We start from the raw sequence: 452,634 nt of genomic DNA on the forward strand, positions 1-452,634 counted from the left end.
GGCACCACCGCGGGCGTCGGCCGTGGTTGCCGGCCCATCCGCATCCGTGTCGCGGGCGTGGGGGGAGGCTGCGGCACCACCGCGGGCGTCGGCCGTGGTTGCCGGCCCATCCGCATCCGTGTCGCGGGCGTGGGGGGAGGCTGCGGCACCACCGCGGGCGTCGGCCGAGGTTGCCGGCCCATCCGCTTCCGCGCCGGCCCGCGTGGCCCTGGTCCCGGCACCGAGCCGTCCCTCGGCATCGCGAGTCCGAGGCGGCCCGCACATCGAGCGCCTCGCGAACGCCGCCGCCGAAGCCCTGGCCGCCCGCGGCGTCGAAGTCGCCGTCGCCCCGGCACTCGAACTGGCCGGCAGCGCCCGCGACGCAGTGGGCCTCGGCCGCGCGGAACGGGTCGCCAACCTGGCCGGCCGCCTGCGCTTCCGCGAGGCCGGCCGCCCACCGCCGGGCTACCCGGTCGTGGTGCTGGACGACGTGGTCACGACCGGCGCCACCGCGGCCGCCTGCGCGAGGGCGCTGGCCGCGGCCGGGGTCACGGTCTCCGCCGTCCTGACCCTGCTCTCGGCCGGGTGAATCCCCGGCCGGGCAGCACCCGGCGCGCGGGTGTCGAAGCCTCGGCGTCCAGCGGGTCCATGCCCCCACCATGGCACTGCGGCCGCGGAAACGCACACCCGAAGTCCCGCAACGGACCTGGGTACCCGCGCCACCGAGAAAAACCGGTACCGGTTCCACGCGGAACGCCCCGCACCCGGGTGAACCCACCCGTCACCTACACGAGTGACACCGGCCGGGAACGCGAGCGCCTCGGCGGCCGTTGTCCGGGCATGAGGGTGTCGATCACGACCACTCGGCTGCCACACCACTCCACCGGGGTGGCGGCTGTGCCGGACGAGGCCGTCACCCTCGGCGTCGACCTGCAGACAGTGGTGCGCCGTCCGTGTGAACGGACGATCAAGGCACCGCGTCCGACCAGCGGGTGTTTTCTGGTGTTCATCCCGCGATCACTGCGCGGGGTGACGGAGTCTCATTCCTCGACATCCCCCGGCTCGGGGGCTGTTGCAACGGGCGTGAGGAAGCTAACGTGCTCCGCTATCAGCAATCCCCGCAGGCAGGGAGGTGACGAGCCCATGTCCCTGGCGCCGGAGGTGCGCTGAGTCCGCGCTCGGGCTTTCGGCACGAGACGTCGTGAACCGTTCCCGAGTTCCTTCTCGGCCCGCGATCCGGGCTTCCGTCCCCGCAATACCGGCGCCGTGTGAAAACACAACAGCTCGCAGTCATCGAAGCGAGGGAGGTCGTGTATGGACATCGTCGTTAAGGGCCGCAACGTGGAGGTGCCCGACCACTATCGGGCGCTTGTCAGTGAAAAGCTGGCCCGGCTCGAGCGCTACGACAGGAAAGTCATCCGGTACGACGTGGAACTGTTCCACGAACCCAACCGACGCCAGGCCAAGAGCTGCCAGCGCGTCGAAATCACCGGAAAGGGGCGGGGCCCGGCCGTACGCGCTGAAGCGTGTGCCGCCGACTTCTACGCAGCGCTTGATTCCGCAGTCACGAAGCTGGAAAACCGGCTGCGGAGGACACACGACCGGAGGCGTGTGCACTACGGGCGCAGCCGCCCGGAATCGGTCGCCGAAGCGACCTCGATGCTGCCCGGTGGCGGATCCCCGGCCGCAGCCAGTCCCGCCGCGAGTACCGCGGTGTTGGAAGCACCCGAAGCCCTGCCGCAGACGAACGGCTTCGCGAGTGCCGACGAGGTACACCTGCCCCAGCAGCAGAGCTGGGCCGACGACGACCTCGGTCACCAGCCCGGTCGCGTCGTTCGCGAGAAGCAGCACACCGCGGAGCCCATGACGGTGGACCAGGCTCTCTACGAGATGGAACTGGTCGGCCACGACTTCTACCTCTTCAACGACTCCGAAGCGGGCCGGCCCAGCGTGGTCTACCGGCGGAAAGGCTTCGACTACGGCGTGATCCGGCTCGGCTGAGCCGGCTCTAAGGAGGCCTCTGCGGACGGCCCGCACGCGCTCGCGTGCGGGCCCTCCGCATGTCAGGACGTACGGCGTGTGCACACGACGGCCACCGTTCCCTACGATGGGGGTGGGAAGGTGGCGCCGAACACGGCGGCCACCGCGGGAGAACCTGCCCGGGACCGGCCTGGGCGTGCTCATATTCAGCTAGTGAGGTCGACCGGATGGTGCTGAACCGCCTGCTCCGCGCGGGCGAGGGCAAGATGGTGAAGCGGCTGCGCAACATCGCCGATCACATCAACACCCTCGAAGACGACGTCAAGGACCTGACCGACGCCGAGCTGCGGGCCAAGACCGAGGAGTTCCGCAAGCGGAACAGCGACGGCGAGTCCCTCGACGACCTGTTGCCGGAGGCCTTCGCGGTCGTCCGGGAGGCCGCCAAGCGGGTGCTCGGCCAGCGGCACTTCGACGTCCAGCTGATGGGCGGTGCGGCCCTGCACCTCGGTCAGGTCGCCGAGATGAAGACCGGTGAAGGCAAGACGCTCACCTGCGTCCTCCCCGCCTACCTCAACGCGATCCCCGGCAAGGGCGTCCACGTCGTCACGACGAACGACTACCTCGCCAAACGCGACTCGGAGTGGATGGGCCGCATCCACCGCTTCCTCGGCCTCGAGGTCGGCGTCATCCTCTCGGAGCAGCAGCCGGACGTGCGGCGCTCCCAGTACAACGCCGACATCACCTACGGCACGAACAACGAGTTCGGCTTCGACTACCTGCGCGACAACATGGCGTGGAGCCTCGACGACTGCGTGCAGCGCGGGCACAACTTCGCCGTGGTCGACGAGGTGGACTCGATCCTCATCGACGAGGCCCGGACGCCGCTGATCATCTCGGGCCCGGCGGACCAGTCGTCGCGCTGGTACGTCGAGTTCGCCCGGCTCGCGCCGCTGATGCAGGGCATCGACACCACCACGATGGGCTCGCGCGAGCGCGTCGAGAAGACGAACCTGATCAACTCGAAGTACCACTACGAGGTCGACCAGCGGAAGCGCACCGTCGCCGTCACGGAGAAGGGCGTCCGCTTCGTCGAGGACCAGCTCGGCATCGAGAACCTGTACGAGGCCGCGAACACGCCGCTGGTCGGGTACCTGAACAACGCGCTGAAGGTCCAGGAGCTCTTCCACAAGGACAAGGACTACATCGTCCGCAACGGCGAAGTCATGATCGTCGACGAGTTCACCGGGCGCATCCTGGCCGGCCGCCGCTACAACGAGGGCATGCACCAGGCGATCGAGGCCAAGGAAAAGGTCGAGATCAAGGCCGAGAACCAGACCCTCGCGACGATCACGCTGCAGAACTACTTCCGCCTCTACAAGAAGCTGGCCGGCATGACCGGTACGGCCGAGACCGAGGCCGCCGAGTTCCACCAGACCTACAAGCTGGGTGTGGTGCCGATCCCGACGAACCGGCCGATGGTCCGCGCCGACCAGCCCGACCTGATCTACAAGACCGAAGACGCGAAGTACGAGGCGGTCGCCGAGGACATCGCCGAGCGGCACGAGAAGGGCCAGCCGGTCCTGGTCGGCACGACGAGCGTCGAGAAGTCCGAGCGGCTGTCGAAGCTGCTGGTGAAGCTGAGCGTGCCGCACGAGGTGCTGAACGCGAAGCACCACGACCGGGAGGCGCTGATCGTCGCCCGCGCCGGCCAGAAGGGCGCCGTCACGGTCGCCACGAACATGGCGGGCCGCGGTACCGACATCGTGCTCGGCGGCAACCCCGACCTCATCGCCGACCACGTGCTGCGCGAGCGGGGCCTGGACCCGGTCGAGCACTCCGAGGAGTACGAGGCCGCGTGGCCCGAGGTCCTGGAGCAGGTCAAGGCGGAGTCGAAGGCCGAGGCCGAAGAGGTCCGCGAGGCCGGCGGCCTGTACGTGCTGGGTACCGAGCGGCACGAGTCGCGCCGCATCGACAACCAGCTCCGCGGCCGGTCCGGCCGCCAGGGCGACCCGGGCGAGTCCCGCTTCTACCTCTCGCTCGGTGACGAGCTCATGCGCCGCTTCAACGCGACCATGGTCGAGCGCGTCATGACGACCATGCGGCTGCCCGACGACGTGCCGATCGAGCACAAGATGGTCTCCAAGGCCATCAAGAGCGCGCAGACCCAGGTCGAGCAGATCAACATGGAGCAGCGCAAGGACGTCCTCAAGTACGACGAGGTCATGAACGAGCAGCGCAAGGTGATCTACGCCGAGCGCCACCGCGTGCTCGCCGGCGAGAACATGCGCGAGCAGATCGAGGGCATGCTCGTCGACGTCGTCAACGCCTATGTGGACGGTGCGACGGCCAACGGCTACGCCGAGGACTGGGACCACGAGAAGCTGTGGACGGCGTTGAAGACGCTGTACCCGGTGAGCGTCGACTGGGACGACCTCATGGAGGACGGCGACCTCGACGAGACCACCCTGCGCGAGGCGCTGGTCCAGGACGCCCGCAACGCCTACGACAAGCGCGAAGCGGAGATCAACGCGCTCGTCGGGCCGGACGGCATGCGGACCTTGGAGCACCAGGTGATGCTGACGGTCCTCGACCGCAAGTGGCGCGAGCACCTGTACGAGATGGACTACCTCAAGCAGGGCATCGGCATGCGGGCGCTCGCGCAGCGCGACCCGCTGATCGAGTACCAGCGCGAAGGCTTCGACATGTTCCGCGCGATGCTCGACTCGCTGAAGGAGGAGGCCGTCGGCTTCCTGTTCAACCTGCAGGTCGAGCGGGCCGAGGCGCCGCCGGCGGAGGAAGCCGCGGCGCTGCCGACGGGCGTCGCCGCCGGCAACGGCCAGGCGGCCGAAGGCCGGCACGCGCGGCCGGCGCCGCCGCAGCCGCCGACGACCGACACCGAGTCCGTCCCGGCGGCCCTGCGCGGCAAGGGCCTCGGCGGCGGTGGCCAGCAGCCGGGGGTGACGCTGTCCGGTCCGGGTGAGGACGGCGAGGTCGAGTCCCACGCCGAGGGCGGCGCGCAGGCCGCGGGCGGTGGTGGCGGCGGGGGCACCCGCCGGGATCGCCGCGCCGCGCAGCGCGACGCGCAGAAGAAGGGCAAGAAGGGCCCGCGTCGCTGACGTCGGGTGTGCACACCGGGGCGCGTGGCCGAGCCACGCGCCCCGGTGTCGTGAACGGGGGTTGTCATGACGCAGGTCGCGGCGGAGCCGCAGGAGTTCTTCGCGCTGTTCGGCGCCGATCGCCGGCCTGACCCGTACCCGGGCTACGGGCGGTGGCGCTCGCGGTGGCCGGTCGCGGCGCTGGCGCCGCAGATGTTCGCCGTCAGCGGCATCGCGGAAGCCACGCAGGTGCTGCGCGACCCGGCGTTCGGCCACCCGGAACCCGAGTACCTGGACCCGGCGGACCGCCTCCCGGACCAGCCGGTCGACGAGTCAGGACGCGTGGTCCGGGCGTTTCTTTCGCTGAACCCGCCCGACCACACGCGGCTGCGGCGCCTGGTGGCGAAAGCGTTCACGCCGCGGATGGTGGAGCAGCTGGCGCCGCGGATCGAGGCGCTCACAGCGTCGCTCCTCGACGGCGTCGGCAGCTCGTTCGACCTGATGACGTCGCTCGCGAAGCCGTTGCCGGTGGAGGTGATCGCGGAGCTGCTGGGCGTCCCGCTGGACGACCGCGAGCAGTTCGCGGCGTGGTCGCACGCGATGGCCAGGGCCTTGGACCCGCCGTTCCTGCAGCACCCGGACACGATCGAGCCGGCGGTGAAGGCGCGGCAGTCGTTCGTCGGCTACTTCCGCGAGCTGGCGGCCCGGCGCCGGAGCGAGCCGGGGGAGGACCTGCTGTCGGCACTGGTGGCGGTTTCCGACGCGGGCGACGTCCTCACCGAAGGCGAGTTGCTGGTGACGCTCACGCTGCTGCTGATCGCGGGCCACGAGACGACGACGAACCTCATCGGCAACGGCGTCCTGGCGCTCCTGAACCACCAGGACGGTGTGCGAGCCGCGGCGGCCGCGCCGGACCGGGTGGTGGAGGAGGTGCTGCGCTACGACTCACCGGTCCAGCTGACGGCCCGCACGGCCCTGCGCGACACGACGCTCGGCGAGGTGCGGATCCCCGCGGGCAGCCAGGTGATCATCGTGCTGGGCGCGGCCAACCGCGACCCGGCGGCGAGCCCCGATCCGGACGACTTCGACCCAGCCCGGCCGACGGCCCGTCACTTGGCGTTCGGCCAGGGAATCCACTTCTGCTTGGGCGCCCCGCTGGCGAGGCTGGAGGGCCGCATCGTGTTCCGCGAACTGGCCCGGCGGCTCCCGGACTTGAGGCTGGCGGGCACGCCGGAGTGGAACCCGACGACGACCCTGCGCGGCTTGGCGACGCTGCCGGTCGCGCTCTGAAGGCCACCGCGCGGTTCCACCCGCAGGGCGAGCTGGCCGGGCCTGCTTGTCCCGCAGGCCCGGCCCGGTAGACGGCTCGTGGGTGTGAGCCGAGTCCGAACCCGACCCGCCACCCAGCCCCGCCGCACCCATCACCCCGGCGGTGACCGTGCCGCGCTCACCTCGCTCACGCGCCCGGCTAAGCGGCCTGCGCCGCGGCCGAGCGGCCGTCCGCGGGGCGAGTTGGCCGGTGCCTGCTTGTCCCGCCGGCCCGGCAGACGGCTCGTGAGTGGTGAGCCGAGTTCGAACTCGACCCGCCACCCAGCCCCGCCCACCCCGCCGCACTCATCGCCCCGGTGGTGACCGTGCCGCCCCCACCTCGCTCACGCGCCCGGCTAAGCGGCCTGCGCCGCGGCCGAGTTGGCCGGTGCCTGCTTGTCCCGCCGGCCCGGCAGACGGCTCGTGAGTGGTGAGCCGAGTTCGAACTCGACCCACCACCACCGTCCCGCCGCACCCATCACCTCGACGGTGACTGTGCCGCGCCCACTCGCTCACGGCGCCCGGCGAAGCGGCCTACGCCGCCGCGGCCGAGTGACCGTCCGCGGGGCGAGTTGGCCGGCGCCTGCTTGACCCGCCGGCCCGGTCCGGCAGACGGCTCGTGGGTGGTGAGCCGGGTCCGAACCCGACCCGCCACCCAGCCCCGCCGCACCCATCACCCCGGCGGTGACCGTGCCGCGCTCACCTCGCTCACGCCGCCCGGCGAAGCGGCGTGCCCGGGTGCTGCGGCTTCAACAACGCGAAGCGCACGCACCGCCACCCCGTCGGTGTCCGCGTGAACCGGGCCGCCAGAGCGAACGACCGGCCGTCCGCCTCGACCCGGGCGCACGCCTCGATCACGTCCGGGGCCGGGGTGCACGTGTGGATCGTCTGCGTCCGGTGGCGCGGCCGTGTCCTACTGGGACCGCTGAACCCCGCGTACACCTCCGGCGCCACCAGCGCGCGCACCTGCGTCGCCGGGCGGCGGCCGTCGTATGCCTCCAGCAGCATGGTCAGCACGCGGCCCACCTCGCTCGCTTCGAGCTGCCGGGGCGCCGGGCACCGGGCGCCGCCGCGGCGGTGTTCCAGTGGTGTCACCGACGGCGGCGGGTCCGCCTTCCTGGCGGCTTCGCAGTGGATGAGCGTTCGCAGGCGGTGTTCCTCGATCATTTCGTCCCCTCCTGGACTCGGCATTTCCCCACCTCCGCCGCTTAGAGGCGGGAACGGGCCGGAAAGGCGACGGGAATCGCACAATCCGGGCGAGATCCGCCGAAGCGGAGGAATCCTCGGCAGTGTTGCGCTATGCGAGACAGCGGGTTGCCGCCCGGCTATGGTGTGCCGGGTGCTGAAAGGGCTATTGGTCGATTTCGCCGGAGTTCTCACCGACCCCGATGCCGGCCGGTTCTACGACTACCTGGCGGCCGCGCGCGAGCGAGGCGTCCGCACCGCGCTCCTGTCGAACGCCCCCGGGGCGTCGGCCGAGGTCAAGAACACGATGTTCGACTACTTCGACGCCCTGGTGTTTTCCGGCGAGGTCGGGGTGGCCAAGCCGGACCCGGCGGTCTACCTGATCGCGGCGGACCGCCTCGGCCTGCCCGCCGTGCGCTGCGCGTTCGTCGACGACTCCGCGACGAACATCCGCGGCGCCGTGCAGGCGGGCATGGTCGGCGTGCACCACCGGTCGGTCGAAGAGACGCTCTCCGAACTGAACGTGTTGTTCCCGGACGGCTGAGTAGTCAGCGGGTGCGGCGCACCAATTCGAATGACAAGACCGCCGCGGCGGCCGAGACGTTCAGCGACTCGACGTCACCGGGCATGGGAATCGACACCCATTCCGTGACGAGCTCGCCGACTTCTCCGCCGACGCCGGCCGTCTCGCCGCCGAGGACGAACGCCGCGCGCTGCGGCAGGTCGACGTCGAACACCGTGGTGCGCGCCGAAGCGCCGAGTGCGTAGAGCGCGTAGCCGGCTTCGGTGAGCAGCTCCGCCGCTTCGCGCGCGGAGCCGCAGCGCAGCACCGGGGCGCGGAACGCGACCCCGGCCGAAGCCTTGACCACCAGCGGGTCCAGCGCCGCGACGCCGCGGCGCGGCACGATCACGCCCTCGAGTCCGGCGGCGGTCGCCGTCCGCAGGATCATGCCGACGTTCGCCGGGGTGGTGATGCCGTCCAGCAGCAGCACCCGCGACGGCGGCCGCCGGTCGGCCAGCGCCGCGGAAAGCGCGCGCATCCGCGGCGCGACGACGTCGGCGAGCACGCCCTGGTCCTGCTTGCCGTTGCCGGCGAGCACCTTGACCCGGTGCGCGCTGGCGCGCTGCACCGGCACGCCGGCGTCCTTCGCGGCGCGCTGGATCTCGGCCGCGCCCGGACCGCGGGCGGTGTCGGCGAGGATCACCTTGTCCACCCGCAGGCCGTCGTCCGCCAGCGCTTCGAGCACCGGCTTGCGGCCGTACACGGTCAGGAAGCGGTCCTTCGGCGAGATCGTCGACTCATCACCCACACCCGGCAGTCTCGCATTGTGTAAGGATCGGCCCATGCCCGACCGCCTTTCCGCGCTGGACGCCTCGTTCCTCTACGTCGAGGACCACGCGACGCCGATGCACGTCGGCGGGGTGGCGATCTTCGAGCGGCCCCGGTCCGGGTTCGGCTACGCGCAGCTGCTCGACCTCATCGGCGCGCGGCTGGCGTACCTGCCGCGCTACCGGCAGCGCGTGGCCGAGGTGCCGGGCCACCTCGCGCGGCCGGTGTGGGTGGACGACGTCGACTTCGACCTCAACTACCACGTCCGGCGCTCGGCGCTCCCGCAGCCGGGCAGCGACGAGCAGCTGTTCGACCTGGTCGCGCGGCTGATGTCGCGGCGGCTGGCGCCGGAGCGGCCGCTCTGGGAGGCGTACTTCATCGAGGGGCTGGCCGGCGACCGCGTCGCGCTGGTGACGAAGACCCACCAGTCCGTTGTGGACGGTGTCGGCACGATCGAGCTCGGCCAGCTCATCCTCGACCCGACGCCGGCCGAGCCGGAGCCGTTCGAGGACATCTGGACGCCGCGGCGCGAGCCGAGCCGCACGCAACTGGTGCTGGACGCGGTCAGCGAGGGCGTCCAGCGGCCGGGCGAGGTCGTCGAGAACGTCCGCTCGGCGGCGAACGACGCCTTCGCGGCGGCGGGCAAGTTCGCCGAGACGGTCGGTGGCGTGGCGTCGACGCTGCGCACGCTGGTGCGGCCGGCGCCGACCGGCCCGCTGAACGTCCGGGTGTCCGGCGGCCGCGTGTTCTCCGTGGTCCGGACGCGGCTGGAGGACTACCGCAAGATCCGCGCGGCGCACGGCGGCACGGTCAACGACGTCGTCCTCGCGGCGATCACGGGCGCGCTGCGCGAATGGCTGCTTTCGCGCGAGGAGCCGCTGACCCCGCACACGACGATCCGCGCGCTGGTGCCGCTGGCGGTCCGCGACGCGGAGACGGCCGAGTTCTCGACGCCGGCGCTGATCGGCAACCAGGTGGCCGCGTACCTGGTCGACCTGCCGGTCGGCGAGCCGAACCCGGTGCTGCGCCTGCAGCACATCGGCCACGCGATGGCCGAGCACCTGGACTCGGGCCGTTCGGTGGCGGCGCGCGGCCTGCTCAAGGTCGGCGGCTTCGCCCCGGCTACGCTCCATTCGCTCGGCGCGCGAGCGGCGGGGTCGCTGTCGGGGCGCATCTTCAACGTCATGGTGACCAATTCGCCGGGCCCGCAGGTGCCGATGTACGCGGGAGAGGCCAGACTGGTCGAGATGTTCCCGGTGATGCCGCTGATGCGCACCCAGGCGCTGGCGATCGGGGTGACGTCCTACCACGGCGGCGTCTACTTCGGACTGAACGGCGACCGCAAGGCCGCCTTCGACGTCGACCTGCTGGCCGGGATGATCGAAGAATCCTTGGAAGAGCTGAAGGGTGCGCACTGGTGAGGGTCTATCTGCCTGCGACGATCGCGATGCTTCGCGACCTCGAGTCGTCGGGCGAGTTCCGCGCCCGCAGCGGAACGGCGTTCGCGCTGACGCCGGCGTTGCGCGAGGCGTACGTGAGCGGGTCCGACGAGGAGCTGGAGTACGCGGCCCTGCTGGACGCGGCCCGCGCCTCCCTGCGCCTGATCGCGGCGGAGGAGAAGGGCGAACCCCGCCGGGTGGTGATTTCGGCGGACGTCGAGGGGCTGACTTTGCGTCCGGACCTGGACGCCCCGGTGGTCCGCATCGGCGGCCCGATCCCGCTGTCGGCGGTGGCGGCGATCCACGTGGACGCACCGGAGGCCGCCGAAGCGGTATCGGCGGCGGCCGCGGTGATCGACGCGGCGGACCTGGGGGACCCGGACGCGGAGTTCACTTTGGGCGATGCCGAGGATCACGAGCTGGCTTGGTACGCGCCGCAGGAACTGCCGTTCTTGCTGGAGCTGCTCTGAGTTGTCCACAGGTGGGTTCACCTGTGGACAACTCGGGGATCAGTCCTCGGTGAACCAGTCCGGGCCCGGCACCGGGCGTTCGCACTTCCAGCCGGTCGCGTCCACCAGCTTCGTGGAATCCACCCGCTGCGAGCGCCCCATCGGTTCCGCCAGCGGGATCCGCGACACCAGCCACTTGGGCAACGCCCGCGCCCGGCGCACCCCGGCCGCCGCGGCCATCGCCGCGCCCAGATCGGCCTTCAGCAACGGTGGCGCGCCCACGTTGTAAACCCCCGAGGGCGCCTCCAACGCCGCCACCGCGGCCGCGGCCGCGTCCGATGGGTGGATCGCCGTCGTCCAGTCCGTGCGTGCGCCCATGATCAGTGGCCCACCTCGGCGGGCGGCCGCGAGCAGGGCCGACGTCATCGGGTCCGGACCCAGCAGCGTGCCGATCCGAAGCCGCACCACCGTGCGGTCCGTCAACGCCGCCACGTTCGAGTGCGCCTCGACCGAAGACGCCGTAACCACGCCCGGACGCAGCGGAGCCTCCTCCGTCAGCAGCGCCGAACCCCCGTCGGCGTACACGAACGAGATCCCCTCCTGGACCACGATCCGCACCTCTTCGACCTGCCGGACCGCCGCCGCCAGAGCCGCGCTCCCCGCACGGCGGACCTGGTCGTTCAGCGCCCACGCCGCCTTGCTCGTCACCTTCGCCGGAATCCGCGTGGCCAGGTTCACGACCGCGTCGTGGCCGCGCAACGCCGCGACCAGCGAATCGGCCGAGAACAAGTCGCCTTCCACCGGCCGGGCACCCGTCGCCGACACCGCCGGCACGCGCGAAGCCGCACTGGCCAGACCGCTCACCTCATGGCCGCCGGCCAGCAGCCGCGTCACCGCCGGCCTGCCCAGCACACCCGTCGCCCCGATCACCAGCACCCGCATGTCCTTCTCCCTTCGTCGGAGAACGGACGAGGCAGCGAGCCGAAACGTGACTACCCCACTTCGCCCGGGGGCGGCGGCTGGACGTCGACGGGCGTGCCCCAGTCCGAATAGCGCGTGGTGATGCGGGCCTCGGAGCCCGGCAGGATCGGGGTCAGGTCCAGCACGATCCGGAGCGGCCGGTGGGTGTCGTCGAGCCACAGCTCCACCGGGAACTTGCCGAGCCGGCCCGCCGACTCCGGGGGCAGGCCCGCGGGCAGGTCGGTGCCCAGGCGGGCCAGGTCCAGCTCGACGCGGTAGTGCTCCGCCGCCACGCCGTCGAGCTGCGTGCGTTCCGACGAGACGATCGTGCCCGCCGTCCGGATCTCGCCCAGGGTGTGCGCCGGGTCGTTCTGCGCCGCCAGCTGCGTCAGGCTGCTGCCGAGCACCTGGGAGAACGGGTCGCTGCCGTCCGCCGCGACCAGCACCCACGGCTTGTCCGCGCCGACCTCGTCGCGCGAACCCTCCGGCACCTTCGCGTACAGCTTGCCGGCCACCAGGCGCAGCTCCAGCGGCTCGCCGAGGAAGTCGGTCGTCATCACCTGGGACATCCCGCCCGCACCGAAGCGCGCCTGGCCCTGGCCCTTCGACCGGACCGAGCCGACGGCGACGTCCGCGGCGAACTTCGCCGAGCCGCCGCTCGTGGTGGCCGCCGTCGCGGCGTCGGCCAGTGCCCGCGCGTCGGTGAACGCGGCCGGGGGTGGCGAACCGGAGCAGCCGGCGAGCAGGACGACCAGCAGCACCACGGCGGCTTTGCGCATGGCGCCAACAAAAACACAGCGGCTCCCCCGAACCCGTTCGGGGGAGCCGCTGCTACTCAGAGTTTTCCGGTCAGCGACCGGCCTTCTTCATCAGCTCGCCGAGGTCGACGACCTGCTCGGCCGGCGGGGCCGTCACGTCGACCTGGGTGCCCCAGTCGCTGTACTTCATCGTGAACTTCGCGTCGCCGGCCGGCGCGCCCAGCGCCTGCATCATCGCGCCCTGGTCCATGGTGACCTGCACCGGCAGGTTGTCCTTGTTCAGCCACAGCTCGGCCGGGATCTTGAGGTCCTTGCCCTTGAGCTTCTCGTTGATCTGGTCGCGCGCGGCGGCCGGGACCTGGCCGGTGAACTGGTCGATGGCCTTGGCCACGTCGAGCTCGACCTTGTAGTGGTTGACCTGCTCGCCGTTCAGCTCGGTCTGGTCGGACGAGATGATCCGGCCCGCCTTGGAGACCTGCTCCAGGATCTTGCTCGGGTCGCTCTGCTCCGCCGACTGCGAGAGCGCGCTCCCCATCGCCTGCGAGATCGGGTCGGTGCCGTCGGCCGAGATCTTGGCCCACGCCTTGTCGGTGCCCATCTGCTTCTGCTGGTCGGCGGGCAGCTTGAGGTACATGACCTTGTCGACCATGCGCATCTCGGTGGTCTGGCCGGCCGCGGTGCTCGTCATCGAGAACTTCGTGTTCGCGCCGTCGAAGGCCATCGCGCCGGTGGCGCTCATGGTCTGGCCGGCGGCGGAGCCCTCCATGGTGAACTTCGCCGACTTGGACTTCTCGGTGCCCTGCTTCGACGCCGACGCCAGCTGGAACGCGTCGGTGAACGGCGAAGCGAGGCCGCTGCTGCTGCCACCGGACTGCGACTGCTCGCCGGCCGGGGCGGCGGTGCCCGTGGTGGAGTTGCCGCTGCACGCCGTCAGCGTCAGAACCAGCGCGGCACCGGCCGCGACCAGGGTGGTCTTGCGCATGTACATCCCCTCAGGATCGGATCTTCCGCTGGGCATATCGCCCGAACGGGCGAATCATTACCTCTGTGACGGTGACGATCCGCGTTCGGTTCCCGGTTGCCTCAGGACTCCGTGGGCCGGGTCACGTCGTGGCCGCCGCGCGAGGCCAGTAGGCGCCGCAGCGACGCGAGCCGCTCGGCGCTCGCCGTGCCGTCGGTGACGACGTCGTCGAGCGCGCAGCCGGGGTCCTCGGGCGGGCCGAGGTGCCCGCAGCCCGACGGGCACTCCTCGGCGGCCGCGGCGAACTCCTCGAAGGCGTCGACGATGTCGTCCGCGGTGACGTGGGCCAGCCCGAACGAGCGCACGCCGGGCGTGTCGATCACCCAGCCGCCGTTCTGGAGCGGCAGCGCCACCGCCGCCACGGACGTGTGCCGCCCCTTGCCGACCGAGCTGACCACGCCGACGGCCAGCCCGGCGGCGGGCACCAGCCGGTTGACCAATGTCGACTTGCCGACCCCGGAGTGTCCGACGAGCGCCGTCACGCGGTCTTTCAGCAGCTCGTCGAGGCCCTCGGGCTGCTCGTCGAAGCGGCTGACGATCACCGGGACGTCGAGCCCCGCGTACCCGGCCAGCAGCTCGTCCGGGCTGGCCAGGTCGGCCTTGGTCAGGCACAGCACCGGCTCGACGCCGCCCGCGTAGCAGGCGACCAGGCAGCGGTCGATGAAGCCGGTGCGCGGCGGCGGGTCGGCCAGCGCGGTGACGATCAGCAGGCGTTCGGCGTTGGCGACGACCAGCCGCTCGTACGGGTCGGTGTCGTCGGCCGTGCGCAGCAGCGAGCTCGTGCGCTCGTCGACCCGGACGATCCGCGCGAGGGTGTCGGGCTTGCCGGAGACGTCCCCGACCACGGCGACGAGGTCGCCGACGACCACCGGTGTCCGGCCCATCTCGCGGGCGCGCATCGCGGTGATCACCCGTTCGGGGTCGGCGTCGATCGCGCAGGTCCAGCGCCCGCGGTCCTTGCCGATGACCATCGCGGAGACGGCGTCGGCGTGCTCGGGACGGCGCTTGCTGCGGGGGCGGGTGCCCTTGCTCGGACGCACGCGGACGTCGGACTCGTCCAGCTTGCTCCAGTCGTTGCGCGCCAAACCTTCGTCCTCTCGTGCACCGGTGCCCACCCGAATGATCCCACGTCGCTCGCCACGGCCCTGGCCTGCGTGTAACGATGGCGTCCCGGATGCAGCCGGCACGAGGAGGTAGGCGCATGTGCGGCCGCTACGCCGCCACGAAGGACCCGGCGAAGCTGATCGAGGAGTTCGAGGCGATCGACCTCACCGAAGGCCACGCGCGCGCGGACCACAACGTCGCGCCGACGAAGAACGTCGTCACGGTCGTGCAGCGGCACCCGCGTGACGAAGACGGCCAGGTCCTCGAGGACGAGCCCGCCGAGCGCTCGCTGCGGATCATGAAGTGGGGCCTGGTGCCGTTCTGGGCCAAGGACCCGTCGGTCGGCTCGCGGATGATCAACACGCGCGCCGAGACCGCCGCCGAGAAGCCCGCCTTCCGCCGCGCGCTGGTGTCCCGCCGCTGCCTGGTGCCCGCCGACGGCTGGTTCGAGTGGCGCCGCACGGGCAAGGAGAAGGAGCCGTTCTACATGACGGCCCCGGACGACTCGTCGATCGCGTTCGGCGGGATCTGGGAGAGCTGGCACCCGAAGGACGACAAGGACGCGGCGCCGCTGATCACGTTCTCGATCATCACGACCGACGCGGCCGGGCAGCTCACCGACGTCCACCACCGGATGCCGCTGATCGTGCCGAAGTCGCACTGGGACGGCTGGCTCGACCCCGACCGCGAGGACGTCAAGGACCTGCTGGTGCCGACGCCGGACGACATCGTCGCGTCGCTGGAGCTGCGGCCGATCTCGACCAAGGTCAACAACGTCCGCAACAACGGGCCCGAGCTGCTGGAGCGCGTCGACCCGGCGCACGAGGGCACCCTCTTCTCATGACGGCCCTCGAGATCGGCACCGCCTACGGCCCGGCGCGGGCGTACCTGCACTGCGCCGAGGAGGGCGAGGCGGTGCTGATGCTCGGCCACGGCGCGGGCGGCGGCCTCGGCGCGAAGGACCTCGTGGCGGTGACGCGCGCGGCCCAGGCGGCCGGCGTCCACGTGGCGCTGGTCGAGCAGCCGTACCGGGTGGCGGGCCGCCGCGCCCCGGCCCCGGCGAACCAGCTGGACACGGCGTGGCTGACGATCGCGGACGACCTCTCGGAGCGCTTCGACGCCCTCCCGTTCGTGTTCGGCGGGCGGTCGTCGGGCGCGCGGGTGGCCTGCCGGACGGCTGCGCAGGGCCAGGCGGTGGCGGTGCTGTGCCTGGCGTTCCCGGAGCACCCGCCTGGGAAGCCGGAGAAGACGCGCCAGCCGGAACTGGACGCGGTCGAGGTCCCGGTGCTGGTGGTGCAGGGGGAGAACGACCCGTTCGGGCGCCCCTCGGCGGGGCCGCACCACGAGATCGTGGTGGTCGAGGGCGACCACAGCCTGTCGAAGGACCTGGAGGGCGTCTCGCGGGCGGCGACGGAGTGGCTGTCGCGGGTGCTGCGCCCGCTGGCCTGAACCCGCAGGTCCGGTCCGTCAGCTCCCAGCGTGGGACACGACGCTGTGCACGACGACCTGTGGCGCACGCTGCGTTCTCCTGGCCATCTGGACGGTGGTTCCACGGGCGAAGTGGCTGAAAACCCGTTCCATCGCCCACTACGGGACCATCGCCGCCTTCACGTCGGCCGGGGACTACCGGACGGCCGCGCAGGCGATCCTCGGTGACCCCGATCGCCTGGCCGAGAACCTCGCCCAGCACATCTGGGCCCTTTCGAAGGCGGCCCACCGCAAATACCGCTTCGTGACCTGGGCGATGCTGGCGGGCGCGGTCGGCTTGATCCTGGCCTGAACCCGCTGGTCAGGCCGCGATCGGCGCCACCACCGCACCCGTCAGCCGGATCAGTTCCGACGGCGCCAGCTCCACCTCGAGTCCCCGCCGCCCCGCCGAACAGAACACCGTCTCGAACGTCGGTGCCGAAGCGTCGATCACCACCGGGAGCCGGCTCCGGTGGCCCAGCGGCGAGATCCCGCCCAGCACGTACCCCGTCGCCCGCTGGGCCGCCGCCGGGTCGGCCATCTTCGCCTTCTTGCCGCCCGACGCCGCCGCCAGCGCCTTCAAGTCGAGCTGGCCCGTGACCGGGACCACGCCGACCACCAACCGGCCGTCGACCTCGGCGACCAGGGTCTTGAACACCCTCGCCCGGTCCAGGCCGAGGGCCTCCACCGCCTCCAGGCCGTACGACTCCGCGCGCGGGTCGTGGTCGTACGCGTGCAGCGTGTGCGCCACCTTCTGCTTGCCCAACAACGCCGTCGCCGGGGTGCCCTTGCCAGCCATGGGCCGGAAGTCTAGGGAATGCCCGCCCGCCCCGGACGGTTGTACGGGACGTGACACCAACGCTCGCCACCACACGCTCTCGCAGCCGTCGTCGTCCCCAGGCACCGGCGAACCGCGGCGTGCCCGGTCCCCGCGTAAACTCGGGTCTGCCGTATGCGCGCACGCGCATCGACGCCGAGCGGGAAGGGAACGGTTTGCCGAGCACGCAGAACTCAGCGCCGGAGGAAGCGACCGAGGCCGAGCGCGCCGAGCGCTTCGAACGGGACGCCATGCCGCTGCTCGACCAGCTGTACTCGGCCGCGATGCGGATGACCCGCAACCCCGCTGACGCCGAGGACCTGGTCCAGGAGACCTACCTGAAGGCCTACGCCGCCTTCGCGTCCTTCAAGGCCGGCACGAACCTCAAGGCCTGGATGTACCGCATCCTGACCAACACCTACATCAACGGCTACCGGAAGCGGCAGCGGCAGCCGGTGCAGCAGCCCACCGAGGAGATCACCGACTGGCAGATCGCCAAGGCGGAGAGCCACACCTCCAGCGGGCTGCGGTCGGCCGAGGTCGAGGCGATGGACAACCTCCCCGACACCGACGTCAAGGCCGCGCTGCAGAAGCTGCCCGAGGAGTTCCGGCTGGCCGTCTACCTGGCCGACGTCGAGGGCTTCGCGTACAAGGAGATCGCCGAGATCATGGACACCCCCATCGGCACCGTGATGTCCCGCCTCCACCGCGGCCGCGCCCAGCTGCGCGACCTGCTCGCCGACGTCGCGCGGGAACGCGGTTTCATCCGGGGTGCCAAGGAAGAGGTGGCCGGGCGATGAACGACATGTGCGAGGGCGCGTCCGACAAGGTCCGCTGCGAAGAGGCGCTCGCCGACATCTACCTGCTGCTCGACCGCGAGTGCAGTGCCGAGCGGGACGCCGCGTTGCGCGCCCACATCGAGGACTGCCCGCCGTGCCTCGAGGAGTACGGCATCGACGAGCACATCAAGCAGCTGCTGGCCCGCAAGTGCGGTGGTGACCACGCACCCGCCGACTTGAAGACCAGGCTGCGCGCGTCGATCCGCCAGACCGTCGCCTCCCGCGGCGGTGTGACGGTGGAACGCACCGAGATCACCGTCGAGCAGCGCTCCGAATAGCGCCCGAGCACGACAAAGGCCCCCGCACTTCGGTGTGGGGGCCTTTTGCGTGCCGACGCCGGGTTCAGGAGTTGGGCTTACCGCCGTGGTTCGCGCTGTTCTTCTTCCGGCTGCGACGCTTGCGGGCGCGCTTCGACATGTTCACTCCTCGTCGTCAAAGCTGGTCAACCTCTCAAGTGTGTCATGACGTCCCGTTCTGGTTGGATGGGGTGGTCGGGCGAGCACGAGGAGGGGTGGCGATGGCCGAGATCCGCGCGGAGATGGTCGGCACCGTGCTCGAGGTCGTCGCGGCGCCCGGCACCACGCTGAACGCCGGTGACACCGTCCTGATCCTGGAGTCGATGAAGATGGAGCTGCCCGCCGTGAGCGAAAAGGCCGGCACGCTGACCAGCCTCGTCGTCGCCAAGGGTGACCGGGTCCAGCAGGGCGACGTCCTCGGGACGGTCGAGTAACCGTGTCGACGCTCGCCGAACTGCTCGCCGACAACACCGGCCTCCCCGGGGAGGCGGCGGACCACCTCCAGACCGTCGTCGCCGAGTGGCAGCTGCTGGCCGACCTGTCCTTCGCGGACTTCCTGCTCTGGGTCCCGGTGACCGAGGAGCTGCAGCCGGACGGCGGCGACTTCGTCTGCGTCGCGCACGCGCGGCCGACGACGGCGCCCACCGCGCACCCCGAGGACGTCGTCGGCACCCGGTTCACGGTGGAGGAGCACCCGCAGCTGGCCAAGGCCATGCGCGAGGTGCGGATCTGCCGCGAAGAGGACCCGCACTGGTACCGCGACCTGCCGATGCGCCGCGAGGCCATCCCGGTGCGCTTCCACGACGAGGTCGTCGCCGTGATGAGCCGCGAGACCAACCTGGCCGCGCCGCGCGTGCCCAGCCCGCTGGAAATCGCGTACCTGGGCAGCGCCGGCGACCTGTGCCAGATGATCGTCGACGGCACGTTCCCGCCGAACGGCACGAACGCGACCGACACGCACACCTCGCCCCGGGTCGGGGACGGGCTGATCCGGCTCGACTCGAGCGGCACGGTCGTCTTCGCCAGCCCGAACGGCCTGTCCGCCTACCACCGGATGGGGCACGAATCCGACCTGGTCGGCACCCGGCTGGCGCCGCTGACGCGCTCCCTGATCCGCGACCCGTTCGACGCGACCGAGGTGTCGCACCGGATCATCGAGGCGCTCGACGGGAAGCCGTCGAGCCGCACGGAGGCCGATTCGCGGCGCGGCGCGGTGGTGCTGTTCCGCGCGCTGCCGCTGCGCCCGGCCGGGCAGGCGGCGGGCGCGCTGGTGCTGGTCCGGGACGTCACCGAGGTCAAGCGCCGCGACCGCGCGCTGCTGTCGAAGGACGCGACGATCCGCGAGATCCACCACCGGGTGAAGAACAACCTGCAGACGGTGGCCGCGCTGCTGCGCCTGCAGTCCCGCCGGACGTCGTCGGAGGAGGCGCGGCTCGCGCTGGCCGAGTCGGTGCGCCGGGTGACGTCGATCGCGCTGGTGCACGAGGCGCTGTCGATCTCGGTGGACGAACGCGTCGACCTCGACCAGCTGCTCGACAACGTGCTGCCGATGGTCGGCGAGGTCGCCACGGCGGAGTCGCAGGTCGGGCTGAAGCGCACGGGCTCGTTCGGGGTGGTCGTCGCGGAGATCGCGACGCCGCTCGTGATGGTGCTCGCCGAGCTGGTCCAGAACGCCATCGAGCACGCGTTCCCGGCCGGCCGCTCGGGCAAGGTCGAGCTGATCGTGGAGCGTTCGGCCCGCTGGCTGGACGTCGTGATCCGCGACAACGGCCGCGGCTTGCCGGCGGGGTTCTCGCTGGAGCGCTCGGACGGCCTGGGGCTGCAGATCGTGCGGACGCTCGTGGAGTCCGAGCTGCGCGGCTCGCTTTCGCTGCGGAAGGTGCGCGTGGAGGAGTCGTCGACCCGGGTGACGGGAACCGAAGCGGCGCTGCGCATCCCACTTTCGCGTCGGTTGTAGACAGTCGCGTTTGGACTCGAGTGGCGCCGGGCATTCCCGCGGCAGCGACGTGATCGGGTGCGGATCGCGGGAGGGAAACACGCTGAAGGCCCGGCACCTGGTTCAGCTCGGTGCCGGGCCGTTCAACGTTTTCGCGGGAGGACTTGAAGTCCCGGTGAGGTTTCAGCACACCCGTCTCCGGGTGGTTTCGCCTCGGTTGTTAAGCTTGAGCTGAGTAGGTATCACCCCAGACGGCGTGGGCACGGAAAAGGCCCGCCGGGTGAAATTCCTACCTGGCTCGGGTGGTTCGGTGGATCTATGAGAATGTCAGGCGTTGGTACGCGTGCCGATGTGCGTACGGCGGCGCTTGAGCGCGCGTCGCTCGTCCTCGCTCATGCCGCCCCACACGCCGGCGTCCTGGCCGCTGGCCAAAGCCCAGGCCAAGCAGTCGGAAGCGGAGGGGCAGCGGTGGCACACGGCCTTCGCCTGAGCTACCTGCGACAGAGCCGGACCGCTGGTTCCCACCGGGAAGAACAGCTCGGGGTCCTCGTCTCGGCAGGCCGCGTCGTGGCGCCAGTCCATGTTCGTGAGCTCCTTACACATGGCGCGGGAGGGCCGCGCCACAGTCGTCAATGGCGGTCGTGTTCTTGGGTGCTTGTGAATGCTTTCACGAAGCACCGCTTTCGACAAGGGTTTCCGGAAGATCGGTGAGTCAGCTCACCCGGCCGAGCGACGCTTCTGACCTGCGGTTTCTCTCCGAAACAGCCCGCCCGGGGGAAGGCTGATGCGCTGAGTGGAGCTTCTGCGTCGACGAACGGCAGATTGCACTTTGCCGCAGGCGATCAGCTGTCCCGTCGTCACACGATTACGGTGAGTGCATCCGGCACGCTGAAAAACTCCACTCGGGTCCGCTGGCCGACGAGGTCGCCGTCCACCTGGAAGTTTACCGGTTCAGCTGCGTCGATGCGGATCATCGGCAGGTCATCGTGACGCACGAGACGCCGGCCTTTTTGGTTGCTCTTCGTAGCCAAAGCACGGCGTACATGCTTGAACACCGTGGGCAACCCCAGACCGTTCAACGCGAACAGGCCCAATCCCGTCTCGAACGAGCAACCCGGGTTGAGGTGGATCGGCCGCTCGCCCAGGTAGCTCCACGGATCGGTGTTGGACACGAAAGCGGTCAGCGCTTCGGTGGGTTCCTCACCCGGGACACGGATGGTGAGCGCCGGACGACCCAGCGGCGGCCGGAAGTAGGAGCGGACGGCGGCTCGCAGGTAGAGACCCGCCGTCGTCTGCTTGCCGCGGCGCTTCGCCACGCGGCCGACGACGTCGGCGTCCCAGCCGAGGCCGGCGTTGAAGGTGAACCAGTGCCCGTCGGCCAGGCCGAGGCCGACCCGGCGCGAGCGGTCGTTCTCCAGCGCGTGCAGCAGCTGGTGGGTGGCTTCGACCGGGTCCGAGGAGATGCCGAGAGCGCGCGCGAACACGTTGGCCGAGCCGCCGGGCACGACGCCCAGGGCGGGGATGCGGCCTATTCGGGTCGGGTCGCCCCACCCTCTTGCGGAGGTCCCGGTGGCGGCGCCCCCGGCCTGGGGCGGAGCCCCGGATGTCGCTGCGTCGGCCAGCAGGCCGTTGACGACCTCGTTGACCGTGCCGTCGCCGCCGTGCGCCACGACCAGGTCGATGCCGTCCCGCGCGGCCGAGCGGGCGACGGCCATCGCGTGGCCGCGGTAGTCCGTCTCGACCACGTCGAGCTTGACCTGGCTGGCGAGCGCGTGCGCCAGCACGTCCCGGCCACCTGCGGTGGTCGAGGTGGCCTGCGGGTTCACGACGAGGATTGCGCGCACCACCGCAGGGTAGGTGACTTCCGGCGGCCCGAGAACCTTCCGGACCCGCATGGTGACCGGCGCAACCCCGGCGAACAGCACCTTCGCGACCCTGTGGCGGGCGGCCCTCCTTCACGTGCGGGTGTCCGCGCGTCGTGACAAGTGCACCCGGGCCGACCGCCCGCTCATCGACGACTCTTGAATTCTCAGCGCCCGGACGGTCCCGGGAAAACGGCCGACCGGGTGGCATACGATCGAATCAGCTCACGCACGGTGACCCGCCCTGGTCGAGTCCACTGTGCTCCCCGCGAAAAGACCTTCCGGAAGGCCCCCCAGTGAAGCTCTCGCCCGCTCCCCGTGAGGTCCGGCTGGCCGGTTTGGTCACCGCGGTGCCGTCGCTCGCGCTGCTGGTGTTCGGGGCGATCGTGCTGGTGAACGGCCTGGGGTCGCCGGCCCAGCCGGGGAACAACGTCTTCGTCGAGTCGGGCACGTTCATCGTGGTCGCGCTGGCGTTCCTGGCCGCGTCGGCCGGCCTGGTCCTCGGCCAGACGTGGGCGCGCTCGCCCGGCGTGGTGATCGCCCTGATCGTGATCGGGCTCGGCTGGTACCTGCTCGGCCCGTCCGGCGAGCCGGCGTGGGGCGTGCCGGTGGCGCTGTTCGGCATCGCCGCGCTGGCGCTGCTGTTCCGCCGCCCGGCCCGCGCGTGGGCGCTGGGCCTGCGCGAGGGCGAGACGGAGACGGAAGCCGCCGAACGCGGCGGGATGGCGGGCCGCCGCGCCGAGCGCGAAGGCCGCGAAGAGGACTGAGCCCCGGAAGCCGGCCGGGCCGCGTTTGCCGTGCTCAACCAGCGCTCGACCGACCGGATCGGCGGGCTGCTGGGCCGGTTCGCCGACGAAGACCAGCAGCGCCTCCTGGCCGCGATGCGCACGATCGGCGACCTCGTCGGCGAGCGCCGCCGGGACCCGGTGCTCGTCCTGCGTCCGCCACGACCGGGGGACCTCGGCTGGGTGGTGGAACGGCACGGCTCGCTCTACGGCCGGGAGTACGGCTTCGACGACCGGTTCGAGGGGCTTGTCGCGCGCATCGTCGCCGACTTCGTCGAGACCCGCGACGACCCGCGCACCGGGTCAGGCTTGGGCGGCGAGGGAACGCAGGGGTGCGTCGGTGAGGCGGTTGACCGTCCACTCGTCCATCGGGACCGCGCCGAGGGCCTTGTAGAACTCCGTCGCCGGGTTCCAGTCCAGGACCGACCACTCGAGCCGCGCGTAGCCGTTGGCGACGCACTCGGCCGCCAGCGCCGCCAGCAGGGCCTTGCCGAGGCCGGAGCCGCGGTGCGCGGGCAGCACGAACAGGTCCTCCAGGTAGATCCCGTGCACCCCGCGCCAGGTGGAGAAGTTGAGGAACCACACCGCGAAGCCGACGATCTCGCCGTCCACTTCGGCCACGTGCCCGAACAGCTTCGGCGCTTCGCCGAACAACGCGGAACGCAGCTGCTCGGCCGTCAGGTGGCACTCGCCGGGCGCGCGCTCGTAGTCCGCCAGCGCGTAGGCCAGTGCGACGGCGGCCTCGACGTCGTCGGGTCCGATCCGGCGGATGCGGTCGTCGGGCACGTCAGTCCTCCAGGGCGGGCAGCAGGTTGAGGTGTTCGATCTGCGGCTCGCCGCGCTCGTCGCCGAGCACCGCGATGCCGGCCGCGTCGAGTCCGAAGTGGACGCCGGCGGTCGCGGGCATGGCGAGCCAGCGGGCCACCAGCACGCGGCTGAAGTGCCCGTGCCCGACCAGGATGACGTCACCCGATTCGCTGGCGCGGCGGGCGCGCGTCAGGACGCGGTCCGCACGCGCGGAGACGTCGTCCGCGCTTTCGCCGCCGGGGCTCGGGTGGGTCCAGACCGTCCAGCCCGGCACCGTCTCGCGGATCTTCGGCGTGGTGATGCCCTCGTAGTCGCCGTAGTCCCACTCGGCCAGGTCTTCGGTGACTTCGTCGACGCGCAGCCCGGCCAGCGCGGCGGTCCGCAGCGCGCGGGCGCGCGGGCTCGACAGCACCAGCGACGGCCCGCCGACCAGGCTGCGGAGCGTGCCACCCGCCGCGAGCGCTTGGCCCTCGCCCGCCGGTGTCAGCGGGATGTCCGTGCGGCCGGTGTGCCGCCCGTTCAGCGACCATTCGGTCTGCCCGTGCCGGAGGAGGAAGAGACGGTTCGCCACGCGGCCGAACATACCCGGCCGTTTGCGCGCGAGCAGGTCGTCTGCTTTGCTACTGAGCAGTAGCTTAGCTCGAGGAGAACCTCATGTCCGAGACGCCGACGTTCGTGCTGTGGCACAAGCTGGCCACGAAACCGGGCGGGAAACAGCTGTTCAGCGCCGCGATGTGCGTACGGGTGCCGTACTTCCGCACGGTGCTGCCCTCGGTGCGCGAGCTGCGGCCCGGTCACTGCGAAGTCAGCGCGCCGAAGTGGTGGGGTGTTCACAACCACATCCGCACGTTCCACGCCATCGCCGCCTGCAACCTCGCCGAGATCGCGATGGGGATGCTCGCCGAGGCGACGGTGCCCACGACCCACCGCTGGCTGCCGAAGGGCATGAACGTGCAGTACGTCGCCAAGGCGGAAACCGGCCTGCGCGCGGTGGCGTCGCTGCCCGAGCTGCCGGAGTTCGGCGACGAGGGCTTCGAGCTGGGTGTCCCGGTGACCATTTCGGACTCCGGCGGCAAGCCGGTGGTCACCGGGACGATCACCATCTGGGTGACGCCGAAGAAGCGTTAGAGCGGCTTGTACTGGACGTAGGACGCCTGCTGGAACGCGTTCTCGCCGGACGGCGACGGCAGGCCCAGCCGCCGGTCGACGAGCTTGCCGAGCGGGCCGCAGCCCTGCGTCGCGGGGAGGGCCAGGTCCGCGTCGATGACGCCGGAGAACGCCGTCCGCGGGTTCTCCGAGATGATCCGCGGGGGCACCGAGGGATCGTCGTGGACGACCGTGTGCAACGGCGCCGAAGCCGTGCCGATGCCGCAGTCCTTGCGCAGCAACGGGTGCCGCACCACGGCGTAGACGTCGAGCTCGCCGCGGCGCACGTCGTCGCTGTGGAAGTCGGAGTAGCCGCCGTAGCGCAGCTGGATCGTGGCGCCGGCCAGGCCGGGGATGGGCGCGGGAGCGTGCCGCAGCGCGCCGAACACCTGCGCGTACTCGCCGTTCACGCGGCCTTCGCTGAACGTCAGCCGCACCTCTCCGAGCGGAACCTCGGTGCGGTCGATCGTCAGTTTTCCCTGGGAGACAAAGGCTTCGCAGCGCCACGTGCCCGGGTCGGCGTTCGCGGGCGGTGCCGGGCAGTCCGTGAAGTCGAACGTCGGCAGCTCGTCGGCGGACGCCGTCCCGGGCATGGCCCCCAGTGCGGCGACGGCGGCCGCGGCCGCCCCCAGTGCGAGAAGTTTCATGCCGGTGAGCCTGCTCGCACCGCGCGGCCGCGACATCCGGGATCGCCCCCAGGGGAGACCCGAGGATTTCCCTCGACCGGGTGAAACCTGTTCCAATAGTTAACACCGTTCACTGAACTGGGTCATGATCGGGTGCATGTCTGCCTTCTCCCGCCGCCGCTTCCTCGGCCTCGCCGCGCTGAACTCCGCCGCCGCACTCGGGCTGACCACGGTGTCGACGCGGCCCGCGGCCGCCGCGACGCTGCCCGGGCACGTCCCGGCGGTGGTGATCGGCACCGGCTACGGCGCCGCCGTGACGGCGTTGCGGCTCGGCGAAGCCGGGATCCCGACGCTGATGCTCGAGATGGGCCGGCTGTGGAGCACACCGGGCGCCGACGGCAAGGTCTTCTGCCCGATGCTCACCCCGGACGAGCGGTCGATGTGGTTCAAGGACCGCACCGAAGCGCCGCTCGCGTCCTTCCTCTGGCTCGACCTCGCCAACCGCGACATCGGGCGCTACGCGGGCGTGCTCGATCGGGTGAACTTCGGCGACATGGCGGTGTACCTCGGCCGCGGCGTCGGCGGCGGTTCGCTGGTCAACGGCGCGATGGCGGTGACGCCGAAGCGCTCCTACTTCGAGGAGATCCTCCCCGGCGTCGACGCCGACGAGATGTACGGCAAGTACTTCCCGCGGGCCCGCGCCCAGCTGGGCGTCAACGTCGTCGACCCGGCGTGGTTCGAGGAGTGCCGCTCCTACAAGTACGCCCGCGTCTCGCGGAAGGCCGCCCGCAAGGCCGGCTTCGACACGGTGTTCGTGCCCAGCGTGTACGACATGGACTACCTGCGGCGCGAGGAGGCGGGCACGGTCCCGCGCTCGGCCGACGCGTCCGAGGTCATCTACGGCAACAACCACGGGAAGCGCTCGCTCGACAAGTCCTACCTCGCCGCCGCGCTCGGCACCGGCAACGTGACGATCCAGGCGCTGCACGAGGTCCGCGAGGTCAGCCACCGGCCCGACGGGACGTACGCGCTGGTCGTGCGCGAGATCGACGAGCACGGGACGGTGCTCGGCACCCGGCACGTCACCACGAAGCACCTGTTCCTCGGCGCGGGCAGCCTCGGCTCGACCGAGCTGCTGGTCCGCGCCCGCGAGACCGGCCGGCTGCCGGAGCTGAACGACGCCGTCGGGCGCGGCTGGGGCACCAACGGCAACGTCATGCTCGGGCGCGCCAACCACGTCTGGGACACCACCGGCAGCCTGCAGTCCGGCATGCCCGCGCTCGGCATCGACAACTGGGCCGACCCGGTGCACCCGGCCTTCGCCGAGATCGCGCCGGTGCCCGCCGGGCTCGAGACGTGGGTCAGCCTGTACCTGGCCATCACCAAGAACCCCGAACGCGGCCACTTCACCTACGACGCGGCGAGCGACTCGGCGAAGCTGCGCTGGTCGGCGTCGCAGGGGCAGCCGTCGATCGACGCCGCGAAGGCGCTGTTCGACAAGGTCAACCGGGCGAACAAGACGATCTACCGCTACGACCTCTTCGGCGACACGCGCACGTTCGAGAACCGCTTCACCTACCACCCGCTGGGCGGGCTGGTGCTCGGCGAGGCGACCGACGGCTACGGCCGGGTGAAGGGCTACCGGAACCTGTACGTCACGGACGGCTCGCTGATCCCCGGCAGCACCGGCGTCAACCCGTTCGTGACGATCACGGCGCTGGCCGAGCGCAACATCGAGCGCGTCCTCGCCGAAGACGTCAAGGGCTGAGCCGGGCCAGCGACTCGGTGAAGCCGTCGCCGACGCCCTCGAAGAAGGACGCGTCGGCGGCCTCGACGTCCTTCAGGGCCTTCGCGACCAGTTCCAGGCCGGCCGGGGTGACTTCCAGCCGCTTCGCGCGGGCGTCGGCCGGGTCGTCGGTGCGGGCCAGCAGGCCGCGTTCGGCGAGCTTGCGGACGACCTGGCTGGTCATCATCGTGTCCGTGCCCGCCTGCTCGGCGAGCTGCCGCTGCGACGGTGGCTCGCCCGAGCGGGTGAGCCACCACGTGGTCGTCAGCAGCACGAACTGGACGTGCGTGAGGTCGTGCGGGGCCAGCGCGGCCCGCATCGCCCGCTGCCAGGCCAGCGTCACGCGCCACAGCAGGAAGCCGGGGCTGCGCTCGGGGCCGGGCAAGCGGGACTCGGGGGCGGTCATGCCCGGGATCCCGCCCTTCGGGGGTTCCGGGTGGCGGAGCCCCCGGCTCGGGGCGAAGCCCCGGAGGTCTCAGCCTCAGCCAGGCGCGCAAGCGCTTGCATCGCGTCGGGGGTGTCTTCGGTGACCTGGGGACCGAAGCCTTCGGGACCGTCGATCGTGACGCGGTAGGTGATCTTCGTGCCGCCCTCGACGTCGGTCAGGACGTGCTCGAACCGCAGGAACGCGTCCGGCAGGCGGGTCTCGTCGGTGAAGCTCCGGCCCTCGGTGACCTCGGTCAGCGTGAAGGGGATCGGCGGCATCCCGTCCATCGTCATGGTGCCGCTGGTCCCGACCGTGAACGGGCCGTCGACGACCACCGAGCGGACGCCGGCGTCCCACTCCGGCCAGCGGGCGGTGTCGGCCCAGAGCGGCCAGATCGCGGCGGCGGGCGCGGTGGACGTCTCGCTGTGCTCGTACTCGTAAAGTGCCATGCGGGCAGACTATATGCGCGCTTACTAAAATGGCAAGCGCCCTCGCGGCCGAGCCGGGGACGGCTCAGTTCATCGAGCGCAGCTTGTCGTAGTAGGCGACGCAGTCCTCGTACACCGGGAGCAGGCCGCTCTCGCGGGCTTCGGCCAGCGTGGGCGCGGCGAGGTCCTTGGGGGAGAGGACGGGCTCAAGCTCCGCAGGCCAGGGCAAGTTCAGCGCCGGGTCGAGCGGGCTGATCCCGTGCTCGCCCGTCGGCGTGTACGGCTCGGAGCAGAGGTAGGCCATCACCGTGTCGTCCTCGAGCGCGATGAAGCCGTGGCCGAGGCCCTCGGCGACGTAGACGGCGCGGTACTCGCTCGAGTCGAGCCGGACCGTGTCCCACTCGCCGAAGGTCGGCGATCCGACGCGGAGGTCGACGACGACGTCGAGCAGCGACCCGCGCGGGCAGTAGATGTACTTGCCCTGGCCGGGTGGCGTGTCGGCGAAGTGGATCCCGCGGATGGTGCCGCGCCGGGACACGCTGTGGTTGGACTGGCCGAGGCGCAGCGGGTGGCCGACGGCGGCGCGGAAGGCCTCCTCCTGGAACGGGGCCACGAACACGCCTCGATCGTCGGGGAACGCCCGGGGGAAGAACTCGAAGGCGTCCGGGACGCTCAACCGGCGGAATTGCATGGCTTCATCATATCGGGTGCCAAGAAAACCGGACAGACGTCTTGGGAATTGCCGGAATGGGGCTTCGGTGTGACATCAACCGCACCGAGGGGTCCATGCCGCGACCGGACCTGTCACACTGATCGGACCGCCGCGTCCGCGGCCATCGCCAGACCCACGGCACCGATGGCCGACGTGACGCCTCGCCGACAGGCCGGCGCTACCGCGCTGGGCTGCCGTGCCGGGAATCACCACGGTGTCCCCTGCAGCCGTGGCCCCCCGCTCGCAGGCCCAGGAGAAATTCCAGTGACACACGTTCGATCCGCGAGTTCCGTCATTCCCACTGGACGAATGACGGAAACGACGACAGGAAACCCCATGAGCGACCCCACCGGTGCCGTCGCGCCGGTCACCGACGAAGAGATCTTCACCGGGCACGAGGGCGGCAAGCTCTCGGTGGCGGCCACCCGCCCCATCTCCAGCCCGCGTGACCTTTCGATCGCGTACACCCCGGGTGTGGCGAAGGTGAGCCGCGCGATCGCCGAGGACGCGGCCAAGGCCAAGCGGTACACGTGGGCGGACCGGCTGGTCGTCGTGGTCAGCGACGGGACGGCCGTGCTCGGCCTCGGTGACATCGGCGCGAGCGCGTCGCTGCCGGTCATGGAGGGCAAGTCGGTCCTGTTCAAGACGTTCGGCGGGCTCGACTCGATCCCGCTGGTCCTGGACACCACCGACGTCGACGAGATCGTCGAGACGCTGGTGCGGCTGCGGCCGTCCTACGGGGCCGTCAACCTGGAGGACGTTTCCGCGCCGCGGTGCTTCGAGCTGGAGGACAAGCTCAAGGAAGCGCTGGACTGCCCGGTCATGCACGACGACCAGCACGGCACGGCCATCGTCACGCTGGCCGCGCTGCGCGGCGCCAACCTGGTGCTCGACCGCGTGATCGCCGACCAGCGCGTCGTCGTCTCCGGGGCCGGCGCGGCGGGTGTCGCCTGCGCGAAGATCCTGCGGGAAGCGGGCATCGGCGACGTCACCGTCCTCGACTCGCGCGGCATCATCCACGACGGCCGCGACGGCCTGAACCCGGTCAAGCAGCGCCTGGCGGAAACGACGAACAAGGCCGGCCTGCGCGGCGGTCTCGCGGAGGCGCTCGAAGGCGCGGACGTGTTCCTCGGCCTGTCCGGCGCGACGATCGACGAGTCGCTGCTGGGCCGGATGGCGGGCGGCGGCATCGTGTTCGCGCTGTCGAACCCGGACCCGGAGGTGCACCCGGACGTCGCCGCGCGCTACGCGTCGATCGTGGCCACCGGCCGCAGCGACTTCCCGAACCAGATCAACAACGTGCTGGCGTTCCCCGGCGTCTTCCGCGGCGCGCTGGACTCCGGCGCGCGGGCGATCACGGAGAACATGAAGCTGGCAGCCGCCGAGGCGATCGTTTCGGTCGCGACGGACGACCTCGGCCCGGACCGCATCGTCCCGAGCCCGCTCGACCCGCGGGTGGCCCCGGAGGTCGCGGCGGCGGTGGCGAAGGCCGCGGAAGCCGACGGCGTCACAGCCTGACCCTCGCCGCTCCCGAGGGCGGCACTTTCATAGGGAAAGCTGCGCTTTGAACCGCAAAGCCGCACTTTCCCTATGAAAGTGCCGCTTTGTGCCGCAAACCCGCACTTTCACGTGAAAGTGCGGGTTTCAACCCAAGAGCTGGGCGAGGCGGTGGCGGGGGACGTCGACCAGGCGCAGGTCGACCAGGTCTTCGGGGACGTCGAGCGAGACGTTCGCCAGCCGGGCGTGCGCGCGGGTCAGCACCTCGTCCTGGTGCTCGACGGCGTCCGCGACGACCACCGCGTGCCGGTTGTCCGGGGTGCTGCGCAGGTACCGCAGCGCGTACTTCCCCCGGACGAGTGAAGCGAGCGCCTCCTGCGACGCCTGGTCCGCGAGGTCCGGGTGCGCGTTCGGGACCAGCAGCGCCAGGCGGCGGGCGTTCGTGCCCAGCAGAGTGCGCAGCAGCCAGGGGCCCGGGTCGCCGGTGAGGTCCATCGCGATCGCGTCGCCCTCGGGGCCGGAGCCCGACCAGTCCACCGGCCGCGACTCCAGCGCGAGCCCGCCGGCGGCCGCGATCTCCTTCAGCTTCTCCACCAGCGCCGGCTTCGTGCCCGCCGCCTCGACCGACTGCGGGCCGTGCGTGTAGATCGCCTTGGCACCGCGAACCTTCTTGGCCTTCGCCGTCGGCTGGCAGACGTACAGGTCGGCGGCGCTGCCGATCGCCTGCGCGCCGAAGTAGCGGTTGAAGCCGGGCAGGATCGCCTGGTACGTCAGCCCGAGCGTGGCCAGCGACCGCTGCACCTGCGCGCCTAGCGCCGGGTGGCGCGGGCTGTAGCCGTAGGCCAGCAGCAGCCGTCCCTCGCTCGGCTCCCGCAGTGCCTGCACCCCGCGCGTGGCGAACAGGCCCATGCCTTCGGGCGTGTACGGCGGATCGCTGAACACCAGGTCGAACCGGCCGGTGAAGGCCGGGGGCAGGCCGACGCGCAGGTCCGTGTGCGCGGTCGCGATGCCGCGCTCACCGCGGTCGTCCAGGTAGGCGAGCACGCGCTCGTCGAGGTCGACGACCGTGAGCGACGCCGACGGGCAGACCGCCCGCACCGCCAGCGACGTCAGGTCGTGGTCGCCGAGGAAGAGCACCCGCGCCGAGGCGAGGTCGTAGTGCGCGTCGAGCCACAGTGCCCGGCGCAGCACGGTTTCCGGCGTGGCCTGCACGTGGTCGAGCGCGGCCAGCGGCGCGGGCACCTCGGCCACCCACTCGGCGATCTTCGGCAGCAGTTCGTGCCCCGCGACGGCCTCGTCGAGCGGGTCGCCGTAGCGGGGGGCGCTGTACTGCAGGTACGACGCGGCGACGCCGGGGGCGATCCGCAGCCGGTCGCCGCTGCGGTCGAGGTCGTCGCCGAGCGCGGTCAGGACGTCCTCCACGCTGCGCCGCGGCGCCGTGGACAGCCGCACCAGCTCGCCGAGGTCGTGGTCGCCGGTGCGCAGGAGGTCGATGACGCGGTACAGCGGGCGGACGCCGACGCCGTGCGCGGCGAGGACGTCGTCTAGTGCGCTCACGGGCTCTGAGCGTAGTCACCACCCTGCGGAACAGCGTGCCAACCACCGCCGACTCGGCTACGGTCGGAACCGACCGGGACATGGGGAGTGGCAGTGACCATCGAATTCCGCGACGTGACCAAGCAGTATCCGGATGGGACGGTCGCCGTCGACAAGCTGAACCTGACGGTCGAGGACGGCACGATCACCGTGTTCGTCGGCCCGTCCGGCTGCGGCAAGACGACGTCGCTGCGGATGATCAACCGGATGGTCGAGCCGACCGGCGGGCAGGTGCTGCTCGACGGCAAGGACGTCGCCGAGGGCGACCCGGCGCTGCTGCGCCGCGGCATCGGCTACGTCATCCAGCACGCCGGGCTCTTTCCCCATCGGACGGTGCTGGACAACATCGCCACCGTGCCGCTGCTTTCGGGCTGGGACAAGGCCAAGGCGCGCCAGCGGGCCGCCGAGCTGCTCGAGATCATCGGGCTGCCGGCCGAACTCGGCAAGCGGTACCCGGCGCAGCTTTCGGGCGGCCAGCAGCAGCGCGTCGGCGTCGCCCGCGCGCTCGCCGCGGACTCGCCGGTGCTGCTGATGGACGAGCCGTTCTCCGCCGTCGACCCGATCGTGCGCGAAGACCTGCAGAACGAGCTGCTGCGGCTGCAGTCGCAGCTCGGCAAAACCATCGTGTTCGTCACGCACGACATCGACGAGGCCGTCCGGCTCGGCGACAAGGTCGCGGTGATGCGCGTCGGCGGCAAGCTCGCCCAGTACGGCACGCCCGCCGACGTGCTGCGGCACCCGGTGGACGACTTCGTGGCGTCCTTCGTCGGCCGCGACCGCGGCTACCGCGGCCTGTCCTTCCTCTCCGCCGAAGGCGTCGAGATCAAGGAGATCGAGCTCGTCGAGATCGGTTCGCCGGTGCCCGCGAGCGACGGCTGGCGGCTCGGCGTCAACACCGACAAGCAACCCCGCGGCTGGCTGGCGCCGAACTCCACAGTGGACGGCTCACTGTCCGAAGAGGACCTCGTGGCCGGCGGCTCGCTGTGGATCCACGGCACCCCGATCCGCGGCGCGCTCGACGCGGCCCTGTCGTCCCCGGCCAGCCTCGGCGTGGTCGTCGACGAAGACCACCGCGTGCTCGGCGGCGTCGTCGCCCGGCAGGTCCTGGACGTGATCGAGGCCACGCCGCAGGCGTCATGAGCTTTTTCGACGAGCTCGGGCGGTACCTGAGCAGCGCGAACAACCGCGTCCAGGTCCTCGGCGACCTGGGCGACCACGTGTACCTGGCGCTGCTCCCGCTGGTGCTCGGCATCGTGCTGGCGATCGCGGCGGGCTGGGTCGGCCACCGCTGGCAGCCCGTGCGCCAGGTCCTCATGGTGCTCGCGAACCTGCTCTACACGATCCCGTCGCTCGCGCTGTTCGTCGTGATCCCCGGCCTGATCGGGTCGAAGATCCTCGACAGCGTCAACGTCGTCGTCGCGCTGACGATCTACACCACGGCGCTGCTGGTCCGCCCGGTGCTCGACGCGCTGGACGCGGTGCCGCCGTCGGTGATCGCCGCGGCCACGGCGGTGGGCTACAAGCCGCTGCGCAAGTTCTTCGCCGTCGAGCTGCCGCTGTCGGTGCCGGTGCTCGCTGCCGGCGTGCGGGTGGCGTCGGTGAGCAACATCAGCCTGGTCAGCGTCGGCGCGCTGATCGGCACCGGCGGCCTCGGCGTGCTGTTCACCGACGGCTTCCAGCGCGAGTACTTCTCGCCGATCGTCGTCGGCATCGTGCTGACGCTGCTGCTCGCGCTCGTCGTCGACCTGGTCCTCGTGGGGATCCGGAACCTGCTGACACCGTGGGAACGGGTGACTGCCGCATGATCACCGACCTCTTCCACTGGTTCGGCGACCCGGCGCACTGGTCCGGGCCGGACGGCATCCCGCAGCGGTTGCTGGAGCACTTGGGCTACGTCGTGCTGTCCCTGGTGATCGCGCTGGTCATCGCTGTCCCGTTGGGACTGTTCGTCGGCCACACCGGACGCGGCGGCGTCGCTTTGGTGAGCGCGGGCAACGCGATCCGCGCGCTGCCGACGCTGGGGCTCGTCACGTTCCTGTTCCTGCTGTTCACCGAAAGCGTCACCTCGACGATCATCGGGCTCGTCGTGCTGGCCGTGCCGCCGATCCTGGCCGGGACCTACGCCGGGCTGCAGGCCACCGACCACGGCGTGGTCGACGCGGCCGAGGGCGTCGGGATGACCGGCTGGCAGCGGCTCTGGAAGGTCGAGGTGCCGATCTCGCTGCCGCTCGTGCTGGGCGGCATCCGCAACGCCGTGCTGCAGCTCGTGGCGACGGCCGCGGTGGCCGCGTACGTCGGACTCGGTGGTCTGGGCCGGTTCCTGCTCGACGGACTGGCCATTTTGGACTATTCCGAGGTGATCGCGGGCGCGCTGCTGACGACGTTGCTCGCGATCGTCCTGGACGTGCTCTTCGCGTTGCTGAACCGGGCGTTGGTGCCCCGGGGCGTCCGGCTCGCGGCGGCGGTGAAGAAGGTGACGGCGTGAAACGACTGGGTCTGCTGGCCGCGGCCTTGGTCTTGCTGGCCGGCTGCGGCAACCCCCTGGCGGGCGGCGGCGAGGGCGGGTCGAACGGCGACATCATCATCGGCGCGTCCGACGTCGGCGAAAGCCTTTTGCTGGCCCAGATCTACGCCGGCGCGCTCACGAACGCGGGCGCGTCGAACGTCACCGTGCGGCCGCCGGTCGGCAGCCGCGAGGTCGTCGTCAAGGCGCTGCAGGACAAATCGCTGTCGGTGGTGCCGGACTACAGCGGGAACCTGTTGCGGTACTTCGACAAGGACACGCAGGCGACGACGTCGCAGGACGTCTACGCGCAGCTCCGCCAGAAGATCCCGCCGGGTTTCGAGGTGCTGGCCCAAGCGCCGGCCGAGGACAAGGACTTGCTGGTCGTCGGCCCGCAGCTGGCGGCGAGCGGCGTGAAGACGTTCTCGGACCTGGGAAAGCGCTGCGGCGAGCTGGTGTTCGGCGGTCCGGGCCAGTGGAGCAGCCGCTGGAAGGACAAGATCAAGTCGTTGTACGGCTGCGAGTTCAAGGAGATCCGCACGACCGACACCGGCGGCCCGGTCACGGTGGCGGCGTTGAAGTCCGGCGACGTCCAAGTGGTGGACCTGTTCAGCACGTCGTCGACGATCACCGCGAACGGCTTCGTGCCGTTGGTCGACGACAAGAACATGTTCCCGGCGCAGAACATCGTGCCGTTGGTGGCACGCGGCACGCTGTCCCCCGGCGAGGTCTCGGCGCTGAACCGCGTGTCGGCGGCGCTGACCACCGAACAGCTCACGCGGCTCAACGTCGAGTTCACCGAGGAGAAGCGCAACCCGCTGGACATCGCGGAAGACTTCCTGGCGCGCAACAACTTGCGGTCTTAGGCCGCCTTCGCCGCACGTACCTCGTGCAGGTGCACGACGACGTCGAACGACCGCGCGAGCGCGATCCCTTCCGGTTCCGCGGGGAACTGCGTGCCGATGTTCCACGTCGGCCGCGCGACCCCGAGCCAGGCGCGGGCGGCGGCCGGTGCGGTGCGGGCGTCGAAGTAGTAGTCGCGGTACGGCACCCGGTCCAGGGTGTGTTCGTTCGAGCCGGGTGCGGCCGGGGGCACGCTGAACCGCTTCCAGTCGCCGCCGATCGCGGTGTCCTTCGACAGGAAGGCGCCGCGGTCGAACGTCATCGCGATGGCGACGTAGTCCTTCCCGAGCCGGTCGCGCAGGAACGACCCCTGGGTCTTCGGGTAGAGCGCCGGGTTGCCCGCGGCGTAACCGACGTGGTCGTTGTGCGCCGACACCAGCACCTTCTGGCCGGTGTGCTGCCGCCACCAGAGGACGTTGCGGGCCATCTCCTCGTCGCGGAAGCGTTCCATCGCGGCGAGGGCGGCCGGGTCGGTCAGGTCGACGGTCAGGAACTCCGTCGTCTTGGCGATCGACCGGGCGTTCTGCTCGGCCCATTCGGCGTTCGTCCCGTCGACGCCGTCGACGAGGTCGAACGCCTGGCGCGCGCGGTCGGCGAGGCGCCGGCGTTCGGCGAGGGGCTTGCCGAGGTAGGCGACGATGTCGTCGATCGGGCGCAGGCCGGTGTAGAGCTCGTCGAGTTGTTCGGCCTGGGCCGGAGCGTTCTCCCGCACGTACGCGGTCACCTTGCCGAAGAAGGCGTCGCTCAGGGTGGGGGCGCCGAGGTCGTCGCCGAGGAAGTGGACGGTCCGGCCGGGGTGCCGGCGGTTGTAGTCGCGCATCCACTCGACGAGGTGGACGAACTCCTCGCGATCCCACGGGGAATCGCGCAGTTCCTGCTTGAGGATCGTGCGCGCGTCGCCGGCGCCGGTCTGGAGGTACTCGTCGATCCGGAGCCCGGCGGACCAGCTCAGTTCGAGCGCGAAGGTGGTGAACCCGCGCTGTTCGACGAGCTGGCGGAAGAGCCGCTCCTTCATGGCGAAGAACTCGTGCGAGCCGTGGGTGGCTTCGCCGAGCCCGGCCACGGGGGCGTCGCCGATCATGGCGCCGAGCGCCCGGAGGTCGGCGGTGCTCCCGCCGGGTTCGGTGGTGCGGAGGGGATGGGCCGCCTGGGTCAGCGCGCGGACCGGGTCTCGCGGGGCCGCCTCCGCCGTCGCGGGGACGGCCGTCAGGGTGATCACCGCGGCGGCCAGCAGTGCCGTGCCTTTTCTTTTCATGGCAAGAAGTTTGGCCGGATCATCCGGTCCGCGGCATGGGGTGCGCCGCCGGGTCCGGGGTAGCGCAGGCACTACCGGTCGACGGCCAGCTTCACACCGAGGCCGATGAAGATGCCTCCCGTGGCGACCTCGATCCGGCGCTGGTTCTTCTTCCGCCGCACCCATCCGCCGATCCGGCCGGCGAGTATTCCGACGGCGCCGTCGACAAGGAATTCGAAGACGATCAGGACGGCGCCGAGGATGGCGAACTGCAGCCAGAGGTGCCCGCGGGCCGGGTCGATGAACTGCGGGAGGAAGGCGATGGTGAAGGTGACCATCTTGGGGTTGAGCAGGTTGGTGAGCAGCCCGCTGAGGTAGGCACGGTCGGCCTTGCGCTCGACGAGCGGCTTCCGGTTCCGGATGGCTTGGACGCCGAGGTGGATGAGGTAGGCCGCCCCGCCGATCCGGACGGCGGTGAAGGCCACGGGCACGGCGGCGAAGAGCGCGGCCAGCCCGGCCGCGGCGACGGTGACGTGGATAGCCTCACTGGTGGCGACCCCGGCGGTGGCGAGCAGTCCGGCTTTGGGGCCGCCGCGCATGCCGCAACCGAGGATGAAGAGCATGTCCGGCCCGGGCACGACCATGGCGATGACGGTGGTGACGACGAAGGCCAGGAGGAGGTGCGGATCGACCGGCATGGGCCGATCCTGACACGCTCTCCGCGGGCGGCGAACTCCTTTTCGGCGGTCAGCTCCGCACAGCCGCCGCTACTCGGGCTGCGTCCTCGATGGCCTGCTCCGGGGGCTCCTCCGGCAGCGGCAGCAGCACCACCGACCCGCTCCCCGCCTCGTGGAGCGCCCGCACCGAAGCCACGCACTCCTCCAGCGAACCGCAGATCGCCAGTTTGCTCAGCCACTCCGGGCGCAGGCCCGCCGCCAGCTCGTCCACTGTGGACGCCGAATCGAGCAGCTCCAGCAGCTCCGCCGCGAACGGCAATCCCTCCACCTGGACCCGCGAACCCGGCGTCAACGACTCCGCCACCGTCCGGCGGGCCCGCTCGGCATCACCCAGCGCCAGCCAGTTGTACGTCACCACCGCGTGCGGGCCCGGCGCCGCGATGTCGGACAGCGCCGTTCGGACGAACTCGGGTGGGGACGGCTCCGCCAGGATCGTGCCGTCCGCCGTCGCGCCCGCGATCGCCAGGGACTTCGGGCGGCGGACGCCCGCCAGCAGCGGGGGTGCGGACGACGGCGGGAACACCAGCTCGACCTCGTCCAGCGACACGTGCCGCCCGGTCATCGAGACCCGCTCGCCCGCGAGCAGCCGGCGGACCGCCACCAGGGTTTCCTCCAGCGCCGCCAGCTGCGACGCCGGGTAAGCGCCGATCTGGCGCATCCACGACGCGACGCCGTGGCCGAAGCCGCCGATCAGGCGGCCCGGGTGGAGCTCGGCCAGCGCTGCCAGCTCCATCGCCGCGATCGCCGGGTTGCGGGCCACCGCCGGGAGGACGCCGATGCCGACCTTGATCGTCGACGTCACCGCCAACGCGGTCGCGACCGTCGCGATGCCGGCCGCCCAGAAGCAGTCCTCGACCAGCCAGACTTCGTCCAGGCCGGCGGCCTCCGCCTGGCGGGCCAGCTCGACCAGCTTGGCCGGTGGCTGCTCGCGGTTGATCCGGACTCCCACGGACGTGGTCGGTGCGTACATCGGCGACTCCTGTTCAGATCCGCGAAAAAGCCGGCGCGTACTCGAACGCGCCGGCCTGGGTGGACTTGTACCCCGTCAGCGTCCGGGCCTGGAAGTGCTTGCTCCAGGCCGGATCCGGCGGGGTGATCGAGAGCGTCGACGCCGTCACGAAGCCGAAGCGCGTGTAGTAGGCCGGGTTGCCGAGCAGGACGACCAGGCCGTGGCCCAGCGCGTCCGCCGCGCCGAGGACCGTGTGCACCAGGGCCGAACCGACACCACGAGCCTGGTGCGCGGGCAGCACGCCGAGCGGGCCGAGGCCGACCGCGGCCGTCGGGTCGCCGGCGATGCGGGCGCGGCTGCAGCACACGTGCCCGACGACCTCGCCGTCGTGGAGTGCCACCAGGGACAACGCGTCGACCAGGTCGCCGTCGGCTCTCAACTCGTCCACGAGCGGCGCCTCGCCCGGTGTCACGTCGGCCTCGCGCCGGAACGCTTCGCTGTGGACGCGGTGGATCGCGGCCTGGTCGGCGGGGGTCTCGCGGCGGATCAGCATGGCCGTCACCTTGCCGCGAACCGGCGCCGAGCGGAAATCGTTTTCGCGGGCAGACTTTGGTAGGGGACCGTTCGAGTGGTCTTGAACTGCGCAAACCGGACGATCTACCGATCTGGGCAGGGTGCGACCTAAAGTTCCGTCCACGTTCCACGTGAACGCGCTTCACGTCTCACCCCTGGCGACCCGGCGGCCGTGCACCGCCCGGTCGACCCTGCCCAGAAAGGGACGAACCATGCGTCTGCTGACCAGAATCGGGGCTATCGCCGCCGTTTCGGCGTTGACCGCCTTGAGCGGCAACGCCGTCGCGACGGCGAGCGAAGGAACGATCGTCGGGGCCGGCGGCGCCGACGCCGTCAAGGACAGCTACATCGTCGTCTTCAAGGACGGCACGGCCGCGGAGAGCAAGGCGAAGGAAGTCACGAGCCGCCACGGCGGCACGGTCGCCAGGACGTTCTCCGCGGCCCTGCGCGGCTTCACCGGCACGATGTCCGAGTCGCAGGCGAAGCGCATCGCGGCCGACCCCGCGGTGTCCACTGTGGAACAGAACAAGGTCGTGCGGGCGAGCGCCGACCAGCTGAACCCGCCGTCGTGGGGGCTGGACCGGGTCGACCAGCGGAATCTGCCGCTCGACCAGAAGTACAGCTACAGCACGACGGCGCCGAACGTGCACGCGTACGTGATCGACACCGGCATCAACCTCACCCACAGCACCTTCGGCGGGCGGGCGACGTCGGGCTACGACTTCGTCGACAACGACAGCAACGCCACCGACTGCCAGGGCCACGGCACGCACGTCGCCGGCACCATCGGCGGCTCGCAGTACGGCCTGGCCAAGGAGGTCAAGCTGGTCGCCGTGCGCGTGCTCAACTGCAGCGGCTCCGGCACGACGGCCGGCGTCATCTCCGGCGTCGACTGGGTGACGGCGAACGCGGTCAAACCCGCCGTCGCGAACATGAGCCTCGGCGGCGGCGCCTCGAGCACGCTCGACGCCGCGGTGCAGCGCTCGATTTCCGCGGGCATCACCTACGGCCTCGCGGCGGGCAACGACAACGGTGCCAACGCGTGCAACGGCTCCCCGGGCCGCGTCGCGGCGGGCATCACCGTCGGCGCGACGACGTCCACCGACGCCCGCGCGAGCTACTCCAACATCGGCACCTGCCTCGACATCTTCGCGCCGGGCAGCAGCATCACGTCGTCGTGGATCGGCAGCACCACCGCCACCAACACGATCAGCGGCACGTCGATGGCGACCCCGCACGTCGTCGGCGCGGCGGCGCTGTACCTGGCCGCCAACCCGGGCGCGACGCCGCAGCAGGTCCGCGACGCCCTCGTCGCGAACGGCACCACCGGCAAGGTGACGAACCCGGGCTCGGGCTCGCCGAACGTCCTGCTCTACACCGGTACCGGCACGACCCCGCCGCCGCCGACCTGCGGCACCGTCACCAACGGCACCGACGTGGCCATCCCCGACCGCGGCGCCGCGGTGACCAGCTCGGTCAGCGTCGCGGGCTGCAGTCGCAACGCGTCCGCGACGACGGCCGTGGAGGTCCACATCGTCCACACCTACGTCGGCGACCTGGTGATCGACCTGGTCGCGCCGGACGGGTCGGCGTACCGGCTGAAGAACTCCGGCAGCGACTCCTCGGACAACATCGACACGACCTACAGCGCGAACGTCTCGGGTGAAGCCGCGAACGGCACCTGGACGCTGCGGGTCCAGGACGTCGCCGCGGCCGACACCGGGCGCATCGACACCTGGTCGCTGACCGTCTGAGTGGTTTGCCCTGCTGTGTGGTTTGCCTGAAACGCCCGCCCCGGTCGCACGAATGGCCTAGTGTCCGGTTCGTGCAGCAAGGACCCCAGTACCCGTACCCCCAGCAGCCCCACCTCCAGCAGCAGTACCCCGGCTACCCGCCGCCGAAGTCCGGCGGGAAGACGGCGCTGGTGGTCGTGCTGGTCGTGGTCGGCGTGCTCGTCCTGGCCGGGGCGGGCGTCGGCGCGTTCTTCCTCCTCACAGCGGACGGCAAGGGGTCCACCGCCGCGCCGCCCACGACGTCCGCGAGCGGCGAGCCGGACAAGTACACGTCGCTGCCGCTCTGCAGCGAGGTCGGCAGCCGGATGAACAACCTGCCGCCCCTGTCGAGCGACGCCCCGGCCGAGCCGGCGACCACCTCGGACGACAAGATCCAGCTTTCGCAGCTGAGCTGCTCGTGGACGAAGTCGGGCTCGTCGTCCGGCACACTGTCGATGATGCTGGCGAAGTCGAACGAGCCGGGCTCGGGGAACGGTCCCGGGTACGCGAAGGCCGGCTACGACATCGAGGTGGAACGCGGCGCGAAGCCGATCAGCGAGAAGATCGGGAAGGCGACGAAGGCCGCGGACATCGACTACGGCTCCAGCGGCACCCTGCAGTGCGGGGTGCGGTTCTACCAGGGCAACGTCGATGCGACGGTGATCGTCACCGCGGCCGACCCGGCGGACCGGAACGTCGAACGCTGCCGCCGCAACGCCCACAGCCTGGCCAAGGCCGCTTCCGAATCGCTCAGCTGAACGGCGAAGGCCCCCGCACCGGAAAGTGCGGGGGCCTTCGCCGTGGCTCAAGCGATCAGTCGAACGCCTTCGAGATCAGCGCCTTCTGCTCGACCTCGTGCACCTTCGACGAACCCGCCGACGGGGCCGCCATCGGGCGGCGCGACACGACCTGCAGGCCCGAGAGCAGCTCCGGGAACTTCCGGGGCAGGTTCAGGCCGAAGAACGGCCACGCGCCCTGGTTTTCCGGCTCCTCCTGGACCCACGCGACCTGCTGCGCGTTCGAGTACCGCTCCAGCGCCGCGACCAGCTTCTTCTTCGGCAGCGGGTAGTACTGCTCGATCCGCACGATCGCGACGTCGTGCGCCTCGCGCTTCGTCCGCTCCGCGACCAGCTCCCAGTACAGCTTCCCGGAGGTCAGCAGCACCTTCCGGATCTTCGCCGGGTCCGGCGTGACGTCGTCGATGACCGACATGAACCGGCTCTCACCGGTGAAGTCCTCGGTCGGCGACGTGGCGGCCTTGTTGCGCAGCATCGACTTCGGCGTGAAGACCACCAGCGGGCGCTGGATGCCGTCGAGGGCGTGGCGGCGCAGCAGGTGGAAGTAGTTCGCCGGGGTGGACGGGACCGCCACCGTCATCGAGCCCTCCGCGCACAGCGAGAGGAAGCGCTCGATGCGGCCGGACGTGTGGTCCGGGCCCTGGCCCTCGTGGCCGTGCGGCAGCAGCAGCACGACGTCGGAGCGCTGGCCCCACTTGGCCTCGCCCGAGGAGATGTACTCGTCGATGACGGTCTGCGCGCCGTTGACGAAGTCACCGAACTGCGCTTCCCACATGACCAGCGACTCGGGGTTGGCGACCGAGTAGCCGTACTCGAAGCCGACGGCCGCGTACTCCGACAGCGCCGAGTCGTAGATCATCACGCGGCCCTGGCCCTCGGCCAGGTTCTGCAGCGGCGAGTACTCCTGGCCGGTCTTGCGGTCGATGAACACCGAGTGCCGCTGGGTGAACGTGCCGCGGCGGGAGTCCTGGCCGGACAGCCGGACGAGCCGGCTCTCCATCGCCAGCGACCCGAACGCGAGCAGCTCGCCGAACGCCCAGTCGATGTCGCCCTCGCGGGACATCTTGTGGCGCCGCTCCATGACCGGCTTGACGCGCGGGTGCGGGGTGAAGCCCTCGGGCACGTTCACGAAGGCGTCGCCGATGTGCTCCAGCGTCTCCTTGGTGATCGCGGTCGCGACCTTGGCCGGGACCTGCTGCTCCTCCTCGACCGAGGGGCTCGCCTTCGCCGGGTGCTTCTCCAGCTCCCGGACCTCGTTGAAGACGTGCTCCAGCTGGCTCGAGAAGTCGCGCAGCGCGGCTTCGGCCTCCTCGACGGAGATGTCGCCGCGGCCGATCAGCGACTCGGTGTAGGTCTTCCGGACCGAGCGCTTGGTGTCGATGATGTCGTACATCGCCGGCTGCGTCATCGAGGGGTCGTCGCCCTCGTTGTGGCCGCGGCGGCGGTAGCAGATCAGGTCGATGACGACGTCCTTGTGGAACGCCTGCCGGTACTCGACGGCCAGCTTGGCCACCCAGTGCGCGGCTTCGGGGTCGTCGCCGTTCACGTGGAAGATCGGCGAGCCGATCATCTTCGCGACGTCGGTCGCGTACTGCGACGAGCGCGAGTGCTCCGGCGCGGTCGTGAAGCCGACCTGGTTGTTGACGATCACGTGCACGGTACCGCCGGTGCGGTACCCGCGCAGCAGCGACAGGTTCAGCGTCTCGGCGACGACGCCCTGGCCCGCGAAGGCCGCGTCGCCGTGCATCAGGACCGGCAGCACGGTGTAGCCCTCGCCGCCCTTGTCCAGGAGGTCCTGCTTCGCGCGGACGATGCCCTCGAGAACCGGGTCGACGGTCTCCAGGTGCGACGGGTTCGCGGTCAGGGAGACCTTCGTCTCGCCGTCGCCGAACATGCGGAAGTACTTGCCCTCGGCACCGAGGTGGTACTTCACGTCACCGGAACCGTGCGCCTGGCCCGGGTCGAGGTTGCCCTCGAACTCCTGGAAGATCTGGCTGATCGGCTTGCCGACGATGTTGGCCAGCACGTTCAGGCGGCCGCGGTGCGGCATGCCTATGACGACCTCGTCGAGCTCGTGCTCGGCGGCCTTGTCCAGCAGCGTGTCGAGCAGCGGGATCGCCGTCTCGCCGCCCTCGAGCGAGAAGCGCTTCTGGCCGACGTACTTGGTCTGCAGGAACGTCTCGAACGCCTCGGCGGCGTTCAGCTTCGAGAGCACGTACTTCTGGACCGCGGGGTCCGGCTTCTCGTGCGGGATCTCGACGCGCTCCTGGATCCAGCGGCGCTCCTCGGGGTCGAGGATGTGCGTGTACTCGATGCCGACCGTGCGGCAGTACGAGTTGCGCAGCACGCCCAGGATGTCGCGCAGCTTCATCCGCTCCTGGCCGGCGAAGCCGCCGACCGGGAACTCGCGGTCGAGGTCCCAGAGCGTCAGGCCGTGGGACAGGACGTCCAGGTCGGCGTGGCTGCGCTGGCGGTAGTTCAGCGGGTCGGTGTCGGCCATCAGGTGGCCGCGCATCCGGAACGCGTCGATGAGCTCGATCACGCGGGCGGTCTTGTCGACCGGGCCCTCGGGGATGTCGGCGACCCAGCGGATCGGCTCGTACGGCAGGCGCAGGCTGGTGAAGACGTCGTCGTAGAAGCCGTCTTCACCGAGCAGCAGCTGGTGGATGCGCTTGAGGAACTCGCCGGACTCCGCGCCCTGGATGATGCGGTGGTCGTACGTCGAGGTCAGCGTCATGATCTTGCTGATGCCGAGGTCGACCAGCGTCTTCTCGCTGGTGCCCTCGAACGCCGCCGGGTACTGCATGGCGCCGACGCCGATGATGGCGCCCTGGCCGGCCTGCAGGCGCGGCACCGAGTGGTTGGTGCCGATGCCGCCGGGGTTGGTCAGCGAGATCGTGGTGCCCGCGAAGTCGTCCGCGGTGAGCTTGTTGTTGCGGGCCTTCTTGACGATGTCCTCGTACGCCTGCCAGAACTGCAGGAACGACATGTCCTCGACGCCCTTGACCGAGGCCACGACGAGGTTGCGGGACCCGTCCTTGCCCTTCATGTCGATGGCGAGCCCGAAGTTGACGTGCTCCGGCGTGATCGCGAACGGCTTGCCGTCGATCTGCTGGTAGTGCCGGTTCAGGTTCGGGAAGTCCTTCAGCGCCCGCACCATGGCGTAGCCGATGAGGTGCGTGAAGGAGATCTTGCCGCCACGCGTGCGCTTGAGGTGGTTGTTGATGACGATGCGGTTGTCCGCCATCAGCTTGGCCGGGACCGCGCGCACGCTGGTCGCGGTGGGGACGCTCAGCGAGGCGTCCATGTTCTTGGCGATGGCCGCCGCGGCGCCTCGAAGCTGCTTCGACTCCGGCTCATCCTTCTTCGCGTCGGCCTTCGGCTCGGCCTTCGCGGCGGCGGCGGGCTTGGGAGCCGCCTTCGGCGCCGGCTTCGCGGGGGCCGGCGTCTTCGTGGGGGCCGCCTGCTTGGCCGCCGACTCCGCGTTCTGCACGGCCTTGGCCGAAGGCTGCGCCGCCGCCTGGCCGTTGGTGGCCGGCTTGGCTTCGGCCTGCTGCCGGGCGTTGTCCGCCTTGGCCTGCGCGTTCTGCGTCGGCTTGAAGTCCGCGAAGAAGTCGTGCCATGCGGCATCGACTGAAGAAGGGTCGGCGAGGAACTGGTCGTACATCTCCTCGACCAGCCACTCGTTGGGGCCGAATTGTGACGCAGGGCTGCTGCTGGACACGGCTGGGGCTCGCCTCTATCCGTCTCGATCTCGATCTTGAATCCGCTGATGCGCCTACCAGGCTAACCCCCTCGGTGACCGCGATGTGATGGAACCGGCCTGTGTGAGGCGTGGCGCACTAGGGGATCGGTCACTGACTCGATCAAGATGTGCTAAGGGAACCTTAAGCGCTGGACCCGGTACAGGGTTCGCGGTGTCTTTTTTCCCGGTTCGCCCGGCTGCCGCCGCGCGTTCACCGCGACGGGTTCCCATGGCGGGATGTGGCTGGTCGAATGTCCGTCGTTCTGGGACCAGGGCCTGGTGAGGCCGCTGGTCACCGAGTCCGGCACGGTCGTGCTCCGGTGCGATTCGTGCCACGCGGTCTGGCCCACGCTGGCCGACTTCGAGGAGATGGAGTGGGTCGAGCCCGACGAGCCGGACTGGCTGGTCGGGTCGGGAGTCCACGTGCGGCCGGGAACGGTCCGGTGGGCGTCGCGGCCGGATGTGGAGGCGGCGGGGATGGGCTCGTTGAAGTGGCGGGCGCTGCCTTAGGGGCGGTGCGGGGCGGGCTGGGGGTGGCTCGCTGGGCGGTGGGTTGCGGTGTGGGGCGGGCCGGGATGGCTCGCTGGGGCCGCCGGTGTCGGTGTGGCGGGCGCTGCCTTCGGGGGTGGCGTGAGGTGGGCCGGGGATGGCTTGCCGGGGTGGCGGGTGCCGGTGTGGGGCGGGCCGGGGATGGCTCGCAGGCGTCGGTGTGGCGGGCGCTGCCTTGGGAAGCGGTGTGGGTGGGCTGGGGATGGCTCGCTGGGTGGCCGTGACGAGCGCCGCCTTGGGAGGCGGTGTGAGGTGGGCCGGGGATGGCTTCGCCGGGGGGCGGGTGCCGGTGTGGCGGACGCTGCCTTGGATGGGCGCGGGTCGGCTGTCCCGGGGCGCGGCGGGGTGCTGCGCCGGGTCGGCGTGGCTCGCCGGGGGCCGCTGATGTCGGTGCGGCCGGGGCGGCGGGCGCTGGCTCAGCCGGTGGCTCCCACGGCCTTGGCGAGGTCTCCGCTCAGCGGGTACGGCGGCTCGTGGGGGACGAGCCGGACCGCCTTGTGGAGCTGGTCCGTCGCGAGGAGGCCGGCGATGTCGCGCACCACCGGGGTGATGTCGGTGATCGCCGTGATCCAGTCGCCGGTGTAGTGGTCGAGCGCTTCGGCGGTGAGGCCGATGCGGATCGCGTCGAAGTCGAGCACGGTGTGGTCGAGGTCTCGTTCCGCGTCCCACCGGGTGAGTACCGGGCCCGGGTGGGCGAGGGCCCACTCGAAGCCGCTGCGGGTGAGGTCGACCGCGAGGACGCGCTCGTGGCCGGGCTTGCTGCCGTTGCCGCTGTCGTAGGCCGCCCAGCGGAAGGAAGGGTCGAGCCAGACGGTGCCCTCGAGGCCGGCGAAGGTCTGTTTTTCGAGCGCGGCGTCGGCGACGGCGGGTGAGCACGCCTGGTAGACCCGGACGGTCGTCTCGGTCTGCGCGGCTCGGACCTGCCGGTCGGGGACTCGCTTCTCTTCGAACATGCCCGCCATGCTCCCAGCGCTCCGGGCCCGCGGCCACGAACTTTCGGCGTTCAGCCGACCGCCGGGACCGGCGGGGAGGGCCGCAGCCTGCGTGACGGCGGCCTTGGTGACCTGGTCGGAGCGGGCCGGCAGCCGCGCAGGGCGAAGTCGGCGCGGACGGCAGCCTCGCAGGGCGGAACCGCCGCGGCCGACAGCCGCGCAGGGACAGAATCGCCGCGGACGGCCAGCCGCGCAGGGCGGAGTCGCCGCAGCCGGAGTGACAGCGGCCGGCTGATGCGCCGGCCAGCTTGGCGCCCGGCCGACCTGGTGCCGGTCGCCCGGTGCCCGATGCCGGGTGCCTGGTGGACCGAGGTGGGCTTGGCCAGTCGGGCGTCCGGTCGGCCTGGTGCCGGTGCCCGGTTCCTGGTCGGCCGAGGTGGCGTGGCCAGCCGGGTGTCCGGTCGGCTTGGTGCCCGGTGCCCGGTGCCCGGTGCCCGGTGCCCGGTCGGCCGAGGTGGGCTTGGCCAGTCGGGCGTCCGGTCGGCCTGGTGCCGGTGCCCGGTTCCTGGTCGGCCGAAGCGGGCCTGGCCAGCCAGGTGCCGGTCGGCCTGATGCCCCGCGGGCTGGAGCGGGCGCGGTCGGTCTGCGGTTCCGGCTCCGGTGCCCCGGCCGCGAGGGGCGGAAGGCCACCGTGGCCGGCGCTGGGTCAGCCCAGGGCCCACAGCCTCGCGTAGTGCCCCTTCGCCGCCAAGAGCTCCTCGTGCGTTCCTGTCTCGGCGATGCGGCCGTGGTCCAGGACCACGATGCGGTCCGCGCGGGCCGCCGTTGCCAGGCGGTGGGCCACCACGAATGTCGTGCGGCGGCGGGCCACCGTCTCCGTTGCGCGCAGGACCGCCGCTTCCGTCGACGGGTCCAGGGCCGCCGTTGCCTCGTCCAGCAGCAGGACGTCCGGGTCCACCAGCTCCGCTCGGGCCAGTGCCACCAGCTGGCGCTGGCCCGCCGACAGCGAGCGGCCGCGTTCGCCCACCGGTTGCAGGAAGCCCGCCGGCAGCGCCGCGACGCCGTCGAACGCGCCCACCGCGCGGACCGCCGCCTCCACCTCCGCGTCGGAGGCGGACGGGCGGCCGTAGCGGACGTTGTCGGCCACCGTGCCCGAGAACAGGTGCGCTTCCTGCGGCACCACGCCCATCCGGCCCCGCAGGCCGGCCAGCTCGTACTCGCGGACGTCCGTGCCGTCGATCCGGACCTCGCCGCCGGTGACGTCGTAGTAGCGCGCGACCAGCTTCACGACCGTCGACTTCCCGGCGCCGGTCGCGCCGACCAGCGCGATCGTCTCGCCCGCGCTGACGTCCAGCGAGAACTGCTCCAGCGCCTTCGCCTCGACACCGGTGTAGGAGAAGTCGACGTCCTTGAACGCCACCTCGCCGCGCAGCCGCTCCGGTGCCGCGACCGAGCGCTCGGCCGCCGGGACCGACGTCGGCGTGCGCAGCAGGTCGCCGATCCGGGAGAGGCCGACTCGGGCCTGCTGGTAGCCGTCGAACACTGACGACAGCTGCTGGATCGGCGAGAAGAACTGCTGCAGGTACAGCAGGAACGCGAGCAGCACGCCGGCCGACAGCGTGCCCGCCGCGACGCGGCTCGCCCCGACCACCAGCACCGTCGTGGTCGCCAGGTCGGACAGCAGCGCCACCAGCGGGAAGTACGTGGCGACGTACTGCTGGGCCCGCAGCCGCGAGCGCCGGTAGGAGTCGCTCAGCGAAGCGAACGCCTCCGCGGAACGGTCTTCGCGCGCATACGCCTGCGTGACGCGCAGCCCGCTGACGTTCTCCTGCATGTCCGCGTTGACGACGCTGACCCGCTCGCGGGCCTCGTTGTACGCCTTCGACGCCGCCCGCCGGAAGATCACCGTGGCCACCGCCAGCACCGGCACCATCGCCAGCGCGAACAACGCCAGCCCGGCGTCGGTGACCAGCAGCGCCGCCGCGATCCCGGCCAGCGTCAGCGCGCTGACCACCGCCGTGGCGAGCCCGGTCTGCAGGAACGTCGAGAGCGCGTCGACGTCCGTCGTCATCCGGGTCATGATCTTCCCGGACAGTTCCCGCTCGTAGTAGTCGAGCCCGAGCCGTTGCAGGTGCGCGTAACTGCGGACGCGCAGCGAGTACAGCACCGTCTCGCCGACCCGCGACGTCAGCCGGGTCTGCGCGAACACCACCAGCCAGTCGGCCGCGATCACCAGGGCGCCGATGCCGGCCGCCAGCCAGACCACGTACTCGACGCCCGTGCGGACACCGTGGTCGACGCCGAACTGGTACAGCGCCGGCAGCGCGATCGACGCCAGCGCGTCCGCCGCCACCAGGCCGACGACCACCGCCAGCGGCCAGCGGACCGGCCGCAGCAGCCGGGCCAGCCGGAAGCCGGGATCGGGTGCTGTGACGTCCACATCGGACAGGCGCGGCTCGTCGACGGCCGGCGGGAGCTGCCGCACGCCCTCGATCAGCTCCGGGGTCGGCGGCATGTCGAGGCCGGCGCCGCCGCGGCCGACGAACCCGCTGCTGTTCGGGTCGCCGCTGCGCAGGCGCGCCGCGTCGGCCAGCTCGTCGACCTCGTCACGCTCTTCGTGCGGCCACAGCGACGGCGTGACCCCGGCCGGGCCGAGGTCCAGGCCCTCGCACCGGTGCTTCTCCTCGACGCCGTCGCCCGGGCCCGCGATCAGCTCGCGGAACAGCGGGCAGCGCGCCATCAGCTCGGCTTCGGTGCCGACGTCGACGACGTGACCGTTGTCCAGCACCGCGATCCGGTCGGCCAGCGCCAGCGTCGAGCGCCGGTGCGCGATCAGCAGCGTCGTCCGGCTCGCCGTGACCGAACGCAGGGTGTCGTAGATCGCGGCTTCGGTGACGGTGTCGATGGCCGAGGTCGCGTCGTCGAGGATGAGGACGCGCGGGTCGGTGATCAGCGCCCTGGCCAGCCCGAGCCGCTGCCGCTGCCCGCCCGAGAGCGTCAGCCCGCGTTCGCCGACCAGCGTCTCGTAGCCCTCCGGCAGCGCGCGGATGAACTCGTCCGCCTCCGCGGCGCGCGCGGCCGCGAAGACCTCTTCGTCGCTCGCGTCCGGCCTGCCGTACGCGATGTTGTCCCGGATCGTGGTGGAGAACAGGAACGCCTCTTCGAACACCACGCCGATCGCCTGGCGCAGCTGCCGCAGCGGCACGTCCCGGACGTCGAGGCCGCCGACCCGGACCGCGCCCGCGTGCACGTCGTAGAACCGCGGCAGCAGCAGCGAGATCGTCGACTTCCCGGAGCCCGCGGTGCCGACCAGCGCGAGGGTCTCGCCCGGGTGCGCGGTGACCGAAAGCCCGTTCAGCACCGGATCGCTGCGCGTGTAACCGAAGCGGACGGCGTCGAGCTCCACGCCCAGCGGCCCCTCCGGCATCGATTGCGCGTCGGGCGCGTCGACGACGTCCGGCTGCGCGTCGATCAGCTCGTACACGCGCTCGGCGCCCGCGCGGGTCAGCTGGGCCTGCACGACCAGGCTGGACAGCATCCTCGCGGGCCCGACCAGCGTCGCGAGGTAGGTCGCGAAGGCGAGGAACGTGCCGAGCGTGATGGCGCCGTTCATGGCGAGGACGCCGCCGATGCCGAGCACGGCGACCTGGCCGGCGGCGGGCAGGGAAGCGGTCGTCGCCGTCGGTACCGCGGACAGCTTCGCCGCGCGAAGCCGCTCCGCGAACAACTTGCGCGCGGTCCCCTCCAACCGCCCGACTTCCCGCTTCTCCTGGCCGAAACCCTTGACCACGCGGACACCGGTGACGGTCTCTTCGACCTGCTGCGCCACGTCGCCCGCGCGCTGTTGCGCCGACCACGTCGCCGGGAAGAGCCGCTTGCGCCCGCGCGCCACGATGATGCCGACTGCGGGCGTGACGACCAGCGCGATCAGCGTCAGCACCGGGGACAGCCACAGCATCGCCGCGAACGAAAGCAGCGCGAAGAGAACCGAACCGAAGGACACCGGGATCTGCATCAGGATCCCGGTGACCAGCTGCAGGTCGGAGATCGCGCGCGAGACGATCTGGCCGGTGCGCATCGCGTCCTGCTTGCCGCCGTCCAGCCGCGAAACCGCGTTGAAGACCCGCTGCCGCAGGTCGTGCTGGACGCCGAGGGCGAGCTTCCCGCCGACGTACCGGCGCACGAACGCCGTGCCGAAAGCCACCACTTGCAGCGAGATCAGGAAGACAGCCACCCCGGGCAGCCCGCCGGTCTGCCCCGCCACGGCGTCGTCGACCGCCGTGCGCACCAGCAGCGGGCTCACGGCCTGCACGCCGACGCTGAAGACGGCGGCGGTCAGCGAAAGCACGACGAGGGCGCGGTGCTCCCAGGCCGCGGCGGACAGCCGGCGGACCCAGCCGACGGTCTCGGCTGGTGGGAGCTCTTGACGGGAGCGGGGCGGAGCGGTGGTCACGTCATGACAGTAAGCGCGGCCACCGACAATTTATTTCCGCGAACGCCGTGAAGGCCACCCCGGCGACGTCGGGGTGGCCTTCACGGACGGGTGAAACCTAGGTGATGTCTCGCTTCTGGTTGCCCAGCCAGCCGAGGCCGAAGAAGAGCATGGTCCAGGCGAAGAAGATCAGCGCCGACGCCCACCACGAGATCACGCCCGGCGCACCCGCCGCGAGCTGCAGGCCCAGCTGCGACCAGTGGTCGACGCCGCCCGGCAGGTTCAGCGTGTTGATCCCGAAGGCGTCCGCCGCGATCCCGCCCACGATCCCGTTCGCGGTGCCGTTCGGCAGGATCCCGCCCAGGATGTCGACCGGGCCCCAGAGCGCGATGACCAGCACGTTCTCCACGATCAGGAACCACACCAGGAACAGCACCACGGCCAGCGGCACGCTGCGCAGCACCGCGCCGAACCCGATGCCGAACAGCGTCACCAGCACCGAGGCCAGGATCGTCCCGCCGAGCGCGGCCAGCCACTGGCCCGCGCTGGGCCACCGGCCGGAGTCGACCGACGCCATCACCGCGACCGCCGAGACGCCGAAGCTCACCAGGCCGTAGATCGCGCCCCACGCCACGTAGGTGAGCATCTTCGCGGTCAGCGCCGTGATCCGGTTCGGCGCGGTCAGGAACGTCGTCGTGATCGTCTTGCTGCGGTACTCGCCCGCCAGCGCGAAGACGCCGAACAGGCCGGGGATGAGCTGCGCGATGTTCACGCCGTGCGCGAACGCCAGCAGCCCGACCGGCAGCTTGCTCGCGTCCAGGCCGACCGCGCCCGCGACCTCGCGCGCGTCGCTCGAGCCGATGAAGTCCGCGAAGTCGTTGGTGATCTTGCCCCAGACGAAGGTCAGCCAGAACGCCACCAGCGCCAGCGGGATCAGCAGCACCCACCACGTGTTCAGCGACAGCGTCTTGCGGAACTCCGCTTTGATCAGGTTGCCCATCACTGCTGCGGTCCTCCCCAGTGCTGCTGTTGCTGTTGCTGCTGCGGGCCCGAAGGCGGGTACTGCTGCGGCGGGTACCCGGGCGGCGGGCCCTGGTACTGCGGCTGCGGCGGGTAACCCGGCGCGCCGGCGTACTGGCCTTGGGTCAGCTGGAAGAACATCCGCTCCAGGTCGGCGTGGTCCTCCTGCATCCCGTAGACCGCGATGCCGGCCTTCGCCGCGATGTCACCGATCTGCTGGACGCTCGACCCGGCGACCGCGACCCGGCCGTCCGGAGTCGGCGAAACGCCGGTGATGCCGTTCTCCTGCAACGCCTTCACGAGCGCCGACGGGTCCGCCGGCTGCACCAGCACCCGCGACTGCTGGCTCTTGCGCAGCTGCTCCAGCGGGCCGAAGTAGCGCGTGACGCCCTGGCTGATGATCACGACCTGGTCGATCAGCTGCTCGACCTCGTTGAGCAGGTGGCTCGACACCAGCACGGTCCGCCGCTGCTCGCGCGCGTACGAGCGGAGGAAGTTCCGCAGCCACAGGATGCCTTCGGGGTCGAGGCCGTTCGTCGGCTCGTCCAGCACCAGCACCTGCGGGTCGCCGAGCAGCGCGGTGGCCAGCGCCAGCCGCTGCCGCATGCCGAGCGAGAACCCGCCCGCCTTCCGGTCCGCGGCGCTGCCCAGGCCCACCAGGCCGAGCACCTCGTCCGCGCGCTGGTCCGGCACGCCGATCGCCGCGGCGTACACCCGAAGGTGGTTCCGGGCCGTGCGGCCCGGGTGGAAACCTTCGTTTTCCAAAACCGAGCCGACCACCCGCGCCGGATTCCCCAGCTGCGAGTGCGGACGGCCGTTGATCGTCGCCGTCCCCGACGTGGGCGTCACCAACCCGAGCAGCATGCGCAACGTCGTCGTCTTGCCGGCGCCGTTCGGGCCGAGGAAGCCCGTCACCGACCCCGGTTCGACCGTGAAGCTGAGGTTCTGCACCGCGTTCACCGCGCCGAACTGCTTGCTCAGGTTCTGCACCACAATCCGGCCACTGCCGTCGTGCATACCGTCCCCTAACGTTCCCCGCTGATGCGGCGTCATCCTGCCCTACCGCCGCCGCTCGCGCGCACGGAACTGCCGAACCGGCCGGGAGCGACCTTCGTCACGTTCCGCAACCGGCGATGTGCGTGACCTGAGGGTTTGCCGAGCGCGACAGATCAAGTTGGTAAACATTTCGTTCGACTTGGCGACCCGGTGCAGCGAAGTCGTGCAAAGACCTCTAAGCTGGGTATCGGCGGCCCGCTCCCAGTGACCCCCAGGCTGGTTGAGCGGGTCGCCCCTTCGTCTCTGCTCCGGGCTTCGCTCCGTCGCGCGACTTCGTCCTTTTGCCCGGGGGCCGAGCCCCCGGACCCCCCACGGTGCGGCACGCGCGGCTTCCCGGCGTTGCCGCGTCCGGGTCGAGTCGCGGTGCGGCACGCGCGGCTTCCCGGCGTTGCCGCGTCCGGGTCGAGTCGCGGTGTGGTACGCGCGGCTTCCCGGTGTCGGCCCTCTTCCCTGTGGCATCGTGGCGCGATGCGGATCTTGCTCGTCGAGGATGAGCGGCGGCTCGCCGAGGCGCTGCGGGCCGGGCTGAGCGCCGAGGGGTACGCCGTCGACGTCGCGCACAACGGGCGGGACGCGCTCTGGCTCGCCGGGGAACACCCCTACTCCGCCATCGTCCTGGACATCATGCTGCCGGGGCTGAACGGCTACCGCGTCTGCCGGCGGCTGCGGGAACAGGGGAACAGCACGCCGATCCTCATGCTCACCGCCAAGGACGGGGAGGACGACGAGATCGAGGCGCTCGACACCGGTGCCGACGACTTCCTGCCCAAGCCCTTTTCCTACGGTGTCCTGCTCTCGCGGCTGCGGGCGCTCATCCGGCGGGGCGGCGCCACCCGGCCGGGGGTCCTCAGGCTGGGGGACCTCGAGCTCGACCAGGCCGCCCGGACCTGCCGGCGCGGCGGGGCCGACATCGCGCTCACCACCAAGGAGTTCGCCCTGCTCGCCTACCTGGTGCAGCGGCCGGGACAGGTGGTCACCAAAGCCGAACTGCTCGACAACCTCTGGGACTTCGCCGCGGCCGCGACCGCCAACCTCGTCGAGGTGCACGTCAGCGCGCTGCGGCGCAAGCTCGGCGCCGAAACCATCCGGACCGTCCGCGGCGCCGGCTACCTCGTGGTGACCGCGGGTGCCTAGGTTCCTCCGCTCGACCCGCTTCCGCGTCGCGCTCACGGCGTTCGCCGCGTCGGTCGTGGCGCTCGGGGCGGTTTCCGTGTGGTTCGTGCTGCAGGCGGAGAGCCGGCTCCGGAACGCCGCCGCGCAGCTCGCCGACGCCCACGCCGACGCGATCGTCCAGCTGCTGAACACCGGTGCCGAGCCGGCCGGCCTGACCCTGCTCGTGCGCGATTCGATCTACGAGGTCACCGATCGCGCCGGTAGGCGGCTCGTCTCCTGCCCGGTCCTGGACGGGGCCACGCTCGCCGCGTTCGACACCGATGTCACGCTCCGGCCGTACGAGATCGTCCGGAGCGACCAGGCCTCCGTCGGGTGCGCTCCCGAATTGCGCGACCTCGACGAAACCCTCACCGTGCACGTCGTCCACGCCGTCAGCGGGGACAGCAAGTACGACGTCTTCGCCGGCGTGGAGATCGACGCCGAGGGCCAGGCGGCCGTCGACTCCGTCCGGACCGTGCTCACCGCCGGCGTTCCCGCGGTCGCGCTGCTCATCGGCGTCATCGCGTGGCTCGCCGTCCGCCGGTCGCTGCGGCCGGTCGAGGCCATCCGCGGCGAGGTCGCCGAGATCGGCGCGCACGACCTGGGCCGCCGGGTGCCGGAACCGGGCACCGGCGACGAGATCGCACGTCTCGCCGGGACCATGAACACCATGCTCGCGCGGCTCGACGAGGCCGTCACCCGGCAGAGCCGGTTCACCGCCGACGCGTCGCACGAACTGCGCACCCCGCTCGCTTCGCTGCGGACCCAGCTCGAGGTCCTCCTCGCGCACCCGGACCGGCTCGACTGGCGGGACACCTGCGAGAACGCGCTGCTCGACATCACCCGGCTGCAGGACCTCGTCGCCGACCTCGTGCTGCTGGGCAAGCTCGACCACGCCGGCCCGGCCCGGCTCGAACCGGTGGCACTGTCCGAAGTGGCCGAAACCGTCGCGGCCGGGCGCGCCGACGTCGAAGTCAGCGGGACGCCGGTGGTGCGCGGGCACCGGTCGCGGCTGGAACGGCTCGTCCGCAACCTCGTCGACAACGCCGAGCGGCACGCGGTGTCCCGGGTCGTCGTCGCGGTGTCCGCTGTGGACGGACAGGTCGTGCTGACGGTCACCGACGACGGGCCCGGCATCCCGGAAGCGGACCGCGAGCGCGTCTTCGACCGCTTCGTCCGCCTCGACGACGCCCGTGCCCGCGACGACGGCGGGTCCGGGCTGGGCCTGGCCATCGTGGCCGACATCGCCCGCGCCCACGGTGGCACGGCCGTGGCCGAAGCGGGCAGCCGGTTCGTCGTCACGCTCCCGGAGCTGAAGACGTCTTAAGCTCGCTTCAGGTCCCGTTCAGCGTCCGCGGCCGACGCTGCGCGCATGATCATCTCTTGGCGGCCCCTCGACCACGCCGCGTACCGGTCGTCGTCGTGGTTCCCCGGCCTGACCGGCGTGCGCGCGCTCGCCGCACTGGCCGTCGTGTTCTTCCACTACGGCGGCCCGGCGCTCGACCGGCTGCAGGGCTGGATCGCCGTCCAGCTGTTCTTCGTGCTGTCCGGGTTCCTGATCACGACGCTGGCGTTGCGCGAAGAAGACCGCACGGGCCGGATCTCGGTGCGCGACTTCTACCTCCGCCGCGTCTTCCGGATCATGCCGGTGTACTTCCTGCTGCTCGGCCTGACGGCGCTGGCGGTGACGCTCGCCGGGACGTACGGGAGCAGCCGGCTCGCCGACGCGATGCCGTACTACCTGACGTTCCTCAACGAAGTCGTCGACTTCAACACGCCGTACCCGACGTCGTGGTCGCTGGGCGTGGAGGAGAAGTTCTACCTCGTCTGGCCCGCGCTGCTCGTGCTGACGTCGTTCGCGAAAACCGGCAAAACCGCGCTGCGCCTGCTGATCGGCGCGGGCGCGCTGGGGTTCGTGCTCGGCGTCCTGCCGCTGGCTCCCGCGCACCAGTGGGCGAGCCTGTCCGTGCACTACGGCTCGCTGGTCGTCGGCTGCCTGCTCGCGCTGGCGCTGCACCACCCGCGCGGGTTCGCCGTGCTGCGGCCGCTGACCAGCCCGGCCGCGGCGACGCTGGTGGCGCTCGGGTTCGGCGTGCTCCAGCTGTCGGTCGAGCCGCTGGGGCGGGCGCTCGGCGGGAACTGGCAGTTCGTCGTCCCGGTCTACGCGGTGGGCGCGGCGCTGCTGCTGGTCGCGGTGGTCTCGGCGGGGCCGGTGCGGAGGGTGCTCTCGAGCCGCGTGCTGACGTTCATCGGCGACCGCTCCTACGCGCTCTACCTGGCCCAGACGGGCGCGGCGGGTGTGACCGGCCTGCTGTTCCCGACCGGGCTGGGGAAGGCGGTCGCTACCTCCGCCGTGGCGCTGCTCTTCGCGTGCGGTCTCCGGAAGTGGGTCGAGCAGCCGGCCATCGCGTACGGGCGACGGCTGGTGGCGAAAGGGGAGCGGGCCCCTGCCGCGGAACGACAGGGACCCGCTCGGGTGAGGTAGGTCAGGCGAGGACGGTGTCCAGCGGCGTGTGCACCAGGTCGTGCGCGACCGCGACCGGGCCGTTGGTCAGGGCGCCGTCGTGGGTGTTGAGGCCCTTCGCGAGCGCGGCGTCGGCCTGCAGTGCCGTCTTCCAGCCGTGCTCGGCCAGCTGGACCGCGTAGGGCAGCGTGACGTTGGTGAGGCCGTAGGTCGACGTCCGGGGCACCGCGCCCGGCATGTTCGCGACGCAGTAGAAGACCGACTCGTGCACGGTGTAGGTCGGTTCGTCGTGGGTGGTCGGGCGCGAGTCGGCGAAGCAGCCGCCCTGGTCGATCGCGATGTCGACCAGCACGCTGCCGGCCTTCATGCGCGACACGAGCTCGTTCGAGACGAGCTTCGGCGCCTTCGCGCCCGGCACCAGCACCGCGCCGATGACCATGTCGGCCTGCAGCACGGACTCCTCGACCGACAGGCGGGTCGACGTCACCGTGCGGATGCGGCCGCCGAAGTCGTTGTCGATCTGGCGGAGGCGGTCGACGTTGGTGTCGAGGATCTCGACGTCCGAGCCGAGGCCCAGCGCGACGCGGGCGGCGTTGAGGCCGGCCACGCCGCCGCCGATGACGACGACGCGCGCCGGGTGCACGCCGGGGATGCCGCCGGGCAGGACACCGCGCCCGCCGCTCGGCTTCATCAGCGAGAACGCGCCGACCTGCGGGGCCAGCCGGCCCGCGACCTCGGACATCGGGGCGAGCAGCGGGAGCGCGCCGGTGGCGGTCTGCACCGTCTCGTAGGCGATCGCGGTGGTGCCGGCGGCCAGCAGCGCGTCGGTCAGCGGGCGGTCGGCGGCGATGTGCAGGTAGGTGAACAGGACCTGGTCGCGCCGGAGCCGGCCGTACTCCTCGGCGATGGGCTCCTTGACCTTGAGGACGAGCTCGCCCTCGGCCCAGGTCTCGTCGGCGGTGGCGAGGATCTTCGCGCCGGCGGCGACGTACTCCTCGTCGGAGATGGACGACCCGGTACCGGCACCGGTCTCGACGAAGACGTCGTGCCCGCGCCCGACCAGCTCGTGCACGCCGGCCGGGGTCAGCGCGACCCGGTACTCGTGCCTCTTGATCTCACGGGGAACGGCGATACGCACGGTCGGCCTCCTGGGTCGGTCTGCGTCGAAAATCGGTGCGGTGGTGCCACTCACGGTGAGCCACCCGGACGGCGGTGTCATCGTGCTGCACGGACATTTTTTTGCCGGGTTCGTGGTGCTCGGCGGACAACACCGTTGACTTCGACTTCACTTGAAGTTGCAGCGTGGGCGCATGAGAGCTGTGTGGTTGCGTGAGTTCGGCGGCCCGGAGGTGCTGGTCCCCGGGGACGCTCCGGATCCCGTCGCCGGGCCCGGTCAGGTGCTGGTCGAAGTGGCCTTCGTGAACACGACGTTCGTCGAGACGCAGCTGAGGGCGGGCGCGCCCGGGCCGTTCCGGGTGACGCCGCCGGTGATCCCGGGCAACGGCGTCGGCGGGGTGATCAGCGCGGTCGGCGAGGGCGTCGACCCGGGACTGGCCGGGCAGCGGGTGGTGACGTCGACCGGCGGTTCCGGCGGCTACGCCCAGCGCGTCGCGGTGGCCGCGACGGCGGTGTTCCCGGTGCCGTCTTCCCTGGAACTCGACGCGGCGGTGGCGGTGCTCGCGGACGGCCGCACCGCGACCGGCTTGGTGCATGCGGCCAGCGTGCGCCCCGGCGATCGAGTCCTGGTCGAGGCCGCGGCGGGCGGTGTCGGCGGCCTGCTGGTCCAGCTGGCGAAGGCGGCGGGCGCGGTCGTGATCGGCGCGGCGGGCGGTCCGGCGAAGGTGGCCCGGGTGCTCGGGGCGGACGCCGTGGTCGACTACCTGGCCCCGGATTGGGTGTCCGAGGCGGGGCCGGTCGACGTCGTCTTCGACGGCGTGGGCGGCCCGATCGGCGCGGCCGCTTTCGGTGCGCTGCGGCGAGGCGGGCGGATGGCGGTCTACGGGCTGGCGAGCGGTTCGTGGGCGGAAGTGTCCGAAGAGGACGCTGCCGCGCACGGGGTTTCCCTGGTGCGCTCGATCGGGAGCCCGGCGGAGCTGCGGGCGTTCACGGAGTCGGCACTGGCGGAAGCGGCGGCGGGCCGGCTGGTGCCGGTGATCGGCCAGCGCTTCCCGCTGGAGAAGGCGGCGGACGCCCACGCGGCGATGGAATCCCGCGCCACGGTGGGGAAGACGCTGCTGGTCGCATGAGCACGTTCGACGTGGACGAGTTCCTCGCCCGGCCGCTCACCGCCCGGGTGGCCACGGACGGCCCGACGGTCCGGCCCACTTGGTACCTCTGGGAGGGCGGCGCGTTCTGGATCCTCAGCGGCGAGTGGTCGCGCCTGCCGGCGCGGATTCGCGAGCGGCCGCGGATCGCGCTCGCGGTGGACGTCTGCGAGCTGGACACCGGGGTGGTGCGGCAGGTGCTGGCGAGCGGTGACGCGGACTTGCGGCCGTTCGACGTCCCGCGCGGGCGCCGGAAGCTGGTGCGATACCTCGGCGCGGACGAGGAACGGTGGGATCCGCGGTTCCGGGCGTACCTGCACGAGAACCAGGACACCCTCTGGGTGCACCTGCGGCCTTCGCGGCTGGTCGCGACCGACCTCAGCTACGAGGTTGTGGGATCGTCCTTCGCGGCAAAACAGTGCTCCTGATCCGTGGTGCCGTGAAGGGCACCTCATGGACTTGATAGCCATGAGGTGCCCTGCACGGAAAACCGTTCAGGCGCGGTAAGCGGACCAAGCGCTGTTCATCCGCGTGCCCTGGCCCGCGGTGAACTCGTACATGCAGTTGTCGTAGCTGTAGTCCATGAAGTTGTGCACCGGGTCCTTGCCCGACGCCGTGCAGGTGTCCTTGGTCGTCGGGCAGCCCGACGTCGCCGTCGCTTCGGCCGGGGTGTCGGACACGTAGTCGCCCGAACCGGAGCAGCCGCCCTGGAACGTGTGGTAGAGCCCCATCCAGTGGCCGACCTCGTGCGTGGCCGTGTCGCCCTCGTTGTAGTTCGTCGCCGAGCGGCCCGGGAGGGACTCGTCGAGGATGACGACGCCGTCCAGCTTCGGCTGCGAGTTGTAGTTCCACGGGAACGTCGCCCAGCCGAGCAGGTCGTCGCCGAGGTTGGCGGTGTAGATGTTCAGCGCGTTCTTGCCGCCCTTGCGCAGCGCGTTCTTCATGTTGCGCTCGGCCGAGGTGCCGTCGGTGATGCCGTTGTACCAGGTCGAGTTGTTCGTGTAGTCGGTGCTCACCAGCGAGAAGCTGAAGCCCTTGGAGCCGTAAGCGCTGTTCAGCACCGAGATCTGCTTGGTGATCGTGGCCGCCGGCAGGTTGCCGGTCGAGCCGCTCGTGATCACGTGGAAGTACACCGGGATCGAGACCGCCGCCGCGGCCTTGAACGCCGTCCGCTTGCCGGCGAGCTTGCTCTGCATGTCCGCTTCGACGCGGGCCGCCTCGGCGGGCGACAGGCTGTCGGCGTGGCCGTCCTTGCTCCGGTCCGCCGACTGGGTGGGGGTGAAGCAGTCGCCGGACGGCGCCGCGACGGCGCTCCCGGCGGTGGCGCCCGGGACGACCAGGGCGACGAGGGACAGCGCGGACACCGCGCCCAGCTTGAGAGCCCTGCTGACCGAACTGCTCATGGACAACTCCTCGTGCGATGACCCGGCCGCGCCGGGTGGTGCAGAGAAAATGCGTCAGGCGATCACCGGAATCCACCACCTTTCGGCTGGAAAACACAATCCGGACGATCGGCGCGATCCATGCGGAGCAGCGCATGCGTCGCGTACTGGGCCGAACGGCGCAATCAGCTCCAGCGCAGCGCCACGAGCTGCGTGATCAGCGCCAGCCGGACGTCGGGGTCGTCGAGGTCCAGCGGGACCAGTTCCAGGAGCTTCCGCATCCGGTACCGCAGGGTGTTCGGGTGGATGCGCAGCTCCCGCGCCGCCGCGCGCGGGTCGCCGGGGTGGCGCAGCCACTCGTAGAGCGTCTCGACGTAGCCGGCCTTGCCGGTCTCGTCGTGCGCGCGCAGCGCGCCCAGCGGGCCGAGCTCGGCGACCTTCGCGCCGGCCGCCGCGGTCGCACCGCGGTGCAGGGTCAGCGCCGTCCAGGCTTCGTCGAAGGTGATCACGCGCGCTTCGAGCAGCTCCGCGCGCAGCAACCCGAGGGCTTCGTCGGCCTGCAGACGCGACGCCGAGAGGTGGCCGATCTCGCCGGGCGCACCCGCCGCGGCGCGCGGAGCACCGACGCGACGGGACGGTCCCGTCGCGACGAGAGCCTCGCGCAGTTCCGCCCACCCGCCGGGGCCCGGCCGGTCCGGGACCACGGCGTAGAGCAGCCCGCCCAGCTCGGTCGCCACCGGGCGGCTGCCGATGCCCTGGGAGATGCGTTCGAGCAGCGCGAGGCGCAGGCCCTCGGCGTCGCGCCCGTCGCCGCCGGTGACCTCGATGACGACCACGCGGTGCGGCTCGTCGGACAGGTCGAGCTCGGCCATCGCCTTGCGCGGGTTCGCGCGGCCTTCGAGCACTCCGCGCAGCAGCTCGGCCGACGCGCGGCGCTGCGCGTCGGTGTGCGCACGGCGCCGCAGCAGGTGCAGCGCGACGACCGGGGCGGCGTCGGCGAACGCGGCCGCGCGCTCGTCGGACACCGGCCCGGCGACCACCGCCCACATCGAGCCGAGCAGCTCGCCGCCCATCCGGATCGGCACGATCAGCCGCGGCAGCGTGCCGTCGCGCTGGGCGGGGACGAAGATCGTCTGCCGGCCGCGCGACAGCTCGCGGAACACCCCGCGCGACCGGAACCGCGCGAGGACGTCGTCGGGGATGCGGCGGCCCATGATCGTGGCGACGCGCGCGGGGTCGGTGAGGTCCTGGCGCGCGGAGTAGGCGAGCACGCGCGAGTTGGTGTCCTCGATGGTCACCGGGGCGTCCACGACGGACGCGACGGCGTCGGCGAGCCGGAAGAGGTCGCCGGAGCCGGGGTCGAGGTCTTCGGACTCGTCGGCGAGGGCGTCGAGGACGGTCCGCAGCAGCCACACGAGCTGCGCCCACGACGTCGCCGCGTGCACCTGCACCAGCGCGATCCCGCTCGCCTTCGCGGCCCGCTTAACCGACGGCTTCCCGGCGACCGGCGGCTTGAGCAGCACGGCGGCGGCGCCCTGCCCGGCGCTCTGGCGCACGAGCTCGGCGGCGTCTTCGGGACCGGTCGTGGCGACGCCGAGCACGAGGTCGCCTGCCGACAGGGTGACCGCGCCGCCGGGTTCGGCGATGACGACGTCGGCGACCGCGGGGGAGTCCTCGGGCACCTGGAGCGCGTGGAGCAGCGTCGGCCCCACCCGGTCGACCACGCTGCGCACCGACACCACGGGATCATTCTGGCCGAGAAACCGGTGGACGGCTCGGTAGGGTCGAAGGGGTGAGCGAGCCCCGGCGGATCGTCGAATCCGGCTACGACAGCTCGGCGGAGCGCTACCTCGAGTGGAGCGCCCGGATCGAGGACGAGCCGCGGATGCGTTTGCTGGCGCAGCTGAACGACCGGCTCCCCGACGGCGCCCGCGTCCTCGACCTCGGGTGCGGGGCGGGCGTGCCGTGCACCGCGGTGCTGGCCGAGCGCCACGACGTCCTCGGTGTCGACCTTTCCGCGGCCCAGCTCGAGCTGGCCCGCCGGAACGTCCCCGGCGCGCGGTTCGAGCGGGGCGACATGACCCGGCTGTCCTTTCCGGACGGCAGCTTCGACGCCGTCACGGCGTTCTACTCGGTCCTGCACGTGCCCCGGGAAGAACACGGCGCGCTCTTCGCGCGGATTGCCGGCTGGCTGCGGCCCGGCGGCCGGTTCCTCGCCGCGCTCGGCCGCGGCGAAGCGAACGGTGTCGAGGCCGAATGGCTGGGGACCCCGATGTTCTTCAGCAGCAACGGGTCCGCCGAGAACCGCCGGCTGCTCGAAGCGGCCGGGTTCACGCTCGAAGTGGACGAACCGGCGACGCTCGAGGAGCCGGAGGGCCCGGCGACCTTCCACTGGGTGCTCGGCCGCCGCTGAAGGGGGGCCTACCGGGGCGGCGGCGGGCGGACGCGCCGCCCCGGTAGGCGTTCAGGGGGTCAGAGCTCCACGCTCTTGACCACGCGGCGCGCGACGGCGAGGAGCATGCCGATGTCCGCCGAGCGCGGCATGGTCTGGCCGTTGCCCAGCATGTCCGTTCTCCTTCTTCCGGTTTTCGGGGTTCAGCAGGCGGTGAGGATCGAGCCGAGACGGAGTGACGGCCAGGTAGCCGCCGCTGACCCCGCTCACCCGCCGCCGGAGCGCGTTGAGCTCGGTGACCGGCGCGTCACGGTCCACGTGTGGTTCCTCTCCGGGCCTCGGGTTCGTCGGTGTTCGGGCCCGGCCCGGCGCGGATGCGGCCGAGCAGCGGGGCAGCACCTGCAACCGGACGGCCGCCGGTCCGCCCCGGCGCCGCTGGCCCCGGGATCGCGTCGCGGCCGGGAGCGCGACGGCGGCGGGCGGGCCGTCGCCGACCAGCCGGGACACCTCGACCGTCACCGGGAAGACGTTGCGCCCCAGCAGGAACGCGATGTCCCGAGCGCAGCGCCGGCCGTTCGCGCAGGCGACGATGTCGCGCCGCCTGCGGTTCGTCGCCGGCGCGGCGGGGACCGGCACCAGCCGTTCCCGGTACGGGGAAACCGGTGTGGGCAGCGACGCCGGCGCGTCGATCCGCCGCCGGGTTTCGGGCAGCAGCCGGTCGACGTCGCGACCCGGGCTGACCGGGACGGGGACGTCGAGCAGATCGCGGTCGACGGCGTACTCGTGGATCGTGCCCGCGACGACGGCGAACGCGCTGTCCTGGGCGGCCGCGGTGGCGACCAGCCGCAGTTCGGCGGCGCCGATCCCGCCGCCGAGGAGGTCGCCGAGTGAGGCGGTGCCGTCGGCGCGCAGCACGGCCGACCAGTCGTCCTCCCGGATCCGGCCCGAGCGCAGCAACAGCGCGTCCGGACCCGGCGCGCCCGGGCTGCCCACCGCCCCTTCGCGCAGGTGGAACACGCCGCCCGGACGGCCCGCGAGGTAGAGCGAGCCGGTGGTCCCCTCGGCCCGGCAGGCGCGTAGCGCCCGCGCGAGGAAGTCGAACGAAGGCCGGTCCCGCGTTTCGCTCACCGCACTCCTGGCTGTTTCCGGAAATGGCGTCCCGAAGATCTTCTCCGGGTCGAGGAGTGGCCGACTCTATGGCACCCGTGCTCGCGTTCCCAGCGGGTTCCCCCGATGTTCGCAATAGCAGAAAATTCCTGTCGTCGCCGCCGGGAGACCGAAAAGAACTGTCCACTCGGTAATGAATCTCCTTACAGGGCAAGGGTATACCCCGGTGGGAGCGCCGGTCGATCTTGTGGCATTCTCTCGCGCTTGTTCGCGGTGACCGGTTTCGAAAGCGCGAGGTGATCGGGTTGTACGGACGTGACGTGGCGGAATGGAAAAAGATGATCGCGGCGGGCCGGACGATCCTGATCGCCAGGGCGGTGGCGGACCGGACCACCTCGTACGGTGAATTCGCCGCCGCGCTCGTGCGCACCACCGGCGTGGCCGGGTTCGACTTCACGACCGGTGCCGGCCGCGCGAGCATGGCCTACCTGCTCGACCGGATTTCCGAGGCGGCGTACGCGGAGTCGGGCGAACGGCTGCTCGGCGCGCTCGTCCGCAACCTCGGCGCCGACGACGCCGGACCGGGCTTCTTCCGGCTCGCGAGCCGGAAGGGCCTGGCCGTCCCGCGCACCCGTGGCGGGCGCCAGCTGTTCTGGGCCCAGCACGTGCGGGAACTGCACGAGCACTTCGCCGGCGTCGCCCACCGCCCGGCGGCGGGGTGAGCGACGTCAGACGTCGTGCGGCTCACCGGCTCCTCTCGGCCCGGCAGTCTCGCGTCCGCGGGGTCAGCGGGTTGCCGTGCCGACGGACGCGTTCAGCGCGACCGACGCGAAAGCACCGCGTCGAGCACGCGCCGCAGTTCGGTCTCCGGGTCGTCGACGGGCGCCGGTGCGCGCCACGCCACGATGCCGTCCGGGCGAACGAGCGAAGCGCCGCCCTCCGAAAGGCCGTACCGCGAAGCGAACAATTCGCCGTCGATGGCGTGGCAGTCGATGCCGGCCGAAGCGGCGGCCGGGGTCCACGCCGAGCCGTCGCCCGCGCAGAGCAGCACCCACGACCGGCCGAGCAGGTCCACAGTGGACTCCAGGCCGGGCGCGCGGAACCCGGGCCGCCCGGTCGGCGCGTGCACGTCCTCGACGCGCGCGCCGTCGTCGGGCTCCTCGGACAGCACGGCCGTCGAGCGGTAGCGGAACCCGAGCAGGATGCCCAGCGGGTCCTCCGCCGGCGTGATCCCGGAGACGTCGAGGCCCGGGTGCATGCGCTGCTTCATGTTGTGCAGGGACGTGTCGACGACCATCCGCGCGATCGGACGGCGTTCGGCTTCGTAGGTGTCGAGCAGCCCTGGCCCCGCTTCGCCGCGCAGCACCGCGGCGAGCTTCCACGCGATGTCCGCGGCGTCGCCCACCGCCGTGTTACCGCCCATCCCGCCGGTCGGCGGGGTCACCTTCGCCGCGTCGCCGATCAGGAAGACCCGCCCGTCCCGGAAGCGGTCGGCCAGCCGCGCGGCGATCTCCCAGGACCCCGTCCAGACGATCTTCGGGTCCAGGTCCGGCAGGTCGGTGGCGCTGCGGATCATCGCGACCAGCCGGTCGGGGGTGAAGTCCGCCGGGCTTTCGCCCTTCTCCGGGAAGTAGTCCGGCGCGAAGACGTACCGGTCCGGCACGTCGGTGTTGACCAGCCCGGCCGTGAACTCGGGGTGCTGCAGGTAGAACAGGTCGGTCACGCCGGCCTGGACGCGGTCGCCGAGGTCGGCGTCGAACACCACGCCGAGGCAGTGGCTCAGCGCGTCCATCCCGGTGGTCCCGATGCCGAGCCGGGCCCGGATGCCGCTGCGGCCGCCGTCGGCCGCGACGACGTAGTCCGCGCGCACCACCGTCTCTTCACCCGAATCGCGGTGCCGCAGCGTCGCGGTGACGCCGTCGGCGTCCGGCGTCAGCTCGACGAGTCCGGTGCGGAAGCGGACCCGCGCGCCCGCCTGCTCCGCGTGCGCCAGCAAGATCGGCTCGACGACGTCCTGCCCGGCCATGCCGGCGGGCAGCGTGGTCGAGGCCGAGACGTCGAACTCGCTGCCGTCCTCGGCGAGCCGGTGCAGCACGCGCCCGGCCAGGCTGGTCGCGACGGTGATCCGCAGCCCCTGTGACGCACGGGGGCTCACCGCCAGCACCTCGCGGTCGATGCCCGCCCAGTGGAACAGCTCCATCGTGCGCCAGTTCTGCCCGGCGGCGCGCGAATGGACCGACGTTCCGGCGTGCCGTTCGACGGTCAGCACGTCCACTCCGGCCTGCGCGAGGAACAACGACGCCGACAGTCCACCCAGTCCGGCCCCCACGACCAGCACTTGTACCCGTTCCATCCCGATTACCTCCATGCCCGTGAATCTCCCTGTCAAAGTATCTTAGCCACAGAGAGATTAGTTTGCCAAGTGCGTGGTACTCCCAGGACGTGGGAAAAGTTGGGTGCTCCGTTCAGCCCAAGTAGGTTCGTCCCGGCAGCCCCCTGAAGCCCTTGAGCCGCAAGGAGAACCGATGAGCGCGGACGACACCTCGGCCTGGTCCTTCGAGACCAAGCAGATCCACGCGGGCGCCGCGCCGGACCCGGCGACCGGCGCGCGGGCGACCCCCATCTACCAGACGACGTCGTACGTCTTCCGCGACAGCCAGCACGGCGCCGACCTGTTCAGCCTCGCCGAGCCCGGCAACATCTACACGCGGATCATGAACCCGACCCAGGACGTCCTGGAGCAGCGGCTCGCCGCGCTCGAAGGCGGCGTCGCGGCGCTGGCGTTCGCGTCCGGCTCGGCCGCGACCACGGCGGCGATCCTCAACCTCGCGAGCGCGGGCGACCACTTCGTCTCGAGCCCGTCGCTCTACGGCGGTACCTACAACCTCTTCCACTACACGTTGCCGAAGCTCGGCATCGAGGTCACCTTCATCGACGACCAGGACGACCTGGAGCAGTGGCGCGCCGCCGTCCGGCCGAACACGAAGCTGTTCTTCGCCGAGACCCTGGCCAACCCGGGCAGCAACGTCCTCGACATCCGGGGCGTCGCCGACGTCGCGCACGAGGCCGGTGTCCCGCTCGTCGTCGACAACACGGTGCCGACGCCCTACCTGGTGCGCCCGATCGAGCACGGCGCCGACGTCGTCGTGCACTCCGCGACGAAGTACCTCGGCGGCCACGGCACCACGGTGGCCGGCGTGCTCGTCGACGGCGGCACGTTCGACTTCGGCAAGGATCCGGCGAAGTTCCCGGGCTTCAACGAGCCGGACCCGAGCTACCACGGCCTCAAGTACTGGGAGGCGCTCGGCCCGGGTGCCTACGCGGCCAAGGCGCGCGTCCAGATCCTGCGCGACACCGGCGCGGCGATCGCGCCGCTGAACAGCTTCCTGATCCTGCAGGGCATCGAGACGCTGTCGCTGCGCCTCGAGCGGCACGTCTCGAACGCGCAGGCGCTGGCCGAGTGGCTGGAGCAGCGCGACGAGGTCGAGAAGGTGTACTACGCGGGCCTGCCGTCGAGCCCGTTCTACTCCGCGGCGCAGAAGTACCTGCCGCGCGGCGCGGGCGCGGTCCTGTCGTTCGACCTGCGCGGCGGCGTCGACGCGGGCCGCAAGTTCGTCGACGGCACCGAGCTGCACAGCCAGCTGGTGAACATCGGCGACGTCCGCAGCCTGATCGTGCACCCGGCGTCGACCACGCACAGCCAGCTCAACCCGGAGGAGCAGCTCTCCAGCGGCGTCACGCCCGGCCTGGTCCGGCTCGCCGTCGGCCTGGAGGGGATCGAGGACCTCAAGGCCGACCTGGAGGCCGGATTCCGGGCGGCCAAGGCGGAACTGTGACGGGTGACCCCGTCACCGGGGCCTGGCGGATCGGTGATCCGCCAGGCCGCCGGAAGTTCGTCACCGGCCCCGGCGCGCTCGCGCTGGAGGCCGGTGGCGTGCTGCCGTCCTTCACGCTCGCGTACGAGACGTGGGGGACGCTGAACTCCGACGCGTCCAACGCGATCCTCGTCGAGCACGCGCTGACCGGCGACAGCCACGCGGCCGGTCCCCTCGTGCCCGGGCACCCGAACGCGGGCTGGTGGGACGCGCTGATCGGGCCGGGGAAGGCCGTGGACACCGACGAGTACTTCGTCGTGGTCCCGAACGTGCTGGGCGGCTGCCAGGGCTCGACCGGGCCCTCGTCGGACTTCGACGGCCGGCCGTGGGGCAGCCGGTTCCCGGTCGTGACGGTGCGGGACCAGGTCGCTTCGGAGGCGGTGCTGGCCGACCACCTGGGCATCGACCGCTGGGCGGCCGTCGTCGGCGGCTCCATGGGCGGGATGCGCGCGCTGGAGTGGGCGGTTTCGCTGCCCGGCCGGGTGGCTTCGGTGCTGGTGCTGGCGTCCACCGCGCGGGCGTCGGCCGAGCAGATCTCTTGGGCGGCCCCGCAGCTGCACGCGATCCGCAGCGACCCGTTCTTCCACGGCGGCGACTACTACTCGCAGTCCGCGGGACCCGCGGCCGGCCTCGGCATCGCCCGCCGGATCGCGCACGTCACCTACCGCAGCGAGCCGGAACTGGCCCAGCGGTTCGGCCGGACCTACCAGGGCGGCGAAGACCCGTTGCGCGGCGGGCGGTTCGCCGTCGAGTCCTATTTGGACCACCACGCCGACAAGCTGGTCTGCCGCTTCGACGCGAACAGCTACCTGGTGCTGACGGAGTCGATGAACACCCACGACGTGGGCCGCGACCGCGGCGGCGTGGCGGCGGCGCTGGGCCGGATCACGGCCCGCGCGGTGATCGGCGGCGTCGACAGCGACCGGCTCTACCCGCTGTACCAGTCGGAAGAGCTGGCGGCGGGCATCCCGGGGACGTCGGAGGCGTCGGTGGTGACTTCGCCGTACGGCCACGACTCGTTCCTCATCGAGTCCGGCCAGATCGCGGGCCTGGTGAAGGTGCTGCTGGGCTAGCGGCCGCCGACGCGTTCTCCCAGGCGCACCAAGCGGTTCGCGACCCGCCGCGACGTCTCGGCCGCGTAGTCGCCGAGCCGTTCCGCGGCGCGGTCGGACAGCTTCGCCACCCGCCAGGCGACGTCGTCCGCGCGGTCGCCCGCTTCGTCACCCGCGGTGGCGATGCGATCGGCGAGCCGGCCGGTGCCGGCGGCGAGCAGGTCCTTGAGCGCCATGGCTTCCCCTTCGTCTAGAGCATTCCGGCGCGGCGCCACAGCACTGCGCTCGGACCGCCGATCAGGTCGTTCTCGCGCAGGAACCGGACGAGCTTGCGGGCCCCGAAGGCCAGCGTCTCGCGCCGGTGCGGGCTCGTCCGCGCGGCGGCCACCGCGACGCCGGGGTCGATCCCCGCGCGCAGGTACTGCCGCGGACGCGACAGCAGCCGGGACATCAGCAGCGCACCCACCGCGACCACGACCCTGGCGAACTCCTTGCGCCACCAAGGGGCTTCGGCCAGCGAGCGGACCAGGTCGTCCCGCGCGTACCGGACGTGCCGGGCCTCCTCGGTCACGTGGATCCGCATCACCGCGCGCACCACCGGCTGCACCGTCTCGTCGTCGAGGTGCTCGCGCTGCAGCGCGTCGAAGATCTCTTCGCCGATCAGCGTCGCCACCCACATCGCCGGCCCGTGCAGGATCGACGGGAGCGCCTGCGCGGACAGCTGCAGCCAGCGGTTGTTGCGGTACGGCCGCCCGTCGACGTGCTCGATCAGCCGGGCGAACATCGTGGAGTGCCGGCATTCGTCGGCGACCTCGGTCAGCGCGTAGTGCACGTGCCGGGTCGTCGGGTCCTGGTGGTAGGACGCGCGCAGCAGCATCTGCATGAGGATCAGCTCGAACCAGATCCCGACGCTGACGGTGTTCACCAGCTCCTGGCGCGACAGCTCGATCCGCTGCTCGCGGCTCAGCGCGTCCCACACCGGCGTGCCGTAGAGGGAGACGAGCTTTTCGGGGATGAAGAACTGGTCTTCGTTCAGCGGCGCGGCCCAGTGGACGTCGACGTCCGGGTCGTAGGAGAGCCGGGCGCTCGAGCGGAGCAGCCGTTCGGCGGTGGCTTCGCGTTCACCCATCCGAGCCTCCCTGTGTCGTGTAACACTAGAACGCATGAAACAATCTCCGTCAAGATGTAAAGTCGGCGCATGCGCGATCTCCTGAAGCACGCGCTCGAAGCCGAGCTCCCCGGCGACGAGACCTCGGAACGGATCATGGGCGCGGCGCTCACCCAGGCCGAGGACTTCGGGCTGCGGCGGTTCACCGTCGACGACGTCGCGCGCCGCGTCGGGCTCTCGCGGGTGACGATCTACCGGTACTTCCCGAAGAAGGACCAGCTGCTCAACGCGCTGATCCTGCGGGAGATGAAGCGGTTCTTGACGAAGGTCGACGCCGTCGTCGAGGCGCAGGGCACCCCGGAGGAGAAGCTCATCGAGGGGTTGAGCTTCTCCCTCGGGTACCTGCGCGGGCACCGGCTGCTCAACCGCCTGCTGCGCACCGAGCCGGAGCTGATCCTGCCGCACCTGACCGTCCAGGCCGGCGGCCTGTTCGCGGCCGCGCGCGCCCGGATCGCGGCGCACTTCCACGCGGAGATCGCCGCCGGGCGGCTCAGCCTGCCCGCCGAGGACGTCGACGGGATGGCCGAGCTGCTGATCCGCATCGTCGTGTCGCTGGTGCTGACGCCGGACACGGTTCTGCCGGTCGACGACGACGTCCAGCGCCGCCGGCTGGCGGAGCTGTACCTGGCGCCGATCGTCCGCTCGCTGCGTCCTTGACTCAGCCCTGCCGCGTGGGCCGGATGGTGAGGTCGCCGATCTCGACGTCGTCGGGCTGCTCGATGGCGAACGCGATCGCCCGCGCGACGGCGTCGGGGCTGATGCCGAGCGCCGCCATCGCCTGCTGGGCCTGCTCGCGCTGTGCGGGATCCTCGACGTGGTCGACGAGTTCGGTGCGCACGAACCCCGGCGAGATGGACGTCGTGCGCAGGACGCCGTCGGTGGACTCCTGCCGCAGTGCCTCCAGCAGTGTCCGCACGGCGTTCTTGGTGCCCGCGTAGACGGCTTGGGCCGGGACGATCTTCAGTCCCGACGTCGAGACGGTCGTGACGAAGTGGCCGCGGCCCTGCGCGCGGAACACCGGGAGCGCGGCGGCGATGCCGTGCAGGACACCGCGGAGGTTGACGTCGATCATCGCGTCCCAGGCGTCGACGTCGAGGTCGGCCACCGGCGCGATCCGGGCGACACCGGCGTTGGCGACCAGGACGTCGAGGCGTCCGAAGCGGTCGACGGCTCGCGTGACGAGCCGCTCGAGATCGGCGCGCCGCGTCACGTCGACGTCCAGCACCTCCGCGCGGCCGCCATCGTCGCGGATCTTTCGCGCGAGCGCCTCCAGCCGGTCGGTGCGCCGGGCGCCGAGCACCACCGCCGCCCCGCGGCCGGCGAGTTCCCACGCGGTCGCTTCGCCGATCCCGCTGCTCGCGCCGGTGATCGCGACGACCTTGTCCAGTCCGTTCGTCATGGGGTCCTCCGTTAAACTGACAACTGTCCGGTTAACCCTACCGGACAGTTGTCCACTTATGTGAGGAGAGTGCCGTGGCCGGTCGTGAGCGCCGTTCGGACGCCGTCGCCAACCGCGACCGGATCGTCGAGGCCGCGCGGGCGGAACTGAGCGAGTCCAACGGCGCGGTCGACGACCTGAAGCTGCACCGGGTCGCCAAGGCCGCGGGCGTCGGGCAGGGCACGCTCTACCGGCACTTCCCGACGCGCGAGCACCTGCTGGCGGAGGTCTACCGGGCCGAGCTGACCCAGCTCGTCGACACGGTGGCGCCGTTGCTGGCGGAGCATTCCCCGCTCGGCGCGCTGTCCCGCTGGCTGGAGCGGCTGGTCGAGTACGCGCGCGTCAAACGCGGCGTGATGGCGGCGATCGAGGTGCCGGCGTGGCAGGACCTCTACTCCGGCCAGCACCACCGGCTCGACGAAGCGCTCGAAACGCTGCTGGACCGGGGAAAGGCCGCCGGGGAGATCCGCGCCGGGGTCGACGCCGCCGACGTCATCCTGCTCCTCGGAGCGCTGTCACGGATCCCGGAAGCCGAGTGGGACGAGCGGGCACCCCGGATCGTGGCGGTGATCGTCGACGGCCTCCGCGCCTAGTCCGAGACCGCTTCCGAGATCCAGGGAGCCACCGGCAGGTCGCGGTCCAGGCACTCGACCGACAGCCGGATCGTCCAGCGCAGCGCCTGCAGCACCAGGCTGTCGACCTCGTCCGGGGCCGCGTTGGCCAGTGCGATCTCCACCTGTTCCTGCGCCGCCTCCGTGTTGCCGTGCACCTCCGCGAGCAGCGTCCGCACCGCGGTCCGCACCGGCGGGTCGGCCTGGTCGATCGAGACCTCTTCACCGTCCTCGTCGAAGACCTGGACCTTGACCGGCGCGCTGCCGCCGTCGCCCAGGGTGGCGACCATCGCGCTGCACTCGCCGAACAACAGCAGCATCAGCGCCTTGGTCTCGTCCGCGCGGGCCTGCGGCTCGGCGGCCGTCGGGGCGACCTCGACGAGGGCTTCCGCATCGTCGCCGAGGCTCAACGCGGTCAGTGCGCGCTGTGCCTTCTCGACGAGCTTTTGCTCGTTCCAGTCCGCTTCCACGTGCCCCATCAAACACCAGCCGCGCCCCTTGTGGGGATACCTTGATCCGGGACGGTCATCCCACCGCGCGAAGGGCACCCAGCGCGAGCCGGGAGAGCAGCTCGGCGAGCTCGCCGTCACCGAGATGGCGGTTGTACGGGGTCGAGTTGATCAATCCGAACACGGCGTGTGCCGCCGACCGCGCCTGTCGTTCTCCCAGATCCGGCATCGCTTCGCGGATCGCGCTGACCCACACCTCGACGTACTGGCGCTGCAGCGCGCGCACCTGCTTGCGGTCGGCGTCGGTGAGGTTCGCGAGGTTGCGCTCCTGGACGGTGATCAGCGCCGGGTGGTTGAGCGCGAAGCCGACGTGGAACGCCACGAGGCCGGCCAGCGTGTCGTCCGGCGTGCCCGGCCGGGCGGCCCACTTCGTGCCGCCGTCGAGCAGGTAGCGGCTGATCGAGTTCAGCATCTCGCCGAGGATCGCGTCCTTGCTGCGGAAGTGCCGGTAGAGCGCCGGACCGGAGATGCCGACCGCGGCCCCGATGTCGTCGATGCCGACGCCGTGGAAGCCGTGGTGGGCGAACAGCTCGGCGGCCGCGGACATGATCTGTTCGCGTCTGTTCGCCTTCTCGCCGTTCACGAGCGGAGTGGGGTTCGCCGGCATCCGGCCATATTAAGGCCCCAAGTTAGCGACCGCTAACACCCGTTCCCTCCTTCCGATGTAAGCCGAGTGGGTTACCTACGGGTAACTAGGGGTTCCTTGTGGGGCTTCCACCTGCTGTCCTATTCGGGCTGGCTCTGTCACAAAGGAGTGACCCCATGGCTGTTCCCGCCCGCAAGTCACGTCGATTCTTCCTACGGTTGAGCACGGCCCTGGGGGCCGTCGTCCTCGCTTCTCTCGGTGTGACGGGCCTCGCCCAGGCCGCCGGGACCGTTTACGCCGCGGTCGGCGACTCCTACTCCTCGGGGGTCGGAGCCGGCAGCTACGGCAGTTCCGGCAGCTGCTACCGCAGCTCGAAGGCGTACCCGCAGCTCTGGGCCAACGCTCACAGCGGCACCTCGTTCACGTTCCTGGCCTGCTCCGGCGCCCGCACGGGTGACGTCATCAGCCAGGCGAACTCCATCCCGTCCAACGCGACCCTGGTCACCGTCACCGTGGGCGGCAACGACGCCGGCTTCAGCGACGTGATCCAGACCTGCACGCTCGGCAGCGACTCGGACTGCACCAACCGGGTCAACACGGCGAAGACCTACGTCAACAACACGCTGCCGCCGCTGCTGACGAACACCTACAACGCGATCAAGGCCAAGGCGCCGGGCGCCAAGCTCGTCGTCCTGTCCTACCCGCGCTTCTACACCGTGCCCGGCTCCTGCTGGGTGGGGCTGAGCGACACCAAGCGCTCGGCGATCAACTCCGGCGCCGACACGCTGGCGTCGGTGATCCAGTCGCGCGCGGCTTCGGCGGGCGCGACCTTCGTCGACGTCCGCTCGTCGTTCGTCGGGCACAACATCTGCTCCTCGGCCGACGACTACCTGCACAGCCTGACCTGGCCGGTGATCGAGTCGTACCACCCGACCGTGGCCGGGCAGTCCGGCGGCTACTACACGCCGCTGCGTGCCGCGATCGGCTGATCTTCCCCGCGAGTTCGTGAAGGCCACCTCGAGGAAGCCCCCGCTTCCTCGAGGTGGCCTTCACGGCATTCCGGCGACTGGACAACCCACGTTAGCGGTCGCTAACATCGGAGCGGAGGTTAACGACCGCTAACTTCGAGGGAGCCCATGGACACGCCGGCACTGGGGACGACTGCGGCCCCGGACAGCGAGGCCTACACCCGCAACGCGACGTCGCACGCGGAGCTGGTCGAGGACCTCCGCAAACGTTTGGGGAGCGCCCGGCTGGGCGGGCCCGAGAAGGCGCGCACCCGGCACGTCGAGCGCGGCAAGCTGCTCCCGCGCGACCGCGTCGACACGCTGCTGGACCCGGGTTCGCCGTTCCTGGAACTGTCGCCGCTGGCCGCGAACGGACTGTACGACGACGAAGCGCCGTCCGCCGGGATCATCACCGGGGTCGGGCGCGTCTCGGGGCGCGAGTGCGTGGTCGTCGCGAACGACGCCACCGTCAAGGGCGGCACGTACTACCCGATGACGGTGAAGAAGCACCTGCGCGCGCAGGAGGTCGCCCTCCACAACAACCTGCCGTGCGTCTACCTGGTGGACTCCGGCGGCGCGTTCCTGCCACGGCAGGACGAGGTCTTCCCGGATCGTGAACACTTCGGCCGCATCTTCTACAACCAGGCGACGATGTCCGCGCGCGGCATCCCGCAGATCGCCGCGGTGCTCGGCTCGTGCACGGCGGGCGGCGCGTACGTCCCGGCGATGAGCGACGAGGCCGTGATCGTCCGGAACCAGGGCACGATCTTCCTCGGCGGCCCGCCGCTGGTGAAGGCCGCGACCGGCGAGGTCGTCACGGCGGAGGAACTTGGCGGCGGCGACGTCCACTCGCGCCAGTCCGGCGTCACCGACCACCTGGCCGACGACGACGCGCACGCGCTGCGGATCGTCCGGTCCATCGTGTCCACGCTCGGGCCGCGCGCGCCGCGTCCGTGGGACGTGCTGCCGACCGAAGCGCCGGCCGTCGACCCCGCGGAGCTGTACGGCGTCGTCCCGACCGACCCGCGCACACCTTACGACGTAAGGGAGGTGATCGCGCGGATCGTCGACGGCAGCCGGTTCGGTGAGTTCAAGAAGGAGTACGGCGCCACGCTGGTCACCGGCTTCGCCCGGATCCACGGCCACCCGGTGGGCATCGTCGCGAACAACGGCGTGCTGTTCGCCGAGTCCGCGATGAAGGGCGCGCACTTCATCGAGCTGTGCGACAAGCGCTCGATCCCGCTGCTGTTCCTGCAGAACATCACCGGGTTCATGGTCGGGCGCGCGTACGAAGCCGGCGGCATCGCCAAGCACGGCGCGAAGATGGTCACCGCGGTGGCCTGCGCCCGCGTGCCGAAGTTAACGGTCGTTATCGGCGGCTCGTTCGGTGCCGGCAACTACTCGATGTGCGGCCGGGCGTACTCGCCGCGCTTCCTGTGGATGTGGCCGAACGCGCGGATCTCGGTGATGGGCGGAGAGCAGGCGGCGTCGGTGCTCTCGACGGTCCGCCGCGACTCGATCGAAGCCCGCGGCGGCGAGTGGTCCACCGAGGACGAAGAAGCGTTCAAGGACCCGATCCGCGAGCAGTACGAAGCCCAGGGCAGCCCGTACTACTCCACCGCGCGGCTGTGGGACGACGGCGTGATCGACCCGGCGGACACCCGCACGGTGCTCGGCCTCGCGCTCTCGACCGCGGCGAACGCGCCCCTGTCCGATGTCAACTACGGCGTCTTCCGGATGTGATCATGTTCGACTCAGTACTGGTCGCGAACCGCGGCGAGATCGCCGTCCGGGTCATCCGCACGCTGCGGGCGCTCGGCATCCGCGCGGTCGCGGTGTACAGCGACGCCGACGCCGAGGCCCGGCACGTCCGCGAGGCGCACACCGCCGTCCGCATCGGGCCGGCGGAAGCCGCGAAGAGCTACCTGTCCATCCCGGCCATCGTCGACGCCGCGGTGTCCTCGGGCGCGCAGGCCGTGCACCCGGGGTACGGCTTCCTCGCGGAGAACGCCGAGTTCGCGCGGGCCTGCGAGGCGGCCGGTCTCGTGTTCATCGGCCCGCCGGTCGCGGCGATCGACGCGATGGGCGACAAGATCCGCGCGAAGGCGACCGTGTCGAAGGCCGGCGTGCCGGTCGTGCCCGGCGCGTCCGACGTCGACATCCCGCCCGGCGGCTTCGCGGAAGCCGCGGCGGAGGTGGGCTACCCGCTGCTGCTCAAGCCGTCCGCGGGCGGTGGCGGCAAGGGCATGCGGCTGGTGCACGCCGCCGACGAGCTGGACGCGGCGATCGAGTCCGCGCGGCGCGAGGCCAAGGGTTCGTTCGGCGACGACACGCTGCTGATGGAGCGGTTCGTCACGACGCCGCGGCACATCGAGATCCAGGTGCTGGCCGACGAGCACGGCCACGTCATCCACCTCGGCGAGCGCGAGTGCAGCCTGCAGCGGCGGCACCAGAAGATCATCGAGGAAGCGCCGTCGGTGCTGCTGGATCCCGCGACCCGCGAAAAGATGGGCTCGGCGGCGGCCGAAGCCGCGCGCTCGGTCGGGTACGTCGGGGCCGGCACGGTCGAGTTCATCATGTCGGCGCACAACTCCGACGAGTTCTTCTTCATGGAGATGAACACCCGGCTGCAGGTGGAGCACCCGGTCACCGAGCTGGTCACCGGCCTCGACCTGGTCGAGTGGCAGGTCCGGGTCGCGGCCGGGGAACACCTGACCGTGAAGCAGGAAGACGTCGTCCTCACCGGACACGCCGTCGAAGCGCGCGTGTACGCCGAAGACCCGGCACGGGGGTTCATCCCGACCGGCGGCACGGTGCTGGCGGTGCACGAGCCGGCCGGCGACGGCGTCCGCGTCGACTCGTGGATGACGCGCGGCGCGGTGATCGGCTCGAACTACGACCCGATGCTGGCCAAGGTCATCGCGTGGGGCCCGGACCGCGCGGCGGCGCTGCACCGGCTCGACCTGGCGCTGGCGGACACGGCGCTGCTGGGCGTCGGCACGAACACGGCGTTCCTGCGCGGGCTCTTGGCCGACGCCGATGTCCGCGCGGGCAAGCTCGACACCGAGCTGGTCGACCGGCGGCTGTCCACTTTGGTCTCTTCCGACGTGCCGGCGGAGTTCTTCGTCGCGGCCGCGCTCGACCGGTTCCTGGAGCTGCAGCCGTCCGGATCCGTGGTGGACCCGTGGGACGTGCCGGACGGCTGGCGGATGGGCGGCTCCGGCGGGGTCACGTTCCGGCTGAAGTCCGGCGCGGCCCGCGCGGTGGTCCGGGTGCAGGGGACGCCGTCCGACGCGACCGTCGTCGTGGACGACACCGACCCGGTGCGCGTCTCGGCCCGGCGCGACGGCGATGTCCTGGAGATCCGGCACGCCGGCGGGTTCCACCGCTACCGCCACGCCTGCGGTCCGGACCGGACGGTCTGGCTGGCCCGGGACGGCCGGAGTTTCCCTTTCGGGGAACAGGAATTCGTGCTGTCGTCGCGCGGCGAGGCCGCCGGGGCCGGGCCGGTCACCAGCCCGATGCCGGGCACCGTGCTCGTCGTGAAGGTGGCGGCGGGCGACGTCGTCAAGGCCGGGACGCCGTTGCTGGTGGTCGAAGCCATGAAGATGGAGCACACGGTCACCGCGCCGGTCGACGGCGTGGTCAGCGAACTTCCCGTCCGGGTGGGCCAACAGGTCGCGCTGGACGAAACCCTTGCCGTCGTAACGCCCCAAGAGGAGCAGCAGTGATCGACTTCCGCCTGGACGAGGAGTACGAGGCCCTCCGCAAGACCGTCGAGGACTTCGCGCACGCCGAGGTCGCGCCGGTCATCGGCGAGCTGTACGAGAAGGAAGAGTTCCCGTACGCGATCGTCGCGAAGATGGCCGAGATGGGCCTGTTCGGCCTGCCGTTCCCCGAGGAGTTCGGCGGGATGGGCGGCGACTACTTCGCGCTCTGCCTGGCTTTGGAGGAACTGGCCAGGGTCGATTCGTCGGTCGCGATCACGCTGGAGGCCGGGGTTTCCCTCGGCGCGATGCCGATCTTCCGGTTCGGGACGCAGGAGCAGAAGGAGAAGTGGCTCCCTTCGCTCTGTGAGGGCACCGCCCTGGGCGGCTTCGGCCTGACCGAGCCGGGCGGCGGTTCGGACGCGGGCGCCACCCGCACCCGCGCCACCATGGACGGTGACGAGTGGGTCATCAACGGCAGCAAGGCGTTCATCACGAACTCGGGCACGGACATCACGCGCCTGGTCACCGTCACCGCGGTGACGGACGTGATGGAGAACGGCCGCAAGGAGATCTCGGCGATCATCGTCCCGTCGGGCACGCCGGGCTTCGAGGTCGCGCCGAAGTACTCGAAGGTCGGCTGGAACTGCTCGGACACGCACGAGCTGTCCTTTTCGGACGTCCGCGTCCCGGTCGAGAACCTGGTCGGCACGCGGGGTCGCGGGTACGCGCAGTTCCTGTCCATTTTGGACGAGGGCCGGGTCGCGATCGCCGCGCTGTCGGTGGGGCTGGCGCAGGGCTGCGTGGACGAGAGCCTGAAGTACGTCAAGGACCGCGTGGCGTTCGGCCGGCGGATCGGGGAGTACCAGGCGATCCAGTTCAAGATCGCGGACATGGAGGTCCGCACGCACACGGCCCGGCTGGCGTACTACCAGGCGGCGTCGAAGATGCTGCGCGGCGAGCCGTTCAAGAAGGAAGCCTCGATCGCGAAGCTGGTGGCGTCGAACGCGGCGATGGACAACGCCCGCGACGCGACGCAGATCTTCGGCGGCTACGGCTTCATGAACGAGTTCCCGGTCAGCCGCTTCTACCGCGACGCGAAGATCCTGGAGATCGGCGAGGGCACGAGCGAGGTCCAGAAGATGCTGATCTCGCGCCACCTCGGCGTCGCCTGACGTAACGCGCGAGCCGCCACCGGCGAAAGTCCCCGGGGAACGAGGGGGGCTCGATGAAGCGGATCGCTGTCATCGCGGCGGGGTTTTACCTGGTGGCGGCGTGCACGCCCGCAGCGCCGGCCGACGACGGCTCGGAGTTCGACGAGCCCTCGCCGCCGGCCACGACGGTCACCTTGCCGACACCGAGCCCGACGCCGACGGCGTTCCCGGACGGCTTCCCGAAGGTCGTGCCCGTGCGGTCGCTGCCGGCTCGCTTGCGCGACCAGTACCGCGCCGGCGGCGCGACCGAAGCCCTCCAGGTCGCCCCCGGCGTCTGGTCACCGGTGCAGGGCGCAGCAGCCATCGTGAACCCTCGAGTTCTCGACGGCTACTGCGCCTCGGTCGAAGCGTTCGAGCGGCAGTACCGGGCCGGGGCGAAGTACCCCGGCACTTGCTGGTGAAGCCCGGCGCTACTTCGGCTGTTGCTGCTGTTCCTTCTTGTCTTCCTCGGCCCAGGCGGCTTCCGCCTGCATCTGGATGTCGGTGAGGCCGCGGTCGACCTGCACGATGTCCTTGCCCGCCCAGCCCACGAAGTTCTTCGAGCTCTTCGCGTCGGAGAGGGCTTTCAGCATCGGGTAGTAGTCCGGTGCCTTGGCCTTGAGCCAGTCGTCGACGAACTTCATCTTCTTGTAGCTGTCGCCGAACTTGGTCTTGAGCCAGTCCTCGTGCTTCTTGATCGTCGAGATGTCGTGGTCGCTCAGGTGCGACTTCGGCGGCGTCGGCTTCGGTGGCTCCGGTGGCTTCGGCAGTGGCCGCGAGAAGTTGGGAGTGGTGCCGTCGCCGGGAGGCCGCGTGCTCGGGGAGGCGCCACCACCGGGACCGTCGTGGGTGACCGCCGTGCCCGGCGGGGGCAGCGGCCGCGAGAAGTTCGGGGTCGTGCCGTCGCCCGGCGGCCGGGTGGTGGGCGCTGCGCCGCCACCAGGGCGGTCGTGGGTGATCGCGGTGCCCGGCGGCGGCATCGGCGTCATCTCGTGGCCCGCGCTCGACGACGAGCCCGGCTTCCCCTTGACCAGCTTCGACAGCCCGGTGAGCCGTGCCAGCGTGCGGCCGGCGTAGGCCACGACCTTGGCGAGCTTCGCCATCATCGCCGCGACCTGCACCGAGACCGTCGCGACGCACTTGGTCACCCCGACGGCGATCGACGCGCCGAACGTCGGGATGGCGAGCGCGAGGGCGATCAGCATCGTGGAGATGATGTCGCCGAGGATCGTCGTGATGATGTCGCGCAGCAGCGAGCGGACCGCGCCGATCAGCGCCCCGGTGGTCTCGACCATGTAGCCGGCGACGTCGGCCGCCTTGGCGTTGGCGTCGATCCAGCCCTTCCGGTCGTTGATCGACTTGAGGAAGCTGTCGTAGCCCTTGCCCTGCCACTGGGTGATCGTCGACTTGAGGGTCTCGTCCAGCTCGGTGCCGGTGTTGCGCAGCGACTCGCCGATCTTGTGCAGCTCGTTGGCGACCTTCGTGACCTCCGAAGGGTTGCCCGCGACCTGGTCCAGCGGCCACTTCAGGAACGAGACGTGCTCGATCAGCCAGCCGAGCCCCGCCGCGATCAGCTTCGCCAGCGGGTCCATCGCGAACGCGACGGTGTCGAGCACGGCGCTGATGACGTTGATGCCCAGCTCCACGCTGACGGCCGCGAGGTCGCCGCCGTGCTCGGTCTGGACCTTGCCGATCGAGTCGCCGACCTGCTTCCAGCTGTCGAAGACGCCGGCGCCCGTGGTGGAGTTCGCCGACGTGATGGGGACGGTCACTTGCCCAGCTCCGTTTCGAAGGTGCTCAGACCCTGCGCCGTGTTCGAGTCGTGGGTCGCGTAGGTTTCGCCGGCCTTCTTCACGTCCTCGGCGGACTTGCCGATGTCGCCCACCAGTTTGGTGATCTCACCCGTGATCACGGCCATCGTGACCCGCGACGGCACGGCGAGCACCTGCGCGAGCAGGATGCCGAACGCGGCGTTGTCGAAGCCGTTGGCGGCCTGCATCCGGTTCGCGGCGTCCTGCACCGCCGGCTGCGTGGTGCCCGACAGGAACTGGCTGAACTTCTGCAGCTCGGCCGGGTCGACCGAGAAACCTTCTCCGGAAACCACCGGTTCTCCTCCGTACTACCAGGGGTTGCTTTCGCCGTCGTCCTCGTCCGGCGCGGGCCGCGGGCGACGACGCGGCGGAGCTTGCGGCGGGGGCGGCGGGGTGCGGTGCGGCGGGGCGGGCGGGCGCGGCGTGCGGTCCTCCGCCTCCTGCTCCGGCATGAACACGTCGCTCTTGCCCGGCGGCGGCGTGCTCTCGTCCGGTTCGGGCGGGGGCAGGAACTCGTCGAGCAGTTCGCGGGCGGCCGAGCTCTCGCCGACCATGCCGCTGAAGGCTTCGGCGACTTCGGCCGAGACCTTCTGCTGCGCCTTGCCGACCAGCTGCAGCACCAGACCGGCCAGCGCCTGCGGCGGACGCTCGTACGCACGCGGGCCGAACCGGAGGTCCTGCAGGACCCCGCTCGGGCCGAGCGTCACCGACACCGAGCCGTCCGGCGACTGCACGCTGGCGGTGGCGGACCGCAGCTTTTCCTGCGCCGCCGCGGCTTTTGCCTGGATTTCCTCGAGTTCGACCGTGAACGCGGCCAGCGGATCGCCGCCGCCGGGCACTGACTGTGTCAATTTGTCCTCGTCGCGAGAGAGGTCGTGAACGGAGGAAGTCAATCAGCGCTCGTTGAAGCTCGGATGACACGAAGCGAGCCGCCGGTTGAACGCGGTGTGGATCGCCGAAGTCGGCCCGCGCGTACGCCCGGTGCGGTAAACAAGGGCATGGACAACACCGTCATCCGATCGGGCGATTCCGGGGACGTCGACACCCTGCTGGGTTTCTTCGACGAAGCCGTCGAATGGCTGGTCGCGCGGGGCAGCTCGAAGCAGTGGGGGACCGAGCCGTGGAGCCGGGTCCCGAAGCGCGTCGAACGCGTCAAGGGGATGGCCGCGGACCCGGGCCTGCGCGTCGCGGTGGTCGACGGCGAGCCCGCGGGCGCGCTGATCGTGTCGGAGGAGCACGACCCGCACGTGCCGACGGTTGACGAGCGTGAACTTTACGTCCGCCTGCTGATCACGTCCCGGCGCTTCACCGGCCGTGGCGTCGGGGCGAGGCTGATCGAGTACGCGCTCGACGAGGCGCGGCGGCGCCGGATCGACCTCGTGCGCGTCGACTGCTGGGCCGGCGGCGACGGTGAGCTGCAGCGTTACTACGAGAGCCAGGGCTTCGTGCCCACCGTGCAGTTCCACGTCGAGGAATGGGTCGGGCAGGTCCTCGAGCAGCGCGTGGGGTAGCGCGATCGCGGGTCAGGGGTGACACTGTTGACGAAGTGCCAACAGACGAAGGAGTCGCCATGGCCGAGGAGCTTGCGGGCAAGGTCGTCGTCATCACCGGCGGCGGGCAGGGGATCGGCGCGGCGACCGCGTCGGCGCTGTCCCGGCTGGGCGCGAAGGTGGTGATCGGCGACCTCGACCAGGTGCGGGCCGAGAAGACCGCCGGCGAGCTGGATGCCGAAGCGCTCCCGCTGGACGTCACCGACATCGCCGGCTTCACCGAGTTCCTCGACGAGGTCGAACGCCGCCACGGACGCATCGACGTGCTGATCAACAATGCCGGGATCATGCCGCTGGCGCACCTCGAAGAGGAGAGCGACGCGACGACCCGGCGTCAGCTGGAGATCAACCTGCACGCGGTCATCCACGGCACCCGCGAAGCGGTGAAGCGGATGCGGCCGCGCCGGTCCGGGCACATCGTCAACGTCGCTTCCTTCGCGGGCAAAGCGGGTTTTCCGGGCGCTGCGACGTACTGCGCGACGAAGCACGCCGTCGTCGGGCTGTCCGAAGCGGTGCACCTGGAGCTGCACGGGTCCGGCGTGCGCATCTCGTGCGTGATGCCCGCGATCGTCCGGACCGAACTCGCGAGCGGGCTCGGCGAGGCGAAGCTGTTCAAGTCTTCGCGCCCGGAAGACGTGGCCGACGCCATCGTGGCCACGCTGCGCAAGCCGCGGTTCGAGGTGTTCGTGCCCCGATCCGTGGGAACTATGGGCAAGCTCACCCGGCTGCTCCCGCGGCGGGCGGGCGAAGCGCTGGCCCGCGCGTTGAAAGCCGACCAGCTTTTGGCTTCAGCGGCCCATTCCCCGGCTCGCGCGGAGTACGAGGCGCGCGCCGCCGACAGCGCGCCCGGGGCGGGCACGGAGTAACTCGGACGGCCTAGCGACTGTCCGATTTGGACGTGGGCGGTGTTGAGTCCACCGGCCTGACCGGGCAAGATTGACCGGAAGTGCCCGGGGACGTCGCAGGAGGCTCGAGAAAATGGTTTCACCGCCCGCACGACTGGCCGCCGCGGCGTCGAACGTGGTCGGCAAGGTGCTGCACGGCGGGGTCGCCGACCTGCGCCCGATGCCGCGGGTGCTGATCGACCAGGGTCCCAACCGCTCGCTGTACCGGATGACGCACAGCAGCCGCCCGGTGTCCGGGCCGCCGGTCCTGCTGGTGCCGCCGCTGGCCGCGCCGGCCATCTGCTTCGACCTGCGCCGCGGCTGCAGCCTCATCGAGCACCTGGTCGAGGGCGGCCGCAACGCCTACCTCGTCGACTACGGCGTGGTCGCGTTTTCGGACCGGCGCCTGGGCATCGAGCACTGGATCGACGAGGTCCTGCCGCGCGCGATCCGCAAGGTGAGCGCGGACGCGGGCGGCCAGGACGTGCACCTGGTGTCGTGGTCGCTCGGCGGCATCTTCTCGCTGCTGGTGAACGCGGACCAGCCGGACCTCCCGATCGCGTCGATCACCGCGATCGGTTCGCCGGTCGACTTCACGGCGATCCCGATCGTGGCCCCGTTCCGCCCGCTGGTCGACCTGACGAACGGCCACCTGCTGACCCCGATCTACCGCGCGTTCGGCGGCGCACCGTCCTATTTGGTCAGCCGCGTGTTCCGCGCGACGGGCATCAGCAAGGAGATCACGAAGCCGATCGCGATCTTGAAGAACCTGGACGACCGCGACTACCTCGCCCAGATCGAGGCGGTCGACCACTTCATGAGCAACATGTACGCCTACCCCGGGCGGACGTTCGGCCAGCTGTACCACCGCTTGTTCCGCACGAACGACCTGGCCGAGGGCAAGGTCGACCTGAACGGGCGGATCATCTCGCTGTCGTCGGTGCGGGTCCCGACGCTGGTGGTGGCGGGCGAGAACGACACGATCGCCCCGCGGCCGTCGGTCGAGCGGGTGGTGGAACTGCTGGACAAGGCCCCGGAGGTCCGCTTCAAGACCGCACCGGGCGGCCACCTCGGCGTCCTGACCGGCCGCAAGGCCCGCGGCACGACGTGGCGCTACCTGGACGAGTTCCTCGACGACCAAGCCGCGGCTTCAGCCGACTAGGTCGATCTCGAACGGCTCCGCCGCGCTGTAGCGCACGTCCGCCCACACCGCGCCCGGCACGCCGTAACGCCGGTGCGAAGTCAGCTTCGCGTCGTACCCCGGCACCTCCCCGGGGTTGTGCCCGACCCCCGCGCGATCCGACCCCCACGCGAAGATGGCCGGTACCCACAAGGGTTTCACGGAACCGTCACCGCTCAACCGGGGACGCACCACGATCGCCGCGCCCTCGCTGCCGGACAGGAAGACGCGGACCGTGTGCTCGCCGTCGTCGGGCGGGGTGACGGTGATGCGTTCCAGGAGCTCGACCTCCACCCCCAGCGGCCCGGCGCCGGCCGGGTTGGCGGCTCGCTCGCGCAGCCACCCGGAGTCGATGCCCACGGGATCGATCTTGCGGCCGGCCGGCAGGCAGACGTCCTTGTGCCCGGCGTACCGCTCGACCCCGCGCGACATGTACCGCAGCAGCGCGGCGACGAGCTTCGGGTAGGCGTCCCGCTGCGCGTCCGTCCAGCTCCCGGCGCCCGCGGACTCCGCTTCGATGCCGAGGAATTCGTCGTTGACGTCGAGGAACCCGAGCCACCGCGACGCACCGGCGTGGTACGCGCAGCCGGCGGCGACGACGAAGATGGTCCCGCTGCGCCCGAGCCCGAGGTTGCACAGCGGCCCGGCGAGGTCGGCGCGCCCGTTGGTGACGATGTCGAGCGAGGGGTAGTCCCCGGGCGCGGAATCGGCGGTGGCGGTGTGGTGCCCCACGACGCCTTCGACGACGCGCATGCCGCCGTGCCCGCGGGTCTGCCACCCGGGCACCTCGACCACGGGGTACCCGGTGCTGCGAGCGGCGTCGACGAGCCAGGGAACGTACACGGCTCAGCCCTCCGGCTCGTCGTACGCGCCGGCTTCGGCTTCGGTGTCGGGCGCGTGGGGATCGGCGATCCGTTCGGCGAGCGCGGTCCGGGCTTCGTCGAGGTCCTTCGGACCCTGCCGATCGGCGTCCCAGCCCTCGGCATCCCATTCCTGCGGCGACTTGATGGGGGTGTCATCCCCGGGCCGGTGCACGACGGCAGCGGCGAGGAGCGTGGTCTCGATGTGTTCGGTCACGATCGGCCTCCGGCACCCGAGGGTACCGGAGGCCGGCCGCGGACGACCTACTTCAGCTCGGCGCTGGACTTGCCGAGGACGCGGCGAGCCACGATCAACTGCTGAATCTGCTGTGTCCCCTCGAAGATGTCGAGGATTTCTCAGCCGGTTTTCGCTGGCCTCGCTCATCTCGCCGTAAACGGCCTCTGAGCTGCACTGATGTGTCTCGCTAGTTCTCGTCGTCTGTCGCTGCTCCCTGGCCTCTGACGGCCTGGAGACGGCCTGGCGGCCGGCCACACCTACCCCTGGATCCCGATACGAAGCCAGCACGCGGCCGGTGGTGCCGGGTCAAGACACGCTTCACCGTCTTGACGCGGTGCTACCGGCCGTTGTCACGATCCGGCGTCGGGATGGAGGTCCCTCACGACGGTGCGTAACGGAGATCGAGTCACGAACGACCCGTATGTCACGACCGCTCGCAGAGGAGGCCAACGTTGGCTCTGGGGACCAGTGTGCCGCCGCTGTGCGGCGCTGCGCCAGGTGACCCGCTGGCGGCCGCACCGCCCGGCCGGCGGGCGGAGCGGAGCGGCAGCCCGCCGTGTCGGAAGCGGATGCGGCCGCCCAGGCGAGGGGCTACATACGCGACAGGCGCGCCGCCACCGGCGGCGCGCCCTTGATCTCATAGAGCCAAGTTCGGCAGTAGAGTTGGATCGGTTTAGGTATTCTGGCTCCCGGATGTTGGACCTTGAGATTGGATCGCCTTGGCTAGCGAAGACGTAACAATCGACCGACTTACCCTGCGGGGATGGCGGCAGTTTGAGTCTGTCGACCTAGACCTGTCAAGTAGGCTGACAGTCATCACGGGTGCCAATGGTGCAGGAAAAACTAGCATCCTATCGCTGATTGGGCAGCTCTTTCAGTGGTCTCCGACTTTCTTGTCTGTTCCGTATCGTGCGGCGGACGGAACGATTTCCTACATGTCAAATGTGTGGGCAGAAGAGCCGGAAGATTCTGAAATGGTCGACCAGTCGGTGCCGGAGCCTTACCGGGGTCACACGGTGGGAAGAGTCATCTACAGCGATGGATCAAAGGGAAGTGTAGCGGTACACGGCAGTGGTTCCATGCTATATAGCGTAGGCATCAGTATGCCCCCTAGAATGATGATGAATGGCCTGTTTCTCTCTTCGCATAGATCTCTGAGCGAGTATCAGCGAGTGGAGTACCTTCCCGCTGAATTCAACGAGATTGGTCAGATACTCGAGCAGTATCTCTCCGAAATTCGTGGCCGAATTGGTGGCTACCGTGCGTCGGAGCTGAAGTCGCCGATGTTCAGAATGAAAGAGGCGCTACTGTCGGCTGCCATATTCGGTGAGGGCAATTCTTCCTTGGCTCCAAATGTGCGAGCTTTAGAGGTTTGGACAGGCTTTCAAGACGTATTGAAAATACTGCTGCCGAAATCCCTTGGCTTCAAGCGACTGATCGCTATGCCGCCTGAAATTGTGATCGACTCAAGTACGGGTCAGTTTACTTTAGATGCCGCGTCTGGCGGAATAACGGCGCTTCTTGAGCTTGCTTGGCAGATCTTCCTCAGGTCTCGTCAGCATGACAATTTCACTGTCTGCTTCGATGAGCCAGAGAATCACCTGCACCCGTCGCTTCAACGTTCAGTCATACCTAGCTTGCTTTCGGCTTTTCCGAACGTTAAGTTTATTGTTTCGACTCATAGTCCTTTTGTTGTTACCGCATCTCAATATTCTAAGGTCTATGTGTTGCAGTACAACGAAAAAGATCGGGTAGAGGCTCATTTGCTGAACTTTGCAGATAAAAGTGCGGCAGCTGAGGAGGTGCTTAGTAAGGTTCTTGGCATGGAGAGCACCTTGCCGATCTGGGCTGAGAGTAAGTTTGATGAAATAATTGCTAGATATTTGTCGAGGACGACCCTTGAGGCTGGCGATTTGATAAGTCTTAGGAATGATCTCCAGGCGGCTGGATTGGGAGGGAAACTGCCTAGTGCAATCGACGCCTTCTCTCGGAAGATTGCCTCGGAAGGCGACTCTGAAGAATGAGAAGGATTGCGAAGTCGGAAAAGCCAGGCGTTCTCTCTGAAAAGGCGGAGCAATGGACTGCAGAGTACAAGGCGGCAACTGAAAAGAAGCCTACACCTTGGAAGCATGAGGAAATCAGGGCTGCGCTGCGGTCTGAAACTGATAGTCGTTGCGCTTACTGCGAATCAGAAATAAACTCGGTTACATATGATCAGATTGAGCATATTCTACCGAAGTCCCGTTTTCCAGATCTTGTAGTGGACTGGAATAACCTTACTCTAGTCTGTCCAAGATGTAACAATCTGAAGCGAGATTACTACGACCCCGGTGAGGGATTGGTAAACCCGTATGTAGACCGACCATCTGATCATATCGTCTTCTTGGGTTCGTGGATCTGGCCACGGCCTGGAAATGGTCGCGGGAAAAAGACTGTGGATATTTTAGGTCTGTGTCGCGCCGAGTTGGTTCAGCGTCGTCAACGTAGACTTGAGTGGATGATGAGCCTCGTTGAGCAGTGGAAAGCGGCGGACGGAGAGTATCGTGAAAGAATTCAAGAGATAATTAATGACGATTTCGAGGCCGGAGAATATCAAGCTATGGTCGAGGCGTTTCTTGGGGAGTGGGGATTTCCGCTGCGGCAGAAATCAGGTGAGTATTCTGCCTCCGCTTGATCGTTATTTGGTTGAATCGATATCTTCGAGCTAGCTAAAATACACTGAATCAGTGCGGCTTAGTGCATGATTTACGCGAAGCATGATCGATTGATGGATGTTGAGATGCTCAAGATCGATCTGTGTAATCCAAGTAACCTCCTTGCTTTCGGTGCTAGTTCGGAGAGTTCCGCCTGCATAGATGCCACGAAAGCAGATCGAGAATTCTTGCCTCACCTCGCCGTCGGTGTAAGCTATAACGTGTTTGGGATCGGAGTACAGGCCGATCACGTCGGTGACTTCACACTCAATACCTGTCTCTTCGCGTACCTCTCGAACTGCCGCTTCGGCTAGGGTCTCGCCGAGCTCAAGCTGTCCGCCTGGTATGGAGTAAAGGTCGTTGTCCGTGCGTCTAATCATCAGGATTCGACCTTCATCGTCCTGAATGAAGACCGATACTGCTACTGCGATGCTGTTGGCCTTGGGGGCGTTTGGGTCGTCGTAGTAGTCGACTCTGGTCATGCTGCCTCCTAGAAGGTGGCCGGCTTGGCGAGGTTCCAGACTGACTCGAAGCTCTCCGAGTAGGTCTCGAAGAGGTCCCCGGCGGACAGTCTTCGCAGGTGGAGGGATGGGGCGTGGGCTCCCTGGAACCCGTACACGTGCGTGTTGATGATCATCTCGTCGTCGAACCGGAAGATCGAGTTGTAGAGCGTCGTGTTGTGGAAGCGCATCTCGACCCCGTCGACGCCGATCAGCGGCCGGTAGAACGCCAGCGCGTTGCGGATGCGCGCCGCGAGCGTCCCGTCGCCCAACTGCTCTTCCTCGCCGCGCAGCGCGACGCTGTCTCCCTCGGGATCTCCGAACACGAGCCGGATCTTCGCGCCGGCCGCTGCCTTGGCTGTCAGGTCCTTGATGAACCGTGGGCGTTCGACCAGGAACAACGCCGCGTGTACCAGGATCTCGACAGTCTCCGATGCTTCCTTGATCAGCCGGTCCCATAGCTCGACGGGGACGGCGTTGCGGTGCGGGAAGACCTGCACAAGCTCGGCGGCGGCGGTCTCGACCTTGCGCTCCGGAGCCACCGAGTCCGGCCACAGGTAGGTCTCTGACTCGCGTGCCATGGCGGCGATCTTGTGCCGGTGCTTGGGGTAGGGCGTTCGGTTCTTGGTGATCCAGCGCTCGACGGTCTTCTGATCGACGCCGACGGCCTTGGCGACCTGCTCCAACGTCAGGCCGTTGCGCAGTAGCGCGTCACGCAGGCGTTCGTTCGGCATCGGCACCCCTTGGGACGTGTAGGGACGTCTTCGACGGTACCAGCGACGTCCCGAGATGTCCCGCCACGTGGTGATCACGTCCCGCGTTTTGGCGGAGTCTGGGTGTCAGGTTGCCGGGGCAGGCCCGGTGCCAGGACACCGAGGAGGAACGCGTGACTACTGAAACGACTGTCTGGCTGGCTGGCTCGGACAAGCGGGCGGTACCTCGCCGACGTGCGGCGTAGGCGCGGCGTGGCATGCGCGACACGGTTCAGATCCACGTCACGGCTGATCTGCCGATTCGTGTCCGGGCGCTGACGTACGCAAACCGCGCGGAAGTCCGGTTCGGCAAGGCGTTCCCGGTGGTCCTGCTCGTGGACTCCGACGCCATCGCCGTACTGCGGAGGGAACTGGATGAGGTGAGCGCGGCACTGGACGCCGCAGCGGCACGAGGCGGAGAACCGCCCGAAGTAACCAACCAATAGACGACACAAGGGATTCAGCATGGCTATCGACAAGGGACACCGGTTCGGGATCGACTTCGACGACGCGTTTCCGCAGGGCTTGGTGATGGTGGGCGAGGTGTCGCCGGACAACGAGTATCAGTCGCGTGAGGACCGGGCCGCGAATCGTCCGGTGCGGCAGCGGGTTGACGAGGTGACGGGTAAGCGGCAGTGGAAGGTGATGGTCACTGACCCGGCCGAGACGCGGGCGAAGCGGGCGTCGTTCGAGATCACCCTTCTTGCCGACGTGCAGCCGGTGCCGACGACGTCGGAGGCGTTGCCCGGGATGCGGCCGATCGAGCTGGACGGTCTGACGGCGGAGCCGCGCGTGGCGGGGCAGGGTGAGTTCAAGTATCAGTCCTACGTGTTCCGCGCGACCGGATTCAAGCAGGCCGCGAGCAAGGCGTCTCGGTCCGGTGGGTCCGGTGAGACGGCGAAGGCGGCGTGACAGGGATGGGCTTCCGCGAGCGGGTCGAGGCGTGGGAGCGGGCGTATCGGGACTACATGGCCGCGTGGGAGCACGGGCGTGCAGTCCTGTCGCCGGTGAGTGCGACGAACACGGCGAACGCTGCTCGGCGGGTGTCGCGGGCGTGGCACGAGTTGGCGCAGGCGCGTGGGTTGCCGTGGTGGTGTGTGGCGGCGTTGGAGTCGGCGGCCGAGGGGTTCGCCGACCTGGCCCGGGAGTGGGAAAAGCATGACGGCAACGTGGGACGGGCTGGGGCTGCGCTGGACAGTCGGGGCGGGTACCGAGGTGACGGTGGAGGAGACCGGGACGGGCGCGTCATGTCCGCCGGTCTTGGTGCTGGCCGGTGGGTTGTGCGTGGTGACGCTGGTGCCGCCGGAGGACAGACCGCCTGGACGGGATGCGCGGTGTTCCTTCGTCGGCTCCGCGACCACGCCGAGGACCTGGCGGCGCTGCTGGAAGCCCGCGCGGAGAGGCGTGATCGTGCGGAAGGCTGAGCCGAAGACGCTGCGGGAGGCGCACGAGGTCGTGATGGACCGCCGGCCAGCGAACAACGCGAACCCGTCGGTGTGGCTGGCGTTCCGGCTCGGCAACGCGCGGTTGTACAAGGCGATCGCGGACGTCGACCGGGGTCATCACCACGAGGCGCTGTACTGGGCCGGATACGAAGAACGGCAGGCAGGTGAGATCTCGGCGGAAATTCAGGCGGACGGCAAGCCCGGCCATTAGTCGCATGTAGACGACCAGAAAGTCAACAGTACTAGCGAAAAACGCACGCTATGACGTGCGGCGATGAAGCACGTCCTGATGTGTGGGCGTGTGATCCGTAAGGCGCAGAAGCGGAACCTGGCTACCAACCTTGCCGCTCCTGCGCTGTCCACAACCAGCGGAAGTGAACAATGACAACGCTAAACGATGACAACCGGCGAGCGTCAACGGGGGTCACCCGAACGCGCTGCGCCTCCTGCAAACGATTCGCCAAGCTCCTTCCCGGCGAGAACCAGTGCGCTCCCTGCTTGGGAATGCTGCCGCTGGACCTCGACGTGAAGCGGGGTGGTCGGTGATGTCACCCGGCTTCGGGGTAGTTGCCCTGGCTGGGCTCGGGCTCGGCGTGTGGGTGCTGCACAAAATTGGCCGCGCCGTGGCGTCGGTGGTCGAAGGTCTGGCTGCGGCGGCCGTGGTGTTCGTGGCCCTGTGGTGGCTGTGCAAGGCCGTGGTCTGGATGCTCGCGCAGGTGGTGACGCGGTGGCGGACCAGCCTCGTTGTGGTCGCGGTCTACGCCTGGTGCGAACTGCTGGGCTGGCTGTCGCTCGCTCTGGTCCTGGGCTGCATCGCGGTGGTCCTGACGACGTGGTGGTTGATCGGCCCTGTCCCGTTCGATCAGTGGTGCTGGCGGTTCCTGCGCTCCTGGTGGGCGCGATGGGCTGTCTACGGGCGGAAGCTGCCGGAGTGGCTGCACGCGTGTGGTCTGTCGGTGCGGGACGAGGCGCTGCCGGTGGTGGTGAACGTCAACCTCGTCGGCCGTCGACGCGCGCTCTCCCGCTCGACCTCGAACCGGCCGAACGCACGGATGCCGAAGGTGCTCGGCGTCCGCTCCGGTGCGTCGTGGGATGAGGTGCGGGTGGAGCTGGTGGCCGGGCAGAAGCCGGAGGACTTCGACGAGGCCGCCCGAGCGCTGGCCGTTGCACGGAAGGTCGCTCGCTGCCAGGTCCGTGAACTGGCCCCCAACGTCGTCTCGATCGACTTCCAGCGCCGCGACTTGCTCGGCGGTGGGGTGGCCGGCCCCCAGGTCCCGGACGGCGTCGACTCGACCGGCGTGGACCTGCGCAACGTCTGGGCCGGGCGGACCGAGTACGGCCGTGACTGGCGGGTGCCGCTGCTGGGCTCCGGCGCGCACTGTCTGACTGCTGGCGCATCCGGGGCGGGCAAGAACTCGGTGATGTGGTGCCCGCTGGTCGCGGCCGCGTCGGCAATCCGGGCCGGGGTGGTGCGCATGTCCGGCATCGACCCCAAGGGCATGGAACTCGCGTACGGGCGCGGCATCTTCACCCGGTACGCGGTCGGCGGCAAGGAAGCGGTCGAGCTGCTTGACGGCCTGGTGGAGGAGATGGAATCGCGCAAGCGCGCGTTCGCCGGTCGGCTGCGGACGATCCCGGTGTCGGCGGAGTATCCGTTGGAGCTGCTGGAGTTCGACGAGATCGGTGCGCTGACCAAGTACACCGACCGCAAGACCCGTGAGGCCATTGTGGAACGTGTCGCCCTGCTCACCACTCAAGGCCGGGCATTGGGGATCTCGGTGCGCGGTTACGTCCAGGAGCCGACCAAGGACACCGTTCCCGTGCGGGAGCTGTTCACCCGCCGGGTCTGCCTGCGGGTCACCTCGAAGACGCACGTGGGCATGGTCTTGGGCGACGGCGCGTACGAGCGCGGGGCGTGGGCGAACCGGATCGGTGACTCGGAGGCCGGTGTGGGCTACGTGTGGGGCGAAGGCATCCGCGAACCGCTGCGCATCCGGGCCGGGTGGGTCTCCGACGCCACGATCAAGGCCCTGGAGGCGTACGTGACTAACGGGGGTGTCGCGGACCTGCGGCACGGCGGTGAGGGGGTGGCCGCGTGAACCGGCTGATGATCTTCCTCGACGCCATCCGCGACCACCTCGACTCCCACCAGCTGCCGCCGGCCGCGTCGGTCGACATCAATGCCTGGTCCAGCCCGATCACCGTCCAGCTCGACGTCGACGGCCTACCGGAGGTCGCGCGGGCACTGCTTGTCTGGACGCAGACGCTCGAGGACGTCTCGGCGCGGCTATGGCGGCTGTGCAACGGCAAGTGGTTGCACATCTCGGTCACTGGCCGGACTCCATGCGGCATCCCGGTCCAGGTCTACGGCGTGGTCCGGTTCGAGCCGAGCACCTTCCCCGACCTCCCGGCCGGAGCGAAACAGGACATGCCCGTGTACGTGCTGCGTGGCTGGTCTTCGCCCGAGGGGGTGGCGGCTTGATGAGCGAGACACGCGCCGAACGGATGCGAACCCCGCTCGCGGCCGACGTCATCCGGGCGACGGCGGAGAAGCACGGGGTCTGCGTCCGGCCGTTCACGATGGAAGTAGGGGACACCACCACCGGCGAGCTGCGCTACGTGCCCGTGCCCTGCGGCTCCACGGTGGAGTCGGTGTGCCTGCCGTGTGCGCGGAAGGCGAAGGCACTCCGGCAGGCCCAGTGTCGCGAGGGCTGGCACCTGACCGAAGAACCCAACAGCACCGCCGAGCCGCCATCGGAGGACCACAAGGAGCTGCTGACCTACCGGGCGGACCTGTTGGCCGCGTATCGAGAGGTGGTTGAGCACGATCCGGCCGAAGCGGAGGAACTGCGAGAGGAGATCACGGGGGTCGATGCGGAACTTCGGCAACTCGGGATGCGGGGCCGGCTGCCCGCCCTCGACGTCCCGGCCAAGCGGGCGGTGAAGCGGTCGACCAAGCGGCGGCAGGACGCTCCGAACCTGCCTCGCCGGAGGGTCGCGAAGACGACGGTCGGGCGGGAGTACGCGGGGAAGTTCCGGCCCTCGATGTTCGTCACGCTGACCTGCGACACCTACGGGCCGGTCCGCGGCGACGGCTCGCCGGTTGACCCGTCTCGGTACGACTACCGGCGGGCCGCTCGGGACGCGGTGCACTTCTCGGCGCTGGTGGACCGGTGGTGGCAGAACCTGCGCCGGGTCGTCGGCTGGGACGCGCAGTACTTCGCCACCGTCGAGCCGCAGCGTCGGGCCGCGCCGCACCTGCACGCCGCGATCCGGGGCTCGGTGCCGCACGACGTGATCCGCCAGGTCACCGAAGCCACCTACCACCAAGTCTGGTGGCCGGCGCATGACGAAATCGTCTACGTCGACCGGCGTCCGGTTTGGGACGGTCCCGAACACGGGTTCGTCGACCCGGAGACACGTCAGCCGCTGGCCCGGTGGGACGACGCGGTGGAGGCCGTCGAACGCCCGGCGCACGTCGTCACGTTCGGGCGGCAGGTCCACTCGAAGGGCATCCTCGGCGGCACCGAAGAGGCCGGCCGCCACATCGGCTACCTGACCAAGTACCTCACCAAGTCCACCGGCGAAGTGGTCGAGGCGGACAGCGCGGCCCAGTCCGATCACCACGACCGGCTTCACGCGGAGCTGTCGATCACGCCGTGCTCGCCACGCTGCGCGGTCTGGCTGCTCTACGGCATCCAGCCTAAGGGCGTCACAGGCAAGACCACCCCGGTGCACTGCAAGGGCCGGGCTCACCGCCGGACCACGCTCGGGCTGCCCGGCCGTCGGGTCCTGGTCTCGCGGAAGTGGTCGGGCAAGACCCTCGTCGACCACAAGGCCGACCGGCGGGCCTTCGTGCTCCAGGCGCTCGCGGCGGTCGGGATCGAGAAGCCGGAGACCGACCGGTCACAGCAGGTCTGGCGCAAGGTCGAGCCCGGCGACCCGCAGGTACCGCCCCGGCCGCACCTGGTGATGCGCGCGATCGCGGAACGGATCACGTGGAAGGCCGAGTACGACCGGGCGCTACTGGCAGCGGAGAGACCTCCAGAAACTTCGGCAACTGGACTCGCGGCCTGATCAAAGGGGAAGCAATGGACAACGTGCACCGCATCGAACGGCTCTGGACCGTCGAGGACGTCTCGGACTACCTCGGCGTCCCGGTGAAGACGCTCTATCAGTGGAAATGGCGCGGCGAGGGCCCGCCGGTCAAGAAGATCGGCCGGCACCTGCGCTATGACCCGGCAAAGCTGCGTGCCTGGGTCGACGCGGAGGCGGCCTGATGGGTCACATTCAAGATCGTTGGTATCGCCCCGCGCGGGATGCGGTGACCGGAAAGGAAATCCTCAACGCGCGGGGCAAGCCCGTCATGGAACGGTCCGAGCTGTACGGCATCGGGCTGCGGTACAAGGTCCGCTACCTCGACCCGGACAACAACGAACGCTCGAAGTCGTTCGCGGACAAACAAAAGAAGCGCGCTGAGGACTTCCTAATCGGCGTCGAGTCGGACAAGCGCGAGGACAAGTACATCGATCCGCGAGCCTCGCAGACGACGTTTCGGCAGCAGGCGGAGAGCTGGTTGAAGAGTCAGTCCCCGGACCCTGGCACTCGGTCGACCATCCTCAGTCGGCTCGAAAGCCAGATCTACCCGGTCTTCGAGACCAAGAAGGTCGGGCAGATCAAGCCGTCGACTATTCGTGACTGGGTCGGCTCGATGGAAGCGCGGAAGCTCTCGGACAACTATCAAGCGGTCTTGTTCAACACCGTCTCCGGCGTGATGGACTCGGCCGTGGACGACCGCCGGATTCGTGAGAACCCGTGTCATGCGAAGACAGTGCGGAGACCGGTCGCGAGTAGCCCGCCGATCGTCGTATGGCCGGAGGAACGTGTTCAGACTGTTCGGTCGGGGCTCGCGGATCGGTTCAAGATCGCGGTTCCGCTCGGCGCCGGATTCGGACTGCGGCAGGGCGAGATTCTGGGCTTCTCGCCCGATGACGTCGACCGAACCGCGATGACCGTGCGGATTCGTCGGCAGATCAAGACCGTCAGGGGCGTGATGATGTTCGCGCCCCCCAAGCGGGGCAAGGAGCGAACCATCCCGCTGTCGGCCGCCATGCTGGCGGAGATCGACGACCACGAGGACCGGTTCCCGTCCGTGGCCGTCACGCTGCCGTGGCAGAGCGCGGACGGTGAGCCGGTGACGGCACGGCTGCTGATGACCGGGGAAGGTGGTCGGCTGTACTCCGGGGACCTGTTCACGAAGGTTGTCTGGCACGGAGCGTTCCGGACGGCCGAGATCAAGTATCGAGGTCGCGCGGACGGGATGCATGCGCTCCGTCACTTCTACGCCTCGACGCTCCTGGCCCGTGCGGTGTCGATTACGGAGCTGGCCGACTACCTTGGCCACGCTGATCCGGGCTTCACGCTCCGGACGTACACGCACTTGGTCCCGTCGAGCCACCAGCGGGCGCGTGAGGCCGTCGACGCGGTGTTCGGACGGCCTGCCGTCGATGACGGCCTGGAGGCGGCCTGATCATGAAACCGGTCCCCGCCGACGCGAAAGCCGCCCGGTCGCAAAGCCTCAAGGAGAGACAAGCGACCGGGCGGCTTTCCGTTACGTCACAACTACTTCAGCTCAGCGCTCGTCTTCCCCAGAATCCGGCGAGCCACGATCAACTGCTGGATCTGCTGCGTCCCCTCGAAGATGTCGAGGATTTTGGCGTCCCGGGCCCACTTTTCGAGCAAAGACTCTTCGCTGTACGCCCCGGTCAGCTCGACGCACTTCAGCGCGATCTCCACCACCGAACGCCCGGCCTTCGCTTTGGCCATCGACGCCTGCAGCGAGTTCGGCTTCCGGTTGTCCGCCATCCACGCGGATTCCAGCGTCAGCAGGTACGCCGACTCGTAATCCGCTTCCAGGCGGAGGAATTCGGCCGCCGCCGCGTGCTGGGTGTTCGCCGGGCGGTCGTAGTCGATGGTGACGCCCGCGGCCGTCAGGATCTCGCGGGTCTCCTCCAGCGCGGCCCGCGAGACGCCGATCGCCATGGCCGCCACCAGGGGGCGCGTGTTGTCGAACGTCTGCATGACGCCCGCGAAACCCTTGGCCGTGTCGATTTCCGGCGTGCCCAGCAGGTTTTCCGCCGGGACGCGGCAGTTTTCGAAGCGCAGCACCGCCGTGTCGGAAGCGCGGATGCCGAGCTTGTGCTCGACGCGCACCACCTCGAAGCCCGGCGTGCCCTTCTCCACCACGAACGACTTGATCGCCGCGCGGCCCTTGGACTTGTCCAGGGTCGCCCACACGACCACCGCGTCCGCGCGCTCGCCCGACGTCACGAAGATCTTCTCGCCGTTGAGGACGTAGTGGTCGCCGTCGAGGCGGGCCGTCGTGCTGACCGCCGCCGAGTCCGAACCGAAGGCGGGCTCGGTGATCGCCATCGCCGCCCACATGCCGGAGAAGCGCTCCAGCTGTTCGTCGGTCGCGACCGAGCCGATCGCCGCGTTGCCGAGGCCCTGACGGGGCATCGACAGCAGCAGGCCGACGTCGCCCCAGCACATCTCGATCGTGCCGAGGACCACGTTCAGGTTGGCGCCGTTGCGGTTGCCCTTTTCCTTCTCGGGACCGGAGCGCCGGACGCCCGCCGCGCCCGCGCCGCCCTCGCCGGACGAGTTCAGCCCGTCCAGCAGCGCCGCGAACATGTCGAGCTCGGCCGGGTACGTGTGTTCCGCGCGGTCGTACTTGCGCGAGATCGGCCGGAACACCTCGGCCGCGGCCTGGTACGCCTGGTTGATCAGCGCGCCGGCCTTCTTGGGAGCTTCCAGGTTGATCATCGTTAACGCCTTTCGCGAAAGCCTAGAGAAGGACGGCGCCTTCCATGACGCCGATGGCACGCAGGTCCCGGTACCAGCGCTCGACCGGGTGCTCCTTGACGAAGCCGTGCCCGCCGAGCAGTTGCACGCCCGCGTTGCCGATCTGCATGCCCTTGTCCACGGCCAGCTTCCGCGCCAGCGCGACCTCGCGGGCGTAGGACTTGCCCTGCTCGGCCCGCGACGCGGCGCGCAGCGTCACCAGCCGCAGGCCCTCCAGCTCGATCGCGATGTCGGCGACGGAGAACGCGACCGCCTGCCGGTGGCTGATCGGCTCGCCGAACGCCACGCGCTCGTTGACGTAGGGGACGACGTAGTCGAGGACGGCCTTCGCGGTGCCGGCGGCCAGCGCCGCCCAGCCCAGCCGCGAAAGCCGGACGAGGTCGGTGAAGACGTCGAGCTTGCCGCCGCCGAGCAGCGCGCCCGCGGGCAGCGACACCTTCTCCAGGTGCAGCTTGCCGGTCGCGGCGCCGCGCAGGCCCATCGCCGGCTCGGCCTCGATGGTGACCCCGGCGGTCGACGACTCGACCAGGAACAGCGCCGGGCCGCGGCCTTCGAGGTCGGCCGACACGATGAACAGCTCCGCCTGCGCCGCGCGCGGGACCAGCGTCTTCACGCCGTCGAGCTGGTAACCCTTGGGCGTGCGACGCGCCTTCGTCGCGGGCTTGAAGGGGTCGTACAGGGCCTTCTGCTCCTGCAGCGCCAGCGCCGCGGCGGGGACGTTCTCGCCGACGAACGCGGGCAGGTAGTCGGCCTGCTGCTGCTCGTCACCCCAGCTGACCAGCGCGGTGCTGACCGCGGACGGCGCGAGCACGGCCACGGCCAGGCCGAGGTCGCCGTGCGCGAGCGCTTCCGCGACGAGCGCGTTGGTCACCACCGAGCGCTCGGTGCCGACACCGCCGAGCTCCTCGGGGATGCCGACCAGGCTGATGCCCAGCTCGGCGGCCCGGCTCAGGAGTCCCTCGGGTGCCTCGAGCTTCGCGTCGGCGTCCGCGGCGGCCGGCCGCAGCTGCTCGGCGGCGAACTCCGTCACCGTCTCGACGATGAGCTGCTGGTCCTCGCTCGGCGTGAGGTCGAACAGCCCCGTGTCGGCGGACGGCGCGAGCCGGGCGGGCTTGCCCAGCTTCTGCACCGACTTGAACGACCGGGTCGCCGCGCCGGCGACGCGGAAGCCGTTGCGGGTCCCCGCGGTGACCAGGTCCTCGAGGGGCTTGCGCAGCCCCGCGCGGTCGACGACCTTGCTCCCGGCCAGCCGGGTCAGCGCGGACAGGCCCCAGCCCATCGCGTCCCGTTTCCTTGGCGCAGCCATGTGGCCCTCCATCCGTTACCTACTCGCGAGTAGGTTAACGCGGGAGCCGCTCCGGCGCCAGTGCGGGGGGTGACCTTACGCCGTAAGGCGAGCTGAAATTTCCCACAGCTCCCGCGCGCCGGCGTGGTCCGTGCGCCGTTCGAGCCGGGGCCGCTCGCCGTTCCGGCCGCCTGGGCCGACGTAGGCATTTCCCGGGACGTCCTCGGTCGCGGCGAAGAGGATGGGGAGTGCGCCGTACTCGGGCTTCTTCTGCGCGATCACCGGGTAGAGCGCCTTCAACAGCAAGGCGAGGGGGCGGCCGAAGTGCCGATCGAGGCCGGTGCGCGCGACGCCGGGGTGCGCGGCGACGGCCCGGACCGCGCTCCCGGACGCCGTCAGCCGCCGCTGCAGCTCCTGCGTGAACAGCAGGTTCGCCAGTTTCGACTGGCTGTAGGCGCCCAGCGCGGAGTAGCGGCGGCGCTCCCAGTTCAGGTCGTCGAGACGGAGCCGTCTCGTCCGCGCCAGCCCGGACGAGACGGTGACGACCCGGCCGGTGACGTGCGGCAGGAGCAGGTCCGTCAGCAGGAACGGGCCGAAGTGGTTGACGGCCATGTGCGTCTCGAAACCGTCCGCGGTCTTCGCGTACGGCACCGCCATCACGCCCGCGTTGTTGATCAGGACGTCGAGGCCGCCGGACCAGCCGGCGGCGAACTCCCGCACCGAGGTCAGGTCGGCGAGGTCGAGGCGACGGACTTCGGTGTCACCCGGCGGCGGCGTGGCGCGGGCGGGGTCGCGCACGGCGAGGACGACGCGGTGACCCCGGGCGGCGAGTTCGCGGGCGGTGGCGGCGCCGAGGCCGCCGTTGGCGCCGGTGATCAGGTAAGTGCTCATGGACTCGAGCGTCGCGGCGCGCGCGGGGGCGCGGCAGAGCGCGCCGATCGGGGGACCGGCGATCCCTGGGTACGCGGGTCCGAAGCGTCGATAATCGGGACCGTGAACCGCGCCGACCTCGCCGACTTCCTGCGCCGCCGCCGGGAGGCCCTGCGCCCGGACGACGTCGGCCTGCCGCCCGGGCAGCGCCGCCGCACCAGCGGGCTGCGCCGCGAGGAGGTCGCGGCGCTCACGGGGATGTCCACCGACTACTACACGCGGCTGGAGCAGCAGCGCGGGCCGCGACCGTCGGAGCAGATGCTCGCCGCGATCGCTCGCGGCCTGCGCCTGACCCTCGACGAGCGCGACCACCTGTTCCGGCTGGCCGGGCACACCGCGCCGAGCCGCGTGGCGCGCACCGACCACGTCAGCCCGGCGCTGATGCGCGTGCTGGACCGGCTGCACGACACACCCGCGCAGGTGATGTCGAACCTCGGCGAAACGCTCGTGCAGAACCCGCCGGCCCGGGCCCTGCTCGGCGACGAGACCGGCCACACCGGACCCGCGCGCAGCGCGAGTTATCGATGGTTCACCGACCCGGCCGAGCAGCTGCTCTACCCGCCGGCGGACCGCGCGCGCCACGGCCGGTTCCTGGTCGCGAGCCTGCGCGCGGCCAGCGCGACCGACCCGCGCGCCGCCGGCCTCGCGCGGCTGCTCGCGGCGAAGAGCGCGGACTTCGCGACGCTCTGGGAAGCGCACGAAGTCGCGGTGCCGTTCGAGCACCGCAAGACGCTCGTGCACCCGGGCCTCGGCGAGATCGCGCTCGACTGCCAGCTGCTCTTCACCGACGACCTCGCGCAGCTGCTGCTGGTCTTCACGGCCACGCCCGGCACCGAAGACGCGGAGAAGCTGCGGCTGCTGTCCGTTGTCGGCCCGGAGCTACTGTGAATGCTCGGCGTGCACCTGCTTGCGCCACTCGGCGAACCGCAGGCGCTCGAACCCGATGAGCCCGAGCACGACCGCGGCGACGACCAGCAGCAGCACCGCGGCCGGGACGTGCTCCAGCAGCGGCGTCGCCGCGACCAGCAGCACCCCCAAGACCAGCCGCTGGTGGTTCCAGCTGCCCAGGTTGCGCTTGCGCAGCGCGCTCAGCGCGATCAGGTAGAGCCCGAGCCCGCCGGTCAGCGTCCAGATCGGCACCCCGTGCAGCGCCTCGCCCGGCGAGTGGTGCTCGGTGTCGGCGATGTACAGGAAGGCCTTCTTAAGCCCGAGCGCGACGAGCACGATCCCGGCGATCAGCGGCAGGTGCAGGAACGTGTAGGAGTCGGTGGCGAGCTTCGTGCGCTCGGTGCCCTCGGCCTGGGTGAGCCGGTGCTCGGACACGCGCGCGACGACGTCGAAGTACGTCCACCACATCCCGGCGGCCAGCGCCAGCCCGCACACCGCGCCGCCGGTGACCAGCCACGACATCGGGAGCGACCCGATCCCGATGCCGATCGCGACGATCGACTCCCCGAGCGCGATGATCACGATCAGCCCGAACCGCTCGGCGAAGTGCGCGGGCGCGTTCAGCCGCCACCCTTCGGGCCCGGCGAGGTAGACGTTGAGGTAGTCGGCCAGCAGCGCGGCGACCCACAGCCCCAGCTGCCACGGTCCGCTCAGGAAGGCGGCGACGCCGAGCAGCCCGACGGAGGGCAGCAGGCCGACGAACATCTTGAGCAGGACCTTCCGCAACCCGGGGTCGTGCTTCGCAGCGCCGAGGTAGGCGACGAGGTGCAGCAGCCGCACGAGCGCGTAGCAGGCGACGAACAGCACGGGCGCGTACAAGCCGCCGGGGAAGTCGACAAACGCTTCGGGGATGGTCAGGGAAACGAGGAACATCACGGCCATCGCCCCGAACATCGCGAGCCGCGCGATGCCGTGGTCGACGTGGATGGTGTTCCCGAGCCAGGCGTAGCTGCACCAGCACCACCACAGGACGGCGAGCATGGCCAGCCCCTGCCCGACCCCCACCGGGCTCAGGTGGTCGGCCATCAGCTGGGTGGTCTGGGTGATGGCGTAGACGAAGACCAGGTCGAAGAAGAGCTCGATGGTGGAGACGCGGTGGTCCTCGTCCGCGCTCACCAGGTGCAGGCGTGTCGTTGGCACGCCGAATTATGGACGGCCGGGCCCCGCGAGCGGCGCGTTTCGGGGTAACGCCCTGCGCGAACATGGCCGAGTGTGCATACGTCTGGGACACTGGGTGCGGGACGTGGGGAGGTGGGTCGTGCATTCCTATGCGGCCGCGCTGCACCGGACGATCATGGCCGTGGACGTCGCCGGGTACAACAACCCGAGCCGCACCCTGGCCCACCTGCGAGAAGTCCACGAGGGCCTCTGGCGGGTCCTGCGCACGACGTTCGCCGAAACGGGCATCCCCTGGGACTCCTGCTACGTGGAGAACACGGGCGACGGCGCGATGATCCTGCTGCCCCCGGACATCGCCAAGGCGGACCTCGTGGCCCAGTTCCCGGCCCGGATGCGCGACGAACTGCGCCGCTACAACCACGTGCACGCGGAGGAGGCCCAGGTCCAGTTGCGCCTGGCCCTGCACGCGGGCGAAGTGGCGGAGGGCAGCCACGGCCGCGTCAGCAAGGCGGCGAGCTTCACGTTCCGCATCCTCGAAGCTCCGGAAGCGAAGGCGGCGCAGAAGGAGTCGAAGGCCGACCTGGTGCTGATCACTTCGGACCTGCTGTACGAGGAGGTCGTCGCCCAGGACGCGGCCGCCGACCCGGGAGCGTTCCGCCGCATCCCGGTGCAGGTGAAGTCCGGCGAACGGCCCGCGTGGGCGTGGCTGCGCGTGTTCGGCCGCGTGAACGGCGTGGTGGTGACCGCGCCGAAGGCGGCCGGCCGGGGGACCTTCCCGGCGTTGATCGACGCGCTGCTCGCCGTGCCCTGCGTGCGCAAACCGGAAAGCCGGCGGCTGCTGCTGGAACTGTTCCCCCGCCGGGAGATCGCCGACGTCGTGCCCTACCACGCCGAGGATCGCCTGCACGTCATCGCGCTGGCGCGCACGTGCCAGCGTTTCGACGGCGGCCTGGGGGAACTGCTCGACGCGGTCCGGACCATCGAGCCGGAATCCCCTCAGGTCACCGCGCTGGCCGCGATCATCGGCGATTGGCCGGAACACCGGCCGCACTGACGCTTGTCCAGCTTTTGCCCCTTTTTCCCCGGGTTCCGGTCGGTAAACTCACGGTCCCGAGCGCACGCCGGGGGAGGTGGTTCGTCACGTGTCGGCCGGTGAACGGGTTTACGGGCCCGGACGCGAGTTCCGCTACCGGCCGGGCACCACGGTCTCGGTCCGGGAAGCGATCGTCAACGTCCTCGCCGGAGCGGGTTTGGCCGTCGATCCCGCCGGCCGCGCGTTGCTGCTGCACCTGATCGACGACAACCTCGGTTCGCCGTTGGTGGTCCCGGATCAGGTGACCGGACGCGATCACCTGATCGAAGTCGTCAACGCCTGCGCGAAAGCGGATGGCGGAATGGTCGCGCTCGCCGACGCCGTCCGGATGATGCGGCCGGAGTCGCGCGAATCGGATCAGGTGCGGCGGCTGGTGGACCAGCCGCGCATGCACGACTTGCTGCCGGAACCGGAACTGTGGTGGCTCCGCGCCCGATTGCTCGGCGTCGTCCCGCCCCGGCTGAGCGCGCTGCTCCGGCGAGCGGCCGGATCGGCGGATCCCCCAATCGACGTCCGCGACGCCTGGGACGCCTTCTGCGCCCTTTCCGACTTCAACACCCCGCCGGACGGGTTGCCGCCCGCGCTCGCGTTCGTCGAATTCGTGGCCGGGAAAAGCCCGCCCGGGCTCGCCGGTGAACTGCGGCACTGGAATGCGGTGCAGGCACGGCGGTTGCAGGCCGAAGCGGGATTGGCCGCGTTGCGCGCGGAACGGGAGCCGGATTCGCCCGCCGACTCGCGGCTGCACCTGATGATCGTCGTCCAGCCCGACGGCATCGACCCGGGACGGCACCTGGTTTCCTACTGGCGCCAGGACGATCCGGAAGAATGGCCGCCCGCCCGCGGTGGTCTCGACACGGTGACCGGGGACCAGCTCGAGCGCCACGTCGACACGCTCGTCGTCGAAGCGGAAAACGCGTGGGCGGAGTACCGCGGCGAAGTCCGCCTCGAGTTCGTCCTGCCGAGGTCGTTGCTTAACCTGCCGGTGCACCTCTGGTGCAAAGAACACGAAACCGGCGATCCGCGGCCGTTGTTCCTCGATTACCCGATTGTCGTGCGGTCGCTGGAACGGATGCGTTCGCGGCATTGGCACCGGGCCTGGCGGCTGCGGTGGGAAGCGATGATGACCGATCCTTCGGCTGAACGGGTGTATTTCTGCACTTCCGAAGACACCGGTGAGCGGCACCGGCTCGACGCGATACTCAGTGAGGATCAATGGGTGGTCATGGTTCTCGCGGCCGCGCCGGCATCGCGGCCGAGACCGGGGGAAGACGAACTCGCGGCGGGATTGCGGTCCGGGCTCCCCGCACTACTATGGCATCCCGAGGCGTCGCTGGATCTCTTGCGAGAGGTGGTCACGTGGCTGGTCGAAGGCGGTGCTCTCGGCGACCTTCCCGCTCGCGTGCAGAAATCGCGGTGCGCCGCTTTTCGGAAAACGACCATTCCGCCGGACCTGAGCGTCGTCCGGAATCTGGTCGTCCTCTGGGACGATCCGGCGCGCGTGGTTTTCCTCGACAGCCCGCCGTTCCGGCCGGGCTCGCCACCCGGGAGCGCCGATGAACGAGGACGAGCATCCTGAACGGCCGCCGGGCTGGTGGGTCTACCGCGGCACCGGGATACCCGCACCCGAGCGGGCGGACCTGCTCCCGCCCCCGCCGCCGTGGCGCGAGTTCGACGGCGGGCCGTTGCTCGACGACGTGCCGGCGCCACCCGGCGACCGGGAAACGAAACGGCGGCTCGGCGGCGCCAGCACCGAATCGGTGCCGCGGGCCGACATCCACGAAGTCGACATGGTCAACGCCGCGCTCTACCTGCGCCGTCCCCTCCTCGTCACCGGCCGGCCGGGCAGCGGGAAGTCCAGCCTCGCCTTCCGGATCGCCCGTGAACTCGGGCTGGGCCGGGTCCTGCAGTGGCCGATCACTTCGCACACCACGCTGAAGACCGGGACGTACAGCTACGACGCCATCGGTCGCGCGCACGCCGCCGGCTCGCGGTCGGCGGCGGCCGGCAGCGGGGCAGGAGAAGTGGCGGAGCCGCCGATCGGCGACTTCGTGCGGCTCGGTGCGCTGGGCACCGCGTTCCTGCCCCGCCGGCGGCCGCGGGTGCTGCTCATCGACGAACTGGACAAGTCCGAAGAAGAATTGCCCAACGACCTGCTCAGCCTGTTCGAGGACGGCGAGTTCGAAATCCCCGAGCTGGTCCGGATGGCGCGGCGCACACCGGTGGTCGAGGTCTTCACGGCCGATCCCGATTCGACAGCGGAGATCATCGGCGGACAGGTGCGGTGCCACGCGTTCCCCATCGTCGTGATCACCAGCAACGGCGAACGCGACTTCCCGCCCGCGTTCCTGCGGCGCTGCCTGCGCTACGAGACCAAGGACCCGGACGTCGACCAGCTGGCCGCGATGGTCGCCGCGCACATGCTCGACCCGGCCGACGCCCACCGGTCGCGGATCATCGAAGAGTTCGTCAGGCGGAGCGAAGCGTTCGGCGGGCTGCCGGTCGACAAGCTGCTCGAAGCCGTCTACCTCGCCACTTCCGGGGCCTACCGCGAAAACGGCGCCTCCTGGGAGCAGCTGATGGACGCGCTGTGGCGGCAGCTGAACTCCTTGGTTTCCTGACGTGGCACCGGAGCCACCCGACGTCCCCACCGTCGCCGAGCTGAGCTGGAGCGAGGTGGGCGACGCCGTGTGGCTCGCGATGGCGATCGGGGACTCGGCACCGCGCGCCCACCCGGAGTTCGAGTCGCCGGACCCCGCGGTCGAAGAAGACGAACGAGCGCACGGTTTCCCGGAGCCGCCGGAAGAACCGGCCGGACCGGTGACCCCGCCGCTCGGCCGCCCACCCGACCGGATCGTCACCGCTTTGGCGAAGAGCACGGAAATCCTGGGGGCGTCCGGCGGAGCGGCGTCCGGCCCGGTCGGGTTCCTGCCGGAGGCCGCCGCGATCATCCGCGCGCTCCGCCCGCTCAAGCGGACCCGCCCTTCGCGCCACGAAGAAGACGTCGTCCTGGACGAAGAGCTGACCGCGGAAGACGCGGTGCAGGACGACCTCTGGCTCCCGCGCACGAAACCGGCCATGGTCCGCGGGCTGGACCTGACCGTCGTCGTCGACTCGAGTCCGTCGATGGCGCTGTGGCAGCCGACTGTGACCGCGTTCCTGACACTGCTCCGGCAGCTCGGCGCGTTCCGCTCGATCCAGGTGCGCCTGCTCGAAACCGGCAAGCGCGCGGACGACGGGGTGCCCGGGCCGGTGTTGCGGGGCGGCACTCCCGGCGCGCCCGAACGGCAGCCCGCCGAGCTGCTCGACCCGTCGGGCCGCCGTCTCCTGGTCGTGCTGACGGACGGGATGGGCGAGTCCTGGCACCAGGATTCGGTCGCTCCGCTGCTGGCCCAGTGGGGACGGACCATGCCGGTCGCGGTCGTCCAGGTGCTTCCGCAGCGGCTGTGGGGCCGGGCCGGGCCGCAGCTGCACCAGGCCAGGCTGACGACACCGGGCCCGTTCCGGCCGAACCGCCGTTACGGCCTCGAACTCCCGGACGCCTGGCTGACCGGCGAAGACCCGGAGACGGCGGGCGCCGGCGCGGTGCCGATCCCGGTCGTCGAACTGGATCCGCGCTGGCTCGGCTGGTGGGCGCGGACGATCAGCCGCGCGCAGCCGGACCCGGTGCAGGCGGTCGTGCTGCTGGCCCGGGCCCAGCCGCAGCCGGCCGAGGCGTGGGACGGGCCGGTGTTGTCGGCGCAGGACCAGGTGAAGCACTTCCACGGTGTCGCTTCGCCCCCGGCGTTCCGGCTGGCGACGTTGCTGGCCGCGGTCCCGGTCAGCCTGCCGATCGCCCGGTTCGTCCAGGCCGAAATGGTCCCCGACGCGGACACGGCCGACCTCGCGGAGGTGCTGGGCAGCGGCCTCCTCGACGTTCCGGCGACCCTCGAAGCGGGCCAGGGCTGGGACGAGCTCGTCTACGAATTCCCGCTCGCGGTCCGGGAAGCCCTGCTCGCCGCCGGCCGCCGATCCGACACGGTCCAGGTCGTCCGCGCCACCGGCGGCCGCTTCGGCGACCGGCACCCGGTCCTGCTCCGGGTCGCCGCGGCGCTGGAGGACCCCGAACACGCGCCACTGCCGGAAGCCGACACCGGCCTGGCCGCCGGCGTCGCACTCGAACGCGCGGTGATGCGGGCCCTGTCCGGCCCGTACGCCGGCCGCGCGGATCGCTTGCGCCACTGGGAATCCGAGCTGGGCGCGCAGGTGCCGGGCGAAGTGCCGGACCCCGGATCGACGACCGAGAACCTGGTCGCCGACGTCCACGAGGAAGCGGCGGACTCCCGCCAGCGAGTCCGCCAGCTGACCACGGACGCCCCGGCGGTCTGGGGCGCGGTACCGGCCCGCAACCCGGACTTCACCGGCCGCCAACGGCTTTTGGCCGCCTTGGCGCACGACCTCCACAACGGCGGCCGCGCGGTCCTCCACGGCATGGGCGGGCTCGGCAAGAGCCAGATAGCGACGGAGTACGTCTACCGCAACCTCGACCGCTACGACCTGGTGTGGTGGGTGAGTGCCGCACAGGAGACGCAGATCCGCGCGTCCCTCACGGAACTGGCCCGGCAACTGGACTTGCCCGGCGCGGCGGAGACGGTCACGGCGGTACCCGAGGTCCTCAAAGCTTTGGCCGACGGCGAGCCGTACCGCCGCTGGCTCCTGGTGTTCGATTCGGCGGACGACCCCGAAACGGCGCTGCCGTTCCTCCCGGCCGAGGGACCGGGCGAAATCCTGGTGACGACCCGGCACCCCGGCTGGCCGGACGTCTTCCCCGAGCCCATCGAGGTGGGTTCCTTCACGCGTGCGGAAAGTACGGAACTGCTGAGCTTGCACGACCGGCGGCTCGACGCGGACCAGGCCGACCGGATGGCGCGGCACCTCGCCGATCTGCCGCTCGCGCTCGCCCAGGCGGCCGCGCTGCGCACGGAAATCGCGTTGCCGGTGGACGAATACCTGCGCCGGTTCGACGACAAGACCGCCGAAATCCTCGCAACGTCGGCACCGACCGAGTACGAGGTGCACGTCGCGGCCGCGTGGAACGTCTCGTTCGACGAGCTCGGAACCCGCAACCCGGCCGCCCACCAGTTGCTGCAGGTTTGTGCTTTCTTCGCGCCGGAGCCGATTTCCCGGAGCCTCTTCACCGGAGTCCGGCGGCTGTCGATCGCACCGGAGCTCGACGCGGCCATGCGCGACCCCACCCAGCTCGACCAGGCCCTGCGCGACATCAACCGCTGGGGGCTGGCGAAGGTCGACCACCGGTCCGACACGCTCCGGCTGCACTGGCTGGTCCAGCTGGTGCTGCGCAACCGGATGAGCGACCAGCACCGCCGCGACATCCGCCACGGCGCGCACATGCTGCTCGCGAACCGCGACCCGGGCGACCCGGCGGCGGCCCGCCTCTGGCCGCAATACCACTTGGTGCTCCCGCACATCTACGCCGCGGAGCTGATCGACTGCGGTGACGACGAGGTGCGCACGCTCGTCATCAACCTGTTCAAATTCCTCTATTTCTGGGGCGACCACACCGGCGCGACGATGCTCGCCCAGCGGGTGGTGGACGCGTGGACGGACCGGTTCGGCGAAGCGGACGCGTTGACGCTGGAGGCGTCGGAACGGCTCGGCATCTTCCTGTGGGCACTGGGCCGGTACGAAGAAGCGGAGGTGATCAACAACCGCACCCTCCGGCTCTACCAGCAGAAGGAGACCACCGGACGCCGGTCGGAACAGACCTTGAACGCCCAGTTGGCCGTGGCCGCGGTGCTGAAGGCCCGTGGGGACTTCGCCGGCGCGCGCGAACTCAACCTGGCGACCTACCACGAGGCGGCCGCCGTCCTGGGCGGGAACGAACCGAAGACCTTGACCGCCGCCCACGATCTGGTCGTGTGCCTGCTCCTGACCGGCGAGTACGACGAAGCCCGGCGAATCGGCGAAGACACTTACGCGCGGCGCGCGGAAATCCTGGGGCCGGACAACGCTGCCACCATCAGCACGTTGAACATCCTGGCGATCTGCCGCCGGGAGGTCGGGGACTACACCCTCGCGCGGCTCGAACAGCAGAAGATCGTCGAGCGGGTCCGGCGGCTGGTCCGTGACGAAAACGCCGGCGTGGTCCGGCGGGAGCACCACCTCGCCGTGGCGCTGCGGAAGGACGGGCAGTACGAGGCCGCGTTGACCCTGTCGCGGAGCACGCTGGAACGCTTCCGGTCCCGCTACGGTCTCGGCAACCCGAACACCCTTCCGTGCGTGCTCGCGCATTCGATCGATCTGCGGTGCGTCGGGGATCTCGAAGCGGCGAGGAGCCTCGGGCAGCAGGCGGTCGACCTGTACCGGGCCAGCCTGGGCGACCGGCACCCGCACACCCTCGTCGCGCAGATCGACCTCGGCGTGACACTCCGGCTCCTGGGTGCCTCCTCAGCGGCGCGAGACCGGGATCGCAAGGCTTTCGTCGAATTGCGGAAAGCCCTCGGCGCCGACCACCCGCACACGATCGCCGCGGCCATCGACCTCGCGAACGACCGAGCCGCCGCCGGCACTCCGAAGTCGGCCGCCGGGCTGCTGGCCACGGACGCCGAAAGCCTGGCGCGAGCTCGTCGCGTCCTGGGCGAAGACCACCCGGTCACCCTGGCGGCCCAGCTCAACCGGGCGATCGACCTGCGCGCGGCCGGGCGGAACCGGGAAGCCGCGCTGCAGGAGCAGGACGTCGTGGCCCGCTACCGCCGGGTGCTCCGGGCGGATCACCCGGTGACGATGGCCGCCGAACACGGGGTGCGCGCCGTGTGCGACATCGACCCGACGCCCCTCTGACCGGTCAGCGGCCGGTGGCGAGCCAGCGCGCGACTTCTTCGGGGGCCGGCTCCGGGGCCGGTCGCCGCCGGATTCCGCGGAGCACGGCGCGGACGACTTCGGGGCGGCCGAGCAGGACGTCAGCGGCCGCCGGGTCGCCGGTCGTCCGCAGGGCGAGACCCAGTCCGATCAACGCCGCCGGTGCGTCCGGGGTTTCGCGCAGTCCGGTCCGGTACGCGTCGAGCGCGTCTTTTCCACGGCCGTCCACGAGGGCGAAGTCCGCTTCGGACGCGCCGGGCACGTCCTGCCAGAGGGCCCGGGCCCGGCGGCCACCGTCCTCGCCGAGGCGGACCCGCAGCAGGTCGGCGCGCGCGTTGGTCCAGTCGCCGTCCGGTTCGGTGACCAGTGTCGTGCCCACGCCGTCGATGCCCGGACCGGGCGCTGCGCTCAACCAGCCGTCGACGATCCGCTCGATCGCTTCCGGTTCCGGCCGGAGGTGGCGGAGCCGCCAGCCCGCGTGGTGGTCGGCGGCCATCAGCTCCGACCAGTGCGCTGCGGTCGCGAGCACGTCGTCGTCCTGCCACGTTCGGGCGCGCTCGGCGACGAGCGCGAGAAACCGCTGTCCCGGTTCGGTCAGTGCCTCGTCCGCGCAAACCGTGTCGAGGGTCCGCGTGACCTGGTGCCGCCAGTGGGCGTACTCGAACGCCGCCAGTTCGTCGTCCGGCCGGCGGGTGCTCAACGCGCGGTAGAACTCGGTGACCGCGAAGAAGGCGTAGATCCCGTGGATGACTCCGCCGAGCGGGCGGGGATCGTCACGCCACGGGGCGTAGAGCCGCTCGGACCGGTCTTCGGTGTGCAGCCGGACGAACTGCAGCAAACCGCCGAGCCGGATGTGCTGGAACTCGTGCACCAGCGCCGCGGCCAGCGTCACGGGGTCCTCGGGGCGGCAGATGAGTGCGCTGCCGAACGCCTCGCCGCTCGACGCGCTCGGCAGCCGGAACGGGAACCGCGGTCTCGGCACGATCGTGTCGAGACCGGCGGGAAGGGCGTCGGCGAAGTCCGGGAGCAGCCGGACGATCAAGTCCCAGGCCTGCTCGAGGAGGCCGCGCCAGGTGGTGAGGTCCGCGGGGTCCAGCCGGTCGGGCGCCGAGGGGCCGAAGAGCCCGCGGTAGGGGTCGACGTCGTCGAGCCGCACCGAGAGCCGCCGCCGTCCGGTACCCAGCTCCGCGGTGCGGATCCCGCGCCAGCCCGGTGCGTCGGCGGACGGATCGGCCGGCACCACGACGACCCGGTCGCCGGTCACGATCTCGATCCGGCCGCCCGCCGACTTCAGCTCGGCCGTCTCGGCGTCCGGGCGCCTGCCCAGCTGCGCGAGGCCGAGGGTGGGCAGGGCGACGTCCCCGTGCCACACCGGCACCTTCACCTGGAAGGTGCCGATCCGGGCCCGCACGGCGGCGGCCGCGGCCAGTGCGTGGACGTGTCCGATGTGGACCCACAGCGGGCGGGCGTCGGTGGTCAGCTGCCGGAGCAGGCGCGTCGTGTGCCCGGCCCAGCTGCCGGTGTAGGGGTGGGTGAGCACCTCGTCGAGCGCGGCCGGGTCGGTCTCCTGGGCGAGCACGAGCAGGTCCCACGCCCGTTCAGGGGACGGCAGCGGACCGCGGAGGGCCGGCATCGCCGCCACCTTGTCGATGATGTCCCGCAGGAGGAGGAGCCGGCGGCTGCGGTCCGCGGTCCGCAATCGCCGCACCAGGCCCGGGCCGCCTTCGGAACGCGCCAGAAGGTCGAACTCCGTCCAGGAGAAGGTGTGCATGACGGATTCGGGTGTGTTGCTTGAGGGGAGCACGATCAGTCCTTCGGGCAGCGGCTTACTCGACCCGTTTCGCTTCACTCCCGCTCGCCGTTACCGGGATGTGCGCGGCTCGTTCGGCGGCGTGACGCACCGACTTGCGCAAGGCCGCGGAGTCGAGTTTCCGCAGCTGGGACAGCGGAACCGCACTGAGGTCGAGGAGTTCGGATTCGATCTCCGGTCGCCTGTTGCCGCCCGGCGATCGCATCGCGATTTCCCCTTTCCCGAGAACCCGCTTGGAGGCGCGCGTAAGCTAGCACGCCCCTTCGATCACCCTTGCGAGGTGGCCTGCGAAGCTCACCTTACTCCGGACGGCGCAGGGGGTCCCGGCGTTTTTCACGGGCTGGAACCCCGGATGGCCGAAGCGTCGTGAAACGGCTTCCGGGGATGCCTGTTCCCCGGCCGTGACCGCAGAAGTTCGCACATGCGGTGGCCAGGCACGCTCTGTGTCATGTTTTTGCCCTTTTACGGTTACGCCGAACAGGTAAACTCACGATCTTCGGTGCGCTTCTCGGGGGTGGGAGGTGGTGCGGCAGGTGGCGGCGAGGCAGGGGCAGCCCGGCCCGGGTATCGCGGTCCGCCGGGCAGTGGTGGACGTGCTGGTGGTCGCAGGCTTCGCCGACGACAAATCCATCCGCACCCTCATGGTGGGCGAACTGCGCGAAGCGCTCGACCACCCGTTCACCTTTTCGGACCAGCTGACCGGCCGTGACCAGCTGATCGAAATCGTCTCCGCGTGCTGCCGCCTCCGCGAGGGGCTCACCGTGCTCGCGGGCGTGATCGAGTTCCTCCGCCCCGGCAGCAAGGAATGCGCCGAGGTCCGCGCCCTGGTTTCTTCGGTCAGGATGCACGAGGTCGTGCCGGAAGCCGAACAGGAGAAACTGCGGGAACGGCTGGCGGGTTTCGCGCCGCCGGGACTCGGGACGGCCGTGCGCCGCGCCGCTCGCTACGTCTCTCCGCCGCCGCGCTACGAAGACGCGTCGGCGGCCTTCTCCGGTCTTGCCGACTTCAACGCGGGTCCCGGGGAATTGCCGCCGCTGTTGATGTTCGTCGAACTGATCGCGGACGAGTGCGAACCCGCCCTCGCCGCGGAACTGCGCGCGTGGTCCGACGGGCAGGTCCGGCGGCTCCGGCTCCGGGACGCGCTGGACCAGCTGCGCGCAGAACTGACGGTGCCCCGGCCGGCACCGGGCCGGCTGTACCTCGTCGTGGTCGTGCGGCCGGATCCGATCGACGACGACCTGTACGAGTTGTCCTCGTGGCGGCAAGAAGATCCGGCGGACTGGCCGCCCGCCTGCGGCGAGACGGTGCGGGTCCGCGAGAGCCAGCTGGAGCGCCACGTCGACGTGCTGGTGGCCGAGGCCGAAGAGGCCTGGTCCGAGGTGGTGGCCGACGTGGTGGTCGAATTCGTCCTGCCGCGTGCCTTGTTGAACCTGCCGGTGCACGCGTGGGCCACGGAGCGCGCTTCCGGTTCACCCAAACCGTTGTACCTCAGTTACCCGACCGTGGTGCGTTCGCTGGAACGGATGAGCTCGCCGCGCTGGCACCGCGTGTGGCGGCAGCGTTGGGAGTCCTGGACTCGTGATCCTTCGTTCGAACGGGTGTATTTCTGTAGCGCCGATGACAGTCCCGATCGACTTCGGCTGGAGGCTGTTTTGAGCAATCGGCAATGGGCGATGGCGGTGCTCACCGAATCGCCGCCGGTCAGGGCGACATCGGGCGGGGACGAGCTTTTGCCGGCGTTGCGAGCGGGGGTCCCGGTCATCGTCTGGCACCCGTCGGCCTCTTCGGAAGTCGTACGCGAAGTGGTAGCCTGGCTAGCCGAAAGCCGTGGCGGATTGGGGGATTTGCCCGCGCTGGCGAGGGAGTCTCGACTGGAAGCTCTTCGGAATCCGCCGTCCCCGGGCGATGGTGGTGTACTCACGGACCTGGTGGTGCTATGGGACGACCCGAATCGGTTGCTTCCCCTCGGCGAAACCGGGATCATCGGGCACCTCGAAGGAGGTGCCGATTCGCGTGACCGAGCTTCCTGACACCCGGATCGGTGCGTCACAGCATCCGGACAGTCCGCCCGATTGGTGGATTTACCGTGGTACCGGCCGTCCGTTGCACGACATCAGGCTGGCCGACCGGCTGCCGGCCCCACCGCCGTGGCGGACCTTTCGGGGAGCCGTGCTTCCCGAGCGCGACGTCTTCCCGCCCGACGACGGGGAAGTCGAGCGCAAGCTGGGCACGGAGCTCAGCTACTCCGCGCGGACCGTTGACGAGCACGAAGTCGAGATGGTCAACGCGGCGCTGTACCTCCGCCGTCCGTTGCTGGTCACCGGCAGGCCGGGGAGCGGCAAGTCGAGCCTGGCCTACCGGATTTCCCGGGAACTGGGACTCGGCCGGGTGCTCCGCTGGCCGATCACTTCGCAGACCACGCTCAAGTCCGGCCTCTACGACTACGACGCGATCGGCCGGGTCCAGGCCGCGGCCGCGTGGAAGGAACTCGCCGCCTCCGGCGCGGGAACCCCGGGCGAGGTCCCGATCGGCGAGTTCGTCCGGCTGGGTGAGCTGGGCACGGCGTTCCTCCCGCGCAGGCTGCCGCGGGTGCTCCTGATCGACGAGCTGGACAAGTCCGAATCGGATCTGCCGCACGACCTCCTCGGGTTGTTCGAAGACGGCGAATTCGCGGTCCCCGAGCTGGCCCGGGACGCGCGGCGCTCGGTGCGGGCCGAGGTGTTCACGGCGGATCCGGGGTACAAGGCCGAAATCGAGCACGGCCGGGTCCGGTGCGCGGCGTTCCCCGTCGTCGTCATCACCAGCAACGGTGAGCGGGAATTCCCGCCCGCGTTCCTGCGCCGGTGCCTGCGGCTGGAAACCCGGGAGCCGGACGCCGACCAGCTCGCGGCGATGGTCGCCGCGCACGCCATCGACCCGGACGGCCACCGGGCCGCGCTGATCGAAGACTTCGTCACCCGCAGCGCGACGGTGGGCGGCCTGCCGGCCGACAAACTGCTCGACGCGATCTTCCTGGCGACCTCCGGCGCCTACCGGCCCGAGACCGACGCCTGGCCACGCCTGGTCGATTCGCTGTGGCGCCAGCTCAACCCGCAGGGGCCGTGAGATGCCGGACCCCACCGCGGGCGAGCCCGACCTGACGTGGACCGAACTCGGCGACGGCCTGTGGCTCATGGCGGCGATCAACGGGACCGCGATGCCGGCCCCAGGACCGGCGGAGCGCCCCGCGCGACCGGCCGCACCGCCGCCGGACCCGGTCGAAAACCGGCGGGAAGGCCCCGAACCGGCGGCCCGGGAAAACGACGAACCCGAACTCGTACCGGCCGCCGGCGGAGGTGGTCCGGCCCCGGACCCACCGGCGGACGACCGCGAGTGGCTCACCGAGCAGGCCGCCGGAAACGGCGGTCTGCTCGCACGCGAGCCCGGCGCGGGGCGGGCGGACGTGGAACTCGCCGAAGTGGCGACCGCGCCGGTCCTGCCCGGAGCGGCCCAGCTCGTCCGCGCGTTGCGGCCCTTCAAGCGGAAAGTCGCGTCCAAGAGCGACGCCGACGTCGAACTCGACGAAGAACGCACCGCGGAGGAAGCGGCGCAGAGCGAAATGTGGCTGCCGATCACCCGCCGCCGCCGCGACCGCTGGCTCGACCTCACGCTCGTGATCGATTCGACGCCGTCGATGGCGCTCTGGACCCCCACCGTGAACGCGTTCGTCCGCTTGGTGGAACGCGTCGGCGCCTTCCGGTCCGTCCGGGTCCGGCTGCTCGAGACGGGCAAGACCGGGCCCGCGGAAGGCGGCGCGGTCGTCGGCCCCACCCTGCGTGGCGGGACGGCCGACGCCCCGGCGAGGGGGCCGGGGGAACTGATCGGCTCGGCGGGCCGGAGCTTGCTGCTGCTGGTCACCGACGGCGTCAGCGACGCGTGGCACCGGGACCTGGTCTCCCCGATGCTGGCCCGGTGGGGGCGGGCGATGCCGGTCGCGATCGTGCACCTGCTGCCCCACCGGCTCTGGTCGCGCGGCGGGATGGGCGTCCGCCAGACGGTGCTCACCTCACCGGGCCCCCTGCGCCCCAACGGGACTTACGACGTACGTTCAGCCGACGCGCTGCTGGACCCGGAGGAAGCCGAGGAGCTCACGGCCGGCGCGGTGGCGGTGCCGGTACTGGAGCTGCAGGACCGGTGGATCGGCTGGTGGGCGTCGCTGGTGACGGGAGTGGGCGGCGTGGCGCGGAAAGCCGCGGTCGTGCTCGCCCACGACGAGCCGCGCCCGGTCGATGCCGAGGCGGGGGAGCGGGTGGAGCGGTCCGCACGGGAAAAGGTGCAGCACTTCCACAGCTCGGCGTCGCCACCGGCGTTCCGGCTGGCCACGCTGCTCGCGGCGGTACCCGTGGACGTCGGCGTCGCCCGGACGCTGCAGGCCGAGCTCGTCCCGGGTTCCGGCCCGGACCACCTCGCGGAGGTCTTCACCAGCGGCCTGCTCGAGCGAGCCAGCGACGGAACACCGTGGGACCGCTCGCAATGGGAGTTCGCCGGCCACGTGCGCCAGCTGCTCCTGCGCGGCGCCCGGCGTTCGGACACGGCGCACGCGGTGATCAGCGCTTCCCGCCGCTACGGCGACCAGATGCCGGTGCTGGTGCGGCTCCAGGCCGCACTGGCGGCCCCGGACGCCACCCCGGACCCCGTTCTCCCGGCGGCGACGCCCGCGGAGATAGCACTGGAACGTGACCTCATGCGTGCGTTGTCCGGCCCGTATTTGTCCCGGGCGGATCGGTTGGAGAGTAGAATCGCGGGCATTGGTCAGCTCGGCGATCGAACCACTAACATCCCGGCGGTGAGTGACACGATGTCGCAGGAACTCAAGCCGATGGGTTCCGCGAGTGAACCTGAATCCGTTGTCCGCCCCGATGCCGGGACCGCGGACATATCCCCGTCGCCCAGTGAGACGCCGCCGGCTCTGCGCACGAAGGTCGTCCGCGAAGTTGCCGCCATGACCAGTCGAAGCGTACGCCGATCTGGTGATGAAGCACCACCCGTTTGGGGTGTTGTCCCACCGAAAAACCCCAATTTCACCGGGAGACGTGAACTACTCGATCAATTGGGCGAGCGGCTGGGTGCGGGCACCACCGCTGTCCTGCCTGCGGCGTTGCACGGAATGGGCGGCATTGGCAAGACGCAGATGGCGGTGGAATATATCTACCGGCACCTGCAAGACTACGACATCGTCTGGTGGATCCAAGCCACCCAGCCCACGCAGATCCGCAAGTCGCTCACCGAATTGGCCCAGCACCTGCGGCTGCCGGGCGCCGACGAAGCCATCACCGCGGTCCCGGCGGTCCGCGAGGCACTACGGCTGGGTCGCCCTTACCGTCGTTGGCTGCTGGTCTTCGACTCCGCCGAAGACCCGGAGATGGTCCGGCCCTTCTTCCCGGTCGACGGTCCCGGCCAGATCCTGGTCACGTCCCGCAACCCCACCTGGGCCGGTATCGCGCGACCGCTGGAAGTCGCGGTCTTCCAACGCGATGAAAGCAAGAACCTGCTCAGCCTCCGCCGCTCCGCGCTCGCGGACGAGGACTCCGACCTGATCGCGGAGAAGCTCGGAGACCTGCCGCTCGCCGTCGAGCAGGCCGCCGCGTGGCTCGCCGAGACCGGCATGCCGGCGGACGAGTACCTGCGGCTGTTCGACGAGAAGGTCACCGAAATCCTCGACACCTCCGCGCCGAGCGACTACGAGGTGTCGGTCGCCGCCGCGTGGAACGTGTCCTTCGACGAGCTGAGCTCCCGCAGCCCGGCTGCTCACCAGTTGCTGCAAGTCTGTGCCTTCTTCGCGCCGGAGCCGATTTCCCGGAGCTTGTTCGCCGGAGTACGTGGGATCTCCGTCGCCCCCGAACTCGACGCCGCCCTGAGGGACCCGATGCGGCTCGGTCGCGCGATCCGCGACATCAACCGCTACGGCCTGGCCAAGATCGACCACCGAAGTGACACCCTCCTGCTGCACCGGTTGGTCCAGCTCGTACTGCGCAACCGGATGGGCGACCAAGACCGCATGGAAATGCGCCACGGCGCGCACCTCCTGCTGGCGAACCTCGACCCGAACGACCCCGCGGCAACGCAGACGTGGCCGCGGTACCAAGAGATCCTGCCGCACATCTATGACACCGACTTGACCCAGTGCACCGATCCCTGGGTGCGGCAACTCGTCATCAACCTTTTCAAATTCCTCTACCACTGGGGTGACCACCAGGGAGCGCTCGCGCTTGCCGAGCGGACGGTGAAAGCGTGGGCGACGGATCGGGAGGAACGCCTCGCCCGCGGCGAGGAACCCGTTGAAGACCCGCCCTTGCTGGAGCTCAGCGCGTCCGAACGGCTGGCGTTCTTCTATTGGGTCGTCGGGCGCTACGACGAAGCTGAAAGAGTCGCGAAGGAGACGCGGCGACGTTACATCGAGGCAGTCGGTCCGGAGAGTGAAGAGACGCTGACAGCGCAGCTCACGTATGCGCTGATTTTGAAGGCGCGCGGTGATTTCGCGGAGGCGCGGAATCGCAACAGGGAAATCTACGAGCAAGCCAGAGGCCTGTTCGGAGACGACGATCCGACCACCTTGTTGTCCGCACACGAGTTTATCGTCGCCCTTCTGCTGACCGGCGAGTACGAAGAAGCGCGCAAACTCGCGCAAGAGACATACGCCCGCCGAGCAGAAATATTCGGTTTCGACAACGACAACACTATCGTCACCCAGGTGGTGCATGTGCTCGCCAGGCGTGAACTGGGGGACTACCCATGGGCCAGGATTGAAATGCAACGCATCGCCGAGCGGGCCGAACAGCTTTACGGTGGCGATAGCATCGGCACCCTTCGACGTCGTTACTTCGAGTCGGTGGCTTGTCGCAAGGACGGCGACCACGTGGCAGCATTCGAGCTTTCAAGTGACGCGCTGAAGAAATTCCGCAATCGCTACGGTAACTATCACCCGAATGCGATGGCCTGTGCGTTGGGGCATTCCATCGACCTCCGGCACGCGCGGAGGTTCGCTGACGCCCGTTCGCTCGGCGAAGAGGTTTACGATCTCTATCGTGAGAACCTCGGGGAAAAACATCCGCACACCCTGTCGGCTCAGCTCGACCTCGGGGTGACCCTCCGGCTCGGTGGCGACCCGGCCAGCGCCCGGGTCGTCGATGAGAAGGCGCTGGCGGGAATGCGGGAAACCCTGGGCGAGGACCACCCGCACACGATAGTTTGCGGGATCGACCTGGCGAGTGACCTCTTCGCCCTGGATCGGGTCGCCGAGGCGGCGGCCATGGATTCCGACCTGCTGGACCGTGCCCGCCGCGTCCTGGGCGAAGATCACCCGACCACGTTGGCCGTGCAGCTCAACCGTTCGCTGGACTTGCGAGCTTTGGGTGAAGCGACCGAGGCGGACACGCTCTACGAGGATGCGCTTACGCGATATCGCTTGGTGCTCGGCGAAAACCACCCGGGTACCGAGTCGGCGTTGCGCGGTGTCCGAGCGGACTGCGACATCGACCCGATGCCGTTGTAGCCAGTCCTTTCGCGAATTGTTCCCAGCCGGTCGCTCAGTGGGTGAACCGGCCCAGCCAGCCGGCGATCGCTTCGACCGACAGAGTCGATCCCGGTTCGTCACGGAGAAGGCGGTGCACCGCCCGGACCAGTTCCGGGCGGTGCAGCAGTGCCCGGGAAGCCGGCCCGGTGCTCCTGGCCGCGAGCGCCAGTCCCAGCCCGGTCAGTGCCGCGGGGTCGTCCGGGTTGACGGCGAGGAGTTGTCGGTACCCCGCCGCGGCTTCCTCCGGCTTTCCGGCCACGAAATGCAGATCGGCGCCCGTCGCGCCGGGAACAGCGGACCCGCGCGCGGCGAACCGCGCGCGACCGTCCACGCCGAGGCGGAGCCGGATCAGATCCGTGCGAGCGTCGTGCCAATCCCCGTCCGGTACCGGCGTCGGCGAAGGTTCTGACAACGCCGCGACAGCGGAATGCGGTCGCGCGACCCCGGCCCGCCAAGCCTCTGCCAACTCCGCCACCGTGCCGGGGTCGGGCCGCAAATGCCTGACCCGCCAAGCCGCGTAGTGATCTTCGGCCGCGAAACGTGCCCATGTCCGAGGGGCGGCGGCGACGGATTCCTTCTGCCACGGGGAGAGCTTCGCCGCGACACCGTCCAAGAACCGGCGCCCGGCCGCGGTGAGGTTTTCGTCGGTGCGGACCGATGCCAGCGTGCGCCAGACCTGTCCACGCCACAACGCGAATTCGAACGCGGCAAGTTCGTTGTCCGGCTCCGCCGCGGCGAGGGCACGCCAGAAAGACGTCACACCGAAGAATGCGTAGATGCCGTGCAGCACGCCTCCGATCGGTCGTGGATCGTCCCGCCACGGCGCATACAACCGCTCCCTGCGGTCTTCGTGGTTCAGCCGCACGAGATGAAGCAGTCCGCCCAGCCGGATGTGCTGGAATTCGTGCACGAGTGCGGCTGCGAGCGGCGCGGGGTCCTCGCCGTAGGAGATGATCGCGCTGCCGAAAGCCTCCCCGGTCGACGCGCTCGGCAGCCGGAACGGCACAGCGGGCTCGGGAACCAGCGAGTCCAGGCCGACCGGCAGTGCATCCGCGACATCCGGCAGATATTCCGTGAGCAGCCGCCATGCATCGGCGAGCACCGTTCGCCAGGATTCGACTTCGACGGTACTCAACCGTTCTGGTTGAATCGGCTCGTACAGCCCGCGATACGGATCCAGGTCGTCGACGCGAACGGCGAGCCGCCGGCCGCCGGACCACGCCACGGCTTCGCGTACGCCGAGCCAGCCCGGCGCGTCGGCGGACGTGAGCGTCGGCACGTGAACTCGTGATCGCCGATTGCTGACCTCCACGTTTCCGTAGCTCCCCCGGATGACGGCGACGGAGAACGGGGCCTCGGTACGCAGTTGCGCGAGACCTAGTGTCGGCAGAGCTGCTTTTCCGTGCCACACCGGTAGTTCCGACTCGAACGGGATTCCGCCGCGCACCGCGGCCGCCGCGGCCAGGCAGTGCAAGTGGCCGAGGTGCACCCAGAACGGGCAGACCCCGCTGATGTCCTGACGGCAGAGCCGCGTCGTGTAACCCGCCCACGTCCCGGTGTAGGGATGGGCGAGGATCGTTTCGAGCGCGTGCGGCGCCAGTCGTTCGACTCGAGCCAGCAGTTCCCACGCGGTTTCGGGCGACGGCAGCGGCCGGTACGAGTCTTCGGACTTCGTCGCGACCTCGACGAGGCTGCGCAGAAGCAGGAGGCGACGGCTCCGTTCGGCTGCGCGCAGCTTGCGCACCGGTTCAGGGCCGCCTTCGCCGCGCGCCACCGCGTCGAAATCCGACCAGAGCAATTGATGCCGGGGCAACACACCGGCGGACTCGGTTTCGTCGGCTGTCCCGCCGTGCCACATCAGTCGACCCGCTTGGCCTGACTGCCGCTGGCGGTCACTTGCACGTGCGAGGCCCGTTCCACCGCATGCCGCAACGACTTGCGCAGCTCGCCGCCCTCCAGGGTGCGGAGTCTGGTGAGGGAGACGCCGCCGAGGTCGAGGAGCTCGGATTCGATTCCGTCTTCTGCGCCGGAACGAGCTGCTTGCATCGCGCTTTTCCCCTTCCGCAGGGAGAGCGGACCCCGTCGGCCCGATTTCATTGTCCCGCATTCCGGGCCGTTTCGACAGGGACGGACGCCGTGCGCCGATCAGGCTACGTCGAGCACCGTGTGCAGGAGGGTCGTCAACTCCGCCGCGAAGTGGGGTCGGGCGGCCACGCGACGGGTGCGCGCGAGGTCGTTTGCGATGGTCAGCGCCGCGTGGACGGTGATTTTGGCTTCCCTCGGCGGCAGGGACGGGCGGATCGCGGAAAGCAGCGTGACCCACTGCGCGACGTAATCGCGTTGCACGCGCAGCAGATCCGCTTTGTCGCGGTCGGGCATCGTGACGCGGTCCGCCGAGAACGACACCAGCAGTTCCGGCGTGTGCAGAATCGTGTGCACGTACGACTCCGCCAAGCGGCGCAGGGCCGAGCGCTCGTCCGGGGCCTGGAGCGCGCGCTCGGCCGCCAGCGCCAGCCGGTCCGCCGCGCGGTGGCCGATCGCCACCATCAGGGCGGCCTTGCTCGGGAAGTGGCGGTAGACGCTCGGGCCCGCGATGCCCGCCGCCGCGCCGATCTCCTCCATGCTCACGTCGTGGAAGCCGCGCTGGGCGAACAGGGCCGTCGCCTCCGCGAGGACCTGCTCGCGGCGTGACGGCGTGCCGAGCCCGCTCACCGGTGAAGACGGCGGTGCGGACGGTGTGGGGAGTGTGGCGTTCAGCACACCGAGAGCCAGCTCGACCAACAGCGCGGCGAACCGCCGGCGCGCCACCGACGTGTGGTGCACCGACACGCTGCCGAACACCGACAGTGCCGCCCAGCACAGCAGCTCCGCGTCTTCGCCGGACAGAGCGGGGCGCTGGGCGAGCAACGCCTTCGACCACGCCGACAGCGCCAGCGCCGAGCGGCGGCCGATCTCCCGCTGGTCCTCCTTGGGCAGGTGGCGGCCTTCCCAGCGCCACAACGCCGCGATCTCCCGGCGCTCGACGGCCTGCGTCGCGAGCAGGCGGAGCAGGGATTCCAGCTGGTCGGCGGGCGGAACCGAGTCCGAGAGCGCTTCCGCTGTCGCCGCCTCCATGTCCTCGAAGCCGCTGAGGACGACGTACGCGAGGATCGCCTGCTTGTCCGCGAAGTGGCGGTACAGCGCCGGCCCGGTGACGCCCGCCGCGTCCGCGATGTCCTTGATGCCGACCCCGGGGAAGCCGCGCGCGCGGAACAGCTCCGCCGCCACCGCGGCCAGCTGGGCCTTGCGATCGCGGGGACGCGTGGAGCGCTCGACGTCGGTCATGGTGAGTGAACGATAGCGGCTAACGGCACACCCGCAACCCATTGACACCATGGGGTTGTCCGGCGATATGTTAATGGCCATTAGCACTACTGGCCGGTATCATCGGTCACGGTACGAAGACGTCCCACCCGCTCGCGAGGAGTTGTTCTGTGAGTAGCGAGGCCTACATCTACGAGGCGATCCGCACGCCTCGCGGCAAGAACAAGGGCGGTGCCCTGCACGGCACCAAGCCGGTCGACCTGGTGGTCGGCCTGATCGAAGAGCTCAAGGTCCGCCACCCGAACCTCGACCCCGCGGTGATCGACGACGTCGTACTCGGCGTGGTCTCCCCGGTCGGCGAGCAGGGCGCGGTCATCGCACGCACCGCCGCGCTGAACGCCGGCCTGCCCGAGACCGTCGCCGGCGTGCAGCTCAACCGCTTCTGCGCCTCCGGCCTGGAGGCCACCAACACCGCCGCGCAGAAGGTCCGTTCCGGCTGGGACAACCTGATCATCGCCGGCGGCGTCGAGTCGATGTCGCGCGTGCCGATGGGCTCCGACGGCGGCGCGCTGTTCATGGACCCGGCCACCGCGTACGACAACTACATCGTCCCGCAGGGCACCGGCGCCGACCTCATCGCGACCATCGAGGGCTTCTCGCGCGAGGACGTCGACGCGTGGGCCGTCCGCTCGCAGGAGCGCGCCGAAGCGGCCTGGTCCGGCGGCTACTTCGCCAAGTCCGTCGTCCCGGTCAAGGACATCAACGGCGTCACGGTCCTCGACCACGACGAGCACCGTCGTCCGGGCTCGACCGTCGAGGGCCTCGGCAAGCTCAAGCCGGCCTTCGCGGGCATCGGCGAGCTGGGCGGCTTCGACGCCGTCGCGCTGCAGAAGTACCACTCGGTCGAGCGCATCAACCACGTCCACACCGGCGGCAACTCCTCCGGCATCGTCGACGGCGCCGCGCTGGTGCTCGTCGGCTCCGAGCAGATCGGCAAGACCTTCGGGCTGACGCCGCGCGCCCGGATCGTGGCGACCGCGTCGATCGGCTCCGAGCCGACGATCATGCTCACCGGTCCCACGCCGGCCACCGAAAAGGTGCTGAAGACCGCGGGCCTCAAGCCCGAGGACATCGACCTGTGGGAGCTCAACGAGGCGTTCGCGTCCGTCGTGCTCAAGTGGATCAAGGACCTGCACCTCGACGAGGACAAGGTCAACGTCAACGGTGGCGCGATCGCCATGGGTCACCCGCTCGGCGCCACCGGCGCGATGCTGGTCGGCACCGTGGTCGACGAGCTCGAACGCCGCCAGGCGCGCCGCGCGCTGGTGACCCTGTGCATCGGCGGCGGCATGGGCGTCGCGACCATCATCGAGCGGGTGTGAGGACCACAATGGCCGAGAGCAAGACCATCCGCTGGGAGCAGGACTCCGACGGCATCGTCACCCTGACCCTGGACGACCCGAACCAGTCGGCGAACACGATGAACGCCGACTTCCGCGAGTCGCTGGGTGTCACGGTCGACCGCCTCGAGGCGGAGAAGGACACCATCACCGGTGTTGTCATCACGTCCGCGAAGAAGACCTTCTTCGCCGGCGGCGACCTGAACGACCTCATCCAGGCGAAGCCCGAGAACGCGGTCGAGCTGACCGAGGGCAGCGGCGCGATGAAGGGCCAGATGCGCCGCATCGAGCAGCTCGGCAAGCCGGTCGTCGCGGCGATCAACGGCGCCGCGCTCGGTGGTGGCCTGGAGATCGCGCTGGCGACGCACCACCGCATCGCCGCCGACGTCAAGGGCAGCCAGATCGGCCTGCCCGAGGTGACGCTGGGCCTGCTGCCCGGCGGCGGCGGTGTCGTGCGCACCGTCCGGTTGCTCGGCATCCAGAGCGCGCTGCTGAACGTCCTGCTGCAGGGTCAGCGCCACCGCCCGGCCAAGGCGCTCGAGCTCGGCCTGGTGCACGAGCTCGTCGGCACGGTCGAGGAGCTCGTCCCCGCCGCGAAGGCGTGGATCAAGGCGAACCCCGAAGGCGGCGTCCAGCCGTGGGACGTCAAGGGCTACAAGATCCCGGGCGGCACGCCGTCCAACCCGAGCTTCGCGGCCAACCTCCCGGCGTTCCCGGCGAACCTGCGCAAGCAGATCAAGGGCACGAACATGCCGGCGCCGCGGGCGATCCTGGCCGCCGCGATCGAGGGCGCGCAGGTCGACTTCGACACCGCGATCACGATCGAGACGCGCTACTTCATCCACCTCGCGACCGGCCAGGTCTCGAAGAACATGACGAAGGCGTTCTTCTTCGACCTGCAGACCATCAACTCGGGTGGTTCGCGCCCGGACGGCTTCGAGAAGTACACGGCCAAGAAGGTCGGTGTCCTCGGCGCCGGGATGATGGGCGCGGCGATCGCGTACGTGTCGGCGAAGGCCGGCATCGACGTCGTGCTCAAGGACGTCTCGCTGGAGGCGGCCGAGAAGGGCAAGGGCTACGCGGCCAAGATCGAGCAGAAGGCCCTCTCGCGCGGCAAGACCACGCAGGAGAAGTCGGATGCGCTGCTGGCGAAGATCAAGCCGACCGCCGACCCGGCCGACTTCGCGGGCGTCGACTTCGTCATCGAAGCCGTCTTCGAGAGCGTCGAGCTGAAGCACAAGGTGTTCGGCGAGATCGAGAGCGTCGTCAACGCCGACGCGGTGCTGGGCTCCAACACCTCGACGCTGCCGATCACCACCCTCGCCGAGGGCGTGCAGCGCACCGAGGACTTCATCGGGATCCACTTCTTCTCGCCGGTGGACAAGATGCCGCTGGTCGAGATCATCTGCGGCGAGAAGACGTCCCCGGCGACGCTGGCGAAGGTCTTCGACTACACGCTGCAGATCAAGAAGACCCCGATCGTCGTCAACGACAGCCGCGGCTTCTTCACCTCGCGCGTGATCGGCACGTTCATCAACGAGGCCGTCGCCGCGCTGGGCGAGGGCGTCGAGCCGGCGTCGATCGAGCAGGCGGGTTCGCAGGCCGGCTACCCGGCGCCGCCGCTGCAGCTGATGGACGAGCTGACGCTGACCCTGCCGCGCAAGATCCGCAAGGAGACCCGCGAGGCGATCGAGGCCGCGGGCGGCACGTGGAAGGCGCACGCGTCGGAAGGCGTCATCGACCGGATGGTCGAGGAGTTCGACCGCAAGGGCCGCTCGACGGGCGCGGGCTTCTACGAGTACGGAGAAGACGGCAAGCGGACCGGGCTGTGGCCGGGCCTGCGCGACGCGTTCAAGTCCGGCTCGGCGGAGGTGCCGTTCGAGGACCTCAAGGAGCGCATGCTCTTCGCCGAGGCCCTCGAGACGGTGAAGTGCTTCGACGAAGGCGTGCTGACGTCGGTGGCGGACGCCAACATCGGCTCGATCTTCGGCATCGGCTTCCCGGCGTGGACGGGCGGTGTCATCCAGTACATCAACCAGTACGAGGGTGGCCTGCAGGGCTTCGTCGACCGGTCGCGCGAGCTCGCGGCCCGGTACGGCGACCACTTCGAGCCGCCGGCTTCGCTCGTGGAGAAGGCCGCCAAGGGCGAGATCTACCAATAGCTGATGGTCTGTGAAGGCCTCCTCGCCGGCACTGCGCCGGTGAGGGGGCCTTCACGGCGTTCCGGACCGGAAGCTGTGTCCGAGCTCCGGGCCCGTGCATGGTCGTGACCTGCGCTTCGACGATGTGAAAGTCGCCGGAAATGTCCGATTGCACCGCCGCAGCGGACACTCCGCGACGCGCGGCGGACGCACGAGCCGCGACGGCTGCGGCGTCAGTCCCGCGGCTTCGAACTTCGCCCGTTCGTGCCGGAACATCGGCTTGTCCGCCGGCGCCGGATCCCGGCCGGTCAGCGGCGCCAGCCGCTCCACGTCCGCCCACTGCGCGGGGGACGGCAGGTTGACCACGACGTCCGGGCGCGCGGAGATCGTCTGCGGTGTGTCCGTTTGCGGCGATGCCGAGCACGACCGTCCAGCCGAGCGCCCAGGCCGACGAGATCGGCGCGAGGTCCGGGCCGCCGTCGTTCTCTGTGCTCAGGAGCACCACCGGCGTGCCGAAGTGTCCGGCAGCTTGTCCACCTCGAATTCGCCGGAACGCCACCAGGGCCGGTTAATCTCCGCCCATGCGCCGTCCCGTCACGGTGGCACTGGCCGCCGCCCTGTTCGCCTCCGCGTTGACAACGATGTCAACCGCTGCCGACCTGAGCCCCGCAGACTTCGTCGACCCGCTGATCGGCTCCGCCGGGGACGGCAACACCTTCCCCGGCGCCACCGCGCCGTTCGGGATGCTCTCGTGGAGCCCGACCAGCACGCGCGGAGACCAGACGTCGACCGGCGCCGCCAACGGGTACCAGTACGACACCACCCGCGTCCGAGGCTTCGCGTTAACGCACGTTAATGGCGCCGGGTGCAACCCCGGCGCCGCGGGGGACGTGCCGATCCTGCCCTTCGCCGGCGACGTCACTTCCTCGCCGACCGCGGACACCACCGACGCGGTCTACGCGAGCAATTTCAGTCACGCGGACGAGGGAGCAACGCCGGGACGGTACCGTCTCGGCCTGTCCAGCGGCGTCACGACCGACGTCGCGGCGACCGAACGGACCGCGGTCGGCACGCTGGTCTACCCGGAGGGCAAGCCCGCCAGCCTGCTGTTCCGCACGTCGAACTCGCTCAACGGCAGCGAGGATGCCGAAACGCACCTCGACCCGGCGAACCGCAAGGTCACCGGGTCCGTGCTGACCGGCGCGTTCTGCGGGCGCCGCGCGAACGGCGGGGTCAACAACCGCAAGTCCTACTACCGCTTGTTCTTCACCGCGCAGTTCGACCAGCCGTTCGCCGGCACCGGGACGTGGAAGGACGCGACTCTGCAGCCCGGCGGTCTCGACCAGACCGGCGGCGAAGGCTACGCGACGGGCAAGGACCGCGCGGGACGCGGCTCAGGCGGCTACGTCACCTTCGCGCCCGGCAGCAAGGTCACCATGCGGATCGCGATCTCGTACGTCTCCCTCGACGGTGCCGAACACAACCTGCGCGCCGAGCAGCCGCCGAACTCCACCGTGGACAGCGTCGCCGGCCGGACCAAGCGGGCCTGGAACACCGAACTGAACCGGGTGCAGGTCGGCGGCGGGACCGCCAACCAGCGGATCGTCTTCACCACCGCGCTCTACCACGGCCTCCAGCAGCCCAACCTCGTCAGCGACGTCGACGGCCGGTACCTCGGGATGGACCGGCAGGTCCACCGCGTCGAACCGGGACAGGACGCGCAGTACTCGAACTTTTCCGGCTGGGACCAGTACCGCGCGCAGGTCCAGCTGCTCGCGCTGCTGGAACCGCGCGTCGCTGGGAACTTCGCGCAGTCGCTCTACAACTACGCGAAGCAGAACGACGGTGTCTGGGACCGCTGGGTGCACGTCAACGGCGCGACGCACGTCATGACCGGCGACCCGTCGGCGGCGACGATCGCGACGTTCTACGCGATGGGTGTCCGCAACTTCGACTACCGCGGCGCTTTCGACTCGCTGTACGAGCAGGCGACCGTCCCACGGCCCGAAGGTCTGCAGGACGGCGGCTGCCCCGGCCAGTGCGTCGGCCAGCGGCCGAACCTCGCGCAGTACCTGGCGTCGCACTTCGCGCCGAACGACGTCTGCCACTGCTGGGGCGGCGCGGCGGAGACGCTCGAGGACGCGGTCGCGGACTCTGCAATCGGACATTTCGCGGAACAGCTCGGGCGTACCAGCGAAGCCGCGGAGCTGCGCGCCCACGGCGCGTACTGGCGGAACGTCTTCAACCCGGACACCGGCTACGCGCAGGCGCGCAACCTCGACGGCAGCTGGGTGACGCCGTTCGACCCGGCGAGCGACCGCGGGTTCGCGCAGGGCAGTGCGGCGGCGTACACCTGGATGGTCCCGCAGGACGTCTCCGGACTGGCCGACGCGATGGGCGGCAAGACGGCCGCCGTCGCCCGGCTCGACGGGTTCTTCCACGACGCGAACGGCAACTGGCAGCTCAAGGGTGGCGGGCCGCTCAAGTACGACCCGACGAACGAGCCCGACATCCACGCGCCGTGGCTGTACAACGAGCTCGGGCAACCGGCGAAGACGCAGGAAACCGTCCGGCAGCTGGTGAACTCCGTCTACACGACGGGCCCGGCCGGCCTGCCCGGCAACGACGACCTCGGCACGATGTCCGCCTGGTACGTCTTCGCCGCGCTCGGGATCTACCCGCGCACCCCGGGAACCGGCGAGCTGCTGCTGTCGAGCCCGCTGTTCGCGAACGCCGTCGTGCGCCCGGCGGGCGGGGCGCCGATCCGGATCGCGACGTCCGGGAGCGGGAAGTACATCGCCGACGTCCGTCGCGGCGGACGGCCGCAGCGGGACTGGAAACTCGACGAGTCCTTCCTGCGCACCGGCGGAACGCTGGAATTCCGCTTGTCCGAGACACCGACGGCCTGGGGGCGCTGATCACCCGAAATTACGGCGCCGCGGAAAGAACGACACCCGACGCGGGGGCGGTCTCCTCGTCCCGCCACCGTGCCCGAATCGGCCTTCGTGGAGCGGTTCCCACCGCGTTGGCCGAGGCCGTGCGCGTACAACGTCCGGCACCCGAGGCCGGCGCAGCTCCGGATGCGGGTCGCGCTGAACGCCGGAGAAACCGCCTACGACAAGCGCCGGACCGGTGGTGCGGGCCGGCCCGGCAGCTCGCGGACACTGCCGCGCGACGGCTGCGTCAGGGCTCCAGCGCCAGGTGGGGCAGCCGCTGGTCCAGCCAGCGCGGGAGCCACCACGCGCGTTCCCCGAGCAGCCGCATGATCGCCGGCACGACCAGGCAGCGGATCACCAGCGCGTCCAGCAGCACCGCGACCGCGAGGCCGAGACCGAACTGCGCCAGCATCCGCGACGGGTCGAGCAGGAACGCGCCGAACACCAGCACCATGATCGCACCGGCCGCGGTGATCACGCCGCCGGTCGCGGCCAGGCCTTCGCGTACCGCGAGCCGCGCGTCGCCGGTGCGCCGCCACTCCTCGTGCATCCGCGACACCAGGAACACCTCGTAGTCCATGGACAGGCCGAACACGATGGCAAAGATCATCACGGGCACGAATGCCTCGATCGGGCCGGGCTGCGCGCCGAACCAGCCGTCGCCGAACACCAGCGTCATGACGCCGAGTGAGGCGCCGATGCTCAGCAGGTTCAGCAGCGCCGCCTTGAGCGGGATGAGCACCGACCGGAACACGACCATCAGCAGCAGCGCGGACAACCCGACGACGACCAGCACGAACAGCGGCAGCCGATCGGCGACGGCGCCCGCGAAGTCCGTCGCGGCCGCGACCGAGCCGCCGACCAGGTAGTGGCCAGGGAGCGTCGGCAGGACCTCGGTCCGCAGCCGCGTCACCAGCTCGGCGGTCGCCGCGTCCTGCGGTGACGTCGTCGGGAAGGCGAGGACGGTCCGGCCCATCGGGTTCAGCGCGCGGGCGATTCCCGGCGTCGACGCCAGCCGCTGCTACAGGGCGACGGCGTCACCTTCTTCGGCGACGATCGCGAGCGGGCCGCTGAAGCCCGGCCCGAAGCCTTCCGCGAGCAGGTCGTACGCCTTGCGCGTGGTGGAGCCGGCGGGGTCGGTGCCCGCGTCGGCGAACCCGAGCCGCATACCCAGTGCGGGGAGGGACAGCCCGACGAGCAGGAGCAGGCCGATCGCCAGCGGCGCCGCGGGCCGCCGCTGGACGCCGTCCGCGAGCCGGCGCCACGCCCGGCCGTGCTCGCGCTTCGCCGCGTGCCGGCGGATCCCGCGTTCGAGCCGCTTCCCGAACAGTGAAAGCAGCGCCGGGAGCAGCGTCACCGACGCGAGCATCGTCATCAGGACGGTCAGCGCGACCGACAGCGCGACGCCGCGAAGCCCGCCGAGCCCCAGCGCGAGCAGGCCGAGCAGCGCGATGATCACTGTCGTCCCGGCGAACAGCACGGAGCGGCCGGCTGTGTCGAGCGCGCGCCTGGCGGCTGCCTCGCGGTCGAGGCCGTTCAGGATCTCCGTGCGGTAGCGCGAGAAGACGAGCAGCGCGTAGTCGACGCCGACACCGAACCCGACCAGCATCATCAGCGGCGAGGTGTAGCTCGCGATGTCGACGTAGTGCGAGACGACCGTGATCACGCCGAGCGTGCTGCCGACGGCGAAGACCGCGGTGATGACCGGCAGCCCGGCCGCGAGCAGCGAGCGGAACAGGAACACGAGGATGACCAGCGCGGCGAGCAGCCCGACGCCTTCCGCGGGGCCGCCGCCGCCGGAGATGCGCTCGACCGGGTCGCCGGCGATTGCGGCCTCGACGGGACTGTTCTCGACCGTCGTGGCGAACTTCAGAATGTCGTCGTAGGGCAGGTCGGTCGAGGCCGCGTCGAAGGTGACGGTCGCGTAGCCGATCCGGCCGTCGGCCGACAGTGTCTCGAACGGCGTGGTCACCGACCGCACGTGCGGCTGCAATCGGACATTGTCCAGAACATCACCGATCGCGGTGCGCTGCGCGTCGAGCCCGTCGTCGGACTTGAACACGATCTGCGCGCTCGCGCCCGACTGCGCGGTGTTCCGCAGCAGGTCGACGACCTGCTGGGACTCGGTGCCGGGCAGTGAGTTGTCGTCGTGGAACGCGTCTCCGGTGAGCCGCGAGGTGAGCGTGACGCCGATGAGGACCAGCGCCCAGAGCGCGACGGCGAGCCACCGGTGGCGCTGCGCCCAGCCGGCCAGTTTCGCCAGGCTTCCCCCGGTGGGGCGTGTGATGGTGTCCATGGTGGACAAGGATTCGCGGCCAGGGGCCTGCTCCGCGTCGAGCGAGGGAGGACACTTGCGCTCCTCCCGGCGGTGTCCCCTAAGGCCCGTCCCGTACACCCGGAGGAGTACGGATCAGGGGTTCACCCAGCGCGGCGTCACTGCCCCGGACTCGTAGGCGAGCACGACCAGCTGCGCGCGGTCGCGAGCGCCGGTCTTGGTCATGATGCGGCTGACGTGCGTCTTCGCCGTCGCGGGGCTGAGCGTGAGCTCGCGCGCGATCTCGTCGTTCGACAGGCCCGCCGCGACCAGGGACAGCACCTCGCGTTCGCGGTCGGTGAGCCGGTCCAACGCCGGTGGCGGCGAGGGGCGGGTGCCGCGCGACGCGAACTCCGAGATCAGCCGCCGGGTGATCGACGGCGCCAGCAGCGCGTCACCGCGGGCGACCACGCGCACCGCGTGGATCAGCTCCTCGGGTTCGGTGTCCTTGACCAGGAAGCCGCTCGCGCCTGCGCGCAGGGCGCCGTAGACGTCCTCGTCGAGGTCGAACGTCGTAAGAATGACGACCTTACTGTGTACGGCGGGATCTTCGAGGAGGTGCCGCGTCGCGGCGAGACCGTCGAGCACCGGCATCCGGATGTCCATGAGAACGACGTCGGGGTGGTGGTCGTGGGTGGCTTGCAGCGCCTCGCGGCCGTTCGCGGCCTCGGCCACGACGGTGATGTCGTCCTCGCCGTCCAAAATGGACCGGAAACCGGCTCGCACCAGCCGCTGGTCGTCGACGAGCAGGACCCGGATCATCGGCTCATCATCGCACCGGCAGCCGCGCGCGCACGCGGTAACCGCCACCTTCGCGCGGCGCGGCGGACACTTCGCCGCCCAAGGCCCGCGCGCGCTCGGCCATGCCGCGGATCCCGTTCCCCGGCGGCGCGTCCCCGCCGCGCCCGTCGTCGTCGACCTGCACGGACAGTTCGTCGGCGCGGTAGCCGAGCCGCACGACGACGGTCTTCGCACCGGCGTGCTTCGCGACGTTCGTCAACGCCTCCTGCACCACCCGGAACGCCGCGTGCTCGACGTCCGGCGGCAGGTCCCGGGCGACGCCGTCGATTTCGGTGCGCACGGTCAGCCCGGACGCCCCGACCGACTCGGCCAGCTCCGCGACCCGGTCCAGCGCGGGGCGCTCGGTCCGGAGCATGCCGAGCGTCGCGCGCAACTCCTGGAGTGCGGTCTTGCTGGCGTCCTTGATGGTCCTCAGGGCTTCTTCGGCCTGCGCGGGGTCCCGGCGGTGCAGTGCGGCGCCGGCCTGGACGTTGATCAGCGCGAGGTGGTGGCCCAGCGCGTCGTGCAGTTCGCGCGCGATCCGGAGCCGCTCGTCGGTGGCCCGTGCCCGTGCTTCGGCTTCCTTCGTCCGCTCGGCTTCGGCCCGGTAGTGCGCGACGGCGCCACCCGCGACCAGCGCGACGAACCAGCCGGTCATCAGGAAGAACGCGAAGTTGTCGACGTGCCGCCCGGTCCGCGAACTGATTTCCCCGACGGCGACCCCGGCCATTGCGGCGACGACGAGCAGCGCGGCACCGCGGATCCGCCCGGCTGCGGCGGCGTTGAAGAGCGCGTACGCGAAGGCGAGGAGGACGAGCCCGTCCGGGTCGGTCAGCGGGTAGTAGAGGGCGCAGCTAACGAGCGTTAACCCGGCGACGCTCAGCGGGTACGTCCGGCGGAAGAACAGCGCGACGCAGCACAGGACGGTGAGCACCCAGCCGATCGCGGCGTGGTTCGCGGGCTTGGCGCCGTCGTTGAGGACGGCGAAGAGGGAGCCGACGAGCACGGCGGCGGTCACCGCGAGCTCGGCCGCGTAGCGCCGCAACCAGGACATGCGCCGAGTTTAGAGGGCGTAACAAACGTTAACGGGTGAACGACTACGGCGGCATTGATTCGTGGAGCCAAGGAGTCGTCGTGAGCAAGAAACTGGGGTTGATCCTGGCCGCCGGCCTGCTGGTCGCGGGCTGCGGTGCCGGCGCGGTGCCGCCGAAGAACGCGGGGAACGTCGGGGTCCTCGACGCCCCGACGTCGACGTACCAGGCGCCCACGTCGTCGGTTCCGGCCACGACCGAAGCGCCCGCGACGACGTCCGCAGCGGCCGCCGTGCCGGCCGCCCCGCAAGCGACCACCCCGCAAGCGGTCGCGCCGAAGGCGAGCACGCCGAAGCCCAAGGCCGCGCCGAAGACGACCGCCCAGGCCGCGCCGAAGCCCGCCGAGTGCGGCGCGGACTACTACCGGAACTCCGACGGCAACTGCGTCCACCGGCCCAGCGACAACCCCTCCGGCGCGACGGCCCTCTGCAAGGACGGCAGCTACAGCTACAGCCAGCACCGTTCCGGGACCTGCTCGGGCCACGGAGGCGTCCGCACCTGGCTGTGACGAAACCGCCACCCGTACGGAAACCCGCCACCCCGTAGGTACAGTGCATGAAGTTGCATGATGCGTACTAACTACACACCGTGGGGGTGTTGGTGTCCCGTCCCGAGCGGTCCGGCCGCGCGATCGTCGTCGTGCTCGCGTCGTGCGGGCTCGTCGCGTCGTTCATGCAGACGCTGGTCGTACCGCTGATCCCGGTCTTCCCGCGGCTGCTGAACGCCTCGCCCGCCGACGCGTCCTGGGTGGTTACGGTGACGCTGCTGGCCGCGGCCGTCATCACCCCGGTCAGCGGGCGGCTCGGCGACCTCTACGGCAAGCGGCGGATGATCCTGGTCAGCCTCGCCCTGCTCATCGCCGGTTCGGTCGTGTCCGCGACGACGAGTGCGCTCGCGTTCCACATCGTCGGCCGCGGGCTGCAGGGCTGCGCGATGGGCGTCATCCCGCTCGGCATCAGCATCATGCGCGACGAACTCCCGCCCGAACGCGTCGGCGGCGCGATCTCGCTGATGAGCGCGACACTCGGCGTCGGCGGCGCGATCGGGCTGCCGGTCGCGGCCGTCGTCGCCGAGAACGCCGACTGGCACGTGCTGTTCTGGATGGCCGCCGGCCTCGGGCTGTTCTTCGCGCTGCTGATCGTCAAGTTCGTGCCGGAATCGCCGCTGCGCACGCCGGCGCCGTTCGACTACTTCGGCGCGTTCGGGCTCGCCGCCGGTCTGGTCTGCCTGCTGCTGCCGGTGGTCAAGGGCGCCACGTGGGGCTGGGGCAGCACGCCGACGCTGGGGTTCGCCGCGGCGGCCGTCGTCATCCTGCTCGCGTGGGGCACCTACCAGCTGCGCCGCCGCGACCCGCTGGTCGACCTGCGGGTGTCCGCGCGCCGTCCGGTGCTGTTCACGAACCTGGCGTCGATCATGGTCGGGTTCTCGATGTACGCCATGGCGCTGTCGTTCCCGCAGCTGCTGCAGGCGTCGTCGTCGACCGGGTACGGCCTGGGCCAGACGATGGTGGAGTCCGGGCTGTCCCTCGCGCCGAACGGCCTCGTGATGATGCTGCTGTCGCCGGTTTCGGCGCGGCTCATCACCCGCTTCGGCCCGCGCCCGACCCTGATGACCGGCGCGCTGGTGATCGCGGCCGGGTACATCTTCGCGATCCTGCTGATGGGCAACGCCTTTGAGCTGATCACGGCGTCGGTCATCATCGGCGCCGGTGTCGGCATCGCGTACGCGGCGATGCCCGCGTCGATCATGGGCTCGGTGCCGGTCACCGAAACGGCGTCGGCGAACGGCCTGAACTCCCTGATGCGCTCGGTCGGCACGGCCATCTCCAGCGCGGTGATGGCCGCGATGCTGGCCCAGCTGACGATCACCGTCGGCGGGCTGGCGGTGCCGTCGCTGTTCGGCTTCCGGGCCACCTTCGCGGTGGCCGCGTTCGCCGCGCTAACGGGCGTACTGCTCGCCGGGCTGGTGCCGAAGACGCGCACCGCGCCGGAACTGGTGCCCGCCTAGTTCTTGCGCGCCACCAGCGCCAGCCCGCCGCATTCGGCGGGGTCGGCCGGCACGTCCGCGGGGTCGTCCGGGCGCCACTCGGGGATGAACACGATGCCCGGGTCGAGGATCTCGAAGCCGTCGACCAGCGCGCGGAGCTCGTCGGCCGAGCGCGGGGTCACGGGGTTCGCGCTCTTCTGGTACATCGCCACGGCGCGGGCCGTGCCGTCGCTCTGGTGCTCGTACGTGGCGGACGACAGCGCGAGGTAGCTGCCGGGTGCGAGCGCGTCGCGGTAGGCGGCGATCAGCCGGGCCGGGTCGCGCTCGTCCGGGATGAAGTGCACGAACAGCGCCATCACGACCATCACCGGCTGGTCCAGGTCGAGCATCATCTCGGTGATGTCGTGCTCGAGGACATCGTCGGGCACCTCGGCGTCGGCGTGCACCATGGCCGCGTTCTCGTTGTCCTCCAGGACGATCTCGCTGTGCGCGACGGCGATCGGCTCGTTGTCGACGTAGACGATCCGCGAGGTCGGGTCGATCGCCTGCGCCACCTCGTGCACGTGCCCGACGGTCGGCATGCCGGACCCGATGTCGAGGAACTGCCGGATGCCCTGGTCCATCCCGAAGCGGATGGCCCGGCGCAGCCACCGCCGGTTGAGCCGCGCCCGCTCGCGCGCGTTCGGCTGCGCGGCCAGTACCTGCTCGGCGAACATCCGGTCGACGGCGTAGTTCAGCTGGCCGCCGAGGATGTAGTCGTACACCCGCGCGGGGTTCGGCTTGTCGAGGTCGATACCCCGTCTGGCGTACTCGTCTTCGCTCATCGCGACTCCCGTGATCAGGGTGGTGGGGCGAGAATAGCCATCACCGGCGTGCCGGCAGGTGGCTGGTGTCGTTCAGCGTGTGCAGCGTGCGGTTGTGGAAGCGGTCGTCTTCCTCGAGCACGGTGATGCCGCCCGCGCTCGACCGGAACGCGGCGTGCGCGCAGGCCTGCACCGGCAGGCCGAGCCAAGCGGCGACGACCCAGCTCAGCGAGCCGCCGTGGGTGACGACGACCTGCTGCCCGGCCGTCCCGGCCGAGATCCGGTCGACGGCGCGGTACACGCGCGTCACCCACTGGAGCTTGGTCTCCGCGCCGTCGATGCCTTCGTCGTGGTCGAGCCGCTCGCCCGTCGGCGGGGGCGGGACGAACCGTTCGTCGAGCCATGACTGCGGCCGCCCGCCCGCCACGCCGTACGACTTCTCGCGCAGGTCGCGCAGGAGAACCGTGTCGGCTTCGAAGCTGCGCGCGATCGGCTCCGCCGTCTCGGCCGCCCGCCGGAGGTCGGAGCTGTACAGCTCGATCCGCTCCGCAGCGGGGATCAGCTCCCGCAGCCGGGCCGCGATCGCCGCCGCGTGGGCGCGTCCGCGCTCGGTCAGCGCCGAGTCGAACCACCCGCCGACCCGGTGCTCCACGTGGTGCGTGGCTTCCGGGTGCGCGACGACGTAGAGCCGGCGCACTAGAGCTTCCGCGCCACCAGCGCCAGCCCGCCCGAGCGCTCCGGCGGGTCCTCGAGCGGCTCGTCCGGTCGCCACTCCGGCGTGAACACGATCCCCGGCGGCAGGATCTCGAACCCCTTCACCAGCGCGCTCAGCTCGTCGGGCGAGCGCAGCGTCAACGGCGTCCCGCTCTTCCCGTACAGCGAAACCGACCGCTGGGTCTCTTCGCCCTGCCCCTCCCACGTCCCCGACGACAACGCGAGGTAGCTGCCGGGCACCAGCTGGTCGGCGTAGCGGGCGATCAGGCCGGCCGGATCGCGGGAGTCGGGGATGAAGTGCACGAACGCGGCCATGATGACCATCACCGGCTCGCTGAAGTCGATCATCGCCTCGGTGGTCGGGTGCTCCAGCACGTCGTCCGGGTACTCGGCGTCGGCCTGGACCATCGCCGCGTTGTCGTTGTCCTCGAGGACGATCTCGCTGTGCGCGACGGCGATCGGCTCGTTGTCGACGTAGACGACCTGCGACGTCGGGTCGACCGCCTGGACGACCTCGTGCACGTGCCCGACCGTCGGCATGCCCGACCCGATGTCGAGGAACTGCCGGATGCCCTGCTCGGCGCCGAACCGCGCGGCGCGGCGCAGCCACGCCCGGTTCGTCATTGCCATGTGCTTCGCGTTCGGCAGCACCCCGACGATCTGGTCGGCGAACACCCGGTCGACGGCGTAGTTGAGCTTCCCGCCGATCATGTAGTCGTACACGCGCGCCGCGTTCGGCCGTTCGAGGTCGATGCCCCGCTTGGCGTGTTCGTCTTCGCTCATCCGCCGCTCCCGGGCTCAGGGGTGTGACGGGAGAATAGTCCGGTTCACAGCAGCGGCGGCACCGCGGCGTCGATGAGGTGCGGACCGGGCTCGGCGAACGCGCGCTGCAGCTGCTCGGCGAGTTCCTCGGCGGTGGTCGCCCGCGTCGCGGGAACGCCCATGCCCTCCGCGATCTTCACGAAGTCCATGTCCGGGCGCGAGAGGTCGAGCAGCTCGTTCGCCTTCGGCCCGCCGGACGCCGCGCCGACGCGCTGCAGCTCCAGCCGCAGGATCGCGTACGCGCGGTTGTTGAGCAGCACCGTCGTGACGTTCAGGTTCTCGCGCGCCTGCGTCCAGAGCGCGGAGATGGTGTAGAGCGCGCTGCCGTCCGATTGCAGGTTCAGGACGGGACGGTCCCGTCCCGCCACTGCCGCGCCGGTCGCGACCGGCATGCCGTAGCCGATCGCGCCGCCGGTCAGCGTCAGGACGTCGTGCCGCGGCGCGCCCGCGGTCGCCGTCGGGAGCAGCAGGCCGGACGTGTTCGCCTCGTCGGCGATGATCGCGTTCTCCGGGAGCAGCGCGCCGATGACGTCGACCCAGTTCTGCGGCGTCAGCGGACCGCTCGGCAGCGCCGGCCGGGACGCCTGCTGCAGCACCGGCTCGGTGTCCGCGGCGACGAGGTCGGCGACCTCGTTCAGCGCGCGCGTGACGTCCTGGCCGACGGACGCGAGCGTGTGCACCTGCGCGCCCTCGGGCACCAAGTCGCTGGGCTTGCCCGGGTAGGCGAAGAACGACACCGGCGCCTTCGTGCCCGCGACGACGAGGTGCTTGACCCCGTCGAGCTGGTAGGTTACCTGCTCGGCGAGGTACCCGAGCCGCTCGATCGCCGGCAGGCCCGCGCCGCGCTCCAGACGAGACGGGAACGTCTCGACGAAAACCTTCGCACCCGTCGCGGCGCCGATCCGGCTCGCCGCGCGCAGTCCTTCTTCACGGCACGCACCGCCGCCGATGAGCAGCGCGACCGATTCGCCGCTGCCGAACACCGCGGCGACGTCCTTGACGGTGGTCGCGTCGACGGCCTGCGGCACGCGCGGCGGAACAGGCGCGCAGGTCTCGCCGCCGTCACCCCACGACGCGTCCGCGGGCAGGATCAGCGTCGCGACGCGGCCGGGTGCGTCCTGGGCCGCGGCGACCGCGGCGGCGGCGTCCGCACCGACGTCCTTGGTGTGCTCCGAGCGCCGCACCCAGCCTTCCAGCGAGCCCGCGACGGCTTCGATGTCCGATTCCAGCGGGGCGTCGTACTGCTTGTGGTAGGTGGCGTGGTCGCCGACGACGTTGACGATCGGCGTGTGCGCGCGCCGCGCGTTGTGCAGGTTCGCGAGGCCGTTGCCGAGGCCGGGGCCGAGGTGCAGCAGCGTCGCGGCGGGCTTGTCGGCGATGCGCGCGTAGCCGTCGGCGGCCCCCGTGACGACGCCCTCGAACAGCGCGAGCACACCGCGCATCTCCGGGACCGTGTCGAGCGCGGCGACGAAGTGCATCTCCGACGTGCCGGGGTTCGCGAAGCACACGTCGACGCCGGCGTCGACCAGTGTGCGGATCAGGGACTGGGCGCCGTTCATCTCGCTCATGCGGTTCCTTCGGGGAAGAGAACGCCGGGGTTGAGGATCCCGGCGGGGTCGAAGCTCTGCTTGATCCGGCGCATCAGCTCGATCTTCGCCGGGTCTTCGAGTGCCTGGTGGTACTTCGCCTTGGTGCGGCCGAGACCGTGCTCGCCGGAGATCGCGCCACCCAGCTCCATGGCGTACGCGAAGATGTCGGTTAACAGTCGTTCACGCTTGTCGGCGTCCTTGCAGAAGATCCCGAAGTGGACGTTGCCGTCGCCGGCGTGCCCGCAGCCGAGGGCGCCGCCGCCCGCGGCCATCGCGAGCTCGCGCGACTTGGCGATGAACTCCGGCATCGCGGTCCGCGGCACGACGACGTCGATGATGTCGTCGGCGCCGGCCGCCTTCGCCGTCCAGAACGCCTTCTCGCGCGCTTCGATCAGCTTGCGCGCTGCGGGACCTTCGAGGACGTAGACGTCGGTCGCGCCGAGTTCGCCGAGCAGTTCGCCGACCGTCTCGACGTCCTCGTGCAGCCGTCCGCTCTCGCGGTTCTCCAGCGCGACGACGAGGTAGGCCTCGCTGGCCTCGCGGATCTTGTCCGGGATGCCGAGTTCGAGCTTCTCGTTGTAGACGATGGCGGCCATCGTCAGGTTGTCGATGTATTCGAGGATGTGCGGCGCGAGCCCGCTGGAGAGGATCGCCGGCACGGCGGCCATCACCTGGGCGAGATCGCCGAACGGCGCGAGCACCGTGGCGCCGTGGGACAGCCGCGGGTGCAGCTTGACGGTGATCTCGGTGGCCAGCGCGAGCGTGCCTTCGGAGCCGATGATCAGCTGCGTGAGGTCGTACCCGGTGGAGATCTTCGACGTCTTGCCGCCGGTGCGGAGGATCTCGCCGGTCGGCAGGACGGCCTGCAGGCCGAGCACGTTGTTGCGCGTGACGCCGTACTTCACCGCGCGCATCCCGCCCGCGTTGGTCCCGACGTTCCCGCCGACGCTCGCGCTCAGCTCGCCGGGGTAGACGGTGTAGCTCAGCCCGGCCTCGGCGGTCTTGGCGTCGAGCTCGGCGAGTGTCACTCCGGGCTGCACGACGGCGACGTGGTTGCCGGTGTCGACCTCGAGGACGGCGTTCATGCGCTCGAACGAGATCAGCAGTCCGTCTTCGCGCGGCCGTGCGGCTCCGGACAGTCCGCTCCCGGAGCCCCGCGCGGTCACGGGGACGTTGTGCTCCGAAGCCGCTTTCAGCAGCTCCGCGACTTCCTCGGCGGTAGCCGGCTTCGCGACGTACGCGGGCTTCTGCGGCTTCGCCGTCAGTGCCTCGTCGTGCGCGTAGTCCTCGGAGATCGCCTCGCCCGTGAGCAGGTTCTTGTCCCCGACGATCCCGGCCAGCTGTGCCGCCACGTCGCCCATCGAGAGTTTCTCCTCCGCGCCGTTGCTGTGGTTACCGCAGCGTAGTACGTACCGCCGGTACGCCGCCATGAAGGTTTTTCACATTTCGCGTGCGCTCGGTGATCGACCGGTTACAGAGCTCTAAATTTAGCTCAGGCTAAATCTCTGGTGGGTGACGCAGTCGGCGGCGAAGCTTCCCTCATGACCTCGACGTACACCTTCGAAGACGGCTTTACCGTGCACCGCCTCGGGTTCGGCGCCATGCGGCTCACCGAGTGGGACCACGCGCGCGACGGCGCCGAGGCGGTCGCCCGCCGCGCGGCCGAACTCGGCGTGACGTTCTTCGACACCGCGGATGCCTACGACCTGGGGCTCAACGAAGAGCTGCTCGCCCGCGCCCTGCACCCGTACCCGGGGATGCTCGTCGCGACGAAGTGCGGACACGCGCGTCCGAGCCGCGGCGAGTGGGTGCCGCTCGGCCGGCCCGAGTACCTGCGGCAGCAGGCCGAACTTTCGTTGAGACGCCTCCGTCTCGACCAGCTCGAACTGCTGCAGCTGCACCGGCTCGACCCGCAGGTGCCGCTCGCCGACCAGATCGGCGCGCTCGCCCGGCTGCGGGACGAAGGCAAGGTCGCCCGGATCGGGTTGTCCGAGGTCAGCGTCGCGCAGCTGGACGAGGCTCGAGCCATCGCGCCGATCGCGAGCGTGCAGAACCGCTACAACCTGACCGACCGGGCGTCCGACGATGTTCTCGCCTACTGCGAGCGTGAGGGGATCGCGTTCGTGCCCTGGCTGCCGATCGCACGCGGTGACCACGCGACGGCCGGCGGCGTGCTCGGAAAGGTCGCTGCCGGGCTCGGCGCGACACCCGCCCAGGTGTCCCTCGCCTGGTTGCTGCGCCGTTCCCCCGTGGTGATCCCCATTCCCGGCACGTCGTCGATCGCGCACCTCGAAGAAAACTGTGGTGCCGCGGAAATCGAGCTTTCCGACGACGATTTCGCGCGCCTGGGCGAACTGGGATGAAAACGGCCCGGCCGCGGTCTCCCGCGGCCGGGCCGTCCGGTTCGGGCCTGGATCAGACGAGCCAGCCGATGAGGTGCGCCAGGTGCGCCAGCGCACCCGAGATGATGTCGTGGCAGTAGTGCGCGTGCTGGGCGAACGTCTGCATGGAATGACTCCTTGATGACTCGAAAATGGTTTCCCTGGAGATGCTCCGGTAAGAGCTGCGTCAGGTTTTCACCGTGCTGGCGGGCTGTCAAAGAGCCATTTTCGAATGCGCTCGGCATCGCGGAATCTTCCCATCCTAAACACGTAATCCCTTCGTGTTCGACGCCGGGGTGCCCGGTTCGGCGGTCAACCACTCTGGGTAGCAAGCAAGTCGATCATCACTGTGGGTGATTCTGAACTTGATCCGACATCCCGGGCACGCCGGTAGCTCGATGTGGTGATCACCGGCCACGAAAGGTGAGATCTCGATGATCACCCTTTCGGGTGGCGGAAAGCAAGAAAAAGGGGACGCCGGGCGCGGTATCCGCACCCGGCGTCCCGTTGGGGGAGAAGGGAATCAGGCTCGCGCGAACGAGAGCGTCTCGCCCTCGACCCCGCGCAGCCACAGGTCCTGCGCGGCCGCTGCCATCTCGGCGAGGCCTTCCTCGATCGTGGCGAACACGTTGCCGGGTACCCAGCCCGCGTCGCCGTTGATCAGCAGGTTGTTGCGCCCGTAGAAGATCGCGAGATCGGTCGCGCCTTGGTCGCTGTGGGCCTCGCTGCCGTCGTCGTAGCCGTACGCCGGGTTGCCGATCTCCCAGGCTTCGAAGCCGAAGTACACGACGTCACCCGGGATCGGCGTGATCGTCGGGTTCTCCCGGCCGGGCTTCGGCTCCGCGAACGGCGGCACGAGCGTGTAGACCTCGTTGCGCGCGTACTTCGCGTGGTAGGCGGAACCGCTCTGCGGCAGCGCGTCCCACACCGCGCGGCACGTCCGCGGCGCTTCGTCGTCCAGCAGCCGGGCCCGGCAGGAAACCCCGCGCTTGTCGAGGGTGATCGTGATGTACTGCGCCATGCTCAGCTCCCCGTGACGGACGCGACGACCTCGCCCCAGATGCGCAGCGCGTCGTCGACCTGCTCGGCGTTGACGACCAGCGGCGGCACCATGCGCACGACGTTCATGTACGGCCCGCAGGTGAGCAGCAGCAGGCCGTTCTTCGACGCCGTCTGCTGCGCGGCGGCCGCGGTCGCCGCGTCGGGCTCGCCGTCGGCGGTGGTGAACTCCGAGCCGACCAGCAGCCCGAGTCCGCGCACCTCACCGATCGCCGGCGTCTTGTCCGCGATCACTCGCGCGCCTTCGAGCAGCTGACGTCCGCGCTCGGCGGCGTTCTCCACCAGGTTCTCCTGCTGGATGACCTCGAGCGTCGCGATCGCCGCCGCGCACGAGACGGCGTTGCCGCCGTACGTGCCGCCCTGCGAACCCGGGAACGCCTTCGCCATCAGTTCCTGCGAAGCGGCGATGCCGGACAGCGGGAAGCCGCTCGCCAGGCCCTTCGCGATGAGGACGATGTCGGGGGAGACGTCGAAGTGGTCGTGTCCCCAGAACTTGCCGGTGCGGCCGAAGCCGGTCTGGATCTCGTCGAGGACGAGCAGGATGCCGTGCCGGTCGGCGCGTTCGCGCAGGCCTGCCATGAACTCCGTGTTCGCCGGGACGTACCCACCTTCGCCGAGCACCGGTTCGACGAAGATCGCCGCGGTCTCGTTCGGCGCGCTGACCGTCTGGAACAGGAAGTCGAGCTCGCGCAGCGCGAACTTCGTCGCCGTCTGCTCGTCCCAGCCGTAGTGGTAGGCGTACGGGAACGGCGCGACGTGTACACCGGCCATCAGCGGGCCGATGCCGGCGCTGAACCGCGTCCCGGACGTCGTCATGCTCGCCGCCGCGACGGTCCGGCCGTGGAAGCCGCCCTGCATGACGATGACGTTCGGGCGCTTCGTCGCCTGCCGCGCGAGCCGCAACGCCGCTTCGACGGCTTCGCTGCCCGAGTTCGCGTAGAAGAGCGAGTCGAGCCCGCTGGGCAGGACGGCGCCCAGGCGTTCGGTCAGCTCGAGCAGCGGCTTGTGCATCACCGTCGTGTACTGCCCGTGGACGAGCTTGCCGATCTGCTCCTGCGCGGCCCGCACGACGTGGGGGTGGCAGTGTCCGGTGCTCGTGACGCCGATCCCGGCGGTGAAGTCGAGGTGGCGTTTGCCGTCGACGTCGTAGAGGTAAACCCCTTCACCGTGGTCGACCACGACGGGCGTTGCCTGCTTGAGCAGCGGAGATAGCTGGGCCATGGCAGCGTGCTCCTAGGTCGGTTGAGCGGGTTGTCGATTGTTGACAATATCCATAGCATGGCCCTCGGGACAACACGTGAGGAGCAGTCGGGATGAGCGCGAGCACCGAGTCCGGCGTCGTCGACGCGGTCGGCAAGGAACTGTTCATCGGCGGCAAGTGGGTCGCCGCCGGGTCCGGGAAGACGTTCCCGGTGGTCGACCCGGCCACCGGCAAGGAGCTGTGCCAGGTCGCCGACGCCTCCCCGGCGGACGGCCTCGCCGCGCTGGACGCCGCCGTCGCCGCGCAATCGGACTTCGCGAAGATGGCGCCGCGGGAGCGCGGCGAGATCCTGCGCCGGGCGTACGAGCTGCTGATGAAGCGCCAGGAAGAGCTGGCACTGCTCATGACGCTGGAGATGGGCAAGCCGCTCGCCGAGTCGAAGGGCGAGATCGCCTACGCCGCCGAGTTCTTCCGATGGTTCGCCGAGGAGGCCGTCCGCATCGGCGGCGGATTCGCGACCGCCCCGAACGGCGTCGGCCGGTTCCTCATCACGAAGCAGCCGGTCGGCCCGACGCTGCTGATCACGCCGTGGAACTTCCCGATGGCGATGGGCACCCGCAAGATCGGGCCGGCGATCGCCGCGGGCTGCACGTCGGTGATCAAGCCCGCCGCGCAGACGCCGCTGTCGATGCTCGCGCTGGCCGGCATCCTCGCCGAGGCCGGGCTGCCCGAGGGCGTGCTCAACGTCATCACGACCAGCGACTCCGGCGGCGTGATGGAGCCGCTGATCCGCGACGGCCGGGCCCGCAAGCTCTCCTTCACCGGCTCCACCGGCGTCGGCCGCAAGCTCCTGGAGCAGTGCGCCGACAAGATCCTCCGCACGTCGATGGAGCTGGGCGGCAACGCGCCGTTCCTGGTCTTCGACGACGCCGACATGGACGCGGCGATCGAGGGCGCGATGCAGGCGAAGATGCGCAACATCGGCGAGGCGTGCACCGCGGCGAACCGGTTCTACGTGCAGCGCGGCGTCGTCGAGGAGTTCTCGCGGCGGCTGACCGAGCGCATGCAGGCTTTGCCGATGGGCCGCGGTACCGAGAAGGACGTCGTGGTCGGCCCGCTGATCGACGACAAGGCCGTCGACAAGGTGACGGAGCTGGTCAAGGACGCCACCGACCGCGGTGCGAAGGTGCTCACCGGCGGCTCCGGCGTCGACGGGCCGGGCCACTTCTACCAGGCCACCGTGCTCACCGACGTCCCGCAGGAGGCGCGGCTGACGCACGAGGAGATCTTCGGGCCGGTCGCGCCGATCACGCCGTTCGACACCGAGGAAGAGGCGGTGGCGAAGGCGAACGACACCGAATTCGGCCTCGTTTCCTACGTCTTCACCAGCGACCTCAAGCGCGCGCTGCGCGTGTCCGAGGCCCTCGAAGCCGGCATGATCGGGCTCAACCAGGGCATCGTTTCGAACCCGGCGGCGCCGTTCGGCGGGATCAAGGCGTCCGGCCTCGGCCGTGAGGGCGGCACGGTCGGCATCGAGGAGTTCCTGGAGACCAAGTACATCGCGGTGGCCCTGTGACGGCCTACCGCTTGGCGAGCATCCCCGGCGACGGGATCGGCGTGGACGTCACGGTCGAGGCCCGCAAGGTCCTCGAACGGGCGTCCGCCCGCTTCGGCTTTTCGTTGGAGTGGACGGAATTCGACTGGAGTTGCGAACGGTACGCGCAACTCGGCGCAATGATGCCGGAAGACGGCGTCGCGCAGCTCTCGGCGTACGACGGGATCCTGCTCGGCGCGGTCGGCTTCCCCGGCGTCCCGGACCACGTTTCGCTGTGGGGCTTGCTGATCCCGCTGCGGCGTGCGTTCCAGCAGTACGTCAACCTGCGCCCGGTGCGGCTGCTGCCGGGCACGACTTCCGTGCTGGCCGGGCGGAAGGCCGAAGAGCTGGAGCTGGTCATCGTCCGCGAGAACTCCGAAGGGGAGTATTCCGCGATCGGCGGGCGGCACAACGCCGGGCGGCCGGACGAGTTCGTGCTGCAGGAGTCGGTGTTCACGCGCGTCGGCGTCGAACGGATCATCCGGTACGCCTTCGAGCTGGCGCGTACGCGGTCTTCGCGCGTCTGCTCGGCGACGAAGTCCAACGGCCTGATCCACTCGATGCCGTTCTGGGACGAGATCTTCGCCGAGGTCGCCGCCGAATACCCGGACGTCCACAGTGAACAGATGCACGTGGACGCGCTGGCCGCGCGGATGGTCCAGGCGCCGGACCGGCTCGACGTCGTGGTGGCGTCGAACCTCTTCGGCGACATCCTGAGCGACCTGGCGGCCGCGATCACCGGCGGACTCGGCATGGCGCCGTCCGGCAACATCAACCCATCGGGTGAATCCCCGTCGATGTTCGAGGCGGTCCACGGGAGCGCTCCGGACATCGCCGGACAGGGGATAGCGAACCCCGTGGCGCAGATCCTGGCGGCCGCGATGCTGGTCGAACACCTGGGCGAAACCGTTGCCGCGCAAGCGATCCGCGCCGCCGTGGACCGGGTCCTCGACGAGGGCCGGGTGCGCACCCCCGACCTCGGTGGCACCGATACCACAGAACGGCTCGGCACGGCGGTGGCCGAAGCACTGGGCTGAGTTTTTGTCGGTGCCCTCCGGCACGGTGGCCACAAGCCCACCGAGGGGGAGGAGAAACCGATGTGCTGGCAATGTGAAAACCCGGATCGGCCACAGTCCGACTACGTGGCGATGCTCCAGGAGAAGGTGGCCGACCGGGGCTGGCTCGTGCAAGGCGTGGAGGGCAACGGGCTTTATCCGCCGTGGGCCTACACGATCGGGCTCAGCGGGTACGGCTTGCCCGAGCTGGTCACGACCGGCTTGCCGCTCGAGGAAGCCGCCGAACTGCTCAACGACCTGGCGTCGCACGCACTGCACGCGTCGCCACCGGAGCCGGGGGAACGCATTCCGCTGCGGGACGGCCCGCTGGTCGAGGTCGTCCCGCTGACGGAACCGTCCGCGCACCTGGTGTTCGCGGTCGCCCTGTACGGCCCGGAAATCCGTGCACTGCAACTGGTCCACGCGGACGAACGCGGCCGCTGGCCGTGGTCACCCGACTTCCGCGACGGCCAGGGCGGTCAGCCGGTGCTGGGGGTGCGCCGTGCCGGCTGACTGCCCGTGTGGCGTGCCCAGGAACTGTTTCCCCGTACCGGTACCGGCGGTTCACGCACGCGTGCCGTCCGGCCGGACGGGGAGGGTGACCGTCCGGATCGACGAGCCGACGTGGGCGGAGAAGCCCGCCGCCTGGGCGGACGGACCGTCCCTCCGGGGAACCGGGTCGGCCGTTTGGGTGGACGAGACGCCCGCTTCGCCGGACCAGCCGGCGGCGCGGGCGGAACCGGCCGCACCGGCGGCGGCGTGGGCGCAGGAGCCGTCCGCTTCGCCGGACAAGCCTGCCGCGCCGGCGGACGAATCGGTGGCGTGGGAAGACGAAGCAGCGGCGTGGGCGGACGAACCCGCTGCCGAGGATTACGAGCCGGTCGTCACGATCCGCGTGTCGCCCCTGCGATCGCGCTTGGCGGCCCTCCGGTCACGCGTTTCCCGGTACCGGCGGCGCGTGCCCGTCCCGGAGGCTGGTGCCGGGCGCGAGCCGCTGCACCGCGTCCTCCATGTGCGCCTCGAGGAGCGCCAGCGCCGTCTCCTCGTCGCCGTCCCGCAGCGCCTGGATGAGCTTCGTGTGCTCTTCCACGCGTTCTTCGACCCGCTGGTACGTGCTTTGCAGCGCGGTGAGGCACATCCGCGTCTCGATGAGGAGCGTCCGGGCCATCCGGACGAGCCGCTTGCTGCCGGAAGCGTGGATGAGGGCCTCGTGGAACTTGAGGTCCGCGGTGGAGAGCGCGTTCGGATCGTCTTCACTCGCGGCGGTCGCCATCTCGCCGACGGTGTGTTCGAGCAGGTCCGCGATCCGGTCCCGGTCCCCGCCCCGCAGGGCGCGAAGCATGGCGGCGCGTTCGATCGCCGTTCGAGCTGCATAGATGTCGTAGACGTCCCCGGGCTCGAGGTCGATCACGAACAGCCCGCGGTGCCGCTCGCTGCGCAGGAGTCCTTCGGAGACCAGGTGCTGCATGGCCTCCCGCAGCGGCCCCCGTGACACCTGGAACCGTGCGGCCAGCTCGGTCTCACCGAGCTGGGTCCCGGGCGGGAGGGCGCCGGTCATGATCGCGTCACGCAGCTGACGCGCGATCACGGCGGCCGTCGACTCGCGGCTCACCGGCTCGATCTCGGGCAGCATGCCCGGCGGCAGGGCCATTTCAGGCGCTCCCGTCCGGCCGATGCCGGAAGAGCGCGCCGAGCGAGCGGACGAGGCGGTGCTGCCCGGTCAGGCGCAGCCCCTCCCACACCGTGACCTGGTTGGCGGTCAGCACGGGCTTCTTCAGCGCGGCTTCGATGGCGTTGATCTCGGCGAGGGTCCGCATGGCGGTGTCCGGCACGAGGACGGCGTCGGCGTCCGGGTGGTCGTGGCGCACGGCGAGTTCGAGGACGGCGTCCGGGCTCATGGCGCCGACCTCGGCGGCCGTGATGATGTCCGCACTGGCCATCGAGACGACCTCGACGCCGCCGGCCTTGAGGAAGTCGACGAACAGCCGGGCGATGTCGTCCGGGTAGCTGGCGGCCACGGCGACCCGCTTGACGCCCAGGGCGCGCGCGGCGTGCACGAACGCGAAGGAGGTGCTGGAGGCCGGAACACCGGCGACGGCGGACAGCCGGTCGGTCTGGTCGCGGGCGCCGTCCCAGCCGTAGACGAAGCTCCCGCTGGTGCAGGCCCAGATGATCGCGTCGGGCTCGTGCTTCTCGAGCAGAGCGGCGCCATCGGCGAGGCGGCTTTCACTGCCGAGGTCGAGCAGTTCGGCCACCGCGTGCTTGTCGGTGCCGTAGATGTGTTCGACCGCGAGCCGGATGTCGCCCTCGTCGGCGGCCATCCCGCCGAGCAGCTGCTCGGCCAGCGGGTAGTCGTCTTCGGCCGCGTGGTCGGGGTAGATGAAACCGATGGTGGTCACGGAACCTCCGGAGGGACGCAAATTGTCGACAATGCTAGAGGGGTGGTCAAGGAAAACCTTCACGACCTGCCGGACGTTCCCCGACATGTTCGTCCACGCCGAGGTCGCTCCGGGCGCCGGGCCGGCGCGCTCTCTCAGGACACTTCACGAAGCCACTTCCCGGGTCCGACGATCGGGAGGCCCATCCGCCGCAGGCACGCCCACATCGTCAGCTGGTTGGCGGTGAGCACCGGCTTGCCGAGCGCGGTCTCCAGCGGCTCGATCAGGTCGTAGGTGGGGAGGTTGGTGCAGCTGACGAAGATGGCTTCGGCCTCGCCGTGGTCCGCGGCGAGGATGCGCTCGGCGATGGTCCGGTAGCTGACCTTCCAGATTCCGCCGCCGAGCCCGAGGTGGTCGCTGGCGACGGTCTCGACGTTCAGCTCGCCGAGGAAGTCGTGCAGGGCGGTGGTGAGGTCGGCGTCGTACGGCGTCAGCACCGAGACGCGGTGGAGGTCGAGCTGGTGCAGCACCTCGGCCAGCGCGCCCGAGGTGGTGACGGCGTCCGGCGCGCCGGCGTCGCAGATCGCCTTCGTCAGCGAGCGCTCGTAGTCGACGCCGTTGACGAAGCTGCCCGAAGTGCAGAGGTAGGCGACGACCTCGGGCTCGACGTGCAGGACGTCGCGGGTGGCGCTGGCCAGGTGGTGGCTGTCGCTGACGAGGCGGGCCATCTCCATGCTGACCGGCACCGGCTCGTACGGCGTGCGGGCGAGGTGGAGGGACACCTCCATCGGCACCCACCGCCAGAGCTCGCGCTCCAGCGCGAGGTCGAACGGGGCGATGACGCCGATGCCCCGCTGGGCGAGCGGGCCTTCGAACGCCAGGAAGTCGAAATCCAAGGCTCAGCCTCCGGAATACGTCTGCACTTGATGACACGTCCGGTGCTCCGGGGGTCGTTCCTCGGATTGTTGACAATCATACGAGCCGCTTTTACCGTGTCAACGTGATCGCCTCGGAAAACCAGGAAGCTCCGGTCCTGGCAGTGCTCTGTGGCGAGCACCGCCCACCGGACATGCGTGCTGTCGAATCCGGGGCGGTCGTGCGTTACACGGACGCGGCGGGCCTGCCGGAAGCGCTGTCCGGAGCGGACGCGCTGTTCGTCTACGACTTCCTCTCCACGGCCGTGCCGGGCGCCTGGCACGCGGCCGATCGCCTGCGCTGGCTGCACATCGCGAGCGCGGGCGTCGACCCGGTGCTGTTCCCCGGGCTGGTCGAGAGCGACGTGGTCCTGACCAATTCGCGGGGCGTCTTCGACGACGCCATCGCGGAGTACGTGCTGGGCGTCGTCCTCGCGTTCGCGAAGGACTTCGCGCGCTCGCACGACCTGCAGCGCGAGGGGCGCTGGCAGCACCGCGAAAGCGAGCGGATCGCCGGGCGCGAGGTGGTGGTCGTCGGCACCGGGCCGATCGGCCGGGCCATCGCGCGGCTGCTGCGCGCCGCCGGGATGCGGTTGAGCGGTGCCGGGCGCCGGGAACGCACCGGGGACCCCGACTTCGGCGTCGTTCACGAGTCCGCGAGGCTCACCGAAGTGCTGCCGCACGCGGACTACGTCGTCGCCGTCGCGCCGCTGACCGAACACACCAAGGGCATGTTCGACGCGCGCGCGTTCGCCGCGATGAAGCCGTCGGCGCGGTTCGTCAACGTCGGCCGGGGCGAGCTGGTAGTGACGTCCGACCTGGTCGAAGCGCTCCGGAGCAAGGCCATCGCCGGCGCCGCGCTCGACGTGTTCGACACCGAGCCGCTGCCGTCCGACAGCCCGCTGTGGAGCCTGCCGGACGTGCTGGTCTCGCCGCACATGTCCGGGGACTTCATCGGCTGGCGGAACACGCTCGTCGAGGTGTTCACCGAGAACTTCCGCCGCTGGCAGGCTGGGGAGCCGCTGCGCAATGTCGTCGACAAGACGCTCGGCTACGTGCCGTCGGGGAACCAGGGAGCCGGATGAACGACAGGATGCTGACCGCCAGCGAGCTCGTCGCCGCCTACGCGACCGGTGAGCTTTCGCCGATCGAGGCGACGCAGAACGCGCTGCAGGCCATCGAAGCCCGCGACGGCGAGTGCAACGCCTACTGCCTGGTCGACGCCGACCGCGCGCTGGAGCAGGCCAAGGCGTCCGAGATCCGCTGGCGGGACGGGAACCCGATCGGCTGGCTCGACGGCGTGCCCGCGTCGATCAAGGACATGTTCCTCACGCAGGGCTGGCCGACCGTCCGCGGTTCGAAGAGCATCAGCCCGGACCAGCCGTGGGACGTCGACAGCCCGGTCGCCGCGCGGATGCGTGAAGCGGGCCTGGTCCTGCTCGGCAAGACGACCACGCCGGAGATCGCGTGGAAGGGCGTCACGGACAGCCCGCTCTGCGGCATCACGCGCAACCCCGCCGACCCGTCCAAGACGGCGGGTGGGTCGAGCGGCGGCAGCGCCGCGGCGGTCGCGGCCGGCATGGGCGAGCTGTCGGTCGGCACCGACGGCGGCGGCTCGGTGCGGATCCCGGCGTCGTTCTGCGGCATCGTCGGCCTCAAGCCGACCCACGGCCGCATCCCGCTGTACCCCGCGAGCCCGTTCGGGCCGCTCTCGCACGCCGGTCCGATGGCGCGTTCGGTGGACGACACCGCGCTGCTGCTGGACGTCCTGTCGATGCCCGACCACCGCGACCCGGCCGCGCTGGCACCGCCGGCCGGGTCGTTCCGCGAGGCGGTCCGGCGGGACGTGCGCGGCCTGATCGCGGCGTTCTCGCCGACGCTCGGCTACGTCGACGTCGACCCGGAGGTGGCGGCGATCGTCGCCGCGGCGGTGCGCGCGCTGGGCGACGCGGGACTGCACGTCGAGGAGACCGATCCCGGCTTCGCGGACCCGAAACCGGCGTTCGACATCCTGTGGTCCTCAGGCGCGGCGAAGCTGCTCGGCACGTTCCCGCCGGGGTCGGAGGAGCGGACCGATCCGGGCCTGCGCAAGGTCTGGGAGCTCGGCAAGACGTGGACCGCGAGCGACTACCTCGACGCGACGGCCGAGCGGGCGGCGCTGGGCATCCTGATGGGCGAGTTCCACACGCGCTACGACGTGCTGATCACGCCGACCCTCCCGATCGCGGCGTTCGAGGCCGGCCACAACGTGCCGCCGGGCAGCGGGCTGAGCGAGTGGCCGGAGTGGACGCCGTTCACGTACCCGTTCAACATTACGCAGCAGCCCGCGATCAGCGTCCCGGCGGGGCGAACGTCCGAGGGGCTGCCGGTGGGCCTGCAGATCGTCGGGCCGCGCCACTCGGACGACCTCGTGCTCGCCGTGGCGAAGCTGCTGGAGGAAGTGCGGCCCTGGTGACCCCCTTAGGGTGAACCGGCGGCCGGAGCCGGGGAAGCTGTGCCACTGTCGGCCGGGTGAACGCTGAAGGCTGGCGCTACGAACGAGCCATCCCGACCACCGACGCGACCGGACGGCCGACCCGGGTGGTGGTCGGCCTGGTCAAGCAGGGCGACCGCTTGTCGGCGGCCCTGCGCGTGGACGACGGCAAGGCCGCCCTGGTCCCCCTGGAAACGGGTGGCGAGCTGCTGAAAGCGCTTCGCGAGACGCTGGAGAGCTGGTGGCGTCTCGACGGCCACCGCGACCTGACCCCGGAGCCCCGCGCGAGCCGTTAGGACCCGCGGTGCGAGTCCGCCGAAGTCCGGCGCCGGCGGACCAACCCGCGCACCTGGGGGTTGACGGCCACCAGCGCGGTCGCCACGACGACGAGCGTCGCGCCGCCGAGGAGCGTCGCTTCGCGGCCGGCGTGCTCGGCGAGCGGGCCGGCGGCGATCTGGCCGAGCGGCATCGCGACGAACGAGCCGAGCATGTCGTAGGAGTACACCCGGGCGAGCTTCTCGGGCGGGATGTTCTCCTGCAGCGACACGTCCCACGCGACGGCGAACTGCTCGATCGCGACGCCCGCGAGGAACATCGCGAGCAGCAGCGGCAGCAGGTACGGCGTCTCGCCGAGCGCGAGTATCGGCAGGGCGTCGACCACCACGAGCGCCACGCCGATCAGGAGCATCCGCCGCGGCTGCCAGTGCGCGGCGATGACGCCGCCGAGCAGCGACCCGGCCGTCTGGACGGCCAGCGCGAGCCCCCAGCCGGTGCGGCCGAAGGTGTCGTCGGCGACCAGCGGGCCGATCACCAGCAGCGCGCCCGCGTTCACCGCGTTGACGATCATGAACTGCAGCACCACCAGCCACACCCAGGACCGCGCGCGGAACTCCCGCCACCCTTCGGCGAGCTCGGCGAGGGGACGGCTTCCGGGAACGCGTTCGCCGCGCGGCAGCCGGATCCGGCGGTACGCCACCGCGGCGGCGAGGAACAGCAGGGCGTTGCCGCCGAGCGCCCAGCCGGACCCGGCGAAGGCGACGAAGATCCCGGCGAGCCCGGCTCCGGCGATACGGCCGACGTTCGAGAGCAGCCGGACCAGCGCGTTCGCCTGCGCGAGCTGCGACGCGGGCACGGTCAACGGCGTCAGGGACGCGGCCGCGGGCAGGGAGATCGCCGAGACGGCGCCGTTGACCAGGCTGAGCCCGACCAGCAGCGGAATGGAAGCGAAGCCGCAGAGGACGCTCGCGGCGATCGCGGCCTGCGTGAGGGCGGCGGCGGTTTCGGTGCCCTGCAGGATCACCGACCGCGGCAACCGGTCGGCCAGCATGCCGCCGAACAGCACGAGCAGCACGTTGGCGAGCGACCGCGCCCCGACGACGATCCCGAGGTCCACGGCCGAGCCGGTCAGATCGACGACGGCGAAGGCGAGCGCGAAGGGCGCGACGGCATTGGCGAAGTCGGCGAACGTCCGGCCGGTGACGAGGGCGCGGAAGCGGACTTCCTGCAGCGGGGCGAGCAGTGGGATCACGGGAGTGGCTCCGGGGAGAAGGGAGGGGTGGTGGGGAACAGCGCCGTCATCGGGGTGCCACCGGAACGGCTGCCGGGCGCGGATGGTGCGGCACGGACGACGCGGCTCCGGACTCAGCCGGTGCGACCGACGCGCTCACTGCGGTTCCGCCGGATTCGTCGCCAGCTCGAACAGGGCGATGCTGGCGCTGACCCGGACCGTCCCCGGGGTGCGGGGTGGCTGGGCCGCGCCGTGCAGTTCCTGGCTCAGCTCTGACGCCTGCTTCAGCAACCGCGTCCACACCTCCGGGGGCACCCACAGCTCGGCGTCGGTGAGGGAAGCCGGGCGATTCCCCACGCGCGAGTCCGCGCGGCGCAGCAGTTCCGCCGCGATCGCCTTCGCCAGCAGCCGCTCCTCGCCCGGGTCTCGGCTCGTGAGGCGCTTGCCCGACTCCGGGTTGTGCCGGTAGCGCTTCGCGCGGCCGCCGCGGATCTGGATCTCCTCGGCGACCTCCAGCAGGCCCGCGTCGTGGAGGCGGCGGAAGTGGTAGCTGGTGTTCGCCTGCGTCTCACCGAGTTCGCGCGCGGCTTCGGCCGCGCTCATCGCGGTGCCCGTCAGCAGCGACAGGATGCGCATGCGCAGCGGGTGGGCCAGCACCCGGAGGTGGTCGTGGGGCATGGAGCCAGTCTGCCACGACTGTCAAAGAGTTATTTGGGGGTTGCCTCGACGAAGCGTGCTCAGAGCGAAAACTCCGTGCCGTCCGGAGGTAGCAGAGCGCCCGCCGCGAGCACGGCGGCGTGTTCGGCGGACGCGGGGTCGAGCACCGGGTTCGTGTTGTTGAGGTGGGTGAACGCCCACGGCCGTCCGGCGATGCGGGCCAGGCTCGCGGTGATCGGGAGGTGCCCCATCGCGAGCTGGTCCGGTCCGCCGACGCCGGCCATCTCGTCCGGCGCGTAGAACGTCCCGTCCAGCAGCACGAGGTCCGCGTCCGCCACGAACGCGTCGAACCCGGCGGGCCAGCTCTTCAGGCAAGGCGCGTACACCAGCACGCCGCCGGTCGTGAGGTCTTCGATCCGGTAGGCGACCACCCACGGCCCGGCCTGCGTGGCGGGCACGTACTTCGGTTTCTTGTCGCTCACCGGCAGCACCCGGACGCGCAGCCCGGGCAGGTCCGCCGGCGGCGACCAGGTCCAGTGCCCGTAGCCGTCGACGATCTCGCGGAACGGGGTCAGCGCGCGCAGCACCGTGTCCGGCGCCCACACCGGGAGCCCGCCCGCTTCGCGCAGCATCAGCAGGCCGAGGGAGTGGTCGAGTTCGGCGTCGGTGAGCAGCACTCCGCGCAGCGGGATGTCTCGCGGTCCCGGTCCGGCGCGCAGCGCGGCCGTCGCGAGGATCTGCGCGCGGATGTCGGGGGAGCAGTTGAGCAGGAACCAGCCTTCGCCGTCCGCACTCACCGCGACGCAGTCCTGCGTGCGCGGCGGGAGTCCGGACGTGCACAGCCGGCACGCGCAGTTCCACTGTGGACAGCCGCCGCCCGCCGCGGTGCCGAGCAGGATGACCTTCACCGGCGCATGACCAGGTCGGAGGTGGGTGGCCGGGTCAGCACCAGGTCGACGACGCCGCGGTGCGGCGAGCGCGAGCACACCGGGTCGGTCGCCGCCGCGTCGCCGGTGAGCAGGAACGCCTGGCAGCGGCAGCCGCCGAAGTCGAGCCCGCGGCGGTCGCACGTGCGGCACGGGTCGGCCATCCAGTCCTCGCCGCGGTAGGCGTTGAACGACTCCGAGCGGTACCAGATGTCGGCGAGCGGCGTGTCCCGCACGGACGACAGCCGCAGGGTCGTGATCGCCGACGCGGCCGGGCAGGGCAGCACGGTGCCGTCCGGCGCGACGGTCAGCTGCTGCGCACCCCAGCCGTACATGCACGGTTTCGGGTACGGCTCGTGGTAGTCCGCGACGACGTAGACGATCTCCATCGTGTCCCGCAACCGCGCGACGGCCGCGCGCACGATCGGCTCCGCGGCCGCCAGTTGCGAAGGTGTCGGCATCAGCGCGTCGCGGTTGCGCAGCGCCCAGCCGTAGTACTGCGTGTTCGCCAGCTCCAGCCGGTCCGCGCCCATCCGCTCGGCCAGTTCGACGATGCCGGCGACCTGGTCGTGGTTGCGCCGGTGCAGGACGACGTTGAGCGACAGCGGCAGCCCGGCGGCCTTGACCGCGGCGGCCGCGGCGAGCTTGTGGTCGAACGCCCGCGCGCCCGCAAGTTCGTCGGAACGGTCCCGTATCGACCCTTGCGCCGACAGCTGGACGTGCGCCAGCCCGCGCTCGACGAGATCGGACAGCCGCGCGGACGTCAGCCCGAGCCCGGAGGTGACCAGGTTGACGTAGCAGCCGAGCGAACTCGCGTGCGCCACCAGCTCGGGCAGGTCCGGCCGGAGCAGCGGCTCGCCGCCGGACATGTGCACCTGCAGCACGCCCAGCTCGCGGGCCTGGGACAGCACCGACAGCCAGTCCGCGGTGGACAGCTCGGCGTCCCGTTTGGTCAGCTCCAGCGGGTTGGAGCAATAAGGACAGTGCAGCGGGCAGCGGTGGGTCAGCTCGGCCAGCAGGCCCAGCGGCGGGTTCACGTCCACGCGACCACCCGCCGTTCGCCCAGCCGCGCCAGCACGTCGAGGACGTCCTGCTCGCGGACGCCGGAGTAGCGCGTCTCCAGCACCGCGGTGATGTCGGTGACACTGCGCGCGCCGTCGCAGAGCCCGAGCACCGCGGCCGCGGTCGCGTTCGGGACGAGGACGCCCTCCGGGAACAGCAGCACGTGTGTCTCCCGGACGTGGTCGAACGACAATCGGACACCTCGCCGGAGCTGCGGCACCGAACCCGCGGTGATCACCGCGCCGCCCGTTCGACGGCGTCCAGCACGGACCACAGGACGTCGCACTTGAAGGACAGCGCGGCGATCGCGCGGTCCTGCTGTTCACGCGTCACGCAGTGGCGGACGACGATGTCGAGCGTGTCCTTGCCTTCGCCGGCGACCTTGTCGACGCGGTGGGTGAAGTACGCGAGGTCCGCCGGCGCGATCCAGGAGTAGTGCGCGAGCATGTCCGCGACGCGCTGCCGCATCAGGTGGCCGGCGAACATCTCGGTCAGTCCCGAAGCGACCGCTTCCCACCACGGTTTCGTGCGCGCGAAAGTCACGTACGCGTCGACGGCGAACCGGACGCCGGGGGCGACGTGCCGCTCGTCGAGCACCTCTTCGCGGTCGAGACCGACCGCTTCGCAGAGCCGCAGCCAGCGTTCGGTGCCGCTGGTGCCGGCGCTCGTCCCGTCGTGGTAGACGATCCGGTCGAGCCACTGGCGCCGGATCTCCGGCAGCGGGCAGTTGCTGATGATCGCCGCGTCCTTCTGCGGCAGCACCTGCTGGTAGTACCACCGGTTCGCGGCCCAGAGCCGCAGTTCGTGCGCGTCGAGCTCGCCCGCGTGCAGCCGGTGGTGGAACGGGTGCGTGCCCCAGTACCGGTGCGAAAGACCGCGCAGGGCCTCGATGAATGCGCTTTCCGCGAGCGGCTCGACGAGCACGTCAGTCCGCCATGCGGGCCGCGTAGGCGGTGACCTCCATGGGGGTTTCGTATTCGACGAAGTCGGGAGTCGTCCACACCTCGGTCATTTTCCTGCTCCTCTCCCGGGAACTGATCGCCGTCACGGTAAGAGCGCGGCGAGCCGGCTGGCCAGGGTTTGGCCGGGAGGCTGGGAATGTTTCCTTCCGATGGCGCAGTGCGGTGCCGATCAGCGGGCTACCGGACCGCCGCTTCCAGTTCGACCAGCGCGGTGTCGAGGTGCGTCAGGATCCGCTGCAGGTGCGGGACGCTGCGGCGGCAGCCCGTGACGCCGAAGTCGAGGTTGTCGCCGTTGCTGGTCAGCGTGATGTTCACGGCCTGGCCGTCGAGCAGCACCGACGCCGGGTAGATGCCGTCGAGCTGGGCGCCGTTCCAGTACATCTGCTTGCGCGGGCCGGGCACGTTCGAGATCACCAGGTTGAACGGCGGCCGCGTGTTGTTCACGATGCCCGGGATCGGCGAGACGCCGAGCTGCGCGACGTTGACCGCGGACAACAGCAGTGTCTGCAACGGCGTCAGCTCCGAGAACAGCCGCTTGCCGTTGCGCATCGACTGGTGGATGGTGACGAGCCGCTTGCCCGCGTCCGGCAGGTCGGTGGCGAGGTTGCAGAGCAGCGCGCCGATGTTGTTGCCCGCCGCCTCGCCGGGGTCGTTCTGGCGGCGCAGCGACACCGGCACCATCGCGACGAGCGGCGCGTCCGGCAGCGCGCGCTGCTCGATGAGGTAGTCCCGCAGCGCGCCCGAGCACATCGCGAGCACGACGTCGTTGCGCGAGACGCCGCCCGCGGTGGCGACCTTCCGGACGCGCTCGAGCGACCACGACTGCGCCGCGAACCGGCGCGCGCCGCCGATCGGCACGTTGAGCATCGTCCGCGGCGCTTGTCCGGGCAGCGTTAACGTGTGTTCACCGAACGCTTCGCGTGCGACCTTCATCGCGGCCGGCGCCAGGCTCGCGAGCTGGTTGGCGGTCTTGCCCGCGGTCTGGAGGAACGATCGCGGGCGCTTGACGCGGCCTTCGCCGGGCTTGCGCCGGCTGCCCCACCACGGCGGGCAATCCAGGTCCGCCGGGTCGTCCGAGAGCGTGCTCTGCAGCTGGCGCAACGCGGAGACGCCGTCCATCAGGGCGTGGTGGACCTTGGTGTAGACGGCGAACCGGCCGTCGGCGAGACCCTCGATGAGGTGGGTCTCCCAGAGCGGCCGGTGCCGGTCGAGCAGGGTGCTGTGCCAGCGGCTGGTGAGTTCCAGCAGTTCGCGGACGCGGCCCGGTTGCGGCAGCGCGGAGTGCCGGAAGTGGTAGTCGAGTTCGAGCTCGGCGTCGGTCGACCAGGCCACGTGGCCCATCGTGTTGACCGGACGGGCCGGGCGGCGCCGGAACACCGAGCGCATGTTGTCGGACTCGAGCAGGGTGCGGCGGACGTCGCGGAGGTAGTCCGGGCCGGCGCCGTCCGGTTTCTTGAACAGCTGCAGACCGCCCACGTGCATCGGATGCTCGCGCGTTTCGACGAGGAGGAACATCGAGTCGGTCACGGGCATCATCGCCATGGGACATCACCTTCCGCACTCGGCACGCCGACTGTACGCGCTCGGCCGCCGTGGGTGGATCACGTTCTACATTGGCGAGTATGACCGTCCGCGGCTCGGGGGAAACGTCCCTGCCACCGATGGCCGAGTGCGTCGTGATCGGCGGCGGTGTGATCGGTGTGAGCTGCGCGTTCCGCTTGGCGGAAGCCGGCGTCGACGTCCTGTTGCTGGAGCGCGACGGGCTCGGCGAGGGTTCTACGGCGAAGGCCGCGGGCGGCATCCGGTCGTCGTTCACCAGCCGCGTGAACGTCGAGCTCGGGCTGCGCGGGCTCGCCGCGTACAGCGCTTTCTCGCGCGACTTCGGCGTCGAGATCGACTTCCGCCGCGACGGCTACCTGTACCTGCTCACCGACCCCGCGGACGTCACCGCAATCGGACATTGCGCGGAGCTGCAACGGGAGTACGGCGTCCGCAGCCACCTGCTGGACCCCGCGGAAGCGAAGCGCGTGCTCCCACTGCTCGAGACGGACGGGATCCTCGCCGCGCTCTGGTCTCCCGACGACGCGAAAGCCACGCCGGACGCCGTTGTCCAGGGCTACGCGAGGGCCGCGCGGGCGTGCGGTGCGGAGCTGCGGACCGGCGTCGAGGTGATCGGGATCGAACGGGACGGTACCGTCCTGACCGGCGTCCGCACGAGCGCGGGGTTCGTGCGGACCGGAGCGGTGGTCTGCGCGGCGGGCGCGTGGTCGGGGCGGGTCGGCGAACTCGCCGGTCTGGACCTGCCGGTGCGGCCGTTCCGGCGGCAGGTCGTGTTCACCGGACCGGTGCGCGGACTACCGGAATCGCTTCCGCTGACCATCGAACTTCCGTCGGCGTTCTACTTCCACCGCGAAGGTGCAGGTCTGGCGATGTCCGTTTGCGAGGACGACGGCGTCCCCGGGTTCGACACGCACTACGAGGCAGGCGAGTGGCTGCCGCGGCTGGCCGAGGTCGCGGGGCGGCGGATCCCGGCCGTGCTCGACGCGGACATCCGCACGGCGTGGGCCGGGTTGTACGAAGTGACGCCCGATCGCAACCAGATCGTGGGGGAAAGCGTCCTGCTTTCGCGGTTCCTCTACGCGACCGGTTTCTCCGGGCACGGCTTCCAGATGGGCCCGGCGGCCGGCGAGCTGATCCGGGACCTCTACCTGGGGCGACCGACCGCGGTGGACATCGCAGAGCTGGACGTGCGGCGGTTCGGGAACGCCGATACCGCACCGGCGGAGCACAACATCGTCTAGGGGTCGATTGCCAGATCGTTCAACGATCTGGCAGTATCCGCGCCGTGGCTGTGAGTGGTGCTCGGGAGCTGGTGGACGCGCTTGAAGCGCTCGGAACGGAGATCGTCTTCGGCCTCCCGGGCGTGCACAACCTGCCGTTGTGGGAGGCGCTGTCCGAGACCCGCATCAAGCTCGTCGGGGTGCGCCACGAACAGACCGCGGGCTACGCCGCCGACGGGTACGCGCGGGCGACCGGGAAGCTCGGCGTCGCGCTCGTGACCACCGGTCCGGGTGCTGCGAACACCCTCGGCGCGGTCGGCGAAGCGATGGCTTCCGCGGCTCCGGTGCTCGTCATCGCCACCGACATCCCGTCGACACTGCGGCGTCCCGGCGTCGTCCGCGGCGTGCTGCACGAGACCTCGGACCAGCAGGCGATGTTCGCGCCGGTCACCAAGGGCGGCTTCACCGTGCGGGCCGCCGACCAGATCGGCACCACCGTGCACCGCGCGGCGCGGCTCGCGCTGCAGCCGCAGAGCGGTCCGGTCTACCTCGGCGTGCCGACCGACTACCTGCGCGAGACCGTCCCGCACCGGCGGCCGCCCGCGCCGCACCGCAAGCCCGACGTCGACGTCCCGGACCTCGCGCGGGCCGAGGCGATGTTGTCCGACGCGCGGCAGCCGCTGATCTGGGCCGGCGGCGGCGCGCTGCGGTCGGGCGCCGGCGACGCGATCGGGGCGCTCGCGGAGAAGCTCGCCGCGCCCGTGATCACCACCTTCGCCGCGCGCGGGCTGCTGCCGCTGGACCACCCGTGCCTGGCGCCGAACCCCGTGCACACGCCGGAGGTCGGCGAGCTGTGGGACGAGGCCGACGTCGTGCTCGCCATCGGCACCGACTTCGACGGGCTGATGACGCAGAACTGGCGGATGCCGAAGCCGCCCCGGCTGATCGCGGTCAACGTCGACGCCGACGACGCTGCGAAGAACTACGAACCGGACCTGACGCTGGTCGGCGACGCGCGGTCGATCGTCGAGCGGTTGCTGCCGAAGCAGCGGCCGGGGCTCGACGACATCACGCTGCGGCTGGCCGGCATCGGCCGCCGGGTGCGCCAGCGGATCCGCGACGAGGAGCCGCAGGCCTACGACTTCCTGTCCACTTTGGACGAAGTGCTGCCGTCCGACGCCGTGCTGGTGTCGGACATGTGCGTCGCCGGGTACTGGGTCGGCGGCTTCCACCGCGTGCGGGCGCCGCGCAAGCTCGCCTACCCGATGGGCTGGGGGACGCTCGGCTACGGCTTCCCCTCGTCGCTCGGCGCGGCGGCGGCCGGCGTCGGGCGCGCCATCTGCATCACCGGTGACGGCGGGTTCCTCTACGGCTGCGGCGACCTCGCGACGCTCGCGCAAGAGCAGCTGCCGGTCACCGTCGTGCTCGTCGACGACGGCGGTTACGGGATGCTGCGCTACGACCAGGACCGCGAGGGCGTGCCGCACCGCGGGGTCGACTGGGACAGCCCGGACTTCGTCGGTCTCGCGCGGTCCTTCGGCGTGCACGCGGACCGCGTGTCCGGGTTCGGGCGCGCGTTCCGGCGGCTGCTCGGCGAGTTCGTCGAGTCGGACGAGCCGAACGTCCTGGTGGTGAAGGCCAAGCTGAAGCCGCCGCTGAACACGTCTCCGCGGTGGTACCGGACATGAGGATCGGCGTCGACATCGGCGGCACGTTCACCGATCTCTGCGCGCTCGACGACTCCGGGATCGTCGCCGTCGGCAAGGTCCTGACCACGCACGACGAGCCCGCGCGCGCCGTCGAAGAAGGCCTGGCCGCGCTGCTCGCGGACGCCGGGATCACCGCTCCCGACGTGGAGCAGGTGGTGCACGGGACGACGCTGGTGACCAACGCGCTGATCGAGCGCACGGGCTCGCGCACCGCGCTGCTCGCCACCGCCGGCTTCCGCGACGTCCTGGAGATGCGCCGCGAGCACCGGTACGAGCTGTACGACCTGCACCTCGAGCTGCCGGCGCCGCTGGTTCCGCGGCACCTGCGGTTCGACGTCCCGGAGCGGATCCTCGCGGACGGATCCGTCCGGACCGCACTCGACGAGGCTTACGTTGTAAGGCTGGGGCGGGAGCTGCACGCGCGCGGGGTCGAAGCCGTCGCGGTCTGCTTCCTGCACGCGTTCACGAACCCTGTGCACGAACGGCGGGTCGCGGAGCTGCTCGCCGAGGTCGCGCCGGAGCTCAGGGTCGCGCTCTCCGCCGACGTCGTCCCCGAGATCCGCGAGTTCGAGCGCGCGTCGACGACCGTCGCGAACGTCTACGTCCAGGACCTCACCGAGCGCTACCTCCGCGACCTCGAACGCCGGTTGCGGCGGCTCGGGATCACGCGCGCGCCGCACGTCATGCTGTCCAACGGCGGGCTGGCGACCGTCGGCACCGCGGCTCGGTACCCGATCCGCATCCTGGAGTCCGGGCCGGCGGGCGGGGCGCTCGCGGCGGCCGCGGTCGGGCCGGCCGACCTGCTGGCCTTCGACATGGGCGGCACGACGGCGAAGCTGTGCCTGATCGCAGGCGGCGCGCCGCTGGTCACGCACCAGTTCGAGGTGGACCGCAAGTACCGGCTGCTGCCCGGGTCCGGGCTGCCGGTGCAGGTGCCGGTCACGGACATGATCGAGATCGGCGTCGGCGGCGGGTCGATCGCGCGGATCGACGCGCTGGGACTGCTGACCGTCGGGCCCGGCTCGGCGGGGTCCGAGCCCGGTCCGGTCTGCTACGGCCGCGGCGGCACCGAGCCCACGGTCACCGACGCCGACCTGGTGCTCGGCTACCTCGACCCGGGCTACTTCCTCGGCGGCGGCATGCGCCTGGACGCCGAGACCGCGAGAGCGGTGCTCCGGGAGAAGATCGCCGATCCGCTCGGGGTGAGCGTCGAAGAGGCGGCCTGGGGCATCCACACGAGCGTCAACGAAGACATGGCCAACGCCGCGCGCGTGCACGCCGTCGAGCGCGGGCACGACCCCGCGAAGCTGCCGATGTACACCTTCGGCGGCGCGGGCCCGGTGCACGGCGCCGGGGTCGCGCGGGCGCTCGGGGCGCCGTCGGTCGTCGCGCCGCCCGCCGCGGGCGTGCTCAGCGCGGCCGGGTTCCTCACCGCGCCGCTCGCGTTCGACTTCGTGCGCTCGGCACGCGCCGCCGTGCACGACCTCGCCTGGGAACAGGTCGACGCGCTGTTCGCCGAGATGGAGGCCGAGGGCGAAGCGCTGCTGGCGAAGTCCGGGGTCGCGGACGTGACGCACCGCCGGATCGCCGAGATGCGCTACGCCGGGCAGGGCTACGAGATCCGCGTCCCGGTGCGCGGCGGCAGCTGGCCCGGCACCCTGATCGGCGACTTCACCGGGACCTACCGCGCGCTCTACCGGCGGACCGGGCCCGAGGTCGGCGTCGAGGTGCTGAACTGGCGGGTCGTCTCGAGCGGGCCCGCCCCGGACGTCACGCTGCGGCTGGCCGCGCAAGCCGCCGAGGGGGACGCGCGCAAGGGCACCCGCAAGGCGTACTTCCCCGTCGCCGGTGGATTTGCCGACACGGCGATCTTCGACCGGTACCGGCTCGGACCCGGCACGCGGATCGACGGACCGGCCATCGTCGAGGAACGCGAGTCCACGGTGGTCGTCCCGCCCGGCGCGCACTGCGTCGTCCGGGAAGACGCCGCCTTGGAGGTGACGGTGTGACCGTCGACCCCATCCTGGTCGGGTTGTTCGGCAACCGCCTGCGCTCGATCCTCGCCGAGCAGCAGAACGCGCTCGTCAACACGGCTTTCTCCGCCGTCGTGCGGGAATCGCTCGACCTGGCCTGCGCGGTGTTCGACTCGCGCGGCGAGATGATCGGCCAGTCCGTCGGCGGCACGCCGGGACACATCAACGCGATGGCGACCGGCATGCACCACTTCGTCGCGGCGTACCCGCCGGAGACTCTCGAACCCGGCGACGTCCTGCTCACCAACGACCCGTGGCAGACCGCCGGGCAGATCAACGACATCACGGTGGCCACGCCGGTGTTCCGCGACGGCCGGCTGGTGGCCTGGTTCGCGTCCTGCTGCCACGCGCCCGACATCGGCGGGCGGCTGGTGTCCGCCGAAGCGCACGAAGTCTTCGAAGAGGGCCTCCGGCTGCCGATCCTGAAGTTCCTGCGCGCGGGCGAGGTCAACGCCGACGTGGAACGGCTGATCCGCGCCAACGTGCGGACGCCGGAGGAGACCATCGGCGACCTGTACGCGCAGGTCACCGGCAACGAGGTCGGCGCGGCCAGCCTGCTGGAGCTGCTGGCCGAGTTCGGCCTCGACTCACTCGACGCCATCGCCGCCGAGCTCATGAACCGGTCCGAGAAAGCCCTGCGGGACGCGCTGCGGGAACTGCCGGACGGCGTCTACACCAACGAAATCGCCACCGACGGCTTCGACGACGAAGAGGTCGTCTTGCGCGTCACGGCCACTGTGGACGGTGACGAGATCCACCTCGACTTCGCGGGTTCGTCGCCGCAGAGCCGGCGCGGGATCAACGTCGTGCTGAACTACACGCGCGCCTACGCGTCCTTCGCGGTCAAAGCGGCGATCTCGCCGGAAGTGCCGCACAACGCCGGGTCGTTCCGGCCGGTGCACGTCACCGCGCCCGAGGGTTCCGTGCTGAACTGCCTGCCGCCCGCGCCGGTCGCGTCGCGGCACCTCATCGGGCACTTCCTGCCGTCGCTGCTGATCGGCGCGTTGCCCGGGCCCGCGATCGCGCCGAGCGCGGACGCGCTGTGGATGACCATCTGGCGTGGTCCCGGTTTCATGCTCAACGTCTTCCAGACCGGCGGCATGGGCGCCCGGGTGGACAAGGACGGGCTCAGCACCACGGGCTTTCCCAGCGGCCTGCGGTCGACGCCGACCGAAGTCATCGAGACGATGGCGCCGCTGGTCCAGTTCTCCCGCGAACTGCGCGTGGATTCGGGTGGCGCCGGACGGTGGCGCGGCGGACTCGGACAGGTGACCACGATGGGGGCACGCGGCGGGGATTCCTGGAGCGTGAACGGGAACGTCGACCGCGTGCGGGCCGCCGCGTCCGGAGTGGACGGCGCGGGTGCCGGGGCACCCGGACGGTTCGGTTTGCGCGAAGGCGCCGACCTGCCCGCGAAAAGCCGGGTGACACTGGCGCCCGAGTCTATTGTGGACGTCACACTGCCGGGCGGTGGCGGTTACGGGCCGCCGCGCGAACGGCCGGTGGCGGCGGTCCTCGCCGACGTCGTCGAGGGGTACGTCTCGGTGACGGCGGCGCGAGAGGTGTACGGCGTCGAAGTGCGGTACCTCGGCGAGCCGGACGCGCTCGTCCGGCTGCCGGCGGACTACGCGGTGGACGAAGAGCAGACAGCACGACTGAGAGCGGGGAAGTGACATGGGTCGGTTGGCCGGCAAGGTGGCGGTCGTCTTCGGCGGCGCGCGGGGCATCGGCCTCGCGACGGTCAAGGAGTTCCTCGCCGAGGGCGCGACCGTGTACGCCTCCGACATCCGCGAGCCCGCGGAGGAGATCGACGGGTACCGGCACTCCACAGTGGACGCCACCGACGAGGACGCCGTGGCCGCGTTCGTCGACGGCGTCATCGCCGAGGCGGGCCGCATCGACGTGCTGTTCAACAACGTCGGCATCCACCTCGGCAAGCCGCTCGTCGACACCACCCTGGCGGAGTTCGACGACATCTTCGCGCTCAACGTCCGCGCCGCTTTCCTCGGCACCCGCGCCGTGCTGCCGCACATGATCGCGCAGCGGGCCGGCAGCATCGTCACGACGTCGTCCAACGGCGGCGTGATGGGCCGCCCCGGCGACCCGGTCTACAACGCCACCAAGCACGCGCTGGTCGGGCTCACGAAGTCGATCGCCGTCGCCCACGCGCACCAGGGCATCCGGGCCAACACGGTGAACCCGGGCGCGATCGACACCGACATGCTGCGCAGCACCCTGAACTCGCCGGAGGAGTTCGAAACCAAGCAGCACCAGCTGGTCGCGAGCACGCCCGCGGCGCGCGTCGGCGAGGCGTGGGAGGTCGCGAAGGCCGTCGTCTTCCTGGCGAGCGACGAATCGAGGTTCATCAACGGCGTCGTCCTGCCGATCGACGGCGCGAAGGCGGCGGGTGCCATGCCGGGCAACCGGTACAGCCTCGACTTCGATCTCGGCGTCGGGGTGGTGCCATGACCGTCGATGCCTCGGGGCTGGGGAGCGAGCGGCACCTCCTGGTGCGCAGCGGCACCGCCGAACGGGTCGCCGCGATCCTGCGCCAGTACATCACCGACGGCGTCTTCGCCCCCGGCGAACGCCTGTCCGAGCCCGTGATCAGCTCGGCGCTGGGCGTCTCGCGCAACACGCTGCGCGAGTCGTTCCAGCTGCTGGCCCACGAGCGGCTGGCCGTGCACGAGCTGAACCGCGGGGTGTTCGTGCGCGAACTGACCACCGACGACATCGAGGACCTCTACGTCGTCCGCCGCGCCACCGAGTGCGGTGCCCTGCGCCGCGCCGCTGAGTTGTCCACTGTGGACTTGACCGGCCTGGAACGCGCACTCGATGACGGGCGCCGGGCCGCCGGAGCCGAGGACTGGCCCGCGGTCGGCACCGCCAGCATCCACTTCCACCAGGCGCTGGCGGACCTGGCGGGCAGCGAGCGGCTGTCCGCGACGATGCGCCAGGTGCTCGCCGAGACGCGGTTGTTCTTCGTGCTCAACGAGAACACGCGGGAGTTCTACGAGCCGTTCCTGGACTGCCACGAGCGGATCCTGCGCGACCTGCGCCGCGGCCGGTTCGACGCCGCCGCGGCCGCGCTCGACCGCTACCTGCGCGACGCCGAAGCCAGGCTGCTGGAACTGAGCTCGTAGGGGAAGACGACCGTGAGCGCGTACGGCCGGTACTGAGCCGTGACGCGGTAGATCCCGTCGGCGCCGGCCGTCCAGCCGAGCACGGCGACTGTCCGGACGACGGAACACCTGGCGTGCCCAGCCGGGGCGGGCCGTGCCGAAGCGGGCGGCGCGCCGGCGAGCAGCACGGCGGCCACGGCAGCGGCGAGCACGCGTCCAGGGAGCATCAGCCCACTCAACCCCGGCGGAAGGTCGCCCCGGAAAGGATTCGAGCCGGTTCAAATCCGCCGTGACCCCTGTTACCGTCGATCGGTGTTCACGCTGCGGGTCGACGCCGAGACGGTGGCCAGGACACGGTTTTCGCCCTCCCTCGCCGCGGAGTCGCTGGCGTGGCTGAAGCTCACCGCCGACGCCGGGCGCCACCCCGTGTTCGGCGATCCCGGCCCGGTCGCCCGCGCGTCGCTCGCCCACCCGGACGTCGCGCTGCTGCTGGACCTGCTGCCGCGCCCCGGCGAGGTCTACACGCCGGACCTGCTCACCCCGCAGCCGGGCACGGCGGCCCGGCCCGCCGACCTGCTCGACGAGCAGATCGCGCGGATCGAGGCGACCACGCAGGACGACCTCGAGGAACAGGTCCTCGCGTACACGCAGTTCCACTGGAACCGGCCGCTGCCGATCGCGGCCCGCCGGGTCGTGGAGTCGGGGTCGATGCCCCGGCGGCTGGCCGGCGGCCTCGCGCGGTTCTGGCGTGACGTGCTCTGCGACGACTGGGCCGGTCTGCACGCGGTCGTCGACCGGGACATCGCCCACCGCGCGCAGACCATCGCCACGCACGGCGTCGGCGCGGCGCTCGCGTCGCTGCACCCCGCCATCGGCTGGGCCGGCGACGCGATCACCCTCGCCAAGCCGTTCGACGGCGAGATCGACGTCGCCGGCCGCGAGCTGGTCCTCGCCCCCGGCGTGCTCAGCTGGCCCGGAATGAGCATCCAGGTCGACGTTCCCGGCCAGGTCGTGCTCTGCTACCCCGCGAAGGGGATCGGCACGGGCGCGGACCGGCCGCCCGGACGGCTCGCGCCGGTGGTCGGCGCGGCCCGGGCGGCGCTGCTGGCCGACCTCGAGACCGCGCGGCCGACCGCCGACCTCGCCGCCCGGACCGGGTACAGCCCCGGCACCGTCTCCTACCACCTGAGCGCGCTGCACCGCGCCGGTCTCGTCAGCAAGGTCCGGGACGGCCGGTACGTGCTGTACCGGCGGACCGCGCAGGCCGTCGTCCTCCTGGAGGGCGCGGTCAGCAGGTGACGTACGGCGCGATCCAGTCGGCGTACTCGCCGGCCGAGCCGTCGCCGCCGTCGTCGACCGCGATGGCCAGCTGCTGCACCCCGGTGACCGGGATCGTCAGCTTCGCCGGCTTCGCGCCCGGCCGGACGACCCCCGTCGCGGCCAGCTCGCGGCCGTCGCCGAGGACCCGGAACGCGACGGTGGCCTGCGGGCTCGAGACGTCGTCGACGCCGTACTGGACCGAGAACGACTTGCACGCACCGCCGAGGAACAGCCGGATCACCGACGGCGAGTGCACGCCCACCCCGCTGTTCGGCTGGTAACCGACGCCGCCGACCGACATCGCCCGCCCGTTCGCGACGCTGCCGCGTTCCACCGGACCGGAGCCGTTCTCCGAGTAGAGCCACGGCCGCGTCGACAGGTACGTCGTGCCGGCCGGCGGCGCGGTCACCAGCGGTACCTCGGCCGAACCGGTCGCGGTGCGCGTCCCGAGCGCGCTCGTGTACCCGCCGCTCGCGCCGACCAGGACCTTCGCCGCCGGAGCCGCGGTCGGCCGCAGCGTGATCTCACGCGTGACCGTGCTGCCCGGCGAGACCCGCGGGACGTCGACCTGCGCGGGCCCGTCCAGCTGCCACCCGGCGGGCACGGTGATCGCGTAGCTCGCGTCCGTGATCGGGGTGTCGCCGTCGTTGGTCAGCGTGACCGTGCCGTCGACCTGCTGCCCCGCCAGGAACCCCTCCGGCAGCTGCACGCCCAGCGTCACCAGCGGATCGGCCGTCGACGGCTGCCCCGGCCACGCGCGGAAGAACACGCTGCTCAGCGCGGGCACGGACGCGCGCAGCGTGCCGGTGCTGGTCAGTTCGGTGCCGGCCCAGAGGTCGCGGACGCGGTAGGCGGGCGCCGCCGCGACGCCGGTTTCGGCGAGGTCGAACGGGATCGTCCGCGCGTACGAGCCGCGGTTGAGCAGCAGCACCGCTACCGAGCCGTCGGACATCGGCTTCGCCCAGACTTCGCCGTCGGACAGGTCGCGGACCTTGGCGCCGGGCGTGCCGGACCAGTCCTGGTCGACCGCGATCACGTCCCGGTTGGCGATCGTGTCGAGCGGGAACGACTCGTTGGGGATGAGCGGCGCGTTCATCAGCGCCCACAACGAAAACTGCGTCCGCCGCGGCGCGACGTCGAGGAAGCTGAAGTTGAGGTAGCCGGGATCGCTCCAGCCGCCGGGACCGGTGTGCCCGGCCAGCGGGACCTGCTTGTCGATCGCCTGCATCACGATCGGCAGCGGCTCCGGCATGTCGCTGGTCAGCTGCCAGGTGTGCGCGCCGGCGCCGGGCGCCCACTCCCACTGGCGGTAGTTGTTCGAGAACGTGTCGATCATCGCGAGGAGGATCGGCCGTCCGGTGTTCTTGAGCGCGTCACCCATCTTCTTGGCGGCCGCCGCGACGCCGTTCTCGCCGCCGCACGTGTCGTACGCGAGGTAGTCGACGCCCCAGGCCGCGAACGTCTGCGCGTCCTGTTCTTCGTGGTCGCGCGAGCCGGGCATCGCGCTGCCGCAGGTCAGGGCGCCGGTACCGCTGTAGAGCCCGAACTTGAGTCCGTTGGCGTGCACGTACGCGATGAGACCGGGCAGGTCCGGGTACTTCGCGGGGTCGGGTTGCAGCCTGCCGTCGGCGGCCCGCGTCTTGGCCGCCCAGCAGCCGGCGATGGTGACGTAGGTGTAGCCCGCATCGCGCAGGCCGGTGCTGACCAGCATGTCGACGCCGGCGCGGACCTTCGCGTAGTCGATCCGCGGGCACTGGTTCCAGCCGCGGGACCACGAAATCCCCATCGGCGGGGTCGCGGCGATGACGGGTTCGCCGGCGGACGCGGGCGCGGCGACGGCCGTGGTCAGACCGAGGATTGTGAGCAGCAGGACACCGAGTCTTCGCACGGTTCCCTCCCCCAGGAGTGCGGACAAGAGTTCCAGGGTGCATCCGGGACGAACCGGGCATGAGGGGAGAAGTGCCGTCCCCGGCCGGGTGACCGGGGACGGCGGGTGGTGCGTGAATTTCCTTGCTCAGCAGGTGATCGCGGCGTTCGCCCAGTCGGCGTGGTCGTCGGTGTTGCCGTCGCCGCCGTCGGTCACGGCCAGCTCCAGCACCTGGACACCGGACAGCTGCGCGTCGAGCGGTTGCGCCTTGTCCCCGGGGTGCAGGACGCCGGTCGCGGCAAGCTCCTTGCCGTCACCGAGGATGCGGAACCCCGCGCTGCCACCGGAGTTTTCGTCGTCCAGACCGACGAGCGCGCGGACCGACGTGCAGGCGGCGCCGACGTAGATCCGCACGCTCGACGGGGCGTGCGCGCCGATCCCGTCGTCGTAGCCCACGCCGGCGATGGTGATCCGGTGCCCGTCGCCCGCTCCGGCCTCGCCGTTGCTGGTCCCGCGCTCGACCGGGCCCCAGCCGTTGTCCGACGACATCCACGCGGCCTTCGACAACGCCGTCGTTCCGGTGGCCGGGCGCGTGACCAGTGGCGAGCTGCCTTCCGCTGTAAGGCTGCGTCGGCCGTACAGCGTAAGGTAGCTCGCCTTCGCTGCGAGCGTGACGCGCTCGCCGGCCGGCGCGACCGGCTCGAACGTGACGTCGTGCTGCCAGCTCTTGCCCGGCAGCACGATCGGCACCGTGAACGCGCCGGGACCGCGCAGCCGCCAGCCCGCGGGGGTCGCGATGCTCGCGCGCAGCTGCGCGACCGGCGTGCTGCCGTCGTTGGTGACCTTCAGCGTGGTGGTCAGCGGCCGGTCGGCGGGCACGTACTCCGGGTTCGGCAGGGCGAGCGTCGTCAGCGGCGCGGCGGACGGCTTCTTCTCCGGCCAGACGCGGAACGTGGCCGAGCCGTGGGACGGGACGACGGCGCGGAGGGTGCCCGCGGTCTCGGTTTCGGTGCCGCTCCAGAGGTCGCGGACGCGGAAGCCGCGCCCGGCGAGGCCGAGCTCCTTCGCCGTCGTCGTCATCGCGGTGCTCGCGGAACCGCGGTTGAACAGCACGACCGCGGCCGAGCCGTCGGACATCGGCTTCGCCCAGACCTCGGTGTCGCCGTCGTCGCGGATCTTGTGGCCCTGCACGCCGGCCCAGTCCTGGTCGAGTGCGATGACGTCCTTGTTCTCCAGGATCGCCTTGGTGGCCGGGGTCATCGCGGGCAGGTCGTTGCCGGCCAGCAACGGCGCGTTCAGCAGCGCCCACAGCGAGAAGTGCGCACGGTACTCGGCGTCGGTCATGCCGCCGTTGCCGACTTCGAGCATGTCCGGGTCGTTCCAGCCGCCGGGACCCGCGTACTTCTCGAGGCCGACCTGCTGGTCGAGGATGCCGGTCAGGCTGCCCCAGTTGTCGCTGATGTCGCCGGTGGTCCGCCACAGCTGCGCGCCGGCGTCGCGGCCCCAGGTCCACGGGTCGTTCTCGCCCCATTCGCAGAGCGCGTAGATCATCGGGCGGCCGGTCTTCTTGATCGCGTCGCCCATCTTCGTGTAGCGCTCGATCGCGGGGCGGCCCTGGTTGTTGCAGTTGTCGTACTTGAGGTAGTCGACGCCCCAGTCGGCGAACGACTGCGCGTCGGCCTCTTCGTGGTCGAGGGCACCGGGCATGGTCTTCTGGCAGGTAAGCGTGCCCGCGCTGGTGTAGATGCCGAGCTTGAGGCCCTTTTCGTGGACGTAGTCGGCGAGCGCCTTGATGCCGTGCGGGAAGCGCTCGTGGTTCGGCTCGAGCTTGCCGTCGGCCGTGCGGTTCTGTTCGGCCCAGCAGTCGTCGATGTTGACGTACTGGTAGCCCGCGTCCTTCATGCCGGTCGACACCAGCGCGTCGGCAGCGCCGCGGATGAGGTTTTCGTCGATCTCGCAGCCGAACTTGTTCCAGCTGTTCCAGCCCATCGGCGGGCGTTCGCCGACGCGCTGGGCGGCGAAGTACTGGGGTTCGGCGGCCGCGGGGGTGGCTTGGACGACGGTGACGACCGTGGTGCAGGCGGCTATCGTGGCCGCCATTCCAACAAGACGACGCATAAGTCCCTCCAGGAGTGCGCAACTCTGCACAGACTCACTCAACAATCAACAGGACGGGAGTGACTGTCGTCTACGTCCGTTAGTAGGTAATCCATTTCCCGGGGCGCGCGAGGTAGAAAGGGGGCTGGCCGCCCAGCTCGACGAGGAGCCGCTGATGCCCGAAGGTTTTCGCCCGCTCGACGGGATCAAGGTCGTCGACCTGTCCCGCATCCTCGCCGGCCCCTACTGCACCCAGTACCTCGGCGAGATGGGCGCGGACGTGGTCAAGGTCGAGCCTCCGGGCCACGGCGACGACACCCGCGGCTGGGGCCCGCCGTTCGTCGGCGACGAAGCCGTCTACTACCTGGCGGCGAACCGGAACAAGCGCGGGATCGTCCTGGACCTCAAGAGCGACCGCGGCCGCGACGCGGTCCGGCGGCTGGTCGCGGACGCCGACGTGCTCGTCGAGAACTTCCGCCCGGGCACGCTGGAGAAGTGGGGACTCGGTTACCCGGCGCTGGCCGAGCTGAACCCGCGGCTGATCCACGTGTCGATCACCGGCTTCGGGCAGACCGGGCCGTACCGCGACCGCGCGGGCTACGACCTGGTCGCCCAGGCCCTCGGCGGCGTGATGTCCCTGACCGGCGAGCCGGACGGGCCGCCGGCGAAGGTCGGCCTGCCGGTGGCGGACCTGAACGCGGGGACGTGGGCGATCATCGCCGTGCTGATGGCGTTGCAGGCGCGGCACACGACCGGTCGCGGGCAGTACCTCGACGTGTCCCTTTTGGACAGTCAGCTGGCGTGGCACGTCTACGCGGCGGGAGCGCACTTCTACGACGCACCCCGCCCGCGCCGGATGGGGTCGGCGCACCCGAGCATCGTCCCGTACCAGGCGTACCACGCGGCCGACGGCTGGCTGATCATCGCGGTGGGCAGCGAGAAGCTGTGGCACGCGTTCTGCGGGGTGCTGGCGCTGGACATCGTTTCGGACCCTCGGTTTTCGTCGAACGCGGCACGGGCCGCGCACCGGGATGAGCTGAACGCTTTGCTGGAGCCGGTGCTGCTGACGCGCACGGCCGCGGAGTGGCTGAAGTCCTTCGACGCGGCGGGCATCCCGGCGGCCCCGATCAACGAGATCGACGACGTCTACGCGGACCCGTGGACGGCCGCGCGCGAGCAGGTGGTGCGGCTGCCGCACCCGACGGTGGGGACGTACGTGGGGACGGGGTTCCCGGTGAAGGCGTCCGATACGCCGGCGCGGGCTTCTTCGGCGCCGCCGACGTTGGGGCAGCACACCGCGGAGGTGCTCGCGGAGCTGGGGTACTCGGCGGAGGAGATCGCGGAGTTCCTGGACTGAGCACCGCCGCGAGCCGGAGGATCCGGAAGCTGCGCGGGGTCAGCACCGCTCCGGCCGCCCAGGCGGGATCACGCGACGCAGCCGAGCACCGCCGGTGCGGGTTGCGGTGCCGTCGTGGCCAGTCCGGGGGTGCGAACTGTGCACGATGGAGTGTTCGCGCTCGTCGCTCGGCCCTGGTAGGGATGGGGGCAGGACTGAGGAGGACCGATGTCAGCACAGCACGCCCTGTGGCACCCGTTCGCCGACATGGGCGCCGTCGACGGTGACCGGATGGTCATCACCCGTGGTGAGGGGTCGTACGTCTGGGACGACGGCGGCCGGCGGTACTTCGACGCGACCGCGTCGCTCTGGTACGCGAACTTCGGGCACGGGCGCCCGGAAATCACCGACGCCGTCGCGGCGCAGTTGCGGACGCTCGACTCGTACAACCTGTTCGGCTACAACGCCAACCAGCCGGCGATCGACCTCGCGGACCGCGTTGCCGCGCTGGCGCCGGAGCCCGGTTCGAAGGTGTTCTTCGGCTCGGGTGGCGGGGACGTCATCGACACCGCCGTCAAGCTGGCGCGCGCGTACTTCGCGCACACCGGGCGGCCGGACAAGGTGCACGTGATCGGCCGGGCGCAGGGGTACCACGGCACGCACGGCTTCGGCACCGCGGTCGGCGGCATCCCGGCCAACGCGGCCGGTTTCGGTCCGCAGCCGCCCGACTTCTCGCACGTCCCGTTCGACAGCGCGGCGGCGCTGGAGGCCGAGATCGAGCGCGTGGGCGCGTCGCGCGTGGCGGCGTTCTTCTGCGAACCCGTGATCGGCGCGGGTGGCGTGCTGCTGCCGCCGGACGGGTACATCGAGGAGGTCGCGGCGATCTGCCGCCGCCACGACGTGCTGTTCGTCGCGGACTGCGTGATCGCGGCCTGGGGACGGCTCGGCACGTGGTTCGGCATCGACCGCTGGGCCGTCCGGCCCGACATGATCACGACGGCGAAGGGCATCACCGGCGGCACCATCCCGCTGGGCGCGCTGATCGTGGCTCCGCGGGTGGCGGAACCCTTCTTCACCGGCGCGCCGGGCGCCCCGATCTTCCGCCACGGCGCGACGTACGCGGGCCACCCGGTGGCGTGCGCGGCCGGCCTGGCGACCCTGGACATCTACGAGCGCGACGGCCTGATCCCCCGCGGCCGCGAGCTGGAAAAGCCCTTGGCCGACGCGGTTTCGAGCGTCAGCGGGCACCCGCTGGTGGCCGAAATCCGCGCGGGGCTCGGTTTTCTGGCCGCCGTCGAGCTGACGGCGGAAGTGATGGACGCCGACCCGGGCGCCCCGGTGAAGCTGCAGCGCGCCTGCCGGGACGAGGGTGTGATCGTGCGGAACCTCGGGCGCGGTGTCGCGGTGTCGCCGCCGTTGATCGCGGCCGAGCCCGAGCTGGACCTGCTGGCGTCGGCGTTGCCGAAGGCCCTGGACCGCTTGGCCGCTCAGAGCTGAGTTCGCGTCGGCGGCGGCCCCCCGGCCCGCCGCCGACGCCTTAACTCACGAAACGCAGAACTCGTTCCCCTCGGGATCCGCCACGGTCACCCAGCTGTGCGGCCCCTGTCGCCCGCGGTGCAGGTACGTCGCCCCGCGGGCCGTGAGCTTCTCCAGCGTCGCCTCGACGTTGTCCGCCCCGACCCAGACGTCGAGGTGGACCCGGTTCTTCACCGTCTTCCCCTCCGGGACCTCCTGGAACAGGATCCGCCGCGGTGGACCGTCGGGTGGCGAGTCCGGGTGCCGGATCGCCGCTCCCGCCTTCCAGACCAGCGATCCCTGGTACGTCCGGGTTTCTTCCTCCCTCGCGTACCCCTTCGCGATCATCTCGCGGATGAAGCCTTCGTCCGTCGGTTCGACGGACCAGCCGAGCGTCTCGGCCCACCAGCCGGCCTGCACGTGCGGGTCGGCCGAATCCACCACTACCTGGAAGTCATGCGCCATACGGGCACGTTAACGACCGAGTCCGACATTTTTCGCAACGCCGGGTCCTCGGGGACGACCGTGAAGCGCCACTTGTCCACGCCGCCGCCCATGATTTCGGCGTACCGGCGGGCGCCGTCGGCGTTGGCGAAGCGGACCTGCTGGCCGTTCGTCAGGTGGGTGATCTTGACCGCCACAACAACCTCCCGAAGTCTGTGGGCCGGCCCGCGGAGCTTCCCCCTCCGGGACCGGCCCGCACAGTAGAACACATGTTCGACTGTGTGCGCCAGTGCATCCCCCGGGTAGGGGAGGAACGGACAAAAGACCAGGTCAGAGCGGTCGGATCATCGCGACACGCGGCCAGGCGTCCAGGCCGCGGGCCGCCTCGGCGCCGCGGATCGCGCGCAGTCCGTCGCCGATTTCACCGTCCGGGATGACCCGGAACCGGAGCCGCTCGTAGTAGGGCGCGTTCCACGGCACGGCCGCGAACGTCGTGAGCGTCAGCGCCGGAAGATCGCGCGCGAGGGCCCACTCGGCGAGCGCGTCGATGAGCGCGCGGCCCAGCCCGCGGCGGGCGTGGCCGGGGCGGACCGAGACCTGCTCGATGTGCGCGTGCCCGTCGACGACCTCCGCGACGAGGTAGCCGACCGGCCGGTCGTCCTCGTCGACGCTCACCCACGCACGGCCGTCGGCCTGGTACACCGCCAGCTCCGCCACCGAACCGGGGTCGTCGTCGGCGATCGCGGTCATGCCGATGTCGCGGAAGAGGCTGCCCGCCTCGCGTTCGACGTCGATCAACGCGGGCAGGTCATCGGGGCGCGCGAGCCGGATCACCCGGCCATTCCTACGTGCTCGCGCGCGATTTTCACAGCGAATAAGACGAGATCGTCCGCTGGATCCGGGTCGCGTACTCCTGCAGGGCGGTGATCGCGGTGTGCCGGGCCGCCTCGGTGATCCGCGCGGCCGGCCCGGCCAGGCTGAGCACCGTGGGCCGCCGCCCGGGCGCGTGGACCGGCACGGAACAGGCCCAGACGCCTTCGTCGATTTCTCCCGAGCTGACCGAATACCGGTTCTCCAGCGCGTACTTCAGCTCGTCGCGGATGGCGGTGCCGCGCTGCTCGACGATCGACGGCAGCCGCCGGTCGCGCTCCATTTCGGGCAGCAGGGCGAGCAGCATCTTGCCGGACGCCCCGAGCCCGAGCGGCGTCGAATGCCCCGGCTCGAACGTGAACCGCATGGCGCGGTCGCACTCGACGCGGTCCGCGCACACGGCGGCGTCGCCGAACTGCTGGAACAGCAGCACCGTCTCGCCGAGCTCCCGCGCGGCTTCCTCCATGGCCGGTTTCGCCAGCTGCACCAGCCCGTTCGCCAGCTGCGCGGCCCGCGCCAGCGGCATCACCTGGCTGGTCAGGTGGTAGTGCCCGGCACGGCCTTCTTCGAGCAGCTGCAGCTCCTTGAGCAGCGCCACGTAGCGGTAGGTCGTCGCGACCGGGGTGCCGATCGTCGCGGCGAGCTCGGCGACGCTGGCTTCCCAGCGTCTTTCGGAGAAGGCGAGCAGCAGCTGCAGGACCTTGCGGGAACTGCTGGCACCGGGGGTGCGGCGCGGGGCGGAGGTGGCGGAACCGTCGACGGCACTGACGGCAGGCGTCATCATGACCTCTCGGTGAGACAAAAACAGCCTTCGCTATCACGCGGGGTGAATAAATTAGCACGTTCTGTTAAACGAAGGCCAGCATTCCCACCTGGCGCGAAAAACCATCGGAACGCGCCATTCTTGTAGATGTTCAGCCGCGCTCGAGGAACGGCGTCAGCAGTCCCGGGACGGCCTGGTCCGCCAGCGCCAGACCGTCGGTCTCGCCGACGTCCAGCACGCGGTACCGGCCCTTGCCCGCGGCGACCGGTGCGATCACCGTGACCAGGCCGGCGCGGCGCTGGAAGTACGAGCGCTCGACGACGATCCCGGTCATCCCGTCGCAGCGGACCGCCGCCGTGCCGCGGTCCAGTGAGCCCGACCGCGTCACCAGGTAGCGGCCGGTGAACGCGTGGCCGAGGCCGCGGTAGCGGTCCCAGCCGACGAGCGCGGCGAACGGCAGCAGCACCAGCGCGGCCTGCCACGGCCAGTCCGGCAGCGCGCCGAGCCACGCGAGGCCGTAGAGCGCCGCGGCGAGCAGCAGCACCCCGACGACCGCGCGGGAGACCCGCCGGTACAGCGCCCGCCGCGGGTGGCGCGTCAGCGGCGTCGCCACCGGGTCTTCGCCGAGCACCTCCGCGACGACTTCGTGCGCCTTCGCGAGCGGCGCGGGCGGCAGCAGCAGGCCGCCGCTCTTGTCCGCGCCCTTGCCCTCCCGCAGACCGCCGGCGATGGCGACGCAGCGGGCGCCGCCGGCCAGTCGCAGCGGCAGCGGCTCGCGGATTTCGACGCCCCGCAGGCGGTCCTCCTCGATCGACACCGACCGCGTCGTGATCAGCCCGCGCCGGATGTGCAGCGTGCCGGCGGGCTCGCGGGTGAGCCGGAAGTTCCAGAACGAGAGCACGTACCCGCCGACCGACAGCACCGACACGAGCACCAGCAGGCCGACGGCGGCCAGCACCAGGCTCAGCCACGTCGGGGTGTCGGTGAAGTGCCCGAGGACGGTCTGGACGAGGGAGAACTGGATCGGGTCGAAGTGCAGTTCGTGCGCGAAGTGGTAGACGGTGCCGACCACCGCGCCGACCACGGCGAGGCCCGAGAGCGTGAACGGCGCGTACCGCAGCCACTTCTTGTCGACCGCGGCCACGAGCTGCTCCGGCGGCGCGGTGACCTCTTCGGAGTGAGCCGCGGCCTTACGGTGTAAGAGCAGTGTCCGCAGCCGCTGCGCTTCGGCGATCGTCACGGCGTCGAGGACGAGCTCGTCCTTGCCCGGCCCCTTCCCGTGCGAGTGCCGCCCGGTGCCGATCCGCGCCGCGGCGAGGGAGAACAGCCGGTGCTTCGGCTCGGAGGTGACGTCGACGGTGCGGATCCGGTCGCGCGGGATCGCCCGCTGCTTGCGCAACAACAGCCCGGTGTGCCACTCGACCTGCGTCGCGGTGATCCGGTAGCGCGAAGTCAGCACGTGCGAGACGCCGGTGAACACGGCGATCGCGGTGAACGCCAGGCCGATCCACTGCCACGGCTCGCCGTGCCCGAACAGCAGCGCGCCGAGGAGCACCGGCAGCGACTTCACCAGGTCCAGCACCGGCCGGATGAGCAGCATGCGCCGGTCGAGGCGGTGCCAGGGCGCTTCCTGCGTCCCCTCGGCGGGCGGGGTCACGACCGCTTCGGTGCTCACGTCGCGTCCCCGCGCACGGCCTGGGTCGTCTTCGTCAGCTCGTCCGCCAGCTCCAGCGCGCGGCCGTGCGCCAGGCCCGCGATGCGCAGCGGCCCCGCCGCGGACGCCGTCGTCACCGTGATCTTCGCCAGCCCGAACAGCTGCTCGAACGGGTCGCGCTCGATGTCGACGGTCTGGATCCGCGAGACGGGCGCGATCCGCCACTCCTGCTTCAGCCAGCCGGCCTGCGTGTAGACGGCCTCGGCGGTGACCTCCCAGCGGTGCACGCGGTAGCGCCACTGCGGCATCACGAGCAGGTGCAGCGGGGCGAGCACGCACGAGACGACCAGCGTCACGCTCAGGAACGACGGCGCGTCGTCGCTGGTCACCACGATGACGGTCTGCAGCCCGATCAGCAGGATCCAGAAGATCGCGGCGGTCGCCGTCCAGTAGCCGATGGCCCGGCGGCTGACCCGGTGTGCCGGTGGCCGCAGCCGCAGCGCCGTGTTCGTGGTGTGTTCGCTCACGCCTCAAGCGTGCCCGATCGGAGACTTGCGCGCCCACGACATGTGTCACGATGCCGATCCGGTCCGGCCTCGATCGCGTGCCGTTACGATCTGCGACACCGTCGGAGGAATGGAATCCCCGTACGCGTGTGTTGTGCTTGAAGGACGCTTATCGGCAAGCAGGAGGACCAGGTGGGACTCGATCCCGACGACCTGTACGAGGTGGACTCGGACGTCCCCGACCTGACCGGGGCGGTGCTGATGCACCACTTCGAAGGGTTCATGGACGCCGGCTCGGCGGGCCGTCTGCTGGCGGAGCACCTGCTGACCGGCGATCACCGGGTGGTCGCCCGCTTCGACGTCGACCGGCTCATCGACTACCGCTCGCGGCGGCCGACGATGACCTACGCGGTCGACCACTGGGAGGACTACGACGCGCCCGAGCTGGTCGTGCACCTGCTGCACGACACCGACGGCACGCCGTTCCTGCTGCTGTCGGGTCCGGAGCCGGACCACGACTGGGAGCGGTTCTGCCTCGCGGTCCGCAACCTCGTCGAGCGCTGGGGCGTCCGGCTGACCGCCGGCTTCCACGGCATCCCGATGGGCGCGCCGCACACCCGCCCGCTCGGCGTCACCGCGCACGCCACCCGCCAGGACCTGGTCGGCGAGCACCAGCCACTGCCCAACCGGCTGCAGGTGCCGGGCAGCCTCGCCGCGCTGCTGGAGTACCGGCTCGGCGAGTGGGGCCACGACGCCGTCGGCTTCGCCGCGCACGTGCCGCACTACCTGGCGCAGTCGACGTACCCGTCGGCGTCTCTCATCGTGCTCGACGCGCTGAGCCGCGCGACCGGGCTGAGCCTGGCCGAAGGCGAGCTGCGCGCGGCCGCGGAGCTGGCCGACGCCGAGATCAACCGCCAGGTCGCGGAGTCCGCCGAGGTCGCCGACGTCGTCCGCGCGCTGGAGCGGCAGTACGACACGTTCGTCGAGGCTTCGGATAAGGGATCGCTGCTCGCGGAGTCGGAAGAGCACATGCCGACCGCGGAGGAGCTCGGCTCGCAGTTCGAGCGGTTCCTGGCCGAGCAGAACGGCGGCGACGGCCCGGAGCGCTGATGACGCGCTACGACGAGATCGGCGTCGGGTACGCGCTGGGGCGGCGCACCGACCCGCGGTGGCTGACGCCGGTGCTCGACGCGCTCGGTGCCGCGCGGTCCGTGCTCGACGTCGGCTCCGGGACGGGGTCCTACGAGCCGCCTTCCCGGCACGTCGTCGCGGTGGAGCCGTCGGCGGAGATGATCCGGCAACGCCCGGACGGCGCCGCGCCGGTCGTGCGGGCGGTCGCGGAGGCGCTGCCGTTCGGGTCTTCGTCGTTCGACGCCGCGCTCGCGGTGCTGACCGTGCACCACTGGCCGGACTGGCGCCGCGGGCTCGACGAGCTGCGCCGCGTCGCGCCCCGGCAGGTCGTGCTGGCCTACGACACCGCGCTGCACAACGACTTCTGGCTCGTGCGGGAGTACGTCCCCGAAGTCGCGGCGCTCGAACGGTCCCGCCCGTCGGCGGCGCAGATCGCGGACCACCTCGGCGCGTCGTCGGTGCTCCCGCTGCCGGTGCCGTGGGACTTCACCGACGGCGTGTTCCCCGCGCACTGGCGGCGGCCGGAGGCGTACCTGGACCCGGCGGTGCGGCGAGCCTGCTCGGCGCTCGCGCAGACGTCACCCGAGGCCGTCTCGCGGGGGATCGACCGGCTGCGGGCCGACCTCGAGTCCGGCCGGTGGCACGCGGACCACGCGGAGCTGCTGGCGCTGCCGGAGTGGGACGCGGGCTTCCGGCTCATCGTGGCGGACGGTGCGTCAGGTACCGTCCCGGGATGAACCGCGCTGAAACTCGTTCACCCGTAAGGAAAACGCTGGGCAAGCTCCTCCACGCGCTGGCCTCGAAAGTGGACGACCCGTACACCGATCAGCTGAACCGGATGGCCGCGGAACTCCGCGAGGAGGTCGTCCGCCAGGGTGACCGAGTCCTCGATCGGGTGGTGGAGTTCGAGATCCGCAGCCGCCGCGACATCGTCTACGCCGGCGATCAGGACGCCGCGCTGGAGAGCAACGTCTTCGCCCGCGAGCACCTCGTCGGCTCGCGGCACTTCGGCCGTCCCAAGGAGACACTCGAGTACGCGCTTTCCCTGGCGCCGGAAGGCGGCATGGCGCTGGAGTTCGGGGTCGCGTCCGGCAACACCCTGCGGACCATCGCCCGCGCCCGCGACGGCCGCGACGTCTACGGCTTCGACTCCTTCGACGGGCTGCCCGAGGCGTGGCTCAACGGCATGCCCGCCGGCGCCTTCGCTCGCGACGACCTGCCGGACGTCCCCGGCGCCGAGCTCGTCGTCGGGCTGTTCACCGACAGTCTGCCCGGGTTCCTGGCGGAGCACCCCGGGCACGTCGACTTCCTGCACGTCGACGGCGACCTCTACAGCTCCGCCAAGACCGTGCTCGATCTCTGCGGGCCGCGGCTGCGCGCGGGCAGCATCGTGCACTTCGACGAGTTCTTCAACTTCCCCGGCTGGAAGCGGCACGAATACCGCGCCTGGACGGAGTACGTCGAGCGCACCGGCGTCGAGTTCGAGTACGTCGCCTACACCTACAGCGACAACCAGGTGACGGTGAAGATCACGAAACCCTAGCCGTGGCAGCCCTCTTCGTTCAGCGGGCCGATCGAGGGCAGGATCAGCCCGCACAGGTAACCGTCGATGAAGCGGCCGTTGCCCGCTATGTTGGTGCCGAGCCGGACCAGCGGTGCGAAGCCCTTGATGCCGGCCGCGAGCGCGTCCTGGTTGCGCTGCAGCATCGACGTCAGCTGGTCGAGCTGGGTGAGCAGCGGGCCGACCTGCGACTCGTTGTCGTCGATCAGCCCGGAGAGCTCGGTGGCGAGCTGCCGCGAGCCGTCGAGCAGCGCGGTGATCGCCTGTTCGCGGGCACTCACCTCGGAAAGCAGCTGGTTGCCGTCGGCGAAGAGCCGCTGCACGGCGGCGTCGCGGTCGACGAGCGTCCGCGACACCGTTCTGGTGCCGGCCAGCAGAGTGCCGAGCTGCCGGTCACGGGAGGCGAGCGAATCCGAGAGCCGGGACAGCCCGCCGAGCGCGGCGCGGACGCTCTGCGGCGTGTCCGCGAGCGTCGCCGAAAGCGTGTCGAAGCTCTTCGCCAGCCGGGTGGTGTCGATCCTGTCCACAGTGGACGAAAGCTCGCCGAAGGCCGCGAGGATGTCGTAGGGAACGCTGGTGCGCGCCCGCGGGATCGGCCGCCCGGGGTCGAGCGTGCCGTCGCCCTCCGGGTCGAGCGCGAGGTACTTCTGGCCCAGCACGGTCTTGAGCCGGATCGCCGCGCCCGTCGCGTCGCCGAGCCAGACGTCCTTGGCCTTGAAGGAAACCAGCACGTGGTCGCCGCGCAGCTTCAGGTCCGTGATGCGCCCGACCTTGACTCCCGCGATCCGGACGTCGTTGCCCTCGGCCAACCCGGCCGCTTCGCTGAATTCCGCGGAGTACGTCGTGCCGTCGCCGAGCACCGGCAGGGAACGGACGTTGAGCGCCGTCAGCACGCCCAGCGCCAGCACGGCCAGCCCGGCGAGCGCCGTCCTGACCGGCGCGTCGGCGGCCCGGCGCGGTGACATGGCGTCGAGGGTGACGCACGCCACGCCGGGCCGCCAGCCGAGTCCCCCGATGAGACGAAGATCGGCGGCTCACGCGGCGGTGAGCGCGGGGTACTCCCGGTACTCGACCGCGTTGGCCGCGCGGTCGGTCATCCACGTGAACACCTTGCCGAACAACCGGGTGCTGATCATCCGGTAGGCGCGGTTGCGGCTGCGGATCTTGGCGGCCGTGAGCGGAGCCAGGAAGTTGCCGGAGCCCTTGCCGTTCTTCTGCCCGACCGTCGCCGGCTTGCGCAGCCGCTCCTCGTACTTCGCGAACGCCGTCACGTGGTCGCCGCCCGCCGCCGCGAGCTCGCCGGCCAGCACCTGCGCGCCCATCATCCCGAGCCCGGTGCCGGAGCCGCCCGGCCCGGCGCACCAGGCGGCGTCGCCGAGCAGCACGATCCGGCCCTTCGCCCAGCGTCCGAGGTGGATCTGGCTGATCGAGTCGACGTAGAGGTCGTCGGCCGCGGGCAGCGCTTCGAGCAGCCTCGGCACCTCCCAGCCGGTGTTCGCGAACAGCCGCGCGACGAGGGCGCGCTGCTCGTCTGGGGAGCGGCGGAACTCGACGCCGTCGGCGCCGAAGACGAGGCTGACGTGCAGCTTGCCGGCCAGCCGGTGACTGCCGACGGTCACGCCGCGGCCGGGCTCGTTGTACATGACGCTGGTGTGGTCGAGCCCGAGGTGGTTGGGCGCGGTGAAGCCGGCGATGCCGAAGCCGAGGTCGTGCCGGAAGTCCCGCTCCGGGCCGAACGCGGCGGCGCGGACGCCGGAGTGCACGCCGTCGGCGCCGACGACCAGGTCGAACGTCCGCGGCGCGCCGTGGCGGAAGGTGACGTCGACGCCGCCGGCCGTCTCGGTCAGCGCCGTGACGCGGTCACCGAAGACGTATTCGGCGTCGTCCTTCGTGTGTTCGTAGAGGATCCGCGCGAGGTCGCCGCGCAGGATCTCGACCTCGCCGCTCCAGGCGGCGCCGGGCACGGTCAACGCGGGCCGGGCGTCGAGGCCGAGCATGGTCTGGTCGCCCATCGCCGTCTCGTACCGGCGGATGTCGTCGAGGACGCCCATCGCGGCCAGGAGCTTGACCTGTTCACCGCGGAAGTCGACGGCCTGGCCGCCGGGGCGCAGCGCGGGAGCGGTTTCGACGACGGTGACGCGGTAGCCGGCGCGGTGCAGCCACCAGGCCGCGGACGGGCCGGCGATGCCGGCGCCGGAGACGAGCACGGTCTTCATCGGGGGTTCCTCTCGGTCGTGGTGACCCGAGGGTGCGCGGCGCCGCTGACGGTCCGCGCACGGTTCGCTGACCGTTCGCCCGGTGGGCGGGGGTCCGAGTGGCTAGCATGGCGCGGTGGACCGCTCCGCCGCAGACCGGATCCCGCAGGACGGCGACGAAGCCGTCGAGGCGCGCATCCTCGGCGCCGCCGCGCACCTCATCGCCGAGGAGGGCTTCGGCAGGCTGAAGATCGGCGCTGTCTGCGCGCGCTCGGGCTACGCGCGATCGGTCATCTTCCAGCACTTCGGCGACAAGGAAGGGCTGGGGCAGCGGCTCGTCGAGTTCGCCGTCGAGGAGTTCACCAACTCCTACAGCGAGGCCGTCGCGGCCCGGACCGGGGCGGCCACCGCGACGCCGATGGACCTGCTGCGCGCCCTGCTCGACATCATCTTCGAACTGATCCGCACGATGCCGACGCTCAACCAGGCGTTCCTGGCGCTCTGGGGCGACGGCGCGGCGGAGTACTCGGCGCTGCGCGGCACGCTGACCGAGGCCGACCGCCGGTTCCGGTTCGCCATCGCCCAGACCGTGGCCAGCGGTGTCGCGGACGGCTCGATCACCGGCGTCCGCGACGCCGACGCGTACGCCTCGGCGCTGCTCGCCCAGCTCCGCGGCATCTCGATGCAGGCGCTGATCGACCCCGACGGCATCGACCTGCGCGGCCTGCGCGCCGAGCTGGAGAGCAGCGTCGACCGGCTGTCCGCGGGGTTCCGCGGCCGGCTCTAAAGCGCGTAGATGATCGACCGCAGCACGATGACACCGATGAAGACCAGCGTGAAGGCGAGGTCGAGCGAGATCCCGCCGATCCGCACCGGCCGCACGACGCGCCGGACCGGCCCGATGACCGGCTCGGTGGCGGCGTAGGCGAGCCCGCGCGCCCGCCGCGCCCACGGCGGGGTGTTCGCGACCACCGCGACCCAGTCCAGCACCATCCGCGCGACCAGTACCAGCAGGTACAGGCTCAGCGCGAAGCCGAGCAGCGTCCACAGGGCACCCATGGTTCCTCCCGTTCTCCTACCCCGAGAACGCACGGACGGACCCGGAAAGTGCCGGATCCGTCCGTTTCACAGCTTTTCAACAGGAACTACCCGAAGGTCACGACCAGGCGCCCGTCCGAGGCGAAGGACCACCGCAGGGTGCCGCTGTAGGACGAGCACCGCGACCCGTTCGTCCCGTTCCAGAACTGGTTCGAGCTGTCGGCGTTCCCGGCGGTCTTATCGTTCGACCCGTCGACGGCGAACCGGCACGAGGTGTTCGTGCGGAAGACGGAGGTGCCGGTGTCGAAGGAGAAGTTGCGCTCGGCGTTGTCGATCCCGACGTTGTCCGAGACGGTCATCGTCCCGGGGTTGCTGTTGTAGGTGAACCCGTGGTGCCCGTTCCGGTAGGCGATGTCCCGCCGCACGACGTGGTTGACGGCGATCTTGTCCCCACCGAGCTTGAAGCCGTTGCGGTCGCCGTTCTTGTTGACTGTGCCGTCGCTGAGGGTGCCGTTCGAGTAGGCGAGCGAGTCCTCGATGGTGACCGGCCCGATCGGCCCGGTGTCGGTCTTGGTGTAGAGGTCCCACCCGTCGTCGATGTTGTGGTGCGAGACGTCGTAGCGGAAGACGTTGCCGGTGCCGGAGGTGAGCTTCGAGGCGAACCCGTCGGCGTCCTCCCCGTCGGAGTCGGCGTTGTCGTGCGATTCGGAGCTGACGACGAGGTTGTTCGACGGCCATTGCTCCTTGGGGGTGTCGGAGGCGATCCGGGAGATCTGCAGACCGGAGTCGCGGTTGAAGCGGGTCACCACGCGCTCGACGACGTTGTTGCTGCCCCCGACGAAGATCCCGTTGTCCCCGGCCCGTTCGACGACGATGCCCGCGACGCGCCAGTAGGAGCCGTTCAGCGCGAGCCCGCGGTTGGCGGGGTCTTCGGCCATGGCGGAGAAGTTGAGCACGGGGGTCTCGCCGGCGTAGGCGGAGAGGGTCTTGCGGGAGCTGGATGTTCCGCTGTTGGCCGGCGGGATGGTGACGGTCTGCGAGTAGTTGTAGGTCCCGCCCCTGACCGAAATCGTCCCACCGGCCCCGATCTTGCCGATGGCGGCCGGCAGGGTCAGGGGATCGGCGAGCGTCCCGGCGGCGGAGTCCTTGCCGTTGGGGGCGACGTAGAGGGTGGTGCCCGCTTGGGTGCCGCCGGTGGTGAACTCGGCGTAGTCGATGTTGGGAAGGCCCCCGGCGGTGGTCGGACTGAGGCGGACCGTGCTGCTGCCGGCGGGGAGTGAGAGGGTCTGCGACGCCCAGGTCGACCAGGAGCCGGTGGCGGCGAAGGAGAGCGATTGCGTCTTGACGCCGTCGACGAGGAGGTCCGCGGCCCGGGCGCTCGTGGTGCCGTTGGCGTAGCGGATGATCGCGCTCTCGGCGCCGGCGGTGGAGAACTGGACGTAGGCGCCGATGGCGTTGTCCCCGTTGCAGAAACCGGAGCCGGAGTAGCCGGCCCAGTTGCTGTCGACGGTGCCGCTGCAGGTGGCGGCCTCGGCTTCGACGCGCTGGGTGGCGGCGACTGCGGGTGTGGCAGTCGCGGCGATGAGGGCCGCGGTGGCCGCGAGTGTTGCGTATGAACTCATGCACGCCTCCTGGTAAGTGGACTTCAGAGGGTGAGAGCGCTCCCGGGAAACCTCGGTTTCCGTTGGGGCGTACGGTATCACCGGCGGCGCGGGGTTGGGGTGGGCCAAGTGGGTCACGTGCACTGAAAACGCTTTCATCACGACTCTGGAAGCGCTTTCACACTTACCCGAGAACCCCGGCAACCGGTACTGCGAGTCCTCACTTGCGGGAGAATTGCGCGGGATCGATGCTCGGGAACGAAACCTCGCCCCCGGTGAGCGCGGTCCATATCGCCAGCAGGGCCGCGACCAGTGTGATCACCTCGACGATGTGGCTGCGTACGTCGGACAGACCGAAGGTGGCGAGCACCCGTCCGACACGGCCCCGAGTGGCTGATCGAGGTGGGAGGTCTGCCTGAGCGGCGAAGTCAAGACGCAGTGCCACGAACAGCATGACGAGCGTGAAGAGCGCAGCGTCCGCGAGTGGTACCCAATCTCGTAGGCCGCCGGACGCACGGTCGAGGAGGAGTTGCCCGATCGGGGCGGTGGCGTAGGTCAGCACGATCGGCAGGATTTTGGCCGGACCCCGGTTTCCGGGTAGGTGCTGCCAGGAAAGACCCAGCGCGGCCGCGGCGAGCAACCACTTGACGGCCTCCCACGCGACCGCGTCGACCATGGTCAGCACCAGCGAGTCCTGCTGGTTGATCGACAGGTGCGGGTATATCACCCACTCGGTGGTCAGCAGACCCGCTCCGGCGATGAGCGACGGCAACACGGCGAACCTGGTCGCCGAGCGCATGGTGTCCAGCGGGGATCCACCGGGGCCACTCGCGATGAGGACGTGCACCGGAGTGGGCTCGGGTCCGCGTGGTTTCCCGTCGGTGAGCCACTGCACGCCCCTTTGCCGGAGAGGAACTGGTTCGAGCAGCGCGCGGGTGACGGAATGGTGCTCGAGCACTGGCTTCCACAGCTTCGGCACCAGCAGCCAGAGCAGGGAGAGCGGGATCGCTCCGACGAGCCAAGCCCACCACCAGACGCCCCAGATGTGGACGTCCCACCACATCGGGCCGAGGACGAACAACGCGATCGCGACCGGCATCGGCGACTGCCGGTTTCGCTCGAACCAGTAATCGGCGTAGCGCCGCCACACCGCGACGGCTCCGACCAGGAGCGCCAGCCACGCCATTTCGTCCAGCAGGTCCAACGGGTAGTACCGGAAGAGCCTGGCGACGTCTCTGCTCAGCGGTGGAGCGCCGAGCCACTGCTGGCGACGGTTGTTGACGTACTGCAGAACCAGCTCTTCGAGCACGAGGGCAGCGGAAAGCGTCGAACTCACCCACCACAGCCATCGTGGCGTGGCCATCTGCCCTTTCACCAGGACGAGGAGCGCTTTTCCCATGCCGGCAACGAGAAGCAAGGTGATGAGGAACGCCAGCGCGACGGTGCCGGGCACCTGCCAGAACGTCTTCGAACCCGATGGACCCGGACGAGCGGCGAACGAAGCAGCGGAGCCGACCGCGAGCAGCAGCAAGATGGGGATGCGAGGCATCCACCACCGCATCGCCGACCATCCGGCGAAACCGAGCAGCACCGTTGCCGCGATCCAGGCGATTTTCGGCCAATAAGGCGAATTGCCGGGCAGTACCGCATCCGTGACGGCTTGGGTTCCGGCGAAAACGACGACGTAGGGCAGGATGCGTGCCGCCCGGCGGGCGCGGCGACCGGCTGCGGGCTCGAACCTGACTCGCGCTCGCGGTGCTCGCAGAACCCAGCGGACGAAGAGAGCGAAGATGAGCGCCGAGAGCCAGTAAGCGCCCCACACGAACGGTTTGTGGTCGCGGTCGGTCGCTGCCGCGGAGAACGCGCTCCGGATGTCCGGACGGAGCTCGGCGGACACGACCGTGTAGTCCGGGAACGCGCTCAGGTTCCCGTCGCGTGAGGCCGCGGGGGTGAACGGGGGCCAGTGCAGCTGTTCGCCGCCCAGTTCGGCCGATTGCCCCGGTTGCGGGGTCGAAAGCCACCTGGCGGGTGCGGTCAGGGTGACGTCCCACTTGGCGTACCGCAGACCCTCCGGCGAATACATGGTCAATGCCCACGGGAGGTCGCCGGTGGTGTTGATCTTGATTTGCGTGAAGTCGGCCCATGCTTCACTCGTGCTGACCAGGTCGACGTAGGTGTGTTGGGTGACGACGAGGGCTCCGTTGTTCGTCACGACTGTCGGCGGTGCTTCGCGCACCTCCGACTCATCGCGACTGTAGCCAAGAAGACAGGAGAAGGCGGCCTGACCGGAAGCACCATCCGGGCGGGACAGCAAGAATTCGGCGGCCGGCGCGTTGCGGGGGACGCTGATCTCCAGGTCGCTGGTCATGCGGGGGTAAGCCAGCCCGTCGACCTCGAGCTTGACTCGCGCTGTGACGGTCGCCTGCCGAAAGGTGCCATCATCACATCGCGGCGGTTGTGCCGCTGCCGGACCGTGCGGCAGCGAAAACCAGAGCGCACCGCCCACCGCAGCGGAGCCCATGGCCATTACGAACAGAGTGGTGAGGAGCCAACGACGCCACCACGCGCAGAGGTGCCGCCACGCGACACCCAGCGCTCGTAGCAGGCGAGCGGGTTGCCGTACGCGGATGAGCAGCTCGGTGGCGAGCATGCGCGTCGTGCGGAGAAGACCCCGCTTCGTCTTGCGACGCGGCCGACGAACTCGAAAACGGGGCGTGTGCAACGCCACCAGGGACCTCTCTTCTCAGGCGCAAGTGCCTGAGAAGGTCGCCTGAGTCGGCGCTGGTGTTACGCGGTAGGTCGAGCCGGGATCACGCGGTGCGCCGGCAGACGTTGCCGATTGCGGGGGAAGACTCGATGAGGAGGTGGTGAACACCCGCGTTTGGCCGGAGCCCGGCAAAGATCGCTTCGATCGAAGCGATCTTTTGTTCTTGCGAAAGGGTGCCCTCGGCAGGATTCGAACCTGCGACACCTGCCTCCGGAGGGCAGTGCTCTATCCCCTGAGCTACGAGGGCCCATCGCTGGGCGACTCCGAAAGCTTAGCGCATCCCCCGAGGCAGCCGCACACAGGTTCCCCGACCCGTGTTTCCCCAGGTCAAAGCTATGAAGTTGATCGGCTCCGCACACCGTCGCTAGCGTGGAGAACCCCACCCGAAGGAGCCGTCATGGCTGAGCCGTTCCAGGTAGCCCTCGATGAAGGCGATGTCGCCGACTTGCGGGAGCGGTTGCGGCGGACCCGGTGGCCGGAGGCTGAAACCGTGGGGGACTGGTCGCAGGGGGTTCCGCTCGCCTACGTCAAGGAGCTCTGCCGGGACTGGGGCGAGGAGTACGACTTCGGGTTCGCCCGGCGGCTGAACGCCTTCCCGCAGTTCCGGGCCACCGTGGACGGGGTCGGGGTGCACTTCCTGCACGTCGAGTCCGAGCAACCCGGTGCGCTGCCACTCGTGCTCACCCACGGGTGGCCCGGGTCCGTTCTCGAGTTCCTCGACGTCATCGGGCCGCTCACCGACCCGGCGCAGTACGGGGGCGACCCGGCCGACGCCTTCCACGTCGTCGTGCCCTCGCTGCCCGGCTTCGGGTGGAGTGACAAGCCGGCGCTGAAGATCCCGCGGGTCGCCGAATTGTGGGACAAGCTGATGGTGTCGCTCGGCTACGACCGCTACGGCGCTCAGGGCGGCGACTGGGGCGCGTCCATCACCAACGCCCTCGCCCAGGTCGCGCCGGAGCGGGTCGCCGGGGTGCACGTCAACTTCGCGCCCGTGCCGCTGGACCAGGGGGACCTCACCGCGTCCGAGAAGCGGGCGCTCGCCGACCTCCAGGAGTTCCGGCGGAGCGGGAGCGGCTACTCCGCCGAGCAGGGGACGCGGCCGCAGACGCTCGGGTACGGGCTCACCGACTCGCCCGCCGGGCAGGCCGCCTGGATCGTCGAGAAGTTCTGGGCCTGGACCGACAACGAGGGGCACCCCGAGGACGCCGTCGACCGGCAGAAGATCCTCGACGACATCTCCGCCTACTGGTTCACTGCGACGGCGGCGTCGTCGGCGCGGATGTACTGGGAGAACAAGGACCGCGATCCGTCCACGGTGGACGTGCCGGCCGGGGTTTCGGTGTTCCCCAAGGAGATCGTGCGGCCGTCGCGGCGGCAGGCCGAGCAGCGCTACACCGACCTGCGCTGGTTCGAGGAGCTGCCCGTCGGCGGCCACTTCGCCGCGCTCGAACAGCCGCAGCTGTTCGTCGAGCAGGTCCGCGGGTTCTTCCGGCTGGTGCGCGAAGCGTGACGGATCCACCAGGCGGGAAACCCCGCCTGGTGGATTGGTCGCCACCGCCGTCCGGGGTAGCTTTCCGAGTGGGTGAACTTAGGCTGTCCTCTGTTGCTCATATGCGCATCTCACTATATGTTTGCGGCGACGGTGAACCGGGAACGGAGGCGGTATGGGTCAGGGACACGGCCACGGGCACGCGATCGCGCCGGCGAGCGCGTCGGGCCGCTACGTGCGGAGCCTGACCATCGCCCTGGCCATCGGCGCCGGCTTCATGGTGCTCGAGTTCGTGGTCGGCTTCGCGACCGGCTCGCTGGCCCTGATCTCGGACGCCGCGCACATGTTCACCGACGTCCTGGGCGTCGGCATGGCCCTGGCCGCGATCATCCTGGCTCGCCGCAGCGGCCCCACGGTCAGCCGCACGTTCGGGCTCTACCGCGCGGAGGTGCTGGCGGCGCTCGGCAACGCGATCCTGCTGTTCGGCGTCGCGGGCTACGTCCTGGTCGAGGCGTTCGGCCGGATCAGCGACCCCCCGGCGGTCCCCGGCCTGCCTGTGTTGCTCGCCGCGGCGGCCGGCCTGGTGGCCAACATCGTGTCGTTCACGGTGCTGCGCTCGGGGGCGAAGGAGAGCCTCAACGTCCGTGGCGCGTACCTCGAGGTGGTCGCCGACCTGATCGGCTCGGTCGGCGTCCTGATCAGCGGTGCCCTGACCCTGCTGACGGGCTGGCGGTACGCCGACCCGATCATCGGTGTGGCGATCGGTCTGTTCGTGCTGCCTCGTACGTGGGTGCTGGCCCGCCGGGCGCTGCGCATCCTGTTCCAGCACGCGCCGCAGGGTGTGGATGTCGGGGCGATCAATGCCGAGCTGGCCGCGTTGCCTGGGGTGGCGGATGTGCACGACCTGCACATCTGGACGTTGACCTCGGGGATGGAGGTGGCTTCGGCGCACCTGACGCTGGCGCCGCCTGCGCGGCAATCGGACGTGCTCACTGAGGCGCAGAACCTGCTGGCTTCGCGGTACGCGATCGAGCACGCGACTTTGCAGGTGGAGGCGCCGCAGTGTGCGCGGCGGTGCCAGGAGCTGTCCTGGTAGTTGCGTAACGCCCTCGTCGACCGTGGAGACTGTTCCAGGGTATTGGCTGCGCGAGAGGGGTGCGGGCGTTGGTGGTCGGGGAACCTGCCGAGCAGCACGCGCGACCACCTGCGCGGCGGGTGTTCCTCAGCCATACGAGTGAGCTGAGCGAGTTTCCGAAGCCACGATCGTTCGTCGCAGCCGCGAAGGAGGCAGTCACCGCGGCAGGCGACGCGGTGATCGACATGTCCACCTTCACCGCCCGCGACACCACCCCCGAGCAGCTCGACAAGACGAAGCTCGCCGATGCCGACATCTACGTGCTGATTGCCGGGTTCCGCTACGGCACGCCGGTCCGGGACCGTCCGGAGGTCTCCTACTGCGAGCAGGAATTCCAGGTCGCCACCGACACCGGCTTACCCCGGCTGGTGTTCGTGCTGGCCGACGACACCGAGGGCCCTCAAGAGTTGTTCCGGGATCTGAAGTACGGGGCCCGGCAGGAGGCGTTCCGGCAACGCCTCGAAGACAGCGGCCTCACCGTCACCAAAGTGTCCTCATCCGGCCAGCTGGAAACCAGACTGCTGCAGGCACTCAACGAGCTCGACCGCCCGCAGCAGCCATGGATATCCGCAGGCCGAATCTCGAACATCCCCGCCCGCACGGTCACCTTCACCGGCCGCGACGAACTGCTGACCGGCTTACGCGCGGCGTTGTGTTCGGGACGGCCGGCGGTCGTGCAGGCGCTCAACGGGATGGGCGGGGTCGGCAAGACCACCACGGCGATCGAATACGCCCACCGTCACGCCGAGGACTACGACGTCGCCTGGTGGATCACCGCGGAAGACCCCGACCTTGTCCCCAGCCACCTCGCGGACCTCGCCCAAGCTCTGAACCTGACCACCAGCCAGGACTCACCAGCGGTCGCAGTGGCCCGACTGCGTGGGGCATTGCAGTCACGCCGACGGTGGCTGGTGGTATTCGACAACGCCGAAAACCCTGCCGCCCTGCGACCGCTGCTGCCCTCCGGCGACGGGCACATCATCATCACCTCCCGCAACCCCGACTGGGACGACATCGGCGCCGCACTACCCGTCCGGGAATTCAGCCGTCCCGAGTCAATCGAGCTGCTGCGGATCCGCTGTGACCGGCTCACCGAGTCTGAGGCCGATCGCATCGCCGAGGCCTTGGGCGACCTCCCGTTGGCCGTGAACCAGGCAGCGCGCCTGCTGGCGACAACCAGCCTGACCGCCGAGGACTACCTCGAGTTGCTCGCCGAGCGCGTCCACGAACTGATGGCCCGCCATGAGAAAGGCAGCAGCTACCCCGTCTCGCTGACCGCGGCCTGGACGGTGTCGTTCGACCAACTCGCCCGCGACCACCCGGCTGCGCTGAACACCTTGACCATGGTGGCGTGGCTGGCTCCCGAACTGGTGCCGCTCGCCCTGCTCACCCATCAGCGGGGCGCCACCGGGGCCATTGCGCGAGATCCGCTGGCCTTCGCCGATGTCACAGCCGCGCTGCGCAGCCGCGGGATGGCCGAGGTCACTACCACGACCATCCAGCTCCACCGGGTCCCCGCAGCGCTGCTGCGGGCACGCACCCGCGACGACGTCACCAGTGCAGAAGACCGGGACTCGACCTGGCCGGTTACAGCAGTCCGGCTGCTGCGCGCGGGTATGCCCGACAATCCCTGGGTCAACCCACCGAGCTGGCCGCGCTGGCGAGAACTCCTCCCGCACCTGCTGGTCGTGTGTGACCCCCATCGCGCGTGGCAGCCGGCAGCCGAAGAAGTCGCCTACCTGCTCGACCGCACCGCGTCCTACCTGCAAACCCGTGGCGACCCCCGCGCCGCACTGCCCTTGTTTCAGCGAGCCTACGCACTTCGCAGGGATCTCTGCGGCGATGACCACCCCAGCACCCTCGCCTCCGTCAACAACCTCGCCGTCGTCCTAGACAACCTGGGCGAGTACCAGCGAGCCCGCGAGCTGCAAGAAGACACCCTCTCCCGCACCAAACGCGTCCTCGGTGACGACCACCCGGACACCCTCATCTCCGCCAGCAGACTCGCCGCCGAACTCAGCAGACTGGGCGAACACCAGCGAGCCCGCGAGCTGAACGAAGACACTCTCGCCCGCAGCAAACGCGTCCTCGGTGACGACCACCCCGACACGCTCAGCACCGCCAACAACCTCGCCGTCGTCCTAGGCCACCTGGGCGAACACCAGCGGGCCCGCGAGCTGCACGAAGACACTCTCGCTCGCCGCAAACGCGTCCTCGGCGACGACCACCCCAGCACCCTTAGCGCCGCCAGCAGCCTCGCCGCCGACCTCAGCCACCTGGGCGAGTACCAGCGGGCCCGCGAGCTGCACGAAGACACTCTCGCTCGCCGCAAACGCCTCCTCGGCGACGACCACCCCGACACGCTCCACTCCGCCGGTCACCTCGCCGTCAACCTCAGCAACCTGGGCGAAAATCAGCAGGCCCGCGAGCTGTACGAAGACACCCTCGCCCGCAGCAAACGCGTCCTCGGCGACGACCACCCCAGCACCCTTAGCGCCGCCAACAACCTCGCCGCCGTCCTGGGCCGCCTGGGCGAAAACCAGCGAGCCCGCGAGCTGCACGAAGACACCCTCACACGCCGCAAGCGCGTCCTCGGTGACGACCACCCCAGCACCCTGGCCTCCGTCAACAACCTCGCCGCCGTCTTAGGCCACCTGGGCAAACACCGACGAGCCCGCGAGCTGTACAAAGACACCCTCACCCGCCGCAAACGCGCTGCAGATAGCGTTGATCCCGAGCCGTCCTAAGGGGTGATGTAACTCCGGGCGTTCCCAAACGTCTCCAGCAGGCGGCTACGGAACCGGTATCTGCTCAGGTCAGGGCCCTAATGCTCCATGGAGAGTGCCCAACCCTGCCGGAGGCAGGCGTCGTAGGGCCGAATCCTGCGGCGGGCTGTCCATCGGGGCGGGTGCCGCTGCCAAGGGCTCTCCCGTCAGCGCGGATTCCGCAATAACCACGGCCGCACACGGAGGAAAGATCACCTGCCGCGGGAAAAGCAAGACCCAGGCGTAATTGCGCAACAATGAGGAATAGCTCGGCCTAATGGCGGTACTACCGTCGGTCCATGACGGAAATCGTGACGAAGACCACGACGACACGTACGCGGGCCATGGGGGTTCTGTTCACCGGGGCCGCCGCGTTGAACACCGCCGTCACCGGGGCGACGACGGTCAGTACCCTCATCGCCTCCGATTCGCACGGGGACGGGTGGAGCGGGATTCCCAACGCGGCGGTGGTCGCCGGGACTGCGTTCGGGGCGCTTTACCTCGGGGTGCTCATCGGGAAAAAGGGCGCTCGGACCTCCTTGAAACTCGTTTACGGCGTCGCCGCTTTCGGGGGGCTCGTCGCTTTCCTCGGTGGGGTGTTCGGCAATCTGCTGCTCCTGCTGCCCGGGCTCGCGCTGCTCGGGATCGGGAACGGGGCCGCCGGGCTGGTGCGGTACACCGCCGCCGAGCTCTACCCCGACAACCGGAAGGGCTTTGCTCTTTCGCTCATCGTCTGGGCCGGGACCATCGGGGCCATCGCCGGGCCCGCGCTGCTCGAACCGGCTGCCACCACCGCCGGGTTCTTCGGGTTGCCCAGCACCTCCGGGGCGATCGGGTTCGCCGCGCTGCTGTGCACCATCGCGCTCCTGGCCAGCGCCACCATGCCGAAAGCCGCGTTCCCCGCTCAGGGTCCGCAGCGGCCGCCGTTGACGTTCGCTCGGGTGGCCGCCGCGCTGAAACGGCGGGTCGTGCTGGTTCCGCTCGTCTCGATGACCGCCGCGCACGTGACCATGGTGACCGTCATGACGATGACGCCGTTGCAGCTGCACCGGCAGGGGCACGGGCTCGAGGTCGTCGGTTACGTGCTCAGCGCGCACATGATCGGCATGTTCGCCCTCGCCCCGCTGTCCGGGAAGATCGCCGACCGGATCGGCGGGCGGGCCACGATCACCGCGGGGGTCGGGGTGCTGGTGCTCGCCGCGGTGACCGTGATCGCCGCGCCGACGTCCCACACCGCCGGGTTGCCGCTGGCGTTGTTCCTGCTCGGCTACGGGTGGAACCTGGTGTTCGTCGGGTCGAGCGCCCTGCTGAGCCGGAGCCTCGAGGACGCCGAACGCACCCAGCTGCAGGGCGTCATCGACGCGCTGGTGTGGAGCGCTTCCGGGCTCGGCGGCATCATCGCCGGCGGCCTGTTCGGGCTCGGCGGGTACGCGCTCGTGGCCGGTGTCGCCGCGGTGCTCGCGCTCACTCCGCTCACCCTGGTCGCCCGGCGGGGCTGACTCAGGGGAGCGGCTGGGCGCCCCGGTTCGACAGCATCAGCTTCATCTGGTCCATCTCCGCGCCCTGCGACGTCAGGATGCTCCGGATGAGCGCCTGCAACGCCGTAAGGTTCGAATGGGCCGCCGCGTACTGGGCCATCGACGTGCCGCCCTGGTGGTGGCGGAGCATCAGCTGGAGGAAGTACACGTCCAGCTGCTTGCCCGACAGCGAACGCAGCTTCGCCAGCTCGGCCTCGGTCGCCATGCCTGGCATCAGCGGGCCGGCGCCGGGGTTGAGCGACGACGTACCCATCGTCATCCCGTCGTGGCCCTGCATCGGCTCCGTCATCCACTTCATCGGGGCGCCGATGGGCTGCTCGGGCTGGTCCCACAGCATGAGCCAGCCCTTCATGCGGCCGACCTGCTCCAGCTGCGTGCGCTCGATGTCGAACGCCAGCTGGCGGATCTCCGGGTCGGTCGAGTGGTCACGCGCCCAGCCGGCCATGGTGACGGCCTGCAGGTGGTGCGTCGACATGTCCTGCGCGAAGCCGACCTCGACGGACCCGGCTGCCGGGGTGGCAGCCGGGGCGTCGTCGATGGCGCGGGTCAGGAACATCCCCGCGGTCGCGCCGATCAGCAGGACCGCGAGGAGCGTCCCGCCGATGATCACCCAGCGCGACCACGTGGGCTGTTCGGTGGTCTCGGCTTCTTCGGAACTCACTTGGTCGGCGTGCCCGGCGCGGGTGCGGACGGCTGCTGGCTCATGCCGCCGTTCTGGTCGGCCTGGGCGTTCGGCGTGCCCTTGTAGTCCATCGGCTTCGCGTCCGGTCCCGGCTTCGACGGGTCGAACGGCGGCGGGTTGTCCGGGTCGAACTGACCCGCGCCGAGCGCGTCGCAGGAGGCTCCGACCTCGGGGTAGACGCCGTTCGGGTTGCTCCGCAGCGCCGCGATGAACTCGTCGATGCGCGCGTCGTCGGCCTTGTCCACCTTCAGCTGGTGGCCCCAGGACTGCAGCGAGATCGGCTTGTCCAGGCCCGGGTACGGCGACATCATCGTGTACGGCTTGCCCTCGACGCGGACCTTGAGCAGGTTCAGCGCCTCACCGGTGATCTGCTGCGGGTTGTAGGCGATCCAGACGGCGCCGTGCTCGAGGCCGTGCACCATGTTCTCGGTGCGGACGGCGTTCGGGTACACGGTGCCGGTGCAGGTGGCCCAGTACCCGTCGTGCGGGCCGCCGAACGGCGGGGTCTTGTCGTAGGCGACGCGCTCGGTGGGGAGCACGTGCACGCTGCCGGTGTAGGTCGCGGTCACCACGCCGGGGATGCGCTTGGACGGGTCCGGGTCGGACGCCGTCGGCGCGAACGAAGCGGCCGCGGCCTCGCGGTCGGACTGCTCGCGCTTCGGCGCGGACGCCACCATGTAGTAGGTGATCACGGCGCCGGCCAGTGCGACGATGGCCACGACGGCGATGATCGTGCCCCAGGGCGTGCCCTTCTTGCTCACCACGGAACCGCGGGCCGCCTTCACCGCCGACCCCTTTTTCCGAGTTGTCCCGTTCGCCATGGCTCCCGCGTTCTCCCTCTGGTGGCTGCGGACGGATTCCCGCCCGGGCCAGTGTAGAGACCACGCGTCTGATCACCGTTAACGCCTCACGTACCCCTGTGACAACCGAGGCTTCGCCTCGGGCCGGGGGCTCCGCCACCCGGACCCCCGAAGAACAGGGGGTCGTGACGTGGCCGAGACCGATGAAAGCTCCCCACCTGGGCACACCTAGAATTCGGCAGGTGACTCCCGCCGCTCTCGCCGACCTGGTCCGCAGCTCCGCCGTGCAGGTGCTCGCCGCACGCGGCATCGACGACGCCGTGCTGCCGGAGCAGGTGACCATCGAACGCCCGCGCAACCCCGACCACGGCGACTACGCGACGAACATCGCCCTCCAGGTGGCCAAGAAGGCCGGGCTGAAGCCGCGAGACTTCGCCGAGGCGCTGGCCGAAGCGGTCTCGGCGGACGACGGTGTCGCCTCGGCCGAGGTGGCCGGCCCGGGCTTCCTCAACTTCCGGCTCGCCGCGGCCGCGCAGGGCGACATCGTGCGCCAGGTGCTCGACGCCGGCGCCGCGTTCGGCCGCGGCGACGCGCTGGCCGGCACGAAGATCAACCTCGAGTTCGTCTCGGCGAACCCGACCGGCCCGATCCACCTCGGCGGCACCCGCTGGGCCGCGGTCGGCGACGCGCTGGGCCGCGTGCTCGGCGCGCAGGGCGGCGAGGTCACCCGCGAGTACTACTTCAACGACGCCGGTGCCCAGATCGACCGGTTCGTCCGGTCCCTGATCGCCGCCGCGAAGGGCGAGCCCGCGCCGGAGGACGGCTACGCGGGCGGCTACATCAACGACATCGCCGCCGAGGTCATCAAGGCCGAGCCGAGCGCGCTGTCGCTGCCGGAGGAGCAGCGGCACGAGACGTTCCGCCGGATCGGCATCAACCTGATGTTCACCGAGATCAAGCAGAGCCTGCACGAGTTCGGCACCGACTTCGACGTCTTCTTCCACGAGAACTCGCTGCACGAGTCCGGCGCGGTCGGCGCCGCCGTCCAGCAGCTGAAGGACTCCGGGAACCTGTACTTCGAAGACGGCGCCTGGTGGCTGAAGTCGTCGGAGTACGGCGACGACAAGGACCGCGTCGTCATCAAGCAGGACGGCAACCCGGCCTACATCGCCGGCGACCTGGCCTACTTCAAGGACAAGCGCAACCGCGGCTTCGACCTGTGCATCTACATGCTCGGCGCCGACCACCACGGCTACATCGCCCGGCTCAAGGCCGCGGCGGCCGCGTTCGGCGACGACCCGGCCACGGTCGAGGTGCTGATCGGCCAGATGGTCAACCTGGTCAGCGACGGCAAGCCGGTGCGGATGTCCAAGCGCGCGGGCACCGTGATCACCATGGAGGACCTGGTCGAGGCCGTCGGCGTCGACCCGGCCCGCTACGAGCTGATCCGGTACTCGGTGGACTCCACTTTGGACGTCGACCTGGACCTGCTTCGCAAGCACTCCAACGACAACCCCGTCTACTACGTCCAGTACGCGCACGCGCGGCTGGCGTCCCTGCAGCGCAACGCCGCCGACCTGGGCATCAAGTCCACCTCGGACGTCGATTTCGGACTGTTGACGCTGCCCGCCGAGGGCGACCTGATCCGCACCATCGGCGAATTCCCGGAAACCGTGCGCCGCGCCGCCGACATGCGGGAGCCGCACCGGATCGCGCGCTACCTCGAAGAACTCGCGGGCGCCTACCACAAGTTCTACACCGTGGGCCGCGTGCTGCCCATGGGCGACGAAGAGGCGACCCCTCTCACGTACGCCCGGCTCGCGCTGTGCGAGGCCGCCCGCCAGGTGCTGGCGAACGGCCTCGCCCTCCTCGGTGTCTCCGCTCCGGAACGGATGTAAGAAATGGCGCACCCCGCGGGCCCCAGGCACGCCGACGTCTACCCCCACGCCGACACCTCCGGGCTGCAGCCGTCCGGGGTCGAAGAGCTCGACAAGCTGCCCGCGAAAGTGTGGCCGCGCAACACCTTCCGCGCCCACGACGGCGTCGTCCGGATCGCCGGCGTCGACGTCCGCGAGCTGGCCGAGCAGCACGGCACGCCGCTGTTCGTGGTCGACGAAGCCGACTTCAAGTCCCGGTGCGCGGACTACGCCGAGGCGTTCGACGACCCCTCGCTCGTGCACTACGCGTCCAAGGCGTTCCTCTCCATCGAGATCGCCCGCTGGGTGGCCGAGCAGGGGCTGAGCCTCGACGTCTGCAGCGGCGGCGAGCTCGCCGTGGCGCAGCGCGCGAACTTCCCGGCCGAGCGGATCACCTTCCACGGCAACAACAAGTCGCCCGCGGAGCTGGAAGCCGCGGTCGTCGCGAGCGTCGGCACGGTGGTGCTCGACTCCTACTACGAGATCGCGCGGCTGGCCGACATCGCCGCCCGCCACGACGTCGTGCAGCCGGTGCTGATCCGGGTGACCGTCGGCGTCGAGGCGCACACCCACGAGTTCATCGCGACCGCGCACGAGGACCAGAAGTTCGGCTTCTCGCTGGCGGGCGGCGACGCCGCCGAAGCGGTCCGCCGGGTGCTCAACGCGCCTTCGCTCAAGCTCGTCGGCCTGCACAGCCACATCGGTTCGCAGATCTTCGACGCCGACGGCTTCGAGGTGGCCGCCCGCCGCGTCGTCGGGCTGCTCGCCGACCTGGCCAAGGAGCACGGCCCGGAGCTGCTCGACCAGCTGAGCCTGGTCGACCTCGGCGGTGGCTTCGGCATCGCCTACACCGAGAAGGACAATCCGCCACCGCCCGCGCAGATGATCACGCAGATCCGCGAGATCGTCCGCAAGGAGTGCGCGTACGCGGGCCTGCCGGTGCCGCGGATCGCCGGCGAGCCGGGCCGCGCGATCGCCGGTCCGGGCACGATCACGCTGTACGAGGTCGGCACCATCAAGGACGTCTCGCTGGGTGACGACGCGGTCCGCCGGTACGTCAGCGTCGACGGCGGGATGAGCGACAACATCCGGACCGCGCTCTACGACGCGGTGTACGACGTCCGGCTGGTTTCCCGGTCCGCGGGCGACAACGAGCAGCCGGTACCCGCCGTGCTGTCCCGGGTCGTGGGAAAACACTGTGAATCCGGCGACATCGTCGTACGAGACTGCTGGCTGCCCGACACCCTGGCTCCCGGCGACCTGCTGGCCGTCGCGGCGACCGGCGCCTACTGCTACTCGATGGCGAGCAGCTACAACCGGCAGCCGCGCCCGGCCGTGGTCGCCGTGCGCAACGGCAGCTCCCGGCTGCTGCTGCGGCGGGAGACGACCGACGACATGCTCCGCCTGGAGGTCTGAACACAGTGGCTGCCCCTGAGGAACGCCCGGCCATCCGCGTCGCCCTGCTCGGCTGCGGGACGGTCGGCGGCGAGGTCGCCCGGCTGCTCACCGAGCAGGCCGGCGAGCTGGCCGCGCGGGCGGGCGCGCCGGTCGAACTGGCCGGCATCGCCGTGCGCCGCCCGGACAAGCACCCCGAACTGCCGCCGGAGCTGCTGACCGCGGACGCCGAGAAGCTCGTCACGTCCGACGACGTCGACGTCGTGGTCGAGCTGGTCGGCGGGATCGAGCCGGTGCGCGGCTGGCTGCTGGCCGCGCTCAAGGCCGGGAAGTCCGTGGTCACCGCCAACAAGGCGCTGCTCGCCGAGCACTCGGCCGACCTGTTCGAGGCCGCCGACGCGGCGGGCGCCGACCTCTACTTCGAGGCCGCGGTGGCCGGCGCCATCCCGCTGCTGCGCCCGCTGCGCGAATCGCTGGCCGGCGACCGCATCACGCGCGTGATGGGCATCGTCAACGGCACCACGAACTTCATCCTCTCCGCGATGGACTCCACCGGCGCCGGCTACGCCGAGACGCTCGACGAGGCCAGCCGGCTCGGGTACGCCGAGGCCGACCCGACCGCGGACGTCGACGGCTACGACGCCGCGTCGAAGGCCGCGATCCTGGCGTCGCTGGCGTTCCACACCCGCGTGACGGCTTCGGACGTGCACCGCGAAGGCATCGCCGACGTCACCGCGTCCGACCTGGCGGCGGCCCGGGGGCTCGGCCGCACGGTGAAGCTGCTCGCCATCTGCGAGCGCGTGACCGACGACGACGGCGTCGAGTCCGTCTCGGCCCGCGTGCACCCGGTGATGATCCCGCGCAGCCACCAGCTGGCGGGCGTCGGCGGCGCGTTCAACGCCGTCTACGTCGAGGCGGACGCGGCCGGCGAGCTGATGTTCTACGGCCAGGGCGCGGGCGGCGCGCCGACCGCGAGCGCGGTGCTCGGCGACCTCGTCGCGGTGGCCCGCAACCGGGTGGCCGGCGGCCGCGGCCCGCGCGAATCCGCGCACGCGGCGCTGCCGGTGCGGCCGATGGGGCAGACACCGACCCGGTACCACGTAAGCCTTTCCGTCGCTGACCGCGCCGGGGTGCTCGCGCAGGTGGCGCAGGCGTTCGCCGACCACGGCGTCAGCATCGCCGCGGTGCGGCAGAGCGACGTCGGCGACCGCGCGAGCCTGGTCGTGGTGACGCACCAGGCGCCCGACGCGGCGTTGCAGTCCACTGTGGACGAAATCGCGCGGCTCGACGTCGTGCACGAAGTTGTCAGCGTCATGCGTGTGGAAGGCGAAGACCAGTGATCAGGCAGCCCTGGCCGGGACTCATCGAGGCGTACCGGGACCGCGTCCCGGTCCCGGACGGGGCGCGGGTCGTCACGCTCGGGGAGGGCAACACACCGCTGCTGCCCGCGCACCACCTGTCCGAGCTGACCGGCTGCGAGGTGCACCTCAAGGTCGAGGGCGCGAACCCGACCGGCTCGTTCAAGGACCGCGGGATGACCGTGGCCATCACGCACGCGCTCGCCAGCGGCCTCAAGGCGGTGATCTGCGCGTCGACCGGCAACACGTCCGCCTCGGCCGCCGCCTACGCCGCCCGCGCCGGCCTCACCTGCGCGGTGCTGGTGCCCCAGGGCAAGATCGCGATGGGCAAGCTCGCCCAGGCCGTGCTGCACGGCGCCCGGATCCTGCAGGTCGACGGCAACTTCGACGACTGCCTCGAACTGGCCCGCAAGACCGCGGCCGACTACCCGGTCACGCTGGTCAACTCGGTCAACCCGGTGCGCATCGCCGGCCAGAAGACCGCCGCGTTCGAGATCTGCGACGTGCTCGGCACGGCGCCGGACATCCACTGCCTGCCGGTCGGCAACGCGGGCAACATCACCGCCTACTGGGCGGGGTATTCGGAGTACGCGGCCGACGGTGTGGTGAAGAACACCCCGCGGATGTTCGGCTTCCAGGCGGCCGGTGCGGCGCCGCTGGTGCACGGCGAACCGGTGGCGGACCCGGAGACGGTCGCGACCGCGATCCGGATCGGCAGCCCGGCGTCGTGGACCGCCGCGGTGAAGGCGAAGGAAGCGTCCGACGGGCTCTTCGAAGCCGTCACCGACGAGAAGATCCTCGACGCGTACCGGCTGCTGGCCGGGCGCGAGGGCGTGTTCGTCGAGCCGGCGTCGGCGACCAGCGTGGCGGGCCTGCTCGCCACCGCCGCGGACGGCAGGCTCCCGAAGGGCTCCCGCGTCGTGTGCACCGTCACCGGGCACGGCCTGAAGGACCCGCAGACGGCGCTGGCGGGCAACGTCGAGGTCGAGCCGCTGGCGGTGGACCCCTCGGCCGTCGCGGCGGCGCTGGACCTGCGGTGAGCACCGGGTTCAAGGTCACCGTCCCGGCGTCCACGGCGAATCTCGGGCCGGGCTTCGACGCCTTCGGCATGGCGCTGGGCCTGCACGACGTCGTCGAGGTGCAGGTCTCCGGCTCCGGGCTGAAGGTCGAGGTCGTCGACGCCGGCGCGGGCGGCGTCGCGGACGTCCCGACCGACGAGACCCACCTCGTGTTCCGCGCGATCGAGCGGACCTGCGCGCACCTCGGCGTCGAGGTTCCCGGCCTGCACCTGCGCTGCTTCAACGCGATCCCGCACGCGCGCGGCCTCGGCTCGTCCGCGGCCGCGGTGGTGTCCGGCGTGGCCGCCGGGTACGCGCTGGCGGGCCGCGAGCTGGACGAGTTCGAGGCGCTGCAGCTGGCCGCGGGCTTCGAAGGCCACGCCGACAACGCGGCGGCGAGCCTGTTCGGCGGGCTGGTGCTGGCCTGGTGCGAAGGCGGCGTGTTCCACGCCGAAACGCTCACGCCGCACCCGTCGATCCGGCCGGTCGTGGCGGTGCCGTCGGTGCGTTCGGCCACCGCCACCACCCGCGGCCTGCTGCCCGCCGTCGTGCCGCACGCGGACGCCGCGCACAACGCCGGCCGCGCCGCGCTCGCCGTGCACGCGCTGACGGCCAAACCGGAGCTCCTGCTGGCGGCCACGGACGACCGGCTGCACCAGAGCTACCGGGCGCCCGCGTACCCGGCGAGCACGGAGCTGGTGGCGACGCTGCGTGCACGGGGAGTGGCCGCGGCGGTCTCCGGCGCCGGTCCGACGGTGCTCGCGCTGACCACCGCGGGAATACTCCCGGCGGACGTCGGCGTTGGGGGTTTCGACGTCTTCGAGCTGCCCGTGGATCTCACGGGCGTGCAGGTTGCGGCGCAGTGAAGGCTGGGTCACGTGCCTGCGGTGGGGGCCGCCACGCGGGGGGTGGTTGTTGCACCCGGCACCCGCGCGGTCTACCCTCGGGGGCGTTCGATCACCGTGCGTTTCCGCACCCGATGCCGGTCCTCAGGGATCGCATCCTTCGTTGATCCGCCGAATCCGCACCGCCTGGCAAGCGGGGTAACGCGGAAGAACGCAGGCGGGTTTCCGGTTTCGGCGGTGCCGAATTCCGTGTCCTCCGAATGGAGGACGCAAACCCCTGTGGTGGAGGCGCTCCAGCTGTGTTCCGCACGGCCGAAGAGCTCATCTCCCGTATCGGGGGGCAGTTACGCCGGTTCGCGATCAGAAGCGAGCGGCAGTCCGCTGATCCACCTGGAGGCGTGGATCGGTCAGGAAGGACATGTGTGAGCAACACCGATCTTTTGAGCGACGTGAGCGGCACGGCCGAGACGAACGGCACCGCCCCCGCTCCCAAGCGGACGGTCGGCGGGCTGACCGGTAAGACCGTGGCCGAACTGCGTTCGCTGGCTGGGGAGCTCGGCGTCGGCGAGACGACGGGCATGCGCAAGGGCGACTTGATCGCCGCGATCCGCGAGCGCCAGGGCAAGTCGCGCAAGCCGCGCGGCACGGCCGAGACGCTGCCGCTGGAGGGCGTCGGCGACGCCCCGAAGGCCGCGGCGCCGAAGGCCGAGGCGCCCGCCGCCCCGGTCGAAGCCAAGCCGGAGCCGAAGGCCGAAGCGCCGTCCGCGCCCACCGTGCCGTCCTCGGACGCGCAGCCGCAGGCCGAGCGTCCGCAGCAGGACAAGCAGGACGGTCCGCAGGGCCAGGACGGCCAGCCCGAGGAGGGCGGCCGCAGCCGGCGTCGCCGCGGCTCCAACCGCGCCGCCGGAGCCCCGGACGGTCAGCAGCAGGGCCAGGGCGGCGACCGTCAGCAGGGCGACCGCCAGCAGGGCGGGGACCGTCAGCAGGGCGGGGAGCGCCAGCAGGGCGGTGGCAACCGCGACCAGCAGCGCCAGGGCGGTGGCAACCGCGGCGACAACCGCCAGGACGGCAACCGCCAGCGCAACCAGCAGGACGGCGGCAACCGCGGCGGTGGCCAGGACAGCCGCGACAACCGCGACAACCGCGCCCAGCAGCAGGACGACGACGAGGAAGGCGGCCGTCGCGGCCGTCGCTTCCGCGACCGTCGTCGCCGGGGCAGCGGTGGCGGCCAGCGGGAGGCCGGTTCGCCGGACACCGAGATCCGCGAGGACGACGTCCTGCTGCCCGTCGCGGGCATCCTGGACGTGCTCGACAACTACGCGTTCGTGCGGACCTCCGGCTACCTCGCCGGCCCGAACGACGTGTACGTGTCGCTCTCGCTGGTGCGCAAGTACGGCCTGCGCCGCGGTGACGCCATCACCGGCAGCGTGCGGCAGCCGCGCGAGGGCGAGCAGCAGCGGCAGAAGTTCAACCCGCTGGTGCGCGTCGACTCGATCAACGGCCTGGAGCCGGACGAGGCCAAGCGGCGTCCCGACTTCACCAAGCTGACCCCGCTGTACCCGAACGAGCGGCTGCGCCTCGAGACCGAGTCGCACAAGCTCACGACCCGCGTGATCGACCTGATCATGCCGGTCGGCAAGGGGCAGCGCGCCCTGATCGTGTCGCCGCCGAAGGCCGGTAAGACCACGATCATGCAGGACATCGCCAACGCGATCTCCACGAACAACCCCGAGTGCCACCTGATGGTCGTCCTGGTCGACGAGCGTCCGGAAGAGGTCACCGACATGCAGCGCTCGGTGAAGGGCGAGGTCATCGCCTCGACCTTCGACCGGCCGCCGGCGGACCACACCTCGGTCGCGGAGCTGTCGATCGAGCGGGCCAAGCGCCTGGTCGAGATGGGCCACGACGTCGTCGTGCTGCTCGACTCGATCACGCGTCTCGGCCGCGCGTACAACCTGGCGGCCCCGGCGTCCGGCCGGATCCTCTCCGGTGGTGTCGACTCGACCGCGCTGTACCCGCCGAAGCGGTTCCTGGGTGCGGCGCGCAACATCGAAAACGGCGGCTCGCTGACCATCTTCGCCACGGCGATGGTCGAGACCGGCTCGACGATGGACACGGTCATCTTCGAGGAGTTCAAGGGCACCGGCAACGCGGAGCTCAAGCTCGACCGGAAGATCGCCGAGCGCCGGGTGTTCCCGGCCGTCGACGTCAACCCGTCGGGTACCCGCAAGGACGAGCTGCTGCTTTCGCCGGACGAGCTCGCGGTCACGGTGAAGCTGAGCCGGGTGCTGCACGCGCTCGACTCGCAGCAGGCCATCGACCTGCTGATCTCGCGCCTGCGCAAGACGAAGACGAACGTCGAGTTCCTCATGCAGGTCTCGAAGACCGCCCTCGGCGGCAGCGAGGACGACTGAGCCTCGTGCTCACCGGAGGCCTCCCGTCACCGCGCGGGGAGGCCTCCGGTGCGTTCGGAATACCAGGTCAGCGGGGTGCGTTCCAGTGAACGTCAGCCCGTCTGGCAGAATTACCCGCTGAAGTCCGGCACCGGTTCACCCCGCGAGAACGACTGGGGACCCGGAGCCAACGAGAGAGGACACCATGAAGAGCGGCATTCACCCCGAGTACGTGGTCACGAACGTGAACTGCGACTGCGGAAACAGCTTCACCACGCGCAGCACCAAGACCAGTGGCGACATCCACGTCGAGATCTGCTCGAACTGCCACCCGTTCTACACGGGCAAGCAGAAGATCATGGACACCGGTGGCCGGGTCGCGCGCTTCGAGGCTCGCTACGGCAAGCGGCAGAAGAAGGACGCCGACGCCAAGTAGCTTTTTCCACGGCGCCCACCCGGTTCTCCGGGTGGGCGCCGTGTTTTTGTCCGAACCGGGCCGAGAGGTGGCAGAGGTGGATTCGAGCTCGCTCAAGGGGCTGCTCGCCGAACACGCTGAGCTGGAGACCCAGCTGGCGGACCCGGCGGTGCACGCCGACCAGGCGCGCGCCCGCAAGCTCGGCCGCCGCTACGCCGAGCTGACGCCCGTCGTCCGCGCGGTCCACGAGCTGGACACCACCCGTGACGACCTCGCGGCCGCCCGGGAGATGGCCTCGGAGGACGCGGAGTTCGCCGCGGAGGCCGAGGAGCTGGCCGGAAAGATCCCCGAGCTGGAGTCGAAGCTCACCGAGCTGCTGCTCCCGCGCGACCCGTACGACGGCTCCGACGTCGTGATGGAGATCAAGTCCGGCGAAGGCGGCGAGGAGTCGGCCCTGTTCGCCGGCGACCTCCTGCGCATGTACCTGCGCTACGCCGAGCGCCACGGCTGGAAGGCGGAGGTCCTCGACTCGGTCGACTCCGACCTGGGCGGCTTCAAGGACGTCACGCTGTCGATCAAGACGAAGGCGGCCGCCGTCGACGGCGTCTGGTCCCGCCTCAAGTTCGAGGGCGGCGTCCACCGCGTCCAGCGCGTGCCGGCGACCGAGTCCCAGGGCCGCATCCACACGTCCGCGTCCGGGGTGCTCATCTACCCGGAACCGGAGGAGGTCGAGGTCGAGATCGACCCGAACGACCTGCGCATCGACGTCTTCCGCTCCTCGGGCCCCGGCGGCCAGAGCGTCAACACGACCGACTCGGCGGTGCGGATCACCCACCTGCCGACCGGCATCGTCGTGTCCTGCCAGAACGAGAAGTCCCAGATCCAGAACCGCGCCCGGGCGCTGCAGGTGCTCCAGGCGCGGCTGCAGGCGATCGCGGAGGAAGAGGCCGCCGCGAAGGCGTCCGACGCCCGCAAGTCCCAGGTCCGCACGGTCGACCGCTCGGAGCGGATCCGGACGTACAACTTCCCGGAGAACCGCATTTCGGACCACCGGGTGAACTACAAGGCGTACAACCTGGACCAGGTCCTGGACGGCGACCTGGACGGGGTCCTGGACGCGCTGGCGACCGCGGACCGCGAAGAGCGCCTGGCCGTTTCGGCGGGCTGAGGTCCGGCTGGCGACCTCGGTTCGGGCTCCTGGCGGCTCAGGCGGGCGGGGCTTTCCGCACCAGCCAGCACAGGCAGAACTGGTGCCCGGCCGGGTCGGCGTACACCTGGAAGTCGTCCCCGCTCGTGGCCCCGCTCGCCGGTTTCAGTACCCGGGCGCCGAGGGCCGTGACGTGCTCGTGCGCTTCGGCGAAGTCCTCGGCCGCGAGCTGCACGCCGGTCCGCGGGGCGCCGTCCACCAGCACCATGTGCCAGTCGCCGTCCTCGTCGACCTCGCCGCCGAGCACGCCTGCCCAGCGGCGCGCATCATCGGACGGCGGGCTCCTCCGGCTCGCGGAACGCCTCGAACACCTCGGTGGCCGGCTCCGGCTCCTCCTCCGGCTCAGGCTCCGGGCCCGCCGGGCGGGGGAAGAAGCTCAGCACCCCGAACACGAACGCCAGCACCGTCGGGAACAGCGTCAGCAGCTGGTGCTTCACGCCCTCGACGCCCTCGCCGAGCGCCGACAGGCCGAACTGGCCCACCGCGAACAGCAACAGGAAGAACACCACGATCCCGTACTCGCGGCGGGACCGGCGGAACGCCCGGACGCCGGCCCAGCCGATCAGCAGCCAGAACGGGACCAGCACGAACAGCCCCAGCGGCGCCGCCAGCGCGGACAGGCCGGAGAACACCGGAACGCGGAACTCCTGCGCCATCGGCGGCTGCCCGGACGTGTCGGCGAAGCTGCCCAGCCGCTCCGGGCGCGCGGTGAGCGTGTCGACCGCGCCCTGCTGGAGGATCTGCAGCGTGCGCTGCGGGTGCGAGGCGTAGTAGCTCACCACGTTGCGGCGGCTGATCTTGTCGCGGAAGCCGTTGTAGTCCGCGTCCTTCCACGGGCTCGCTTCCCACCAGCCGGTGCCGATGAACTTCTTCGCGCTCGGCGGCAGGCCCAGCGCGGCCAGGTCGGCGTCCGTGTCGTGCTCGCCGTCCACGATGCTGTCGAACACCACGTGGTACATGTTCGCTTCGCGGTACTCGGCGTTGGCCGGGTCGCCGTGGGACTGCACCGCCGCCGTCCCCGCGCCCACGACCACCAGCACGCCCAGCGGCAGCAGCCAGCGCGCCCACCCCCGCTTGCCCAGCGGCTTGACCAGCACCAGCGCCAGCACGAACAGCGGGATCAGCAGCAGCGTCTGCGACTTCGCGTTGATGCCGATCATTGCGCCGAACACGGTCAGCGCCGCGCCCCAGTACCGCCAGGCGCCGGTGCGGTGCATCAGCAGCAGGCCGCCGGCCACCAGGAGCATCCCCAGGAACCCGGCACCCTCGCTGAGCACCGAGGCGAAGTAGCCGAAGAACGCCGAGTCGGCCATCACGAGCAGCAGCAGGAGCGTCGCGATGACGCGGTTGCGGGTGCTCAGGTCGAGCGCCAGGACGGTCGCCGCGATGCCCACCGCGACCAGCACGGCCGTGATCGCGCCGAGCACCAGCAGGTTGAGCTCCGCGGACGAGCCGAGCACCTTCCCCAGCTTGCTCGCGAACCAGTCGAGCCACGCCTGGCTCGAGATGTAGTCGCTCTTGCAGCCCTGGCCCGGCCCGTAGCTGAAGTGCACGTAGAACTCGGGCTTGATCTCGGTGTGCCGGCCGCCGAGGTCGCACAGCAGGCGCCAGCCGTCGCCGTTGTCGGCCATCCCGACCGGTCGCGGCACGAGGAACCGGATCAGCAGGACGCCCAGGGAAAGGACGAAGACGCCCAGGCCGAAGCGCAGTTCACGGGATCGCACCCGGACCAGCGTACGAGATCACGCAGAGTCGGCGGGCGCTGCACCGGGAACGGGCGAAACCGGCCGGTGCCGGAACACCACGTAGTGGTAGAGGAGGTAGTTCCAGAACAGGCCGACGACGATCGCCGCGCCCTTCGGCACCAGCACGTTGACGCCCGGGAACAGCCTGCCGACCAGCCAGATGACGCCGAACTGGACCACCCAGAGCCCGAACGCGGTGACGCCGAAGAACAGCAGCGCCTGGCGGCGGACGTCACCGTCCTTCGCCCGGAAGGTGAAGTTCCGGTTGAGCGTGAACGACAGCAGCATGCCGGCCGTCGTCGAGAGGAAGTTCGCGACGAACACCGGGACACCGAGGGTGACCAGCAGCGCGTAGCCCAGGACGTCGACCAGCGTGTTGCCGATCCCGACGATGCCGAAGCGCAGCTGCGTGGACGTGACGATCCTCATCGGGCGGCGCTCCGGCTCTTTTCGTCCGCTTCCGCGGGCTCGGGGAGCCCGGTGCGCACCGACGCGACCGTGTACAGCGGCCGGTTCTGGACCTGCGAATACGTGCGGCCGATGTAGCTGCCGAGCACGCCGAGCATGATGATCTGGATGCCGCCGAGGAAGAACATCGCGATGGTGATGAACGCCCAGCCGGGCACCGCGGTCTCCGGTGCGAACAGCTTCACGCCGACGACGTAGAGCACGCCGAGGAAGCTCAGCAGCGAGATCAGGTACCCCATCCGCGTGATCATCCGCAGCGGCGTCGTGGAGAACCCGAGGATGCCGTCGGCGGCGAAGCGCAGCATCTTCGTCAGCGGGTAGCCGGTGACGCCGGCGTGGCGCTTGTCGCGGTCGAACAGCACCGCGGTCTGCCGGAACCCGACGTAGCTGACGAGGCCGCGCAGGAACCGGTCGCGTTCGCGGTACTTGCGCAGCTCGTCGACCACCTTGCGGTCGATCAGCCGGAAGTCCCCGGTGTTCTTCGGGATGTCGACCGCGGCCATCTTCCCGAGGAACCAGTAGAACGCGCTCGCGGTGTACCGCTTGAACGGCGGGTCCCGCCGCGACCGGCGCTGCGCGTAGACGACGTGGTAGCCCTCTTCCCACTTCTCCAGCAGCTCGAGCGCCACCCGCGGCGGGTCCTGCAGGTCGCTGTCCATGATCACCACGGCGTCCGCGTCGACCAGGTCGAGCCCGGCGGTCACGGCCATCTGGTGCCCGAAGTTGCGGGAGAGCTCGACGACGGTGACGCGGGCGTCGCGGGCGGACAGCTCGGCCAGCCGCTCCAGCGAGCCGTCGCGGCTGCCGTCGTCGACGTAGAGGAAGCTGAAGTCGTACCGCCCGGCCAGCGGCGCGGTGACCTCGTCGACCGTGCTGTGCAGCAGGTCGATGTTCGCTTCCTCGTTGTAGATCGGGAAGATGAACGCGACCCGGCGGCGCGTGGTCGGCTCGGTCGGCACTGGCGCTCCCGTGGGTCGGCGTCTCGGGCATCCTAAGGTCCGGCGACGGCCTCGGTGAACGTGGTCATCCGCTGCTCGAAGGTCTCCGCCGGGCCGAAGTGGACGGCCACCGCGTCCGCCCCCGCCAGGATATACGCGCGGAACCGCGCGGTCGCGGAGTCGAGATCGGTCCCGTCCCAATCCATTCTGGCGGTGACCCGTGGTGCGCGGCCGTTTGTCATGGCCGTGAGCTTTGCGGCGCGCTCGCCGACCTCGGCGGGGGAGAGCCCGGCGCTGAACCAGCCCGCCCCGACCCGCACGGCCCGGCGCAGCGCGGCCGCGGAGTTGCCGCCGACGGTGAGGGGCACCGGCCGCGCCGGCCGCGGCTCGAAGTACCCGCCGCCGGGGCCGCGGCCGGTGCGGAACAGCTCGGCGAGCAGGTCCAGCGACGCGTCGGTCTGCTTCCCACGGCTCCCGAAGTCCACGCCGACCTCGGTGAACTCCGGTTCGTTCCAGCCGGCGCCGACCCCGAGGTCGAACCGGTGCCCGGACAGCCTCGCCAGCGTCGCGGCCTGCTTGGCCAGCGCGAACGGCTCCCGCAGCGGCAGGATCAGCACCGCCGTCCCGAGCCGGATCCGGCTGGTCACGGCGGCGAGGTGGGCGAGGGTGACGAGCGGCTCGTGGACCCCGCCGAACACCTCGCCGAAGGGGCCGGGCGGGATCAGGTGGTCGGGCAGCCAGGCGGCGCGGTACCCGAGCTCCTCGGCGCGGCGGGCGAGCTCGGCGATCCGGGCGGGCTCGACGTCCGGCTGCTCGTTCGGCAGGACGACTTCGAGGTCCGGGAAGTGTTCGGTCATGACCGCGACGTTAGGCATTCACGCCGGTGTGGAGGTCGGCCGTTCAGGGGGTGGGAGCCGCGGATCGGCGAGCTCGCGGAACGCACCGGCGTCTCCGACGAAGGCCGAGGGCGCCTCGATACGCTGGACGGCGTAGGACCGGCGCGTGTCCTCACGGGGGAGTTCCGCCTGGTGTGCCAGGCTTGACGAGGTGAAGGACGACGAGTGAATCGGCAGCCGCTGCGCCTGGCCATCATCGAGGCCACCCGGATCCTCGAGCGCGCGGGCGTCGCCTCGCCGCGGTTCGACGCCGAGGTGATCGCCGCGCACGTGCTCGGGGTCGAACGCGGGCGCCTGCCGATGGTGCCGCTGGTCGACCCGCCGGTCATCGAGGCCATCGGCCAGCTCGTCCAGCAGCGCGCGAAGCGGATCCCGCTGCAGTACCTGACCGGCTGGGCCGCGCTCGGCGAGATCACCGTCGCGGTCGGCGCCGGCGTGTTCGTGCCGCGGCCGGAGACCGAGCTGCTGCTCGAATGGGGCGTCAAGTTCCTGCAGGGCCGCGAATTCCCGGTGGTGGTCGACCTGTGCACCGGGTCCGCGGCGCTGGCCTTGGCGGTCGCGCACGCGCGGCCGGACGCGGTGGTCTACGCGGTGGACGTCGACCCGCAGGCGCTGGCCTGGGCCCGGCACAACGCGGACGTCCACGCCGACGCGGGCAACACCCCGATCCGGCTGTACTCCGGCGACATCAGCGACCCGACGATGTTCGCCGAGCTCGACGGCCTGGTCGACCTGGTGCTGTGCAACCCGCCGTACGTCCCGGAGGGCACCCCGGTGCCCCCGGAGGTGGCCGAGCACGACCCGCCGCGCGCGGTGTTCGCCGAGGAGAGCGGCCTGGCGGTGATCCGCCACGCGATCGCGGCGGGCGCCCGCCTGCTCCGGCCGGGCGGCGGCCTGGCCATCGAGCACGACGACACGCACGGCTCGGCGGTGCCGGCGCTGGTGCGCGCGCGGCGGGTGCTGACGGGCGTCGAAGGCCACGCGGACCTGACCGGACGCGCCCGGTTCGTCACCGCGCGCCGCCTGGGCTGAGCTGTGTCGGGGGACTTCGTCGTGAACCCGCCGGGGAAGGTCCCGCTCGACCTCGCGTGGATGCCGAGCGGCGCGCACGTGCAGTGGGTGCTCGAAGTCGTCGCCGACCGGGTCGAGGATCCGGGGCTGGCCGCGCGGCTGCGGGAATTCGTGGCGGGGGACTACGCGTTCATCGCGCTCGACATGTTCTCCGCGGCGCAGGCGGCCGAGATCATGCGGGTGATCCGCGAGTCGCTGATGACCGCCGCCGAAGCGCGCTTCCCGGGCAACGAGCTGGTGCTGGAGCGCACCGCCGAGCTGGTCGCGATGGTGGAACGGGCGGAAGCCGCGCCGGACGTGAGCTGAGCCGCTCGCGGGGGCGCCCCCGTTTTCCACGCTACCGGCAGGCACCGACAGTTCCGGGCCGAAGCCGGTCCGGGGATGCCGCGAATGGCTCATTCGGGACCGCAGTGGTCCCGAATGAGCCATTCGCGGCGGTCGGGCGGGGTCAGAAGCCGAAGGCCGTGCAGCTGGCCGTCGCCGTCTTCGACGGGTCGCTCACCGAGGTCGCCGTCAGCTTCACCCGGGCCGCGAGGTCGCCGCCCTGGCCGCGCTTCGCGTACGCCGGCACCTTCACGTGGCCGCCGAACTTCGCCGTCGTCAGCTCGTTCGGGAGGCGGACCGCCCAGCCGCGGGCGTCCGTCGACACGCTCAGCCGGTAGGTGTCGGTGTCGTACGGTGCCTGCGCGCCGCGGGCCGCACCCGTGTTGAGCAGGCCGAAGTCGCAGGTCGCGAGGCCGCCGCGGGCGAACGCCGGCGGGGCCGGGGTCACCGCCGCACCGCGCGCCTGGCTGCCCGAGCCGTCCAGCGAAGCCACCGTCACCGTGTACGACAGGATGCCGCGGCGGTCACGGGCCAGGTCGGTGATCAGGAACCGCAGCCGGTTCGCCTGGTCGGTGTACTCGTACGGGCTCGACGCCTCGGTGCCCGCCTTGAACAGGGCGTCGTTGAGCTGCCGGTAGTCGCCGATGGTGATCTTCACCGGCGTGCCGTCCGGCTTCGTGTAGTCGGTGATGCCGATGTCCTGCGGGTTAGCGTCGATCACCCAGTCGAAGGGCGCGTTGTCCTTGTTCTTCGTCTTGGTGATCATGACGCCGGAGTCCGGCGCGAAGGAGTCCGCGCCCATCCGGTCCACGACCTCGACGGTGTAGTTGTCGTAGCCGCCGCCGTCGCAGAACGGGTCCTTCGCCCGGTCGCACTTCGGTGCCTTGTCCCCGCCGGTGAGCTTGATGTTCAGCCCGGTGAACGCGCCCGGCTGCGCCTCGGTCTCGCGCGCGGTGAGGCGCGCGGACACCGGACCGGTCTTCGCGAGGTCGTTCCGGTCCAGCTGCAGGACGTCCGCCGGGTCGACGATGCCGAGCTTCAGCTTGTTGCGCAGCTGGTGCTGGGCGCCCATCGAGCTGCCCTGCGTCGCCGGGATCTGCCAGCGCGTGTGCGGGCCGCCGGGCCCGTTGAACGTGCCGCGCGAGAGCATGTCCCACGGTCCGCTGTAGCTGCGGGACGGCGGCACGCCGAACGGGTTGTTGTAGTTGTCGCCGATGCCCAGGATGTGGCTGAACTCGTGCGCGTAGGTCGACTGGCCGGAGCTCTCGGCCTGCACCGAGCTGCCGTCCTGGGCGTTGGGCCAGATGCTGGCGGCCGACGCCCACGACGTCCACGGCACGTACCGCGTCGCCGCGTAGTTGGGCAGGTCGTGGTTCGGCGGGCCGAACGCGTCGGGCACGTTCTCCTTGGTGCCGAACTTCATCTCGCCGAACTCCTGCCAGGTCGAGCTCTCGTCCTGGCCGGCGGAGAGGTAGAAGACGAAGTCGAACTGGTTCGCGGTGTCGCCGACGTCGGCGCGCCAGGCGTCCCCGGCGTCCTTGCGGATGTCCCGCGCGCAGTTCGCGCCGGGCGGGCAGGCGCTCGGCTGGAACTCCATGCCGTACTCGTAGGACTTCCCGGGCATCCGGTACGGCCCGAACGCGGTCAGCTGCACGCCGAACCGGCCGCCGGAGTCCTCCATCCAGTACTCGTTGATCGTGTGGCCGTTGTTGAGGGCTTCGGGCTTGTTGAGGAAGTCCTGGTAGTACTTCGCGACGTTGGCCCGCGGGATGTTCGCGGCGGCCGGCGCGGGGTTGCCGAACACGGTCGAGTTCGCCGGCTTGGTGACGACGAAGTCCTGGTCCGGGTAGTCGGCGAGGACGACGGCGCCCTTGAAGGTGCGCTGGGTCGGCTTCAGGGCCGGGTCGGCCCAGTTCGTGCCGGGGACCTTCTTGTAGTCGGACCAGGTCATGTGGTCCTGGTTCTCCCACTGCGCGGCGTCGATGGGGGCGGGCCAGCCACGGGTGAGCGGCTCGGCCGCGGCGGTGCCCGCGCCGAGACCGGTCAGCACGGCGGCCGCGGCGAGCAGGGCGAGCGCCTTCGGGGTTCTGGAACGCATCTGCGGCTCCTTCACTGGGAACCCACGGGTTTTGCCGGTTCCCGGTGATCGACCGTATTGAGCCCCGCTGCCGGAGTTCTGCCTCGCGGCGAGGTTTACCCGCTTGCCCCACGACGAAAGTCTGGCCGGTTGTCAGGAGTGGGCGGTGATCCCGGGGCCGGCCGTCATGAACGACTCTTTCACCGCGTCCGGTGAGGTGAACGACTCGTTCATGACGTCGCGAGCCGCGCGGTCGGACTTCGCCGGGCCCAGGCCTTCGGCGGCGTGAACGACTCTTTCACCGCGTCCGGTGAGGTGAACGACTCGTTCATGCCGTCGCGGGCCGCTGGGCCGGCCACGCCGATCCGACTTCGCCGGGCCCAAGCCCCCAGCGGCGTGAACGACCCCTTACGCCGCGGCAGGTGATGTGGACAAGTCCGGCCGTGCGCGCCGCGGGCGCCGGGAACTGTCGGTGCCCGCCGGTAGCGTTGAAGACGGGGGCGCCCCCGGCGGCGCGGGGTGTGACGCGGCGAACGTCCCCGGCGGCGGCCGGACTACGCTTGGGTGCCATGAGCGTGGTCTACGACTGCAGCAAGCGCGACACCCGGGCCGACGGGCTGGCCGCCGCGGCGGGTGCGGTGCGGTCGAGCAGGCTGGTGGTCCTGCCGACCGACACGGTCTACGGCATCGGTGCCGACGCGTTCGACGCCGGCGCCGTCCAGGCGCTGCTGCGCGCGAAGAACCGGGGCCCGGACATGCCGGTCGGCGTGCTCGTCGGGTCCTGGTCCACTGTGGACGGCCTGGTGCTCGGCGTCCCGCCGCAGGCGCGCGCGCTCATCGAAGCCTTCTGGCCCGGCGATCTGTCCATCGTGCTCCCGCACGCGCCGAGCCTGCAGTGGAACCTCGGCGACGCCCGCGGCACCGTGATGCTCCGGATGCCGCTGCACCCGGTGGCGCTGGAGCTGCTGCGCGACGTCGGCCCGATGGCCGTGTCGAGCGCGAACGTCTCCGGGCGGCCGCCGGCGAGCACCGCGCAGGAGGCGCAGGAGCAGCTCGGCGACTCGGTCGCGGTGTACCTCGACGGCGGGTCGAGCGGCGAGCCCGTCGCGTCGACCATTGTGGACCTCACGGGCGCCGAACCGGTGGTGCTGCGCGAGGGTTCGGTGAGCAAGACGGCCGTCGCGGAGGTGCTCGGTGTACCCGCGGAATCGTTGGCCTGAAGCCGGATCACGGCGGAAACCGCGACACGATAGCGTGTCGCGGGTGACCCCGACCCCGCGAGCGTGACGCACCCGTGCCGCCCACATCCGGTCTCCTCCCCATCCGGGAATACATCCTCGTCGCGCTGACCGCGACGGCGGTGACCTACCTGCTCACCGGCCTCGTCCGCCGGCTCGCCATCCGCGTCGGCGCGATCGCGAACCCGCGGGCGCGCGACGTCCACGTCGCCCCGATCCCGCGGATGGGCGGGATCGGCATCTTCCTCGGCGTCGCCGGCGCGATGGGCCTGGCCCACCAGCTGCCCGCGCTGTCGCACGGCTTCGACGCGTCGTTCGACTCGGTCGGCGTGCTGCTCGCGGCGGGCGTGATCTCGCTGATCGGCGCGCTCGACGACCGGTTCGAGCTCGACGCCTGGACGAAGCTGGCCGGCCAGGTGATGTGCGCCGGGATCCTGGTCATCTTCGGCGTCCAGTGGGTGTCGTTCTGGGTGCCGTGGGGCGGCACCGGCGGTTCGTTCGGCTCGGTGCTGGTGCTCGACAAGAACCAGGGCGCGCTGCTCACGGTCGTGATGGTCGTGGTGATGGTCAACGCGATGAACTTCGTGGACGGCCTCGACGGCCTGGCCGGCGGCCTCGGCTTCATCGCGGCGGCGGCGACGTGCGCGTTCTCGCTGGGCCTGCTGGACAGCTCGGGCGGCGACGTCGGCACGTACCCGCCCGCGCTGATCGCGGCGACGCTCGCGGGAGCTTGTCTGGGGTTCCTGCCGTACAACTTCCAGCCCGCGAAGATCTTCATGGGCGACTCGGGCTCGATGATGATCGGCCTGATGCTCGCGGGCGCGACGACGTCGGCGTCCGGTCGCGTCCCGTACCCGCAGTTCAGCGGCAAGGACGCGATCGCGCTGCTGTCCCCGCTGGTGGTCGTGGCGGCGGTGCTGTTCGTCCCGCTGCTGGACCTGATCATGGCGGTCATCCGCCGCACCCGCCGCGGCGAAAGCCCGTTCGCGGCGGACAAGATGCACCTGCACCACCGCCTGCTGGAGATCGGCCATTCCCAGCGCCGCGCGGTGCTGCTCATCTACTTGTGGGCGGGGATCCTCGCCTTCGGCGCGGTGTCGGTGACGCTGTTCGACGACGCCGCGGCGCTGTGGATCATCGGGGTCGGGCTGGTGTTCGCGGTGGTGGTCTCGATCGTCCCGAGACTGCGCTCGCGCAACCAGCCGGGCACCTGACCGGCGGGGTTCTCTACACTCGGACACGAACCGAGCAGGGAGTCAGCTGTGAGCGAGACCGAAACGCAGGACCAGGAGAACCCGCACGCCAAGGTGGTGCTGCAGGCGGCCCGGGCGATGACCAAGGCTTCGCTGCTGGTGACCCCGCCCGCCGTGGTGGTCTGCATCGCGCTCTTCAGCGTCCTCTTCGGGCTGCACGGCTTCCTCGGGTCGCTCGTCGGCGGGGTGCTCGCCTTGATCGCGTCGCTGTCGACCCTCGGGCTGATGCGCTTCAGCGCCGGCCAGGACCCGATGTTCGTCATGGTCATCGCGCTCGGTGGGTACGTGGTGAAGATCGTGCTGCTGTTCGGCGCCCTCACCGCGCTGAAGGGCGTCACCGCGCTGCACCCGCTTTCGCTCGGCATCACCATGATCGTCGCCATCCTGCTGGCCGCCGCCGCCGAGTTCGCCGCGTTCCGCAAGACCAAGATCCCGACGATCATCCCCTCCTGACGCCGTCCGTTTTGCCGGACTGTTCCGTTACGCTGGGTGAACCCCGCTGCGGCCGCACGGGTGTGACCGGGGACACGTCACCCGCTCGCCCGAGAGCGACCCGGGACCCCTCAACTGGGCCGTTCCGGAGCGGGTCCCGGTCCGGTCCGGACCTCGGTCCCTAGCGGACCCGGGACCTAAGTCCTGGGCTGATCGGTGGGTATGGAGTACGCGTGTACGGCACTGATTGACCTGCTGGTATGGTCCGCGTCAAGGGTGGCGGCCTCGTCCGCGCACTCCCTAAGACGAACCGCGATCAGCAGTGTGGCGACCGTGTAGTTCCGCCTCGTCCGCCACTGGTCCGAAGTAGACCGCAGGGCAGTGTTCACGCGAGAAACCCCGTGTGCAGAACGTGAAGGCGTGTTCTGCGGACAGTGGGGTAGCCGCCTCCGACGTCCCGATACGTATCGGGTACGTTAAGTCCAGATCGTGACGATTCCCCCGGCGGAGTGAACGCCGGCCGGGAGAACCGGAAGGAGCCCAGTGGGCGCGCTGGTTTTGGCCGAGGGTGCGGTATTCGCGCCGCCCGGCGCCGAAAGCTTCGAGTTGCCGCCGTTGTTCGGCTCGGTCACCAAGCCGATGCTGCTCGTCGTGCTTTCGGTGGTCATCATCGCGACGTACTTCCTGCTGGCGACCCGCAAGCTCAAGGTCGTTCCGAGCAAGGGGCAGTTCGTCGCCGAGTCGATCTACGACTTCAGCCGCAACAACATCGCGCGCGAGCAGATCGGTTCGAAGGACTTCAAGTCGTTCGTCCCCCTCGTTTTCGCACTGTTCACCTTCGTGCTGGTGAACAACCTCTACGGGATCATCCCCGTCCTGCAGTTCCCGACCATGGCGCGATTCGGCTTCCCGGTCGCCCTGTCGGTCCTCGTCGTCTACCCGGTCTACCACTACGCCGGGTTCAAGCGGCACGGTTTCGCGGGCTACTTCAAGAAGGAACTGGCCCCGCCGGGTGTGCCGAAGGCGGTGCTGCCGCTCTTCTCGCTGATCGAGTTCGCGGAGAAGTTCTTCCTCAACCCGCTCACGCTCGCCATCCGTGTTTTCGCCGCCATGTTCGCGGGTCACCTGATCCTGGCGGTGTTCACCCTCGGCGGCACCTTCCTGCTGACCGAGACGTCGAGCTGGGCGCTGAAGCCGGTCTCGCTGGTGGCGTGGATCTTCGCCATCGGGATGACGTTCCTCGAGGCCTTCATCCAGGTGCTGCAGGCCTACATCTTCGCCCTGCTGTCGGCTGGGTACATCGGCGCTGCGCTGGCGTCGGAGCACTGAGAACACAAGCCCCCGATCCACGCGAGCGCGTGGACCGAAGTGAAGGGAAATGCACGTGAGCAACATCGTTCTGGCCCAGGCCGCCGCGGAGCAGGTCAACCTCAACGCCGGCCTCGCGGCCATCGGTTACGGCCTGGGCGCGATCGGCCCGGGCATCGGCGTGGGCCTGATCTTCGCGGCCGTCATCAACGGCACCGCGCGTCAGCCGGAGGCGCAGGGCAAGCTGCAGGGCATCGGCTTCTCGACCTTCGTGCTTACCGAGGTGCTCGCCCTGATCGGCATCGTCATCTACTTCATCGCCTCCGCCGCCTGAGTTTCGGCTCATCGCTTTAAGGAGACGCCGTGCTGAACAGTGCCTTGGTCCTCGCCGCAGAGGGCGAAACGCACAACCCGATCATCCCCGAGATCTCGGAGCTGATCCTCGGCATCGTCGCCTTCCTCATCCTGCTGTTCATCCTCAAGAAGTACGTCGTCCCTCGCTTCGAGGCCGCGTACGAAGAGCGTGCGCAGAAGATCGAGGGTGGCATCGAGAAGGCCGAGAAGGCCCAGGCCGAGGCCGAAGAGGCGCTGGCCAAGTACAAGGCGCAGCTGGCCGAGGCCCGCACCGAGGCCGCGAAGATCCGTGACGACGCCCGGCTCGAAGCCGAGCAGATCAAGGCGGAGCTGCGGGCCGACGCGGAAGCCGAGTCCCAGCGCATCGTCGCCCAGGGCCAGGCGCAGCTGCAGGCCCAGAAGGCGCAGATCATCGCCGAGCTGCGGGCCGACATGGGCCGCAACGCCGTGGAGCTGGCCAGCCGCATCGTCGGCGAGTCGCTCGAAGACGAGGCGCGCCGTCGTGGCACCGTCGACCGGTTCCTCGCGGAACTGGAGACCGCCGGTGCCGCTGGTGGAGCGGGGAAGTAGACCGGAATGACGCTGCATGCTGCGAGCCGTGAAGCGCTCGGCCTCGCCGAGGAACGCCTCGGCGAGGTTCTGGCCGACGCGGGAGCCGACGCGGCCACGGTCGGCGACGAGCTGCTCTCGGTCGTCGACCTGCTGGACCGTGAGATCGGCCTGCGCCGAGCGGTGAGTGACGCCTCGGCGTCGTCGGAGGCGCGCACCGCGCTGGTGCGCGGGCTGTTCGACGGCAAGCTGTCCGAGCCGGCCCTGAAGGTGCTCGACGCCGTGGCGGGCAGCCGCTGGTCCAGCCCTCGTGAGCTGACCGACGGGCTCGAGTCGCTCGGTCGTTCGGCGCTGCTGACCGCGGCCGAGAAGACCGGGAACGTCGACACCGTCGAGTCCCAGCTCTTCCAGGTCGCGCGCGTCGTGGCCAACCACCCGGAGCTCGAGGCCGCGCTGTCGGACCTCACCGGGCCCGCGGACGCGAAGCGCACCCTGGTGCGCGGGCTGTTCGCCGACAAGGTGGACGTGGTCACCGAGACCCTCGTCGAGCAGGTCGTGCGCCGGGCCAAGGGCCGTGGCGTCGGCGTCGGGCTCGACAAGCTGGTCAAGCTGGCCGCGGAACGCCGTCAGCGCTCGGTCGCGTACGTGACCAGCGCGAACGCCCTGACCGACGAGCAGGTCGCCCAGCTCGGCGCGAAGCTCGACGACATCTACGGGCGGCCGATCGCGCTGCACGTCGAGGTCGACCCCCGGCTCGGCGGCGGGCTCGTCGTCCGCGTCGGCGACGAGGTCATCGACGGGAGCGCGGCGGGACAGCTGGCGGCCCTGCGCAGGCGGCTGGCCCGGGCATAGCCCCAGGTCACACAAGACTTTGCATACTGGCAAGAACGAAGCGAGAGCGGGAAAGACATGGCCGAGCTGACGATCTCCTCGGATGAGATCCGTAGCGCGATCGAGAACTACGTCTCGAGTTACGCCCCGGACGTGAGCCGGGAAGAAGTTGGCACCGTGATCGACGCCGGTGACGGCATCGCCCACATCGAGGGCCTGCCCTCGGCCATGGCCAACGAGCTGCTCGAGTTCCCCGGCGGCGTCCTGGGCGTCGCACTGAACCTGGACGCGCGCTCCATCGGTGCCGCGATCCTCGGCGACTTCGAAAGCATCGAAGAGGGCCAGCAGGTCAAGCGCACCGGGCAGGTCCTGTCGGTGCCGGTCGGCGACGGCTACCTCGGCCGCGTCGTCAACCCGCTGGGCGCTCCCATCGACGGCCTCGGCGAGATCGAGACCACCGACCGCCGTCCGCTGGAGGTCAAGGCCGCTTCGGTGGTCGAGCGCCAGCCGGTGTCGGAGCCGCTGCAGACCGGCATCACCGCCATCGACGCGATGACCCCGATCGGCCGCGGCCAGCGCCAGCTGATCATCGGTGACCGCAAGACGGGCAAGACCGCCGTCGCCGTGGACACGATCATCAACCAGAAGGCCAACTGGGACTCCGGCGACGAGAAGAAGCAGGTCCGCTGCATCTACGTCGCCGTCGGCCAGAAGGGCTCGACGATCGCCGCGGTCAAGAAGTCCCTCGAGGACGCGGGCGCGATGGAGTACACCACCATCGTCGCCGCGCCGGCTTCGGACTCCGCCGGCTTCAAGTGGATCGCGCCGTACACCGGTTCGGCCATCGGCCAGCACTGGATGTTCGAGGGCAAGCACGTCCTCATCGTGTTCGACGACCTGACCAAGCAGGCCGACGCTTACCGCGCGATCTCGCTGCTGCTGCGCCGCCCGCCGGGCCGTGAAGCCTTCCCGGGCGACGTCTTCTACTTGCACTCCCGTCTCCTCGAGCGGTGCGCGAAGCTGTCGGACGAGCTGGGCGCCGGCTCGCTGACCGGTCTCCCGATCATCGAGACCAAGGCGAACGACGTGTCGGCCTACATCCCGACCAACGTCATCTCGATCACCGACGGTCAGTGCTTCTTCCAGTCGGACCTCTTCAACGCCGGTCAGCGCCCGGCCATCGACGTGGGCATCTCGGTGTCCCGCGTGGGTGGTGCCGCGCAGGTCAAGGCGATGAAGAACGTCGCGGGCTCGCTCCGGATCGACCTGTCGCAGTACCGCGAGCTGGAGGCGTTCGCCGCCTTCGCTTCGGACCTCGACGACGCGTCGAAGGCGCAGCTCGAGCGCGGTGCCCGCCTGTACGAGGTGCTCAAGCAGCCGCAGTACTCGCCGGTCCCGGTCGAGGAGCAGGTCGCCACGGTGTACCTGGGCACGAACGGCCACTACGACTCGGTCCCGACCGAAGACGTGCGCCGCTTCAACCACGAGTTCCTGGACTCGGCCCGCCGCAAGCACGCCGAGGTCCTGGGCGCGATCCGCGACACCGGCAAGTTCGAGGACGAGACCGCGGACAAGCTGGTCGCCGCCGTGAACGAGTTCAAGAAGGAGTTCACGACCTCCGAGGGCAAGCCGCTCGAGGAGAACGCGGACGCCATGGAAGCCGACAAGGTCGGGCAGGAGACCGTCAAGGTCAACAAGCCCGCCCCGAAGAAGTGAGCTGGTAGCTCATGGCCGCACAACTCCGGGAACTCCGGTCGCGCATCAAGGCGACCAAGTCCATCGGCAAGATCACGAAGGCGATGGAGCTCATCGCCACCGCGCGCATCACGAAGGCGCGGGCGCGGGTCGCCGCCTCCCGGCCGTACGCGGACGAGATCACCAACGTGCTCTCGGCGCTGGCCGGCGCGGCCACCACGCTCGACCACCCCATGCTGGTCGAGCGCCCGAACCCGAAGCGGGCCGCTGTCCTGGTCGTGACCAGCGACAAGGGCCAGTGCGGCGGGTACAACTCCAACGTGCTGCGCGCGACCGAAGAGCTGCTTGCCCTCCTCCGCAAGGAGGGCAAGGAGCCCGAGGTCTACGTCACCGGCAACAAGGGGCTGAACTACTACCGGTTCCGCAACCGCGACGTCGTGAACGGCTGGACGGGCTTCTCCGACCAGCCGGGCTACACCAACGCGGTCGAGGTCGGGGACGCCCTGGTGGAGTCGTTCATGCTGGGCGCGGACGACGCGCACGGCAACGCCGACGGCATCACGGGTGTCGACGAGATCCACATCGTCTACACCGAGTTCGTGTCGATGCTGACCCAGCGGCCGATCGCCAAGCGCGTCGCGCCGCTCGAGGTCGAGTACTCCGAAGGCGAAGAGGAGAAGCCCGCCGGGCTGCTCCCCAGCTACGAGTTCGAGCCCAGTGCCGACAAGTTGCTGGACGCGCTCCTGCCGAAGTACATCAACACGCGTCTCTACGCGGCTTTCCTCGAGTCCGCGGCGTCCGAACTGGCCGCCCGCCGGACCGCGATGAAGGCGGCGTCGGACAACGCGAACGAGCTGGTGGGCAACCTGACGCGGGAGATGAACCAGGCCCGCCAGGCGCAGATCACCCAGGAGATCTCCGAAATCGTCGGTGGCGCGAACGCGCTCACCGCAGCAGGAAGTGATGATTGATGACCAGTACTGAAGCCCCGCGCGCCAAGGGGCGCATCGTCTCGGTGACCGGGCCGGTCGTCGACGTCGAGTTCCCGCGCGGTTCCGTGCCCGACCAGTTCAACGCCCTCAAGGTCGAGATCGAGTTCGAGCAGCTCCGCAAGACCGTGACCCTCGAGGTGGCCAGCCACCTGGGTGACAACCTCGTCCGCACCATCTCCCTGCAGCCGCAGGACGGCCTGGTGCGCGGCGCCGAGGTCACCGACACCGGCGGCCCGATCACGGTCCCGGTCGGCGACAAGGTCAAGGGCCACGTCTACAACGCCCTCGGCGAGTGCCTCGACGAGCCCGGCTACGGCGACGACCTCGAGCGCTGGGGCATCCACCGCAACCCGCCTTCCTTCGACCAGCTCGAGGGCAAGACGACGATGCTGGAGACCGGCCTCAAGGTCGTCGACCTGCTGACCCCGTACGTCGAGGGCGGCAAGATCGGCCTGTTCGGCGGTGCCGGCGTCGGCAAGACGGTGCTCATCAAGGAGATGATCACCCGCGTCGCCCGGAACTTCGGTGGTACCTCGGTGTTCGCCGGTGTCGGCGAGCGCACCCGCGAGGGCAACGACCTCTTCCTGGAGATGTCCGAGGACGGCGTCATCAACGACACCGCCCTCGTGTTCGGCCAGATGGACGAGCCGCCGGGCACGCGCATGCGCGTCGCCCTGTCCGCGCTGACCATGGCGGAGTACTTCCGCGATGTGCAGAACCAGGACGTGCTGCTGTTCATCGACAACATCTTCCGGTTCACCCAGGCCGGTTCCGAGGTGTCGACCCTGCTGGGCCGCATGCCTTCGGCCGTGGGTTACCAGCCGACGCTGGCCGACGAGATGGGTCAGCTGCAGGAGCGGATCACCTCGACCCGAGGCCGGTCGATCACCTCGATGCAGGCGATCTACGTCCCCGCGGACGACTACACCGACCCGGCCCCGGCCGCGACGTTCGCCCACCTGGACGCCACCACCGAGCTCTCGCGTGGTGTCTTCCAGAAGGGCATCTTCCCGGCGGTGGACCCGCTGGCGTCGACGTCGACGATCCTCGACCCGGCCATCGTCGGTGAGGACCACTACCGCGTGGCTTCCGAGGTCATCCGGATCCTGCAGAAGTACAAGGAACTGCAGGACATCATCGCGATCCTCGGTATGGACGAGCTCTCGGAAGAGGACAAGCTGACCGTTCAGCGCGCGCGCCGCATCGAGCGGTTCCTGTCGCAGAACATGCTGGTCGCCGAGGCGTTCACGCAGATCCCGGGCTCGACGGTGCCGCTGTCGGAGACGATCGAGTCGTTCGACCGCATCACCAAGGGTGACTTCGACCACTACCCGGAGCAGGCGTTCCTGGGTATCGGTGGCCTCGAAGACCTCGAGAAGAAGTACAAGGAAATCACCAAGAAGTGATCTCCCGAGCGCGGCGGGGGCTGTGTCCACTGTGGACACGGGCCCCCGCCGTTCTCGTAACTCAGGACCGACCTATTACACTCGGTGGTAACACCCCGAGCGAAGGAGTGCTACGTGGCTGAGATGTCCGTGGAGCTGGTGGCCGTCGAGCGCCGTCTCTGGTCGGGTACCGCCACTTTCGTGGTGGCCCAGACCACCGAGGGCGAGATCGGCATCATGGCCGGCCACGAACCCGTGCTCGGGCAGCTCGTCGAAGGTGGCGTCGTCAAGGTGACGACGACCGACGGCGAGACGGTCTGCGCGGCCGTGCACGGCGGGTTCCTGTCGGTCACCGCCACCGGGGTGAGCATCCTCGCCGAGAGCGCCGAACTGTCCGACGAGATCGACGTCGACGCGGCGAAGGCGGCCTTGAACGCCGACGACGAGACCGAGCGGACGAGGGCCACGGCCCAGCTCCGCGCGGCAGGTCAGTCGGCCTGAGCGCGAGACGGGCAGGAGCCGGGCCGTGAAGATCACCGTGGTGGTAGTCGGGCTCCTGATCGTGCTCGCCGTGCTGGCCGCCTGGTACGGCCAGCGGTGGATCCGGATGCGCCGCGGCGGGGGCGTGAGCGTCGCGCTGCGGTGGCGTCCGGACGCCGCGCGGTCCAGCTGGCACCTGGGGCTCGGCCGCTACGAGGGCGACGAGTTCGTCTGGTACCGCGTGTGGAGCCTGCGGACCGGTCCGGACCGCGTCTTCCAGCGCGAAAGCATGCAGATCGCCGACCGGCGCGACCCGTCCGGGAGCGAGGCCTACGCCGTTCCCGAGGGCTCGACGGTGCTGCGCTGCGAGTCGGAGACCCAGGAAGCGATCGAGATCGCCATGGGCCCGGGCGCGCTCACCGGGTTCCTCTCCTGGCTCGAATCCGCCCCGCCCGGGCGACGTCTTCCCCGGGCTTCCTGACGCTGTCCTTGTCTCAAACTGGGACAGTCACGGCCGCCGTTTTGGCTTACGGTTGAGGCCATGATCTTCATCGTGGTCAAGTTCCCGGTCAAGCCGGAGCACGCCGAAAACTGGCCGGAAATCGTCGCCGACTACACCCGGAACACCCGCGCCGAGGACGGCAACCGGTTCTTCGAATGGTCGCGGAGCCTCGAGGACCCGAACACGTACGTGCTGGTCGAGGGCTTCGAAGGCCAGGACGCCGCCGTCGCGCACGTCGGCTCCGACCACTTCAAGTGGGCGGTCGCGAACCTGGGTGCCTACATCTCGGACAACCCGCGGATCATCAACGTCCAGGACGCCTCCGACTGGGGCCCGATGGCCGAGATCCAGCCCCACTAAACTGGGGCTCGTGACCCTCGTCGAGATCCCCGGCTCCAAATCCGTCACCGCCCGCGGCCTGTTCCTGGCCGCCGCCGCGCACGGCACCACGACCCTCGGCCGTCCGCTGCACTCGGACGACACCGAGGGCTTCGCCGAGGGGCTCGTCAAGCTCGGTTACCGCGTCGACCGGCAGCCCGGCGCGTGGACCATCGAGGGCCGGCCCGCGGGACCGGGCGTCGCTTCCGCCGACGTCTTCTGCCGCGACGGCGCCACGACGGCCCGGTTCCTGCCCGCCCTGGCCGCGGCCGGCGCCGGGACGTTCCACTTCGACGCGTCCGACCAGATGCGCCGCCGCCCGCTCGGGCCGCTGACCGACGCGCTGCAGGAGCTCGGCGTCGACCTCACCTTCGAGGGCGAGCCCGGCCACCACCCGCTGACGGTCCGCGCGAACGGCGTCAAGGGCGGTTCGCTGACCCTCGACGCGGGGCTGTCCTCGCAGTTCCTGACGGCGTTGCTGCTGCTCGGTCCGCTGACCGCGGAGGGCCTGCGGATCACGGTGACCGACCTGGTGTCGGTGCCCTACGTCGAGATCACGCTTTCGATGATGCGGCAGTTCGGTGTGGACGTCCGACGCGAAGGCCAGACGTTCGTCGTCCCGCCGACGCCGTACCAGGCCTGCGACTACCCGGTGGAGCCCGACGCGTCGACGTCGAGCTACTTCCTCGCCGCGGCGGCGGTCACCGGCCGCACGGTGACCATCCCGGGCCTCGGCTCGTCCGCGCTGCAGGGCGACCTGCGTTTCGTGGACGTCCTGGAGCAGATGGGCGCGCACGTCGAGCTGACTCCCGATTCGGTCACGGTGGCCGGCCCGTCGGACGGCCTGCGCGGCGTCACGGTGAACATGCGCGACATCTCGGACACCGTCCCGACCCTGGCGGCGATCGCCCCGTTCGCGTCCGGGCCGGTGCGCATCGAGGACGTCTACAACACGCGCATCAAGGAGTGCGACCGCCTGGACGCGTGCGAGGAGAACCTGCGCGCACTGGGCATCGAGGTGGAGACGGGCCGCGACTGGATCGAGATCCAGCCGGGCACGCCGGTCGGCGCGCAGATCAAGTGCCGCCGCGACCACCGGATCGCGATGGCGTTCAGCATCACGGGCCTGCACACGGACGGCATCACCCTGGACGACCCGGACTGCGTGAAGAAGACCTTCCCGGGCTTCCACCAGGCGCTGGCGACGCTGCGGGAGGGCTGGGGGATCTGATGGGCGAGTTCGACGAGCTGCCGGAGCTCGAGCGCTTTCGGGCGGCGCGCGAGCACGGCTGACGCTCGTAGCTGCCGAAGCGGGCTATCCGTGCCCCTGCCGCGGGCACCTGGTGTTCGGGGAGCCCCCGGGCTCCTACGAGATCTGCGGCGTGTGCTTCTGGGAGGACGATCCGGTTCAGCTGCGGTGCGATCGAGCCCAGGGAGGCGGGGTGGCGTCGCGTCGACCTCGCCGTCGACGATTTCGAGCTTCGAGGCGCCGCGGAACCCCCCTGGCCCAGCGACTCCACGACGCTGTACTGGTGGACCGACCCTGAGCTAAGGCTGCCCGCCCGGCTGCCACAGCACGTCGCCGTCCGGGTTCGCCAGCCGGGAGAGGATGAACAGCAGGTCCGAGAGCCGGTTCAGGTACTTGAGCGCGATCGGGTTCGTCGTCTCCGGCTCGGCCTCGTACAGCGCCCACGCCGAACGCTCCGCGCGCCGGGACACCGTGCGCGCCTGGTGCAGGAACGCCGCTCCCGGCGTCCCGCCCGGCAGGATGAACGACGTCAGCTTCGGCAGGCGCTCGTTGAACTCGTCGCACCAGCCCTCGAGCCGCTCGACGTACTTCTCGGTGATCCGCAGCGGCGGGTACGGCGGGTCGTCGGAGATCGGCAGGCACAGGTCGGCGCCGACGTCGAAGAGATCGTTCTGCACCGTACGCAGCACGTCCGCCACTTCGTCCGGCAAACCGCCCATCGCGATCGCCAGGCCCAGCACCGAGTTCGTCTCGTCGGTGTCCGCGTACGCGCCCAGCCGGGCGGACGTCTTGGGCACGCGGGACCCGTCGCCGAGCGCGGTCGTGCCGTTGTCGCCGACCTTCGTGTAGACGCGGTTGATGCGAACGACCATGAACCCACCATAGCGGCCCCCGCCCGGGCCGAATCCGGGCGAGAGGGCATGATTGGCGGCCATGAGCGAGCACTTCGACGTGCATGGCGGAGCCCGGCTGGTCGGCGAGGTCGACGTGGTCGGCGCCAAGAACAGCGTGCTGAAGCTGATGGCCGCGGCCCTCCTCGCGGAAGGCACCACGACCATCACGAACTGCCCGCAGATCCTGGACGTCCCGTTGATGGGCGACGTGCTGCGGAGCGTCGGCTGCGAGGTCGTCATCGAGGGCGACACCGCCACCATCACGACGCCAGCCGAGCTGTCGCACCGCGCGGACTCGGCGGCGATGGGCAAGCTGCGCGCGTCCGTCTGCGTGCTGGGGCCGCTGGTCGGCCGGCTGAAGCAGGCCGTCGTGGCCCTGCCGGGCGGCGACGCGATCGGCTCGCGCCCGCTGGACATGCACCAGAACGGCCTGCGCAAGCTGGGCGCGACGAGCACGATCGAGCACGGCTGCGTCGTCGCGAAGGCCGAGACGCTGGTCGGCGCGCAGATCTGGCTCGACTTCCCGAGCGTCGGCGCGACCGAGAACATCCTGATGGCGGCCGTGCTGGCCGAGGGCACCACGGTCATCGACAACTGCGCGCGCGAGCCCGAAATCGCCGATATCTGCACGATGCTCGTCGAGATGGGCGCGAAGATCGAAGGCGCGGGCACGTCGACGCTCACGGTCCACGGCGTCGAGAAGCTGCACCCGACCGAGCACCGCGTGATCGGCGACCGGATCGTCGGCGCGACCTGGGCGTTCGCCGCCTCGATGACCCGCGGCGACATCACTGTCCGCGGCGTCAACCCGCACCACCTCGACCTGGTGCTGAACAAGCTGGAACTCGCCGGCGCCGAGGTCGAGACGTTCGACGACAAGGGCTTCCGCGTGATCCAGCCGGAGCGCCCGAAAGCGGTCGACTGGGTGACGCTGCCGTACCCCGGCTTCGCGACCGACCTGCAGCCCTTCGCGGTGGCGCTGTCGGCGGTGTCCGAGGGCACGTCGATGATCACGGAGAACGTCTACGAGGCGCGCTTCCGGTTCATCGAGGAGATGGTCCGCCTGTCCGGCGACGCCCGTACGGACGGCCACCACGCGGTGGTGCGCGGCGTCCCGCAGCTCTCGAGTGCCCCGGTCTGGGCCTCCGACATCCGCGCGGGCGCCGGCCTGGTGCTGGCGGGCCTGTGCGCGGACGGCGTCACGGAGGTCTGGGACGTCTTCCACATCGACCGCGGCTACCCGCACTTCGTGGAGAACCTGAACCGGCTGGGCGCGAACATCGAGCGGGTGAGCGGCGAGCCCGGGCGGGCCTGAGCATGCGACAGGTATCGTAAACTTCTGTAAACCGCGGACAGGGGGTTGCGATGACGGCGCTGCCCGACTGGATGGTGCTCCCCCCCGAAGGCCTTTCGGTCGAAGGGTACGAAGCGCTGCCCGAGGAAGTCTGCCGTGTCATCGAGATCGTCGACGGAGCGATTGTCGTGAACCCGGCCCCGCGCCGCCCGCACCAGAAGATCATCCGGCGGATGTCTTACGCGCTCGAGGAGGCATGCGGAGCCGAACTGGCGGTGGAGTTCGACGTCGATCTCCGCCTGCGGGACGTGCCGCTGCTCAACCGCCGTCCCGACCTGGTGGTCTACGACGCGTCGCTCGACACCGACGAGGTATTGCGGCCGGAGCACTGCTCGCTGGTGATCGAAGTGATGTCACCCGGCTCGATCACCGCGGACCAGACGGACAAGCCCGCGGAGTACGCCGCCGCCGGGATCCCGCACTTCTGGCGCGTGGAGAACGAGACCGACGACGTCCGCGGGCTCACGGTCTTCTGCTACCGGCTCGACCCGACGACCCGGGTGTACACGTCGTCCGGCGCGCACAAGCGCAAGCTGGCGGTCTCGGATCCGTTCGACTTCGCGATGGATCTGGCCGACCTGCTCTGACTCACACCTCCCGGGCCCCCAGCGCGCGCAGGGCGTACGCCACCAGGCGGTCCACGTAGTCCGGCTCCGCCTCGGCCAGCCGGACCACCAGCCGCCAGTAGATCGGTGCCGCGAGGGCGTCCAGCGCCATCTCCATGTCCAGGTTCGCGGGCAGCTCGCCGCGGGTGATCGCGCGGCGCAGCATCGCTTCGCCGACCTCGCGGCGCGGGCCGCCGATGGCCTCGCGCAAGCCGCGGCCGTGCTCCGGGGTGCGGGCGTCCTCCGCGACCAGGTCCGGCAGGATCCGCGAGAACAGCGGGTGCGTGAGCCAGTCGATCAGCGCCTGCATCGTCTCGCGCAGGTCTCCGCGCAGCGAGCCGGTGTCGACCTCCGCCGCGCGGGTCACGCTGAACTCCGTCACCACGGAGGCGATCATGTGCTCCTTCGACGCCCACCGCCGGTACAGCGCGCTCTTGCTGACACCGGCGCGTTTCGCGACGGCCTCCATCGACAGCCGCCCGTAGCCCTGCTCGGCGAGTTCCCACATGACGGCTTCGCTGATGGCCTGCGTGACCTCGGGCTGGAGGACCGCGGCGCCGGTCGGGGTGCGTGCCATGGCGGCAGTGTAGCGGGTGGACGGGACGGTACCGTCCCGTCTAGTCTTACGTCGGGACGGTACCGTATCGTCCGAACGTAAGGAGGCTGCGATGCGCGACTTCGTAGACCACGCGCTCGAGCTGCTGCTGAAGCACGACATGGCCGGGTTCGCCGGGCTCTGGGCCGAGGACGGCGTCCTCGAATTCCCGTTCGCCGCTCCGGGCTACCCGGCGCGCGTCGAGGGCCGCGACGCCATCCGCGAGTACCTGCGCGACTACCCGAACCTCCTGGACATCCGGGAGGTCACGGCGAAGACCGTGCACGAGACAACCGACCCGGCCGTGGTCGTCGCCGAGTTCGCCGTCGCCGGCGTCGTCGTCGCGACGCAGCGGCCGTACGAGCTGTCCTACATCGCCGTGATCACCGTCGAGAACGGCGAGATCCGCCGCTACCGCGACTACTGGAGCCCGCAGGCGGCGGCGGAGCTGCTCGGCGGCACCGACGCGCTGACCGAGGCTTTCGCCGGCGGCGACCGTGGCTGACGTCCTGGTCGTCGGCGGCACCGGCACCACCGGCCGGCGGGTCGTCGCGGGCCTGCGCGCGAACGGCGCCGAGGCGCGCGCGGCGACCCGCAAGCCCGGCGAGCCCGGTCAGGTCCGGTTCGACTGGGCCGACCGCGCCACCCACGCCGAGGCCCTGCGCGGCGCCTCCGCCGTCTACCTCGTCGCGCCGATCGGCGAAGCCGCTCCCGCGGGCCTGGTGGCGCCGTTCGTGGCGGACGCGCTCGACGCCGGGGTCCGCCGGATCGTGCTGCTGAGCTCGTCCGCCGTCACCGACGACACGCCCGGCCTCGGCGAGCTGCCGCGGCTGGTGCGGACGGTGCCGGAGTGGGCCGTGCTGCGCCCGTCGTGGTTCATGCAGAACTTCACCGGCGAGCACCTGGTCGCGCAGGGCGTGCGGGACGGCGAGATCGTGACCGCCACCGGTGACGGCCGGGTCGCGTTCGTCGACGCCGGGGACATCGCGGCGGTCGCCGTCCGCGCGCTGACCGACGCCGAACCGCACAACACCGAACACGTGCTGACCGGTCCTGGTGCTTTGAGCTATTCCGAAGCCGCATCGATCATCGCCGCGCGGACCGGCCGCGCGGTGCGCCACCGCCCGGTCGGCACGGCCGAGTACGCGGCTCGCCTGACCGCGTCCGGCATCCCCGCCGAGTTCGCGCGCGTGCTCGCCGCGCTCGACGAAGACATCCGGCGCGGCGCCGAAGACCGCGTCACGCCCGTCGTCGAGCAGGTCACCGGGCGGGCCGCCCGGTCGTTCGAAACCTTCGTGGAGGAAGAGATCCGATGAAGCAGCTCATGTTCGAAGAAGACGTCCAGTTCTGGTTCGAGACCCTCCGCCTGTTCGGCCACGCGGCCTACGGCGGCTCGGACTTCGGCGAGGTCCTCGCGGCGGCGTCGACGGTGAAGCAGGGCGATTACGACAGCTGGCACGACGCCTACCGCGGCCTGGCCGACCGCTTGTACGCCGAAGCGGCCGACGCGAGCCCGGTGACCGCGCGCGACCTGCTGCTGCGCGCGTCGACGTACTACTTCTCGGCGGAGTTCTTCCTGCACGGCGACCCGGCGGACCCGCGCATCGCGGCGGCCTACGACCGCAGCGTCGAGTGCTTCCGGCGGGCCGCCGTCGCCGAGCCGGTCGAAATCCCGTACGAGGGCACGGTTTTGCGCGGCTACTTCTACCGCGCGCCGGGCGCCGGCCCGAAGCCGGTGCTGCTGATCCACAGCGGGTTCGACGGCAGCGCCGAGGAATGCCACTACCTGGGCGCGGCGGGCGGCGCCGAGCGCGGCTACCACGTGCTGACGTTCGACGGTCCGGGCCAGCCGAGCGCGATCCGGCACGACGACCTGGTGTTCCGGCCGGACTGGGAGCACGTCGTCACGCCGGTGGTGGACTTCGTCCTCGGCATCGAGGGCGTCGACCCGGACCGCGTCGCGCTGCTCGGCATCAGCCTCGGCGGCATGCTGGCCCCGCGCGCGGCGGCGTTCGAAAGCCGGCTGGCGGCGCTCGTCGCGGTGGACGGCGTGTACGACGCGGGCGCGGCGGTGGCCGGGTTCCTGCCGTGGGACCGCGCGGAGATCGTCCGCCGGGCGAACGCGGAGGAGGACCCGGAGTTCGACGCGCTGCTGGCAGCGGGCCGCGAGGCGAGCCCGACCCTGCGCTGGGCGTGCGACCACGGCCGCTACGTCCTGGGCGCGGCGACCGACCGCGAGTTCGTCGCGAAGTACCTGGAGTACACGCTGGAGGATGGCATCGCGGAGCAGATCACGTGCCCGACGCTGGTCTGCGAAGCAGCGGACGACCTGTTCTTCGGCGGCGAGCAGGAGACCGAACCCCGGCGGCTGTACGCGCACCTGAACGCGCCGAAGACGCTGCTGACGTTCACGGCGGAGGAGGGCGCGGACGCGCATTGCCACGTCGGTGCCCAGCGCCTCGCGACCGGCCGCGTCTACGACTGGCTGGACCGGACGCTTTAAACGCCGCTCCGAAACCGACGAGTGCGGTGCCGGTGACGCCGTCGAGAGTGCGGCGTCGCCGGAGCCACGCGCGGACGCGATGGACTCCGGCGAGCGCCAGAGCGTCGCGAGCACGCCCACGGTTCCGGCGAGGAGTAGAGACTCGGTGATCGTCGAGCCCGGGGTCAGGAACTGCGGCAGCATCGACAGCTAGAAGACGAGGACCTTCGAGTTGGGGCGATTGCACAGAAACCCCGCACGCCACCGCCGCCGGTTGTGGGCTACTCGGCGATCCGCAAGTCCACCCACAGGAACCGGGCCGCGCACGAACCGCCGGGAGCGCGAAAGGCAGGTCAGGACTCCAGGGCGAGCGCCGCGCCGAAGCCCAAAAGGGCCGTGCCCGTCACGCCGTCCATCGCGCGGCGGACGCGGCGGCGTTGCACCCAGCCGCGCACCCGGTGCACGAAGAACAGCAGCAGCACCTGCCACACCAGTCCCAGCGCCGCCACCGTGTACGCCAGCAGCAGGGAATCGCCGAACGTCGACGTCGGGGTCAGGAACTGCGGGAGCACCGACAGGTACAGCACGATCACCTTGGGGTTGGTGATGTTGGAAAGGAAACCCTCCCGGAAGCGGCGGCCGCGGGAGGCGCGGGCGCGGCGGACGTCGTCCAGGGCCGCGTAGTCGCCGCGCCAGGCGCCGCGCAGGGCCTGGACTCCCAGGAAGACCAGGTAGGCCGCGCCCAGCCACTTCACCGTTTCGAACACCGGCTGGGAGCGCGTCAGCACCGCGCCCAGGCCGAGGGCCGCCGCCGTGCCCTGGAGGAAGTTCGCGGCCGTGATACCCGCGCACGCCCACGCGCCGCCGCGGGCGCCGCCCGTCAATGCGTTCTTCAGCACGACCATCGTGTCCGGGCCGGGCATCATCGCCAGGAACGCCATCATCGCGGCGAACCCCGCGTACGTGCTCACGGACATCAGGACTCCAGTGCGAGAGCGGCGCCGAAGCCGAGCAGCGCGGTGCCGGTGACGCCGTCCAGCGTACGGCGCACCCGGCGGCGTTCGAGCCACGCGCGCACGCGGTGCACGAACACCAGCAGCACCAGCAGCCACGCCGCACCGAGCACGGCGACGGTGTAGGCCAGCGCCAGCGCGTCCCACGTCGTCGTGCGGCCGGGGTCGAGGAACTGCGGGAGCACCGACAGGTACAGCACCAGCACCTTCGGGTTGGTGATGTTGGAGAGGAACCCTTCGCGGAACCGCCGGAAGCCGCCGCCCTTGCGGCGCTGCGCCTGCGCGACGACTTCGTAGTTGCCGCGCCAGGCCCCGCGCAGCGCCTGGACGCCGAGGAAGACGAGGTAGGCCGCGCCGACCCACTTCAGCGCGAGGAACACCGGTTGCGAACGCGCGATGAGGACGCCGAGCCCGAGCGCCGCGGCACTGCCCTGCACGGCGTTGCCGGCGAAGATGCCGAGCGACGCGAGCAGCCCGCCGCGGAACCCGCCGGACAGCGCGTTCTTCAGCATCACCATCGTGTCGGGCCCCGGCGCGAGCACGATCAGGACCACGATGACCAGGTAAGACCCGTACACGCTCCACGTCACGGCCGCCACGCTAACCGACGGGAACGCCCCTGGTCTCGCGGATTTCGGTCACACCGTTCGCCGCGCAGCGACCGGCCGGACACGGAGCGTGCGAGCTCGGCGGGAGGGGCCCGCGCAGAGTAGTGTTCTGCCATGTCAGCAGGGGAAATCGAGCTTCTGCCCGGTGAGCGCGTGCTCTGGGCGGGAGAGCCGGTCCAGCGCCCGCTCTACGTCGCCGCGGACGGGGTGATCGCCCCTGCCGGGCTCGTCGTCACCGCCGCCGCGCTGTGGTTCCTGCTCGCGCAGCGGCCGGCCGGTGCCACCGCGGTCGCGGCCGTGGTCGTCCTCGCCATCGGTCTGTACGGCGCGATCGGCCGTTCGCTCGTCCGCTACCTCGCGCTCGGGCGCACGACGTACGCGGTGACGGACAGCCGGATCATCGCGCGCTCGGGCCTGTTCCGGCAGAAGGAACGCGCCAGCGAACTGGCCGGCCTGGCGGCGCCGGTTCTCAAGCCCGGACCGTCGCGCACGGGCACGCTCACGTTCGGCACGCCCGGCGCGGTGACGCTGATCGGCGTCGGCGAGCCGAAGCGCGTGCGCGACCTGCTGGCCAAGGCCATCGACGAGGCCAAGGCCCGCCAGGCACCGCCGGAGCCGGACACCTCGGCCGCCTGAGGCAACCGGCCGCGTTCACCGCCATCTTCCCCCACGCCGACGGCGGGCCGACCAAGCTCGCCGTGGTCGTCGACCGGGAAAGGTGGGGTCGGCACGGTGACCTTCGGGGTGCCGGACGCCGAGCGCGTCCGCGACCTGATCGCGCGGGCGCAGGCCGCGCACTGAGTCACCCGGACGTGTCGGATTCCACTGCCACCAAAAGTTACCGGTCGGTACACTCGACGAAACGTCCACCGCCGGAGGTGCCCAGTGCCGTACCCAACGGACCACGAGCGAGACCGACCGTGGGTGATGCGCACGTACGCCGGGCACTCGTCCGCGGCGGCGTCGAACGAGCTCTACCGGCGCAACCTCGCGAAGGGGCAGACCGGGCTCTCGGTGGCGTTCGACCTGCCGACCCAGACCGGCTACGACCCGGACCACCAGCTCTCCCGCGGCGAGGTCGGCAAGGTCGGCGTGCCGGTCTCGCACATCGGTGACATGCGGCGGCTCTTCGACGGCATCCCGCTCGCCGAGGCGAACACGTCGATGACGATCAACGCGCCGGCCATGTGGCTGCTCGCGTTGTACGTCTCCGTGGCGCGCGAGCAGGCCGAAGCCGAGGGGCGCGACGTCGACGAAGTCCTCGCGAAGCTCACCGGCACCACGCAGAACGACATCATCAAGGAATACCTCTCCCGCGGGACCTACATCTTCCCGCCGGGGCCGAGCCTGCGGCTGATCACCGACATGATCGCGTGGACCGTGCACCACGTGCCGAAGTGGAACCCGATCAACATCTGCAGCTACCACCTGCAGGAAGCCGGCGCGACGCCGACGCAGGAGGTCGCGTACGCGCTGTGCACCGCGATCGCCGTGCTCGACGCGGTCCGCGACTCCGGGCAGGTCGAGCAGGCCGACATGGCCAAGGTGGTCGCGCGGATCTCGTTCTTCGTCAACGCCGGCGTCCGGTTCGTCGAGGAGATGTCCAAGATGCGCGCGTTCACCGCGCTCTGGGACGAGATCACGCGGGACCGTTACGGCGTAACGGATCCGAAGGCGCGCCGCCTGCGCTACGGCGTCCAGGTCAACTCGCTCGGGCTCACCGAAGCCCAGCCGGAGAACAACGTCCAGCGGATCGTGCTGGAGATGCTCGCGGTGTCGCTGTCCCGCGGCGCGCGCGCCCGCGCGATCCAGCTGCCCGCCTGGAACGAGGCGCTCGGCCTGCCCCGGCCGTGGGACCAGCAGTGGGCGCTGCGGATGCAGCAGGTGCTCGCGTTCGAGACGGATCTGCTGGAGTACGAGGACATCTTCGACGGCTCGCACGTCATCCAGGCCAAGGTCGACGAGATCATGGCCGGTGCGCGCGAGGAGATCGCCCGCGTGCAGGACCTCGGGGGTGCGGTCGCCGCGGTCGAGAGCGGCTACATGAAGTCGCAGCTGGTCACCTCCCTCGCCGAATACCGGCGCGGGATGGAGAACGGCGAGCGGATCCTGGTCGGGGTCAACAAGTTCGCGACGACCGAGCCGTCGCCGCTGCAGGCCGAGGGCGCGAAGGCGATCGAGACGATCGACCCCGCCGTCGAAAAGGCCGCCGTCACCGCGATCGAAGAGTGGCGCACCGGGCGGGACAACGACGCCGTCGAGCGCTCGCTGGCCGCGCTGAAGGAACGCGCGCAGACGACGGAAAACCTCTTCGAGGCCACTGTGGACTGTGCGCGGGCCGGCGTGACCACCGGCGAGTGGTCCGGCGCGCTGCGCGAGGTGTTCGGCGAATACCGGGCGCCCACCGGCGTTTCCGCGGCGGCCGCGGGCAACGGCGACCCGGGGATCGAGCGGGTGCGCGAACGCGTCCGCGTCACCGAAGCCGAACTGGGCGAGCGGCTGCGGATCCTGGTCGGCAAGCCGGGCCTCGACGGGCACTCCAACGGCGCCGAGCAGGTCGCCGTCCGGGCGCGCGACGTCGGTTTCGAGGTCGTCTACCAGGGCATCCGGCTGACGCCCGAGCAGATCGTCGCGGCGGCGGTGCAGGAGGGCGTGCACGTCGTCGGGTTGTCCGTGCTGTCCGGCTCGCACCTGGAAGTCGTCCCGAACGTCGTCGACGGCCTGCGCGCCGCGGGTGCCGGCGACGTGCCGGTGATCGTCGGCGGGATCATCCCGCCGGACGACGCCGCGCTGCTCACCGAACGCGGCATCGCCCGGGTGTTCACGCCCAAGGACTACGAACTGACCGACATCATGGCGGGCATCGTCGACCTCGTGCGGGAGCGCAACGGGCTCAGCTGAGCGCCGCCAGGATGTCCTTTGTGGACTTGACGGTGGCGAACTGGTTCGCCAGGTTCGCCGCCGTCACGCGGTACAGCTCGTCGGCCGTCACCTCCGGGAGGTCGAAGGTGAACGTCGCGTCGAGCGCGAAAGTCACGTCGTAGCCGAGGTTCCCGCCCATCCGCGCGGTGGTTTCGCAGCAGAAGTTCGTCTGGATCCCGGCCAGGACGAAGCTCGTGATGCCGCGCTTGCGCAGCCACGCGTCGAGGTCGACGTCGCCGATGAAGGCCGAGTTGACCTTCTTGCCGAACACCAGGTCCGGCCGCGCGCCGTCGAGTTCGGGCTTGAAGTCGTTGCCCGGCTGGCCGGGCCGCAGCGGCGAGTCCGGTTTCGCCGAGTCGTGGTGCACGAGCACGACGGGCAGCCGCCGCTCCTGCCACGCGTCGAGCAGCGCCTTCATGTTCGCTTCGGCGCCGGGGTTGTTGCGCGGGCCCCAGAACGCCGCGTCGTCGAACCCGCGCTGGACGTCGATGAGGATGAGTGCCGTTTCGGTCATGGCGTCGAGTTTCGCGGGCTTCGCCGAGCCGGGGGAGTGGCAGAAGACGCGCGATGCGGTACTTTCCTGCCATGCGCACGATCGGCGTTCTGCTGCTGCCCGGCACCCGGGTGTTCGACCTCGCGGTGATCGGCGAGGTCTGGGGCCAGGACCGGACCGACAGCGGGATCGGCCCGTTCACCCTGCGGTTGTGCAGCCCGGGCCGGGTGCGCACGGCCGTTTCGCCGTTCGGTGACGTCGCGGCCACGCACGGGCTCGCCGGGCTCGACGGCTGCGACCTCGTGCTGGCCCCGGGCCGCGACGACCCGCTCGCCGCGGTGCCTCCGGCGGCGGCGAGCGCGTTGCGGCGCGCGCACCGGGACGGGCGGACGGTCGCCGGGTTGTGCTCCGGCGCGTTCACCCTGGCCGCCGCCGGACTGCTCGACGGCCGCCCGGCGACCACGCACTGGCGTGACCTCGACGCGCTGGCCCGCGCCGCGCCGCGGGCGGACCTCCAGCGGGACGTGCTCTACACCGACGACGGCGGTGTCCTGACGTCCGCGGGCGTCGTCGGCGGCCTCGACCTCTGCCTGTACCTGGTCCGGCGCGACCACGGCGCGGAGGTCGCCGCCGCGCTCGCCCGCCGCCTGGTGATGCCGCCGGCGCGGGAAGGCGGGCAGCGGCAGTACGTCGACAACCCGTTGCCGCCGAAGGCCGCCCAGCCCGGTATGGCGTCCACAATGGACTGGGCGCTGGCACGGCTCGGGTCCGGGATCGGCGTCGACGACCTCGTCGGGCACGCGCGGATGAGCGAGCGGACGTTCCACCGCGAGTTCGCGGCGGCCACCGGCGTGACGCCCGGGCGCTGGCTGCGGGTCCAGCGCGTCCGGCTCGCGCAGCGGTTGCTGGAGACGACGCAGCTGCCGGTCGAGCGGGTCGCGGCGCGCTCCGGGCTGGGTTCGGCGGCGAACCTGCGACGGCGGATGCACGCCGAAGTCGGCGTCGGCCCGGACAGCTATCGGCGCACGTTCCGACGAGTTACCGTCGAGGCATGACCGAGTACCACCACATCCTGGTCAAGCGCGACGGCGACACCGTCACGATCACGATGAACCGCGCGGCGCGGCGCAACTCGCTGTCCGCGGACCACCTGGCGGAGCTGCTCGTCGCGTTCCGCGAGGCGGGCACGTCCGACGCGACCGGCATCGTGCTGGCCGGCGCCGGCCCGGTGTTCTCCGCCGGCCACGACTTCGGCGACGTCGCCGCGCGCGACCTGATGGGCGTGCGCGAGCTGCTCACGCTGTGCACGGACCTGATGAAGACGATGGAGTCCGTGCCGCAGGTGGTCATCGCGCGGGTGCACGGCCTGGCCACGGCGGCCGGCTGCCAGCTCGTGGCGTCCTGCGACCTCGCGATCGCCGCCGAATCGGCGGGCTTCGCGCTGCCCGGCGGCAAGGGCGGCTGGTTCTGCCACACGCCGGCGGTGCCGGTGGCGCGCTCGATCGGCCGCAAGCGCCTGATGGAGCTGGCGCTGACCGGTGACGTCATCGACGCGCCCACGGCGTTGGAGTGGGGCCTGGTCAACCGGGTCGTTCCCGACGAGCAGCTCGACGACGCCGTCGCGGAGCTGCTGGCGCGGGCGACGCGCGGTAGCCGGGCCAGCAAGGCGATGGGCAAGGTCACGCTCTACGCCCAGCTCGACCGGCCCGAGGCCGACGCGTACGCGATCGCGCTGGAGGTCATGGCCTCGGCGTCGCAACTGCCCGGCGCGCGTGAAGGCATGGCCGCGTTCCTGGAGAAGCGCAAGCCCTCCTGGCCCGACTGAGCCCGAAACCGCACTTTCCTAGGGAAAGTGCGGTTTCTGGCACTTGCGATCCGTACCATACGGTATGGTATGGCCATGGCGGGCAAACGGGACTGGCTGGACGCGGGGCTGGTGCTGCTGGCGGAGCAGGGCGCGCCATCGGTGACGATCGAGCGGCTGACCGAGCGCCTCGGCCTGTCGAAGGGCTCGTTCTACCACCACTTCAAGGGCATGGGCGGCTTCCGCACGGCCCTGCTGGAGCACTTCGAAGCCGAACGCACGACCCGGTTCGTCGAGCAGGCCGAAGCGGCCGACGGCGATCGGCTGGGCGCGCTGCTGAAGCTCGTCCTCGCGCCGGGACCCGGGCCGGAGCTGGAGATCGCCGTCCGGGCGTGGGCCCTGCAGGACGCCGAAGCGCGGGCGGTCCAAGAGCGCGTCGACCGCACCCGCGTGACCTACCTGACCGAGATCAGCGGCGACGCCGACCTCGCGCAGGCGCTGTACCTGGTCGTCGTCGGCGCGGGGCAGATCGTGCCCCCGCTGTCCGGCCGCCAGCTCAAGAGCGCGCTGGAACTCGTTCTGGGGAGACGGAAATGACCGAGCCTTACGTCGATGGCGCCGACTACGTCGAATTCAAGGAGATCGCGAGCGAGAACAGCCTGCGCGAGTTCGTCGCGGGCGTGTTCGGCTGGTCGCCGTGGTGGGTGAAGGGGCTCTTCGGCGTCCGCTACCTGCTGGCCAAGGCCCTGCGGCTGGACACCGCCTCGGTGCCGCGGACCGGCCGGCTCCGGCCCGAAGACGTCGGGTTCGCACCCGGCGACCGGGTCGCGTTCTTCACCGTCCGGTCCGGCGATCCGGAGCGCTACCTGGTCGCGGGCGTGGACGACAGTCACCTGAGCGGGTACCTCACGGTCGAGGCGGTGCCGCGCGGGTTCCGGCTCGGCACGATCGTGCACTTCCACAACCGCGTCGGGCCCGCCTACTTCGCGGTGATCAAGCCGTTCCACCACCTGGTGATCCGCGGGATGCTCAAGGCCGGAGCCGCTCGTACAGCATGAGCTGGGCCCACGCGGCGATCGTCTGCGCGTCGGTGATCTCGCCGGCGAGGATCATCTTCTCGACGTCCGCCCGCGAGAACCACGCGCTGCGCATGTCCTGTTCTTCGTGCTCGCGCTCGGGTTCGCCCTCGGTGACGTCCGTGGCGAGGAACACCCAGCCGCGCTGGCTGCTCATGCCGGGGGCGACGTCGAGCTTGCCGAGCGAGACCATCGAACCGGCCCGCAGCCCGGTTTCCTCGCGCAGCTCGCGCGCGGCGAGCTCGGCGGCAGGCACCTCGGCCCGGTCGGGCGCGGTGCCCTGGGGGAACTCCCAGCGGCGCTCGCCGACCGGGTAGCGGAACTGCTCGACCAGCTGGAACCGGTCGCCGTCCTGCGGGATGACGAGCGCGTACGCGGGTTTGTCGATCACGCCGTAGATGCCCGGCGAGCCGTCCGGGCGGCGGATTTCGTCCTCCCGCACGGTCATCCAGTTGTTCCGGTACACCTCACGGGACGCGACACGCTGAATGGGGTCCACCCGACCAGTATCACCGACTCTGTCCTACCCTCCTCGGGTGCGTCTCGTGATCGCGCGGTGCCAGGTCGACTACGCCGGCCGGCTCACCGCCCACCTGCCGATGGCCACCCGCCTGCTGCTCGTGAAGTCCGACGGCTCGGTGTCGGTCCACTCCGACGACCGCGCGTACAAGCCGTTGAACTGGATGAGCCCACCCTGCTGGCTGATCGAGGACGGCAAGATCTGGATCGTCGAGAACAAGCAGGGCGAAAAACTGGTGATCTCCATCGAGGAGGTCTTCCACGACTACACCCAGGCCCTGGGCGCGGAACCCGGCCTGCAGAAGGACGGCGTCGAGGCGCACCTGCAGGAGCTGCTGGCCGAGCACATCAAGACCCTCGGCGAGGGCTACACCCTGGTCCGCCGCGAATTCCCGACGGCGATCGGCCCGGTCGACATCATGGCCCGCGACGCCGACGGCGGCTCGGTGGCGGTGGAGATCAAGCGCCGCGGTGAGATCGACGGCGTCGAGCAGCTGACGCGGTACCTGGAGCTGCTCAACCGCGACCCGCTGCTGGCCCCGGTGCAGGGCGTGTTCGCGGCCCAGATCATCAAGCCGCAGGCCCGCACGCTGGCGGAGGACCGCGGCATCCGGTGCCTGACCCTGGACTACGACGAGCTGCGCGGCATCGAGTCCGACGAGTTCAGGCTGTTCTGAGGTGCTGCCCGGCCGGTACGTCCACTACAAGGGCGGCGAGTACGAGGTGCTGGGCGTGGCCCGGCACAGCGAGACCGAGGAAGAGCTCGTGGTGTACCGCGCGCTGTACGGCGAGAGGGGGCTGTGGGTGCGCCCGAAGGCGATGTTCATCGAGAGGGTGGAGACGGCCGACGGCGTCGTGCCGCGGTTCCGGCACGTGGAGAGCTGACCCCGGGGTTCACAGCAGTTCGACGGCGGCCCCGGCTTTCTCGAGCTCTTCGCGGGCCGCTTCGGCTTCGGGCTCCGGCACCTGTTCCAGCAGGATCGACGGGGTCCCGGTCACCAGTTCCTTGGCGTCGATCAGGCCGATTCCCCGCACGAGACGGCGGACCGCCCGGACGACCTCGACCTGGTGCGCGCCGGCGTCGAGCAGCGCGACGTCGAACCGTTCCCGCCCGTGCGGCGAACGGGATCGCGTGCGGTGACCGGAGCCGGGGTGCTCGCCGAGCTCGTTCAACGCCGCGGCGAACTCCTCGGCCGCCGCGACCCCGTCCGGGTGCTGCCGGAGGCTGACCGCCCGTTCGATCGTCCGCCCGGGCCCTTCGACGACGAGGTGGGCTTCGCTCTCGTAACCCCTCTTCTTGACGGCCAGCGCCAGGAGCCCGAGCAACAGTGCTCGCGGCACGGTGACCCGGCTGTGTTCGGCGCTCCGGATCTCCACGCGCGCGGACAAGCCCGCCACCGGGTGGTGCAGCGCCCGGTCGCCGCTGCCCTCGACGACGGCGGTGCGGGTCAGCCGCAGGCCCGCGAAGGCCGCGATGACTCCCTCGTCGAGGTCCGCGCCCGCCGCCGTCGCGGAACGCATCACCTTCACGCCGACCGCTCCGGCGAAGATCGCGAGGAGGAGTACGACGACGGCCCACGGTGACATCCGGGCTCCCTTCGGCTGCGGTATGGCCACCGGGTCGTCGCGGGGCGCTCCGGCGTTACGGCGGGCGCGGTAATCGTTCTCCGCGCCGATACCGGATCGATGCCGGATTCCGGTATCTGATTCCGGCTCGATTGCTCCGCAAGGAAATCATTGACGTGGTCGGCCGCAGCGCTGTGACCAGGTCTTATTTCGGTCGATTCCTGCGCTGTTCGGGTGAGCTGCGGATCCTTTCCCGCGTGCCGGTGGGACACTCGTTTCGAGGGGTTCCGCCGGTGCGTTCCGGCGTGGCCGGAGGGTGGTGTGCTCGGCCGTCTTTCTTTGCCGTGCCTGCGTTTCAGTCCGCCTTCGAGCTCGTGTGCGCATGCCAGCCGGCCGGTGTGCGCGCGTTTTCGCCTGCACGGAGGAGGAAGTCATGCGTTATCGCCCACTCGGTTCCGATCCGGCCGACCCGCGGCTCGGGCGGTTCATTCCGGACGACTGGCGGCACGTGGAAAGGTATCCGTTGTCCGCGCTCGCCGAAGACGACCGGCCCACCCGGGCGCCCGTCGTGATCGGGGTCAACTGGTACTCCGCGTTCGACGAGCCGGAACAGGACGAGACCTCCGGCGAGTTCTTCATCGCGCGGGCCGGTGCCGAGAAGCTCGGCCGGGTCCGCGGCGGGCACTGCGTGTGCCTCGAACCGGGCGGGACGCCGGACACCGACGCCTGGTACGCGTTCTACGACCAGGGCCGCGAGGGTGCCTGCGTCGGCTTCGGCTGGTCGCGGTGCATGTCGATCTTCAACGGCAGCGAGTACACCGCCCGCTGGCTGTGGGACTCGGCCAAGAAGCGCGACGAGTGGCCCGAGACCAACCCCGGCGACGACAACGGTACGTCCGTCCGCGCCGCGGCCGAGGTGCTCGCCGAAGCGGGGCACGTCCTCTGGGACGACTCCTACGCCGGCGACGACTGGCAGAAGCGCGAGCAGTACGTGCCGGAAGCCAAGCAGGGCATCAAAGCGTTCCGCTGGGCCAAGTCGGTCGACGACGTGCACGCCGTGCTCGGCAACCCGCGGGCCGACGAGCTCGGCGCCGTGCCGATCCTCAACTCCTGGGGCCCGGGCTACCCGCACCGGACCTACCTGCCCGACGCCGTCCTGGCCCGGCTGATCGAAGAGGAAGGCGAAATCGCCGTCCCGACCGACCGGTGATCGGCTGCCGCTCCCGCGGCGCGTGAAAACGAGGGCGCGTTTCCCCAGGTGAATGCCAGGGGGGACGCGCCCTCCGGCCACTTCGGACACGTCAGCGTGCCGACCCTGAATCCATGCAGTACTGTCCCGATCCGACAGGGTAGTGGGGATTTCTGTGGGTTGTTGTCCAGTTTGAAAGAGGTGGGTCGGGTGCTCGTCCTAGCCGATGCGAACCTGCGACTCGACGCGAGCGCGATCGACTACATCGAGTTGGCGTTCTATTTCGTGCTCGTACTCGGCATCGGGTACCTGGCACGGCGTCAGGTGTCCAGCAGCCTCGACTTCTTCCTGTCCGGCCGGTCGCTGCCCGCCTGGGTCACCGGCCTGGCGTTCATTTCGGCGAACCTCGGCGCGGTCGAAGTGATGGGCATGTCGGCCAACGGCGCCAAGTACGGCCTGCCGACGGTGCACTACTTCTGGATCGGCGCAATCCCGGCGATGCTGTTCCTCGGCATCGTGATGATGCCGTTCTACTACGGCTCCAAGGTCCGCAGCGTCCCCGAGTTCATGCGCCGCCGCTTCGGCAAGCCGGCTCACCTGCTCAACGGCGTCAGCTTCGCCACCGCGCAGATCCTCATCGCGGGCGCGAACCTGTTCCTGCTGGCCAGTGTCGTGAACCTGCTGCTCGGCTGGCCGCTGTGGGTGTCGATCATCATCGCCGCCGCGATCGTGTTGTCCTACACCGCGCTCGGCGGCCTTTCCGCCGCGATCTACAACGAGGTCCTGCAGTTCTTCGTGATCGTCATCGCGCTGGTGCCGCTGACCATCATCGGCCTGGTCAAGGTCGGCGGCTGGCAGGGCCTGGTCGACAAGGTGACCAACAGCCCGGGCGGTACCGCGCAGCTGCACTCGTGGCCCGGTGACAACCTGACCGGCTTCGGCAACAACATCCTGTCGATCCTCGGCATCGTGTTCGGTCTCGGTTTCGTGCTGTCGTTCGGCTACTGGACGACGAACTTCGTCGAGGTCCAGCGCGCGATGGCGTCGAAGAGCATGTCCGCCGCGCGGCGCACGCCGATCATCGGCGCGTTCCCGAAGATGCTGGTCCCGTTCATCGTGATCATCCCCGGCATGGTCGCCGCGGTCGCGGTCCCCGAGTTCATGCGGGACAAGCAGGTGCTGCTGGACGGCGGCACGGCCGAAAGCGGCGTCACCTTCAACAACGCGCTCCTCCTGCTGATGCGCGACCTGCTGCCGAACGGCATGCTCGGCATCGCGATCGCGGGTCTGCTGGCCTCCTTCATGGCCGGCATGGCGGCGAACCTCAGCTCGTTCAACACCGTCTTCACGTACGACATCTGGCAGACGTACGTGAAGAAGGACAAACCGGACGGCTACTACCTCCGCCTCGGGCGCGTGGTGACCTCGGGCGGCACGATCCTCGCGATCGGCACCGCGTTCATCGCGTCGAACTCCGGCAACATCCTGGACTACCTGCAGGACCTGTTCTCGTTCTTCAACGCGCCGCTGTTCGCGACCTTCATCCTGGGCATGTTCTGGAAGCGGATGACCCCGCACGCCGGCTGGAGCGGCCTGCTTTTCGGCACCGCGTCGGCGGTCACCGTCTGGGGCCTCTCCCAGGCCGGGGTGCTGGGCCTGACCGGCCAGGGGATCAGCTTCGTCGCCGCCGGGACCGCGTTCGTCGTCGACATCGTGGTGAGCGTCGCGGTGTCGCTGGCGACCAAGCCGAAGCCGGACGAGGAGCTGGTGGGGCTGGTCTACTCGCTGACCCCGAAGGAAACGCGCAAGCACGACGACACCGGCGAGAACGCGGGCTGGTACCGCAAGCCGGGCCTGCTCGCGGGCATCGTGCTCATCCTGACCATCGCCCTCAACGCCATCTTCTAGGAGGTCCGTCATGGCTACCGAGTCCGGCGCGCGGCCCCGCAAGGCGGGCGCTTTCGACATCCGGCTGATCATCGCCCTGCTGATCGGCGTCTACGGCGTGATCCTGACGGTGATGGGCATCGGCTTCACCTCCGACGCGGACCTCGAGAAGGCCGCCGGCGTCAACATCAACCTGTGGGCCGGGATCGGCATGCTGGTCGTCTCCGCGCTCTTCATCATCTGGGCGAAGGTGCGGCCGCTCGTCGTCCCGGCCGCGACCGAGACGGAAGACACGGCGCCCGCCGCGGGCGAATAGCCGGGTTGTCCGGACAGCGGCGCGAGGGTGCGGCTACCGTGCACCGCGTGCTCCTTCACGCCCGGCGCCGCCGTCTCCCGAAGCTGTTCCTGCTGGTCACCGCCCTCGCGCTGCCGCTGACCGCGTGCGGGCAGGACCTCGGCCGGTCCAACTTCGCGCGGACGACGGTGCCCGCCGCGGCCGGCACCGGCCAGGTCGCCGACGGCCCGATCACCGACGCCGCCGTGGCGACGAACGTGCTGCGCGCGATCAAGCCGTGCCAGTTCCTGACCAAGGACGCCCTCGGCGCGCTCGGCCTCGGCACGGTCGAGGACGACCCGTCGCAGTCGTCGATCGCCTTCGACACCTGCAGCAACAAGGTGAAGGACCCCGGCGGCAAGGAGATGCGGCTCGAGGTCGAGCTCGGGAACACCCTGCTGCCCCGGGCCGACAAGACGACCGGCCAGGTCGGCGGGCTGCCGCTGCGCGTCAACAAGACCGGCGACACCGACTGCATGCTCGCGGCGATGACGGCGCTGAACCCGGACCTGGGGCTCACCGTGTCGGTCACCTACCCCGGCGACCCGTGCCGTCCCGGGCAGGCGGTGCTGGAAGCGGCCGTCCAGAAGGTGCACAACTCGCCGGAGAAGTACTCGACGCCGCCGGGCACCACGCTGACCGCCGACCCGTGCGCGATGGCCGACACTTCGGCGGTGAGCGCCGCCGTGCCGTCGGCGAAGTCCGTGCCCTCGGGGCTGCACTCGTGCGACTGGAAGAGCAACGGAACGGACCCGACGGTCACCGTCAAGTTCCGGCCGGGCCTGCCCCCGATCGTCGGTGACGGTTACTCCAAGGTGGACATCGGCGACGGGGTGACCGCGTTCCGGAAGCAGACGAGCACGAGTTCGTCGCGGTGCACGGTGGAGTGGCAGCACCGGCCGTGGCAGGGCGACGACGTCGAACTGGCCCAAGTGGACTACGGCAGCTACGCCGCCGAACCGGCCGACGACGACCCGTGCGGCAAAGCGGTGACCGTCGCGAAAAACGTCGTCACGAAGCTCCCCAAACCCTGATCTGGCGGTCGGCCGCGCGGCGAGGTAGGAAGGGGGCACCCCACCCGCCGATGTGCCGGAGGTTGCCGTGAAGAAGATCATCAACGATCCGGCGAACGTGGTCGCGGAGTCGCTGCGGGGCCTCGCCGCCGCGCACTCCGACGTCCTGCGCGTCCAGTACGACCCCGATGTCGTCGTCCGGGCCGACGCGCCGGTCGCGGGCAAGGTCGCCGTGATCTCCGGGGGCGGGTCCGGGCACGAACCGCTGCACGGGGGCTTCGTCGGCCAGGGCATGCTCGCCGCCGCCGTACCCGGCGCCGTGTTCACCTCGCCGACGCCGGACGCCGTGCAGGCCGCCGTCACCGCGACCACCGGCGACGCGGGCGCGCTGCTCATCGTCAAGAACTACACCGGGGACGTGCTGAACTTCGAGACGGCCGCCGAGCTGGCCGCCGCCGAGGGCCTCGAGGTGCGCAGCGTCGTGATCGACGACGACGTCGCGGTCAAGGACTCGACCTACACCGCCGGCCGCCGCGGGGTCGGCGGGACGGTGCTGCTGGAGAAGATCACCGGCGCCGCCGCCGAGCGCGGGGACTCGCTCGACGCCGTGACCGCGCTGGCGGAGAAGGTGATCGGCCGGGTCCGGTCGATCGGTGTCGCGCTGACCGCGCCGACCGTGCCGCACGCCGGCACCCCGAGCTTCGACCTCGACGACGGCGAGGTCGAGTTCGGCATCGGCATCCACGGCGAGCCCGGCCGCGAACGGATCCCGCTCGAACCGGCCGACGCGCTGGTGGCGCGGCTGGTCGAGGCCGTCGTCTCGGACCTGCCCTTCGCGTCCGGCGACCGCGTCCTGCTCTTCACCAACTCCATGGGCGGCACCCCGCTCGTCGAGCTGTACCTGGCCCACGGCATCGCCGAGCGGCTGCTGGCCGAGCGTGGGATCGTGGTCGAACGCCGGCTGGTCGGCCCGTACATCACCAGCCTCGAGATGCAGGGGATGAGTCTGACGTTGCTCAAACTGGACGACGAGCTGACCGAGCTCTGGGACGCGCCGGTCAACACCGCGGCGCTGCGGTGGGGGCTCTGATGACCTGCAAGGCCGAGGGAGTCGCGGCGGCCGTGCGCGCCGCCGCTGCGGTGGTCGCCGAGCACCGCGCGGAACTGGTCGAGCTCGACCGCGCGATCGGCGACGGCGACCACGGCGAGAACCTGAACCGCGGGTTCACGGCCGTCGTCGCGGCGCTCGACGCCGGTGCGCCGGACACACCGGGCGGGGTGCTGAAGCTCGTCGCGACGACGTTGATCTCCAAGGTGGGCGGGGCCGCAGGCCCGTTGTACGGCACGGCTTTCCTGCGTGCCTCGGCCAAGCTGGGTGCGGCCGCCGACCTCGACGTCCCGGCGTTGCTGGACGCGTTGCGCGCCGGCCTCGAAGGCGTCCAGGCCCGCGGGAAGGCCGTCGGTGGCGACGCGACCATGGTCGACGCCCTGATCCCCGCGGTCTCGGCCGCGGAGAAGGCAGCGGGGGACGGCGGTGACGTCGCCGCGGTGCTGACCGCCGCGGCCGACGCGGCCGACCGCGGCGCGGAGTCCACAGTGGACTTGGTGCCGCGCAAGGGCCGGGCGTCCTACCTCGGCGAACGCGCGGTGGGGCACCTGGACCCCGGCGCCCGGTCGTCGGCGCTGCTGCTGCGCGCGTTCGCGGAGGCGGCCCGGTGAGCGTGGGGATCGTGCTCGTTTCGCACAGCGCCAAACTCGCCGAAGGCCTGGCCGAGCTGGCCGCCCAGATGGCGCCCGACGTCACCATCGTGCCGGCCGGCGGCCTCTCCGACGGCTCGATCGGCACGGACTACGACGAGGTCGTCGCCGCCACCCAGCGCGCCGACCGCGGCGACGGCGTCGTGCTGCTCTACGACCTCGGCAGCGCGCAGATGACCGCCGAGCTGGCCGTCGAATCGCTGGCCGACCCGTCGGCGGCCATCGTCGCGGACGGCCCGCTGGTCGAGGGCGCGATCGCCGCGGCCGTCGCGGCGCAGGCGGGGCAGGACCGCAAGGCGGTGGCCGAGGCCGCCGCCGCGGCCGGGATCCCCGAGGACCTCGAGCCGGCCGAGGCCACGGCGGGCGGCGCCGAAGTCGAGCTGGAGCTGCGCAACGACGTCGGGCTGCACGCCCGGCCCGCGGCGGTGCTGGTGCGCACGCTCAGCGAGTTCGACGCCGAGGTCACCGTCCGGCTCGGTGACCAGGAGGCCGACGGCCGCAGCGTGCTGGCCCTGATGTCGCTCGGTGCCCGGCAGGGTGACCGGATTCTTTTGCGGGCCCGCGGCCCGCAGGCCGCTGCGGCGCTGGAGAAGGCAAAGGAGCTGGTGGACGGCAATTTCGGCGAGTGAGGCGGGTTCGCCGACCGGGTGACTTGAGCCGTACTGACTCGATTCCGTCTGGGCTTCGCGCGGTTCCGCGTGGCAGTATCGGGGCAATTACCAGCGAGTAACATCTCTGGAGGCCTCGATGACGCGGGACATTTCGACGGTCGGAGTGATCGGCCTGGGCACGATGGGGGCCGGGATCGCCGAAGTGCTCGCGCGCAGCGGGCTCGACGTCGTCACGGTCGAGCTCGACGAAGCGGGGGTCGCGCGAGGTCGCGGGCACCTGCGGCACTCGACCGAACGGGCGCTCTCCGGCGGCAAGCTGGATTCTGCCGGTCGTGACGCGCTCTTGGGACGGATCCGTTACGGCACTTCGCTTTCCGATCTGTCCGATGTGGACCTCGTGATCGAGGCGATCCCGGAGAGCCTCGAACTGAAGGCCGACGTCTTCACCGAGCTCGACAAGATCACCCGGCCCGAAGTCGTGTTCGCGTCCAACACGTCTTCGCTGTCGATCACCGAGATCGGCGTGCACACCACGCGTCCCGGCAAGGTCGTCGGCATGCACTTCTTCAACCCGGCGCCGGTGCAGAAGCTCGTCGAGATCGTGAAGACGGTGGTGACCGAGCCGGAGGTGGTCACCGAGGTGGTCGAGTTCGCCGAGCGGCTCGGCAAGGTGCCGGTGGTGATCGGCGACCGGGCCGGGTTCATCGCGAACGCGCTGCTGTTCGGCTACCTCAACCACGCGGTGCGGATGTACGAGCAGCGCTACGCCACGCGCGAAGACCTCGACGCCGCGATGCGCTTCGGCTGCGGCTACCCGATGGGCCCGCTCGCGCTGCTCGACCTGATCGGGCTGGACACCGCGAACGAAATCCTCGACACGATGTACCACCAGTCCCGCAACCGCCTGCACGCCCCGGCGCCGCTGCTGAAGCAGATGATCACGGCCGGCCTGCTCGGCCGCAAGACCGGCCGCGGCTTCTACACCTACGACGCCCCGGACTCGCCGAACGTGGTCGCTGCCGATGTCGCGTCCACTGTGGACTCGGTGCCGCCGAGGCCGGTCACGCGGGTCGGCGTGGTCGGCACCGGGACGATGGCCACCGGCATCGCGGAGGTGTTCGCCAAGCGCGGCCTCGACGTCGTGCTGCGAGCCCGGAGCCTGGAGAAGGCCGAAGCGTCGGTGGCGAAGGTGAAGAAGTCGCTCGACAAGGCCGTGGTCCGCGGCAAACTGTCCGAAGAGGACGCGGCGGCGGCACTGGCCCGGATCACCCCGGTGACGGACTTCGAGGCACTGGCCGACGTCGACCTGGTCGTCGAGGCGGTGGCCGAGGAACTGTCGGTGAAGCAGGCGGTGTTCGCGGCTTTGGACGAGGTGGTCCGCCCCGGCGCGGTGCTCGCCACGACGACGTCCTCGCTGCCGGTGATCGAGTGCGCGGCGGCGACTTCGCGGCCGTCCGATGTGGTCGGTCTCCACTTCTTCAACCCGGCCCCGGTGATGAAGCTCGTCGAGGTGGTGTCGACGATCGCGACCGCCCCGGACGTGGTGTCGACGGCGAGCGCGGTCTGCGCGGCGGTCGGCAAGCACGCCGTCCACTGCGGCGACCGCGCGGGCTTCATCGTCAACGCGCTGCTGTTCCCGTACCTCAACGACGCGGTGAAGATGCTGGAAGCCCACTACGCGGAGGCGGACGACATCGACACGGCCATGAAGGTCGGCTGCGGCTTGCCGATGGGCCCGTTCGAGCTGCTGGACGTCGTCGGCTTGGACGTCTCGCTGGCGATCCAGCGGACGTTGTACCTCGAGTTCCGCGAGGAGGGCTTCGCCCCGGCGCCGCTGCTGGAGCACCTCGTGACCGCCGGGCGGCTGGGGCGGAAGACCGGAAAGGGCTTCAAGACCTACTGATCAGCGCCCGGCCCCCTCGCGCAGGACCGGCTTGACGTCCAGGATCGGCGTGCCGTCGATGGCTTCCAGCCCGGTCACCGTGAGCGTGCCGCCTTCCGCCGCGGTCACGGTGACCGGGTGCAGGCCGATCGGGTTCGGGCGGTCCGGGGAGCGTCGAGAACACGCCCGTCGTGGGGCGGGCCGGGTCGCCGCGGGGGCGGACCGCCTGGACTTCGCGGTCGGCTTCGTGCAGCCAGGTGAGGAGGACCAGGCGGTCGCCCGGTTTCAGGTCGGCCGCCGCCGCGTGGAACTCCGGGGTGAAGACCACCCGGGCCGGTGGGGCGCCCTCGTCGCCTTGTTTCGGCGCTGCGCTCCGGTGGGTCAGGGCCGATTCCACGTGGGCCACCGGGCGGACCTCGTAGCCCGTCACGTGTAGTAGCCCTCGACCGGCACGCGGGCCTCGTCGAACAGGGCGGGGCCGTCGAGTTCGTAGCCCCACTCGACCGGCGGGCGGAGGGTGAGGAACTGCTCGGTCGAGAGCGCGTACACGACGCGGCCCAGCCCGGACCGCTCGATCGCGCCGGTGCACATCCCGCACGGCTGGGTGCTGGTGTACATCGTCGTCGCCGCGGCGGTTTCCGGGTCCAGGTTCTGAGCGGCCCAGCGCGCCAGCTTCAGCTCCGGGTGCGACGTGATGTCGTTGTCGGTGATCGACGTGTTGCGGTCTTCGGCGATCACCTTGCCGTCGGCGTCGGCCAGCAGCGAGCCGAACGGCGGGTTGCCGTGCTCCTCGCGCGCTTCGCGGGCCAGCTCGATCGCCCGCCGCAGCAGGGTTTCTTCGGTTTCCTTCACCGGTTCTCCTTCCAGGACGCGGCGATCGCCGCGAGGTCACGCCACGCCACCTCCGGGTGGAGGGTTTCGGCCGGGTCCGTGTCGAACGGGTCGAGCACGACGGTCTCCGCGCCCAGCTCGCGCAGCTGCGTCAGGTCGTCGAGGACCTGTTCGAGGGTGCCTTCGCCGGCGCGCCGGCCCGGCCCGGTCACCGGTGCCCCGGTCAGCCGCAGGAGGATCCGCGGCGCGAAGGCAGGTACCGGCCGGTCACCGGCCAGCTTTTCCAGCCGTGCCAAGCCTTCCCGGAAGCCGGCCATCGTCAGCCGCAGCGGGTGCCACGCGTCGCCGAGCTCGATCGCGCGGCGCAGTCCGGCGTCGCTGTGGCCGCCCAGCCAGAGCGGGATCGGGCCCGCGCGGTAGTCGTCGTGGTCGGCCCAGGCCGCGCGGATCGTCCGGAGGTACTCGGTGGTGAGCTTCCCGCGTTGCCCGAACGGCACGCCCAGCGCGTCGAACTCCTGCTTCGCCCAGCCGATGCCGGCGCCGAGCACCAGCCGGCCGCCGCTCAGCGCGTCGAGGTTCGCCGCCATCCGGGCCACCAGCAGGGGGTGCCGGTACGGCACGACCAGCACGGTGGTCCCGAGCCGCACCCGCTCGGTGACCCCGGCCAGCCACGACAGCGTCGTGAACGGCTCGTAGAACGGCGCCGGGTACTGCCCGGCGACGTCCGGCGTGATGGCGACGTGGTCGGACACCATGAGCAGGTCGTAGCCGAGGCCTTCCACCGTCCGCGCCCACGCGCGCAGCACGCCCGGATCCGTGCCGGGACCGAAGTTGGGGACGTTCACGCCGATCTTCACCGGAAAAGGCTATCGGCGACGCGGCCCTGGCAGGAAGGGAACAATCACGGCGTTGGCCGGCTCGGGCCGTGGATCTCGCGGTACATTCGACGAATGACCGAGAGTCTCGATCAGACGGACTGGGCGATCCTCGTCGAGCTCCAGCGCGACGCCCGGCTGCCGCTCACCGAGCTGGGCCGCCGGGTCAACCTCAGCGCGTCCGCGACGACCGAACGGCTCCGCCGGCTCGAAGCCACCGGCGTGATCACCGGTTACCGCGCGCAGATCGACCTCGGCAAGGTCGGCTACGCGGTGCTCGCCGTCGTCCGGCTGAAGTACCCCGGCAGCCGGCACGAGGCCCTGCACAAGCTGCTCGCCGACCGCCTCGAGATCCTCGAATGCCTGCGCACCACCGGCGACGACTGCTACACGCTCAAGATCGCCGCCGCCTCGATGGCCCACCTCGAGCACACGATGGACGAGCTCGCCCAGTTCGGCAGCACCACCACGAACGTCGTGTACAGCCAGACCCTGCCCTACCGCGGTCCGCAGGAGCCCGCCCGTGACCCCGGTGCCTGAGCGCATCGTCGTCTACGGCGTGACCGGCTCGGGCAAGTCGACGCTCGCCGCCCGCATCGCCGAACGGACCGGCCTGCCCTACGTTTCGGCGGACGACCTGAGCTGGCAGCCGGGCTGGGTACCGGTGCCCGACGAGGAGCAGCGCCGCCGGATCGCCGAGGTCTGCGCGGGGGAGCGGTGGGTCCTCGACGCCGCGTACGGGAAGTGGCGGGACGTCGTGCTGGCGCGCACCCAGCTCGTGGTGGGGCTCGACTACCCGCGCTGGCTGTCGCTGGGCCGGTTGGTGCGCCGGACGGTGCTGCGCTCGGTGACCCGCGAGCGGATCTGCAACGGCAACGTCGAGTCGGTCCGCCAGGTGTTCTCGGCGGACTCGATCATCCGCTGGCACTTCACGTCGTTCGCGACGAAGCGCGCGCGGATCCGGGCGTGGGCCGCCGAGTCGCCGGGCCCGGTCGTCGTCCGGCACACCTCCCCGCGCGAGACCCGCCGCTGGCTCGAGAACCTCTGACGTCAGGCGCCGGGAGGTAGCAGCGGGCCGCCGCTCCAGTGCTGGAACACCAGGTTCGTGTGGACGCGGGCCACCTCGTCCCGCGCGGTCAGCTCGTCGAGCACCAGGCGTTGCAGCTCGCCGGCCGAGCTGGTGGCCACGTGGGCGAGGAAGTCGTCCGGGCCGGTCAGGTGGTAGACCGCGCGGACCTCCGGCAGGGACAGCAGGTGCTCGATGAACGGGTCGACCAGCGGGCGCCGGTGGGGGCGGACCTGGACGAACAGGAAGGCTTCCAGCGGACGGCCCAGCTTGGCCGCGTCGACCGAGGCGTGCTGGCCGGTGATCACGCCCGTGTCGCGCAGCCGGGCCACGCGGTCGAGGCACGTCGACGGGGCGATCCCGACGGCGGCCGCCAGGTCCTTGTTCGTGATCCGGGCATCGTTCTGGACGAGACGCAAAATCTCGAGGTCCACCGGACTCAGTTCGACAGAATCGGACATCGGCGAATCATATCCGAGGCTGTTGCCTTGGATCCGGGGAAAGATCGAGCATGCTGCCATGACTTCCTCGCTGCGAACCCGCGCTGTGCACGCCGGCCGTGACGATCTCACGGACCTCGGTGTGCACGCCGCTCCGCTCGACCTGTCCACGACCTACCCGTCCCGCGACAGCGCCGCCGAAGCCGCCCGGATCGACGACTTCGCCGCCGGCGGCGAGCTCGACGGCCCGCCGATCTACGGCCGGGTGGGCAACCCGACGGTGGAGAGGTTCGAGCGGGCCCTCGCCGAACTCGAGGGCTTCGACCACGGCGTGGCGTTCGCCAGCGGGATGGCCGCGGTCTCGGCCTGCCTGCTTTCCGCGGTGGCGCAGGGGAAGCGGCACGTCGTCGCCGTGCGTCCGCTGTACGGCTGCAGCGACCACCTGCTCGAGTCCGGGCTGCTCGGCACGGAGGTGACGTGGGCCGCGCCCGACGCTGTCGCGGCCGCGCTCCGGCCGGACACCGGGCTGGTGTTCGTCGAGACGCCCGCGAACCCGACGCTGGCCGAGGTCGACCTCGCCTCGCTGGCGGCCGCCTGCGGGGACGTGCCTCTTTTGGTGGACAACACTTTCGCGACCCCGGTGCTCCAGCGCCCGGGCCACCACGGCGCGCGGATCGTGCTGCACAGCGCGACGAAGTTCCTCGGCGGCCACGGCGACGTGATGGGCGGGATCGTCGCGTGTGACGCTTCGGAAGCCGCCCGGCTGCGGCAGATCCGCTTCGCCACCGGCGGTGTGCTGCACCCGCTGGCCGGATACCTGTTGCTACGCGGGCTTTCCACGCTGCCGCTGCGCGTCAACGCGGCGTCGGCCACCGCGGCGACGCTGGCCGCACGGCTCGGCGAGCACCCGGCCGTGACGGCCGTCCACTACCCGCGGATCGGCGGGCCGCTGGTGGCGTTCGAGGTCGACGGGGACCCGCACGCCCTGATCGGAGCGGTCCGGCTGATCACGCCGGCGGTGAGTCTCGGCAGCGTCGACACGCTGATCCAGCACCCCGGCTCGATCAGCCACCGGATCGTCGAGGAGGGCGACCGCCACGGCGCCGGGGTGTCGGACCAGCTGATCCGGATGTCCGTCGGGCTGGAGGACGTCGAGGATCTGTGGGCCGACTTGGAGCAGGCGCTGAAGGCGGTCTAGCCGCAGCAGCCGCCACCGCAGCAGCCCCCACCACCGCCGGCCGGGGCCGCGGGACCACTCGCGGCTCCGGTGAGGGCGACGGTGGTGAGCAGCTTGACGGTGTCGGAGTGCCCCTCCGGGCAGGACGCCGGCGCACCGGATTCGCTCATCGGGCGCAGGAGCTCGAAGGTCTCGGTGCACTCGCGGCAGCGGTAGGCGTAGGTCGGCATGGAGCGATTATCGCCGGAGTGCCCGCGGGAAGGGAAGCTGGGCGCCGGAGGGGTTCGGACCGCGCAGTAGAGAGGGAGCCGTGCGCTTGAGCGGGACCGGGCCGCGCGGGTGGCTGGGGAACTGGCGCTGGGGCTCGGACTGCTTGGCGGTTGGAGTTGGGCCCTGAGTAGGAGCGGACCGCGCGGGGCGGGCGGTTGAGGCGCTGGTGTGGGGCCGGACCGTGCGGCGGTCGAGATGCTGCGCGCGCAGGGGGCTGGGACCGTGCGGCGAAGGGGAAGGTGGGCGTTCCGGCGGGTCTGGGACCGCGTGGCAGAGGGGAAGCTGGGCGTTCCGGCGGCACTCAGACTGCGCGGCGGTTGGAGCTGCGCGTGAGAGTGGGACCGGGCCGCTTGGTGGGTGGGGAGCTGGGCGTCGGCCAGGGATTTGGCGCTCGGGCCGCCGGGAGTGGCCGGCGGTGGGAAGCTGGGCGCGTGCAGCCGCCTTCGCTTGCCGATGTTCCTCATCTCGGCCAGGTCGTTCCGTCCCTGCTTGCCGCGCTCGGGGTGCCTGGGTGCGGGAACACCCTTGCCCTGCCGGAGGCGCGTAGTGCCGGGGTGCTGCTCGTCGATGGGCTCGGCTGGGAGCTGCTCGCCGAGCACGCCGCCGATGCCCCCGTGCTGACCGAGCTCGCTCGCGAGTCGCTGCGGGTGGGGTTTCCGTCGACCACCGCCGCTGGGGTGGCTGCGATCGGTACCGGGCTCGCGTCGGGTGAGCACGGGATGGTCGGCTACACCTTCGAAATGCCCGGCGTGGGCGTGCTCAACGCGTTGCGCTGGTGCAGCCACGAGGACGGCAGTGACCTGCGCGGCGCCCTCCCGCCGCGCGATGTCCAGCCGTTGCCGACGACGTTCGAGCGGGCCGCCGCGGCCGGGATCGATGCCGCGGTGGTGTCCGCCGGGAAGTTCGCCGACACCGCGCTGACCCGGGCCACCCAGAGCGGGGCGCGCTACGCCGGGGTGCACGCGCTGGGCGACCTCGCCGCGCGGACGTTGTCCGTGCTCGACGGGCGCGCGTTCTGCTACTCCTACCACAGCGAACTCGACCTGCTCGGCCACGTCTACGGACCCGGCTCGGCCGCCTGGCGGATGCAGCTGCGGCAGGTCGACCGGCTCGTCGAGTCCATTGTGGACGATCTGCCGGCCGGTGCGCTGCTCGCCGTCGTGGCCGACCACGGGATGGTGACCGTCGACGACAAGCTCGACCTCGAGGACGAGCCGGAGCTGCTGGAAGGCGTCCGGACGTTCGGGGGCGAGGTGCGGGCCCGGCACGTCTACACCGAGCCGGGCGCGGCCGCGGACGTCCTCGCCACCTGGCGGGCCGTGCTCGGCGAGCGGGCCTGGGTGCGCTCGCGGGAGGAGGCCGTCGCCGAGGGGTGGTTCGGGCACACTGTCAGCGACCGGGTGCTGCCGCGCATCGGGGACGTCGTCGCCGCGGCCCGGGACCGGTTCGGGATGGTGCGCGGGCTCGCGGAGGCCGTCGAGTCGTCGCTGGTCGGTCAGCACGGGTCGCTGACCACCGCCGAACAGCTGGTCCCGCTCGCGCTCGCCCAGGGCTGACGGATCCCGGTTTCCGGGAACGTGCCCCGGCGGGAACTTTCCCCCGGCGGGTGCCGACCTGTCCACTGCGTACCGGACTGACGGGAGTGGGCGGAATGAGCGTGCTGAACGGGATCGGGGTCGTCGGGGCCGGCGGCGAGGGACGGGCCGTGGCCGCCCACCTCGCCGCGCGGGGGCTGCCCGTGCACCTCTACACGCGGGACCTCGGTGCCGTGGCGGGGATCGCGCGCCGCCGGGAGATCGTCGCGCGTGGTGCGCTGGAGGGCCGGTTCCCGCTGCGGGAGGTGACTTCGGACCCCGCGGGGCTGGGTGGGCGGGCCGTCGTGCTGATCGCCACCGTGACGACCGCCTACCCGGAGGTCGCCGCCCGGCTCGCGCCGCACCTGAGCGCGGGGCAGGTCGTGGTGCTGTTCTCCAGCAAGCTCTGCGGGAGCGTCGAGTTCGCGCACGCGCTCGCCGCCGCCGGGGCACCGGACGTCGATGTCGTCGAGACCGACGCGCTCTTCGCCGCCCGGCCGGCCGGGACCGACGGCGTGACCGTGCTGGGCGCCAAGCAGTGGAACCTCATCTCCGGCAGCACCCCGGCCGCGGTCGGCAGGCGGGCCGGACTGCTGCGCGAGTGGTTCCCGGTGCTGGAGGTCGCGCGCAACCCGGTGGAACGCGGGCTGCACGACTTCGGCGCGGTCGCGCACGTGCCGATCGCGCTCGCCAACCTCGGGACCATCGACCGCGCGGAGGAGCTGCTCTTCTACGTCGACGGCGTCTCGGCGCGCACGATCGCGTTGCTGGAGCGGACCGAGGCCGAGTTCGCGCTGGTCGCCCGGGCTTACGGGGCTCGGCTGATGCCGATGACCGAGGTGCTCGACCGGTACTACGGCTGCCCGGCCACGACGCTGCTGGACGCGCTGCGGACGGTGGAGCCGTACCGGACGATCGCCGCGCCGACCAGCCTCGACCACCGGTTCTTGACCGAGGACATCCGGTCGACTTTGGTGCCGCTGCAGGCGCTCGCGCGGTGCGCCGGGGTGGCGACGCCGGTGGTGGACGCCGCGATCACGATCATGTCGGTGCTCGGCGGGGAGGACTTCCGGCGGACCGGGCGCACCCTGGGGCGGCTCGGGTGGGAGGGGCTCGGCCACGAGGGGATCGTGCGCCGGCTGGGGGATGGGCGCGGGGTGGCGGACCGGGCGGCTTGAGACCTCGCGGGCCGGGCGGTTGCGGCCACGAGGCAGATGCTGGGCCAGGGGCTGTCGGGCCACGGGCTGCCAGGCCAGGGGTGCCGAGGTCGGGTGGGCCGGGCCGACAGGTGCCGGGCCCGCCACCGACCCGGAGCCGTCCGAACCGGTGGCGGTCGGCCGTGGGCTGCCAGGCCAGGGGCGCGAGGTCGGGTGGGCCGGGCCGACAGATGCCGGACTAGGCAGCCCCCGGAGGCGTCCGGACCGGTGGCGGTCGGCCTGAGCGGTGGCCGTTACCGTGGGTTCGTGCCTCGACGCAACCGTCCCGGCCGCCGCTCGGACGGTGGGCCGTCGCCTGAGCGGGAGCTTGGTGCCGCTACCGGGTGGGCTCGGGCCGAGGCCGGGGCGGATGGTGACTGGCTCGTGCGGACCGTGCCCGGGGCGCAGGCCACCAAGTTCTACCGCTGCCCCGGCTGCGACCACGAGATCCGGCCCGGGACGCCGCACCTCGTCGTCTGGCCCGCCGACGAGACCGGGTCCGTCGCCGACCGGCGGCACTGGCACCGGGCCTGCTGGGACGCGCGGGCCCGGCGGCGGCCGACCCGGCGCCGGTGATCCTTCGCTCTGGAGTTGTCAAACAACGAGCCCGGCTCAGAGCCGGTAGTGCCGCGACATCGCGCCGTCGTACATCTCCTCCGTGTACTCCGTGAAGCCGAGGCGCTCGGCCACCCGCAGCGACGGCTTGTTCGCGATGCTCACGCTCGCCAGCACCGGCACGGACGGGAGGTCGCGGGCGCACCACTCGAGGACCGCCTGCCCGGCCTCGACCGCGTACCCCTTCCCCCACGCCGACGGCCGGAAGCGGTAGCCGAGGTTCAGCACCTTCTCGCCGTGGAACTCCCGCAGCCGGACGCCGCACATGCCGATCACCTCGGTGCCGCCGCGTTCGAGGACCGCGGGGTAGCCGAAGCCGTGGTGGGCCCAGTGCGCCAGCCAGTCCGAGAACATCGCCGACGCGCGCGGGACGTCGGGCGGGTCGGGGTGGAACCGGTTGGTGCGGGGATCGGTGTGGATGTCGACCATCGCCTGCCGGTCCGCCTCGTGGAGCGGACGCAGCAGCAGCCGGTCGGTTTCGATGTCGGTGAACACATCGGCGAAGCTAGCCCGGGGGTCCGACAAAATGGCCCGCATGACCGAACTGCCGCTGGTCCTCCTCCACGCCTTTCCCCTGGACGCCCGCATGTGGGACGCGGTGCGCGAGCCCCTCGCTTCACACCTTCGGGTGATTACACCGGACCAGCGCGGGCTCGGCCGCTCGCCGCTGCCGGAGTCCGACCGGGAACCGAGTCTCGAAGACGCCGCCCGGGACGTCGTCGCCCTGCTCGACCGGCTGGACCTGGACCGCGTCGTGCTCGGCGGCTGCTCGATGGGCGGCTACCTCGCGATGGCCGTGCTGCGGCTGGCGCCGGAGCGGGTCGGCGGCCTCGTGCTGATCGACACCAAGGCCACGCCCGACACGCCCGAGGCCGCGCAGAGCAGGCTGGACGTCGCCGAGCGCGTCGACCGGGAAGGCATCAAGCCCTGGCTGGCCGAGGTCAACCTGCCGAACCTGCTGGCGGAACCGACCCGGACGGGACGGCCCGAGCTCGTCGAGACCGTCCGCGCGATCATCGAATCCCAGCCGCCCGCCGGCATCTCGTGGACGGCGCTCGCGCTGCGCACCCGGCCCGACTCCCTCGGGCTGCTGCGGGAAGCGGGCGTTCCGACGCTGGTCGTCGTGGGCGAGGCGGACCCGATCACCCCGGTCGCGGCGGCGAGCGAGATGGCCGAAGCCGCCGGCGGCGCCACGCTCGTGGTGCTCCCGGACGTCGGGCACCTGACGCCGCTCGAAGACCCCGCGGGCGTCGTCGAGGCGATCCTGTCCTGGTACCCGGCGACCCACGAAAAGACTCACGAGAAGTAGGCGGCCAGCGCGGAGCGGGCTTCGGGCAGCCGGTGCGGGAACCGCTTCGCGATGACGTAGCGCCACGCGACGGCGAACAGCTCCCGCAACCGCGTGCACGCGGCGAGGTCCTCGGCGGGCACCGAGCCGGGGTAGGCGGCCAGGTACTCGGGGCCGCCCTGCCGGGCCAATATGGCCAGGTCCCAGGCGAGCGGCCCGTGCCAGGTGTCCTCGAAGTCGAGCCAGCACGGGCCGCCGGGCGTCGCGATCAGGTTGCCGGGGTGCGCGTCGCCGTGCAGCGGGCGGCCGGCGGCGTCCGGCAGCCCGGCTTCGACGCGCGCGGCCTCGGCCGCCAGCCGGGGTGCCGCGCCGTCCATCGCGTCGCCGTGGAGCGCGAGGATGCGTTCGAGGTCGTCGAGCGGGCCGCGGCGGGGCAGTTCGCCCGGGTACCCGCGCAACGCCGAGTGCACTTCCGCGAGGGACCGCGCGACGGTGTCCGGTGCGTACCGGTGGCCCGGATCGTGCGGGGTGTGGTGCCAGAGCGTGACCGGCAGCCCGGCCGCGAAATGGGGTCCGGCCGGGGGATCCGTGGTGGGTGAGACGACGCGCACACCACGGTCCGTGAGGAACCTCGAGACCGCGACGTCGCGGGCCAGCCAGGCCGACGGCTCCGGCCGGGCGAGCGCCGTCGTCGCCGGCACCCTCGCCACGAGCGGACCCAGTCTCACCAGCACGTTCGAGCGCTCGTGGAGCACTTCGGGATCGTGCTCGGGCAGGCCGAGCCGGGTGGTCACGGCCAGTGCCGCGCGGACCGCTCCCCGCGTGTGTTCGTCGGTCACGGCCCGATCTTGCCAGCCGGTGCGCGCGACTGTCGGTAGCGAGGGCTACGATCCCCCTAAGCCGCCGGACCGGGTGTTCCCGGGCCCCGGAGGCCGGACGATGACCACCACAAGGTTTCAGTGTTGGAGGCAGGAGTGACGGCCGTAGCCCCCAAGCCGATCGCGACGCGCCCGTACCCCGCGCGCGAGTCGGTCAAGGGTTCGTACCTGCTGCGGTTGTTCCGCACGACGGACCACAAGCAGATCGGGATCATGTACCTGGTCACGTCGTTCGCCTTCTTCATGGCGGGCGGCGCGATGGCCATGCTGATCCGCACCGAGCTGGCGCGGCCCGGGCAGCAGTTCCTCTCGCAGGAGCAGTACAACCAGCTGTTCACCATGCACGGCACGGTGATGCTGCTGCTGTACGCGACCCCGATCCTCTTCGGCTTCGCGAACTTCGTGCTCCCGCTGCAGATCGGCTCGCCGGACGTCGCGTTCCCGCGGCTGAACGCGTTCTCGTACTGGCTTTACCTCTTCGGCGGCCTGATCGTGCTGTCGGGCTTCCTGACGCCGGGTGGCGCCGCCGACTTCGGCTGGTTCGCCTACACCCCGCTGTCGGACGCGATCCACTCGCCGGGCGTCGGCGCGGACCTGTGGATCTCCGGCCTGGTGGTCTCCGGTCTCGGCACCATCCTCGGCGCGGTCAACATGGTCACCACCGTGGTCTGCCTGCGCGCGCCCGGCATGACGATGTACCGGATGCCGATCTTCACCTGGAACATCCTGGTGACGTCGATCCTGATCCTGCTCGCCTTCCCGATCCTGACCGCGGCCCTGATGGGCCTGCTGGCGGACCGGCACCTCGGGGCGCACGTGTTCGACCCCGAAAACGGCGGCGTGATCCTCTGGCAGCACCTGTTCTGGTTCTTCGGCCATCCTGAGGTCTACATCGTCGCGCTACCGTTCTTCGGGATCGTGTCGGAGATCTTCCCGGTGTTCAGCCGCAAGCCGCTGTTCGGCTACAAGAGCCTGGTCTGGGCGACGCTGGCCATCGCCGCGCTGTCCGTCGCGGTGTGGGCGCACCACATGTACGCCACCGGCGCCGTGCTCCTGCCGTTCTTCTCCTTCATGACGTTCCTGATCGCCGTCCCGACCGGCATCAAGTTCTTCAACTGGATCGGCACGATGTGGAAGGGCCAGCTGTCCTTCGAGACGCCGATGATCTTCTCGATGGGCTTCATCGTCACGTTCCTCTTCGGCGGCCTGACCGGCATCCTGCTGGCCGCGCCGGCGATCGACTTCCACGTGTCGGACAGCTACTTCGTCGTCGCGCACTTCCACTACGTGCTCTACGGCACGATCGTGTTCGCCACGTTCGCCGGCATCTACTTCTGGTTCCCGAAGATCACCGGCCGGATGATGGACGAGAAGCTCGGCAAGTGGCACTTCTGGACCACGTTCATCGGCTTCCACGGCACGTTCCTCGTCCAGCACTGGCTGGGCGCGGAAGGCATGCCGCGGCGGTACGCGGACTACCTGACCAGTGACGGCTTCACGACGCTGAACACGATCTCCACGATCGGCGCGTACATCCTCGGTGCCTCGACGCTGCCGTTCATCTGGAACGTCTTCAAGAGCTACCGGTACGGCGAGATCGTCACGGTGGACGACCCGTGGGGCTACGGCAACTCGCTCGAGTGGGCGACCTCCTGCCCGCCGCCGCGGCACAACTTCACCGAGCTGCCCCGGATCCGTTCCGAGCGGCCGGCGTTCGAGCTGCACTACCCGCACATGATCGAGCGCCTCCACAGCGAGGGCGAGATCGGCTTCTTCGGCAAGCAGAAGGTCAACAGCCACGCGGCGCCGTCGCAGGTGCTCACCGAAGCGGTGATCCCGGGCGACCACTCGAACGACAACGCCAGCGAGCAGGGCGACAAGTAAGTACCTGATCGAGTGAGCGCGTGCCCGGCTTTTGTGAAGCCGGGCACGCGCTCTACTTATGTCCGACCCCGGACCGGCAGACTGACCGTGCAGCGTTGCCGAACGAGGGATGACCAGTGACCCAGACCCCCGTCCTGATCACGACGACCGGCCCCGACAAGCCGGGCGTCTCGTCCGTGCTGTTCGCCGTGCTGACCCGGCACGACGTCGACGTGCTCGACGTCGAGCAGGTCGTCATCCGCGGGCAGCTGGTGCTCGGTGTGCTCGCCGGGGTCTACCGCGACCCGGAGGGCCTGCAGGAGTACGTCGAGCAGGCGATGGCGTCGGTCGGCATGACGGTCGACGTCAAGATCGGGTCGGCGATCGGGGACGACCCGTTCGCGCTCGGCCGCCGCGACTCCACCCACGTGCTGGTCGTGCTGGGCCGTCCGGTCACCGCGCGGGGCTTCTCCGAGGTCGCCCGCCGGCTGGCGTCGCTCGGCGCCAACATCGACGCGATCCGCAGCGTCGCCGACTACCCCGTGACCGGGCTGGAGCTGTACGTCTCGGTCGACCGCGACACCCCCGAAGCCGACACCGCGCTGCGCTCGGAGCTCGCCGATGCCGCCGTCGAGGCGGGCGTCGACATCGCCGTGGAGCGGGCAGGCATCACGCGCCGGGCGAAGCGGCTGGTCGTCTTCGACGTCGACTCGACGCTCATCCAGGGCGAGGTCATCGAGATGCTGGGCGCGCACGCCGGGGTCGAGCCGGAGATCCGCGAGATCACCGAAGCGGCCATGCGCGGCGAACTCAACTTCAGCGAGTCGCTGGAACGGCGGGTCGCGCTGCTGGCGGGCCTGCCGGCGACGGTCATCGACGAGGTCGCCGCGTCGATCGAGCTGACCCCGGGCGCCCGCACCACGATCCGCACGCTCAAGCGGATGGGGTTCAAGACCGGTGTGGTTTCCGGCGGGTTCACGCAGGTCATCGGCGGTCTGGTGGCGGAGCTCGGCCTCGACTTCGCGGCGGCGAACGACCTCGAGATCGTGGACGGCAAGCTCACCGGGAAGGTCGTCGGCGAGGTCGTCGACCGCGCCGGCAAGGCGAAGGTGCTTCGCCGCGTCGCCGGTGAGTACGACATCCCGCTGGAGCAGTGCGTCGCGGTCGGGGACGGCGCCAACGACATCGACATGCTTTCGGCCGCCGGCATGGGCGTCGCGTTCAACGCCAAGCCCGCGTTGCGCGAGGTGGCCGACACCGCGCTGTCGCACCCGTACCTCGATGCCGTGCTGTTCGTCCTGGGGCTGACCCGCGGCGAGGTCGAAGCGGCCGACGCCGCCGACGGGCTCGAGCTGATGCGTCCGTGAGCAGCGTTCTCGACCCGCTGGGCGCCCGCTACGCCTTCTGGCTGGGGCTGCCGGCCGAAGACACGTCGGACACCTCCGACGAGCTCCCGGAGGAAGTCCGCGCGATGCCGGTCATCCTGCGCATCGAACGGGCCGAGCCGCCGGGCCGCACGCCGCTGCTGGAGGCCGCGGCGGCGGCCGCGCTGGCCGTGTGCCTGGACGAGCGCGCCGAGCCCGGCGGCGAGTGGGCCGAGCCGATGCACGCGTGGCTCGACAACCGGATCCGGAAGGTCGCGCGGCGGGCGCGGGGCGGGCACTGGGCGGCAGTGCAGGAGCTGCCGGGCGTCACCGTCGAGGTCGACGGCGCCGAGGCGCGGGCCCTCGTCCCCGGTCTCGTCACCGAGACGCCCAAGGAAGTCGCGCGGCTGCAGATCTCGGGCAGCGAACTGCCGCCGGACGAGCCGGGCCCGATCCCGGACGGCGTCCCGCTGCTGCTGCTCAACCCGCACGTGCCGATGACCGTCGGCAAGGCCTCGGCGCAGGTCGGCCACGCGACGATGATCCTCGCCGCGCTGCTGGACGACGCCGCGCTGGCCGGCTGGGCCGCGCGGGGCTACCGGACGGCGGTGCGCACCGCGAGCCCCGTGCAGTGGAAGGAACTGCACCCGGGCGACGACCCGGAAGGCGCGTGGCGGCGCGACCGCGTCATCGCCGTGCGGGACGCCGGGTTCACCGAGGTCGACCCGGGCACGATCACGGTTCTCGCTCAGTGGGCGCCGGAACAAGCGCGTCCCTGAGCCGGTTGGAGCGGGCATGGGACTCGAGGTTCAGCGCGACGGCAAGCACGCGTTCGTGGGGCGCAACGACCGGGGCGCGGAGGTCCGGCTGGGCCGGGCGGGCGCCGAAGGGGCGTTCTCGCCCGCGGAGCTGCTGCAGATCGCGGCGGCGGGCTGCAGTGCGGTGACCGCGGAAGAGCTGATCACGCGGCGGATCGGCGAGGACTCGAAGTTCCGCGTCAGCGTGACCGCCGACCGGCGTGAGGGCGCCTCGGAGCTGGACGCCGTGCACGTCGTGTTCGACGTCGACGTGTCGACATTGGCAGCGGACCAGCGGGAGGCGCTGGCGGGCGCCGTGGACCGCGCGATCGAGCGGCTGTGCACGGTGAGCCGGACGCTGAAGAAGGGGATCCCGGTGACGGAGGAGTTCCCGGTCTGACCGTCAGCCGGCGAGGCTCAGGACCTGCGCGCCCTGGTCGTTCCACCCGCCGGGGCCGATGTCGTCCTTCGTGTAGACGTAGTTGCCGGCGTTGCGCAGGACCAAGCGGCCCTGCTTGGTGACCGCGATCTGGACGGCTTGGGCGCCCTGGTCGATCCAGCCGCCCGCGCCGAGGTGGTCCTTGGCGTAGACGTGGCTGTCCGGGGTGAGGATCACCAGCCGCGCGCCGCCGATGCGCAGCTGTGCGGCGGTGGCCGCCTGGTCGTACCAGCCGCCGGGGCCGCTGATGTCGTCCTTCGCGAACACTTCGCCGTCGGTCCGGATGAAGGCGATGCGGCCCGTCGGGCCCACTTCGACGTCCGTGGCCGTGGCGCAGTCGGTCTGCTGGATCCAGCCGCCGGAGCCGAGGTGGTCCTTGGCGTAGACGGCGCCGCACGGGGTGACGATGGCGATGCGGGTCTGCCCGACGGCCACGTCCGTCGCCTGCGCCGCCTGGTTCAGCCGGCCGCCGGCGCCGAGCGTGTCCTTGGCGTACACCCAGTTGTCCGGCGTGAGGATGGCCAGCCGGCCGGTGAGACCGACGACGACCTTGACGGCCGCCGCTCCTTGGTCGAGCCAGCCGCCGGCGCCGAGATCGTCCTTGGCGTACACCTGGTGATCGGAGTTGAGCAGTGCCTGACGTGGGCCGCCGTCGGACACGGCGATCGCCCGGGCGGCCTGGTCGAGCCAGCCGCCGCTGAGCCCGTCCTTCGCGTAGACCTCGCTGTCGGGGGCCAGGACGGAGACGCGGTTCTGCCCCGCGGACGCGAGGTCCTTGAAGTGGCTGGGCCACTGCGCGTCGCCGGCGGTGATGATCCGCCAGCGGAACGGTCCGGTGGCGTAGTTGTCTTCGGAGATGACCAGGTTGGTGCCGTCCCAGGCCTCCACGTAGGCCACGTGCCCGTCCGGCGAGGCGCCACCCGAACTCGCGTCCCATTGGGCGATCGCGCCGACGGCCGGGGAGCCGTTGACCGGCACTCCGTGCGCGGCGGCGTTCGCGGCCCACTGCCAAGCGTTGCCCAGCGGGTAGGTGGGGTGGGCGCGCCGTTGACGGCCGACAGCACGTAGGCCGCGTAGTTCGTACAGTTGTGGCCGCCGGCGATGCAGGTGGCGTACGAACTGCCGGAACACAGCACCGTCACGCTGGCCGAAGCCGATCCCGCACCGGTGATCGCGGCCACCAGAGCCACCGCGAAAGCCGTGCCGAAGAGCTGATCGCCTTCGCAGTCGACGGGGGTGGTGGATCTGTTACGCGGGGGTCGCGTCAGTTCTGGGTGGATTCCCAGACGACGTAGGCCTGGTCGGCGTCCGTCGTCATGGCCTCGATGAACTTCTCGTTGTCGAAGCCCGGCAAGGCCTGGAGGCGCTCGATCAGGGCGTCGGCCGCCGGGTCGCCGCTCGGGACCGCGGTGCCCTTGCCTTCGGTGTCGACCAGCATGAAGAACACGTCTTCGTTCCACGGGCCGTCGGGGATCACGCGGACCATCACCGACGACAGGCCGGCCCACGTGACAGCTTCTTCGCTGCCGTCCGCGAGACGCCGCCGCACGCCGGTGTCGTCGACACTGACGGTCCGGGACTGTGCGCTGGACGAATCCTGGGTCAACCGGTGCTCCCTTGTTGCTGTGCCGCTGGTACCAATCCGACCACAGCCACGGCCGCATGACTTCCGTAGCGGCGGTTACGTCCCGCGTGGGGGGCGGCCTGCTTTTGGCCGGATTGGTACCGGGGTTGCTTCACCGTACCGGTCGGTCCTGTGGACCGCGTCACGCGGGCGCGGCTGCGTCGAGCCGGCGCAGGGCCTCGCGCACCACCTTCGGGTCCATCGTCGGCCAGAACGGCGGCAGCGACGCACGGAGGAATCCGCCGTAGCGGGCGTTCGCCAGCCGCGAATCCAGCACCGCGACCACCCCGCGGTCGGTGACCGAGCGGTGCAGGCGGCCGGTGCCCTGCGCCAGCAGCAGCGCCGCGTGCGTGGCCGCCACGGTGAGGAACCCGTTGCCGCCGCGGGCTTCCACCGCGCGCTGGCGGGCCGAGGACACCGGGTCGTCCGGGCGCGGGAACGGGATCCGGTCGACGACCACGAGCTGCAGCGACGGCCCCGGCACGTCGACGCCCTGCCACAGGGACAGCGTGCCGAACAGGCACGTGCGGACGTCCTCGGAGAACTTCTGGACCAGCAGCGACGTCGAATCCTCGCCCTGGCAGAGGATCGGGAAGTCGAGCCGCCCGCGCATCTCCTCGGTGGCCTGCTTGGCGGCGCGCATCGAGGAGAACAGGCCCAGCGTGCGGCCGCCCGCGGCTTCGATCAGCTCCGCCAGTTCGTCCATTGTGGACGACGCGAGGCCGTCACGGCCCGGCGGCGGGAGGTGCTTGGCCAGGTAGAGGATGCCGTTGCGCTTGTGGTCGAACGGCGAGCCGACGTCCAGCCCGGTCCACTTGGGGCCCTTGTCGGCGTCCGACGGCACTTCCTTCTCCGTCGCGGCCCCCAGCGCCTGCTCGACGCGGGCCGCGGCCGGCGGGAGACCCCACTGGCGCGCCATGGTGTCGAACGTGCCGCCGAGGGTGAGCGTCGCCGACGTCAGGATCGTCGTGTGCTGGTTGAACACGCGCTCGCGCAGCAGGCCGGCGACGCCGAGCGGCGCCACCTTCAGCGCCGGCGGCCGCGGGTTGGAGGAGAACTTGTCGCCGGACAGCCAGACGACGTCGCGCTGGTGCGCCTGGTCGTCGTCGAACGCCTCCAGGAGCCGGACCGCGGTGTCGTGCACTTCGTCGAGCAGCGAGCGCGCCAGCTTGCGCGCCGTCGCCCCCTCGACGTCCTCCTTGCGGTCGGAGCCGAGCGCGGTGATGCACGCGTGCGCGGCGTCGCGGATCGCCGGGATCGCGCCTTGGAGCGGCCGCGGCAGCTCGTCCAGCCGGCCCGCGGGCAGGTCGTCCACGATCAGCGCCAGCCCGTCACCCGCCTCCAGCAGGCCGTCGGCGACGTCGGCGTCGATCAGCTTGCCGCAGCGGCGCGCGGCCGACGCGCACATCGCGCTGGTCAGCTCGCCGGTGGCGACCGAGGTGACCCGGTCGACCAGGTCGTGGGCCTCGTCGATGATCACCACGTCGTGGTCCGGCAGCACCTGGTAGCCCTGCAGGGCGTCGATCGCCAGCAGCGCGTGGTTGGTCACGATGACGTCGGCGCGGCCGGCCTCGGCGCGGGCCTTCTCGGCGAAGCAGTCCGTGCCGATCGGGCAGCGCGAAGCGCCGAGACATTCCTTCGCCGTCACGGAAACCTGGCGCCACGCCTGGTCGGTGACGCCGGGGACGAGCTCGTCGCGGTCGCCGGTTTCGGTGTCCGACGCCCATTCCCGCAGCCGCGTGACCTCCTTGCCGAGGCGCGACACCGCGAACGGGTCGAAGAGCTGGGCGTCCTCCGGCTCGTCCGGCGCGCCGGAATCCAGCCGGTGCAGGCACATGTAGTTGCGGCGGCCCTTGAGGATCGCGAAGGTCGGTTCGCGGCCCAGCGGCTTCTTCAGCGCCTTCGCCAGGCGCGGGAGGTCGCGGTCGACCAGCTGGCGCTGCAGCGCGATCGTCGCCGTCGAGACCACGACCGTGGCCTCCTTCTGGACGGCGTGGCGGATCGCGGGGACGAGGTACGCCAGCGACTTGCCGGTGCCGGTGCCCGCCTGCACGGCCAGGTGCTCGCCGGTGCGGATGGCACGCCCGACGGCGTCGGCCATTTCGACCTGCCCTGGGCGTTCGGCACCACCGACGGACTCCACCGCGTGGGTGAGGAGTTCGAGGACGCCGGGGAAATCAGTTCGGGCGGGCACAGCGACACACATTAGCCGCCGGGACCGACAGGATCGGTGATCCGTCGCGAACGGGCCGCTCGCGCCGGATCACCGAGAGCGTCAGTCCTGCTTGCGGCCCGAGACGAGCTTCCAGGTGAGCGGCAGCAGACCCGCCGCCACGACGATCTTGATCGCGTCCCCGACGAGGAACGGCGTGACGCCCTTGGCGAACGCCGTCGACAGGTCGAACCCGGTCGACGCCATCAGCCACGGCACGCCGAAGGCGTAGATCACGAGGTTGCCGAGCACCATCGTGCCCGCGGTGCGCACCGGCGTCCGGTCGCCGCCGCGGCCGGCGAGGGCGCCGACCAGCGCGCCGGCGAAGACGAACCCGACGATGTAGCCGGCGCTCGCGCCGGACAGGCCCGCGGTGCCGTGCTGGAACCACGGCACGCCGACGGCGCCGACCAGCAGGTAAACCAGCATCGACGCGGCACCGCGCGACATGCCGAGCGACGCGCCGACGAGCAGCGCGGCGAACGTCTGGCCGGTCATCGGCACCGGGCTGCCCGGCACCGGGATGGTCAGCTGCGCGGCGGCGCCGGTGAGCACGGCACCGCCGGCGACCAGCGCGATGTCCCGGACGAGCGAGCCGGGGACGAGGTCGGCCAGCACGGGCCGCTTGCCGGCGAAGGACAGCGAAGACACGAAACCTCCCTGGGTGAGCAAGTCGATCGAGGTTAACGCTCGTTACCGCCGCAAAACCCGCGAAGTTGCGTTCCTCACCGGCCACCCGTCCGGGTGGACCCGATCAGGTGCGCCACCGGGCCTGCCGATGACGAGAGGGGTAACTACGAACTGTCACGTGACCGAGGAGGCCGGTGCATGCGAAACGCCAGGAAGAGGACAGTCCGGTTGCTGGCGGTGACGACGCTGACCGCGCCGCTCCTGGCCGCCGCGGCACCCGGGACGTCCACCGGATGGGCGTCTTCCGGCTCGCTGGACGTGACCATCGACAACGAGCACGTCGTCACCGGTGAGCTGGCGAAGTGCACCGTGGACGGGCCGTACAGCGCGCGGACGCAGGGTGGCGCGACGGGCGACGTCGCCGCGTTCGGGATGGGCGAGTCCGGCTGCGGGCGCTCGGGGGCCGTCTCGGTCGCGCAGGCGTCCGGGCACCGGTTCGAGGCCACCGTGCTCAAGCGCTACGGCGGCCCGGTGATCACCGTGCGCACCTTCTCCGCGAAGTGCGCGACGAGCGAGACCGGCAGCGGCGGCGAGGTGTCCATCGGCGCCGTCCAGGGGATCACGGTGCCCGCGCAGATCCCGCCGAACCACCGGATCGTCATCCCCGGCGGGGCCGCGGGCACCGCGCTGGCGACGGTGGTCCTCAACGAGACCGTGACGCCCCAGCCGCCGGACGGCAGCCTGGTGACGCACGCGGTGCACATCGAGCTGTTCCCGCAGGGCGGCCCGGCCAGCGGCGACATCTACCTGGGCACGGCGGCCTGCGACCCGTACGGGAAGAAGTAGCGCGCCACTTTCATTACGAAAGATGCGAGTTCGGCGCGCCGAGACGCATCTTTCCCTGGGAAAGTGGCGGCTGGACCGTAGTGAAGCGGGAGGCGGCTGCGACGAACTCGCCCGCGCGGGTGGCCAGGTCCGGGAGGCTGCCGCCCGGGCTGAGCGCGTCGCCCAGCAGCGGGGTCGCCGCCGCGACCGCGATCGCGCCCGAGCGCAGGTAGGACTCGACGTCGGCCAGGTGGACGCCGCCGGTCGGGACCAGCGGGACGTCCGGCAGCGGTGCCCGGACCGCGCGCAGGTACGCGACGCCGCCGGCGGCCGCGATCGGGAACACCTTCACCGCGGCCGCGCCGAGGCGCCACGCCTGGTCGATCTCGGTCGGCGTGAGCGCGCCGCAGACCACCGGGGTGGCCAGCTCGGCGGCGCGTTCCAGCACCGCCGGGTTGACCGTCGGGGTGATCAGGTACGCCGCGCCGGCGTCGACCGCGGTGTCCACATCGGACGGTTCGCGGACGCTGCCCGCGCCGATCAGCGCGTCTTCGCCGAGGGCCAGGCGCAGCGCGGTGATCGCCGCGGGTGCGCCCGGCGTCGTCAGCGTCGCTTCGAGCAGGCGGACGCCCGCCGCGTGCAGCACCATCGCCGCGTCGGCGAACCGCGACGCGTCCGAAGCGCGCAGGATCGCGACGAGCCGGTGTTCCGCCAGCGCGGCCCGCAGGTCCTTCACGAGGCCGGCGGCACCGCGGCGGTGCCCGTGTAGGAGACGCCCGCCTCGTCGAAGTCCTTCAGCGTCGCGTCGACGGTCGGCTGCGAGCCGCCGACCGTCAGGTCCAGCAGCACCCGCACGCCGAAGCCCGCCTTCGCCGCGTCGAGCGCCGTCGCGCGGACGCAGAAGTCCGTCGCGATGCCGACGACGTCGACGTCGGTGACGTCGTGCTCGCGCAGCCACGCCTCCAGGGACTTCCCGTCGCGGGCCGCGCCCTCGAAGCCGGAGTAGGCGGCGCTGTACTCGCCCTTCGAGAACACCTCGCCGATCGGGACGACGTCGAGCGCGGCGTGGAACGACGCACCCGGCGTGCCGGCGACGCAGTGCACCGGCCAGCTGTCCTTGAAGTCGGGTGTCTCGCTGAAGTGGTCGCCCGGGTCGATGTGGTTGTCCCGGGTGGCCACCACGTGGCTGTACCCGCCCTCGGCGGCCTGCTTCGAGATGCCGGCGGCCGCGGCGGCCCCGCCCGGCAGACCGAGCGAACCCCCTTCGCAGAAGTCGTTCTGCACGTCCACCACGATCAGCGCGGTCCCCATGTCGGACTCCGTTTCAGAGACAGTGTCTTCACAAAAACTGTGTCGGGATGGCGGGCTCGCCGTGCGAGAGCTTGAGGCCCTCCCACGGCAGGCTGACCAGGCCGCGGCGCAGCCGTTGCCTGGCATCGTCGAGCGTAGGCAGGTCGGCCTCCGTGCGGCCAGCGCGGATCAGCGGGATCTGCAGCGGCCGGTCGTTGGCCTCGGGAGCCGGCGCGGTCGCCGCCGTGGTCCAGACGACCTCCTCGACCGCCGTGCCGGTGCCGCGGTGGCGCCGCAGCGCGGACTTGCGGCCGCCGCGGGACTCCTTGTGCGCGCTGCGCTTGGCGACCGGCTTGCCGTCCACCTCGACCAGCTTGTAGACCATGCCGGCGGTCGGCGCGCCGGACCCGGTGACCACCGAGGTGCCGACGCCGTACGCGTCCACCGGCTCCGCGCGCAACGCCGCGATGGCGTGCTCGTCGAGGTCGCCGGAGACGACGATCCGGGTGTCCTTCGCGCCGAGGGCGTCCAGCTGCTCGCGGGCGCGGCGGGCGAGCGGGCCGACGTCGCCGGAGTCGATCCGGATCGCGCCGAGCTCCGGGCCGGCGACGCGGACCGCCGTCTCGATGCCGGCGGTGATGTCGTAGGTGTCGACCAGCAGCGTCGTGTCCGCGCCCATCTTCCCGACCTGGGCGCGGAAGGCCGCTTCCTCGCTGTCGTGCAGCAGCATGAAGGCGTGCGCGACGGTGCCGCGCGTCGGGATGCCGTAGCGGCGGCCTGCCTCGAGGTTGGACGTCGTCGCGAAGCCCGCCAGGTACGCGGCGCGCGCGGCCGCGACCGCCGCGTACTCGTGCGTCCGGCGCCCGCCCATCTCGATGATCGGGCGGCCGTGCGCGGCGCCGGACATCCGGGCCGCCGCCGACGCGATCGCGCTGTCGTGGTTGAGGATCGACAGGACCAGCGTCTCCAGCAGCACGCACTCGGCGAACGAGCCGGTGACGGTCAGGATCGGCGAGCCCGGGAAGTACAGTTCGCCCTCGGCGTAGCCGTCGAGGTCACCCGAGAACTCGTAGCCGGCGAGCCAGGACAGCGTCGTGTCGTCAACGACCGCGGTCGCTTCCAGCTGCGCCAGTTCGGCGTCGGTGAAGCGGAAGTCCGCGATCGCGTCGAGCACGCGCGCGGTGCCCGCGACGACGCCGTAGCGCCGCCCGGCCGGCAGCCTCCTCGCGAAGACCTCGAACACGCAGGGCCGCTCGGCCGTCCCGTCGGCGAGCGCGCTGCCCAGCATGGTCAGCTCGTAGTGGTCGGTGAGCAGCGCAGTGCTGGCCGTGACCGGCTCCGGTGAACCCATGGGGTCAGCCTATTCACCCACATGGCCGGACCTGGCGCGGCGTACCCCGTGACCCCCGTGACACCATGGGGTGCATGTCCACGCCTGTCGCATCCGAACAGACGCAGGTCGAGCCGGCCGGCGCCGAAGTCGCCGAGCCGGACACCCCCTGGCGGACCGTGGTCTGGAACGACCCGGTGAACCTGATGTCGTACGTGACGTACGTCTTCCAGAAGCTGTTCGGCTACAGCCGCGACCACGCCACCAAGCTGATGCTCGACGTGCACCAGAAGGGCAAGGCGATCGTGTCGTCCGGCAGCAAGGAGAAGGTGGAGACGGACGTGGCGAAACTCCACGCCGCCGGCCTGTGGGCCACCATGGAGCAGACCTCGTGAACGGCTGGCGGCGCAAGGGCGCGGTCATCCACGCCGGGTTCGAGCAGCAGGAGGCGGCCGTCCTGCGCGGGCTCGTCAGCCAGCTCGAAGACATGCTCACCGCGCGCGCCGAGGAGGCGCCGCAGGACGAGCTCGCCGAGCTGACCGGCATCCGGACCGGGCCCAGCGAGTCCCCGGACGACCCGGTGCTCTCGCGGCTGCTCCCGGACTTCCACAAGCTCGACCCGGACAACCCGACCCGCGAAGACCTCGACTCGGCGTCGGCGATGCGCTCGCTGCACGAACCGGAGCTGCTGGACATCAAGGTCGGTGTGGCGAAGATCGTGCTCGACACGCTGCCCCGCGACGGTGGCCACGTCCGGCTCACCGAAGAGCAGGCCGACGCCTGGCTGGGCGCGCTCAACGACGTCCGGCTGGCGCTGGGCACGGCGCTCGACGTCACCGAAGACATGCCCGACGAGCTGCCCGAGGACGACCCGCGGGCGCCGCACCTGGGCGTCTACCACTGGCTGACCTGGGTGCAGGAGACGCTGATCCAGGCGCTGACGGGATGATCACCGACGTCCCCGGCGTGCTGGTCGGGCACCACGAGCGGGTCGGCGACGGCTGGGCCACCGGGACGACGGTGGTGCTGGTGCCCGGCGGCGCGGTCGGGGCCGTCGACCAGCGCGGGGGCGCGCCCGGCACGCGGGAGACGAACCTGCTGGAGCCGGAGAACCTGGTGCAGCGGGTCAACGCGGTGTGCCTGTCGGGCGGGTCGGCGTACGGCCTGGCCGCGGCGGACGGCGTGATGCGGTGGCTCGCGGAGCGGAACCTGGGCTTCCCGGTCGGTGCGCAGCCGCACGAGGTGGTGCCGATCGTGCCCGCGGCGGTGCTGTTCGACCTGCCGCGCAGCGAGTGGGGCAACCGGCCGGACGCGTCCTTCGGGTACGAAGCATGCTCGGCTGCCGCTCCTTCGTTCGCGGAGGGGACGGTCGGTGCGGGTGCGGGGGCCGCCGTGGGGTCGTTGAAGGGCGGGATCGGCTCGGCGAGCGAGGTCGTCGGCGAATTCACCGTCGGGGCGCTGGCGGCGGTCAACGCGGCGGGCGAGGCGGTGGACCTCTCGACGGGCCGGGCCTACGCGGCCGACCACGGGGACTTCGGCGTGACGTGGCCTTCGCGGGCCGCTTCGCTGCCGTCTCGCCGGACCGACCTGAACACGACGATCGGCGTGGTCGCGGTGGACGCGGCGCTGGCGAAGGCCGAGGCCCGGCGGATCGCGGTCGCGGCCCAGGACGGGCTGGCGCGGGCCGTGCGCCCGGCGCACACGATGTTCGACGGCGACACGGTGTTCGCGCTGGCCACGGGCGAGCACGAGCTCCCGGACGCGAGCGGCCCGTTCGGCGCGGCGGCCCGCCCGGCGGCGTTGGACGCGCTGTGCTCGGCGGCGGCGCGGGTGTTCGCGCGGGCGATGGTGCGCGGCCTGCTGGCGGCCACGACCGCGGGCGGGGTGCCGGCCTACCGGGACGTGTGGCCGGAAGCGTTCGGCTGAGTCACAGGTCGGGCAGCGGGTCCGGGGGCAGGTCGCGGGCGCCTTCGAGGTTGGCCGCGCGGACGGCGCTGACGTACTCCTCGTCGATCTCCAGGTGCAGTTCCGCCACGGTGAGGACCGGGCCGAGGGACGGGTGGACCTCCACCGGGCCGATCTCGGTGCGGCGGGGGAGCCGGTCGTAGACCGCCTTGGGCCGGTAGCGCCGGAAGCGGCCGCCGTAGAGGACGGTGATGCCGCGGTCGGTGACCACGACGAAGAAGGCGGCGCGGGTCCGGACGCCGTTGACGTAGAGCGAGATCCCCGGGATGAGGTACTGGATCCGCTCGCCGTCCCGGAGGAACTCGCGGCAGCGTTCGCGGGCGATCGACGGCATCGGCATGCCCCGAGTGTGCTCCTGAGCACAGCATCTCAAGATATGGATCGCTCGTGTCCACGACCTAAGATGTCGATGTGCTCCGGATTCGCCGTGAACTCGTCGACGAGATCGTCGCCCACGCCCGCCGTGACCACCCCGACGAGGCGTGCGGGGTGATCGCCGGGCCGGAGGGGTCCGATTCGCCCGAGCGGCTCATCCCCATGCTGAACGCGGCCCGCTCGCCGACGTTCTACGAATTCGACTCCGCCGACCTGCTGAAGCTCTACCGCGAGCTGGACGCGAACGACGAGGTCCCGGTGGTCATCTACCACTCGCACACCGCGACCGAGGCGTACCCGTCGCGGACCGACGCGAACATCGCGGCCGAGCCCGACGCGCACTACGTGCTCGTCTCCACCCGCGACCCCGAAGTGCACGAGTTCCGGTCGTACCGGATCGTGGACGCCGAGATCACCGAGGAGCCGGTCGAGATCGTCGACTGACGTCCCGGAATAAAGCGCCGCGCCGAGTGCGTCAGCGTCTAGGAAACCACCGGAGGTAAGAACCCATGGCCGTGACCGTCTCCATCCCGACGATCCTGCGCACCCACACCGGCGGCGAGAAGTCCGTCGAGGCGAAGGGCGCGACCGTGCTCGAGATCATCGACGACGTCGAGTCCCGGCACGCCGGCATCAAGGCGCGCCTGGTCAAGGAGGAGAAGCTGCACCGCTTCATCAACGTTTACGTCAACGACGAGGACGTGCGCTTCTCCGGTGGCCTCGAGGCCGAGGTCAAGGACGGCGACACCCTGACCATCCTGCCCGCCGTGGCCGGTGGCTGATCGATGGCTCGCTTCGAGTCCCTGCTCGACGCGCTCGGCGGCACCCCACTGGTCGGGCTGCCCCGGCTCTCGCCCACGCACGACGTGCGCCTGTGGGCGAAGCTGGAGGACCGCAACCCGACCGGCTCGATCAAGGACCGCCCCGCGCTGGCCATGATCCAAGCCGCCGAGCGCGAGGGCAAGCTCCGGCGCGGCTCCACGATCCTGGAGCCGACGTCGGGCAACACCGGCATCGCGCTTGCCATGGCCGCCAAGCTCAAGGGCTACGGGCTGGTCTGCGTCATGCCGGAGAACACCTCGACCGAGCGCAAGCAGCTGCTGCAGGCCTACGGCGCGCGGATCGTCTTCTCGCCCGCCGCGGGCGGCTCGAACGAGGCCGTCCGGCGGGCGAAGGAACTGGCCGAGGCCAACCCGGACTGGGTGATGCTCTACCAGTACGGCAACCCGGCCAACGCCGAAGCGCACTACCGCGGCACCGGTCCGGAGCTGCTCAAGGACCTGCCGACGCTGACGCACTTCGTCGGCGGCCTCGGCACGACCGGCACGCTGGTCGGCTGCGGGCGGTACCTGCACGAGGCCAAGCCGGACGTCCAGATCATCGCGGCCGAACCGCGCTACGGCGAGCTGGTGTACGGCCTGCGCAACCTCGACGAGGGGTTCGTGCCGGAGCTCTACGACCCCAGCGTGCTGAACGGGCGGTACTCGGTGGGCGCGTACGACGCGCTTCGCCGGACGCGTGAGCTGCTGGAGCACGAGGGCATCTTCGCGGGCATCTCGACGGGCGCGGTGCTGCACGCGGCGCTCGCCGTCGCCGAGAAGGCCGCGGCTCGCGGCGAAGCGGCCGACGTCGCCTTCGTCGTGGCCGACGCCGGGTGGAAGTACCTCTCGACCGGTGCTTACGCCGGTTCGCTGGACGAAGCGGCGGAGCGGCTCGACGGGCAGCTCTGGGCCTGAGCTACTCCGCTTTCCAGAGTTCGGGCAGGGCGAGGCCGACCCCGTCGGCCTCGGCCAGCCGCTCGAACGTCGCCATCGTGGTGCCCAGGTCGTCGAAGACCTTCGGCAGGAGCTTCAACGGCTTGCTCAGCGGCCGCCAGAAGGCGTCCCAGTGCACCGGCCGGACGGTCCGGGCGCCGACCGCGCCGACGGTCTCCCGCCAGTACTCCTCGCGCCAGTCCTCGGTCTTCTTCCCCGCCGCGCCGATGCCGAGGTAGACCACGTCCGCGGGGTGGCCGGCCAGTGCGCCGGGCACGAAGTTCGCCGAGGCGTGGACCAGGACGCTGCCCGCCGCGTGGGCGATGTGGAACGAGTAGCAGCGCCCGGTCTTGAACGCCTTGGCCTTCGCCGGCGGCCGGACCGGCCCGGTGATCTCGCCGGGCACCCGGTCGCCGTCGCTGTGGCGGGCGTCGACGGGGGTCACGGTGAACGCCCCGAACTCCACCGGCTGCCCCGGAACCAGCTCTTCGAACGGCTCGTCCGCCAGGCCGTAGCCCTCCTGGATCCGCCGCGTCGACGGCGAGCCGCCCAGCGTGGCGCCGGTCAGCTTCGCGACCACCGGCGCGTCCAGGGCGTGGTCGACGTGCGAGTGCGAAACGAGGACGGCGTCCAGCTCCGTGATGCCGAGGCGGCGCAGGGCGTCGTCGATCCGGGCGCGGTCGGGCGCCACCCGCGTCGCCAGCTTCAGCACTGACGGCCGCGAGAAGAAACCGTCGACCAGCACGGCCGACGCACCGTCGCTGACCAGCACGTTCGAGACCCCGGCAAACGCCGTCCGCAGTTCGGGCATGCTGTCATCATGAAGGTCATCGGGCTGCTGGGCGGGATGAGCTGGGAATCCTCCGGCGAGTACTACCGGCTCGTGAACGAACGGGTGAAAACCGTGCTCGGCGGGTTCCACTCGGCGCACACCGTGCTCTACTCCGTCGACTTCGCCGAAGTCGAGCGCATGCAGGCCGACGGCCGCTGGGACGACGCCGGCGCCGAGCTGAACCGCGCGGCCAAGGCGCTCGAAGCGGCCGGTGCCGACTTCGTCGTGCTCTGCACCAACACCATGCACAAGGTCGCCGACCGGCTCGAAGACGGCCTCGGCATCCCGCTGCTGCACCTCGCCGACGCCACCGCCGCGGCCGTGCGGGCCGCCGGGATCCGCCGGGTCGGCCTGCTCGGCACCGGGTTCACCATGGGACAGCCCTTCTACCGCGACCGCCTCGCCGCGCACGGCCTCGACGTGCTCGTGCCGACGGTCGAAGACCGCGACCTCGTGCACCGGGTGATCTACGACGAGCTGGTGCTCGGGGTCGTCGAACCCGCCTCGCGCGAGGCCTACCGCGCGGTGATCGCGCGGCTCGTCGAGGCCGGTGCCGAAGGCGTCATCTACGGCTGCACCGAGATCGAGCTGCTGGTCGGCCCCGAAGACGCCTCGGTGCCGACCTTCCCCACGACCCGCCTGCACGCCGAAGCGGCGGTGGACTACGCGCTGGGCACCACCTCGCTGCCCTTGCCGCCGACGTGAGCCTCGTGCTGGGCGACGCACCGCCGCCACAGCCGCTCGCGCTCCTCGTCCGTGAACAGCGCCGCCGGGATGCCGTAGACGTCACCGGCGGCCGCCCACCAGTCGCCGGGTGACTCGATCAGCTCCTTGGCGCCGTGGCGGTCCAACGTCAAGGCGCGCAAGGTGTCCACACCCGCCGCGTCCCGCCGTTGCAGCACGCAGACCCGCACGAACCCGGACTCCGGCGCGCTCGACAGCCAAGCGTGCTTCGCCGCGAAGTCGGCCATCTCCGCGACGCCCGGCGCGAAATCCATGCCGGTGAAGCTGCCCGAGGGGTCGTGCTCGAACCGCCAGCCGCCCGGCGCCACCGCGGACGGCCGCAGCCGGTAGGTGTGCGGGCCCTGCACGTAGGTGCCTTCCCGGAGGGGGAGCGGCTCGTGCGGGCCGTCGCCGAGCCCGGTGTCGGCCAGCCACGCCGTCTCCGGCGCGTCCGGCAGCCCGGTGACCGTCAGCGCCAGGTGGTTCCGGTCGACGTTCGGCGCGTCCGCCGCGCTGCCCTGCACCCCGCCCAGGTGCCGGGTCACCCGGTAGCCGAGGGCGTGCAGCAGCGCGGAAAAAGCGCCGTTGAGGTGGTAGCAGTAGCCGCCGCGACCGCGCAGGATCCGCGCCAGCGAGGCCGCCGGGTCGAGCGGGGTCGGCCGCCCGAGCTGGACCTCCAGCGCTTCGTAGGGCACGCGTTCGACGTGCGCCGCGTGCAGCCGCCTCAGGGCGGCGAGGCTCGGCGGCTCGGGATCGAGCCCGAGCCGCGCGAGGTAACCGGTGACGTCCATGCCGCGCACGCTAGCGGCGGGCACCGACAAAACCGCCGGATCAGGGATTTCACCCGAGGCGGAGCCGCCCGGCCCGGACGTAGCCTCGAAAGCGTGAGCACACCGATCCCCGCCCCGGAAACCGACGCCGCCAAGCGCGTGCTGCCGCCGCGACCGAAGGCGGCCGCGCTCGTCGCGCTGTCGTTCACCCTGCTGCTCTACCTGGTCGAGCTGGTGGACGTGATCCTGCCGGGCGACCTGGACCAGGGCGGCATCCATTCGCGGGAGCTGTCCGGGCTGGACGGCGTGCTGTTCGCGCCGGTGCTGCACGCCGGCTGGTCGCACCTGTTCGCGAACACCGTGCCGGTGCTGCTGTTCTCCTTCCTCGCGATGGCCGCCGGGATCGGCCGGTTCGCTCTGGTCACGGCCATCATCTGGGTGGTCTCCGGGCTCGGGGTGTGGCTGATCGGGCCGGCCAACGCGGTCACCGTCGGCGCGTCCGGGCTGGCTTTCGGCTGGGTCGCCTACCTGCTGGTGCGCGGCATCTTCAACCGCGCGGCCGGGCAGATCCTCGTCGCCGTCGTCCTGCTGGGCGTGTGGAGCGGCATGCTGGCCGGGCTGCTGCCGGGCAACCCCGGCGTCTCCTGGCAGGGTCACGTCTTCGGCGCGCTCGCCGGTGTCCTCGCCGCGTGGCTGACCAGCCGCCGGTCGCGCAAGGCCGTGCCGGCGGCAGCAGGTAGCCTCGAAGCGTGACGTCTCCGCCCGCTGATGCCCCGATCGGCGTGTTCGATTCCGGCGTCGGCGGGCTGACGGTCGCGCGGGCGATCCTCGAGCAGCTCCCCGCCGAGCAGCTCCGCTACGTCGGCGACACGGCGCACAACCCCTACGGCCCGCTCCCGATCGCCACCGCGCGCAGCTACGCGCTCGCGGCGCTCGACGAACTCGTCGAGAGCGGCGTGAAGGCGCTGGTGATCGCCTGCAACACGGCGTCCGCGGCCTGCCTGCGCGACGCCCGTGAGCGCTACGACGTCCCCGTGATCGAGGTCGTGCTGCCCGCCGCGCGCCGTGCTGTGGTCGCGACGCACACCGGCCGCGTCGGCGTCATCGGCACCGAGGGCACCGTGCGGTCGCGGGCCTACGAAGACGCGTTCGCCGCGGCGCCCGCCATCACGCTCACCAGCGTCGCCTGCCCGCGGTTCGTGGACTTCGTCGAGCGCGGCATCACTTCCGGCCGCCAGGTGCTCGGGCTCGCGCAGGGCTACCTGCAGCCGCTGCTCGACGCGCAGGTCGACACGCTCGTGCTCGGCTGCACGCACTACCCGCTGCTGCAGGGCGTGCTGCAGATCGTGATGGGCCAGGAGGTGACGCTGGTTTCGAGTGCCGAGGAGACCGCGAAGGACCTCGTCCGCGTGCTCACCGAACTCGACCTGCTGACCACGCGCGACACCCCGCCGCGGCACGAGTTCGTGGCCACCGGCTCGGCCGAGCCGTTCGCCCGGCTCGCCCAGCGGTTCATGGGCTTCGCGCCGGGTGTCCTCGCTCCCACCACCGCGTGATCGGGGCGGCGGACGCTTAGGGTGTCGAGGTGCGACTGACCATCCTCGGGTGCTCCGGCAGCATCCCCGGGCCGAACGCGGCCGCGTCCGGTTACCTGCTCGAAGCCGAGGGCTTCCTGCTCGGCCTCGAACTCGGCAACGGCACGCTGGCGCAGCTGCAGGCCGTGGCCGACCCGTTCGACCTGGACGCCCTGGTGCTCACGCACCTGCACCCCGACCACTGCGCGGACGTCAGCGCGCTCACCGTCCTGCGGCGCTACCACCCGGCGCCGCCGTACCCGGCCCGGCCGCGCCTGCTGCCGCTGTACGCACCGCACGACGCTCCGACGCGGTTGGCGAACGCCTACGCGCCCAACGAGACCGAGCGGGCCAGCACGGACCTTTCGGACGTCTACGCGTTCCGCCCGCTGCGGCCGGAGCCGTTCCGGATCGGCCCGTTCGACGTCGTCGCGGTCGAGGTCGACCACCCGACCCCGGCGTACGGCCTGCGCATTTCCTACGGCGGCCGGATCCTGGCGTTCACCGGCGACACCGGCCCGTGCGCGGCGCTGAACGAGCTCGCCGACGGCGTCGACCTGCTGCTCGCGGAGGCGTCCTGGACGGATTCCGCGGAGCGGCCCGCGGGCGTGCACCTGTCCGGCAAGCAGGCCGGCGAGCTGGCGCGCGACGCCGGCGTCGGCAGGCTGCTGCTGACGCACATCGCGCCGTGGACCGACGCGGGCGCGGTTCTCGCGGAGGCGTCGGCCGAGTTCGCCGGGGCCGAGGTCGTCAAGCAGGGTGCCGTCTACGACGTGTGAGCGGTGCGGTCCTAGAGTGCTCCCGTGGCTCGAAAAGATGGCAGGAACGACGACCAGCTCCGTGACATCAAGATCACCCGGGGGTTCCAGCAGTGGCCGGCGGGTTCGGTCCTGATCGAATTCGGCAACACGCGGGTGCTGTGCGCGGCGAGCGTCACCGAAGGCGTCCCGCGCTGGCGCGCCGGCTCCGGCCTCGGCTGGGTGACGGCCGAATACGCGATGCTGCCGTCCGCGACCAACACCCGCGGCGACCGTGAGTCGGTGAAGGGTCGCATCGGCGGGCGCACGCACGAGATTTCGCGGCTGATCGGCCGTTCCCTGCGCGCCTGCATCGACCTGGCGGCGCTGGGCGAGAACACGATCGTCATCGACTGCGACGTCATCCAGGCCGACGGCGGCACCCGCACGGCCGCGGTGACGGGCGGGTACGTGGCCTTGGCGGACGCGATCACGTGGCTGGGCGCGGCGAACCGCCTGAACGACCCGCAACCGCTGTCGTCCTCGGTGGCGGCGGTGAGCGTCGGCGTGGTGGACGGCCGCGTGCGGCTCGACCTGCCGTACGAGGAGGACTCGCGCGCCGAGGTCGACATGAACGTGGTGGCGACGGACGCCGGGACGTTGATCGAGGTCCAGGGGACGGGTGAGGGGGCCACCTTCGCCCGGTCCACTTTGGACAAGATGCTGGACATCGCGCTGGCGGGGTGCGAAGAGCTGACCCGGTTGCAGAACGAGGCTTTGGCCCTGCCGTACCCGGGTGAGCTGCCGGAGCCGCGTCCGGACAAGAAGAAGGGGTCGAAGTGACGAAGCTGCTTCTGGCCACTCGGAACGCCAAGAAGCTCGGGGAGCTTCGGCGGATCCTCGAGGCCGAGGGGATTTCGGGGATCGAGGTGCTCGGTCTCGCCGATGTGCCCTCGTTCCCGGAGGCGCCGGAGACTGCTCCGGACTTCGAGGGCAATGCTGTCGCGAAGGCCCGTGATGCCGTTGCGGCTACTGGGTTGCCTGCCATTGCGGACGACTCGGGGATCGCTGTCGATGCTTTGAACGGGATGCCTGGGGTGCTTTCGGCCCGCTGGTCGGGCAAGCACGGCGACGACGAGGCGAACCTGGATCTGGTGCTGGGGCAGCTCGGGGATGTACCGGATGAGCGTCGTGGGGCGCAGTTCGTTTGTGCTGCGGTGCTGGTGCTGCCTTCGGGCGAGGAGACCGTGGTCCGCGGCGAGTGGCGTGGGTCGCTCGTGCGCGCGCGGCGGGGGACGAACGGCTTCGGGTACGACCCGATCTTCCGGCCGGACGGCGAAAGCCGGACGTCGGCGGAGATGGAGCCGGCGGAGAAGGACGCGTTGTCGCACCGGGGCAGGGCCCTGCGAGCCCTGCTCCCGGCGCTGCGGGAGCTGGCTTAGATCAGTTTGACGCCGGGGCCGAGCTTCTCCGTACCGAGGAGCTCGGTCTCGGTGGCTTTGACGGTTAGCTCGAGGTCGGCCAGTGGACTCAGGTCGATGGGCGCGGGCAGGTAGCTGAGAGACAGGGTACGCAACGGCAGGGTGGTGAGCGGGTCCAGACCGCTGATCCCCACGCCCGAAAGGTAGAGATCGGTCAATCGGGGAAAACAACCGGCGATCGCATCACCGGCTAGCGAGTTTTCCTCCCAGCCGCTCTGGCGATAGAAACCGATGTGCGTGGGTTTGGTGAGGGGAACAGAGTCGGCGAGTGTTTTTGCCTGGATCCCCTTGAGGCCGAGCGCTTCGAGGCCATCGAGTGTGCTCAGTGGATCAAGGGTTTCTATTCGCTGCAGAGCGCCGAGGCCCAGGTGCTTGAGACTGGTCAGCTCGCTGAATACATCGAGATCCCGCCAGGGGCGGTTGTTGAACAGGGTGAGTGTTCCCAACCGATCGAGACTGCGCAGACTTCGGGTATTGGTGAAGCTGTGGGCAAAGTATATCGAGACCTCGGTGAGCCCGGGGTGTCCGCTCAGTGGGCTGAGGTCGACGGGGAGGTCGTTGTGGCTCGAGTCGAATGAGATTTGAGTCAAGTAGGGCAGAGCAGCGAGCGTGCTGAGGTCGGTCGGTGTATCCGAACCACGAAAGCTCAGGCTCAGCTCGTTCAGGTGCCTCAGGTGGGCGACATACGGCATGAGCCGCGCGGTTTCGAGCTCGATCGCGCCGTTCGCCAATGGCGAGTCGGCCAAGACCTCGACTGCGAACCGCGCGGGGTCGAAGTACTGCCAGGCTTGGGTCAGCTGCTTCTGCACCGCTGAGCGAGGATCCTGGGCGTAGTCGTGCAACAGCTTCAGCGCATCGGAGCCCGCGGTGAGCGCCGCGGCCCGGACCGTCGCCGCTGCCACCGCGTCCGAAAGCCCCTCCAGGGTCGGCGGCAGGTACCGCAGCACCCGGTGCCCGATCGAAGCCAATGACTGCGTCTCCCGCAGACTCCGCGGTGGCACCAGCTGCTCCCGGACCACCGCCTCTACCCGCGCGATGACATCCGGCGAAGCGTTGCTCACCGTCTCCAAGCAAGCCGCTGCCAAGAGCCGCAAGTGTCGCGCGTGCCGAGGCTCCTCGTCGGCCCGATCCAGGATCCCCGTCAACAACGTGCCGACCTGGTGGTGCTTGCCGTGGCCGCAGGCCATCACGAACGTCTCCCACCACGTGTCTAGGTGGGCCTTCGCGATCAACGTCTCCAGGTGGTCCTGTTCGGTGGCCTCGTTGGCCGCCAAGCACTCTTGGAACGTCCGGTGCACGAAATCGACCCGGTCGCGGACCGGCTCGCGCAGGACGCCGCTGCGCTCCAGCAAGTGGTCCAGGACCTCGGCTGGTGTGTGATCCACATGCGGCAGCGAAGGCAGCCGCCGGGCCACGTGGGACAGCACCCGCTCCTTCGGCAGCTCCACCTTCGATGCCAGCGAAAGCCGCCAAGCCAGGTCGCCGAGCAGGACTTCCTTCTGCGCCTCCGTCAGCAACACGCCGATGTGGCGCTCCGCGTCGCGGAGGTGCAGCAGCATCGACAACGCCTTGCGGTACAGGTCCATCCGGTCGCGCGGCAGTTCCGAGCGGTGCGCCAGGTTCAGCGCGCACAACATCGCGCACAGCAACGGGCTCGCTGCCAGCGTCCGCAGGTGCGGCCGGCTGTCGAGCTGGTTGAGCAGCCGTCGTTGGACCGAGGGGAGGTCGGCATCGACGCGGGCCGTGCCGCCGGCCGAGGCTGCCTTGTGCCAGCGCTCGACCAGTGCCTGGATGTCGTCCGCGGTCATCGGCTCCAGCAGGACGCAGCCGAAACCCTCCTGGGCGAGCCAGCGCTGGTCGGCCGCCGCGGTCCGGGACGTCACCACGACCAGCGTTTGCGGAAACGCCGTCGACAGCTTGCTTAGCCACGACTTCACCTCGCGGCGGTGGCCGGCGCCCACCTCGTCGACGCCGTCGACCAAGACCATCGCCCGCCCGGACTCCAACACCCGGCGGGCCCAGCCGTCCGGTGGGGCCCGCATCGGCGCGATGTGGGCGAGGAACTCCTCCGGCCGCGGCAACGGCTTCGCGGCGAAGCTACGCAACCGGATCGGGAACGGGACGCGGCCGTTCCAGCCTTCGAGCTTGCCCGTGAACCGGCCGCGGGCCGCCGTTACCGCCAGCCAGTCCAGCAGCGTCGTCTTGCCGGAACCGGCCTCGCCACGCACCAGGACGCGGGTGGTGCCGCTCAACGCCGTCTCGATGCGCACGTTCGCGCTGCCCGTCCGGCTCTGGCGCTTCTCGAACCACAGCTCGTCCATGCGCCGGTCCGCCTGGCGCGGCTCGCCCTCCGGCGAGACGCTCAAGCTCAGGTATGCGACCGTCAACGGCAGGGCCGGCTGGTCGTCCATGGTCAGGCCGAGCAGTTCCAGCCGGTCGAGGTCGCGGGCGAGCAGGCGCAGGTACGCCGCTTCGAACTCGGCGTCGTGGTCGACGCCCTCGGGCGCCGCGAGGCTGGTCTTCGGTACCCGGGCCAGCAGCTCGTCGAGCTGGTCGCTCTGGCGGCTGAGGCGGCCGAGGACCTCGGCCAGCGCGCGGGGTTGGAACGACGGCAGGTGGCGGACTACCTGCACGAGGTGGCGGCACGCCTGGTCGAGCGCCAGCTCGTACAGCGCCGCGGCCCGCGGGGCGAGGAGGCGTTCGCGCGGCAGGTCGCCGCGTAGCTTCCTGGCCAGCTGCTCGGGATCCGCGTCTGCGGCCAGGAAGACCTCGTCGGACAGGTCCGCGCCGGTCAAAGCGTCGTCGACGGCGAGGAAGGCGGCATCGATCTCGTTCTGCGGCAGCGTCGCGAAGCGGTCGGCGAGGACCTCCTCCAGTTGCTCAGCCACCTGCGTGCCGATCGTCTGGACGAGGTTCTCCAGCTTGCGCCGCTCCAACGGGCCCTTGAGCTCGCCGGCGGCCAGATCGACCAGGTCGGCGGAGCGTTCGAAGCCCGCCTTCCGCCGCCGCAGCCACGACTTCGCCGCAGCCGAGGCGATCTGCCCGCCCAGCTTGAGTGCCGGCCCCTCCAGGCTCGTCAACGCGTCAGGCGGCGAGGCCGAGGTCGCGGATCAGCTTCGCCACGTGGCCGCTTGCCCGGACGTTGTACCAGGCGTGCGCGATCTTGCCCTCCGGGTCGACCACGAACGTCGAGCGGATCACGCCCAGGTACGTCTTCCCGTAGTTCTTCTTCTCGCCGTACGCGGCCCACGCCTCGATGACCGACTTCTCCGGGTCGCCCAGGATCGGGAACGTCAGCTTCTCGTTCTCCGCGAACTTCGCCAGCTTCGCCTGCGTGTCCGGGGAAATGCCGATGACGCGGTAGCCGGCGTCGTTCAGCTCGGCCAGGTTGTCGCGGAAGTCGCAGGCCTGCTTCGTGCAGCCCGGGGTGCTCGCCGCCGGGTAGAAGTAGACCACCACGGACTGGCCGCGGAAGTCGTGCAGGGACACGTCCTTGCCCTCGCTGTCGGGCAGGGTGAAGTCCGGGGCTTCGTCACCCGGGGAAAGACGCTCGGTCATGGCCCGAGCGTACTGCGCCGATTGTTACCCATCCGACCGGCAGCCACGGCGGAACGGGTGCCGGTGAGCGGGCCGGCTCCGGTTTGTGTCCGCCTGCTTTCGGCCGGATGGGTAACGTCACGCGGGACCGCAGTAGGTGACCGCGGCGGGTTCGGTCGCGCTCGGGCGCAGCTGCAGGCGCAGCTGGGTCTGCTCGCGCGGGACCGCGAACGCCAGCGTGATGAGCACCGACCGGCCCGGCAGCACGTCCTTGCCCGCGTCGGTGATGCCGGTGAAGCCCTGCGTCGTGTCCACGACCTGCTTGACCGCGGTGCCCGACGACGTCGCGGTGACCGTGAGGCCCGAGAGCTTGTACGTCGTCGCGCCTTCGTTCGTCAGCTGGATGTCGAACGCCGCGCCGCGCGGGCTCTGCGGGTACGCCGACGGGCTGGGGCGGAACGACTTCGGGGAGCCGACCGAGATGGCCAGGCCGCTGGCGAACCGGTGGTCGGCGCCGAACTTCAGGTCGTTGCCCGCCTGCGAGGCCGAGGCACCGGCGCCCGCCGGGAAACCCGCGACGCCCAGTGCCGCGGTGCCGGTCTGCGTCGACGGGACCCCGCACGCCACCGCCAGGCCGAGCAGTCCTGAGGTGAACATGATCTTGCACGTGCGCGCGAGCGCCATCGCGGGTACTCCAGTCGGCGGTTCGGGGTGCCGTTCGGCAACGGGGGATTGCCGGGCGAACCCGCTCCACTCTGGCCGTGATCGCGCGTGGTTACGAGGCGCGACGGGGGGTTGTCGCGCACCTGGTGCCACCCCGTGGCCAATCCGTGACCGGAACGGCACCGGTGGTGACAATCACTGCCCACATGCCACTTAAACGGCGACGGCGAACAACAGGATGAAGATCGCCACGCCGGCCACCCACGCGGCCATCAGCCAGCCGAAATCCCGGATCGGGTCGACCGCGCGGCTCTCTTCGCCGGGCACGTAGACGCCGCGCTTCTCGAACCAGTCCGCCCAGCGGGCGAACCAGCCGAACAAGTTGCGCGACGACATGCTTCACCTCCGGCCCGGGTACCTGGAGTCACAGTACGGGTTCGGCCGCGGCCACCGAAAGGCACGTAACCGCTTACCGGCCGTGACTCGACGTGCCACGGCCGAGTGAACGCCGTCGTCGCTGGTGTAGATCTTCAGAGGACGCCGTTGCGCTGGAGCACCGACACCGCGCGGACGGTCGCGTAGCCGCGCCATTCCAGCTCCGCGGCGGGCGAATAGTTCGCGAAATCGACCCGCCAGCCACCGTCGTCCTGTTGTTCTCCGGCGAGCCGTCGCAGTTCGCCCTCGACGACTTCGTCCTTGAACAACGCGCGGGCCGGGCGGTCCGGCAAGGGTGCGAAGTCCAGCGCGCGCAGGGTTTCGCCGTCCGAACCGCCGGCCACCGGGGCCAGGCCGTCGGGCGGGACGAACGCGGCCAGGTGGTCCAGCAGGCCGGGCGCCTCCGGGTGGAGGTCGTGGGCCGCGTCCACGAACTGCACCGCGAACGACAGCTCGATCGCGTGCGGCGCTTCGGAAAGCTCGCGGATGGCGCGGAAGCAATATCGGGTCGCGGCCGCGAGCCACGGGTGTTCGCGCACCGAACGGTCGTGGCGGGCGACGCGCAGGGCGACGCCGGCGGTGAACGCGGTGCTCTGCAGGGTGGCGACCGCCGGATCGGCCTGCGCCCAGAACGGCGCGCACCCCGCCGGGTCCGCGACGGGGACGGCGAAGGGCAGGCCGCCGTCGGGCAGGGCGACCGACGCGAGCCAGTCGCAGAGCTTCGCCGCGTGCGGGGACGTGCCGGGCGCGACGTCCTCGAACACCTCGAAGGCGTGCAGCGCGCCGCCGGGCTGGCTCTCCGCCGCGCGCAAGTCCGGCTCGAGGCCCCAGCCGTAGCCGCCGTCGGGATTGCGGTACCCGTCGACGGCGGCCAGCACGGCACCGACGTCGGTCTGACCCCGGAGCAGTTCGAAGCGACGGCGGTCGAGGAGGCGGGCGTGCGTCGCCATGAACGACGCCGCCGCGGGAAGGTTCACGGACATGCGCTCAGCGTCGCACCCGGCGGGGGCGGCCGTCTTGAACGGATCGGCACTCAAGGCAGCTGCGGCCCCGCGGGCGCGGCGGCCTCCCGCAGCCGGGCCGCGTCCTGGCCGGGTGGGGCGCCGAACAGGCGGCGGTACTCGCGGTTGAACTGCGACGGGCTGTCGTACCCCACGAGGTGCCCGACGCCCGCGACGTCGCCCGCGTCCGCCAGCAGCAGGGAACGGGCCTCCTGGAGGCGGATGCGCTTCTGGAACTGCAGCGGGCTCATCGCCGTCACCGCGCGGAAGTGGCGGTGGAACGCCGAGGCGCTCAGGTCGCTCAGGCGCGCGAGTTCCTCGATGCGCATGGGCTCGGCGTAGTTGGACCTGATCCAGCGGATCGCCCGGCTGACGTGCGACAGGCCGCTGTCCGCCAGGCCGATCTGGCGCACCAGGCCGCCGTGCGGGCCGGTCAGCAGGCGCCAGAGGACCTCGCGCTCGATCAGCGGGGCCAGCACCGGGGCGTCGGCCGGGTGGTCGAGCAGGCGCAGCAGCCGCAGCGCCGCGTCGAGGAGTTCCGGGGTCGCGTCGCCGGTCGCGATCGGGGACGGCGGTGGGGTGCGGGACCAGCGCCCGGGCGGGGACTCCAGCAGCAGCGGGGCGATCGCCGCCGGGCGCAGCGTCAGGCCGAGGCCGAGCGCCGGCGTTCGCGGGGTCGCGCCGACGAAGTGTCCCGTGACCGGCAGTTCGGTGCTGACCAGCAGGTACTGCCCGGCGCGGTACTCGTGGACGCGGTCGCCGAGCAGCAGCCGCTTGCCGCCTTGGGCCATGATGACGAACAGCGGCTCGGCCAGCGAGTGGTGCGGCTCGCTCGTGTCCACTTTGGACAGAAGCAGGCCGGGGACCGGCGTGCGCAGGTCGGCGTGCGCGTGGGCGGCGACGAGGTCCCGGATCTCGGTGAGCACCACTCCAGGAAACTCAAGTCGAGAGGATCGTGCAAGGGCGTGCGGGCATCGATCTACCAAATGCCCGGTTAACGCGGTTTCCTGGGTTGACCGATCCGACACGCAAGGAGAGTTTCGTGCCACTCGACCACTACGTCACCCTCGGCCGGTCCGGCCTCCGCGTCAGCCCCTTCGCCCTGGGCGCCATGACCTTCGGCGAGGACCCCGGTGGCGCCGGCTGCGGCGTCGAGGAGTCCGAAAAGATCCTCGCGACCTACCTCGACCACGGCGGCAATTTCGTCGACACCGCGAACTTCTACACCAACGGCCACTCCGAAAAGATCCTCGGCGACTTCTTCGCCGCGCACCCCGGCCGCCGCGAGCGCGTCGTGCTGGCGTCGAAGTTCTTCGGCAACATGTTCCCCGGCGACCCCAACGGCGGCGGCGCCGGCCGCGGGTCGATCACCGCCCAGCTCGACGAGTCGCTCCGGCGGCTGCGGACCGACCACCTCGACCTCTACTGGCTGCACAACTGGGACCGCCACACGCCGGTCGAGGAAACGATGCGGACCCTCGACGACCTCGTGCGCGCGGGCAAGATCCGGTACGTCGGCTTCTCCAACACCCCGGCGTGGGTGACCGCGCAGGCCCACACGACGGCGCTGCTGCGGGGCTGGACGCCGCTGATCGCGCTGCAGGTCGAGTACTCGCTGCTGGCGCGGACCGTCGAAGGCGAACTCGCGCCGTTCGCGCTCGACCAGGGCCTCGCGCTGACGCCGTGGAGCCCGTTGAAGAACGGCTTCCTGTCGGGCAAGTACCGGCGCGGCACCGACGTCACCGACTCGGCCCGCGCGGCCTTCGTCGGCGGCCCGTCCGAAGCGGAGTTCGCCGTGATCGAGGCCGTCGCCGGGATCGCGGACGAACTCGGGACGACGTCGGCGGCGGTGTCACTGGCGTGGCTGCTGGCCCGGCCCGGCACGGTGGTCCCGATCGTCGGCGCGCGGCGGCGGGAGCACCTGACCGGCAACCTCGCGGCGCTGGACGTCACGCTGTCGCCGGCTCAGCTCGCGACGCTGGACGAGGTCTCGGCGCCCACTTTGGACTACCCCGCCCCGATGCACGGCGCCCAGCGGGCGATGCTGCAGTTCGCGGGCACGACGGTCGACGGCGAACCGTCCACTGTGTACCCGCCGTTGCTGCAGAGCGACGTGCGCTACTGACCTTTCACGCGGGCGAGGACGTCGTCGAGGGCACGGCGCACGCGCTCCGGATCTCGTACGGCCGTCCGGAACTGCTCGTTGATCCCGCCGGGCGTCTCGTGCTTGCGGGCCAGCTCGCCGAGGGTGCCGTCGAACCCGGCCAGGGTGCGGCCGAGTTCGCCGAAGACGTGGGCGAGGTAGCCGTCGGCGTCCGCGGGGGTGACACCGTGTTCGGCCATCCAGCCGCGATCGTCGCGAGCTGGTCCAGGTGCGCGGCGAAGGTCGCGGTGGCGGCGCTGAAGGTGGCCAGGGTCGGTTCGTCCGCCGGCACGACGACGTCGCCGACGCGCTCGAACAGGGCACGGGCGACGACGTCGTCCGGGTACATCGCGGTGCGGCTCGCCCGGCGGCTCGCGGTCGGCAGCGGGATGGACCGGACGATCCGCTCCGCTGGCGCGACCAGGTCGCGCAGCTCGTCGAGCGCGACGGCGGCGACCGCGCTCACGACGACGTGTTCGGGGCAGATACGAGCCCGACCGGCTGTTCCAGGCCCAGGAGCGGCCCGCGGGCACCCCCACCGCTCCCTGGGGGGCGTCCCTCGTCCAGCGTATCGGGCCCGGCCGACAAAACCGGTGGATCGGGGCCGCAGCGGCGAGGTTGTCCACAGCGGCGCTCGGATGTGGACAACTCGGGCTACGCACGGGAATCTTCTGCGCCGGAGTGAAGGCAAGGGACCGCGAGCGGGCGGCGAACCCTAACCGCGGAAAGTGCGGCGGTAAGTGTCCGGGGGTACGCCGACCGCGCGGTTGAAGTGGCGGCGCAACGTCGTCGCCGTGCCCATGCCGACCGCCTCCGCGATGGACTCGACGCCGTTGTCGGTGTTCTCCAACAGCTCCTGTGCGCGGCGGATGCGCTGGGTGAGCAGCCACTGCAACGGCGTCGTGCCGGTCGCCGCGCGGAAGTGGCGGCCCAGGTGGCGGGAACTCATGTTGGCCTGGCGGGCCAGGTCCTCGACGGTCAGCGGCCGGTCGAGGCGGGCGGTGATCCACGGGAGCAGCGCCGAGAGCGGGTGGTCGTCGCGCGTGGGGACCGGGGCCGCGACGAACTGGGCCTGGCCGCCCGCGCGGTGCGGTGGCACGACCAGGCGGCGGGCGACCGCGTTCGCGACCGACGGGCCGTGGTCGGCGCGCACCAGGTGCAGGCACAGGTCCATCGCCGCGGCCTTGCCGGCGGACGTCAGCACCTGGCCGTTGTCGACGTAGAGCACGTCCGGGTCCACCGTCACCCGCGGGTAGCGGGCCGCGAGGACGTCGGTGTGCGCCCAGTGCGTGGTCGCGCGCAGCCCGTCGAGCAGGCCGGCGGCGGCCAGCACGAACGCGCCCGTGCAGAGCGACGCCACCCGTGCACCCCGCGCGTGGGCCGCGCGCACCGCGTCGACGAGGCCGGCGGGCGGGGCCGCGTCGACGTCGGCCCACCCCGGCACGAGCACCGTGTCCACGCGCGCCAGCCGGTCCAGGCCGTCGTCGGGTTCGAGCAGGAAGCGGCCGACCCGCACGGGCTCGTTGCCGCACACCGCGAAGTCGTAGCGGGGGTTCTCGCCGAACACCTCGGTGGCGATCGTCAGCTCGAACGAGAGCATCCCGTCGGTGGCGGCGAGCGCGACAGCGTGCATGTCCGAAAGTGTACGCATCACGTCGTTCCGGACACTGTCGCCGCCGAACCAAGGTCGCGAGGATTGCTTCATGACTTCGGTACTGGTTTACGGCGCTTACGGGCTCACCGGCCGCTTCGTGGTGGCCGAGCTGCGCGAGCGCGGCTTCACCCCGGTCCTTTCCGGGCGCGACGCGGCGAAGCTGCCGGGCGGGCGGCCCGCGTCGGTCGACGACCCGGCCGCCCTCGACCGCGCGCTCGACGGCGTCGCGGCGGTGATCAACTGCGCCGGCCCATTCGCCGCGACGGCGCTCCCGCTGGCCTCGGCGGCGATCCGCGCCGGCATTCCCTACGTCGACGTCGCCGCGGAGATCGAAGCCAACCTCGACACCTTCGCGCTCGCCGCCGACACCGCGGTGGTGCCCGCGATGGCGTTCTTCGGCGGCCTGGGCGACCTGCTGGCCACGGCGGCGATGGGCGACTGGCCGTCGGCCGGCGAGGTGCACGTCGCCTACGGGCTGAGCGGCTGGCACCCGACGCCGGGCACCCTCGCGGCCGGCCAGGTGTCCCGCGAACGCCGCGGCGGCAGACGCGTCCGGTTCGCGGGCGGCCGGCTGGAGCACCGCGACGACGCCCTGCCGTCGCTGGAGTGGAGCTTCCCCGAGCCGCTCGGTACGCGGCCGGTGCTCGGCGAGTTCTCGATGGCCGACATCGTGACGATCCCGCGGCACCTGGCGGTCCCTTCGGTGACGTCGTACATGACGGTCGACGCGGTGCAGGGCCTGGCGGCGGCCGCCGAGCGCGACGCGGCGGAGACGTTCGTGGTGGACGTCCGGGTGCGGCGTGGCGACGAGGAACGCCGGGCCGTCGCGCACGGGCAGGACATCTACGCGGTCAGCGCGCCGCTCGCGGTGGAGGCCGTCGAGCGGATCCTCACCGGGCGGGCGCGGGTGAAGGGCGTCGCGTCGGCGGGGGAGATCTTCGACGCGCCGGACTTCCTGCGGGCGCTGGCGCCGCACATCACCGTCGAATTCAGCTGAGCGAGCGGTAGCCGCCGGGGGTGGTCGCGTACTCGCGGCGGAAGGCTTTGGCGAAGGCGAACGCCGACCCGTAGCCGACGGCCGAGGCCACCTGCGCCAGCGGACGGTCGGTCTCGCGGAGCAGCCGCGCGGCCGTCGTCATGCGCCAGCGGGTGAGGTAGGTCAGCGGCGGTTCGCCGACCAGCGCGGTGAACCGGCGCGCGAACGCGGCCCGGGACAGCCCGGCCGCGGCGCCGAGCTGCTCGACGGTCCACGCCCGGGCCGGTTCGCCGTGGATGGCGGCCAGCGCCCGCGCCGTCACCGGGTCGGCGAGCGCGCCCGACCACCCGGGCGCGCCTGCGGTCTCGCTCAGCCAGGCGCGGAGCATGTAGACGAGCAGCGCGTCGACCAGCGACGGCGCGACCACGGCGGCACCGGGCGGGTGCGCGGCGAGTTCGTCGCGCAGGAGCCCGACCATCGCGCGCAGCCCGGGGTGGCGCCCCGGCGCGGCGGGCAGGTGCACGACCTCGGGCAGGTCCCGCAGGAGCGGGTGCGGCCGGTGGCGCCGCAGCCGGTACGCGCCGCAGACGATCGTCGCGCGGGCGCCGGGACCCGGCAGCGAGACGCGGCCGAAGGGGGTGGCCGGCGACGGCCGTTCGGGCCGGAAGGCGACCTGGGGCGTGCCGGGTGCGGACGTCATCGCGTGCGGGACGCCGCGGCCGAGCAGGACGACGTCACCGGGACCGAGCTCGACCGGCTCGAAGCCGGGGCCGCCGGGCAGCGGGGTCAGCCAGGACGTGCCGTCGAGGACGACGTGGAACGCGGCTCCCGTGGTGTGGTCGAAGCGCAGGCCCCACGGCGCGTGCGCCTCGGTGTGGGCCGCGACCGGGGTGCCCGCGCGCAGCGCGGTGAGCACGTCCGCGAGCACGTCCATGGGCTCACCCTAGCGAGACGATCGGACAACACAACGCGCTTTTCAGCCATTCTGCGTCTCGTTCTCCGGGCCTAGCTTGGGCGCATGACGGTTTGGGTCGAAGGAGCGACGGGCAAGGCGGGCCGGCGCGTGGTGGCCGCGTTGACGGCGGCGGGGGTGCCGGTGCGGGCCGCGAGCCGCCACCCGGGTGCGGCGCGGGGTCCGGTGACCCCGGTGCGGTTCGACTGGTACGACGAGACGACGTGGGCCCCGGCGCTCGGCGACGCCGGCACGCTGTTCGTCAAGGGGCTGGACAGCGACGACGGTGCCGCCGCGCTGGTCGCGCGGTTCCTCGCCGCGTCGCCGGCCGGGCGGGTGGTGCTGATGTCGGCGGCGGGGGTCGACCGGACGCCGGACCACGCGCCGCGCCGGGCGGTCGAGCTGGCGGTGCAGCGGTCCGGCAAGCGCTGGACCGTGCTGCGGCCGAACTGGTTCCTGCAGAACTTCGACGAGGACGAGTGGGTGTTCGCGAAGGCGCTTCGCGAGACTGGCGAGCTGTACGCGGGGAGTGGCCGGGCCGGGTTCACCGACACGCGCGACCTCGCCGACGCGGCGGTCGCGGTCTTGACGTCGCCGGGGCACGACGGCCGCGGCTACACGATCACCGGGCCGGCGGCGCTGACGTTCGGGGAGGTGGCGCGGGTGCTGGCGGAGACGTCGGGGCGGCCGATCCGGCTCCGGGACGTGACGCCGGCGGAGCACCGGGAGCACTTCGCGAAGTCCGGGCGTCCCGAGGCGTGGGTCGACCACATGCTGCACCTGTTCGAGCTGGTGCGAGCGGGCGCGTTCGCCGCGGTCACCGACGACTTCCGGCGGCTGACGGGGAAGGAACCCCGCACGCTGGCGACGTACGCCGGGGAGAAGTGGGCGCCGGCCTCCCGGACGTGACCACGGTGGGGGTCCGGAGGCGCACCCCCGGAAGACAGTCAAGCGAAGACCGTCGGGGTGGCGGACACGAAGGACAGGGATGGCGGTCAGCTGGAGTTCCCGCCCGGGACGGCGCGCGCGGAAGCGCTGGCCGGAGCGGTGAAGTGGGCCCGGAGAGACTCGAACTCTCACTGGCATGGACCTAAACCATGTGCCTCTGCCAATTGGGCTACGGGCCCGCAGCACGGGGAAGCCTAGCGTGCGGCGTGGCCCGTGCGGGAGCGGTGGGGCGGTCGACTAAGTTGGGGCTCGGAAGACCCATGCGGCGAGGAGGAAACGTGGCTCGCGACCCCGAGACGATCGAGCGTGAGATCGAGCAGGCCAGGACCGCTCTGGCGGCGACGCTCGACCAGCTGACCGTCAAGGCCGACCCCAAGAAGCTCGCCGACGCGGCCAAGGACGGCGTGCGCGCCAAGCTGGACAACCCCAAGGTGAAGTACCCGCTGATCGGTGGCGGGATCCTGGTGCTCGTCCTGCTGGTGCGCAAGCTCCTCAAGTAGCGGCTCAGGCCTGGTTGGCCGGCGCCTTGCTCTCCGTGGCGGGCGCCGGCTCGGCCGGGGCCTTGCGGTCCTCGACCGCCTTCGGGAGCTGCTTGCTCGGGGGCAGCTGCGGCTTCTTGTCCGCGACCTCCGGGACCTGCGCGGCCTCCGTGGTCTGCTGCTTCGGCACGCTGCCCGGCGGCGGGACCTCGAGCGGCGGGAGCTTCGGGAGCGTCAGCCGCGCGGTCATGTACGCGCTCGTGAAGTCCAGCGCGCTGCCGTTGAGCAGGTGCACCACCGTTGCCTTGCCGTCGACCGCGAGCTCCTCGACCAGCTGGTCGGCCCGGTCGCGGGCGGCGATGATGCCGGGTGCCCGCGCGGTCAGCTCCTTGCCCTGGCCGCTGACCGTGATCGTCCAGTCGGCGTCCTCTTGGACGTACGTCGCCGTGATCGCTTCCACCATCTGCCTCACGCCCCTCTCATGCCTTCACAACCGTGACGCGGTCGCCGCGATTCCATGACGCTGCTTTTCGGATCACGCTTTCCGCGCCCCCTCTCGGTCGCGAGGGTCCAGCACACTTTCTACCGTGTCTTCAGTACCGTAGAGCAACTCTGTGTCACAGGACACGACAGCAGTGAGTAACGACCGAATGGCCTAATGCACTTGCAGGCTACCGTGCACGGTGCTGCAAGCCGCTCCACAGCACGTCCATAGCGTATTCGGTGGCCGTCTCGGGGTTCACCTCATCGTGTTTCTCACACCAGATCGCGAGCCGTTCGCACGCCCCGACCACGAATTCCGCGGCCGCTTCGGCCCGCAGGTCGTCGCCGCTGTCGAAGTAGCCGCTCATCAACGCGGCGATCAGGTCGGTCTGCTGGCGGCGGGTCTCCTCGACCTCGTCCGCGGCCGGCGTGCCGATCAGCGCCATTTCGTGGCGCAGCAGCGACCACGCCTGGCGCCGCTCGCGGATGAAGACGAAGAAGGCGAGCAGGCCGCGGCGCAGCGCGTCCTCGGCCGTCGCCGCGCCGACCGTCGCCTGCTCGGTGACCTCGCGCAGGATCGACCGTGACTCGCGGATGCAGGCCAGCAGCAGGCCTTCCTTCGAGTTGAAGTACTCGTAGAGCATCGGCTTCGAGACGCCCACCAGTTCGGCGATCTCGTCCATCGACGCCGCCGCGTAGCCGCGTGCCGCGAAGACCTCTTCGGCGACCTCGACCATCTGCCGCATCCGCTCGGCCCGGGGCATGCGCTTGCGCTTCGCGGTCGTCATGGGCAACACTCTACCGGCAGTAACCTACTCTGAGTAAGATGGACGACGAGTAACAGGCAACGGGAGGGCGCCATGGGCAACCGCACGGAAACCGGGGTCGTCATCGTCGGGACCGGCTTCTCCGGTCTCGGCATGGCGATCCAGCTGCGCAAGGAGGGGCGCGACGACTTCGTCATCCTCGAAAAGGCGCAGGACGTCGGCGGCACCTGGCGCGACAACAGCTACCCGGGGTGCGCCTGCGACATCCCGTCGCACATGTACTCGTTCTCCTTCGAGCAGAACCCGGGCTGGTCGCGGGCCTACTCGCCGCAGCCGGAGATCTGGCGCTACATGCGCGAGGTCGCCGACAAGTACGACCTGCGCCGCTTCGTCCGGTTCGGCCAGGAGATGACCGGCGCCCGCTGGGACGCCGAGGGCAACCGCTGGCACGTCGCCACGAGGGGCGGCGACGAGTTCGTGGGGAACGCCCTGGTCGCCGGGGTCGGCGCGCTGCACCTGCCGATGGTCCCGGACCTGCCGGGCATCGAGAAGTTCGCGGGCCCGGCATACCACTCCGCGCAGTGGCGCCACGACGTCGACCTCGAGGGCAAGAAGGTCGCCGTCATCGGCACCGGCGCCAGCGCGGTCCAGTTCGTGCCGAAGATCGCGCCCGAGGTGGCCGAGCTGACGCTGTTCCAGCGGACGCCGCCGTGGATCATGCCCAAGGCCGACCACGAGATGTCCGGGCGCACCCGCGCGCTGTTCAGGGCGTTCCCGCCGGCCCAGCGCGCCTACCGGAACCTGCTCTACTGGCTGCTCGAAGCGCGCGCGATCGGCTTCAACGGCCAGTCGTGGGTGATGAAGCTGGGCCAGCGCCTGGCCAAGCGGAACATCGACCGCGCGATCAGCGACCCGACCTTACGTCGTAAGGTCACGCCGGACTACACCATGGGCTGCAAGCGCGTGCTCATCTCCAACGAGTACTACCCGGCGCTGGCGCGGGACAACGTCGACGTCGTCACCGACGGCGTGCGGGAGGTGCGCGAACGCAGCGTCGTCGACGCGGCGGGGGTCGAGCACGAGGCCGACGTCATCATCTACGGCACCGGCTTCCACGTCACCGACGCCTTCGACGACCTGGAGATCGTCGGCCGCGACGGGCGCAACCTCGGTAAGGAGTGGGCGACCGAGGGGATGCGGACGCACCTGGGGATCACCGTCGCGGGCTTCCCGAACCTGTTCTTCCTGCTCGGCCCGAACACCGGGCTCGGGCACAACTCGGTCGTGTTCATGATCGAGGCCCAGATCTCCTACGTCGCGGAGGCGCTGCGGCTGGCCCGGGGCCGGGCGATCGAGCCGAAGCCCGAGGTGCAGGAGCGGTTCAACACCGACATCCAGCGCAAGCTGGCGAAGGGCATCTGGACGCGCGGCGGCTGCAAGAGCTGGTACCTCGACGCCAAGGGCGTCAACCGCACCATTTGGCCGGGCTTCACCTGGCGCTACTGGCTGGACACCCGGAAGGTGCGGCGCGAAGACTTCCTGGTCGGCTGAGGGCCGTGGGTGTCCAGGGCGGTTCTGACCGCCCTGAACACCCACGACCGGGCTGGGACTAGCGGGAGACGTAGCGGCGGAGGCCGGCGATCAGCTCGACGGTCGGCAGCTCGCAGAGCTCGGCCATGCGCTCCAGCGCGGGCAGGTCGAGCGCCACCTCGGCGGCGCCGTGCTCGCCCGACTGGCGCAGCCGGTCCTCGGCCCAGCGGCGCAGGGGGAGCAGTTCGGGGGACTCGTCGGCGACGACCTTGCGCAGGTCGACGCGGACCCGGCCGGGCTCGTCGACGAACACGCGGCGGTGAACCTTCGCCAGCAGGTCCTGGGGCAGCTCGTCCATCGCGACGCACAGCTCGACCAGGCGCACGACGGAGCACTGTCTCGTGCCCAGTTCGTAGGTGGCCAGCGTCTGCAGCGAAATCTCGCTCTGCAGGTGCTGGTTGAGCTCCTTGCGCGTCCAGCCCCGGCTGCGCCGGAGCTTCCGGAGCTCGTCCCCGAGTATCCGCTGGTACTCCTCGCCGTCGATCAGCACATCAATTTCCCCTGCCGTGCGCTCCCGCGGCACCCGTACGGTTGTGACAACTTTCCCGTGCAGGTGCACCCTCACGTGTATGTAAGTGCGCAGGAGCCCGACCCTTACGCGAATTCGCGCATGTCTTTGATACCGATTGCGCGAGTTAGGCCGAACGGGTTAACGCCGGCTCGCTCACCGGCGCATTCCCGGGGGTCAGTTGACGCAGGGAACGCCCTCGGCCGTGATCGGCTTCTCCGCGTCGGCGGGCGGCGCGGCGGCCTGGGACGGCGCGCTCGAGGAAGCACCGGCACCGGCGCCCGAGTTCGCGTCGGAGGTGGCGCCCTGGAAGTCGGCGCCGAGGAAGACCAGCACGTGACCGGCCTGGACGCTCTTGTCCTCCTGGATCGTCGGCGAGCCGCCCAGGGCGTCCGCGACGGCCTGGCCCTTGTCCTTGCCGCCCTTCGGCACCCAGATGACCGTCGTCTTGCGCGAGGTCGCGTTCGCCGTGTCGCCGGAGGTGAAGCCCTTGCCTTCGAGGGTCTTGGCGACGCTCGCGGCCAGGCCGGTCTTGCCGGAGGCGTTGCGGACGTCGACCGTGGTCGCCTTGTTGGCTGGGTCGGCCTGCGGCGCGGGCGGCTGCGACGTCTGGCCGGGCTGCGGTCCGGCGAGGCTCTGCACGAACTGCTTGACCTCGGTGGGGTCGACCTGGATGGCGACGCCGTCCTCGGGGGTCCGGTACTCGACGTTCTTCACCGGGATGGTCCGGAACTCGAGCTGGCCGCCGGTCAGGCCCTTCATCTGCTGGGCGAACCCGAAGATGTCCCAGTTCTGGTTGAGCACGACCGACTTCTTGATGGCGTCGATCAGGTCGTTGAGCTTGCCGGGGTTGGTCAGCGTGCCCGCCGAGAGCACCTTGCGGGCCATGCCGGCCATGAACACCTGCTGCCGGACGACCCGGTCGAGGTCGCCGTTGGGCAGGCCGTGGCGCTGGCGGACGAACTCGAGCGCCTCGACGCCGGAGATCGTGTGCTGGCCCTTGCTGAAGTTCGCCCCGGAGTACTGGTCCTTGACGTTGTCGTTCAGGCAGACGTCGACGCCGCCGATGGCCTTGGTGATGTCGCTGAAACCGAGCAGGTTGACCGCGGCGTAGTTGTCGATGGTCGACCCGGTGAGCTTCTCGATCGTCTGGATCAGCTCCTTCGCCCCGGCCTGGTTGGCCTTGACGTCGAGCTCCTTCGGGTCGGTGACGCCTTGCTTCTGCAGGTCCTTGCGGGCCGCGAGCATCGCGCGGGCGTACGCCGAGTTGATCTTGTGCTTGCCGTAGCCGGGGATGTCGACGTAGGAGTCGCGCGGCAGGGACATCGCGACGGCCTTGCTGCCGTCGTTCGGGATGTGCACGAAGATGAGCGAGTCGGTGTTGAGCTCGCCGTCGGACTCGCCGGCGCGCAGCTCGTCGAGCACCTCGCGCGGCAGGGGGTTGCCCTGGGCGTCGGTGCGGCTGTCCAGGCCGACCAGCAGGATGTCGCGGGCGCCGTCGGCCGGCTTGTCGCCGCCGGCGTCGTCGCTGATCACGTTCGCGTAGTTCAGCCCGTTGACCAGGCCCTGCATGGCCGCCCACGCGTACCCGGTCAGGCCCATCACCAGCAGCGAGACGACGGCCAGCGCGATCTTCGCGCCGCGGAAGGAGTTGCGTCGGCCCCGCGCGACCGGGCGCGGCTGGGGGCGGCGCGGCGCGGGAGCGGGACGGCGGGCGTCCACGGGCTCGCGGCGGGGCGCCGGGCGGCGGGACGGCGGTGGGGTGCGCCGGCCCGGCTCGTCCTGCCAGGGCCGGGCGGGGCGGCGGTCGCCTTGCCCGTTCCGCGGCGGGTGATCCACGCGGGCGACTCCTCACTGCTTCGATCGGTGGTCCTGGGGTTGGGACGCATGGTGCCTGCCCCGGGTTGCCGTAGCGTTACACATCCCCCCGCGAATGTGTCATGCACCACCCAGTTTCCCGCAGGACCGGCGCTTTCGCCTGGTCAGGAAGCCGCACCCGCCGGACGTCCGGCCGGCAGCAGCGTGCCGGCCGCGGCGAGCAGGGCGAACGCCGCCGTCACGGCGTGCAGGGTGACGCCGAGGAATCCGGGCGTGCCGCCGTCCGCGGCGAACAGCAGCGAGGGCGCGCAGGCCAGCGCCGTGGCCAGCCAGGTGCCGGTCGCCGCGCCCGCGCCGATCCGGATCGTGTGCAGCAGGAAGACCCCGAGGAGCAGGTGCACCAGGCTCTGGATCGGGTCGAGCCGCAGGCCGAGCAGGTCGGCGTCGGCGGCCACCCCGCCGAACCGGGTCAGCGCGAAGCCGAACACGCCGAGCATCGCGTAGCCGATGCCGAGCACGGCCGCGGCCCTCGTGAGCACCGCCGTCCGGCGGCCGGGGAGCTCGGCCGCGCGAGGTGCCCGTGCACCGTGGCTGTGCCGCTCGAACCACCAGAAGACCACGGTCGCGGGCACCGCGAGCAGCCCGACCGCGACCAGCGTCCGCGGCCGGATCAGCCAGCTCAGGCCGTCGGCGATCCGCCCCGGCAGGTAGACGACGGCGACGAGCAGCAGCATCGCGGCGAGGAACGCCAGGTAGAGGCTCATCGGCGCGCGCAGGACGAACCGGCAGGCGGTGGCGACGCCGGGACGGCGGCCGAGGCGCGCCAGCGGGCCGGCGAGGAGCCCGAGCAGGCTCAGCTGGACCAGGCCGAGCAGCAGCACGCCCCACGGCGGCGCCGACAACGCCGCCGGGGCGCCCGGGCTGCCGAGCAGGACAGGTGGTCCGGCCCGCAGGACGCTCGCCACGACGAGGCCCGCCACCCCGGTCGCGGCGGCCGCGGCGAGCAGCCGTCGTGCCGGGCGTACGCCGTCGGCGTGGGCGAAGGCGAGCTGCTGGGCGAGGAGCGCGAGAGCGAACGTCGCCGCGTAGCGGGGCAGCGGCGAACCCACGGCGTCCGCGAGCACCTCGCCGCCGACGACCAGCGCGAGCAGGACGGCGGCCGCGCTCACCGGCGCCCGGCGGTGCAGGGCCAGCAGCGCGGGCGCGCAGACGATCGTCAGCAGGTAGACCCCGAGCAGCCAGAGCGGGTGCAGCGCGATCCGCATGACCGTGGCCGTCGTGCCGGCCGGGATGCCCAGCAGTTCGAGCGCGAGCGGGGTCAGCAGCGCGACGACGGCGAAGATCAGCGCCGGGCGCAGCAGCGGGCTGGCTCGTTCGGCCAGGAAGTGGCGGTAGCCGCCGCCGGCTTCCTGCTCGGCGCGCCAGCCGGCGGCGTTGGCGTGGCCGCCGGCGAAGAAGATCAACGGGGTGAGCTGGGTGAGCCAGGTGAGCGGCCACCACGCCGTCTCGGCGGCGCCCGCCCAGTGCGCGAGCGCCGTCACGGACTCGCCGAGGAGCAGCAGGACGACCCCGCCGGCGCCGAGCAGCGCCCACCGGCTGACGTCGGCGGGGGTGGCGGTGGCCGGCTGCCGTGGTTCGCGGCGGGTCCGCAGCCAGCCGCGCAGCCGGAACACCAGCAGGCAGGCGATCACGAGCACGCCGGCGACCATCGGCCCGATCGGGTCGCCGACCGGCGGGCCCCAGCGCTGGTGCCACGAGTTGACGACCAGGCCCGCCGAGTAGAACGACGCGACCACCCGGCAGGTGAGCGCGGAGTTCATCGGGTTGAGGTCGCAGGCGTGGTGCATGTCGTAGGAGAGCCGGTCGTCGAGCGCCTCCCGGACCTCCGGGCCGAGCGGGTGGCCCTTGCGGTCGGCGTAGCGCAGCAGGTCGTAGCCGAGGTCGTGCGCCTTGCACGGCACGGCGTAGTCCCACTTGGTGTTGTCGTCGCCCCACGGCGTCGAGCAGCCGCCGTCGACGTGGACCGCGCGGACGGTCCCGTCGCGCGCCGGCAGCGCGCCCGGGGTGACGCCGCTGAGCGCGGTGAAGTCCTTCGGCAGCAGGGCCAGCGCGTCGGGGTGCGGACCGGGGTGCACGAGCGCCTCGACGGCGTTCTGCGCGGCGAGCACGTCTCCGGTCGGCGGCCCCTGGTCGGGCGGCGACGGCGGGCGCGAGGCGATCAGCCCGAACGCGAAGACGACCAGCAGCACCAGCAGCAACCACCCGGACGTCGACCAGGGTCGGCGGCGGCGCGGCGGCTCGGGGGCGGCTGGCATGGGTCCAGGGTGCCAGCCCGCCGGCGGGGCCGACATGGGGACAACCCCAGTGCCGCGGCGCGGGTTTCCCCTAAGCTGCCCGATCGGCCGCCCGATCTCCTCTTCCCCGCGCGCACCCGGGTCGGTGACGCTGTCCCCGGGGGTGCGGTGACCAGGAGGGCGTGCGGTGAGCTCGACCGATCCCGGAGTACCGGTGGAGAACGCGGTCCGCGCCTTGCGCCGGCTGGCCCCCGGCGCGCTGGTGCGCCGGCCGCGGAGCCCGGAGCTGCGCGCGCTGGCGCGGGCGTTGCGGTCGCTCGCACCGCGCGAGCTGGCCCGGACGTGCCCGGACGCGGTGGCGCGGGTGGTGCTGGCCGGGCAGCTCGATGCGCTCGGCCGGGCGATGACGGGGTGGTACGGCTCGGCGGGCCCGGAGGCGGCTCGGCTGGTGCGGGCGGCGCGGTACAGCCGGCGGTTCGGGCGGGCCGGGCCGCTGCGGGAGCGGTTGCGGGCCGAGCCGGGCCTGCGCACGGCGGCGCTGGGGTGGGCCGAAGCGAGCGGCTGCCGGTTGTTGGTGGACGAGCTGCTGGGGGCGCCGCTGGTGCCGGGGGTGGAGGACGGACGGCGGGCGGCGGAGCTGGCGGTGGCTGCTGTGCTGCCGCAGGTGGAGCTGCGTGACCTGGGGCCAGGCGGCCCGGTGCCGGGCAGAGTGGCCGGCGGCGGTGACCGGGCCGGTGCCGGGCTCGAAGTGCGGGCGCTGCACCTCGGTGAACTCGGCTTCCGCGTCGACATCGAGGCCGATCCCCCCGTCGACCTCGCTCGCGACGACGGCGGCCTGACCCTGCGCGCCCTCTGGTGGAACGGGCTCGGCCGCGTCGCCGACGACCTCGGCCACGAGTACCTCCTGCTCGCCAAGGACCCGGCCGGGACCGGAACCGTCCGGCACTGGTGTCACCCGCGGCCCGCGGCCGGGGCCCGGGTGCTGCGGCTCGAGTCCGGCGGCTACCGCGGTGAGCTGCTGCGGCTCGATCCCTCCGCCGCCCGGACCTGCGCCGACGTCCTCGTCAAGCTCGAGCTCACGGTGCGGCTGGCGGCGTGAGCGTGTCCGGGGCGAAGCAGACCTGGTCGCGGCCGTTCTCCTTGGCCAGGTAGACCGCCGCGTCCGCGGACTGGAGGAGGCGCTCCAGGGTGTCGCCGTGGCGGGGGTGGCGGGCCACACCGATCGAAGTGGTCCGGTCCGCGATCGTCGCCGGGTCGCCGCGCTTGTCCGTGGTCACGATGTGCAACTTGGCAATCGCGACGCGTATCCGTTCGGCCGCGTCCCAGGTGGCTTCTTCGTCGATGTCCGGGAGCAGAATGAGGAATTCCTCACCGCCGAAACGGCCGACCAAGTCGCTCGGTCTCGTCACTTCGTCCAGCGTTTGCGCAACGGTGCGGAGCACGTCGTCGCCCGCCGGATGTCCATAGGTGTCGTTAATCCACTTGAAGTGGTCGAGATCGACCATCAGGAGCGCCAGCTGATCACTCGATCGAGCGGTCCGTTCCAGTGCCCGCTCCGCTGACTCCGACCAGCCGCGCATGTTGAGAATGCCCGTTTTCGGGTCGGTCCGGACGTCGTTCTGGAGCTGGTCGAGTTCCGCGAGCCGATTGAAGACCACGGTGGCGACCGCCATCACCACGACCATCGGCGGGACGACGGCGAGCAGAATCGCGGTCACCGCGCCGAGGCCGACGGTGATCGCTTCGAGCATGTTGTCGGCCGGGCTGCCCAGGACGTTACGCAGGGTCGGCTCGGAGGACATGCCGAGCGCGAGTGCCCCGCCGACGTAGACGATCTGGATCGCCTCGTAGATCGCGGCGGTGACGACGATGGCGCCGAACTCGGCGAGGAAGTCGTCCCAGCCGGTGCCCAGGAAATGGGGGCCGAGCGCGGTGTAGGTGAGGTGCGCGAGCACCGCCGCGAGACCGTGCGTGATCGACGAGAAAATGAAGTTGTGGGCCGGGCGGCGGGCGATGAACCAATGCTGGAGCCGGACGACGAAGATGACGAGCAACGTCAGCGGAACCGGGAGGATCATCGCCGCGGAAAAAGTCCACACGGCGGTGAGGTCGATCAGCACCGTCTTTTTGCGGTTGCGGCGCCGTTCTTCCTGCCGCTGGGTCAGCTGAATGTGCACCGTCGCGCCTGCCGCGAGGATTCCGAAATTCAGCCAATCGCGGGAAACGAGCGCCTGTGAATAGGCGAGCGAAACCGCGAGAACGGCGATGGCCAATCCCTCGCTGCCCAGCATGAACGCGATGACGCGGGGACGTCGCCGCCAGAGCGCCCAGTTCCGCGGCGAGTACGGGTGGTCGCGCCGGACCGTCCCGGGTGGACCACCGGGCGTGGTCGGCTGGTCCGGCTGTTCGTGCGGCGACGTCGGCCGCGGCCGGTCGCCGCCGGCCGGTTCGCCGCCGCCGGTCGCGGCGTCGTCTGGTCCGGGATGCAATTGGTCACCTCCTTTCCAGCCTACTTCGGGTGTTGAGTAATCTCATCGGTACCTGCCAGAGTGTTCACACATTCCGTCGGCGGGTACCATCCCACTGCAACGGAACTGCCGAGTCCTCGGTGGAACTGCCGGGAACGCGGACCAAAAGCATCTTCAGGCTCCCCACACGGAGGTGGCACCGTTGACCAACCGCGATCTCTGATGCGCCGTCGAATTGTCCTCCCCGATTACCCAGAGAGGTGGCGACCATGCGCAACCGCGACCTGTGACCGCCTGAATACCATTCATGATCTTGACCGCACGGAGAGGTGGCTCCCGATGGCCAACCGTGACCTCTGAACCCCCGGCTCATGACGGCCGCGGTTCCCGTTCGGCACCGCCGACCCGGCGCCAGGCGAACCCGACCGGCACGGCCAGCAGCAGTCCCACCGCACCGGCGAGCGCGATCGTCGCGTTCGCGGAGCCGAGCCACTGGGCGACCAGCCCGCCGATGCCGACGCCCACACCCTGGGCGACGCGCAGCCCGGTCCGGTACAGCCCGCCGGCGCTGCCCCGGATGTCGTTGGGCACCCACGTGATGAACGTGGCGGACACCGTGATGACGTACGCGCCGGTCGCACCGGCCAGCGCGAGCAGGACCAGCGCGAGCGCCAGGTTCGGGTGCAGCGCGAACGCCGCGAGCGCGGCCAGCGGCAACGCGGCCAGCACACCCAGCAGCTTGCGGCGGTGCTCGGTGGAGACGAACCGCGACAGCAGGAACGTCCCCAGCACGAACCCCAGCGGATCGGCGGCCAGCAGCCAGCCGACCGCCTGGTCACCCGCGCCCAGCTGAGCGGCGAGCGGCGCGGCGAGGCCCTCCGGGATCACCGCCAGGCCGACCAGCCAGGACAGGTAGAGCAGCACCCGCAGCCGTTCGTCGCCGAAAACCTGCCTCACGGCGCCGAACCACGGGGCGTTCCCGTTCCCCGCGGCCGGGCGCCGCAGCATCATCAGCCGCACCACGGCGGCGGCGACCAGTAACGTCAGCGCGTCGATCGCCAGCGCCCACGACGTTCCGATGCCGGTGACCAGCAGCCCGCCCGCGGCGAGGCCGGCCAGCATGGCCGTGTTGTTCGTGATCCCGCGCAGGTCCTGGCTCTGCAGGTAGACGTCGTCGTCGGCGAAGATCTCCCGGCCGAGCGCGTTCTGCGCCGCGTTGCACGGCGCGTTCGCCAGCCGCGCGAGGACGAACAGGACGAACAGCCAGGCCATCGGCATCCCGGGCACGGCCATCAGCCCGATCAGCACGGCCTGCGCGAGCGAGCCGGTCGCCAGCACCGCCCGGCGGGGGAACCGGTCGGCGAGCTGGGAGAGGCCGAGCCCGCCGGCGAGCGCGGGCAGGAACGTCAGCGAGTAGACGACGGCCGACAGCAGCGGCGAGCCGGTCCGGTCGAAGATCAGGATGGCGAGGGCGACGATGGTCAGCTGGTCGCCGAGCATCGACTGGGTTTCGGCGAACCACAGCGCGCGGAACTCGCGGTTGGCCAGGACGGCCCGCAGCCGCGGCGTCGCGCGCGTCGTCACCTCGTAACCACCGTCCCCCGATCGAGTGAATATGGACCGTCCGCATTGTGCCTCGCCAGTGACGGCCCCGTCCGGGGGAGTCACCGCTGACCTCCCGGAAGCACGAACAGTATGGCGCCGATTACGCGCCGATGTCCTCGGAACGGGCGGCACTCACCCCGTCGAGGGGCGATCGGGTCACACACCCGAAGAGGCGGCGGACGGTGGCTGTGACCGGCCCGCGGGTACCTCCGGACTGATCGAACCGGATTCGCTCGGCGCAGGGCGGCCGCCGCTCGTCGTCGGGGCGCTGCCCCGCTGGGCCGGATGGGCCAAGACTGGACCCAGAGCCGGCCGGGGTGGACGGGACGCGCGCCGCCGGCGCCGCAGAGCGGGGAGTGGACGATGGACGGGTTGATGCAGGGCAAGGCGGTCGTGGTGACCGGCGCCGGGCGGGGCCTCGGCGAGGCGTTCGCGGTGCACGTGGCCCGCGCGGGCGGCGCGGTGGTGGTCAACGACGTCGACGCCGAGCTCGCCGAGCGCACGGCGGAGAACATCCGGACGCACGGCGGCCGGGCCGTCGCCAGCGGGCACAGCGTGGCCGACGCGGGGCAGGCCCAGGAGATCGTGGACCTCTGCGTCAAGGAGTTCGGCGGGATCGACGGGCTGGTCAACAACGCCGGGCTGAACTACGAGGCCCTGCCCTGGGAGGACGACGCCGAGCAGGCGCGCGAGCTCGTCGCCGTCAACGTCATGGGCGTGGTGAACACCGGGCTGGCCGCGATCAAGGCGATGGTCGGCGCGGGCACCGGCGGCTCGATCGTCAACATCTCGTCGGGCGCCTCGCTCGGGCAGCGCAAGCTCGGCGTGTACGCGGCGAGCAAGGGCGCGGTCGCGTCGCTGACCTACTCCTGGGCGCTCGACCTCGAGGAGCACGACATCCGCGTGAACGCCGTCTGCCCGCTCGCGCACACGCGCATGGTGTGGAAGTCCGAGCGCTCCCTGCGCGCGTGCCCACCGGACCGCACGCCGGCGCGGATCGCCCCGGTCGTGCTGTTCCTGCTCGGCGACGGCTCGCACGGCATCACCGGCCAGATGATCCGGTGCAACGGCCCGCAGCTGCACGTCATGGGCCAGCCGTTCCTCAAGCAGCCGATCCTCGAGCGGCCGGTGTGGGACACCGAGACGGTGCAGAAGGCGTTCGACGAGGTGTTCTCCGCCCACTTGGAGAACTACGGCCTGGAGAAGCGCGTCCCGCCGAGGCTGCGCAAGTGGACGGAGTCAACCTCACCCCGCACCGCCTGAGGTCCGCACTTTCACGTGAAAGTGCGGACCTGGGGCTCGCACTTTCACGTGAAAGTGCGAGCCCTGGGGGCGGAGCTTTCGTAGGGAAAGTGCGGCGGGGTGGTCAGGAGCCGGCGGCCGGCTCCGGGTCGCGGGTTGCCGCGTACAGGGCCTCGATGTTCGTCGAGTAGCGGTCGTTGATGACCCGGCGCTTGAGCTTGAGCGTCGGGGTCAGCTCGCCCGACTCGGGCGTCCACGCCTTCGGGAGCACGTGGTAGCGCTTGATCTGCTCGATCCGCGCCAGCCGGCTGTTCGCCGACTCGACCGCGCGCTCCAGTTCCGCGCGGACCGCCGGGTGCGAAGCCAGCTCCTCCGGCGTCGCCTCGACGCCGTTGGCCGCGGCCCAGCCGGGGGCGATTTCGTCGTCGAGGACGATCAGGGCCGTCACGTACGGGCGGTCGTCGCCGATCGCGACCGCCTGGCCGATCAGCGGGTGCTCCTTGAGCAGGCCCTCGATCCTCGTCGGCGCGATGTTCTTGCCGCTCGAGGTGATGATCAGTTCCTTCTTGCGGTCGGTGATCGTCACGAAGCCGTCTTCGTCGATCGTGCCGATGTCGCCGGTCGCGTACCAGCCGTCCGCGTCGGTGGCGTCGGCGATCGTGCCGTCCTCCTGCAGGTAGCCGAGGAAGACGATCGGGCCGCGGACCAGCAGCTCGCCGTCGTCGGCGACCTTCACCTCGACGCCGTCGAGGGGCTTGCCCACCGAACCCGCGCGGAAGTCCGTGCTCGAGTTCGACGTCGCCGCGCCGGTGGTCTCCGACAGGCCCCAGACCTCGCAGATCTCGACGCCGAGGCCGGCCAGGAAGTAGATGATCTCCACCGGCAGGGCGGCCGCGCCGCTCGAGGCGACCAGGAGCTTGTCGAGGCCGAGCAGGCCGCGGACCGGCGCCAGGGCGGCTTCGTCGGTCTGGCGGATCTTCTCCGCGAGCTCGGCCGGCACCTCCTGGCCGGCGCTGCGCAGCTTGTAGCCCTGCTGCAGCAGCTCGTTCGCCTGCAGCAGCGCCGTGCGCCGGTCTTCGGGAACGCTGCCGAGCATGTTCTTGAGGCCGGCGACCATCTTCTCCCACACGCGCGGGACGCCGAAGAAGCTCTGCGGGTGCACCTGGCCGAGCGCGCCGGCGACCGCGGTCGGGTCGGCGAGGGTGTGCACGTGGCCGGCCCACACGATCGGCAGGTACACCGACAGCTCGCGCTCGGCGATGTGCGCGAGCGGCAGGTACGCGATGTTCGTCGCGTGCATCGGCGGGTGGTGCAGCTCGGTGACCGCGTACGCCTGGTGGATCGCGTTGCGGTGCGAGAGCACGACGCCCTTCGGGTCGCCGGTGGTGCCCGAGGTGTAGATCATCGACAGCGGGTCGTCCGGCTTGATGTCCTGCCACGACCGCTCGAACGCGTCGGGGTCGGCGGCAAGCGCTTCCCGGCCCCAGCTCCGGAGGTCGGCGAGGGAGACGAACCGGCCGTCGCCTTCGGGGATCGCGGTTTCGTCCATCACGACGATGCGGCGCAGCGCCGGGAGGTCGTCGAGCACCGGGCGCCAGCGCGCCAGCTCGGTCTCGCCGCCGAGCACGACGACCGGGGCCGCGCTGTGCCGCGCGACGAACCGGATCTGGTCCGGGCTGAGCGTGGCGTAGGCGGTGCACGGGATCGAGGACAGGTGCGTCGCGGCGAGGTCGGCGATGATGTGGTCGGGACAGCCGGGCGCCATGATCAGCATGCGGTCACCCGCGGCGAGCCCGAGCCCGGCGAGGCCGCGGGACACCTCCGCGATCGCCGTGCGGAATTCCAGCCAGCTCAGCGTCGGCCGGCCTTCGAGGTCGAGCGAAGTGATCGCCGGCAGGTCCGGGTAGTCGACCGCGTTGCGGTGCAACAGCCGCGGGATCGTCTGGCCTTCGGTCTGCTCGGCGACGGACGGGGTGGTCAACGCTGGCCTCCTCGGTGCTCCGGATGGCCACACTGTAGGGGCTCCCGGCCGAGGTGGATAGAGAATCGCGGCCAGGTCAACCGTCGCCGTCGAACCGGACATCCCGGTCAGCCGCCCACCACCGTCCACTGTGTACACGGGCGCCCGCGCGCCGGCCGCGCTTCAATGGAGGTACCACGGACTCCAGGGGGAAGCGATGACGCGGTCGGCTCGTGAGCTGCTTGACCGGATCCAGGCCGAACTCGCGCCGCGCGACGGCGACAACCGGCTGGTCCCGCTGATCACCGCCGGCCGGGCGCCGCGCGAGGTGTTCGCCGCGCTCGCCGCCGAAGAAAAGCTGATCACGGCCAGCGACTGGCGGAGCTTCCACGCGCTCGCCGCCCGCGCGGACGAGCCGAACGCGCGCGCCTTCTTCGGTGGTCTGGCGCCGGGGGAGCAGCAGGCGAACGGGATGCTGGACGCGTTGCTCGCGGCGACCGGCCCGGACCACGGGAAGGAACTGCCGCGCGCGGGCTGCCAGGCGTACCCGGCGTACGTGGCGTGGCTCGCGCTGAACGGCGAGTCGGCGGCCGCCGTGGCCGGGATCTTCGCGAACTTCGCCGCCTTCGGCCGGTACTGCCGGGACGTCGCCGCCGCGATGCGCGCGCACTACGGCTTCACCGCCACCGAATGCGCGTTCTTCGACTTTTTCGCTGCGGACGTCCCCGAAATCGAAGAACAAGCGCTCGCGGCCGTCCAGGCCGGCCTCGACGCGCGGCGGCTCGACAGGGCCGAGGCGCATCGCTACGCGCGGCTCTTCCAGAGTTACGAACTGCTCTTCTGGAACACCCTCGCCGACGAGTTCCCGGCCTGACCGCCCGCGGAACCGGTACCGGCGCCACGGGCCGTGTCCGCGCGGACGCGCATGCGGAATGGCAGGAATTCCGGTGTGCGGCCCGGGGAATCCGTGGCGGTCTTCGCGAATGCCGCGCATTTCCGCTTTCCGGAAGCCGTCCGGCCCGGACGAAGTGGCGGCGGACGGCCGGCTTCGCGAACCCGTGACGTTTCTCACCGAACCATCCGGCGCTGTCGTACGTAGCGGCCCCGGCGCGGGACGGGGGCCGGACCGCAACCGGTACCAGCGTGCATCCCTGCGGTGAAACGGAAGTCGACCTGGGACGAACGTCACGACTTTCGGTGGTGGACTTTCCAAGAGCAGGCAGCAAGTGTGGACGGGTCACCGTGCCAAGATCACGTTCGCGCCACGGACTTGACGCGCCCTGAGCGGCTGCATACCGTCGTCGCGGGCGAAGCAGACCACGGTGATGTTGATCCGGCTGGTCGGAATCCGGGTGTTGACCGCCTCGGGCGACCCGAAACCATGTACTGCCGGAAGGAAAACGGACCCAGGTGAAGCAGATTTCTCTTCGACGCAACCGGGGATCCTCGATTCGGAAGCGCGTGCTCACGATCGCGCTCATCCCCAGTGTGGCCTTGTTGCTGGTCGGCGTGGCCCTCGCGGGCTACCTCATCTACGACGCGGTGACCGCACGCGACTACACCACGCGCATCCGCAATTCGGAAGCTCCGGCGATCCCGTTCTTCGCCGCGCTCCAGCAGGAGCGCCAGGCGACGCTGAGCCTCCTCGCCGGCCAGGGCAACCAGCGGGCCGTGCTCGCGGCCGTCCGCCCGAAGGTCGACTCGACCGCCGCGAAGGAGATCGAGAACCTCCGGGACAACTTCGCGGACTACGACGACACCCCGCCGAGCGTCCAGAAGAACATCGCCACGTTCTTCGGGGTCTTCCAGCAGCTGCCGCAGACGCGCCAGGCGGTCGACAGCGGGCAGATCCAGATCAGCCAGGCGTTCGCCTTCTACAACAAGATGCTCGACCAGTTCACCGACGGCGTCGCCGGGCTGGCGCAGAAGGCCCGCGGCGCGCAGAACGCGTTCGACCGGCTGACCGCCATCCCGCTGTTCACCGCGGCCGACGCGATGCAGCGCAGTGACGCGCTCGCCGCCGCCGGGCTCGCCGCGGGCGGGCTGACGAACGACGACTTCCGCGCCTACGTCGGCCAGGTCGGTGCCTACCACGCCCAGCTCGACGCGTCGGCGCCGAAGATGATCCCCGAGGTCAAGGCCAAGTACGACCAGCTGCTGGCCAGCCAGCCGTGGCAGACCGTGACCCAGGTGGAAACCGCTTTCCTGCGCGGTGACCTGACGAAGCTGCCGGTCGCGCAGGACCAGTGGCGCACCGCCGCCCGCCAGGTCGGCGACGCGCTGATGGGCATCTTCGTCGCGCAGAGCTCGAACGCGAGCCAGGCCGCCATCGAGGACGCCGACTCGACGTTCACCGAGTCGCTGATCGCCGGTGTGATCGCCGTCCTGTTCGCGGTCTTCGTGGTCTTCGTCGCCGTCCGGCTGTCGAACCGGCTCATCGGCCGGCTGCACCGGCTGCGCGAGGACACCCTCGACGCGGCGGAGGTCCGGCTGCCCGAGCTGGTCGCCCGGGTCCAGGCGGGCGAGCCCGTCGACCTCGAAGAGGGCGGGCACTTCCTCGACCACGGCACCGACGAGATCGGCCAGGTCGCCGACGCGTTCAACAAGGCGCAGCAGACCGCCATCGCGGCCGCCATCGACGAGGCGAAGATCAAGGAGGGCACCAAGGCGGTGTTCCTCAACATCGCCCACCGCAGCCAGGTCATCGTGCACCGCCAGCTCAAGGTGCTCGACCAGGCCGAGCGCAAGCAGGAGGACCCGGAGCAGCTGGACACCCTGTTCCAGCTGGACCACCTCTCCACCCGCGCCCGCCGCAACGCCGAGAACCTGATCATCCTCGGCGGCGGGCAGCCGGGCCGGCAGTGGCGCAACCCGGTCGGGCTGGCCGAGCTGGTCCGCGGCGCGTCCGCCGAGACCGAGGACTTCGCGCGGGTCAAGACGGCGGCGCTGCCGCAGATCGCCATCCGCGGCCCGGTCGTCGGCGACCTCGTGCACCTGCTCGCCGAGCTGATCGACAACGCGACGTCGTTCTCGCCGCCGCAGTCGCGGGTCGAGATCCGCGGCAACGTGGTCGGCAAGGGCGTCGTGATCGAGGTCGAGGACCAGGGCCTCGGGCTCGAGCCGGACCAGACCGAAGAGATCAACACGATGCTGGCCAGCCCGCCGGACTTCGGCATCATGGCGCTGTCCGACGAGCCGCGCCTCGGCCTGTTCGTGGTCGCGCGGCTGGCCGCCCGCCACGGCATCCAGGTGCACCTGCGCGAGTCCGCTTACGGCGGCACCCGGGCCATCGTCCTGGTGCGCACCGACCTGCTGGCCCCGCTCGCCGAGTCCGAGCCGGAGCAGCCGATCACCCCGCCGAAGCCGGAGCTCGTCCCGAACCCGGTCGAGCCCGAGCAGGGCAACGACGAGGTCGCGCCGCTCAAGCGCCCGCAGCGCCGCCCGGCCCGGCACCGCACCGAACCGCCCATGCCGACCCAGCCGGCGCCGGTCTTGCAGCCGCCGTCGGCGCCGACCCCGGTGGCGGCGCCGTCCGCGCCGCCGTCCGCGCCGACGCCGGTCCCGGTCGCGTCCGTCCCGGAGCCGGTGAGCCAGCCGACCCAGGCGCAGCCGGTGGCCCCGCTCCGCCCGCCGTCCCCGCCGAACCGGACCTCGCGCCCGGCCCGCCCGGCCGCGCAGCAGCCGGCGTGGCCGCCGCAGGAACCGCGCCCCGCGGTGCCCGAAGGACGGCCGCAGCAGCCGCGCCGCCCGGAGGCGCCCGGCCGCCCGCCGCTGCCCCAACGGCGACGCCAGCAGAGCCTCGTGCCGCAGTTGCGGGAAGATAAGCCCGCACAGGAACGCGAAGAGGTGCGGCTGGACTCCCCGGAGGCCGCCCGCAGCAGGCTGTCCGCGTTCCAGCAGGGCACCCGCCGGGCCCGTGACGAAGAGTTTCCCGAGAACGACGACACGTACGGAGAGCGCGAGTAATGGTCAACTCAGGCGCCCACGAGCTCGACTGGCTGCTCGACGACCTCGTAAAACGGGTCGCCGGGGCGGACCGGGCGGTGGTCCTGTCCTCGGACGGCCTGCTCATCGGGCGATCGGGAAACCTCTCCGAGGAGGACGCCGAACACCTGTCCGCGGTGGCTTCGGCGTTCCAGAGCCTCGCGCGCGGGACCGGACGGCACTTCGGCGGCGGCAACGTCCGGCAGACGATGGTCGAGATGGACCACGCGTTCCTCTTCGTGACCGCGGCCGGGCGGGGTGCCTGCCTGGCCCTGCTCGCGCGTGAAGACGCGGACATGGGCCTCGTCGCGTACGAGATGAACCTGATGGTGAAGCGCGTCGGCCAGGTGCTCACCTCGGCCCCGCGGACCGGTGCCGGCGTCCTGCCCACGTCGCCATGAGCGGACGGCACGAAGCCTGGTTCGACGACGAGGCCGGCCCCCTGGTCCGGTCGTACGCGGTCACGGGCGGCCGCACGCGGTCGGACACGCTCGGGCTCGACCTCATCACGCTCGTCGTCGCCCTGCGCACCGCGCACGAAGCGGGCATGCTCGAACCGGAGTACGCGCGGATCATCGCCCTGTGCCAGCGGCCGGTCTCGGTGGCCGAGGTGGCCGCCCGGGTCGACCTCCCGCTGCCCGTGGTCAAGGTGATGCTCAGCGACCTCATCGAGCAGAACCTGGTGCTGTTCCGTACCGCGGCACCGGCTCAGGAATCCCCCAACCGACACGTATTGCAGGCGGTCCTTGATGGCATCCGGAAACTCTGACCCCCGGCGGAACCTGACCGCGACCGCGGTCAAGGTACTCATCGCCGGCGGGTTCGGGGTCGGCAAGACCACGATGGTCGGCTCGGTGAGCGAAGTGCCGCCACTGCGGACCGAGGAGGTCATCACCACCGCCTCCGAAGGCGTCGACGACCTGTCGGGCGTCGAGCAGAAGACCACGACGACGGTCGCGCTCGACTTCGGCCGCATCACGATCAACCCGGACCTGATCCTTTACCTGTTCGGTACGCCGGGGCAGGACCGGTTCTGGTTCATGTGGGACGAGCTGGCCGAGGGCGCGCTCGGCGCCGTCGTCCTGGCCGACACCCGCAGGCTGGACAGCTGCTTCGCGGCCGTGGACTTCTTCGAGCGCCGCAACCTGCCGTTCGTCGTCGGCGTGAACTGCTTCGACGGCGCGTACCGCTACGGCACCGAGGAGGTCCGGCAGGCACTCGACGTCGGCATGGACGTCCCGCTGCTGCTGTGCGACGCCCGGGACCGGGAGTCGACCAAGCAGGTGCTGACCAGCCTGATGGAACACGTGATGGCGCGGTCCGATCTGGCAGCCGCCCAGGGTGGCTACTGACCGGACCGCGCTCGGTGCGCCGGTTCAGCGACGGCGCTTGACGAGCGTGTCCACGGCGAAGCGGCCCGGGCCGATCGCGGCGAACAGCAGGAAGACCCACGCGTACACCGCGGCCGGCTCGCCCATGTTCTGCAGCGGCAGCAGGCCCATCGGGGCGTGCACGGTGAAGTAGGCGTAGGCCATCACGCCGGAGAGCAGGATCGCGGCGGGCCTGCTGGCGAGCCCGACGAGGAGCAGCAGCGCGCCGGCGAGCTCGAAGACGCTGCCCCACCAGCCGGGGAACGAGCCGAACGGGACGCCGCCGCCCTGGCCGTCGACGCCACCGAAGAAGCCGAATCCCTGCAAGCCGTGGAAGCCGAACAGGAACGAGATCACGATCCGGCTCGCGCCGATGACGATGCCGGTGACCTGCGTCTTCGGGGTGGCGGTGGACTGGGTTTCGCGGGCGATGGTGGTGGTCATTTCGGGGTTCCTTCCCTGGGTTGCTTCCGTGCCTTCTGCCTACGCGTCGAGCGGGTCACCACCGGATCGACAACCCCGGCGGATTTTTTTCCGGGGGTTTCGGCAGACTGGGCCGATGGCGGGCAAACGCAGTGCCGGGCTCCTGCTCCACCGCGGGCGGGGCGAGGCCGTCGAAGTGCTCCTCGGGCACATGGGCGGGCCGTTCTGGGCGAAGAAGGACGCGGCGGCGTGGTCGCTGCCGAAGGGCGAGCTGGAGCCGGACGAAGAGCCGGAGGCCGCGGCGCGGCGTGAGTTCGCCGAAGAGCTGGGCCTCCCGGCCCCGGACGGCGAGTACGTCCCGCTGGGCGAGGTGAAGCAGTCGGGCGGCAAGGTCGTCACGGCGTGGGCGGTGGCCGGCGACCTCGACCCGGCGCTGGTGGTGCCGGGGACGTTCACCATGGAGTGGCCGCCGCGCTCGGGCCGTCAGCAGGAGTTCCCCGAGGTGGACCGGGTCGAGTGGTTCTCGGTGGCGGCGGCGCGCGAGAAGCTGCTGAAGGGCCAGCTGCCGTTCCTGGACCGGCTGCTGGAGTTAGTGCGCGAGTAGGGCGTCCAGCGGTTTGGCGGTGAAGGACGGCAGCACGACGTCGGCCTGCCCGAAGTCGAGGCTTTCGGTGATGGCGTTCGGCACGGCGACGCAGGTCAGCCCGGCGGCCTTGGCGGCGGTGACACCGTGCGGGGTGTCCTCGAAGGCGATGGTCTGCGCCGCGGTCGTTCCGAGGGCGTCCAGCGCGGCGAGGTAGAGGTCGGGATCGGGCTTGGCCTTGTGCCGGTCCCCGGTGAGGACGGCGTCGAAGTGGTGGGCGATGCCGAGCCGGTCGAGGTGCGGGTTGACCCAGCCCCCGGACGAGCTGGAGGCGACGGCGAGCTTGAGGCCCCTTTCGTGCGCGGCCGCGAGGTAGGTCTCGACGCCTTCGCGGGCGCCGAGGGTCTCGAGGAGCTCGTAGACCCGGGCCTTGGTCCGGGGGCGCAGCGCGTCGACGTCGATGCCGGGCACGTGCTCGGCGAGCAGCGCGAACATGGCGGGCGTGGTGTGCTGGGTCCCGATGACGGCGTACCAGGCTTCCAGGGGGAGCTCGGTGCCGTGCTCGAGGAAGACCTCCTGCCACGCCTGGAGAACGGCGGACTCGGTGTCGGCGAGCGTGCCGTCGAAGTCGAAGACCAGGGCGCGGGTGGGCACGGGTGAACCCTGCCCGGTCGGTGATCGTTCAGGCAAGGGGGTTGTGACGAGCCTCGAAGGCCCGCATCGCGTGTTCGCCGCGGAGGGCGAAGACGACCTCCTCGATCCCGCCGGGGTCGGCCTGGCTGACGGTGGCGAGCGCGATCTCGGCGGCCGAGCCGAGGGGCCAGCGGTAGATGCCGGTGGAGATGGCCGGGAAGGCGACGGTCCTGGCGCCCAGCTCCTTCGCGACTTTCAGGGCGTTGCGGTGGCAGTCGGCGAGCAGCCCGGACCGGTCTTCGGTGGCCGACCAGACGGGACCGACGGTGTGCACGACCCACTCGGCCGGCAGGTTCCCCGCGGTGGTGGCGACGGCTTGGCCGGTCTTCAGCCCTTTCCCGTAGTGCCCGGCCCGCAGCTCCCGGCACGCGGCGAGGAGTTGGCGGCGTTGACGACGACGTCCACCTCGAGGGCGGCGATGTCGGCGTCCAGGATCCGGATGCGCATGGGGTGGATCCTCCCGGACAGAATGGGTTCGTGCTGCTGAATTCCCTCGCCGAGCCGGCCACCGAGGAGTACTCCGCGAGTTGCCCTTCGGCGCGGAGTACGTTCCTCGCCGATCCGAGTCCCGGCTTCGTGGCGTGGAGCGCGATCGCTCCCTAGCCCAGGAAGAACTTCGTCAGCACCGGGGCCAGTGCCGTCGCCTTCACGATGTGCGTCTGGCCCGGCAGGGTCGCGTACTCCGCCGACGGCAGCACCCTCGCCAGCGACGACACCCCGTGCCGCATCCACTCGGGGCTGCGGTCGCCGTCGATCGTCAGCGTCGGGATCGTCACCTCCGGCCACGACGGCGTCAGGGGCTCGCCCGACTGGCGGTCGCCCACCACTGCCGTGTCGTACGGGATCGTGTGGGCCACCTTCTTCAGCTTCGGCCAGAACGGCATCACGCGCATCATCGCCACCGTCGCGCGGCCCAGGCCGACGCCCTCGGTCATGAACATCTTGACCGCCTTGCCGCGCTTGCCTTCGGCGAGAGCCGCGTCGAGGCGGGCCGGGTAGTCGGCCGGGACGCGGGGGCGGGTGGCGTCCACCACGAACGGGGGTTCGTACAGCGCCAGCTTCGGGACCGGCAGGGTGCGAGCCGCTTCGAGGGCCAGTGCCGCGCCCGACGAGATGCCGAACAGGAACGCTTCGCCGCCCGCTTCCTTCAGCAGGGCCTCGATGTCCTCGACCTCGCGCTCGATCGCGTACGGGCCCGTGTCGGTGCTTTCGCCCCGGCCGCGGCGGTCGTACGTGTACACCGTGAAGCGCGCGGAGAGCTCCTTCGCCAGCGCGTCGTTCGGGGACGAGCCGCGGTAGCACATCGCGCCGTCGACCAGCACGAGCGCGGGGCCGGTGCCGGAGCGCGTGTACGCGATCTTGGTGCCGTCGGCGGAAATCGTCGTGGTCATCGGGACTCTCCTCGCGGCAGCAGGTGGGCGGACGTCGTGGCGAGCCAGGCCCAGGCGAGCACCACGGCCGCCCAGAAACCGAGGGTGACGGCCGGGCTCGCCGAGCCGGACGCTACGCCGCCGAAGCCTACGAGGAACAGCAGGCCGGTGATCCGCGAGTACCACGCCCGTGCGGGCGGCAGGTGCGAGCCGATCGCGAAGCACGCGGCGACCAGCGCGGCGAAACCGACGCCGCCGCAGGCGAAGTGCAGGACGCCGTGCCAGCTCACCGACGACGGCGGGCCGGCCGGCGTGCCCAGCGGGAAGCCGTCCTGCGGGTCGGCGCGGAAGACGCCGGCGCAGAGCAGGCTGACGCCGTACACCGCCAGCAGTCTCGGCCCCCACCTCCCGGGCAGGACGCGCCGGAGGCCCGCCGCGGCCGCGAGGGTGAGGAGGCCGGTGACGAGGAAGTTCGCGACCTGGACGAAGCCGAGCGAGCCGTTGGCCAGGATGCTCGCCGGGTGCCGCGTGAAGTCGAAGCCGGCGCGCGTCAGGCCCTGGAGCACGCCGGTGCCGACGAAGACCGGTCCGGCGAGGATTCCGCAGGTCAGCAGTGTGCGGGTGGGTGTGGAGACGCGGGTGGGAAGCGTGGTCGTGGTCATGCGGACAGCCTGACAGCCGATCATTCGAACTGTCAAGACAAAAAAAGTTGTCGGCGACACCGGTTCGGATCGGCTGCGGCCGAGATTCGGCTCAGGCGGAGCGCAGGGTGAGGAGCGTGATCTCGCTGGGCGCGAAGACGCGGAACGGCGGACCCCAGAACCCGGTGCCGCGGCTGTTGTACAGCTGGGTCGGGCCGTGCCGGGTCAGGCCGGACAGCGTCGGCTGGTCGAGGCGCACCAGGAGGTGGAACGGCCAGATCTGCCCGCCGTGCGTGTGGCCCGAGATCTGCAGGTCGACGTCGGCCTCGCGGGCCTCGCGGACCTGCTTCGGCTGGTGTGCGAGCAGCACCACCGGGACGCCTTCGGGCCGGTCGGCCAGCGCCGCGGCCAGGTCGGGGCCGTGGCCGGGGAGGCCCGAGGAGGTGCCGGTCGGGTCGTCGATGCCGGCGAACAGGATCCGGTCGCCGCCGCGCTCCAGCAGGGTCGAGCGGTTGTGCAGCGTGTCCCAGCCGAGCCCTTCCATGTGGTCGAGCCACGCCTGGGCTTCGCCGAAGTACTCGTGGTTGCCGGTGATGTAGAAGCGCCCGAGCGCGGCCTCGACGCCGCCGAGCGGGTCGACCTGCTTGCGGCGCTTGGCCACCGCGCCGTCGGCGAGGTCGCCGGCGTGGCAGACGACGTCGGCCTGCAGGGCGTTGACCGCCGCGACGACCTGCTCCGACCACTTCGTGCGGTCGATCGGGCCGAAGTGGGTGTCGGTCAGCACGGCGACGCGCAGGCCGTCGAGCCCCGGCCCGAGGCGCGGGACGACGACGTCCGTCCGCTTCACCGGCGGCACGCGCATGGCGACGCGGTTGCCGTGCACGAGCAGGACGGCGGCCACCAGCACGGTCGCGCCCGCGACGATCCGCGACCGCAGCGGGTCTTCGACGCCGAGCAGCGCGACCCGCAGGACGAGGCTCAGGATGCACCAGCTGAACAGCACCCAGATCACGGCGAGCAGGGAGTCGCCGAGGCGCGCGGAGGCGTCGCTCTGGCGCTTGGAGTGCCCGCGGAACATGGCGATCGGCATCGTGACCAGGCCGGCCGCCAGCACGACGGTGCCGGCGATCGTGCCCGCCAGGCCCCATTCCGGCGCCAGCACGAGCGTCCACCACGGCACGCCGTACAGCAGCAGCATGGCCAGGATCGGCACGACGACGAGTTGCCCTCTCATCGAACCAGGTTACAGCCCATCGGGCTGTTAGCGTTTTCGCTACCCTGGGAGGCAGAGGAAGGGGGACGGCCGTGAACACGCTGCTCGAGCTGGCGTTCCCCGCCTTGACCGGCCCGACCGCGCTGGTCGCCTTCGCCTCCCTCGCCGCCGCGAGCCTCCTGGTCGTGCTGCTGGCCGGCAGCACGCACCGCAGCGAAGTCGCGCTGTGGTCGGCGCCGGTGCGCAGCCGCGTCACGGCGTTGCGCCGCCGGGCCCGCCGCGCCGAGTCGATCCGCCTCCGCGATCCGGGAAGAGCCGGCCGCAGCAGGCCACGAGCGCCCGGGCACCGCAGCACGGCTGCGTAGGTTCGGCACGCAGCCATTCCGCCTGTCCCCATTCCTTTCACTCACGCGGAGTGCTGCCCATGTTCGGCTTTCTCGACGTGCCCGTTTCCGGCGCGTACCACCTGATCCACGCCCTCACCGGCCCGCTTTCGACGGCGCTGGCCATCGTCGTGTTCACCCTCGCCGTGCGGCTCCTGCTGCACCCGCTCGCCCGTTCGGCTGCCCGCGGCGAGCGCGCCCGGGCCACTCTGCTGCCGGAGCTGCGGGCTCTGAAGGAGAAACACGGCGGCGACCGCGACAAGCTGGCCGCGGAGATGACGAAGCTGCAGCAGGAGTCCGGGACGTCGTTGTTCGTCGGCTGCCTGCCGATGCTGCTGCAGCTGCCGTTCTTCACGGTCATGTACCGGCTCTTCACCACCCCGGCGATCGGCGGCGAGCCCAATTCCCTGCTCGGCGCGACACTGTTCGGGACGCCGCTGGGCGCGCACGGCCTGGCCGGCAGCCCGCTGGTGTTCGTCATCGCGGCGGGGCTGGCGGTCGTGGCGTGGTGTTCGGTCCGCTGGCAGGACCGCCACCGCTCCGAGACACCGGACGTCCCGGGCGTCCCGGGCGGCAAGCTCCTGCGCCTGCTGCCGTACGGAACGGTGCTCGCAACCCTGGTCCTGCCCCAGGCGGCGGGCCTCTACCTGCTCACGACGACGGCGTGGACCGCGGCCGAGCGTGCGCTGCTACGACGCGGTTCGTGAGCGGCGCCAGTCCCGGACCGCTTCCTCGACGTCCACCAGCGCCACCGTCAGCGGGGGTCCCGTGTGGTGGTTGAGGTAGGCCTGCCGGATCCGCTCGTTGAGGTCGGTCACGACCTCCCGCACGCGTGCTTCGGTGCGCTCGGCGGCGAGCGTCTCCGGCAGGTCCTGGACTTCGCGTTTGAGCGCCAGCGCCGGCGGCAGCAACGCCTTCGTGTCGTGACCGCCCCTGCGGACCTCGCGCAGCACCCAGTCGGTCGCCGCGTCGTTGCCGGTCGGTTTCGGCAGCGGGCGGCCGGTGCCCGGGAGGTCGTCGAACTCGCCGCGGTCGCGGGCTTCGGCGATCTGCCGGTCGACCCACCAGCGGAAAGAGACTTTCGTCGGCTTGCGCCGGGTCATCGCCGCACCCCCCTCGTCCGCCGTCCAGGGTAATCTCCGGGGAAGGAGCGAGGGGACCGCATGACCGTCGAACGCAGTGGCGCCGATGCCGTCGACCGCACGCTCGCGCTGCTCTGGCGCGCCCGCGGTGGCACTTCCGAACCGACCAGGGGCCGCAAGCCGACGCTGACGGTCGAGCGGATCGTCGCCGCCGCGATCGGGGTCGCGGACGCCGACGGGCTGGCCGCCGCGTCGATGCACCGGGTCGCGAAGGAGCTCGGCGCCGGCACGATGACGCTCTACACCTACGTGCCCGGCAAAGCCGAGCTGGTGGACCTGATGGTCGACGACGTGCTCGTCGAGCGCCGGCTGCCGGGCCCGGGCGAACCGCGGTCCGGGGACTGGCGCGAACAGGTGGCGCTCTACGCCGAACGGACCAGGGCGGCTTACCGCGCCCACCCGTGGCTGTGCGAGGTTTCGCGGGTCCGGCCGCCGCTGGGGCCCGGGCAGCTGGCCGGGCAGGAGTACCTGCTGTCCATTGTGGACGCACTGGGGCTGGCGCCGCGGCAGGCGGTCGCCGCGGCCAACGCGATCGGCACGTACGTCGACGCGAACGCCGCGCTCGGCGCGGAGAACACCAGCCTCGAACGCAGCACCGGCCAGTCGACCGAAGCCTGGTGGCACCAGCGGTCTTCCTTCTGGGAGGACTACTTCGTGGTCGACGCGCACCCGGCGATGAACCGGATCTGGCTCGGCGGCGGCTTCGACCAGAGCGCCGAAGCGCAGGGCGAAAAGGCGTACGAGTTCGGCCTGAACCGCATGCTCGACGGCATCGAGGCGCTGGTCGGCTAGCGCCGGCTGCGCCACCGCAGCCGGCGTCGCTCCTGGCGGGGCACTTCGACCGCCGAGCCGCCGCGCAGCAGGTCGCGGCAGACCGGGTCGAACCGGCCGGGTGCCTCGATCATCGGCGCCGCCAGCACCAGGTGCCCGCACACCGCCCGGAACCGCCCGTCGTGCCGTCCCGTCGCGAACTCGTCTTCGGTGACGGCGTGGGTGTAACCGTCGGTGTCGCAGCGGATGTGCACCAGGAACGGTTCCACCGGGCTCACCCGGCCGGGGTGGTCGAGGTGGTTTCGGTCGGGGTCGCCGGAGCGTCGGCCGGGTTGGTGCTCGAAGGCGTCTCCGGCGGCGGGGTGGTGGCGGCCGTCGTCGACGGCGGCGGCGTGCTGGTGGACGGCGGCGGCGTCGACGGGTCCGTGGTCGGGGTCGTCGGCTTGGTGGTCGGGCTGGTCGGGCTGGTCGGCGACGTCGGCGTGGTGCTGCCCGGCGGCGTCGACGTGCCCGGCAGCGAGCCCGGCGGCTGGGCGGTCACCGGCGGCGCGGGCGGGGCCGGGACCCCGACCGGGGCACCGGCCGCGGCGGCGTCCGGGGCGTCGGGCGCGCCGATCGGCACCTGGCTGTCGGGCAGCTGGGCCACCCCGCCGCGGTAGGCCGACGCACACGCCATCACCGTGTCCACATAGGACTGCGAGTTGTTGTAGCGGCGCACGGCGATGCGCTGCCCCGCGTCGGTCGAGAGGTCCAGCCCGCCCGAGCACAGGTAGCGCGCGGTGGCCAAGGCCTCGTCGTAGACGTTGTTCGGGTTCGAAACGCCGTCGCCGTTGCCGTCGGAGGCGTAGCCGCGCCACGTCGACGGGATGAACTGCGTCGGGCCGACCGCGCGGTCCCACACGGCGTCGCCGTCGTACTTGCCGCCGTCGGTGTCCGGGATCGCGGCGAACGCGCCGGCACCGTTGAGCACCGGGCCGAGGATCGGTTCGAGGGTGTCGCCCTTGGCGTTGACGTACCCGCCGCGGGCGTGGTTCGACTCGATCCGGCCGATGCTCGCGATCAGCGCCCAGTCCAGGTGGCAGTTCGGCTGCTCCTTGGCCAGGATGTCGGCGGCGTTCTGGTACGCCTTGAGCATGCTGCCCGGGATGCCGAGCGGCCCGGAGATGCCCGCGGAGCCGGCGCGCCCGCCGGGCACGACCAGCGGCGTGGGCAGCGGGGGCTGGGGCAGGCTGCCGTCGACGGCGATCGGCGGCATGACGATGGTGGGCTGCTGCAGCGGCGCGGCCTGGTCCGGCAGGGCGTTGCCGGCGTCGGCGACCACGACGGGCGCGGGCAGGCCGGTGGTCAGCGTCGGCAGCACGACGAGCGCGCCGCCCGCGAGCGCGGCCGCGGTGCGGCGTACCGCCCGCGAGCTCTTGCGACGTGGCCGGTGCTTCGGCATGGTCGTCCCCGCTTCCCTCGATCTTCGCTGATCGCCTCACCCGATCGGCCCCACCCACCGGTACTGACCGGTAGGAGCAAGCTATCCGATGGGAGCGAACTTTGGCGAATGGCACAGCGAAATCCGGCCGTCGCGGAGAAGTTCGTCCTGATGGCACAAAACCTTAGTAGGGAATCTGTCACATTCACCAGGACTTAACGGGTCGCCGAGGACAGTTTGCCGAGCAGTGCGCCGGGCACGGTGATCCCGCGCTGTGCCACGTCCGAGGAAAACCGCCGGACGAGCGAATCCGAAGGCGTCGCGGCGAACACCACGACTTCGCGGTGCAGCGCCGGCTTCAGCCGTCGCAGCGCACCGGCGAAGGTCCGGGAGAGCGCGGTCGTCGGGACCAGGGCCAGACCGAGCCCCGCCGCCGCGAGCTGAGCCGCCGTGGCCGCTTGCTTCGTCCGCATCACCGCCTCCAGCACGGCGCCGCGGCGCGCCGCTTCCTCGTCGAGCCAGCCGCCGAGTCCGTTGTCCGGGTGGTAGTGCACCACCGGCAGCCCGGCGAGGTCGGTCATCGCGAGCGCCGTTCGCGCGGCGAGCGGGTGGTCCGCGGCCAGCGCCACGACGACCTCCTCGCGCCCGACCACCTCGACCGGCCCGGTCCAGCGGCTCGGCCGCGGCCCGGCGGCGACGTCCGCTTCGCCCGATTCCAGCGCCCTGACCAGTGCGTCCGCGCTCATCGTTTCGGTCAACGTGATCAGCACGTCCGGGCGGTGGCGGTGCCAGGCCCGCAGCACCGGGGCGAGCAGACCGGCGGTCATGCTCTCCGCGCACGCGATCCGCAGGGTGCCCGCGCCGCCGGCGGCCACCGCGCGCCCGGTCCGGACCACCCGTTCGGCGGCGGCGAGCGCCGCTCGCGCGTCGGCCAGGACCGCCCGCCCGGTGGCGGTCGGCCGCACCCCGCGCGGCAGCCGTTCGAGCACCGGCGCGCCCAGTTCGCGTTCGAGCGCGCCGATCTGGTGGGACAGCGCGGGTTGCGAGAGGTGCAGCCGCGCGGCCGCTTCGGTGATCGACCCCGCGTCCAGGACGGCGACCAGGCACTCCAGCGCGCGCAACGTAGGCATTCGCAGATTTTATCGCAACCCTCGAAAACATCGAGATCAAGACGGGATTGTCCGTGGGGCCGTGAGCGCTGAACGACGTGTGCGAGACGGAAGGAGCACGGAAATGTCGTTCGAAGGAAAGCGCCTGGTGGTCGTCGGTGGCGGTTCGGGAATCGCCCGGCGGATCGCGGTGGACGCGCGCGACGCGGGTGCCGAAGTCACGGTCGCCGGGCGGAACCCGGCGCGGTTCGCCGAATCCGGGGTGCGCACCGCATTCGCGGACCTGACCGAAGAATCGTCGCTGAAAGCGCTTGCCGAAGAGGCCGGCGAAGTCGACTACCTGGTCGCGCTCGCGTCGGCGCCGGCGAACGGCCCGGTCACGACGCTGGAGCGGGACGCCGTCACCCGGGCGTTCGACGCGAAGGTGGTCGGGCCGCTGCTGCTGGCCAAGCACTTCGCCCCGCGGTTCCGCGAGGGCGGAGCCGCGGTGCTGTTCTCCGGCGTCGCCGCCTGGCGGCCGGCGCCGGAACGGACCGTCATGGCCACGACGAACGGCGCGGTGGCCTTCCTCGCGGCCGCGCTCGCGGTCGACCTGGCGCCGATCCGGGTCAACGCCGTCTCGCCGGGCATCGTGGACTCGGGCGCGTGGGATCGCCTCGGGGACGCGAAGGACGCGTTGTTCCGGCGGACGGCGGAAGCGAACCCGGCACGCCGGGTGGGCACCGTCGAAGACGTGTCGGCGGCGACCCTCCACTTGCTCCTGAACCCGTTCGTCACGGGCACGGTGCTGCATGTGGACGGTGGCGGCCGGTTCGCCTGAAACCCAGGGTGAGCAAGCCTTTACACGGCGGTTGACCATTCCTATGATCGGGCCCGACCGGACGCGCCGCCGCGGTCCGGTCGGCCCGAGGTGGAGGGTTCAATGGCACGTAGGGCGCCGCGACGGGAGCACGTCACCGTCGCCGAGCTGCTGGTCCGGACCACCGCGCCGCGCGAGCAACCCGACGGGGCGCGGGCCCGGCACCGGGAGAAACCGCAGGTCTTGCGTTCGCTCGCCCGGCTGCGGGTGTTCTCGGTGGTCGCCGGGGCGCTGGCGCTGACCGGCGGGGTCGGCGCGGCGGTGTCGATGCCGGTGCAGCGGGGCGCGGGCGCGTCCTGGCCCCCGGTGGGCCTCGAACCCCCGCCGATCGCGCTGATCCCGTTGCCCGCCGACGTCGTGGTGCCGGCCGCGCGGCCGGGTGCGGAATCCGTGGTTTCACCCGCGAATCCCGCCGCGACTTCCCCGGAGGCGGCTTCGGCGAACCCGGATTCCGGAATTTCGCCGGGACACCGCGGAACCCTCGCCCGTGCGGTCAAGATCGTCGAGAAGGCGAAACCGAAACCGCGGCACGCCGCGCCGGTGCGGCACGAAATCCCGGACGTGCCGGTCTGGTCGCGCGGCCGGGCCCCGGCTCCGGAGCGGCAAGCGATCCACGCCGGACGCCACCGCGGCGGCGGGCACCACGAGTGCGGTGGCCGGCACCGGCGCTAGGCGTCCAGCGGGATCTGGTACTGCATGAATCCCTTGTCGACGGCGACCTGGTCATAGAGCCGCCGGGCGGTCGTGTTCGACGTCTGCGTGTGCCAGTAGACGCGGACGCACCCCTTCGCCCGTGCCCAGCCGGCGACGGCTTCGATGAGCGCCCGGCCGACGCCATGCCCGCGGGCTTTCGTGTCGGTGAACAGGTCCTGCAGGTAGCAGACGTCGTCCGAAGTGGTGCTGACGTGGGCGAAGAAGTGGACGATGCCGACGAGTTCGCCGTCGAGCCGCGCGCCGAGGGCGTGCATGCGCTCGCCGGTCGCGAACTCGCGCCACGCCCGGTCCACCCGCTCGGCCGGAAGTGTCCTGCCGTAGAACGTGTTGTAGCCGGCGAACAGGTTTTCCCAGGTCGCGCGGTCGCTTTCGGTGAGTCCCCCGGTGGTGATCATGGAATCAGGCTAGTCCACCGGACACAACTCACCAGTAAGGTGACGAACCCGAATCAAATTCATAGAATCAGGGCGCTCGTTCGGCAGCAGTCAAGCGGAGGTTCCTGATGGCGCGCACGGCGCACCGCGGCAGTGGCAGACCCGTCTCGGTGGGCGAGCTGATGCTCCGCTCGGACGTCCACGGCAGGCGCCGCCCGGAGGACCTCGAGGTGCTGGAACTGGCGTACCGGATGCGCCGCCGCACCGGCGCGGCCGCGGACCTCCCCGCGGTGAAGAGCGGTGGCTGGTGGCAGGTGCTGCGCCGCGGTTTCCGCCGGGGCTGACCTACCCGAACGCGACCGCCACGGCCAGCGCCGCGGCGAGGGCGCGGTGGCCCGCCGCGCTCGGGTGGACGTCGCACCCGCCGGACGGCAGCTTCACGAGCAACCCCGCGGCGCACGGGTCGCCACCGGCGCGCAGGGAAGCCAGCCGGAACGTGGTGAACCCGTCGGCGACGATGCCGCGGTGGTGCCGGGTCACCTGGGCCAGCGTCGCGTTGATCGCCTTCACCTGCGCGACCTGCGCCGGATCGCGGTAGTCGAGCGAGTAGTACGACACGAGCACGAGCTCGCCGCGGTACTGCGCGCGCACCGCGCCGAGGATGGTCGCGAGGTTCGCCCCGACCTGCTTGAGCGCGGCGTCGAACGTGGCGCCGGTGCAGTGGTCGGGCGTGGTGTCGCGGCAGCGGAACAGGTCGTTGGCGCCGACGGTCAGCGTGACGAGCCGGGTGTCCCGGTGCGTCTTCAGGTACTGCACGGCGTAGCCGATCTGGCTGCCGGGATAGGCGACGTGCAAGGGAAAGGCCAGGCGGTAGGCGTTCTCGCAGCCGTTGCTCGGCGCGGCGACGTCCAGCATGCTCCCCGTCGTCTCACCCGGGCAGGACGCGTTGGCGAGCTTCAGCCCGCGCGCGGCCGCGTACTTCTCCGCGTAGCCGCGGAAGTTGGCCGCGTCGAGGTAGTCCGCGCCGGCGTCGGGCCGGTAACCGAACGCGACCGAATCACCCAGGGCGAGGTACCCACCGTGGGACCGGGCCTCCGCCGGGGCCGTGAGCAGCGTGCTCGCCGCCAGGACCGCCGCCGTGACGGCGAAGAATCGACGAAGTACCAATCCGGCCGAAAGCAGGCGGACACGGTCCGCAGCCGATCTGCACGACGCACCAGGTTCCGCCGTGACTGCCGTCGGGATTGGTACTCGACGGCACAGCGTCTTCGGGCTCCTTCCGCGCACCGGTGCGTGGCCGGAACCGATTCCGCCGGTTCCGGCCACGCACCGGTAGGCGTCAGAAGGCGATCGTCGACGGCGCCCTCGGCCCGGCGACCCGAGCCTCGGGCGTACCCGGCTCGACCGCGGCGCAGTGCGTGCCCTTGGCCGGCAGCTTGCCGGTGATCAGGTAGTCGTCGGTGGCCTTGGTGACGCACTGGCTGTTCTTGAAGTACGCGCCGTGGCCCCAGCCGTCGTAGGTGAGCAGTGTGCTGCCGCTCTGCCGGGCGGCGGTCTGCGACCACGCGTACGGCGTCGCCGGGTCGTGGCGGCTGCTGACCATCAGCAGCGGCGGCGCGCCGTGGACCTGCAGCGGGTGCTGCGGGTTGCTCGCCCGCTCCGGCCAGCCGATGCAGCCGGTGACGGCGGTCCAGCCCAGCGAGTTGACCTTGACGTCGGGTGCGAGCGCCGCGGCGGCCCGGCGGTAGGTCTCGAGTTCGGCGAAGTTGTGCACCGGCAGGCGCCAGTCGTCGCAGAACACGCTCTGGAAGACGTTGTTGATCGGGACGTCGTCACGCAGCCGCGCCGACGCGGCCGGCGGGGTGCCGTCCTTGAACGACTTGAGCACGGTCGCGAGCCGATCCCAGCTGGGGCCGTAGAAGCTGCCCTGGACGATCGCCGCGAGGTCCAGCGGGGTGACCGGCTCCTCGCTCCGCGGGTCCTTCAGCTCGCCGCGCGCGGCCTTGTCCTGCAGGTCCTTGGTCACCTGCGAAACGTTCTGGCCGTGCAGCGCGCAGCTCGCCGTCCGGGCGCACCAGGCGGCGAACTCGCCGAACTCCGCTTGCACGGACTGCGTTTCGCTGTTCAGGAAGTCCCACGCGGTGTACTGCGAGTGGTCCATGTTGCTGTCGAGGACGAGCGCGCGGACCTTGTCCGGGAACAGTTCCGCGTACTGCTGGCCCATCAGCGTGCCGTACGAAACGCCGTAGTACGTCAGCTTCCGCTCGCCGAGCGCGGCGCGGATGGCGTCCATGTCCCGCGCGACGCTCTTGGTGTCGCCGAACCGCGCCAGCGGCCCGGTGAGCCGGCCGCAGCTTTCGCCGAGCTTCCGGTTGTACTGCGCGAGCTGCTCGAACTCCGCCTGGTTCGCCGGTACCTCCGGGTGGTCGGCGATGATCTCGTCGAGCCCGCACTTGATCTGCGTGCTGTCGCCGACGCCGCGCGGGTCGAACCCGACGGTGTCGAACCGCTTGGTGATCTCGGCCGACAGGGTCCAGCCGGCCTTGACCTCACCCGCACCCGCGCCGCCGGGACCGCCCGGGTCCATCAGGATCGAGCCGATCCGGGCCTGCGGATCCGTGGCCTTGCGCCGCGCGAGCGCGATGCTCGTGGTGCCGCGGTCCGGGTGCCCCCAGTCGATCGGCACGGTGACCGTGCCGCAGTCGACGTCCGGCGCGTCCGCGCACGGCTTCCAGGCCACGGATTCCGCCGCCGAAGCGGGCGCCGCGAACAGGCTCCCCAGTACCGCCGTTGCCGCCGCGGCCGTCAGCAGCCGCTTCACTACCCCCGACATTGCCAGCCCTTCCCCTCACCGACAGTGTTTGCTCGGCTCCAGGAAATCACCGATCCGGTGATCGCGCCAGCTTCCCAGGTGAACCGGCCCTTGGTGTCTATTGTGGACAGATCAAGCGGGCCGAGCTGCCGCGGACGATCAGCTGTGCCGCCAGCGTCGTCGTGGTCGCCGGGCGGGCGCCGCCGTCGGCGATGCGGTCGAGGAGCAGCCGGGCCGCCCGTTGTCCCATCGCGTAGGCCGGTTGGGCGACGACCGTCAGCGACGGCGTGATCAGCGTGGCCCACGGCACTTCGTCGAACGAGACGATCCCGACGTCGCGGCCCGGGCGCAGGCCCAGTTCCGCCAGCACCTGCAGCACGCCGACCGTCATCGGGCTGCCGGAGACGAGGAGCGCGTCCGGCGGCTCGGGTGCCGTCAGCAACCGGGTCGCGGCTTCCCGGCCGCCGGCTTCGCGGAATCCGCAGCGGTGCACCAGGTTCGCCGAGTATTCGCGGCGGGCCGCGCGGAGCCCGTCGCGGTAGCCCGCGAGCCGCGCGTCCGCGGTGGTGATGCCGGGCGGGCCGGCGACGCAGCCGATCCGCCGGTAGCCCCGGCCGGTCAGGTGCCGCACGGCTTCGGCGGCCGACTCGCGGGAATTGACGAGGACCGCGTCGCAGTCGGCCGAAGCGAGTCGCCGGTCGACCGTCACGATCGGCGTCCGGTGCGTGCGCAGTGGCCCGACGTCGCTGTCGGGTGTCGTCGGCGACAGGATCACGCCCGCGAGCCGTTCCTGCGCCGCGACTTCGACGTAGCGACGTTCCTTCGCGACGTTTTCGTCGGAGTTGCAGAGCATCACCGAAAACCCGGCGGCCTGCGCGGTGTCTTCGGCCCCGCGCGCGATCGCCGTGAAGAACGGGTTTTCGACGTCGGAGATGATCAGTGCCAGCACCGCGGTCTCGCGGCGGCGCAGGCCGCGGGCCAGTCCGTTCGGCGTGTAGCCGAGCTGCGCCACCGCCCACGCCACGCGTCCGGCGAGCACCGGGTCCACAGTGGACTTGCCGTTGAGCGCCCGCGACACGGTCGCGGTCGAGACCCCGGCCAGCGCCGCCACGTCCGAGATCGTCGCCACCGCGTCCTCATCCGCTCGTCGTTTGACGGGGTTTCCGGCACACCATAGCGTGGCGCCGGTGACGGGACTGCTGCTCGGCGTCGACATCGGCACGGCGGGCTCGAAAGGCGTACTGCTGGACCCCGGTGGCGCGGTGCTCGCCCGGGCCGTCCGCGAGCACGCCGTGTCGACGCCGCGCCCCGGCTGGTTCGAGCACGACGCCGAAACCGTCTGGTGGGCGGACTTCACCGCGATCGTCGCGGAGCTGCTGCGCGCCGCCGGCGGGCGGCCGCTGGCCGGACTAGGGGTGAGCGGCATCGGGCCGTGCCTGCTCCCGGCGTCCGCGGCGGGCGAGCCGGTGCGGCCGGCGATCCTCTACGGCGTCGACACCCGCGCCGGCGAGGAAATCGCGGCACTGAACGAAGAACTGGGTGCGGACGCGATCCTGGCGCGCGGCGGTTCGCCGTTGACCAGCCAGGCGGTGGGGCCGAAGCTGCGCTGGCTGGCGCGGCACGAGCCGGACGTCTACGCGCGCACGGAGAAACTCCTGATGGCGAGCTCGTTCCTGGTGCACCGGCTGACCGGCCGGTACGTCCTGGACCACCACTCGGCCAGCCAGTGCACGCCGATGTACGACCTCGCCGCCGGCGGCTGGGCGGCGGACTGGGCCGAGCGCGTCGCACCCGGGCTGCCGCTGCCGGAACTGCGGTGGCCGACGGAGATCGCGGGCGAGGTCACCCTGGCCGCGGCCGCGGCGACCGGGCTGCCCGCGGGGTTGCCGGTGACGGCCGGGACGGTCGACGCGTGGGCCGAGGCGGTCAGCGCCGGCGTCCGCGAGCCGGGTGACGTCATGATCATGTACGGCAGCACGCTCTTCCTGGTCCAGGTGCTCGCCGAACCGCGCCCGCACCCCGGTTTGTGGAGCACCCGCGGCGTCGACCCGGGCAGTTTCACGCTCGCCGCGGGCATGGCGACGTCCGGCGCGGTCACCGGCTGGCTGCGGGACCTGGTCGGCGGTTCGTACGCGGAGCTGACGGCCGAGGCCGCTTCGGTGCCGGCGGGCAGCCGCGGGCTCCTGCTGCTTCCCTACTTCGCGGGGGAGCGGACGCCGTTGTTCGACCCGGCCGCGCGCGGGGTGCTGGCCGGGCTGACGACCGGGCACGGCCGCGCGGAGATCTACCGCGCGGCCCTCGAAGGCACGGCGTACGGCGTGCGCCACAACCTGGAAGCGATGGCCGTCGCGGGCGGTGCGGCCGGGCGGCTGGTCGCGGTCGGCGGCGGGACCACGGGCGGGCTGTGGACGCGCATCGTCTCCGACGTCACCGGGCTGCCGCAGCAGATCCCGGCCGAGACGATCGGGGCCGCGTTGGGCGACGCGGTGCTGGCGGCCGAGGCCACCGGCGTCGAGCTGGATTTCGCCCGCGTGAACCCGATCGCCGAGACGGTCGTGCCGGATCCGGGGGCCGGCGCGCGGTACGAGGAGTTCTACCGGCACTACCGCGCGCTTTACGAGGCCACGATCGAGACCACGCACTTCCTGGCCGCGCAGCAGCACGCGGCCGGTCAGCTCCGGGGCGCCTGCCGGCGGGTGGCCGCGCCCCGCCACCCGCGGCCGGCGGCCAGCCCCCGGTAGTGTTCCAGCGCCGCCACGGACTCGGTGACCTGCTCGAAGCTGGGCAGCGCGCGGACGTTGGCCACCAGCGTCATGTCCTTGCGCGGGATTTCGACGAAGCACACCTCGACGCCGGACCGCTCGGCCTCGGCGGCCACCTGGGCGCGCCAACCGGGGAGGTCGTGGTCGTCGCCGAGCCATTCGTGCAGGTAGACGCACCACTTGCCGCGCTGCAGCTCGCCCGCGATGGCTTCGAGATCGACCAGGTACGGATCGGTCACGCGTTCGGCCATGACCGTTCCCCGCAACACCAAGGCACTACTTCCCTCCTGCACTCCGGCGGTGACCCCTACCGTCCGGAAAGCGCTTCCTCCGGCGGTCACCTCCCCGTTTCCGCCGTGCAGCGCGTCGCCAACTTACCGGCGGAACGCGCTGCACGGCAACCGGATCGGCGGATCTTGACATCCCGTGCACGACTCGCGTGCGGATGCACGTGCCGAATGGACCTTTCAGCGCACCCGCAGGAGGTTCGGCGTGCCGCCGAAGTACGCACTGTCCGTGACGTACAGTTCGCCGCCGCGCACGGCGATCGCGGTGGGGTTGGCCAGACCGTCCGAAGTGGACAGGATGGTGCGGACGCCGTCGCGGCCGGCCACGACGACCCGGTTTTCCTGGTTGATCGCCGCGACGACGGTGGCGCCGCGGAAGGCGAAGTCGTCGACCGGTCCGAGTCCGGTGACGGCGACCCGGCCCGGTGCCCCGTTCAGCGGGAACCGCACGAGCGTGCCGCGGTCCAGGTTGGACACCCAGACCGCGCCGTCGTGGACTTTCACGCCGTTGGCGCCGAAGCCGCTCACCGGGGCGAGCAGGTCGCCGGTGGCCCAGTCGGTGACCTGCCCGGTGCGTGGCGAGACGCGCCGGACGACCGAGCCGAACGAGTCGGCGACGAACAGGTCACCGCCGGCGGGATCGCGCGCGACGCCGTTCTGGAACCCGGACGGGGGCAGGGAAGCCACCTTGACCGGGGTAGCGCCGGGGCGCACGCGGTAGAGGCCGGTCGCCGCCGTGCCGGTGGAAACGGCGACGTACAGGTCGCCGCCGGGGGACCGCACGATGCCCCCGAGGAACAGTTTCCGGTGCACGACGGGGATGTCGCCGTCGTCGGGCACGGGGAAGCGGGCGATGACGCTGACCCGTCCGCCGGGCGTGACGCGGCCGATTTCGCCGGTGTAGGCGAAGGTGAGGTCCGCGGAGCCGTCGGGTTCGAGCGCGATGTTTTCCGGCTGCTGCCCGGCGGCGAGGTCGAGCGGGACGATCCGCGTGGCCGCCTGGGCGGGCGCGGCGGGGAGGACGAGGGTGGCGGCCGCGGTCAGCGCGACGCCGATCTGCTTGATGCGCAAGGGAACTCCGTCGTGGTCGGGATCTCCGTGCCTTCGACGGTAGGGGCGGCGCACCCCCGGCCACCAATAGCTCGACGTGGGCCGCCCATCGGAAAACCGATCACAGGTCGCGCGCGAAACACCGCGAGAGCGGCTCGCCGACGTAGGGCCCGTAGGCCTCGATCGGTTCGTAGCCTTCGCGCTGGTAGAAGCGGATGGCGTCGGGCTGCCCGGTGCCGGTCTCCAGCAGCAGCCGGGCGATGCCGAGCTCCCGCGCGTGGTTTTCGAGCGCGCGCAGCAGGGCGGTCGCGACGCCGGTGCCGCGGGCCGCCGGGTCGACGTACATGCGCTTGACCTCGCCGGACCCCGGCCCGAGCAGCCGCAGCCCGCCGCACCCGAGCGCCGTTCCGGAGGCGTCGCGCGCGACGAGGAACACGGCCATGGTTTCGGCGGTCGGGAGCGCGCCGGGCTCGTGGTCGTCGGTGCCGTAGCGGGCGTCCAGCTCGGTGCGCTGGGCGGCACGCAGGCGGACGGCGTCGACGTTGTCCCAGGTCACCGGGTCGATGGCGAACGTGCAGTCGAGCATCAGGTCGTACCCCCGTTTCGTAACGCTTGTTACCGTAGCATCTGTTACGCTTCCCGGGAAGGAGGCGGACTTGCCGAAGCAGCGTGACGTCGAGGCCCAGCGCGAACTCCTGTCCGGCGCGACGTGGCGGGTGCTCGCCGAGAACGGCCTCCCCGGTCTGACGCTGCGCGCGGTCGCCGAGCGCGCCGGCTGCACGACGGGCCTGGTCATGCACGCGTTCCCGACCAAGAAGGCGTTGCTTCTACACGCGCGAGACCTGCTCTACGAACGCACAGCCGTCCGCGCCGACGCGGCGGAGACGGCGAGTCTTGACGCGTTCGGGGCGCTGGAAGCGGTCCTCGGCCAGGCGGTCGACCTCCCGCACGGCCACCACGACGAATCCCGCGTGTGGGTGGGCTTCCTGGCGGCGGCACTGGCGGACGACGACCTGGCGGAGCGACACCGCGCGGCGAACCGTTCGTTCCTCGCGAGGGTCGGCCGGTTGGTGGCGTCGTGCCGTCCGGAGTGGACGGAGGAGCGGCTCGAGCTGACGACGAAGAGCCTGGTGGCGTTGGTGGAGGGCCTGAACGTCCTGGCGGCGGCCGACCCGGGCGGTTACCCGGCGCGGTTGCAGCAGAACGCGCTGGCGGCCGCCCTCGCCCCCCTGCGTTAGCTTCCGCCGTGGTGCACGTTCCCGTGCACGCGGCCGATCTGGATGGCGGTGCCGCCGTGCATCTCTTCGATCACGTTCGAGGTCACTTCGGCGCGTGCCTCTTCGGTGGCGGCCAGCTTCTTTTCGTATTCCTTCCCGACGCCGTTCTTCAGGAGGTCGCCACTCGGATTCGGCACGTAGAGGTAGACCGTGCCGCGGTATTCCTTCACTTCGACGTCAGCCGGGATGACGCGCGATTTCGGCAGCTGCGCGTAGCCGCTGGCGAGCACGTCGTCGAAGATCCGCTGCGAAAGCACGACGGCGAGGAACGTCTGATCGGGATCGGACGCGGTGAGTACCTCCCGCACCGGCGCGGAATCGAGCAACCGGTGCGTGGTGATCACGGCGGCCCCGATGGCGACCGCGGAGCTTTCGCCGTCGGCCTCGCGGATCGGCCCGACGTTCAGGCTGGCCCGCATCCGCATCCGCAGGTACCGGCTGGTGGCCCGAAGCCGGACATCCCGCTCGGCGAGCACGCTTTCGAGCGCGTCGAAGAGCCGCGACACGACGGCGGGCAGAAACCGCGGCTCGAACCCGATCCCGTACCCGTCCCCGGTCCCGTGCGGGAAAAGCGCGGTCTTCCAGACCTCGTCGAGCCCGGCCCGTTCGAAAGCCTGGGCGAGCACATCCGGAATCATCGCGGCGAGCACCCCTTGATCGGCATCGGAATTGCTCCCGAACGCCTTGGTGTCCACCACCAGCAAAGCCCGATAAGGCGGCAACTCGACATCGGCCGTCATGCGGTCCTCCCCTGTCCGTCATCACCGAGTGTGGTTCGGCCGAGCGGGTGAGCTTTCCGCTTTCCACACGGCCACCCGATCCACCGGTCCCGCAGAATACGCCGCAGGAGCGGTCCCGCGTGGGAGGATCCCGGCCCGGCAGGAGGAGGCTGCGTGGCAGAGGAAGAGCCGGCCAACGTGATCGCGGGCGAGGTCACCGGCCAGGCGGTCCAGGTGGGGTCGGTGCACGGGGACATGTACGTCGGGGTGCCTCGGGCGGTGCCGCGGGCTGTGGTGGACCCGCCCGCGGGGTGGGATGACCTGCCTTCGTTGCCGGGGAAGATCGTTTCGCTGTTGCGGGCACAGATCGAGAACGCGGAGATCATGCCGTACCGCCTGCGGGGTGCTCGGCGTCCCTCGCTGTCGACCGTGTACGTGCGCCAGGACGTGACTACGGGGTCCGAGCTCCAGCCATCCGACCAGGCGCGACCACTCCCGGTACTCGACAGCAAGGGCCGGCTGATCGACGTCCCGCACCCACCGGTGGCGCGCCTGACCGTGCGGCCGCCGTCGAGAACCCTCACCGAAGCGCTCGACGGCGGCGAGCACATGCTGGTCACCGGCGGGCCGGGCCAGGGGAAGTCCACCCTCTCGCTGCAGCTGGCAGCCGACGTCGCTCGCCATTGGCAGGAGAGCGACGGCGCTCCGCCGCTGAGCGAGCCCGTGGTTCCCCTCCGGTTGACCGCACGCGAACTCGCCGCGCGGCTCGACCTGCCGTTCTTCGAAGCGCTGGCCGACACGGTCCGCGGCGAGTACGGGGCGATGCTCGATCAGCCGATCGGCGCGGACGACCTGGTCGGCCGGGTCGCCGGCTGCCGCTGGCTGTTGCTCGTCGACGGGCTCGACGAGGTGGCCGACACCGCCGTTCGGGACCGGCTGGTCACGGTGCTCGCTGTCCGGGCCTCGGACGCCGCTGCCGCGTACCGCGTCATCCTCACCACCCGGCCGATCGAAGGAGCCACCCTGGCTCCGCTCCAACGCATCGGCGCGGCCCGTTACGAACTGCTGCCCTTCGACGAAGCAGCGTTCCGGCTCTTCGCCGAGAATTGGTTTTCGGACAGCCCGGACGAAGCGAAGAAGTTCATCCGCCAGGTTCGCGACGCGCACCTGGACGAGCTGGTCCGGGTGCCGTTGCTGGCCACTATCGCGGCGATCATCTTCGACGAGTACGCCGACCGGCCGTTGCCCGACAACCAGTACGAGCTCTACGAGACCTACCTGGATTTCCTGCGGTCCGCTCACCCCACGCCGGCCAGTCCTTTCGACGAATGCCGCGGCCGGCTGATCGAGCACCTCGGTCGCGTGCGGCTCGAAGAGGACACGTCCTTGATCACGGCTGCCTGTCGATGGGTGACCGCGCACCTGCCCGAGCTGGGCGCCGAGGCGGACTGGCGTGACCAGCTCATCACCCAGCTGGCCGGCATCGGCCCGTTCCTCCGCCGCAGCGACGACCTCGGCTTCCTGCACCACAGCTTCGCGGAGCACCTCGCGGCGACGGCGAAGGCCCGGCAGCTCCCGGAGACCTTCGACCCGTCGCACCGCGAGTTCGTCGAACTGCTGCACGCGGCCGAGCCCGAGGAACGCGGCCGCTACGCCCGGCGCGTGTTGCTGCACTACACCCGGTTGCACCCGGCGGAGGCGGACTGTTTGACGAGGTTCCTCCACGACGGCGGGCCTCAGCAGCACCTGCTCGCCGCCCGCTTGCTGGCCTGGCACCTACCGGCGAGCAAGGGGGACGTGGACGCGTTTCTGGCCACAGCACGCGCCTGGGCCGCTACGACGCAGTATCCGGGCGGCGAGATCCTGGCCGAGGTCAGCCGGGCCGCGCACCACCCTGGTCTGGTGGGTTGGCTGCAGGGGCTCATGCGGGATGGCGCGATTCCGTGGCCCTCCCGCGTCGAGGCGGCCGTCGCGCTGGCAACTCGCCTCGGCAACGAATCCCGCGCGGAGGCCGTCGAGACGCTCCGGACTGTCGTTCACGACGCGACGATCGAGGTGCAAGCTCGGCTCGACGCCGCAGAGGCGCTCTCCCAGTGCGGTGACGACGAGCGGAGCGCGGCGATCTTCGGGTTGGAATCCGTTCTGGACAGCCCGGAGGCCACGGTCGCGCAATGCGGCGATGCCGCCGTCGTCCTCGCCGGGCTGGGGGCCGAAGCGCGAGTTCGCGGAATAGCGGCGCTGATCACAGTGCTGGACGATCCGAGGGCGACGGATCCCGATCTCGTAGCCGCTGCGGTGAGCCTGCTCGAGATCGACGTCGAGTTCCACGAGCGCTGCGCCTCGGTGTTCCGGATGGTCCTGCGACGCCGTTCGTGGGCGTCGTCCGGGGTGGAAGAGGCGGCACGCGGCTTGGCGTCGCTTGGTCCGGAGCGCCTTGCTGAGGCTGCCGCTGAGCTGGAACTGCGAATCGCCGATTTTTTCCTGCACTATAGTGATCGGTTCCAGGCTGCTCGCGTTTTGATGCAACTCGGGCCACAATACCGAGTCGGAGCCGGTGAGCTTGTCCTTGAGTTGGCGACCGGACCAGCTGCCAACGGCGAACCAGCGTACGCCGCCTCTGTGCTCGCTGGCTGTGGACCTGAATTCCATGGGCCAGCGGTAAGTCTCGTCCGTGCAGTACTCTCGGATCCTGTCGCTGGTGAGAGTGATCTGTTCGCAGCAGGTTGGCGGTTGGTCGATCTGGGGCCTGACCACTGGCCGGATGCCGCGTCTGCCCTCGGTCGCGCGGTCAACCATCCACTGGGATATGACGCTACGCGCATCAATGCCATGGCGCAGCTCGCAAAGCTGGGAGAACCGCATAGGGAGCTTGCTGTCGACCAGCTCCGGTTTGCAATGAAAGATCCGGAATTGTCGGCGGGGAACCGTTGCTCGGCTGCTGCAGAGCTGCTTCGCCTCGGCCCAGAGTTTCACGCCGAAGCGGCCGAGTGGCTGATTCGTTTCACTAGGGCGTCGACCTCGCCGAGCACCCGAGTCGAAGCATGGCGCCAGTTGAGCCAGTTGAACCCCGAGATGGAAAAGCGTGCATCAGCGGAAATTCTCGACCTCGTAAACGGCAGAGAAACAGAGGGCTGGGTCGATCATTTTATCGTCCATGGTGGTGACGTCCTGCAATCGGACGAATTGGTCGATGCGCTGGAGAAGCTGGTATCTGATGCTGAAGTCAGTGGTCGTCAAAGGAATGATGCAGCTGTCAGTCTCTCAAAGCTGCACTATCGGCATCATGCTGTGGCTGCCAGGGGGTTCGCTCGATTGATCCGTGACGGTGTTGCACGTGAATTCGAAATTAAAGTCGCCGGTCGCCACATGAGTTACGCCGGAGTCAAGAATCGCCAGGTGGTCGCCGACGTGTTCCGGAATCTTGCAGTTTCCGAAGATAGTCGTCCCAGTCTGGTGTGTGTCGCGGCGGGGGCTTTGGGGGATTTGGATTCTCTTTGGAATGATGAAGTAATCGGTTCATTGCGGAAAATGGCTGATGACTATTCAGTGGACGCCGTGTCGCGTTGCAATGCAGTTGTTCTGTTGGCAAGGAACACGTCCGCGACGTCAGATGAAGTCGTCGGCGTCGGCGTTCGGTTGTTATCGAAACTAACCGTCGCAGAGTGGGAGAGCTATGTCAAAGACATCGCCGCCGTCGGTGTCGACCTGGCTGACGAGATTCACGCGATGATGGCGGATCGTGATACGCCTTACCGGTTCCGTCAACAGGCAGCCGTGCTTTTGGCGGAGATGAGGCCAGCGCTCAGGTGTGAGGCGATCGCGGAACTTCAGTCGCAGGCCAATGATCCGTTCTTCGACAGCTACTGCAGAACTAGCGCGTTGAGAAGGCTGGCCACTGCAGACCCGAGCACTGCATCCGGGTCCGTCGAACTGCTTCAAGCGATGATGTTGGATGAACGGACCTCGATCAGTCGGCGTAGTGACGCTGCATACGAACTCGCAGCGATCGAGCAATCGGGTGGCGAACAGGCTCGCCGGACCTTGCTGGGGTTCGCTGCTTCGCAGGAATCGACGCCGTGGGAACGTGGCAGGGCTTTGGGGATGCTCGCTTATTTCCACAATCAGGACCGCACGATCGCCAGGCTCCGGCTTGCATTAGCACATGACCCAGCAGCTGCCAGTGGCGTAGTTCGTGCGGGTTTGCTGCGAAGCCTGCTGGGCAAGGAGCGCCGAGCAGTCGGACGAGCCATGGTGCTAGATCGTCTCGTTTCGCCGGCCAACTGGCCTGACGTTGTGGCCGTGTGGGAAGACTCCAGACTGGCGGTGGATGCCGAGCGAGAACTCATCGACCGCCTAGCTGGGCCTGAACCGACTCCGGCGGAGCGCATAGACGCGATCATGGCGTTGAGCAGGCTGTCGCCGGCGCACGAGACGAGAGCTGTGGAACTCCTGGAAAATATGAGTCGCGGTGGCGTTGCTATCAGTCGTATTCGCAAGGAACTGGCCACGTTAACGCCACGTTGGCGCAGGCGTGTCCTGGCTGACGCTCGAACCGTGTTGTTTGATTCCGGTCGTCCCGGACGAGAACGGGCGTTGGCTGGGCTCAGCATTGCCGAACTGACGTCGGAGATACCCGAGGAGATCCAGACCCAGATGGCGGACCTCCTCGGCGACGAACGGATAGCGCGTCGGCTCCGTCTCCGCGTCCTAATTGGATTGAGGCGTCTGGACGCACTGCGGTCAATCCGCGACGACCAGCGCGTACCTTTACTCGTCCGCAGGCACGCGGCAACCGAACTCTCGCACTACAGCTCGGAAGATCGCTCCGTCGGCGCTGCGTTGCTGCGTGCGATCGCGGCCGATGCCGCTTGTCACCCGATGGTGCGTTGCTGGGCAGCTCACGACCTGGCTGAGTTCGGCGTCCAAGGGTGCGAATGGGGAGCCGAGGCATTGAAAGCGATCATGGTGGACGAGACTCTTCCGGTTTCCGCGAGGCAGAGTGCAGCACGGGAGCTGGGTCTGTGTCGGCCAGACCTTCGTGGTGATGTGTTGGCGTTGCTGCGTCGGCTCGCGAAGGCCGGAAGTGAGGTTGTTCGGATCTCGATCTGGAAGTCGATCGGGTCGTTCGAACCTGGGGAAGGCGCGGCAGAATTGATGAATATGGCCCACGACCGCAGCCTGGGACCAGTGGTCCGGCGTCGCAGCGCCTGGGCTGCCGCGCGACTTCACCGCGGATACCGCGAAGACGCCGCGGTCGTCGCCCGGGAGATCTCCCATGACGCCGGAGCCCTGCGGAATGTCCGGGTGTCCTCGGCCAGGCTCATGGCTGCCACTAGTGAACTGTGTCGACCTGAAGCTCGTGAACTGATCGACCGCCTACGCTCGCAGGAAAACGGACCGAAATCCGACGAGCGTTAGTGAGCCCTGTGGCCTGAGGGCGGTTCGAGCGGTTGCGCTGACCTCAAGCCGCCGGGCCGAAGCGGCGGCGGTACGCGCTGGGGCTCAGCCCCGTGTGCCGGCGCAACTGCAACCGCAGGTTCGCTGCCGTTCCGAAGCCGCTTGCCGAGGCCACCCGGTCCAAGCGCAACTCGCCTCGCTCGATCAGGCGGCAAGCCAGCGTCACCCGCTCCGTCGTTAGCCAGGCCAACGGCGTTGTCCCCAGCTCGGCCCGGAACTTCCGGTGCAGGGTCGCCGGGCTGGTTGAAGCGTGGGCCGCGAGGTCGGCGACCGTGAGGGGCTCGTCCAAGTGGGCGAGGGCCCAGGCCAGCACCGGAGCCAATGAAGTGTCCGGGACCGTCGGCACCGGGCGGGCGATGAACTGCTGCTGCCCGCCGTCGCGGTGGCCCGTGAACACCAAGCGCCGGCTGACGGCGTTCACCACCTCGGCGCCGTGGTCGCGGTGGATCAGGTGGAGGCCCAGGTCGAGGGAGGCCGCGCTGCCGGCCGCCGTAAGAACATCACCCTCGTCGACAAAGAGCACGTCCGGCTCCCATCGCACCGCCGGGAAGCGTGCAGCGAACTCCGGGGCCCACTGCCAATGGGTCGTCGCGCGGCGGCCGTCCAGGACGCCGGCCTCCGCGAGCGCCAGGGCGCCCGTGCAGAAGCTGACCAGGCGTGCGCCTCTGGCGGCTGCGCGGTGGATCGCCGCGATGATCGAAGGGTTCGTCGGGACCCGCGTGTTCGGGCGGGCCGGCACGATCAGCGTGTCCGCTGTGTCGGCCGCCTCCAGGCCGGGGACGTCGGTGAGCGTGAACATGCCCAGGTTCATCCGCACGGCGGGCGTTGCCGAGCACAAGGTGAAGTCGTACCAAGGGCGGTTCAGCTCGGGCCGGCGGAGGCCGAACAGCTCCGTGGTCACGCCCATCTCGAACGGGTTCGACTCCTCCGTCACGATCGCCACGACGCGGTGCGAGAATTCTTGCGGCATGTGCGATTCCTAGCACTCGTGCCCGGGAAACGCCAGGTCGAGGATGGGGTGCATGAACCCGATCGACCTCAATGAAGTCCTCGCGAGCTTCGACGCCGCCTGGAGTCCGCGGATCGTCAGTCGTGTCAACGACTACGACGTCCGGCTCGCTCGCTTCGATGGTGAGCACGTCTGGCACGTCCACCGGGACACCGACGAGTTCTTCCTCGTTCTCGACGGGGAGATCGAGATCGGGCTTCGCGACCCTGACGAACGAGTGGTCACGCTCGGAAAAGCGCAGGCTTTCGTCGTGCCCAAGGGCGTCCACCACAAGCCGTCGTCGAAAGCGGGGGCCAGTGTTCTGCTGGTCGAACCCGCCGGGACGCTCTCGGTCGGGGACGACCACGACGAGGTGCCCGGCCACGTCGACGTCACCACCGGGCACCTTGTCTGACGGCGACCGCCGCTGACCTGCTGAGTCTCTCTGCGAAACGGCGTACCCTCGGCCGCATGAAACGGACGTCGTTCGCGCAGTGGCCGTGTTCGATCGCGCGCACCATGGATCTGCTGGGGGACTGGTGGACCCCTCTGGTGCTGCGGGACGCCTTCTACGGCGTGCACCGCTTCGACGAGTTCCAGCAGGCGCTCGGCATCGCGCGCAACACCCTCGCCGACCGGCTCAAGCGGCTGGTCGAGGAGGGTTTGCTGGAGAAGGTCGCCTACCAGACCGAGCCGGTGCGCTACGACTACGTGCTCACCGAGAAGGGCCGCGACTTCTACCCGGTGCTGCTCGCGATGACCCGCTGGGGCGACAAGTGGCTCGCCACCGAAGCCGGCCCGCCGATCACCGTCCACCACCTCGCCTGCGGGCACGACACGCACGCCGAAATCGTCTGCGCGGAGTGCGGTGAGCCGATGACGCCCGAGGAGACGCGCATGCGCCGCGGGCCCGGGTTCCCGCCCCGGCTGGCGCAGCGGCCGGACGTCGAGGCGCGCTTCGCTCGGCAGGAGTGACGTTGACAGCGTAGGTCTATCTACGCAACTATCGTGGTCAGACGGCTCTTCGAGAGGGGTGCGACCACGATGGAGTGGACCGGCGCGAGGTACGCCGACCTGCCGACGGCCGAGGTCTCGACCTGGATCGACGCCGTGCCCGAGGACGTCTGGCCGGTCGTTTCGGACATCGCGCTGATGCCCGAGCTGAGCGCCGAGCTCCAGTCCGTCGAGTGGTGCGAAGTCGGGCGCAAGTTCCTCGGCCGCAGCAAGCACGACGCCTTCGGCGAGTGGGAGACCACCTCGTACGTCGTCGAGTGCGAGGCCCCGCGCGTGTTCTCGTGGGCCGTCGCCGACCCGGCCGAGCCGAGCGCGGTCTGGAAGTTCACCCTCGAACCCGACGGCGGCGGCACCCGGCTGAGCCAGTGGGTGCGGATGGGGCCCGGCCGGTCCGGGCTGTCCTTCGCCATCGACCGGATGCCCGAAAAGGAACAGAAGATCGTCTTCGTCCGGCTGCGCGAGTTCGAGACGGCGATGGCCGGCAACCTCGCCGCGATCAAGGACCGGGTGGAGAACCGGTGAGGACCGCGACCACCGTCGAGTTCTCGAAGGACACCCGTGAGACGGTCGACTTCGTGCTGGAGGCGGAAAAGCTCGGCCTCGACGTCTGCTGGGTCGCCGAAGCCTGGGGTGCCGACGCGCCGTCCGCGCTCGGCTACCTCGCCGCGCGCACCGGCCGGATCCGGCTCGGGTCGGGCATCATCCAGCTCGGCACCCGCACGCCGGTCGCGATCGCGCAGGCCGCGCTCACCCTCGCCGACCTGTCCGGCGGCCGGTTCGCGCTCGGGCTCGGCGCGTCCGGGCCGCAGGTCGTCGAAGGCCTGCACGGCGTCCCGTTCGCAAAACCGTTGACGCGCATGCGGGAGACCGTCGAGATCATCCGCCAGGTGTTCGCCGGCGAGAAGGTTTCCTTTTCCGGCAAGGCGTTCGAGATCCCGCTGCCCGGGGAGGCGCGGCCGATGCGGCTGTCGACCGCGCCGAACCCGGACATCCCGATCTACCTCGCGACGCTGTCGCCGAAGCTCCTCGAGCTCACCGGCGAGGTCGCGGACGGCTGGCTCGGCACCAGTTTCGTCCCCGAAGGTGCCGAGGCGTACTTCGGCCCGCTCGACGCCGGACTCGCGAAGGCCGGCCGGAAGCGGGCGGACATCGACGTCTGCCAAGGCGCCGAAGTCGCGTTCGCCGACGACGAAGCCGAACTGCGCGCGCTGGTCGGCAGCCGCAAGAAGGAACTCGCCTTCAGCCTCGGCGGGATGGGCTCGGCCACCACGAACTTCTACAACAACGCCTACAGCCGCCAGGGCTGGGCGGACGTCGCCGCCGAGGTCCGGGAACGCTGGCAGGGCGGGGATCGCGACGGCGCCGCCGCGCTCGTCACCGACGAAATGGTGCTCGGCACGACGCTGATCGGCACCGAGGACATGGTGCGGGAACGCCTGCGCGTCTGGCGCGAAACCGGCGTCGACACCGTCCGGCTGTACCCGGCCGGCGAAACGCTCGAAGCGCGCTTGAGCACCCTCGGCCGCGCGCTCGACCTGCTGTGAAGGGAACCGCCATGGGCGAGTGGCAGCGCACCGCGTGCAGCCTCTGCTACCTCAACTGCGGCCTGGAGGTGCAGGTCGAGGGGCGGAAGATCACGCGCGTCCGCGGGGACAAGGCGCACCCGCGCTCCGCCGGGTACCTCTGCCAGAAAGCGCAGCGCCTGACCTGGTACGGCGACCACGACGACCGCTTGACGACGCCGCTGCGCCGTCGTCCGGACGGCACGCACGAGCCGATCGACTGGGACACCGCGCTTTCCGAGATCGCCGCCAAGCTGCGCGCGATCCGGGACGCCGACACCGCGGCCGGGCGGCCCGGCTCGTTCGCCTACGTCGGCGGGGGCGGCCAGGGCAACCACTCCGGCGGTGCATACGGCGCTTCACTGCTGAAGTGGATGAACTCGACGCGTCACTTCAACGCGCTTTCGCAGGAGAAGACCGGCGACTTCTGGGTCAACGGGCAGCTGTTCGGCTCGGCGCTCGTGCACACCGCCGAGGACGTCGAGCACTGCGACCTGCTGGTGGTGCTCGGCTGCAACCCGTGGCAGGCACACGGGTTCAGCAACGCGCGGCACGCGCTCAACACGTTGAAGAACGACCCCGCGCGCCGGATGATCGTGATCGACCCGCAGCGCACCGAGACCGCCGAGATGGCCGACCTGCACCTGCCGCTGCGGCCGGGCACCGACGCCTACCTGCTGGGCGCGATCCTGGCGTTGCTGCTCGAACGCGGTGGCGCGGACGAGGAATTCCTGGCCCGGCGCACCGAAGGTTTCGACGACGTCGCCGCCGTCCTGGCGAAAGTGCCGGTGGACGCCTGGATCGCGCACGCCGAAGTGTCCCGTGTGGACGTCGAGCGCGCGGTCGAGCTGATCCTGGCGGCGGAAGCGATGACCGTGCGCGTCGAGCTGGGGATCCAGCAGGGGCGGCACTCGACGCTCAACAGCTACCTCGAAAAGCTGCTGTACCTGCTGACCGGGAACTTCGGGCGGCGCGGCACGAACAACCTGCACTCGTGGCTGCTGCCGCTGTGGGGTTCGGGGAGCGGGAAGCGGTCGGAGATCACCGGGTTCGAGTACATCGGCGGGCTGCTGCCGGCGAACACGCTGGCCGAGGAGATCCTCGCCGACCACCCGAACCGCGTCCGCGCGCTCTGGGTGGAGTCGTCGAACCCCGCCAACACCTTCGCGGGGACGCGGGAGGTCGAACGCGCCATCCGCGCCGCCGAGCTGTCCGTGGTCGTCGACATCGCCTACACCGAAACGGCCGCGCTGGCGGAATACGTGCTGCCGGCCGCGTCGCAGCACGAAAAGTGGGAGTTCACGCTCTTCACGTTCGAATGGCCGACCAACTACTTCCAGCTGCGGCCGCCGTTGCTGGACCCGTTGCCGGGCACGCTCGTCGAAGCGGAGATCTACACGCGGTTGTTCGACGCGCTCGGCGTGCTGCCGCCGTCGGACGTGCTGGCTTCGCTGGCGCTCGGCCCGCGGTCCGAGGTGCAGGCGGGGATCGGTGCGCTGGTCCAGGCGATGCCGGAGCGGGCGGCGATCCTGCCGGTGCTGCTCTACCGGACGCTGGGGGCTTCGCTGCCCGGTGGCGCCGCGTCGATCGCGCCGCTGTGGGCGGGGTGCCACCGCGCGGCGAAGACGATGACCGTGCCGGTGCAGCGCGCGCTGGGCAGCACTTCGACCGGCTCGGATCTCGGCGAGGAGCTCTTCGACCGCATTTTGGCCGGGCCGACGCCGTTTTCCGCGCACGAGCAGGACGAAGTGTGGAGCCTGCTGCGGCGCCCGAAGGTCCGGCTGGCGGTGCCGGAGTTGCCGGACTGGCTGACCGCGCTCGACCCGGCGGCCGAGGCGGCGGACCCCGCGTTCCCGTTTTCGCTGCTCAACGGGCAGCGCCGGGCGCACAACGCGAACCAGATCCTGCGCGACCCGCGCTGGCGCCGCACCGACCCGGACGGCGCGTTGCGGGCGCGTCCGGAGGAACTGGCGTCGATCGGTGCGGTGCCGGGGGATTGGGTGGCGGTCGTGACGCCGGCGGGACGCGTGGTCGTGCGCGCCGAGGCCGATCCGGGGATGCGGCCGGGACAGCTGGCGCTGCCGCACGGTTATGGCATGGCGCACCCGGCCGCGGACGGTGGCCGGGTGGTGAGCGGGCCGCGGATCAACCTGCTGACCGATGCGCTGGACCGGGACCCGATCGCGGGGACGCCGCACCACAAGGACGTCCCGGCGCGGTTGGCGGTGGTGACGGCGGAGGAACGGGCGCGGGCGGAAGCGGACAGCGCGCGGGTGCGCGTCGCCAGTGGACGGTCTTAGCGGTTCGCCGTTTGTTGCTCAGCCCTCGGGCCGGTTTTCGAGATTGTCCTTCTTCGTGCTGTTGGGATTCGTGGTGATGTAGGGCAGCGCCATGCAGGTCGAGTTCGGGCAGTGGGCCATGGCTCGGCCTGCCGGGTGTAGTGGGTGGTTTCTCGAATCGCCTGTCGTGGCGGCCTGTTACGGCGAAGCAGGTGGCGTTACGAAGCGGTTATCGCTGACTGCGCACGAACCGGGCCACGTAGTAGCCTCGCGATCATGGCCGCTGCGACGGGTGCAGCGTGTCCGGAACGCGAACCGAGGCGAAGGGTGCCCATGCGGAAGATCGTCGCGAACCTGTTCACTTCCCTCGATGGCGTCGTCGAAGCGCCCGACAAGTGGTCGCTGAAGTACTGGAGTGACGAGATCGGACAGGCGGTCGGCGGCGGGATGGCCGCGGCCGACGCGATGTTGCTCGGGCGCGTCACCTACGAAGGGTTCGCCGAGGCGTGGCCCGGGCGGACCGTCGAGGACGACGAAGGCGCCGAATTCATGAACAACGTGCGGAAGTACGTGCTGTCGTCGACGTTGCCCGAGGTCACCTGGAACAACTCGGTTCTGCTGACCGGCGACCCGGCCGAGGCGGTGCGGGCGCTGAAGGCCGAGGCGGGTGGGGACATCATGACCAGCGGCAGCACCACGGCGGTGCGGTGGCTGCTGGCCGAAGGCCTGGTCGACGAGCTGAACCTGCTGCTGTACCCGATCGTCGTGGGGCGCGGGCGGCGGCTGTTCCCCGACGAAGGTCCGTCGTTTCCGTTGCGGCTGGCGAAATCGGCCACGTTCTCCAACGGCGTCGTCCAGCTGACCTACGTTCCCGAGTGATTTCGCCGGAGCCAAGGGACGCCGCCGGCTGGTCCGTCAGCGCTGGAAGCCCTTCGGGTCGGCCAGGTAGCGGTCCAGCTCCGGGTCCTCGTGCAGCTCCGTGAACCCGTCCTCGACCACCCAGCCCGGCCCCAGCTCCGCCAGGTTGTCCAGCTCCGCGCGCAGCCCCTCGCTGAGGGGCAGCGCGGCGAGGTCGGCCGGGCCCACCTCGGCCCACAGCACGACGCCGTTGTCGAAGAAGAACCTCAGTTCACCTGGCGCGACCGGCCCTGCCAAAACGGCTCCCGCAGCTTGAACTTCTGGATCTTCCCCGTCGCCGTCCGGGGGAGCTCGGCCAGGAACTCCACCCGCTTGGGGCACTTGTACCCGGCCAAGTACGAGCGGCAGTGCTTGATCAGGTCGTCCGAAGTCACCGGCGAGCCGTCCGTGACGACCAAAGCCGTCACCAGTTCGCCCCACTTTTCGTCCGGGATGCCGATCACCGCGGCCTCGCGGACCGCCGGGTGCGAGTTCAAGGCGTCCTCCACCTCGATCGACGACACGTTCTCGCCGCCCGAGATGATCACGTCCTTCTTGCGGTCCGCGATCGTCAGGTAACCCTCTTCGAACGTGCCGCCGTCGCCCGTGTGGAACCAGTTTCCTTCCTGGACGCGGGCCGTCTCCTCGGGGTTCTCCCAGTAGCCGTCCAGGTTGTGGTTCGACCGCGCGAGGACCTCGCCGTCGGTGTCGACGTCGATGCGGACGCCCAGGGCCGGCGTGCCCGCGCGGCCGAGCAGGCGGGCCTGCTCGTGCGGGTCGAGGTCGGCCCACTCGCTGCGCATGCGGTTGACCGTCAGCAGCGGGGCCGTCTCGGTCAGGCCGTAGATCTGGATGAACTCCCAGCCCAGCTCGGCGCGGACCCGCTCGATCGTGCGCGTCGGCGGGGGTGCGCCGGCCACCACGATCCGGACGCGGTCGCGGCCCGGGATCTCGCCTTCCCAGGTCGCCGCGCCGTCCAGGGCCGCCGTCACCACCGCCGGGGCCGCGCACAGGATCGTCACGCCGTGCTCCTCGATGCGCCGCAGGATCTCGGTGCCGTCGACCTTGCGCAGCACGATGTGCCGCCCGCCGAGGCCGGTCACCGCGTACGGCATGCCCCAGCCGTTGCAGTGGAACATCGGGAGGGTGTGGAGCAGGACGTCGTTGTCGCTCAACGTCGTGTGCAGGCCGAACACCACCGCGTTCAACCAGATGTTGCGGTGCGTGAGCTGGACGCCCTTGGGCCGCGCGGTCGTGCCGGAGGTGTAGTTGACGGTCGCCGTGGCGGACTCGTCGCCGTCCCAGGGCCGGGGGACGCCGTCGCCGCCCCAGAGGGCGTCGTCGTCGCGGCCGAGGACGAACACGTGCTTCGCCGTCACCGTGTCGAGCAGGTGTTCCAGCTCCGGGTCGACGATCAGCACCTCCGCACCGGAGTGCTCCACGATGTACTTGACCTCGGCCGGTGCCAGCCGGAAGTTCACCGGCACCAGGATCCGGCCCCAGCCGGACACGCCGAAGAACGACACGAGCAGCCGCGCGGCGTTGTGCGACACCATCGCGACGCGCCCGCCGGGCGGCACGCCCAGCGCGTCCAGGTGCGCGGCCTGCGCCCGCGCCCGCTTCGCGACCTCGCGGTAGGTGAGCGAACCCCAGCTCGGCGCCGGCTGGTCCGGCTCGTCGACCACCGCGACGCGGTCCGGGTACACCGTTTCCGCGCGGTCGAGGAAGTCCCGGACACCCAGATCGAAGAACATGCCCCCGATGATGACTCTTCGCAGGTGCTCGCACCAGTCCGATGTGGTTCGCTGGAGCACGATGGACTTGGACACGGTGGCCGGCGAGCTCTACGGGGGTGACCTCGCGGAGTTCGTCAGCGCGCGCAACGCCGCCGCGAAGGCCGCCAAGGCCGAGGGGGACGCCGAGCTCGCGAAGCAGATCAAGGAGCTGCGGAAGCCGACGACGGCCGCGGCGATCGTCAACCGGCTGGCGCGGGAAGACGACAGCCGGCTGCGGGAGCTCGCCGAGCTGGGCGAGGAGCTGCGGGACGCGCACACCCGGCTCGCCGGCGACGACCTGCGCGCGCTGACCCGGCGCCGCGGTGAGCTCGTGCGGCGGATCGTGCACGGGCTGCCGTCGATGAGCGACACCGTGTCCCGCGAGGTCGAGGCGACGCTCGAAGCCGTCGCGGCCGATCCGGACACCGCCGCGCTCGCGGTCGCCGGGCGCCTGACGTCGGTCGCGCACCAGGACACCGACCAGTGGTTCACCCTCGCCGCCACCGTGCCGCCCGCCACCGGGAAGCGGTCGAAGAAGCTGGTGGACCAGGCCGAGCCGGCGAAGTCGAAGCGCGATCACCGCCGTGAGGAAGAGGAGCGGGCGCGGGCCCGCGCCGAACGCGACCGCCTGCGCAAGGAAGTCGCCGAACTGGCGAAGGAGCGCGCGGTCGTCGAGCGCGACCTCGTCCGCACGCAGCGGGCGGCCGAGCAGGCGACCGCGCGGGTCGAGGACCTGCGCACGCGGCTTGCCGAAGCCGAGGAACGCGCCGAGCGCGCGACGGCCGAGTTCGAGCAGGCGAAGGAAAGCTACGAACAGGCCGACGCCGCCGCCAACGAGGCGCAGAAAGCCGCCGACGCCGCGCGCTGATCCCGTGCTACTGTGCGGATGCGCCCCGGATGGGCCTACGCACGGAGGTAGTGGCTACTCAGCCCCCTTGAGATCGACACGTTCTGCCTTTCCCCGGCAGGAGTGTGCCCTCCGCGCGCCCCAATTCCGTGTCGGCTCACGGCCTCCGGTGATTTCCCTTCATCGGAAAGGACCAGCTTGATCCAGCTCACCACGACCGGTGCCCGCACGGGCCGGCCGCACCGGGTTCCCCTGGGGGACTTGACGATCGACGGCCGGCTCGTCGTCGTGGCTTCGGCGATGGGGTCGCCGAAGCACCCCGCCTGGTACCACAACATCCGCCACAACCCTTTGGCCACCGTGGAAACCGGCACGGAGACGTTCGAGGCGATGGCCGCGCTCCCGCCGGACCGCGACGCGTTGTTCGCCGCGGTGGTCGAGCGGGAACCGGGGTTCGCGGCCTACCAGGCGCGAACGACCCGGATCCTGCCCGTGGTCGAGCTGCACCGGCTCGACGACGGCCGTCGCCTGGGCGATTGGCTCGTCGAGGTGCACGACTGGTTCCGCGCCGAGCTGCGGGACCTGCGGGGCGGGGAATCGCGGCGCTTGAGCACGAAGTGTTCCGGCTTCTGCACCGCGCTCACCCGCCACCACACCGGGGAAGGCACGGCGATCTTCCCCATGCTCGCCGCGCGCTTCCCGGCGCTCGCGCCCGCGTTGGCGAAGCTCGGCGAGGAGCACGCCGTCGTCGCGCTGCTGCAGGAGGAGATCCAGCGGCTCGTGGACGAAGAAAGCGATCCTGCGCGGCTACGCGCCGAGCTCGACCGGCTCGCGTCCGAATTGGAAGGTCACTTCGCCTACGAGGAGCGCACGATCGTCAAGGCGCTGAACGCGCTGGCCCCGGCACCGGACTGATCAGAGCAGCACCTCGGCCAGCTGCCGCTGGTGCACCAGTTCGACGTCGGGGGACGGGCCGAGCACCTGCACCGCCACGTGGTCCGCGCCGGCGTCCACATGGGACCGCAGGTCCTTCGCGATCGTCTCCGGTGAGCCGTGGCGGACCAGGTCGTCGATGAGGCGGTCGCTGCCGCCACCCTCGACGTCCGCCTCCGGGTAGCCGTGGCGCCGCAGGTTGGTCACGTAGTTCCGCAGGCCCAGGTAAGGGTTCTGGACGTACGGGCGGCCGATGGCGCGCGCGGCCACCGGGTCGGTGTCGACGACCACCTTCTGCTCGGGGGCGAGCAGCTTGCCCGGGCCGAGGATCGACCGGGCGTGCCGCGTGTGCGCCACCGGGACCAGGTACGGGTGCGCGCCCGCGGTGCGCTCGGCGGCCAGCTTCAGCACGCGGTCGCCGAGCGCGGCGAGGATCCGGGCGCCGGTCGGGACGCCGGCCGCGTCGAGCCGGTCGAGGTAGTCGACGATCTTGTCGTAGGGGCTGCGGTACTCGGTCACCGACTCGGGGTGGCCGACGCCGACGCCCAGCAGCAAGCGCTTTCCGTAGCGGCCGGCGAGCCGGTGGTACGACGCCGCCAGGGTTTCCGGCTCGTCGACCCACATGTTGACGATCGCCGTCGCCACGGTGATCCGCTCGGTCGACGCGAGCAGGTCTTCGACGAACGCGAGGTCGCCGACCGAGTTCCGGCCGGTGCCGAGCCAGACCGCGCCGTAGCCGAGCCCGTCCGCCGCGATCGCCTGCTCCTTCCGGGCCGCGTCGTCGCGGTGCGGGGCGAGGAACAGGCCGAACTGCTTCACTACACTTGTCATAGAAGTCAATGTAGCGAATGTAGCGCCGAGCGTCAGCCCGCGATCCGGTGCAGCCACTCCCGCAGCATCTGACGCTCGGTGGTCGTCAGCGCTTCGACGTCATCCGCGAGCGCGGTCGACAAAGCGACAGCCAGTGCGCCGACGGAAGAGCCGCCGGTCGGTTCGTCCGCGAGCAGCCCGGCCAGCACGGACTCCCTGACCTGCGCGGACATCGCCGGGGCGCGGTCGTCCTCGGGCCGGGCGATCAGGCTCAAGGTGACCCCGCTGTTGGCCGCCGCGAACTGCCGCGCGGCCTCCGCGGCCTTGACGCGCAACCGGCCTTCGCGCGCCAGCGGCGTGAACAGCTCCAGCAGCATCGCTTCCGCGCTCGAGGTGAGGTTGCACGGCACGCCCGGCTCGATCTGGCCGTAGAGCAGCACGTAGAACGCGGGGTGCGCCAAGCCGTACTCGACGTGCCGGTCCCAGCCCGCGCGGATCCGGTCCACCGGGTCGCCGCCGCCGTCCGGGGCCTGGACGTACTGCGTGAAGCCGTAGTTCACGACCGCGTCGAGCAGGCCCTGCTTGCTGCCGAAGTGGTGGTAGAGCGTGGGCGCCTGGACGCCGGCGCGCTCGCAGATCGCCCGCGTCGACACCGGCCCGTCGCCGGCCTCGTGCAGCAGCTGACCCGCGGCCAGTAGCAGACGGTCGCGAGTACTGGTGGCGTTGCTCGATCGTCCGGCCATGTAGCAATTGTAGCGCCGCCCTGTAACGCCGCAGCTTTCCCTATGAAAGTGGCGCGCACTTTCACGTGAAAGTGCGCGTTGGCGGGGTCAGCGGAGGCGTAGCTGGACGCGGCGGAGGCCGGCGAACGCGGCCAGCACCAGCGGGTCGGTCGTCGCGGCGGCCGGGCGGACCGAGCGGTAGCCGTCCAGTAGTGCCTCCCGCAGTTCTTCTCGCTGTGGCAGGTGCCGGAGCTCGGCGAGGGTCACCGCCAGGTCGTAGGCGTAGTGCCCGAACCCGCAGTCGTCGAAGTCGATCGCCCGCACCCGGCCGCGGTGGAACAGGTAGTTCACCTGGCGCAGGTCGCCGTGCACCAGGCCGAACGCGTCGGCGCCGAAACCCAGCTCCGCCCGCACCGCGCGGGCGCGGGCGACCGCGTCGCGGATCCGCTCGTCGCCCGTCCGCGCGACCGCCCGGTCGACGACCGCCGGGGAGAAGCCGTCCACCTGCGTGCGGCCGAACTCGGTGAGGTCGTCGACGCGGCCGCGGTCGAGGCCGTTCATCCGCCCGCCGTGCAGGTGCAGCCGCGCGGTGAACTCGCCGAGCGCGTACAGCTGCGGCGGGCTGAGCCGCTCGTCGACGAACCGGCCGTCGACCCAGTGGCAGAGCACGCACGTGCGGGGTTCCGGCACCGCCGGGTCGGCGACCACGGCGATCAGGTCCCGCTCGCGCGTGGGCACCGGCCGCGGGACGACGAGGTCGGTTTCGCGGCACAACGCGGCGAGCCACGCCATCTCGGACCGCACCCGCGCCGGCCCCGGCCCGTCCGGGCGCTGCACGCGCAGGACGTACCGGTGGCCGTCCGCGCCGTCGACGCGGAACGCCGTGTTGAGCCCGTGTGCCAGCGGGGTCAGCCGGGCCACCGGCACGGCGTAGGCGGTCAACGCCGCTTCGGCGAGCCGGCGCAGGCGGCGCGTGCGGCCGGCGCGGTCGAGTTCGGCGAACGGCCGGGTGTTCGCCTGGAAGTCGGCCATCGCCCAGGTGCTCAGCTGATCGACCGTTCCGGTTCGCGGGAGTGCGAGACGAGCTCGATCGCCGGCGTCGCGTGCCGCCCGCCGCCGAGCCGCTCGACCCCGCGCAGCCCTTCGACCAGCCGCTCGACCTCGGTGTCCGGCCGCACCCCGAAGCGCATGAACTGGCTGGTCATGCCGATCTTGTTGCCGCACTGGCGCACCAGGAGGTGGTGCTCGGCGAGCAGGTATTCGCACAGCTCGGCGCCGTCGACCGAGCCGGGCAGCTTGACGAGCAGGAAGTTCGCCTGTGACGGGTAGACCGTCAGTTCCTGGAACTGGTTCAGCTGCGAATTCATCATGAACCGGTCGAGCGCGAGCTTCTTGAGGCTTTCCTCGTATTCCGCGCGGCGCTCGGCGAGCATGAAGATCACGGTTTCGGCGAGCGAGTTCAGGTTCCACTTCGGCAGCGCACCGGACAGCTTGCGCGTCAACGCCGGGTTCGACACCTGGTAGCCGAACCGGATCCCGTGCAGCCCGAAGTTCTTGCCGAGGCTCTTCAGCACGATCACGTTCGGCCGGACGACGGCTTCCGCGGCCACCGACGCGTTCATCTCCACCTCGACGAAGTCGATGAACGATTCGTCGATCACCACCAGGTCGAGGTCTTCGAGGGCGTCCATGAACCGGATGACTTCGCGGCGGGACAGGTAGCCGCCGTCGGGGTTGTTCGGGTTGCACAGCACCGCGACCCGGGAACCGCGGCGCTTGATGAAGTCGAGGTACTCGTCCACGCGCAGCTCGAAGTTGTTCGCTTCCTTGAGCACGAACATGTCGACGCGCTTGCCGGTTTCCAGCGGCTGGTCGGTCCAGCGGCCGAACGTCGGGATCGGCACCGCGACGCTGGACCCGACCAGCAGCTGGTCGATCCAGGTGATCAGCTCGGTCGAGCCGTTGGCGAGTGAGATCGTCGACGGGTTGAGCCGCAGCACGCTCGCCAGCTGCGCGGTGATCGCGCCGGAATCGCTCGGGTAGAACTTGAGGATCGTGCGGAGGTTGCGCTCCAGCTCGCCGAACATCTCGTCGGTGGGGAAGTAGGGGTTGCAGGGGATGCAGAAGTCCGCGAGGTCGTCGGCGTGCTGCCCCATCGCCCTCGCCACGGAGAAGAACGACGGGCTGTGGGCTTGGCCCTGCTGGAAGAGGCCCCTGGTGGTCGTACCGTGCCGCACGCGTGTTCTCCGTCCGCCGCTTTACCGGCCCCTTGCCTTCCCATCGCCAACACGTACGGATCGGGGACGCGGTTCACCGCCGCTCAGCGCGTAGCCGCCGGTGCCGGCCAGCACGAGGGCGGCCAGCGCGGAAAGGGCCATGACCGGCAGCGGTGCGGCGAAGGGATCCGTGCCGGTGAAGGACTCGACGCCGATGACGGCGGTCAGCACGGCGTCGGCGGCGACGGCCACCTTCACCACGAGCAGGCGGTGCGCCTCGGGCCAGCGGGTGAACCGCAGCAGCCAGGCCAGCCCGGGCAGCACGAGGATCGCGTGCATCGCGACCGCGTGCACCGGCTTGAGCGCGCCCGCCGTCGTGTAGGCCAGCTGCGGGTCGCCGCCGCGGGCCGCCACGACGCCGCGGCCGATCATCACCGCGCCGGTGGCCAGCGCGACGAGCAGCACGAGGAGGCCGGCGCGGACGGCCAGGCGCAGGCTGGGCGCGGCCGGCCCCGGCTCGACCAGCGCGGCGGCCGTGAAGCCGATGACGACCACGATGAGCACGCCGCCGCCCGCGGCGAGCGTCATCGAAACGACGTTGTCGAACGGCGTCTCGAAGTTGAAGTGCGACGGCACCCCGCGCCAGGCCTGCATGCTGACCAGGACGACTTCGACGACGCTCGCGGCGGTGAAGGCGCCGAGCAGCGCGGCGCGCCACCGGGCGCGGAGGGTGAGGAACGACGTCGCCCAGGCGACCGACGCCAGCGTCAGCCCGAAGGACAGGCCGAACGTGACGGCCTTGCGCAGCGACAGCGGCCCCAGCCACGAGCCGCCGGTGGCGAGCAGTGCGACCGCGTGCCCGGCGCCGCTGAGGAACAGCGCCGCGCCGACGGCGTAGGCGACGCGTTCGGCCCGCCGTCCGTCGTGCCAGATCCTCGTCAGTGCGTTCATGGTCTGAAGTGTCGCGCGATGGCGAAGCCGCCGCGTCGGCTCTGCGGCGACACCGCGTCGTACGACAACGGGCGTACGGCAACCGGCGAGAATGTCGAAAAAGTGTTGGTAAAGGAATTCTCTTTTTCTTGACCGGAACTTCGGGTGCGCGGTGGCCGCCGGAGTTCTACCATCGAATCATGTACATCGCACTGCTGACCTACACAGCGCCCGAAACAGAAGTCGACTACGCGCTCCCGGACCATTCGGAGTGGGTGCGCAAACAATTCACGAAAGGACTGTTCCTGGTTTGCGGAAAAGGTAGCGGCGCCGCCGACCACGTGATACTGACCCGCCCGATGCTGCGGGGCAAGCTCGACGCCGTGCTCGCCAGCGACCCGTTCGTGGTCCAGCGCCTCGCCCGGTACGACGTCATCGAGTTCGCCGCCACCCGCACGGCGCAGGAACTGCAGGCGATCAACGAGGCGCTCGCCTCCTGAGGAAGTCCGTCGAGAGTCGGGTGGCCCGGCGACGGTGCCCCGCCACCTGACGGCGAAGGGTGTTGCCCTGCCTGCTCGCTTATGATCGCGAAGCACGGATGTCCAGCAGGGAGCACGCGATGAGAACCCCCGACCTCGTTTTCCGGGGCCGCCGGTCGAGCAGTGACCACGCGCTGGTGCTGGCCGTGGTGCAGGTGCTCCCGGAGCCCGACGCGGCGAGGGAAGCGGTCACGAGCGCCGTCGCGGACGGCGCCGACCTGGTGGGTTTCGCCGGAACCGGCGTCGAACCCCTGGTCGCGTGGGCCCGAGCGACTTTTCCCGGCCTCGTCCTGGCGGTCGACACCGCGGACGCTTCGGTCGCGGCGGCCTGTTGTGAGGCGGGCGCCGACCTGGTCCTCGCGCGAGCCGACCTCGTCGACGTCGCGGCCCGGTACGGCGCGGGTTACGCCGGCCCGTCGGTGTCCGACGCGGTCGCGCGCGGGGTGCCCGCCGAGGGGGCCGTCCTCGACGTGGGAGTGGTGCGCGAAGCGCCGTCGCTGCCGTCGGACGTGCCGGTGCTGGCCGCAGTCGCGGGCGACGGCACCCCGGCCGGGCTGGCGCTGGCGGCGCTGGCGGCGTCGGCCGGCGCGGCGATCCTCCGCACGGCGCACCCGCGCGCGACGCGGCACGTGGCCGAGATGGCGGCGAGCATCGCGGGCACCCGCCCGCCGGCGAAGGCGGTCCGGTGGGAGTGATCCGGCAGGTCTGGCCGGCCGGGCGCGACCTCGCCGACGCGGACCTCGAGCAGCTGTACGCCTACCCGGCCGACCCGCGCTGGGTGGCGGTGAACTTCGTGTCGAGCGCGGACGGCGCGATCACGGTCGACGGCGTGTCGGGGGCGCTCTCGACGCCCGCGGACCGGATCGTCTACCGCCTCGGCAACGACCTGGCCGACGTCGTCCTGGTGGGCGCGGGGACGGCGGTGGCGGAGGGGTTCGAGGGCATGCGCCCGGACGAGCGGACGGCCGAGCGCCGCCGCCGGTTCGGGCTGGCCCCGATCGCGCCGGTGGCGGTGGTGACTTCCGGCCGTTCGTTGCCGGCGGACGCCCCGGTGATCACGAAAGCCGCGGTCCCGACGCTGGTGTTCACGTCCGCGGCGGCCCCGGTCTCGTTGCGCGCCGCGTGGGCGTCGAACGGCGCGCGGGTGTTCGTGGTGGACGGGGTCTCGGGCGTGGTTTCGACGTTGGTGGCCGAGGGTCTGGGCCGCATCGACTGCGAGGGCGGGCCGAAGCTGTTCGGCTCACTGATCGAGGCGGGCGTGGTCGACGAGTTCCGGTTGACGGTGGCGCCGTTCCTGGTGGCGGGGACGTCGAGCCGCGCCGCTGTCGGCGGGGTGGTGGATCCGGCGGGGCTGGAGCTGGCCTCGGTGCTGACGGACGGGGCGAGCGTGCTGGTGCGGTACCTGGTGAAACGAGCTCCGGGCGGCTGACGACCTCTTCGCCGGCTTCACCTGCCCGTCGGTGCCGTCTCGGTGACCGCCGGCAGGCGCTCCGGCAGGCCGAGCCGCGGGAAGCGGTCGGCGTGGAACGTGGTGATCTCCGCGATCGCCCCGCCCGCGACGCGCAGGACGTCGATCGTCAGCGGCAGGTACGCGCCCTCTTTCTCCCGCCAAAGGTAGAAGGCGACGGCGGGCTGCCGGTTCACCGGCGTGGGGACCGCGCGCAGGCCCTTCATGCTCTCGAAACCGTCCTCGCGCCAGTCGTCCACGACCGCGGCGCGGCCGATCCGCAGGCCCGGGGTGGGCGGCATCGAGCAGCGGACGTCGTCGCGCAGCAGGGCGGCGAGCGCGTCGATGTCCGTGGCGACGCTGGCGTCGGTGAAGCGCCGGACCAGTTCGCGCGTGCCGGCGTCCTCCTCGCCGCTCGTCCAGTCCCGGCGCTCGGCGGGCAGGTGCGCCCGCAGGCCGGCGCGGGCCCGCTGCAGTGCGCTGTTCACGGAGTTGACGGAGTCCCCGAGCAGCTCCCCGACGTCCTTCGCGGGCCAGCCGAGCACGTCACGCAGGATCAGCACGGCCCGCGGCCGCGGCGCGAGGTGCTGGACGGCGACCAGGTAGGCCAGCTCGATCGTCTCCCGCGCGACGGCGACGGCCTCGGGTTCGTCCGCGCGGCCCGCGGGCAGCTCGTCGAGCAGCCGGTCGGGGTAGGGCTGCAGCCACCGCACCTCGCCGCCGGTCGCGGGCTCCGGGCGGCACTTGGCCAGCAGGTCCAGGCAGGCGTTGGTGGCGATCCGGTAGAGCCAGGCCCGGAACGTCGACCGCCCTTCGAAGGTCTCCCGCCGCCGCCAGGCGCGCAGGAACGTCTCCTGCACGGTGTCCTCGGCGTCCTCGAAGGACCCGAGCATCCGGTAGCAGTGCACGTGCAGCTCCCGCCGGTGCCGCTCCGCCAGCCCGGTGAAGGCCGGCTCGTCGACCTGGGCCAGGTCCTCCGGTGCGCTCATCTCGGTCATCCTTCCGCTCGTGGTGTCCGGTCGAAAGGTGAGACGGGGAGAGGCCCGAGAACTCATCACGCGCGGCTAGCATCGGGGCATGCGGCGGCAGCGCTTCACCGGGACGATCACGACCGGCCCCCGGGGCCGGGTGTACCTGCCGGTGCCGTTCGACCCGGACGAGGTGTGGACCCGCAAGGACACCCACCACGTCACCGGCACCGTCGGCGGGCGCAAGGTCCGCGGCCCGCTCGGCCGCTTCGGCACCGACCTCGGCCTGGGACTGGGCGAGGCGTGGCGGCGGGACAACGGCCTCGGGGCGGGCGACCGGGTCGACGCGGAACTGGCGCCGGAGGGCCCGCAGCGCCAGGACCTGGCCGACGACATCGTGGCGGCGCTGGCGGCGAGCCCGGCGGCCAAGGCGTTCTTCGACTCGCTCGCGACGTTCTACCGCAAGGGTTACCTGCGCTGGATCGACGCGACGACCCGCCGCCCCGAGGTCCGCGCGGCTCGCATCGCCGAACTGGTCACGTTGCTGGAGCAGGGGAAGAAACAGCGCTGAACCGCCGACCGGGCTCCGGGGGCCGGAAGCCGCCGATGCGCTGTTCCAGCAGTTCGGCCAGCCGGAGCGGGGTGCGGTCCTCGAACGCCGGGCCGATGAGCTGGACGCCGACCGGGAGGCCCTCCGGCGACCGGCCCGCGGGGACGGCCGTGGCGGGCAGGCCGGGCATGGTGGCCAGGCCGGCCCAGACCAGCTGGTCGAAGTACGGGTGCTCGGCGCCGTCGATGGCGATGCGCCGCTCCATCGGGTTGGGGTGGTGGTCGTGCGGGAACGCCGGTGTCGGCGTGATCGGGCAGACGACCGCGTCGAACTCCGCGAACAGCTGCCGCCAGCCGTGGCGGTGGGCCTCGCGGCGGTTGTTCGCCTCGAGCCAGTCGCGGTGGCTGAACTCCATGGCGTCCAGCCGGACGGCGTCGAGACCGGTGGCGCGGGCCCTCAGCTGTGCCGGCGACTCGATGGGGAAACGCGCGATCGCGCCCGAAATCAGCAACTGCATATAGAGCGTCGCGGCTTCGGTCAGGTCGGGCAGCAGCGGGCTGTGCCGTTCGACGCGGGCGCCGCCGTCGGCGAGCGCGGTGGCCACGCGGTGCACGGCCGCCCGCACGGCGGACCCGACCGGCAGGAGCGGGTGGTCGTCGAGGACCAGGACCCGGAAGTCGCCGAGCCGCTCGTGGCGGGCGGGCGGCAGCGTCAGGTCGTACGCCTTACCGAGCGTCAGCGGGTCCGGGCCGGCCATGACGTCGAGCAGGAGCGTGAGGTCGCGGGCGGTGCGCGCCATCGGGCCGACGACGGCGAGGTCGAGCTCGACCGGCAAGGCCGGCTCGGACGGCGCGACCATGCCGCGGTTGGCCACCAGCCCGAGCGTCGGCTTGTGCGCGTACACCCCGCAGAAGTGCGCGGGGGTGCGCAGCGAGCCGGCGAGGTCGGAGCCGAGGGACAGCGCGCCGAACCCGGACGCCAGCGCCGCCGCCGACCCACCGGAGGAGCCGCCCGCCGTGCGGCCGCGGTCCCACGGGTTGGTGGTGGTGCCGTAGAGGTCGTTGAAGCTCTGGATGTCCTGCAGCCCCAACGGGACGTTGGTCTTGCCGAGCACCACCGCGCCCGCGGCCTTGAGCCGCGCCACCTGCACCGCGTCCGCGGCCGGCCGGTGGTCGCGGTGCGCCGGCAGGCCCCAGGTCGTCGGCAGCCCGGCGACGTCGTAGGACTCCTTGACCGTCACCGGAACGCCGAGCAGCGGCCGGTCCTCACCCCGCGCGCGGGGCTGGTCGGCCTGGCGCGCGGCGGCCCGCGCACGGTCGAAGTCGGGCACGCAGATCGCGTTGACCACCTCGTCGTCACGCTCGATCCGGGCGATCGCCTCGTCGGTCAGTTCCCCTGATGTCACGGCACCGGTGCGCAACGCGGCAATGAGTTCTTCGGCTGATCGAAAGCTCCATTCCATGGCGGCGAAGCTAACGGCCTGCTCGAGGAGCCACGAAATGCCGGTTCGCGCAATGGGTGGCGGGAAGGTGCGCTCCACCTGGGACGCCACGAAATGCCGCGTGGCGCAACGGGATGGACGTCACGGCGTGGTCGAATGGTGCGTGCTCGAAGCTTGGTTCGACCGGCACCGGCCGTCCACGATCCGCGCCCGGCGTCACGCCCGGCTCGCGGCGCCGGAGGACGGGGACGCACTGGTCTCCGCGTCGATCGGCCCGGCGGGCGAGGTCGTCGCCTTGTGGGCGGCGGAGCCGGACCTGGCGGAGTTGATCGCGCGGACGGAGAGCCCGGGCGCCGCGACGTTCCCCGGCACCCGGACGTCACGGCCCGTCGCGGCGCGCGTGGCCGGGTACTCGCCGGAGATGGTGGTCGCCGCGCGGATTTCGTCGCTCCGGGCCACGTACCCCACCGCGCAACCGCTGCCGGACGGCCGGGTGCTCGTCGTCGGTTCCCGCTGCCGGTGGCGCCCGGCGGGGCCCGAACGCAACGCGACCGTGTACGACTCCACCGGGACGCCGCTGCTCGAAGGGACGCTCGGCGACGGCATCGAGCACGTGCGGACGACCAGCCGTGGCGAGATCTGGGTGGGCTACTTCGACGAAGGCGTCTTCGGCAACTTCGGCTGGGGTGAACCGGAAAGCTCGCCGCCGGTGGGCGCGAGCGGGCTGGTGCGCTTCTCGGCCGCGCTGACGCGGGAATGGGAGTTCTCTTCGCAGAACGCCGGGAGTTCGATCGACGACTGCTACGCCCTCAACGTCACCGACGACACCGTCTGGGCCTGCTACTACAGCGATTTCCCGATCGTCCGGGTCGACGAGGACACGGTGACCGGCCGGCACAACGAGGTCCACGGTGCGAAGGCGCTCGCGACGGACGGCTCCCACGTCGCTCTGTACGGCGGTTACCGGCCCGACGGCAACCGGCTCGTGACCGGCGTCCTGACCGACGACCGGTTCCAGGTGACCGGCGAGCACCTGCTCGCCGACCCGGACGGGAAGCCGCTGCCGGCGGGAACGCGGGTCGTCGGCAGGGGACCGGACTTGCACGTGATCGCGGGCGAGAACTGGTGGCGGCTCGGTCTCGAGGACCTCGAAGGCGCCCGCTGACCGGGCCGGGAACCACGGTACCTGACCCGCTTCGACGGGCCGCTCACCGCAAGACGGCCGCCAGCAGGTCGGAGCCCAGCGTCCGCAGTTCGGCCAGCTTGACCGAGTAGCGGACGTACCGGCCCTCCCGTCGTCCGGTCAGCAGGCCCGCGCGGCGCAGGACGGCGAGGTGGCGGGAAACCTCCGGCGGCGAAAGCTCCCAGGCGCGGGCCAGCTCTCCCGTGGTGTGCGGCCCGCGGGCCAGCGTGCGGAGCAGGCGAAGCCGGACCGGGTGGGCGAGGGCCGCCAGCCGGAGCGTCACCGTCTCCAGGGGCACCGGCTCCGGCGGGTCCGGCTCGGCGACCGGGTACTGCACCACCGGCGGCCACCCGCGCGCGTGGATCGCCACCAGGTGGGGGTGGCCGAAGACGCTGGGGACGAACACGACCCCGGCGGCGGTGGTCGCGTTGTCCTGCAGCTTGTCCACGACGATGCCGCTGCCGTCCGGGGACGGGGTGACCGAGCCGGAGACCGACGCGAGGGCCGCCGCGATGCCCTGGTGCCGGAGCAGGTCGTTCTTCCGGCGCAGGTCCGCGGTGAGCTGCGGGGCGACGCCGGCCCACGCGGCGTCGAAGAAGGCCTCGGCGCACTGTTCGAGGGTGTGCCGCACCCGCGCCCGCACGGCCGCCGGGTCGGCGAGCAGCCGTTCCGCGAAGGCTTCCTGGCGGGCGCCGCGGGCTTGGGCGAGGTCCAGGGCCCGCTCTCGTGCCGTCGCGTCCGCGAGCGGGGACGGGGCACCGAAGTGGACGCGGTTGTTGCCGCACGTGGTGATCAGCGCGGCCGTCACGTAGGTCTCGTCGTCGATCCGGTCCACCTCGTCCAGTTCCTCGGCGAGTGCCGGGCGGGGACGGGCGGGGACCAGGAAGTCCGCCCGCGACGAACGCCAGAGGAACTCCGCCTCCCGGAGCCGCTCGGCCAGTTCCGGCCGCAGCCCGGCCCAGACGTCCGCGGCCCAGCCGGCGAGCCGCGGGTGGTGCGCGGGTTCGGCCAGGACGTGCAGCATCGCGGTCAGCTCGGCCAGCGGCGAGACGGCGAACCGCAGCCGCTCGGCCGGCGGGCCGCTGAGGGCGATCTTCAGCGTCATCCCCGCATTCTCGCCGGCCCGCTGCCCGGCGACCGCGTCGGTTGACGGTGTTCGTCAACCGGCGCGGCGAAACCGGCGGCCGGCCGCACGGTGGACGCCATGACGACCAAGATCCGCCCGCGCGCCCTCGTCCGGGCTTCCGGCGGCCCGCGCTACGCCGTCGCCCTGGCCGTGGACGCGCTCGGCACCGGCCTGCTGCGGCCCTTCCTGCTGCTCTACGGGGTGCTGGTGCTCGGGCTGTCCGCACCGGTCACCGGCCTCGCCATGACGGCCGGCGTCGTGGTGGCGCTGGTGGCCATGCCCGCGGTCGGGCGGTGGCTGGACCGGGGCGCGCGCAGCACGGTCGTGGCGGCGTCGATGCTGGTGCGGGTGGTGGGCGCGGCGCTGCTGGTGGCCGCCCCGGCGGGGTACGTCTGGCCGTTCGCGGCCGCGGCGCTCTTCCTCGGCCTCGGCAACCAGGCGTGGCCGGCCGCCCACGCGGCGCTCGTCGCGACGGTCGCCCACGGACGGGAACGCGACGCCGCGCTCGCGGGAGCCCGCGCCCTGCGCAACGCCGGCCTGGGTGCCGGTGCGCTCCTCGCCACGGCGTGCCTGGCGGGCGGTACCGCCGCCGTTCAGGCGTCGGCCGCGTTCACCGGGCTCGCCTACCTCGTCGCGGCGATCCTGGCGTGGTCGGTGCACGTCCGCGCGCAGCCGGCCGATACCCCGGCCGCCGGGCCCGCACCGCGGATGCGCGCGCTCCTGGCCGCCAACGTGGTCTACGTCTTCTGCCTCAACGTCCCCGAAATCGCGCTCCCGCTGGTCCTGGTGACCCGGCTGCACGCGTCCCCGGTGTGGTCGGCGGCCACTTTCGTGGCCAACACGGTGCTGGTGGTCGTCCTGCAGGTCCCGGTCACCGTCCTGTTGTCCCGCTTCCCCCGGCGGACCGTGCTGGCGTTCGGCGGCGTGGTGCTGGCCGTGTCCTACCTCGGTTTCCTCGGGGCCACCTCACTGGGCGACGGCTGGGGTGCGCCGGCCGTCGCCGCGGTAGCGGTGGTCTGCACGGTCGGCGAGATCGTCTACGCCGGCAGCGCCACGGCTCTCGTCACCGCCCTCGCTCCGGCTCAAGTGCTGGGCCGCGCGCTGGCTCGCTTCCAGCTCTCCACGGGCTTCGGCCTCGCCGTCTCCCCGGCGGTCATCACCGCGCTCGCCGCCCGTGGCCCGGCCGCTCTCTGGGGCAGCCTCGCCGCCGCCACGCTCGTCTCCGCCTCCGCGGTCGTGAGTGAGAAACAGCGTTCTAACCCTGTTTCCCACTCACGACCCGGCGGCGGCCGGCGTTGAAGCGCGCTTTCTTCTGCCGGTTCCCGCACGTGTTCATGTCGCACCACCGGCGGCTGCGGCTCTGGCTGGTGTCGAAGAAAGCCGCCCGGCAGGTCGGCGACGCGCACAAGGCCAGCTTTCCGTCCCGTTCGCCCGCGACGATGCTGATCGCGTCGGCCGCGATCACGCCGAGGGCGTCTTCCACACCGGTCGCCGGGCCGAGCCGCCAGATCCGCTTTCCTTCGGGCGTCAGGAAAGCCGCCGCCCGGCCCTGGGCGCTGCGGGCGTTCAGGACTTCGACGGCGGCCGCGGGGAGGGGCTCATCGAGGGCCGCCGCGGTCGCCGTGGCGTGGATCGACTCCCGCAGTTCGCGCGCAAGGGTGAGCTGGGCCGGGGTGCAGGACGGCACGGCGAGGCCGCTCACCGCCAGCCAGTCGGCGAGGCGGTGCGGGGTCGGGATGCGCTCCACGGCGTCGCCCTGACGCTCGGTCAGCGTCGCCGTGAAGCTGGTCGCCAGGACGCTGCCGAGGCGGAAGTCGGGGTGCTCAGCACGCATGGAACCAGCTTAGCCGGTTGCCCGCGGCCGTGGCGACGTGTTAGAACCGTCTAAGCCGGTTCACTCTCGACCGAGGAGGTCCCATGCCCACCAGCGACGTCCACGCCTTCGAAGCCCGCGCGACCGACGCCGACCTCGACGAACTGCGTGCGCGGCTGGCCGCCGCGCGATTACCCGAAGCCGAGACCGTCGACGGCTCGCGCCGGTGGGACCAGGGCGTTCCGCTCGCCGATCTCGCCGAGGTCGTGGACTACTGGCGCACCGGGTACGACTGGCGGGCGTTCGAAGCGCGCCTCGACCGGATCGGGCAGTTCCGCACGACCGTCGGCGGGCTGGGAATCCACTTCCTGCACCGCCGATCCGCGCGTACCGACGCCACGCCGCTGCTGCTCACGCACGGCTGGCCGGGCAGCGTCGCCGAGTTCGTCGACGTCGTGGCCGAGCTGGCCGACCCGGAAGACGCGGCCGCGCCGGCGTTCCACGTCGTGGCGCCCTCGCTGCCGGGCTTCGGTTACAGCGACAAACCGGCCACGACCGGGTGGGGAACCGAGAAGATCGCGGCCGCGTGGGTGGAGCTGATGGGCCGGCTCGGCTACCGCGAGTTCCTCGCGCACGGCGGCGACTGGGGCGGCAACATCACCACGGTGCTCGCCGGCCGGTTCCCGGCGCACGTCCTCGGTATCCACACGACGTTCGCGGAGGGGCCGCCCGGGCTGCCGGCGGACGGGCTGACGGCGCTCGAGCGGAAGTGGGCCGAGGAGACGCGCGACTTCTGGCACAACCGCGCGGCGTACGCGAAGCAGCAGGCGACGCGGCCGCAGACCATCGGCTATTCGCTCGTCGACTCACCGGTCGGGCTGCTCGCCTGGATCCTCGACAAGTTCGCCGAGTGGTCGGACACCGAAGACAGCCCGTTCGAGCGGATCTCCCGCGACCGGATCCTCGACGACGTCACCCTGTACTGGCTGACGCGGACCGGCGCGTCGGCGGCCCGCATCTACTACGAAAGCCACAACTCGCTCGACCCCGAACTCCGGGTCGACGTCCCGGCCGCGATCACCATGTACCCGCGCGACATCGAGAAGTGCCCGCGTCCGTGGGCGCGGGAGCGGTACCGGCGGATCGTCCGGTGGTGCTCGCCCGAAGCCGGGGGACACTTCCCGTCGCTGGAAGTGCCCGGATACTTCGTCGGGGATCTGCGCGAGGGCCTCGCCGCGGTGCTGGCCGCCCGGTCAGGACGGACCGAGCAGTCGCCGGAAGTGGTCCGGTAGCGGCAGTTCCCGGGCTTCCGCCGGCGTCAGCCACGCGAAGTCGTCGTGCTCCGCCGGGTTGAGCACGACCTCGCCGGTGCCGGTTTCCTCTGTCGTGTAAACGAAAGCGTGGATCCGCAGGTCGCGGCCCGCGATGTCCGGCCACGAATCCCGCGCCAGCTCCCCGGTGACGCGAACCCGCAAACCGGTTTCCTCCACCGCTTCCCGGACCGCCGTCGTCTCGAACGGCTCGCCCGGCTCGGCCGTCCCGCCCGGCAGTTCCCACTCGCCCGCGCGGAACACCCCGGCCGTGCGGCGGAGGAACAGCACCCGCTCGCCGCGCGGGATCCAGCAGTACGCCAGGTTCTTTTCCGTCATGAGCGCCGATTCTCGCTCAATTGGTCTTCGACGTCGGCAGGTGGGCGCCCAGGTAGCCGACGTACACCCGGCCCGTGCGGTCCGTGTCGTCCAGGAAGTGCAGGCGCGGTGCCGGTGCTTTGAAGCGCTCCAAGGCGATGTGGGCACCGAAGTAGTCGCGGCCCGCCGGGTTGGTGCGGGGGTCGACGCGGAACGTCCTGGCCTGGCGGAGCCGTTCGTTCGTGGTCACCGTGTCGGACTCGGCCAAGGCGATGATGTTGGCGCTGATCAGGGAACCCGGCTGGCCGGTGCGGGCGAACGCGAGGACGTCCGACAGCTCGGGGCCGGGGTCCTGGCCCGCGTCGAGCAACGACGTGCGCGCGCTCGCGTACGCGTCGAGGGTCCGCAGCGCGTCCCACGCCTTGCGGCGCCAGGCCGCGGCTTTCGGGTGGTGGTCGAGGATCGCGGCCGGCGCCGGTTCCGCCGTGAGCACGAGGTGCGCGAGCGACGCCGCCGCCTTGACCAGCTCGGCGAAGCTGGAGAACTCCTCCGGCGGGCGGCCGGCGGCGGCCACTTCGTCGTCCGCGTCGTGGTGGCGGGCGAGGCGGCCCGCCAGCAACCCGTTGACGCGCCTGAGTTCGTCGCGTTCGGCTTCGGTCTCCTCGAATTCGCGCGCGTAGTCGTCCACCGTCGCCTGCAGCTGCGCGAGCTGCTCGCGCAGGCACCCGACTTCGGTCGCGGAGACGTCCTCGAGCCGGCTGCGCAGCGCCTTCACCTCGCAGGCGTGGCGATCGCGCTCTTCGGCGTGGGCCTTGGCCTTCTTCCGCAGGATCGTGATCACCCGGCGGGCCTCGGCCAGCTCGCGCTCGGCCCGGTCGAGCTTCTCGGTCAGGCCGGCGTCCGGCTCGCGCTCCGGCGAGACGAACGGATCGGCCGCGTACCAGGCCCGCACGCTCGCCACGTCGGCCCACTCCTCCGGCAGCGGTGTCCGGCCGCGCGCCTGGATGAGCTGCGTGATCGCGCCTTCGAGGGCTTCGCCGTTCACCGGGCTGGCCGTCTCGACGAAGTCGGGGAGCTGGTCGCACGGCGGCGCGTACAGCCGCGCGCCCGCCGGGACCGCGCAGCCGAGGGGGACGTTCCGGTTGAGCGTGCGGCGGAAGCGGTCGTCGACGTCGAAGACGTTGACCAGCCCGGCCCAGCCCGCGACCGGTACCGTCGGCGGCTCGGCGAGCACCAGCACCGCCGACGTCCGCCACGGCGCCACCAGCGCCTCGCCCAGCAGGTCGGCGAGGTGGTCGCACTCCTCGCGGGACCAGCCGCGCATGGCCAGCACCGGGGTTTCGATCGGGATTTCGTCGTGGCCGCTCGCGCCCAGCTCCTCCAGCCCGATCCGGTGCGCGGGCGCGACGTGGCAGCTGCGCCACGGCCGCGTGCACGCCGCGGCCAGCAACCACGTCACCCGGTCCTCGCCGGCGCGGTAGCAGAGGGACAGGAATACCTGAACGGAGTAGCGTCCTTCGCCGTCGCCGTAAGCGAATTCGAGGTCGCACCGGCGCGATCCGCCGTCGTCGGACGAGCCGAGATCGGTGACGGTGTAGTCGTCGTGCTGCCGCTGGCGGGTGATCAGCCTGCTGCGCAAGGCGTCCAGGGGGCGTTTTCCTTCGGTGGGGACCAAGCCGTGGTGCCAGATCCGGTGCACCCCCACAGGACTCAACTCCGTTCGCCACGACCAGGACCTGAGCCGAACATAGCGGATCCTGTGACCGGTCGAACGCGGGGCGTCACCTCGTCCAGAGGCAGAACGGGTGCCCGGCGGGATCGAAGCAGACGCGCACGTCGTCCTGCGGCTGGAAGTCCGCGACGACGGCCCCGGCGGCTCGCGCGGTGGCGGTCGCTCCCTCGAGGTCGTCGACTTCGATGTCGAGGTGCAGCTGCATCTGCTGGGTGCCGTCGGCGGGCGGCCAGACGGGCGGCACGTGTCCGGTTTCGAGCTGGAACGACAGCCCGGCGCTCCCGTCGTCCGGCCGCAGCGTCACCCACTCCGGCTCATCGGTCCGGATCGGCCAGCCGAGCAGTGTCGAGTAGAACGCGGCGAGCGCGCGCGGCTCCGGCGCGCCGAGCACGGTGGAGGTCAGCTTCATGGTCGGGTGGTACCCGCGGATCCGCCCGGAATGCACGTCCGGTGTGGACGTCGTTACAGACTTCACCCTTTAGGACGTTCCCGCCGGGACGTCGACCCTGTTCACAGCCGGTTGGGCTGACTTTCCGTAGCTAAAACCCTCCCGATCATTGCTCCGTTGTGCAACTATTGGGCCGTTCGCGGGGAGAGGGCCTCGCGACGGGGGACTCACCGTCACGGTCAGCGTCCCCATGCAGATCCCCAGGGGAGAGGAGATCGACCATGTCGACGCCCACGGACACCAAACCGGAAGAGACGCCGGAACCGATCGAGAAGGCCGGCCCGGTGGTCCCGCACCCGGAGCCCGACGAGCACGGCTGGGTCCACGTCGGGCACAAGCCCGAAACGCCGGTGGTTTCGCCCAACTGCGGCGACCCCTGCTACCAGCGCGTCAACTGAAACACCCGAGGGTGGTCGCCCGCTTGCCGATCTTTCGCCGGTAGGCGGGCTTCCTTCTGCCCTCGGCTGTGCTGTCATAGGAGTGTGCCTGTGACAAACCCCAACCCTGCCGATGTGCTCGAGCGGGTGCGCACGTTGCAGAAGGCGGCCTCCGCCGCCTCTTGCCTGGGGCGCTACCACGACGGGGTCCGGCAGCTCCGGCAGGGGATGACCCTGCTCGACTCGATCCACCCCGTGGCTTCCGCCCACCGGTCCGACTGGCTGGTGACGCGCATCCGCCTCGCCAGCACGCTGGCCGCCATGTCCACCGAGATCACCGGGGACGTCCCCGCCGGGCTGGCCGGCCTCGACGACGTGCGCCTGCTGATCGACGCGGTCACCGATCCGGTGCTCAAGGCCGAGCTCAGCGCGTCGCTGAACCACAACTACGCCATGAAGCTCATGACCGTGGGCCGGAACGAAGACAGCATCGGGTACTTCGAAGAGGCGGTCGGGCACCACGAGTACCGGCTGGCGCACGGCCGCAACCCCGCGGCCCGGATGGGCGCTTTCGTGCAGACCCTCTCCGCGCGGGGGTGGTCGCACGCGAAGCTCGGCAACGTCCGCCAGGCGCACGTCGACCTCACGCGGGCGCTCGAGCTCGCCGAGGAGCACGAGCTGCGGGTCGAAGCAGCCGACGTCCGGCGCAGCCTCGGCGTGCTCGCCCACCGCACCGGCGATCTGCCCGAAGCGCTGCGGCTGTACCAGATCGGCGAGCGCACGTACCAGGCGCTGGGCCTGGAAGTGCCGCTGCAGCTCCGGCTCGAACAGGCGCAGGCCCTGATGGCGGCCGGGCTGGCGGACGAAGCGGGCGGCCACCTCGACGACGCCCTCGCGATGATGGACGAGCAGCACAACGTCACCCGCAAGCGCGCCAACGCCGAGCTGCACCGCGCGTCCGCCGCCCTGATGAACGACGAGCTCGAGCTGGCGCGGAGCATGGCCGCGTCCGCCCGGCGCGGGATGCTCAAGGTCGGCTGCCGCACCTGCGTCGCCAACGCGACCGTGGTCGGGCTGCAGGCCGACGTGCGCGACATCCTGCGTTCCGGGGAGATCCCCGCGGCGTTGCCGACCCGCGCCCTCCGGATCGCGGCGAAGATGCCCGCGCCGCTGCTGACCGAGCAGGCCGCCACCGCGCGGATGCTCGCCGTGCGGCTGGACATCCGGCGGGGCAACCTCAAACGAGCCGCCGAGACGCTCCGCACCGTCCCGCGGCCCGGGCAGCTCACCCCCATCGACTACCGGATGCTGCGGCGCCTTTGCCGGGCCGAGCTCGCCGTCGCGCAGGGGAGCCGGGCGAAGGCGCTCACCGAAATCCGGTCCGGGCTCACCGAACTCGACGCCGTTCGCGACCGGATGGGCGGGCTCGACCTCGTCTCCGGGACCGCGCTGCACGGTCAAGAGCTCGCCGACCTCGCCGTGAAGCTCGTGCTCGAACGCAACGATGCCCGGCGCCTGTTCGTCTGGCTCGAACGCACTCGCGCGCAGACCTACCGGTACGAACCGCTTTCCGCCGGGACCGATCCCGAGCTCGCCGCGAGCGTGGCCGAGGTGCGGGGGCTCGGGCAGGCGATCCAGGAGGCCCAGCACGACGGGCACCCGATCGCCGGGCTGCGGGCGAAGTACAACGAACGGCTGCGGGAGGCCCAGCGGCTCGGGTGGCACACCGGGCGGTGGGGGCGCCCGCGGCCGGTGGCCGGGCTGCGCGAGGTCGTCGCGCGGCTCGGGGAGCGGGCCATGATCAGCTTCGCCGCGTCCGGGGACGAGCTCGTCGCCGTCGTCGTGGCCGGCGGCGAGTGCCGGCTCGTGCGGCTCGGGTCGGCCGGGGCCGCCGCGGAGTCCGCCCGGGTGCTCAACGTCGACCTCGACGCGCTCGCGCCGGACAACCTGCCCGAGCGGCTGGCCGAGGTCGTCATGGCGTCCGCGCGCAAGCAGGCCGACAAGATCGACGCGCAGCTCATCCAGCCGCTCGCCGAGCTGTTCGGCGACCGCGAACTGGTCATCGTGCCGACCGGGCCGCTCTACGCCGTGCCGTGGGGCGTGCTGCCGGGGCTGCGGGGACGGCCGACCGTCGTGGCGCCGTCGGCGACCGCGTGGCTCGCCGCCGAGCTCACCAAGCTGTCCCGGGCGCGGCGGATCGTGCTCGTCCGCGGGCCCGGGCTGGCGGGGGCGCGCGGTGAGCTGGAGAAGCTGACCACGCACTACCGCACCGCGACGACCATGACCGGCGCCAAGGCCACCGTGAAGTCCGTCCTGCGCGCGATGGACGGCGCGAAGCTCGCGCACTTCGCCGCGCACGGGGCCCACGAGCCGGAGAACGCGCTCTTCTCCCGGCTGGAACTCGCCGACGGCGCCCTCTTCGGCCACGAGATGGCGGGGTTGCGGCAACCGCCGCGGCAGGTCGTCTTCGCCGCGTGCGAGCTGGCGCTCAACCGGATCCGGCCCGGCGACGAGGCGCTGGGCTTCGCCAGCGCGTTGCTGGCCAGCGGTTCGCGGACGGTGATCGCCCCGCTGTCCCGCGTCGGCGACCTGGCTTCGGCGGCCGCGATGGACGACTACTACCGGGCGCTGGCGGAGCGGGAACGCCCCGCGCTGGCACTGGCCGACGCGATCGCCGTGGACCCGTTCCGCAGGCCGTTCGTCTGCCTCGGCGCGGGCTGAGCGGGTGGGGGCTGGTTTTGGGGCTGGTGTGAGCTGTTCGCGGTGTCATGAACGAGTCGTTCATGTCGTCGGATGCGGTGAACGACTCGTTCATGATGTTCGGGGGGCGGGATGTTGGTTGGGTTCGGTGTCGCTGGGCTCAGGTGCTCCGGTCCTCGGCGCGGGCTGAGCCGGTGGGGACCACACCAGCCGCGGGTCGGTCTGGATGAAACTGCCGAGGAGGTGGTCGATCCGGGTCAGGACGTCCAGGTCGAGACGGATGCTGGCAGCCTTCGCGTTCTCCGTGACCTGCTCGGGCGTGCTCGCGCCGGCGATCGTCGAAGCGACGCCCTCGTGCTGCAGCGTCCACGCCAGCGCGAGCTGCGCCATCGTCAGGCCGGCGTCGTCGGCGACCCCGCGTAGCAGCTCCACCCGTTCCAGCAGCTCCGGCATCAGCAACGGCCGCGCGTACGCCGGTCCCGCCGCGCGAGAACCCGGCGGGATGCGGCCGTCGTGGTACTTGCCGGTGAGCACGCCCTGGGCGAGCGGTACCGAAGCGAACTGCCCGACGCCGATCCGGTCGCTCACCGGCATCACCTGCGCCTCCGCGACCCGCCACAGCATCGAGTAGTGCGGCTGGTTGGCGATCAGCGGGACGTCGTAGCGCTGCGCCGCTTCGTGGGCCTGCAGCAGCTGCTCGGCCGTCCACTCCGAGGTGCCGGCGTAGCGGATCTTCCCCTGCCGCACCAGATCCGACAGCGCGAGGAACGTCTCCGCGACCGGGGTGCGGTAGTCGAAGCGCAGCAGCTGGTAGACGTCGACGTGGTCGGTGCGCAGCCGCCGCAGCGAGCCCTCGCACGACGCGATCACGTGCTTGCGGCTCAGCCCGGCGGCGTTGGGGCCCGGGCCCTCCGGCCAGAAGACCCCGGTGCACAGCACCAGTTCGTCGCGGTCCAGTCCGGAAAACACGGCCCCGTAAGCCGCTTCGGCCGCGCCGCCGTCCCACGCCGCCGCGGTGTGGAACGTCGTGACGCCGGCGTCCAGCGCCGCGGTGACGCAGCCGGGTTCGCCGTGCGTCAGCCAGTTGCCGTACGCGATCTCGCTGACGGCGAGCCCGCTCGCGCCGAGCCTGCGGTACTCCACTTCAGCCTCCCACGGCCATCTCGTCGATCCACGCGTCGACCGCGCTCGCCTTGCGCGCGAACGATTCCCGCACGGACTCGTGCGGCAGGATCAGGAACTCCTCCTTGCCGAGCCCGTGCACGACCGCCTCGGCGACGTCCTCGGGCTCGAGCAGCGGCGCCAGCGCCGCGATGGCCAGCGCGGCCGGGTGACCGGCGGCGATGCCGGGTTCGAGCAGCGCCGTGCGGACGCCGAGCGGGCACAGCGCGCTGACCCGGATCCCGCGCGGCCGGTAGGTGATCGCCAGCCACTCGGCGAGGCCGACGGCCGCGTGCTTGGTGACCGAGTACGGCGCGTCGCCCGGGGTGCCGAGCAGGCCGGCGGCCGACGCCGTGATCAGCAGGTAGCCCTCGCCGCGCGCGAGCATCGCGGGCAGCACCGCCTGCGCGGCGTGCACGTGCTGCAGCACGTTGAGCTCCCAGGACTTCTGCCACTGCTCGTCGGCGGCGTGCACGCCGGTGCCGAACGCCGCCCCGGCGTTGGCGCAGAACAGGTCCACCAGGCCGAACTCGTCCCGCGCGGTCGTGACCAGCGCTTTCAAGTCCTTTTTGGACGTCGCGTCGGCGGCCACCGCGACGGCCCGGCCGCCCGCGGTGGTGATCTCGTCCGCCACCCGGGCGGCGCCGGCCTCGTCGACGTCCGACACCACCACGCCCGCCGCGCCCTCGGCGGCGAAGCGACGGGCCATCGCGGCCCCGATCCCGTGGGCCGCGCCGGTCAGCACGACGACCCGTCCAGTCAGTTCCACGCGGGCTCCAGGTATTTCGGCGTCGAATTGTCACTTGCGTGCGAGAATTGCATTCCGAGATTGCGATCCAGGTGATAAAAGTGCTGTTCAGGGCCATGATCGTGGGGCGTTCTCGCTTTCGTACCCTAGCACGAGTATTGCTTTTCACCGGTCCGGTGCGTTATTTCTGAAGATCGCCACACCCCGCGCTCAGGAGGTCCGACGATGGCCGAGCTCGTCCCGCCGTCGCACGTTCGACGGCTGCGTTGCCTGGGCATCGGCGACCCGGACGCCGTCGCCGCGGTCGCCCGCGGTGGCGGCCTCGGTGTGCTCGACGGCGCCGATCCGGCGGCCGTGGCTCTGGTCGCGGCCCGGGTCCGCGTGCCCTACGCTGTGCGCACGGACGGCCCGCTGCCCGCCGGCGCGGCCTTCGGCGTCCGGACGAAGGCGCCGTGGGCGGGTGCGCTCGCCGAAGTCGGTGACGTGACCACGGCTGCCGAGGCGGTGCGCGGCGGTGCGCTCGGACTGGTCGCGCGCGGTGGCGAGCTGAGCGACTTCGTTCTGCTGCAGCAGCTCCTGAGCACCTTCGACGTGCCGGTGTGGGGGACGGTGGCCGGGCCGCGGACCGCCGTCGGCGCGCTGGCGGGCGGTGCGGCCGGCGTGGTCACGAAGTCCACAGTGGAATTGAACGCTGTGGAATCGGACGTGCGCCGGATCACCGGTGCCGCCGTGCCCGCGGTGCCGCCGCCGGACCGGCTGCTGCGGACGCTGGGCACCGCGCTCCCGGTGGTCCAGGGCCCGATGACCCGGGTGAGCGACCAGCCCGGGTTCGCGGCCGCGGTCGCCGACGCCGGCGGGTTCCCGTTCGTCGCCGTGGCCACCGCGAACGGCTCGCGCACCACCGAACTCCTGAGCCGCACCGCCGAGCTGCTCGGCGACCGGCCGTGGGGCGCGGGGATCCTCGGTTTCGTCCCGGACGAACTGCGGGCCGCGCAGCTCGCCGCGATCCGGGCCGCCCGGCCGCGGTGCGTGCTGATCGCGGGCGGGAAACCCGGGCAGGCCAGGGCTTTGGAGGCCGAGGGGATCGCGACCTTCGTGCACGTGCCGTCGCCGATCCTGCTCGGCCAGTACCTCGACGCCGGGGTCCGCCGGTTCGTCTTCGAGGGCGCCGAATGCGGCGGGCACGTCGGTCCGCGCTCGAGTTTCGAGCTGTGGGAGGAACAACTGGCCGTGCTCGGCGCGGCCAAGGACGTCGAAGTGCTGTTCGCCGGCGGCATCCACGACGCCCGGTCCGCCGCCGTGGTCCGGGCGATGGCCGCGCCGCTCGACGCCGTCGGCGTGCTGATGGGCACCGCGTACCTCTTCACCGAAGAAGCCGTGACGCACGGCGCGATCACGGACCTGTTCCAGCGGCGGGCGATCGAAGCCGGCACCACCGTCACCCTGGAGACCGCGCCGGGGCACCGCACGCGCTGCCTGCCGAGCCCGTACACCGCGGAATTCGAGCAGGTCAAAGCGAACCTGCGAGACATGCCCGCGCAGGAAGCCTGGCAGCGGCTGGAGGAGCTGAACACCGGACGGCTGCGCGTCGCGAGCAAGGGCGTCCGCCACGGCGGGGCGGTGGTCGACGAGGAAACGCAGCTCGCCGAAGGGATGTTCATGGCCGGGGAGGTCGCCGTGCTGCGCGACCGCCGGACGACGATCGCGCAGCTGCACCGCGAGGTAGCGGCCGGGAAAATGTTCACCCGCCCGGAAGAGCCCGTCCCGGCGGAGGCCACCGGGGACATCGCCGTCATCGGGATGGCCTGCACGTTCCCGGGCGCCCCGGACCTCGAAGCGTTCTGGTCGATCATCCTGCGCGGTGAGGACGCCGTCACCGAGGTGCCGCCGGAGCGCTGGGACCCGGAAGTCTACTTCGGACAGTCGACGTCGAAGTGGGGTGGCTTCCTGCCACCGGTGGCTGTCGACCCGCTCGACTTCGGCATCCCGCCGTCCGCGATGGGCAGCATCGACCCGGCCCAGCTGGTGTCGCTGGAGACCGCCCGCCGGGCACTGGAAGACGCCGGGTACGCCGGGCGCGACTTCGACCGCGAGCGCACGAGCGTCGTGTTCGGCGCGGAAGCGGGTGGCGACCTCGCCAACGCGGGCACCCTGCGGTCCCTGCTCGACGGCTACCTCGACGAGGTGCCGCCCGAACTCCTGGCGCAGCTGCCCGAACCCACCGAGGACACCTTCCCCGGCACGCTCGCCAACGTCATCTCCGGCCGGATCGCCAACCGGCTCGACCTCGGCGGCGCGAACTACACCGTCGACGCCGCCTGCGGTTCTTCCTTGGCCGCATTGGACCTGGCCACCAAAGAACTGCGCGCCGGCACGAGCGAACTGGTCCTCTGCGGCGCGGTCGACCTGCACAACGGCATCCACGACTACCTCATGTTCACCTCGGCCGGTGCGCTCTCGCCGACCGGCCGCTGCCGCCCGTTCGACGCCGCCGCCGACGGGATCGCGCTCGGCGAGGGCGTCGCGTGCCTGGTGCTCAAGCGCCTCGACGACGCCGAACGCGACGGCGACCGGATCTACGCCGTGGTCAAGGGCGTCGGCGCGGCCAGCGACGGCAAGGCGCTCGGCCTGACGGCGCCCCGTCCGGAAGGCCAGTACCGCGCCCTCGACCGCGCCTACCGCGACGCCGGGGTGTCCCCGGTGGACGTCGGGCTCGTCGAGGCGCACGGCACGGGCACGGTCGTCGGCGACGCGACCGAACTGCGCACGCTAACGGGGTTCTTCGCCGACGCCGGTGCCGCGCCCGGCAGCTGCGTGCTCGGGTCGGTCAAGAGCCAGATCGGGCACACGAAGTGCGCGGCCGGGCTGGCCGGCCTGATCAAGGCGGCGCTGTCGCTCTGGCACGAGGTCGTCCCGCCGACGCTGCACCTGAGCCGGCCGAACGCCGCCTGGGACCCGGCGGCCAGCCCGTTCACGTTCACCACCGCGGCCCGGCCGTGGGCCGAGCCGGCCCGGCTGGCCGGGGTCAGCGCGTTCGGTTTCGGCGGCACCAACTTCCACGCCGTGCTCGGGGCCGGCCCGGTCGCCCCGGACCGCCGTCACGGCCCGCGCGACTGGCCCGACGGCGCCGAGAAAGCCCTTGCCGGGATCCGGCGCGCCGACGCCGACCCGGGGAAGATCGCGTTCCTCTTCCCCGGGCAGGGCAGCCAGCGCCCCGGCATGCTCGCCGAGCTGTTCGTGCACTTCCCGGAGCTGGCCGAGCCGCTGAAGCTCGCCCCCGACGTCGCCGGGAAAGCGTTCCCGCCGCGGGTGTTCGACACCGGCGCCGTCCAGGAGCAGGAGAAAGCCCTTACCGACACGCAGGTGGCGCAGCCCGCGCTCGGGCTCGTCGAAACCGCGGTCGCCCGGCTGCTGGCGCAGGTCGGCGTCCGCCCGGACTTCCTGGCCGGGCACAGCTACGGCGAGCTGGTCGCGTTGTCGGTCGCGGGCGCGTTCGACAGCGAGACGCTGCTGCGGCTCAGCCGGGCTCGCGCGCGGGCCATCGCCGAGGTCGCCGAGCCCGGCGCGATGGCCGCGGTCAAGGCACCGCGGGACGCGCTGACCGCCACCCTGATCGGCCCGGACGTCGTGGTGGCCAACCACAACGCGCCCGAGCAGGTCGTCCTCTCCGGCTCGGTGGCCGCGGTCGAACGCGCGGTCCGGCGGCTGCGCGAGACCGGGTTCGCCGCCAAGCGGATCCCGGTCGCCTGCGCGTTCCACAGCCCGCTGGTCGCCGCGGCGGGCGACGTCTTCGCCGCGGAACTAGCCCGGGAGTCCGTTGTGGACCCGAAGCTGCCGGTGTGGGCGAACCGCACCGCGGCGCCCTGCGGCGATGACGTCAAGGCCGAACTCGCCGCCCAGATCGGCGCCCCGGTCCGGTTCCTCGACCAGATCGAGTCGATGTACGCGGCGGGCGCGCGGACGTTCGTCGAGGCCGGGCCCGGCCGGGTGCTGTCCCGGCTGGTCGCGGAGATCCTCGGCGACCGCCCGCACACCGTCGTCGCCTGCGGCCCCGGCCTCGACGGCTTCCTGGCCGCGTTGGCGGCGCTCGCCGCCGCCGGGGTCGACGTCCGCACCGATCGCCTCCGGCGCGCGCGGCCCCCGGCGCCTTCGCCCACCGCCTGGGCCGTGGACGGGCGCTCCGCCCGCGCACCCGGCGCCGAAGTCCCCGCTTTGCCCCCGGCCCGACGAATCCGGAGTACCGCCATGACCCAGCCCGCTCCCGGCCGCGACCAGGCGGTCGTCGACTTCCTGCGCACCACCCGCGAACTCGTTGCCGCGCAGCGGGAAGTGATGCTCGGCTACCTCGGCAGCACACCCGTCCCGGCGCCCGCGCCCGCGATCGCTCCGGCTCCGGTACCGGTGGTGCACGCGGAACCCGAACCGGAACCCGAACCGGTGGCCGAACCGCCGGCCGACGTCCTGGGCACGGTGATCGGCGTGATCAGCGAGCGCACCGGCTACCCGGCCGAGATGATCGCCGGCGACCTCGACCTCGAAGCCGACCTGTCGATCGACTCGATCAAGCGCACCGAAATCGCGGGCACGCTGCTGTCCCGGCTGGGGCTCCCGGCCGACGACCGGACCGACCAGCTCAGCCGCGACCGGACGGCCGACGCGCTGACCGCGCACCTGGAGAGCTGGCTCAGCCCGACCCCGGCGGCCACCGCCCCCACCCGGTACCGGCTGGACCGGGTGCCGGTCCCGCTCGACCCGGATCCCGCGCGGTTGCACGGGAAATCCGTGGCGGTGGTCGGCGGCGACGCTTCGGTGGCGGCCGCCTTCGCCGCGGCCGGTGCGGCGGTCGTCGACGGCGACGCGGACATCACCGTGCTCCTCGCCCGCGACCTGACGGACGTGTTCGCCCGGCTCAAGGCGCTGCGGGGGACCGTGCTCGTGGCGGCCGAGCCGGACGCGGTGCCGGGGCTGCGCGGCCTGGTCCGGTCGGCCGCACTCGAACGCGACGGCGGCACCCGGCTCGTCGAGGTCACGCAGGACGTCGCCAAGGTGCTGGTCGACGAGGCCCTCAGCGACGGGCCTTCGGTGGTCGGCCACGACGATCGCGGCCGGTTCACGATCGAGCCCCGGCCCGCCGGCCTCGGCTCGATCGCCTACTCCGGCGCCGGGCCGGGCGGCGGCGAACTCGCCGCGCTGGGCCTCGGCCCGGACTCGGTGGTCCTCCTGATCGGCGGTGCCCGCGGGATCACCGCCCGCGCGGCCGTCGCGTTCGCCGCCGCCGGCGGCCGGATCGAACTCGCCGGGCGCACGCCGTGGCCGGGCGAGCCGGACGACCTGCCCGCCGAACCCGCCGCGATGCGGGCGGTGCTGGCCGGGCGCGGGGGTTCGGTGGCCGACATCGAACGCCGGGTGCGGACCGTGCTGGCCCAGCGCGAGATCGGGCGCACGCTCGACGAGGTGCGCGCGGCCGGCGGCGACCCCGCCTACCGGTCGCTCGACGTTCGGGACCCCGAAGCCGTGCACCAGCTGGTCAAGGAGCTCGGCGGGCGGATCGACGGCGTCGTGTTCGCCGCGGGCGTCATCGACGACAAGCTCATGGCGGACAAGGACGATCGGTCGTTCCGGACCGTCTTCGAGACCAAAGTGGACGGGGCGCGCACCCTGCTCGCCGCGCTCGCGGAGACCGGCGCCGAGCCCGGGTTCGTCACCTTCTTCGGCAGCATCGCCGCGGTGCTCGGCAACCGCGGCCAGACCGACTACGCCGCCGCGAACGACGCGCTGGAGTCGCTGGCGAGGACCTGCCCGGGCCGCGCGGTGACCGTCCACTGGGGACCGTGGGCGCCCGCGGCCGACCACGGCGGCATGGTCTCGCCGGAGCTGGCGCGCGAGTACGAACGCCGGGACGTCGGCCTGCTCGACGCGGACGAGGGCGTCGCGGCGCTGCTGCGCGAACTCGCCTACGGCACGGACCGCGCGGTGCTGTACACGGCGTCGTTGTGGTGAGCCAGGAGCCGGTGGCGATCGTCGGGCTGGGCGTGTTCCTGCCCGGCGCGTCCACTGTGGACCAGTACTGGCGGAACCTGGTGGCGGGCACCGACGCCGTCACCGAGATCCCGCCGCACCGCCGCGACCCTGCGTTCCACGGCCACGGCGGCGGCGCGCCCGACCGGACCCACGGCCGCCGCGGCGGCTTCACCGCGGAGACCCTGGACTTCGACCCGGTCGCGCACGGCGTGCCGCCGACGTCGCTCGACGGCACCGAGCCGGACCAGCTGACGGCGCTGGCCGTCGCGGTGGCGGCGGTCGGGGACGCCGGCGGTCTCGGCCGGCTCGGCGACCCCGAGCGGATCGGCGTCGTGCTCGGCCGCGGCGGGTACCTCTCGCCCGGGCTGCAGGGCTTCGACCAGCGCGTCCGCACCGTCCGGCAGATCACCCGCACGGTCGGCGAGCTGCTGCCCTCGGCCGGCCGAGACGTCCTCGACCGGCTGCGGACCGCGTTGCTGGAACCCCTCGGCGAGTTCCGGCCGGAGACCGCGGCCGGGCTGGTGCCGAACCTCGCCGCGGCCCGCGTCGCGAACCGGCTCGACCTCGGCGGCCCGGCGTACACGGTGGACGCCGCGTGCGCGTCCTCGCTGGTCGCGGTCGACCAGGCGATCGGCGAGCTGACCCGCGGCCGCTGCGACGCCGTGCTGGCCGGCGGGGCGCACCAGACGCAGGACGACACGCTGTGGGCGCTGTTCACCCAGCTCGGCGCGCTGTCGCCGAGCCAGCGGATCAGCCCGCTCTCCCGCGCCGCCGACGGCATGCTCATCGGCGAGGGCACCGCGATCGTCGTGCTCAAGCGGCTGGCCGACGCCCGCCGCGACGGCGATCGCGTGTACGCCGTGATCCGCGGCAGCGGCACGTCGAGCGACGGGCGGGGCGCGAGCCTGCTCAGCCCGTCCGTCGCCGGGCAGACCCTCGCCCTGCGGCGCGCGTGGGACGGGCTGGACCCGGCGGGGATCGGCCTGCTCGAAGCGCACGGCACGGCCACGCCCGCGGGCGATGCCGCCGAGCTGACCACCGTCGCCGACGTCTTCGGCCAGGCGAGCGGGTCGCGTTCGGTGATCGGCTCGGTCAAGTCGATGATCGGGCACACGCTGCCGACCGCCGGGGTCGCCGGGCTCGTCAAGCTCGCGCTCGCGCTGCACCACGGGGTCCTGCCGCCGACGCTGCACTGCGCCGACCCGAACCCGCTGCTGGACAAGACCCGGTTCCGGGTGCTGGCCGAGGCCGAGCCGTGGGGTGACCTGCCGCGCGTGGCCGCGGTCAACGCCTTCGGCTTCGGCGGGGTGAACGCGCACGTCGTGCTCGAAGCCGGGGACCCGGCGCCGAAGCGGCGGGTCCGCGTCGACGAGCCGGAACGCGTGCTGCGGCTGGCCGCGGCGACGCCGGAAGCGCTGCTGGAGCAGCTCGACGAGCCCGGCGGGGGCGACGGGCCCTGCCGGCTCGGGATCGTCGGCGCGGACGAGCGCAAGCTGGCCACGGCCCGCCGCGTGCTTGCGAAGGTGACGGCCGAAGGCCGGTCGTGGCACGGCGGTGGCGACGTCTGGTGCAGCCTCGACCCGGTGCTGCCGGGCGGGAAGACCGCGTTCCTCTACCCGGGCCTGGAGGCCGACGCCGAGCCGCGCCTCGACGACGTGGCCGGGCACTTCGGCCTCGACCGTCCACAGTGGTCGACGGCGACCGTGCCCGCGCGGGCCACCAGCGTGTCGTCGACCGGGCTGCTGCTCGACCACGCCCTGCGGCGGCTGGGGATCCGCCCGGACGCGCTCGCCGGGCACAGCGCGGGCGAGTGGACGGCCATGCAGGCCGCCGGGATGTACCGGGCCGAGCCGGACCTGTTGGAGCGGTACTGGCCCGGCGGGTTCGAGCTGCCCGAAGCGGATTACCTGGTGCTGGGCTGCGCCGCCGCGCGGGTGACCGAGCTGCTCACCGGCGACCTCGTGATCTCGCACGAGAACGCGGCGCGGCAGACCATCGTGTGCGGTCCGCCGGACGCCGTCGCGGAGTTCGCGGTGACCTGCCGCGGGCTCGGCATCGTGGCCCGGACGCTGCCGTTCCGGTCCGGCTTCCACACGCCGCTGCTGGAACCGCACCTCGCGCCGTTCGCGCGGCTGGTCGCGGACCTGGACCTGCTGGCGCCGGCGGTGCCGGTGTGGTCGGCGACTACGGCGCGGCCGTACCCGTCGGCTGCCGCCGACGTCCGCCGGCTCTACCTCGACCACCTGCTGCGCCCGGTCCGCTTCCGGCAGCTGACCGAGGCGCTGCACGACGCCGGGTTCCGGGCGTTCGTGCAGGTCGGCGCCGGGCAGCTCGGCTCGTTCGTCACCGACACCCTCGGCGAGCGGCGGCACCTGGTCGTCGCGGCCGCGTCCGGCACCCGGCCCGGGCTCGCGCAGCTGCGGCGGGTCGCGACCGCGTTGTGGACCGAGGGCGGCGACCCCGACTTCTCGGCGCTGGAACCGCGGCGGATCCGGCTCAACACCGGGAAACCCCTGCTGTCGCTGGGCGAGTCGGCCCGCGGACTGCTCGAAACCGCGGCGCCGCCGGAGCTGCCGGCGGGCGTGCCGGACGCGATCGTGGCCGAGTTCACCGCGCTGCTCACCGAAACCCGCCGGACCGCGGCGGACGTCGTCGCGGCGGCCGCGCGCCGGCGGGTCGAGTCCACTGTGGACGTCTCGCTCGACGCGATGCCGTACCTGCGCGACCACCGGTTCTTCCGGCAGCGCGACGGCTGGCCCGACGAGGCCGACTTCCGGCCGGTGGTGCCCGCGACGACGCTGGTCGACCTCGCCTGCCGGGCCGTCGAACGCACCTGGCCGGGCACGAAGGCGGTGGCCGTGCGGGACGCGGTGTTCTCGCGCTGGCTGATCGCTTGCCCCGCCCAGCGGGTGCCGTTGTCGCTGAGCCGCGAGGGCGACCGCGTCACCGTCGAGATCGGACCGTACGCGCTGCTGACCGTCGAGGTGGGCGTGTTCGCTCCACCGCCGTCGCGGGCCGCCGTGCCCGGGCCGGAGACCGCGCCGCCGTTGAGCGCGGCCGAGATCTACGAGCGGCGCGAGATGTTCCACGGCCCGGCGTACCAGGGCCTGGCCCGGCTGACCGGCCTCGGCGAGCAGCACATCCGCGGCGAACTGGTCGTGCCGTCCGCGCCCGGCGGGCTGCTCGACAACGTCGGCCAGCTGCTCGGCTGCTGGCTGATGGCGACCCGGTCCGACGACCTCCTCGCGTTCCCGCGCTCGATCGGCAGGCTCACCTGGCACGGGCCGGAACCCGGGCCGGGGACGCGGCTGGAGTGCCTGGTGCGCGTCCGGCTGCCGCGGCCCGAGGTCCTCGAGATGGACGCCGAGCTGGTGCGGGACGGGCGGGTGCTGGCGAGCATCGAAGGCTGGCGGGACGTCCGGTTCCCGTGCGACCGCGCGGCCCACCGCGTCTACGCCTTCCCCGCGGAGAACCTGCTGTCCGAACGGCGGGAGGACGGCTCGGTCGCGGTCACCGACCGCTGGCCGACGGTCGCCGCGCGGGACATCTACGCCGGGATCTACCTCAGCGCGGAGGAACGGGCCGAGTTCGCCGCCGTGCCCCCGCGGCAGCAGCGCGGCTGGCTGCTGCGGCGCATCGCCGCCAAGGACGCCGTCCGGGCCCGGCTCGCCGAACCCGTGTACCCGGCGGAAATCCGCGTCCACGACGACGGCACGGTGTCCGGCAGGCACCGGGACCTGCCGCGTTCCGCCGTCACGGTCGAGCTGACCGGGGAGACCGCCATCGCACACCACAGGAGCACGCCATGACCACCGACCACGCGTCCGCGACGTTCGACGTCGTCGCCGAGCTGCTCGCCGAGCTCGTCGGCGACGCCGAGGTGCTCGGCATCGAGATCACGCCCGCCACGACGTTCCACGAGGACCTGCAGCTGGAGAGCATCGACCTGGTGACCTTCGCGAGCATCCTCGCCGAGCACTTCGGCGCCGACGTCAACCTCGCCGAACACCTGGCGGAGAAGGACCTCGACGACGTCATCGGCCTGACCGTCGGCGACATCGCCCGGTTCGTGGGGGAGCGCACGTGCCCACGATGACCGTCAACGGGCTGCGCACCAACGTGCAGCTCGTCCCCGCCGGCGGCACCGAGACCGTGGTGTTCCTGCACGGCATGGGCACCGACAGCCTGGCCAGCTTCTACCTGACGCTGGCGCCGCCGGTCGCGGCCGCGGGCATCGACGTGATCAGCTACGACCTGCGCGGGCACGGCAAGACCGAGCGCCCGGTGCACGGGTACACGCTCGGGGACTTCGTCGCCGACCTCGACGACCTGCTGGTGCAGCTGGCCGTCGACCGGCCGGTGCACCTGGTGGGCAACAGCTTCGGCGGCACGCTCGCCTACAGCTACGCCGTGGCGAACCCTTCGCGGGTCCGCAGCATCGTGTGCATCGAGTCCGAGCCGGCGACCGAGGTGTGGGCGGGCAAGATGAGCGAGATCCTCGCGCACACCATGCGGTTCCTGCAGGTGGAGGAGAGCTTCGACTGGATCGAGGCGAACTTCAGCGCGCACCACCGGCGGCTGGCGCGGCTGGCGGCCGAGCGGATCACGTCGACGAAGATGGCCGAGGAGGTGCCGCTCGGGCCGTTGCTGACCTGGGACCAGGTGGCGGCGATCGGCTGCCCGGTGCTGTCCATCCTGGGCAGTCACGGCTACCAGGCCGACGACCTCGAAGCCTTGACGTCGTTGCTGCCGAACGGCGAGCTGCACGTCTTCGAGGGGCAGGGGCACTCGGTGCTGGTGGAGCAGCACCGCGAGGTGCGCGAGCTGGTGCTCAAGTGGATCGATCGGCACGCGGCGTGAAGTTCCTGCTGGTCGTCCCGCCGCTGGCCGGGCACGTGGCGCCGTTGCTCGGGGTGGCTTCGGCGCTGGAGGCGCGCGGGCACTCCGTGGCTTGGTGCGGCCCGGTGCCCGCACTGTCCACAGTGGTCCCCGGCCGGGTCTTCCCGGCCGGGGACTCCGCGCCGTTCTCGCTGGCGCTTCGGCCACCGGAGCTGCGCGGGTTCGCGGCGCTGAAGTACCTGTGGGAGTCCTACCTGGTCCCGCTGGCGGACGCGATGGTGCCCGGCGTGCTGGCGGCCGTCGCCGTGTTCCAGCCGGACGTCGTCGTGGTGGACCAGCAGGCGATGGCGGGCGCGCTGGTGGCCGCGCGGTGCGGGCTGCCGTGGGCGACGTCGGCGTCGACGTCGACCGAGCTGGCCGACCCGCTGGGCTCGCTGCCGAAGATCGCGTCCTGGGTGGACGACCTGCAGGCGGGGTTGCGCGCCCGGCACGGCGTGCTGCTCGGCGACCTGAGGTTCTCCCCGCACCTGGTGCTGGCGTTCACGACCCGGGCACTGGCCGGCGAATCCCGGCTGGCGGTGCCGGTGTCCTACGTCGGCCCGGCGCTGCCTTCAGCGCCCGGTGAGTGGTCCGCTGTGGACGATCGGCCGCTGGTCGTGGTGACGCTGGGGACGTCGAACGCGGCGGCCGGGGCGCGGTTCCTCGCCGAGAGCGTGGACGCGCTGGCCGGGATGCCGGACGTGCAGGGGCTGGTGGTGGATCCCTCCGGGCGCCTGATCAGTGAAAGTGTCGCGCTGACCCGGCGGATCCCGCAGGTGGCGGTGTTCGCGCGCGCGTCGGTGGTGGTCTGCCACGGCGGGCACAACACGGTGTGCGAAGCGCTTTCCGCCGGGGTCCCGCTGGTGGTGGCCCCGATCCGGGACGACCAGTCGATGCTGGCCCAGCAGGTGGTCACGGCGTCGGCAGGGGTGCGTGTGCGGTTCGACCGTGCGAAAGCGGGCGACATCCGGCGGGCGATCGAAGCGGCCGGGGAGTACCGGCCTGGGGCCGAGAAGATCGGGGAGTCGTTCGAGGCCGCGGGTGGCGCGGAGGAAGCGGCAACCCACCTGGAGGCACTGGGTTAGCCGCGATTGCGGAAGGTGCGGGCGGCCAGGGTCGAGCCCGCCACCGCGGCCACCGCCGCGATCACCAGGGCCGTCAGCACCGACCAGCCGATCGGGCGGGCCAGTGCCAGCGCGCGGGTCGCGTCGATCGCGTACGTCAGCGGGTTGACCGCCGAGACCGCGCGGACCCACGCCGGCATCGTGTCCAGCGGCATGTACGCGCTCGAGGAGAACATCAGCGGGAACATCACCACGAACGACGCCGCCTGCAGGGTTTCCGCCTTGCGCAGCCACGTCGTGATCGCGACGAACACCCAGCTCAGGCACCAGCCCACCACCAGCGTCAGCAGCAGCGCCAGCCCGAGGCCCAGCACGCCGCCCGCCGGGCGGAAGCCGAGGAACAGCACGCTCGCCAGCGCCGTCACCACCAGCTGGACGGCCAGCCGCGCGGAGTCGGCCAGGGTGCGGGCGACCAGTACCGAGACCAGCGAGATCGGCAGGCAGCGGAGCCGGCCGGTGAAGCCGCCGTAGATCTCCGCCAGCAGGCCCGCGCCCGAGCTCATCGCCGTCGTCATCGCGATGTTCACCAGCGTCGCCGGCACCAGGAAGTTCACGTAACCCTGGTACGCCGCCACGCCCGGCAGGGCGCCGACGCCGCTGAACACCTGGCTGAACAGCAACAGCAGGACCACCGGCTGCAACAGTCCGAAGAAGACCAGCCGCCGGTCGCCGAACGCCGTGCGCAGCGAACGGCCGGCCAGCACGCGGACCTGCGTCCAGAAGCCGGATTCCGGCCACGCCGTGGGATCGCCGAGCGCGGAGACGGCCGCCCGGTGCCGTGCCTGCGTCACCAGCCGACCGCCGTCCGGTGCAGGGACAGGTAGACGTCGTCGAGCGTCGGCTCGGTCACCGTCAGGTCCCGCAGCGGCGCGCCCGCCGTGTCGAGCGCGCGCACCAGCACGGGGATGTCGCCGGGCCCGGTCAGCGGCACGGCCAGGACGAGCCCGGTGCGCCCGGCCGCCATTCCCAAACGGGACAACGCGTCCACGGCCCGCTGCAGCGCCAGCTCGGTGCCGAACGTCAGCGTCGCCGTCCGGTTGCCCAGGCGCCCCTTGAGCTGCGCCGGCGTCCCGGACACCGTGATGTGCCCGAGGCCGAGGACGACGACGTGGTCGGCCAGCCGGTCGGCCTCTTCGAGGTACTGGGTGGTGAGCACGACGGTCGTGCCGCGCGCCGCGAGCCCTTCCACGATCGACCACAGCCCGGACCGGCTCACCGGGTCCAGCCCGGTCGTCGGTTCGTCGAGGAACAGCACCTGGGGCGCGCCGACGAGGCCCGCGGCCAGGTCGAGCCGCCGCCGCATGCCGCCGGAATACGTGCCGGCCCGCCGGTCGGCGGCGTCTTCGAGGCCGAAGGACGCGATGAGCTCGGCGGCCCGTGCCTGCGCCTGCCGCGGTTTGGCGCCCAGCAGCCGCGCGATCAGCACGAGGTTCCCGCGCCCGGACAGGGCGTCGTCGACCGCGGCGAACTGGCCGGTCACCCCGATCCGCCGCCGGACCGCGCGCCCGCGTTGCACGACGTCGTAGCCGCACACGCGGGCCGTGCCCGCACTCGGCCGGACGCGGGTGCTGAGGATGTCGATCAGCGTGGTCTTCCCGGCGCCGTTGTGGCCGAGGACCGCCAGCACCGCGCCGCGGGCGACGGTCAGGCTGATCCCGGCGAGCGCGGTGACTTCGCCGTACCGCTTCGCGAGGTCGGTCACGGCGATGACCGGCTGGTTCATGGCCGCTCCTTCCCCTACTTTCGGAAAAGGTAACGGGACGCGGGCGCTGCGAGCAAGAAGATCGCGGCCACCGGCCGTGCGCGTGACAATTTCCGCCGCCCCGATCCGTCCGCACGTGACAAGCGCTGACCTGCATGACCCTTCCCAGCGGGGGCGTTCCCATGCGCGTGACAAAGAAATCGGAGCGGCTTGTTCGGCCGGAATCGCGGAGGTAGTTTTCGCTGAAATTCCCCCATTCCCTGAGGTGACGACCCGTGAGATTTTCGTGGAAGTCGAGAAAGCCCGCGTACGGCTTGGCCGCCGCTACCGTCGCGGGGGTCGCGGCGACCGTCGTGCTCGTCGGGGCCGGGCCGACCGAGGCCGCGCCGGTGAGCTTGACGCTGAACTACAACTGCCCGTTCCCGCTGATCGGCGACCAGGTGCTGGCGGTGAAGATCGACACGAACCTGCCCGACAACGCCGTCGCGGGTGCCTCGTCGACGCCGATCACCTTCGACGTCGACGTCACCGTGCCGGAGACCGCCACCGAGGGCCTCGCCCTGGTCGGCGCCACCTCGCTCGACGGCTCGGCGAAGGCCGCGGCGCAGCTCAAGTACCCGGTCGACAAAACGCTGAACCTGAACCTGCCGCTGACCATCGCGTCGACGCCGGTGCCGCCCTCGGGCGCGTTCCACGTCAAGAGCAGCGGCAAGGCGCCGGCGGTGACGTTCCCCAGCCCCGGCACCGCGTCGGTGACGGTCGGGAACTTCAGCACCACGATGACCCCGCGCACGGCGGACGGCCAGCCGACCGACCTGGGCACGTTCACCTCGGACTGCGTCGCCGTCCCGGGCCAGAACCAGCAGCTGGGCACGTTCGAGATCAAGCCGGCGGGCGGCACCACGACGCCGACGACCCCGACCACGCCCACGACTCCCACCACGCCGACGACTCCCACGACGGAGCCGACGACCCCGACGACGGAGCCGACCACTCCGACCACGCCGACCACGGAGCCGACGACTCCCACGACGGAGCCCACAACTCCGACGACCGAGCCGACCACGCCGACCACGGAGCCGACCACTCCCACGACGGAGCCGACGACCCCGACGACGGAGCCGACGACTCCCACCACGGAGCCGACGACCCCGACGACGGAGCCCACGACTCCCACCACGGAGCCGACCACGCCGACGACCGAGCCGACGACCCCGACGACGGAGCCGACGACTCCCACCACGCCGACGACGGAACCGACCACGCCGACCACGGAACCGTCGACGCCCACCAGCGAGCCGACGACCCAGCCGACCACGCCGCCGGGTGGCGTCGAGGTCAAGTACTCGGTCAAGGGCAAGTCGGTCCTCAAGCAGCTGCACGCCACGCTGCCGCTCGGTCCGGGCAGCCTGGACGCGAAGCTCGACGCCGCGTCCGGCAAGTTCGGCGCCCAGCTCGCGCTGCCGAAGTCGGACGTGGACTTCCGCGTCCTCGGCTTCATCCCGGCGTCCGCGACGGTGAAGCTCGACCAGGTCGGTGCGATCAACGGCACGCTCACCGGCGGTGCGGTCAAGGCGAACGCGCGGATCGACGTCCAGCTGACCAAGGTGCGGGTCTTCGGGTTCCCGATCCTGCAGTCGAAGTCGTGCCACACGGTGAAGCCGGCCGACGTGCCGCTCGTCTCGGCGCCCGGGTTCGACCCGCTCAAGGGCGGCAAGCTGACCGCGACGTACGGCATCCCGCAGTTCACCGGGTGCGGGTTCCTGACCGGACTGATCAGCGGGCTCACCTCCGGCCCCGGCAACAAGCTGGAAGTGACCCTCACCAAGAAGTGAAGTAGTGGCGCGAAAACGCAGACCCGCGTGACAAGAACGTGAACAACCCTTGTCCCGCAACGAGAATCGTCAGTAGCTTCGGAAAGGATCGCCTTCGATGAGGAAGTCCGAATGTCTTCGCTGACCCGGTTCTCGCTGCCGCTCGTGCTGGCGCTGGCCGCGTTCTCGTTGGGTGCCGCGGAAGCCGCACCCAACGAGGACGCGACCCCGGCGCCGGCGCAAGCGGCCGCCGCGCCGATCCCCTTCGGGTTCACCCTCGGGGACGCGCAGCAGCCGACCACGAGCCACGTCGCCAAGCTCGGGTCGGACATCGCGTTCCCGCCCGGCACCTTCGACGGCGCGCTGGGCGGCCTCACCAGCACCGTGCCGATCACCGGCAAGTTGAACATCCCGCCCACCGACGGCTACTTCGTCGCGTTCCGGTTCATGGGCACCACCGGCCGGGTCGAGATCGTCCCGGACGGCGACGCCACCGGCACGGCCACCGTGCACACGGGCAAGGACAAGGACTGCAAGGCCACGCAGACGAACATCTGCGCCGACACCGACGTGACCGCGAAGGTGTTCATCAAGCTCTCGAACGTGAAGGTGGACGGCAAGGCGCTCGACGTCGGCCCGGACTGCCGGACGGCGCAGCCCGCGTCCGTGACCATCAAGGCCCTGGTGCCGATTTCGCTGCCGGCCCCGCCGGTGAAGGTGACTTCGACGTTCAGCACGCCCGCGTTCGCCGGGTGCACCGGGCACGAGGACCTGAGCCGGCTGCTCACCGGCCTGGTTTCGGGGCCGGGCAACACCTTCGTCTCGAACCTCACGTTGCGCTGCTTCAGCGCCGGGTGCAAGCAAGCATGACCACCCTGCTCAGCGAAGCTCCCCGGAAAGCGGCCAACGGCCTGCGCGAATTCGGGCGCATGTGCGCCATGGGCCTCGACATCGTCCTCGCGATGTTCCGCCGCCCGTACCAGGTCCGCGAATTCGTCGAGCAGTTCTGGTTCATCGCCAGCGTGTCCATCATGCCGGCGATCCTGGTGTCCATCCCGTTCGGCGCGGTCATCTCGCTGCAGCTCGGGTCGCTCACCAGCCAGATCGGCGCCCAGCAGTTCAACGGTGCCGCCAGCGTCCTGGCCGTCGTGCAGCAGGCGAGCCCGATCGTGACGACGCTGATCATCGCCGGCGCGGGCGGCAGCGCCATCTGCGCCGACCTCGGCGCGCGCAGCATCCGCGAAGAGATCGCCGCGATGGAGGTGCTCGGCGTCTCGCCGATCCACCGGCTGGTCGTGCCGCGGGTGCAGGCGGCCGTCGGTGTTTCCGTGCTGCTCAACGGCTTGGTCAGCGTCGTCGGCGTGCTGGGCGGCTACTTCTTCAACGTGATCATCCAAGGCGGCACGCCCGGCGCGTACCTGGCCAGCTTCAACGCCCTCGCGCAGCTGCCGGACCTCGTCGTCAGCTCCGTCAAGGCGGTGATCTTCGGCTACCTCGCCGGGGTGGTCGCGTCCTACCGCGGCCTGAACCCGAAGGGCGGCCCCAAGGGCGTCGGCGACGTCGTCAACCAGTCCGTCGTCATCACCTTCCTGCTGCTGTTCTTCGTCAACACCGTGCTGACCGCGCTGTACCTGCAGCTCGTCCCGGCGAAGGGAACCTGAGTGGCCATCCTCGGCAAACCCGGCGACCGGCTGTTCGAACTCGGCGACCAGCTGATGTTCTACGTCCGGGCGATCGCGGCCGTCCCGCTCGCGGTGACCCGCTACTTCCGCGAAGTGGTGCGGCTGCTGGCGGAAGTGACGTTCGGCAGCGGCGCGCTCGCGGTGATCGGCGGCACGATCGGCGTGATGGTCGGGCTGTGCGTGTTCACCGGCGTCACCGTGGGCCTGCAGGGGTTCAGCGCGCTGAACCAGATCAACATCTCGGCGATGACCGGGTTCCTGACGGCGTACTTCAACACGCGCGAGATCGCGCCGCTCGTCGCCGGGCTCGCGCTTTCGTCCACAGTGGGCAGTGGCTTCACCGCGCAGCTGGGCGCCATGCGGATCTCGGAGGAGATCGACGCGCTCGAGGTGATGGCCGTGCGGAGCATGCCGTACCTGGTCACCACCCGGATCGTCGCGGGGTTCATCGCGATCATCCCGCTGTACGTCATCGGGCTGCTGATCTCCTACCTCGGCTCGCGGCTGACGACCGTCGTCTTCTTCGGCCAGTCCGGCGGCACCTACGACCACTACTTCACGCTGTTCCTGCCGCCCGGTGACGTGCTGTGGTCGTTCGGCAAGGTGCTCGTCTTCAGCGTCGGCGTGATCCTGACCCACTGCTTCTACGGCTACCGCGCTTCCGGCGGGCCGGCCGGGGTGGGCGTCGCGGTCGGCCGGGCCGTGCGGACGTCGATCGTGCTGATCAGCGTGCTCGACCTGTTCCTGTCCCTGGCCATCTGGGGCGCGACGACGACGGTGAAGGTGTCCGGATGAGCCGTTTCGCCACGCAGCTCGCCGGGGTCGCGTTCCTCGGCGTGCTCGTGCTGCTCGGCTACCTCGCGGTCGCCATCTACGACAAGGACTTCGACGACGCCGAGCTGGTGACGCTGAAAGCGGATCGGGTCGGCAACCAGCTCGCGCCGACCGCCGAGGTCAAGGTCAAGGGCGTGCCGTTCGGCGAGGTCCGGGCGGTGCGCAGCACGCGCACCGGCGCCGAGATCGACCTGGCGCTCGACCCGGCGAAGATCGGCCAGCTGCCCGGCAACGTCTCCGCGCGGCTGCTGCCGAAAACCGTCTTCGGCGAGCGGTACGTCAACCTCGTGCTGCCCGGCCGTCCACAGGGGAAGCTCGCCGCGGGGGACGTCATCGCGCAGGACCGCTCGTCGAGCGCGATCGAGCTCGAACGCGTTCTCGGCGACCTGCTGCCGCTGCTGCGCGCGGTCCAGCCGCAGAAGCTGAACAGCTCCCTCGGCGCGATCTCGCAGGCCCTCGACAACCGGGGTCAGCCGATCGGCGACAGCATCGTGAAGCTGCAGGACCTGCTGGCCCAGCTGAACCCGCTGATGCCGCAGTTCAAGGCGGACATCACCGGCCTGGCGAACGCGGCGGACGTCTACACCACCGCCGCGCCGGACATCCTGCAGGCGCTCACCGACCTGTCGACCACCGCGAAGACCATTGTGGACACCCGAGCTGACCTCGACAACCTCTACACGAGCGTCACCAGCGCCACCGGGCACCTGAACGACTTCCTGCGGAAGAACAAGGACAACATCATCGGTGTCTCCGCCGCGAGCCGCCCGTCGCTGGAGCTGCTTTCCCAGTACTCGCCCGAGTTCCCGTGCCTGTTCGACGCGGTGAACCGGCTCAAGCCGCTGATGGAGAAGGCGCTCGGCAAGGGCACGAACGAGCCGGGTCTGCACGTCACGCTCACCGTGCAGGACCCGCGCGACAAGTACGTACCCGGCCGGGACACCCCGCGCTTCGACGCCACCGGCGGCCCGAAGTGCTACGGCGGCGGGGCGGCGGCCTCGGGTGCCGCCTTCGCGACCGACGGTGACCTCGGGCCGGCCAACTCCCCGGGGGAGCGGCAGCTCGTCGCCGAGCTCCTGAAGCCGGCGCTGGGCGCCGTGCCGGACTGGAGCAGCGTCCTGATCGGACCGGCGCTGCGCGGAACGGAGGTGACCGTCCGATGAGGAGCATCGCGGGGCCCGCGATCAAGGGCCTGATCTTCTTCTTCGTCACCGCGGTCGCGACCGGCGTGCTGGCCATCACGATCGCCAACGCCGGCGTCGGGTCGACGATCGGGTACACCGCCCGGTTCACCGACGCGACGTCGGTCAACCCCGGCGACGAGGTCCGCATGGCCGGCGTCCGGATCGGCCAGGTCGACGCGGTGCGGGTCGTCGAGCACCGCCTCGCCGACGTCGACTTCTCCGTCGACCTCACGCACCGCCTGACCGCGTCGGCCGCGGTCACCATCCGCTACCGCAACCTGGTCGGGCAGCGGTACCTCTCGGTCGACCCCGGTGCCACCGACACCTCGCCGACGCTGGCCGAGGGCGCCGAGATCCCGCTGGACCGGACCACGCCGGCCCTCGACCTCACCGCGTTGTTCAACGGCTTCAAGCCGCTCTTCCAGGCGCTCTCGCCCAACGACGTCAATCAGCTGTCGTTCGAGATCATCCAGGTGCTGCAGGGCGAGGGGAGCACGATCGAAAGCCTGTTGCGGCACACGGCGTCGCTGACGTCCACATTGGCCGGGAAAGACGCCGTCATCGGGCAGGTGATCGGCAACCTCAACACCGTCCTCGACACCGTGAACGCCCAGGGCGACCAGTTCGACGCGCTCGTCGACACCACCGCGCAGCTGGTCACCGGCCTCGCCGCGGACGCGAAGCCGATCGGGCAGGCGATCGGCGGGCTCGGCGAGCTGACCACCGCCACCGCCGGGCTGCTGGAGCAGGGGCGGCAGCCGCTCAAGGACAGCATCACCGCGCTCGGGGACCTGTCGAAGAACCTGGCCGACAACACCCCGGTGTTCCAGCAGTTCGTCGACAACCTGCCGAAGAAGCTCGACCGGATCGGCACGCTGTTCTCCTACGGCTCGTGGGCGAACTTCTACCTCTGCTCGGTGGAGACCGACGCGAAACCGGCGCCCGGCGGCCCGCCGCCCGGCATCCCCGTCACGGCCGGGAGGTGCCGGTGAAACCGCCCCGCGTCAAGCCGTTCCGCTCGCGGAACCCGATCGCCGTCGGTGCGGTGACCGCGCTGGTGATGGCCCTGTTCGGCAGCGCCACCTTCTTCTCCGACGACCTGCCGCTCGTCGGCGGCGGCACCACGTACCGGGCGGATTTCCACGAGGCCGCCGGGCTGAAGCCGAACGACGAGGTCCGGGTGGCCGGGGTGAAGGTCGGCGAGGTCACCGACGTGCGGCTGGCCGGCGACCACGTCGAGGTGCTGTTCCGGGTCAAGGACACCTGGGTCGGGAACCGGACGACGGCGGCGATCAAGATCAAGACGCTGCTGGGCCAGAAGAACCTCGTGCTCGACCCGGTCGGCAACGGCGAGCTGGACCCGGCACAGCCCATCCCGCCCGAGCGCACGAGCTCGCCCTACGACGTCACCACGGTCTTCAACGACCTGGCCGGCACGGTCGGCGCGATCGACACCGACCAGCTCGCGCAGGCGTTCCGCACGCTGTCCGACACGCTCGGCGCGTCGGCTCCGCAGGACGTGCGGACCGCGTTCGACGGCATCGCCGCCTTGTCGCAAACGCTTGCCTCGCGCGACGATGAGCTGGTCAAGCTGTTCCAGAACACCAACCAGGTGTCTAAGACGCTCGGCGAGCGCACCGGTCAGATCCAGGCGCTGATCCGCGACGGCAACACGCTGCTGACCGAGCTGAACGCGCGCAAGGACGCGATCGCGCAGCTGTTCAGCGGCATCAAGAACCTCTCGATCCAGCTGCGCGGGCTGGTCGCGGACAACCAGAAGACGCTCGGCCCGGCGCTCGACCAGCTCGACCGCGTCGCAGGAGTGCTGCAGCAGAACCAAGGGAAGCTCGAGGACAGCCTGCGCCTGGCCGGGCCGTTCTACCGGCTGCTCGGCAACGCCGTCGGCAACGGCCGGTGGATCGACACCTACATCTGCGGCCTGATCCCCACCGGCAGCACGCCGGGAAGCTGCCTGCCGCCGAAGAACGGGGGACGCTGATGGCGCACCAGCTGATCGACCTGGGAGCGCAGGCACGACGGCGGACGCGACTGCGCGCGCTCACCGTCGGTGTCCTCCTCGCCCTCGTCGTCTCGGCGGCGTGGCCGATCGCGACCGCACCCCGGGAGCGGACGCTGACCGCGTACTTCACCGCCGCCGTGGGCATCTACCCCAACTCCGACGTGCGCGTCCTCGGTGTCGCCATCGGGTCGGTGTCCAAAGTGGAGCCGAACGGCACCGACGTCAAGGTGACCATGACGCTCAAGCCGGACGCCCAGCTGCCCGCGGACGCGGGAGCCGTCGTGATCACGCCGAGCCTGGTCGCCGACCGGTACGTGCAGATCACGCCCGTCTACCGCGGCGGGCCGCAGCTGCCCGACGGCGCTTCGATCCCGCGGGAGCGCACCGCGACCCCGGTCGAGGTCGACGACCTGCTGCACAGCCTCAACCAGCTGATGTCCGCGCTCGGCCCGCAGGGGGCCAACAAGGACGGCGCCGTCAGCGAGGTGCTGACCAAGTCGGCCGAGTACCTCAGCGGCAACGGGCAGACCATCGGCACGGCGATCAAGAACCTCGGCGAATTCGCCCGCGCCGCGAGCGATTCGAAGGACGACCTGTTCGGCTCGGTGGACAACATCAGCAAGTTCACCGCGATGCTCGCCGCCAACGACGGTCAGGTGAAGCAGGCGATCTCGCAGATCGCTTCGCTGAGCAAGGTGCTGGCCGACCAGCGCGACCAGTTCTCCGGCGCGCTGACCGAGCTGACCCAGGCGCTGAGCGTCGTGCAGGGGTTCATCAAGGACAACCGCGGCAAGGTCCAGACCGATGTGGACAAACTCGCCGACGTCACGAAGATCCTCGTCAACCAGAAGGATTCCCTCGCCGAAGCGCTGCAGGCGGCGCCGAACGCGCTGACGAACCTCCTGGGCGCCTACGACAAGGCGAACGGGACCCTCGACGGCCGCGGCAACCTCCTCGAGTTCCCGGAGGGGAAATGAAGTCCCTGGTCAAGCTCGCCGCCGTGGTGACGCTCGCGCTGGTCACCACCGGCTGCGGGCGCGGCGTCAGCGTCTACGACATCCCGCTGCCCGGCGGCGCCGCGCTCGGCGACCACCCGATCCACGTCACCGCGAGCTTCACCAACGTGCTCGACCTGGTGCCGCAGTCCGGCGTCAAGGTCAACGACGTCCCGGTCGGGCAGGTCGTGAAGGTGGAGCTGGCGCCGGACGGGCGCAGCGCGATCGTGGACCTGCTCCTCAACGGCGACGTCGACCTGCCGGGCAACGCCGTCGCGCGGCTGCGGCAGGCCAGCATCCTCGGCGAGAAGTTCGTCGAGCTGGCCGCGCCGCCCGACGCGACGCCGTCGGGCCGGCTCCTCGACGGGTCGACCATCCCGCTGGAGGGGTCCACGCTGACGCCGGAGATCGAGGAGGTCTTCGGGGCGTTGTCGCTGCTGCTCAACGGCGGTGGTGTGGCTCAGGTCCAGAACATCAGCCACCAGCTCAACGAAGCCCTCGGCGGCCGCGAGACCGCGGCCCGCAGCCTGCTGTCCTCTTTGGACGAATTCGTGCGCGGCCTCGACGAGCACCGCACCGAGATCACGCGGGCGATCGAGAGCGTCAACAAGCTCGCGCAGACGTTGAACGCGCACACCGACCAGATCACCACCACGCTGAACGGCCTCACCCCCGGCATCGGCGTGCTCAACCAGCAGCGCGAGGCGCTGGTCGGGATGCTCAAGTCCCTCGACGGCCTGACCTCGGTCGCCGTCGACACGGTCAACCGCAGCAAGGACGACCTGGTCGCCGACCTCAAGGCCCTCGAACCGCTGCTGCGGCGGCTGGCCGATTCCGGCGACAAGCTGCCGAAGGCGATGGAGATGATCTTCACCTTCCCGTTCCCGGACGCGGCGCTCGACACCATCCGCGGCGACTACCTCAACGGCTTCCTCAAGGTGGGTCACTGATGCTGACCCGGTTCGTGCGCCTGCAGGTGACGATCTTCGTGGTCATCGCCGTGCTCGGCGTGGCCTACGTCGGAGCCACCTACGCCGGTCTGGACAAGGTGTTCTTCGACCGCGGCTACACCGTGAAAGCGCAGTTCCCGACCGGCGGCGGCATCTTCGCAGGCGCCGAGGTCACCTACCGCGGGGTCCCGATCGGCCGGGTCGGCGAGCTGCGCCTGACCCCGGCCGGGATGGAAGCCGACCTGGAGATCGACTCGGGCACCGCGCCGGTCCCGGCCGACACCGAGGCCGTCGTCGCGGACCGCTCGGCGGTCGGCGAGCAGTACGTCGACCTGCGGCCACGCAGTGCCGGCGGGCCGAAGCTGGGGGACGGGTCGGTGATCACACAGGCCGACACGAAGATCCCGCTGCCGGTCGACGTCGTCTTGTCGACAGTGGACACGTTCGCCAATTCGGTGCCCAAGCCCGCGCTGCGCACGGTCGTCGACGAGCTGTACAACGCGACCACCGACGCCGGTCCGGCGCTGGACCAGCTGGTCGGGCGCGGCATCGAGTTCGTGCAGGCGGCGAGCGCGCACGTGGCGCCGCTGACCCGGTTCGTCACCGACGCGCACGTCGTGCTCGACACCCAGGTGCAGCAGGCCGGCGCGATCCGCGAGTTCGGTGCCAACGCGAAGCTGCTGGCCTCGACGTTGAAGCAGGCCGACGGCGACCTGCGCACGCTCATCCCGGCGGTGCCGGCCGCGGCGAACGAGGTCGGCGCCCTGATCCGCGACTCCGGGCCGCAGCTGGGCGTGCTGCTGGCGAACCTGCTGACCACCGCGGACGTCCTGGAGAACCGGCGGGACGGGCTGCGGCAGCTGCTGATCACCGCACCGCAGGCGGTCGCGGCGGGCAGCGCGGTGATCCGGCCGGACGGCGCCCACTTCGGGCTGTCGCTGACCTTCTTCGACCCGCCGCCGTGCACGACCGGGTACACGACGCCGTACCGCGACGGCCTGGACACCTCGACCCGCCCGCTGAACACGGCCGCGCGCTGCGCGCTGCCGAGGGGCAATCCGACGAACGTGCGGGGTTCGCAGAACGCACCGGGAGGACGGCCGTGAAGATCCTGACGTGGCTGGCCCCGGCGGCCGCGGTCGTGGCGACCGCGGCGGCCGGGTGGTCCGGGTTCACCTGGTGGCAGGCGGCGCACGACGACGGCGTCGCGCGCGCGGTCGTCCGGGAAGACGCCTTGCAGGCGGGCCGGACGGCCGTCGCCGGACTGACCACTTTGGACTACCACCGGGCGGCGCCGGGTTACCAGCGCTGGCTGGACCTCTCCGGCGGCGCCCTGCACGACGAGCTGGCGGCCGACCGGCAGGGCAGCCTCGACCGGATCGCCCAGGCGAAGACGGTCACCACCGGCAAGGTCACCGACGCCGCGGTGACCGAAGTGGACACCGGTGCGGGGACGGCGAAGCTGATCGCGTCGGTCGAACTGGTCGTCGCACCGGACGGCGGTGAAGCCGTGACCAAGCGCAACCGGTTCCAGGCCGACCTGGCGCGCGGGCCGGACGGCTGGCACGTCACCGGGCTCGGCCAGGTCCCGGCCGGGGAGGCACCGTGACCGTTCCGACGAAGAAGCGAGCCGTCAAGGTGGCCGGGCGCCACCACGACCCGGAACCGGAACCGGGCACCGAACCGGACCCGCCCGCCGCCCCGCACCGCCGTTCGTGGCTGGTGTTCGCGGTGGTCGCCGTGCTGATGGCCGGGGTCGCCGGCTGGTGCGCGATCGAGGCGCGGCAGACGAACGCTGTCGTCGCGCACAACAGCGCGCTCGCCGACGTTTCGGGCACCGCGGACGCGGCGAAGCAGATCAGCGCCGCGCTCGGCACGGTCTTCTCCTACCGCTTCGACGACCCGGCCAAGAGCGAGCAGGCGGCGAAGGACGTCCTCACCGGTCCCGCGCTGGCCCAGTACGACCAGCTCTTCGGCCAGGTGCGCAAGCTCGCCGCGGACCAGAAGCTGGTGGTCACCTCGACCGCCGTCGCGGCCGGCGTGAAGCTGCTGGACGGCGACCGCGCGGCGCTGCTGGTGTTCCTCGACCAGACCGGGACGCGGGGCGACGGGCAGCGCAGCACCGGGGCCGCGCAGCTGAGCGTCACGGCCGAGCGCGCCGGCGGGAAGTGGCGCGTCACCGGGATGTCCGCCGCCTGAGAATGCACGAGGGACCGATGCTCACGAGTTCTGAACGGGCCGCCGGGGCCACGACGCTTTCGACGCTGCTGACCGCCCGCGCGGCGGCAGCGGGCAGCGAGAGAGCGCTTACCTTCCTCGGGCCCGAGGGGACGACGGTGACCTGGGCCGAGCTGGACGGCCGGGTCACGGCCGTCGCCGCGGCCCTGCGCCAGGTCACCGAACCCGGGCAGCGCGTGGCGATCCTCGTCGCGCACCCGGTCGAGCAGGTCGTCGCGTTCCTCGGCGTGCTCCGCGCCGGGCTGGTCGCGATCCCCGCCGGCCCGGACCGCGCCCGCGTCTTCGCGGACGCGGAACCGGCGATCGTGCTGGCGACTTCGGCGACGGTCGCGGCGACCCGGCGCTTCCTGTCCACCTTGGACACGTGTGGCCACCGCGTGCTCGCCGTGGACGCCGTGCCCGCGGCACCGGGCTTCACCGAGGACCCGGTGCCCGCCGAAGACGTGGCCTACCTGCAGTACCCGGGCGGGGTGATGGTCACGCACGCGAACGTCGTCGCCAACGCCCGGCAGGCGGCGCCGGTGCTGGGGCCGGGGACGCTGGTGAGCCGGTTGCCGCTCAGCGATCCCCTGGGCCTGCTGCTCGGCGTGGCCGTGCCGCTCACCACCGGCCGGCCCGCGGTGCTCGTCGAGCGGCTGGAACCGCTCGAGGCGCTCGGGCCCGTGACGACGTTGGCGAGCACCACCGACCCCGAGCTGGACCGGCTGCGCGAGGCGGTCGGGCAGCTGCGGGTCTGCTACCGCGTGCCCGAAGCGACCGCGCTGGTCGCGTGCGGGCACCCGGCGGGCCAGCGCGTCGCGATCGTCGACCCCGGCGGACGGCGGCTGCCCGCGGGCGAGGCCGGCGAGATCTGGGTGAGCGGGCCGAACGTCGCCCGCGGCTACTGGAACCGGCCCGAAGAATCGTCCCGTGTCTTCTGCGCCATCCTCGCCGGGGACGACGAGCCCCGGTGGTGGCTGCGGACCGGTGACCTCGGCGTGCTCGACGAGGCGGGCGAACTGTCCATCCTGGACGAAGACTTCGCCGCCGGGCACCACCCGCGCGACCTCGAAGCGACCGCCGGGGAAGCCCATCCGGCGATCCGGGACGCGGCCGCGTTCGCCGTCCCCGGTGCGCAAGTCGTGCTGGTCGTCGAGCTGGCCTCGGGAATCGTCCCGCCGCGCGGCGTGGTCGAGCGGGCCGTGCGCGGTGCGTTGGCGGAGCGGCACGGGCTCACGCCGCGCCGGGTCGTCGTGCTGAGCGCGGGCGCGCTGCCGGGGAACCGGGTCGAGTGCCGGGAAAGCTACCTGGCCGGTCTGTCCACACCGGACGGCCTCCGGTGACCGGGCCGGTGGAGGACGAACGCGCGTTGTCGCCGGGCGTCCCGTTCGCCACCCGGGCGTTCGAGGTGACCTGGCCCGAAGCGCCGTTGCCGCCGGCGCCGCCGCTGCCGCCGGGGTCGTGGCTGCTGCTCACCGACGAGCACCCGGCCGCGCTGGCCCGGGCCGTCGCGCTCGCGCTGTCGCTGGCCGAGACCGGGGACGAGGCCCTTTCCCTGCCCCAGGACGACTTCGGCGAGCTGCCCGGGTTCCTGGCCGGCCGCCGGGTGCGCGGCGTCGTGTTCCTCACCGGGGCCCCGCACGCCTACCACGACCCCGAGGACGCGCGCGAACTCCTGCAGGCGGTCTCGTCGGTGGTCGCGCGGCTCGACCGCGGCGTCCGCTTCCACCTGGTGACGCAGGCGCGGGGCGAGCCGGGGCTGGTGTTCCTGCGCGGGCTGATCCGGGTGCTCGCCTGCGAACGCCCGGACCTGCGGGCCAGCATCGCCGACTTCGACGTCCGGTCCACTGTGGACGCGATCGCACGGGAACTGCGCGCGGACGCGCCGGAAGACGAAGTGCGCTGGCGCCACGACGTCCGGTACGCGGCGCGGCTGACGCGGGTCCCGGTCGCGCCCGAAGTGCCGGCCGGGCCGGGGGCGTACGTGGTGACCGGCGGGTTCGGCGCGCTCGGACTGGCCACCGCGCGGTGGCTGGCGGACCACGGAGCCACCCGGATCGTCCTTTCCGGACGGCGCGGCGGGGTGGCCGACCTCCCCGGCGTCGACGTCGTGGTCGTCGCCGGTGACCTCGCCGACTCCGGCGTCGCGGACCGCTTGATCGCCGAAGCGACGGCGGGTGGCGTGGCGTTGCGGGGGATCGTGCACGCGGCCGGGGTGTTCGCCGAGGACGCCGAGACCGTGTGGCGGGCCAGGGTGCTCGGTGCGCGCCGGCTGCACGAGGCGATCGCGGAAATCCCGCCGGTCTGGTGGCTGCTGTGCTCGCCGGCGACGGCGCTGTTCGGTTCGCCGGGCCGGGTCGGGGACGCGACGGCGGACGCGTGGCTGGACGCGTTCGCGGCCTGGCGGCGCTCCCGCGGGCTGCCCGCGGCGATCACCCGGGTCGGCACCGGGCAGCTCTCGCCGGCGGTCTGGCGGCCGTACTTTTCTTCCGTGCTCGAGGAATTCGTGCACCGGACCGACCTGTTCGGGGAGGACGCGTCAGGCGTCTGACGGCAGCCGTCCGGCCAGCAGGCCGCGGAAGTGCGGGCAGGTCATGATGTCGTCGTGCGGGCAGGGGCCACCGCCGAGCAGGTCGAGCGCGGCCTGCGTCCGGGCGAGCCGGGCTTCCAGCCGCCGCCGGTGCCCGGCCAGCAGTTCCTCGCGCGCCGACGCGGTCGGGGCGGCCAGCACCGCCCGGATGTCGGCGAGCCCGAGGCCCGCCTCCTTCGAGACCAGGATCGCCGCGACCCGGTGCTGGTCGGCATCGCTGTAGCGACGGCGGTTCCCGGCGCGTGCGGGGGCCAGCAGCCCTTCGGCCTCCCAGTGACGCAGCACGTGGGACGGCACCCCGAACCGGGCCGCCACCTCGCCTATTGACTTCATGCCGACATCAAGTCCCAAGATGGCGGCCATGTCCACGTTGCTCGCTCTCCTGGATTCCTTCGACGACCGGCCCGCCGCCCGCGACCTGCGCGAACTCACCTACCGCGGCCTGACGGGCACGGTGGTCGACGTCGGCTGCGGCGGCGGCCGCGCGGTCGGCGAGCTGGCCGCCCGCGGCGTCCGCGCCATCGGCGTCGACCTGAACGCCGCCATGGTCGAGGCCGCCGCCGAGCGCTGGCCGGCGGGCGAATTCCACGTCGCCGACGCGACCGCGTTGCCCCTCGGCGACGGCGCGGTCACCGGCTACCGCGCCGACAAGGTGCTGCACGCGCTCCCCGATCCCGGGGCGGCGGTCACCGAGGCCTGCCGGGTGCTCGCGCCGGGCGGGCGCGCGGTGCTCACCGGGCAGGACTGGGACGCCATCCTGATCGACTCCGACGACCCCGGCCGCACCCGCGCGCTCGTCCACGCCCGGGCGGACCGGCTGCCGCACCCGAGGGTGGCGCGGCGCTACCGGAACTTGTTGCTGGACAACGGGTTCACCGGCGTGACGGTGGAGGTGCGCACGGCGGTCTGGACCGACGCCGCGTGCCTGCCGATGCTCGCCGACCTCGCGGGCGAAGGCGACTGGCTCGACGAGCAGACGGCGAGAGCCCGCGACGACCGCCTGTTCGTGGCGCTCCCGTTCGTGGTGGCGGCCGGCGTCCGCTGAGCCGGCCGGGCGATGCGCGGTGGAGGGCTCACGCTTCGGCGGCGCCGTAGCGGAGGCCGTCGACGAGGACGGCGACCATGCGCCTGCCGTGCCCCGGCTCGCGCCCGGGTGCGGGCTGGCACAACAACGCGATCGCGTGCAGGAGGTCCTCGGCGCCGAGGTCGCCGCGGATCGCACCGTCGGCGGCCGCCGCGTCGAGCAGAGCCGTGAGCGTGGGCCCCAGCCGCTCCATGAAGTAGCCGGGCAGCCCCTCGAACGCCGGATCGCCCGAGTGCAGAGCCGAGGCGAGCCCGCGCTTGGTCCCGAGGAGCTCGACGAACCGGTCGATCCAGAGCGAAAGCGCCCGCTCCGGCGGGTGGGCGGCGCTCAGCTGGGGGCCGGCGTCGGCGACGGCGTCGATCCCGGTCCGCACGACGGCCTTGACCAGGTCCGAGCGCTGCGGGAAGTGCCGGTACAGCGTGCCGACGCCGACTCCGGCGAGGTCGGTGATCTCCTTGGCCGGCGCGTCCACGCCGGAGGTGGCGAAGACCGTCCGCGCCGCCTCGATCAAGGCCTCGACGTTGCGCTGGGCGTCGGCACGCCGGCGTCGGGTCTCCTGGGTCACTTCGCCCCTCTCGGTTGCATAACCGGAAAGCTTTTCCGTATAGTTCCGGAATAGCTTTCCACTTACGGCCAGCGTACGGCATCCGCGCCGGCCGGCACCCCGACGGGAAGAGACCCCCATGCACTACCGCACCCTCGGCCGGACCGGGATCAAGGTCAGCCCGTACGCGCTCGGCGCGATGATGTTCGCGACGTCCTTCGGCAACCCCGACCCGGACGACTCCGCCCGCATGATCCACAAGGCACTGGACGCGGGCCTCAACTTCATCGACACCGCCGACGCCTACGGCGACTCCGAAGAGGTCGTCGGCAAAGCGTTGCGGGGCCGCCGCGACGACGTCGTGCTCGCCACCAAGTTCGGCCGCCAGGTCGGCGACGACCCGCACCACCAAGGCGCCTCCCGGCGCTGGATCGTCACCGCCGTCGAGAACTCGTTGCGGCGCCTGCAGGTCGACCACATCGACCTCTACCAGCTGCACCGCACCGATCCCGCGACGGACGTCGAGGAAACGCTTTCCGCGCTGACCGACCTGCTCCGCGCCGGCAAGGTCCGCGCGATCGGCACGTCCCAGAGCCTCGCGTCCGACATCGTCGAGGCCCAGTGGGTCGCCGAACGGCGCGGCCTGGCGCGGTTCCGCGCCGAGCAGGCGGCCTACTCCCTCCTCAACCGCGGCGTCGAACGCGAAGTGCTGCCGCTGGCCCAGCGCTTCGGCATGGGCACGCTGATCTGGGGCCCGCTCGGCCAGGGACTGCTCACCGGGCGCGTCCGCAAGGGCGAGCGGAACGACCTGCGCCGGGCCCACCTGCTCAAGCACCTCAGCGACGAACGCCGGCTCGACGTCGTCGAGCAGCTCGTTCCGCTGGCCGCCGAAGCGGGCCTGCCGATGACCCACCTCGCGATGGCCTTCGTCATCGCCCACCCCGGCGTCACCAGCGCGCTGCTCGGCCCGCGGACCATGCCCCAGCTCGACGACCTGCTGGCCGGCGTCGACGTCCGGCTCACCGACGACGTCCTCGACCGCATCGACGAGATCGTGCCGCCCGGCACGAACGTGGGCGCGCTCGACCAGAACTACCAGCCGCCGGCCGTGCACGACCCGGGCCTGCGCCGCCGTCCGCTCGCCGAACGCGCCGCGGCCTGAGCCGGGGACGGGCCAGGATGCGTGGGGCGGTACGGATGCGACGACGCCCTCGACGGTGTGTCCGCGCGGGCGGCGGTCGGCCGGGCCGGTTACCCGGCTACGTCAAGGTCGCGCGTAGAGCCAGGATCATCTCGAAGCGGTCGTCCGGGTTGCGGAGGTGGTCCGCGAACAGGGTTTCCAGCTCCTGCGCCCGGGCCCGGACCGTCTGCGGGTGGATCGCCAGCCGGTCGGCCACCTCCCGGACGTTGCCGCACGTCTCCAGCCACGCGAGCAGCGTGCCCGCCAAGCGGTTGTACTGCTTCGGCGTCAACGCCGTCAGCGGGGCGAGCCGGCGGCGGCAGACCTCCGTGGCGAGGAACGGTTCCTTGCGCAGCCACAGCGTCGCGAGGTGGTCTTCGCACCAGGTCAGCGGCTCGTCCGGGAGAGCGTCCGCGGCCACCAGGCGCAAGGCCTCCTGCGCCGTCGCCAGTGACCGGCCCGCCTGGCGGGGCGGCACCGGCGGCCCGACCGCCGCGCGGTGCCCGGCCAGCGCGGCCGTCAGCGCGTCGCGGTCTTCGGGGGCGGCCAGCAGCAGCCGCGGTGTCCCGTCTTCGAAGTCCTCCAGCGCGTCCAGGCCGCTGACGTCGGCGGCCTCGTCGAGCGCCACCGCGACCAGCCGGTGCGGCAGCGGCCACTCCGCCGCCGTCGAGGCTTCCTGGACCGTCCGGGACGGCGACGGCGGGTCCGCCAGCAGCAGGTCCAGCAGACGGCGACGGCGCCGTTCCAGTGCTCCCGCGGCACGGGCCTGCGCCGCCGCGTGGCCTTCGATCGACAACGCCGACAGCTCGTCGATGTAGGCGAAGATCGCCTCGGCCAGCAGGCACAGCGTCGCCGACGGCACGCCGGCGCGCGTGCCGACCTCCGCCATCCGGCGCCAGGTCACCCGCGCGCCGACCCGGTAGGCCGCCTGCAGGACGTCGAGGTTGCGACCCTGCGCGAGCTCGTGCACGCCGAGCCCGACGAACAGCTTCCGCCGGTCGTCGGGCACCGGGCCGGACGCGGCGATCCGGTCGATGAACTGCAGGATCGCCGCCTGCACGCCGGCCCGCAGCGCCTTGCCGAACGCGCCGTCGAGCGGCCGCGCGTAATCCGGAATGGTCCGCTGGATCTCGCGCAGCACCTCGTCGGCGACGTCCAGCAGCCGCGGCCGGAACACGGCGGCCAGCTCCCGGGGGAGCAGGGCCCACAGCTGGCCCGGCCGCCCGTCGCCGCCGAGCATCGGCCCGTACGTCGTTTCGACGGGGGGTCCCGTCATCGCCCACCTCATCGTGGTCAGGAACCGAGGAGCGCCTCCGCGCGCAGGGCGATCTCCATGTCGAGCCGGTCGTCGGCGTTGTTCAGCCGGTCGCCGAACAGGTCGATCAGCTGGTGCATGCGGTACCGCACGGTCTGCGGGTGCACCTTGAGCCGTTTCGCGATCTCGGGCGCGCTGCCGCGGGACTGCAGCCAGATCAGCAGCGTTTCGCCGAGGCGCGCCCGCTGCTTCGGGGTGAGGTCCTTGAACGGCTCCAGGCTGCGCGAACACAGCTCGCGGACCAGGAACTCGTCGGCGAGCAGCCACAGCGTGGACAGGTGATCGGTGCAGCGCGTCACCGGTGCGTCCGGCAGCACGCCGCGCTGGACGAGCTTCAACGTCCGGCGCGCCCAGAGCAGCGACCGCGGTGCGTCGGTGAGCCGCACGGTCGGGCCGACCACCGCGCGCCAGCCGCGCAGCCGCTCGGACAGGTTGGTCAGGTGCTTGGCCGGGTCGCCGGTGACCAGGCACGGTTCGCTGCCCTCGAGGTCGACGAGGACGTCGGAGTGCAGGTCCGGCGCGGTGAGGCTGTGCTGGTCGGCGCGGGGTTCCAGGGCGACGACCGTGACCTCGGCCGGCAGCGGCCACTGCGCGGTGGCGGCCTGCGCGGAGATGGTCTGCGGTGCGGACGGCGGATCGGCGAGCAGCAGGTCGAGCAGCCGTCTCCGGCGGCGCGCCCGGGTGCCGGCGGCCCGCGTCTGGGCCGCCGTGTAGCCCTCGATCGACAGCGCGGAGATCTCGTCGACGTAGGCGAAGATGGCCTCGGCGCTGGTGCACAGCGTGTCCGCGGCGAGGCCGGCGGCCTGCCCGAACTCCGAGATGTGCCGCCACGCGACCCGCCCGCCGACCCGGTACGCGGTCTGCAGGCAGTCGAGGCTGCGGCCTTCGTTGAACTCGATCTTGCCGAGGTTGCGGAACACGGTCGTCCACGTCTCGAGCGGGACGGCACCGGGGGTGCCGACACTGTCGAGGCACTGGATGATCGACTGCCGCACACCCTGGGTGATGATGTGCCCGAACGCGCCTTCGAGGGGCTGGCGGTACTCGGGCACCGCCCGCTGGACCTCCTGCAGGATGGCGCGGGCGAGCGGGTCGACCCGCGGCTTGAACCGCACGGCCAGTTCGCGGGGCAGCGAAGCCCACAGCCCGATGGCGCCGGAAACGCGCCCGTGCTGGGGGTCCGCCGGGGTTCGAGGGGCGGGTGGGTAGGCGTGCCGGGGCCGGTCGGCCGACACGGACTGCTGCCGGTGAGCCGGTCCGGAAGAGCGCTCGCCGGGATGAGGCCGGTTGACCCGCAGTGCGGGGCCGGCGAACCCGGTGTCCACGTCGGTCATGTTTTTATCCTTGCTGGCAACAAAATCAGCCTCTTCGTCGTCGAAGCCGATCCAGATTTTGTGGCTCAGGCAACATAATTTCGCGCGAACGGCACTGTCAACGGGTTCTCCGCTGACTTCGGGGTAACCCGTCCGGACTACACCCGAACGGGTGGAACGGCGCGAGGGGAGGTGACACTTCCGCCGCGGGCCGATGGTGCGCGGGTGACAACTTTTCCGGCGGCCTTTTCGGACGGCTCAGCCGGCCAGGAGGCGGGCGACGACGTCGTCGAGCGTCAGCCGCGCGGGCGTGGTCCCCGAGACGAACTCGTTCAGCAGCAGGCAGAACCCGTCCGGGTCGGCCACGTGCGGAAAGTGTTTCACGTTTTCCAGCACCGTCAAGCGGCTGTCCGGCAGCAATGTCGCCGTCCGGCGCCCGTGCGCGGCCGGGATCAGCGGGTCGCGCGCGCCCCAGACGAGCAGCATCGGCACGGACTCGGCCAGGTAGAGCTTCTCCACGGCGCTCGCGCGCTGGCCGCGCAGGTCGATCAGGCTGCGCGCGATGGCGAGGAACGCGCGCCGCCGCCCGGGGTCGGCCAGCGAGCCGAAGTGCCCGGCCAGTTCCCGTGTTTCAGATTTCAACGATCCCCCGAGCCGGCGGCCGACCCCGGCCACGGCCCGCGCGAGGGCGAGCGTCCACCGGTTGACCGTCAGCGCCAGGAAGACCGGCGCCCCCGGCAGCGCGGTCGCCCGCAGCACGGGGCTGACTTCCGGGCCGAGGCCGGCGCTGCCGACCAGCACGAGCCGGTCGCACATTTCCGGGAACTGGTAGGCGAACTGCATCGCGATGCCCCCGCCGAGCGAGTGGCCGACGACGGTCGCGTGCCGCACGCCGGACACCGCGAGCACGTCCCGCACGATGCTCGCCATCGCGCCGAGGCCGTAGTCCGTGCGCGGTGCGTCGGAATCCCCGTGCCCGGGCAGGTCCGGGGCGAGGACGCGGCGGCCGAGCCCGGCGCACCGCTGCAGCACCGGCGCCCAGGTTCCGGCGCTGCCCGCGATCCCGTGCAGCAGCACGATCGCTTCGTCGCCGTCGTCCGTCGCGGGCAGGTGCTCGTGCACCCGGACGCGCCGGCCGTGCAAGGTGAGGTCGTGGGTTCGGAGTGTCATCGGCGCCCTTTCTCGCGGAGCCGAAAATAGGGCATCCGACCACTTCCGCCGATGTGGTGAAGACCACCCCGGCGAAATCCGCACCGAGCATGACAAGAAATTTTGCGGAAAGACGCGCACGCGTGCGGGTTTCCGGGAAGCACGGGGAAAGTGTATCGACATTCCGGTGGTATCCGGGTAATTCTCGAAGGCATGGTCGCAATGACGCACCGGACGCGCTGATGTCCTGCCGCGCGAGTATTCATTTCGCCCCGCCCCTGCCGCGCCGCCGCCCGGGGCACCGTCCCTGGCGCCGGGTGCTGCCGATGCCGGTGCGCACGCTGGACCGCGTGCTGAGCGGGCCGTCACACGCACGGGGAGCTGCGCAGGGGAGCCGCTGAGCACCTGCGCGGGCGAGGCTCGAGGCGTCAGCTCTCCGGGGGCCGGTGCGCGCGCATCAGCCGTTGCGCGCGCAAGGCCAGCTGCATGCCCAGGCGGTCGTCCGCGTCCTTCAACCGGTCGCCGAACAGCTCCTCCAGCTGGCGCAAGCGGTTGCGGACCGTCTGCGGGTGCACCCCCAGGCGCTGGGCGATCTCCGGCGCGCCACCGCGGGTCTCCAGCCAGGCCAGCAGGGTCTCGCCCAGCCGGTCACGCTGCTTCTCGGTCAGCGAAGCGAACGGGTCGAGGCTTTGGCGGGCCAGCTCCGCGGCCAGGAAGTCCTCGGCCAGCAGCCAGAGCGTGGCCAGGTGGTCGCGGCACCAGATGATCGGGCCCGGGGTGTCCGGGCCGGACAGCGACAGCGCCCGGCGGGCCGTGCGCAGGGCGGCCGGGGCGTCGGCCAGCGGGACCGTCGGGGAGACCGCCGCGCGCCAGCCGTCGAGCTTGGCCTCCAGCGGGGTCAGTTCCGCGTCGGGGTTGCGGGTCAGCAGGTGCGGCTCGGGGCCGTCGAGATCGGCCAGGACGCCGTCGCCGAGCAGGTCGGCGGGGAAGTCGGCCGCGTCCGGGCCGCGCTCGAGGGCGACCATCGCCGCCGTCTCCGGCAGGGGCCAGCCCGCGCCGCCGGCCAGCTCCGCAATGCTGCTCGCGGCGCCTTCCGGGGCCTGGACGATCAGCTCCAGCAGGCGCCGCCGCCGGACCGGGACGGCGCCCTCGGCCTTCGCCTGCGCCTCCTGGTAGCCCTCGATCGCGGTGGCGCACAGCTCGTCGACGTAGGCGAAGATGGCCTCCGCCGCGACCGAGATCACGGCCGGGTCGACGCCCGCCGCGACGACGCCGGGGTGCATCGCCCGCCAGGCCACCCTGGCCCCGAGCGTGGCGCTGTCCTGCAGCGCGTCGAGGTTGCGGCCTTCGGTGAACTCGATCCGGCCGCGGCCGCGGTAGAACTCGATCCAGTGGTCGTGGGACAGGGCCGGCTCGCCCATCGAGTCGACGCAGTGCTGCACCGCGTACTCGACGCTCTTGACCAGCACCTTCCCGAAGACGCCCTTGAGCGGCTGGCCGTAGGCCGGGACCGTGCGCTGGACCTCCTGGATCATCGCGGCCGCGGCGTGCCCGACGTGCGGGCGCAGGCCCGCGCCGAGCGCGCGTGGCAGCGAAGCCAGCAGGCGGAAGCTGCGGTACTCGACCACCAATCCCCCTTCGAGTCCGGTGTCGGCTGAGCGTATCCGACCGGTGCGTGACTGAATAATCAACGACTGGTTCCCTGAAAGGGTGACGCGCACCCGTCCTTTTGACACGGACGGGTGGGCGTTCTACGCTCCGTGTCAGGTGGCGGGGGTTATTTCTGAGGCGCCAATTCCCAGTGGAGGACTGAATTCCCCATGCGCGTTCCCGCTGCCTCGGACGGCTCCGTGTGGGCCCGCCTGCCGCACGAACTCGGCGACGTCGTGCGCCCGCGGATCCCGGAGATCGCCCGGGCCTGCGTGGATGCCATCGCCGCCGAGGTTCCGGAATATTCCGGGAGTTTCGCCCCCGGCCCGGCGCGCGTCGCCGCGATCGAGCAGACGCGGCGCGGGATCGAGCGCGACATCGACCGCGTCGGCACGCCCGCGATGTGGCAGGCCGACCGGCTCGCCGAGTTCCGCGGGCACGGGCGCGCGGCGTTCCACAATGGCCTGAGCCGCGAGGCCGTGCAGGCGGCCGTGCGCGTGTCGAGCCGCGTGACGTGGCGGTGGATCGCCGACACCGCACGGGAAGCGGGCTTGTCCGGCGATGTCCTGTACGGCGCGGCCGAGGGCATGTTCGCCGACGTCGAGACGTCGATGGCGGCGGTCGCGGAGGGCTACAGCGCGGCCGAAGCGGCGGTGTCCGGCACCGGCGAACGCCACCGCCGCGTGCTGCGCGCCCTCCTGGGCGGCCGCACACCGGCCGAAGTGGACGGTCTGGTCGCCGCGTCCGGGCTGCCGGTGCCGTCGCGCGTGGCGGCGGTGGCGTTCCGGGCGCTGCCGGGCGCCCCGGAGTTCCCGCCGGGCCTGCTGCCCGAGCACGTCCCGGCCGACCCGTCGGGCGACCCGCCGGCCGCGCTGACCTCGGCCCCGGACACGGACCTGGCCGGGCTGTCGGCCCTCCCGGCGGGCTGGACGGCGGCGGTGGGCCCGCTGGTGCCGGTGGCCTCGGCCCCGGAGTCGTTCCGGGTGGCCCGCCGCGCGGTCGACCTGGCGGCGCGCGGCCTGCTGGACGCGCCGGGCCCGGTGGTCTGGTGCCGCGACCACGTGACGACGCTGCTCCTGCTGGCGGACGAGTTCCTGGTGGCGCAGCTCGCGGAGACGACGCTGGAGCCGCTGTCGAGCCTGTCCGGACGCCGCCGCGAGCAGCTGGCGGAGACGTTGCTGGCGCTGGTCCAGACCCGGGGGAGCGCCCCGGAGCTGGGCCGCCTGCTCGACCTGCACCCGCAGACGATCCGGGCCCGCTTGAAGAAGCTGTCGGAGCTGTTCGGAGCGCGCTTGGACGACCCGGGCGAGCGTCTGCGGCTGGAGCTGGCCCTGCTGGCGGAGCGGGCGTTGCCGGGTCGCGATTGACGCGGTGCTTGCCGCGCCGGGTGGCTTGGTCTGGGGCGCGGGATTGGTGCTGGGTCGGATCCGGGGGAGCGCCTGCGGCTGGAGTCGGCGCTGGTGGCGGAGCGGGCTCTCCTTGACCGCGACTGACCTGATGCCATGAACGACTCTTTCCTGCCGTCAGGCGAGGTGAACGACTCGTTCATGACGTCGCCGCCCCGAGTGGTCTGGCGCGGGGCGCGGGGCTGGGTCGGATCCGGGGGAGTGCCTGCGGCAGGAGCTGGCGCTGCTGGCGGAGCGGGCGTTGCCGGACCGCGACTGGCGAGACGTCATGAACGACTCTTTCCTGTGGTCAGGCGTGGTGAACGACTCGTTCATGACGTCCCCGCCGCGAGTGGCCTGGCGCGGGGCTGGGCTGGGCTGGGCCCGGGGGAGCGCCTGCGGCTGGAGTCGGCCCGCTGGCGGAGCGGGCGTTGCCGGGCCGCGACTGGCGAGACGTCATGAACGACTCTTTCCTGCCGTCAGGCGAGGTGAACGACTCGTTCATGACGTCGCCGCCGCGAGTGGCCTGGTCCGGGCCGCGGGGATTGGCCCTGGGGAAGGGACCACGCCGGTCCTAAGCTCCCGGCATGACCGGATCGCGCACCGAGCGGCTGCGGCAGGCCGGCGGCAACGCCGTCGCGATGTGGACCGCGCTGGCCCGGGCTCGCGGGGACGGTGTCCTCGAACGCCCCGGCTTCGCCGCGATCGACGGCCGCCGGTTCCGGATCATGCTGCGCACCGGTGAGCCGGACGGGGACACCACCCGGGAGATCGCCGAACTCGCCCGGGTCAAGCGGGCCGAGGGCCGGGCCGTCGTGGTCGAGGATCCCTTCCGCGTGCTCGAGCTCCACGACCTCGGGATGACCGCGGGGCAGCTGCCGGTCATGGTCCGCGAACCCGCGCCCGTGCCGGACGAAGGGAGCGTCACCCGCGTCCGGACCGCCGCGGAGCTGGCCGTGGCCGAAGCCGTCGTCGTCGACGGCTTTCCGCTGGAGGAGTACCAGCCACTCGAACCCGGCACGGTCTTCCCCCGCGCGCTCCTGGACCAGGCCGTCTTCCTCAAGGGCGGCGAAGGCGCCTGCGTCACCATGGACCACGGCGGCGTCGGCGGCGTCTACTGGGTCACCACGCTGCCGGAACACCGCTCGAAGGGCGTCGGGCGGGCGCTCGTGCACGCCGTCCTACGGCACTTCGAGGACCGTCCCGTCACGCTGACCGCGGCCCGGGCCGGGAAGTCGCTCCACGACAAGCTCGGGTTCACCGAACTGGGGGACGCCAACTGGTGGCGCTGACCGCGGGAACACCCACCGCCGGTAGCCGTACCAGCGGAACGCCGTCCCGCACAGCGTGCCCAGCACCATCCCCGCGACGAAGTCCGCGATCTCCTGCGCCAGGAAGCCCACGTGCGGCTCCTCCAGCCGCAGCACGTACCGCGACACCAGCGGCGGCACCAGGTTCACGGCCACCGCACCCGCGTTGACCACGAAGAACAGCGTTGCCTCGCGCAGCCGCTGGTGACCGCCGCGGCCGGCGAACGACCAGCGGCGCGACAGCAGGTACGCGAACGCCGTCGAGGCGATCGTGGCGAGCGCGAGCGCCGTCACCGGCTTCTCCCGGAACACGGTGAGCTTCAGGCTGTAGTCGCCCAGTAGGGTGACCCCGTACGCGGCCAAGCCGACGACGGCGAAGCGGAGCAGCTCTCGCGGCTCGGGCATGGTTCCTCCAGGTGACGCCGACAGGGTGGAGGTCTTTCGATGGCACGCAAGGGCGAGGGGAGCGAGCTGCCCTCGGTCGCCGAACTGGTGGACCTCTCGCAGACGAGGCCGCTTATGATCCGCGGTGACCTCGACGCGAAGCTCGCCGAGGAGCCCGCGCCGGAACCGGAGACCAAGCCCGACCCGCTCGCCATCCTCGACGCCGAACTGGCGGCGCCGGAGCCCGTGGACGAGCGCCCGCAGGACGCTCCGCCCGCCGACACCTCGCGCCGGACCAAGCCGTTCATCCTCGCCGCCGGCGGGGTCGTCGCGCTCGGGCTGGCCGCCGTCGTGCTGTTCCAGCCGCACCAGGTCGGCGGGACGGCCGTGCCGCCGCCCGGGGCCGGCGCCCCCGTTCCGCCGCCGACCTCCAGCGAGGCGGTGGAGACGATGAGCGCGTCCGCCGAAGCGCCGCCGCTCACCGCGGAGGTGCACGACTCCCCGGCCAGGAAGCCGAGCGCGCCCGCCGTCGCGGGCCGCAAACCCGCGGGACCCGCGACGACGGCGCCGCCACCGGACCAGCAGGACCAGTGGCGCGAGTACGTCAGCTCGGTGATCAGCTCCTGGCAGCAGCGCCCGCACGGCGGGCGCACCCGCTGATCAGCAGTTCGAGCTCGCCGGCAGCTCGGCGATCCGGTCCTTGACGAAGGCCAGGACGTCGGCGTTGCCGGTGTAGACCAGCGTGATGTGGTCGGTGTCGTAGGTCTTCCACGTCTCGGCGACCCCGGCCGCGCAGTACGCCTTGTGCAGCGCGTCGGCCTGCGCGAACTGCACCAGCTGGTCGCCGGTGCCGTGGTACTGGAACACCGGCACCTTCGGCGGGGTGCCGCCGAGCTTGTTCTCGTTCAGCCGGGCCACCCACGCGGGCTTGATGTAGCCCGGGCCGGTCGTGTAGTCCGCGATCTTCTGGTTCGCGTACGTCGTGAGCAGCTCGAACGTGCACGCGCTCTGCTTCATTTCGGCGAGCTTCGCGCGGCCGTTGCCGCTGAGGAACGAGTCGAGCTGCAACTCGGGGTAGGCCTGGTCGAGGCCCACCAGTGCGTAGGCGAACACGCCGAACCCGAACTTCCCGTCGAGCTGCAGCGTCACCTGGACCAGGTCCGCGGGCACCCCGCCGGCCGCGATCCCGACGAGGTTCAGCTCGGGTGCGTACGCCGGCTGCAGCTCGCCGGCCCACGCCGCGGCGCCGCCGCCCTGGGAGTAGCCGCGGAAGACGACCTTCGCCGTCGGGGACAGCCCGGCCGCGGTGAGCCGCTGGGCCGCGCGGACGCCGTCGATCACCGCCGGGCCTTCGGCGCGGCCCACGACGTAGGTCGTCTTCGGCGTGCTCTGGTAGCCCTCGTAGTCCGGGACGGTGACGGCGTAGCCCGCGTCGAGCAGGTCGTCGAGGCCGGGCTGCTCGTAGAACGCGCCGATGTCGATCATCTTCGACGGCGTGCACGCGAACGCGGGCCCGTGCGTGCCCGGGTCGAACGAGACGATCGGGGCGGTGGCGCGGTTCGCGGTCTTCGGCACCAGCACGGTGCCGGTGACCGCGTCGGGCTGCCCGAGCGCGTTCGTCGACAGGTACATCACCTGCCACGCGTCGACCGACGCCTTGCGCGGGCCCGCGTTCGACGGGCGCCAGCGGAGCACGTCGCCCGGCTTGCCCGCGGGCAGCGGGGACGGCGGCGTGTAGAACGAGTCGTCGGCCGGCCCGGTCCCGGCCGCGGGCGCGGGGGCCGCCGAAGCGGCGGGGGCGAGCGCCGTCGCGAGGACCAGCGCCACCAGCGCGGCGAGCACGCGGCGGGCGCTCACGCGCCGCTCCCGTAGACGCGCTTGCAGGTCGCGGACTCGCTGAAGGCCAGGTCCAGCTCGGGGTTGGCCTTGAGGTCCTTGATCGGGCCCTCCGGGTCGGCGAGCTGCCCCATGGTGGCGTCGGCTTCGGAGATGACCTTCCGCAGGCTGGCGTCGTCGGTGACCTTCGCCTGCTCCATCTTGGCCTTCGTCTCGCCGACCTTGGTCTTGGTCGCGGTGAGGTTGCCGGTGGCCTTGTCCACTGCGGACTGTCCATCCGGGACGGGCGGGACGCCGGCACCGCGGATGCCGCCCGCCATGTCGTCGAGGGCGGAGCCGAGCCTGCTCAGGAAGTCGACCATCGCGTCGCGGGTCTTCACCGGGTCGGCGCTGTCGACCGCCGGTGGCTGCGAAAGCTTCGCCGAGCCCGCCGCCACCCCGGTGCACACCTTGTCGACCCAGGCGAGCGCCGCGGGGTCGGCGTGGCGGCCGGGGTCGGCCGCCGGGGCGTCCGAGCCACAGGCGGCGCACGACAGAAGTGCGGCCGCCGCCATTGCGAGCACCGCGCTGTGCATTCTTTTCATGGGTTTCGAAGCTACGCGGCGCGGTTGTCCGCGAGCAAGGAGAGAATGACCGGTTGGCACCTCCGTCAACATTCGGCGGCGGGGACTTGTCACGTGCGTCAGCGGTTCGGTGACGGCGCTGTGCTGGGGAAACCTTCCTCCGTCTGCTAGGAACCCGGCCCGGCCGACGTGCCCGTGTGACAATTTGCGGGTGTGGCGTGGCGTTTTCACCAAAAGCTCTTGATTGCCGCCATCCGCGCTCGTTAGCTTACGGTCGGTCGCGATTCTCGCAGAATGTGCGCGCCGTTTCGTATCACTGTTGATACACGGAAGGACCATCGTGAGTCACCCAAGAGGCAAGAAGAAGACGGTCGCGGCCGCCGCGGCCACGGCGGCGGTGGGGCTGGTCGCCACCGCACTCGTGCTCGGGGCGCAGACCAGTGCCGCCGACCCGATCTCGCTGACGCTGAACTACCACTGCACGCTCCCGCTGGTGGGTTCGCAGTCGCTGAAGGTGGTGATCAACACCGATCTGCCGACCACCGTCAACACCGGCCAGCCGACCGGCGCGTTCGACATCAAGGCCGTGTCCACGATCAACGCGGACACCGTCGCCGGCCTCAGCCTGATCGGTGCCACGACGATCGAGGGCACCGCGACGGCGGCCGCGACCGTCGCCGCGCCGAGCCTCAACCTGCCGGTGAACGTCCCGATCACGCTGGACAAGACGAACATCCCGGCTTCGGGTGAGCTGAACATCAACGCGTCGGGCAAGACGCCGTCGCTGACGTTCACCCAGCCCGGCCAGGCGAAGATCACCGTCGGCGACCTGAACCTCAAGGTCACCCCGCGCAAGGCCGACGGCTCGGTCACCGGCATCACGCCGGACGGCACCATCGACGCGCCCTGCACGCAGGACGCCGGCCAGAACAACACCCTGGCCACGATCACCATCGCGGGCGGTGGCGGCACGACCCCGCCGACCACGACCCCGCCGGTGACCACGCCCCCGACCACCACCCCGCCGGTGACCACGCCGCCCACCACGACCCCGCCGGGCGGCGGCATCAAGTACTCCTTCGGCATCACCGGCCAGACCGCGCTGAAGTCGCTCGGCAGCACCGCGCCGATCACCGGCTCGTTCGACGCCGACGTCAACCTCTCGGCCAAGACGTTCACCGGCGACCTGAAGCTGAACCCGACGCACACCGACTTCAAGCTGTTCGGCTTCATCCAGGGCAGCTCGGACGTCAAGGTCGTGCAGAACGGCCAGCAGTCCGGTGAGCTCGTCGGCACCGGGTTCAAGGCGCACATCAAGTTCGACACGTTCCTCACCACGGTCAACCTGTTCGGCATCCCGATCAGCACCGACCCGAAGTGCGGCACGACCACGTCGTCGACCAGCGAAATGACCACCGGCCCCGACTTCGACCTGCTCAAGGGCGGGAAGCTCTCGGGCACCTACTCGCTGTCCGCGCTGCAGAACTGCGGTTCGTTCAACGACATCATCAGCGCGTTCGCCAAGAGCGACGGCAACACGCTGGACCTGGTGCTCACCAAGAAGTGACCCGAACTACCGGCCCCCGTCGCGCCGCGGCGGGGGCCGGTGCCATGCCCTCGAAGGGAGAGCCCGTGCGGAAAGCCCGGTCGTTGCTCGCGGCGGCCCTCGCCTGCCTGGTGCTGCCGCTCGCGGCCGTGCCCGCGCACGCGTCGACGCCGATCACCAAGAAGCTGAGCTACACCTGCCCGTTCCCGTTGATCGGGCTGCAGAAGCTGGACGTCGAGATCAAGGCGGCGTTCGACGTGCCGTCCGCGCCGGGGGGCACGTTCACCACGGCGGACCTCGCGGTCTCGGTGACCGTGCCCGACAAGTCCACCCGCGGCCTGGCACTGGTCGGCGCGGCGAGCATCGAAGGGACGGCGTCCGCAGGGGTGACGCTGACCAACGGCCCGCTGACGCTGCCACTGGCCCTGCCGCTCGCGGTGGCGAAGACGGCGGTGCCGTCGTCGGGGCCGTTCACCACGCCGGCGACCGGCTCGGTCCCGCCGGTGCAGCTGCCGAACGCGGGCAAGACGGCGCTGACGATCGGCGACTTCAGCACGCGCCTCACGCCGAAGAAGGCCGACGGGTCGTTCACCGGGCTCGGCTCGTTCACCTCGGACTGCACGCTCGACGCCGGCCAGGACCCGGTGCTGCTGAGCTTCGACCTCGGCAGCACGCAGACCCGGCACGACTACGGCGTGACCGGCTCGACGACGCTCAAGGCCCTGGGGGCGACGGCACCGCTCACCGGGTCGTTCGCCGTCCCGGGCTTCGCGGCGGCGTTCGACCCGGCGAAGGCGGAGTTCAAGGTCTTCGGGTTCGTCCCCGGGACGGCGGACCTGCGGTTCACCCCCGACGGCCCGCAGACCGGCGAACTCACCGGGGACGGGTTCGTCGCGCACGCGAAGCTCGCGCTGGCGGTGCCGCAGGTGACGCTGTTCGGCCTGCCGGTCGCCGACGCGGGCTGCCGGGCGAGCGCACCGATCCCGGTGGACCTGCGCACGGGCACCGGCTTCGCGCTCGCCACCGGCGGCCCGGTGACCGGCGGGTTCGCGATCCCGGCGCTTACCGGCTGCGGCACGTTCACCGCGTACCTGAGTTCGCTGTTCCAAGGCGACGGCAACACGTTCGCCGTCACCTTGGCCGCGCGCTGACCGGCCGGCACGCGTACGTCGCCGAGAAGATCTCCGGATGTCCGTTGTTCCGAGCTGTCGATTTCGCCGCCTCTCGCGTGACGGGGTAGGAAAGGACCACGACGAGAGGAACGGCCATGGCGCAGTACGCGGTGCTGATCTACGAGCGGATCCCGCCCGAGGACCTGCCGAAGGAGATCATGGACCGGCACATCGGGCTGCCGGACCGGATCGGCGAGCTGGGCGGGAAGGTGACCGCGGGCCTGGCGCTGCAGCCCAACGAGACGGCCACCGCCCTCCGCGGCGACCTCGTCACCGACGGGCCGTTCGTGGAGACCAAGGAGGTGCTGGCCGGGGTGTACCTGCTCGAGGCCCGCGACCTCGACCACGCGCTCGCCTGCGCGAAGCTGACGCCGGTCGTCGAGGGCGGCGTCGAGGTCCGGCCGCTGATCGACTTCCAGGTGGTGCCGGACTGAGTCCCGCCGCCGACGCCGTCGCCGAGGCGCACCGTCGCGAGTGGGCCTCCGTGCTCGCCGCGACGGTGCGGGTCACCCGCGACCTCGACGAGGCCGAGGAGGCCGTGCAGGACGCCTACCTGCAGGCGCTGCAGCGCTGGGCGCGCGACGGCGTCCCGGACCGGCCCGGCGCGTGGCTGACCACGGTCGCGCGCCGGACCGCGCTCAACGGCGTCCGGCACCGGGAAGTGCTGCGGCGCAAGCTGCCGCTGCTGGTCGAGCCCGAGGCGACCGAGCCGCCGGAGCCGGCCGGGCCGATCCCGGACGACCGCCTGCGGCTCGTCTTCACCTGCTGCCACCCGGCGCTCGCGCAGCAGGCCCAGATCGCGCTGACGCTGCGGCTGGTGTGCGGGGTGGCGACCGCCGACATCGCGCACGCGTTCCTCGTGCCGGAGCCGACGATGGCCGCGCGGATCACGCGGGCGAAGAAGAAGATCGCGGCCGCGAGCATCCCGTACGCGGTGCCGTCGGCCGCGGACCTGCCCGCGCGGGTGTCGGTCGTGCTGACCGTCGTCCACCTGCTGTTCTCGGCCGGGCACACCGCGTCCACCGGCACCGGCCTGGTCCGCGACGAGCTGACCGGCCGCGCCCTCGACCTGGCGCGGATGCTGCGGGCCCTGCTGCCGGCCGACACCGAGGTCGCCGGGCTGCTGGCGCTCCTGCTCGTCCTCCAGGCCCGCCGCACGACCCGGACCGACGGCACGGGCCGGTTGCTGCGGTTGGCGGAGCAGGACCGCACCCGCTGGGACACCGCGTCGATCGCCGAGGCCGACCGGCTCGTCGTCGAAGCGCTCAAGAGCGGGCCGCCGGGCCGGTTCAGCGTCCAGGCGGCGATCGCGGCACTGCACGCGCAGGCGCCGAGCTACGCCGACACGGACTGGCCGCAGATCCTCGCGCTGTACGACGTGCTGCTGGGCCTGTGGCCGTCCCCGGTGGTGGCGCTCAACCGCGCGGTCGCACTGTCCATGGTGGACGGTCCGGCGGCGGCACTCGGCGAGCTCGCCCGCCTGGAGTCCGACGGCAGGCTGGCCGGCTACCGCTACCTGCCCGCCACGAAGGCGGACCTGCTGCACCGCCTCGGCCGCGACGCGGAGGCCGCTGAGGCGTACCGGGCGGCGCTGGCGTTGAGCGACAACGCCGTGGAGCAGGAGTTCCTCGCCGCCCGTCTGCCGCGGCCCTCCTGAACACTCACGAGGGCCTGAACAGCAGGACGAAGCCCGCGCCCGAAAGGACCAGCGCGGCCAGGAAGAACGCGCCGTGCCCGTAGGAGCGCGTCACGACGTCGCCGACCAGCTGCACCACCAGGTCCACGATGCCGAGCGCGCCCACGACCGCCAGCGCCGTCCGCATCCCCTTGACCCCGCGGTGCACCCCGTACACCAGAAGCGCGAAAAGCCCCGCGCAAAGCACGTACGCCAGCACCGCGACCGGCATCGGCAGAGCCGCCTCCACCGGGGTGCGCCGGCCGCCCAGCAGGGAACCGAGGAGCCAGCACGCGGTGGCTCCCCACCAGGCGAAAGCGGCTCGGGACGCGGGCACGCCCGGAGCGTAGGCCGGGCGAGCCCGGATCCGGCACGGCCACGAACCGAACTGTTACCCACCCGGTGTCGCATCGGGGTGCTATAAAGCGCTACCCCGGTGAGACCGGTTCCGCGGCCGTAGTGGGCCGGCGCCGGTGCCGCTAGGGTTGATCGTCTGGATGTGCTGGCTCGAGGGCAGCCGAACGGGAGAAGCCGGTGACCGCCGCGCACGACTCATCGTGGAATCCCGGCACCCGCCTGCGGGTGCTGTTGATCGAGGACGACGACGGCGACGCGCTGCTGGTCGAGGAGATGCTGGCGGACACGTCCGTGCCGTTCTCGCTCGAACGCGTCGAAACGCTCGCCGCCGCGCTGGTCGCCCCGCTCACGGCCGACTGCGTCGTGCTCGACCTCCAGCTGCCCGACGCGATGGGCCTCAGCGGGCTGACGAAGCTCGTCCAGCACGCGCCCGGGGTCGCCGTGGTCGTCCTGACCGGGCAGCACGACCAGGCCACCGGCGTCGCCGCGGTCGCCGCCGGCGCGCAGGACTACCTCGTCAAGGACCAGGTGGACGGGCCGCTGCTGGTGAAGGCGCTGCGCTTCGCCCGTGAACGCAAGCGCGCCGAGCAGGTCGAGCAGCAGTTCCTCCAGCAGCAGCTGCTCGCCCGGGAGAACGCGCGGCTCGAACGCGGCCTGCTGCCCGTCCCGCTGCTGCGCGACCCGCACCTCGACCTCGCCTCCCGCTACCGCCCCGGCCGCAACGGCTCCCTGCTGGGCGGCGACTTCTACGACGCCGTCGAGCTCGCCGACGGCAGCGTGCACATGATGATCGGCGACGTCTGCGGCCACGGCCCGGACGAAGCCGCGCTCGGTGTCGCGCTGCGGATCGCGTGGCGCTCGCTCGTGATGGCCGGCCTGCCGATGGCCGACGTGCTGAGCATGGTCGAGCGGGTACTGGTGAACGAGCGGATCGAGCCGCTGTTCGCCACCGTCTGCATGGTCGTCGTCGCGCCGGACCGAAGATCCCTGCGCCTGTCGCTGGCCGGGCACCTGCCGCCGCTGCTGCTCACCCCCGGCGACGGGCACCTGCTCGACGGCGGGCGCGTCGGCGTCCCGCTCGGCATCGTCGAGGGCGCGAAGTGGGACTCCCTCGACGTACAGCTGGAGCCGGGCTGGTCGCTGCTGCTCTACACCGACGGCGTCTTCGAGGGCCGCGTCGGCGCCGGGTCCGAACGGCTGGGCCACGAGCGGATGGCCGAGCTCGTGCTCGACATCCTGCACCGCGGCGGGCTCGACGGCACCGACCTGCTCGACGAACTGATCGCCCGCGCCGAGCGGTTCAACTCCGGCCCGCTCGACGACGACGTCGCCCTCGCCCTGCTCTGCCACGACCCCGGGGAGTCCGCCCGATGACCGCTGACGCACGGGGCTGGTCGATCGGCCGCTGGCTGACCCTGCTCGCCGTCGCCGAAACCGTCCTGCTCCTCGCCGCGCTGATCGGCGGCGGGATCGCGCTCAACAACCTCACCGACGCCCGCAACCGCCTGCTCGACGTGATCGGGCCGCAGCGGCTGGCCGCCCTCCAGCTGTCGACGGCGCTGCTGAACCAGGAAACCGGCGTCCGCGGCTACCAGCTCGGCCGGCAGCCGGACTTCCTCACGCCCTACACCGACGGCGTCCGGGCCCAGGCCGACGCCGTCGGCCAGCTGCGGCAGTCCGGCGTGGTCCCGGGCACCGAGCTCGGCGACGACCTCGACGCCGTGCTGCGGGCGGCCCAGACGTGGCAGGCCACGGCCGCGCCCACCCTCGTGCCGGGCGCGCCGGTGGTGACGCCGGCCGAGGTCGAGCGCGGCCGGGAGCAGTTCGACGCGGTGCGCGCCGCGATGACCGCCCAGCTCGACCACCTCTCCGCCGTCCGCGACGCCGGGCGCGCCCAGCTCGACGCGGCGGCGGACCTGCTGACCGCGATGCTCGTCGCCATCGCCGTGCTGCTCGTGGTGCTGTTCACGGTGCTGTCCATCGGGCTGCGGCGGGTCATCACCCGGCCGATCCTCGACCTGGCCGGCGAGGTCCGGCAGGTCGCCGACCAGGACGTCCACCACCCGGTGCACGGCAGCGGGCCGCGGGAGATCGCGCAGCTCGGCGCCGACGTCGAAGCCATGCGGCAGCGCATCCTCGACGAGGTCGCCGAGCTGGAGCGAGCGCACGCGCTGCTCGACAAGCGCACGCGCGAGCTGGAGCGGTCCAACGCCGACCTGGAGCAGTTCGCCTACGTCGCTTCGCACGACTTGCAGGAACCGCTGCGGAAGGTGGCCAGCTTCTGCCAGCTGCTCCAGCGGCGCTACCAGGGCCTGCTCGACGAGCGCGGCGACCAGTACATCGAGTTCGCCGTCGACGGCGCGAAGCGGATGCAGGTCCTCATCAACGACCTGCTCGCGTTCTCGCGGGTCGGCCGGAAACCGGGCGAGCACGTCCTGGTCGGCGCGGACCGGCTGGTCGACGACGCGCTGGCGAACCTGGAGGTCGCGCTGTCGCTGAGTGGCGGCAAGGTCGCCCACGTCGACCTGCCCGAGGTGCGCGTGGAACCGGCGCTGATGACGGCGGTGTTCCAGAACCTGATCGGCAACGCGCTGAAGTTCAAGGGCGAGACGCCGCCGGAGGTGCGGGTCACCGCCGAGCGCGACGGCGACGACTGGGTGTTCTCGGTGTCGGACAACGGGATCGGCATCGACGCGGAGTACGCCGAACGGGTGTTCGCGCTGTTCCAGCGCCTGCACACGCGGACCGCCTACCCGGGCACCGGCATCGGTCTCGCTCTGTGCCGCCGGATCGTCGAGTACCACGGCGGCCGGATCTGGCTCGACACCGAAGCCACCGAAACGACCTTCCGGTTCACCTTGCCGGCCCGAACGGACAATGGGGAAGCATGACCCAGGCGCCCGCCCCGATCGACATCCTGCTCGTCGAGGACGACCCCGGCGACGTGCTGATGACGCGGGAAGCGTTCGAGCACCACAAGATCCGCAACGCACTGCACGTCGCGGCCGACGGCGTCGAGGCGCTCGAGTTCCTCAACCGCGAGGGCCGGTTCCGGGAAGCGCCGCGGCCCGGGCTGATCCTGCTCGACCTCAACCTGCCCCGCAAGGACGGCCGGGAGCTGCTCGGGGAGATCAAGCAGAACCCGGACCTGCGCACGATCCCGGTCGTCGTGCTGACGACTTCCGAGGCGGAAGAGGACATCGTGCGCAGCTACGAGCTGCACGCCAACGCCTACGTCACCAAACCGGTCGACTTCGAGAAGTTCATCGAAGTGGTCCGGAAGATCGACGACTTCTGGGTCACCGTCGTGCAGCTCCCGCACCGGTAGCCGTTTGCCCGGGAGTGCGGCACCATAAGGGGCCGTGACGCCTTCCTCCCGGGATCTCCCCGCCACCGACCTGGCGGTCACGCTCGATTGGCGGGGCCGGGCCGCCGTGCTGGGCGTGGCGGGGGAGATCGATCTGCTCAGCGCGCCGGAGTTCGAGGACGTCGTCGACGCGGTGCTGGCCGAGAGCCCGGAGACGCTGGTGGTCGACCTGCGGTCGGTGACGTTCTTCTGCTCGGCGGGCCTGCAGGTGCTCGCCTCGGCGCACCGCAGGCTGGCCGAGCGCGCGCTGCGGGTGGTGAGCGATTCCCCGGTGACGTCCGGCCCGCTCAAGACGACCGGCCTCGACACGTGGATCAGCGTCCACCCGACGGTCGGCGAAGCGCTCGGATGACGGCCCCCGGCACGGAAGAAGGGCGAGCCCCGATGCACGAACCCGCCGGGTCGTTCCGCCGCCACGGCGTCGAAGCGACCCCCGAGGCACTGCGGCGGCTCCGCCACGACCTGATGGCGTGGGTGCTGGCGGCGGGCGTCGACGAGGCCCGGGCGCGCGACATCGTGCTGGCCGCCTACGAAGCACTGGCGAACGTGGCCGACCACGCCTACGACGGCGCGGGCCCCGGCGTGGTCGACCTGGACGCGCGGGCGCACGAGGACCGGATCGAAGTGGTGATCAGCGACCACGGCCAGTGGCGCACCCCGGTGGTCGACCCGCGCCCGGTTTCCCCGCGGGGCCGCGGGTTGCTGCTGCTGCGCGCGAGCGCGGACCGCGCGGACATCGCCTCCGGCGAGGGCGGCACGGTGGTCACCCTGACCTGGGACCTCGACCCGGTCGTCCCCTGAAGCACCCCCATGAGGTTTTCTCGGTAGCGGCCCTGGTGTTCCTGCTCGTTGAGTACCAGGGCCGCTTGGACGGTGGCGCCGATGCGTTTCGGGCAGAGAGTGACTCGTCGCGGCGCTGACCAGCGGGTCTTGAGTATCGCGGCAGCTCGTTCACCACGGCAACACCATCGGCTGCAGCAGGTCGTGGATCCGATGGTGTCAGGATCCCGATCCCGGCTGAGTGGTAGGCCCGGTCTGCCAGGGTGGGCAGGCCCTGACCGGCGACGGCGGCCAACGCGCCGACGATGCTCAGGTCGCGGGCGGTGGAGAGGTCGTTGCGCGAGCCGGGCAGTACCGGCGATACCCAGAGCGGGAAGCCGTTGGCGGTGGCCAGGAATTGGACGTTGCCACCGAAGCTGCGGTGCTTGCCGGAGTACCACGGATGCACCGTGGCTCCGGAGTGATGGCTTCGTGCAGGTAGCGGTAGGCGGTGGCGAGGCTGATGCGGTGGTCGGTGGCCAGCCGGTGGACGGGTGTGGCGTCCCGGAACCAGCGCAGGACCAGCACCGCCCGCCGGTAGGGGGTCAGTGCCCGTCGGCCGCGGCGGTGTCGTTCGGCGCGTAGGACACCGGCGACGTGGAGGACCGGTTAGTGTGCCGCGTCGAGGGTGGCATCATAATTGATCACGTGGGGCCCCTGGTAGGACTTGATCTTCGCAAATCCAGTCCTACCAGGGGCCCCACGCTTGATCACGCCACATTGGGGTGCTGGGCTCAGTTGTGGACGACCGCGCCCGTCTTCGGGTCGAGGGTGACCTTCTTGGCGCGGGGCCACCAGAAGTCGAACATCCCGTTCAGCGAGCCCGCGCGGGAGTCGAACGACGAGTCGCCGATCCGGCCGGCGAACCAGTTGTCCTCGATGAACTTCAGCACCGAGGTCTGGTCCGTCAGCGTGTGGTCGACGTGGTTCACCTTGCTGTACGGCGAAACCACCAGCAGCGGCAGCCGCGGGCCGTAGCCGCAGCGGTCCGCGTAACCGCCCAGCGTCGACGGCTTGCCCGTGCAGACCGCCTGGTCTTGCGCGGCGTCGTGCGAGCCGTTGATCACCTTCGACGCCTGGTGGTCGTACCAGCCGTCGGAGTCGTCGTACGCCAGCACGATCGCCGTCGACTTCCAGTCCGGGGACTGCTGGATCTTGTTGATCTCGCCGGCCACGAACTGCTGCTCGTCGAGCGGGTCCGAGTAGCCCGCGTGGCCGTCCTGGTACTCCGGAGCCTTCAGGAAGCTCACCGCGGGCATCGAGCCGGCCTTGAGCGAGTCGTCGAAGTTTGAAATGTCGTACTGGTGGTTCGCGCGGTCGGTCTGGCCGATCGCCTGCACCGACGACGGCGCGAGGTGCTTCGGGTTCGCCGTCGACGGGTAGTACTGGAACGGCTCGTGGTGCGGGCTGTAGTCCACGGCCGCGTTGCCGCCGATGTTCGTGTGGGTCTGACCGCACACCGCGTAGCCGTTGGCCGAACCCGTCGGGCGGAAGCCGCCCTGGAACCAGCCCCACGTGACACGGCGCTGGTTGAGCAGGTCACCGATGTTCCGGCCGTGCATCGTGGCCAGGTTGTCCTTGCTCGTGTGGTTCTTGCCCGAGCAGTCGTCCCACGCCGGGTCCGGGTCGTTGATCATCGTGCCGACGCCGTTCGCGTCCGGCGACTGCACGGCGTAGGCGTCGCTGACCGGCTCGTGCGTCACCGGGTCGACCGCCTGCACGCCGTGGGTGTCGCCCGAGATCAGGTTCAGCGCGCCCGGCGTCGACGGCCCGAAGTTCGTGTCGAACGAGTTGTCGTTCAGCGCGTAGTTCTGGGCGTAGTTCCACATGCCGGTGACGGTGTTGCCGTCGTAGTAGTCCATCACGAGGCCGGGCTCGCCGAACAGGACCGGCTGGCCGGTGCACTTGTCCGTTTCGGTCTTCTCGACGAACTTGTCCATCTTGCCGCCGTTGAACGCGGCCTGCTCGGCGCCGTAGTTGTGGTTCTGGTCGCAGGTCAGCGCCTGCTCGTGGGTGAGCCGCTTCGGGTTGTACGCGTTCGGGTTGTCGGTCAGCAGCTTCTTGTCGAGGCCGTTGACCTTCGGGGTGCCGTGCGCGGCGGTGAACGGGGTGCCGTCGGTGTTGGCCGCGTTCGGGTAGGTGCCGAAGTAGTGGTCGAACGAGATGTTCTCGCCGAAGATGACCACGACGTGCTTGATCGGCGTCGACGTCGGGATCCAGTGCGCGGGGAAGAGGTTCAGTGGTTGGGCTTCCGCCGCGGTCGACGCGGAGCCGGTGACGATGGCCAGCGTGGCCACCGAGGCGAGGGCCCCGGCGCCGAGCAGGCCACGCCGTCGCCGGCGGGTTCTGGTGTCCACAGTGGAGATTCCTTTCGTGGTGGGAGCGGGTCAGGCGAGCAGGGTGCGGCCGAAGTGGTCGTCCGGGCCGGTGACGCCCGGCAGCGCGAAGAAGTAGCCGCCGCCGAACGGGGAGATGTAGTCGGTCAGGGGTTCGTCGGCCAGCCGCGTCTGGACCGCCTCGAACTGGCGCTCCAGGTCCTGCTGGTAGCAGACGAAGATCAGGCCCATGTCGAGGTTGCCGTTGCTGTCGACGCCGCGGTCGTAGTTCACCGCGCGGCGCAGGATCCGGCTGGCGTCGGTCTCCGGCGTGCGCGGGTTGGCCTTGCGGATGTGGCTGGTCAGCGGGATCACCGTGCCGATCGGGTCGTCGGCGTAGCGCGGGACGTCGGTCTCCTCGGTGCCGTCGAGCGGGGCGCCGGTGTCGCGGCGGCGGCCGAACATGTTCTCCTGCTCGGCCAGCGAAACCCGGTCCCAGAACTCCACGAGCATCCGGATCAGCCGGACCACCTGGTAGCTGCCGCCCGCGGTCCACGCGGGTTCGCCGGCTCCGGTCGTCCACACCAGACCGTCCACTTCGGACCCGGCCGGGTTGGCGGTGCCGTCCTTGAAGCCCATCAGGTTGCGCGGGGTGCCCGCCGGGCGCGGCGGGGAGCTGAACCCGGAGAGCTTCCAGCGCGGCTGCATGCCGCCGCGGGTCGCGCGGGCGATGTCGCGCAGCGCGTGCAGCACGGTGTCGGTCGAGTTCGCCGACAGCGTCAGGCTGAGGTCGCCGTGGCACTGCGCGGGGTCGAGGGCGTCGTTGGGGAACGTCGTCATCGGCTTGAGCTTGGCGGGCTTGAGCTTCGCCAGGCCGAACCGGTCGTCGAACAGCGACGAGCCCGCGCCGAGGACCACGCCCAGGTCGCCGCCGGGCACGACGGGCCCGAGCACCCCGGAGTCGGCGGGCGGCGCGCTGATGCCGAGCGCCGCGGGAGCTCCGCCGGTGGTGAGGAACCGGGCCCGGTCGGTGATCGCGCGGAAGAGGTCGGTCAGCTCCGTTTTGGACTCCGCGACGACGTCGAAGGAGGCGACGATCGTCTGTGCCGGCGGGTTCCGCAGGATGGCGGCCTGGTTCCGGCCGTGGAAGGGAACGGGCGCCGCGCTGTCGATGACGGCGGAGGACGCGCCGAGCCCGGCCCCGGCGGCGACGGTCAGGCCCGCGCCCACGGCGGCGCGGCGCAGGAAGGAACGGCGCGGCAGGCCGGTCACGAGACCCTCCTCGGCTCGGCGATCGCGGCGATCGGGGCCAGCAGCTCGGTCAGCTCGCCGACGTCGGCGTTGAGCTTTTGGCGCTGCGGCTGGGAAAGCCGCGCCAACGGGGTCCAGCTGCCGTCCGGGTGGTGCGCGGCGTCCAAAGCGGACTGCGTGCGCGTCAGCCAGCTGTCCACCTTGGACAGCTCCGGGTAGCGCGGGGCCAGCAGCGGGCGGAGGACGTCGAGCACCGCGCGCGTGCCGTCGAGGTTCGCGCGGGCCGTGGCCAGGGTGGTGCCGCTGCCGTAGTCGGTGCGGCCGGTGAGTTCGAACTGCAGCGTGTTCTCCATGATCTCGTGCGCGCGCAGCCCGAGGTCGTTGCCGTCGACCTGGCTGTCGCCGAAGGATGTCCGCAGCGCGTGGGCGTCGGTGTCGAGCCGGTCGGCGACGGCGGCGAGCGTGCCGAGGTCTTCGCCGTGCCAAAGGCCCTGCTCCAGGCGGTGGAAGCCGGTGAACCCGGGGTCGGCCGGGCCGGCGGGCAGGCCGTCGGCGGTGCCGTTGAGGACGCCGTCGGAGTCGCCGAACGCGTCGTAGGCGGCGCCGAGGCGTTCGTAGGTCAGGTGCGCGGTCAGCCAGGCGGCCTCGCTCGCCGCGCGGTCGCCGCCGTGGACGGCGTCCTTCAGCGCGCCGGTGTTCGCGACCAGCTCGCCGAGCCCGGTCGTGACGTGCTGCTGGTAGGCCTTGAGCGGGCCGAGCAGGTCGTTGTGCGTCACCGGCGCGACGCCCGGCCCGGTCCGGTCGGCCCCGCCGCTGACCCGCACGGCCGGCCCGACGATCGCGCTCGAGTCCTCGGGCAGGCAGCGGAACGCGTAGCTGCCGTTGCCGAGGTTGACCTGCAGCGGCCGGGTGGTGTCCGGGCCGAGGCCCTCGACCTCGCCGTAGATCACGCCGGTCGCCGGGTCGATCAGGTCGACTTCGGCGGTCACCGAGCCGGTGTTGTGCAGCCGGAACGTCTGCGGACCGGGCTTCGGCTCCGACCAGCCGGTGCCGCACGCCGAGCGCGAAACCGCGATCTCCGGATCCCCGGCGGCGGTGCTGCCGGGCCACCACACCACGGCAGCACCCGCCACGACGGCGAGCACGACCGCCGCCACGATCCAGCGAGCACGTACTGACCCCGGCACGCGCACTCTCCCGTCACTCGATCGGACCATCACCGGTCACGGATTATGCGAGCCTAACGCCCGCGAAACCGCATCGGATGGCGTCGATCGGAGGGAATTCACCCGGACTTCAGCCGGCCGCCCACGAAAGGGGGAGGATTCAGACTTTTCCGTGTGTCAGTTCTGTCGCGTTCAGGAGGTTCGACCGGTTGGCCGGGATCACGGAAGGGGGACGCCGGTTTCCAGCAGCGTCTTCAGGCTGGACAGCAGCGCGGGCCAGCCCTGGCTGCACATCGCCAGCGTCGTGCTGTCGTCGTCGAAGCCGTCGTGCAGCACGGTCAGCTTCACCAGTTCGCCCTGCGGTTCGAGGGTGAACGTGACCTTGGTGCGGCTTTCACCCTGCAGTTTCGCGAGCGTTTCCGCGTCGATGCCGTTCTCGTTCGCCCATTCTGCCGTGAAGGTGTGCCACGTGTAGGAAAGCCGGCGGAACGGCTCCGATTCGAGGACGACCTGGTCCGGGTGTTCCGTTTTCGCACCGCTTTCGCGCCAGATCATCGGCGAACCCTTTTTCCAGTCGGTTTCGAAGGAAACGCCCCAGTACTGGCGGGTGAAGGCCGGGTCGGTAAGCGCTTGCCAGAGCTTCTCCGGCGTCGTGTTGATGTAGGTCGTGTACGCGAATTCGTTCATCGGTCCGGACTCCAGTGCTCGTTTCAGGTCGGCCAGCGCGCCGGCCCGCCTGCGGTCGTAGCGGGTCATCCAGCGGTCGGCGATCGCGTTGATCGGGGCGGCGTCGAGGTGGTGCAGCTTTTCCCGGCCGCGCCAGGTCGTCGTGACCAGCCCGGCCGCCTCGAGCACGGCCAGGTGCTTGCTCACCGACTGGCGGGCCATCGCCAGCACCGCGCAGAGTTCGCGCAGGGTCTGGCCGTTGCGCTCGTTGAGCGCGTCCAGCAGCCGGCGGCGGCTGGGGTCGGCCAGTGCCTTGAAGACCTCGTCCATCGCGCTCGCTTCCGCGGTGTCCCGGCAAACGTGCAGCCGGTTGGCTGCCTTTCCGACGATAGGCAGCCGACCGGCTGCCTGTCAACCGGGGACTACCGGAAGCGGATCGCCGTGATGCCGGCGAGGACGAAGAACACGAGGACGACCAGCGTGCCGGTCTGGCCGCCGGACGAGCGGGTGACGACCTGGTCGACGGCCCCGGTCAGCCGCACCCCGCACTCGGCGACGACGGTGTGCCGCCCGGCTTCGATGCGGGTGAACTCGACGGGCGCGGTGAACGCGCCGGAGCTGTCGGTGCGGGCCTCGCCGACCTCGGCGCCGTCGGAGGTGAGCGTGACCGTGCGGTCGGGCTGGCAGCCCCGGCCCGACGCCGCGAGGGTCTCCCCGGGCTGGATGCTCGGCCGGTCGAGCACGAGTTCACCGGGCTTGGGCACGGTGCTGGTCGTGGTGGGGGTGCCGGGCGTGCCGGGCGGCGTGGTGGTGGTCGTCGCCGGCGGGGTCGTCGTGGTGGACGGCGGCGGGGTGGTGGTGCCGGGCGGGGTCGTGGTGGTGCCGGGCCGGGTCGGGCGCGTGGTCACGACCGGCGGGGTGGTGGTCGGGGGCGGCGGGGTCGTGGTCGGCGTGGCGGTGACCGTGAACCGGCTGCTCGCGGTGAGCGGCTGCTTGGTCCGGGCGTTGGTGCACGTGCCGGTGACCGGGTAGGTGCCCGGCTGGGCGCCGGCGGGCACCGTGGCCGCGACCGTGCCGCTGGTCTGCTGGAGCGTCGCGTTCCCCGTCCACATCGGCGTGCCGTTCCACGAAAAAGTGATCGCCGTGCCGCACGGGTAGAAATTCCAGGAAATGGTGAAAGAGCTCCCGGCCTTACCGCTCGACGGTTTCAAACCAACCGAAGATGTGTATTGTGCGTTGGCGTTGCCCGCGAACGTGAGCAGCAGCAACGTTCCGGCAACGGCGCCCAAAAACAGCCGAACCACGAATCTCATCGGACGTCCCTCCCCGGTGTGTGCTCGCTGTAGCATTCCGGACGAGTTGGATTACGCAAGTAGGGGATGCCCAATGGGACGTGTCATCGCGGCGGGGGTTGCGTTGGGTTTGTGCGCGGTGGTGCTCGGCGCGCCGGCCGCGTCGGCCGATTCCGGCTCGCTCGACGTGCAGGTGTCGATCGACCAGCGGCCGATCGAGGACGCCACCGTCCCGATCGACCCGGCGAGCCAGGTCGAGCTGAAGGTCGTGGCCACCAACTCCGGCACCGCGCCGGTGAAGGTCCGCAGTGTGCGGCTGTCGGGGGTCGCCCTCGCGCTGACGTTCTTCGCCTACGACACGACGGCGCCGTTCGAGGTGCCGGCCCGGGGCTCGGCGACCCGGACGTTCGTGCTCGACCTCGGTGACCTCAGCGGCCAGGCGACCGGGCTGCTTCCCTCGTCCGTGGAGCTGCTCGACGGCCAGCGCGTCACGCTCGGTGAAGCGACGACGGTCGCCGACGTCCGCGGCTCCGTCTGGTCGGTGTACGGCGTGTTCGGCCTGGCGATGCTCGTGCTGACGGTGCTCGCCTGGGCGGCCGCGCTGCTCGCGCTGGCCCGCCACCGGCTGGCGCCCAACCGCTGGCGCCGCGGCCTGCGGTTCCTGCCCGCCGGGTTCGGCACCGGCCTGGTCGCGGTGATCAGCCTGTCGGTGCTGCGGCTCGTCCCGCCGGAGCCGGCGGTCGAGATCCCGGTCGTGCTGGGCGCGGCGGCGATCGCGTTCCTGCTCGGCTACCTGACCCCGCACCCGGCACCGCCGGCGGTCACGCCTCCCGAAGACGGCGCCACGGTCCGGCTGCCGCTGCCGTCCACGCAGGAATTCACCCGATGAGCGCACCGGCCGAGCTGATCGCCGCCCTGCCGCAGTACGACATCGGGGCGGAGATCGGCGAAGGCGGCATGGGCGTGGTGTTCGCGGGGGTGCACCGGACGCTCGGCCGCAGCGTCGCGATCAAGCAGCTGCCCTGGGACATCCTCGACCACGCGTCGAGCAGCGCGCTCTTCGACCGCGAGGCGCGGGTGCTCGCCAGCCTCGACCACCCGCACATCGTCCCGGTGTACGACTACGTCCGCACGGGCCGCGAGCACCTGCTGGTGATGGAGCGCCTCGACGGCGGGACGGTCCACAGCCGCTTCCACGGCGGCGGCGTCAGCGGCGAGCAGGCGTGCGCGATCGGCCTGGCGATGCTGGCCGGCCTGCACGCGGCGCACCGGGCCGGCGTGCTGCACCTCGACGTCAAGCCGCGCAACCTGCTGTTCAGCACGCAGGGCGTGGTGAAGGTGGCCGACTTCGGCATCGCGCGCGTGATCAGCGAGGGCGCGACCCTGGTGACCCACGGCGGCGAGATCCTCGGCACGCCGGCGTACATCGCACCGGAGCAGGCGATGGGCAACGCGCTCAGCCCGGCGGCGGACGTCTACGCGGCGGGCACGGTGCTGTACGAGCTGCTGTCGGGCCGGTTGCCGTTCGACAACACCCGCGGCGCGATCAGCATGATGCGCCAGCACATGTTCACCGACCCGGCGCCGATCGCGGGCGTGCCGATGCCGATCGCGGGCGTGGTGATGCGGAGCCTGGCTCGTGAGCTGGACTCCCGGTACCGGGAAGCGGAGTCGTTGGCGGCGGATCTGGCGTCCGCGGCGACGGCCGTTTACGGGCCCGGGTGGCTGGAGCGGTCCGGGGTGCCGGTGCTGCACCTGACGCCGAGGGTGATCGCGGGGCTGAACTCCCCGACGGGCCCGACCCCGCAGGCCGCGGCCCTCGGCGCGGCGGCCGGCGGTGCCGGCTTGGCGGGTGGCCCCGGCGCGCCTGGTTCCGCGGGCGGCGGCCCGGCGGTACCCGATCCCGCCCGGACCCGTCCCGTGCAGCGGCCCGGCGGGCCCAACCCCACCTTGGCCGCGCCGTACGACCACCTCGACCCGAACCCGACCGGCGGCTCGTCCGGCCGGCCACCCGAAAGCTCGTCAGCCGCCATCGCCTGGCTGCGGGCCGGCGCCGCCGTCGCCGCTCTCGTGCTGGTCGTCCTCGCGCTGCTCAACCCCGAACGGCTGCCGCACTCGGCGTCGCCGAGCCTGAACCTCGGGGGGACCGCCGTGTCGGCTCCGATCGAGGTGGACCTCAGCAAGCCGCTCATCTTCAGCGGGCCCGGGAACCCGGGGCCGGTCGCGGTCGAGCTGTCCGCGGCCGGGATTCCGCTCGGTTCGGCCGAAACCGCCGCGAAGGCCGAGGGCAACGGCTTCACCGCGGAGCTCACCCTGCCCGGGATCGCGCGGTGGATCGTCGGCGGCGCGGTCACGGCGACCGTCCGGACCGGGCCGATCACCCAGACCTTCACGCTCCTCACCAGCCAGCACCCGCTGGCCAGCGCGATGGGCGCGGGCAGCCTCATCCTGGCGCTGTTCGCGCTGGCCTACCTCGAATCCGGGCTGCGCACGATCCGCAACGGCCACCGCTGGCGCGGCGCGCCGGTCGGCGGCCCGGTGCTGGGCGTCCTGTTCGGCGCCGCGGTGTGGCTCTGCGTTTCGGTGCTGCGCCTGCACGAACCGTCGCCGGGGTTCGGCGCCGGGTGCGCGGTGGCGGGGGCGCTCGCGGCCGGGCTGGTCGTCGCCGCGGCGCGGCGCCGGGCGTCCACAGTGGTCAGTCGACCATCCGGACGGTGACGTGCGGGCTGTAGCTCTTCCGCCTGCTCCACCCGGATTCGGCGCAGAGGCCCAGCTGGATGGCGCGGTCGGCGGGCGCCCAGTAGCCCGTGCGGACGAAGTAGCCCTCCATCGTGGTGAGCGCGCCCAGGCGTTTGCGGGCCGAGCACATTTCCCAGCCCCACTGCCGCCCGGTCTTTTCGACGCCGTTGCGCCGGACGGACAGGCACGGGTTGCCGACCGCGCGGATGTCGGCGTCACCCTCCGTGACGTAGACGACGCCGTCGATCTTGTAGAAGCGGTTGTTGTCGAGCAGGGAAACCTGCCCGGACAACGTGACCGCGACCTGGCGGCCTTCCTCGCCCGCGAGTGTCCAATCGAGACAGAATTCCTGGACCGGGAGTTCCAGCGACTGGGTCATGACGAGTTCCCCTGTTCTAGCCGTGTCCCTTCCCGAAGATAGGGATTTTCCGGGCGCCGGGAAGGGGTGGGCGCGATCTTCACCCGAAGCGGGCGTCACTGACCGTGAAAAATGGTAAAGGAACCATTACCTTCGGCCGGGCGTTGAGCGGGCATGAGCGAGCCCTCTGTCATCGAACTCGGGCCACGCGACATGCTGGTCGTGGCGGGTCTCCCGGGCGCGGGCAAGACGACGATGCTCCGCCACGCGGCGAGGGACCTGCCGGTGCTGGACTCCGACCAGGTCCGCGAGCGCCTCGGGGCGGCGGTCCCGTCGGTGCCGTACCGCTGCTACCGGCCGGTGGTGCACGCGTGGCACCGCGCGCGGATCGTCGGCCGCGCGCTCGGGGCGACGGGCCCGATCGTGGTCCACGAGCCTTCGACGCGGGCGTCGACTCGTGCGCTGCTGGCGTTGGTCGGCGCGGTGAGCGGGCGGCCGGTGCGGTTGCTGTTCCTCGACGTGCCGGCGGCGCAGGCCCTGGAGGGCCAGCGGCGGCGGGGCCGGGTGGTGCGGCCGCGGTCGTTCGCGCGGCACGTGCGGCGAGTCGGGAAGTGGCGCGAGGACCTGCTCGCCGAGCGGGTTCCGGCGGGGTGGAGCAGCGTGCAGGTGATCGACCGGTCCCGCGCGGGACGCACCCGGCTGGTGGCGAAGCTGCTGGTGGAACTGGGTTCTTGAGCGACCCGGTGCGGATTTGCCGTACCCGGTGGGGCGCGTCGCGGCCCCGCTCACCCTCCGTTGGTCTGGACATTTTACATATTGGTCTAGACAATATCGGGTAACTCCCCGACTGGAGGACCCGATGAGGCGTTCCAGACTGTCCGCAACCCTCGCCGCCTTCGTGCTCGCGCTCTCCGGTCTCGTGACCGGGCAAGCCGAAGCCGCCAACCTCCTCACGAACCCCGGTTTCGAAGCCGGCTCGCTCTCCGGCTGGTCCTGCGCCAACGCCACCGCCGTCAGCACCCCCGTGCACGGCGGAGGGTACGCCCTCGCCGGCACGCCCGTCGGTGCCGACTACGCCCAGTGCGCGCAAACCGTGTCCGTTCAGCCGAACACCACCTACACCGTTTCCGCCTGGGTGCGCGGGAATCCCGTCTACCTCGGCATCACCGGCGGTGCCTCCACCTGGTCCGGCAACTCGGGCGCCTACAACCAGCTGCAACTCACCTTCACCACCGGCAACCAGACCTCCGCCCAGCTCTACCTCCACGGCTGGTACGGCGCCGGCACCTACTACGCCGACGACGTCGTCCTCGACGGCCCCGGCGGGAACACCCCCGGCACGCCCGGTGCGCCCGGCGTACCGGCCACCGGCAGCGTCACGAACAACTCCATCGCCCTCGGCTGGGCCGCTGCCGCCGGCACCGTCACCGGGTACCGCGTCTACGAAGGCAGCACCGTCGTCGCCACCACGACCGGGACCAGCGCCACCATCGGCGGTCTGAAGGCCTGCGAAACCCACAGCTACGCCGTCGCCGCGTACAACTCCGCCGGGGAATCGCCCAAGAGTGCGACGACCAGTGCCACCACCACCGGCTGCGTCGACACCGGTCTGCCGAAGCACGCGCTCATCGGCTACCAGCACGCCAGCTTCGCGAACGGCTCCGGCTACGTCCGGATGGCCGACGTGCCCGCCGCCTGGGACATCATCGACCTCGCCTTCGGGGAGCCGACCTCGGTCACCTCCGGGGACATCCGCTTCAACCGGTGCCCTGTCGCCGAGTGCCCGAACGTCGAGAGCGACGCCGACTTCACCGCCGCCATCAAGGCCAAGCAGGCGCAGGGCAAGAAGGTCCTGATCTCCATCGGCGGGCAGAACGGCCAGGTCCAGCTGACCACGACCGCAGCGCGGGACAAGTTCGTCAGCTCCGTCTCGGCGATCATCGACAAGTACGGGCTCAACGGCCTCGACGTCGACTTCGAGGGCCACTCGCTCTCGCTCAACGCCGGTGACACCGACTTCCGCAACCCGACCACGCCGGTGATCGTCAACCTGATCTCCGCGCTGAAGTCGCTCAAGGCCAAGTACGGCTCGGGGTTCGTCCTCACGATGGCGCCGGAGACGTTCTTCGTGCAGGTCGGCTACCAGTTCTACGGCGGCTCGGGCGCCGGCGACGCGCGGACCGGCGCGTACCTGCCGGTCATCCACGCGCTGCGCGATTCGCTCACCGTGCTGCACGTCCAGGACTACAACTCCGGCCCGGTCATGGGCCTGGACAACCAGTACCACAACATGGGCGGCGCCGAGTTCCACATCGCGATGACCGACATGCTCAAGGCCGGCTTCAGCGTCGCGAACACCGGGCAGTTCTTCCCCGGGCTGCGGCCGGACCAGATCGCGATCGGCCTGCCCGCCGCGGTCAGCGCGGGCAACGGCTACACCTCGCCCGCGGACGTCCAGACCGCCGTCAACTGCCTGGTCAAGGGCAGCGGCTGCGGCTCGTACACCTTGCGCGGCGGCACCTCGCCCAGTCTCCGCGGGCTGATGACCTGGTCGATCAACTGGGACAGGTACTACAACTGGGAGTTCCAGAACAGCCACGAGCCGTTCCTGAACTCGCTGCCCTGACGCGTCGCGGTGTGCCCCGGCCATGGCTGGGGCACACTGCCTGACGTGGTGAAACGCGACTCCGTGCTGACGCGCGTCGTCCGGATCTTCGAGACGTTCGAACCGGACGCGCCCGCGCTGCGCGTCACCGACATCGCGCGGCGGACCGGGCTGCACGTCGCGACGGCGTCGCGGCTGATCGAGGAGCTGGTCGGGCACGGCTGGCTGCGGCGCGACACCGATCGGAGGGTCCGGGTGGGCGTCCGCTTGTGGGAACTCGCTTCGCGCGCCTCGCCGACGCTGGGGCTGCGGGAGGCGGCGCTGCCCTTCATGGAAGACCTGCACGCCGTCGTCGGGCACCACACGCAGCTCGCCGTGCTGGAGGACCGCGAGGTGCTGTTCGTCGAACGCCTTTCCGCGCCCGGTGCGGTCGTCAACGTGACACGGGTGGCCGGGCGGCTGCCGCTGCACGCGTCGTCGTCCGGGCTCGTGCTGCTCGCCCACGCGCCCGCCGACCTGCAGGAACAGGTGCTGGCCGGCCCGCTCGGCGCGTTCCGCCGGACGACGCTGACCGAGCCGGCGCGGTTGCGGCGCTTCCTCGCCGACGTCCGGCGGGACGGCTACGCGTTCTGCGCGGGCTTCATCGACGAGGAGACCACGGGGATCGCCGTCCCGCTGCGGGGACGCGGCGGCGACGTCGTCGCGGCGCTGTCGGTGATCGTGCCCAACGACGACTCCGCGCGGATGCAGATCCCGGCGTTGCGCGCGGCGGCCCGCGGAATCTCGCGGACACTCTCTCACTGAATGAGAGTGCGGTGGTGGGAGCCGGTCCCGCCGGGAGATGCTCGGGGCTCTCCGCGTGAAAGGACGTTCCCGTGCGCACCCAGGTCGCCATCGTCGGCGCCGGCCCGGCCGGGCTGCTGCTGTCCCACCTGCTCGGTCTCGAAGGCATCGACTCGGTGCTGCTCGAACGGCAGACCCCCGGCTACGTCCAGGCGCGCATCCGCGCCGGCATGCTCGAGGCGGGCACGGTCGGGCTCCTGCGCGAAACCGGGCTCGGCGGCCGGCTCGACGTCGAGGGCATGGAGCACCGGGGCATCCACCTGCAGTGGCCGGGCGAGCGGCACCACCTGGACTTCGTCGACCTCGTCGGCCGGTCGGTGACGATCTACGGGCAGACCGAGATCACCAAGGACCTGATGGCGGCGCGGGAAAAGGCCGGCCGCCCGGCGTACTACTCGGCGTCCGACGTCACCCTCCACGACGTCACCGGGAAGCCGCACGTGACCTTCGTGGACGACGGCGGGCGGGCGCGGCGGGTCGACGCGGACGTCGTCGTCGGCTGCGACGGCTTCCACGGGCCGAGCCGCGCCGCCATCCCCGACGCCGCGATCTGGGAGCGCGCGTACCCGTTCGCGTGGCTCGGCGTGCTGGCCGACGTCGCGCCGTCGGCCGACGAGCTGATCTACGCCTGGCACCCGGACGGCTTCGCGATGCACAGCATGCGCTCGCCGCGCGTGAGCCGGTTCTACCTGCAGGTGGCGCCGGACGAGGACATCGCCGAGTGGAGCGACGAGCGGATCTGGGACGCGCTCGCCCAGCGGCTGGGCCACCCCGGCTGGGCGCTGGAAACCGGGCCGATCACCGAGAAGAGCGTGCTGCCGATGCGCAGCTTCGTCGCGACGCCGATGCGGCACGGGAACCTCTACCTCGCCGGGGACGCCGCGCACATCGTGCCGCCGACCGGGGCGAAGGGGCTGAACCTGGCCGTCGCCGACGTCGCCCTGCTGGCGAAGGCGCTCACCGCGTCCCTCAAGGACGGCACGGACGAGCTCGTCGACGCGTACTCGGACACGGCGCTGCGGCGGGTCTGGCGCAGCACGCACTTCTCCTGGTGGATGACGTCGATGCTGCACCGCCACGGCGACGACTTCGACGCCCAGCTCCAGCTGGCCCAGCTCCGACGCACGGTGACGTCGGCGGCCGCGGCGACCGAGCTCGCGGACAACTATTCGGGGTTGCCGCTGTAAGCACCGATTCCTTTTCGGCTCGCGCGTTGTCCAACCCTCGGCAGAACGCGAAGCGAGCCGCGAGGAGTCCCGAGTGCGCGTCGAAACCCCGCCTACACCGGCGGTACCGGAAACAGGAACGGCGAAGCGAAGGTGGGTCCTGGCGATCACCTCGATCGCCTCGATGATGGTCGTGCTCGACGCGCTGGTCGTGGCGACCGCCTTGACCGCGATCAAGGCCGGCACCGGCGCGTCGGTCGCCGAGCTCGAATGGACGGTCAACGCCTACGGCCTGAGCTTCGCCGTCCTGCTCATGACGGCCGCGGCCGCCGGGGACCGCTGGGGGCGGCGGCGGGTGTTCACGGCCGGGGTCGGCGTGTTCGCGCTGGCCTCGCTGGTCTGCGCCCTCGCGCCGGACGCCGGCACGCTGATCGCCGGGCGGGTGCTGCAGGGCGCGGGCGCCGCGTTCGTCGTGCCGCTCGCGCTGGCGCTGCTGGGCGCCGCCTTCCCGCCGGAGCTGCGGCCGAAGGCGCTCGGCGTCTTCGCGAGCGTGAGCGGGGTGGCGGTCCCGTTCGGGCCGCTGCTGGGTGGCGCTGTCGTGGCGGGCATCTCCTGGCCGTGGATCTTCTGGATCAACGTCCCCGTCGGCGCGGTCCTGGTCGTCCTCGCCCTGACCCGGGTCGAGGAGAGCCACGGGCCGGATCGCGCCCTCGACGTGCCGGGGCTGCTGCTGGCCGGCGCCGGGTCGTTCGGGGTGGTGTGGGGGCTGGCGCAGGTCGGCACCGCGGGCTGGACCGGCGTCGCGGCACCGCTCGCGGCCGGGCTGATCGCGTTCGGCGCGTTCGTCGCCTGGCAGCGGCGGGCTGCGCACCCGATGCTCCCGCCGCGGCTGTTCCGCTCGCGCCGGTTCTCGGCGGGCAACGCGGTGATCTTCTTCCACTGGGCCTCGGCACTGGGCGCGACCTTCTTCATGGCCCAGTTCCTGCAGGAGGGGCTCGGGTACGGGCCGCTGGCCGCCGGGGCCGGGCTGGCGCCGTGGGGGCTGACCACCGTGGTCGTCCCGCAGCTGGCCGGGCGGCTGGTCGGCCGGTTCGGCGAGCGGCCGTTCATCGTCGCGGGGCTGGGGCTGCACGGCCTGGCCATGCTCTGGATCGCCGCGGCCGCCGGGCCGTCGACGACGTACTGGGTGCTCGCCGCGCCGCTGGTGCTGTCGGGCACGGGCATCGCGATGTGCCTGCCCGCCGTGCAGAGCGCGGTGCTGACCTCGGCCGGGCCGCGGTTCCTCGGCAAGGCGTCCGGCGCGTTCAGCGCGATGCGGCAGCTCGGCGGCGCCTTCGGCGTGGCCGTCCTGGTCGCCGGGTTCTCGCTGGCCGGCGGCTACGAAGCGTTCACCGAGGGGTTCACGGCCGCCGTCGTGCTCAGCGCCGCCCTCGCCGCCGCCGGTGCGCTGGCCGGCTGTTTCGTCCCCCGCCTCGAAGCGAAGGAGAGCTGAACCATGACCGGCTTGAAAGCCCACGCCGACCTGCTGCGCGAACTGCACCACGGCGACCTGCTCGTGCTGCCGAACGCCTGGGACGAAGCCAGCGCCGAACTCGTCGTCGAGACCGGGTTCCCGGTGGTGGCGACGTCCAGCGCCGCCGTGGCCGACGTGCTGGGGTTCCAGGACGGCGAAGCGGCGCCGTGGCGGGAGATGTTCGCGGCGGCCGCCCGGATCGCCCGCGCCGCGGGAGTTCCGGTGACGGTGGACGCCGAAGCCGGCTACGGGCTGGCACCGGGTGAGCTGGTGGACCGGCTCCTCGAAGCCGGGGCGGCCGGGTGCAACCTCGAGGACACCGACCACCGCGCCGGCGGGCTCGCGGACGCCGAGGCGCACGCGGACTGGCTCGCGGAAGTGCGCGCGGCCGCCGACGCGAGCGGCGTCCCGCTGGTCGTCAACGCGCGGATCGACGTGTTCCTGCCGCCCGCCGGGGTGCCCGAGGCGGACCGGGTGGCGGCGGCCGTCCGGCGTGCCCGCGGCTACCGGGAGGCGGGCGCGGACTGCGTGTACCCGATCGGCGCGCCCGGCGACGCGCTCGCGCGGGTCGTCGCCGAAGTCCCCGGGCCGGTCAACGGCAACACGAACCCGGCGCTGGACCTGGCCGGGCTGGCGGCGCTCGGGGTGGCCCGGGTTTCCTACGGGCCGCGGTTCCACCGCTCGGGGTTCGCCGGGATGCGGGAAGCTTTGGTGGCCATCCACGAGCGGGGAGTGCGCGATGTCAGCTGAGGTGCTGGTCGGGAGCGCGCGGCTGCGGGACGAGTTCGACTCGCACCGCCCCGCGCTGCTCGCCCACTGCTACCGGATGACCGGGTCCTACCAGGACGCGGAAGACGTCGTCCAGGAGACGTACCTGCGTGCCGCGCGCGGGGTCGGCGCGTTCGAAGGGCGTTCGTCGCTGAAGACGTGGCTGTACCGGATCGCGACCAACACGTGCCTGACCGAGCTGAAGCACCGGCGCGTGCTGCCCGCCGGGCTGGGGGCGCCGTCGAGCGATCCGGACGCCCGGGTCTTCGAGGGCGGGTCGCATGCGTGGCTCGGGCCGCTGCCCGACGCGGTGCTCGGCGACCCGGGCGAGGTCGTCGTCCGGCGCGAGTCGGTGCGGCTGGCGCTGATCGCGGCCCTCCAGCACCTGCCGGCGCGGCAGCGGGCGGCGTTCCTGCTGCGGGAGGTCCTGTCGTGGTCCGCGGCCGAGATCGCGGAGACGCTCGACATCAGCGTTCCCGCGGTGAAGAGCCTGCTGCAGCGGGCCCGGCAGCGGCTCGACGAACTCGACCTCGACGCACCGCCGCCGGACGTGGCGGTCGAACGGGCGCTGCTCGACCGCTACCTGGCGGCGTTCGAGGCCCAGGACACCGCGGCCATCCGGACCGTCATCCACGACGACTTCAGCCTCGAAGCCGTGCCGCACCCGGTGTGGTTCAAGGGGGTCAGCGTGTGCCTGCCGTTCCTGGAGCGCTACGCGTTCCAGGCGGACCGGGCGATCCGGCTGCGGCCCACGCGCGCCAACGGGCAGCCCGCGGCGGGCAGCTACCGCCCGGACGCCGGGGGAGTCCTGCGCGCGGAAGGGCTGTGGGTGTTCACGGTGACGGGGGAGCGCCTGTCGCGGGCGGTCAAGTTCCCCGGCCCGGAGCTCGTCACGGCCGCGGGGCTGCCGGCCCGGCTGGCTTGACCCAGGGAGTCCACGCGAGCAGTGCGACCAGACCGGTCAGTATGAACACCGGTCCCAGTCCGAGAGTGCCGGCCGCCGCACCGGCCAGCGGGGCGGCGGCGGTCTGCCCGGCGCCGAGGCCGACGAAGGACCAGGTGACGCCGCGGGCGGGCCGCGCGGGGGACACGCGGGCCGCCCAGACGATGCACAGGCCGGTCAGTGCCATGTACGTGCTGCCGAAGAGCGCGCTCGAGATCAGTGCGCTCTTCGGCCCGAGGCCCGGGACGCCCAGGAGGGCGAGACCGGCCGCGGCGAGCGTCCAGGTGGCGAGGTTGGCGGCGCGGAGCCCGACGCGGTCGACGACCCGGCCGGCGAGCCCGCCGAGCAGCCCGGCCACCCCGATCGCGAACCAGCACCAGGTGGCGGCGACCGGGCTCAGTCCGGCTTCGGCGAGTCGGGAGCCGGAGAAGGTCCAGTAGGGCGCGCTCGTCACGCCGATGAGGACGGAGTTGAGCACTAGTGGCGTGATGTTCGTGCTGTCGGCGGTCGCCGGCTGGGGGGTGGTGTGCGGCAGCGTCCGCCAGGCGAGCAGCGTCATGGCCGCGCCGAGGCCGGCGAAGGCGGCCCAGACGACGGGCCAGCCGAGGGCCAGGAGCGGGGTGAACGCCGACGCGGCGAGCCCGAGGCCGGTGCCGGTGTTGGCCCAGGTCTGGGCCCGGGCCGGGTTTTCGCTCTCGCTCTCGCTGATGAGCTGGGCGACGCCGGGTGAGACGAGTCCCGCGCTGGCGCCGGCGACCACGATGCCGGCGGCGAAGACGGTGACGTGCGGGGCCGCCGCCATGAGCGCCAGCCCGGTGGTGGCGGCCGCTCCGGCGAGCAGGACGGTGCCGCGGGCCGAGCGCGCCGAGGTTTTCGGGGCGATGAGCAGTCCCGCCGCGTAGCCGGCGGTCGACAGTCCGCCGAGGACGCCGATGCCGACGGTGGTGAGGCCGAACGTCTCGGTGAAGCGGGGGACGAACAGTCCGTAGGCGTAGCGCGCGAACCCGTAGCAGAGGGCGATGACCCCCGCGCCGGCTGCGGCGAGGGGCCACCAGGACGTCGTTTCTCGTGTCTTGGTCGCCATGGGTCTATCAGACAGACCGGTCTGTTGGCTGTCAAGGTCTGCTAGGCTTTGGCCAGGTGGACGGATAGACCGAGGGGTATGGAGGTGAGATGGGCCGGACTCGCCCCGGCGACGCGCGGGGGAAGGTGCTCGAGGCGGCGTCGACGCTGTTCTACCGGGACGGCATCCACGTGGTCGGCGTCGACACGGTGGCCGCCGAGGCGGGCGTGACCAAGGCGGCTCTGTACGGGAACTTCGGTTCGAAGGGCCGGCTCGTGGTGGCGTACCTGCGGGAGCGCGATCGTTTGTGGCAGGAGCAGGTCGACGAGATCACGGCGGCCTGTCCGGACCCGCGGGAGCGGGTGCTGGCGGTGTTCGACGCCTACGAAGCTTGGTTGTCCCGCGACGGGTATCGCGGTTGCGCGTTCCTGAACGCGACTTCGGAGTTCCCGGACCCGGCCGACCCGGTGCGTGAGGTCGTCCGCCACCACAAGACTGCGCTGCACGGGTACCTGCGGGCGCAGGTCACGCGCGCGGGGGAGCCGGACGGGCTGGCCGACGAGCTGATGCTCCTGCTGGAGGGAGCCACGGTCCGGTCTGTGGTCACCCAGGACGCGGAGCCGTTCCGCACGGCCAAGCGGTTGGCCGCCAGGCTGATCGGCCACCAGCCCGCCTGAGTTCTCGCGTCACACGTCCGAGGTTCGCCCGGACCGCGAACGAACCCGCGACGCATCGACACTGATGCGGGTCTCGCTCGCGGCGGCCCCCGTATCCGGCCCGCGCCCGTCTTCATCGGCCACGCTGTCCGGTTCTGTCTCTTGACTCGTCGCCCTCCCCGTGCGCACCATACCCGCGTAGTAATTCGAATTATCATCCTCGGGAAGGCTTCATGACGGAACTGGGCACCGAGATTCTCGTCGTCGGCGGCGGCCTCGGCGGGGTCGCCGCCGCGCTGGCTGCGGCGAGCCACGGCCGCCGGGTCGTGCTGACCGAAGAGACCGACTGGCTCGGCGGTCAGCTCACCGCGCAAGCCGTTCCGCCGGACGAAAATCCGTGGATCGAGCGGTTCGGGTCCACTCGCACCTACCGCGAGCTGCGCACCGGGATCCGTGACCACTACCGCCGCCACTACCCGCTTCGCGCCGAAGCCGCGAGGCGGGCGGAGCTCAACCCCGGGGCCGGGCGGGTCAGCAAGCTCTGCCACGAGCCGCGGGTGGCGCTGGCCGTGCTCGAAGCCATGCTCGCGCCGCACGTCAGTGCCGGGCGGATCCACGTCCTGCGCAACCACCGGCCGGTCGAGGTGCACACCGACGGGGATCGCGTCGACGCCGTGACGCTCGAAAGCGGCCCCGACCGGCTCACCGTCCGGGCCCGGTACGTCCTCGACGCCACCGAGAACGGCGACCTCCTGCCGCTCGCCGGCACCGAGCACGTCACCGGCGCCGAAGCCAAGAGCACGCACGGCGAACCCCACGCCCCCGACGAAGCCGACCCGGCCAACCTGCAGGGCATCACCTACTGCTTCGCGGTTTCCCACCACGAAGGCGAAAACCACGTCGTCGACCGGCCCGCGACGTACGGCTTCTGGCGCGACTACCAGCCGGGCTTCTGGCCCGGCCCGCTCCTCGGTTTCGTCGCCCCGGACCCGCGGACGCTCGAGCCGGTCAAACGCACCTTCGTCCCCAACCCGCCCGGCGATCCCCTCACCGTGGCCGCCGACCAGAGCGCCGACGCCGGGGACAAGGAACTGTGGGCCTTCCGCCGCATCCTCGCCCGCAACCTGCACACCGACGGCGCCTTCGACTCCGACATCACGCTCGTCAACTGGCCGCTCAACGACTACTGGCTCAAGCCCGCGCTCACCATTCCCGGGCACACGACCGAAGCGGACGTGGCGAAAGCGCACGAAGAAGCCAAACAGCTGAGCCTCTCGGTCCTGTACTGGCTCCAGACCGAGGCACCCCGCGCCGACGGCGGCACCGGCTTCCCCGGGCTCAAGCTCCGCCCCGACGTCACCGGCACGAAGGACGGGCTCGCGAAGTCCGCGTACGTCCGCGAAGCCCGCCGCATCAAGGCCGTCACGACCGTCACCGAACACGACGTCTCGGCCGAGATCCTCGGCGTCGATGGCCGCGTGCGCCGCGAAGACGCCGTCGGGGTCGGGAGCTACCGGATCGACCTGCACCCGTCGACCGGCGGGGACGGCTACATCGACGTCGCCAGCGTGCCGTACGAGATCCCGCTCGGGGCGCTGCTGCCCGTCCGCACCACCAACCTGCTGCCCGCCGGCAAGAACATCGGCACCACGCACATCACGAACGGCTGCTTCCGGCTGCACCCCGTGGAGTGGAACATCGGCGAGGTCGCCGGGCTGCTCGCCGCCTTCGCCCTCGGCGAGGACGTCGAACCGAAAGCCGTGCGCGAGGACGCCCGCCTCTTCGAGGACTTCGCGCGGGTACTGGACGTCGCCGGGGTGGAACGCCGGTGGCCGGAAGTGCGGGGGTACTGACCGTGCCGCCGGTAGGGTCTGCCGGAGAACGGCGGGAGGGAGTCACGGATGACGGCGGGTTCGGGCCGGGTCACGCAGGCCCAGGTGGCGCGCCTGGCCGGCGTCTCGCAGGCCGTCGTGTCCATGGTGCTCAACGGCTCCGACAGCCTGCGCATCACCCCGGAGACCCGCGACCGCGTGCAGCAGGTGCTCCGCGAAACCGGGTACACCGTGGACATCATGGGCCGTCGCCTGCGCGGCGGGTCCAACCAGATCCTCGGCGTCTTCACCTACGAGTCGGTGTTCCCGTCCGGGGTGGCCGACTTCTACCGGCCGTTCCTGCTCGGCATCGAGGAGGAGGCCGAGCAGCAGGGCTTCGACCTGCTGCTGTTCACCAGCGGTGGCCGCCGCGACGGGCGCCGCCGCATCTACGAGGCCGGCACGAACCGGCTGCGCATCGCCGACGGCTCGATCCTGCTGGGCCGGCACAACGACCCGCAGGAGCTCGCGCAGCTGGTCGAGGAGCAGTTCCCGTTCGTGTTCGTCGGCCGCCGCGAGTCGCCGACCGGGCCGATCAGCTACGTCGGGGCGGACTACGTCGCCGCCACCCGTGAGGTCCACGAGTGGCTGTGGGGCCTCGGGCACCGCCGGATCGGGCTGCTCAGCGTCACCGAGGAGAACGAGCCGACGCTCGACCGCCGCGCCGGCTACGAGGCCGCCGCGCGCAAGCACCGCCGTCCGCCGCTCGTCTTCCTGGCCGAGGACCCGGCGGTCGCGCTGCGGCAGGCGCTCGACGAGGGTGTCACGGCGTTGCTCGTCGAGAGCTCGGCGATGGCCGACGGCATCCTGGCGTGCGCGCACGACCTGGGGCTGACCGTGCCCGAGGACCTTTCGCTCGTCGTGCTGGGCGACGCCGACCCGTCGCAGCAGCCGCACGCGCACGCCGTGCCGAGCACCGCGACCGACTGGTCGATGTTCCGCATCCCGCGCCACGAAATGGGCGTGCACGCCGTGCGCGTGCTCGTCGAGCTGTTGAAGAACCCCCGGTCGCGCCAGCTGCTCCTGCCGTGCAGGATCCACGCGGGCGCCACCGCGACCGGACCCTCCACAACAGACTCCCGCTGAGGCTCAAGCGGCCTGTTGACAGTGCAGGGGGCGACGCTTACCGTCCCTGCTAATTCGAATAACCAGGAGGCATCGTGGCCTACCGGAGAATCCGGCTGCTCGCCGCGGCCCTGTCCGCCGTCGCACTGGCTTCGACGGCGTGCTCGGGCGGCGCCGGTGACGACCAGAACATCGCACTGCGCATGACCGTCTGGACGACGGACAAGAACCAGCTCGCCCTCTTCGACTCCATCGCCACCGAGTACCGCAAGACCCACCCCGAGGTCGCGTCGGTCAAGTTCGACGTCGTCCCGGGTGACACGAGCGCCTACTCCGCCGCGCTCACCACCCAGCTCTCCGGCGGCAACCCGCCCGACCTCGCGTGGATCCTGGAACGCGACGCCCCCGACTTCGTCCAGTCCGGCGCGCTCACCGACCTCAAGCCCACATTGGACACTGCCGCCGGGTACAACGCGGGCGAACTGGTCCCGTCGGCGACGAAGCTGTGGACCAAGGACAGCGGCCTCTACGCCTACCCGTTCTCGACGTCGCCGTTCGGCATGTTCTACAACAAGAATCTGCTGACCCAGGCCGGGATCACCGAGACACCCGACCGGCTGGTCGCGAGTGGACAGTGGACGTGGGACGCCGCCAAGCGGATCGCCGCGCAGGTCGCCGCCAAGGACACCGGCAAGGCGGGCCTGGTCATCCGCGAGTTCGAGTACAAGCAGTGGGTGCTGCTCGCCTCGGTGTGGCGCGGTTTCGGCGCCGACGCCTGGGGCCCGGACGGCAAGACGTGCGGGTTCACCTCGCCGGAGATGACGTCCGCGATGACGTTCCTGCACCAGGCGATCTTCACCGACAAAGCCCTGCCCGGCCCGGGGACTACGGCGGATTTCTTCGCCGGCGAAAGCGGCCTGACCATCGCGCAGATCAGCCGCGCCGGGCTGCTGAAGGCCAAGCCGTTCGAGTGGGGCATCGTCCCGCTGCCCGCCGGGCCCAAGGCGAACGCGCAGGTCATCGGCCAGGCCGGGATCGGCGTGCCGGTCAAGGGCAAGCACGCCAAGGCCGCGGCGGACTTCCTCGCGTTCTTCACCAACCCGGCCAACTCGGCGAAGCTCGGCCAGTACTTCCCGCCGGCGCGCGACAGCCTGCTCAACGCGGCCACGCTGGCCAAGGCGAACCCGCTGTTCAGCCAGGACCAGCTGCAGAACGTCGTGGTCAACGGGATCAAGAACGGTGCGGTGCTGCCGTCGCACACCGGCAGCGCGCGGATCGCGTCGCTCGTCCAGTCCGCTTTGGACCCGATGTGGAAGCCGGACGCGAACGTGCCCGCCGCGCTGGCGGGGGTCTGCCAGGCCATCGACCCGGCACTGAGCCGATGACGTGGACGTCGAGGAAGCGCGAGGAGCTGGCGGGGTGGCTCTTCATCGCCCCGCAAGCCCTCGGGTTCCTCGCCTTCGTCGTGGCGCCGCTGGTCGCGGTGGTCTGGTACAGCTTCCAGGACGTGAACCTGCTCGCCGGGACGTCGTCGTTCGCGGGCGCGGACAACTACGCCAAGCTCTTCGACGACCCGACCGCGCCGAAGGTCGCCCGCGCGACGGCGATCTTCTGCGTCGGCCTGGTCGTGCTCAACCTGGTGCTGGCGCTGTCGCTGGCCTTGCTGCTGAACCTGAAGCTGCGCGGTACCACGGTGTTCCGCACGGTCTTCTTCTCGCCGGTGGTCGTCACGCTCGTCGCCTGGACGATCGTGTGGAACTTCCTCCTGCAGGACAACGGCGGCATCAACGCGCTGCTGCAGACGATCGGCGTCGACGGGCCGAACTGGCTGCGCGGCAACGGCACCGCGATGCTGTCGGTGATCGTGGTGCAGGTGCTGAAGAACGTCGGCCTC

At 71.2% G+C, this 452,634-nt stretch carries 434 protein-coding genes, 2 tRNA genes and 5 pseudogenes (1 of these 441 running past the window's edge); 249 read left to right on the forward strand and 192 right to left on the reverse strand.

Features of this window, described 5'->3' with window-relative positions; translation table 11 throughout:
- Positions 1-202: 202 nt before the first annotated feature.
- The 4 genes from AB0B33_RS00505 to AB0B33_RS00520 all read left to right on the forward strand — a co-directional run bounded on the left by AB0B33_RS00505 (position 203) and on the right by AB0B33_RS00520 (position 6,344).
- Entirely contained in the window at positions 203-568 is a 366-nt protein-coding gene (locus tag AB0B33_RS00505) for a hypothetical protein (RefSeq protein WP_360765025.1), read from the forward strand.
- 725 nt (positions 569-1,293) lie between these two features.
- Positions 1,294-1,980, forward strand: coding sequence for a ribosome-associated translation inhibitor RaiA (gene raiA, locus AB0B33_RS00510; RefSeq protein ID WP_247018838.1), 687 nt, complete (start codon positions 1,294-1,296; stop codon positions 1,978-1,980).
- Positions 1,981-2,186: 206 nt separating this feature from the next.
- On the forward strand, positions 2,187-5,075 hold the full coding sequence (gene secA, locus AB0B33_RS00515) for a preprotein translocase subunit SecA (protein WP_360765029.1): 2,889 nt from the start codon (positions 2,187-2,189) through the stop codon (positions 5,073-5,075).
- 66 nt (positions 5,076-5,141) lie between these two features.
- Entirely contained in the window at positions 5,142-6,344 is a 1,203-nt protein-coding gene (locus AB0B33_RS00520) for a cytochrome P450 (RefSeq protein WP_360765032.1), read from the forward strand.
- A 726-nt stretch (positions 6,345-7,070) separates the two neighbouring features.
- Here AB0B33_RS00520 and AB0B33_RS00525 read toward each other — a convergent pair.
- Positions 7,071-7,529 carry an Rv3235 family protein gene (locus tag AB0B33_RS00525; RefSeq protein ID WP_360765035.1) on the reverse strand — a complete coding sequence of 153 codons (459 nt, stop codon included), beginning with the start codon at positions 7,527-7,529 and terminating at the stop codon, positions 7,071-7,073.
- A gap of 187 nt (positions 7,530-7,716) precedes the next feature.
- Between AB0B33_RS00525 and AB0B33_RS00530 the strand changes: the two genes are divergently transcribed.
- Positions 7,717-8,091 carry an HAD-IA family hydrolase gene (locus tag AB0B33_RS00530; RefSeq protein ID WP_360766182.1) on the forward strand — a complete coding sequence of 125 codons (375 nt, stop codon included), beginning with the start codon at positions 7,717-7,719 and terminating at the stop codon, positions 8,089-8,091.
- A gap of 4 nt (positions 8,092-8,095) precedes the next feature.
- Here AB0B33_RS00530 and AB0B33_RS00535 read toward each other — a convergent pair whose 3' ends face one another.
- Positions 8,096-8,857, reverse strand: coding sequence for an RNA methyltransferase (locus AB0B33_RS00535; protein ID WP_247018842.1), 762 nt, complete (start codon positions 8,855-8,857; stop codon positions 8,096-8,098).
- A gap of 34 nt (positions 8,858-8,891) precedes the next feature.
- Between AB0B33_RS00535 and AB0B33_RS00540 the strand changes: the two genes are divergently transcribed.
- Together AB0B33_RS00540 and AB0B33_RS00545 are read left to right on the forward strand one after the other, a co-directional pair.
- Positions 8,892-10,298 carry a wax ester/triacylglycerol synthase family O-acyltransferase gene (locus AB0B33_RS00540; protein ID WP_247018843.1) on the forward strand — a complete coding sequence of 469 codons (1,407 nt, stop codon included), beginning with the start codon at positions 8,892-8,894 and terminating at the stop codon, positions 10,296-10,298.
- Positions 10,295-10,786 carry a hypothetical protein gene (locus AB0B33_RS00545; protein ID WP_247018845.1) on the forward strand — a complete coding sequence of 164 codons (492 nt, stop codon included), beginning with the start codon at positions 10,295-10,297 and terminating at the stop codon, positions 10,784-10,786. The genes AB0B33_RS00540 and AB0B33_RS00545 overlap by 4 nt, the downstream gene beginning before the upstream one ends.
- Before the next feature lie 39 nt (positions 10,787-10,825).
- On the opposite strand, the gene AB0B33_RS00550 is transcribed toward AB0B33_RS00545, so the two are convergent.
- The 4 genes from AB0B33_RS00550 to rsgA all read right to left on the reverse strand — a co-directional run bounded on the left by AB0B33_RS00550 (position 10,826) and on the right by rsgA (position 14,589).
- Positions 10,826-11,707, reverse strand: a complete 882-nt coding sequence (locus tag AB0B33_RS00550; protein WP_360765040.1) for an NAD(P)-dependent oxidoreductase — start codon at positions 11,705-11,707, stop codon at positions 10,826-10,828.
- A 50-nt stretch (positions 11,708-11,757) separates the two neighbouring features.
- Positions 11,758-12,504 (reverse strand): hypothetical protein, encoded by a 747-nt coding sequence (locus tag AB0B33_RS00555; protein ID WP_360765042.1) that lies wholly within the window; start codon positions 12,502-12,504, stop codon positions 11,758-11,760.
- Positions 12,505-12,574: 70 nt separating this feature from the next.
- The gene (locus AB0B33_RS00560; protein ID WP_360765045.1) at positions 12,575-13,465 is read right to left on the reverse strand and encodes an LppX_LprAFG lipoprotein; all 891 of its coding nucleotides are present in this window, start codon (positions 13,463-13,465) and stop codon (positions 12,575-12,577) included.
- A 101-nt stretch (positions 13,466-13,566) separates the two neighbouring features.
- Entirely contained in the window at positions 13,567-14,589 is a 1,023-nt protein-coding gene (rsgA, locus tag AB0B33_RS00565) for a ribosome small subunit-dependent GTPase A (protein ID WP_247018853.1), read from the reverse strand.
- Between the two features lie 116 nt (positions 14,590-14,705).
- Here rsgA and AB0B33_RS00570 point away from each other — a divergent pair, with 116 nt between their 5' ends.
- From AB0B33_RS00570 to AB0B33_RS00580, 3 genes are read left to right on the forward strand one after another with little or no spacing between them, the layout of a single operon-like run.
- Complete coding sequence (locus AB0B33_RS00570; RefSeq protein ID WP_247018854.1) at positions 14,706-15,452, forward strand: SOS response-associated peptidase; 747 nt, start codon at positions 14,706-14,708, stop codon at positions 15,450-15,452.
- Complete coding sequence (locus AB0B33_RS00575) at positions 15,449-16,057, forward strand: alpha/beta family hydrolase (RefSeq protein WP_247018855.1); 609 nt, start codon at positions 15,449-15,451, stop codon at positions 16,055-16,057. Before AB0B33_RS00570 ends, AB0B33_RS00575 begins: the two co-directional genes overlap by 4 nt.
- A 43-nt stretch (positions 16,058-16,100) precedes the next feature.
- Positions 16,101-16,388 (forward strand): Pycsar system effector family protein, encoded by a 288-nt coding sequence (locus tag AB0B33_RS00580; RefSeq protein ID WP_360766185.1) that lies wholly within the window; start codon positions 16,101-16,103, stop codon positions 16,386-16,388.
- A gap of 9 nt (positions 16,389-16,397) precedes the next feature.
- On the opposite strand, the gene ybaK is transcribed toward AB0B33_RS00580, so the two are convergent.
- A complete protein-coding gene (ybaK, locus tag AB0B33_RS00585) occupies positions 16,398-16,874 on the reverse strand; it encodes a Cys-tRNA(Pro) deacylase (RefSeq protein ID WP_247018857.1) in 477 nt (158 codons plus the stop codon).
- A gap of 194 nt (positions 16,875-17,068) precedes the next feature.
- On the opposite strand from ybaK, the gene AB0B33_RS00590 reads away from it, so the two are divergent.
- The 4 genes from AB0B33_RS00590 (at position 17,069) to AB0B33_RS00605 (ending at position 19,984) form a co-directional block, all read left to right on the forward strand.
- A complete protein-coding gene (locus AB0B33_RS00590) occupies positions 17,069-17,692 on the forward strand; it encodes a sigma-70 family RNA polymerase sigma factor (protein WP_125312718.1) in 624 nt (207 codons plus the stop codon).
- Positions 17,689-18,009, forward strand: a complete 321-nt coding sequence (rsrA, locus tag AB0B33_RS00595; protein ID WP_247018860.1) for a mycothiol system anti-sigma-R factor — start codon at positions 17,689-17,691, stop codon at positions 18,007-18,009. The genes AB0B33_RS00590 and rsrA overlap by 4 nt, the downstream gene beginning before the upstream one ends.
- A 239-nt stretch (positions 18,010-18,248) precedes the next feature.
- Positions 18,249-18,461 carry a biotin/lipoyl-binding carrier protein gene (locus AB0B33_RS00600; RefSeq protein ID WP_360765051.1) on the forward strand — a complete coding sequence of 71 codons (213 nt, stop codon included), beginning with the start codon at positions 18,249-18,251 and terminating at the stop codon, positions 18,459-18,461.
- A gap of 2 nt (positions 18,462-18,463) precedes the next feature.
- A complete protein-coding gene (locus AB0B33_RS00605) occupies positions 18,464-19,984 on the forward strand; it encodes a histidine kinase N-terminal domain-containing protein (protein ID WP_360765054.1) in 1,521 nt (506 codons plus the stop codon).
- Positions 19,985-20,290: 306 nt separating this feature from the next.
- On the opposite strand, the gene AB0B33_RS00610 is transcribed toward AB0B33_RS00605, so the two are convergent.
- On the reverse strand, positions 20,291-20,545 hold the full coding sequence (locus tag AB0B33_RS00610; protein WP_043777259.1) for a WhiB family transcriptional regulator: 255 nt from the start codon (positions 20,543-20,545) through the stop codon (positions 20,291-20,293).
- 275 nt (positions 20,546-20,820) lie between these two features.
- Complete coding sequence (locus AB0B33_RS00615) at positions 20,821-21,807, reverse strand: diacylglycerol kinase family protein (RefSeq protein WP_247025531.1); 987 nt, start codon at positions 21,805-21,807, stop codon at positions 20,821-20,823.
- A 314-nt stretch (positions 21,808-22,121) separates the two neighbouring features.
- On the opposite strand from AB0B33_RS00615, the gene AB0B33_RS00620 reads away from it, so the two are divergent.
- Positions 22,122-22,592 (forward strand): hypothetical protein, encoded by a 471-nt coding sequence (locus AB0B33_RS00620; protein ID WP_360765059.1) that lies wholly within the window; start codon positions 22,122-22,124, stop codon positions 22,590-22,592.
- 6 nt (positions 22,593-22,598) lie between these two features.
- Positions 22,599-22,907: pseudogene (locus tag AB0B33_RS00625) on the forward strand (MarR family transcriptional regulator); the annotation flags it as partial.
- 6 nt (positions 22,908-22,913) lie between these two features.
- Here the strand turns inward: AB0B33_RS00625 and AB0B33_RS00630 are convergent.
- Together AB0B33_RS00630 and AB0B33_RS00635 are read right to left on the reverse strand one after the other, a co-directional pair.
- Positions 22,914-23,396, reverse strand: coding sequence for a GNAT family N-acetyltransferase (locus AB0B33_RS00630; RefSeq protein WP_360765062.1), 483 nt, complete (start codon positions 23,394-23,396; stop codon positions 22,914-22,916).
- Position 23,397: 1 nt separating this feature from the next.
- Entirely contained in the window at positions 23,398-23,988 is a 591-nt protein-coding gene (locus AB0B33_RS00635; RefSeq protein ID WP_247018868.1) for an acid phosphatase, read from the reverse strand.
- An 83-nt stretch (positions 23,989-24,071) separates the two neighbouring features.
- Here AB0B33_RS00635 and AB0B33_RS00640 point away from each other — a divergent pair, with 83 nt between their 5' ends.
- Entirely contained in the window at positions 24,072-24,545 is a 474-nt protein-coding gene (locus AB0B33_RS00640) for a hotdog fold domain-containing protein (protein ID WP_360765065.1), read from the forward strand.
- Here AB0B33_RS00640 and AB0B33_RS00645 read toward each other — a convergent pair.
- Positions 24,542-25,210 (reverse strand): hypothetical protein, encoded by a 669-nt coding sequence (locus AB0B33_RS00645; protein WP_360765068.1) that lies wholly within the window; start codon positions 25,208-25,210, stop codon positions 24,542-24,544. The two genes, AB0B33_RS00640 and AB0B33_RS00645, sit on opposite strands and share 4 nt — an antisense overlap.
- Positions 25,211-25,346: 136 nt before the next feature.
- On the opposite strand from AB0B33_RS00645, the gene AB0B33_RS00650 reads away from it, so the two are divergent.
- Positions 25,347-26,957, forward strand: coding sequence for a GMC oxidoreductase (locus AB0B33_RS00650; protein WP_360765070.1), 1,611 nt, complete (start codon positions 25,347-25,349; stop codon positions 26,955-26,957).
- On the opposite strand, the gene AB0B33_RS00655 is transcribed toward AB0B33_RS00650, so the two are convergent.
- From AB0B33_RS00655 to rfbC, 3 genes are all read right to left on the reverse strand, one after another.
- Positions 26,947-27,381: a MarR family winged helix-turn-helix transcriptional regulator gene (locus AB0B33_RS00655; protein WP_360765073.1), complete on the reverse strand. Its 435-nt coding sequence runs from the start codon at positions 27,379-27,381 to the stop codon at positions 26,947-26,949. The two genes, AB0B33_RS00650 and AB0B33_RS00655, sit on opposite strands and share 11 nt — an antisense overlap.
- Complete coding sequence (locus AB0B33_RS00660; RefSeq protein ID WP_360765076.1) at positions 27,378-27,851, reverse strand: SRPBCC family protein; 474 nt, start codon at positions 27,849-27,851, stop codon at positions 27,378-27,380. The genes AB0B33_RS00655 and AB0B33_RS00660 overlap by 4 nt, the downstream gene beginning before the upstream one ends.
- A 64-nt stretch (positions 27,852-27,915) precedes the next feature.
- Positions 27,916-28,521, reverse strand: coding sequence for a dTDP-4-dehydrorhamnose 3,5-epimerase (gene rfbC / locus AB0B33_RS00665; RefSeq protein WP_360765078.1), 606 nt, complete (start codon positions 28,519-28,521; stop codon positions 27,916-27,918).
- 357 nt (positions 28,522-28,878) lie between these two features.
- Here rfbC and AB0B33_RS00670 point away from each other — a divergent pair, with 357 nt between their 5' ends.
- Positions 28,879-30,060: an NADP-dependent malic enzyme gene (locus AB0B33_RS00670; protein WP_360765081.1), complete on the forward strand. Its 1,182-nt coding sequence runs from the start codon at positions 28,879-28,881 to the stop codon at positions 30,058-30,060.
- Between the two features lie 126 nt (positions 30,061-30,186).
- On the opposite strand, the gene AB0B33_RS00675 is transcribed toward AB0B33_RS00670, so the two are convergent.
- Positions 30,187-31,596: a bis-aminopropyl spermidine synthase family protein gene (locus AB0B33_RS00675; RefSeq protein ID WP_360765084.1), complete on the reverse strand. Its 1,410-nt coding sequence runs from the start codon at positions 31,594-31,596 to the stop codon at positions 30,187-30,189.
- A 93-nt stretch (positions 31,597-31,689) separates the two neighbouring features.
- Between AB0B33_RS00675 and AB0B33_RS00680 the strand changes: the two genes are divergently transcribed.
- From AB0B33_RS00680 to AB0B33_RS00695, 4 genes are read left to right on the forward strand one after another with little or no spacing between them, the layout of a single operon-like run.
- A complete protein-coding gene (locus tag AB0B33_RS00680; RefSeq protein ID WP_360765087.1) occupies positions 31,690-32,775 on the forward strand; it encodes an ATP-binding cassette domain-containing protein in 1,086 nt (361 codons plus the stop codon).
- The gene (locus tag AB0B33_RS00685) at positions 32,772-33,440 is read left to right on the forward strand and encodes an ABC transporter permease subunit (protein ID WP_247018880.1); all 669 of its coding nucleotides are present in this window, start codon (positions 32,772-32,774) and stop codon (positions 33,438-33,440) included. The genes AB0B33_RS00680 and AB0B33_RS00685 overlap by 4 nt, the downstream gene beginning before the upstream one ends.
- Complete coding sequence (locus tag AB0B33_RS00690; RefSeq protein WP_360765090.1) at positions 33,437-34,120, forward strand: ABC transporter permease subunit; 684 nt, start codon at positions 33,437-33,439, stop codon at positions 34,118-34,120. Before AB0B33_RS00685 ends, AB0B33_RS00690 begins: the two co-directional genes overlap by 4 nt.
- Positions 34,117-35,004, forward strand: coding sequence for an ABC transporter substrate-binding protein (locus tag AB0B33_RS00695; protein WP_360765092.1), 888 nt, complete (start codon positions 34,117-34,119; stop codon positions 35,002-35,004). The genes AB0B33_RS00690 and AB0B33_RS00695 overlap by 4 nt, the downstream gene beginning before the upstream one ends.
- On the opposite strand, the gene AB0B33_RS00700 is transcribed toward AB0B33_RS00695, so the two are convergent.
- The 4 genes from AB0B33_RS00700 to AB0B33_RS00715 all read right to left on the reverse strand — a co-directional run bounded on the left by AB0B33_RS00700 (position 35,001) and on the right by AB0B33_RS00715 (position 38,514).
- Complete coding sequence (locus AB0B33_RS00700) at positions 35,001-36,296, reverse strand: erythromycin esterase family protein (protein ID WP_360765095.1); 1,296 nt, start codon at positions 36,294-36,296, stop codon at positions 35,001-35,003. The genes AB0B33_RS00695 and AB0B33_RS00700 overlap by 4 nt on opposite strands.
- Positions 36,297-36,367: 71 nt before the next feature.
- On the reverse strand, positions 36,368-36,973 hold the full coding sequence (locus AB0B33_RS00705; RefSeq protein WP_360765098.1) for a LysE family translocator: 606 nt from the start codon (positions 36,971-36,973) through the stop codon (positions 36,368-36,370).
- Positions 36,974-37,022: 49 nt separating this feature from the next.
- Entirely contained in the window at positions 37,023-37,982 is a 960-nt protein-coding gene (locus AB0B33_RS00710; RefSeq protein WP_360765101.1) for an LLM class flavin-dependent oxidoreductase, read from the reverse strand.
- A 13-nt stretch (positions 37,983-37,995) separates the two neighbouring features.
- Positions 37,996-38,514 (reverse strand): N-acetyltransferase, encoded by a 519-nt coding sequence (locus AB0B33_RS00715; RefSeq protein WP_360765104.1) that lies wholly within the window; start codon positions 38,512-38,514, stop codon positions 37,996-37,998.
- A 232-nt stretch (positions 38,515-38,746) separates the two neighbouring features.
- Here AB0B33_RS00715 and AB0B33_RS00720 point away from each other — a divergent pair, with 232 nt between their 5' ends.
- Together AB0B33_RS00720 and AB0B33_RS00725 are read left to right on the forward strand one after the other, a co-directional pair.
- Positions 38,747-40,288, forward strand: coding sequence for a S8 family peptidase (locus AB0B33_RS00720; RefSeq protein ID WP_360765107.1), 1,542 nt, complete (start codon positions 38,747-38,749; stop codon positions 40,286-40,288).
- Positions 40,289-40,359: 71 nt separating this feature from the next.
- On the forward strand, positions 40,360-41,064 hold the full coding sequence (locus AB0B33_RS00725; protein ID WP_360765110.1) for a hypothetical protein: 705 nt from the start codon (positions 40,360-40,362) through the stop codon (positions 41,062-41,064).
- Between the two features lie 55 nt (positions 41,065-41,119).
- On the opposite strand, the gene AB0B33_RS00730 is transcribed toward AB0B33_RS00725, so the two are convergent.
- Positions 41,120-44,827 (reverse strand): multifunctional oxoglutarate decarboxylase/oxoglutarate dehydrogenase thiamine pyrophosphate-binding subunit/dihydrolipoyllysine-residue succinyltransferase subunit, encoded by a 3,708-nt coding sequence (locus AB0B33_RS00730; protein WP_360765113.1) that lies wholly within the window; start codon positions 44,825-44,827, stop codon positions 41,120-41,122.
- A 258-nt stretch (positions 44,828-45,085) separates the two neighbouring features.
- Between AB0B33_RS00730 and AB0B33_RS00735 the strand changes: the two genes are divergently transcribed.
- Entirely contained in the window at positions 45,086-45,358 is a 273-nt protein-coding gene (locus AB0B33_RS00735; RefSeq protein ID WP_360765115.1) for a hypothetical protein, read from the forward strand.
- A gap of 455 nt (positions 45,359-45,813) precedes the next feature.
- On the opposite strand, the gene AB0B33_RS00740 is transcribed toward AB0B33_RS00735, so the two are convergent.
- The 4 genes from AB0B33_RS00740 to AB0B33_RS00755 form a co-directional block, all read right to left on the reverse strand.
- Positions 45,814-46,350, reverse strand: coding sequence for a DUF4291 family protein (locus AB0B33_RS00740; protein ID WP_360765118.1), 537 nt, complete (start codon positions 46,348-46,350; stop codon positions 45,814-45,816).
- A gap of 685 nt (positions 46,351-47,035) precedes the next feature.
- Complete coding sequence (locus tag AB0B33_RS00745) at positions 47,036-50,782, reverse strand: ABC transporter transmembrane domain-containing protein (RefSeq protein ID WP_360765121.1); 3,747 nt, start codon at positions 50,780-50,782, stop codon at positions 47,036-47,038.
- A gap of 97 nt (positions 50,783-50,879) precedes the next feature.
- Positions 50,880-51,761, reverse strand: a complete 882-nt coding sequence (locus AB0B33_RS00750) for an ABC transporter permease (RefSeq protein WP_247018898.1) — start codon at positions 51,759-51,761, stop codon at positions 50,880-50,882.
- Positions 51,761-52,798, reverse strand: a complete 1,038-nt coding sequence (locus AB0B33_RS00755; protein ID WP_360765123.1) for an ABC transporter ATP-binding protein — start codon at positions 52,796-52,798, stop codon at positions 51,761-51,763. The genes AB0B33_RS00750 and AB0B33_RS00755 overlap by 1 nt, the downstream gene beginning before the upstream one ends.
- A 507-nt stretch (positions 52,799-53,305) precedes the next feature.
- Here AB0B33_RS00755 and AB0B33_RS00760 point away from each other — a divergent pair.
- Genes AB0B33_RS00760 through AB0B33_RS00770 form a run of 3 tightly spaced genes read left to right on the forward strand, consistent with a single transcriptional unit; the run spans position 53,306 to position 56,474 of the window.
- Positions 53,306-53,971, forward strand: a complete 666-nt coding sequence (locus AB0B33_RS00760) for a response regulator transcription factor (RefSeq protein WP_360765126.1) — start codon at positions 53,306-53,308, stop codon at positions 53,969-53,971.
- Positions 53,964-55,316 (forward strand): ATP-binding protein, encoded by a 1,353-nt coding sequence (locus AB0B33_RS00765; protein ID WP_360765129.1) that lies wholly within the window; start codon positions 53,964-53,966, stop codon positions 55,314-55,316. The genes AB0B33_RS00760 and AB0B33_RS00765 overlap by 8 nt, the downstream gene beginning before the upstream one ends.
- Positions 55,317-55,361: 45 nt before the next feature.
- The gene (locus AB0B33_RS00770) at positions 55,362-56,474 is read left to right on the forward strand and encodes an acyltransferase (protein WP_360765131.1); all 1,113 of its coding nucleotides are present in this window, start codon (positions 55,362-55,364) and stop codon (positions 56,472-56,474) included.
- A 1-nt stretch (position 56,475) separates the two neighbouring features.
- Here the strand turns inward: AB0B33_RS00770 and ald are convergent, their stop codons facing one another.
- On the reverse strand, positions 56,476-57,591 hold the full coding sequence (ald, locus tag AB0B33_RS00775; protein ID WP_360765134.1) for an alanine dehydrogenase: 1,116 nt from the start codon (positions 57,589-57,591) through the stop codon (positions 56,476-56,478).
- 172 nt (positions 57,592-57,763) lie between these two features.
- Here ald and AB0B33_RS00780 point away from each other — a divergent pair, with 172 nt between their 5' ends.
- On the forward strand, positions 57,764-58,699 hold the full coding sequence (locus AB0B33_RS00780; protein ID WP_360765137.1) for a zinc-binding dehydrogenase: 936 nt from the start codon (positions 57,764-57,766) through the stop codon (positions 58,697-58,699).
- On the forward strand, positions 58,696-59,145 hold the full coding sequence (locus tag AB0B33_RS00785) for a pyridoxamine 5'-phosphate oxidase family protein (RefSeq protein WP_360765139.1): 450 nt from the start codon (positions 58,696-58,698) through the stop codon (positions 59,143-59,145). Before AB0B33_RS00780 ends, AB0B33_RS00785 begins: the two co-directional genes overlap by 4 nt.
- A gap of 66 nt (positions 59,146-59,211) precedes the next feature.
- Here AB0B33_RS00785 and AB0B33_RS00790 read toward each other — a convergent pair whose 3' ends face one another.
- Complete coding sequence (locus AB0B33_RS00790; protein ID WP_360765142.1) at positions 59,212-60,120, reverse strand: zinc metalloprotease; 909 nt, start codon at positions 60,118-60,120, stop codon at positions 59,212-59,214.
- A gap of 164 nt (positions 60,121-60,284) precedes the next feature.
- Positions 60,285-61,841, reverse strand: coding sequence for a helix-turn-helix domain-containing protein (locus AB0B33_RS00795; protein WP_360765145.1), 1,557 nt, complete (start codon positions 61,839-61,841; stop codon positions 60,285-60,287).
- A gap of 50 nt (positions 61,842-61,891) precedes the next feature.
- Here AB0B33_RS00795 and AB0B33_RS00800 point away from each other — a divergent pair, with 50 nt between their 5' ends.
- The gene (locus AB0B33_RS00800) at positions 61,892-62,512 is read left to right on the forward strand and encodes a class I SAM-dependent methyltransferase (protein ID WP_247018916.1); all 621 of its coding nucleotides are present in this window, start codon (positions 61,892-61,894) and stop codon (positions 62,510-62,512) included.
- Between the two features lie 51 nt (positions 62,513-62,563).
- Here AB0B33_RS00800 and AB0B33_RS00805 read toward each other — a convergent pair whose 3' ends face one another.
- The gene (locus AB0B33_RS00805; RefSeq protein ID WP_360765147.1) at positions 62,564-63,619 is read right to left on the reverse strand and encodes a hypothetical protein; all 1,056 of its coding nucleotides are present in this window, start codon (positions 63,617-63,619) and stop codon (positions 62,564-62,566) included.
- 299 nt (positions 63,620-63,918) lie between these two features.
- On the opposite strand from AB0B33_RS00805, the gene AB0B33_RS00810 reads away from it, so the two are divergent.
- Positions 63,919-64,320: a hypothetical protein gene (locus AB0B33_RS00810; RefSeq protein ID WP_360765149.1), complete on the forward strand. Its 402-nt coding sequence runs from the start codon at positions 63,919-63,921 to the stop codon at positions 64,318-64,320.
- A 92-nt stretch (positions 64,321-64,412) separates the two neighbouring features.
- On the opposite strand, the gene rdmE is transcribed toward AB0B33_RS00810, so the two are convergent.
- The gene (gene rdmE / locus AB0B33_RS00815) at positions 64,413-65,951 is read right to left on the reverse strand and encodes an aklavinone 12-hydroxylase RdmE (protein WP_360765151.1); all 1,539 of its coding nucleotides are present in this window, start codon (positions 65,949-65,951) and stop codon (positions 64,413-64,415) included.
- A gap of 172 nt (positions 65,952-66,123) precedes the next feature.
- On the opposite strand from rdmE, the gene AB0B33_RS00820 reads away from it, so the two are divergent.
- Both AB0B33_RS00820 and AB0B33_RS00825 read left to right on the forward strand, forming a co-directional pair.
- The gene (locus AB0B33_RS00820) at positions 66,124-67,434 is read left to right on the forward strand and encodes a bifunctional o-acetylhomoserine/o-acetylserine sulfhydrylase (RefSeq protein ID WP_247018923.1); all 1,311 of its coding nucleotides are present in this window, start codon (positions 66,124-66,126) and stop codon (positions 67,432-67,434) included.
- The gene (locus tag AB0B33_RS00825; RefSeq protein ID WP_360765153.1) at positions 67,431-68,546 is read left to right on the forward strand and encodes a homoserine O-acetyltransferase; all 1,116 of its coding nucleotides are present in this window, start codon (positions 67,431-67,433) and stop codon (positions 68,544-68,546) included. The genes AB0B33_RS00820 and AB0B33_RS00825 overlap by 4 nt, the downstream gene beginning before the upstream one ends.
- Here AB0B33_RS00825 and AB0B33_RS00830 read toward each other — a convergent pair.
- Positions 68,543-68,761, reverse strand: coding sequence for a hypothetical protein (locus AB0B33_RS00830; RefSeq protein ID WP_247018925.1), 219 nt, complete (start codon positions 68,759-68,761; stop codon positions 68,543-68,545). The genes AB0B33_RS00825 and AB0B33_RS00830 overlap by 4 nt on opposite strands.
- Before the next feature lie 14 nt (positions 68,762-68,775).
- Positions 68,776-69,654, reverse strand: a complete 879-nt coding sequence (locus AB0B33_RS00835; protein WP_360765157.1) for a diiron oxygenase — start codon at positions 69,652-69,654, stop codon at positions 68,776-68,778.
- A 69-nt stretch (positions 69,655-69,723) separates the two neighbouring features.
- Between AB0B33_RS00835 and AB0B33_RS00840 the strand changes: the two genes are divergently transcribed.
- Positions 69,724-70,350, forward strand: a complete 627-nt coding sequence (locus AB0B33_RS00840) for a helix-turn-helix domain-containing protein (protein WP_360765159.1) — start codon at positions 69,724-69,726, stop codon at positions 70,348-70,350.
- A gap of 1 nt (position 70,351) precedes the next feature.
- Here the strand turns inward: AB0B33_RS00840 and AB0B33_RS00845 are convergent, their stop codons facing one another.
- Positions 70,352-71,092 carry an SDR family oxidoreductase gene (locus tag AB0B33_RS00845; RefSeq protein ID WP_360765162.1) on the reverse strand — a complete coding sequence of 247 codons (741 nt, stop codon included), beginning with the start codon at positions 71,090-71,092 and terminating at the stop codon, positions 70,352-70,354.
- Positions 71,093-71,166: 74 nt separating this feature from the next.
- On the opposite strand from AB0B33_RS00845, the gene AB0B33_RS00850 reads away from it, so the two are divergent.
- Entirely contained in the window at positions 71,167-71,724 is a 558-nt protein-coding gene (locus tag AB0B33_RS00850; protein ID WP_247018932.1) for a TetR/AcrR family transcriptional regulator, read from the forward strand.
- On the opposite strand, the gene AB0B33_RS00855 is transcribed toward AB0B33_RS00850, so the two are convergent.
- Both AB0B33_RS00855 and AB0B33_RS00860 read right to left on the reverse strand, forming a co-directional pair.
- Positions 71,721-72,221 carry a hypothetical protein gene (locus AB0B33_RS00855; RefSeq protein ID WP_360765165.1) on the reverse strand — a complete coding sequence of 167 codons (501 nt, stop codon included), beginning with the start codon at positions 72,219-72,221 and terminating at the stop codon, positions 71,721-71,723. The genes AB0B33_RS00850 and AB0B33_RS00855 overlap by 4 nt on opposite strands.
- A 46-nt stretch (positions 72,222-72,267) precedes the next feature.
- On the reverse strand, positions 72,268-72,858 hold the full coding sequence (locus AB0B33_RS00860; RefSeq protein ID WP_360765169.1) for a TetR/AcrR family transcriptional regulator: 591 nt from the start codon (positions 72,856-72,858) through the stop codon (positions 72,268-72,270).
- A gap of 155 nt (positions 72,859-73,013) precedes the next feature.
- Between AB0B33_RS00860 and AB0B33_RS00865 the strand changes: the two genes are divergently transcribed.
- From AB0B33_RS00865 to AB0B33_RS00885, 5 genes are all read left to right on the forward strand, one after another.
- Complete coding sequence (locus tag AB0B33_RS00865; RefSeq protein ID WP_360765171.1) at positions 73,014-73,826, forward strand: SGNH/GDSL hydrolase family protein; 813 nt, start codon at positions 73,014-73,016, stop codon at positions 73,824-73,826.
- 147 nt (positions 73,827-73,973) lie between these two features.
- Positions 73,974-75,587 (forward strand): carboxyl transferase domain-containing protein, encoded by a 1,614-nt coding sequence (locus tag AB0B33_RS00870; RefSeq protein ID WP_360765174.1) that lies wholly within the window; start codon positions 73,974-73,976, stop codon positions 75,585-75,587.
- 2 nt (positions 75,588-75,589) lie between these two features.
- Complete coding sequence (locus AB0B33_RS00875) at positions 75,590-77,575, forward strand: acetyl-CoA carboxylase biotin carboxylase subunit (protein ID WP_360765177.1); 1,986 nt, start codon at positions 75,590-75,592, stop codon at positions 77,573-77,575.
- Positions 77,572-78,726: an acyl-CoA dehydrogenase family protein gene (locus AB0B33_RS00880; protein ID WP_360765180.1), complete on the forward strand. Its 1,155-nt coding sequence runs from the start codon at positions 77,572-77,574 to the stop codon at positions 78,724-78,726. Before AB0B33_RS00875 ends, AB0B33_RS00880 begins: the two co-directional genes overlap by 4 nt.
- A 53-nt stretch (positions 78,727-78,779) precedes the next feature.
- Positions 78,780-79,166, forward strand: coding sequence for a hypothetical protein (locus tag AB0B33_RS00885; RefSeq protein ID WP_360765183.1), 387 nt, complete (start codon positions 78,780-78,782; stop codon positions 79,164-79,166).
- 9 nt (positions 79,167-79,175) lie between these two features.
- On the opposite strand, the gene AB0B33_RS00890 is transcribed toward AB0B33_RS00885, so the two are convergent.
- The 3 genes from AB0B33_RS00890 to AB0B33_RS00900 are packed head-to-tail and all read right to left on the reverse strand — an operon-like array spanning position 79,176 to position 81,406.
- Complete coding sequence (locus AB0B33_RS00890; RefSeq protein ID WP_360765186.1) at positions 79,176-80,516, reverse strand: hypothetical protein; 1,341 nt, start codon at positions 80,514-80,516, stop codon at positions 79,176-79,178.
- Positions 80,513-80,848: a hypothetical protein gene (locus tag AB0B33_RS00895; protein ID WP_360765188.1), complete on the reverse strand. Its 336-nt coding sequence runs from the start codon at positions 80,846-80,848 to the stop codon at positions 80,513-80,515. Before AB0B33_RS00895 ends, AB0B33_RS00890 begins: the two co-directional genes overlap by 4 nt.
- Before the next feature lie 15 nt (positions 80,849-80,863).
- Positions 80,864-81,406 (reverse strand): YbaB/EbfC family nucleoid-associated protein, encoded by a 543-nt coding sequence (locus AB0B33_RS00900; RefSeq protein ID WP_360765191.1) that lies wholly within the window; start codon positions 81,404-81,406, stop codon positions 80,864-80,866.
- A 147-nt stretch (positions 81,407-81,553) separates the two neighbouring features.
- Between AB0B33_RS00900 and AB0B33_RS00905 the strand changes: the two genes are divergently transcribed.
- From AB0B33_RS00905 to AB0B33_RS00915, 3 genes are all read left to right on the forward strand, one after another.
- Complete coding sequence (locus tag AB0B33_RS00905) at positions 81,554-82,066, forward strand: GNAT family N-acetyltransferase (protein ID WP_360765193.1); 513 nt, start codon at positions 81,554-81,556, stop codon at positions 82,064-82,066.
- 59 nt (positions 82,067-82,125) lie between these two features.
- Positions 82,126-82,971 carry an SDR family oxidoreductase gene (locus AB0B33_RS00910; RefSeq protein WP_360765196.1) on the forward strand — a complete coding sequence of 282 codons (846 nt, stop codon included), beginning with the start codon at positions 82,126-82,128 and terminating at the stop codon, positions 82,969-82,971.
- 112 nt (positions 82,972-83,083) lie between these two features.
- Positions 83,084-84,151 (forward strand): alpha/beta fold hydrolase, encoded by a 1,068-nt coding sequence (locus AB0B33_RS00915; RefSeq protein WP_360765199.1) that lies wholly within the window; start codon positions 83,084-83,086, stop codon positions 84,149-84,151.
- Here the strand turns inward: AB0B33_RS00915 and AB0B33_RS00920 are convergent.
- Complete coding sequence (locus AB0B33_RS00920) at positions 84,140-85,012, reverse strand: N-acetylmuramoyl-L-alanine amidase (RefSeq protein WP_360765202.1); 873 nt, start codon at positions 85,010-85,012, stop codon at positions 84,140-84,142. The two genes, AB0B33_RS00915 and AB0B33_RS00920, sit on opposite strands and share 12 nt — an antisense overlap.
- A 3-nt stretch (positions 85,013-85,015) precedes the next feature.
- On the reverse strand, positions 85,016-85,246 hold the full coding sequence (locus tag AB0B33_RS00925) for a hypothetical protein (protein ID WP_247018959.1): 231 nt from the start codon (positions 85,244-85,246) through the stop codon (positions 85,016-85,018).
- A gap of 740 nt (positions 85,247-85,986) precedes the next feature.
- Here AB0B33_RS00925 and AB0B33_RS00930 point away from each other — a divergent pair.
- Together AB0B33_RS00930 and AB0B33_RS00935 are read left to right on the forward strand one after the other, a co-directional pair.
- Positions 85,987-87,291 (forward strand): AAA family ATPase, encoded by a 1,305-nt coding sequence (locus tag AB0B33_RS00930; protein WP_360765204.1) that lies wholly within the window; start codon positions 85,987-85,989, stop codon positions 87,289-87,291.
- The gene (locus tag AB0B33_RS00935; RefSeq protein ID WP_360765206.1) at positions 87,288-87,941 is read left to right on the forward strand and encodes an HNH endonuclease; all 654 of its coding nucleotides are present in this window, start codon (positions 87,288-87,290) and stop codon (positions 87,939-87,941) included. Before AB0B33_RS00930 ends, AB0B33_RS00935 begins: the two co-directional genes overlap by 4 nt.
- 30 nt (positions 87,942-87,971) lie before the next feature.
- On the opposite strand, the gene AB0B33_RS00940 is transcribed toward AB0B33_RS00935, so the two are convergent.
- Both AB0B33_RS00940 and AB0B33_RS00945 read right to left on the reverse strand, forming a co-directional pair.
- Positions 87,972-88,442 (reverse strand): NUDIX domain-containing protein, encoded by a 471-nt coding sequence (locus AB0B33_RS00940; RefSeq protein WP_360765208.1) that lies wholly within the window; start codon positions 88,440-88,442, stop codon positions 87,972-87,974.
- A gap of 8 nt (positions 88,443-88,450) precedes the next feature.
- Positions 88,451-89,194, reverse strand: a complete 744-nt coding sequence (locus AB0B33_RS00945) for a DUF5919 domain-containing protein (RefSeq protein ID WP_360765211.1) — start codon at positions 89,192-89,194, stop codon at positions 88,451-88,453.
- Between the two features lie 236 nt (positions 89,195-89,430).
- Here AB0B33_RS00945 and AB0B33_RS00950 point away from each other — a divergent pair, with 236 nt between their 5' ends.
- From AB0B33_RS00950 to AB0B33_RS00985, 8 genes are all read left to right on the forward strand, one after another.
- A complete protein-coding gene (locus tag AB0B33_RS00950) occupies positions 89,431-89,658 on the forward strand; it encodes a hypothetical protein (protein WP_360765213.1) in 228 nt (75 codons plus the stop codon).
- A gap of 19 nt (positions 89,659-89,677) precedes the next feature.
- On the forward strand, positions 89,678-90,124 hold the full coding sequence (locus AB0B33_RS00955) for a hypothetical protein (protein ID WP_360765216.1): 447 nt from the start codon (positions 89,678-89,680) through the stop codon (positions 90,122-90,124).
- A gap of 246 nt (positions 90,125-90,370) precedes the next feature.
- A complete protein-coding gene (locus AB0B33_RS00960) occupies positions 90,371-90,868 on the forward strand; it encodes an AMED_5909 family protein (protein WP_360765218.1) in 498 nt (165 codons plus the stop codon).
- A 334-nt stretch (positions 90,869-91,202) separates the two neighbouring features.
- The gene (locus AB0B33_RS00965) at positions 91,203-92,756 is read left to right on the forward strand and encodes an FtsK/SpoIIIE domain-containing protein (protein WP_360765221.1); all 1,554 of its coding nucleotides are present in this window, start codon (positions 91,203-91,205) and stop codon (positions 92,754-92,756) included.
- The gene (locus AB0B33_RS00970) at positions 92,753-93,139 is read left to right on the forward strand and encodes a hypothetical protein (RefSeq protein WP_360765224.1); all 387 of its coding nucleotides are present in this window, start codon (positions 92,753-92,755) and stop codon (positions 93,137-93,139) included. The genes AB0B33_RS00965 and AB0B33_RS00970 overlap by 4 nt, the downstream gene beginning before the upstream one ends.
- Positions 93,139-94,734, forward strand: coding sequence for a replication initiator (locus tag AB0B33_RS00975; RefSeq protein ID WP_360765226.1), 1,596 nt, complete (start codon positions 93,139-93,141; stop codon positions 94,732-94,734). The genes AB0B33_RS00970 and AB0B33_RS00975 overlap by 1 nt, the downstream gene beginning before the upstream one ends.
- Positions 94,735-94,748: 14 nt before the next feature.
- Entirely contained in the window at positions 94,749-94,937 is a 189-nt protein-coding gene (locus tag AB0B33_RS00980; protein ID WP_360765229.1) for a helix-turn-helix domain-containing protein, read from the forward strand.
- A complete protein-coding gene (locus tag AB0B33_RS00985; RefSeq protein ID WP_360765232.1) occupies positions 94,937-96,187 on the forward strand; it encodes a site-specific integrase in 1,251 nt (416 codons plus the stop codon). The genes AB0B33_RS00980 and AB0B33_RS00985 overlap by 1 nt, the downstream gene beginning before the upstream one ends.
- Before the next feature lie 92 nt (positions 96,188-96,279).
- Here AB0B33_RS00985 and AB0B33_RS00990 read toward each other — a convergent pair whose 3' ends face one another.
- The 3 genes from AB0B33_RS00990 to AB0B33_RS01000 all read right to left on the reverse strand — a co-directional run bounded on the left by AB0B33_RS00990 (position 96,280) and on the right by AB0B33_RS01000 (position 99,697).
- A complete protein-coding gene (locus tag AB0B33_RS00990; protein WP_360765235.1) occupies positions 96,280-97,482 on the reverse strand; it encodes an acyl-CoA dehydrogenase family protein in 1,203 nt (400 codons plus the stop codon).
- Between the two features lie 22 nt (positions 97,483-97,504).
- Positions 97,505-98,800 (reverse strand): acyl-CoA dehydrogenase family protein, encoded by a 1,296-nt coding sequence (locus AB0B33_RS00995; RefSeq protein ID WP_360766188.1) that lies wholly within the window; start codon positions 98,798-98,800, stop codon positions 97,505-97,507.
- Between the two features lie 102 nt (positions 98,801-98,902).
- On the reverse strand, positions 98,903-99,697 hold the full coding sequence (locus tag AB0B33_RS01000) for an SDR family NAD(P)-dependent oxidoreductase (protein ID WP_360765239.1): 795 nt from the start codon (positions 99,695-99,697) through the stop codon (positions 98,903-98,905).
- A gap of 102 nt (positions 99,698-99,799) precedes the next feature.
- Here AB0B33_RS01000 and AB0B33_RS01005 point away from each other — a divergent pair, with 102 nt between their 5' ends.
- Positions 99,800-100,624, forward strand: a complete 825-nt coding sequence (locus AB0B33_RS01005) for a helix-turn-helix transcriptional regulator (protein ID WP_360765241.1) — start codon at positions 99,800-99,802, stop codon at positions 100,622-100,624.
- Here AB0B33_RS01005 and AB0B33_RS01010 read toward each other — a convergent pair.
- On the reverse strand, positions 100,616-101,824 hold the full coding sequence (locus tag AB0B33_RS01010; RefSeq protein WP_360765244.1) for a low temperature requirement protein A: 1,209 nt from the start codon (positions 101,822-101,824) through the stop codon (positions 100,616-100,618). The genes AB0B33_RS01005 and AB0B33_RS01010 overlap by 9 nt on opposite strands.
- A 118-nt stretch (positions 101,825-101,942) precedes the next feature.
- Here AB0B33_RS01010 and AB0B33_RS01015 point away from each other — a divergent pair, with 118 nt between their 5' ends.
- The 4 genes from AB0B33_RS01015 (at position 101,943) to fxsT (AB0B33_RS01030) (ending at position 109,733) form a co-directional block, all read left to right on the forward strand.
- Complete coding sequence (locus tag AB0B33_RS01015; protein WP_360765247.1) at positions 101,943-102,857, forward strand: hypothetical protein; 915 nt, start codon at positions 101,943-101,945, stop codon at positions 102,855-102,857.
- Between the two features lie 88 nt (positions 102,858-102,945).
- Positions 102,946-104,472: a hypothetical protein gene (locus tag AB0B33_RS01020; RefSeq protein WP_360765249.1), complete on the forward strand. Its 1,527-nt coding sequence runs from the start codon at positions 102,946-102,948 to the stop codon at positions 104,470-104,472.
- Complete coding sequence (locus tag AB0B33_RS01025; RefSeq protein ID WP_247018970.1) at positions 104,450-105,514, forward strand: AAA family ATPase; 1,065 nt, start codon at positions 104,450-104,452, stop codon at positions 105,512-105,514. The genes AB0B33_RS01020 and AB0B33_RS01025 overlap by 23 nt, the downstream gene beginning before the upstream one ends.
- 1 nt (position 105,515) lies before the next feature.
- A complete protein-coding gene (fxsT, locus tag AB0B33_RS01030; RefSeq protein WP_360765253.1) occupies positions 105,516-109,733 on the forward strand; it encodes an FxSxx-COOH system tetratricopeptide repeat protein in 4,218 nt (1,405 codons plus the stop codon).
- A 4-nt stretch (positions 109,734-109,737) separates the two neighbouring features.
- Here fxsT (AB0B33_RS01030) and AB0B33_RS01035 read toward each other — a convergent pair whose 3' ends face one another.
- Positions 109,738-111,555 (reverse strand): HEXXH motif-containing putative peptide modification protein, encoded by a 1,818-nt coding sequence (locus AB0B33_RS01035; RefSeq protein WP_360765256.1) that lies wholly within the window; start codon positions 111,553-111,555, stop codon positions 109,738-109,740.
- A 593-nt stretch (positions 111,556-112,148) separates the two neighbouring features.
- Between AB0B33_RS01035 and AB0B33_RS01040 the strand changes: the two genes are divergently transcribed.
- From AB0B33_RS01040 to fxsT (AB0B33_RS01050), 3 genes are all read left to right on the forward strand, one after another.
- Positions 112,149-113,591: a hypothetical protein gene (locus tag AB0B33_RS01040; protein ID WP_360765259.1), complete on the forward strand. Its 1,443-nt coding sequence runs from the start codon at positions 112,149-112,151 to the stop codon at positions 113,589-113,591.
- A gap of 73 nt (positions 113,592-113,664) precedes the next feature.
- Positions 113,665-114,666 (forward strand): AAA family ATPase, encoded by a 1,002-nt coding sequence (locus tag AB0B33_RS01045; protein WP_360765261.1) that lies wholly within the window; start codon positions 113,665-113,667, stop codon positions 114,664-114,666.
- Position 114,667: 1 nt separating this feature from the next.
- Positions 114,668-119,092, forward strand: a complete 4,425-nt coding sequence (gene fxsT / locus AB0B33_RS01050; RefSeq protein WP_360765264.1) for an FxSxx-COOH system tetratricopeptide repeat protein — start codon at positions 114,668-114,670, stop codon at positions 119,090-119,092.
- Between the two features lie 34 nt (positions 119,093-119,126).
- Here the strand turns inward: fxsT (AB0B33_RS01050) and AB0B33_RS01055 are convergent, their stop codons facing one another.
- The 3 genes from AB0B33_RS01055 to AB0B33_RS01065 form a co-directional block, all read right to left on the reverse strand.
- The gene (locus AB0B33_RS01055; RefSeq protein WP_360765267.1) at positions 119,127-120,971 is read right to left on the reverse strand and encodes an HEXXH motif-containing putative peptide modification protein; all 1,845 of its coding nucleotides are present in this window, start codon (positions 120,969-120,971) and stop codon (positions 119,127-119,129) included.
- The gene (locus AB0B33_RS01060; RefSeq protein WP_360765270.1) at positions 120,971-121,159 is read right to left on the reverse strand and encodes a hypothetical protein; all 189 of its coding nucleotides are present in this window, start codon (positions 121,157-121,159) and stop codon (positions 120,971-120,973) included. Before AB0B33_RS01060 ends, AB0B33_RS01055 begins: the two co-directional genes overlap by 1 nt.
- Before the next feature lie 99 nt (positions 121,160-121,258).
- Positions 121,259-122,437, reverse strand: coding sequence for a TetR/AcrR family transcriptional regulator (locus AB0B33_RS01065; protein WP_360765272.1), 1,179 nt, complete (start codon positions 122,435-122,437; stop codon positions 121,259-121,261).
- A 149-nt stretch (positions 122,438-122,586) separates the two neighbouring features.
- Between AB0B33_RS01065 and AB0B33_RS01070 the strand changes: the two genes are divergently transcribed.
- The 3 genes from AB0B33_RS01070 to AB0B33_RS01080 all read left to right on the forward strand — a co-directional run bounded on the left by AB0B33_RS01070 (position 122,587) and on the right by AB0B33_RS01080 (position 128,875).
- Positions 122,587-123,798 (forward strand): acetyl-CoA C-acetyltransferase, encoded by a 1,212-nt coding sequence (locus AB0B33_RS01070; protein WP_360765275.1) that lies wholly within the window; start codon positions 122,587-122,589, stop codon positions 123,796-123,798.
- A gap of 8 nt (positions 123,799-123,806) precedes the next feature.
- Complete coding sequence (locus AB0B33_RS01075; RefSeq protein ID WP_360765277.1) at positions 123,807-125,978, forward strand: 3-hydroxyacyl-CoA dehydrogenase NAD-binding domain-containing protein; 2,172 nt, start codon at positions 123,807-123,809, stop codon at positions 125,976-125,978.
- 560 nt (positions 125,979-126,538) lie between these two features.
- Complete coding sequence (locus AB0B33_RS01080) at positions 126,539-128,875, forward strand: GH92 family glycosyl hydrolase (protein ID WP_360765280.1); 2,337 nt, start codon at positions 126,539-126,541, stop codon at positions 128,873-128,875.
- A gap of 265 nt (positions 128,876-129,140) precedes the next feature.
- On the opposite strand, the pseudogene AB0B33_RS01085 reads toward AB0B33_RS01080, so the two are convergent.
- The 3 genes and pseudogenes from AB0B33_RS01085 to AB0B33_RS01095 all read right to left on the reverse strand — a co-directional run bounded on the left by AB0B33_RS01085 (position 129,141) and on the right by AB0B33_RS01095 (position 133,041).
- Positions 129,141-131,189: pseudogene (locus AB0B33_RS01085) on the reverse strand (MMPL family transporter).
- A gap of 114 nt (positions 131,190-131,303) precedes the next feature.
- On the reverse strand, positions 131,304-131,969 hold the full coding sequence (locus tag AB0B33_RS01090) for a response regulator transcription factor (protein WP_360765283.1): 666 nt from the start codon (positions 131,967-131,969) through the stop codon (positions 131,304-131,306).
- 7 nt (positions 131,970-131,976) lie between these two features.
- Positions 131,977-133,041, reverse strand: a complete 1,065-nt coding sequence (locus AB0B33_RS01095) for a sensor histidine kinase (protein ID WP_360765286.1) — start codon at positions 133,039-133,041, stop codon at positions 131,977-131,979.
- A gap of 80 nt (positions 133,042-133,121) precedes the next feature.
- Between AB0B33_RS01095 and AB0B33_RS01100 the strand changes: the two genes are divergently transcribed.
- Positions 133,122-133,586, forward strand: coding sequence for a DUF3761 domain-containing protein (locus tag AB0B33_RS01100; RefSeq protein WP_360765289.1), 465 nt, complete (start codon positions 133,122-133,124; stop codon positions 133,584-133,586).
- Positions 133,587-133,672: 86 nt separating this feature from the next.
- Positions 133,673-135,085 carry an MFS transporter gene (locus tag AB0B33_RS01105; protein ID WP_360766191.1) on the forward strand — a complete coding sequence of 471 codons (1,413 nt, stop codon included), beginning with the start codon at positions 133,673-133,675 and terminating at the stop codon, positions 135,083-135,085.
- On the opposite strand, the gene AB0B33_RS01110 is transcribed toward AB0B33_RS01105, so the two are convergent.
- The 5 genes from AB0B33_RS01110 to AB0B33_RS01130 are packed head-to-tail and all read right to left on the reverse strand — an operon-like array spanning position 135,082 to position 140,353.
- Positions 135,082-135,888: an SAM-dependent methyltransferase gene (locus AB0B33_RS01110; protein WP_247019005.1), complete on the reverse strand. Its 807-nt coding sequence runs from the start codon at positions 135,886-135,888 to the stop codon at positions 135,082-135,084. The genes AB0B33_RS01105 and AB0B33_RS01110 overlap by 4 nt on opposite strands.
- A gap of 40 nt (positions 135,889-135,928) precedes the next feature.
- Complete coding sequence (locus AB0B33_RS01115) at positions 135,929-136,564, reverse strand: histidine phosphatase family protein (protein WP_360765293.1); 636 nt, start codon at positions 136,562-136,564, stop codon at positions 135,929-135,931.
- A complete protein-coding gene (locus AB0B33_RS01120; RefSeq protein ID WP_360765295.1) occupies positions 136,564-137,364 on the reverse strand; it encodes an SAM-dependent methyltransferase in 801 nt (266 codons plus the stop codon). Before AB0B33_RS01120 ends, AB0B33_RS01115 begins: the two co-directional genes overlap by 1 nt.
- Before the next feature lie 44 nt (positions 137,365-137,408).
- Entirely contained in the window at positions 137,409-138,962 is a 1,554-nt protein-coding gene (locus AB0B33_RS01125) for an acetolactate synthase large subunit (RefSeq protein WP_247025534.1), read from the reverse strand.
- Positions 138,963-138,967: 5 nt separating this feature from the next.
- A complete protein-coding gene (locus AB0B33_RS01130) occupies positions 138,968-140,353 on the reverse strand; it encodes an FAD-binding oxidoreductase (protein ID WP_360765298.1) in 1,386 nt (461 codons plus the stop codon).
- Positions 140,354-140,533: 180 nt separating this feature from the next.
- Here AB0B33_RS01130 and AB0B33_RS01135 point away from each other — a divergent pair, with 180 nt between their 5' ends.
- Positions 140,534-141,355: an aldo/keto reductase gene (locus AB0B33_RS01135; protein WP_360765299.1), complete on the forward strand. Its 822-nt coding sequence runs from the start codon at positions 140,534-140,536 to the stop codon at positions 141,353-141,355.
- A gap of 541 nt (positions 141,356-141,896) precedes the next feature.
- Here AB0B33_RS01135 and AB0B33_RS01140 read toward each other — a convergent pair.
- Both AB0B33_RS01140 and AB0B33_RS01145 read right to left on the reverse strand, forming a co-directional pair.
- Complete coding sequence (locus AB0B33_RS01140; RefSeq protein WP_360765302.1) at positions 141,897-142,394, reverse strand: DUF3830 family protein; 498 nt, start codon at positions 142,392-142,394, stop codon at positions 141,897-141,899.
- Positions 142,395-142,396: 2 nt separating this feature from the next.
- Positions 142,397-143,653, reverse strand: a complete 1,257-nt coding sequence (locus AB0B33_RS01145) for an aminotransferase class III-fold pyridoxal phosphate-dependent enzyme (RefSeq protein ID WP_247019013.1) — start codon at positions 143,651-143,653, stop codon at positions 142,397-142,399.
- Between the two features lie 92 nt (positions 143,654-143,745).
- Between AB0B33_RS01145 and AB0B33_RS01150 the strand changes: the two genes are divergently transcribed.
- The 3 genes from AB0B33_RS01150 to AB0B33_RS01160 are packed head-to-tail and all read left to right on the forward strand — an operon-like array spanning position 143,746 to position 146,795.
- The gene (locus AB0B33_RS01150; RefSeq protein ID WP_360765304.1) at positions 143,746-145,209 is read left to right on the forward strand and encodes an NAD-dependent succinate-semialdehyde dehydrogenase; all 1,464 of its coding nucleotides are present in this window, start codon (positions 143,746-143,748) and stop codon (positions 145,207-145,209) included.
- Entirely contained in the window at positions 145,206-146,264 is a 1,059-nt protein-coding gene (locus AB0B33_RS01155; RefSeq protein WP_360765307.1) for a tartrate dehydrogenase, read from the forward strand. Before AB0B33_RS01150 ends, AB0B33_RS01155 begins: the two co-directional genes overlap by 4 nt.
- Positions 146,265-146,324: 60 nt before the next feature.
- Complete coding sequence (locus AB0B33_RS01160) at positions 146,325-146,795, forward strand: DUF4262 domain-containing protein (RefSeq protein WP_247019019.1); 471 nt, start codon at positions 146,325-146,327, stop codon at positions 146,793-146,795.
- Positions 146,796-147,213: 418 nt separating this feature from the next.
- Here the strand turns inward: AB0B33_RS01160 and AB0B33_RS01165 are convergent, their stop codons facing one another.
- The 3 genes from AB0B33_RS01165 to AB0B33_RS01175 form a co-directional block, all read right to left on the reverse strand.
- Positions 147,214-147,933, reverse strand: coding sequence for a GntR family transcriptional regulator (locus AB0B33_RS01165; RefSeq protein WP_360765310.1), 720 nt, complete (start codon positions 147,931-147,933; stop codon positions 147,214-147,216).
- 1 nt (position 147,934) lies between these two features.
- Positions 147,935-148,681, reverse strand: coding sequence for a maleate cis-trans isomerase (locus AB0B33_RS01170; protein WP_247019022.1), 747 nt, complete (start codon positions 148,679-148,681; stop codon positions 147,935-147,937).
- 134 nt (positions 148,682-148,815) lie between these two features.
- Positions 148,816-149,556 (reverse strand): Asp/Glu/hydantoin racemase, encoded by a 741-nt coding sequence (locus AB0B33_RS01175; protein WP_360765312.1) that lies wholly within the window; start codon positions 149,554-149,556, stop codon positions 148,816-148,818.
- A gap of 104 nt (positions 149,557-149,660) precedes the next feature.
- On the opposite strand from AB0B33_RS01175, the gene AB0B33_RS01180 reads away from it, so the two are divergent.
- The 3 genes from AB0B33_RS01180 to AB0B33_RS01190 are packed head-to-tail and all read left to right on the forward strand — an operon-like array spanning position 149,661 to position 152,343.
- Positions 149,661-150,659 (forward strand): D-2-hydroxyacid dehydrogenase, encoded by a 999-nt coding sequence (locus tag AB0B33_RS01180; protein ID WP_360765315.1) that lies wholly within the window; start codon positions 149,661-149,663, stop codon positions 150,657-150,659.
- Positions 150,656-152,029: an amidase gene (locus AB0B33_RS01185; protein ID WP_360765318.1), complete on the forward strand. Its 1,374-nt coding sequence runs from the start codon at positions 150,656-150,658 to the stop codon at positions 152,027-152,029. Before AB0B33_RS01180 ends, AB0B33_RS01185 begins: the two co-directional genes overlap by 4 nt.
- Positions 152,030-152,085: 56 nt before the next feature.
- Positions 152,086-152,343 (forward strand): hypothetical protein, encoded by a 258-nt coding sequence (locus tag AB0B33_RS01190; protein ID WP_247019026.1) that lies wholly within the window; start codon positions 152,086-152,088, stop codon positions 152,341-152,343.
- Here AB0B33_RS01190 and AB0B33_RS01195 read toward each other — a convergent pair.
- The 8 genes from AB0B33_RS01195 to AB0B33_RS01230 form a co-directional block, all read right to left on the reverse strand.
- Positions 152,340-153,572 carry an MFS transporter gene (locus AB0B33_RS01195; protein ID WP_360766195.1) on the reverse strand — a complete coding sequence of 411 codons (1,233 nt, stop codon included), beginning with the start codon at positions 153,570-153,572 and terminating at the stop codon, positions 152,340-152,342. The genes AB0B33_RS01190 and AB0B33_RS01195 overlap by 4 nt on opposite strands.
- A 138-nt stretch (positions 153,573-153,710) precedes the next feature.
- The gene (locus AB0B33_RS01200) at positions 153,711-154,232 is read right to left on the reverse strand and encodes a helix-turn-helix domain-containing protein (protein ID WP_360765321.1); all 522 of its coding nucleotides are present in this window, start codon (positions 154,230-154,232) and stop codon (positions 153,711-153,713) included.
- A 59-nt stretch (positions 154,233-154,291) separates the two neighbouring features.
- Positions 154,292-155,119, reverse strand: a complete 828-nt coding sequence (pqqB, locus tag AB0B33_RS01205) for a pyrroloquinoline quinone biosynthesis protein PqqB (protein ID WP_360765324.1) — start codon at positions 155,117-155,119, stop codon at positions 154,292-154,294.
- Positions 155,116-156,180 carry a pyrroloquinoline quinone biosynthesis protein PqqE gene (gene pqqE / locus AB0B33_RS01210; protein WP_360765326.1) on the reverse strand — a complete coding sequence of 355 codons (1,065 nt, stop codon included), beginning with the start codon at positions 156,178-156,180 and terminating at the stop codon, positions 155,116-155,118. The genes pqqB and pqqE overlap by 4 nt, the downstream gene beginning before the upstream one ends.
- Positions 156,171-156,437: a pyrroloquinoline quinone biosynthesis peptide chaperone PqqD gene (gene pqqD, locus AB0B33_RS01215; protein WP_247019032.1), complete on the reverse strand. Its 267-nt coding sequence runs from the start codon at positions 156,435-156,437 to the stop codon at positions 156,171-156,173. Before pqqD ends, pqqE begins: the two co-directional genes overlap by 10 nt.
- Positions 156,434-157,123 (reverse strand): pyrroloquinoline-quinone synthase PqqC, encoded by a 690-nt coding sequence (gene pqqC, locus AB0B33_RS01220; RefSeq protein WP_247019033.1) that lies wholly within the window; start codon positions 157,121-157,123, stop codon positions 156,434-156,436. The genes pqqD and pqqC overlap by 4 nt, the downstream gene beginning before the upstream one ends.
- A 1-nt stretch (position 157,124) precedes the next feature.
- A complete protein-coding gene (gene pqqA, locus AB0B33_RS01225) occupies positions 157,125-157,211 on the reverse strand; it encodes a pyrroloquinoline quinone precursor peptide PqqA (RefSeq protein WP_086864059.1) in 87 nt (28 codons plus the stop codon).
- 127 nt (positions 157,212-157,338) lie between these two features.
- Complete coding sequence (locus AB0B33_RS01230) at positions 157,339-158,703, reverse strand: wax ester/triacylglycerol synthase family O-acyltransferase (RefSeq protein ID WP_360765330.1); 1,365 nt, start codon at positions 158,701-158,703, stop codon at positions 157,339-157,341.
- An 80-nt stretch (positions 158,704-158,783) separates the two neighbouring features.
- Here AB0B33_RS01230 and AB0B33_RS01235 point away from each other — a divergent pair, with 80 nt between their 5' ends.
- The 6 genes from AB0B33_RS01235 to AB0B33_RS01260 are packed head-to-tail and all read left to right on the forward strand — an operon-like array spanning position 158,784 to position 166,826.
- Positions 158,784-159,962, forward strand: a complete 1,179-nt coding sequence (locus tag AB0B33_RS01235) for an FAD-binding oxidoreductase (RefSeq protein WP_360765333.1) — start codon at positions 158,784-158,786, stop codon at positions 159,960-159,962.
- Between the two features lie 44 nt (positions 159,963-160,006).
- Positions 160,007-161,629, forward strand: coding sequence for a thiamine pyrophosphate-binding protein (locus AB0B33_RS01240; protein WP_360765336.1), 1,623 nt, complete (start codon positions 160,007-160,009; stop codon positions 161,627-161,629).
- A complete protein-coding gene (locus AB0B33_RS01245) occupies positions 161,626-163,659 on the forward strand; it encodes a hydantoinase/oxoprolinase family protein (protein ID WP_360765339.1) in 2,034 nt (677 codons plus the stop codon). Before AB0B33_RS01240 ends, AB0B33_RS01245 begins: the two co-directional genes overlap by 4 nt.
- Positions 163,656-165,356: a hydantoinase B/oxoprolinase family protein gene (locus AB0B33_RS01250; RefSeq protein WP_360765342.1), complete on the forward strand. Its 1,701-nt coding sequence runs from the start codon at positions 163,656-163,658 to the stop codon at positions 165,354-165,356. Before AB0B33_RS01245 ends, AB0B33_RS01250 begins: the two co-directional genes overlap by 4 nt.
- A 1-nt stretch (position 165,357) precedes the next feature.
- Positions 165,358-166,152 (forward strand): SDR family oxidoreductase, encoded by a 795-nt coding sequence (locus tag AB0B33_RS01255; RefSeq protein ID WP_247019046.1) that lies wholly within the window; start codon positions 165,358-165,360, stop codon positions 166,150-166,152.
- Complete coding sequence (locus AB0B33_RS01260) at positions 166,149-166,826, forward strand: GntR family transcriptional regulator (protein ID WP_247019048.1); 678 nt, start codon at positions 166,149-166,151, stop codon at positions 166,824-166,826. The genes AB0B33_RS01255 and AB0B33_RS01260 overlap by 4 nt, the downstream gene beginning before the upstream one ends.
- Here AB0B33_RS01260 and AB0B33_RS01265 read toward each other — a convergent pair.
- On the reverse strand, positions 166,781-167,032 hold the full coding sequence (locus AB0B33_RS01265; protein WP_360765346.1) for a hypothetical protein: 252 nt from the start codon (positions 167,030-167,032) through the stop codon (positions 166,781-166,783). The two genes, AB0B33_RS01260 and AB0B33_RS01265, sit on opposite strands and share 46 nt — an antisense overlap.
- Before the next feature lie 85 nt (positions 167,033-167,117).
- Between AB0B33_RS01265 and AB0B33_RS01270 the strand changes: the two genes are divergently transcribed.
- Positions 167,118-168,104, forward strand: coding sequence for a DUF5937 family protein (locus AB0B33_RS01270; protein WP_360765349.1), 987 nt, complete (start codon positions 167,118-167,120; stop codon positions 168,102-168,104).
- On the opposite strand, the gene AB0B33_RS01275 is transcribed toward AB0B33_RS01270, so the two are convergent.
- Both AB0B33_RS01275 and AB0B33_RS01280 read right to left on the reverse strand, forming a co-directional pair.
- Complete coding sequence (locus AB0B33_RS01275) at positions 168,094-170,013, reverse strand: NPCBM/NEW2 domain-containing protein (protein ID WP_360765351.1); 1,920 nt, start codon at positions 170,011-170,013, stop codon at positions 168,094-168,096. The genes AB0B33_RS01270 and AB0B33_RS01275 overlap by 11 nt on opposite strands.
- Before the next feature lie 126 nt (positions 170,014-170,139).
- Positions 170,140-172,092, reverse strand: coding sequence for an NPCBM/NEW2 domain-containing protein (locus tag AB0B33_RS01280; RefSeq protein ID WP_360765353.1), 1,953 nt, complete (start codon positions 172,090-172,092; stop codon positions 170,140-170,142).
- 172 nt (positions 172,093-172,264) lie between these two features.
- Between AB0B33_RS01280 and AB0B33_RS01285 the strand changes: the two genes are divergently transcribed.
- The gene (locus AB0B33_RS01285; RefSeq protein WP_360765356.1) at positions 172,265-173,446 is read left to right on the forward strand and encodes a CoA transferase; all 1,182 of its coding nucleotides are present in this window, start codon (positions 172,265-172,267) and stop codon (positions 173,444-173,446) included.
- Between the two features lie 207 nt (positions 173,447-173,653).
- Positions 173,654-174,922: an aspartate aminotransferase family protein gene (locus AB0B33_RS01290; RefSeq protein ID WP_360765359.1), complete on the forward strand. Its 1,269-nt coding sequence runs from the start codon at positions 173,654-173,656 to the stop codon at positions 174,920-174,922.
- A 45-nt stretch (positions 174,923-174,967) separates the two neighbouring features.
- Here AB0B33_RS01290 and AB0B33_RS01295 read toward each other — a convergent pair whose 3' ends face one another.
- From AB0B33_RS01295 to AB0B33_RS01320, 6 genes are all read right to left on the reverse strand, one after another.
- The gene (locus tag AB0B33_RS01295) at positions 174,968-175,405 is read right to left on the reverse strand and encodes a VOC family protein (protein WP_360765362.1); all 438 of its coding nucleotides are present in this window, start codon (positions 175,403-175,405) and stop codon (positions 174,968-174,970) included.
- Positions 175,384-175,581 carry a hypothetical protein gene (locus tag AB0B33_RS01300; protein WP_072476601.1) on the reverse strand — a complete coding sequence of 66 codons (198 nt, stop codon included), beginning with the start codon at positions 175,579-175,581 and terminating at the stop codon, positions 175,384-175,386. Before AB0B33_RS01300 ends, AB0B33_RS01295 begins: the two co-directional genes overlap by 22 nt.
- Positions 175,582-175,714: 133 nt before the next feature.
- Positions 175,715-176,218 (reverse strand): GNAT family N-acetyltransferase, encoded by a 504-nt coding sequence (locus AB0B33_RS01305; RefSeq protein ID WP_360765365.1) that lies wholly within the window; start codon positions 176,216-176,218, stop codon positions 175,715-175,717.
- Between the two features lie 31 nt (positions 176,219-176,249).
- Positions 176,250-177,035, reverse strand: coding sequence for an IclR family transcriptional regulator C-terminal domain-containing protein (locus AB0B33_RS01310; protein ID WP_360766198.1), 786 nt, complete (start codon positions 177,033-177,035; stop codon positions 176,250-176,252).
- 133 nt (positions 177,036-177,168) lie between these two features.
- Positions 177,169-178,692, reverse strand: coding sequence for a PH domain-containing protein (locus AB0B33_RS01315; protein WP_360765369.1), 1,524 nt, complete (start codon positions 178,690-178,692; stop codon positions 177,169-177,171).
- The gene (locus tag AB0B33_RS01320) at positions 178,689-179,198 is read right to left on the reverse strand and encodes a PH domain-containing protein (RefSeq protein ID WP_247019072.1); all 510 of its coding nucleotides are present in this window, start codon (positions 179,196-179,198) and stop codon (positions 178,689-178,691) included. The genes AB0B33_RS01315 and AB0B33_RS01320 overlap by 4 nt, the downstream gene beginning before the upstream one ends.
- A gap of 171 nt (positions 179,199-179,369) precedes the next feature.
- Here AB0B33_RS01320 and AB0B33_RS01325 point away from each other — a divergent pair, with 171 nt between their 5' ends.
- Genes AB0B33_RS01325 through AB0B33_RS01335 form a run of 3 tightly spaced genes read left to right on the forward strand, consistent with a single transcriptional unit; the run spans position 179,370 to position 181,851 of the window.
- Positions 179,370-180,287 carry a PAC2 family protein gene (locus AB0B33_RS01325; protein ID WP_360765371.1) on the forward strand — a complete coding sequence of 306 codons (918 nt, stop codon included), beginning with the start codon at positions 179,370-179,372 and terminating at the stop codon, positions 180,285-180,287.
- Positions 180,287-181,045 carry a class I SAM-dependent methyltransferase gene (locus AB0B33_RS01330; RefSeq protein ID WP_360765374.1) on the forward strand — a complete coding sequence of 253 codons (759 nt, stop codon included), beginning with the start codon at positions 180,287-180,289 and terminating at the stop codon, positions 181,043-181,045. The genes AB0B33_RS01325 and AB0B33_RS01330 overlap by 1 nt, the downstream gene beginning before the upstream one ends.
- The gene (locus AB0B33_RS01335; RefSeq protein ID WP_360765377.1) at positions 181,042-181,851 is read left to right on the forward strand and encodes a class I SAM-dependent methyltransferase; all 810 of its coding nucleotides are present in this window, start codon (positions 181,042-181,044) and stop codon (positions 181,849-181,851) included. The genes AB0B33_RS01330 and AB0B33_RS01335 overlap by 4 nt, the downstream gene beginning before the upstream one ends.
- On the opposite strand, the gene AB0B33_RS01340 is transcribed toward AB0B33_RS01335, so the two are convergent.
- Both AB0B33_RS01340 and AB0B33_RS01345 read right to left on the reverse strand, forming a co-directional pair.
- A complete protein-coding gene (locus AB0B33_RS01340; protein ID WP_360765380.1) occupies positions 181,848-182,834 on the reverse strand; it encodes an MCE family protein in 987 nt (328 codons plus the stop codon). The genes AB0B33_RS01335 and AB0B33_RS01340 overlap by 4 nt on opposite strands.
- Positions 182,835-182,903: 69 nt before the next feature.
- Positions 182,904-184,085, reverse strand: a complete 1,182-nt coding sequence (locus AB0B33_RS01345; RefSeq protein WP_360765383.1) for an FAD-dependent monooxygenase — start codon at positions 184,083-184,085, stop codon at positions 182,904-182,906.
- A 115-nt stretch (positions 184,086-184,200) separates the two neighbouring features.
- Between AB0B33_RS01345 and AB0B33_RS01350 the strand changes: the two genes are divergently transcribed.
- On the forward strand, positions 184,201-184,851 hold the full coding sequence (locus AB0B33_RS01350; RefSeq protein WP_247019084.1) for a TetR/AcrR family transcriptional regulator: 651 nt from the start codon (positions 184,201-184,203) through the stop codon (positions 184,849-184,851).
- Here AB0B33_RS01350 and AB0B33_RS01355 read toward each other — a convergent pair.
- From AB0B33_RS01355 to AB0B33_RS01370, 4 genes are all read right to left on the reverse strand, one after another.
- Entirely contained in the window at positions 184,848-185,123 is a 276-nt protein-coding gene (locus tag AB0B33_RS01355) for a YggT family protein (RefSeq protein WP_247019086.1), read from the reverse strand. The genes AB0B33_RS01350 and AB0B33_RS01355 overlap by 4 nt on opposite strands.
- 86 nt (positions 185,124-185,209) lie before the next feature.
- A complete protein-coding gene (locus AB0B33_RS01360; protein WP_360765387.1) occupies positions 185,210-186,724 on the reverse strand; it encodes a carbohydrate-binding protein in 1,515 nt (504 codons plus the stop codon).
- Between the two features lie 199 nt (positions 186,725-186,923).
- Positions 186,924-189,353 carry a DUF6185 family protein gene (locus AB0B33_RS01365; RefSeq protein ID WP_360765389.1) on the reverse strand — a complete coding sequence of 810 codons (2,430 nt, stop codon included), beginning with the start codon at positions 189,351-189,353 and terminating at the stop codon, positions 186,924-186,926.
- Positions 189,354-189,644: 291 nt separating this feature from the next.
- A tRNA-Arg gene (locus AB0B33_RS01370) sits at positions 189,645-189,717 on the reverse strand.
- A 150-nt stretch (positions 189,718-189,867) separates the two neighbouring features.
- Here AB0B33_RS01370 and AB0B33_RS01375 point away from each other — a divergent pair.
- From AB0B33_RS01375 to AB0B33_RS01390, 4 genes are all read left to right on the forward strand, one after another.
- The gene (locus AB0B33_RS01375; protein WP_360765392.1) at positions 189,868-190,980 is read left to right on the forward strand and encodes an epoxide hydrolase family protein; all 1,113 of its coding nucleotides are present in this window, start codon (positions 189,868-189,870) and stop codon (positions 190,978-190,980) included.
- A gap of 154 nt (positions 190,981-191,134) precedes the next feature.
- Positions 191,135-192,055, forward strand: a complete 921-nt coding sequence (locus tag AB0B33_RS01380; RefSeq protein ID WP_360765395.1) for a cation diffusion facilitator family transporter — start codon at positions 191,135-191,137, stop codon at positions 192,053-192,055.
- A gap of 71 nt (positions 192,056-192,126) precedes the next feature.
- Positions 192,127-194,841, forward strand: coding sequence for an FxSxx-COOH system tetratricopeptide repeat protein (gene fxsT / locus AB0B33_RS01385; protein WP_360766201.1), 2,715 nt, complete (start codon positions 192,127-192,129; stop codon positions 194,839-194,841).
- A 317-nt stretch (positions 194,842-195,158) separates the two neighbouring features.
- Positions 195,159-196,358: an MFS transporter gene (locus AB0B33_RS01390; RefSeq protein ID WP_247019098.1), complete on the forward strand. Its 1,200-nt coding sequence runs from the start codon at positions 195,159-195,161 to the stop codon at positions 196,356-196,358.
- A gap of 1 nt (position 196,359) precedes the next feature.
- Here AB0B33_RS01390 and AB0B33_RS01395 read toward each other — a convergent pair whose 3' ends face one another.
- Both AB0B33_RS01395 and AB0B33_RS01400 read right to left on the reverse strand, forming a co-directional pair.
- Entirely contained in the window at positions 196,360-197,058 is a 699-nt protein-coding gene (locus tag AB0B33_RS01395; RefSeq protein WP_360765398.1) for a DUF305 domain-containing protein, read from the reverse strand.
- Positions 197,055-197,864 carry a DUF3105 domain-containing protein gene (locus AB0B33_RS01400; protein ID WP_360765401.1) on the reverse strand — a complete coding sequence of 270 codons (810 nt, stop codon included), beginning with the start codon at positions 197,862-197,864 and terminating at the stop codon, positions 197,055-197,057. The genes AB0B33_RS01395 and AB0B33_RS01400 overlap by 4 nt, the downstream gene beginning before the upstream one ends.
- A gap of 257 nt (positions 197,865-198,121) precedes the next feature.
- Between AB0B33_RS01400 and argS the strand changes: the two genes are divergently transcribed.
- The 8 genes from argS to prfA all read left to right on the forward strand — a co-directional run bounded on the left by argS (position 198,122) and on the right by prfA (position 208,427).
- A complete protein-coding gene (gene argS, locus AB0B33_RS01405) occupies positions 198,122-199,777 on the forward strand; it encodes an arginine--tRNA ligase (RefSeq protein WP_360765404.1) in 1,656 nt (551 codons plus the stop codon).
- A 3-nt stretch (positions 199,778-199,780) separates the two neighbouring features.
- Positions 199,781-201,211 (forward strand): diaminopimelate decarboxylase, encoded by a 1,431-nt coding sequence (lysA, locus tag AB0B33_RS01410; RefSeq protein ID WP_360765407.1) that lies wholly within the window; start codon positions 199,781-199,783, stop codon positions 201,209-201,211.
- A gap of 5 nt (positions 201,212-201,216) precedes the next feature.
- Positions 201,217-202,530 carry a homoserine dehydrogenase gene (locus AB0B33_RS01415; protein WP_360765410.1) on the forward strand — a complete coding sequence of 438 codons (1,314 nt, stop codon included), beginning with the start codon at positions 201,217-201,219 and terminating at the stop codon, positions 202,528-202,530.
- Positions 202,527-203,588 (forward strand): threonine synthase, encoded by a 1,062-nt coding sequence (thrC, locus tag AB0B33_RS01420; RefSeq protein ID WP_247019105.1) that lies wholly within the window; start codon positions 202,527-202,529, stop codon positions 203,586-203,588. The genes AB0B33_RS01415 and thrC overlap by 4 nt, the downstream gene beginning before the upstream one ends.
- Complete coding sequence (gene thrB / locus AB0B33_RS01425) at positions 203,585-204,472, forward strand: homoserine kinase (protein WP_360765414.1); 888 nt, start codon at positions 203,585-203,587, stop codon at positions 204,470-204,472. The genes thrC and thrB overlap by 4 nt, the downstream gene beginning before the upstream one ends.
- Positions 204,473-204,873: 401 nt before the next feature.
- Positions 204,874-206,865 carry a transcription termination factor Rho gene (rho, locus tag AB0B33_RS01430; RefSeq protein ID WP_360765417.1) on the forward strand — a complete coding sequence of 664 codons (1,992 nt, stop codon included), beginning with the start codon at positions 204,874-204,876 and terminating at the stop codon, positions 206,863-206,865.
- A gap of 184 nt (positions 206,866-207,049) precedes the next feature.
- Positions 207,050-207,280, forward strand: coding sequence for a 50S ribosomal protein L31 (gene rpmE / locus AB0B33_RS01435; RefSeq protein ID WP_284744227.1), 231 nt, complete (start codon positions 207,050-207,052; stop codon positions 207,278-207,280).
- Between the two features lie 76 nt (positions 207,281-207,356).
- Positions 207,357-208,427: a peptide chain release factor 1 gene (prfA, locus tag AB0B33_RS01440; RefSeq protein WP_247019112.1), complete on the forward strand. Its 1,071-nt coding sequence runs from the start codon at positions 207,357-207,359 to the stop codon at positions 208,425-208,427.
- A gap of 37 nt (positions 208,428-208,464) precedes the next feature.
- On the opposite strand, the gene AB0B33_RS01445 is transcribed toward prfA, so the two are convergent.
- From AB0B33_RS01445 to AB0B33_RS01465, 5 genes are read right to left on the reverse strand one after another with little or no spacing between them, the layout of a single operon-like run.
- A complete protein-coding gene (locus tag AB0B33_RS01445) occupies positions 208,465-208,812 on the reverse strand; it encodes a VOC family protein (RefSeq protein ID WP_360766203.1) in 348 nt (115 codons plus the stop codon).
- Positions 208,733-210,190, reverse strand: coding sequence for a hypothetical protein (locus tag AB0B33_RS01450; RefSeq protein ID WP_360765421.1), 1,458 nt, complete (start codon positions 210,188-210,190; stop codon positions 208,733-208,735). The genes AB0B33_RS01445 and AB0B33_RS01450 overlap by 80 nt, the downstream gene beginning before the upstream one ends.
- Before the next feature lie 18 nt (positions 210,191-210,208).
- A complete protein-coding gene (locus AB0B33_RS01455; protein WP_360765424.1) occupies positions 210,209-210,640 on the reverse strand; it encodes a GtrA family protein in 432 nt (143 codons plus the stop codon).
- A complete protein-coding gene (locus tag AB0B33_RS01460) occupies positions 210,637-211,638 on the reverse strand; it encodes a glycosyltransferase family 2 protein (protein WP_247019120.1) in 1,002 nt (333 codons plus the stop codon). Before AB0B33_RS01460 ends, AB0B33_RS01455 begins: the two co-directional genes overlap by 4 nt.
- Before the next feature lie 32 nt (positions 211,639-211,670).
- Positions 211,671-212,474 carry a TIGR03619 family F420-dependent LLM class oxidoreductase gene (locus tag AB0B33_RS01465; RefSeq protein ID WP_247019122.1) on the reverse strand — a complete coding sequence of 268 codons (804 nt, stop codon included), beginning with the start codon at positions 212,472-212,474 and terminating at the stop codon, positions 211,671-211,673.
- Positions 212,475-212,678: 204 nt separating this feature from the next.
- Between AB0B33_RS01465 and prmC the strand changes: the two genes are divergently transcribed.
- Positions 212,679-213,545: a peptide chain release factor N(5)-glutamine methyltransferase gene (gene prmC / locus AB0B33_RS01470; RefSeq protein WP_247019124.1), complete on the forward strand. Its 867-nt coding sequence runs from the start codon at positions 212,679-212,681 to the stop codon at positions 213,543-213,545.
- A gap of 21 nt (positions 213,546-213,566) precedes the next feature.
- Positions 213,567-213,890, forward strand: a complete 324-nt coding sequence (locus AB0B33_RS01475) for a hypothetical protein (RefSeq protein ID WP_360765429.1) — start codon at positions 213,567-213,569, stop codon at positions 213,888-213,890.
- 142 nt (positions 213,891-214,032) lie between these two features.
- Here the strand turns inward: AB0B33_RS01475 and AB0B33_RS01480 are convergent, their stop codons facing one another.
- Positions 214,033-216,006 (reverse strand): M6 family metalloprotease domain-containing protein, encoded by a 1,974-nt coding sequence (locus AB0B33_RS01480; protein ID WP_247019128.1) that lies wholly within the window; start codon positions 216,004-216,006, stop codon positions 214,033-214,035.
- A gap of 548 nt (positions 216,007-216,554) precedes the next feature.
- Here AB0B33_RS01480 and AB0B33_RS01485 point away from each other — a divergent pair.
- The 15 genes from AB0B33_RS01485 to AB0B33_RS01555 all read left to right on the forward strand — a co-directional run bounded on the left by AB0B33_RS01485 (position 216,555) and on the right by AB0B33_RS01555 (position 228,929).
- Positions 216,555-217,205, forward strand: coding sequence for an L-threonylcarbamoyladenylate synthase (locus tag AB0B33_RS01485; protein WP_247019130.1), 651 nt, complete (start codon positions 216,555-216,557; stop codon positions 217,203-217,205).
- 74 nt (positions 217,206-217,279) lie between these two features.
- Positions 217,280-218,437, forward strand: a complete 1,158-nt coding sequence (locus AB0B33_RS01490; protein ID WP_360765433.1) for an MraY family glycosyltransferase — start codon at positions 217,280-217,282, stop codon at positions 218,435-218,437.
- Positions 218,438-218,485: 48 nt separating this feature from the next.
- On the forward strand, positions 218,486-218,929 hold the full coding sequence (locus AB0B33_RS01495; RefSeq protein ID WP_247019132.1) for a hypothetical protein: 444 nt from the start codon (positions 218,486-218,488) through the stop codon (positions 218,927-218,929).
- 522 nt (positions 218,930-219,451) lie between these two features.
- A complete protein-coding gene (atpB, locus tag AB0B33_RS01500) occupies positions 219,452-220,237 on the forward strand; it encodes a F0F1 ATP synthase subunit A (protein ID WP_360765436.1) in 786 nt (261 codons plus the stop codon).
- Positions 220,238-220,292: 55 nt separating this feature from the next.
- Positions 220,293-220,550, forward strand: a complete 258-nt coding sequence (locus AB0B33_RS01505; RefSeq protein ID WP_160696687.1) for an ATP F0F1 synthase subunit C — start codon at positions 220,293-220,295, stop codon at positions 220,548-220,550.
- 29 nt (positions 220,551-220,579) lie between these two features.
- Positions 220,580-221,140, forward strand: coding sequence for a F0F1 ATP synthase subunit B (locus AB0B33_RS01510; protein ID WP_360765440.1), 561 nt, complete (start codon positions 220,580-220,582; stop codon positions 221,138-221,140).
- Positions 221,141-221,146: 6 nt separating this feature from the next.
- A complete protein-coding gene (locus AB0B33_RS01515; protein ID WP_247019139.1) occupies positions 221,147-221,971 on the forward strand; it encodes a F0F1 ATP synthase subunit delta in 825 nt (274 codons plus the stop codon).
- A 57-nt stretch (positions 221,972-222,028) separates the two neighbouring features.
- Positions 222,029-223,666 (forward strand): F0F1 ATP synthase subunit alpha, encoded by a 1,638-nt coding sequence (gene atpA, locus AB0B33_RS01520; RefSeq protein ID WP_360765443.1) that lies wholly within the window; start codon positions 222,029-222,031, stop codon positions 223,664-223,666.
- An 11-nt stretch (positions 223,667-223,677) separates the two neighbouring features.
- A complete protein-coding gene (locus AB0B33_RS01525) occupies positions 223,678-224,616 on the forward strand; it encodes a F0F1 ATP synthase subunit gamma (protein ID WP_247019143.1) in 939 nt (312 codons plus the stop codon).
- On the forward strand, positions 224,616-226,043 hold the full coding sequence (gene atpD / locus AB0B33_RS01530) for a F0F1 ATP synthase subunit beta (RefSeq protein WP_247019145.1): 1,428 nt from the start codon (positions 224,616-224,618) through the stop codon (positions 226,041-226,043). Before AB0B33_RS01525 ends, atpD begins: the two co-directional genes overlap by 1 nt.
- Positions 226,044-226,157: 114 nt before the next feature.
- Positions 226,158-226,523 carry a F0F1 ATP synthase subunit epsilon gene (locus tag AB0B33_RS01535; RefSeq protein ID WP_086865364.1) on the forward strand — a complete coding sequence of 122 codons (366 nt, stop codon included), beginning with the start codon at positions 226,158-226,160 and terminating at the stop codon, positions 226,521-226,523.
- Positions 226,524-226,548: 25 nt separating this feature from the next.
- Complete coding sequence (locus tag AB0B33_RS01540) at positions 226,549-226,983, forward strand: DUF2550 domain-containing protein (protein WP_125312947.1); 435 nt, start codon at positions 226,549-226,551, stop codon at positions 226,981-226,983.
- Between the two features lie 60 nt (positions 226,984-227,043).
- On the forward strand, positions 227,044-227,364 hold the full coding sequence (locus AB0B33_RS01545) for a putative quinol monooxygenase (protein WP_360765449.1): 321 nt from the start codon (positions 227,044-227,046) through the stop codon (positions 227,362-227,364).
- Between the two features lie 10 nt (positions 227,365-227,374).
- Entirely contained in the window at positions 227,375-228,613 is a 1,239-nt protein-coding gene (gene aroA, locus AB0B33_RS01550) for a 3-phosphoshikimate 1-carboxyvinyltransferase (protein WP_247019149.1), read from the forward strand.
- Positions 228,614-228,671: 58 nt separating this feature from the next.
- Complete coding sequence (locus AB0B33_RS01555) at positions 228,672-228,929, forward strand: CPCC family cysteine-rich protein (protein ID WP_360766206.1); 258 nt, start codon at positions 228,672-228,674, stop codon at positions 228,927-228,929.
- Between the two features lies 1 nt (position 228,930).
- On the opposite strand, the gene AB0B33_RS01560 is transcribed toward AB0B33_RS01555, so the two are convergent.
- Positions 228,931-229,503, reverse strand: coding sequence for a cob(I)yrinic acid a,c-diamide adenosyltransferase (locus tag AB0B33_RS01560; RefSeq protein ID WP_360765453.1), 573 nt, complete (start codon positions 229,501-229,503; stop codon positions 228,931-228,933).
- 61 nt (positions 229,504-229,564) lie between these two features.
- Here AB0B33_RS01560 and murA point away from each other — a divergent pair, with 61 nt between their 5' ends.
- Positions 229,565-230,839, forward strand: a complete 1,275-nt coding sequence (gene murA, locus AB0B33_RS01565) for a UDP-N-acetylglucosamine 1-carboxyvinyltransferase (RefSeq protein ID WP_247019154.1) — start codon at positions 229,565-229,567, stop codon at positions 230,837-230,839.
- A gap of 50 nt (positions 230,840-230,889) precedes the next feature.
- Positions 230,890-231,465: a Uma2 family endonuclease gene (locus tag AB0B33_RS01570; protein ID WP_247019155.1), complete on the forward strand. Its 576-nt coding sequence runs from the start codon at positions 230,890-230,892 to the stop codon at positions 231,463-231,465.
- A gap of 1 nt (position 231,466) precedes the next feature.
- Here AB0B33_RS01570 and AB0B33_RS01575 read toward each other — a convergent pair whose 3' ends face one another.
- Positions 231,467-232,060, reverse strand: coding sequence for a TetR/AcrR family transcriptional regulator (locus AB0B33_RS01575; protein WP_247019156.1), 594 nt, complete (start codon positions 232,058-232,060; stop codon positions 231,467-231,469).
- Positions 232,061-232,151: 91 nt separating this feature from the next.
- Here AB0B33_RS01575 and AB0B33_RS01580 point away from each other — a divergent pair, with 91 nt between their 5' ends.
- The 3 genes from AB0B33_RS01580 to AB0B33_RS01590 are packed head-to-tail and all read left to right on the forward strand — an operon-like array spanning position 232,152 to position 234,581.
- Positions 232,152-232,583 carry a nuclear transport factor 2 family protein gene (locus AB0B33_RS01580; RefSeq protein ID WP_360765458.1) on the forward strand — a complete coding sequence of 144 codons (432 nt, stop codon included), beginning with the start codon at positions 232,152-232,154 and terminating at the stop codon, positions 232,581-232,583.
- On the forward strand, positions 232,576-233,394 hold the full coding sequence (locus AB0B33_RS01585) for an NmrA family NAD(P)-binding protein (RefSeq protein WP_360765461.1): 819 nt from the start codon (positions 232,576-232,578) through the stop codon (positions 233,392-233,394). Before AB0B33_RS01580 ends, AB0B33_RS01585 begins: the two co-directional genes overlap by 8 nt.
- A complete protein-coding gene (locus tag AB0B33_RS01590; RefSeq protein ID WP_360765463.1) occupies positions 233,391-234,581 on the forward strand; it encodes an alpha/beta fold hydrolase in 1,191 nt (396 codons plus the stop codon). Before AB0B33_RS01585 ends, AB0B33_RS01590 begins: the two co-directional genes overlap by 4 nt.
- Position 234,582: 1 nt before the next feature.
- On the opposite strand, the pseudogene AB0B33_RS01595 reads toward AB0B33_RS01590, so the two are convergent.
- The 3 genes and pseudogenes from AB0B33_RS01595 to AB0B33_RS01605 form a co-directional block, all read right to left on the reverse strand.
- Positions 234,583-234,830: pseudogene (locus AB0B33_RS01595) on the reverse strand (LysE family translocator); the annotation flags it as partial.
- 83 nt (positions 234,831-234,913) lie between these two features.
- Positions 234,914-235,537, reverse strand: a complete 624-nt coding sequence (locus AB0B33_RS01600; protein WP_360765466.1) for a LysE family translocator — start codon at positions 235,535-235,537, stop codon at positions 234,914-234,916.
- The gene (locus AB0B33_RS01605; RefSeq protein ID WP_247019169.1) at positions 235,537-236,163 is read right to left on the reverse strand and encodes a LysE family translocator; all 627 of its coding nucleotides are present in this window, start codon (positions 236,161-236,163) and stop codon (positions 235,537-235,539) included. The genes AB0B33_RS01600 and AB0B33_RS01605 overlap by 1 nt, the downstream gene beginning before the upstream one ends.
- 132 nt (positions 236,164-236,295) lie before the next feature.
- Here AB0B33_RS01605 and AB0B33_RS01610 point away from each other — a divergent pair, with 132 nt between their 5' ends.
- Together AB0B33_RS01610 and AB0B33_RS01615 are read left to right on the forward strand one after the other, a co-directional pair.
- On the forward strand, positions 236,296-236,817 hold the full coding sequence (locus tag AB0B33_RS01610; protein ID WP_360765469.1) for a PH domain-containing protein: 522 nt from the start codon (positions 236,296-236,298) through the stop codon (positions 236,815-236,817).
- Positions 236,818-237,066: 249 nt separating this feature from the next.
- A complete protein-coding gene (locus AB0B33_RS01615) occupies positions 237,067-239,082 on the forward strand; it encodes a protein meaA (RefSeq protein WP_360765472.1) in 2,016 nt (671 codons plus the stop codon).
- On the opposite strand, the gene AB0B33_RS01620 is transcribed toward AB0B33_RS01615, so the two are convergent.
- Positions 239,075-239,617, reverse strand: coding sequence for a cysteine hydrolase family protein (locus AB0B33_RS01620; RefSeq protein WP_360765475.1), 543 nt, complete (start codon positions 239,615-239,617; stop codon positions 239,075-239,077). The two genes, AB0B33_RS01615 and AB0B33_RS01620, sit on opposite strands and share 8 nt — an antisense overlap.
- Positions 239,618-239,688: 71 nt before the next feature.
- Here AB0B33_RS01620 and AB0B33_RS01625 point away from each other — a divergent pair, with 71 nt between their 5' ends.
- The 4 genes from AB0B33_RS01625 to AB0B33_RS01640 all read left to right on the forward strand — a co-directional run bounded on the left by AB0B33_RS01625 (position 239,689) and on the right by AB0B33_RS01640 (position 242,458).
- On the forward strand, positions 239,689-240,651 hold the full coding sequence (locus tag AB0B33_RS01625) for a helix-turn-helix domain-containing protein (protein ID WP_360765478.1): 963 nt from the start codon (positions 239,689-239,691) through the stop codon (positions 240,649-240,651).
- Positions 240,648-241,421 (forward strand): enoyl-CoA hydratase-related protein, encoded by a 774-nt coding sequence (locus AB0B33_RS01630; protein ID WP_360765480.1) that lies wholly within the window; start codon positions 240,648-240,650, stop codon positions 241,419-241,421. Before AB0B33_RS01625 ends, AB0B33_RS01630 begins: the two co-directional genes overlap by 4 nt.
- A gap of 75 nt (positions 241,422-241,496) precedes the next feature.
- Complete coding sequence (locus AB0B33_RS01635) at positions 241,497-241,997, forward strand: TetR/AcrR family transcriptional regulator (RefSeq protein ID WP_360765482.1); 501 nt, start codon at positions 241,497-241,499, stop codon at positions 241,995-241,997.
- The gene (locus tag AB0B33_RS01640) at positions 241,994-242,458 is read left to right on the forward strand and encodes a DUF2867 domain-containing protein (protein WP_360765484.1); all 465 of its coding nucleotides are present in this window, start codon (positions 241,994-241,996) and stop codon (positions 242,456-242,458) included. Before AB0B33_RS01635 ends, AB0B33_RS01640 begins: the two co-directional genes overlap by 4 nt.
- Here the strand turns inward: AB0B33_RS01640 and AB0B33_RS01645 are convergent.
- Positions 242,430-242,975, reverse strand: a complete 546-nt coding sequence (locus tag AB0B33_RS01645; protein WP_247019179.1) for an NUDIX hydrolase — start codon at positions 242,973-242,975, stop codon at positions 242,430-242,432. The genes AB0B33_RS01640 and AB0B33_RS01645 overlap by 29 nt on opposite strands.
- A 37-nt stretch (positions 242,976-243,012) precedes the next feature.
- Here AB0B33_RS01645 and nucS point away from each other — a divergent pair, with 37 nt between their 5' ends.
- Positions 243,013-243,672 (forward strand): endonuclease NucS, encoded by a 660-nt coding sequence (nucS, locus tag AB0B33_RS01650; RefSeq protein WP_360765487.1) that lies wholly within the window; start codon positions 243,013-243,015, stop codon positions 243,670-243,672.
- 1 nt (position 243,673) lies between these two features.
- Positions 243,674-243,880 (forward strand): DUF1653 domain-containing protein, encoded by a 207-nt coding sequence (locus AB0B33_RS01655; RefSeq protein ID WP_360765488.1) that lies wholly within the window; start codon positions 243,674-243,676, stop codon positions 243,878-243,880.
- A 9-nt stretch (positions 243,881-243,889) separates the two neighbouring features.
- Here AB0B33_RS01655 and AB0B33_RS01660 read toward each other — a convergent pair whose 3' ends face one another.
- Positions 243,890-244,582, reverse strand: coding sequence for a ribosomal protein L7/L12 (locus AB0B33_RS01660; protein ID WP_360765490.1), 693 nt, complete (start codon positions 244,580-244,582; stop codon positions 243,890-243,892).
- Positions 244,583-244,994: 412 nt separating this feature from the next.
- Here AB0B33_RS01660 and AB0B33_RS01665 point away from each other — a divergent pair, with 412 nt between their 5' ends.
- The 8 genes from AB0B33_RS01665 to AB0B33_RS01700 all read left to right on the forward strand — a co-directional run bounded on the left by AB0B33_RS01665 (position 244,995) and on the right by AB0B33_RS01700 (position 253,256).
- Positions 244,995-245,771, forward strand: a complete 777-nt coding sequence (locus AB0B33_RS01665) for a hypothetical protein (RefSeq protein WP_360765493.1) — start codon at positions 244,995-244,997, stop codon at positions 245,769-245,771.
- A 189-nt stretch (positions 245,772-245,960) separates the two neighbouring features.
- Positions 245,961-247,658 carry a sodium:solute symporter family protein gene (locus AB0B33_RS01670; RefSeq protein WP_360765496.1) on the forward strand — a complete coding sequence of 566 codons (1,698 nt, stop codon included), beginning with the start codon at positions 245,961-245,963 and terminating at the stop codon, positions 247,656-247,658.
- A 10-nt stretch (positions 247,659-247,668) separates the two neighbouring features.
- Positions 247,669-247,953 carry a hypothetical protein gene (locus tag AB0B33_RS01675; protein ID WP_360765499.1) on the forward strand — a complete coding sequence of 95 codons (285 nt, stop codon included), beginning with the start codon at positions 247,669-247,671 and terminating at the stop codon, positions 247,951-247,953.
- Positions 247,954-248,000: 47 nt separating this feature from the next.
- Complete coding sequence (locus tag AB0B33_RS01680; protein WP_360765501.1) at positions 248,001-249,005, forward strand: DUF3558 domain-containing protein; 1,005 nt, start codon at positions 248,001-248,003, stop codon at positions 249,003-249,005.
- A gap of 67 nt (positions 249,006-249,072) precedes the next feature.
- Positions 249,073-250,074: a dihydroxyacetone kinase subunit DhaK gene (dhaK, locus tag AB0B33_RS01685; RefSeq protein ID WP_360765503.1), complete on the forward strand. Its 1,002-nt coding sequence runs from the start codon at positions 249,073-249,075 to the stop codon at positions 250,072-250,074.
- Positions 250,074-250,703 carry a dihydroxyacetone kinase subunit DhaL gene (gene dhaL / locus AB0B33_RS01690; RefSeq protein WP_360765506.1) on the forward strand — a complete coding sequence of 210 codons (630 nt, stop codon included), beginning with the start codon at positions 250,074-250,076 and terminating at the stop codon, positions 250,701-250,703. Before dhaK ends, dhaL begins: the two co-directional genes overlap by 1 nt.
- A complete protein-coding gene (gene dhaM / locus AB0B33_RS01695) occupies positions 250,700-251,371 on the forward strand; it encodes a dihydroxyacetone kinase phosphoryl donor subunit DhaM (protein WP_360765509.1) in 672 nt (223 codons plus the stop codon). Before dhaL ends, dhaM begins: the two co-directional genes overlap by 4 nt.
- Before the next feature lie 118 nt (positions 251,372-251,489).
- Positions 251,490-253,256, forward strand: a complete 1,767-nt coding sequence (locus tag AB0B33_RS01700; protein ID WP_360765512.1) for a 3-hydroxybutyryl-CoA dehydrogenase — start codon at positions 251,490-251,492, stop codon at positions 253,254-253,256.
- On the opposite strand, the gene AB0B33_RS01705 is transcribed toward AB0B33_RS01700, so the two are convergent.
- From AB0B33_RS01705 to AB0B33_RS01715, 3 genes are all read right to left on the reverse strand, one after another.
- Entirely contained in the window at positions 253,257-253,364 is a 108-nt protein-coding gene (locus AB0B33_RS01705; protein WP_360765515.1) for a TrmO family methyltransferase, read from the reverse strand.
- Positions 253,365-253,661: 297 nt separating this feature from the next.
- The gene (locus AB0B33_RS01710) at positions 253,662-254,087 is read right to left on the reverse strand and encodes a nucleoside deaminase (protein WP_360765518.1); all 426 of its coding nucleotides are present in this window, start codon (positions 254,085-254,087) and stop codon (positions 253,662-253,664) included.
- Positions 254,084-254,923 carry an LLM class flavin-dependent oxidoreductase gene (locus tag AB0B33_RS01715; protein WP_360765521.1) on the reverse strand — a complete coding sequence of 280 codons (840 nt, stop codon included), beginning with the start codon at positions 254,921-254,923 and terminating at the stop codon, positions 254,084-254,086. Before AB0B33_RS01715 ends, AB0B33_RS01710 begins: the two co-directional genes overlap by 4 nt.
- A 93-nt stretch (positions 254,924-255,016) precedes the next feature.
- Between AB0B33_RS01715 and AB0B33_RS01720 the strand changes: the two genes are divergently transcribed.
- Both AB0B33_RS01720 and AB0B33_RS01725 read left to right on the forward strand, forming a co-directional pair.
- A complete protein-coding gene (locus AB0B33_RS01720) occupies positions 255,017-255,481 on the forward strand; it encodes an Lrp/AsnC family transcriptional regulator (RefSeq protein WP_247019209.1) in 465 nt (154 codons plus the stop codon).
- Positions 255,465-255,989 (forward strand): adenylate kinase, encoded by a 525-nt coding sequence (locus AB0B33_RS01725; protein ID WP_360765523.1) that lies wholly within the window; start codon positions 255,465-255,467, stop codon positions 255,987-255,989. The genes AB0B33_RS01720 and AB0B33_RS01725 overlap by 17 nt, the downstream gene beginning before the upstream one ends.
- 2 nt (positions 255,990-255,991) lie before the next feature.
- Here AB0B33_RS01725 and AB0B33_RS01730 read toward each other — a convergent pair whose 3' ends face one another.
- Positions 255,992-256,468: an Lrp/AsnC family transcriptional regulator gene (locus tag AB0B33_RS01730; RefSeq protein WP_247019213.1), complete on the reverse strand. Its 477-nt coding sequence runs from the start codon at positions 256,466-256,468 to the stop codon at positions 255,992-255,994.
- A 58-nt stretch (positions 256,469-256,526) separates the two neighbouring features.
- Between AB0B33_RS01730 and AB0B33_RS01735 the strand changes: the two genes are divergently transcribed.
- Complete coding sequence (locus AB0B33_RS01735; protein WP_360765527.1) at positions 256,527-257,645, forward strand: PLP-dependent transferase; 1,119 nt, start codon at positions 256,527-256,529, stop codon at positions 257,643-257,645.
- Here AB0B33_RS01735 and AB0B33_RS01740 read toward each other — a convergent pair.
- Positions 257,642-257,854 carry a zinc ribbon domain-containing protein gene (locus AB0B33_RS01740; protein WP_360765530.1) on the reverse strand — a complete coding sequence of 71 codons (213 nt, stop codon included), beginning with the start codon at positions 257,852-257,854 and terminating at the stop codon, positions 257,642-257,644. The two genes, AB0B33_RS01735 and AB0B33_RS01740, sit on opposite strands and share 4 nt — an antisense overlap.
- A gap of 471 nt (positions 257,855-258,325) precedes the next feature.
- Here AB0B33_RS01740 and AB0B33_RS01745 point away from each other — a divergent pair, with 471 nt between their 5' ends.
- The 3 genes from AB0B33_RS01745 to AB0B33_RS01755 all read left to right on the forward strand — a co-directional run bounded on the left by AB0B33_RS01745 (position 258,326) and on the right by AB0B33_RS01755 (position 261,240).
- Entirely contained in the window at positions 258,326-259,450 is a 1,125-nt protein-coding gene (locus AB0B33_RS01745) for a nucleotide pyrophosphatase/phosphodiesterase family protein (RefSeq protein ID WP_360765533.1), read from the forward strand.
- Between the two features lie 95 nt (positions 259,451-259,545).
- A complete protein-coding gene (locus tag AB0B33_RS01750) occupies positions 259,546-260,646 on the forward strand; it encodes an NAD/NADP octopine/nopaline dehydrogenase family protein (RefSeq protein ID WP_360765536.1) in 1,101 nt (366 codons plus the stop codon).
- Between the two features lie 285 nt (positions 260,647-260,931).
- Positions 260,932-261,240 (forward strand): hypothetical protein, encoded by a 309-nt coding sequence (locus tag AB0B33_RS01755; RefSeq protein ID WP_360765538.1) that lies wholly within the window; start codon positions 260,932-260,934, stop codon positions 261,238-261,240.
- A 36-nt stretch (positions 261,241-261,276) separates the two neighbouring features.
- On the opposite strand, the gene AB0B33_RS01760 is transcribed toward AB0B33_RS01755, so the two are convergent.
- Positions 261,277-261,816 carry a GNAT family N-acetyltransferase gene (locus AB0B33_RS01760; protein WP_360765540.1) on the reverse strand — a complete coding sequence of 180 codons (540 nt, stop codon included), beginning with the start codon at positions 261,814-261,816 and terminating at the stop codon, positions 261,277-261,279.
- On the opposite strand from AB0B33_RS01760, the gene AB0B33_RS01765 reads away from it, so the two are divergent.
- Entirely contained in the window at positions 261,815-262,588 is a 774-nt protein-coding gene (locus AB0B33_RS01765; protein WP_360765542.1) for an alpha/beta hydrolase, read from the forward strand. The two genes, AB0B33_RS01760 and AB0B33_RS01765, sit on opposite strands and share 2 nt — an antisense overlap.
- Here AB0B33_RS01765 and AB0B33_RS01770 read toward each other — a convergent pair.
- Positions 262,576-263,406, reverse strand: coding sequence for a phosphotransferase (locus AB0B33_RS01770; RefSeq protein ID WP_360765545.1), 831 nt, complete (start codon positions 263,404-263,406; stop codon positions 262,576-262,578). The two genes, AB0B33_RS01765 and AB0B33_RS01770, sit on opposite strands and share 13 nt — an antisense overlap.
- A gap of 135 nt (positions 263,407-263,541) precedes the next feature.
- Here AB0B33_RS01770 and ctaD point away from each other — a divergent pair, with 135 nt between their 5' ends.
- The 4 genes from ctaD (at position 263,542) to AB0B33_RS01790 (ending at position 267,869) form a co-directional block, all read left to right on the forward strand.
- Positions 263,542-265,329: a cytochrome c oxidase subunit I gene (ctaD, locus tag AB0B33_RS01775; RefSeq protein ID WP_247019225.1), complete on the forward strand. Its 1,788-nt coding sequence runs from the start codon at positions 263,542-263,544 to the stop codon at positions 265,327-265,329.
- 116 nt (positions 265,330-265,445) lie between these two features.
- Positions 265,446-266,675, forward strand: a complete 1,230-nt coding sequence (gene serB / locus AB0B33_RS01780) for a phosphoserine phosphatase SerB (protein ID WP_360765548.1) — start codon at positions 265,446-265,448, stop codon at positions 266,673-266,675.
- Positions 266,672-267,451, forward strand: coding sequence for a peptidyl-tRNA hydrolase (locus AB0B33_RS01785; RefSeq protein ID WP_360765551.1), 780 nt, complete (start codon positions 266,672-266,674; stop codon positions 267,449-267,451). The genes serB and AB0B33_RS01785 overlap by 4 nt, the downstream gene beginning before the upstream one ends.
- A 16-nt stretch (positions 267,452-267,467) precedes the next feature.
- Positions 267,468-267,869, forward strand: a complete 402-nt coding sequence (locus tag AB0B33_RS01790; RefSeq protein ID WP_360765554.1) for an OsmC family protein — start codon at positions 267,468-267,470, stop codon at positions 267,867-267,869.
- A gap of 3 nt (positions 267,870-267,872) precedes the next feature.
- Here the strand turns inward: AB0B33_RS01790 and AB0B33_RS01795 are convergent, their stop codons facing one another.
- The 4 genes from AB0B33_RS01795 to AB0B33_RS01810 all read right to left on the reverse strand — a co-directional run bounded on the left by AB0B33_RS01795 (position 267,873) and on the right by AB0B33_RS01810 (position 272,395).
- Positions 267,873-269,039 (reverse strand): CHAP domain-containing protein, encoded by a 1,167-nt coding sequence (locus AB0B33_RS01795; RefSeq protein WP_360765556.1) that lies wholly within the window; start codon positions 269,037-269,039, stop codon positions 267,873-267,875.
- Between the two features lie 133 nt (positions 269,040-269,172).
- Positions 269,173-269,514 (reverse strand): hypothetical protein, encoded by a 342-nt coding sequence (locus tag AB0B33_RS01800; protein WP_247019234.1) that lies wholly within the window; start codon positions 269,512-269,514, stop codon positions 269,173-269,175.
- Positions 269,515-269,674: 160 nt separating this feature from the next.
- The gene (locus AB0B33_RS01805; protein ID WP_360765559.1) at positions 269,675-271,726 is read right to left on the reverse strand and encodes an ATP-dependent DNA helicase; all 2,052 of its coding nucleotides are present in this window, start codon (positions 271,724-271,726) and stop codon (positions 269,675-269,677) included.
- 81 nt (positions 271,727-271,807) lie between these two features.
- The gene (locus AB0B33_RS01810) at positions 271,808-272,395 is read right to left on the reverse strand and encodes a biotin transporter BioY (protein WP_247019239.1); all 588 of its coding nucleotides are present in this window, start codon (positions 272,393-272,395) and stop codon (positions 271,808-271,810) included.
- 207 nt (positions 272,396-272,602) lie between these two features.
- Between AB0B33_RS01810 and AB0B33_RS01815 the strand changes: the two genes are divergently transcribed.
- Complete coding sequence (locus AB0B33_RS01815; RefSeq protein ID WP_360766208.1) at positions 272,603-273,220, forward strand: choice-of-anchor P family protein; 618 nt, start codon at positions 272,603-272,605, stop codon at positions 273,218-273,220.
- Positions 273,221-273,233: 13 nt separating this feature from the next.
- Here AB0B33_RS01815 and AB0B33_RS01820 read toward each other — a convergent pair whose 3' ends face one another.
- The 3 genes from AB0B33_RS01820 to AB0B33_RS01830 are packed head-to-tail and all read right to left on the reverse strand — an operon-like array spanning position 273,234 to position 275,840.
- Positions 273,234-273,935, reverse strand: coding sequence for a bifunctional 4-hydroxy-2-oxoglutarate aldolase/2-dehydro-3-deoxy-phosphogluconate aldolase (locus tag AB0B33_RS01820; RefSeq protein WP_360765562.1), 702 nt, complete (start codon positions 273,933-273,935; stop codon positions 273,234-273,236).
- Positions 273,932-274,510: an isochorismatase family protein gene (locus tag AB0B33_RS01825; protein ID WP_247019244.1), complete on the reverse strand. Its 579-nt coding sequence runs from the start codon at positions 274,508-274,510 to the stop codon at positions 273,932-273,934. The genes AB0B33_RS01820 and AB0B33_RS01825 overlap by 4 nt, the downstream gene beginning before the upstream one ends.
- A gap of 28 nt (positions 274,511-274,538) precedes the next feature.
- A complete protein-coding gene (locus tag AB0B33_RS01830) occupies positions 274,539-275,840 on the reverse strand; it encodes a nicotinate phosphoribosyltransferase (protein WP_360765566.1) in 1,302 nt (433 codons plus the stop codon).
- A 74-nt stretch (positions 275,841-275,914) separates the two neighbouring features.
- On the opposite strand from AB0B33_RS01830, the gene clpS reads away from it, so the two are divergent.
- The 3 genes from clpS to AB0B33_RS01845 are packed head-to-tail and all read left to right on the forward strand — an operon-like array spanning position 275,915 to position 277,745.
- Positions 275,915-276,214 (forward strand): ATP-dependent Clp protease adapter ClpS, encoded by a 300-nt coding sequence (clpS, locus tag AB0B33_RS01835; RefSeq protein WP_360765569.1) that lies wholly within the window; start codon positions 275,915-275,917, stop codon positions 276,212-276,214.
- Entirely contained in the window at positions 276,211-276,768 is a 558-nt protein-coding gene (locus AB0B33_RS01840; RefSeq protein ID WP_360765571.1) for a DUF2017 domain-containing protein, read from the forward strand. The genes clpS and AB0B33_RS01840 overlap by 4 nt, the downstream gene beginning before the upstream one ends.
- A complete protein-coding gene (locus AB0B33_RS01845) occupies positions 276,765-277,745 on the forward strand; it encodes a P1 family peptidase (protein ID WP_360765574.1) in 981 nt (326 codons plus the stop codon). Before AB0B33_RS01840 ends, AB0B33_RS01845 begins: the two co-directional genes overlap by 4 nt.
- A 1-nt stretch (position 277,746) precedes the next feature.
- On the opposite strand, the gene AB0B33_RS01850 is transcribed toward AB0B33_RS01845, so the two are convergent.
- Complete coding sequence (locus AB0B33_RS01850; RefSeq protein ID WP_360765577.1) at positions 277,747-278,124, reverse strand: hypothetical protein; 378 nt, start codon at positions 278,122-278,124, stop codon at positions 277,747-277,749.
- A gap of 71 nt (positions 278,125-278,195) precedes the next feature.
- Between AB0B33_RS01850 and AB0B33_RS01855 the strand changes: the two genes are divergently transcribed.
- The 3 genes from AB0B33_RS01855 to AB0B33_RS01865 all read left to right on the forward strand — a co-directional run bounded on the left by AB0B33_RS01855 (position 278,196) and on the right by AB0B33_RS01865 (position 279,895).
- Positions 278,196-278,603 (forward strand): M67 family metallopeptidase, encoded by a 408-nt coding sequence (locus tag AB0B33_RS01855; protein ID WP_247019256.1) that lies wholly within the window; start codon positions 278,196-278,198, stop codon positions 278,601-278,603.
- 65 nt (positions 278,604-278,668) lie between these two features.
- Positions 278,669-278,941, forward strand: a complete 273-nt coding sequence (locus AB0B33_RS01860; RefSeq protein ID WP_020640924.1) for a MoaD/ThiS family protein — start codon at positions 278,669-278,671, stop codon at positions 278,939-278,941.
- Between the two features lie 3 nt (positions 278,942-278,944).
- On the forward strand, positions 278,945-279,895 hold the full coding sequence (locus AB0B33_RS01865) for a cysteine synthase (protein ID WP_360765580.1): 951 nt from the start codon (positions 278,945-278,947) through the stop codon (positions 279,893-279,895).
- A gap of 1 nt (position 279,896) precedes the next feature.
- On the opposite strand, the gene AB0B33_RS01870 is transcribed toward AB0B33_RS01865, so the two are convergent.
- Positions 279,897-280,724 carry an MBL fold metallo-hydrolase gene (locus tag AB0B33_RS01870; protein WP_360765583.1) on the reverse strand — a complete coding sequence of 276 codons (828 nt, stop codon included), beginning with the start codon at positions 280,722-280,724 and terminating at the stop codon, positions 279,897-279,899.
- A gap of 9 nt (positions 280,725-280,733) precedes the next feature.
- Here AB0B33_RS01870 and AB0B33_RS01875 point away from each other — a divergent pair, with 9 nt between their 5' ends.
- Positions 280,734-281,450: an aspartate/glutamate racemase family protein gene (locus AB0B33_RS01875; protein WP_360765586.1), complete on the forward strand. Its 717-nt coding sequence runs from the start codon at positions 280,734-280,736 to the stop codon at positions 281,448-281,450.
- Here AB0B33_RS01875 and AB0B33_RS01880 read toward each other — a convergent pair.
- Entirely contained in the window at positions 281,408-282,268 is an 861-nt protein-coding gene (locus tag AB0B33_RS01880; protein ID WP_247025537.1) for an arylamine N-acetyltransferase, read from the reverse strand. The genes AB0B33_RS01875 and AB0B33_RS01880 overlap by 43 nt on opposite strands.
- 84 nt (positions 282,269-282,352) lie before the next feature.
- Between AB0B33_RS01880 and AB0B33_RS01885 the strand changes: the two genes are divergently transcribed.
- Genes AB0B33_RS01885 through rdgB form a run of 5 tightly spaced genes read left to right on the forward strand, consistent with a single transcriptional unit; the run spans position 282,353 to position 285,991 of the window.
- A complete protein-coding gene (locus AB0B33_RS01885) occupies positions 282,353-282,991 on the forward strand; it encodes a rhomboid family intramembrane serine protease (protein ID WP_360765589.1) in 639 nt (212 codons plus the stop codon).
- Positions 282,988-283,794, forward strand: coding sequence for a glutamate racemase (gene murI / locus AB0B33_RS01890; protein ID WP_247019266.1), 807 nt, complete (start codon positions 282,988-282,990; stop codon positions 283,792-283,794). Before AB0B33_RS01885 ends, murI begins: the two co-directional genes overlap by 4 nt.
- 29 nt (positions 283,795-283,823) lie before the next feature.
- Positions 283,824-284,591 carry an MBL fold metallo-hydrolase gene (locus AB0B33_RS01895; RefSeq protein WP_247019268.1) on the forward strand — a complete coding sequence of 256 codons (768 nt, stop codon included), beginning with the start codon at positions 283,824-283,826 and terminating at the stop codon, positions 284,589-284,591.
- Between the two features lie 24 nt (positions 284,592-284,615).
- Positions 284,616-285,392 (forward strand): ribonuclease PH, encoded by a 777-nt coding sequence (gene rph, locus AB0B33_RS01900; protein ID WP_160694094.1) that lies wholly within the window; start codon positions 284,616-284,618, stop codon positions 285,390-285,392.
- Positions 285,389-285,991, forward strand: a complete 603-nt coding sequence (rdgB, locus tag AB0B33_RS01905) for an RdgB/HAM1 family non-canonical purine NTP pyrophosphatase (RefSeq protein WP_360765592.1) — start codon at positions 285,389-285,391, stop codon at positions 285,989-285,991. The genes rph and rdgB overlap by 4 nt, the downstream gene beginning before the upstream one ends.
- On the opposite strand, the gene AB0B33_RS01910 is transcribed toward rdgB, so the two are convergent.
- The 6 genes from AB0B33_RS01910 to AB0B33_RS01935 all read right to left on the reverse strand — a co-directional run bounded on the left by AB0B33_RS01910 (position 285,988) and on the right by AB0B33_RS01935 (position 292,592).
- Positions 285,988-289,110 carry an NACHT domain-containing protein gene (locus AB0B33_RS01910; RefSeq protein WP_360765594.1) on the reverse strand — a complete coding sequence of 1,041 codons (3,123 nt, stop codon included), beginning with the start codon at positions 289,108-289,110 and terminating at the stop codon, positions 285,988-285,990. The two genes, rdgB and AB0B33_RS01910, sit on opposite strands and share 4 nt — an antisense overlap.
- Positions 289,111-289,114: 4 nt before the next feature.
- Positions 289,115-289,588 carry a thioredoxin-dependent thiol peroxidase gene (bcp, locus tag AB0B33_RS01915; RefSeq protein ID WP_247019270.1) on the reverse strand — a complete coding sequence of 158 codons (474 nt, stop codon included), beginning with the start codon at positions 289,586-289,588 and terminating at the stop codon, positions 289,115-289,117.
- Between the two features lie 117 nt (positions 289,589-289,705).
- Positions 289,706-290,251, reverse strand: a complete 546-nt coding sequence (locus AB0B33_RS01920; protein ID WP_360765599.1) for a hypothetical protein — start codon at positions 290,249-290,251, stop codon at positions 289,706-289,708.
- Between the two features lie 192 nt (positions 290,252-290,443).
- Complete coding sequence (locus AB0B33_RS01925) at positions 290,444-290,626, reverse strand: hypothetical protein (RefSeq protein ID WP_247019272.1); 183 nt, start codon at positions 290,624-290,626, stop codon at positions 290,444-290,446.
- Positions 290,627-290,760: 134 nt separating this feature from the next.
- Positions 290,761-291,648, reverse strand: coding sequence for a hypothetical protein (locus AB0B33_RS01930; RefSeq protein WP_360765602.1), 888 nt, complete (start codon positions 291,646-291,648; stop codon positions 290,761-290,763).
- Positions 291,649-291,698: 50 nt separating this feature from the next.
- Complete coding sequence (locus tag AB0B33_RS01935; protein WP_360765605.1) at positions 291,699-292,592, reverse strand: AraC family transcriptional regulator; 894 nt, start codon at positions 292,590-292,592, stop codon at positions 291,699-291,701.
- 116 nt (positions 292,593-292,708) lie between these two features.
- On the opposite strand from AB0B33_RS01935, the gene AB0B33_RS01940 reads away from it, so the two are divergent.
- Positions 292,709-293,791 carry an aldo/keto reductase gene (locus AB0B33_RS01940; RefSeq protein ID WP_360765608.1) on the forward strand — a complete coding sequence of 361 codons (1,083 nt, stop codon included), beginning with the start codon at positions 292,709-292,711 and terminating at the stop codon, positions 293,789-293,791.
- Here the strand turns inward: AB0B33_RS01940 and AB0B33_RS01945 are convergent.
- Both AB0B33_RS01945 and AB0B33_RS01950 read right to left on the reverse strand, forming a co-directional pair.
- On the reverse strand, positions 293,785-294,009 hold the full coding sequence (locus AB0B33_RS01945) for a hypothetical protein (RefSeq protein ID WP_360765611.1): 225 nt from the start codon (positions 294,007-294,009) through the stop codon (positions 293,785-293,787). The genes AB0B33_RS01940 and AB0B33_RS01945 overlap by 7 nt on opposite strands.
- A 515-nt stretch (positions 294,010-294,524) precedes the next feature.
- A complete protein-coding gene (locus AB0B33_RS01950; protein WP_360765614.1) occupies positions 294,525-295,442 on the reverse strand; it encodes a helix-turn-helix domain-containing protein in 918 nt (305 codons plus the stop codon).
- A 70-nt stretch (positions 295,443-295,512) separates the two neighbouring features.
- Between AB0B33_RS01950 and AB0B33_RS01955 the strand changes: the two genes are divergently transcribed.
- Complete coding sequence (locus AB0B33_RS01955) at positions 295,513-296,460, forward strand: saccharopine dehydrogenase NADP-binding domain-containing protein (RefSeq protein ID WP_360765617.1); 948 nt, start codon at positions 295,513-295,515, stop codon at positions 296,458-296,460.
- On the opposite strand, the gene AB0B33_RS01960 is transcribed toward AB0B33_RS01955, so the two are convergent.
- Positions 296,453-297,373: an AraC family transcriptional regulator gene (locus AB0B33_RS01960; protein WP_360765619.1), complete on the reverse strand. Its 921-nt coding sequence runs from the start codon at positions 297,371-297,373 to the stop codon at positions 296,453-296,455. The genes AB0B33_RS01955 and AB0B33_RS01960 overlap by 8 nt on opposite strands.
- 84 nt (positions 297,374-297,457) lie before the next feature.
- Between AB0B33_RS01960 and AB0B33_RS01965 the strand changes: the two genes are divergently transcribed.
- A complete protein-coding gene (locus AB0B33_RS01965; RefSeq protein WP_360765622.1) occupies positions 297,458-298,300 on the forward strand; it encodes an NAD(P)H-binding protein in 843 nt (280 codons plus the stop codon).
- A 144-nt stretch (positions 298,301-298,444) separates the two neighbouring features.
- On the opposite strand, the gene AB0B33_RS01970 is transcribed toward AB0B33_RS01965, so the two are convergent.
- Positions 298,445-298,518: transfer RNA gene (locus AB0B33_RS01970), tRNA-Leu, on the reverse strand.
- 99 nt (positions 298,519-298,617) lie between these two features.
- Between AB0B33_RS01970 and AB0B33_RS01975 the strand changes: the two genes are divergently transcribed.
- Entirely contained in the window at positions 298,618-298,839 is a 222-nt protein-coding gene (locus AB0B33_RS01975; RefSeq protein ID WP_086864478.1) for a DUF3618 domain-containing protein, read from the forward strand.
- Between the two features lie 4 nt (positions 298,840-298,843).
- Here the strand turns inward: AB0B33_RS01975 and AB0B33_RS01980 are convergent, their stop codons facing one another.
- A complete protein-coding gene (locus AB0B33_RS01980) occupies positions 298,844-299,281 on the reverse strand; it encodes a hypothetical protein (RefSeq protein WP_247025538.1) in 438 nt (145 codons plus the stop codon).
- Positions 299,282-299,489: 208 nt separating this feature from the next.
- A complete protein-coding gene (locus tag AB0B33_RS01985) occupies positions 299,490-300,089 on the reverse strand; it encodes a TetR/AcrR family transcriptional regulator (protein ID WP_247019285.1) in 600 nt (199 codons plus the stop codon).
- A 72-nt stretch (positions 300,090-300,161) separates the two neighbouring features.
- Here AB0B33_RS01985 and AB0B33_RS01990 point away from each other — a divergent pair, with 72 nt between their 5' ends.
- Complete coding sequence (locus AB0B33_RS01990; protein WP_247019287.1) at positions 300,162-301,619, forward strand: NAD(P)/FAD-dependent oxidoreductase; 1,458 nt, start codon at positions 300,162-300,164, stop codon at positions 301,617-301,619.
- Positions 301,620-301,677: 58 nt separating this feature from the next.
- Here the strand turns inward: AB0B33_RS01990 and AB0B33_RS01995 are convergent, their stop codons facing one another.
- The 3 genes from AB0B33_RS01995 to AB0B33_RS02005 all read right to left on the reverse strand — a co-directional run bounded on the left by AB0B33_RS01995 (position 301,678) and on the right by AB0B33_RS02005 (position 306,299).
- Positions 301,678-302,148, reverse strand: coding sequence for a helix-turn-helix domain-containing protein (locus AB0B33_RS01995; protein ID WP_247019289.1), 471 nt, complete (start codon positions 302,146-302,148; stop codon positions 301,678-301,680).
- Positions 302,149-302,343: 195 nt separating this feature from the next.
- Positions 302,344-304,005 carry an LCP family protein gene (locus tag AB0B33_RS02000; protein ID WP_360765627.1) on the reverse strand — a complete coding sequence of 554 codons (1,662 nt, stop codon included), beginning with the start codon at positions 304,003-304,005 and terminating at the stop codon, positions 302,344-302,346.
- A 143-nt stretch (positions 304,006-304,148) separates the two neighbouring features.
- Positions 304,149-306,299: a phospholipase gene (locus tag AB0B33_RS02005; protein ID WP_360765629.1), complete on the reverse strand. Its 2,151-nt coding sequence runs from the start codon at positions 306,297-306,299 to the stop codon at positions 304,149-304,151.
- Between the two features lie 166 nt (positions 306,300-306,465).
- Here AB0B33_RS02005 and AB0B33_RS02010 point away from each other — a divergent pair, with 166 nt between their 5' ends.
- Positions 306,466-307,377 carry a hypothetical protein gene (locus AB0B33_RS02010; protein WP_360765632.1) on the forward strand — a complete coding sequence of 304 codons (912 nt, stop codon included), beginning with the start codon at positions 306,466-306,468 and terminating at the stop codon, positions 307,375-307,377.
- Here the strand turns inward: AB0B33_RS02010 and AB0B33_RS02015 are convergent.
- Both AB0B33_RS02015 and AB0B33_RS02020 read right to left on the reverse strand, forming a co-directional pair.
- Complete coding sequence (locus tag AB0B33_RS02015; RefSeq protein ID WP_247019296.1) at positions 307,355-308,569, reverse strand: GGDEF domain-containing protein; 1,215 nt, start codon at positions 308,567-308,569, stop codon at positions 307,355-307,357. The genes AB0B33_RS02010 and AB0B33_RS02015 overlap by 23 nt on opposite strands.
- Before the next feature lie 546 nt (positions 308,570-309,115).
- Positions 309,116-310,330: an MFS transporter gene (locus tag AB0B33_RS02020; RefSeq protein WP_360765635.1), complete on the reverse strand. Its 1,215-nt coding sequence runs from the start codon at positions 310,328-310,330 to the stop codon at positions 309,116-309,118.
- A 384-nt stretch (positions 310,331-310,714) separates the two neighbouring features.
- Between AB0B33_RS02020 and AB0B33_RS02025 the strand changes: the two genes are divergently transcribed.
- Positions 310,715-311,614, forward strand: coding sequence for an SDR family oxidoreductase (locus AB0B33_RS02025; protein ID WP_360765638.1), 900 nt, complete (start codon positions 310,715-310,717; stop codon positions 311,612-311,614).
- A 103-nt stretch (positions 311,615-311,717) separates the two neighbouring features.
- Here the strand turns inward: AB0B33_RS02025 and AB0B33_RS02030 are convergent, their stop codons facing one another.
- Positions 311,718-313,574, reverse strand: a complete 1,857-nt coding sequence (locus tag AB0B33_RS02030) for an AMP-binding protein (protein WP_360765641.1) — start codon at positions 313,572-313,574, stop codon at positions 311,718-311,720.
- 196 nt (positions 313,575-313,770) lie between these two features.
- On the opposite strand from AB0B33_RS02030, the gene AB0B33_RS02035 reads away from it, so the two are divergent.
- The 5 genes from AB0B33_RS02035 to AB0B33_RS02055 all read left to right on the forward strand — a co-directional run bounded on the left by AB0B33_RS02035 (position 313,771) and on the right by AB0B33_RS02055 (position 318,889).
- Positions 313,771-314,427, forward strand: a complete 657-nt coding sequence (locus AB0B33_RS02035; protein WP_247019302.1) for a transcriptional regulator — start codon at positions 313,771-313,773, stop codon at positions 314,425-314,427.
- Positions 314,428-315,014: 587 nt separating this feature from the next.
- Positions 315,015-317,519, forward strand: coding sequence for a nitrate- and nitrite sensing domain-containing protein (locus AB0B33_RS02040; RefSeq protein WP_360765644.1), 2,505 nt, complete (start codon positions 315,015-315,017; stop codon positions 317,517-317,519).
- Complete coding sequence (locus tag AB0B33_RS02045) at positions 317,519-317,938, forward strand: roadblock/LC7 domain-containing protein (protein WP_013229428.1); 420 nt, start codon at positions 317,519-317,521, stop codon at positions 317,936-317,938. The genes AB0B33_RS02040 and AB0B33_RS02045 overlap by 1 nt, the downstream gene beginning before the upstream one ends.
- A complete protein-coding gene (locus AB0B33_RS02050) occupies positions 317,935-318,306 on the forward strand; it encodes a DUF742 domain-containing protein (protein WP_155541361.1) in 372 nt (123 codons plus the stop codon). The genes AB0B33_RS02045 and AB0B33_RS02050 overlap by 4 nt, the downstream gene beginning before the upstream one ends.
- Positions 318,287-318,889 (forward strand): ATP/GTP-binding protein, encoded by a 603-nt coding sequence (locus AB0B33_RS02055; RefSeq protein WP_247019304.1) that lies wholly within the window; start codon positions 318,287-318,289, stop codon positions 318,887-318,889. The genes AB0B33_RS02050 and AB0B33_RS02055 overlap by 20 nt, the downstream gene beginning before the upstream one ends.
- A gap of 24 nt (positions 318,890-318,913) precedes the next feature.
- On the opposite strand, the gene AB0B33_RS02060 is transcribed toward AB0B33_RS02055, so the two are convergent.
- Positions 318,914-319,351: a DoxX family protein gene (locus tag AB0B33_RS02060; RefSeq protein ID WP_247019305.1), complete on the reverse strand. Its 438-nt coding sequence runs from the start codon at positions 319,349-319,351 to the stop codon at positions 318,914-318,916.
- Between the two features lie 115 nt (positions 319,352-319,466).
- Between AB0B33_RS02060 and AB0B33_RS02065 the strand changes: the two genes are divergently transcribed.
- On the forward strand, positions 319,467-319,934 hold the full coding sequence (locus AB0B33_RS02065) for an NUDIX domain-containing protein (protein WP_360765649.1): 468 nt from the start codon (positions 319,467-319,469) through the stop codon (positions 319,932-319,934).
- Here the strand turns inward: AB0B33_RS02065 and AB0B33_RS02070 are convergent.
- Both AB0B33_RS02070 and AB0B33_RS02075 read right to left on the reverse strand, forming a co-directional pair.
- On the reverse strand, positions 319,920-320,567 hold the full coding sequence (locus tag AB0B33_RS02070; RefSeq protein ID WP_247019307.1) for an HAD family hydrolase: 648 nt from the start codon (positions 320,565-320,567) through the stop codon (positions 319,920-319,922). The genes AB0B33_RS02065 and AB0B33_RS02070 overlap by 15 nt on opposite strands.
- A gap of 28 nt (positions 320,568-320,595) precedes the next feature.
- A pseudogene (locus AB0B33_RS02075) lies at positions 320,596-321,053 on the reverse strand (macro domain-containing protein).
- A gap of 30 nt (positions 321,054-321,083) precedes the next feature.
- On the opposite strand from AB0B33_RS02075, the gene AB0B33_RS02080 reads away from it, so the two are divergent.
- On the forward strand, positions 321,084-321,209 hold the full coding sequence (locus AB0B33_RS02080) for a hypothetical protein (RefSeq protein ID WP_360765653.1): 126 nt from the start codon (positions 321,084-321,086) through the stop codon (positions 321,207-321,209).
- Here the strand turns inward: AB0B33_RS02080 and AB0B33_RS02085 are convergent.
- The 3 genes from AB0B33_RS02085 to AB0B33_RS02095 all read right to left on the reverse strand — a co-directional run bounded on the left by AB0B33_RS02085 (position 321,206) and on the right by AB0B33_RS02095 (position 323,851).
- Positions 321,206-321,997 (reverse strand): alpha/beta hydrolase, encoded by a 792-nt coding sequence (locus AB0B33_RS02085; protein WP_360765656.1) that lies wholly within the window; start codon positions 321,995-321,997, stop codon positions 321,206-321,208. The two genes, AB0B33_RS02080 and AB0B33_RS02085, sit on opposite strands and share 4 nt — an antisense overlap.
- The gene (locus AB0B33_RS02090) at positions 321,994-322,638 is read right to left on the reverse strand and encodes a DUF998 domain-containing protein (protein ID WP_360765659.1); all 645 of its coding nucleotides are present in this window, start codon (positions 322,636-322,638) and stop codon (positions 321,994-321,996) included. Before AB0B33_RS02090 ends, AB0B33_RS02085 begins: the two co-directional genes overlap by 4 nt.
- 91 nt (positions 322,639-322,729) lie before the next feature.
- Positions 322,730-323,851 (reverse strand): metallophosphoesterase, encoded by a 1,122-nt coding sequence (locus AB0B33_RS02095; protein ID WP_360765662.1) that lies wholly within the window; start codon positions 323,849-323,851, stop codon positions 322,730-322,732.
- Between the two features lie 71 nt (positions 323,852-323,922).
- Between AB0B33_RS02095 and AB0B33_RS02100 the strand changes: the two genes are divergently transcribed.
- Entirely contained in the window at positions 323,923-324,195 is a 273-nt protein-coding gene (locus AB0B33_RS02100; RefSeq protein WP_360765665.1) for a DUF6412 domain-containing protein, read from the forward strand.
- A 59-nt stretch (positions 324,196-324,254) separates the two neighbouring features.
- Entirely contained in the window at positions 324,255-324,920 is a 666-nt protein-coding gene (gene yidC, locus AB0B33_RS02105) for a membrane protein insertase YidC (protein WP_360765667.1), read from the forward strand.
- On the opposite strand, the gene AB0B33_RS02110 is transcribed toward yidC, so the two are convergent.
- A complete protein-coding gene (locus tag AB0B33_RS02110; protein WP_360765670.1) occupies positions 324,903-325,316 on the reverse strand; it encodes a DUF1992 domain-containing protein in 414 nt (137 codons plus the stop codon). The two genes, yidC and AB0B33_RS02110, sit on opposite strands and share 18 nt — an antisense overlap.
- A gap of 60 nt (positions 325,317-325,376) precedes the next feature.
- Between AB0B33_RS02110 and AB0B33_RS02115 the strand changes: the two genes are divergently transcribed.
- Positions 325,377-326,147: a TetR/AcrR family transcriptional regulator gene (locus AB0B33_RS02115; protein WP_247019317.1), complete on the forward strand. Its 771-nt coding sequence runs from the start codon at positions 325,377-325,379 to the stop codon at positions 326,145-326,147.
- On the opposite strand, the gene AB0B33_RS02120 is transcribed toward AB0B33_RS02115, so the two are convergent.
- The 3 genes from AB0B33_RS02120 to AB0B33_RS02130 form a co-directional block, all read right to left on the reverse strand.
- The gene (locus tag AB0B33_RS02120; protein ID WP_247019319.1) at positions 326,144-326,395 is read right to left on the reverse strand and encodes a hypothetical protein; all 252 of its coding nucleotides are present in this window, start codon (positions 326,393-326,395) and stop codon (positions 326,144-326,146) included. The genes AB0B33_RS02115 and AB0B33_RS02120 overlap by 4 nt on opposite strands.
- Before the next feature lie 5 nt (positions 326,396-326,400).
- Entirely contained in the window at positions 326,401-327,567 is a 1,167-nt protein-coding gene (locus AB0B33_RS02125) for a lytic murein transglycosylase (RefSeq protein ID WP_360765675.1), read from the reverse strand.
- 194 nt (positions 327,568-327,761) lie between these two features.
- Positions 327,762-328,676: a LysR family transcriptional regulator gene (locus AB0B33_RS02130; protein WP_360765678.1), complete on the reverse strand. Its 915-nt coding sequence runs from the start codon at positions 328,674-328,676 to the stop codon at positions 327,762-327,764.
- A 103-nt stretch (positions 328,677-328,779) separates the two neighbouring features.
- Here AB0B33_RS02130 and AB0B33_RS02135 point away from each other — a divergent pair, with 103 nt between their 5' ends.
- Positions 328,780-329,475, forward strand: coding sequence for an SDR family oxidoreductase (locus tag AB0B33_RS02135; protein WP_360765681.1), 696 nt, complete (start codon positions 328,780-328,782; stop codon positions 329,473-329,475).
- A gap of 102 nt (positions 329,476-329,577) precedes the next feature.
- Positions 329,578-330,186 (forward strand): hypothetical protein, encoded by a 609-nt coding sequence (locus tag AB0B33_RS02140; RefSeq protein WP_360765683.1) that lies wholly within the window; start codon positions 329,578-329,580, stop codon positions 330,184-330,186.
- Here the strand turns inward: AB0B33_RS02140 and AB0B33_RS02145 are convergent.
- Positions 330,183-330,623, reverse strand: coding sequence for a GNAT family N-acetyltransferase (locus tag AB0B33_RS02145; protein WP_360765686.1), 441 nt, complete (start codon positions 330,621-330,623; stop codon positions 330,183-330,185). The genes AB0B33_RS02140 and AB0B33_RS02145 overlap by 4 nt on opposite strands.
- A 107-nt stretch (positions 330,624-330,730) precedes the next feature.
- Between AB0B33_RS02145 and AB0B33_RS02150 the strand changes: the two genes are divergently transcribed.
- Positions 330,731-330,946, forward strand: a complete 216-nt coding sequence (locus AB0B33_RS02150) for a hypothetical protein (RefSeq protein WP_247019330.1) — start codon at positions 330,731-330,733, stop codon at positions 330,944-330,946.
- 1 nt (position 330,947) lies between these two features.
- Here AB0B33_RS02150 and AB0B33_RS02155 read toward each other — a convergent pair whose 3' ends face one another.
- The 3 genes from AB0B33_RS02155 to AB0B33_RS02165 form a co-directional block, all read right to left on the reverse strand.
- Positions 330,948-331,769 (reverse strand): SGNH/GDSL hydrolase family protein, encoded by an 822-nt coding sequence (locus AB0B33_RS02155; RefSeq protein ID WP_360765689.1) that lies wholly within the window; start codon positions 331,767-331,769, stop codon positions 330,948-330,950.
- A gap of 172 nt (positions 331,770-331,941) precedes the next feature.
- A complete protein-coding gene (locus AB0B33_RS02160) occupies positions 331,942-333,435 on the reverse strand; it encodes an alpha/beta hydrolase (RefSeq protein WP_360765692.1) in 1,494 nt (497 codons plus the stop codon).
- Between the two features lie 97 nt (positions 333,436-333,532).
- Positions 333,533-334,543: a LacI family DNA-binding transcriptional regulator gene (locus AB0B33_RS02165; protein ID WP_360765695.1), complete on the reverse strand. Its 1,011-nt coding sequence runs from the start codon at positions 334,541-334,543 to the stop codon at positions 333,533-333,535.
- A 58-nt stretch (positions 334,544-334,601) separates the two neighbouring features.
- Here AB0B33_RS02165 and AB0B33_RS02170 point away from each other — a divergent pair, with 58 nt between their 5' ends.
- On the forward strand, positions 334,602-336,155 hold the full coding sequence (locus tag AB0B33_RS02170; protein WP_360765698.1) for an FGGY family carbohydrate kinase: 1,554 nt from the start codon (positions 334,602-334,604) through the stop codon (positions 336,153-336,155).
- Here the strand turns inward: AB0B33_RS02170 and AB0B33_RS02175 are convergent.
- From AB0B33_RS02175 to AB0B33_RS02185, 3 genes are all read right to left on the reverse strand, one after another.
- Positions 336,086-336,427 carry a hypothetical protein gene (locus AB0B33_RS02175; RefSeq protein WP_247019335.1) on the reverse strand — a complete coding sequence of 114 codons (342 nt, stop codon included), beginning with the start codon at positions 336,425-336,427 and terminating at the stop codon, positions 336,086-336,088. The genes AB0B33_RS02170 and AB0B33_RS02175 overlap by 70 nt on opposite strands.
- 216 nt (positions 336,428-336,643) lie before the next feature.
- On the reverse strand, positions 336,644-337,534 hold the full coding sequence (locus tag AB0B33_RS02180; protein WP_360765701.1) for a hypothetical protein: 891 nt from the start codon (positions 337,532-337,534) through the stop codon (positions 336,644-336,646).
- Between the two features lie 100 nt (positions 337,535-337,634).
- On the reverse strand, positions 337,635-338,099 hold the full coding sequence (locus AB0B33_RS02185; RefSeq protein WP_360765703.1) for a GNAT family N-acetyltransferase: 465 nt from the start codon (positions 338,097-338,099) through the stop codon (positions 337,635-337,637).
- 70 nt (positions 338,100-338,169) lie between these two features.
- On the opposite strand from AB0B33_RS02185, the gene AB0B33_RS02190 reads away from it, so the two are divergent.
- Positions 338,170-338,751 (forward strand): TetR/AcrR family transcriptional regulator, encoded by a 582-nt coding sequence (locus tag AB0B33_RS02190; protein ID WP_360765705.1) that lies wholly within the window; start codon positions 338,170-338,172, stop codon positions 338,749-338,751.
- On the opposite strand, the gene AB0B33_RS02195 is transcribed toward AB0B33_RS02190, so the two are convergent.
- Positions 338,748-339,530 (reverse strand): hypothetical protein, encoded by a 783-nt coding sequence (locus tag AB0B33_RS02195; protein WP_360765708.1) that lies wholly within the window; start codon positions 339,528-339,530, stop codon positions 338,748-338,750. The genes AB0B33_RS02190 and AB0B33_RS02195 overlap by 4 nt on opposite strands.
- Positions 339,531-339,683: 153 nt before the next feature.
- Here AB0B33_RS02195 and AB0B33_RS02200 point away from each other — a divergent pair, with 153 nt between their 5' ends.
- Positions 339,684-344,927, forward strand: a complete 5,244-nt coding sequence (locus AB0B33_RS02200) for a hypothetical protein (RefSeq protein ID WP_360765711.1) — start codon at positions 339,684-339,686, stop codon at positions 344,925-344,927.
- Positions 344,928-344,970: 43 nt separating this feature from the next.
- Here AB0B33_RS02200 and AB0B33_RS02205 read toward each other — a convergent pair whose 3' ends face one another.
- Positions 344,971-345,936 (reverse strand): helix-turn-helix domain-containing protein, encoded by a 966-nt coding sequence (locus tag AB0B33_RS02205; protein WP_360765713.1) that lies wholly within the window; start codon positions 345,934-345,936, stop codon positions 344,971-344,973.
- Between the two features lie 43 nt (positions 345,937-345,979).
- On the opposite strand from AB0B33_RS02205, the gene AB0B33_RS02210 reads away from it, so the two are divergent.
- The 6 genes from AB0B33_RS02210 to AB0B33_RS02235 all read left to right on the forward strand — a co-directional run bounded on the left by AB0B33_RS02210 (position 345,980) and on the right by AB0B33_RS02235 (position 351,688).
- Positions 345,980-346,369, forward strand: a complete 390-nt coding sequence (locus AB0B33_RS02210; RefSeq protein WP_360765716.1) for a cupin domain-containing protein — start codon at positions 345,980-345,982, stop codon at positions 346,367-346,369.
- Positions 346,370-346,425: 56 nt separating this feature from the next.
- Positions 346,426-346,929: a helix-turn-helix domain-containing protein gene (locus AB0B33_RS02215; RefSeq protein WP_360765719.1), complete on the forward strand. Its 504-nt coding sequence runs from the start codon at positions 346,426-346,428 to the stop codon at positions 346,927-346,929.
- 69 nt (positions 346,930-346,998) lie between these two features.
- Positions 346,999-347,490 carry an SRPBCC family protein gene (locus AB0B33_RS02220; protein ID WP_360766212.1) on the forward strand — a complete coding sequence of 164 codons (492 nt, stop codon included), beginning with the start codon at positions 346,999-347,001 and terminating at the stop codon, positions 347,488-347,490.
- Entirely contained in the window at positions 347,487-348,512 is a 1,026-nt protein-coding gene (locus AB0B33_RS02225; protein ID WP_360765721.1) for an LLM class F420-dependent oxidoreductase, read from the forward strand. The genes AB0B33_RS02220 and AB0B33_RS02225 overlap by 4 nt, the downstream gene beginning before the upstream one ends.
- Positions 348,513-348,523: 11 nt before the next feature.
- Positions 348,524-350,830, forward strand: a complete 2,307-nt coding sequence (locus AB0B33_RS02230; RefSeq protein ID WP_360765724.1) for a molybdopterin-dependent oxidoreductase — start codon at positions 348,524-348,526, stop codon at positions 350,828-350,830.
- 312 nt (positions 350,831-351,142) lie between these two features.
- On the forward strand, positions 351,143-351,688 hold the full coding sequence (locus AB0B33_RS02235) for a dihydrofolate reductase family protein (RefSeq protein ID WP_360765726.1): 546 nt from the start codon (positions 351,143-351,145) through the stop codon (positions 351,686-351,688).
- A 36-nt stretch (positions 351,689-351,724) separates the two neighbouring features.
- Here the strand turns inward: AB0B33_RS02235 and AB0B33_RS02240 are convergent, their stop codons facing one another.
- Positions 351,725-351,964, reverse strand: coding sequence for a hypothetical protein (locus AB0B33_RS02240; RefSeq protein ID WP_360765729.1), 240 nt, complete (start codon positions 351,962-351,964; stop codon positions 351,725-351,727).
- A complete protein-coding gene (locus AB0B33_RS02245) occupies positions 351,934-353,460 on the reverse strand; it encodes an AMP-binding protein (RefSeq protein ID WP_360765731.1) in 1,527 nt (508 codons plus the stop codon). The genes AB0B33_RS02240 and AB0B33_RS02245 overlap by 31 nt, the downstream gene beginning before the upstream one ends.
- 61 nt (positions 353,461-353,521) lie before the next feature.
- Between AB0B33_RS02245 and AB0B33_RS02250 the strand changes: the two genes are divergently transcribed.
- Together AB0B33_RS02250 and AB0B33_RS02255 are read left to right on the forward strand one after the other, a co-directional pair.
- Complete coding sequence (locus AB0B33_RS02250) at positions 353,522-354,349, forward strand: hypothetical protein (RefSeq protein WP_360765733.1); 828 nt, start codon at positions 353,522-353,524, stop codon at positions 354,347-354,349.
- A gap of 177 nt (positions 354,350-354,526) precedes the next feature.
- Positions 354,527-355,243: a nitroreductase/quinone reductase family protein gene (locus tag AB0B33_RS02255; RefSeq protein WP_360765736.1), complete on the forward strand. Its 717-nt coding sequence runs from the start codon at positions 354,527-354,529 to the stop codon at positions 355,241-355,243.
- Here the strand turns inward: AB0B33_RS02255 and AB0B33_RS02260 are convergent, their stop codons facing one another.
- From AB0B33_RS02260 to AB0B33_RS02280, 5 genes are all read right to left on the reverse strand, one after another.
- The gene (locus AB0B33_RS02260) at positions 355,244-356,092 is read right to left on the reverse strand and encodes an LLM class F420-dependent oxidoreductase (RefSeq protein ID WP_360765739.1); all 849 of its coding nucleotides are present in this window, start codon (positions 356,090-356,092) and stop codon (positions 355,244-355,246) included. It lies immediately after the preceding gene.
- A 32-nt stretch (positions 356,093-356,124) separates the two neighbouring features.
- Positions 356,125-356,814 (reverse strand): TetR/AcrR family transcriptional regulator, encoded by a 690-nt coding sequence (locus AB0B33_RS02265; RefSeq protein ID WP_360765742.1) that lies wholly within the window; start codon positions 356,812-356,814, stop codon positions 356,125-356,127.
- A gap of 87 nt (positions 356,815-356,901) precedes the next feature.
- On the reverse strand, positions 356,902-357,825 hold the full coding sequence (locus AB0B33_RS02270) for a phosphotransferase (RefSeq protein ID WP_360765745.1): 924 nt from the start codon (positions 357,823-357,825) through the stop codon (positions 356,902-356,904).
- Positions 357,826-357,836: 11 nt separating this feature from the next.
- Complete coding sequence (locus AB0B33_RS02275; protein WP_247019366.1) at positions 357,837-359,030, reverse strand: histidinol-phosphate transaminase; 1,194 nt, start codon at positions 359,028-359,030, stop codon at positions 357,837-357,839.
- A 21-nt stretch (positions 359,031-359,051) separates the two neighbouring features.
- Positions 359,052-359,960: a hypothetical protein gene (locus tag AB0B33_RS02280; RefSeq protein ID WP_360765748.1), complete on the reverse strand. Its 909-nt coding sequence runs from the start codon at positions 359,958-359,960 to the stop codon at positions 359,052-359,054.
- A gap of 179 nt (positions 359,961-360,139) precedes the next feature.
- Here AB0B33_RS02280 and AB0B33_RS02285 point away from each other — a divergent pair, with 179 nt between their 5' ends.
- From AB0B33_RS02285 to AB0B33_RS02295, 3 genes are all read left to right on the forward strand, one after another.
- Positions 360,140-360,439, forward strand: coding sequence for a hypothetical protein (locus tag AB0B33_RS02285; RefSeq protein ID WP_247019370.1), 300 nt, complete (start codon positions 360,140-360,142; stop codon positions 360,437-360,439).
- 119 nt (positions 360,440-360,558) lie between these two features.
- The gene (locus tag AB0B33_RS02290) at positions 360,559-361,173 is read left to right on the forward strand and encodes a dihydropteroate synthase (RefSeq protein ID WP_360765751.1); all 615 of its coding nucleotides are present in this window, start codon (positions 360,559-360,561) and stop codon (positions 361,171-361,173) included.
- Entirely contained in the window at positions 361,170-361,907 is a 738-nt protein-coding gene (locus tag AB0B33_RS02295) for a dihydrofolate reductase family protein (RefSeq protein ID WP_360766214.1), read from the forward strand. The genes AB0B33_RS02290 and AB0B33_RS02295 overlap by 4 nt, the downstream gene beginning before the upstream one ends.
- Positions 361,908-361,924: 17 nt before the next feature.
- Here AB0B33_RS02295 and AB0B33_RS02300 read toward each other — a convergent pair whose 3' ends face one another.
- A complete protein-coding gene (locus tag AB0B33_RS02300; RefSeq protein ID WP_360765753.1) occupies positions 361,925-362,914 on the reverse strand; it encodes an RNA polymerase subunit sigma-70 in 990 nt (329 codons plus the stop codon).
- 88 nt (positions 362,915-363,002) lie between these two features.
- Here AB0B33_RS02300 and AB0B33_RS02305 point away from each other — a divergent pair, with 88 nt between their 5' ends.
- A complete protein-coding gene (locus AB0B33_RS02305; protein ID WP_360765755.1) occupies positions 363,003-363,464 on the forward strand; it encodes a YdeI/OmpD-associated family protein in 462 nt (153 codons plus the stop codon).
- On the opposite strand, the gene AB0B33_RS02310 is transcribed toward AB0B33_RS02305, so the two are convergent.
- Positions 363,430-364,905 (reverse strand): amidase, encoded by a 1,476-nt coding sequence (locus AB0B33_RS02310; RefSeq protein WP_360765758.1) that lies wholly within the window; start codon positions 364,903-364,905, stop codon positions 363,430-363,432. The genes AB0B33_RS02305 and AB0B33_RS02310 overlap by 35 nt on opposite strands.
- Before the next feature lie 37 nt (positions 364,906-364,942).
- Here AB0B33_RS02310 and AB0B33_RS02315 point away from each other — a divergent pair, with 37 nt between their 5' ends.
- Positions 364,943-366,049, forward strand: coding sequence for a hypothetical protein (locus AB0B33_RS02315; protein ID WP_360765761.1), 1,107 nt, complete (start codon positions 364,943-364,945; stop codon positions 366,047-366,049).
- A gap of 43 nt (positions 366,050-366,092) precedes the next feature.
- Here the strand turns inward: AB0B33_RS02315 and AB0B33_RS02320 are convergent, their stop codons facing one another.
- The gene (locus tag AB0B33_RS02320; protein ID WP_360765764.1) at positions 366,093-367,172 is read right to left on the reverse strand and encodes a helix-turn-helix domain-containing protein; all 1,080 of its coding nucleotides are present in this window, start codon (positions 367,170-367,172) and stop codon (positions 366,093-366,095) included.
- A gap of 99 nt (positions 367,173-367,271) precedes the next feature.
- Between AB0B33_RS02320 and AB0B33_RS02325 the strand changes: the two genes are divergently transcribed.
- Complete coding sequence (locus AB0B33_RS02325) at positions 367,272-368,492, forward strand: MFS transporter (protein ID WP_360765767.1); 1,221 nt, start codon at positions 367,272-367,274, stop codon at positions 368,490-368,492.
- Here AB0B33_RS02325 and AB0B33_RS02330 read toward each other — a convergent pair.
- Entirely contained in the window at positions 368,449-369,027 is a 579-nt protein-coding gene (locus AB0B33_RS02330; protein ID WP_360765769.1) for a CGNR zinc finger domain-containing protein, read from the reverse strand. The genes AB0B33_RS02325 and AB0B33_RS02330 overlap by 44 nt on opposite strands.
- Positions 369,028-369,110: 83 nt before the next feature.
- On the opposite strand from AB0B33_RS02330, the gene AB0B33_RS02335 reads away from it, so the two are divergent.
- The gene (locus AB0B33_RS02335; RefSeq protein WP_360765771.1) at positions 369,111-370,298 is read left to right on the forward strand and encodes an epoxide hydrolase; all 1,188 of its coding nucleotides are present in this window, start codon (positions 369,111-369,113) and stop codon (positions 370,296-370,298) included.
- Here AB0B33_RS02335 and AB0B33_RS02340 read toward each other — a convergent pair.
- The 3 genes from AB0B33_RS02340 to AB0B33_RS02350 form a co-directional block, all read right to left on the reverse strand.
- Positions 370,260-370,655, reverse strand: coding sequence for an NUDIX hydrolase (locus tag AB0B33_RS02340; RefSeq protein ID WP_360765772.1), 396 nt, complete (start codon positions 370,653-370,655; stop codon positions 370,260-370,262). The two genes, AB0B33_RS02335 and AB0B33_RS02340, sit on opposite strands and share 39 nt — an antisense overlap.
- A gap of 16 nt (positions 370,656-370,671) precedes the next feature.
- Positions 370,672-372,339, reverse strand: a complete 1,668-nt coding sequence (locus tag AB0B33_RS02345; protein ID WP_360765775.1) for a hypothetical protein — start codon at positions 372,337-372,339, stop codon at positions 370,672-370,674.
- A gap of 76 nt (positions 372,340-372,415) precedes the next feature.
- Positions 372,416-372,775 carry a VOC family protein gene (locus tag AB0B33_RS02350; RefSeq protein WP_247019396.1) on the reverse strand — a complete coding sequence of 120 codons (360 nt, stop codon included), beginning with the start codon at positions 372,773-372,775 and terminating at the stop codon, positions 372,416-372,418.
- A gap of 260 nt (positions 372,776-373,035) precedes the next feature.
- Here AB0B33_RS02350 and AB0B33_RS02355 point away from each other — a divergent pair, with 260 nt between their 5' ends.
- Together AB0B33_RS02355 and AB0B33_RS02360 are read left to right on the forward strand one after the other, a co-directional pair.
- Positions 373,036-373,212, forward strand: coding sequence for a hypothetical protein (locus tag AB0B33_RS02355; RefSeq protein ID WP_360765778.1), 177 nt, complete (start codon positions 373,036-373,038; stop codon positions 373,210-373,212).
- A 90-nt stretch (positions 373,213-373,302) separates the two neighbouring features.
- Positions 373,303-375,912: a CHAT domain-containing protein gene (locus tag AB0B33_RS02360; protein WP_360765781.1), complete on the forward strand. Its 2,610-nt coding sequence runs from the start codon at positions 373,303-373,305 to the stop codon at positions 375,910-375,912.
- Positions 375,913-376,002: 90 nt separating this feature from the next.
- Here AB0B33_RS02360 and AB0B33_RS02365 read toward each other — a convergent pair whose 3' ends face one another.
- Entirely contained in the window at positions 376,003-377,034 is a 1,032-nt protein-coding gene (locus AB0B33_RS02365) for an aldo/keto reductase (RefSeq protein ID WP_360765783.1), read from the reverse strand.
- Position 377,035: 1 nt separating this feature from the next.
- Positions 377,036-377,821, reverse strand: a complete 786-nt coding sequence (locus AB0B33_RS02370) for an SDR family oxidoreductase (RefSeq protein WP_360765785.1) — start codon at positions 377,819-377,821, stop codon at positions 377,036-377,038.
- 204 nt (positions 377,822-378,025) lie between these two features.
- On the opposite strand from AB0B33_RS02370, the gene AB0B33_RS02375 reads away from it, so the two are divergent.
- From AB0B33_RS02375 to AB0B33_RS02395, 5 genes are read left to right on the forward strand one after another with little or no spacing between them, the layout of a single operon-like run.
- Complete coding sequence (locus tag AB0B33_RS02375; RefSeq protein WP_360765788.1) at positions 378,026-383,800, forward strand: SDR family NAD(P)-dependent oxidoreductase; 5,775 nt, start codon at positions 378,026-378,028, stop codon at positions 383,798-383,800.
- Entirely contained in the window at positions 383,797-387,630 is a 3,834-nt protein-coding gene (locus tag AB0B33_RS02380) for a beta-ketoacyl synthase N-terminal-like domain-containing protein (RefSeq protein ID WP_360765790.1), read from the forward strand. The genes AB0B33_RS02375 and AB0B33_RS02380 overlap by 4 nt, the downstream gene beginning before the upstream one ends.
- Positions 387,627-387,917 carry a phosphopantetheine-binding protein gene (locus tag AB0B33_RS02385; protein ID WP_360765793.1) on the forward strand — a complete coding sequence of 97 codons (291 nt, stop codon included), beginning with the start codon at positions 387,627-387,629 and terminating at the stop codon, positions 387,915-387,917. The genes AB0B33_RS02380 and AB0B33_RS02385 overlap by 4 nt, the downstream gene beginning before the upstream one ends.
- A complete protein-coding gene (locus AB0B33_RS02390; RefSeq protein ID WP_247019405.1) occupies positions 387,905-388,681 on the forward strand; it encodes an alpha/beta hydrolase in 777 nt (258 codons plus the stop codon). The genes AB0B33_RS02385 and AB0B33_RS02390 overlap by 13 nt, the downstream gene beginning before the upstream one ends.
- Positions 388,657-389,784: a nucleotide disphospho-sugar-binding domain-containing protein gene (locus AB0B33_RS02395; protein WP_360765797.1), complete on the forward strand. Its 1,128-nt coding sequence runs from the start codon at positions 388,657-388,659 to the stop codon at positions 389,782-389,784. Before AB0B33_RS02390 ends, AB0B33_RS02395 begins: the two co-directional genes overlap by 25 nt.
- Here the strand turns inward: AB0B33_RS02395 and AB0B33_RS02400 are convergent.
- Both AB0B33_RS02400 and AB0B33_RS02405 read right to left on the reverse strand, forming a co-directional pair.
- On the reverse strand, positions 389,781-390,614 hold the full coding sequence (locus AB0B33_RS02400; protein ID WP_247019408.1) for an ABC transporter permease: 834 nt from the start codon (positions 390,612-390,614) through the stop codon (positions 389,781-389,783). The two genes, AB0B33_RS02395 and AB0B33_RS02400, sit on opposite strands and share 4 nt — an antisense overlap.
- The gene (locus tag AB0B33_RS02405) at positions 390,611-391,546 is read right to left on the reverse strand and encodes an ATP-binding cassette domain-containing protein (protein WP_360765800.1); all 936 of its coding nucleotides are present in this window, start codon (positions 391,544-391,546) and stop codon (positions 390,611-390,613) included. The genes AB0B33_RS02400 and AB0B33_RS02405 overlap by 4 nt, the downstream gene beginning before the upstream one ends.
- A 254-nt stretch (positions 391,547-391,800) precedes the next feature.
- Between AB0B33_RS02405 and AB0B33_RS02410 the strand changes: the two genes are divergently transcribed.
- From AB0B33_RS02410 to AB0B33_RS02475, 14 genes are all read left to right on the forward strand, one after another.
- Complete coding sequence (locus tag AB0B33_RS02410) at positions 391,801-393,360, forward strand: DUF6801 domain-containing protein (RefSeq protein ID WP_360765802.1); 1,560 nt, start codon at positions 391,801-391,803, stop codon at positions 393,358-393,360.
- A 111-nt stretch (positions 393,361-393,471) separates the two neighbouring features.
- The gene (locus tag AB0B33_RS02415) at positions 393,472-394,209 is read left to right on the forward strand and encodes a hypothetical protein (RefSeq protein WP_360765805.1); all 738 of its coding nucleotides are present in this window, start codon (positions 393,472-393,474) and stop codon (positions 394,207-394,209) included.
- Positions 394,206-395,000 carry an ABC transporter permease gene (locus tag AB0B33_RS02420; RefSeq protein WP_247019412.1) on the forward strand — a complete coding sequence of 265 codons (795 nt, stop codon included), beginning with the start codon at positions 394,206-394,208 and terminating at the stop codon, positions 394,998-395,000. The genes AB0B33_RS02415 and AB0B33_RS02420 overlap by 4 nt, the downstream gene beginning before the upstream one ends.
- A gap of 54 nt (positions 395,001-395,054) precedes the next feature.
- Entirely contained in the window at positions 395,055-395,816 is a 762-nt protein-coding gene (locus AB0B33_RS02425; RefSeq protein ID WP_225958070.1) for an ABC transporter permease, read from the forward strand.
- Positions 395,813-397,018: an MCE family protein gene (locus AB0B33_RS02430; protein ID WP_360765807.1), complete on the forward strand. Its 1,206-nt coding sequence runs from the start codon at positions 395,813-395,815 to the stop codon at positions 397,016-397,018. Before AB0B33_RS02425 ends, AB0B33_RS02430 begins: the two co-directional genes overlap by 4 nt.
- The gene (locus AB0B33_RS02435; RefSeq protein WP_360765810.1) at positions 397,015-398,031 is read left to right on the forward strand and encodes an MlaD family protein; all 1,017 of its coding nucleotides are present in this window, start codon (positions 397,015-397,017) and stop codon (positions 398,029-398,031) included. Before AB0B33_RS02430 ends, AB0B33_RS02435 begins: the two co-directional genes overlap by 4 nt.
- A complete protein-coding gene (locus AB0B33_RS02440; protein WP_360765812.1) occupies positions 398,028-399,038 on the forward strand; it encodes an MCE family protein in 1,011 nt (336 codons plus the stop codon). The genes AB0B33_RS02435 and AB0B33_RS02440 overlap by 4 nt, the downstream gene beginning before the upstream one ends.
- Positions 399,038-400,036: an MCE family protein gene (locus AB0B33_RS02445; protein ID WP_360765814.1), complete on the forward strand. Its 999-nt coding sequence runs from the start codon at positions 399,038-399,040 to the stop codon at positions 400,034-400,036. Before AB0B33_RS02440 ends, AB0B33_RS02445 begins: the two co-directional genes overlap by 1 nt.
- Positions 400,033-401,004: an MCE family protein gene (locus AB0B33_RS02450; RefSeq protein ID WP_360765817.1), complete on the forward strand. Its 972-nt coding sequence runs from the start codon at positions 400,033-400,035 to the stop codon at positions 401,002-401,004. Before AB0B33_RS02445 ends, AB0B33_RS02450 begins: the two co-directional genes overlap by 4 nt.
- The gene (locus AB0B33_RS02455; protein ID WP_247019420.1) at positions 401,004-402,110 is read left to right on the forward strand and encodes an MlaD family protein; all 1,107 of its coding nucleotides are present in this window, start codon (positions 401,004-401,006) and stop codon (positions 402,108-402,110) included. Before AB0B33_RS02450 ends, AB0B33_RS02455 begins: the two co-directional genes overlap by 1 nt.
- The gene (locus tag AB0B33_RS02460; RefSeq protein ID WP_360765820.1) at positions 402,107-402,613 is read left to right on the forward strand and encodes a hypothetical protein; all 507 of its coding nucleotides are present in this window, start codon (positions 402,107-402,109) and stop codon (positions 402,611-402,613) included. The genes AB0B33_RS02455 and AB0B33_RS02460 overlap by 4 nt, the downstream gene beginning before the upstream one ends.
- Complete coding sequence (locus tag AB0B33_RS02465) at positions 402,610-403,203, forward strand: hypothetical protein (protein ID WP_360765823.1); 594 nt, start codon at positions 402,610-402,612, stop codon at positions 403,201-403,203. Before AB0B33_RS02460 ends, AB0B33_RS02465 begins: the two co-directional genes overlap by 4 nt.
- A gap of 17 nt (positions 403,204-403,220) precedes the next feature.
- Positions 403,221-404,564 (forward strand): AMP-binding protein, encoded by a 1,344-nt coding sequence (locus tag AB0B33_RS02470; protein ID WP_360765826.1) that lies wholly within the window; start codon positions 403,221-403,223, stop codon positions 404,562-404,564.
- Positions 404,561-405,772 (forward strand): KR domain-containing protein, encoded by a 1,212-nt coding sequence (locus AB0B33_RS02475; RefSeq protein WP_360765829.1) that lies wholly within the window; start codon positions 404,561-404,563, stop codon positions 405,770-405,772. Before AB0B33_RS02470 ends, AB0B33_RS02475 begins: the two co-directional genes overlap by 4 nt.
- On the opposite strand, the gene AB0B33_RS02480 is transcribed toward AB0B33_RS02475, so the two are convergent.
- Entirely contained in the window at positions 405,761-406,144 is a 384-nt protein-coding gene (locus AB0B33_RS02480; RefSeq protein WP_247019425.1) for a MerR family transcriptional regulator, read from the reverse strand. The two genes, AB0B33_RS02475 and AB0B33_RS02480, sit on opposite strands and share 12 nt — an antisense overlap.
- A 28-nt stretch (positions 406,145-406,172) precedes the next feature.
- Here AB0B33_RS02480 and AB0B33_RS02485 point away from each other — a divergent pair, with 28 nt between their 5' ends.
- Positions 406,173-406,856: a methyltransferase domain-containing protein gene (locus AB0B33_RS02485; protein WP_360765833.1), complete on the forward strand. Its 684-nt coding sequence runs from the start codon at positions 406,173-406,175 to the stop codon at positions 406,854-406,856.
- A 28-nt stretch (positions 406,857-406,884) separates the two neighbouring features.
- On the opposite strand, the gene AB0B33_RS02490 is transcribed toward AB0B33_RS02485, so the two are convergent.
- Entirely contained in the window at positions 406,885-407,460 is a 576-nt protein-coding gene (locus tag AB0B33_RS02490; RefSeq protein ID WP_360765836.1) for a TetR family transcriptional regulator, read from the reverse strand.
- A gap of 118 nt (positions 407,461-407,578) precedes the next feature.
- Between AB0B33_RS02490 and AB0B33_RS02495 the strand changes: the two genes are divergently transcribed.
- Positions 407,579-408,601 carry an aldo/keto reductase gene (locus tag AB0B33_RS02495; protein WP_360765839.1) on the forward strand — a complete coding sequence of 341 codons (1,023 nt, stop codon included), beginning with the start codon at positions 407,579-407,581 and terminating at the stop codon, positions 408,599-408,601.
- Between the two features lie 97 nt (positions 408,602-408,698).
- Here AB0B33_RS02495 and AB0B33_RS02500 read toward each other — a convergent pair whose 3' ends face one another.
- The 4 genes from AB0B33_RS02500 to AB0B33_RS02515 form a co-directional block, all read right to left on the reverse strand.
- A complete protein-coding gene (locus AB0B33_RS02500) occupies positions 408,699-409,895 on the reverse strand; it encodes a helix-turn-helix domain-containing protein (protein WP_360765842.1) in 1,197 nt (398 codons plus the stop codon).
- Positions 409,896-409,912: 17 nt separating this feature from the next.
- Positions 409,913-411,268 (reverse strand): helix-turn-helix domain-containing protein, encoded by a 1,356-nt coding sequence (locus tag AB0B33_RS02505; RefSeq protein WP_360765844.1) that lies wholly within the window; start codon positions 411,266-411,268, stop codon positions 409,913-409,915.
- Positions 411,269-411,505: 237 nt separating this feature from the next.
- Complete coding sequence (locus tag AB0B33_RS02510) at positions 411,506-412,417, reverse strand: alpha/beta hydrolase (RefSeq protein ID WP_360765847.1); 912 nt, start codon at positions 412,415-412,417, stop codon at positions 411,506-411,508.
- A 407-nt stretch (positions 412,418-412,824) separates the two neighbouring features.
- Complete coding sequence (locus AB0B33_RS02515) at positions 412,825-414,024, reverse strand: PucR family transcriptional regulator (protein ID WP_247019434.1); 1,200 nt, start codon at positions 414,022-414,024, stop codon at positions 412,825-412,827.
- Positions 414,025-414,216: 192 nt separating this feature from the next.
- On the opposite strand from AB0B33_RS02515, the gene AB0B33_RS02520 reads away from it, so the two are divergent.
- Together AB0B33_RS02520 and AB0B33_RS02525 are read left to right on the forward strand one after the other, a co-directional pair.
- On the forward strand, positions 414,217-415,413 hold the full coding sequence (locus tag AB0B33_RS02520; RefSeq protein ID WP_360765850.1) for a helix-turn-helix domain-containing protein: 1,197 nt from the start codon (positions 414,217-414,219) through the stop codon (positions 415,411-415,413).
- 605 nt (positions 415,414-416,018) lie between these two features.
- Complete coding sequence (locus tag AB0B33_RS02525; RefSeq protein WP_360765853.1) at positions 416,019-416,723, forward strand: GNAT family N-acetyltransferase; 705 nt, start codon at positions 416,019-416,021, stop codon at positions 416,721-416,723.
- Here AB0B33_RS02525 and AB0B33_RS02530 read toward each other — a convergent pair.
- Entirely contained in the window at positions 416,613-417,146 is a 534-nt protein-coding gene (locus AB0B33_RS02530) for a GtrA family protein (protein WP_247019437.1), read from the reverse strand. The genes AB0B33_RS02525 and AB0B33_RS02530 overlap by 111 nt on opposite strands.
- Before the next feature lie 39 nt (positions 417,147-417,185).
- On the opposite strand from AB0B33_RS02530, the gene AB0B33_RS02535 reads away from it, so the two are divergent.
- Positions 417,186-417,785 carry a hypothetical protein gene (locus tag AB0B33_RS02535; RefSeq protein WP_360765857.1) on the forward strand — a complete coding sequence of 200 codons (600 nt, stop codon included), beginning with the start codon at positions 417,186-417,188 and terminating at the stop codon, positions 417,783-417,785.
- Here AB0B33_RS02535 and AB0B33_RS02540 read toward each other — a convergent pair whose 3' ends face one another.
- On the reverse strand, positions 417,786-418,982 hold the full coding sequence (locus AB0B33_RS02540; RefSeq protein WP_360765860.1) for a lipase family protein: 1,197 nt from the start codon (positions 418,980-418,982) through the stop codon (positions 417,786-417,788).
- Positions 418,979-419,545: a hypothetical protein gene (locus tag AB0B33_RS02545; protein WP_247019441.1), complete on the reverse strand. Its 567-nt coding sequence runs from the start codon at positions 419,543-419,545 to the stop codon at positions 418,979-418,981. Before AB0B33_RS02545 ends, AB0B33_RS02540 begins: the two co-directional genes overlap by 4 nt.
- A gap of 319 nt (positions 419,546-419,864) precedes the next feature.
- On the opposite strand from AB0B33_RS02545, the gene AB0B33_RS02550 reads away from it, so the two are divergent.
- The 4 genes from AB0B33_RS02550 (at position 419,865) to AB0B33_RS02565 (ending at position 423,899) form a co-directional block, all read left to right on the forward strand.
- A complete protein-coding gene (locus AB0B33_RS02550) occupies positions 419,865-421,091 on the forward strand; it encodes a DUF6801 domain-containing protein (protein WP_360765863.1) in 1,227 nt (408 codons plus the stop codon).
- A gap of 65 nt (positions 421,092-421,156) precedes the next feature.
- Positions 421,157-422,221 (forward strand): DUF6801 domain-containing protein, encoded by a 1,065-nt coding sequence (locus AB0B33_RS02555; RefSeq protein ID WP_360765866.1) that lies wholly within the window; start codon positions 421,157-421,159, stop codon positions 422,219-422,221.
- Positions 422,222-422,337: 116 nt separating this feature from the next.
- Complete coding sequence (locus tag AB0B33_RS02560) at positions 422,338-422,676, forward strand: YciI family protein (protein ID WP_360765868.1); 339 nt, start codon at positions 422,338-422,340, stop codon at positions 422,674-422,676.
- Positions 422,677-422,726: 50 nt separating this feature from the next.
- Positions 422,727-423,899 (forward strand): DUF6596 domain-containing protein, encoded by a 1,173-nt coding sequence (locus AB0B33_RS02565; RefSeq protein WP_360765870.1) that lies wholly within the window; start codon positions 422,727-422,729, stop codon positions 423,897-423,899.
- 4 nt (positions 423,900-423,903) lie between these two features.
- Here AB0B33_RS02565 and AB0B33_RS02570 read toward each other — a convergent pair whose 3' ends face one another.
- Positions 423,904-424,254 carry a hypothetical protein gene (locus AB0B33_RS02570; RefSeq protein ID WP_360765873.1) on the reverse strand — a complete coding sequence of 117 codons (351 nt, stop codon included), beginning with the start codon at positions 424,252-424,254 and terminating at the stop codon, positions 423,904-423,906.
- A 197-nt stretch (positions 424,255-424,451) separates the two neighbouring features.
- Here AB0B33_RS02570 and AB0B33_RS02575 point away from each other — a divergent pair, with 197 nt between their 5' ends.
- The 5 genes from AB0B33_RS02575 to AB0B33_RS02595 are packed head-to-tail and all read left to right on the forward strand — an operon-like array spanning position 424,452 to position 428,442.
- On the forward strand, positions 424,452-425,648 hold the full coding sequence (locus AB0B33_RS02575) for a SpoIIE family protein phosphatase (RefSeq protein ID WP_360765876.1): 1,197 nt from the start codon (positions 424,452-424,454) through the stop codon (positions 425,646-425,648).
- The gene (locus AB0B33_RS02580) at positions 425,645-427,165 is read left to right on the forward strand and encodes an ATP-binding protein (protein WP_360765878.1); all 1,521 of its coding nucleotides are present in this window, start codon (positions 425,645-425,647) and stop codon (positions 427,163-427,165) included. The genes AB0B33_RS02575 and AB0B33_RS02580 overlap by 4 nt, the downstream gene beginning before the upstream one ends.
- Entirely contained in the window at positions 427,162-427,602 is a 441-nt protein-coding gene (locus AB0B33_RS02585; RefSeq protein ID WP_360765881.1) for a response regulator, read from the forward strand. The genes AB0B33_RS02580 and AB0B33_RS02585 overlap by 4 nt, the downstream gene beginning before the upstream one ends.
- A gap of 34 nt (positions 427,603-427,636) precedes the next feature.
- Positions 427,637-427,993 (forward strand): STAS domain-containing protein, encoded by a 357-nt coding sequence (locus AB0B33_RS02590; protein WP_360765884.1) that lies wholly within the window; start codon positions 427,637-427,639, stop codon positions 427,991-427,993.
- Between the two features lie 32 nt (positions 427,994-428,025).
- Positions 428,026-428,442 (forward strand): ATP-binding protein, encoded by a 417-nt coding sequence (locus tag AB0B33_RS02595; protein WP_360765887.1) that lies wholly within the window; start codon positions 428,026-428,028, stop codon positions 428,440-428,442.
- 50 nt (positions 428,443-428,492) lie between these two features.
- On the opposite strand, the pseudogene AB0B33_RS02600 reads toward AB0B33_RS02595, so the two are convergent.
- The 6 genes and pseudogenes from AB0B33_RS02600 to AB0B33_RS02625 all read right to left on the reverse strand — a co-directional run.
- Positions 428,493-429,057, reverse strand: a pseudogene (locus tag AB0B33_RS02600) (transposase family protein); the annotation flags it as partial.
- Between the two features lie 137 nt (positions 429,058-429,194).
- Positions 429,195-430,817 carry an alkaline phosphatase family protein gene (locus AB0B33_RS02605; protein WP_360765890.1) on the reverse strand — a complete coding sequence of 541 codons (1,623 nt, stop codon included), beginning with the start codon at positions 430,815-430,817 and terminating at the stop codon, positions 429,195-429,197.
- 30 nt (positions 430,818-430,847) lie between these two features.
- A complete protein-coding gene (locus AB0B33_RS02610; protein WP_360765893.1) occupies positions 430,848-432,047 on the reverse strand; it encodes a Dyp-type peroxidase in 1,200 nt (399 codons plus the stop codon).
- On the reverse strand, positions 432,044-433,213 hold the full coding sequence (locus AB0B33_RS02615) for an EfeM/EfeO family lipoprotein (protein WP_360765896.1): 1,170 nt from the start codon (positions 433,211-433,213) through the stop codon (positions 432,044-432,046). Before AB0B33_RS02615 ends, AB0B33_RS02610 begins: the two co-directional genes overlap by 4 nt.
- Before the next feature lie 198 nt (positions 433,214-433,411).
- A complete protein-coding gene (locus AB0B33_RS02620; RefSeq protein WP_360765899.1) occupies positions 433,412-434,188 on the reverse strand; it encodes a metalloregulator ArsR/SmtB family transcription factor in 777 nt (258 codons plus the stop codon).
- A gap of 92 nt (positions 434,189-434,280) precedes the next feature.
- Positions 434,281-434,970 carry a hypothetical protein gene (locus AB0B33_RS02625; RefSeq protein WP_360765901.1) on the reverse strand — a complete coding sequence of 230 codons (690 nt, stop codon included), beginning with the start codon at positions 434,968-434,970 and terminating at the stop codon, positions 434,281-434,283.
- 274 nt (positions 434,971-435,244) lie between these two features.
- Here AB0B33_RS02625 and AB0B33_RS02630 point away from each other — a divergent pair, with 274 nt between their 5' ends.
- A complete protein-coding gene (locus AB0B33_RS02630; RefSeq protein ID WP_360765904.1) occupies positions 435,245-436,039 on the forward strand; it encodes a hypothetical protein in 795 nt (264 codons plus the stop codon).
- Positions 436,036-437,868 (forward strand): serine/threonine-protein kinase, encoded by a 1,833-nt coding sequence (locus AB0B33_RS02635; RefSeq protein WP_360765907.1) that lies wholly within the window; start codon positions 436,036-436,038, stop codon positions 437,866-437,868. The genes AB0B33_RS02630 and AB0B33_RS02635 overlap by 4 nt, the downstream gene beginning before the upstream one ends.
- Here the strand turns inward: AB0B33_RS02635 and AB0B33_RS02640 are convergent.
- Positions 437,846-438,268 (reverse strand): hypothetical protein, encoded by a 423-nt coding sequence (locus AB0B33_RS02640; RefSeq protein ID WP_247019464.1) that lies wholly within the window; start codon positions 438,266-438,268, stop codon positions 437,846-437,848. The two genes, AB0B33_RS02635 and AB0B33_RS02640, sit on opposite strands and share 23 nt — an antisense overlap.
- A 153-nt stretch (positions 438,269-438,421) precedes the next feature.
- Here AB0B33_RS02640 and AB0B33_RS02645 point away from each other — a divergent pair, with 153 nt between their 5' ends.
- The 7 genes from AB0B33_RS02645 (at position 438,422) to AB0B33_RS02675 (ending at position 446,067) form a co-directional block, all read left to right on the forward strand.
- Positions 438,422-438,982 carry an AAA family ATPase gene (locus tag AB0B33_RS02645; protein ID WP_360765910.1) on the forward strand — a complete coding sequence of 187 codons (561 nt, stop codon included), beginning with the start codon at positions 438,422-438,424 and terminating at the stop codon, positions 438,980-438,982.
- A gap of 124 nt (positions 438,983-439,106) precedes the next feature.
- Positions 439,107-440,873 carry a glycosyl hydrolase family 18 protein gene (locus AB0B33_RS02650; RefSeq protein ID WP_360765913.1) on the forward strand — a complete coding sequence of 589 codons (1,767 nt, stop codon included), beginning with the start codon at positions 439,107-439,109 and terminating at the stop codon, positions 440,871-440,873.
- Between the two features lie 48 nt (positions 440,874-440,921).
- Positions 440,922-441,656: an IclR family transcriptional regulator gene (locus AB0B33_RS02655; protein ID WP_247025543.1), complete on the forward strand. Its 735-nt coding sequence runs from the start codon at positions 440,922-440,924 to the stop codon at positions 441,654-441,656.
- A 71-nt stretch (positions 441,657-441,727) separates the two neighbouring features.
- The gene (locus AB0B33_RS02660; RefSeq protein WP_360765915.1) at positions 441,728-442,882 is read left to right on the forward strand and encodes a 4-hydroxybenzoate 3-monooxygenase; all 1,155 of its coding nucleotides are present in this window, start codon (positions 441,728-441,730) and stop codon (positions 442,880-442,882) included.
- Between the two features lie 73 nt (positions 442,883-442,955).
- Positions 442,956-444,353 carry a DHA2 family efflux MFS transporter permease subunit gene (locus AB0B33_RS02665; RefSeq protein WP_360765918.1) on the forward strand — a complete coding sequence of 466 codons (1,398 nt, stop codon included), beginning with the start codon at positions 442,956-442,958 and terminating at the stop codon, positions 444,351-444,353.
- Between the two features lie 3 nt (positions 444,354-444,356).
- Positions 444,357-445,124, forward strand: a complete 768-nt coding sequence (locus tag AB0B33_RS02670) for an isocitrate lyase/phosphoenolpyruvate mutase family protein (protein ID WP_360765921.1) — start codon at positions 444,357-444,359, stop codon at positions 445,122-445,124.
- The gene (locus tag AB0B33_RS02675) at positions 445,114-446,067 is read left to right on the forward strand and encodes an RNA polymerase subunit sigma-70 (RefSeq protein WP_360765924.1); all 954 of its coding nucleotides are present in this window, start codon (positions 445,114-445,116) and stop codon (positions 446,065-446,067) included. The genes AB0B33_RS02670 and AB0B33_RS02675 overlap by 11 nt, the downstream gene beginning before the upstream one ends.
- On the opposite strand, the gene AB0B33_RS02680 is transcribed toward AB0B33_RS02675, so the two are convergent.
- Positions 446,033-447,169, reverse strand: a complete 1,137-nt coding sequence (locus AB0B33_RS02680) for an MFS transporter (protein ID WP_360765926.1) — start codon at positions 447,167-447,169, stop codon at positions 446,033-446,035. The genes AB0B33_RS02675 and AB0B33_RS02680 overlap by 35 nt on opposite strands.
- 89 nt (positions 447,170-447,258) lie before the next feature.
- On the opposite strand from AB0B33_RS02680, the gene AB0B33_RS02685 reads away from it, so the two are divergent.
- The 5 genes from AB0B33_RS02685 to AB0B33_RS02705 form a co-directional block, all read left to right on the forward strand.
- Positions 447,259-447,825: a TetR/AcrR family transcriptional regulator gene (locus tag AB0B33_RS02685; RefSeq protein ID WP_360765929.1), complete on the forward strand. Its 567-nt coding sequence runs from the start codon at positions 447,259-447,261 to the stop codon at positions 447,823-447,825.
- A 212-nt stretch (positions 447,826-448,037) separates the two neighbouring features.
- A complete protein-coding gene (locus AB0B33_RS02690) occupies positions 448,038-449,657 on the forward strand; it encodes an FAD-dependent oxidoreductase (RefSeq protein WP_360765932.1) in 1,620 nt (539 codons plus the stop codon).
- Positions 449,658-449,705: 48 nt separating this feature from the next.
- Positions 449,706-450,761, forward strand: coding sequence for a LacI family DNA-binding transcriptional regulator (locus AB0B33_RS02695; RefSeq protein WP_360765935.1), 1,056 nt, complete (start codon positions 449,706-449,708; stop codon positions 450,759-450,761).
- 74 nt (positions 450,762-450,835) lie between these two features.
- Positions 450,836-452,125: a sugar ABC transporter substrate-binding protein gene (locus AB0B33_RS02700; protein ID WP_360765938.1), complete on the forward strand. Its 1,290-nt coding sequence runs from the start codon at positions 450,836-450,838 to the stop codon at positions 452,123-452,125.
- A protein-coding gene (locus tag AB0B33_RS02705) for a sugar ABC transporter permease (protein WP_360765941.1) crosses the window boundary here: on the forward strand, positions 452,122-452,634 show its 5' portion. The gene runs 372 nt beyond the window's last position; 513 of the gene's 885 nt are visible here — the first part of the coding sequence; it begins with the start codon at positions 452,122-452,124; the stop codon falls past the right edge of the window. The genes AB0B33_RS02700 and AB0B33_RS02705 overlap by 4 nt, the downstream gene beginning before the upstream one ends.

The sequence above is a fragment of the Amycolatopsis sp. NPDC049159 genome, assembly GCF_040648295.1.
Taxonomy (GTDB): Bacteria; Actinomycetota; Actinomycetes; order Mycobacteriales; family Pseudonocardiaceae; genus Amycolatopsis; species Amycolatopsis pretoriensis_A.

Coding starts and splice junctions, on each gene's coding strand:
- AB0B33_RS01235 (WP_360765333.1), top strand. CDS start 158,784: ATGACCGTCCGCGGCTCGGGGGAAACGTCCCTGCCACCGATGGCCGAG.
- AB0B33_RS00655 (WP_360765073.1), bottom strand. CDS start 27,381: ATGACCGCCCCCGAGTCCCGCTTGCCCGGCCCCGAGCGCAGCCCCGGC.
- AB0B33_RS00575 (WP_247018855.1), top strand. CDS start 15,449: ATGACGGCCCTCGAGATCGGCACCGCCTACGGCCCGGCGCGGGCGTAC.
- AB0B33_RS02090 (WP_360765659.1), bottom strand. CDS start 322,638: ATGACCACGACCACGCTTCCCACCCGCGTCTCCACACCCACCCGCACA.
- AB0B33_RS02580 (WP_360765878.1), top strand. CDS start 425,645: ATGACCGCTGACGCACGGGGCTGGTCGATCGGCCGCTGGCTGACCCTG.
- AB0B33_RS02065 (WP_360765649.1), top strand. CDS start 319,467: ATGGCGGGCAAACGCAGTGCCGGGCTCCTGCTCCACCGCGGGCGGGGC.
- AB0B33_RS02300 (WP_360765753.1), bottom strand. CDS start 362,914: ATGAGCGCACCGGAGGACCTGGCCCAGGTCGACGAGCCGGCCTTCACC.
- AB0B33_RS02620 (WP_360765899.1), bottom strand. CDS start 434,188: ATGGACGAGGTCTTCAAGGCACTGGCCGACCCCAGCCGCCGCCGGCTG.
- AB0B33_RS01700 (WP_360765512.1), top strand. CDS start 251,490: ATGACGCGGGACATTTCGACGGTCGGAGTGATCGGCCTGGGCACGATG.
- AB0B33_RS02530 (WP_247019437.1), bottom strand. CDS start 417,146: ATGCCCGAGCCGCGAGAGCTGCTCCGCTTCGCCGTCGTCGGCTTGGCC.
- AB0B33_RS01845 (WP_360765574.1), top strand. CDS start 276,765: ATGATCACCGACGTCCCCGGCGTGCTGGTCGGGCACCACGAGCGGGTC.
- AB0B33_RS02455 (WP_247019420.1), top strand. CDS start 401,004: ATGCTGACCCGGTTCGTGCGCCTGCAGGTGACGATCTTCGTGGTCATC.
- AB0B33_RS01245 (WP_360765339.1), top strand. CDS start 161,626: ATGAGGATCGGCGTCGACATCGGCGGCACGTTCACCGATCTCTGCGCG.
- AB0B33_RS00960 (WP_360765218.1), top strand. CDS start 90,371: ATGACGGCAACGTGGGACGGGCTGGGGCTGCGCTGGACAGTCGGGGCG.
- AB0B33_RS02525 (WP_360765853.1), top strand. CDS start 416,019: ATGACCGGATCGCGCACCGAGCGGCTGCGGCAGGCCGGCGGCAACGCC.
- AB0B33_RS02230 (WP_360765724.1), top strand. CDS start 348,524: ATGGGCGAGTGGCAGCGCACCGCGTGCAGCCTCTGCTACCTCAACTGC.
- AB0B33_RS01140 (WP_360765302.1), bottom strand. CDS start 142,394: ATGGCGCAGTACATCACGATCACCCTCGACAAGCGCGGGGTTTCCTGC.
- AB0B33_RS02485 (WP_360765833.1), top strand. CDS start 406,173: ATGTCCACGTTGCTCGCTCTCCTGGATTCCTTCGACGACCGGCCCGCC.
- AB0B33_RS01640 (WP_360765484.1), top strand. CDS start 241,994: ATGACCGAGCCTTACGTCGATGGCGCCGACTACGTCGAATTCAAGGAG.
- AB0B33_RS02245 (WP_360765731.1), bottom strand. CDS start 353,460: ATGTTCTTCGATCTGGGTGTCCGGGACTTCCTCGACCGCGCGGAAACG.
- AB0B33_RS00660 (WP_360765076.1), bottom strand. CDS start 27,851: ATGGCACTTTACGAGTACGAGCACAGCGAGACGTCCACCGCGCCCGCC.
- AB0B33_RS02140 (WP_360765683.1), top strand. CDS start 329,578: ATGGCACGTAGGGCGCCGCGACGGGAGCACGTCACCGTCGCCGAGCTG.
- AB0B33_RS02160 (WP_360765692.1), bottom strand. CDS start 333,435: ATGTCGGGGGTAGTGAAGCGGCTGCTGACGGCCGCGGCGGCAACGGCG.
- AB0B33_RS02495 (WP_360765839.1), top strand. CDS start 407,579: ATGCACTACCGCACCCTCGGCCGGACCGGGATCAAGGTCAGCCCGTAC.
- secA (WP_360765029.1), top strand. CDS start 2,187: ATGGTGCTGAACCGCCTGCTCCGCGCGGGCGAGGGCAAGATGGTGAAG.
- AB0B33_RS01330 (WP_360765374.1), top strand. CDS start 180,287: ATGACGCGCTACGACGAGATCGGCGTCGGGTACGCGCTGGGGCGGCGC.
- AB0B33_RS01000 (WP_360765239.1), bottom strand. CDS start 99,697: ATGAGCACTTACCTGATCACCGGCGCCAACGGCGGCCTCGGCGCCGCC.
- AB0B33_RS02260 (WP_360765739.1), bottom strand. CDS start 356,092: ATGACAAGTGTAGTGAAGCAGTTCGGCCTGTTCCTCGCCCCGCACCGC.
- AB0B33_RS01060 (WP_360765270.1), bottom strand. CDS start 121,159: ATGCAAGCAGCTCGTTCCGGCGCAGAAGACGGAATCGAATCCGAGCTC.
- AB0B33_RS02435 (WP_360765810.1), top strand. CDS start 397,015: ATGAGGAGCATCGCGGGGCCCGCGATCAAGGGCCTGATCTTCTTCTTC.
- AB0B33_RS00560 (WP_360765045.1), bottom strand. CDS start 13,465: ATGCGCAAGACCACCCTGGTCGCGGCCGGTGCCGCGCTGGTTCTGACG.
- AB0B33_RS01960 (WP_360765619.1), bottom strand. CDS start 297,373: ATGGACGTGCTCGCGGACGTGCTCACCGCGCTGCGCGCGGGCACCCCG.
- AB0B33_RS00610 (WP_043777259.1), bottom strand. CDS start 20,545: ATGGACTGGCGCCACGACGCGGCCTGCCGAGACGAGGACCCCGAGCTG.
- AB0B33_RS00915 (WP_360765199.1), top strand. CDS start 83,084: ATGGTTTCACCGCCCGCACGACTGGCCGCCGCGGCGTCGAACGTGGTC.
- AB0B33_RS01230 (WP_360765330.1), bottom strand. CDS start 158,703: ATGGCGATGATGCCCGTGACCGACTCGATGTTCCTCCTCGTCGAAACG.
- AB0B33_RS00735 (WP_360765115.1), top strand. CDS start 45,086: ATGTGGCTGGTCGAATGTCCGTCGTTCTGGGACCAGGGCCTGGTGAGG.
- AB0B33_RS00710 (WP_360765101.1), bottom strand. CDS start 37,982: ATGTACGCACCGACCACGTCCGTGGGAGTCCGGATCAACCGCGAGCAG.
- AB0B33_RS00830 (WP_247018925.1), bottom strand. CDS start 68,761: ATGGCGCTCAAGGACCTGCTCGCCGCCGGCACCGGCCGGCTCGCCGAT.
- AB0B33_RS00870 (WP_360765174.1), top strand. CDS start 73,974: ATGGACACGCCGGCACTGGGGACGACTGCGGCCCCGGACAGCGAGGCC.
- AB0B33_RS02305 (WP_360765755.1), top strand. CDS start 363,003: ATGCGGCGGCAGCGCTTCACCGGGACGATCACGACCGGCCCCCGGGGC.
- murA (WP_247019154.1), top strand. CDS start 229,565: ATGAGCGAGCACTTCGACGTGCATGGCGGAGCCCGGCTGGTCGGCGAG.
- AB0B33_RS02425 (WP_225958070.1), top strand. CDS start 395,055: ATGTTCTACGTCCGGGCGATCGCGGCCGTCCCGCTCGCGGTGACCCGC.
- AB0B33_RS00690 (WP_360765090.1), top strand. CDS start 33,437: ATGATCACCGACCTCTTCCACTGGTTCGGCGACCCGGCGCACTGGTCC.
- AB0B33_RS01130 (WP_360765298.1), bottom strand. CDS start 140,353: ATGGGCGACGTGGCGGCACAGCTGGCCGGGATCGTCGGGGACAAGAAC.
- AB0B33_RS01380 (WP_360765395.1), top strand. CDS start 191,135: ATGGGTCAGGGACACGGCCACGGGCACGCGATCGCGCCGGCGAGCGCG.
- AB0B33_RS01875 (WP_360765586.1), top strand. CDS start 280,734: ATGAAGGTCATCGGGCTGCTGGGCGGGATGAGCTGGGAATCCTCCGGC.
- AB0B33_RS02560 (WP_360765868.1), top strand. CDS start 422,338: ATGGCGCAGTACGCGGTGCTGATCTACGAGCGGATCCCGCCCGAGGAC.
- AB0B33_RS01055 (WP_360765267.1), bottom strand. CDS start 120,971: ATGTGGCACGGCGGGACAGCCGACGAAACCGAGTCCGCCGGTGTGTTG.
- AB0B33_RS00685 (WP_247018880.1), top strand. CDS start 32,772: ATGAGCTTTTTCGACGAGCTCGGGCGGTACCTGAGCAGCGCGAACAAC.
- AB0B33_RS00860 (WP_360765169.1), bottom strand. CDS start 72,858: ATGCCGGCGAACCCCACTCCGCTCGTGAACGGCGAGAAGGCGAACAGA.
- AB0B33_RS02340 (WP_360765772.1), bottom strand. CDS start 370,655: ATGACGGAAAAGAACCTGGCGTACTGCTGGATCCCGCGCGGCGAGCGG.
- AB0B33_RS02285 (WP_247019370.1), top strand. CDS start 360,140: ATGTACATCGCACTGCTGACCTACACAGCGCCCGAAACAGAAGTCGAC.
- AB0B33_RS02050 (WP_155541361.1), top strand. CDS start 317,935: ATGAGCGGACGGCACGAAGCCTGGTTCGACGACGAGGCCGGCCCCCTG.
- AB0B33_RS01790 (WP_360765554.1), top strand. CDS start 267,468: ATGGGACTCGAGGTTCAGCGCGACGGCAAGCACGCGTTCGTGGGGCGC.
- AB0B33_RS01185 (WP_360765318.1), top strand. CDS start 150,656: ATGAACGACAGGATGCTGACCGCCAGCGAGCTCGTCGCCGCCTACGCG.
- AB0B33_RS01985 (WP_247019285.1), bottom strand. CDS start 300,089: ATGACGACCGCGAAGCGCAAGCGCATGCCCCGGGCCGAGCGGATGCGG.
- AB0B33_RS01310 (WP_360766198.1), bottom strand. CDS start 177,035: ATGACGCCTGCCGTCAGTGCCGTCGACGGTTCCGCCACCTCCGCCCCG.
- AB0B33_RS02585 (WP_360765881.1), top strand. CDS start 427,162: ATGACCCAGGCGCCCGCCCCGATCGACATCCTGCTCGTCGAGGACGAC.
- AB0B33_RS02405 (WP_360765800.1), bottom strand. CDS start 391,546: ATGAACCAGCCGGTCATCGCCGTGACCGACCTCGCGAAGCGGTACGGC.
- AB0B33_RS01545 (WP_360765449.1), top strand. CDS start 227,044: ATGATCTTCATCGTGGTCAAGTTCCCGGTCAAGCCGGAGCACGCCGAA.
- AB0B33_RS00760 (WP_360765126.1), top strand. CDS start 53,306: ATGCGGATCTTGCTCGTCGAGGATGAGCGGCGGCTCGCCGAGGCGCTG.
- AB0B33_RS01165 (WP_360765310.1), bottom strand. CDS start 147,933: ATGGCCCTGCCGCCGGGCATGCTGCCCGAGATCGAGCCGGTGAGCCGC.
- AB0B33_RS00885 (WP_360765183.1), top strand. CDS start 78,780: ATGAAGCGGATCGCTGTCATCGCGGCGGGGTTTTACCTGGTGGCGGCG.
- AB0B33_RS01720 (WP_247019209.1), top strand. CDS start 255,017: ATGACCGAGAGTCTCGATCAGACGGACTGGGCGATCCTCGTCGAGCTC.
- AB0B33_RS01965 (WP_360765622.1), top strand. CDS start 297,458: ATGACGGTTTGGGTCGAAGGAGCGACGGGCAAGGCGGGCCGGCGCGTG.
- AB0B33_RS00715 (WP_360765104.1), bottom strand. CDS start 38,514: ATGCTGATCCGCCGCGAGACCCCCGCCGACCAGGCCGCGATCCACCGC.
- AB0B33_RS02220 (WP_360766212.1), top strand. CDS start 346,999: ATGGAGTGGACCGGCGCGAGGTACGCCGACCTGCCGACGGCCGAGGTC.
- AB0B33_RS02115 (WP_247019317.1), top strand. CDS start 325,377: ATGACCGTCGAACGCAGTGGCGCCGATGCCGTCGACCGCACGCTCGCG.
- AB0B33_RS02280 (WP_360765748.1), bottom strand. CDS start 359,960: ATGAACGCACTGACGAGGATCTGGCACGACGGACGGCGGGCCGAACGC.
- AB0B33_RS00790 (WP_360765142.1), bottom strand. CDS start 60,120: ATGAGCAGTTCGGTCAGCAGGGCTCTCAAGCTGGGCGCGGTGTCCGCG.
- AB0B33_RS01740 (WP_360765530.1), bottom strand. CDS start 257,854: ATGCCGACCTACGCCTACCGCTGCCGCGAGTGCACCGAGACCTTCGAG.
- AB0B33_RS01610 (WP_360765469.1), top strand. CDS start 236,296: ATGTCAGCAGGGGAAATCGAGCTTCTGCCCGGTGAGCGCGTGCTCTGG.
- AB0B33_RS01635 (WP_360765482.1), top strand. CDS start 241,497: ATGGCGGGCAAACGGGACTGGCTGGACGCGGGGCTGGTGCTGCTGGCG.
- AB0B33_RS00945 (WP_360765211.1), bottom strand. CDS start 89,194: ATGCCGAACGAACGCCTGCGTGACGCGCTACTGCGCAACGGCCTGACG.
- AB0B33_RS02015 (WP_247019296.1), bottom strand. CDS start 308,569: ATGCTGGGCAGCGAGGGATTGGCCATCGCCGTTCTCGCGGTTTCGCTC.
- AB0B33_RS02185 (WP_360765703.1), bottom strand. CDS start 338,099: ATGCTCGACTGCACGTTCGCCATCGACCCGGTGACCTGGGACAACGTC.
- AB0B33_RS00980 (WP_360765229.1), top strand. CDS start 94,749: ATGGACAACGTGCACCGCATCGAACGGCTCTGGACCGTCGAGGACGTC.
- AB0B33_RS01850 (WP_360765577.1), bottom strand. CDS start 278,124: ATGCCGATGCCGTCGATCGCCCGCGAACGCTGCCGCGAGTTCCTCCGG.
- AB0B33_RS01945 (WP_360765611.1), bottom strand. CDS start 294,009: ATGGCCGAACACGGTGTCACCCCCGCGGACGCCGACGGCTACCTCGCC.
- AB0B33_RS01730 (WP_247019213.1), bottom strand. CDS start 256,468: ATGTCCGATTCTGTCGAACTGAGTCCGGTGGACCTCGAGATTTTGCGT.
- rfbC (WP_360765078.1), bottom strand. CDS start 28,521: ATGCAATTCCGCCGGTTGAGCGTCCCGGACGCCTTCGAGTTCTTCCCC.
- AB0B33_RS01360 (WP_360765387.1), bottom strand. CDS start 186,724: ATGAGTTCATACGCAACACTCGCGGCCACCGCGGCCCTCATCGCCGCG.
- AB0B33_RS02250 (WP_360765733.1), top strand. CDS start 353,522: ATGGACTTGGACACGGTGGCCGGCGAGCTCTACGGGGGTGACCTCGCG.
- AB0B33_RS01860 (WP_020640924.1), top strand. CDS start 278,669: ATGGCCGTGACCGTCTCCATCCCGACGATCCTGCGCACCCACACCGGC.
- AB0B33_RS01620 (WP_360765475.1), bottom strand. CDS start 239,617: ATGACCGAAACGGCACTCATCCTCATCGACGTCCAGCGCGGGTTCGAC.
- fxsT (WP_360765264.1), top strand. CDS start 114,668: ATGCCGGACCCCACCGCGGGCGAGCCCGACCTGACGTGGACCGAACTC.
- AB0B33_RS00740 (WP_360765118.1), bottom strand. CDS start 46,350: ATGTTCGAAGAGAAGCGAGTCCCCGACCGGCAGGTCCGAGCCGCGCAG.
- AB0B33_RS01480 (WP_247019128.1), bottom strand. CDS start 216,006: ATGCGTTCCAGAACCCCGAAGGCGCTCGCCCTGCTCGCCGCGGCCGCC.
- AB0B33_RS00645 (WP_360765068.1), bottom strand. CDS start 25,210: ATGAAACTTCTCGCACTGGGGGCGGCCGCGGCCGCCGTCGCCGCACTG.
- AB0B33_RS01950 (WP_360765614.1), bottom strand. CDS start 295,442: ATGCACGCTGTCGCGCTCGCCGCCACCGACGGGATGCTCTCGTTCGAG.
- AB0B33_RS00700 (WP_360765095.1), bottom strand. CDS start 36,296: ATGAAAAGAAAAGGCACGGCACTGCTGGCCGCCGCGGTGATCACCCTG.
- AB0B33_RS02645 (WP_360765910.1), top strand. CDS start 438,422: ATGAGCGAGCCCTCTGTCATCGAACTCGGGCCACGCGACATGCTGGTC.
- AB0B33_RS01920 (WP_360765599.1), bottom strand. CDS start 290,251: ATGGCGCTCGCGCGCACGTGCAAGATCATGTTCACCTCAGGACTGCTC.
- AB0B33_RS01735 (WP_360765527.1), top strand. CDS start 256,527: ATGACTTCCTCGCTGCGAACCCGCGCTGTGCACGCCGGCCGTGACGAT.
- AB0B33_RS01865 (WP_360765580.1), top strand. CDS start 278,945: ATGGCTCGCTTCGAGTCCCTGCTCGACGCGCTCGGCGGCACCCCACTG.
- rpmE (WP_284744227.1), top strand. CDS start 207,050: ATGAAGAGCGGCATTCACCCCGAGTACGTGGTCACGAACGTGAACTGC.
- AB0B33_RS02420 (WP_247019412.1), top strand. CDS start 394,206: ATGACCACCCTGCTCAGCGAAGCTCCCCGGAAAGCGGCCAACGGCCTG.
- AB0B33_RS02355 (WP_360765778.1), top strand. CDS start 373,036: ATGTCGACGCCCACGGACACCAAACCGGAAGAGACGCCGGAACCGATC.
- AB0B33_RS02385 (WP_360765793.1), top strand. CDS start 387,627: ATGACCACCGACCACGCGTCCGCGACGTTCGACGTCGTCGCCGAGCTG.
- AB0B33_RS01150 (WP_360765304.1), top strand. CDS start 143,746: ATGAGCGCGAGCACCGAGTCCGGCGTCGTCGACGCGGTCGGCAAGGAA.
- AB0B33_RS00975 (WP_360765226.1), top strand. CDS start 93,139: ATGAGCGAGACACGCGCCGAACGGATGCGAACCCCGCTCGCGGCCGAC.
- AB0B33_RS00525 (WP_360765035.1), bottom strand. CDS start 7,529: ATGATCGAGGAACACCGCCTGCGAACGCTCATCCACTGCGAAGCCGCC.
- AB0B33_RS00520 (WP_360765032.1), top strand. CDS start 5,142: ATGACGCAGGTCGCGGCGGAGCCGCAGGAGTTCTTCGCGCTGTTCGGC.
- AB0B33_RS02270 (WP_360765745.1), bottom strand. CDS start 357,825: ATGGCCGACTTCCAGGCGAACACCCGGCCGTTCGCCGAACTCGACCGC.
- AB0B33_RS00845 (WP_360765162.1), bottom strand. CDS start 71,092: ATGACGAACGGACTGGACAAGGTCGTCGCGATCACCGGCGCGAGCAGC.
- AB0B33_RS02545 (WP_247019441.1), bottom strand. CDS start 419,545: ATGAAAAGAATGCACAGCGCGGTGCTCGCAATGGCGGCGGCCGCACTT.
- AB0B33_RS00705 (WP_360765098.1), bottom strand. CDS start 36,973: ATGCCGGTCGATCCGCACCTCCTCCTGGCCTTCGTCGTCACCACCGTC.
- AB0B33_RS01080 (WP_360765280.1), top strand. CDS start 126,539: ATGCGCCGTCCCGTCACGGTGGCACTGGCCGCCGCCCTGTTCGCCTCC.
- pqqA (WP_086864059.1), bottom strand. CDS start 157,211: ATGACCGAGGTGTGGACGACTCCCGACTTCGTCGAATACGAAACCCCC.
- AB0B33_RS02450 (WP_360765817.1), top strand. CDS start 400,033: ATGAAGTCCCTGGTCAAGCTCGCCGCCGTGGTGACGCTCGCGCTGGTC.
- AB0B33_RS01340 (WP_360765380.1), bottom strand. CDS start 182,834: ATGTCACCGCGCCGGGCCGCCGACGCGCCGGTCAGGACGGCGCTCGCC.
- lysA (WP_360765407.1), top strand. CDS start 199,781: ATGGCGCACCCCGCGGGCCCCAGGCACGCCGACGTCTACCCCCACGCC.
- AB0B33_RS01560 (WP_360765453.1), bottom strand. CDS start 229,503: ATGGTCGTTCGCATCAACCGCGTCTACACGAAGGTCGGCGACAACGGC.
- AB0B33_RS01765 (WP_360765542.1), top strand. CDS start 261,815: ATGACCGAACTGCCGCTGGTCCTCCTCCACGCCTTTCCCCTGGACGCC.
- AB0B33_RS02315 (WP_360765761.1), top strand. CDS start 364,943: ATGCCGGTTCGCGCAATGGGTGGCGGGAAGGTGCGCTCCACCTGGGAC.
- AB0B33_RS00855 (WP_360765165.1), bottom strand. CDS start 72,221: ATGGGGCACGTGGAAGCGGACTGGAACGAGCAAAAGCTCGTCGAGAAG.
- AB0B33_RS01925 (WP_247019272.1), bottom strand. CDS start 290,626: ATGTCGTCGCGCAACTTGTTCGGCTGGTTCGCCCGCTGGGCGGACTGG.
- AB0B33_RS01575 (WP_247019156.1), bottom strand. CDS start 232,060: ATGGCACGCACCCCGACCGGCGCCGCGGTCCTCCAGCCCGAGGTCACG.
- AB0B33_RS01200 (WP_360765321.1), bottom strand. CDS start 154,232: ATGCCCCACGACCACCTCCGGGTGCTGGCCCACCCGCTGCGCATGCGC.
- atpA (WP_360765443.1), top strand. CDS start 222,029: ATGGCCGAGCTGACGATCTCCTCGGATGAGATCCGTAGCGCGATCGAG.
- AB0B33_RS00910 (WP_360765196.1), top strand. CDS start 82,126: ATGGCCGAGGAGCTTGCGGGCAAGGTCGTCGTCATCACCGGCGGCGGG.
- AB0B33_RS01260 (WP_247019048.1), top strand. CDS start 166,149: ATGACCGTCGATGCCTCGGGGCTGGGGAGCGAGCGGCACCTCCTGGTG.
- AB0B33_RS01570 (WP_247019155.1), top strand. CDS start 230,890: ATGACGGCGCTGCCCGACTGGATGGTGCTCCCCCCCGAAGGCCTTTCG.
- AB0B33_RS02130 (WP_360765678.1), bottom strand. CDS start 328,676: ATGCCTACGTTGCGCGCGCTGGAGTGCCTGGTCGCCGTCCTGGACGCG.
- AB0B33_RS01075 (WP_360765277.1), top strand. CDS start 123,807: ATGGCCGAGAGCAAGACCATCCGCTGGGAGCAGGACTCCGACGGCATC.
- AB0B33_RS02235 (WP_360765726.1), top strand. CDS start 351,143: ATGCGGAAGATCGTCGCGAACCTGTTCACTTCCCTCGATGGCGTCGTC.
- AB0B33_RS00550 (WP_360765040.1), bottom strand. CDS start 11,707: ATGCGGGTGCTGGTGATCGGGGCGACGGGTGTGCTGGGCAGGCCGGCG.
- AB0B33_RS01090 (WP_360765283.1), bottom strand. CDS start 131,969: ATGATCCGGGTCCTGCTCGTCGACGACCAGCGGCTGGTGCGAGCCGGT.
- AB0B33_RS01455 (WP_360765424.1), bottom strand. CDS start 210,640: ATGAGGATCGTCACGTCCACGCAGCTGCGCTTCGGCATCGTCGGGATC.
- AB0B33_RS01265 (WP_360765346.1), bottom strand. CDS start 167,032: ATGCTCCCTGGACGCGTGCTCGCCGCTGCCGTGGCCGCCGTGCTGCTC.
- AB0B33_RS02690 (WP_360765932.1), top strand. CDS start 448,038: ATGACGGAACTGGGCACCGAGATTCTCGTCGTCGGCGGCGGCCTCGGC.
- AB0B33_RS00820 (WP_247018923.1), top strand. CDS start 66,124: ATGAGCGCGGACGACACCTCGGCCTGGTCCTTCGAGACCAAGCAGATC.
- AB0B33_RS01065 (WP_360765272.1), bottom strand. CDS start 122,437: ATGACCGACGTCGAGCGCTCCACGCGTCCCCGCGATCGCAAGGCCCAG.
- AB0B33_RS00955 (WP_360765216.1), top strand. CDS start 89,678: ATGGCTATCGACAAGGGACACCGGTTCGGGATCGACTTCGACGACGCG.
- clpS (WP_360765569.1), top strand. CDS start 275,915: ATGTCCACGCCTGTCGCATCCGAACAGACGCAGGTCGAGCCGGCCGGC.
- AB0B33_RS00650 (WP_360765070.1), top strand. CDS start 25,347: ATGTCTGCCTTCTCCCGCCGCCGCTTCCTCGGCCTCGCCGCGCTGAAC.
- AB0B33_RS01255 (WP_247019046.1), top strand. CDS start 165,358: ATGGGTCGGTTGGCCGGCAAGGTGGCGGTCGTCTTCGGCGGCGCGCGG.
- AB0B33_RS02210 (WP_360765716.1), top strand. CDS start 345,980: ATGGGGTGCATGAACCCGATCGACCTCAATGAAGTCCTCGCGAGCTTC.
- AB0B33_RS01390 (WP_247019098.1), top strand. CDS start 195,159: ATGACGGAAATCGTGACGAAGACCACGACGACACGTACGCGGGCCATG.
- AB0B33_RS01625 (WP_360765478.1), top strand. CDS start 239,689: ATGCGCACGATCGGCGTTCTGCTGCTGCCCGGCACCCGGGTGTTCGAC.
- AB0B33_RS01485 (WP_247019130.1), top strand. CDS start 216,555: ATGAGCGTGGTCTACGACTGCAGCAAGCGCGACACCCGGGCCGACGGG.
- AB0B33_RS02055 (WP_247019304.1), top strand. CDS start 318,287: ATGGCATCCGGAAACTCTGACCCCCGGCGGAACCTGACCGCGACCGCG.
- AB0B33_RS02205 (WP_360765713.1), bottom strand. CDS start 345,936: ATGCCGCAAGAATTCTCGCACCGCGTCGTGGCGATCGTGACGGAGGAG.
- atpD (WP_247019145.1), top strand. CDS start 224,616: ATGACCAGTACTGAAGCCCCGCGCGCCAAGGGGCGCATCGTCTCGGTG.
- AB0B33_RS01590 (WP_360765463.1), top strand. CDS start 233,391: ATGAAGCAGCTCATGTTCGAAGAAGACGTCCAGTTCTGGTTCGAGACC.
- AB0B33_RS00720 (WP_360765107.1), top strand. CDS start 38,747: ATGCGTCTGCTGACCAGAATCGGGGCTATCGCCGCCGTTTCGGCGTTG.
- AB0B33_RS00875 (WP_360765177.1), top strand. CDS start 75,590: ATGTTCGACTCAGTACTGGTCGCGAACCGCGGCGAGATCGCCGTCCGG.
- AB0B33_RS02650 (WP_360765913.1), top strand. CDS start 439,107: ATGAGGCGTTCCAGACTGTCCGCAACCCTCGCCGCCTTCGTGCTCGCG.
- AB0B33_RS02430 (WP_360765807.1), top strand. CDS start 395,813: ATGAGCCGTTTCGCCACGCAGCTCGCCGGGGTCGCGTTCCTCGGCGTG.
- AB0B33_RS02110 (WP_360765670.1), bottom strand. CDS start 325,316: ATGACCCGGCGCAAGCCGACGAAAGTCTCTTTCCGCTGGTGGGTCGAC.
- AB0B33_RS01930 (WP_360765602.1), bottom strand. CDS start 291,648: ATGTCCGTGAACCTTCCCGCGGCGGCGTCGTTCATGGCGACGCACGCC.
- AB0B33_RS01285 (WP_360765356.1), top strand. CDS start 172,265: ATGCCCGAAGGTTTTCGCCCGCTCGACGGGATCAAGGTCGTCGACCTG.
- AB0B33_RS00780 (WP_360765137.1), top strand. CDS start 57,764: ATGAGAGCTGTGTGGTTGCGTGAGTTCGGCGGCCCGGAGGTGCTGGTC.
- AB0B33_RS02520 (WP_360765850.1), top strand. CDS start 414,217: ATGCGCGTTCCCGCTGCCTCGGACGGCTCCGTGTGGGCCCGCCTGCCG.
- AB0B33_RS00540 (WP_247018843.1), top strand. CDS start 8,892: ATGCCCGACCGCCTTTCCGCGCTGGACGCCTCGTTCCTCTACGTCGAG.
- AB0B33_RS02630 (WP_360765904.1), top strand. CDS start 435,245: ATGGGACGTGTCATCGCGGCGGGGGTTGCGTTGGGTTTGTGCGCGGTG.
- AB0B33_RS02680 (WP_360765926.1), bottom strand. CDS start 447,169: ATGGCGACCAAGACACGAGAAACGACGTCCTGGTGGCCCCTCGCCGCA.
- AB0B33_RS01665 (WP_360765493.1), top strand. CDS start 244,995: ATGCGTTATCGCCCACTCGGTTCCGATCCGGCCGACCCGCGGCTCGGG.
- dhaL (WP_360765506.1), top strand. CDS start 250,074: ATGACCTGCAAGGCCGAGGGAGTCGCGGCGGCCGTGCGCGCCGCCGCT.
- AB0B33_RS01345 (WP_360765383.1), bottom strand. CDS start 184,085: ATGAAGACCGTGCTCGTCTCCGGCGCCGGCATCGCCGGCCCGTCCGCG.
- AB0B33_RS02505 (WP_360765844.1), bottom strand. CDS start 411,268: ATGACCGACGTGGACACCGGGTTCGCCGGCCCCGCACTGCGGGTCAAC.
- AB0B33_RS00755 (WP_360765123.1), bottom strand. CDS start 52,798: ATGCACGACGGCAGTGGCCGGATTGTGGTGCAGAACCTGAGCAAGCAG.
- AB0B33_RS00555 (WP_360765042.1), bottom strand. CDS start 12,504: ATGCGCAAAGCCGCCGTGGTGCTGCTGGTCGTCCTGCTCGCCGGCTGC.
- AB0B33_RS01990 (WP_247019287.1), top strand. CDS start 300,162: ATGGGCAACCGCACGGAAACCGGGGTCGTCATCGTCGGGACCGGCTTC.
- AB0B33_RS01515 (WP_247019139.1), top strand. CDS start 221,147: ATGACGCTGCATGCTGCGAGCCGTGAAGCGCTCGGCCTCGCCGAGGAA.
- AB0B33_RS02350 (WP_247019396.1), bottom strand. CDS start 372,775: ATGAAGCTGACCTCCACCGTGCTCGGCGCGCCGGAGCCGCGCGCGCTC.
- AB0B33_RS02195 (WP_360765708.1), bottom strand. CDS start 339,530: ATGACGGCCGATGTCGAGTTGCCGCCTTATCGGGCTTTGCTGGTGGTG.
- AB0B33_RS01675 (WP_360765499.1), top strand. CDS start 247,669: ATGGCTACCGAGTCCGGCGCGCGGCCCCGCAAGGCGGGCGCTTTCGAC.
- AB0B33_RS02310 (WP_360765758.1), bottom strand. CDS start 364,905: ATGGAATGGAGCTTTCGATCAGCCGAAGAACTCATTGCCGCGTTGCGC.
- AB0B33_RS02135 (WP_360765681.1), top strand. CDS start 328,780: ATGTCGTTCGAAGGAAAGCGCCTGGTGGTCGTCGGTGGCGGTTCGGGA.
- AB0B33_RS02415 (WP_360765805.1), top strand. CDS start 393,472: ATGTCTTCGCTGACCCGGTTCTCGCTGCCGCTCGTGCTGGCGCTGGCC.
- AB0B33_RS01760 (WP_360765540.1), bottom strand. CDS start 261,816: ATGCGGGCCATTTTGTCGGACCCCCGGGCTAGCTTCGCCGATGTGTTC.
- AB0B33_RS01280 (WP_360765353.1), bottom strand. CDS start 172,092: ATGGCGGCCACGATAGCCGCCTGCACCACGGTCGTCACCGTCGTCCAA.
- AB0B33_RS02215 (WP_360765719.1), top strand. CDS start 346,426: ATGAAACGGACGTCGTTCGCGCAGTGGCCGTGTTCGATCGCGCGCACC.
- AB0B33_RS01365 (WP_360765389.1), bottom strand. CDS start 189,353: ATGCTCGCCACCGAGCTGCTCATCCGCGTACGGCAACCCGCTCGCCTG.
- AB0B33_RS02145 (WP_360765686.1), bottom strand. CDS start 330,623: ATGATCACCACCGGGGGACTCACCGAAAGCGACCGCGCGACCTGGGAA.
- AB0B33_RS01465 (WP_247019122.1), bottom strand. CDS start 212,474: ATGACCGAACACTTCCCGGACCTCGAAGTCGTCCTGCCGAACGAGCAG.
- AB0B33_RS00950 (WP_360765213.1), top strand. CDS start 89,431: ATGCGCGACACGGTTCAGATCCACGTCACGGCTGATCTGCCGATTCGT.
- AB0B33_RS02060 (WP_247019305.1), bottom strand. CDS start 319,351: ATGACCACCACCATCGCCCGCGAAACCCAGTCCACCGCCACCCCGAAG.
- AB0B33_RS02595 (WP_360765887.1), top strand. CDS start 428,026: ATGCACGAACCCGCCGGGTCGTTCCGCCGCCACGGCGTCGAAGCGACC.
- AB0B33_RS01660 (WP_360765490.1), bottom strand. CDS start 244,582: ATGTCACCGTGGGCCGTCGTCGTACTCCTCCTCGCGATCTTCGCCGGA.
- AB0B33_RS00995 (WP_360766188.1), bottom strand. CDS start 98,800: ATGGGCTGGGGCCTGTCCGCGCTGACCCGGCTGGCCGGGAGCAAGGTC.
- AB0B33_RS02625 (WP_360765901.1), bottom strand. CDS start 434,970: ATGTGGACGGGGAACGCGACGCTCCAGCAGACCAGCGGCACGGTCGCG.
- AB0B33_RS01980 (WP_247025538.1), bottom strand. CDS start 299,281: ATGGTGGAAGCGATCACGGCGACGTACGTCCAAGAGGACGCCGACTGG.
- AB0B33_RS00600 (WP_360765051.1), top strand. CDS start 18,249: ATGGCCGAGATCCGCGCGGAGATGGTCGGCACCGTGCTCGAGGTCGTC.
- AB0B33_RS01580 (WP_360765458.1), top strand. CDS start 232,152: ATGCGCGACTTCGTAGACCACGCGCTCGAGCTGCTGCTGAAGCACGAC.
- AB0B33_RS00990 (WP_360765235.1), bottom strand. CDS start 97,482: ATGATCAACCTGGAAGCTCCCAAGAAGGCCGGCGCGCTGATCAACCAG.
- AB0B33_RS00750 (WP_247018898.1), bottom strand. CDS start 51,761: ATGGGCAACCTGATCAAAGCGGAGTTCCGCAAGACGCTGTCGCTGAAC.
- AB0B33_RS02320 (WP_360765764.1), bottom strand. CDS start 367,172: ATGACGCTGAAGATCGCCCTCAGCGGCCCGCCGGCCGAGCGGCTGCGG.
- AB0B33_RS01825 (WP_247019244.1), bottom strand. CDS start 274,510: ATGGGGACCGCGCTGATCGTGGTGGACGTGCAGAACGACTTCTGCGAA.
- AB0B33_RS00670 (WP_360765081.1), top strand. CDS start 28,879: ATGAGCGACCCCACCGGTGCCGTCGCGCCGGTCACCGACGAAGAGATC.
- AB0B33_RS02265 (WP_360765742.1), bottom strand. CDS start 356,814: ATGGCCGGACGATCGAGCAACGCCACCAGTACTCGCGACCGTCTGCTA.
- AB0B33_RS01335 (WP_360765377.1), top strand. CDS start 181,042: ATGAACCGCGCTGAAACTCGTTCACCCGTAAGGAAAACGCTGGGCAAG.
- AB0B33_RS02470 (WP_360765826.1), top strand. CDS start 403,221: ATGCTCACGAGTTCTGAACGGGCCGCCGGGGCCACGACGCTTTCGACG.
- AB0B33_RS02325 (WP_360765767.1), top strand. CDS start 367,272: ATGACGACCAAGATCCGCCCGCGCGCCCTCGTCCGGGCTTCCGGCGGC.
- AB0B33_RS01125 (WP_247025534.1), bottom strand. CDS start 138,962: ATGAACGGCGCCCAGTCCCTGATCCGCACACTGGTCGACGCCGGCGTC.
- AB0B33_RS00835 (WP_360765157.1), bottom strand. CDS start 69,654: ATGGGTGAACGCGAAGCCACCGCCGAACGGCTGCTCCGCTCGAGCGCC.
- AB0B33_RS00785 (WP_360765139.1), top strand. CDS start 58,696: ATGAGCACGTTCGACGTGGACGAGTTCCTCGCCCGGCCGCTCACCGCC.
- AB0B33_RS01145 (WP_247019013.1), bottom strand. CDS start 143,653: ATGGCCCAGCTATCTCCGCTGCTCAAGCAGGCAACGCCCGTCGTGGTC.
- AB0B33_RS02500 (WP_360765842.1), bottom strand. CDS start 409,895: ATGACGGGACCCCCCGTCGAAACGACGTACGGGCCGATGCTCGGCGGC.
- AB0B33_RS02035 (WP_247019302.1), top strand. CDS start 313,771: ATGACGCGGTCGGCTCGTGAGCTGCTTGACCGGATCCAGGCCGAACTC.
- AB0B33_RS02175 (WP_247019335.1), bottom strand. CDS start 336,427: ATGGCCGAACGCGTGACCGATCCGTACCTGGTCGATCTCGAAGCCATC.
- AB0B33_RS01750 (WP_360765536.1), top strand. CDS start 259,546: ATGAGCGTGCTGAACGGGATCGGGGTCGTCGGGGCCGGCGGCGAGGGA.
- AB0B33_RS01375 (WP_360765392.1), top strand. CDS start 189,868: ATGGCTGAGCCGTTCCAGGTAGCCCTCGATGAAGGCGATGTCGCCGAC.
- AB0B33_RS00840 (WP_360765159.1), top strand. CDS start 69,724: ATGCGCGATCTCCTGAAGCACGCGCTCGAAGCCGAGCTCCCCGGCGAC.
- AB0B33_RS01095 (WP_360765286.1), bottom strand. CDS start 133,041: ATGTCCTGGTTGCGGCGCTACGCGGCCGAGCTCGCGGTGACCGCCGCC.
- AB0B33_RS01630 (WP_360765480.1), top strand. CDS start 240,648: ATGACCGAGTACCACCACATCCTGGTCAAGCGCGACGGCGACACCGTC.
- AB0B33_RS02510 (WP_360765847.1), bottom strand. CDS start 412,417: ATGACACTCCGAACCCACGACCTCACCTTGCACGGCCGGCGCGTCCGG.
- AB0B33_RS02670 (WP_360765921.1), top strand. CDS start 444,357: ATGACCGGCTTGAAAGCCCACGCCGACCTGCTGCGCGAACTGCACCAC.
- AB0B33_RS00985 (WP_360765232.1), top strand. CDS start 94,937: ATGGGTCACATTCAAGATCGTTGGTATCGCCCCGCGCGGGATGCGGTG.
- AB0B33_RS02095 (WP_360765662.1), bottom strand. CDS start 323,851: ATGAGAGGGCAACTCGTCGTCGTGCCGATCCTGGCCATGCTGCTGCTG.
- AB0B33_RS00935 (WP_360765206.1), top strand. CDS start 87,288: ATGAGAAGGATTGCGAAGTCGGAAAAGCCAGGCGTTCTCTCTGAAAAG.
- AB0B33_RS02695 (WP_360765935.1), top strand. CDS start 449,706: ATGACGGCGGGTTCGGGCCGGGTCACGCAGGCCCAGGTGGCGCGCCTG.
- AB0B33_RS02290 (WP_360765751.1), top strand. CDS start 360,559: ATGAGAACCCCCGACCTCGTTTTCCGGGGCCGCCGGTCGAGCAGTGAC.
- rsrA (WP_247018860.1), top strand. CDS start 17,689: ATGAACGACATGTGCGAGGGCGCGTCCGACAAGGTCCGCTGCGAAGAG.
- AB0B33_RS01870 (WP_360765583.1), bottom strand. CDS start 280,724: ATGCCCGAACTGCGGACGGCGTTTGCCGGGGTCTCGAACGTGCTGGTC.
- AB0B33_RS02005 (WP_360765629.1), bottom strand. CDS start 306,299: ATGCCAGCCGCCCCCGAGCCGCCGCGCCGCCGCCGACCCTGGTCGACG.
- AB0B33_RS02445 (WP_360765814.1), top strand. CDS start 399,038: ATGGCGCACCAGCTGATCGACCTGGGAGCGCAGGCACGACGGCGGACG.
- AB0B33_RS02535 (WP_360765857.1), top strand. CDS start 417,186: ATGGCACGCAAGGGCGAGGGGAGCGAGCTGCCCTCGGTCGCCGAACTG.
- AB0B33_RS01830 (WP_360765566.1), bottom strand. CDS start 275,840: ATGGGTTCACCGGAGCCGGTCACGGCCAGCACTGCGCTGCTCACCGAC.
- ybaK (WP_247018857.1), bottom strand. CDS start 16,874: ATGGCTGGCAAGGGCACCCCGGCGACGGCGTTGTTGGGCAAGCAGAAG.
- AB0B33_RS00640 (WP_360765065.1), top strand. CDS start 24,072: ATGTCCGAGACGCCGACGTTCGTGCTGTGGCACAAGCTGGCCACGAAA.
- AB0B33_RS00940 (WP_360765208.1), bottom strand. CDS start 88,442: ATGACCAGAGTCGACTACTACGACGACCCAAACGCCCCCAAGGCCAAC.
- bcp (WP_247019270.1), bottom strand. CDS start 289,588: ATGACCGAGCGTCTTTCCCCGGGTGACGAAGCCCCGGACTTCACCCTG.
- AB0B33_RS02045 (WP_013229428.1), top strand. CDS start 317,519: ATGGTCAACTCAGGCGCCCACGAGCTCGACTGGCTGCTCGACGACCTC.
- raiA (WP_247018838.1), top strand. CDS start 1,294: ATGGACATCGTCGTTAAGGGCCGCAACGTGGAGGTGCCCGACCACTAT.
- AB0B33_RS02480 (WP_247019425.1), bottom strand. CDS start 406,144: ATGAAGTCAATAGGCGAGGTGGCGGCCCGGTTCGGGGTGCCGTCCCAC.
- AB0B33_RS00965 (WP_360765221.1), top strand. CDS start 91,203: ATGTCACCCGGCTTCGGGGTAGTTGCCCTGGCTGGGCTCGGGCTCGGC.
- AB0B33_RS02125 (WP_360765675.1), bottom strand. CDS start 327,567: ATGCCGAAGCACCGGCCACGTCGCAAGAGCTCGCGGGCGGTACGCCGC.
- AB0B33_RS01355 (WP_247019086.1), bottom strand. CDS start 185,123: ATGGGTGCCCTGTGGACGCTGCTCGGCTTCGCGCTGAGCCTGTACCTG.
- AB0B33_RS01160 (WP_247019019.1), top strand. CDS start 146,325: ATGTGCTGGCAATGTGAAAACCCGGATCGGCCACAGTCCGACTACGTG.
- AB0B33_RS00770 (WP_360765131.1), top strand. CDS start 55,362: ATGATCATCTCTTGGCGGCCCCTCGACCACGCCGCGTACCGGTCGTCG.
- AB0B33_RS02375 (WP_360765788.1), top strand. CDS start 378,026: ATGGCCGAGCTCGTCCCGCCGTCGCACGTTCGACGGCTGCGTTGCCTG.
- AB0B33_RS01120 (WP_360765295.1), bottom strand. CDS start 137,364: ATGAGCGAAGACGAACACGCCAAGCGGGGCATCGACCTCGAACGGCCG.
- AB0B33_RS02085 (WP_360765656.1), bottom strand. CDS start 321,997: ATGACCACGACGATTTCCGCCGACGGCACCAAGATCGCGTACACGCGC.
- rdmE (WP_360765151.1), bottom strand. CDS start 65,951: ATGGAACGGGTACAAGTGCTGGTCGTGGGGGCCGGACTGGGTGGACTG.
- AB0B33_RS01955 (WP_360765617.1), top strand. CDS start 295,513: ATGACTTCGGTACTGGTTTACGGCGCTTACGGGCTCACCGGCCGCTTC.
- AB0B33_RS01135 (WP_360765299.1), top strand. CDS start 140,534: ATGACCTCGACGTACACCTTCGAAGACGGCTTTACCGTGCACCGCCTC.
- AB0B33_RS00570 (WP_247018854.1), top strand. CDS start 14,706: ATGTGCGGCCGCTACGCCGCCACGAAGGACCCGGCGAAGCTGATCGAG.
- AB0B33_RS00865 (WP_360765171.1), top strand. CDS start 73,014: ATGGCTGTTCCCGCCCGCAAGTCACGTCGATTCTTCCTACGGTTGAGC.
- AB0B33_RS01110 (WP_247019005.1), bottom strand. CDS start 135,888: ATGAGCGAAGACGAGTACGCCAGACGGGGTATCGACCTCGACAAGCCG.
- AB0B33_RS01295 (WP_360765362.1), bottom strand. CDS start 175,405: ATGGCGCATGACTTCCAGGTAGTGGTGGATTCGGCCGACCCGCACGTG.
- AB0B33_RS01025 (WP_247018970.1), top strand. CDS start 104,450: ATGAACGAGGACGAGCATCCTGAACGGCCGCCGGGCTGGTGGGTCTAC.
- yidC (WP_360765667.1), top strand. CDS start 324,255: ATGTTCGGCTTTCTCGACGTGCCCGTTTCCGGCGCGTACCACCTGATC.
- AB0B33_RS01290 (WP_360765359.1), top strand. CDS start 173,654: ATGTCAGCACAGCACGCCCTGTGGCACCCGTTCGCCGACATGGGCGCC.
- AB0B33_RS02640 (WP_247019464.1), bottom strand. CDS start 438,268: ATGACCCAGTCGCTGGAACTCCCGGTCCAGGAATTCTGTCTCGATTGG.
- AB0B33_RS02025 (WP_360765638.1), top strand. CDS start 310,715: ATGGACGGGTTGATGCAGGGCAAGGCGGTCGTGGTGACCGGCGCCGGG.
- AB0B33_RS00905 (WP_360765193.1), top strand. CDS start 81,554: ATGGACAACACCGTCATCCGATCGGGCGATTCCGGGGACGTCGACACC.
- AB0B33_RS02150 (WP_247019330.1), top strand. CDS start 330,731: ATGGCGCGCACGGCGCACCGCGGCAGTGGCAGACCCGTCTCGGTGGGC.
- AB0B33_RS02635 (WP_360765907.1), top strand. CDS start 436,036: ATGAGCGCACCGGCCGAGCTGATCGCCGCCCTGCCGCAGTACGACATC.
- AB0B33_RS02335 (WP_360765771.1), top strand. CDS start 369,111: ATGCCCACCAGCGACGTCCACGCCTTCGAAGCCCGCGCGACCGACGCC.
- AB0B33_RS02330 (WP_360765769.1), bottom strand. CDS start 369,027: ATGCGTGCTGAGCACCCCGACTTCCGCCTCGGCAGCGTCCTGGCGACC.
- AB0B33_RS01600 (WP_360765466.1), bottom strand. CDS start 235,537: ATGTCCGTGAGCACGTACGCGGGGTTCGCCGCGATGATGGCGTTCCTG.
- AB0B33_RS02685 (WP_360765929.1), top strand. CDS start 447,259: ATGGGCCGGACTCGCCCCGGCGACGCGCGGGGGAAGGTGCTCGAGGCG.
- AB0B33_RS01525 (WP_247019143.1), top strand. CDS start 223,678: ATGGCCGCACAACTCCGGGAACTCCGGTCGCGCATCAAGGCGACCAAG.
- AB0B33_RS02675 (WP_360765924.1), top strand. CDS start 445,114: ATGTCAGCTGAGGTGCTGGTCGGGAGCGCGCGGCTGCGGGACGAGTTC.